Annotated in this window: 313 protein-coding genes, 1 rRNA gene, 3 pseudogenes and 2 riboswitches; of the genes and pseudogenes, 166 read left to right on the forward strand and 151 right to left on the reverse strand. The window is 67.7% G+C overall.

The features are described from left to right. Window positions 1-147: 147 nt before the first annotated feature. Genes AC3FMM_RS01090 through AC3FMM_RS01100 form a run of 3 tightly spaced genes read right to left on the reverse strand, consistent with a single transcriptional unit; the run spans window position 148 to window position 1,632 of the window. A complete protein-coding gene (locus tag AC3FMM_RS01090; RefSeq protein ID WP_012355164.1) occupies window positions 148-339 on the reverse strand; it encodes a DUF1427 family protein in 192 nt (63 codons plus the stop codon). Window positions 340-370: 31 nt separating this feature from the next. Continuing rightward, window positions 371-580 carry a XapX domain-containing protein gene (locus tag AC3FMM_RS01095; RefSeq protein ID WP_115682324.1) on the reverse strand — a complete coding sequence of 70 codons (210 nt, stop codon included), beginning with the start codon at window positions 578-580 and terminating at the stop codon, window positions 371-373. Window positions 581-606: 26 nt separating this feature from the next. After that, a complete protein-coding gene (locus tag AC3FMM_RS01100; RefSeq protein WP_115712194.1) occupies window positions 607-1,632 on the reverse strand; it encodes an acetamidase/formamidase family protein in 1,026 nt (341 codons plus the stop codon). A 411-nt stretch (window positions 1,633-2,043) separates the two neighbouring features. Between AC3FMM_RS01100 and AC3FMM_RS01105 the strand changes: the two genes are divergently transcribed. Continuing rightward, entirely contained in the window at window positions 2,044-3,258 is a 1,215-nt protein-coding gene (locus AC3FMM_RS01105; RefSeq protein WP_115682326.1) for a CaiB/BaiF CoA transferase family protein, read from the forward strand. 39 nt (window positions 3,259-3,297) lie between these two features. Here the strand turns inward: AC3FMM_RS01105 and AC3FMM_RS01110 are convergent, their stop codons facing one another. The 5 genes from AC3FMM_RS01110 to AC3FMM_RS01130 all read right to left on the reverse strand — a co-directional run bounded on the left by AC3FMM_RS01110 (window position 3,298) and on the right by AC3FMM_RS01130 (window position 9,629). Further along, window positions 3,298-4,635 (reverse strand): sensor histidine kinase, encoded by a 1,338-nt coding sequence (locus AC3FMM_RS01110; RefSeq protein ID WP_115682327.1) that lies wholly within the window; start codon window positions 4,633-4,635, stop codon window positions 3,298-3,300. A 51-nt stretch (window positions 4,636-4,686) separates the two neighbouring features. After that, entirely contained in the window at window positions 4,687-5,937 is a 1,251-nt protein-coding gene (gene cqsA, locus AC3FMM_RS01115) for an alpha-hydroxyketone-type quorum-sensing autoinducer synthase (RefSeq protein WP_414248387.1), read from the reverse strand. A 474-nt stretch (window positions 5,938-6,411) separates the two neighbouring features. Next, a complete protein-coding gene (locus AC3FMM_RS01120; protein WP_116380754.1) occupies window positions 6,412-7,590 on the reverse strand; it encodes an acyl-CoA dehydrogenase family protein in 1,179 nt (392 codons plus the stop codon). Window positions 7,591-7,631: 41 nt separating this feature from the next. Continuing rightward, complete coding sequence (locus tag AC3FMM_RS01125; protein ID WP_488685990.1) at window positions 7,632-8,642, reverse strand: tripartite tricarboxylate transporter substrate binding protein; 1,011 nt, start codon at window positions 8,640-8,642, stop codon at window positions 7,632-7,634. A 141-nt stretch (window positions 8,643-8,783) separates the two neighbouring features. After that, the gene (locus AC3FMM_RS01130) at window positions 8,784-9,629 is read right to left on the reverse strand and encodes an IclR family transcriptional regulator (RefSeq protein WP_373429547.1); all 846 of its coding nucleotides are present in this window, start codon (window positions 9,627-9,629) and stop codon (window positions 8,784-8,786) included. Between the two features lie 124 nt (window positions 9,630-9,753). Here AC3FMM_RS01130 and AC3FMM_RS01135 point away from each other — a divergent pair, with 124 nt between their 5' ends. Beyond that, on the forward strand, window positions 9,754-10,989 hold the full coding sequence (locus tag AC3FMM_RS01135; RefSeq protein WP_414248385.1) for a CaiB/BaiF CoA transferase family protein: 1,236 nt from the start codon (window positions 9,754-9,756) through the stop codon (window positions 10,987-10,989). Between the two features lie 439 nt (window positions 10,990-11,428). Here the strand turns inward: AC3FMM_RS01135 and AC3FMM_RS01140 are convergent, their stop codons facing one another. After that, on the reverse strand, window positions 11,429-12,934 hold the full coding sequence (locus AC3FMM_RS01140) for a DASS family sodium-coupled anion symporter (RefSeq protein ID WP_115712209.1): 1,506 nt from the start codon (window positions 12,932-12,934) through the stop codon (window positions 11,429-11,431). A gap of 349 nt (window positions 12,935-13,283) precedes the next feature. Here AC3FMM_RS01140 and AC3FMM_RS01145 point away from each other — a divergent pair, with 349 nt between their 5' ends. The 3 genes from AC3FMM_RS01145 to AC3FMM_RS01155 are packed head-to-tail and all read left to right on the forward strand — an operon-like array spanning window position 13,284 to window position 16,850. Continuing rightward, window positions 13,284-13,922: a 2Fe-2S iron-sulfur cluster-binding protein gene (locus tag AC3FMM_RS01145; protein WP_115700988.1), complete on the forward strand. Its 639-nt coding sequence runs from the start codon at window positions 13,284-13,286 to the stop codon at window positions 13,920-13,922. Window positions 13,923-13,936: 14 nt separating this feature from the next. Continuing rightward, the gene (locus AC3FMM_RS01150) at window positions 13,937-15,586 is read left to right on the forward strand and encodes an FAD-binding protein (protein ID WP_488685991.1); all 1,650 of its coding nucleotides are present in this window, start codon (window positions 13,937-13,939) and stop codon (window positions 15,584-15,586) included. A 19-nt stretch (window positions 15,587-15,605) separates the two neighbouring features. After that, window positions 15,606-16,850: a complex I 51 kDa subunit family protein gene (locus AC3FMM_RS01155; protein ID WP_326347840.1), complete on the forward strand. Its 1,245-nt coding sequence runs from the start codon at window positions 15,606-15,608 to the stop codon at window positions 16,848-16,850. 149 nt (window positions 16,851-16,999) lie between these two features. Here the strand turns inward: AC3FMM_RS01155 and AC3FMM_RS01160 are convergent, their stop codons facing one another. From AC3FMM_RS01160 to AC3FMM_RS01175, 4 genes are all read right to left on the reverse strand, one after another. After that, window positions 17,000-18,175 carry a hypothetical protein gene (locus AC3FMM_RS01160; RefSeq protein WP_488685992.1) on the reverse strand — a complete coding sequence of 392 codons (1,176 nt, stop codon included), beginning with the start codon at window positions 18,173-18,175 and terminating at the stop codon, window positions 17,000-17,002. Between the two features lie 238 nt (window positions 18,176-18,413). Then, window positions 18,414-19,145 carry an ABC transporter substrate-binding protein gene (locus AC3FMM_RS01165; RefSeq protein ID WP_116313438.1) on the reverse strand — a complete coding sequence of 244 codons (732 nt, stop codon included), beginning with the start codon at window positions 19,143-19,145 and terminating at the stop codon, window positions 18,414-18,416. Between the two features lie 21 nt (window positions 19,146-19,166). Continuing rightward, window positions 19,167-20,210, reverse strand: a complete 1,044-nt coding sequence (locus AC3FMM_RS01170; protein ID WP_115712221.1) for an Ldh family oxidoreductase — start codon at window positions 20,208-20,210, stop codon at window positions 19,167-19,169. Between the two features lie 20 nt (window positions 20,211-20,230). Further along, window positions 20,231-21,238, reverse strand: a complete 1,008-nt coding sequence (locus tag AC3FMM_RS01175) for a Bug family tripartite tricarboxylate transporter substrate binding protein (RefSeq protein WP_115712223.1) — start codon at window positions 21,236-21,238, stop codon at window positions 20,231-20,233. Window positions 21,239-21,351: 113 nt separating this feature from the next. Here AC3FMM_RS01175 and AC3FMM_RS01180 point away from each other — a divergent pair, with 113 nt between their 5' ends. From AC3FMM_RS01180 to AC3FMM_RS01190, 3 genes are read left to right on the forward strand one after another with little or no spacing between them, the layout of a single operon-like run. Beyond that, window positions 21,352-22,248 carry a LysR family transcriptional regulator gene (locus AC3FMM_RS01180; protein ID WP_488685993.1) on the forward strand — a complete coding sequence of 299 codons (897 nt, stop codon included), beginning with the start codon at window positions 21,352-21,354 and terminating at the stop codon, window positions 22,246-22,248. A gap of 37 nt (window positions 22,249-22,285) precedes the next feature. Beyond that, complete coding sequence (locus AC3FMM_RS01185) at window positions 22,286-22,756, forward strand: SDR family oxidoreductase (RefSeq protein ID WP_488685994.1); 471 nt, start codon at window positions 22,286-22,288, stop codon at window positions 22,754-22,756. After that, window positions 22,737-22,901 (forward strand): hypothetical protein, encoded by a 165-nt coding sequence (locus tag AC3FMM_RS01190; protein WP_488685995.1) that lies wholly within the window; start codon window positions 22,737-22,739, stop codon window positions 22,899-22,901. The genes AC3FMM_RS01185 and AC3FMM_RS01190 overlap by 20 nt, the downstream gene beginning before the upstream one ends. Window positions 22,902-23,044: 143 nt before the next feature. On the opposite strand, the gene AC3FMM_RS01195 is transcribed toward AC3FMM_RS01190, so the two are convergent. From AC3FMM_RS01195 to AC3FMM_RS01210, 4 genes are all read right to left on the reverse strand, one after another. Next, a complete protein-coding gene (locus AC3FMM_RS01195) occupies window positions 23,045-24,424 on the reverse strand; it encodes an MFS transporter (RefSeq protein ID WP_488685996.1) in 1,380 nt (459 codons plus the stop codon). Window positions 24,425-24,500: 76 nt separating this feature from the next. Next, window positions 24,501-25,241 (reverse strand): carboxymuconolactone decarboxylase family protein, encoded by a 741-nt coding sequence (locus AC3FMM_RS01200; protein ID WP_116313443.1) that lies wholly within the window; start codon window positions 25,239-25,241, stop codon window positions 24,501-24,503. Window positions 25,242-25,264: 23 nt separating this feature from the next. Beyond that, window positions 25,265-26,089: an SDR family NAD(P)-dependent oxidoreductase gene (locus AC3FMM_RS01205; RefSeq protein ID WP_115712230.1), complete on the reverse strand. Its 825-nt coding sequence runs from the start codon at window positions 26,087-26,089 to the stop codon at window positions 25,265-25,267. Between the two features lie 95 nt (window positions 26,090-26,184). Next, entirely contained in the window at window positions 26,185-27,240 is a 1,056-nt protein-coding gene (locus AC3FMM_RS01210; RefSeq protein WP_488685997.1) for a beta-keto acid cleavage family enzyme, read from the reverse strand. 130 nt (window positions 27,241-27,370) lie between these two features. On the opposite strand from AC3FMM_RS01210, the gene AC3FMM_RS01215 reads away from it, so the two are divergent. Then, entirely contained in the window at window positions 27,371-28,405 is a 1,035-nt protein-coding gene (locus AC3FMM_RS01215) for an AraC family transcriptional regulator (RefSeq protein WP_488685998.1), read from the forward strand. A gap of 175 nt (window positions 28,406-28,580) precedes the next feature. Next, complete coding sequence (locus tag AC3FMM_RS01220; RefSeq protein WP_488685999.1) at window positions 28,581-29,579, forward strand: Bug family tripartite tricarboxylate transporter substrate binding protein; 999 nt, start codon at window positions 28,581-28,583, stop codon at window positions 29,577-29,579. Between the two features lie 53 nt (window positions 29,580-29,632). Here AC3FMM_RS01220 and AC3FMM_RS01225 read toward each other — a convergent pair whose 3' ends face one another. After that, on the reverse strand, window positions 29,633-30,559 hold the full coding sequence (locus AC3FMM_RS01225; RefSeq protein ID WP_488686000.1) for a LysR substrate-binding domain-containing protein: 927 nt from the start codon (window positions 30,557-30,559) through the stop codon (window positions 29,633-29,635). 182 nt (window positions 30,560-30,741) lie between these two features. Between AC3FMM_RS01225 and AC3FMM_RS01230 the strand changes: the two genes are divergently transcribed. The 3 genes from AC3FMM_RS01230 to AC3FMM_RS01240 all read left to right on the forward strand — a co-directional run bounded on the left by AC3FMM_RS01230 (window position 30,742) and on the right by AC3FMM_RS01240 (window position 33,734). Further along, complete coding sequence (locus tag AC3FMM_RS01230) at window positions 30,742-31,815, forward strand: TauD/TfdA family dioxygenase (RefSeq protein WP_326347847.1); 1,074 nt, start codon at window positions 30,742-30,744, stop codon at window positions 31,813-31,815. A 44-nt stretch (window positions 31,816-31,859) separates the two neighbouring features. Further along, complete coding sequence (locus AC3FMM_RS01235; protein WP_115712242.1) at window positions 31,860-32,633, forward strand: SDR family oxidoreductase; 774 nt, start codon at window positions 31,860-31,862, stop codon at window positions 32,631-32,633. 228 nt (window positions 32,634-32,861) lie between these two features. Further along, window positions 32,862-33,734 carry a Bug family tripartite tricarboxylate transporter substrate binding protein gene (locus AC3FMM_RS01240; RefSeq protein WP_198036061.1) on the forward strand — a complete coding sequence of 291 codons (873 nt, stop codon included), beginning with the start codon at window positions 32,862-32,864 and terminating at the stop codon, window positions 33,732-33,734. A gap of 470 nt (window positions 33,735-34,204) precedes the next feature. On the opposite strand, the gene AC3FMM_RS01245 is transcribed toward AC3FMM_RS01240, so the two are convergent. The 9 genes and pseudogenes from AC3FMM_RS01245 to AC3FMM_RS01285 all read right to left on the reverse strand — a co-directional run bounded on the left by AC3FMM_RS01245 (window position 34,205) and on the right by AC3FMM_RS01285 (window position 40,980). Further along, window positions 34,205-35,380, reverse strand: a complete 1,176-nt coding sequence (locus AC3FMM_RS01245; RefSeq protein ID WP_115714188.1) for an MFS transporter — start codon at window positions 35,378-35,380, stop codon at window positions 34,205-34,207. Window positions 35,381-35,398: 18 nt separating this feature from the next. After that, on the reverse strand, window positions 35,399-36,163 hold the full coding sequence (gene arsH / locus AC3FMM_RS01250) for an arsenical resistance protein ArsH (protein ID WP_116313449.1): 765 nt from the start codon (window positions 36,161-36,163) through the stop codon (window positions 35,399-35,401). Continuing rightward, the gene (locus AC3FMM_RS01255) at window positions 36,160-36,384 is read right to left on the reverse strand and encodes a thioredoxin domain-containing protein (protein WP_488686001.1); all 225 of its coding nucleotides are present in this window, start codon (window positions 36,382-36,384) and stop codon (window positions 36,160-36,162) included. The genes arsH and AC3FMM_RS01255 overlap by 4 nt, the downstream gene beginning before the upstream one ends. A 9-nt stretch (window positions 36,385-36,393) precedes the next feature. Then, on the reverse strand, window positions 36,394-37,470 hold the full coding sequence (gene arsB / locus AC3FMM_RS01260; protein WP_115712251.1) for an ACR3 family arsenite efflux transporter: 1,077 nt from the start codon (window positions 37,468-37,470) through the stop codon (window positions 36,394-36,396). 3 nt (window positions 37,471-37,473) lie between these two features. Continuing rightward, a complete protein-coding gene (locus AC3FMM_RS01265) occupies window positions 37,474-37,968 on the reverse strand; it encodes an arsenate reductase ArsC (RefSeq protein WP_116313451.1) in 495 nt (164 codons plus the stop codon). A gap of 54 nt (window positions 37,969-38,022) precedes the next feature. Continuing rightward, window positions 38,023-38,505 carry an ArsI/CadI family heavy metal resistance metalloenzyme gene (locus tag AC3FMM_RS01270; RefSeq protein WP_115712255.1) on the reverse strand — a complete coding sequence of 161 codons (483 nt, stop codon included), beginning with the start codon at window positions 38,503-38,505 and terminating at the stop codon, window positions 38,023-38,025. Further along, complete coding sequence (locus tag AC3FMM_RS01275; RefSeq protein ID WP_115699652.1) at window positions 38,502-38,837, reverse strand: ArsR/SmtB family transcription factor; 336 nt, start codon at window positions 38,835-38,837, stop codon at window positions 38,502-38,504. The genes AC3FMM_RS01270 and AC3FMM_RS01275 overlap by 4 nt, the downstream gene beginning before the upstream one ends. Before the next feature lie 304 nt (window positions 38,838-39,141). After that, window positions 39,142-39,327, reverse strand: a complete 186-nt coding sequence (locus AC3FMM_RS01280; protein WP_116313453.1) for a DUF1484 family protein — start codon at window positions 39,325-39,327, stop codon at window positions 39,142-39,144. 386 nt (window positions 39,328-39,713) lie between these two features. Next, window positions 39,714-40,980, reverse strand: a pseudogene (locus AC3FMM_RS01285) (D-amino acid dehydrogenase). A gap of 57 nt (window positions 40,981-41,037) precedes the next feature. Continuing rightward, window positions 41,038-41,156, reverse strand: a riboswitch (glycine riboswitch). Next, window positions 41,157-41,255: riboswitch (glycine riboswitch) on the reverse strand. Window positions 41,256-41,496: 241 nt separating this feature from the next. Between AC3FMM_RS01285 and AC3FMM_RS01290 the strand changes: the two are divergent. The 3 genes from AC3FMM_RS01290 to AC3FMM_RS01300 are packed head-to-tail and all read left to right on the forward strand — an operon-like array spanning window position 41,497 to window position 45,552. Then, window positions 41,497-43,785 carry a TonB-dependent receptor gene (locus AC3FMM_RS01290; RefSeq protein ID WP_488686002.1) on the forward strand — a complete coding sequence of 763 codons (2,289 nt, stop codon included), beginning with the start codon at window positions 41,497-41,499 and terminating at the stop codon, window positions 43,783-43,785. Window positions 43,786-43,810: 25 nt separating this feature from the next. Next, a complete protein-coding gene (locus AC3FMM_RS01295; RefSeq protein WP_488686087.1) occupies window positions 43,811-45,046 on the forward strand; it encodes a sialidase family protein in 1,236 nt (411 codons plus the stop codon). Continuing rightward, a complete protein-coding gene (locus tag AC3FMM_RS01300; protein WP_488686003.1) occupies window positions 45,043-45,552 on the forward strand; it encodes a TlpA family protein disulfide reductase in 510 nt (169 codons plus the stop codon). Before AC3FMM_RS01295 ends, AC3FMM_RS01300 begins: the two co-directional genes overlap by 4 nt. Before the next feature lie 43 nt (window positions 45,553-45,595). On the opposite strand, the gene AC3FMM_RS01305 is transcribed toward AC3FMM_RS01300, so the two are convergent. Beyond that, window positions 45,596-46,072: a DUF3597 domain-containing protein gene (locus AC3FMM_RS01305; RefSeq protein WP_488686004.1), complete on the reverse strand. Its 477-nt coding sequence runs from the start codon at window positions 46,070-46,072 to the stop codon at window positions 45,596-45,598. A 314-nt stretch (window positions 46,073-46,386) separates the two neighbouring features. Between AC3FMM_RS01305 and AC3FMM_RS01310 the strand changes: the two genes are divergently transcribed. Together AC3FMM_RS01310 and AC3FMM_RS01315 are read left to right on the forward strand one after the other, a co-directional pair. Beyond that, complete coding sequence (locus AC3FMM_RS01310) at window positions 46,387-47,475, forward strand: porin (protein ID WP_326347854.1); 1,089 nt, start codon at window positions 46,387-46,389, stop codon at window positions 47,473-47,475. Between the two features lie 32 nt (window positions 47,476-47,507). Further along, entirely contained in the window at window positions 47,508-48,554 is a 1,047-nt protein-coding gene (locus AC3FMM_RS01315; RefSeq protein WP_488686005.1) for an MBL fold metallo-hydrolase, read from the forward strand. Window positions 48,555-48,578: 24 nt separating this feature from the next. On the opposite strand, the gene AC3FMM_RS01320 is transcribed toward AC3FMM_RS01315, so the two are convergent. The 3 genes from AC3FMM_RS01320 to AC3FMM_RS01330 are packed head-to-tail and all read right to left on the reverse strand — an operon-like array spanning window position 48,579 to window position 51,392. Further along, window positions 48,579-49,568 carry a Bug family tripartite tricarboxylate transporter substrate binding protein gene (locus AC3FMM_RS01320; protein WP_488686006.1) on the reverse strand — a complete coding sequence of 330 codons (990 nt, stop codon included), beginning with the start codon at window positions 49,566-49,568 and terminating at the stop codon, window positions 48,579-48,581. Window positions 49,569-49,626: 58 nt separating this feature from the next. Next, a complete protein-coding gene (locus AC3FMM_RS01325) occupies window positions 49,627-50,607 on the reverse strand; it encodes a tripartite tricarboxylate transporter substrate binding protein (RefSeq protein ID WP_116313459.1) in 981 nt (326 codons plus the stop codon). Window positions 50,608-50,642: 35 nt separating this feature from the next. Continuing rightward, on the reverse strand, window positions 50,643-51,392 hold the full coding sequence (locus AC3FMM_RS01330; RefSeq protein ID WP_488686007.1) for a GntR family transcriptional regulator: 750 nt from the start codon (window positions 51,390-51,392) through the stop codon (window positions 50,643-50,645). 106 nt (window positions 51,393-51,498) lie between these two features. Here AC3FMM_RS01330 and AC3FMM_RS01335 point away from each other — a divergent pair, with 106 nt between their 5' ends. Then, window positions 51,499-52,347 (forward strand): amidohydrolase family protein, encoded by an 849-nt coding sequence (locus AC3FMM_RS01335; protein ID WP_488686008.1) that lies wholly within the window; start codon window positions 51,499-51,501, stop codon window positions 52,345-52,347. Between the two features lie 28 nt (window positions 52,348-52,375). On the opposite strand, the gene AC3FMM_RS01340 is transcribed toward AC3FMM_RS01335, so the two are convergent. After that, window positions 52,376-53,296: a LysR family transcriptional regulator gene (locus AC3FMM_RS01340; protein WP_116313461.1), complete on the reverse strand. Its 921-nt coding sequence runs from the start codon at window positions 53,294-53,296 to the stop codon at window positions 52,376-52,378. Between the two features lie 93 nt (window positions 53,297-53,389). On the opposite strand from AC3FMM_RS01340, the gene AC3FMM_RS01345 reads away from it, so the two are divergent. After that, entirely contained in the window at window positions 53,390-54,403 is a 1,014-nt protein-coding gene (locus tag AC3FMM_RS01345; RefSeq protein ID WP_488686009.1) for a zinc-dependent alcohol dehydrogenase family protein, read from the forward strand. Window positions 54,404-54,416: 13 nt separating this feature from the next. Here AC3FMM_RS01345 and AC3FMM_RS01350 read toward each other — a convergent pair whose 3' ends face one another. The 5 genes from AC3FMM_RS01350 to AC3FMM_RS01370 form a co-directional block, all read right to left on the reverse strand. Further along, on the reverse strand, window positions 54,417-55,085 hold the full coding sequence (locus tag AC3FMM_RS01350) for a DUF2894 domain-containing protein (protein ID WP_488686010.1): 669 nt from the start codon (window positions 55,083-55,085) through the stop codon (window positions 54,417-54,419). Beyond that, a complete protein-coding gene (locus AC3FMM_RS01355) occupies window positions 55,078-55,725 on the reverse strand; it encodes an OmpA family protein (RefSeq protein WP_115681837.1) in 648 nt (215 codons plus the stop codon). The genes AC3FMM_RS01350 and AC3FMM_RS01355 overlap by 8 nt, the downstream gene beginning before the upstream one ends. Further along, window positions 55,722-58,598 (reverse strand): DUF802 domain-containing protein, encoded by a 2,877-nt coding sequence (locus tag AC3FMM_RS01360; RefSeq protein ID WP_414248355.1) that lies wholly within the window; start codon window positions 58,596-58,598, stop codon window positions 55,722-55,724. Before AC3FMM_RS01360 ends, AC3FMM_RS01355 begins: the two co-directional genes overlap by 4 nt. A 10-nt stretch (window positions 58,599-58,608) precedes the next feature. Continuing rightward, window positions 58,609-59,352: a DUF3348 domain-containing protein gene (locus AC3FMM_RS01365; RefSeq protein WP_414248354.1), complete on the reverse strand. Its 744-nt coding sequence runs from the start codon at window positions 59,350-59,352 to the stop codon at window positions 58,609-58,611. 127 nt (window positions 59,353-59,479) lie between these two features. Next, window positions 59,480-59,845, reverse strand: a complete 366-nt coding sequence (locus tag AC3FMM_RS01370) for a glyoxalase superfamily protein (protein WP_116313465.1) — start codon at window positions 59,843-59,845, stop codon at window positions 59,480-59,482. 131 nt (window positions 59,846-59,976) lie between these two features. Here AC3FMM_RS01370 and AC3FMM_RS01375 point away from each other — a divergent pair, with 131 nt between their 5' ends. The 3 genes from AC3FMM_RS01375 (at window position 59,977) to AC3FMM_RS01385 (ending at window position 63,256) form a co-directional block, all read left to right on the forward strand. Continuing rightward, entirely contained in the window at window positions 59,977-60,939 is a 963-nt protein-coding gene (locus AC3FMM_RS01375) for an aliphatic sulfonate ABC transporter substrate-binding protein (protein WP_116313466.1), read from the forward strand. A gap of 342 nt (window positions 60,940-61,281) precedes the next feature. Continuing rightward, a complete protein-coding gene (locus AC3FMM_RS01380; RefSeq protein WP_326347862.1) occupies window positions 61,282-61,743 on the forward strand; it encodes a tripartite tricarboxylate transporter TctB family protein in 462 nt (153 codons plus the stop codon). Window positions 61,744-61,753: 10 nt separating this feature from the next. Beyond that, window positions 61,754-63,256: a tripartite tricarboxylate transporter permease gene (locus AC3FMM_RS01385; protein ID WP_112774725.1), complete on the forward strand. Its 1,503-nt coding sequence runs from the start codon at window positions 61,754-61,756 to the stop codon at window positions 63,254-63,256. Window positions 63,257-63,381: 125 nt separating this feature from the next. Here AC3FMM_RS01385 and AC3FMM_RS01390 read toward each other — a convergent pair whose 3' ends face one another. Then, window positions 63,382-65,586, reverse strand: coding sequence for a phosphocholine-specific phospholipase C (locus AC3FMM_RS01390; protein WP_488686011.1), 2,205 nt, complete (start codon window positions 65,584-65,586; stop codon window positions 63,382-63,384). Window positions 65,587-65,672: 86 nt separating this feature from the next. After that, complete coding sequence (locus AC3FMM_RS01395; protein WP_198036062.1) at window positions 65,673-65,873, reverse strand: hypothetical protein; 201 nt, start codon at window positions 65,871-65,873, stop codon at window positions 65,673-65,675. Window positions 65,874-66,182: 309 nt separating this feature from the next. On the opposite strand from AC3FMM_RS01395, the gene AC3FMM_RS01400 reads away from it, so the two are divergent. The 3 genes from AC3FMM_RS01400 (at window position 66,183) to AC3FMM_RS01410 (ending at window position 71,404) form a co-directional block, all read left to right on the forward strand. Next, window positions 66,183-68,315, forward strand: a complete 2,133-nt coding sequence (locus AC3FMM_RS01400) for a catalase (RefSeq protein WP_488686012.1) — start codon at window positions 66,183-66,185, stop codon at window positions 68,313-68,315. A gap of 383 nt (window positions 68,316-68,698) precedes the next feature. After that, entirely contained in the window at window positions 68,699-70,327 is a 1,629-nt protein-coding gene (locus AC3FMM_RS01405; RefSeq protein ID WP_488686013.1) for a methyl-accepting chemotaxis protein, read from the forward strand. A gap of 114 nt (window positions 70,328-70,441) precedes the next feature. Then, a complete protein-coding gene (locus AC3FMM_RS01410) occupies window positions 70,442-71,404 on the forward strand; it encodes a threo-3-hydroxy-L-aspartate ammonia-lyase (protein ID WP_326347914.1) in 963 nt (320 codons plus the stop codon). Window positions 71,405-71,416: 12 nt separating this feature from the next. On the opposite strand, the gene AC3FMM_RS01415 is transcribed toward AC3FMM_RS01410, so the two are convergent. Beyond that, on the reverse strand, window positions 71,417-72,322 hold the full coding sequence (locus tag AC3FMM_RS01415; protein ID WP_326347867.1) for a LysR family transcriptional regulator: 906 nt from the start codon (window positions 72,320-72,322) through the stop codon (window positions 71,417-71,419). 111 nt (window positions 72,323-72,433) lie between these two features. Between AC3FMM_RS01415 and AC3FMM_RS01420 the strand changes: the two genes are divergently transcribed. The 7 genes from AC3FMM_RS01420 to AC3FMM_RS01450 all read left to right on the forward strand — a co-directional run bounded on the left by AC3FMM_RS01420 (window position 72,434) and on the right by AC3FMM_RS01450 (window position 78,913). Then, window positions 72,434-73,609 (forward strand): acyl-CoA dehydrogenase family protein, encoded by a 1,176-nt coding sequence (locus AC3FMM_RS01420; protein WP_116313469.1) that lies wholly within the window; start codon window positions 72,434-72,436, stop codon window positions 73,607-73,609. A gap of 26 nt (window positions 73,610-73,635) precedes the next feature. Beyond that, on the forward strand, window positions 73,636-74,685 hold the full coding sequence (locus AC3FMM_RS01425) for a hypothetical protein (RefSeq protein WP_116314696.1): 1,050 nt from the start codon (window positions 73,636-73,638) through the stop codon (window positions 74,683-74,685). Window position 74,686: 1 nt separating this feature from the next. Continuing rightward, window positions 74,687-75,853 (forward strand): CaiB/BaiF CoA transferase family protein, encoded by a 1,167-nt coding sequence (locus AC3FMM_RS01430; protein ID WP_326347868.1) that lies wholly within the window; start codon window positions 74,687-74,689, stop codon window positions 75,851-75,853. Window positions 75,854-75,890: 37 nt separating this feature from the next. Continuing rightward, the gene (locus AC3FMM_RS01435; protein ID WP_116313471.1) at window positions 75,891-76,853 is read left to right on the forward strand and encodes a Bug family tripartite tricarboxylate transporter substrate binding protein; all 963 of its coding nucleotides are present in this window, start codon (window positions 75,891-75,893) and stop codon (window positions 76,851-76,853) included. A gap of 187 nt (window positions 76,854-77,040) precedes the next feature. Then, window positions 77,041-77,241, forward strand: coding sequence for a hypothetical protein (locus AC3FMM_RS01440; RefSeq protein ID WP_116313472.1), 201 nt, complete (start codon window positions 77,041-77,043; stop codon window positions 77,239-77,241). 3 nt (window positions 77,242-77,244) lie between these two features. Next, window positions 77,245-77,559, forward strand: coding sequence for a type II toxin-antitoxin system RelE/ParE family toxin (locus AC3FMM_RS01445; protein WP_326347869.1), 315 nt, complete (start codon window positions 77,245-77,247; stop codon window positions 77,557-77,559). Between the two features lie 124 nt (window positions 77,560-77,683). After that, complete coding sequence (locus AC3FMM_RS01450; protein WP_488686014.1) at window positions 77,684-78,913, forward strand: RtcB family protein; 1,230 nt, start codon at window positions 77,684-77,686, stop codon at window positions 78,911-78,913. Between the two features lie 26 nt (window positions 78,914-78,939). Here AC3FMM_RS01450 and AC3FMM_RS01455 read toward each other — a convergent pair whose 3' ends face one another. After that, window positions 78,940-79,932, reverse strand: coding sequence for a tripartite tricarboxylate transporter substrate binding protein (locus AC3FMM_RS01455; RefSeq protein ID WP_116313475.1), 993 nt, complete (start codon window positions 79,930-79,932; stop codon window positions 78,940-78,942). Between the two features lie 43 nt (window positions 79,933-79,975). Next, window positions 79,976-81,781: a phosphonate metabolism protein/1,5-bisphosphokinase (PRPP-forming) PhnN gene (phnN, locus tag AC3FMM_RS01460; RefSeq protein WP_488686015.1), complete on the reverse strand. Its 1,806-nt coding sequence runs from the start codon at window positions 81,779-81,781 to the stop codon at window positions 79,976-79,978. Between the two features lie 353 nt (window positions 81,782-82,134). Between phnN and AC3FMM_RS01465 the strand changes: the two genes are divergently transcribed. Beyond that, on the forward strand, window positions 82,135-82,680 hold the full coding sequence (locus AC3FMM_RS01465) for a MarR family winged helix-turn-helix transcriptional regulator (protein WP_012355207.1): 546 nt from the start codon (window positions 82,135-82,137) through the stop codon (window positions 82,678-82,680). 113 nt (window positions 82,681-82,793) lie between these two features. Here the strand turns inward: AC3FMM_RS01465 and nadC are convergent, their stop codons facing one another. From nadC to fliL, 8 genes are all read right to left on the reverse strand, one after another. Next, complete coding sequence (gene nadC / locus AC3FMM_RS01470; RefSeq protein ID WP_326347873.1) at window positions 82,794-83,627, reverse strand: carboxylating nicotinate-nucleotide diphosphorylase; 834 nt, start codon at window positions 83,625-83,627, stop codon at window positions 82,794-82,796. A 143-nt stretch (window positions 83,628-83,770) separates the two neighbouring features. After that, window positions 83,771-84,568, reverse strand: coding sequence for a flagellar biosynthetic protein FliR (gene fliR / locus AC3FMM_RS01475; protein WP_115712306.1), 798 nt, complete (start codon window positions 84,566-84,568; stop codon window positions 83,771-83,773). 67 nt (window positions 84,569-84,635) lie between these two features. After that, entirely contained in the window at window positions 84,636-84,905 is a 270-nt protein-coding gene (gene fliQ, locus AC3FMM_RS01480; RefSeq protein WP_012355210.1) for a flagellar biosynthesis protein FliQ, read from the reverse strand. A 38-nt stretch (window positions 84,906-84,943) separates the two neighbouring features. Continuing rightward, on the reverse strand, window positions 84,944-85,768 hold the full coding sequence (gene fliP / locus AC3FMM_RS01485) for a flagellar type III secretion system pore protein FliP (protein ID WP_373429549.1): 825 nt from the start codon (window positions 85,766-85,768) through the stop codon (window positions 84,944-84,946). Beyond that, a complete protein-coding gene (gene fliO, locus AC3FMM_RS01490; protein WP_115712307.1) occupies window positions 85,765-86,220 on the reverse strand; it encodes a flagellar biosynthetic protein FliO in 456 nt (151 codons plus the stop codon). Before fliO ends, fliP begins: the two co-directional genes overlap by 4 nt. Next, a complete protein-coding gene (fliN, locus tag AC3FMM_RS01495; protein ID WP_111520041.1) occupies window positions 86,217-86,663 on the reverse strand; it encodes a flagellar motor switch protein FliN in 447 nt (148 codons plus the stop codon). Before fliN ends, fliO begins: the two co-directional genes overlap by 4 nt. Then, on the reverse strand, window positions 86,656-87,675 hold the full coding sequence (gene fliM, locus AC3FMM_RS01500) for a flagellar motor switch protein FliM (protein WP_012355214.1): 1,020 nt from the start codon (window positions 87,673-87,675) through the stop codon (window positions 86,656-86,658). Before fliM ends, fliN begins: the two co-directional genes overlap by 8 nt. A 57-nt stretch (window positions 87,676-87,732) precedes the next feature. After that, complete coding sequence (gene fliL, locus AC3FMM_RS01505) at window positions 87,733-88,224, reverse strand: flagellar basal body-associated protein FliL (RefSeq protein WP_115681794.1); 492 nt, start codon at window positions 88,222-88,224, stop codon at window positions 87,733-87,735. A gap of 476 nt (window positions 88,225-88,700) precedes the next feature. On the opposite strand from fliL, the gene acnB reads away from it, so the two are divergent. From acnB to AC3FMM_RS01535, 6 genes are all read left to right on the forward strand, one after another. Continuing rightward, entirely contained in the window at window positions 88,701-91,292 is a 2,592-nt protein-coding gene (gene acnB / locus AC3FMM_RS01510) for a bifunctional aconitate hydratase 2/2-methylisocitrate dehydratase (RefSeq protein WP_115712309.1), read from the forward strand. Between the two features lie 196 nt (window positions 91,293-91,488). After that, window positions 91,489-92,193: a glutathione S-transferase N-terminal domain-containing protein gene (locus AC3FMM_RS01515; protein ID WP_115712310.1), complete on the forward strand. Its 705-nt coding sequence runs from the start codon at window positions 91,489-91,491 to the stop codon at window positions 92,191-92,193. Window positions 92,194-92,334: 141 nt separating this feature from the next. Next, window positions 92,335-93,675: a PQQ-dependent sugar dehydrogenase gene (locus AC3FMM_RS01520; RefSeq protein WP_115712312.1), complete on the forward strand. Its 1,341-nt coding sequence runs from the start codon at window positions 92,335-92,337 to the stop codon at window positions 93,673-93,675. Window positions 93,676-93,756: 81 nt separating this feature from the next. Continuing rightward, window positions 93,757-94,605, forward strand: coding sequence for an EamA family transporter (locus AC3FMM_RS01525; RefSeq protein ID WP_116313481.1), 849 nt, complete (start codon window positions 93,757-93,759; stop codon window positions 94,603-94,605). Between the two features lie 170 nt (window positions 94,606-94,775). After that, on the forward strand, window positions 94,776-95,600 hold the full coding sequence (locus AC3FMM_RS01530; protein WP_115712316.1) for a class I SAM-dependent methyltransferase: 825 nt from the start codon (window positions 94,776-94,778) through the stop codon (window positions 95,598-95,600). Between the two features lie 201 nt (window positions 95,601-95,801). Next, window positions 95,802-96,173, forward strand: coding sequence for a hypothetical protein (locus tag AC3FMM_RS01535; RefSeq protein ID WP_115712318.1), 372 nt, complete (start codon window positions 95,802-95,804; stop codon window positions 96,171-96,173). A gap of 76 nt (window positions 96,174-96,249) precedes the next feature. Here AC3FMM_RS01535 and AC3FMM_RS01540 read toward each other — a convergent pair whose 3' ends face one another. Continuing rightward, window positions 96,250-96,660, reverse strand: coding sequence for a type II toxin-antitoxin system VapC family toxin (locus AC3FMM_RS01540; protein ID WP_116313482.1), 411 nt, complete (start codon window positions 96,658-96,660; stop codon window positions 96,250-96,252). Then, window positions 96,660-96,896 carry a type II toxin-antitoxin system VapB family antitoxin gene (vapB, locus tag AC3FMM_RS01545; RefSeq protein WP_115681774.1) on the reverse strand — a complete coding sequence of 79 codons (237 nt, stop codon included), beginning with the start codon at window positions 96,894-96,896 and terminating at the stop codon, window positions 96,660-96,662. The genes AC3FMM_RS01540 and vapB overlap by 1 nt, the downstream gene beginning before the upstream one ends. 135 nt (window positions 96,897-97,031) lie before the next feature. Between vapB and AC3FMM_RS01550 the strand changes: the two genes are divergently transcribed. Next, a complete protein-coding gene (locus AC3FMM_RS01550; RefSeq protein WP_488686016.1) occupies window positions 97,032-97,892 on the forward strand; it encodes a LysR family transcriptional regulator in 861 nt (286 codons plus the stop codon). 24 nt (window positions 97,893-97,916) lie between these two features. Here the strand turns inward: AC3FMM_RS01550 and AC3FMM_RS01555 are convergent, their stop codons facing one another. After that, window positions 97,917-98,162, reverse strand: coding sequence for a hypothetical protein (locus AC3FMM_RS01555; RefSeq protein ID WP_115712324.1), 246 nt, complete (start codon window positions 98,160-98,162; stop codon window positions 97,917-97,919). A 231-nt stretch (window positions 98,163-98,393) separates the two neighbouring features. Here AC3FMM_RS01555 and AC3FMM_RS01560 point away from each other — a divergent pair, with 231 nt between their 5' ends. The 8 genes from AC3FMM_RS01560 (at window position 98,394) to AC3FMM_RS01595 (ending at window position 109,475) form a co-directional block, all read left to right on the forward strand. After that, the gene (locus AC3FMM_RS01560) at window positions 98,394-99,551 is read left to right on the forward strand and encodes an acyl-CoA dehydrogenase family protein (protein WP_111520052.1); all 1,158 of its coding nucleotides are present in this window, start codon (window positions 98,394-98,396) and stop codon (window positions 99,549-99,551) included. 373 nt (window positions 99,552-99,924) lie between these two features. Next, the gene (locus AC3FMM_RS01565; RefSeq protein WP_488686017.1) at window positions 99,925-101,283 is read left to right on the forward strand and encodes a TolC family protein; all 1,359 of its coding nucleotides are present in this window, start codon (window positions 99,925-99,927) and stop codon (window positions 101,281-101,283) included. A gap of 54 nt (window positions 101,284-101,337) precedes the next feature. Beyond that, complete coding sequence (locus tag AC3FMM_RS01570; RefSeq protein ID WP_488686018.1) at window positions 101,338-102,531, forward strand: efflux RND transporter periplasmic adaptor subunit; 1,194 nt, start codon at window positions 101,338-101,340, stop codon at window positions 102,529-102,531. A gap of 13 nt (window positions 102,532-102,544) precedes the next feature. Continuing rightward, window positions 102,545-105,667, forward strand: a complete 3,123-nt coding sequence (locus AC3FMM_RS01575; protein ID WP_488686019.1) for an efflux RND transporter permease subunit — start codon at window positions 102,545-102,547, stop codon at window positions 105,665-105,667. A 310-nt stretch (window positions 105,668-105,977) separates the two neighbouring features. Then, window positions 105,978-106,586 (forward strand): hypothetical protein, encoded by a 609-nt coding sequence (locus AC3FMM_RS01580; RefSeq protein WP_115712331.1) that lies wholly within the window; start codon window positions 105,978-105,980, stop codon window positions 106,584-106,586. A gap of 101 nt (window positions 106,587-106,687) precedes the next feature. Further along, window positions 106,688-106,891, forward strand: coding sequence for a CsbD family protein (locus tag AC3FMM_RS01585; protein ID WP_115681766.1), 204 nt, complete (start codon window positions 106,688-106,690; stop codon window positions 106,889-106,891). A gap of 182 nt (window positions 106,892-107,073) precedes the next feature. Beyond that, window positions 107,074-107,859 (forward strand): GntR family transcriptional regulator, encoded by a 786-nt coding sequence (locus AC3FMM_RS01590; RefSeq protein WP_488686020.1) that lies wholly within the window; start codon window positions 107,074-107,076, stop codon window positions 107,857-107,859. Window positions 107,860-107,930: 71 nt separating this feature from the next. Then, entirely contained in the window at window positions 107,931-109,475 is a 1,545-nt protein-coding gene (locus tag AC3FMM_RS01595) for an acetolactate synthase large subunit (protein ID WP_488686088.1), read from the forward strand. 13 nt (window positions 109,476-109,488) lie between these two features. On the opposite strand, the gene AC3FMM_RS01600 is transcribed toward AC3FMM_RS01595, so the two are convergent. Further along, complete coding sequence (locus AC3FMM_RS01600; protein WP_488686021.1) at window positions 109,489-109,899, reverse strand: hypothetical protein; 411 nt, start codon at window positions 109,897-109,899, stop codon at window positions 109,489-109,491. A 201-nt stretch (window positions 109,900-110,100) separates the two neighbouring features. Next, window positions 110,101-111,003: a crotonase/enoyl-CoA hydratase family protein gene (locus AC3FMM_RS01605; protein WP_414248333.1), complete on the reverse strand. Its 903-nt coding sequence runs from the start codon at window positions 111,001-111,003 to the stop codon at window positions 110,101-110,103. 148 nt (window positions 111,004-111,151) lie between these two features. Between AC3FMM_RS01605 and AC3FMM_RS01610 the strand changes: the two genes are divergently transcribed. The 3 genes from AC3FMM_RS01610 to yddG all read left to right on the forward strand — a co-directional run bounded on the left by AC3FMM_RS01610 (window position 111,152) and on the right by yddG (window position 114,463). Continuing rightward, window positions 111,152-111,868, forward strand: a complete 717-nt coding sequence (locus tag AC3FMM_RS01610; RefSeq protein WP_488686022.1) for a TetR/AcrR family transcriptional regulator — start codon at window positions 111,152-111,154, stop codon at window positions 111,866-111,868. Next, the gene (locus tag AC3FMM_RS01615; protein WP_488686023.1) at window positions 111,823-113,433 is read left to right on the forward strand and encodes an AMP-binding protein; all 1,611 of its coding nucleotides are present in this window, start codon (window positions 111,823-111,825) and stop codon (window positions 113,431-113,433) included. The genes AC3FMM_RS01610 and AC3FMM_RS01615 overlap by 46 nt, the downstream gene beginning before the upstream one ends. 106 nt (window positions 113,434-113,539) lie before the next feature. Next, complete coding sequence (gene yddG, locus AC3FMM_RS01620; RefSeq protein WP_115681757.1) at window positions 113,540-114,463, forward strand: aromatic amino acid DMT transporter YddG; 924 nt, start codon at window positions 113,540-113,542, stop codon at window positions 114,461-114,463. A 70-nt stretch (window positions 114,464-114,533) separates the two neighbouring features. On the opposite strand, the gene AC3FMM_RS01625 is transcribed toward yddG, so the two are convergent. The 8 genes from AC3FMM_RS01625 to AC3FMM_RS01660 all read right to left on the reverse strand — a co-directional run bounded on the left by AC3FMM_RS01625 (window position 114,534) and on the right by AC3FMM_RS01660 (window position 122,029). Next, on the reverse strand, window positions 114,534-114,917 hold the full coding sequence (locus tag AC3FMM_RS01625) for a response regulator transcription factor (RefSeq protein ID WP_115712340.1): 384 nt from the start codon (window positions 114,915-114,917) through the stop codon (window positions 114,534-114,536). Window positions 114,918-114,984: 67 nt separating this feature from the next. Further along, complete coding sequence (locus AC3FMM_RS01630; protein ID WP_488686024.1) at window positions 114,985-116,091, reverse strand: porin; 1,107 nt, start codon at window positions 116,089-116,091, stop codon at window positions 114,985-114,987. Further along, the gene (locus tag AC3FMM_RS01635) at window positions 116,078-116,356 is read right to left on the reverse strand and encodes a XapX domain-containing protein (protein WP_115681754.1); all 279 of its coding nucleotides are present in this window, start codon (window positions 116,354-116,356) and stop codon (window positions 116,078-116,080) included. The genes AC3FMM_RS01630 and AC3FMM_RS01635 overlap by 14 nt, the downstream gene beginning before the upstream one ends. A gap of 29 nt (window positions 116,357-116,385) precedes the next feature. Further along, the gene (locus AC3FMM_RS01640) at window positions 116,386-118,017 is read right to left on the reverse strand and encodes an MFS transporter (RefSeq protein ID WP_488686025.1); all 1,632 of its coding nucleotides are present in this window, start codon (window positions 118,015-118,017) and stop codon (window positions 116,386-116,388) included. 5 nt (window positions 118,018-118,022) lie between these two features. Continuing rightward, window positions 118,023-118,487 (reverse strand): DoxX family protein, encoded by a 465-nt coding sequence (locus AC3FMM_RS01645; RefSeq protein ID WP_116313491.1) that lies wholly within the window; start codon window positions 118,485-118,487, stop codon window positions 118,023-118,025. 39 nt (window positions 118,488-118,526) lie between these two features. Next, entirely contained in the window at window positions 118,527-120,464 is a 1,938-nt protein-coding gene (locus AC3FMM_RS01650; RefSeq protein ID WP_115681752.1) for an amidohydrolase, read from the reverse strand. A 4-nt stretch (window positions 120,465-120,468) separates the two neighbouring features. After that, the gene (locus AC3FMM_RS01655) at window positions 120,469-121,290 is read right to left on the reverse strand and encodes an alpha/beta fold hydrolase (protein ID WP_115712344.1); all 822 of its coding nucleotides are present in this window, start codon (window positions 121,288-121,290) and stop codon (window positions 120,469-120,471) included. A 52-nt stretch (window positions 121,291-121,342) separates the two neighbouring features. Next, entirely contained in the window at window positions 121,343-122,029 is a 687-nt protein-coding gene (locus AC3FMM_RS01660; RefSeq protein ID WP_115699726.1) for a hydrolase, read from the reverse strand. A 361-nt stretch (window positions 122,030-122,390) separates the two neighbouring features. Between AC3FMM_RS01660 and AC3FMM_RS01665 the strand changes: the two genes are divergently transcribed. Beyond that, window positions 122,391-123,050: a response regulator transcription factor gene (locus tag AC3FMM_RS01665; RefSeq protein WP_115712345.1), complete on the forward strand. Its 660-nt coding sequence runs from the start codon at window positions 122,391-122,393 to the stop codon at window positions 123,048-123,050. A 39-nt stretch (window positions 123,051-123,089) separates the two neighbouring features. Then, window positions 123,090-128,255, forward strand: a complete 5,166-nt coding sequence (locus tag AC3FMM_RS01670) for a trifunctional serine/threonine-protein kinase/ATP-binding protein/sensor histidine kinase (protein WP_488686026.1) — start codon at window positions 123,090-123,092, stop codon at window positions 128,253-128,255. Window positions 128,256-128,314: 59 nt separating this feature from the next. Here the strand turns inward: AC3FMM_RS01670 and AC3FMM_RS01675 are convergent, their stop codons facing one another. The 7 genes from AC3FMM_RS01675 to AC3FMM_RS01705 form a co-directional block, all read right to left on the reverse strand. Further along, a complete protein-coding gene (locus AC3FMM_RS01675; protein WP_488686027.1) occupies window positions 128,315-128,977 on the reverse strand; it encodes a hypothetical protein in 663 nt (220 codons plus the stop codon). Window positions 128,978-128,988: 11 nt separating this feature from the next. Next, on the reverse strand, window positions 128,989-129,972 hold the full coding sequence (surE, locus tag AC3FMM_RS01680; protein WP_115712348.1) for a 5'/3'-nucleotidase SurE: 984 nt from the start codon (window positions 129,970-129,972) through the stop codon (window positions 128,989-128,991). Window positions 129,973-130,045: 73 nt separating this feature from the next. Next, window positions 130,046-131,071, reverse strand: a complete 1,026-nt coding sequence (gene dmpG / locus AC3FMM_RS01685; RefSeq protein WP_115712350.1) for a 4-hydroxy-2-oxovalerate aldolase — start codon at window positions 131,069-131,071, stop codon at window positions 130,046-130,048. 11 nt (window positions 131,072-131,082) lie between these two features. Further along, window positions 131,083-131,988 carry an acetaldehyde dehydrogenase (acetylating) gene (locus tag AC3FMM_RS01690; RefSeq protein ID WP_115712352.1) on the reverse strand — a complete coding sequence of 302 codons (906 nt, stop codon included), beginning with the start codon at window positions 131,986-131,988 and terminating at the stop codon, window positions 131,083-131,085. Between the two features lie 28 nt (window positions 131,989-132,016). Beyond that, window positions 132,017-132,799, reverse strand: coding sequence for a 2-oxopent-4-enoate hydratase (dmpE, locus tag AC3FMM_RS01695; protein ID WP_115714199.1), 783 nt, complete (start codon window positions 132,797-132,799; stop codon window positions 132,017-132,019). Between the two features lie 57 nt (window positions 132,800-132,856). Beyond that, complete coding sequence (locus AC3FMM_RS01700) at window positions 132,857-134,428, reverse strand: DUF1302 domain-containing protein (RefSeq protein ID WP_115712354.1); 1,572 nt, start codon at window positions 134,426-134,428, stop codon at window positions 132,857-132,859. Between the two features lie 148 nt (window positions 134,429-134,576). Then, window positions 134,577-135,365 carry an SDR family oxidoreductase gene (locus AC3FMM_RS01705; RefSeq protein ID WP_488686028.1) on the reverse strand — a complete coding sequence of 263 codons (789 nt, stop codon included), beginning with the start codon at window positions 135,363-135,365 and terminating at the stop codon, window positions 134,577-134,579. 127 nt (window positions 135,366-135,492) lie between these two features. On the opposite strand from AC3FMM_RS01705, the gene AC3FMM_RS01710 reads away from it, so the two are divergent. The 5 genes from AC3FMM_RS01710 to AC3FMM_RS01730 all read left to right on the forward strand — a co-directional run bounded on the left by AC3FMM_RS01710 (window position 135,493) and on the right by AC3FMM_RS01730 (window position 138,579). After that, entirely contained in the window at window positions 135,493-136,395 is a 903-nt protein-coding gene (locus AC3FMM_RS01710) for an alpha/beta fold hydrolase (protein WP_488686029.1), read from the forward strand. A gap of 37 nt (window positions 136,396-136,432) precedes the next feature. After that, entirely contained in the window at window positions 136,433-137,218 is a 786-nt protein-coding gene (locus AC3FMM_RS01715; protein WP_115681741.1) for an SDR family NAD(P)-dependent oxidoreductase, read from the forward strand. A gap of 22 nt (window positions 137,219-137,240) precedes the next feature. Then, the gene (locus AC3FMM_RS01720; RefSeq protein ID WP_115699735.1) at window positions 137,241-137,627 is read left to right on the forward strand and encodes a nuclear transport factor 2 family protein; all 387 of its coding nucleotides are present in this window, start codon (window positions 137,241-137,243) and stop codon (window positions 137,625-137,627) included. A gap of 13 nt (window positions 137,628-137,640) precedes the next feature. After that, window positions 137,641-138,276, forward strand: coding sequence for a TetR/AcrR family transcriptional regulator (locus tag AC3FMM_RS01725; protein WP_115712361.1), 636 nt, complete (start codon window positions 137,641-137,643; stop codon window positions 138,274-138,276). A gap of 87 nt (window positions 138,277-138,363) precedes the next feature. After that, the gene (locus tag AC3FMM_RS01730) at window positions 138,364-138,579 is read left to right on the forward strand and encodes a hypothetical protein (protein WP_018005122.1); all 216 of its coding nucleotides are present in this window, start codon (window positions 138,364-138,366) and stop codon (window positions 138,577-138,579) included. Between the two features lie 66 nt (window positions 138,580-138,645). On the opposite strand, the gene AC3FMM_RS01735 is transcribed toward AC3FMM_RS01730, so the two are convergent. Both AC3FMM_RS01735 and AC3FMM_RS01740 read right to left on the reverse strand, forming a co-directional pair. Continuing rightward, complete coding sequence (locus tag AC3FMM_RS01735) at window positions 138,646-139,125, reverse strand: SRPBCC domain-containing protein (RefSeq protein WP_326347891.1); 480 nt, start codon at window positions 139,123-139,125, stop codon at window positions 138,646-138,648. Window positions 139,126-139,426: 301 nt separating this feature from the next. Continuing rightward, on the reverse strand, window positions 139,427-139,774 hold the full coding sequence (locus AC3FMM_RS01740) for a hypothetical protein (RefSeq protein WP_240987734.1): 348 nt from the start codon (window positions 139,772-139,774) through the stop codon (window positions 139,427-139,429). Here AC3FMM_RS01740 and AC3FMM_RS01745 point away from each other — a divergent pair. The 7 genes from AC3FMM_RS01745 (at window position 139,773) to AC3FMM_RS01775 (ending at window position 148,453) form a co-directional block, all read left to right on the forward strand. Further along, window positions 139,773-140,834 (forward strand): hypothetical protein, encoded by a 1,062-nt coding sequence (locus tag AC3FMM_RS01745; RefSeq protein WP_326347892.1) that lies wholly within the window; start codon window positions 139,773-139,775, stop codon window positions 140,832-140,834. The two genes, AC3FMM_RS01740 and AC3FMM_RS01745, sit on opposite strands and share 2 nt — an antisense overlap. 343 nt (window positions 140,835-141,177) lie before the next feature. Then, complete coding sequence (locus AC3FMM_RS01750; RefSeq protein WP_116313500.1) at window positions 141,178-142,125, forward strand: hypothetical protein; 948 nt, start codon at window positions 141,178-141,180, stop codon at window positions 142,123-142,125. Window positions 142,126-142,176: 51 nt separating this feature from the next. After that, complete coding sequence (locus AC3FMM_RS01755) at window positions 142,177-143,568, forward strand: hypothetical protein (RefSeq protein WP_115712369.1); 1,392 nt, start codon at window positions 142,177-142,179, stop codon at window positions 143,566-143,568. 19 nt (window positions 143,569-143,587) lie between these two features. Then, window positions 143,588-145,636 (forward strand): 8-amino-7-oxononanoate synthase, encoded by a 2,049-nt coding sequence (locus AC3FMM_RS01760; RefSeq protein WP_116313501.1) that lies wholly within the window; start codon window positions 143,588-143,590, stop codon window positions 145,634-145,636. 60 nt (window positions 145,637-145,696) lie between these two features. After that, entirely contained in the window at window positions 145,697-146,836 is a 1,140-nt protein-coding gene (locus tag AC3FMM_RS01765) for an aminotransferase class I/II-fold pyridoxal phosphate-dependent enzyme (RefSeq protein ID WP_488686030.1), read from the forward strand. After that, window positions 146,814-147,623 (forward strand): hypothetical protein, encoded by an 810-nt coding sequence (locus AC3FMM_RS01770; RefSeq protein WP_488686031.1) that lies wholly within the window; start codon window positions 146,814-146,816, stop codon window positions 147,621-147,623. The genes AC3FMM_RS01765 and AC3FMM_RS01770 overlap by 23 nt, the downstream gene beginning before the upstream one ends. Then, a complete protein-coding gene (locus tag AC3FMM_RS01775; RefSeq protein WP_488686032.1) occupies window positions 147,620-148,453 on the forward strand; it encodes an amidohydrolase family protein in 834 nt (277 codons plus the stop codon). The genes AC3FMM_RS01770 and AC3FMM_RS01775 overlap by 4 nt, the downstream gene beginning before the upstream one ends. Here AC3FMM_RS01775 and AC3FMM_RS01780 read toward each other — a convergent pair. After that, window positions 148,398-149,762 (reverse strand): sigma 54-interacting transcriptional regulator, encoded by a 1,365-nt coding sequence (locus tag AC3FMM_RS01780; RefSeq protein WP_488686033.1) that lies wholly within the window; start codon window positions 149,760-149,762, stop codon window positions 148,398-148,400. The genes AC3FMM_RS01775 and AC3FMM_RS01780 overlap by 56 nt on opposite strands. Before the next feature lie 393 nt (window positions 149,763-150,155). Beyond that, on the reverse strand, window positions 150,156-151,040 hold the full coding sequence (locus AC3FMM_RS01785) for a LysR family transcriptional regulator (RefSeq protein WP_488686034.1): 885 nt from the start codon (window positions 151,038-151,040) through the stop codon (window positions 150,156-150,158). A gap of 131 nt (window positions 151,041-151,171) precedes the next feature. Between AC3FMM_RS01785 and argC the strand changes: the two genes are divergently transcribed. Further along, window positions 151,172-152,101 carry an N-acetyl-gamma-glutamyl-phosphate reductase gene (argC, locus tag AC3FMM_RS01790; protein ID WP_488686089.1) on the forward strand — a complete coding sequence of 310 codons (930 nt, stop codon included), beginning with the start codon at window positions 151,172-151,174 and terminating at the stop codon, window positions 152,099-152,101. Window positions 152,102-152,152: 51 nt separating this feature from the next. On the opposite strand, the gene AC3FMM_RS01795 is transcribed toward argC, so the two are convergent. From AC3FMM_RS01795 to AC3FMM_RS01810, 4 genes are all read right to left on the reverse strand, one after another. Next, window positions 152,153-152,557, reverse strand: coding sequence for a RidA family protein (locus AC3FMM_RS01795; RefSeq protein WP_115712382.1), 405 nt, complete (start codon window positions 152,555-152,557; stop codon window positions 152,153-152,155). After that, complete coding sequence (locus AC3FMM_RS01800) at window positions 152,557-154,032, reverse strand: aldehyde dehydrogenase family protein (protein ID WP_414248319.1); 1,476 nt, start codon at window positions 154,030-154,032, stop codon at window positions 152,557-152,559. Before AC3FMM_RS01800 ends, AC3FMM_RS01795 begins: the two co-directional genes overlap by 1 nt. Beyond that, complete coding sequence (locus AC3FMM_RS01805; protein ID WP_115712394.1) at window positions 154,032-155,576, reverse strand: FAD-dependent monooxygenase; 1,545 nt, start codon at window positions 155,574-155,576, stop codon at window positions 154,032-154,034. Before AC3FMM_RS01805 ends, AC3FMM_RS01800 begins: the two co-directional genes overlap by 1 nt. 79 nt (window positions 155,577-155,655) lie before the next feature. Then, on the reverse strand, window positions 155,656-156,441 hold the full coding sequence (locus AC3FMM_RS01810; RefSeq protein WP_326347899.1) for an aldolase: 786 nt from the start codon (window positions 156,439-156,441) through the stop codon (window positions 155,656-155,658). Window positions 156,442-156,585: 144 nt separating this feature from the next. Between AC3FMM_RS01810 and AC3FMM_RS01815 the strand changes: the two genes are divergently transcribed. Beyond that, window positions 156,586-157,302, forward strand: coding sequence for a TetR/AcrR family transcriptional regulator C-terminal domain-containing protein (locus AC3FMM_RS01815; RefSeq protein WP_488686035.1), 717 nt, complete (start codon window positions 156,586-156,588; stop codon window positions 157,300-157,302). Between the two features lie 34 nt (window positions 157,303-157,336). On the opposite strand, the gene AC3FMM_RS01820 is transcribed toward AC3FMM_RS01815, so the two are convergent. Further along, window positions 157,337-158,071, reverse strand: coding sequence for a GntR family transcriptional regulator (locus tag AC3FMM_RS01820; RefSeq protein WP_488686036.1), 735 nt, complete (start codon window positions 158,069-158,071; stop codon window positions 157,337-157,339). Window positions 158,072-158,215: 144 nt separating this feature from the next. On the opposite strand from AC3FMM_RS01820, the gene pcaB reads away from it, so the two are divergent. The 3 genes from pcaB (at window position 158,216) to AC3FMM_RS01835 (ending at window position 162,156) form a co-directional block, all read left to right on the forward strand. Next, window positions 158,216-159,589, forward strand: coding sequence for a 3-carboxy-cis,cis-muconate cycloisomerase (gene pcaB, locus AC3FMM_RS01825; protein ID WP_488686037.1), 1,374 nt, complete (start codon window positions 158,216-158,218; stop codon window positions 159,587-159,589). A 182-nt stretch (window positions 159,590-159,771) separates the two neighbouring features. Further along, the gene (locus tag AC3FMM_RS01830; protein WP_115712404.1) at window positions 159,772-160,758 is read left to right on the forward strand and encodes a tripartite tricarboxylate transporter substrate-binding protein; all 987 of its coding nucleotides are present in this window, start codon (window positions 159,772-159,774) and stop codon (window positions 160,756-160,758) included. A 3-nt stretch (window positions 160,759-160,761) separates the two neighbouring features. Beyond that, window positions 160,762-162,156 carry a class II fumarate hydratase gene (locus tag AC3FMM_RS01835; RefSeq protein WP_115712406.1) on the forward strand — a complete coding sequence of 465 codons (1,395 nt, stop codon included), beginning with the start codon at window positions 160,762-160,764 and terminating at the stop codon, window positions 162,154-162,156. Window positions 162,157-162,353: 197 nt separating this feature from the next. On the opposite strand, the gene AC3FMM_RS01840 is transcribed toward AC3FMM_RS01835, so the two are convergent. Further along, window positions 162,354-163,340, reverse strand: a complete 987-nt coding sequence (locus AC3FMM_RS01840; protein WP_116313511.1) for an NAD-dependent epimerase/dehydratase family protein — start codon at window positions 163,338-163,340, stop codon at window positions 162,354-162,356. Between the two features lie 112 nt (window positions 163,341-163,452). Between AC3FMM_RS01840 and AC3FMM_RS01845 the strand changes: the two genes are divergently transcribed. Then, window positions 163,453-164,349, forward strand: a complete 897-nt coding sequence (locus AC3FMM_RS01845; RefSeq protein ID WP_488686038.1) for a LysR family transcriptional regulator — start codon at window positions 163,453-163,455, stop codon at window positions 164,347-164,349. A gap of 78 nt (window positions 164,350-164,427) precedes the next feature. Here AC3FMM_RS01845 and AC3FMM_RS01850 read toward each other — a convergent pair whose 3' ends face one another. Together AC3FMM_RS01850 and AC3FMM_RS01855 are read right to left on the reverse strand one after the other, a co-directional pair. Beyond that, window positions 164,428-164,787, reverse strand: a complete 360-nt coding sequence (locus AC3FMM_RS01850; protein ID WP_488686039.1) for a hypothetical protein — start codon at window positions 164,785-164,787, stop codon at window positions 164,428-164,430. 2 nt (window positions 164,788-164,789) lie between these two features. Beyond that, the gene (locus AC3FMM_RS01855; protein ID WP_488686040.1) at window positions 164,790-165,170 is read right to left on the reverse strand and encodes a TetR/AcrR family transcriptional regulator; all 381 of its coding nucleotides are present in this window, start codon (window positions 165,168-165,170) and stop codon (window positions 164,790-164,792) included. Between the two features lie 56 nt (window positions 165,171-165,226). Between AC3FMM_RS01855 and AC3FMM_RS01860 the strand changes: the two genes are divergently transcribed. Further along, window positions 165,227-165,517, forward strand: coding sequence for a hypothetical protein (locus tag AC3FMM_RS01860; protein ID WP_488686041.1), 291 nt, complete (start codon window positions 165,227-165,229; stop codon window positions 165,515-165,517). 449 nt (window positions 165,518-165,966) lie between these two features. On the opposite strand, the gene AC3FMM_RS01865 is transcribed toward AC3FMM_RS01860, so the two are convergent. From AC3FMM_RS01865 to gstA, 3 genes are all read right to left on the reverse strand, one after another. Then, window positions 165,967-166,407: a GNAT family N-acetyltransferase gene (locus AC3FMM_RS01865; protein ID WP_115712416.1), complete on the reverse strand. Its 441-nt coding sequence runs from the start codon at window positions 166,405-166,407 to the stop codon at window positions 165,967-165,969. A 201-nt stretch (window positions 166,408-166,608) separates the two neighbouring features. After that, on the reverse strand, window positions 166,609-166,737 hold the full coding sequence (locus AC3FMM_RS01870) for a hypothetical protein (protein WP_473703539.1): 129 nt from the start codon (window positions 166,735-166,737) through the stop codon (window positions 166,609-166,611). A 67-nt stretch (window positions 166,738-166,804) separates the two neighbouring features. Further along, window positions 166,805-167,413 (reverse strand): glutathione transferase GstA, encoded by a 609-nt coding sequence (gene gstA / locus AC3FMM_RS01875; RefSeq protein WP_488686042.1) that lies wholly within the window; start codon window positions 167,411-167,413, stop codon window positions 166,805-166,807. A gap of 345 nt (window positions 167,414-167,758) precedes the next feature. Here gstA and AC3FMM_RS01880 point away from each other — a divergent pair. Next, window positions 167,759-167,917: pseudogene (locus AC3FMM_RS01880) on the forward strand (glutathione-dependent formaldehyde dehydrogenase); the annotation flags it as partial. A 71-nt stretch (window positions 167,918-167,988) separates the two neighbouring features. On the opposite strand, the gene AC3FMM_RS01885 reads toward AC3FMM_RS01880, so the two are convergent. From AC3FMM_RS01885 to AC3FMM_RS01905, 5 genes are all read right to left on the reverse strand, one after another. Next, on the reverse strand, window positions 167,989-168,351 hold the full coding sequence (locus AC3FMM_RS01885) for a copper-binding protein (RefSeq protein ID WP_116313514.1): 363 nt from the start codon (window positions 168,349-168,351) through the stop codon (window positions 167,989-167,991). Then, window positions 168,348-171,518 carry an efflux RND transporter permease subunit gene (locus tag AC3FMM_RS01890; RefSeq protein ID WP_488686043.1) on the reverse strand — a complete coding sequence of 1,057 codons (3,171 nt, stop codon included), beginning with the start codon at window positions 171,516-171,518 and terminating at the stop codon, window positions 168,348-168,350. The genes AC3FMM_RS01885 and AC3FMM_RS01890 overlap by 4 nt, the downstream gene beginning before the upstream one ends. Beyond that, entirely contained in the window at window positions 171,515-173,059 is a 1,545-nt protein-coding gene (locus AC3FMM_RS01895; protein WP_488686044.1) for an efflux RND transporter periplasmic adaptor subunit, read from the reverse strand. The genes AC3FMM_RS01890 and AC3FMM_RS01895 overlap by 4 nt, the downstream gene beginning before the upstream one ends. Then, window positions 173,056-174,363 (reverse strand): TolC family protein, encoded by a 1,308-nt coding sequence (locus tag AC3FMM_RS01900; protein WP_115681686.1) that lies wholly within the window; start codon window positions 174,361-174,363, stop codon window positions 173,056-173,058. The genes AC3FMM_RS01895 and AC3FMM_RS01900 overlap by 4 nt, the downstream gene beginning before the upstream one ends. 72 nt (window positions 174,364-174,435) lie before the next feature. Further along, a complete protein-coding gene (locus AC3FMM_RS01905) occupies window positions 174,436-174,834 on the reverse strand; it encodes a copper resistance protein (protein ID WP_326347908.1) in 399 nt (132 codons plus the stop codon). Between the two features lie 352 nt (window positions 174,835-175,186). Between AC3FMM_RS01905 and AC3FMM_RS01910 the strand changes: the two genes are divergently transcribed. Continuing rightward, on the forward strand, window positions 175,187-177,448 hold the full coding sequence (locus AC3FMM_RS01910; RefSeq protein WP_488686045.1) for a copper-transporting P-type ATPase: 2,262 nt from the start codon (window positions 175,187-175,189) through the stop codon (window positions 177,446-177,448). A gap of 85 nt (window positions 177,449-177,533) precedes the next feature. After that, window positions 177,534-178,055, forward strand: coding sequence for a c-type cytochrome (locus AC3FMM_RS01915; RefSeq protein WP_488686090.1), 522 nt, complete (start codon window positions 177,534-177,536; stop codon window positions 178,053-178,055). Window positions 178,056-178,205: 150 nt separating this feature from the next. Here the strand turns inward: AC3FMM_RS01915 and AC3FMM_RS01920 are convergent, their stop codons facing one another. The 3 genes from AC3FMM_RS01920 to AC3FMM_RS01930 all read right to left on the reverse strand — a co-directional run bounded on the left by AC3FMM_RS01920 (window position 178,206) and on the right by AC3FMM_RS01930 (window position 180,944). Beyond that, complete coding sequence (locus tag AC3FMM_RS01920) at window positions 178,206-179,384, reverse strand: chromate transporter (protein ID WP_488686046.1); 1,179 nt, start codon at window positions 179,382-179,384, stop codon at window positions 178,206-178,208. Window positions 179,385-179,402: 18 nt separating this feature from the next. Then, window positions 179,403-180,365, reverse strand: coding sequence for a chromate resistance protein ChrB domain-containing protein (locus tag AC3FMM_RS01925; RefSeq protein ID WP_488686047.1), 963 nt, complete (start codon window positions 180,363-180,365; stop codon window positions 179,403-179,405). Window positions 180,366-180,713: 348 nt separating this feature from the next. Then, a complete protein-coding gene (locus tag AC3FMM_RS01930; RefSeq protein ID WP_115712430.1) occupies window positions 180,714-180,944 on the reverse strand; it encodes a DUF1484 family protein in 231 nt (76 codons plus the stop codon). A 579-nt stretch (window positions 180,945-181,523) separates the two neighbouring features. Between AC3FMM_RS01930 and AC3FMM_RS01935 the strand changes: the two genes are divergently transcribed. Further along, window positions 181,524-183,095, forward strand: coding sequence for an MFS transporter (locus AC3FMM_RS01935; RefSeq protein WP_488686048.1), 1,572 nt, complete (start codon window positions 181,524-181,526; stop codon window positions 183,093-183,095). Window positions 183,096-183,287: 192 nt separating this feature from the next. Here AC3FMM_RS01935 and AC3FMM_RS01940 read toward each other — a convergent pair whose 3' ends face one another. Next, entirely contained in the window at window positions 183,288-184,307 is a 1,020-nt protein-coding gene (locus tag AC3FMM_RS01940; RefSeq protein ID WP_115712434.1) for a Bug family tripartite tricarboxylate transporter substrate binding protein, read from the reverse strand. A 47-nt stretch (window positions 184,308-184,354) separates the two neighbouring features. Beyond that, window positions 184,355-185,395 (reverse strand): mannonate dehydratase, encoded by a 1,041-nt coding sequence (uxuA, locus tag AC3FMM_RS01945; RefSeq protein WP_115712436.1) that lies wholly within the window; start codon window positions 185,393-185,395, stop codon window positions 184,355-184,357. A gap of 241 nt (window positions 185,396-185,636) precedes the next feature. Here uxuA and AC3FMM_RS01950 point away from each other — a divergent pair, with 241 nt between their 5' ends. Beyond that, on the forward strand, window positions 185,637-186,377 hold the full coding sequence (locus AC3FMM_RS01950; RefSeq protein WP_488686050.1) for a FadR/GntR family transcriptional regulator: 741 nt from the start codon (window positions 185,637-185,639) through the stop codon (window positions 186,375-186,377). 127 nt (window positions 186,378-186,504) lie between these two features. On the opposite strand, the gene hchA is transcribed toward AC3FMM_RS01950, so the two are convergent. Together hchA and AC3FMM_RS01960 are read right to left on the reverse strand one after the other, a co-directional pair. Further along, the gene (hchA, locus tag AC3FMM_RS01955; RefSeq protein ID WP_111520146.1) at window positions 186,505-187,386 is read right to left on the reverse strand and encodes a glyoxalase III HchA; all 882 of its coding nucleotides are present in this window, start codon (window positions 187,384-187,386) and stop codon (window positions 186,505-186,507) included. A gap of 193 nt (window positions 187,387-187,579) precedes the next feature. After that, window positions 187,580-188,545, reverse strand: a complete 966-nt coding sequence (locus AC3FMM_RS01960; RefSeq protein WP_115699784.1) for an enoyl-CoA hydratase/isomerase family protein — start codon at window positions 188,543-188,545, stop codon at window positions 187,580-187,582. A 714-nt stretch (window positions 188,546-189,259) separates the two neighbouring features. Here AC3FMM_RS01960 and AC3FMM_RS01965 point away from each other — a divergent pair. Next, complete coding sequence (locus tag AC3FMM_RS01965) at window positions 189,260-192,034, forward strand: winged helix-turn-helix domain-containing protein (RefSeq protein ID WP_488686051.1); 2,775 nt, start codon at window positions 189,260-189,262, stop codon at window positions 192,032-192,034. A 32-nt stretch (window positions 192,035-192,066) separates the two neighbouring features. Then, on the forward strand, window positions 192,067-192,483 hold the full coding sequence (locus tag AC3FMM_RS01970; RefSeq protein ID WP_115699786.1) for a nuclear transport factor 2 family protein: 417 nt from the start codon (window positions 192,067-192,069) through the stop codon (window positions 192,481-192,483). Between the two features lie 68 nt (window positions 192,484-192,551). Here AC3FMM_RS01970 and actP read toward each other — a convergent pair whose 3' ends face one another. The 3 genes from actP to AC3FMM_RS01985 all read right to left on the reverse strand — a co-directional run bounded on the left by actP (window position 192,552) and on the right by AC3FMM_RS01985 (window position 196,231). Continuing rightward, window positions 192,552-194,123: a cation/acetate symporter ActP gene (gene actP, locus AC3FMM_RS01975; RefSeq protein WP_198036094.1), complete on the reverse strand. Its 1,572-nt coding sequence runs from the start codon at window positions 194,121-194,123 to the stop codon at window positions 192,552-192,554. Further along, on the reverse strand, window positions 194,120-194,434 hold the full coding sequence (locus AC3FMM_RS01980; RefSeq protein ID WP_414249030.1) for a DUF485 domain-containing protein: 315 nt from the start codon (window positions 194,432-194,434) through the stop codon (window positions 194,120-194,122). The genes actP and AC3FMM_RS01980 overlap by 4 nt, the downstream gene beginning before the upstream one ends. 66 nt (window positions 194,435-194,500) lie before the next feature. Next, entirely contained in the window at window positions 194,501-196,231 is a 1,731-nt protein-coding gene (locus AC3FMM_RS01985) for a fatty acid--CoA ligase (RefSeq protein WP_240987854.1), read from the reverse strand. 213 nt (window positions 196,232-196,444) lie between these two features. Here AC3FMM_RS01985 and AC3FMM_RS01990 point away from each other — a divergent pair, with 213 nt between their 5' ends. The 5 genes from AC3FMM_RS01990 to AC3FMM_RS02010 all read left to right on the forward strand — a co-directional run bounded on the left by AC3FMM_RS01990 (window position 196,445) and on the right by AC3FMM_RS02010 (window position 202,618). Then, complete coding sequence (locus tag AC3FMM_RS01990; protein WP_111520153.1) at window positions 196,445-197,233, forward strand: SDR family NAD(P)-dependent oxidoreductase; 789 nt, start codon at window positions 196,445-196,447, stop codon at window positions 197,231-197,233. Window positions 197,234-197,273: 40 nt separating this feature from the next. Then, complete coding sequence (locus AC3FMM_RS01995) at window positions 197,274-198,329, forward strand: phosphotransferase family protein (protein WP_115699789.1); 1,056 nt, start codon at window positions 197,274-197,276, stop codon at window positions 198,327-198,329. A 982-nt stretch (window positions 198,330-199,311) separates the two neighbouring features. Then, a complete protein-coding gene (locus tag AC3FMM_RS02000; protein WP_115712453.1) occupies window positions 199,312-199,899 on the forward strand; it encodes a DUF1344 domain-containing protein in 588 nt (195 codons plus the stop codon). Window positions 199,900-199,960: 61 nt separating this feature from the next. Further along, window positions 199,961-201,553, forward strand: coding sequence for an aspartate:alanine exchanger family transporter (locus tag AC3FMM_RS02005; RefSeq protein WP_488686052.1), 1,593 nt, complete (start codon window positions 199,961-199,963; stop codon window positions 201,551-201,553). Window positions 201,554-201,622: 69 nt separating this feature from the next. Beyond that, window positions 201,623-202,618, forward strand: coding sequence for a 2-hydroxyacid dehydrogenase (locus tag AC3FMM_RS02010; RefSeq protein WP_326348088.1), 996 nt, complete (start codon window positions 201,623-201,625; stop codon window positions 202,616-202,618). A gap of 204 nt (window positions 202,619-202,822) precedes the next feature. On the opposite strand, the gene AC3FMM_RS02015 is transcribed toward AC3FMM_RS02010, so the two are convergent. From AC3FMM_RS02015 to cysD, 9 genes and pseudogenes are all read right to left on the reverse strand, one after another. Further along, window positions 202,823-203,455 (reverse strand): glycine-rich domain-containing protein, encoded by a 633-nt coding sequence (locus tag AC3FMM_RS02015; protein ID WP_488686091.1) that lies wholly within the window; start codon window positions 203,453-203,455, stop codon window positions 202,823-202,825. A 62-nt stretch (window positions 203,456-203,517) separates the two neighbouring features. Continuing rightward, the gene (locus AC3FMM_RS02020; RefSeq protein ID WP_442784917.1) at window positions 203,518-206,889 is read right to left on the reverse strand and encodes a bifunctional diguanylate cyclase/phosphodiesterase; all 3,372 of its coding nucleotides are present in this window, start codon (window positions 206,887-206,889) and stop codon (window positions 203,518-203,520) included. A 313-nt stretch (window positions 206,890-207,202) separates the two neighbouring features. After that, window positions 207,203-207,766: a J domain-containing protein gene (locus tag AC3FMM_RS02025; RefSeq protein WP_414249026.1), complete on the reverse strand. Its 564-nt coding sequence runs from the start codon at window positions 207,764-207,766 to the stop codon at window positions 207,203-207,205. A gap of 72 nt (window positions 207,767-207,838) precedes the next feature. After that, a complete protein-coding gene (gene phbB, locus AC3FMM_RS02030; RefSeq protein WP_115712463.1) occupies window positions 207,839-208,582 on the reverse strand; it encodes an acetoacetyl-CoA reductase in 744 nt (247 codons plus the stop codon). A 62-nt stretch (window positions 208,583-208,644) separates the two neighbouring features. Continuing rightward, the gene (phaP, locus tag AC3FMM_RS02035; protein WP_115712465.1) at window positions 208,645-209,208 is read right to left on the reverse strand and encodes a TIGR01841 family phasin; all 564 of its coding nucleotides are present in this window, start codon (window positions 209,206-209,208) and stop codon (window positions 208,645-208,647) included. A gap of 159 nt (window positions 209,209-209,367) precedes the next feature. Next, window positions 209,368-209,613 (reverse strand): hypothetical protein, encoded by a 246-nt coding sequence (locus tag AC3FMM_RS02040; protein WP_115712467.1) that lies wholly within the window; start codon window positions 209,611-209,613, stop codon window positions 209,368-209,370. 351 nt (window positions 209,614-209,964) lie between these two features. Further along, window positions 209,965-211,104, reverse strand: coding sequence for a helix-turn-helix transcriptional regulator (locus tag AC3FMM_RS02045; RefSeq protein WP_326348096.1), 1,140 nt, complete (start codon window positions 211,102-211,104; stop codon window positions 209,965-209,967). A gap of 258 nt (window positions 211,105-211,362) precedes the next feature. Further along, entirely contained in the window at window positions 211,363-213,285 is a 1,923-nt protein-coding gene (cysN, locus tag AC3FMM_RS02050; RefSeq protein ID WP_488686053.1) for a sulfate adenylyltransferase subunit CysN, read from the reverse strand. Further along, window positions 213,285-214,098, reverse strand: a pseudogene (gene cysD, locus AC3FMM_RS02055) (sulfate adenylyltransferase subunit CysD). Before cysD ends, cysN begins: the two are co-directional and overlap by 1 nt. A 292-nt stretch (window positions 214,099-214,390) precedes the next feature. Between cysD and AC3FMM_RS02060 the strand changes: the two are divergent. The 4 genes from AC3FMM_RS02060 to AC3FMM_RS02075 all read left to right on the forward strand — a co-directional run bounded on the left by AC3FMM_RS02060 (window position 214,391) and on the right by AC3FMM_RS02075 (window position 218,623). Next, window positions 214,391-215,500: a DUF1214 domain-containing protein gene (locus AC3FMM_RS02060; RefSeq protein ID WP_488686054.1), complete on the forward strand. Its 1,110-nt coding sequence runs from the start codon at window positions 214,391-214,393 to the stop codon at window positions 215,498-215,500. After that, complete coding sequence (locus AC3FMM_RS02065; RefSeq protein WP_488686055.1) at window positions 215,497-216,684, forward strand: sulfotransferase family protein; 1,188 nt, start codon at window positions 215,497-215,499, stop codon at window positions 216,682-216,684. Before AC3FMM_RS02060 ends, AC3FMM_RS02065 begins: the two co-directional genes overlap by 4 nt. Window positions 216,685-216,816: 132 nt before the next feature. Continuing rightward, the gene (locus AC3FMM_RS02070; protein ID WP_115712477.1) at window positions 216,817-217,608 is read left to right on the forward strand and encodes an SDR family oxidoreductase; all 792 of its coding nucleotides are present in this window, start codon (window positions 216,817-216,819) and stop codon (window positions 217,606-217,608) included. 19 nt (window positions 217,609-217,627) lie between these two features. Then, complete coding sequence (locus tag AC3FMM_RS02075; protein WP_488686056.1) at window positions 217,628-218,623, forward strand: acetyltransferase; 996 nt, start codon at window positions 217,628-217,630, stop codon at window positions 218,621-218,623. Here the strand turns inward: AC3FMM_RS02075 and AC3FMM_RS02080 are convergent. Genes AC3FMM_RS02080 through AC3FMM_RS02090 form a run of 3 tightly spaced genes read right to left on the reverse strand, consistent with a single transcriptional unit; the run spans window position 218,598 to window position 221,510 of the window. After that, a complete protein-coding gene (locus AC3FMM_RS02080) occupies window positions 218,598-219,698 on the reverse strand; it encodes a 3,4-dihydroxy-2-butanone-4-phosphate synthase (RefSeq protein ID WP_115712479.1) in 1,101 nt (366 codons plus the stop codon). The two genes, AC3FMM_RS02075 and AC3FMM_RS02080, sit on opposite strands and share 26 nt — an antisense overlap. Next, window positions 219,695-220,669, reverse strand: a complete 975-nt coding sequence (locus AC3FMM_RS02085) for an alpha/beta hydrolase (protein WP_488686057.1) — start codon at window positions 220,667-220,669, stop codon at window positions 219,695-219,697. The genes AC3FMM_RS02080 and AC3FMM_RS02085 overlap by 4 nt, the downstream gene beginning before the upstream one ends. A 25-nt stretch (window positions 220,670-220,694) precedes the next feature. Continuing rightward, window positions 220,695-221,510, reverse strand: a complete 816-nt coding sequence (locus tag AC3FMM_RS02090; protein ID WP_488686058.1) for an SDR family NAD(P)-dependent oxidoreductase — start codon at window positions 221,508-221,510, stop codon at window positions 220,695-220,697. 420 nt (window positions 221,511-221,930) lie between these two features. Here AC3FMM_RS02090 and AC3FMM_RS02095 point away from each other — a divergent pair, with 420 nt between their 5' ends. Continuing rightward, window positions 221,931-223,115 (forward strand): helix-turn-helix transcriptional regulator, encoded by a 1,185-nt coding sequence (locus AC3FMM_RS02095; protein ID WP_025583301.1) that lies wholly within the window; start codon window positions 221,931-221,933, stop codon window positions 223,113-223,115. A 9-nt stretch (window positions 223,116-223,124) separates the two neighbouring features. On the opposite strand, the gene AC3FMM_RS02100 is transcribed toward AC3FMM_RS02095, so the two are convergent. After that, window positions 223,125-223,469, reverse strand: coding sequence for a VOC family protein (locus AC3FMM_RS02100; protein WP_115712482.1), 345 nt, complete (start codon window positions 223,467-223,469; stop codon window positions 223,125-223,127). Between the two features lie 207 nt (window positions 223,470-223,676). Between AC3FMM_RS02100 and AC3FMM_RS02105 the strand changes: the two genes are divergently transcribed. The 9 genes from AC3FMM_RS02105 (at window position 223,677) to AC3FMM_RS02145 (ending at window position 234,209) form a co-directional block, all read left to right on the forward strand. Beyond that, window positions 223,677-224,828 (forward strand): LLM class flavin-dependent oxidoreductase, encoded by a 1,152-nt coding sequence (locus AC3FMM_RS02105; protein WP_488686059.1) that lies wholly within the window; start codon window positions 223,677-223,679, stop codon window positions 224,826-224,828. 199 nt (window positions 224,829-225,027) lie between these two features. Continuing rightward, window positions 225,028-226,221, forward strand: coding sequence for a flavin-dependent monooxygenase (locus tag AC3FMM_RS02110; protein WP_414249019.1), 1,194 nt, complete (start codon window positions 225,028-225,030; stop codon window positions 226,219-226,221). 24 nt (window positions 226,222-226,245) lie between these two features. Next, the gene (locus AC3FMM_RS02115; protein WP_488686060.1) at window positions 226,246-228,000 is read left to right on the forward strand and encodes an FAD-dependent oxidoreductase; all 1,755 of its coding nucleotides are present in this window, start codon (window positions 226,246-226,248) and stop codon (window positions 227,998-228,000) included. Further along, a complete protein-coding gene (locus tag AC3FMM_RS02120) occupies window positions 227,997-228,545 on the forward strand; it encodes a flavin reductase family protein (RefSeq protein WP_115712486.1) in 549 nt (182 codons plus the stop codon). The genes AC3FMM_RS02115 and AC3FMM_RS02120 overlap by 4 nt, the downstream gene beginning before the upstream one ends. Before the next feature lie 18 nt (window positions 228,546-228,563). Beyond that, the gene (locus AC3FMM_RS02125; RefSeq protein WP_326348109.1) at window positions 228,564-230,276 is read left to right on the forward strand and encodes an FAD-binding protein; all 1,713 of its coding nucleotides are present in this window, start codon (window positions 228,564-228,566) and stop codon (window positions 230,274-230,276) included. Then, a complete protein-coding gene (locus AC3FMM_RS02130; protein ID WP_488686061.1) occupies window positions 230,260-231,024 on the forward strand; it encodes an SDR family oxidoreductase in 765 nt (254 codons plus the stop codon). The genes AC3FMM_RS02125 and AC3FMM_RS02130 overlap by 17 nt, the downstream gene beginning before the upstream one ends. 36 nt (window positions 231,025-231,060) lie before the next feature. Continuing rightward, a complete protein-coding gene (locus AC3FMM_RS02135; protein WP_488686062.1) occupies window positions 231,061-232,116 on the forward strand; it encodes a 2Fe-2S iron-sulfur cluster-binding protein in 1,056 nt (351 codons plus the stop codon). 1 nt (window position 232,117) lies between these two features. Further along, complete coding sequence (locus AC3FMM_RS02140; RefSeq protein WP_488686063.1) at window positions 232,118-233,749, forward strand: FadD3 family acyl-CoA ligase; 1,632 nt, start codon at window positions 232,118-232,120, stop codon at window positions 233,747-233,749. Window positions 233,750-233,762: 13 nt separating this feature from the next. Further along, window positions 233,763-234,209: a nuclear transport factor 2 family protein gene (locus AC3FMM_RS02145; RefSeq protein WP_326348112.1), complete on the forward strand. Its 447-nt coding sequence runs from the start codon at window positions 233,763-233,765 to the stop codon at window positions 234,207-234,209. 116 nt (window positions 234,210-234,325) lie between these two features. Here the strand turns inward: AC3FMM_RS02145 and AC3FMM_RS02150 are convergent, their stop codons facing one another. Continuing rightward, entirely contained in the window at window positions 234,326-235,192 is an 867-nt protein-coding gene (locus tag AC3FMM_RS02150; RefSeq protein ID WP_488686064.1) for an SDR family NAD(P)-dependent oxidoreductase, read from the reverse strand. Window positions 235,193-235,456: 264 nt separating this feature from the next. Here AC3FMM_RS02150 and AC3FMM_RS02155 point away from each other — a divergent pair, with 264 nt between their 5' ends. From AC3FMM_RS02155 to AC3FMM_RS02250, 20 genes are all read left to right on the forward strand, one after another. Continuing rightward, window positions 235,457-236,353, forward strand: coding sequence for a VOC family protein (locus AC3FMM_RS02155; protein WP_414249013.1), 897 nt, complete (start codon window positions 235,457-235,459; stop codon window positions 236,351-236,353). Between the two features lie 15 nt (window positions 236,354-236,368). Continuing rightward, window positions 236,369-237,259 carry a CoA transferase subunit A gene (locus tag AC3FMM_RS02160; protein WP_488686065.1) on the forward strand — a complete coding sequence of 297 codons (891 nt, stop codon included), beginning with the start codon at window positions 236,369-236,371 and terminating at the stop codon, window positions 237,257-237,259. 15 nt (window positions 237,260-237,274) lie between these two features. Then, window positions 237,275-238,075, forward strand: a complete 801-nt coding sequence (locus AC3FMM_RS02165; RefSeq protein WP_115681602.1) for a CoA-transferase subunit beta — start codon at window positions 237,275-237,277, stop codon at window positions 238,073-238,075. 7 nt (window positions 238,076-238,082) lie between these two features. Continuing rightward, complete coding sequence (locus AC3FMM_RS02170; protein ID WP_414249012.1) at window positions 238,083-238,973, forward strand: enoyl-CoA hydratase; 891 nt, start codon at window positions 238,083-238,085, stop codon at window positions 238,971-238,973. Window positions 238,974-238,981: 8 nt separating this feature from the next. Beyond that, window positions 238,982-240,061 carry an NAD(P)H-dependent flavin oxidoreductase gene (locus AC3FMM_RS02175; RefSeq protein WP_414249032.1) on the forward strand — a complete coding sequence of 360 codons (1,080 nt, stop codon included), beginning with the start codon at window positions 238,982-238,984 and terminating at the stop codon, window positions 240,059-240,061. A gap of 131 nt (window positions 240,062-240,192) precedes the next feature. Continuing rightward, window positions 240,193-240,978, forward strand: a complete 786-nt coding sequence (locus AC3FMM_RS02180) for an enoyl-CoA hydratase family protein (RefSeq protein ID WP_326348116.1) — start codon at window positions 240,193-240,195, stop codon at window positions 240,976-240,978. Beyond that, window positions 240,968-242,134: an acyl-CoA dehydrogenase family protein gene (locus AC3FMM_RS02185; RefSeq protein ID WP_116313553.1), complete on the forward strand. Its 1,167-nt coding sequence runs from the start codon at window positions 240,968-240,970 to the stop codon at window positions 242,132-242,134. The genes AC3FMM_RS02180 and AC3FMM_RS02185 overlap by 11 nt, the downstream gene beginning before the upstream one ends. Before the next feature lie 20 nt (window positions 242,135-242,154). Beyond that, a complete protein-coding gene (locus tag AC3FMM_RS02190) occupies window positions 242,155-243,222 on the forward strand; it encodes an acyl-CoA dehydrogenase family protein (RefSeq protein WP_326348120.1) in 1,068 nt (355 codons plus the stop codon). A gap of 29 nt (window positions 243,223-243,251) precedes the next feature. Continuing rightward, complete coding sequence (locus AC3FMM_RS02195) at window positions 243,252-244,403, forward strand: acetyl-CoA C-acetyltransferase (protein ID WP_488686092.1); 1,152 nt, start codon at window positions 243,252-243,254, stop codon at window positions 244,401-244,403. Between the two features lie 49 nt (window positions 244,404-244,452). After that, window positions 244,453-245,328, forward strand: coding sequence for an SDR family oxidoreductase (locus AC3FMM_RS02200; protein ID WP_115712524.1), 876 nt, complete (start codon window positions 244,453-244,455; stop codon window positions 245,326-245,328). An 11-nt stretch (window positions 245,329-245,339) separates the two neighbouring features. Further along, window positions 245,340-246,500, forward strand: coding sequence for an acyl-CoA dehydrogenase family protein (locus tag AC3FMM_RS02205; protein WP_116313555.1), 1,161 nt, complete (start codon window positions 245,340-245,342; stop codon window positions 246,498-246,500). Next, complete coding sequence (locus AC3FMM_RS02210; protein ID WP_414249007.1) at window positions 246,497-247,708, forward strand: acyl-CoA dehydrogenase family protein; 1,212 nt, start codon at window positions 246,497-246,499, stop codon at window positions 247,706-247,708. The genes AC3FMM_RS02205 and AC3FMM_RS02210 overlap by 4 nt, the downstream gene beginning before the upstream one ends. Continuing rightward, the gene (locus tag AC3FMM_RS02215) at window positions 247,705-248,508 is read left to right on the forward strand and encodes an SDR family oxidoreductase (protein ID WP_111520199.1); all 804 of its coding nucleotides are present in this window, start codon (window positions 247,705-247,707) and stop codon (window positions 248,506-248,508) included. Before AC3FMM_RS02210 ends, AC3FMM_RS02215 begins: the two co-directional genes overlap by 4 nt. A 164-nt stretch (window positions 248,509-248,672) precedes the next feature. After that, window positions 248,673-249,128: a MaoC family dehydratase gene (locus AC3FMM_RS02220; RefSeq protein WP_326348121.1), complete on the forward strand. Its 456-nt coding sequence runs from the start codon at window positions 248,673-248,675 to the stop codon at window positions 249,126-249,128. Between the two features lie 13 nt (window positions 249,129-249,141). Beyond that, window positions 249,142-250,347, forward strand: a complete 1,206-nt coding sequence (locus tag AC3FMM_RS02225; protein ID WP_473703404.1) for an acetyl-CoA C-acyltransferase — start codon at window positions 249,142-249,144, stop codon at window positions 250,345-250,347. Between the two features lie 194 nt (window positions 250,348-250,541). Further along, window positions 250,542-251,504, forward strand: a complete 963-nt coding sequence (locus AC3FMM_RS02230; protein ID WP_488686066.1) for a WD40/YVTN/BNR-like repeat-containing protein — start codon at window positions 250,542-250,544, stop codon at window positions 251,502-251,504. A gap of 28 nt (window positions 251,505-251,532) precedes the next feature. Further along, window positions 251,533-253,986, forward strand: coding sequence for an efflux RND transporter permease subunit (locus AC3FMM_RS02235; protein ID WP_488686067.1), 2,454 nt, complete (start codon window positions 251,533-251,535; stop codon window positions 253,984-253,986). A gap of 21 nt (window positions 253,987-254,007) precedes the next feature. Beyond that, window positions 254,008-255,249, forward strand: coding sequence for an NADH:flavin oxidoreductase (locus tag AC3FMM_RS02240; protein WP_488686068.1), 1,242 nt, complete (start codon window positions 254,008-254,010; stop codon window positions 255,247-255,249). A 75-nt stretch (window positions 255,250-255,324) separates the two neighbouring features. After that, on the forward strand, window positions 255,325-256,401 hold the full coding sequence (locus tag AC3FMM_RS02245; RefSeq protein ID WP_115712541.1) for a 3-ketosteroid-9-alpha-monooxygenase, oxygenase component: 1,077 nt from the start codon (window positions 255,325-255,327) through the stop codon (window positions 256,399-256,401). 2 nt (window positions 256,402-256,403) lie between these two features. Next, window positions 256,404-257,195: an SDR family oxidoreductase gene (locus AC3FMM_RS02250; protein WP_115712543.1), complete on the forward strand. Its 792-nt coding sequence runs from the start codon at window positions 256,404-256,406 to the stop codon at window positions 257,193-257,195. Window positions 257,196-257,667: 472 nt separating this feature from the next. On the opposite strand, the gene AC3FMM_RS02255 is transcribed toward AC3FMM_RS02250, so the two are convergent. The 3 genes from AC3FMM_RS02255 to AC3FMM_RS02265 all read right to left on the reverse strand — a co-directional run bounded on the left by AC3FMM_RS02255 (window position 257,668) and on the right by AC3FMM_RS02265 (window position 261,564). Then, complete coding sequence (locus AC3FMM_RS02255; protein WP_115699839.1) at window positions 257,668-259,047, reverse strand: DUF1329 domain-containing protein; 1,380 nt, start codon at window positions 259,045-259,047, stop codon at window positions 257,668-257,670. Between the two features lie 182 nt (window positions 259,048-259,229). Then, on the reverse strand, window positions 259,230-260,357 hold the full coding sequence (locus tag AC3FMM_RS02260) for an acyl-CoA dehydrogenase family protein (RefSeq protein ID WP_116313564.1): 1,128 nt from the start codon (window positions 260,355-260,357) through the stop codon (window positions 259,230-259,232). 13 nt (window positions 260,358-260,370) lie between these two features. After that, window positions 260,371-261,564: an acyl-CoA dehydrogenase family protein gene (locus AC3FMM_RS02265; protein ID WP_115681583.1), complete on the reverse strand. Its 1,194-nt coding sequence runs from the start codon at window positions 261,562-261,564 to the stop codon at window positions 260,371-260,373. Between the two features lie 361 nt (window positions 261,565-261,925). Here AC3FMM_RS02265 and AC3FMM_RS02270 point away from each other — a divergent pair, with 361 nt between their 5' ends. The 4 genes from AC3FMM_RS02270 to AC3FMM_RS02285 all read left to right on the forward strand — a co-directional run bounded on the left by AC3FMM_RS02270 (window position 261,926) and on the right by AC3FMM_RS02285 (window position 265,968). Further along, complete coding sequence (locus AC3FMM_RS02270) at window positions 261,926-263,446, forward strand: class I adenylate-forming enzyme family protein (protein WP_326348129.1); 1,521 nt, start codon at window positions 261,926-261,928, stop codon at window positions 263,444-263,446. Window positions 263,447-263,498: 52 nt separating this feature from the next. Then, window positions 263,499-264,470, forward strand: a complete 972-nt coding sequence (locus tag AC3FMM_RS02275) for a Bug family tripartite tricarboxylate transporter substrate binding protein (RefSeq protein ID WP_116313566.1) — start codon at window positions 263,499-263,501, stop codon at window positions 264,468-264,470. A gap of 733 nt (window positions 264,471-265,203) precedes the next feature. Then, the gene (locus AC3FMM_RS02280) at window positions 265,204-265,554 is read left to right on the forward strand and encodes a hypothetical protein (RefSeq protein WP_147299331.1); all 351 of its coding nucleotides are present in this window, start codon (window positions 265,204-265,206) and stop codon (window positions 265,552-265,554) included. Between the two features lie 78 nt (window positions 265,555-265,632). Then, window positions 265,633-265,968 carry a helix-turn-helix domain-containing protein gene (locus tag AC3FMM_RS02285; protein WP_115681578.1) on the forward strand — a complete coding sequence of 112 codons (336 nt, stop codon included), beginning with the start codon at window positions 265,633-265,635 and terminating at the stop codon, window positions 265,966-265,968. 89 nt (window positions 265,969-266,057) lie between these two features. On the opposite strand, the gene AC3FMM_RS02290 is transcribed toward AC3FMM_RS02285, so the two are convergent. From AC3FMM_RS02290 to AC3FMM_RS02310, 5 genes are all read right to left on the reverse strand, one after another. Continuing rightward, window positions 266,058-266,924 (reverse strand): HTD2 family dehydratase, encoded by an 867-nt coding sequence (locus AC3FMM_RS02290; protein ID WP_115712556.1) that lies wholly within the window; start codon window positions 266,922-266,924, stop codon window positions 266,058-266,060. A gap of 42 nt (window positions 266,925-266,966) precedes the next feature. Continuing rightward, window positions 266,967-267,791, reverse strand: a complete 825-nt coding sequence (locus AC3FMM_RS02295; protein WP_116313569.1) for an HpcH/HpaI aldolase/citrate lyase family protein — start codon at window positions 267,789-267,791, stop codon at window positions 266,967-266,969. 8 nt (window positions 267,792-267,799) lie between these two features. Further along, window positions 267,800-269,182 (reverse strand): MmgE/PrpD family protein, encoded by a 1,383-nt coding sequence (locus tag AC3FMM_RS02300; protein ID WP_115681575.1) that lies wholly within the window; start codon window positions 269,180-269,182, stop codon window positions 267,800-267,802. Window positions 269,183-269,253: 71 nt separating this feature from the next. Further along, complete coding sequence (locus tag AC3FMM_RS02305) at window positions 269,254-270,450, reverse strand: CaiB/BaiF CoA transferase family protein (protein ID WP_115712560.1); 1,197 nt, start codon at window positions 270,448-270,450, stop codon at window positions 269,254-269,256. Window positions 270,451-270,459: 9 nt separating this feature from the next. Continuing rightward, window positions 270,460-271,629, reverse strand: coding sequence for an acyl-CoA dehydrogenase family protein (locus AC3FMM_RS02310; RefSeq protein ID WP_116313570.1), 1,170 nt, complete (start codon window positions 271,627-271,629; stop codon window positions 270,460-270,462). Between the two features lie 496 nt (window positions 271,630-272,125). Here AC3FMM_RS02310 and AC3FMM_RS02315 point away from each other — a divergent pair, with 496 nt between their 5' ends. Together AC3FMM_RS02315 and AC3FMM_RS02320 are read left to right on the forward strand one after the other, a co-directional pair. Beyond that, a complete protein-coding gene (locus AC3FMM_RS02315; RefSeq protein ID WP_115712563.1) occupies window positions 272,126-272,593 on the forward strand; it encodes an MgtC/SapB family protein in 468 nt (155 codons plus the stop codon). A gap of 194 nt (window positions 272,594-272,787) precedes the next feature. Then, window positions 272,788-273,294 (forward strand): DUF2628 domain-containing protein, encoded by a 507-nt coding sequence (locus tag AC3FMM_RS02320; RefSeq protein ID WP_240071751.1) that lies wholly within the window; start codon window positions 272,788-272,790, stop codon window positions 273,292-273,294. A 14-nt stretch (window positions 273,295-273,308) separates the two neighbouring features. On the opposite strand, the gene AC3FMM_RS02325 is transcribed toward AC3FMM_RS02320, so the two are convergent. Further along, entirely contained in the window at window positions 273,309-274,211 is a 903-nt protein-coding gene (locus tag AC3FMM_RS02325; RefSeq protein WP_012355383.1) for a LysR family transcriptional regulator, read from the reverse strand. 203 nt (window positions 274,212-274,414) lie between these two features. On the opposite strand from AC3FMM_RS02325, the gene AC3FMM_RS02330 reads away from it, so the two are divergent. From AC3FMM_RS02330 to AC3FMM_RS02340, 3 genes are all read left to right on the forward strand, one after another. Then, a complete protein-coding gene (locus tag AC3FMM_RS02330; RefSeq protein ID WP_115681571.1) occupies window positions 274,415-275,329 on the forward strand; it encodes an SDR family NAD(P)-dependent oxidoreductase in 915 nt (304 codons plus the stop codon). Beyond that, complete coding sequence (locus tag AC3FMM_RS02335; RefSeq protein ID WP_115712567.1) at window positions 275,329-276,573, forward strand: CaiB/BaiF CoA transferase family protein; 1,245 nt, start codon at window positions 275,329-275,331, stop codon at window positions 276,571-276,573. Before AC3FMM_RS02330 ends, AC3FMM_RS02335 begins: the two co-directional genes overlap by 1 nt. A 115-nt stretch (window positions 276,574-276,688) precedes the next feature. Then, the gene (locus AC3FMM_RS02340) at window positions 276,689-276,895 is read left to right on the forward strand and encodes a DUF6494 family protein (protein WP_115712569.1); all 207 of its coding nucleotides are present in this window, start codon (window positions 276,689-276,691) and stop codon (window positions 276,893-276,895) included. A 23-nt stretch (window positions 276,896-276,918) separates the two neighbouring features. Here AC3FMM_RS02340 and AC3FMM_RS02345 read toward each other — a convergent pair whose 3' ends face one another. Next, window positions 276,919-278,091, reverse strand: a complete 1,173-nt coding sequence (locus AC3FMM_RS02345; protein WP_326348139.1) for an AraC family transcriptional regulator — start codon at window positions 278,089-278,091, stop codon at window positions 276,919-276,921. 300 nt (window positions 278,092-278,391) lie between these two features. Here AC3FMM_RS02345 and AC3FMM_RS02350 point away from each other — a divergent pair, with 300 nt between their 5' ends. The 8 genes from AC3FMM_RS02350 to AC3FMM_RS02385 all read left to right on the forward strand — a co-directional run bounded on the left by AC3FMM_RS02350 (window position 278,392) and on the right by AC3FMM_RS02385 (window position 289,759). Continuing rightward, entirely contained in the window at window positions 278,392-279,423 is a 1,032-nt protein-coding gene (locus AC3FMM_RS02350; RefSeq protein ID WP_115712572.1) for a Bug family tripartite tricarboxylate transporter substrate binding protein, read from the forward strand. Between the two features lie 51 nt (window positions 279,424-279,474). Further along, on the forward strand, window positions 279,475-281,199 hold the full coding sequence (locus AC3FMM_RS02355) for a long-chain fatty acid--CoA ligase (protein WP_414249001.1): 1,725 nt from the start codon (window positions 279,475-279,477) through the stop codon (window positions 281,197-281,199). 56 nt (window positions 281,200-281,255) lie between these two features. Beyond that, complete coding sequence (locus AC3FMM_RS02360; protein ID WP_116314705.1) at window positions 281,256-282,239, forward strand: Bug family tripartite tricarboxylate transporter substrate binding protein; 984 nt, start codon at window positions 281,256-281,258, stop codon at window positions 282,237-282,239. Between the two features lie 23 nt (window positions 282,240-282,262). Next, window positions 282,263-283,042: an enoyl-CoA hydratase/isomerase family protein gene (locus AC3FMM_RS02365; RefSeq protein WP_115712576.1), complete on the forward strand. Its 780-nt coding sequence runs from the start codon at window positions 282,263-282,265 to the stop codon at window positions 283,040-283,042. A gap of 135 nt (window positions 283,043-283,177) precedes the next feature. Continuing rightward, a complete protein-coding gene (locus AC3FMM_RS02370; protein ID WP_115712578.1) occupies window positions 283,178-284,365 on the forward strand; it encodes an acyl-CoA dehydrogenase family protein in 1,188 nt (395 codons plus the stop codon). A gap of 478 nt (window positions 284,366-284,843) precedes the next feature. Then, the gene (locus AC3FMM_RS02375) at window positions 284,844-286,766 is read left to right on the forward strand and encodes a PrkA family serine protein kinase (protein ID WP_012355394.1); all 1,923 of its coding nucleotides are present in this window, start codon (window positions 284,844-284,846) and stop codon (window positions 286,764-286,766) included. 37 nt (window positions 286,767-286,803) lie between these two features. After that, complete coding sequence (locus AC3FMM_RS02380; RefSeq protein ID WP_115681563.1) at window positions 286,804-288,066, forward strand: YeaH/YhbH family protein; 1,263 nt, start codon at window positions 286,804-286,806, stop codon at window positions 288,064-288,066. 139 nt (window positions 288,067-288,205) lie between these two features. Further along, window positions 288,206-289,759 carry a SpoVR family protein gene (locus tag AC3FMM_RS02385; RefSeq protein ID WP_115712580.1) on the forward strand — a complete coding sequence of 518 codons (1,554 nt, stop codon included), beginning with the start codon at window positions 288,206-288,208 and terminating at the stop codon, window positions 289,757-289,759. Between the two features lie 30 nt (window positions 289,760-289,789). On the opposite strand, the gene AC3FMM_RS02390 is transcribed toward AC3FMM_RS02385, so the two are convergent. The 4 genes from AC3FMM_RS02390 to AC3FMM_RS02405 are packed head-to-tail and all read right to left on the reverse strand — an operon-like array spanning window position 289,790 to window position 293,726. Beyond that, window positions 289,790-290,791 (reverse strand): acyl-CoA dehydrogenase family protein, encoded by a 1,002-nt coding sequence (locus AC3FMM_RS02390; RefSeq protein ID WP_488686069.1) that lies wholly within the window; start codon window positions 290,789-290,791, stop codon window positions 289,790-289,792. Between the two features lie 38 nt (window positions 290,792-290,829). Further along, window positions 290,830-291,990, reverse strand: coding sequence for an acyl-CoA dehydrogenase family protein (locus AC3FMM_RS02395; protein WP_115681560.1), 1,161 nt, complete (start codon window positions 291,988-291,990; stop codon window positions 290,830-290,832). A 54-nt stretch (window positions 291,991-292,044) separates the two neighbouring features. Further along, entirely contained in the window at window positions 292,045-292,506 is a 462-nt protein-coding gene (locus tag AC3FMM_RS02400; protein WP_252667636.1) for a MaoC family dehydratase, read from the reverse strand. Next, on the reverse strand, window positions 292,503-293,726 hold the full coding sequence (locus AC3FMM_RS02405; RefSeq protein ID WP_488686070.1) for a CaiB/BaiF CoA transferase family protein: 1,224 nt from the start codon (window positions 293,724-293,726) through the stop codon (window positions 292,503-292,505). The genes AC3FMM_RS02400 and AC3FMM_RS02405 overlap by 4 nt, the downstream gene beginning before the upstream one ends. Window positions 293,727-293,831: 105 nt before the next feature. Here AC3FMM_RS02405 and AC3FMM_RS02410 point away from each other — a divergent pair, with 105 nt between their 5' ends. Continuing rightward, complete coding sequence (locus tag AC3FMM_RS02410; protein WP_116313575.1) at window positions 293,832-294,722, forward strand: LysR family transcriptional regulator; 891 nt, start codon at window positions 293,832-293,834, stop codon at window positions 294,720-294,722. 17 nt (window positions 294,723-294,739) lie between these two features. Here AC3FMM_RS02410 and AC3FMM_RS02415 read toward each other — a convergent pair whose 3' ends face one another. After that, complete coding sequence (locus AC3FMM_RS02415; protein WP_115712589.1) at window positions 294,740-295,900, reverse strand: helix-turn-helix transcriptional regulator; 1,161 nt, start codon at window positions 295,898-295,900, stop codon at window positions 294,740-294,742. 305 nt (window positions 295,901-296,205) lie between these two features. Continuing rightward, window positions 296,206-298,500, reverse strand: a complete 2,295-nt coding sequence (locus tag AC3FMM_RS02420) for a mechanosensitive ion channel domain-containing protein (RefSeq protein ID WP_414248996.1) — start codon at window positions 298,498-298,500, stop codon at window positions 296,206-296,208. A 272-nt stretch (window positions 298,501-298,772) separates the two neighbouring features. On the opposite strand from AC3FMM_RS02420, the gene AC3FMM_RS02425 reads away from it, so the two are divergent. Continuing rightward, a complete protein-coding gene (locus AC3FMM_RS02425; RefSeq protein WP_115712592.1) occupies window positions 298,773-299,555 on the forward strand; it encodes an SDR family NAD(P)-dependent oxidoreductase in 783 nt (260 codons plus the stop codon). Window positions 299,556-299,632: 77 nt separating this feature from the next. After that, on the forward strand, window positions 299,633-301,216 hold the full coding sequence (locus AC3FMM_RS02430; protein WP_488686071.1) for a fatty acid--CoA ligase: 1,584 nt from the start codon (window positions 299,633-299,635) through the stop codon (window positions 301,214-301,216). A 67-nt stretch (window positions 301,217-301,283) separates the two neighbouring features. Here the strand turns inward: AC3FMM_RS02430 and AC3FMM_RS02435 are convergent, their stop codons facing one another. From AC3FMM_RS02435 to AC3FMM_RS02445, 3 genes are all read right to left on the reverse strand, one after another. Beyond that, complete coding sequence (locus tag AC3FMM_RS02435; protein ID WP_115712596.1) at window positions 301,284-301,775, reverse strand: DUF421 domain-containing protein; 492 nt, start codon at window positions 301,773-301,775, stop codon at window positions 301,284-301,286. 144 nt (window positions 301,776-301,919) lie between these two features. Then, entirely contained in the window at window positions 301,920-302,918 is a 999-nt protein-coding gene (locus tag AC3FMM_RS02440) for a Bug family tripartite tricarboxylate transporter substrate binding protein (protein ID WP_115712598.1), read from the reverse strand. 100 nt (window positions 302,919-303,018) lie between these two features. Next, window positions 303,019-304,122 (reverse strand): porin, encoded by a 1,104-nt coding sequence (locus AC3FMM_RS02445; protein ID WP_115712600.1) that lies wholly within the window; start codon window positions 304,120-304,122, stop codon window positions 303,019-303,021. Between the two features lie 323 nt (window positions 304,123-304,445). On the opposite strand from AC3FMM_RS02445, the gene AC3FMM_RS02450 reads away from it, so the two are divergent. The 13 genes from AC3FMM_RS02450 (at window position 304,446) to AC3FMM_RS02510 (ending at window position 317,694) form a co-directional block, all read left to right on the forward strand. Further along, window positions 304,446-305,324 carry an alpha/beta fold hydrolase gene (locus AC3FMM_RS02450; protein WP_488686072.1) on the forward strand — a complete coding sequence of 293 codons (879 nt, stop codon included), beginning with the start codon at window positions 304,446-304,448 and terminating at the stop codon, window positions 305,322-305,324. A gap of 247 nt (window positions 305,325-305,571) precedes the next feature. Next, window positions 305,572-305,877, forward strand: a complete 306-nt coding sequence (locus AC3FMM_RS02455; RefSeq protein ID WP_240987740.1) for a recombinase-like helix-turn-helix domain-containing protein — start codon at window positions 305,572-305,574, stop codon at window positions 305,875-305,877. A gap of 39 nt (window positions 305,878-305,916) precedes the next feature. Beyond that, window positions 305,917-306,978, forward strand: coding sequence for an aromatic ring-hydroxylating dioxygenase subunit alpha (locus AC3FMM_RS02460; RefSeq protein ID WP_414248993.1), 1,062 nt, complete (start codon window positions 305,917-305,919; stop codon window positions 306,976-306,978). Beyond that, window positions 306,971-307,744 carry an SDR family oxidoreductase gene (locus AC3FMM_RS02465; RefSeq protein WP_414248992.1) on the forward strand — a complete coding sequence of 258 codons (774 nt, stop codon included), beginning with the start codon at window positions 306,971-306,973 and terminating at the stop codon, window positions 307,742-307,744. The genes AC3FMM_RS02460 and AC3FMM_RS02465 overlap by 8 nt, the downstream gene beginning before the upstream one ends. A gap of 35 nt (window positions 307,745-307,779) precedes the next feature. Next, window positions 307,780-308,316: a cupin domain-containing protein gene (locus AC3FMM_RS02470; protein ID WP_115712610.1), complete on the forward strand. Its 537-nt coding sequence runs from the start codon at window positions 307,780-307,782 to the stop codon at window positions 308,314-308,316. A gap of 32 nt (window positions 308,317-308,348) precedes the next feature. Then, window positions 308,349-309,200 (forward strand): IclR family transcriptional regulator, encoded by an 852-nt coding sequence (locus AC3FMM_RS02475; protein WP_116313581.1) that lies wholly within the window; start codon window positions 308,349-308,351, stop codon window positions 309,198-309,200. A 5-nt stretch (window positions 309,201-309,205) separates the two neighbouring features. Continuing rightward, window positions 309,206-310,009, forward strand: coding sequence for an SDR family oxidoreductase (locus AC3FMM_RS02480; RefSeq protein WP_115712614.1), 804 nt, complete (start codon window positions 309,206-309,208; stop codon window positions 310,007-310,009). Further along, window positions 310,002-311,717 (forward strand): thiamine pyrophosphate-binding protein, encoded by a 1,716-nt coding sequence (locus tag AC3FMM_RS02485; protein ID WP_488686073.1) that lies wholly within the window; start codon window positions 310,002-310,004, stop codon window positions 311,715-311,717. The genes AC3FMM_RS02480 and AC3FMM_RS02485 overlap by 8 nt, the downstream gene beginning before the upstream one ends. Before the next feature lie 12 nt (window positions 311,718-311,729). Beyond that, a complete protein-coding gene (locus AC3FMM_RS02490; RefSeq protein WP_115681542.1) occupies window positions 311,730-312,530 on the forward strand; it encodes an aspartate dehydrogenase in 801 nt (266 codons plus the stop codon). 40 nt (window positions 312,531-312,570) lie between these two features. After that, window positions 312,571-314,049, forward strand: coding sequence for an aldehyde dehydrogenase (locus tag AC3FMM_RS02495; RefSeq protein WP_116313583.1), 1,479 nt, complete (start codon window positions 312,571-312,573; stop codon window positions 314,047-314,049). A 23-nt stretch (window positions 314,050-314,072) separates the two neighbouring features. Next, a complete protein-coding gene (locus AC3FMM_RS02500; protein ID WP_488686074.1) occupies window positions 314,073-315,047 on the forward strand; it encodes a VOC family protein in 975 nt (324 codons plus the stop codon). A gap of 30 nt (window positions 315,048-315,077) precedes the next feature. Further along, the gene (locus AC3FMM_RS02505; protein WP_488686075.1) at window positions 315,078-316,034 is read left to right on the forward strand and encodes a PDR/VanB family oxidoreductase; all 957 of its coding nucleotides are present in this window, start codon (window positions 315,078-315,080) and stop codon (window positions 316,032-316,034) included. 238 nt (window positions 316,035-316,272) lie between these two features. Continuing rightward, window positions 316,273-317,694 carry an MFS transporter gene (locus AC3FMM_RS02510; protein ID WP_488686076.1) on the forward strand — a complete coding sequence of 474 codons (1,422 nt, stop codon included), beginning with the start codon at window positions 316,273-316,275 and terminating at the stop codon, window positions 317,692-317,694. A 4-nt stretch (window positions 317,695-317,698) separates the two neighbouring features. On the opposite strand, the gene AC3FMM_RS02515 is transcribed toward AC3FMM_RS02510, so the two are convergent. The 7 genes from AC3FMM_RS02515 to AC3FMM_RS02545 all read right to left on the reverse strand — a co-directional run bounded on the left by AC3FMM_RS02515 (window position 317,699) and on the right by AC3FMM_RS02545 (window position 325,254). Continuing rightward, on the reverse strand, window positions 317,699-319,831 hold the full coding sequence (locus AC3FMM_RS02515) for an acetate--CoA ligase family protein (protein ID WP_488686077.1): 2,133 nt from the start codon (window positions 319,829-319,831) through the stop codon (window positions 317,699-317,701). Between the two features lie 28 nt (window positions 319,832-319,859). Then, window positions 319,860-320,846, reverse strand: a complete 987-nt coding sequence (locus AC3FMM_RS02520) for a tripartite tricarboxylate transporter substrate binding protein (protein ID WP_488686078.1) — start codon at window positions 320,844-320,846, stop codon at window positions 319,860-319,862. A 90-nt stretch (window positions 320,847-320,936) separates the two neighbouring features. Continuing rightward, window positions 320,937-321,302, reverse strand: a complete 366-nt coding sequence (locus AC3FMM_RS02525) for a Zn-ribbon domain-containing OB-fold protein (RefSeq protein ID WP_115712625.1) — start codon at window positions 321,300-321,302, stop codon at window positions 320,937-320,939. Then, window positions 321,299-322,441: a thiolase family protein gene (locus AC3FMM_RS02530; RefSeq protein ID WP_115712626.1), complete on the reverse strand. Its 1,143-nt coding sequence runs from the start codon at window positions 322,439-322,441 to the stop codon at window positions 321,299-321,301. Before AC3FMM_RS02530 ends, AC3FMM_RS02525 begins: the two co-directional genes overlap by 4 nt. Before the next feature lies 1 nt (window position 322,442). After that, window positions 322,443-323,684, reverse strand: a complete 1,242-nt coding sequence (locus AC3FMM_RS02535; RefSeq protein ID WP_326348150.1) for an ABC transporter substrate-binding protein — start codon at window positions 323,682-323,684, stop codon at window positions 322,443-322,445. Continuing rightward, window positions 323,681-324,565: an IclR family transcriptional regulator gene (locus AC3FMM_RS02540; protein ID WP_326348151.1), complete on the reverse strand. Its 885-nt coding sequence runs from the start codon at window positions 324,563-324,565 to the stop codon at window positions 323,681-323,683. Before AC3FMM_RS02540 ends, AC3FMM_RS02535 begins: the two co-directional genes overlap by 4 nt. Window positions 324,566-324,726: 161 nt before the next feature. Then, window positions 324,727-325,254 carry a MarR family winged helix-turn-helix transcriptional regulator gene (locus tag AC3FMM_RS02545; RefSeq protein ID WP_115681537.1) on the reverse strand — a complete coding sequence of 176 codons (528 nt, stop codon included), beginning with the start codon at window positions 325,252-325,254 and terminating at the stop codon, window positions 324,727-324,729. Between the two features lie 322 nt (window positions 325,255-325,576). Between AC3FMM_RS02545 and AC3FMM_RS02550 the strand changes: the two genes are divergently transcribed. The 6 genes from AC3FMM_RS02550 (at window position 325,577) to AC3FMM_RS02575 (ending at window position 331,967) form a co-directional block, all read left to right on the forward strand. Next, window positions 325,577-326,572: a Bug family tripartite tricarboxylate transporter substrate binding protein gene (locus AC3FMM_RS02550; protein WP_442784918.1), complete on the forward strand. Its 996-nt coding sequence runs from the start codon at window positions 325,577-325,579 to the stop codon at window positions 326,570-326,572. Between the two features lie 61 nt (window positions 326,573-326,633). Continuing rightward, a complete protein-coding gene (locus AC3FMM_RS02555) occupies window positions 326,634-328,925 on the forward strand; it encodes a xanthine dehydrogenase family protein molybdopterin-binding subunit (protein ID WP_326348152.1) in 2,292 nt (763 codons plus the stop codon). After that, window positions 328,918-329,784, forward strand: a complete 867-nt coding sequence (locus AC3FMM_RS02560; RefSeq protein WP_414248986.1) for an FAD binding domain-containing protein — start codon at window positions 328,918-328,920, stop codon at window positions 329,782-329,784. Before AC3FMM_RS02555 ends, AC3FMM_RS02560 begins: the two co-directional genes overlap by 8 nt. Window positions 329,785-329,795: 11 nt before the next feature. Continuing rightward, on the forward strand, window positions 329,796-330,272 hold the full coding sequence (locus tag AC3FMM_RS02565; RefSeq protein WP_115712634.1) for a (2Fe-2S)-binding protein: 477 nt from the start codon (window positions 329,796-329,798) through the stop codon (window positions 330,270-330,272). Further along, the gene (locus tag AC3FMM_RS02570; RefSeq protein ID WP_488686079.1) at window positions 330,262-330,927 is read left to right on the forward strand and encodes an SRPBCC family protein; all 666 of its coding nucleotides are present in this window, start codon (window positions 330,262-330,264) and stop codon (window positions 330,925-330,927) included. The genes AC3FMM_RS02565 and AC3FMM_RS02570 overlap by 11 nt, the downstream gene beginning before the upstream one ends. Window positions 330,928-331,115: 188 nt before the next feature. Beyond that, window positions 331,116-331,967, forward strand: a complete 852-nt coding sequence (locus tag AC3FMM_RS02575) for an IclR family transcriptional regulator (RefSeq protein ID WP_115681531.1) — start codon at window positions 331,116-331,118, stop codon at window positions 331,965-331,967. Between the two features lie 21 nt (window positions 331,968-331,988). Here the strand turns inward: AC3FMM_RS02575 and AC3FMM_RS02580 are convergent, their stop codons facing one another. The 4 genes from AC3FMM_RS02580 to AC3FMM_RS02595 form a co-directional block, all read right to left on the reverse strand. After that, a complete protein-coding gene (locus AC3FMM_RS02580) occupies window positions 331,989-332,831 on the reverse strand; it encodes an IclR family transcriptional regulator (RefSeq protein ID WP_116313595.1) in 843 nt (280 codons plus the stop codon). 71 nt (window positions 332,832-332,902) lie between these two features. Further along, entirely contained in the window at window positions 332,903-334,039 is a 1,137-nt protein-coding gene (locus AC3FMM_RS02585) for an FAD-dependent monooxygenase (protein WP_488686080.1), read from the reverse strand. Window positions 334,040-334,928: 889 nt separating this feature from the next. Beyond that, a complete protein-coding gene (locus AC3FMM_RS02590) occupies window positions 334,929-336,164 on the reverse strand; it encodes an acyl-CoA dehydrogenase family protein (protein WP_473702950.1) in 1,236 nt (411 codons plus the stop codon). Between the two features lie 41 nt (window positions 336,165-336,205). Further along, window positions 336,206-337,357: an acyl-CoA dehydrogenase family protein gene (locus tag AC3FMM_RS02595; protein WP_414248981.1), complete on the reverse strand. Its 1,152-nt coding sequence runs from the start codon at window positions 337,355-337,357 to the stop codon at window positions 336,206-336,208. Window positions 337,358-337,611: 254 nt separating this feature from the next. On the opposite strand from AC3FMM_RS02595, the gene AC3FMM_RS02600 reads away from it, so the two are divergent. Next, window positions 337,612-339,159, forward strand: a complete 1,548-nt coding sequence (locus tag AC3FMM_RS02600; protein ID WP_414248980.1) for an AMP-binding protein — start codon at window positions 337,612-337,614, stop codon at window positions 339,157-339,159. Between the two features lie 170 nt (window positions 339,160-339,329). Beyond that, a complete protein-coding gene (locus AC3FMM_RS02605) occupies window positions 339,330-342,086 on the forward strand; it encodes a winged helix-turn-helix domain-containing protein (RefSeq protein WP_488686081.1) in 2,757 nt (918 codons plus the stop codon). A 21-nt stretch (window positions 342,087-342,107) separates the two neighbouring features. Here the strand turns inward: AC3FMM_RS02605 and AC3FMM_RS02610 are convergent, their stop codons facing one another. Together AC3FMM_RS02610 and AC3FMM_RS02615 are read right to left on the reverse strand one after the other, a co-directional pair. Continuing rightward, entirely contained in the window at window positions 342,108-342,779 is a 672-nt protein-coding gene (locus tag AC3FMM_RS02610) for a nitroreductase (RefSeq protein WP_326348760.1), read from the reverse strand. A 34-nt stretch (window positions 342,780-342,813) separates the two neighbouring features. Continuing rightward, window positions 342,814-343,689, reverse strand: a complete 876-nt coding sequence (locus tag AC3FMM_RS02615) for a crotonase/enoyl-CoA hydratase family protein (RefSeq protein WP_092311292.1) — start codon at window positions 343,687-343,689, stop codon at window positions 342,814-342,816. Between the two features lie 233 nt (window positions 343,690-343,922). Between AC3FMM_RS02615 and AC3FMM_RS02620 the strand changes: the two genes are divergently transcribed. The 3 genes from AC3FMM_RS02620 to AC3FMM_RS02630 all read left to right on the forward strand — a co-directional run bounded on the left by AC3FMM_RS02620 (window position 343,923) and on the right by AC3FMM_RS02630 (window position 346,686). Further along, the gene (locus AC3FMM_RS02620; protein ID WP_115712655.1) at window positions 343,923-344,894 is read left to right on the forward strand and encodes an NAD(P)H-dependent flavin oxidoreductase; all 972 of its coding nucleotides are present in this window, start codon (window positions 343,923-343,925) and stop codon (window positions 344,892-344,894) included. 4 nt (window positions 344,895-344,898) lie between these two features. Further along, entirely contained in the window at window positions 344,899-345,366 is a 468-nt protein-coding gene (locus AC3FMM_RS02625) for a PaaI family thioesterase (RefSeq protein ID WP_115712657.1), read from the forward strand. Between the two features lie 144 nt (window positions 345,367-345,510). After that, on the forward strand, window positions 345,511-346,686 hold the full coding sequence (locus AC3FMM_RS02630) for an acetyl-CoA C-acetyltransferase (protein ID WP_115712659.1): 1,176 nt from the start codon (window positions 345,511-345,513) through the stop codon (window positions 346,684-346,686). 170 nt (window positions 346,687-346,856) lie between these two features. Here AC3FMM_RS02630 and AC3FMM_RS02635 read toward each other — a convergent pair whose 3' ends face one another. From AC3FMM_RS02635 to AC3FMM_RS02645, 3 genes are all read right to left on the reverse strand, one after another. Next, window positions 346,857-347,531 carry a histidine phosphatase family protein gene (locus tag AC3FMM_RS02635; RefSeq protein WP_115712660.1) on the reverse strand — a complete coding sequence of 225 codons (675 nt, stop codon included), beginning with the start codon at window positions 347,529-347,531 and terminating at the stop codon, window positions 346,857-346,859. 146 nt (window positions 347,532-347,677) lie between these two features. Beyond that, window positions 347,678-348,364, reverse strand: a complete 687-nt coding sequence (locus AC3FMM_RS02640) for a TetR/AcrR family transcriptional regulator (protein WP_115714205.1) — start codon at window positions 348,362-348,364, stop codon at window positions 347,678-347,680. A 202-nt stretch (window positions 348,365-348,566) separates the two neighbouring features. Beyond that, the gene (locus AC3FMM_RS02645) at window positions 348,567-349,469 is read right to left on the reverse strand and encodes a LysR family transcriptional regulator (protein ID WP_488686082.1); all 903 of its coding nucleotides are present in this window, start codon (window positions 349,467-349,469) and stop codon (window positions 348,567-348,569) included. A 98-nt stretch (window positions 349,470-349,567) separates the two neighbouring features. Here AC3FMM_RS02645 and AC3FMM_RS02650 point away from each other — a divergent pair, with 98 nt between their 5' ends. Beyond that, window positions 349,568-350,218 (forward strand): glutathione S-transferase family protein, encoded by a 651-nt coding sequence (locus AC3FMM_RS02650; RefSeq protein WP_116313601.1) that lies wholly within the window; start codon window positions 349,568-349,570, stop codon window positions 350,216-350,218. A 50-nt stretch (window positions 350,219-350,268) separates the two neighbouring features. Then, complete coding sequence (locus tag AC3FMM_RS02655) at window positions 350,269-351,243, forward strand: pyridoxamine 5'-phosphate oxidase family protein (RefSeq protein WP_326348763.1); 975 nt, start codon at window positions 350,269-350,271, stop codon at window positions 351,241-351,243. Between the two features lie 34 nt (window positions 351,244-351,277). Here the strand turns inward: AC3FMM_RS02655 and AC3FMM_RS02660 are convergent, their stop codons facing one another. Both AC3FMM_RS02660 and AC3FMM_RS02665 read right to left on the reverse strand, forming a co-directional pair. Then, the gene (locus AC3FMM_RS02660; RefSeq protein WP_115712667.1) at window positions 351,278-351,730 is read right to left on the reverse strand and encodes a hypothetical protein; all 453 of its coding nucleotides are present in this window, start codon (window positions 351,728-351,730) and stop codon (window positions 351,278-351,280) included. Window positions 351,731-351,857: 127 nt separating this feature from the next. Continuing rightward, window positions 351,858-353,453 carry an exonuclease domain-containing protein gene (locus tag AC3FMM_RS02665; RefSeq protein WP_488686083.1) on the reverse strand — a complete coding sequence of 532 codons (1,596 nt, stop codon included), beginning with the start codon at window positions 353,451-353,453 and terminating at the stop codon, window positions 351,858-351,860. A 486-nt stretch (window positions 353,454-353,939) separates the two neighbouring features. Between AC3FMM_RS02665 and AC3FMM_RS02670 the strand changes: the two genes are divergently transcribed. Continuing rightward, window positions 353,940-354,054, forward strand: a 16S ribosomal RNA gene (locus AC3FMM_RS02670); the annotation flags it as partial.

A 354,054-nucleotide genomic window follows, 5' to 3' on the forward strand; every position in this document is an offset into this window, starting at 1 on the left:
CGCGCGGGTTGCGCGTATCCGGTTCGGGTCAAAACGGCTGCATATCAATGGGAGCCTCCCTGGCGTCTGACTGCCACAGCGCCGGCGCGGCGGACATGGCGGTCCGCCGCGCCGGCGCAACGTTGCTGGCGAAGGCCTGGCGATGCCTTAGCCGATCAGCAGCTGCCCCCGCATCGCGGCTACCAGGACAAAGCCGGCGAAGGTGCCGAAGATGGCGAAGATGCCGCCCAGCACGTTCGGGGCCGGTATCGGCGCCCGTACCGCAGTGTAAAGAAGACCCGTCACCAGGCCAACGGCCGCGGCCTGCAGTTCGGTACTGCCCAATGCGATTTCCACCATGTCATTCCCCCAACGCATGAGTTGCGATGATTCAGTGGCTGGCCGGCGGCCGCCCGAAGGCGATGGTCCGGCGCCACGCGTGCACGATCAGGTAGCCGATGTAGGTGAACAGGATCGCGCAGATCCCGCCGGTGACATTCGGCGCGGGAATCGGCAGGTCGAGCCAGGAATACAGCGTGCCGGTCACCAGCCCGACCACCAGCGCCACCAGTTCGTTGCGGCCTATGTAGACGTATTGCATGCGCGTTCTCCGTCGATGGTGTCGGCTCAGCCCTTGCCCTTGGGCGGGAAGATGGTGCGCGGCATGGTGCAGTGGATGCCCTGGGTGCCATCGACCACCTGGGTCACGCCGAAGTCCGCCGACACGCTCATCAGCGAGTAGGCATCGTCGCGCGACAGCCCCTGTTGCTCGGTCAGCAGGTGGATCATGTCGCGCGCCGCGTTCTTGCCGGCTTCATCGAGGTCCTCGTGGAAGCCGTGCACCACCCAGCAGTCCGGTGTTTCCAGCAGCGGCGAGGGGAAATGGAAGTCCTTGCGCAGCACGATCTGGAACAGCACGTTCAGCGAGGCCTCGATCGCGGTGCCGCTGACTTCGCCGTCGCCCTGCGAGATATGCGGGTCGCCGATGGAGAACAGGGCACCGTCGACCTGCACCGGGTAGTACATGGTCGCGCCCGCGCCGATGCGCCAGTTGTCGATATTGCCGCCGTGCAGCCCGGGCTCGACGGTGGTGACGCGGCCGCGCGCGTCGGGCGCGACGCCGGCGGTGCCAAGGTGCGGCCGCACGGGAACGCGCACGCCGGCCAGAGCGGGCTGGCGGCAGCATTCGCGCTCGTCGACCACCTTGCCGGGGATGGTCAGCTTGCCGGGATAGTCATAGGCGTAGAGCGCATGCGCGGTGTTGGAGGCCTGGTCCAGCTCGTAGATGGTGACCCGTTCCTTCTCGAACTCCTTATACAGCTGTCCCCAGTTGGCAGCGACATTGGCGCCGAAGCGGAAGCGCGGAATCATCTGCAGGTAGCGCACCTCCAGCACATCGCCTGGCCTGGCGTCTTCGACATAGATCGGCCCGGTCATGATATGCACGCCCGGGTGGCGGTCGTCGTGCGGAATCTTGCGGTAGATCTCGCGGATGGCGTCGTCCATCATCAGGTCGGGGGCGTCGCCGGCATGGTGGGTCACCGCTTCGGCGCGGATCAGGTCGCCGCTCTTCACGGTCAGCGCGGGCGCCTGGGTGGCATCGAAGTAGCCCCAGTGGATGGTCTCGGGGCGGGCGGGCAGGTCGTGCAGCATGGTTGTCTCCTTGGTTCTTTTTTCCGCCGTATCCGCGACCGCATCCGCAGCCGATCAGCGGGTGAGCGGCTGGCTTCGACGAGGTGGTCAGGGATGATGGCGATGCGTGGCAGGCAGGTCTGGCCTGTTCCCGCTGGCGAGGCTTGCGTCGCCGCGGTGAGTCAATACTAGGGATGGCGCGGGCACGGGCAGTAGGGTGATTCCCCCCAAACTCTTGTGTTGCCGCGCACTAAGGTAAACCCGCTGTACACCGCCGCCATCTGGCTGGCGGCGGCGGAGTGTTAATTTTTGGTTGACACCGTGTCAATGATCCATGGAATTGTCGACCACGCCTTGACAGTGCAAAATCCGGGCGAAGCCCGGGCCGATCCATCGCAAGCCCGGGAGAGACACACACAAGGAGATCGCCGCATGGCTGACACCAATCAATCCCCGCGCCTGCCGCTGGCTGGCGTGCGCGTGCTGGACCTGTCCCGCGTGCTGGCCGGACCGATGTGCACGCAGGCGCTGGGCGACCTGGGCGCGGAGGTCATCAAGGTCGAACACCCCGGCCGCGGCGACGATACGCGCGACTGGGGCCTGCGCGTGGGCACGCGCAACACCGCCTACTTCAACAGCGCCAACCGCAACAAGCAGTCCATCGGCATCGACCTGCAGCAGCCCGAAGGCCAGCGCATCGTGCGCGAACTGGCGGCGAAGTGCGACGTGCTGGTGCAGAACTTCAAGTTCGGCGGCATCGACAAGATGGGGCTGGGCTACGAGGCGCTGAAGGCGATCAACCCGGGGCTGGTCTATTGCTCGATCACCGGCTACCGCAGCAACGGCCCGGAGGCGACCCGCCCCGGCTACGACCTGGTGGTGCAGGGCGAGGCCGGCCTGATGGCACTGAATGGCGAGGAAGGGCAGGGACCGCTGAAGTTTGGCACGGCGGTGGTCGACATGTTCACCGGCATGTATTCGGCGCAGGCCGTGCTGGCCGCGCTGTACGACCGCCAGCGCACCGGCCAGGGGCGCCACGTGGAAATGGCGCTGTACGACTGCGGCCTGATGATCACCGCCTACTATGGCCTGGAGGCGCTGCTGATGGGCGAGGACCCGCCCAAGTACGGCAACGCCCATCCGTCGATCGTGCCCTACGGCGTATTCGACGCGGCCGATGGCCCGCTGGTGATCACGGTCGGCAACAACGCGCAGTTCCAGCGCTTCTGCACCGAGGTGATCGAGCGCCCGGACCTGGCCGCCGACGAGCGCTTCGCCACCAACACCGGCCGCTCGGCCAACCGCCAGGCGCTGCTGCCGGAACTGCGCGCCGAACTGGCGCGCCGCCCGCGCGAGCTGCTGCTGGCACGCCTGAGCGCCGCCGGCATTCCGTGCGGCGAGGTGCTGGGGCTGCTCGAGGCGCTGCGCTCGCGGCGCTCGGCCGAAGCCGGCCTGCTGGCCGAACTGCCCAATCCGGAAACCGGCCGTGTGGAAGTGCTGGCGCCGCCGTACCGGCTCGACGGCGAACGCGTGCCGGTGCGCGCCGCGCCGCCGCTGCTGTCGCAGGACACGGAGCGCGTGCTGGGCGATTTGCTCGGCATGGATGCGGGGCAGGTGGCCGCGCTCAAGGCGGCCGGCGTGGTGTAAGGGCCGGCGCAAGCCGCGCCGGTGGCTGGCCGGCGCGGGCTACGACGCGTCAGGCTGCTGCGGCTCCGGCCACTTGCCCTTGCGCGGGAAGCGCATGTCGAACTCCGTGAACACGTGTTCCTCGGAGCGGCAGCTGATGCCGGCGCCCCAGCTGCCCAGCACCTTCTGGCAGAACGCCAGGCCGATGCCGGTGCCGCGGTGCGCGGGATAGGAGAAGAAGGGCTGGAACATCCGCGCCAGCACCTGCGGCGGCACACCGGTAGCGGTGTCGCGGAACACCACGTGGACCGCGTCGGGCTCGACCTCGCAGCGGATATGGATGGTGCCCTTGCCGGCGCGCCGGATTGCTTCCAGCGCGTTCTTCAGCAGGTTGGTCGTGACCAGGCCGAACAGCTGGGCGTTGCCCATCACGTAGGCGCGGCCGGGCAGGTCCACCGTGACCCGTTCCATGTCGCCCGGTTCGAACGGAAAGCGGCCGACGGCGTCGCGGATCACCTCGCCCACTTCGAACAGTGCCTGCGTGGCGTTTTCCGGGTTCTTGGAGTTGGCCACCAGCAGTTCGATGCTGTTGCTGATATGGGCCAGGTCTGACTCCATCCGGGCCACGGCCTGCATCAGGCCGTCGCGCTGCGGCGTGTCCTGGTCCAGCGCCGCCGGCAGCCGGGCCTTGAGGCCCCTGGCGGTCATGGCCAGGCTGGTCAGCGGCGTGCGCAGCTCGTGCGCGACGGTCGCCAGCGCGGCGGCCATGCCGCGCCGCTTCTGCTCGGCCAGCAGCTGGCGGTCCATCTTGATCACCACCAGCACCGCGATCACGAAGCCGATCACCGGCAACTGCAGCAGCACCGGCTCCCACGGGATGCCGCCCATGGAGTTGCCGGCCAGCACGAACAGCGCTATCGCGGCCGCCGCGCCCGAGAACAGGGCAATGGTGGCGAAGGCGGTGTTGAAGTGATACAGGATCACCACGGCGATGATCACCGATTCGGCCCACACCATCGAGCCGCCGTTCTCCAGGTAGAAGAAGATAAAGGCGAACGGCAGGCCTATCGTGATGGCAAAGAGCGCATAGGGCGGCAGCCAGCGCCGGCCCGAGAACGCCGAGGCGAACAGCAGCGGCACGAACAGCGCGGTGCAGGCCAGCCGCAGCCACAGGTTTTCATAGGGCTGCGGGAACACATAGGACCAGATCACGTAGTAAAGCGGGTGCCCCACCACGCCCAGTGCGCCCACCATCTGGATCCGCCGCAGGCGGATGACGCTTTCCTCGTCCAGCAGCGTGGCCCGCGCGGCGGTCTCGAACACGGCCTGCCATGCCTGGCGCGCCAGCCCGGCAAGGTTGGGGCGGCCGTCCTCCGCTTGCGCTACCTTTGCATCCATCTCCAGGACTACTCCTCGCGGATGCCTGCGATCGGCCCGCTTGTGGGATTTTCAGGACTTGCGCCGTGCCCGGCGCGTCGAGGACCACTCTTCCAGCCGGACTTCGTCGCGGATGCTGGCGAGCACACCGACCAGGCGGTCGATTTCGGTGGCGCCAAGTTTCGCATGCAGCGTAAGTCGCATCAATGCCCGGTTCTTCGGGGTGGCCGGCGCACAGAATACCGCGCCGAAGATGCCGCGCCGCTGCAGCGCGTCGCGCAGCACCTTCACCTGCGGCTCGGTGCCCGCCTCGAGCCCGATGATCTGCTCGGAGCCCTCGCTGATGTTGTAGCCCAGTGCGGAGATCGCGGCACGGGTATCGCGGGTGAGGGCATGCAGGCGCTCCCGGCGCTCGTCCGCGGCGGCAATGAAGTCCGCCACCGCGTCGAACCACGCGATCTCGTGGCGCAGCAGCCCGGAGCTGAAGATCGCCGGCCGCGATTCCACCGCGTAGAAATCCTTGAAGGCAGTGGAGCAGGCCACATAGCCGGCGCGCCCGGCAAAGGCCTTGGCCAGCGACGCGGTGCGGAAATGCACGCGCTCGGACAGCCCCAGCGCCGGCACCAGCCCGCCGCCGCGCGGGCCATGCGTGCCCAGCGAGTGCGATTCGTCCACCACCAGCACGCAGCCGGACGCCTCGGCCAGTTCGACATAGTCCACCAGCGGCGCCACGCTGCCGGTGGTGCTGTAGACCGAATCCACCATGATCACGCCCGGGCCGAAGCGCTCCAGCTGGCGGCGTACATGATCGCAATCGTTATGGCGCACCGGCACCGCCTGCGCGCCCGCGGCGATGATGCCTTCCCACAGCGAGGCATGCCCGTTCATGTCGATATAGACCGGAATGCCGGGGCCGGCGATGCACTGCACCAGGCCAACGTTGGCGGCCCAGCCGGACTGGGCGATCAGCCCGTCCTCGGCCTGCATCAGGTCCGCGATCTTGCGCTCGACCCGCCTCTGCGGCGTATCGCCGTGCATGAACACGGACGACATCAGCAGCTCCGGCGCGTCATCGACAAAGGCGCGCGCCTGCGCCTGCACCAGCGAAGCTTCGCCCAGCAGGCACAGGTAGTCGTTGCTGCTCAGGTGCAGCGCGTCGGGTCCGGGCGTCAGCCCGTGCAGCAGGTGGTCCCCGCCCCAGAGCTTGCCCATGCGTTCCTCGAAATGCTGCGCCATGCGCGTGGTGATCCAGGGCGGCAGGGTCGGGGCCTTGCTGCGGCAGGCATGGTGGCAGGATTGCACAGGCGCGGCTTCGGAGAGCATCGGTCGTCCTTCAACAGATAAATATGAATCGGAGGGAAGCGGCAAGGCTTGCATGGCGTTTGCGCCAAAGCCAGCCGCCCATGCGTGGGGGGTGCCGGGCGCAATGTTCCCTGGTGGCGCGCCGGCTGCCGGCGTGCCATGGGACGCGTTTTCGTGTAGCGACCACTGTGCCAGTCTTAGCCAAGGATTGTGACGGGACTTCCACCAATCCAACGTCTGCATGCAGACTAGGTGGACGGGATAGAACGGTCACGCGGCAGCGCAAGGCGGGCCGGATTCAGCGGGGATTTTTCGCAACGAAATATGCTTGGTTAAGCACTTTCGCGGGCGCGATGCCGGGCGCTGGGCGGCCCGGGGCGCTGTTGTGGAGGGGATTGGCTTGCTGCTGCGCGGCCGTGGTGGCCGCGCGTCGGGCAGGGGGCGCGGCCGTGCACGCGCACAGGCCCGCCCCGCCGTAGTGCATAGATCCGGCAATCAGCCTGCGCCGGCACCCTCCAGCGCGGCGCCGCGCGCTTCCAGGGTGCGGCGGGCAATATTGAGCTGGTGGATCTGCGTGGTGCCTTCATACAGCCGGAACAGCCGCACATCGCGATAGAAGCGCTCGGCGACGGTGCGGGCCATATACCCGCTGCCGCCGAACACCTGCACCGCGCGGTCCGCCACGCGGCCGGCCATTTCGGAGGCGAACAGCTTGCACATCGACGCCTCCATGGTCACGTCCTCGCCGGCATCGCGCTTGCGCGCGGTCTCGAGCACCAGCGCGCGGGCGGCGTGCAGTTCCGTGTTGCTGTCGGCAATCATCTGCTGCACCAGCTGGTAGTCGGCAATCGGCTTGCCGAACTGGCGGCGCTGCGCCGCGTAGCGGACCATCTCGTCGACCAGCCGGATCGCCGGCCCCACGCACAGGCCGGCCAGGTTGATGCGCTGCTTGTTCAGGGCCTTCATCGCAGTCTTGAAGCCCGCATTGGGTTTGCCGCCGACGATGGCGCTGGCCGGCACGCGGCAATCCTTCAGGTAGACGTCGCCCACCGGCGAGCCGTGCTGGCCCATTTTGCGCTCCGGCTCGCCGGTGCTCAGGCCCGGCGTGCCGCGCTCGACCAGGAAGGCACTGATGCCGTGCGCGCCTGGCATCGCGGGGTCGGTGCGGGCGAACACGGTGAACAGGTCGGCGATCGGCGCATTGGTGATAAAGCACTTGCTGCCGTTCAGCACGTAGTGGTCGCCGTCCTGCCTGGCGGTGGTCTGCAGCGCGGTGGCATCCGAACCAGCCTCCGGTTCGGTCAGCGCGAAGCAGCCGGTGACCTTGCCCGACGCCAGCTGCGGCAGGTAGCGCTGGCGCTGCGCCTCGGTGCCGTCGGCCACCAGCGACTCCGAGGCAATGCCGGTGTTGCCGCCGAAACGGGCGCGGAACACCGTGGCCGCCTGCGACACTTCGATGTTTACCTGCGCCAGCTCTTCGGTGGTCAGGCCGGCGCCGCCGTAGGCTTCCGGAATGCTGTGGCCGAACAGGCCGAGGCGGCGCATCTGCTCGACCACGGGCTCGGGGATGACATCGGTCTGGTCGATCTGCGCCTCGAGCGGGATGCAGGTTTCCAGCACGAAGCGGCGGAGTTCGGCAAGCAGCGCTTGCTGGCGGGCGGAGTCGCGGATCATGGAGGGTTTCCGGTGGCGGGTTGAGGGTGGTGGGGGCGCGGCTACTGTGCCGTGATGCCGGCGGTCTTCAGCACGCCGGTCCATTTTTTGGTTTCGGCATCGAGGAAGCGGTCGAACGCGGCCGCGGGTTGGGGGGCCAGGTCCATGCCGAGTTCGGCCAGGCGGCGCGCGGTGGCCGGGTCGGCGGTGGCGCGCGCGGCGGCCTCGGCCAGCTTGCGCACCACCGCGTCCGGCGTGCCCTGCGGCGCCACCAGCCCGAACCATGCGCCCACTTCATAGCCCGGCAACTGCGCCGCCTCGGCCACGGTGGGCACGTCCGGCAGCACCGCCGTGCGTTTGGCCGAGGTCACTGCCAGCGCGCGCAGCTTGCCGCTTTGCACCTGCTGGCGCGCAATGGCGGAGGTCAGGGCCATCATCGACACGCGCGCACCCAGCAGGTCGCTCAGCGCCTCGGGCTGGCCCTTGTAGGGCACGTGGGTCAGCTTGACGTGCGTCATCTGCGCCAGCAATTCCGCCGACAGGTGGTTGGAGGTGCCGATGCCCGCGCTGGCGTAGGTCAGCGTGCCCGGCTGCTTGCGTGCCGCGTCGAGCAGTTGCGGCAGCGTGCGCAGCGGCGACGAGGCCGGCACCACGATCACGTTGGGCACCGCGCCGATGCCGGCCACGGCGCGGAAGTCCTTGCCGCCCTTGCCCTTGCCCTGGCCCTGGAAAGACGGATTGAGCAGCGGCCCGACCACGTAGCTGGGGCTGACCGCCAGCAGCGTATAGCCGTCGGCAGGTGCCCTGGCGACAAGGTCGGCGCCAATGGCGCCGCCGGCGCCGGTCTTGTTCTCGACGATCACCGGTTGGTGCAGCACCTCGGCCATGTTCTCGGCCGTGATGCGGGTGACCGAGTCGACCACGCCGCCCGCCGAGAACGGCACGATGATGCGCACCGGGCGGTCCGGGAAGCGCGCCGCGTCGTCGGCGGCGGCCAGCGTTGCCGCGGGCGTCAGCGCGGCGCAGGCCAGCATGCCGGCGGCGAGCCGGCGCCATGGGTAAAAGGCATCCATCTTGTCTCCTTGGTTGCCTGCGCCCGGGACGTTGCCGGGCGCGAGGTCGGTCTCATGCAGGCCTCTGGCGGGCCGCTGGTCCTGGTCCTGCCGGCGACATTGCCGGCAGGCTGCGCCGTCGCGCCACTGTCCCGTAACGGGTCAGCGCGCGCAGCTCAGTTCGATCTGCCGCACCGCTTCGCGCAACCTTGGCGCCACCTCGCGCTCCAGCAGGTTGTCGCGGTTGCGCGATGCCGCGATGGTGCAGTTCAGCGCGAACGGGTCCTGGTGCAGCGACTGGCGCAACGGCGCCGCGATCGCATGGATCTCGGGCCGCCACTCGCCGCGGCTCAGGCAATAGCCGTGCGCGCGGAAGTGCTGCTGGTCCTCCGTCCACATCTGGCGCTCCTGGCTGAAGCGCTGCGGGTCTTCGACCCGCAGCCGGTTCAGCAGCGCCGTGCGCTCATCCGCGCTGCACGCCAGCAGCACCGCGCGGCCGATCGCGCTGGCCAGCAGCGGGCGCGTGCTGCCGATGTCCGGCTGGTAGAAGTTGCCGGGATCCAGCCGGCAACTGTCGACGTAGACCACCGACAGGCGCTCGCGCATGCCCAGGTTCACGGTGCAGCCGGTTTCACGCGCGATGGCCTCCATGTAGGGCCGGGCCACCTGGCGGATCGCCAGCCCGGCCAGCATCGGGTAGGCCAGCGCCAGCACCCCGGCGCCGAGCCGGTACTTCTGGTTGCCGGGCACGCGGCTGAGAAAGCCCAGCAGCCCCAGCGTGTACGTCAGCCGCGACACCGTCGCCTTGGGCAGCCCGGTGCGCGCCACGATGTCCTGGTTGCCCAGCACCGGGCTGGACGGCGTGAACGCGCGCAGCACCTGCAGCCCGCGCGCCAGGTTGGTGGCGAACTGGCGGTCGGTGGCGAGGGCATCCTCGCTGGCCAGGCCTGGCAGGGGCAGGGGTTCCGGGTGGCGGTCCATGCTGTGCGGTGGTTGCTTGGGTTCCATGCTGGGATCCGGAAAAGGGGGCGTCAATGTTGTAGCACGACCGTTCCGCAGAGCGAAACCGTACTTGCGCCCCGGCCGGCCGCCTGCCACCTTGCAGCGGACAACCCTGCCGCCGGAGACCTCCATGCCAGACCAGCACGCCCACCCTGTATCGCCCGAAGCAGCGGGCAACGGCCCGCTCGCCGGGTTGCGCATCCTCGACATGGCCACCGTGGTGGCGGCGCCGTTCTCCGCCACGCTGTGCGCCGACATGGGGGCCGAGGTGGTCAAGCTGGAACTGCCCGACGGCAGCGATCCGCTGCGCGGACTGGAGCCGGTCACCGAGGACCACGCGCTGTACTGGAAGGTGACCAACCGTGGCAAGCGCGGCATCTCGCTGGACGTGCGCACGCCGCGCGGCCGCGAGATCTTCCTGCGCCTGCTGCCGCGCTTCGATGTATTGGTGGAGAACTTCCGCACCGGCACGCTGGCGCGCTGGGGGCTTGATCTCGCCACGCTGCACGCGGCCAACCCCAGGCTGATCGTGCTGCGGCTGACCGGCTTCGGCCAGACCGGGCCCGATGCGACGCGACCGGGGTTTGCCCGCATCTTTGAAGCCAGGAGCGGCTTCACCAACCTGGCCGGCACGGCGCAGAGCGGGCCGATGCATATGAACTACCCGACAGGCGACATGATCGCCGGCCTGTTCGGCGCCTTTGCCATCGCCACCGCGGTGGCGGAGCAGCGCGCCAATCCAGGCCAGCCCGGCCGCGAGATCGACCTGGCCGCCACCGAGGCGCTGTTCCGCCTGCTGGACCCGCTCGCCATCGAATACGAACGGCTCGGCCATGTGCGCCAGCGCGCCGGCAACCGCACCACCTACGCCGCGCCGTCCAACATGTACCGCACGGCGGACGATACCTGGGTCACCGTGGTGGCCTCGTCCGACGCCACCTTCCGCCGGCTGGCCGAGGCCATGGGCGCGTCGCATCTCGCCCAGTCACCGGAATACGCCACCAATGCCGGTCGCGTGCGCCATATCGAAGCCCTCGACGGCTGCATCGCCGAGTGGTTCGCCGCGCAGCCCTACGCCGTTGCCGCGGCGCGGCTGGAACAATGCCAGGTGCCGTTCAGCAAGGTGTTCAGCATCGCCGATATCGTCGAAGACGCGCAGATGGTGGCGCGCCAGGCCATCGTCAGGCTGCCCGATGCGGATTTGGGCACGGTGCCGGCCCCTTGCGTGGTGCCGCGGTTTTCGGGCTATGCGCCGCCATCACCGCGTACCGGGCCGGATGTGGGGGAACACAATGCGGAGGTTTACGGGGAGTTGGGTATTGGGGAGGAGGAGTTGGTGCGGCTGCGGGGGGAGGGGGTGGTTTGACGTTGGCCTAACTGCGGTGAGAAGTAGTGCGAATTAGCCGGACTGAAGCGCAGTGGCGCCTTGCGTTCGATGCTTGGCCCATTGCTATACCGAAACCGGGCACCCGCCGGCAGGGGGAAATTTCCCTCTGGTGAGCGGCCGTTGCCCCGTCTCTGCCACTGAGGGGGGTAGTTCCAGTGGCGGCTTTGCAGCCGATGGCCGACATGGGTTTCAATGAAGACGAGTCCCCCACTCGACCGTGCAAATCAGTGAAGTTTTCCCGAACCGTTGTCTCCAGGATGCCAAGTGGATGGCTTCGCGGTGGGCCTTGACACTGCAACGTCGTGCCTCCGGTAATCATGGCAGCGGAGCGCAGCTACTGGCTTATCCGGAACTCAACCCAGCCGAGCGCGAAAGCTTGCGGCGCAGTGCGCGCGTCGGGCGTCGTACGGTTGAGTGCTCACCAGAAGCCAAGCACCTTCCACCAGACGCTCCCGACCACGGCGAAGATCAGCAGCTCCACCACGCACATCACAAAACCGACGCGCCACCAGGTTCCCATCGTGACATATCCGCTTCCGAAGATGATCGGCGAGGTGCCCGTCGCATAGTGGGTCAGCGTCATCATGATCGCCGAGCCGGCCGCCATAAGCAGCATGAAGGGAACCACGTACCCTGGCGGTATCAGATTGACTCCGACTGACAGGAAGGCAAGCAGCATCGCACTGATGTGCGCCGTCGTGCTGGCGAACAGGTAGTGGGAGAAAACGAAGACCGCCACCAGGATCGCAGCCGTGCCGCCCCAGCCAATGCCGCTGGCCACGATCGCGTCGCTCATGCCCTTGGAGAACCACGTGATCACGCCTTGCTTGTTCAGTTGCTCGGCCAGCATGATCAGCGCACCAAACCATATCAGCGTGTCCCAGGCGCTCTTCTCGGACAGCACGTCGTCCCAGTCGATGGTGCCAGTGATGATCAGCACGAACAGGCCGACGAGGGCGACCACGGTTGGGTCCAGCGTGAGCGACGGACCGAACACCATCGCCGGAACGTTGGCCCACAGCAGCAGCAGTAGCGCGAAGGTAAATATCATGACCATTTCCTTCGGCGACACTGGGCCCATCTTCGCCATTTCGGCGTGCGCATATTCCACTGCGTTGGGCGTGGCCTTGAGCTGCGGCGGCGACAACACATAGATCACCAGCGGCATCACCAGCATGCATAGCAGACCGGGCAGCAACATGCACAGCGCCCAGCTCGTCCAGCTTAGATGCAGATTCTGGTTGGTTGCCTTGGCAATGTAGTCCACCACCAGGGGGTTCGGGGCGGTGGCGGTCACGAACATCGCCGAGGAGATAGGATTGGCGTGATAGTTGACCAAGGCCAGGTAGGTGCCAACCTTGCCCTCGGTGCCGTTGGCCGGGTCCGAGTCGAACGCGTTGGCAATCGACTTCATGATCGGATGTACGATGCCGCCACCGCGCGCGGTATTGCTCGGCGTGAACGGCGCCAGCACCAGTTCACAGGTGGCCAGACCATAGCCGATGCCTATCGTTCGTTTCCCCATCAGGGATATGAACAGCAGGCCAACGCGGGTGCCCAGGCCGGTCTTCTTCACGCCGCGGGAGATCAGGATGGCCACCACGATCAACCAGATGAGCGGACTGTCGAAGGCGGTCAGCGCGTCGGCGATCGCTCCCTTGGAGGAGGTCGAGGTGACCTGCGACAGCGAGAGGACCACGATGGCCATCATCGCCATCACCCCGATCGGCATGACCTTCAGGATGATCGCAACGATTGTGGTCAGAAAGATGGCAGCCAGGCCCCAGGCCTTGGAGGTGAGCCCCTCAGGCACGGGCAGCAGCAGCAGGGTGATCAGCACGACCGTGGTGATCAGCGCTGGGCCCAGTCGGAACGGGACCACACTATTGAAGTAGCGGAACGCTGCTTTTAGTTTTGTAAGCATTTTGCGATCCTTCTCAGAAGAGTTGGGTTCACACCGACGCCGGCAGTCAGTACGGTGAAGTTTGCGTCCCGCTGGCACTCATGATCACCGGCATAGAAGGACGTAATTCAAAAGTCACAGCGCTACCACGGTACGCGACCTGCATCACTGTTGAAGCCGCTTGCGCCCTATAGCCGAACTGGTCGCTTTGCCCCCGCTCCGGAGTGCTTGAAACAGCACACGCGGCTCTGCAGATTCGTCATGCGGCGTGCCTAGGCAAAAACCATCGGTGTGCTATGGTTTTTTATATGACCTTTTCGGCTAGGGGACCAGTGTGCGTTGGCCGGCCCAGCTACCAAACGAGCGCGCAATGGTACGTCTGAGCGTCGAAGGACGGCAGCTCGAAGCACCGGCAAACTGCTCCATCCTGCAGGCCTTTTTGCAGGCGGGAGAAACGCTTGTCGAGGGCGTTGGCTGCATGGGCCAGGGTGTATGCGGCTCTTGCCGTGTCATGGTGCGGCGCAGCGGCGAGCAGGACGTGCGCACGGCGCTCGCCTGCGAGACGCTGGTCGAGGACGGTATGCAAGTCGCGTTTCTGGATTACTTCACGGCCTCGGAGCGGCACGTCTATCGCATCGACGAGATCGGCGATAGCTGGGAGGCCTTGCGGACCATCTCCGAAGTGTTCCCCGAAGCCGCGCATTGCCGTCACTGCAGTGGATGCGACCGCGCCTGCCCGAAGGGGCTCGACGTCCAGGACGGGGTGAAGTTCGCGGTCGAAGGCAAGCTGACAGCTTCGAGCCAGGTCTTCGACGAATGTGTGATGTGTAACCTCTGCACGCTGGCGTGCCCCGAGCATATCCGTCCCAACCATCTCGGCTTGTTCGTGCGGAGAATGATCGCGGCGCAAACGCTGCGGCCGGCCAATCTCATGCTGCGATTGCAGCAGATCGAGAACGGCGAGATGAAGATCGACTTCGACGCAGCGGGCGCGCACCCGCCGCGCTGAAGGGATGAACCATCATGCCGGCTGGCATCCCCTACGAAGACGCGCGCAAGCGCTACCGTCCCGGCACGGCGCCAACGATGCGCGGCGACGACATTCCCGCCGACGAACTGCTCAAGGGCTATCACCCCGACCACGGCCCCAATGCACGCGTGGTGCTGGGCGCAGGCGTCAATCGCGGCGAGCCTTGTCAGCCGGATCTCGCCCGATATCTGCAAGCCAACGCGCTGATCGACGACGTCGATATTGCTGGCGCGCAACTTGTCTCCACAGATGTGCTGATCGTCGGCGGGGGTGGTGGCGGTTGCGCAGCGGCGCTTAGCGCGGCCAAGCAGGGCGCGCAGGTGGTTCTCGCCACCAAGCTGCGCCTCGGTGACAGCAATACCGTGATGGCAGAAGGCGGGATCCAGGCAGCCATCGGCGAGGACGACAGCCCTCAATTGCACTTTGAGGACACCTTGCGCGCCGGACATTTCTGCGGCGAGCCCGAGTTGGTCGCCCAGATGGTGATGGACGGGCCCGACGTGATTCGCTGGCTGATCCGGCTAGGTATGATGTTTGACCAGGAGGAGGACCGGCCCTTGGGTGGCAATCTGCTGCGCAAGAAGCCCGGCGGGGCGTCGGCCGCGCGCATCCTCTCCTACCGGGACTACACCGGATTGGAGATGATGCGCGTGTTGCGCGAGGCGGTGGACCTGGAACCCGCAATCGCGGTGTGGAACCGCTGCCCCGTGGTCGAATTGCTGTCCGACGAACGGGGGCGTTGCGCCGGCGCGGTGATCTACAACCTCGAATGGCGCACCTTCATGCTGGTACGCGCGCGCGCCGTGGTTCTTGCAACCGGAGGGGCGGGGCGCCTGCACCTGAATGCGTTCCCCACGTCCAATCACTACGGTGCTACCGCAGATGGCCTGGTGCTTGCCTATCGGATCGGCGCGCGGCTGCGCGAGCTGGATTCGTTTCAATACCATCCCACCGGCATTGCCTACCCGCCGCACCTGGCGGGCGGCCTGATATCGGAAGCTGCCCGTTCGGCCGGCGCAAAGCTGATCAATGGCGAGGGCGAGAGGTTTGTCGATGAACTCAAGCCGCGGGACATCGTGGCCTCGGCGATCCTGCGTGAATGCGCGCAGGGGCGCGGCATCGAGCGTGGCGGCAGGGTTGGAGTCTTCCTCGACACGCCGACGCTGGAAATGGAGAACCCCGGCATTCTTGCCAGTCGACTCGTGACGCTACGCCATCTTGCGCACAAGTGCGGACAGGATGCGGCACAGGAGCCTTTCCTGGTCTATCCGACCCTGCACTACCAGAATGGTGGCGTTGCCATCGACAAGAACGGCATGACGAACGTGCCGGGGCTGTACTGCGTGGGCGAGGTCACGGGCGGGATTCACGGGCGCAACCGGCTGATGGGCAACGCGCTGCTCGATATCCTGAGCATGGGCAGGCGCGCCGGTGCCAGCGCGGCGCAAGCCGGGCGCGGCGCCATGGGCGCGCGCGCGGGCATTGGCCACGTGCACGCGTGGCAGCGGGAGCTGACGCTGGCCGGGCTGCCGCTGCACGTCAAGGCCCCCCAGCTCTTCCCTGGCTACGCGAATTTCGATCTGCGCGTCGATGCAGGGTTGGACACGGGCGCGTCGGGTCGGGCTGTCGGCGGCACCATGTAGGCGGAGCATGGAGCGCGCCATGGAACAGCTCAACGAGGTTCTGATCAACGAGGACATCCGGGTCGGCGCCAACCTGGATGCCTGGCTGGCACGCGGCGGCGGAGAGGGGCTGGCGCAGGCCCTGCGAGAGCCGGACGCAATCATTGCCGAGATCAGGCGGGCGGACTTGCGCGGGATGGGTGGCGCCGGCTTCCCGACGCATAGAAAATGGGCAGCGGTCGCTGCGGTGGCTGCCGCTGAAAAATACATCATCTGCAATGGCAATGAAGACGAACCGGGCACGTTCAAGGACCGCTTCCTGCTGGAACATACGCCGCACCAGGTGGTCGAGGGCGCGCTGATCGCCGCGGTCGCTACCCGCGCCAACCATGTGGTGCTGTATGTCAACCCCCATCAGCCGCTGTCGCTGGCGACGATGCGCGAGGCGGTGCAGCAATGGCAGGCACACCCGCAATTCGCCGAGCTGGCAGGGGTGGTCGGCGGACCGGTATCGCTCCGCGTTGTACCCAGCTCAGGCTTGTATATCGGCGGCGAGGAAACCGCAGTCATCGCCAGCGTCGAAGGAGGATTCCCGTTTCCGCGCCGCAAGCCGCCGTTTCCCGCCGAGCACGGCGTGCATGGCGCACCGACGGTCGTCAACAACACCGAGACGCTGGCCCACGTCCCGGGCATCCTGCGCAACGGTGCCCAGTGGTATCGCAGCCTCGGCGTCGGCCATGCCGCGGGAACCAAGCTGTACTCGTTGTCGGGCGACGTCTTGCGGCCCGGCCTGTACGAGTTGCCGATGGGCACGAGCTTGGAGACGCTGGTATTCCGGCATGGTTGCGGGATGCTGCAGGGAAAGGAGTTCAAGGCGGTCTTCACGGGTGGCCCGTCCAATACGCTGCTGACCAAGCGCGATCTCGATGTGGCGCTGGACTTCGATTCCGTGCGGCAACGGGGCTCGCGGCTGGGCACCGGCGCGATGATCGTGGTATCGGAAGGGACCAGCATCGTGCGCAAGGTGGCGGAGTACGTCAGCTTCTTCGCCCAGGGCTCATGCGGCCAGTGCCCGCCGTGCAAGGGGGGGACTTTTCAACTGATGCGCCTGCTCAACCGGATCGATACGGGCCGCGGCGTTCGCGCGGACCTGGAAGCGTTGGAAAACCTTTGCCGCATCCTTCCCGGCAGCGGTCGCTGCGGGTTAATCGATGGCGCCGTGACGGTGGTAGACAGTTCCCTCAATCAGTTTCGGGAGGAATACGAGGCGCTCCTGATGGCATAGTTCCACCGTCGAACGTCCGAGATATGCGGGGCGTCGCGCTGTGTGAGCGCGCATGCCTTATGCAGGCATGTATCGCCTGGCGGCGCTACATCGGTCCCCTGGCGACACCGCAGCAACTCCGCAGCCATGAGTGGCCGGTTGCGGCATCATCATTCGATCAGCCCGCGGGCGGCCTGCCTGACGTCGGGCGAGGAGAAGCGGAAGACGGCGCGATCCAGCAAGTAGTGGATGAAGCCAGTCGCGAAGCCCAGTGCCAGCAGCGCCGGCACGTAAGGCGAGGAGCGCAGCCAGCGCGCCGCCTCGCCGAAGATGCGATCGGCGTAGGCGTATTCGTCGGTCACGGCCTCCACCTCCAGGACGGGTAGCAGCAAGGTGGAGATGACGGCGAGGACGAGCAGCACTGCCCAGCCGCGTCGATTGATGGGTGCGAGCAGTTGCTGCCAAGGTGTGCCGGGCGCCTGAGCCTTACCGGAAGCTGCGAGCGAAGTGAGTCCCATTGCCGCGCTCCAATGTTGTACGCTCCACAGCACGATGAACAGGAACGGGTCGCGCGCGAGGAAGGCGAAGAGCACCATGGACGAGACGCTGAGGACGTAGGCCACGCGCGGCAGCGATGCACGCTGCGAGCGCAGTTCGACGTATAGCATCAGGCCAGTCAGGATGATGACGAAGGCAATGCCGCCATCGTGCAGTATGCGCGCGAACAGGTCCGACCAGCCCACCCCCAGCAGCGGCTCGACCCAGCGATCCTGGAAGGCTATCGATCCAGCCAAGGCGTCTGCCAGTACGACCAGGCCACCGCCCACGACGAGCGCGAACCACCGGTCAAGCCGTCGCGTGACCGCGTCGGATGCTCGTCCTGCGCGAGAGCGGTAGAGGCTAAGTAGCCCAAAATGCTGCGCGGCGAAATGGTGACTCACCAGCAGGTAGTCCAGCACGGCCAGCCACACCACGCGCTCAGTCACCGGGATCGGCAGCAACCTCTCAGGCGCCAGAAGCAGGGCGAAGCAGGCCACGGCGATGGTCAACGGGGCCACTACGAAACGTAGCCGCTGAGTCGTGAGCAGAGGACGGTAGGCCGGGGTTGCGTAGGCCAACCAGGCCGACGCGACGCGGTGGCCGAACCATAGGGGTACTGCAAAGGCAAAAAACAGTCCGTCCACCGGGCTGGCGCGCACGTCGTCATGACCCCAGGCCAGCAGAAGGACCAGAGGGGCTAACCACAGCGCATTCAGTACCCAAACGAGGTCCCAAGCCGGGTTCTTGATCCAGCGCATGGTGGGCTTCCTGGCTTCGCCGCTGCCGCGCAACTGGCCATTGGCCATGGTGGAACTCCTGGAAGTTGCTTGCGAGGTGGTGGTTTCAGCATATGCGCACAAGGATCGGGAGGACAAATACTTTCCTGTCTTCGGGCGATGCTCGCAGGCCGACTTCGAAATGGCGGCCCTGTAAAGTTCTCGTGCAGTCGTGCCAGCTCAGCAGCCCGCGCCGGATTTCGCCAAGCGCAAAGAAAGGCCGATGTTCAATCCCCCTTGGCGAGCGGCGGTAGCGCCTTTTGCAGTGCTATGATTTCGCGGCGGCGACGGACGCGCCCTCGATTCCGTGACGCCTGAGAGCGTCCGCAACGAAGCCGGAGGCCTTCATCTCCTCGACGAACCGCCGTAGCCATTCCACAGCTTCAGCGCTGCGGGCTTTGGGGAGGCCCATTGCCTGCTGTATGACCATAAACCTGCCCGGCAGCAACCTCAGGCCCGCAGTGCGCCTGGCATCTCCTTCCAATTGCTGTCGCACCCCTGCAGCGACGTCCGCATTTTCTTCCAGGAATGTTTGCACCACGGATGGAGACGTTGGGGCGCGCACGATCTGTGCATGTTTCAGCGTACGAGTGAGATAAAGGTCGTAGGCGCTCCCTTTCCCTACGACGACGCGGCGTCCGGCAAGGTCGACTTCATCGTTGGTCTTGACGGGGGATTCATGCTTCACCAGGTATGCGCCCTCGATCAGCACGTAGGGTTCAGAGAAGGCGATGCCGGCCCCCCGGACTGGGTCGACGGCAAAGAACCCGAAGTCAGCCTGCTCGGCCGTGACGGCATCGACCGACTTTCCCGCGGAATCGAACACGACAAGCTCAAGCGGCAGGCCAAGGCGATGGGCAAACTCGCCGGCCAGGTCTACTGAAACGCCGAATGGATTTCCCTCGGCATCGAGGTTTGCGAGGATGGGATTGCCCACATTAATGGATGCGCGAAGGATTCCCGTCGGCGCAAGCTCGAGCCGTGCATGGTCATTTGTCATGGTGCTTCCGAGTGTGCAATCTCAGTTGGTCTTCGCGTTCGCATGTCGATCCAGTAGTGCTTTCACTGCCGGGTCCATGGCGATGCCCTCTTCGCGCTGACGCGCCAGCTTGTCCAGTTCGATCTCTCCGGGAACAATGACAGGCTTGCCAGGCTCGGCCGGTGCGCTACCGTGGAGGATGGCTGCAAAGTCTTTCATGCGGGCAGCCAGCCATTGCGCCGATCCCAGCCGCCTGGTATCGACCAGGATAAAGAAATGGCCAAGGTTCTGGGGTTCGTCAGGTGCATCGACCCAAGACTTGACGTGCGTCAGGTACGCCGCATCCGAGAGCAATCCAGCGAAGAGATCGACCATCAGTGCCAGCCCATAGCCCTTGTGCCCGCCAATCGGCAGCAGGAAGCCATCGAGGGCGGCTTTGGGATCGGTGGTTCTTCGTCCTTGCGCGTCGGTGGCCCACGAATCCGGAATGGATTGTCCTGCCTTGAGTGCATTGCGAATCTTGGCGCGCGCGGCCACGCTCATTGCCATGTCCAGCAGGAAGTGGCGGCCGTCATGCCCCGGTACGCCGAAGCCCAGTGGGCTGTTGCCCAGGCGAGCATCGCTTCCGCCCCATGGCGCGATGGTCGTCGTGGCATTGCTGCCAATCATGCTGGCGAACCCTGCTTGCGCCGCAATGTAGCTGTACGGCGAAACCGGCCCGAAATGATTGCTGCCCCGGACGAAGGCCATGCCGATGCCGAATTCTCCGGCGACTTCCATGGCGGCGCGCAGCGCCTTCATGCCAGCGAGCGGACCGACCGCGTTGCCGCCATCGACCTTTACCAGCGCCGGCGCGGCGCGTTCGACGGTAATGGTGGGGCGTGCCGAGATACCGCCGGACCGGAGTCGTTCGCCATAGGATTCAATGCGAGACAGTCCATGGGTGCTGAGCCCGAAGAGGTCTGCCAGTACGAGGATGTCAACGACATCGCTGGCGTCATGTTCGGCCAGGCCGAGGCCCTGGAACGCGCGTGTTCCGAGCTGACGGAGATCGGCTTCGGATACCGTGATTCGATCTTGTTGCATGCTGGATATTCTCTGAAGATTTAGTTGGCCTGGATTCCCGCGCTGCGGACGACGGTGCCCCAGCGTTGTTGCTCGGTACGAATGAATGACGTGAATTCGGCGCTGCCCGCACCGACAGGCGTGCTTGCGTCCTCTGCAAGTCGCTGTCGCACCAGTGGGCTGGCCAGGGCCTTTACTGCCTCGGCATGCAGACGACTGACAACCGGCGTGGGCGTGCGCGCAGGCGCCATCAGCCCAAACCACTGAGAGCTTTCGAATCCGGGATAGCCTTCCTCGGCAATGGTGGGAACGTTGGGAATCGGCGTGAGGCGTTTTGACGATCCAACCGCGAGGATGCGCAGCTTGCCTGCCCTGGCGTGTTGCAGGATCCCTGCCAGGCCCGCCGATGCGGCGTCAATGTTTCCGGCCAGCAAGTCGGTAATCTGGGCGCCGGTGCCCTTGTAAGGCACGTGCACGAGATCGATATGCGCGGCCTGCTTGAGCATCTCGAAGGCGACGTTGCCAGCGCTCCCGTTGCCCGCCGATCCGTATGTCATGGCGCCAGGCTTCGCCTTGGCCTGGGCGATGAATGCCTTGATGGAATCGCTATGGACGGTAGGCCCGACCGCGAACACCATCGGCACTTTCGCGAGCAATGTCACCGGCGTGAAGTCCTTCAGAGGATCGTAGGGAAGCTTGCGCATCATGGCGGGATTGACGGCAAGCGTGCCAACGTGGCCAAGGACCAGTGTGTATCCGTCAGGCGCGGCGCGCGCGGTTTCCTGCATGGCGATGACACCCTGGCCACCGCCCTTGTTGTCCACGACGATCTGTTGGCCCAGACCCTTCGACATCTCTGCCGCGATCGCGCGGGCAATGGCGTCCGAGCTTCCGCCGGGTCCATACGGGACGATCAGCCGGATCGGCCTGACGGGTGTCCAGGTCTGCGCATGTGCGGGGATCAGTAAAGCGGCTAGCGGGATCGCGAGGGCGGCAAGGGCGGCACGGCGCGGCATGCGCCGTACCGGCTCTCGTACTTTGTTGGGCATTGTGTCTCCTGCTTGGTCATGACAGCGTTTTGTTCTGTCCGTGCCGCGAATGATCACGCTCGCCGGATTCCGGTGTAAAGTGCAAATATCACAAGTATTCTTGCGTTGAGCACATGAATTTCGATCTGGCGGACTTGCGGGCGTTTCTGGCCGTAGCCGATCTGGGCAGCTTCAAGGCAGCATCCGATGCGATGTTCTTGTCGCAGTCGGCACTGTCGCGTCGTGTCGATAAATTGGAAGAGGCGCTTGGCGTTGCGCTTTTCACGCGGACCACCCGGAAGGTCGAATTGACTACCCTGGGCCGCATGTTTGTGCACAAGGCGCGCAATGTCATCAACGAGCTTGAAGAGGCCATGCTCGGCATCCAGACCGTTGCCGAGCGGCTGTCGGGCGAGGTGACGCTTGCTTGCGTACCGTCTGCGGTAGGCCATTTCTTGCCCTCGGTCGTGGGGCCGTATCACGAGCGCTATCCGGGGATAAGACTCCGCATCATTGACGAGTCTTCGGGCGATGTCCTCCTCGCAGTCGCGCGCGGCGATGCGGATTTCGGTCTGACCTATATCGGGACGCAGGAGCCAGACATCGAATTCTGCCCTTTGATTGAAGAGGCGTTTGTTGTCGCCTGTCGCAAAGGGCATCCGTTAGCTTCGCGAAAAAGCGTCAAATGGAAAGACCTTGAAGGTTTTGACTACATTACGCTCGCGCAAGGCAGCGGCAATCGCTTCCTGATTGACCAGGCCCTTGCGCGGCTGCAGGTAAGACCGCGCTGGTACTGCGAGGTAAATCACGTTCCCGCCCTGGTAAGCCTGGTCCAGGCCGGCCTGGGAATCGGTGTTGTGCCTCGAATGGCTTTGCCGCCGAAGTCCGGCAGTGGTCTTCTTGCGATCCCGCTGACTGACCCAGCCATAACTCGAACGTTGGGATTGATCTCGCGTCGAGGACGCCCGTTGGCGCCGGCCGCGCAGATTCTCTTTGACATGCTGATCCGAAGAGGAACAGCAAAACTCTAGGCGCGTGGCATCGAAGTTACTGCAGTGCAAGTGACCGGTGTCGGAGCACCCAGGGTCGCTCGGTAAGTTTCCCACGGCCTCGCTCTACACGCTGACCAAGGGTGCGATCGCAGGCTTCAATCGCAGTCTGGTGCGTGATCTGGGGCCGAAAGGCATCACGGTCAACACCGTCCATCCTGGCCCGACCGACACCGATATGAATCCCGCCGGCGGCCCGGTCAGCGAGATCGTAGGGCCCGGCATTGCCTTGGGCCGATATGGGCAGCCACATGAGATTGCCGGCGTCGTGGCATTCCTCGCCGGCCCGGACGCAGCCTGCATCCAGGCGGTGGTCGCCAACAGCCGTGGGCCTGAAACGCTGGGCGATGCCGTGAAAGCAATCGGGCCTTCGATTCGCCCTGGCACGCGCGAGGAAGCCGCAGCGCAGGAGATCGTGCTGGTGGCCGTGAACTGGTCGAAGCTGCCGCAGACCTCGTGCCCGGCGCGTGATGTTCTTGTCCGGCGATGATGCCAATGCCAAGGTCGAGGTGGCCAGGTTGATCGATCGTCTTGGATTCTTCGGCATCGATCTCGGTTCGCTCGATGCGGGCGGAAGGCAGCAGCAGTTTCCTGGAGGACCGCTGGCGGCGCTGAATCTGGTGAGGTCGGGTTGACTGGGAAGGCGGGGGTGAAAGCAACCGAACTAGCGGCGCACTGCGCTCGATCTCCCGTCGCCTCGTTGCTGCGATGCCTGGTGCTGAGACTGACTGGCTCCCGCTGTTGCGCCGCGCAGAGTTTCCCACCTCCAATGACGGCACTATGCTCTTTGGGGCGACTTGACTTCGGCTTCGTGACACCCTTCGCGAGATCCGCTGCCGCGTTCCAGCAGCCGCGCCGGCAGCGCAAGCAATAGCGTGACCGCTCCCGTTGCGAGCAGGATAGCCAGCAGTTCGAATGCAAGATAGAGGTCGCCGGTGTGGGTCTTGATCGCGCCCACCGCGATCGGGCTGAGCAAGGCCGCCACGCCGCCCAGGCTGCTGACCAGTGCGATGCCGGCGGGCGCCTGCTGCGCGCCAAGGTACGCCGGCGGAATCGTCCAGAACACCGGCAGCGCGGCCAGGCACGCGGCGGCCCCGACCGTCATGCATGCCACCGCCGGCACCAGTTCGCCGCGCGCGAGGCCCATCAGCAGGAAGCTGGCGGCGGCAACCAGCAGGCAACCCGCCACGTGCCAGCGCCGTTCCAGGAGGCGGTCTGAGCTGCGCGCCAGCAGGTACATCGTTACCAGCCCGAGTACATAGGGCAGCGTGGAGATCCAGCCGATGCGCGACACGTGCGCCTCGCCGAAGCCCTGGATCAGCGTCGGCATCCAGTAGGCGATGGTGTTGGTGCAGGCATAGATCGACAGGAAGGCGAGGCCGATGACGTAGATGTGTGGATCCCTGAGCAGCGCCAGGATGCCGCCGTGCCGGCGCGCCTGGACTTCCTTGCCAAGGTCGCTGGCGAGCATGGCCTTTTCCGCGGGCGTGAGCCACTTTGCCTGGGCGGGGCTGTCGTCGAGGTAGCGCCAGGCCACCAGGCCGAGCAGCATCGCCGGAAGGCCTTCCACCACGAACAGCGCCTGCCAGTCGCGCAGGCCCAGCCATCCATCCAGGTGCAGCATGATCGCTGCCGCCAGCGGACCGCTGATCATCCCGGCGAAAGTGCCCGACATCAGGAACAGCGACGTGATCCGTCCGCGGCGCTGTGCGGGGAACCAGTAGGTCAGGTACAGGATGACTCCCGGGAAGAAGCCGGCTTCGGCCACACCCAGCAGGAAGCGCGCGAAATAGAGCGCCTCGGGCGAATTGACCTGGCTGGTGGCGACGGTCGCCAGGCCCCACAGCAGCAGGATGCGCGTAATGGTCAGGCGCGCCCCGGTCTTCTGCATATAAAGGTTGCTGGGCACCTCGAACAGGATGTACCCGGCGAAGAAGGCCGCCGCGCCGATGCCATAGGCCGCATCCGAGAGACCCAGGTCGCTGCCCATGCGCAGCTTGGCGAACGAGATGTTGATGCGGTCGATCGTGTTCAGCACATAGGCCGCGAACAGGAACGGGAGCAGCCGCCAGGTGATCTTGCGGTAGAGGGCGGCGAGCGAGACGGCATCGTGCGGCGGTGCCGAGGGCATGGCAGAGGCGGGGGCGAGTGGTTGCACTTGGTACTCCTGGGCATTGCAAGTGTTGTCTCCCCTCTCCCATTTATGGGAAAGGGGAGAGAAGCCGGCGGCGGGGTCAGGCCGCGGCTTCGCGCGTGGCGCGGTCCAGCATCGGCACCGCGAGTTCGCAGGCCTCGATGCCTTGCAGGCTGACGATCTTCAGCACCGCCAGGATCTGCGCGCGCGTGGCGCCCAGGCGCAACGCGGCTTCGATATGCCGCTGGGTGCCGTGGCCGTACATGTGGGTGATCGCGGCATCGCCGGCGATGCAGAGGAACTCGATCCACAGCGGCGGCAGGATGTTGTCTGTCCACAGGCCGAAGCCCATGGCCAGGAATTTCTCCAGGTACTGCGGATCCCAGCGGTACAGCGTTTCCCACAGCGGGTTGAACATGCCGTTGGCACGTACCGCGTCGCACACCGGCGTCGCGCCTGATGCGACTGGCTCATCCGGGATGCCGGCGCGGGCCAGTTCCTCGGCCAGTGCCGGCACGCCGACCGCACAGGCATGGATGCCGACCACGCTGGCAAGCTTGAAGACTTCCAGGATCTCGGCGCGCGTGGCGCCCAGCCGGATCGCCTCGCGCACGTGGCGCGATACGCCCGGCTTGTACAGGTGCGTGGCGGTGACGTCGAGGTTCAGGCGAATCAGCGCGACCAGCTTGGGATCGAGCACGCCTTCGGCCTGCGCATCGCGAGCCAGCGCGACCCAGCTGGCAATCCACCTGGGATCCCATTCGGTCAGCGGATCGAGCTCGCCGCCGAGCACGCCGGTATCGCGCAGCGCCTTGTAGTGGGCAAACAGATTGTGTTGCATGGCTGTCTGGTTATAGGGCGGGCTCAAATGACCGAACCGCCGTTGGGACTGATGACCTGGCCGACCAGGTAGTGCTCGTCGCTGGCGAGATGCAGCACGGTCGCGGCGTATTCCTCGACGGTGCCGAAGCGGCCCGCCGGGCAGCTTTGCCAGAGGCGGTTGCGGCCGTCTTCGCCGATCTTTTCCAGGTACTGATTGAAGGCGGGCGTCGCGACACCGCCGGGTGCCATCGCGTTGACGTAGATGTTGGCGCCGGCCACTTCCAGCGCCACGGAACGGGTGAAGGCAACCACCGCGCCCTTGGTGGCGCTGTAGTGCGGGCTGTGCGCGCTGCGGGACGAGATCCCGGCGATCGACGCGATATTGACGATGCGGCCGTAGCGTTGCGGCTGCATCAGCCGCAACGCCTCGCGGGTGCAGTAGAAGGTGCCATGCACGTTCACGCCCCAGTAGCGCAGCCATTCCTCGTCGGTGATTTCGCTGGTAAAGCCGAGCGACGCGCGCGGCACCGGCGTCTGCAGGTAGGCGTACAGCTGGTTGCGGCGCTCGGTGTCCACCGGACGGTTCGGGGTCAGCGCGGCGTTGTTGACGAGGATATGCACCGTGCCGAAGGTCTCGCGCGCCTGCGCGAACATGTCGGCCACTTGCTGGCTCGACGATACGTCGCAGACGACGGAAAGGCAGCGCCGGCCTTCGGCCAGGACTGCTTCGCGCGCCGCGGCCAGCGAAGCGGGGTCGATGTCGCAGATCACCAGGTCGGCGCCGGCGCGCGCCAGCGCCACGGCGATGCCCTGGCCCAGGCCGGGGCCGACGCCGGTCACCACGGCGATCTTGTTGGTCAGTTTCATGATCGGTTGCTCGGTTGCTGCAAGGAGGGGCTGTGTTCGGATGCCGACGGCACGCGCGGCCAAGGCAAGGCGCATGCCGTGGCGGATGGCTGCACTCAGGCGCAGCCCGGCACCGTGAAGCCGCGTTGCCCCGGCTTGCGGTTCGGCGCCATGCCGAGCTGGCGGATGGTCTCGTCGGCGCTGTCGTACCACTCGTCGATCTTGTAGATGCGGCGCGCTTCCTTGCCGTCGGCGACATCGCGGCCGAGCTCGCGTGCCAGGCGCACGGTCTGCTCGATCTGCTGCACCGAGGTCATGCGCTCGCCCTTGCGGCCCCACAGGTTGTCCTCGATGCCCACGCGCACGTGCAGGCCCAGCGCGATCGCCATCGCGTTCATCGGCAGCACCGCGCGCATCGCGCTTTCGATGGTCAGCACCGCGCCGTCCGGCGTGCGACGCGCGAACTCGATCATGTCGGCCGGGTGCAGGCCCGCAGCGCCGCCGCCGATGGCGACGTAGTTCAGGATCAGCGGGCCGCGGTACTGGCCCTTGCGGATCAGGCGCTCGACCGTCTCCAGCTGCGCCACGTGGCCAAGCATGAAGTGCGGCTGGATGCCTGCCTTGCTCAGGCGCTGCAGGTGTTCGATGAAGAACGACGGCTTGGAGTCGACCACCATCTCGCTATACGCCTTCAGATACTCGGGCTTCTCGAGGATGGTGCCCTGCACGTCGTCGGCGGTCAGCATCTCGCAGATGTTCATCTGGCTGGTGTTGATCGCGATCGTGACCTGGTCAGGCTTGGGATCGAGTTCCGCCAACATGTGGCGGGTGTCGTAGTCCAGCCACTCGGCGGCCTTGCCTTCGCCTTCGGGTGCGAACGAGATCGAGCCGCCGACCTGCAGCACCATGTCGGGTACGGCTTCACGCAGGCGCGCCAGCATCTCGTTGAACATCGACAGGCGCTTGGAACCCTTGCCGTCCGACTCGCGCACATGCACATGCAGCACCGTGGCGCCGGCGTTGTAGCAATCGACGGCCTTCTGGATCTGCGCGTCCATGCTCACCGGGATATCGTCCGAGTCGGAGGGCAGCCACTGCGGGCCATAGGGTGCGACCTGGATCACCAGTTTTTCCTGGTTTTCGGGAAGCAGGCTGTCGTCGAGAAAATGCATGGATAGTCTCCTGATGGTGACGCCCTTTGCACGGGGGCGATGCAGGTATTCTGGACGCCGGGCGCATGCTGCGTTTATCCTGTTGTCACTATTTCCTATCCATTTGTCACATCTGGTGAAAACCCGAACCATGAAGCCCGAGCGCCGTTCGGTCCCGGTCGGCACGCTTGCCCGGGTGGTCGAGGTGCTGCGGGCCCAGGGCGCCGACCCGTGGCCGCTGCTGGGCCGCCATGGCATCGGCGCGGCGGCCCTGGAAGAGCCCATGGCGCCGGTGGCGCTGACGCTTTGCGGCCGCATCCTGGCCGATGCGGCGCAGGCCTCCGGCCGGCCCACATTCGCGGTGCAGGTCGGCGCCCGCGCCAATATGGAAAACGCCGGGCCGCTGCGCCTGCTGCTGCTTTCTTCGCGCAATGTGCGCGACGCGGTGGACGGGCTGCTGCGCTACGGGCGTATCTGGTACCGCGGCATCGATACGGCGCTGACCGTGCGCGAAGGCTATGCGGTCTTCTCGATCGAAATCGACGGCGCCTTCGCGGGCCGCGACGAACTGCTGACCGCCTACCTCGCGGCCAACCTGCAGATGTTCCGGCTGATGCTCGGCAAGCACTGGTTGCCCGCGGCGGTCTCGCTGTCGCGCCCGCCGCCGCCGGAGCTGGCGCCGTTTGTCGCGCACTTCGGACCCGATGTGCGCTTCGGCCAGCCGCGCGACGAATTCGTGTTCCCGGCCGGCACGCTGGAGCAGCGCTGCGGCGTGGTAGACGAGGCGGTCGAATCCTCGGTGGTGCGCTACCTGAGCGAGCTGGAATCGCATGTCGCGCCGGATTTTCTCGGCCAGGCCCGGCAGGCGATCCGCGACCTGATGCTGTTGGGCGAATGCAGCGCGCCGCGGCTGGCATCGCTGTTCGCGGTGCATCGCTTTACACTGCATCGCCACCTGCAGGACCACGGCACCTCGTTCGCGCAATTGCTGGACGAAGAGCGGGAAGCGCTGGCGCGGCGGCTGCTGAGCCACACCGACATGCCGCTTGGCGATGTCGCGCGGGCTCTCGGCTTCAAGACGCAGGCGGGCTTCAACAAGGCCTTCCACCGCTGGCAGGGTGTCGCGCCCGGCACCGTGCGCGCGGGCGAGCGCCGCAGGCCGCGGCTTACGTTGCATCGCGATTGAGCCCGCGCACGGTGCACCGTGCCGGCATGACCAATCGCTTATGCTTCCGCAGTTTTATTTCATTGGTTTTCGCGGCCGGATCGTGCGCAAAATCCCGGTGCACACACGCCTCCGATGCCTTCTCGACCCAGGGGCATCGCCATTCACAGAAGCGGCGTGGGCTTATGGAGACAATATGAAATCAAGCCCGACATGCCGCGGCAAGCGCGCATGGCATTTCGCAGTACTGGCCGCCACCGCGCTGGCAGCCGCCCCCGTTCTCGCGCAGGGAAACTGGCCCTCGCGCCCCATCCGCATGGTCGTGCCGAGCCCCGGAGGCAGCGGCCCCGACGTGCTGGCCCGTGTGTTCGCCGAACAGATCTCGCAAGCGCTGAAGCAACCGGTGGTGGTCGACAACAAACCCGGCGCCAACGGGCAGCTGTCGGTCGATGCCGTCGTGCGCGCGCAGCCCGACGGCCATACCGTGCTGCTGGCGAGCGCCTCGGCCACCGTGATGAACCAGGCGATCCAGCCGAAGCTGCCGTTCAACATCGTCGAGGACCTGGTGCCGGTCGCGCAGATCGGCTCCGGCGGCGTGCTGCTGGTGGTCGCGCCGGACTTCCCGGCAAAGGACATGAAGTCCTTCGTGGCAACGGTCAAGGCGCGGCCCGGCAAGTATGACTACGGCAGCTGGGGGGTCGGCTCGGGCGGCCACCTCGCCATGGCACAGCTGCATACGCTGGCCGGCATCGACCTGACCCATGTGCCTTACAAGGGCGTGCCGCCGATCCTGACCGATCTGCAGGGCGGCGTGCTGAAGATCGCCTTCGTCGACATCACCACCTCGGTGCCGCTGGTGAAGAGCGGCAAGATCCGGCCGCTGGGCATCACCGGCAAGCACCGCGCGCCCGCGTTCCCCGATGTCCCGACCATGGCCGAGCAGGGCTTCCCGATGACCAACGAAGGCTGGTACGGGCTATTCGTGCCCAAGGGCACGCCACGCGAGATCGTCGTGACGCTGAACCGCGAGATCAACAAGGCGCTGCGCTCGCCGGCGCTCGCCACACGCTTCCAGCAGCTCAACATGATGGCCGATCCGCCGCTGACCACGCCGGACGAGTTCGCGCGCACGGTGCGCAACGACTATGCCACATGGGCCAGCGTGGTGAAGGTCAACGGCATCAGGCCGGAATAGCGGCGCCGCCTTGCAGCTAATCGCAGCTGATTCGCGGCCAAAGCGCAGGCCGGTCAGCCGGCCGAGGCCTGTTCCGCACACTGCTGGAACAGCTCGACGGCCGGCGAGGGCGCCTTGCCGGCCAGCGTAAAGGTGGACACCGGCAGCAGCACGCCCGGTATCTCCAGCGGAAGGACATGGGCGAGGCCGCGCGCAGCATAGGCGCGCGCCAGGCGCCCCGTCATCATCGCCACCGCCTGCATCGCCTCCAGCAGGCCCAGCACCAGGCCGGCCGATACCGACTCGACGTGGTTGGCCGGCACCTCCACCTTCATGCGCCGCAGCGACGCGTCCAGGCTCTGGCGCAGCCGGGCGGTGCGCGGCGGCACAACCCACGGGTACGACGCCAGGTCGGGCCAGTCCACCGTCGCTGACGCTGCCAGCGGATGCTCCGGGTGGACCGCCACCCGCAGCACTTCCTCATACAGGTGGCGCTGCTCGATATCCCCGGCCGTGGCGCGCTCCGACAGCGCCCCCAGCACGATATCAAGGCGGCCGGTGCGCAACTGGCCAATCAGCACGTCCATCGGCGCCTCGTACACCGCGATGTTCAGCGTCGGCATCCGCGCCTTGGCCAGCGCGATGATGCGCGGCGCGAGCGCCAGCGTTGAACCGGGCATGGCGCCGACCGCAATCGATGCGCAGGCGCCTTGCCCCAGCGCCAGCAGCTCGTCGCCGGCGCGGTCCAGCTCATCCAGGATCGACTGCGCATAGCTGACGAAGATCATGCCGTGCGGCGTGGGTTCGATGCCGCGGGGCCGCCGCACGAACAAGGGGTAGCCCAGGCCTTCCTCGACCTCGGCCAGCGCCTTCGATACCGCCGGCTGCGTGATGTTCATCGCGTTCGCGACCCGCGCGACCTGCCGGTGCTCTTCCAGTGCTATGACCAGACGGAGATGGCGTAGCTTCAGTCCGCTGCGCAGGAAGCCGATCGCGTCCATGGTGAAAACCCCTAGAAACAAGCTTGATTCATTGCGGTGCGGCCGGTCATGCCACAGCACCGCAGCGTGGATATTACCTTTTGGTTTGGTCAGACGCATCAACTTTCATTAGTCATGCGCGCACTGCCTTCGCACAATGGCTGTACCGGCCCGGCAATGGCCGAGACAACAAGGAGACAGCAATGGAAGCAGCACAGGCGCAAGCAGCACTGAAGGCGGTGGAGACCCCGGCGGCGTGGGAAGCCAGCGACATTGCCGCGAAGGAGAGTGAGTGGGTGGTCTGGCTGAGCGCGGACGAGATCGTGCAGCTGGAGACGGCGCTGGCGCATTGCAAATCGCTGGGCCTTGCCGTGCCGGCCATCAGCAAGGAGACGTTTCCGCTCGGCAGCCTTGCCGCGAAGCTGGAAGACCTGCGCCATCGCCTGGAGCGGGGACTGGGCGTGGTGCTGCTGCGCGGGCTGCCGGTCGAGCGCTATACCAAGATGGATGCCGGCACGATCTACTGGGGCATCGGCATGCACCTGGGCCGCGCGGTCGCGCAGAACGCGTTCGGCGACGTGCTGGGCCATGTCTGGGATCTTGGCAAGGACCCGAAGTCAGACATGACGGCGCGCGGCTATCAGTCGCGCCATCGGCTGCCGTTCCATACCGATGGCGCCGACGTGGTCGGGCTGCTGTGCCTGCGAACCGCGCGCCGCGGCGGCATGAGCAGCATCGCCAGTTCCATGGCAATCCATAACGCCATGCTGCGCGAGCATCCGGAACTGCTGGCGCGGCTGTACCAGCCCTTTGCATTCGACCGCCGGCACGAGGAAGCGCCGGGCCAGGCGCCGTACACCATGACGCATGTGTTCAGCTGGCACAACGGCCGCCTGTTCAACCGCTATATCCGCAGCTTCATCAATACCGCGCAGCGATTCCCCGACGCGCCGCCGCTGGCGCCCGTGGACATCGCCGCGCTCGACAGATTCGACGAATACACGCAGGACCCGCGCTTCCGCATTGACATGGAGCTGGCGCCCGGCGACATGCAGTTCCTGAACAACTACGTGGTCCTGCATTCGCGCACCAGCTACGAGGACCATCCCGAGCTGGACCGCAAGCGCCACCTGCTGCGGCTGTGGCTGTTCACGCCGGGCCTGGCCGACGTGCCCGAGAGCTTCCGGCTGCGCTACCTGCTGACCGACGCGTGGGCCAAGAACCCGCGCCCGCCGATCTATGACGTGAACCAGATCATGGGCGTGACCACGCATTGAAGCGTCCCGCTTTTCCGCTATCCCAGACCAAGGAATCTTTCGCAATGAACGCCCCCATCCTTTCCCTTCACGGCAAGACCGCCTGGATCACCGGCGGCTCCAGCGGCATCGGCCGCGCCTGCGCGCTGTCGCTGTGGCAAGCCGGCGCGACCGTCGTGATTTCCGCGCGCAGCGAAGCGGCGGTTGCCGGTCTCGTCGCAGAATGCGGCAATGAGCGCGTGATCGCACTGCCGCTGGACGTCTCCGACCCTGAAGCTGTCGCTGCCGCCGGCCGCCAGCTGCAGGAGCGTGCCGGCGCCGTCGATATCCTGGTCAACGCCGCCGGCATCAACGTGGTCAACCGCAAGCTGTCCCGCCTGACGCCGGCTGACTGGGACCAGGTCATCGACATCAACCTCAACGGCGCGTTCTACTGCATGCATGCGGTGCTGCCCGGCATGCGCGACCAGGGCGAAGGCACCATCATCAATATCTCGTCGTGGGCCGGACGCTACGCCTCGGCATTGACCGGTGCCGCCTACGGCGCCAGCAAGCACGCCATGGCGGCGATGACCACGTCGGTGGCGATGGAAGAGTGCGCCAACGGCATCCGCGCCTGCGCCATCTATCCCGGCGAGACCGCCACGCCCATCCTGATCAACCGGCCCACCCCGCCCGCCGCAGAAGACCTGGCGCGCATGCTGCAGCCGGAGGACGTGGCCGCGGCGGTGGCCTTTGTGCTGTCCCTGCCGGCGCGCGCCACGGTCAACGAGCTTGTCATCAGTCCCACCTGGAATCGCGCCTTCGTTGGCTTCCAGCCGCCGCCCAGGCGCGGCTGAGCGGCTGAGCAGCCCCGGCGACCGAGACAGCTGCTGCCGTGGCGCAAGATCCAGCGCCAGGCAGCGGCGCGCGGTCAATGCATGGCAGGACAATCCCCGAGGAAGACAATGATGAACCGACGCAGGTGGTTACAGGACGCACTTCCCGCCGCCATCGCGGCGTGTCTCGCGCCGAACGTGTTCGCGCAGGCCCCGACACCCTCTCCCTGGCCATCGCGGCCATTGCGGATGATCGTGCCGGGCGGTGCGGGTTCGGGCACCGACCTCGTCGCAAGGGTGTTCGCCGACCCGCTCTCGCGCGCGCTGCGGCAACCGGTCGTGGTCGAGAACCGGCCCGGCGCCAATGGCATTGTCGGCAACAACCTGGCGGCCAAGGCGGCGCCGGACGGCTATACCGTCTTGTTCAGCAACGCCTCCGCGATCGCGATCAACGCAGCGCTGCGTGACGACATGCCCTACGACACGAATCAGGACCTGGCACCGGTGATCCAGGTCAGCGCCGGCGGCGTGCTGCTGGTGGCAACCGCCGAGACGCCGGTGCGCGACCTTGCAAGCTTTGTCGACTACGTTCGCGCGCATCCCAACCTTGCGTACGGCACGTGGGGCGTCGGCTCGACCGGCCACCTGGCGATGGAAGCCATTGCCCGCCAGCGCGACCTGCGCATGCGGCATATTCCGTACAAGACCATGGGGCAACTGCTTACCGACCTGCAGGGCGGGGTCGTCAGCATTGCATTCGTCGACGCGCGTTCGCCGCTGTCACTGATCCAGGCCCGCAAGCTGGTGCCGGTTGCCATGACCGGTACGCGGCGCTCGCCCATGCTGCCGGAGGTGCGCACGCTGAAGGAACAGGGCTTCGACCTGGATCTCGATGGCTGGTACGGCGTGTTTGTCCCGGCACATACGCCGGCCGGGATCGTGCTGAGGCTAAACGAGGAAATCGCCAGGGTAATGGTGGCGCCGGCATTGCAGGCCAGCTTCGCGCAGCAGGGTCTGCTGTGGGTGGAGAAGAATTCGCCGGAACAGTTTGCGCGTGTGATCCAGAGGGATATCCGGGCGTGGAAATCGCTGGCAGCAAGCGCAAAGATCAAGGTTGACTAAAGACCAGCTCGGAATGCTGTCAGGGGGCGCTACGGATGACCGCGCCTAGGTGGTTCCTGCAGGACAAGGTGTGACAGCGCAAAGTCACCGTCACAGAGGGCGGCGGGCCAGTCGACGAGGGTGGAAAGACCGGTCTGACGAGGGGAACCGGCCAGCCTTGCGGCTGCCTCGCTTGGCCCGCCATGGAACCATGCGAGCGCACAGGCGTTGCTTGCTGCAAGCGCAACGCCTGTCCTTGTCAGACATCCGGGCTTTCCACACCCGATCATCGGTGGTCCGATGACGCCACCAGTATTTCCTGCCGGTACCGGGGAATCGATGAGAGATGTCGCATTTCCAGGGGCGGGCGAAGTTTGAATCCCGGCAACGGATTCAGAAATCGCTGACTCTTGAAAGTGGGCATACATCGAAATGCAGGTGAGCCAGCGTGGGTTGGGATTTCGGGCGTGGCAGGAGCCGATCCCCATGCCCTATCGGCCCGCTGGTTCACTGACCTGTCGGATGAACATGAGCATCATGATCGCAGCGACGCCAAGACTTGATGAAAGCCAAAGCGCCTTGGCGCCGAAAGCATCCAGGCAGATGCCGAAGAGCCATGGTGCAAGGGCCTGGGCCACACGCGCGGGCACCATCAGAATGCCTTGCCGGTGACCATAGCCATGGGGACCGAAGATAACGAGCGGCAGAGTGCCCTTGGCGATGGTGAGGATGCCGTTGCCCGCGCCATGCAGCACCCCAAACAGCGCCGCGGCAGGCGCTCCGGCAACGCCGAACGCGATGGCACCGGCAGGGTGAAGGGCAGCGGCGATCCGGGCGGAAAGGAGTGGATGGATCTTGCGTAGGAGGCCGAACTCCAGTATCCGGGCACCCACTTGGGCGGGCCCGATCAGGGCACCGACCATCACAGCAGTGGCCAGTGTCGCGCCGCCTGCCTGTAGCAATCGCGGCAGGTGTGCCGCCATGGCGGTACTGATGAACCAGGTCGCGGCGAAGACAAAGGCGAGTGCGAACGAGGCAAGCCGCTGAGATGTCGCACGCTCGCCAGCAGCCGGCGACGATGCGGTTTTGGCCGGTGGCGGCTCAGTTGCCGTACCGCGGGGCATGCTGAGATTGAGCGCCAACCCGAGGGACAGATGAAGCGCGGCCCAGGCAAGACAGGCGCCGCGCCATCCGATGTGCGACTCCATGAAGGTCGACAGGGGCCAGCCTACCGTACTGGCAAAGCCAGCGATCAGGGTGATGCCGGTGATCGCGCCGCGAGAACGATTACCGTACAGCGCGACGAGCGTAGCAAAGGCAGCTTCGTACAGGCCCGCGCCCATTCCGATACCGAGGATCAGCCATGCTGCGAAGAGGCCAATGACGCCTTGTGCGAAGCCAAGGCCCGCCAGGCCGGAGGCAAATATGAGGCTCGTAGCAACCAACACCTGGCGCCCCCCGGTGCGGTCGATCATCCTGCCCGCGGCGGGGCCGATCAGCGCCGACACGATGAGCGCGGTGCTGAACGCAGCGAAGATCGTGGCCGGTGCTACGCCAAGGTCGCGGGCCATGGACGTAGCCAGCATGGCCGGAAGATAGTAGGTGGAGCCCCATGCCAGCGTCTGGGCAACCCCCAATCTGGCGATCACACTGGTCGTTGGCTCCATGGCCATCCCGTTGGCTTGTTATTCGACTTCGCCGCTATCCGTATCGCTGACCTGCGCGTCCCGCTCATGGCTCATGGCTGCCGCGGCGAGCGCGGTGACGTTCGCCGGCGCCGCTTCCTTGCGCTCGCTGTAGCGATCCGTCAGATAGTCGCTGCGGTCGCGCACCAGCAGCGTGAACTTGTAAAGTTCTTCCATCACGTCGACCACGCGGTCATAGTAAGAGGACGGCTTCATGCGGCCGCTGGCATCGAACTCCTGGTATGCCTTGGCTACCGATGACTGGTTCGGAATCGTCACCATGCGCATCCAGCGCCCCAGCACGCGCAGCGCATTGACGGCATTAAACGACTGCGAGCCGCCGCAAACCTGCATCACGGCGAGCGTGCGACCCTGAGTCGGTCGGATGGCTCCGATTTCCAGAGGCAGCCAGTCGATCTGGTTCTTGAAAACCGCGGTCAGCGTGCCGTGCCGCTCGGGACTGCACCACACCTGACCTTCCGACCACTCCGAGAGCTTGCGCAGTTCAACCACTTTGGGATGATCCGCCGGAACACTGTCGCACACCGGCAGGTCACGCGGATCGAAGACGCGAGTCTGCGCGCCGAAATGTTGCAGGATGCGCTCGGCTTCCTGCACCAGCAGGCGGCTATAAGACGTTTCGCGCAGCGAGCCATAGAGCAGCAGGATGCGCGGCGGATGCGTGCTGAGGCGAGACGGTTGCAGCTTGGCCAGGTCCGGTGTATCGAGCACGGCCGGGACGACATTGGGCAGATCCATGGTCATTTGATCCTCCGTCCTTGCGCGTCGATGACGGCTTCGCCATCTTCCTTGGTAAAGGCACCTTGCTGGGGCGAGGGCAGGATGTCGAGCACGATTTCCGATGGCCGGCACAGCCGCACGCCAAGCTCAGTGACGACAAAGGGCCGGTTGATCAGGATCGGATGGGCCAGCAGCGTGTTGCGCGAGGTGCCGCACGCCGGGTTATGGTAGATCGTTACCGCCATGCGTTTTCCTTAGTTGGCCTTGGCCTCGTACCACGACTGAGACCGGTTGACGATGCCAACGACAAGCAGCATGACCGGCACCTCGATGAGTACGCCCACCACCGTGGCCAGCGCCGCTCCCGACTGGAAACCAAACAAGCTGATTGCGGTGGCGACTGCAAGCTCAAAGAAGTTGCTGGCACCGATCAGGCTCGACGGGCCCGCTACGCAGTGGGCAACGCCGAGCTTGCGGTTCAGAAGGTAAGCGAGTCCTGAGTTGAAGAACACCTGGATCAGGATCGGCACCGCCAGCAACGCGATCACCAGCGGCTGATCGATGATCGCCTTGCCCTGGAACGCAAACAGCAGGATCAGGGTCAGGAGCAGCGCCGTAATCGAGTACGGCCCCAGGTGGTGTACGACGCGCTGGAAGTGGGCCACGCCGCGGCCGAGAAGCATCTTGCGCAGCAATTGCGAAATGATGACGGGCACAACGATGTAGAGCGCAACCGAGGTAAGCAAGGTATCCCACGGCACGGTGATGGAAGACAGGCCCAGCAACAGCGCCACCACCGGTGCAAAGGCGACCACCATGATGGCGTCGTTCAGGGCCACCTGAGACAGCGTGAAGTACGGGTCGCCCTTGCACAACTGGCTCCACACAAAGACCATGGCGGTGCATGGCGCGGCGGCCAGAAGGATGAGCCCGGCCACATAGCTGTCGAGTTGGTCGGCAGGCAGAAACGGCGCAAAGAGGTGGCGGACAAAGATCCATCCGAGCAGCGCCATCGAGAATGGCTTGACTGCCCAGTTGATGAACAAGGTCACGCCGATGCCACGCCAGTGCGATTTCACCTGTCCCAGTGCGCTGAAGTCGATCTTGATCAGCATGGGGATGATCATGACCCAGATCAGGATGCCGACGGGAAGGTTGACCTGGGCATACTCCATGCGGCCGATGGCGTGAAAGACCTCAGGCAACATCTGCCCCAGCGTGATGCCGGCGACAATGCACAGCGCAACCCACACCGTCAGATACCGCTCGAAGAATCCGATGGCCGGCTTGGAGGTGGTCACGCTCGAGGTGGCAACGTTCTGGCTGCTCATGGTTCAGCTCCGGGCCAGACGCTGCAGCGTCTCTTGAAGTTCGGCATTGCTCATGTCTTCGATCGGAAGCAGCAGCAATTGCAGCATGCGGTAGCCGATGGCCTGACGTGTCAACTCGAATGCCTGCCGCTTCTTTTCGTCGCCGCCTTCCGTGTTCGACGGATCAGGGTAGCCCCAATGCACCTTGACCGGGCTGCCCGGCCAATACGGGCACTCCTCTTCGGCGGCACTGTCGCACACCGTGATGACCACCCGCATCTCAGGAGCATTCTCGCCGACAAATTCATCCCAGCTCTTGCTGCGGAAGTCGCCGACGTCGACGCCAGCATTGCCAAGCACCTCGAGGGCGAATGGATTGATGCGCCCGCTTGGCGAGCTCCCGGCGCTATATGCGCGCACATCGCGGCCCGACTGCCGGGCCAGATGGTTCAACATGCCCTCGCTCAGCACACTGCGGGCAGAGTTGTGGGTGCACAGAATCAGTACGTTGGTGGTCATGGGGCGCTACGAGATTATTGAAGTGCGGATCGGATTGCGTGTGAGGACGCACCCTTAGCAGCAGGACGGCGTGGAGTTGACCGCGACGCCGATCGGCTTGCCCTTCGGAGTGCGGGGGGCGCAACAGGCCGATTCCTGGCCCGCAGCATCGATTTTTCGGGATTCGCCGTACACCGGCACATTACCCAGGGTATGGAAGTGCTCCCACGCGATGCCTTGCGGATCCGTGACCCAATACTTCTCGCTCTTCGCGTAGCAGCAGGTGGTCTCGCCTTCGTCGAGCAACGCCATGTCGGCCGCTTCGGCCCGCTGCTTCAGTTCGGCCAGCTCGGCCGCGTCGTCTGTCTGAAACCCGAGGTGGTCGACGCCGGTCTCCGCGCCGCGGGCCGAAATGGCGAAGTTCACGCGCGGATCCTCCAGCATCCACTTCGCATAGTCCTCTTTTACGACCGTGGGCTCGGCCGCGAAGAGGGCTGAATAGTAGCGAATGCTCGCAGACAGGTCGGTGACGCTGACGTGCACGTGGAAGCGCTTCATGATTTGGGCTCCGAGGCGACGAAACATTGGGACACAGGGGAGCACGGATTGCCGCTGCAGCAGTTCTCCGTGAGGTAGCCGAGCAGTGCGTTCATGGTCTCGAAATGGGCCATGTAGATGATCGAGCGTCCGTCCTGCCTGCTGGATAACAAGCCGGCACGGTGCAACTCCTTCAGGTGGAAGGAGAGGGATGACGCCGGCATTTCCATCAGCTCGGCTATCCGGCCCGCGGGAAGGCCGCCAGGCCCGGCCTGCACGAGCAGCCGGAACACGGACAAACGTATCGAATGGGCGAGCGCGGCAAGCGCGTCAAGGGCGTGATCGGTTTCCATTTTTCGACAATAGTCGAATAATGGAAGTGTGTGAAGTGAAATTTTTGTGACGAAGGGCACAGTGAGTGTGTGGCTTCGCCGCCCCATTTCAGCTGTAGCTGCGTGTGGCCGGTCTTTGGCCACCGAACATACGACTGCGCTATCGTCAGAATCAGTAACCAAACTGACGCTTAACGACTAAAGAGAGCCTGTCAAAGCGTGATCGTTCAGGATCAATGAGGGCCGGTTTGCAGGCGGTGTTTCAAGGTGCTTCCCGCAGAACAAGGGTGTGACATCCCAAACTCACTGTCACACCCGTCAGCCACTATTGCAACCGCTCTCGCTCAACCATCAGCCCATCCAGCTGCATCTTCACCATGCCAAGCAGACACAGCGCACTGAAGCAGCCGTCCGAACTTTCGCTTTCGTGATCCAGCAGTACGAGAACCCCTTCAATTCCTGCGCGAACCTGCTGAAGACAGTCGTTTGTGATTTCATCGATCGTTGCCATAAGTTCCCCACTAGTAAAGGCGCGCCACTCATTTCCACATGAGGGCGGCGGGCCAGACGGCGAGGGTGGAAAGACCGGTCAAAGGTGGGGAACCGGCCAGCCTTGCGGCTGCCTCGCCCGGCCCGCCAGGGAGCCGGCTTGGTTCGTGCGAACACACAGGCGTTGCCCGCTACAAGCGCAACGCCTGTCCACCTTATACATCCGGGCTTTCCACACCCGATCATCGGTGGTCCGATGACGCCACCAGTATTTCCTGTCGGTACCGGGGAATCGATGAGAGATGTCGCATTTCCAGGGGCGCGCGAAGTTTGAATCCGGGCAACGGATTCAGAAATCGCTGACTCTTGAAAATGCGCTTGCGTGCTAAGCCCTTTGCCTCCGCCGCCTCACGCCCGCACCGGCGCCAAAACCGCGCCAGGCACCATCGCCGGCGCACTCCCCATTGCCTGGTCCACAACCCCCGCCACCATCTCCGCCGTCACCGCCGACAAGGTCCACCCCAAATGCCCATGGCCGGTGTTGTAGAAGATGCAGGCGGAGCGGCCGCGGCCCACGCGCGGCAGCATGTCGGGCAGCATCGGCCGCAGCCCGGCCCATGGCACCACGCTGCGCGTGCTGACGCCGGGGAAGCACTGCTGCACCCAGTCCACCAGCGGGCGGATGCGGTCGGCGCGGATATCGCGGTTGGTGCCGTTGAACTCGGCGGTGCCGGCGACGCGGAAGCGGTCGTCGCCGAGGCGGCTGGTGACCAGCTTGGTTTCGTCGTCGAGCAGGCTGACCGTCGGCGCAGCGGTGCGGCTGGCTTCGTCGGTCAGGTTGACCGTGATCGAATAGCCCTTGACCGGATAGATGTTGACGCGGTCGCCCAGCCCTGCCGCCAGGGCGCGGCTGGCGGTGCCTGCGCAGATCACGGCACCGTCGAAGGTAGAGCTGGCGCTGTCCGCGCCGTCCTGCACGGTGACGGTGGCATGCCGTCCGTCCGTCTTCACCGCGCGCACGTCCTGGCCGTACCGGCAGCGCACGCCCAGGCGGGCAGCGGCGGCGGCCAGGCCGCTGGTGAACTTGTGGATGTCGCCGGTCGAATCGCTTTCGGTGAAGTAGCCGCCGTAGTAGGAACCCGCCAGCGTCGGCTCGATCGCGCGCATCTCCTGCGGCGTCACCGCGCCGCTCGAGCCCGCCTTGCGCCAGCAGCGCGGAGACGCGGCCGGCATGCTCGAAGCCGGCTTTGTCACGGTAGATATGGAGAATGCCTTCCTTCTTCAGGTCGAAATCGATGCCTTCCTGCGCCGCCCAGGCAAACAGGTGCTCGCGCGCGGCGATGGCCAGGCGCGCGGTCTCGATGGTGTTGCGGCGGTAGTGGGGAATCGACGCGATGAACTCGGCGAACCACGACAGCTTGTGCCAGCTGGGCCGGGGATTGACCAGCAGCGGCGCATCCTTGCGCAGCATCCACTTCATCCCCTTGACGATGGTGGACCAGTGGGTCCAGACCTCGGCGTTGGATGCGGAGAGCTGCCCGCCGTTGGCGAACGAGGTTTCCATGGCGGCATAGCGATGCCGTTCGAACAGCGTGACGGAGAATCCGCGCCGCGCCAGCGCGTAGGCGGTGGTGATACCGGTGATGCCACCGCCGATGACAGCGATTGTCTTCATGATCTGCAGGATCCAGGAACGTCGAAGGGTGGGAGTCCGCACGCGACATGCGTGTAGGACGCCCCCTCTGTTCTGGACCTGAGAGATTCACGACGCCTTGCCGCGGGGGCGGGCGCGCTTGCTCCTTCGGTATGCCGGGCGGACGATGGCGTCCGGCATTCTTCAGAGTGCACTGACGGGTGATGCCGGTCCTTTTGCCTGAGAGTTTCCGGGGCGGTTGCTCCTTCGGCGCCGTGCGCGGCGGGCGCCGCGACAGTCTCTCCCTGCATCACGCTGGCTTGACGCCAGTCGGGGCAATGTAGTGACAAGGCCCCGTATTGGATATGCGGGTTAACACGGATACATGCGGATATGGCTGCGCTGGCCGCGTCGCTATGTCGCATCGGCCGATGGCTTCCGGCCCCATAAAATGTCAGCGCTCGCTATCGGGGACCGCTCGCTATTGGGGACGTCCGGGAGGAGCGCCTGATGCTGCGCAGGCGCGGCGAGCCCACAACGACGACAACAAGGCATTCAGTGAAGAAACACCGCATTGCACTGGCCGTTTCGGCAGTGCTGATGGGCCCCGCCGTGGCCGCCGCCCAAGGGGTGGAGGCAGGCGTGGAGGCGCCCGCGCCGCTGCAGGAGGTGGTGGTATCGGCCCGCCCCGAACGCGGCGAGACGCCGGCGATCCCGCCCAACACGCCGGCGTCGGCGTATGGCATCAGCAGCACGCGCATGGCCGACTTCAACGTGGTCAATACCGAGGACGCGCTCAAGTACGCGCCCAACCTCGCCGTGCGCAAGCGCTTTATCGGCGATATGAATTCGATCATCTCGGTGCGCAGCACCAGTTCGCGCCAGTCGGCACGCGGGCTGGTCTATGCGGACGGGCTGCTGCTGTCCAACCTGCTGGGCTCGGACTTCAGCTTCCCGCCGCGCTGGTCGCTGGTCAATGCCGCCGAGATCGAGCGCATGGACGTGCTGTACGGCCCGTATTCGGCGCTGTATCCCGGCAATTCGCTGGGCGCGACGGTGCTGATCACCACGCGCACGCCGGAGAAGTTCGAGGGCGATGCCAGCGTGCAGCTGTTCACGCAGCGCTTCGGCCTGTACGGCACCCACGATAACTTCAACGGCGTGCATGCCAACGCCTATGTGGGCGACCGCGTCGGCGCGTTCTCGTGGCTGGTCAGCGTGGACCGGCAGGACAGCAAGAGCCAGCCGCTGAGCTTCTACACCGCGTCGCGCTCGACGCGGCCCGCGGGCGCGGCGGACACGCCGGTTTCCGGGGCCTTTTTCGACCAGGACCAGAGCGGGCGCGACCGCGTGGTGATGGGCGTGAACAGCGAGGGCGTTACGCACACGGTGCAGGACCAGCTCAAGCTCAAGCTCGGCTACGACATCACCAGCACGCTGCAGGCGCAGTTCACCGCTGCCTACTGGCAGCAGGACCGCTCCAACGCCACCGGCAGCTACTTGCGCGACGCCAGCGGCAACGTGGTGTCCAGCGGCCCGGTGAATATCGGCGGCTCCCAGTACGTGATTCCGGCCAATGCCTTTGCGCCCGGCAATGGCGAGGACGCGCGCTGGCTCTACGGGCTGTCGCTGCGCACGCGCAACCAGACGGGGTGGAATTTTTCCGGGGTGGCGTCGCTGTTCGACGTCAGCAAGGACGTGAGCCGCAGCGCCAACGCCGTCGGCAACGGACCGGGCACGGTGACTTATGGCGACGGCACCGGCTGGCGCACGCTCGACCTGAAGGCCGACTACCGCCCCGAGCGCCTGCAGGGCGGGCACTGGGTCACCTTCGGCTACCACTATGACAACTACCGGCTGAGCAACACCACCTACAACACCTCGGACTGGCGCGCGGCCACCATCACCGCGTTCAACAATGCCTTTACCGGCAAGACCGAGACCCAGGCGCTCTACGCGCAGGACGCCTGGTACTTTGCCGAGGACTGGAAGCTGATTCCCGGCGTGCGCTACGAGCACTGGCGCGCCTATGACGGCAGCCGCAGCCAGCCTGGCGTGGATATCGGCTATCCGGTGCGCAGCGAATCCAACTGGTCGCCCAAGCTGGCGCTGGAGAAGGCGTTCGGGCAGGACTGGCTGGGCCGGCTGTCGCTGGGCCAGGCCTATCGCTACCCGACCGTCAGCGAGCTGTTCCAGGGCCGCATCACCGGCACCGCGCTGATCAACAACGATCCCAACCTGCGGCCGGAACGATCGTTCTCGAAGGACCTGACCTTCGAGCGCACGGTGGAGGCGTCGAATTTCCGGGTCTCGCTGTACGAGGACGATATCCGCGAGGCGCTGGTCAGCCAGACCAACACCACGGTGTTCCCCACCGTCACCAGCTTCCAGAATGTCGACCGGGTGCGCACGCGCGGCATCGAGCTGGCCTACGACGGGCGCGACGTGCTGGTGAGCGGCTTCGACCTCTCGGCCAGCGGCGCCTACAACCATTCGAAGACGCTGGAGAACGCCAACAACCCGGCCTCGGTGGGCAAGTATTTCTATCGCATCCCGAAGTGGCGCGCCAACCTGGTGGGCACCTATCGCTTCACGCCGGCGTGGGCCGGCACGCTGGCGATGACCTATTCGGGCCGGCAGTACAATACGCTCGACAATTCGGACCACAACCCCGACACCTTCGGCGGCACCAGCAGCTTCCTGACCTTCGACGTCAAGGTGACGTACAAGCCCGCGCGCAATGTGCGGCTCGGGCTTGGCATCGACAACCTCACCGACCAGCGCTATTACGTCTACCACCCGTATCCGGGCCGGACGTTCTACGCCGAGGCGAAACTTTCCTTCTGAGCACGTGAACACGCTGACCTCCACCATGCCAGGCGCCCGCCGCGCTTTCCGCCTGATCGCTGCGGGACTGGTGGCCTGCGCCACGCTGGCGTCGGCCACCGCGGCCGCGCAGGCGCACGGCGGCCACGCCGGCCACGCCGGCCACGGCGGCCAGGCCAGGGCGAAAATGAGCGAACTCGGCACCGGCGCGGCCTTCGACCGCGACGGCAGGCTGTGGATTGCCTACAAGGATGGCCAGCATGTCGCCGTGCGGTCGTCGACGGACTATGGTCGCAGCTTCAGCGCGGCGCGGCATGTCAACGCCACGCCGGAGCCGGTCGCCGCCGATCATGAAAGCCGCCCCAAGGTGGCCACGGGGCCCGACGGCCAGGTCTACATCACCTGGACCCAGCCGCTGCCCAGGCCGTGGACCGGCTTTATCCGCTTTGCGCGCTCCACCGACGGCGGCAAGACCTTTGCCGAGCCGCTGACGGTGCATGCCAACCGCGACCAGATCGCGCACCGCTTCGACGCCCTTGCGGTGGACCCGGCCGGGCGCGTCTTCGTCAGCTGGATCGACAAGCGCGACGTGGCCGCCGCCGAGGCGCGCAAGCAGCCGTATGCCGGTGCCGCGATCTACTACGCGGTGTCGGCCGATCACGGCAAGACCTTCCAGGGCGACTACAAGATTGCCGACCAGTCGTGCGAATGCTGCCGCATCGCGCTGACGCCCACGCCCGACGGCAGGATGCTGGCGCTGTGGCGCCACGTGTTCCCGCCCAATGCGCGCGACCACGCGCTGGCGCTGCTGGGCGCCGACGGCAAGGCCACGCCGATGCAGCGCGCCAGCTTCGACGACTGGCGCATCGACGCGTGCCCGCACCACGGCCCCGGCGCTTCGGTGGCGCCGGACGGCACGGTGCACATGGTCTGGTTCAGCGTGCGCGACGGCAAGCCGACGGTGTCGGTGGGGCGCTGGCGCGACGGCAAGCTGCAGGCGCAACGCGCGCTCGATGACCCGCGCGCACAGCATGCCGATATCGTCGCGCTGAACGACCACGACATCGCGGTGGTGTGGAAATCGTTCGACGGCCAGCAGACGCGGCTGTCCGCCATGCTGTCGCGCGATGGCGGCAAGACCTGGCAGACGCGCAAGCTGGCCGGCACCGAGCGCGATTCCGACCAGCCGCACCTGCTGCAGCACGCCGGCCGCGCCTACGTGCTATGGCGCACCGAGGCCGAGGGCTTCCAGGTCTTCGCGCTCGGGCAGGAGGGCGCATGATGCGATCGCGCCGCCAACTGATCGCTGCCGCCGCTGCTGCCGCGGTTACCGCGTGCGCGCTGATGCTCGGCACCGCCAATGCCGCCGACCGCGTCGCCGTGTTCGAATCCGCCAATGCCGCGCGCATCGCCGCCAGCCAGCAGGGCAAGCCCTTCGTGCTGGTGGTGTGGTCGCTGGATTGCGTCTATTGCAAGCGCAACTTCGACGCCCTCGGCAAGCTGCGTGCGCAGCATCCCGGACTGCGCGTGGTTACGCTGGCCACGGACAGTGCCGAGGCCTCGCCGCAGGTGCAAAAGACGCTCGAACGCGTCCGGCTCACGCGCAATGCGTGGGTGTTCGGGCACGAGCCGCAGGAGCGGCTGCGCTATGCGGTCGATCCGGACTGGATGGGCGAAATGCCGCGCACCTACTTCTATCGCGCCGATGGCCAGCGGCAGGGCGTGTCCGGCGTGATCAGCGAAGCCGACTGGGCGCGGCACCTGCGCTGGGCCGGCATCGCGGGCTGAGCCTGCCGCGGCGCCAGCACGGCGCCGCCTTTCACGTCATCGCTCAGGACAGTTCCTTCGGCAGCTTGCCGCCGTTGGCGGCCAGCTCCTGCATCAGGCGCTTGTGCAGCCACACGTTCATCGCCGCGGAATCGTTCATGTCGCCGGTGTAGTGCAGCTCGCGCGCCAGTTCCTTGCGGTGTTCCAGGCTGCTGTCGATCCCGAGCGCCTTCATCGTATCGACGATGGAGGTGCGCCAGTTCAGCGTCTGCCCGCTCTGCTGCGCCATCCGGTCCATGATGGCCTTGACATCGACGCCCGACAGCGGCGTGGCCTGGGCCCCGGCCGGCGCACCGGTGGTGCCCTGGACGTTGCCCGCGGGCGCTGCGCCAGTGCCGGCGGCTGGCGCAGTGCCGGCCGGCGCGCCTGCTGAAGTCGGCGTTCCGGCCGCGGGTGGAGTGCTGGCGGTGGTCGCCGTGGTGGTGGCCGCGGGCTTGTCCTTGCCCAGCAGCTTGTTGAGGATGTCCTTGAAGATGCTCATGGCGGGCTCCTGAAGGGTGAATCGGGGCAGCAAGCCCTTGCAGGTTCCGGGCCACCGTCGCGGCGCGTTGCCGTAACCCGTGCAAGGGGCACGGTTTGTAAATGGTGCGTGTAGCGGGACCGGCGTGCGCGCCACCGATCCGCCTTCAGCCACATACCGCGTTTCCCCCGGTTGGTAGTTTCCCCACTCCGCCTGCGCTGCAGACAGCGATATGATTCGCGCCTGTTGGTTCAATAAAGAAACAGATGTTCAAATATGAACATGCACAGGTCGGGCAAATCCGCGGCAACTCGGCCCGGCCAGGAGGAGGCAACATGAAAATACGCATCGCGGCCGCACTGATCGCCGCCATGCCAATGGCGGCGGCGGCGCAGTCAGTGGCCCTCTACGGCGTCATCGATACGGGCGTGGAAATGCTGAACCACGTTGGCGCGGCGGGCAGTACCCTGGTGCGCCAGCCGTCGTTGGCGGCGACCGTGCCGTCGCGTTGGGGACTGCGCGGCACTGAGGACCTTGGCAACGGGCTGAAGAGCGTGTTCGTGCTCGAATCGGGGTTTGCGCCCGACTCCGGGGTGTCGAACCAGGGCGCGCGCCTGTTCGGGCGGCAGGCCTTCGTCGGGCTGAGCGGCCCGTGGGGACAGCTCGGGTTTGGGCGCCAGTACACCATGCTGTTCTGGGCCAGGCTCGATACCGACATCCTGACCTCCAATGTCTATGGCGTGGGCTCGATCGACAGCTATATCCCCAACACGCGCGCCGACAACGCGGTGTCGTACAAGGGCAAGTTCGGCGGCGTCACGGTCGGCGCGACGTACAGCCTGGGTCGCGATGCCGTCAATGCCGGCCCCGGACCGGCCGGCACCAACTGCGCGGGCGAGAATCCCGCGGATGCACGCGCCTGCCGCGAATGGTCGGCCATGCTGATGTACGAGACCGACTGGTGGGGCGTGAGCGCCGCCTACGATTCGCTGCGCGGCGGCCCCGGCGCCTTTGGCGGCCTGACCCGCAGCAGCCTGAAAGACGATCGCTTCTCGCTGGGCGGCTACCTGCTGCTGCAGCGGACCAAGCTGGGCCTGGGGCTGCTGTCGCGCAACAACCAGGCGAGCGCCACGCCGCGCAGCGATCTGTGGTTCGCGGGGGTGTCCCGTGACCTCACGCCCGCGTTCAACCTTGCCGGCGAAATCTATTACCTGAGCTACCGCCACAGCGCGAACGGAGCCTGGCTTGGCGCGATCCGCGGCACCTATGCGTTCTCGAAACGCACCTCCATCTATGCCACCGCAGGCTATATCGACAATCGCGGCCAGTCGGCGCTGTCGGTCAGCGGCGGCAGCCCCGGCGGCAATCCCGTACCCGGCGGCAACCAGGCCGGCGTCATGCTTGGCATCAAGCAGATCTTCTGAGCCGTTGCGGCATTCCTTCAAGAGGTAGAACGATGAAACCATCCCGCTTGCTGTCGGTGCTGACCGGCATCGTCATGACCTGCGCTGCGGCGCTCGCCGCCGCCGCGCCCGCCACGGCACCGGTGGCTACCGGTGCCGCAGCCGCTGCGACGGCCGCCCCCCACGCTGGCGGCGCCGAGGGCGCCGACCACTTCCGTGTGACGCTGCTGGGCACGGGCACGCCGGTGCCGTCGCCAGCTCGCGCCGGCTACAGCACGCTGGTGGAGGCCGGTGGCCAGAAACTGGTCTTCGATTTCGGCCGTAACGTATCGGTGCGCCTGTGGCAGCTGCGGATTCCGCTGGGCAGCGTCGATGCGCATTTCCTCACGCATTTCCATTCCGACCACCTGGTGGGCCTGCCCGACCTGTGGCTGACCGGCTGGCTGCGCCCGCCCTACGGCCGCCGCGACCGGCCCATGGCGCTGTACGGCCCGGCGGGCACGCGCGCGCTGGCGGACGGCCTGCGCCAGGCCTTTGCCGCCGATATTGCGATCCGCCACAAGGATGAAGGCAGCGCGCTGACCGGCATCACCATCGACGCGCACGACGTCGCGCCCGGCGTTGTCTACGAGAAAGACGGCGTGCGCGTGACCGCCTTCGAGAACGACCACGGCGACCACATCCGCCCGTCGTACGGCTACCGCATCGACTATCGCGGCCGTTCGGTGGTGCTGTCGGGCGATACCCGCTTCAGCCCCGCCGTGGTGGCGCAGGCCAGGAACGCGGACGTGCTGGTGCATTGCGTCACGCTGATCCCCGATGCGCTGCTCGCTGCCAACCCTGCGTACCGCGCCATCTACGACCACCTGTCTTCGCCCGAGGACGCCGCGCGCGTGTTCCAGGCCGCGGCGCCGAAACTGGCCGTGTTCAGCCATATCGGCCTGAACGGCGACGCCACCGTCGGGCAGATCGTCGAGCGGGTCCGCAAGACCTATGCCGGTGGATTGCTGGTTGGCGAAGACCTGACCCGCATGGAGATCAGCCTGGATGGCCGTGCCGGGACCTCGGGCGGCATCGCGGTGTGGCAGGAAAAGCCATGAGCCGCCGGACGGCGTTGGCCGATATCAGTCCGGCTTGATCCCGGCACGCGCAATGATCGGCCGCCAGCGCTGCTGCTCCTGCGCGATGAAGCGCGAGAATTCCGCCGGCGTGCTGCCCACCACGATGGCCGCGTCCGCGCTCAGGCGTTCGACCGAGCTCTGGCTCTTCACGGCTTTCATGGTGGCGTCGGCCAGCTTGTCAGCGGCGGCCTGCGGCAGCGATGCCGGCGCCAGCAGGCCGTACCACTGCGTCATCTCGAAGCCGGGATAGCCTTGCTCGGCGACCGTGGGCACGTCGGGCAACTGCGCGATGCGCCGGGTCGTGCCGGTGGCGATGCAGCGCACCTTGCCCGCCTTGATGAACTGGAGGATCGCGGGCGCACCCACCGCGGCGGCGTCCAGCCGGCCGGACAGCAGGTCGGTGATCTGCGGGCCGCTGCCGCGGTATGGCACATGGGTGATGAAGGTGCCGGAGGCGGCCTTCAGGTATTCGAAGGCCAGGTGGCCGGCGCTGCCGTTGCCGGCCGATCCATAGTTGAGCTTGCCGGGCTTGCTTTTGGCGAGCGCCACGAATTCCTTCAGGTTCTTCGCGGGTACGTCGGGGTGGACCACGTACAGGCTTGGCACCTTGGACAGCAGCGAGATCGCGCGGAAGTCCTTGACCGGGTCATACGGCAGCTTCGGGAAGATAAAGGGATTGACCGCCAGCGTGCCGATATGGCCGAGGATCAGCGTGTGGTTGTCGTCGGCACGCGCGACTTCGCCCATCGCGATATTGCCGGCGGCGCCCGGCTTGTTCTCGACGAACACGGACACGCCGAGCAGTTTGGTCAGCTCCGCCGCGGTCGAACGCGCGACGATCTCGGAGCTGCCGCCCGGCGCGAACGGCACCACCAGCCGGACGGGCTTGGCCGGCCACGCCTGGGCGCGGGCGAGTGAGGGCGCCAGCGCGCACGCGCCCAGCGCGGCGCTGGCCTTGAGCAGTTGGCGGCGAATGGGATTGGCTGCGGTCATGCATGTCTCCTGGGATTGCGGTAGCCGGGCCGTTGCATGGCCGGGGCGATACGGGTGGTTATTCGGGTTTGATGTTGCCGTCGCGGATGACCTTGGCCCATTGCCGCGCCTGCGCGTCGATGAACTGGCGCGCTTGCGCCGGGGATGCTGCCACCACCTCGCCACCCAGCTCGGCCACGCGTTGCCGGATCTCGGCGCTGGTCATCACCTTCTGCAGTGCGTCGGCAAGTTTCGCGGCGATCGGCTCCGGGGTCGCGGCGGGGAGGAAGGCCGCGTTCCATTCATACACCTCGTAGCTGGCCACGCCGGCTTCCTGCATGGTCGGCACCGCGGGCAGCGCGGGGCTGCGCGACCGGCTGGTCACCGCCAGCGGCTTGAGCTTGCCGGCCTGGATGTGCTGCAGGCTCGAAGCCACGTTGGCAAAGAACAGCGGCACCTGTCCGGCAATGACGTCGGTCATGGCCGGGCCGCCGCCCTTGTAGGGCACGTGCAGCAAGTCGACGCCGGCGCGCTGCTCGAACAAGACCCCGGCCAGATGCTGTGCCGAGCCGTTGCCCGACGACGCAAAGGCCACCGAGCCCGGCTTCTGCCTGGCCATGGCCACCACCTCGCTGACCTTGCCCGCCGGGAAGCCTGCCGTGGCGACCAGCACATTGGGATAGCGCGCCAGCACGCCGACCGGCCGGAACGCCTTGTCCGGATCGTAGGGCAGGCGCGGATAGAGGCTGGGATTCACGGCATAGGACGAGGCATCGACCATCAGCGTGTAGCCGTCGGGCGCGGCCTTGGCGACATAGGCCGCGCCGATCTGCCCGCCGGCACCCGGCCGGTTCTCGACCACCACGGTCTGCCCCAGCTCGCGCCCCAGGCCGGGCGCGATCAGCCGTGCCATCAGGTCGGCGCCGCCACCCGGCGGATAGGTCACCACGATGGTGATGGGGCGTGCCGGCCAGGCCGCGGCGTTGTCGGCGGCCTGCGCCGGCGTGCCGATGGCGATCAAGGCGGTGGCGGCGGCGGCGATCGCGTGGCGTGCATGCATGGGTCGGTCTCCTTGGCGACGGTCCATCACGGACCTCAGCGGACTTCGGCGGTATAGCGAAAGGCAAAGGCGTCGCCGCGTGTCAGCCGGTATTCGATGCAGTGGCCGGCCAGGTCAAAGGCGTGGCGCGTGACGACCGCGCAGGGATGCGCATCGGGCAGCGTCAGCAACGCGGCCTCGTCCGCCGCCAGCGTGCGGAAGGTCACCTCGTCCACGGCGCGATGGACCGTGACGCCGCAGGCGCTGCCCAGCAGCGGGTAGAGCAGGTCGCCCCACTGCGCCGGCGGCAGCTGCTGCAGGGCTTCGCAGCGCGGCAGCGGCAGCCAGATCGATTCCAGCAGCCGCGGCGTCTGTTCCAGCCAGCGGCGGCGCGAGACCGCCAGCCCGCGCGCGCCGCTGTCCAGCCCGAAACGCCCCGCCATGGCCTTGTCCAGCCGGACGGCGCGGCACGACAGGATTTCGGAGCGCGGCACCACGGGCGCGCCATCGGCGCCGCCGAAGCGAAAGAAGCGCATCAGGCTGGCGCCGCTCAGCCCCTTGCGCACGAAGGTGCCCTTGCCCTGCACGCGCTCGAGCAGGCCTTGCTGGACCAGCACGGCGATGGCCTGGCGGATGGTGCCCAGCGCGATGCCGAACTCCGTGGCCAGCGCCCCTTCGGCCGGAATGGCACTGCCCGGCGTCCAGGCGCCGGAAACGATCCTGTCCCGCAGTGCCGCCGCGATCTGGCCGTAACGGCTCAGCCCCGCGGTGGCGGTGGTGGTCTGGAGCGGTGCGTTGTCTGGCATGCCGGAGCCGTGCTAAATTGATTGAATGCTTATGTCCTCTAGAGGACTAGAATACTGACGCGGGTCTGGACGCCATATCCGGATATACCCGCCCCACGGAGGCTTGATGATGAGCAGGCGCGCTTTGCCGCTGGTGGATACCCATTTCCACGTCTTCGATACCGGCGTGGCCACGGCAGCGGCGCGTTACCGGCCGGCCTATGCCGCCGGGCTGCACGACTGGCAGGCGGCGCTCGGCGGCCTGGGTGGCCAGGGCGACCTGTATGGGGTGGTGGTGCAGACCAGCTTTCTCGGCACCGACAACACCGCGCTGCTGGCCGCGCTGCAGGCGCTGCCCGGGCGCCTGCGCGGCGTGGCGGTGATCGACCCGACGATCACGGACGCGCAACTGGCGGCGTTCCAGGCCGCTGGCGTGCGCGGCATCCGCCTGAACCTGTACGGCGATCCGGATTGGCAACGCATTGCCACTGCGCCATGGCGCGCGCTGTTCCACAGGATCGCCGCGCTGGGCTGGCACGTCGAGCTCCATACCGGCAACGGGCAGGGCGCAGTGGTGCTGGCGCAGCTGGATGCGGCGCTTGGCGATGCGGGCGCGCCGGTCGTGCTTGACCACTTCGGCCGGCCCGGCACGGCAGGAATCGCGGATCCCGTCTTCGACGCCGCCATGTCAGTGCGCGCGCGCCGCCAGCTGTGGGTGAAGATCAGCGCGCCCTACCGGCTGGCATCGCCGCACGACTGGCCCCGGCTTGCTCAGCGCTGGCGCGACCTCGTCGGCGATGACCGCCTGCTGTGGGGCAGCGACTGGCCCTGGACCAATCACGAGGGGCCGCCGCGGCTGGACGAGTGCCGCACGCTTGCCGCGTGGCAAGAGCAGGGCGGTGACGGCGCGGCGTTGTCCGCGGCGCTGCGCTGGCGCAACGCCGCGGCGCTTTACGGGTTTGCCGTGGCGGCGTAGCGGTATCGCGGCGCCGCACGGCGGGCCTTCAATCCGGCGCCAGCACTGCCGGCAGCGCCGCCATCAGCAGGTCAATCGTCACCCGCAGCTTGTGCGGCAGGAAGCGGGTGCGCGGCCATACCAGGTGCAACGGCGTGCGGCTGACCGAGGCCTGCGGCAGCACGCGCGCCAGCGTGCCCTGCTGCAGCGGCGCGCGCACCAGCCACAGCGGCAGGCTGGCCACGCCGGCGCCGCGGATCGCGGCCATGGCCAGGGTATCGATGTCGTCGAAGGCGAGCCGATGTGACAGTTCCGGGCGCACCGGATTGCCGTCGGTATCGGCCAGCGACCAGGGTACGGGCTGGGTGCCGCGCAGGTAGACCAGGCACTGGTGCGACAGCAGTCCGGCAGTGGTGGCCGGCGTGCCATGGCGGCGCAGGTAGTCGGGCGCCGCGCACAGCACCATGGCCTGCGTGCCGAGCGGCCGTGCCACCAGCGTGTCGCTGTCCGGCAGGCGGCCGCTGCGGATCGCCAGGTCGATGCCGTCGTCGGCAAAGTCCACCAGCCGATCGGTGAAGTTGCCTTCCAGCCGCAGTTGCGGATGTCGCTCCGCCAGTTCCAGCAGCAGCGGCGCCACATGATGTCGGCCGAACACCACCGGCGCGCTCACGCGCACGCGGCCCGCGACGGCGCCGCGCCCGGCCTCCAGCATGTGCTGGGCGGCATCCAGCTCTTCCAGCGCCTGGGCGCAGCGCTCGTAGAACGCCTGGCCGTCATCGGTCAGCGCCAGGCTGCGCGTGGTGCGCACGAACAGCCGTGCACCGACGCGTGCCTCCAGCCTCGCGACGGCCTTGCCGATGGCCGAGCGCGTCAGGCCCAGGCGTGCCGCCGCCTGGGCAAAACTGCCGGCTTCCGCCGCGACCACGAAGGCCGTGATGCCGGCCAGCCGGTCATGGGTGATTGGTTCCATGGTGGCTACACAGAAAGGACTTCGATTGCCCAATGGATCTGATGGGGAATCAGTATAGTGGGCTCACCGTTTTTCACCCACAGGACCGCACCCATGACTTCCTCCATGCAACGCTGGCAACTTTCGGCATTCGGCCGCAACCACCTGCATCGCGTCGATGCGCCAATACCCACGCCGGGACATGGCGAAGTGCTGGTGCGGGTGCATGCGGTGGCCCTGAACTACCGCGACCTGCTGATCCTCCACGACGGCATGGGGATGCCGGTGCAGCCGCCGCTGGTGCCGGGGTCGGACATGCGCGGCGAAGTCGTGGCCATTGGCGATGGGGTTGCCGGCTTTGCCCCGGGCGATGCGGTGATCAGCACCTTCTTCACCGGCTGGCGCGATGGCGTGCAGCCGCGCCACAGCAAGCCGCTGGGCGTGCCGGGCCCCGGCATGCTGTCCGAATACGTGGTGCTGGCCGAGGACGCGCTGGTGGCGGCGCCGCGCACGCTCGACGCCGCGCAGGCCAGCACGCTGACCTGCGCCGGACTGACGGCATGGCAGGCGCTGGCCGAGGCCACGGTGACGCGGCCCGGCGATACCGTGGTGGTGATCGGCACCGGCGGCGTCGCCTTGTTCGCGGTGCAGATCGCCCGCGCCCAGGGCGCGCGCGTGATCGTGGTGTCGGGCAGCGACGACAAGCTGGCGCGCGCCCAGGCGCTGGGCGCGGCGCACGGCATCCATCGCGGCCGCACGCCCGACTGGCCCGCCGCGGTGCGCGAGCTGACCGGCGGCCAGGGCGCCGACCATGTGCTGGAACTGGCCGGCGGCGACAACTTCGGCCGCTCGCTGGCCGCGCTGGCGCAGGGCGGCCGGATCTCGGTGATCGGCAACCTGCAGGGCGACGAGCTGCGTGCCAACGTCTATCCGGTGCTGCATGGCCGCGTGACCGTGCAGGGGATCGGCGTGTCGCACCGGCGCGCATTGCAGGACCTGGTGCGCGCCGTCGACTGGCTGCAGCTGCGCCCCGTGGTCGAGCGCGCGTACGGCTTCGGCGAGCTGCCGGCGGCGCTCGATCACCTCGAGCGCGGCGCCTTCGGCAAGGTGGTGGTGCGGGTGGACTGAGGCGGCCGGGCCGCTACTTGCGGGCCTTCGCCCGCGTATTCTTCCTGGCGGCGGCGCGGGCCGCTTCCTTTTGCGCCGCGGCCGCCTCGTTCAACTGCTCCAGCCACGCCATGCCCTCGACATACGACAGGAAATGCCGCAGGTATTCCGGCGAGGTCTCGCGCATCAGCGACAGCGAGCGATGCACGAGATGGTCGGTATTGAGCGGCCCGGCGTTCTCCGGCACGCGTTCCAGCGACTCGCGGAACTGCTGCTCGACGCTGACCCGGGCCCAGGTCTCGCGGAAGTAGTCGGCGAGGGTGTCGACCAGCGGCGTATCCGCGCCTTGTGCCGGCGCCGGCAGCGCACGGACATCGTTTGAAGCCGTGGCGATGGCCGGCCTCGCGCGCGCGGCGAGGTCGTGGACCAGTGCGCCAAGGGCGCTTGCGGCTTGCACCGGCGCGGGCTGGCCAGTGGCTTCGTCGAAGTTGTCGGCGTTGCGCTGCAAGATGGCGGCGTATGCGGCGACCAGGTCCTGCAGGCGCGCCTCCAGCAACTGGCGCGCCGCGCCGCCGTGTCCGGCCGCGCGGGCGGCCAGTGCCTGCATCAGCCGGAAGCGCACGGGGTCGGCACGATCGGCGCCGCTGGCTTGCCAGGCGTCCAGTTGCGCGCGGGCACCGGCCGCCGCGTCGAGCTCAGCCATGCGCCTTCACCGTGCCGGTGGTCACGCGTGGCACCGGCGAGATTTCCACGCGCCGGTTCTTTGCGCGGCCCGCCGCATCGGCATTCGGCGTGACCGGCTGCTGCGAGCCGAACGCGGCCGAGAACACCGACGAGGGCGGGATGCCGGCATCGATCAGCGTACGGGTCACGGTCAGGGCGCGCTGCGCCGACAGTTCCCAGTTGTCGGCAAAGCGCCGGTTGCCCTCGCGCACCTGCTGGTCGTCGGTAAAGCCGCTGACCATCAGGATCTCGTCGCGGCTGCGCAGGTAGGCCGACAGCGGCTGGGCCAGGCTCTTGAGCAGGTCGCGGCCTTCAGGTTGCAATTCGGCGGAATTCAGCGCGAACAGCACGCTGCCGCTGATGCCGATGCGCCCGTTCACCAGCGTCACGCGGCCGGCCGCGAGCGGCCCGGCCAGCGCCTTTTCCAGCGTCTGGCGGCGCTGGGCTTCTTCCTGCCGCTGCTTCACCTCGGCTTCGAGCCGCGCCGACAGCTCCATCTGCACGCCGATGACCCCCAGCAGCACCAGCACGAACGCGCCCAGCAGCACCGACATCAAGTCGCCGAAGACCGCCCAGGCCGGCACGGTGGGCTCAACGCCGGCGTCGAGTTCTTCTCTCATGCCGCCTCTGCGCTGGGCGCCTGCCGGGCTGCGCGCAGCTGCAGGTCTTCCAGGATCTGCTTCTGCGACAGCATGCTCAGGTCCACCACCTCGCGCGCCTGCGCCACGTAGTAGGCCAGTTGCTCGTCGCTGCGCGTCATCGACTTGTCCAGCGCGGCTTCGATGCGCTGCAGGTGGTCGATCAGCTTGCCGTTCGATTCGCTGAACAACTGCACCGCCACGCCGAAGGCTTCGCCCAGGCTGGCCACCTCGACCGCACTGCCGGTGACCTGCGCGGCGATGTCGGTAAGCTTGCCGGTCTCGGACTCCACCTTGTCAGTGAAGCGCGTGCCGATGCGCTCGAGCAGGTCGGCGGTGGTGGCGACCAGCGTATCCACCGCGGTGCGCTGTTCGGTGGAGGCGTGATTGACGGCGTCAAGCAGCGTGCCCAGCGTTTCCATCATGCGGCTGCGTTCTTCCAGCATGGCGTGGTCGCGCGCCATGCCCTCGGTCAGCTTCTCGCGCAGCTGCGCAATGACCTCGGCGGCGGCGCGGGGCGCTTCGCTCGCGGCCTGCAGCAGGCGCGAGACTTCGGCGACGGTATCGGTGGCCTGGGCCTGGGCCTGTGCCGCCATGTCGCGCGCCGTGACGGCCAGCGTTTCGCAGATCTGCTGCTGGCGCGCGGTGGCGTGCGCGCTGGCCTGCTCCCATTCGCCGCGCAGCGCAGCCGCCATGGTGCCCAGCGATTCGGTCCAGGCGGCCAGGCGCTGCGCGTCCTGCGCCACCAGCTCCGCCTGCAGCGCGGTGGCGGCCTTCGGCGCCTCGGCCGCGGCCTGCACCAGGCGGTCGATCTCGGCGAGGGTGGTGGTGGCGTGCGCCTGGGTCTCGGTCGAGATCGCGCGCGCGGTCTGCGCCAGCGCCTCGCAGACTTCCTGCTGGCGCGCGGCGGCGTGCGTGCTGGACTGCTCCCATTGCTCGCGCAGCGTGGCGGCGATGCTGTGGAGGGTCTCGGTCCAGCCGGCGAAGCGCGCTGCATCGCGCTCGGCCAGTTCCGCCTGCAGCGCGACCGCGGCCTTCGGCGCTTCCGAGGCGGCCTGCACCAGGCGGTCGATTTCGGCGAGGGTGCGGCTGGCATGTGCCTGCGTCTGCGCGGAGATCTCTTGCACGTTCTGCGCAAGCGTCGCGCTGATTTGATCCTGGCGCGCGACCGTGTGCGCGTTCAGCTGCTGCCATTCCTGGCGCAGCGTTGCGGTGATGCCGCCGAGCGTGTCGGTCCATGCGGCAAAGCGCGCTTCATCGCGCGACGCCAGTTCGGCCTGCAGCGCGATAGCGGCCTTCGGCGCTTCGGCGGCGGCCTGCACCAGGCGGTCGATCTCGGCCAGCGTGCTGCTGGCATGCGCCTGCGTCTGCGCCGAGACCTCACGCACGCTCTGCGCCAGCGTGGCGCTGATTTCGTCGTGGCGGCTGACGGTGTGCGCGTTCAGCTGTTCCAGCTGCTGGCGTAGCGTGGCCGTCATGCCGCCGAGCGTGTCGGCCCAGGCCGACAGGCGCTGCGCGTCCTGCGCGGCCAGCTGGGCCTGCAGGCCGGCGTGCGAGGCGTCAACGCTGCGCACCAGCGCCGCGGCGTGCTCGCCAAACGTTGCCGCGGCGGCCGCCAGCGCCTGCTGGTTGTCGCCGGCCAGCTTTTCGCCAGCCTGCTGCTGTTGCGACAGCGCCTCGCGCCAGGCTTCGGCGGTGCTGGCCGCGACGGAGTCGAAGCGGCTGGCGACGCCGTCCAGCAAGCTGGCCGAACGTTGTTCGAAAGTTTGGCTGAAGCCATCGAGCGATGTGCGCAGGTCCGCCGCCAGCGCCTCGCTGGTGCGCTGATGGCCGGCTAGGGCCTGGTTCCAGGTATCGGCGACACCGGCGGTGGCGCGCTCGAACCGGCTCGAAACGCCGTCCAGATGCTGTTGCACCGCCTGCGTGACGGTGTCGCGCAGCGCCGTGGTCTCGCGCGCCAGGCCGGCCATGGTCGCGTCCACCGCGGGCTGGATCGCGGCACCGGCGGCGCGGGCGCTGTCGGCAATGCTGTCCTTCAGCGATTGCTCCACCGATGACGCCAGGCGCGCATAGACCGCCTCGGTCTTGCCGTGGAAGGCGTCCTGACTGGCCACCAGCCGCTCGGCCAGGGTCTCGTGCTGTTGCGCCATGGCGCGCATCATGGCCTGCATCTGCTCGGCCAGCGCCGGCATCACTTCGGCCTGGCGCTGCAGCAGCTGCAAGGCCTGGTCGCGCTGGTGGCCGCGCGAATAGCTGCGCAGCGTGGTGGCGATGCGGGCGTCGAGCGCCTGCGCGGCCTGGATGCGCTCGCGCCGGCACAGCGCGGACAGCAGGCCCAGCATGGCCGAGGTGGCCACGCCCGCGACCGAGGTGCCGAAGGCAAAGCCCAGCCCCTTGACCGGCGCCGCCAGCGAAGCGCGGATCGCCTGCAGGTCGGTGGCGCCTTCCAGCGCGATGCCGGTGCCGCGCAAGGTGGCCACCATGCCGAGGAACGTGCCGAGCATGCCCAGCAGCACCAGCAGCCCGACCAGGTACGGCGTCAGCGCGGGGCCGGGCAGGCCGACGCGTTCGCCTTCGACGCGCAGCCGCACGCTGTCGCGCAGGCTGGGGTGCAGGCGTTCCAGCCAGCCACCCAGGCTGGCCGGCGCTTCGGCCAGTCCGGCCAGCGCCTGCGCCAGCGTGGCGGTGGCCTGGCGGTAGCGCAGCAGTTCGAGCGCGCCGCCCACGTAGAAGCCGCCGATCAGCAGGGTGACGACCAGCGCCAGGAAATTGGTGCCGGCATAGCCCGCGCCAATCCAGCAGACGACCGCCAGGCCCGCCAGGAACGCAACAATATGGGATAGGTATCGGGTCATGATGTCCGGGTTAGCTGTCTTGCAGCGCCGCCAGCAGGCCTTCGATGGGCTGCCAGCGGATCTCGAGTTCGGCGAGCAGCACGCTCTGCATATCCTTGCGGAACACGCCCAGCCATGCGCCGGCGCGGACCGCCGCGGGTTGTCCTTGTGCCTGGGCCTGCGCCTCCAGTGCCGCGGCTTCGGCCTGGCGCAGGCGCTGGAAGTGCGCCTCCAGCAGGCTCGGCACCGCGCCCAGCAGGCTTTGTTCGCGCGCGCCGAGCACGCGCTCCATCACCGCGTCGACCATGGCCAGCTTGGCCATGGCCGGCGTACCGGCCGACAGCGCCGCCCGCAGGCCGCCGCGCAGGCTGCCGATGCTGGTCTCCATGGTCTGCTGCAACGTCAGGTAGCGCTGACGATGCACCGCGTAGTCGACCTGCGCATCGACCGGGTCCGGCAGCGCCGACGGTCTCGCCGGACCGCGGCGCCGGCCGGCCGGCGCGGCGTCTTCGGCGATGGCGTCGGCCAGCCGGGCGCGCACACGCGCGCATTGCTGCGCTTCGGTGCCGCCGCCGCCACTTGCCGGGGGCGGCATCGCCGGCACTTGGGCCTTCAGCGCCGACGACAGCGCGATCGCATCCGCCCAGCCGAGCCATTGGCTCAGCTGGCTGGAAAGCGAGCCTGCAGGGGCGGGGGCGTCGGCGTCAGCCAGGCGGGCCAGCAGGCGGACCAGCGTGGGTCCGCTCAAGCCTGTGCGCCGGGGCACTTGTAACATTCCGCTGGATTCGAAAAATGCAGCAGTTTACACGCCCCGGGCAGAGGCGCGGCCGGCGGGGGCGGTGGAGGATGGCGGGAAGTCCGCTCCGGACCCGCGCTGATCCGCCAGCATGGGAAGTCGTGGCCTAATCCTCGGCCACCTGGCAGAACCGCAGCCGGTTCCCGAACGGATCGGCCACCTGCAGCATCCGCCCCCAGCCCACATCCTCCACACCGGGCTTCGCGTACGGATAGTCCTTGGCGTGCAGCTCCCGGTGCAGCGCATCGATATCCTCCACCGGCACGAACACGGTCGACCCCGGCGTGGCATCGCCATGGTGCTCGCTCAGATGCAGCGTCAGGCCGCTGCGCCTGACCTGCGCGTAAAGCGGCAACCCGTCTTCGAAGCGATGCTCCCAGTCGAGCGTGAAGCCGAGGAAATCGAGGTAGAACTCCATGGCCTTGTCGACCGAGAAGATGCGGAGGATGGGAATGCCGGCCGACAGGTTCATGGTGTCTGGGTGCGGGAGTGGCGCGGAATCCTGGATGATAGCCGCCGCATAAGCATTGGCAACAATCTTCGTTGGCTCGGCCCGGTTCCGCGACTAAGCTGGCGCTCCGATTTGCCTCCTGGAGCACCGCCATGACCCCGACCCACAATTCCCGTCGCCGCCGGCTTCTGGCCGCGGCGGCTGCAGCCGCTGCGCTGCCTGGGGTCAGCCTGGGGCAGGGCCTGACGACATTGCGCATCGGCTATCAGAAGTCATCCACGCTGATGATCCTGCTGAAATCGCGGCAGACGCTGGAAAAGGCGCTGGCGCAAAAAGGCGTGGCGGTGCAGTGGTATGAGTTCACCTCCGGCCTGCCGCTGCTGGAGGCGCTCAACCTCGGCAACATCGACCTCAGCGCCGACGTGGCCGATGCGGTGCCGCCGTTCGCGCTGGCCGCGGGTGCGTCGCTCACGTATTACGCGACCGAGACCCCTTCGCCGCAGGCGCAGGCGATCGTGGTGCGCGCCGATTCGCCGATCCGCGAGGTGGCCCAACTCAAGGGCCAGCGCGTGGCGTTTGCCAAGGGCGCCGGCGCGCACTACCTGGTGCTCGAGGCGCTGGCGCGCGCCGGGCTGTCGATCCGCGACATCGAGCCGGCCTACCTCAGCCCGGCCGATGCGCGCGCGGCGTTCGAGCGCGGCAGCGTGGCGGCGTGGGTGATCTGGGACCCGTTCCTGGCCGCGGTGCAGCGCCAGTCCAATGCGCGCGTGCTGCGCGACGGCGAAGGGCTGTCGAGCTATCGCCGCTTCTACCTGGCGGCGACGCCGTTCGCGCGCACGCATGCCGAAGTGCTGGAGGTGGTGTTCGACGCGCTGCGCGACGCGGGCGACTGGGTCAAGCGCAATCCCGCCGAGGCCGCGCGCTGGCACGCGCCGCTGATCGGCCTGGATGCCGCCACGGTGGAGGCCGCCAACGCGCGCCGCAGCTATGCCGTGCGCACCGTCGACGCGGCCGCGCTGGCCGAGCAGCAGCGCATTGCCGACGCCTTTGCCGCGCAAGGCATCCTGCCGCGCAAGGTGGCGGTGTCGGCCTCGCCGGTCTGGCGCAAGGCGTAGGCCGCGGCGCGCCAGCGCAGGCCGGGCATCCGCTGTCCAGCAGGGCGCAGCCAGCGCCCTGTAGGTCCTGAACCGCATCTCATCGTCCGGCTGCAGGCCGAGCCTGCACGCGTGCCCGGCACGCCGACTTTCGCGCCCCACCTCCACCACCGCACGCTATTGCGGGCGCCAGCGCCAAGCCAGCCGCCATGGCCAACCCGCGCACTGAACCTGCGACCGATTCGTAGGGAATAACCCTTGCCGGCCGAAAAATATATCACAACATGATGTATTGTTCGGGACTCCCGAAGCCGACGCCGCCTGTTGGTGTCGTCGCGTCGCCCCCCGCTTCAAGGAGCCTGCATGCGCATACGCAAGCAAACCGACTTTTGTTCCGGCCTGATGTTCATCATCCTTGGCCTCAGCTTTTCCTTCGTTGCCCGCGGCTATTCGATGGGCACCGCCGCCAGGATGGGGCCGGGCTATTTCCCGTTCTGGCTTGGCATCGTGCTGGCGCTGCTGGGCGCCGTGGTCGCGGCCGGATCGTTGTCGCACAAGAGCGATGAAGATCGCATGGCACGCTGGGACATCAAGACGCTGCTGTGGATCCTGGGCTCGGTGGTGCTGTTCGGGCTGGTGCTCAAGCCACTCGGGATGGTGCTGTCGGTGCTGGCGCTGGTGCTGGTGTCGTCGATGGCCAGCCATGAGTTCACCTGGAAGGGCGCCATCCTCAACGCCGCGGTCCTGTTGCTGATCAGCACCGTGGCCTTTGTCTACGGCATCAACCTGCAGATGCCGGTGTGGCCGGCCGCTTTCGTCAACTAGGGGATATCGGATGGAGTTGCTGAGTCATCTTGCGCTGGGGTTTTCCACCGCGCTGTCGCTGCAGAACCTGGCCTATGCCTTCCTGGGCTGCGTGCTCGGCACGCTGATCGGGGTGCTGCCGGGCCTGGGGCCGCTGGCCACCATCGCCATGCTGCTGCCGATCACCTACACGCTGCCGCCGGTGGCCGCGCTGATCATGCTGGCCGGCATCTATTACGGTGCCCAGTACGGCGGCTCGACCACCGCCATCTTGGTGAACCTGCCCGGTGAATCGTCGGCGGTAGTGACCACGCTGGACGGCTACCAGATGGCGCGGCGCGGGCGCGCCGGGGTGGCGCTGGCCACCGCGGGACTGGGCTCGTTCTTCGCCGGCAGCGTGGCCACGCTGATCCTGGCCGCGTTTGCCACGCCGCTGTCGGAACTGGCGTTCAAGTTCGGCCCCGCCGAGTATTTCTCGCTGATGGTGCTGGGCCTGATCGGCGCGGTGGTGCTGGCCTCGGGTTCGCTGGTCAAGGCAGTGGCGATGATCGTGCTGGGACTGTTGCTGGGGCTGGTTGGCACCGATGTGAACTCGGGCGCCGCGCGCTTCTCGTTCGACGTGCCGGAGCTGACCGACGGCATCAGCATTACCGCGCTGGCAATGGGGCTGTTCGGCTTTGCCGAGATCATCGCCAACCTGGAGCAGAAGGAACATCGCGAGACCTTCACCGACCGCGTCACCAACCTGTTCCCGACGCGGGAAGATTTCAGGCGCATGATCCCGGCGGTGCTGCGCGGCACCGCGCTGGGTTCGTCGCTGGGCATCCTGCCGGGCGGCGGCGCCTCGCTGGCTTCGTTCGCGGCGTACTCGCTGGAGAAGAAGGCGTCGAAATACCCGGAAGAATTCGGCAAGGGCGCGATCGAAGGCGTGGCCGGTCCGGAATCGGCCAACAACGCCGCGGCGCAGACCTCGTTCATCCCGCTGCTGACGCTGGGCATTCCACCCAACGCGGTGATGGCGCTGATGGTGGGGGCGATGACGATCCACAACATCCAGCCCGGCCCGCAGGTCATGAGCAGCAATCCCGCGCTGTTCTGGGGCCTGATCGCGTCGATGTGGATCGGCAACCTGATGCTGGTGGTGCTGAACCTGCCGCTGATCGGCGTGTGGGTGAAGCTGCTGACGGTGCCCTACCGCTTCCTGTACCCGGCCATCCTGGTGTTCTGCAGCATCGGCGTCTACTCGGTCAACAACACGGTGTTCGACGTCTTTGCCGCGGCCAGCTGCGGCCTGATCGGCTATGTCTTCCACAAGCTGCGCTGCGAGCCGGCGCCGCTGCTGCTGGGCTTCGTGCTGGGGCCGATGATGGAAGAGAACTTCCGCCGCACCTTGCTGCTGTCGCGCGGCGATTTCTCGGTCTTTACCACGCGTCCGCTGTCGCTGGGCCTGCTGGTGGCCGCGGCGGCGCTGGTGGCGGTGGTGGCGCTGCCATCGATCAAGGCCAAGCGCGAAGAGGCGTTCCAGGAGGAATAACGGGGGAGCGGGGCAAGGCAGTCTCGAGCATCGAGAACGACGGGCTGTTTCGTTCCTTGCGGACGAAACAGCCCTGGCCTTGCGCATGCAGGGCGTCTGCGCGCCGCGCCTCTTGCTGCAGGCGATCAGATCACGCCCATGGCCGGATCGCTGACCGTATCCTCGCCGGTCTCCATGCGTCCGGCAAAGCGGCGCGCGAACGCCGGGCTGGCCTCGCAAGTCACGACGAAGTCGTACCAGTTGCCGCTGTCGGCCACCGGCCATTCCAGCGTTTCCACCTTGCCCCGCCTGACCCGCTGCGTCCACGGCCCGTCGTCGCGATAGGCCAGCGCCTTGACGGTGAAAATCACGTCGGCATCGCCGTCGTTATGCAGCTTGACCTGGATCGTCGGCTTCCTGCACGGGTTGTAGCAGACCTGGATTTCGGCGGAGCTGGTAGCCGCCTCGCTGACATCGCCGGTGAAGGCGCGGTGATAGCCGTTGGGGCCCAGCACCCACAGGTCGTACTTGCCGCCGTCGGCATTGACGTCCCACACGTCGTCCAGCGCCTTGCCGGCCTCGACCACGTAGCGGCGCGGAATGCGGTCCAGGTGCAGCTTGTCGTAGACATGGAACACCGCGCCCGCCTGGTGCGCGCTGTCGTTGGCGAACAGCAGGCGCACGGTGCGGGCGGCGGCATCGACGCGCGCGCTGGTGTGCAGCTCATACGGCAGCTTGCGCGACGGGCGCGCGCCGGTGGCCTGCGCCGGCAGCGCCGGCGTGACGGGCACCGGAATGGCGGGCTGCGTCTGCTGCCAGGCGGTCAGGCTGGTGGCGTCGGCGCGCGTGGTGCGCCCCGCCAGCACGGGCAGCGTCTCGGTGTTGGGCGTGGCGAAGTTGAAGGCGCTGGTCAGGTCGCCGCAGACCGCGCGGCGGTAGGCGCTGATCTGCGGCTCGATCACGCCGAAGCGCGCTTCCAGGAAGCGCAGCACCGAGGTATGGTCGAACACCTCGGAGTTGACCCAGCCGCCGCGGCTCCACGGCGACACCACCCACAGCGGCACGCGCGGCCCCGGCCCGAAGGGCTTGCCGTCCTGCGGCGGCTGCCTGGGCGTGGCGGGCGGGAAGTTGAAGTACTCGTAGGCCATCTGCGCATCGTCGAGGGTCGACTTGCCGGCCAGCGTGCCGTCCGGGTTGCGCGACGGCGCGCTCGGCGGCGGGCTGTGGTCGAAGAAGCCGTCGTTCTCGTCGAAGTTGATCAGCAGCACGGTCTTGCTCCAGACCTCGGGCGATGCCGTCAGCGCATCGAGGATGGACTGCACGTACCAGCCGCCCTTGGCCGGGCTGGACGGGCCGGGGTGCTCGCTGAACTCCGCCGGCGGGATGATCCACGATACCTCCGGCAGCCGGCTGTTGACCACGTCGTCGCGCAGCGACTGCAGGAAGCCGCCGTCGGGCATGGTGTTGCAGAAGCCCTTGGCCAGCTCGCTGTACTGGTCGTCGATATCCGGGTTGTAGGGCGGATTGACGCCCGCGCCCGCGGTGTTGGACAACCTGCGCCCTTCCGGCATCTTCTCCATCTCGGCGCGCCAGTGCCGGAAGCTCATCATCTGGTTGCAGCCATAGTTGTCCGGCACGTTCTGGTAGACCTTCCAGCTCACGCCCGCGTCCTGCAGGCGGTCGGCGTAGGTCTTCCAGGTCCAGCCTTCGGTGGACGGGCCCACGTCGGCGCCGGCGTTGAACTCATTGATCATCACCGCGACGTTGTCGCCGGTGGGGCCGTTGCTGCCGGTCCAGTAGAACAGGCGGTTGGGGATGGTGCCGGTGTGCATCGCGCAGTGGTACGCGTCGCACAGCGTGAAGGCGTCGGCCAGCGCGCGCTGGAACGGGATCTCAGCGTTGTCGTAGTAGCCCATCGACAGCGCCTTCTTGGCCACCGGCCAGCGGTCCATGCGGCCGTGGTCCCAGGCGGCCTGTGCATCGGGCCAGGTGTGCGGCGTGCCGCCGGCGCGCTGCGCGTTGCCCTGGGTTTCGTCGAGGTGGTAGGGCGTCAGCGTATTGCCGTTGGCATCGGTCTGGTAGAACGCGGTCTTGCCGTTCGGCAGCGGGATGGCAAAGCGGTCGCCGTAGCCGCGCACGCCCTTGAACGTGCCGAAGTAATTGTCGAACGAGCGGTTTTCCAGCATCACCATCACGACGTGCTTGACGTCCTGGATGGTGCCGGTGGCGTTGTTGGCCTCGATCGCGAGGGCGCGGCGGATGCTGGGCGGAAAGCTGGCCAGCATCGCGGCGGCGGCGCCGCTGCCGAGGCTGGTCTTGAGGAACTGTCGCTTGGACGGATTGAAGGTCATGGCGTGGGTGGGGTCGTTCTGTCGCTGGATCGGAATGCGGCCCGCGTCAGGGGCAAATCAGAGGGCAAATCAGGGGCCACATCGGGTCAGGGCGCGCAACGCGTGCTGCAACTGCCAGGCTTGCCGGCCGTGTCCGGCGCGTTGCCGTTGGCGGCGTTGGGCTGGAGGGTGCCGCCTCCCGCGCCGGGAGCGTCATCGCCGCCGCAGGCGGCAAGCATCAATGCCAGGGTCAGGGTGCCGGCCGCCAGCCATGGCCGGGCGGAATGCGACAGCAGGGTGGGTCTCATTGGTGCAGGGCCTTTTCTTCTGGTTGAGGAAGAGAACGATGGCCGCGCCCGCTGCGCCGACAGACGGCTGCACGCATCGGACTTCCGCCGGGGCGGATGACAAGCGCGGATCTGGCCGGTTGCTGCCGGGATGGCCGTGGCTTGTCGCGACAGCGGGCGATTGTTGACCGATCAAATGTCAGATGTTTGACAGGGTGCACTTTCGGCAATTTTGCTTTGTAACCAAAAGTGTCAGCAAGCAGGCGTGGCAATTGCAGGCACTGCCGGGTTGCTGCCGTTCATCCGTTCAACCCGACACAGGAGACCGTTATGCCCGACACGTCCGACGCCAAGGCCAAGCCCACGTCAAACTCCACACCCGCCACCACTGCCCAGGGTGCTCCGGCCGGTTATGGCGATGCCCAGCGCGGTACCGGCGGAGAGCTGCACCAGGTTGCCGGCGGCACGCATGTCCCGCTGACCACCAACCAGGGCGCGCCCATCGCGGACAACCAGAACTCGCTCAAGGCCAATCCGCGCGGCCCGACGCTGCTCGAAGATTTCATCCTCCGTGAAAAAATTACACACTTCGACCATGAGCGCATTCCTGAGCGGATCGTCCATGCGCGCGGCACCGCGGCACACGGCTATTTCGAGCTGACCGATTCGCTGGCGCAATTCACCACCGCCAGCATCCTGACCGAGGTCGGCGTGAAGACTCCGGTGTTTGCGCGCTTTTCCACCGTGGCCGGTGGCGCGGGCTCGATCGACACGCCGCGCGACGTGCGCGGCTTCGCGGTCAAGTTCTATACGAAGGAAGGCAACTGGGACCTGGTCGGCAACAACATCCCGGTGTTCTTCATCCAGGACGCGATCAAGTTCCCCGACGTGGTCCATGCGGTCAAGATGGAGCCCGACCGCGCGTTCCCGCAGGCGGCCACCGCGCACGACACCTTCTGGGATTTCATCTCGCTCACGCCGGAGTCGATGCACATGGTCATGTGGATCATGTCGGACCGCACCATCCCGCGCTCGCTGCGCATGATCGAAGGCTTCGGCGTACACAGCTTCCGCCTGCTCGACGACCGGGGCCGGTCCACCTTCGTCAAGTTCCACTGGCGCCCCAAGCTGGGACTGCAGTCCACGGTGTGGGACGAGGCCGTCAAGATCGCCGGCGCCGATCCGGATTTCCACCGCCGCGACATGTTCAATGCGATCCAGTCCGGCAACTTCCCGGAATGGGAACTGGGGGTGCAGTTGTTCACGGAGGACGATGCGGCCAAGTTCCCGTTCGACCATCTCGATGCGACCAAGATCATCCCGGAAGAGACCGTGCCGCTGAAGATCATCGGCCGCATGGTGCTGGACCGCTGGCCCGACAACTTCTTTGCCGAGACCGAGCAGGTAGCGTTCTGCCCCGCCAACATCGTGCGCGGCATCGATTTTTCCAACGATCCCTTGCTGCTGGGCCGGCTGTTCTCCTACCTCGACACGCAACTGCTGCGCCTGGGCGGCCCCAACTTCAACCAGATTCCGGTGAACGCGCCCAAGTGCCCGTTCGCCAACCACCAGCGCGACGGCCATATGCAGATGCAACGGCCCAAGGGACGCGTCGCCTACGAGCCCAACTCGCTGTCCGACGACTCGCCGCGCGAGACGCCGGACCTGGGCTTCCGCCATGCGCTGGTGCCCGAGCAGGGCGACAAGGGCCGCATCCGTCCCGAGACCTTTGCCGACCACTACAGCCAGGCGCGCCAGTTCTATCGCAGCCAGACCGGCGCCGAACAGGCGCATATCGCCTCGGCGCTGGTGTTCGAGCTGTCGAAGGTCGAGCACGTGCATGTGCGCGAGCGCATGGTGGCCCACCTGCTCAATATCGACCCGGACCTGGGCCGGCGCGTGGCCGACGGCCTGGCGCTGGACCAGGTGCCCGAGCCGCTGCCCACCGCCGCGCCGGTGCAGGACCTGCCGCCGTCGCCGGCGCTGCAGATCATCGGCAAGATGAAGGACACGCTGCAGGGGCGCGAGATCGGCATCCTGGTCGCTGACGGCTCCGACGGCGCCACCGTCGAGGCGATCCGGCAGGCGGCCAGCGCCGCCGGCGCGACGGTGAAGATCGTCGCGCCCAAGGTGGGCGGCGCGCTGCTGGCCGATGGGTCGAAGCTGCCGGCGGACGGGCAGCTGGCGGGCACGCCCTCGGTGATGTTCGATGCCGTGGCCGTGGTGCTGTCGGCCGACGGCGCCGCCATGCTGGTAAAGGAAAGCGCGGCGCTGGATTTTGTCTGCTTTGCCTACGCCCATTTGAAGGCGATCGCAGCCGATGCCGGCGGGGACATGCTGCTTGCCCACGCCAAATTGCAGCCGGACGCTGGCATCGTGCCCGCCGGCGACACCGCGCGCTTTATCGCGGCGGCAAAGACCCGCCAGTGGGATCGTGAGCCGCAGGTGCGGATGCTGGCGTAGGCAAGCCGTGCCGGGCAGGCACATCACAACGGCAAAACCGGGGCGCCGCCTGGCCCCGAGCCAGTGGCACTGCGCAAGCCTGCGGTGCAGAAGCGGCCGGCGCTGTTCGGACCGGCTGACTTGCCCATGCGGCTGCAGGCGGCCTGCTTGTCGATGCCCCCCACTCCAGTAGGGAACAGTTCCCCGCATCCCTACCGTTAGCCCCCGCAACAAGGAGCACGGATGCGAGACCGCCGCCGGGGCCATGCGCCCCGGCGATCCCGCGTACCGTGCCGACCGGCAGGAACGGGCGCGCAGTGGCATGCCGCAGTCGGGCATGCAACAGGGTTGGAACCATAACAACGGAAGCGCATACGTCTTCTTGGACGGTAAGGGGAGTGATCATGAGTGTTTTCAGGAGTCTGTCTATCCGCACGCGGCTGCTGGCCGGGTTCGGCACGCTGGCGGGCGTGGTGCTGGTGGTGTCGGCGTACTCGCTGCATGCGCTTGGCGAGGCGACGGCGGGTTTCAATGACTACCTGAACGGGTTGAATGCCCGGGCGGAAATGGCTGCGCAGGTGCGCAACGCGGTCGACCGGCGTGCCATCGCGGCGCGCAACCTGGTGCTGGTGACGGACGCTGCCGAGCTGGAGCGCGAGAAGGCTGATGCCCTGCGAGCGCACGCAGACGTGCAGGCCCGGCTCGCGCGGCTCAGCGAGATGGTGCGCCAGCCTGGCGTCAGCGATGAGGCGCGCAAGCTGGTGGAGGAGGTCGCCAGGGTCGAGGCGCAGTATGGTCCGGTCGCCACCGGCATTGTCGGGCTGGCGGTCGAGCGCAAGATCGAGGAAGCCATCGGCCGGATCGACAAGCAATGCCGTCCGTTGCTGGCGGCGCTGATCAAGTCGACCGATGCCTACGCCGAGTTCACCAAGACCCGGCAGAAGGAAATGGAGCGCAGGCTGGAGGCGGACTACGAGCGCCAGCGCAACCTGCTGGTGCTGATCTCGCTGGTGTCCGCGGTCATTGCGCTGGCCGGCGGCGTGCTGATCACACGTGCCATCACGCGCCCGATCCAGCGAGCCGTGGAGGTGGCCGGCACCGTTGCCGGCGGCGACCTGGGCGCGCGCATCGAAGTGGACCGCCATGACGAGACCGGCCGGTTGCTGGCGGCATTGCGCGACATGAACGAGCGCCTGACCGCCACCGTCACCCGCGTGCGCGCCAGCAGCGGCAATATCGCCATCAGCACCAGCGAGATCGCAAGCGGCAACGCCGACCTGAGCAGCCGCACCGAGGAGCAGGCGGCCTCGCTGGAGCAGACCGCGGCCAGCATGGAGGAGTTGACCGAGACCGTGCGCCAGAACACCGAGAATGCGCGCCAGGCCAGCGAACTCGCGCGCAGCGCCGCCGATGTGGCGCAACGCGGCAGCCACACGGTGCAGCGCGTGGTCGGCACGATGCAGGACATCAGCGCCAGCTCGGACAAGATCGCCGAGATCACCGGCATCATCGAGGGCATTGCGTTCCAGACCAATATCCTGGCGCTGAACGCCGCGGTGGAAGCGGCGCGCGCCGGCGAGCAGGGACGCGGCTTTGCCGTGGTGGCGAGCGAGGTGCGCGGGCTGGCCCAGCGATCCTCCAGCGCGGCCAAGGAGATCAAGGAGCTGATCGAGGCATCGGGGCGGCAAGTGCAGGATGGTTCGTCGCTGGCGAGCGAGGCCGGCCAGACCATGGCCGAGGTGACCCAGGCGGTGGCGCGCGTGACCGGCATCGTCGAGGAGATCGCGACGGCGTCGGCCGAGCAGACCCGCGGCATCGAGCAGGTCAACCAGGCCATCGTGCAGATCGACCAGGTCACGCAGCAGAACGCGTCGCTGGTGAGCGAGGCGGCCAATGCCTCGCGCGCGCTGGAAGAGCAGGGCCGCGAACTGAGCGAGGTGGTGGCGTTCTTCCGCCTGCCGGGTGAGGGTGGTGGACGTATCGGGGCGCCCGGTTTGGCGCCGCGTGCGGTGGGTGCGATGGCGACGGCGTAGCGCCGCCGTACTCCCTCTCCGGGAATCGGGAGAGGGGAGCAAACCGGCAGGTGCATGGGCGCCGCGGGGCGGGTAGACTTGCCTGTCCCGCTACACTTCTTTCCCGCCATCGCCATGCCGAACCTGCCGATCTCCTTCGAAGACGTCGTCGCCGCCCACGACCGCATCCGCGCCGCCGCCCACCGCACCCCGGTGCTGACCTCCGCCACCGCCGACGCGGCCACCGGGGCGCAGCTGTTCTTCAAGTGCGAGAACTTCCAGCGCATCGGCGCCTTCAAGTTCCGCGGCGCCTACAACGCCATTGCCCAGTTCACGCCGCAGCAGAAGGCCGGCGGGGTGCTGGCGTTCTCCTCCGGCAACCATGCACAGGCGATCGCGCTGTCGGCGCGCCTGCTGGGCGTGCAGGCGGTGATCGTGATGCCGCAGGACGCCCCCGCGATCAAGATCGAAGCCACGCGCGGCTATGGCGCCGAGGTGGTGCTGTACGACCGCTACCGCGACGACCGCGAGGCCCTGGGCCGGCGCATCGCCGCAGAGCGCGGCATGACCCTGATCCCGCCCTACGACCACCCACACGTGATGGCCGGGCAAGGCACGGCGGCCAAGGAACTGTTCGAGGAAACCGGCCCGCTGGACATGCTGGTGGTGTGCCTGGGCGGCGGCGGGTTGCTGTCCGGCTGCGCGGTCGCGGCACAGGCGATGTCGCCGGGCTGCGCGGTGTACGGCGTCGAGCCCGAGGCCGGCAACGACGGCCAGCGCAGCCTGCGCAGCGGCGAGATCGTCCGCATCGACACCCCGCGCACCATTGCCGACGGGGCGCAGACGCCTTACCTGGGCAGCCACACCTTTGCCGTGATCCGCGAACTGGTCACGGACATCGCTACCGTGTCGGACGCCGAACTGGTCGAGACCATGAAGTTCTTCGCCGGCCGCATGAAGATCGTCGCCGAGCCCACCGGCTGCCTGGCCGCGGCCGCGGTGCTGCATGGCAAGCTCGATGTGAAGGGCAAGCGCGTGGGCATCATCGTGTCAGGCGGGAATGTGGATCTTGGGGCGTTTGCGGGGTTTATCGGCTAAGGCGGCCGGCGCTCAGCGTTTTGCCGCCATGCTCGCGTCCACGGTTTGCTTCACGAAGGCCCTGACCGCGGGCGACATCTCGCGCTGGCGATAGGCCAGTGCGAGATGGACTGCCAGGCGGAAATCCGTAACCGGTTTGTAAAAGACGCCAGGCTGCGAGAAGTTCTGCATTGACTCTGGCACGATCGCGACCCCGTATCCCGCGGAGGCGAGGCTGGCGGCCGAAATGAAGTCCTGCACGCGATACTCGAGGCGTGGTGTAAAGCCTCCCGCCTTTCCCAGTGCGGTCAATGCGAAGCCGAACCCTTCCTCGTCGGCAAACTGCGGAATGATGAACGGCTGATCGGCAAGCTCCCGGGCCGCAACCGGTCCGCGCCTGGCCAGCGGGTGGTGGCTTGCCATCGCAGTCAGCAAGTGCTCGGTTTGCACGATCTTCGTCACGATTCCTGTCGGGCATAGTCTGCGTGGCCTGACAATCCCCACATCGATCCGGCCATCGTTCAGCGCTTCGAGCTGGCGTGGCGTTTCCATGGGTACGACTTCGACGCGGACCAGTTCATGGTGCTTGCGGAAGTCCGCCAACATCCTTGACAGCAGACCGGTGCTGACGCCGGAGGCGACGTAGCCAATGCGGATAACCCCGGCAAGCCCTCTGGCAGCCAGCCGGCCGACCTGGTCGGCGCGCGCTATGTGGCGCAATGCCGCTTCCGCTTCCGAGTAGAACAGCCGCCCGGCATCGGTCAGCGTGACCGGCTTGCGCTTGTTGCGGTTCAGCAGCGTGACGCCCAGGTCTTGCTCCAGCCGTTGGATCTGGGTGCTCAGGCCTGACTGCGCAACCCCCAGGCGATCCGCCGCCTTCGCAAAGTGAAGTTCCTCTGCCACCGCAAGGAAGCACTGCAGCTGACGGACATCGAGCATCGTTTAATCACAAAAACAGAACAAAGATTACTCCATGCTAGCTGGAACGTATCAAAGATTCCAGATGAAATGACGCCATCGACTAGCGAGAGGCATTACTGGAGACCGCAAATGAATGAGCTTTGGCACCCGCAATTGGGCGAGTCCGAATCGAGGTGGCAACAAAAGGCGCACGCCTTGGCGACGCAAGCGTTTGCGCCGCTGGCCGAGGAAATCGACCGCGACCAACGCTATCCGGTCGAGCATCTGCCCAGGCTGCTTGAGGCGAAGATCTCCGGCATGTTCGTGCCGAAGGCATACGGCGGCGAAGGTGCGTCACTGGCGGCTGTGGCCGCCGTGGTCGAAGCCGTGGCACAGGGTTGCGCATCGACGTCGGCAATTCTGGCGGCGCTGGCGCTGGGCGCGTTTCCGATTCTGCTGGCCGGCAGCGAAGCCCAGAAGCAGGCGCTGCTCGGCGGGCTGGCCCGGCGCGGTGAGGCGGTGAACTTTGCCCTGAGCGAACGCGAAGCGGGTTCGGACCCGTCGGCCATCCAGGCGACGGCGGTGCGCGAGGGCGACGGCTGGCGTATTCGTGGCGAGAAGTGCTGGCTGGGCAACGGTGGCCACTCGAAGCACTTCATTGTCTTTGCCCGCACCGGCGAGGTGGCCGCGCGCAAGGCGATTTCGGCATTCGTGGTGCCGCGGGATACCGAGGGTCTTGTCGTCGATTTCTATGAAGACAAGATGGGCATCCGTGGCACGACGACTACCAACCTGAAGCTCGATGCCTGGGTGCCCGCAGACAGCATTGTGGGCGCCGAAGGCGATGGCCTCAAGCTGGCTCTGGCAACGCTCACCGTCGGGCGGGTGGTGGTGGCGGCCCAGGCCAACGGCATCGCCCTGTGTGCGTACGACGCGGCGCGACGCTACGCGGTAACGCGCAAGACCTTTGGCCACACCCTGATCGACCATCAGGGCGTCGGCTTCAAGCTGGCCGATGCGGCCATGCGCCTGTCGGCGGCGCGAATGCTCACGTATGAAGCGGCTCGACGTTATGACGAGGGCAAGGACATCGGAACGCTCGGCGCCATGGCCAAGCTCTATGCCAGCGAGGCGTCCCACGATGTCGTGGACGACGCGGTGCAGATCCTTGGTGGCCGGGGCTATGTGAAACCGAATGTCGTGGAGCGATGCTATCGCGACCAGCGCATTGTCGAGATCTACGAAGGTACGTCCGAAATCCAGCGCATCGTCCTTGCACGGGCGGTCAAGAAGGGTGCGCTCGCCGATATCGAGGCCGCGCAATGACGCATACGAAGCCAACGGATGCCAACATGCCGAACCCGGAACCATGCCAGCCGCAGGCAGGCTGGCGCGCCGTCGCCGGCCTCTACCACGCATTTTTCACCGGTATCGTCCTGTCGACCGTAACCCGCAAGGGAACGCCGGCGGCGGCGGAACTGGTCTACGAGATCTTCTGCCGCCAGCGCCGCGAGCGTTTCCTGGCCGGACTGAGCAAGCTGGGCATCGACGGACTGCCGCCAGCTGTGGCGGCGGCCCAGTATCACTACCTCTCCAACCATATCGGCGGCGTCGCCGTGCAGTACATGCATGAGAGCGACCGGAAGGCGTGGATCCGCTACAACGCCCCGCGCTGGATCTGGTCCGGCACAGCGCTTTGCGGCATTCCTTCCGAAGTCTCGCGCGCGATGCTGGCAGGCTGGCATGCCCAGAATGGCGTGACCCTTGGCAAGCCGCGCCTGGGCTTTGTCTGCACCAAGCAGGCAGCAGACGGGCAATCCGGTCTGGAAGGCTACTACTACGAGTACGACCATGATCTCGAGCCCCATGAGCGGCTGCGCTTTGCGCGCAATGAAGAGGCGCCGGACTTCGATGCTGCCGCGGCACCGACCCTGCCTACCGACACCTGGCCGCAAGCACGGCTCGACAAGGCCAAGCGCAACTACGCGATGGAATACGTGCGCACCGCGCTTCCCGTCGCCGCAAACCTCTGGGGTCCGCATGAAGCGGAGCGGCTGCTGCGCCTGACCGCGAGGATGATCGGCATGCAGTTCTATCACGAGACCGCTGCGCAGCTCGGCACGCCGGTCGACAAATCCGCTGCCAGCTTCGCCAGGTTCATGGAGACGCTGGCTCGGGCCCAGGATGATGCGTGCGAGATCGGTGGCTTCGGCAGCCAGGTCTACCAACGCGGCTGGACGCTGATGGATTCGGTGCCCGATGCACATCCCTGTGTGGCCGACGCATGGTGCGGCCTGTTCGAAGGGGCCCTGGCAGCGCATAACCATCGGCTGACCCTGAAAACCAGCTGGCACAAGGGCAAGCAAGGCTATGCCTTTGAGTGGGCGATCGAAGGAGATTGAGATGGCCGATGCAAGCAATGCTGAAGTCCGCCAAGGGGCGCTCTCCGGGCTGCGCGTCGTCGATGCATCGCGCGTGCTGGCGGGCCCGTTCTGCGGGCAGATCCTCGGCGACCACGGCGCTGACGTGATCAAGATCGAGGCGCCCGAGGGCGATGAGTGCCGGGGCTTCGGCCCGCCTTTCGTGGATGGGGCATCGGCCTACTTCCGCGCCGTCAACCGCAACAAGCGCGGCATGATCCTCGACATGAATCGCGAGACCGACAGGGAGACCTTCTGGCAACTGCTGGAGACCGCGGACGTCCTGATCGAGAACTTCAAGGCGAGCACGCTGAGGGCATGGGGCATCGACAATCCGTCCCGCATGACCGAGCGTTTCCCGCGGCTCATCCACTGCCGCATCACGGGCTTTGGCGATGACGGCCCACTGGGGCAACTGCCTGGCTACGATGCGGCAGTGCAAGCCATGGCCGGCCTGATTAGCATCAACGGCGAGCCGGGAGGCAGTCCCATTCGCCTTGGCGTGCCGGTTGTGGATCTGACCACGGGCATGAATGCCGCAATGGCGGTGCTGCTGGCTTTGAATGCGCGCCACCAGACCGGTCGCGGTCAGCTTGCCGACGTGAGCCTGTACGACTCCGCGGTATCGGTCGCCCATCCGTTCCTGGCCAATTTCCTGGCCTCCGGGGTGACGCCGAAGCCGACCGGGAACAGTCATCCGAATATCGTTCCGTACGACGTTTTTCAGACCGCGACTTGCCCATTGTTTGTGGCGGTCGCCAATGACCGCCTGTTCGGGAAGCTGTGTCAGGCATTGGACGCCGGGCACCTGGCGGATGACGAGCGCTTTGCCACCAATCGCCAGAGGGTGATCCATCGCGAAGCGTTGACGACCGAGTTGTGCCGGGCCTTTGCCGTGGTGGATGGCGAATCCTTTGGCAAGGCGCTGCTGGCCCGGAACGTTCCTGCCGCGCCCATCCTGAGCATTGCAGACGTTGCCGGGGCGCCCCATACCCTGCACCGGCAGATGGTGGTCAGGCAAGGCGACTACGTTGGTCCCGGTGTTCCCATCAAGCTGAGCGGGACGCCGGCGTCGGTTCGGAGCGGTCCGCCCGCCTTGGGTAGCTTGAAATGCGTAGCGGGCGCAGCGACCGCCGTGTGGAAGAAGTGAGTCGTCAGCAAGCAGAGAACAACCAGAGGAGACCGAAATGAAGCGCATCGTTCAAGCCGTTCTTTTTTCTGCCGCGTTGTTGGCCAATGCAGCGGTCGTCGCGGCGAACACGTATCCAGGCAACAAGACCATCAAGATTGTCGCGGCGTTCTCGGCCGGCAGCGCCACCGACACCAGCGCGCGGATCCTCGCGGAAGAACTGCGCAAGGACCTGGGGACAACGGTCGTCGTCGAGAACCGCCCCGGTGCCCAGGGCGTGATCGGTACCGAATACGCAGTCAAGTCACCGAAGGATGGCTATACCCTGACCATATCGAGCAGTTCCATCAATTCGATCAATCCCGGGCTGGTGAAGAATCTTCCGTACGATGCGACGCAAGATTTCACCCACATCGCGCGCCTGACCACCATGCCGGCATTGCTGCTGGTTCGGCATGACAGCGATATCAAGACGGTGGCGCAGCTTGTGGAACGGGGCAAGAGCGGCAAGCTGAACTTTGGCTATGGCTCGCCGGGTGGCCAGGTTGCGGCGGAAGCGTTCAACCGGATTGCCGGTATCCAGGCCGTTGGCGTTTCCTACAAGAGCCAGCCTCCGGCGCTGACAGACCTGGCCGGCGGACAGATCGACTATGTCGTCGGCGACCTGTCGGTCGCGACGGCGCTGATGAGGGGAGGAAAGATCCGCGCGCTGGCGGTCAGCACGGAGCATCGCCTGCCCGAGTGGAAGAACGTCCCCACGTTTGCGGAATCGGGCTTCAAGGCCTACGACCTGGTCTTCTGGGTCGGCCTTGCCGGGCCGGCAGGGATGCCGCCGGAAGTCGTGCAGCGCCTGAATGCGTCGGTCAACAAGGCACTGGCCAGGCCTGAGGTGCGCGAGCGCTTCATGGGCATGGGCATGGAGGTCGCGCCCAATGGGGTCGAGGCGCAGCAACAATTTGTGCGCGCGCAGCTGCAAAGCTGGGCCACCCGGATGAAAGAGGCGAACATCAAGCCCGAGTGAACTGGCAATGCGCTCGATCGGGGCCTGGCCCGCCAAGGCTACACGGAGGCCCCGCATTGGCTGCGAGGCGGCGCCGGCCGCGGTCAGTGGACGGTGATGCCAGGCACTCGCCCTTGGAAGTGCTGCAGCAGGCTCTGGATAAGGAAGATGGTGACTAGCCGGACGATAACCCTTGGTAGAATGCGGTATGGCTCGCCTGACTCCTCCCTCCTCGCCGAAGTTCCTGCTGCCGCGCGCTGCCGATGCCGTTGGTCCGCAGAACGAGGCGGAACGTCGTCTGTATGAACTCATCGTGGATGGGCTCAACAGCGGCGAAGGGACCGAATACGCGCGGGTTGAAGATTTCGCTGCCGAGTTCCGCGCCCGCCTGCAAAACCGCAAACGCTAAGCCGTGGCGCTGCGCCTGAGGCTGCGTCCCGCCGCGCGCGGTGACGCCGATGCGGCCCAAGACTGGTATGACGATGCCGCGTCAGGCCTTGGCGAGGCCTTTACCGACGAACTGCTAAGCGTGCTGGCCTTCCTGGTCGAGCATCCGACCGTTGGCTCGCGCCGCTATGCCCATCTGCTTCCGGACGCATCGCTGCGCGTCTGGTCCCTCGATCGCTTTCCCTTCCTGGTGTTCTACCGCGTGAGCGGTGAGGTGCTGGACGTCGTGCGCGTTCTGCATGAGCGCCGGGACATCGTGGCGAGTCTGATTGCCCATTGACCCGGCGCACTGAGCACCGTCGACATCCGCGGCAGCGGGTTAGTTGAGCGGGTAACTGCCAGGGAATCCTCGCCGGGCCGGGCTCTCTAAGCTCCAGACCGTGACGATAAAGGCCAAGGCAACCATGTCAGGCAAGACCCAATACGACGTACTCGACACCGGCACCGGCAAGCCAGTCAAGCTGTGGACGCGCGGCGTGCCGGTGGAGGGGGCCGCGCGCGAGCAGCTGGTGAACACGGCCCGGATGCCGTTTATCTTCCGCCATCTGGCGGTGATGCCGGACGTACATCTGGGCAAGGGCTCGACCATCGGCTCGGTGATCCCCACGGTTGGCGCCGTTATTCCCGCGGCGGTGGGCGTGGATATCGGTTGCGGCATGATGGCGGTGAAGACCTCTCTGACCGCTTCCGACCTGCCCGACAACCTGGGCCAGCTGCGCAGCGCGATCGAGCATGCCGTGCCGCATGGCCGCAGTGCGCAGGGCGGGCGGCGCGACCAGGGTGCCTGGGGCAATGCGCCGGCGCATGTCGATGCCGCCTGGGCCGAGATGGCGCCGGGCTTTCGCCGCATCACCGACAAGTACCCGCACCTGGCGCGCGCCAACCATCGCAATCACCTGGGCACGCTGGGCACCGGCAATCACTTCATCGAGGTGTGCCTGGACGAGGCGCAGTCGATCTGGTTCATGCTGCACAGCGGCTCGCGCGGCATCGGCAATGCGATCGGCACGACCTTTATCACGCTGGCGCAGCAGGACATGCGCCAGCACCTGGCCAACCTGCCGGACCGCGACCTGGCTTACCTGGTGGAAGGCTCCTCGCACTACGAGGACTACATCTACGCGGTGTCATGGGCCCAGGCCTACGCGCGCCGCAACCGCGAACTGATGATGGAGGCGGTGCTGGCCGCGGCGCAGCGGGTACTGCGCAAGCCGTTCCAGGCGCAGCTGGAAGCGGTGAACTGCCATCACAACTACGTGCAGAAGGAACATCACTTCGGCGCCGACGTGCTGGTCACGCGCAAGGGCGCGGTCAGCGCGCGCGCCGGCGAGCTGGGCATCATCCCGGGCTCGATGGGCGCGCGCTCGTTCATCGTGCGCGGCAAGGGCAATCCGGAGTCATATTGTTCCTGCAGCCACGGCGCGGGCCGCACCATGAGCCGCAGCGAGGCCAAGCGCCGCTTCACCGTGGCCGACCAGCAGCAGGCCACGCAAGGCGTGGAGTGCCGCAAGGACGCCGCCGTGATCGACGAGATCCCGATGGCGTACAAGGATATCGACGCGGTGATGGCGGCGCAGTCCGACCTGGTCGAGGTGGTGCATACGCTGCGGCAGGTGGTGTGCGTGAAGGGATAGGGCGGGCGTGGTCGGTCGCCCGATGTTCAATCGACGACCAGGCTCATCTTGGCGGTGAATTTCTGCCAGCGATCGATGTCGGCGTTCACCAGCTTCTGGAATTCAGCGGGTGTGCTGGTGGTCGTCGCAAAGCCGAGTTGCGTCAGCGACGCCTTGATTTCCGGCTTGGCGATGGCCTTGGCGATTTCCGCGTTCAGCTTCTGTACGATCTCGGGGGGCGTATTGGCCGGGGCGAGGATGCCGAACCACTGGTCGACGTCGTAGCCGGCCACGCCAAGCTCGCTGACCGTGGGGACGTCGGGCAGGAACGGCGAGCGAGCCTTCGACGTGACGGCCAGCGCGCGCAGCTTGTTGCTCTTCAGGTAAGGAATGGTGTTGGTCAGCGTATTGACGCTGACCTCGGCCTGGTTGCCCAGCACGTCGGCGATGGCCGGAGCGCAGCCCTTGTACGGCACGTGCAGCATGTCGATCTTCGCCGAGAGTTTCAGCAACTCGCCGGCGAGGTGCTGCGGCGTGCCGTTGCCGCATGAGGCGTAGCTGGGCGGCGTGTTGCTCTTGCCGGCCGTGAGCAGGTCGTTGAGCGTGCGCAGCTTCGAGTGCGCGGGCACGGCGATCACGGAGGGCACCGAAGCGAAGGTGATGACCGCGCTGAAATCCGACTTCGGATTGAACTGCAGCTTCTTGAAGACGCTCGGGTTGATGGCGAAGCTGCTGTTGACGATCAGCAGTGTGTAGCCGTCACCCGGGCTCTTGGCGACAAACTCCGCGCCGATATTGCCGCTGGCGCCAGGACGGTTGTCGACCACCACCGGCTGCCCCAGCGACTTGCTGAGGTCTGCTCCGATCAGGCGCGCCAGCGAATCGGTCCCTCCTCCGGCCGGGAACGTCACCACCATGCGGATGGGCTTCTGCGGGAAGGTACTCGCCAGGTTCGCTTCGGCGCGGCCCGACACGGTTGTCAGGCTGCTTGCGACAAGGAGCAGGGATGCCAGACTGCGGACGACGGATAGGGGTCTCATTGATATGCCTCGTCGGTTAGGGTGAAGGGAAGGGGGAAGCCGGTCAATCGGGATCTATACGCACCGCCTCGCTGCACTCGCCGCCCGCGCGTGCCAGCGCCGCGGCCGCCGCAAGTGCCGCATCGCTGCCCGCATGGATGCGGTAGAGGGGTTGCCCTGGCGCCACCTTTGCCCCGATCGTGCACAGCAGATCGACGCCCGCACCCAGCTCGCGCGGCGCCCCGGCGGCGCGCGCGACCCCAGAGATGCGCAGTCCATCGATGGCGGCCACGCGGCCTTGCATGGCCGCGCTTACCACGCAGGTATGCGCGCCGGGTGCCACGGGCTCGGTGCGCGCGCCCTGCGCGGCGGCAATGCGGTCGAATGCGGCCTTGGCCTTGCCTTCGCTGAGCAACGCGGTGGCAATGCGCAGGCCCTCCGCGGGCGATCCCACGCGTGCATCGAAGGCGATGATTTCGCCGGCGAAGCGCAAGGCTTTATCTCGCAGGTCCGCGGGGGCACCGGGATCGTTGGCGAGCACCTGGCGCACATCGCGCACTTCCAGTGCGGGCCCGATGCCGCGGCCGATCGGCCGGCCGCCGTCGGTCACCAGCGCGCGCACGTGCAGGCCGAGCCCCTTGCCGACATGCTCGAACATCGCGCCCAATGCCTCGGCGTCGGCGCGCGTGGCCAGCTTGGTCTGCGCGCCATAGGGCAGGTCGACGATGATGTGAGTGGCGCCGGCGGTGTATTTCTTCGACAGGATCGACGCCACCGACCAGCGCCGCGAGTCCAGGCGCAGCGGGCGCGTGATCGCGTTCATCACGTCGTCGACCACCGAATGGTTGAGGCGACCGTTCCAGGCGATGCAGGCGCGTGCCTGGGCCACGCAACGGCGCACGTCGTCGTGCGCCAGGTCGACGCGCGCCACGGTCTCCATGGCGTCGGCCGTGCCGGCAGCGGAGGTGATCGCGCGCGACGAAGTCTTGGGCATGGCCAGCCCATATGCCGCAACGATCGGCACCACGATCAGCGTGATGCGGCTGCCGGGCACGCCGCCGATGGAGTGCTTGTCGACCACGATGGGCTCGTCCCATTCGATGCGGGGCGTGAATGCCGTACGCGCACGTGCCAGTGCCACCACCTCCTCGTCGCCCAGCGAGCGGGTCGCGGCAACCAGGAACTCGGTCAGCTCGGACTCGGTGTACCGGCCCGCCATGGCGTCCTGCAGCACCGCGACGTAGGCGGCTTCGTCGAGCGGCTCGCCGCGCAGCTTGGCCATCAGGTTGGTGCGGCTGGTCGGTGCCCCGTCACTGGATGCGCGCGTGCCTTGGCGCAGCGCCTGGACGAAGCGGGCCTTGCCCACCTCCAGCGTGCTGTCGTTCGACACCGTCATGCACCGGACTTCCGGAGGCAGCGCCGCACCCGTCCGTGCCACGCGCCTGGCAACCTCCTCGCCCGATTCACGCCCGCGTGCGGCAATGCGGCGTGCCAGCACGTCATGCGGCGCCGTCACCAGGACCACCACGAAGCGCGGCAGGCGGGCGGCAAGTTCCGCGATGACGGCGCGCGAGCCGTTGGCGACGACGTTGCGCCCACGCTCCAGCTCCGACACCAGCGAGCGCGGCAGGCCATAGCGCAGCTCGTGCGCATCCCAGGTCACCAGGAACTCGCCGTTGGCCTGGCGCCGCGCGAACTCCGCCTCCGAGACGCCCTCATGCGCCTCGCCGGCCGCACCCTCGGGCCGCGTGATGACGCGCCGGGCGAATACATAGTTGTCATCGAGCGCCGCCCGCGCCCCGTCCATCAGCGAATCCTTGCCCGCGCCACTGGGGCCCACCACAAAGAAGAACGTGCCGCTCGCGTTCATGGCCAATACCTTAGATGTCGAAGTTGTTTGGCAATGCTAGCACCGGTCCCACGGCTGTCAAGAAAAGTTCGATGTCTAAGATTATGCAAGCTGCGGGCCAGCGCCCGAAGATCCAGCAGGCACGGGGGATGCGAGCGTTCGTAGGGGAAAACACGGGGGCGCGGCGTGCGCGTTTGCGGTGCCTGGTGCCGCCAATGCGCGCATGGCGCACCGATGGAGTGAACGCTACATTGGAGGGCGCGGCGGCGCGGTCCGCCAACGCCGCGCGCACGGTGGAGGCGCTATCATGTGCGCTGTTGCGGGCACCGTCGATCCGGTGCCGCATGGATGCGTTTCACTTTCCGCTTACCACTATGGCCACAAGAAAGCCGGATGCCCCGGTCACGATCACGCCACCGGAAGAAGCCGATGAAGAGCGGCTTGCCCACCTGGTGAAGGACGCCGCGCGCGCCTATATCCGGGCGCTGCAACTGCGCCTGGCGGAACATTCGGTGTCGTACGGCCACTGGACCATCCTGCGCATCCTGTGGCGCCATGACGGCCTGTCGCAGCGCGAACTGAGCGAGCGCGCCGGCGTGACCGAGCCCACTACCTTTGCGGCGGTCAAGGCGCTGGAGGCGCTTGGCTACGTCGAACGCACGCACCTGCCCGGCAACAAGAAGAAGGTGCATGTGTTTCTCAGCAAGACCGGGCGCGCGCTGCGCCGCAAGCTCGAGCCGCTGGCGACCGAGGTCAATGCGCTGAGTGTGGAGGGCGTGAGCGAACAGGACGTGGCGACCACGCGCCGGGTCCTGATCACCATCGCCAAGCGCCTGGTTGCCGACGAGATCGCCTCGGCGGAAAACGGACGGCGCGTACCGTCGACGCAGGAAGTCGGGCGGCTGCTGTCGGACCTGTAGTCCGAGGCTGCCATCGCCAATGAAAAGGCCCCCGCCGGCGCGGCCGGCGAGGGCGAATGCCTCGGGTAGAAGGCGTGAAACGGTGTGCGGGCGCCGTCGCGGGCGTCAGGGGCTCAGGCTTCGTCCAGCCCGATATCCACGGCCGGCGCGGACTGCGTGATCCGGCTGGTCGAGATGTAGTCGACGCCGGTTTCCGCCACCGCCCGGATGGTCTCCAGCCGGATGCCGCCCGACGCCTCGACCTTGGTGCGGCCATTGACGATCTGCACCGCCTCCTTCATGTCGGGCACCGACATGTTGTCCAGCATGATCACGTCGACGCCGGCGGCCAGTGCCTCGCGCACCTGCTCGAGCCGGTCGCATTCCACTTCCAGCTTGGTCAGCACCGGCAGCTTGCGGCGCACGCGTTCCACCGCCGCGGCGATGCTGCCGCAAACGGCGATGTGGTTGTCCTTGATCATCACGCCGTTGTCCAGGCTCAGCCGGTGGTTCAGGCCGCCGCCGCAGGTGACCGCGTGCTTTTCCAGTGCGCGCAGGCCGGGGGTGGTCTTGCGGCTGTCGATCAGGCGCGCCCTGGTATGCGCAATGGCCTGCGCATAGGTGGCGGTCTGGTTGGCGATGCCGCACAGCCGCTGCATGATGTTCAGCGCGGTACGCTCGGCCGTCAGCACGCTGCGCGCATTGCCGCTCACGTTGAGCAGCACTGCGCCCTTGCCGACCTTGTCGCCGTCGGCCACGCGCACGTCGATCGACAAGGCCGGATCGTAGCGGGCGAAGATGCGTGCCGCCACGTCGATGCCGGCGACGATCATCGGCTCGCGGGCGTTCATGCAGAAGGTGCCGGTCTCGCCCGGTTCGATCATGGTCTGGACGGTCAGGTCGCAGAGTCCGATGTCTTCGGTCAGCCAGAGGTCGATCAGCTTGTCGGTGGCATAGAGGTCGTACATGTGAAGGCTCCTGAACGGTGGGTGTCGTACCTCAATAATCTTAGAGATCGAAGTACATGGCGTAATACTAGCGCCTTGCCGCGCCCTGTCAAGGAATATTCGACGTCTAAGTTTATGCGCGCCGGAAGCGCCACGCGGGCGCGCTAGCGCCCGAACTGCCCCAGCACCGTCCCCACTGCCTCCAGCCCGGCCTCGATCATGTGCTGCATGTAGCTGCCCATCTGCGGCATCACCAGCATCAGCACCAGCAGCCCGCCCGACAGCGTCACCGGGAAGCCCACCGCGAAGATCGACAGTTGCGGCGAGGCGCGGTTGAGGATGCCCATGGCGAGGTTCAAAATCAGCAAGGCGGCGATCATCGGCAGCGCCAGCAGCAGTCCCGAGGCGAACACCATGCCGCCGGCCCGCGCCACGGCCAGGGCGCCGCCCGCGGACAGCGGGGTGCCGCCGGGGTTGCCACCGATAGGCAGGCTATTGAAGCTGTCCACCAGCGCGCCCAGCATCAGCAGGTGGCCGTCCAGCGCTAGGAACAGCAGCACCGCGACCAGGTTCAGGAAGCGCGACAGCACCATGGTCTGGCCGCCGGCGGCGCGGTCGAAGAAGGAGGCGAACGACAGGCCCATCTGCAGCCCGATGATCTCGCCGGCCTGCTGCACCGTGGCAAACACCAGGCGCATGACGAAGCCCGTGGCCAGGCCGATGCCGACTTCATTGAGGATGATCATCAGCCCGCCGAAGGAGTACACCGGCACCACCGGCAGCTGGGCGATGGTGGGCGAGACCACCATCGCGATCATTGCCGACAGCGCGATCTTGGCGCGCCGCGGGATGGTCGACTCACCGAACAGCGGCGCGGTGCCGACCAGCGCGAGGATGCGGAAAAACGGCCACAGGAAAGCCGCAAGCCAGCCGTAGAGCTGGGCTGAGGTGAACTCGATCACGGCGGCGGGTCAGCGGGCAGGCAGGGGGAGGGACGGCAACGGGGGCAGTGGCGGATGGCGGCCGCCGTCAGTGCGCCAGCGCGGGAATGCTCTGGAACACCTCGCGCATGTAGTCGACCATCGCGTTGATCATCCACGGGCCGGCCAGCACCATGGTGGCGAACAGCGCGATCAGCTTGGGGATGAAGCTCAGCGTCATCTCGTTGATCTGGGTCGCGGCCTGGAACAGGCTGACCACCAGGCCGGCGGCCAGTGCCACCAGCAGCAGCGGGGCGGCCAGCAGCAGGGTCATCTTCATCGCCTGGGTGGCGATGGTCATTACGGTCTCTGGGGTCATGGCTCTTGCGAAGAAAAGGCTGGCGCTGGCGGCCGGCGTCAGCCCATGAAGCTCTGCGCCAGCGAACCCAGCAGCAGCTGCCAGCCATCCACCAGCACGAACAGCATCAGCTTGAACGGCAGCGAGATGGTCGCCGGCGGCACCATCATCATGCCCATCGCCATCAGCACGCTGGCGACTACCAGGTCGATGATCAGGAACGGGATAAAGATGGTGAAGCCGATCTGGAACGCGGTCTTGAGCTCGCTGGTAACGAAGGCCGGCACCAAAATGCTGAGCGGCACTTCCTCCGGCCCCTGCATCTCGGGCGCCTTGGCCATCTGCGCGAACATGGCCAGGTCTTTCTCGCGGGTCTGGCGCAGCATGAAGGCCTTGAGCGGCTCGGCGGCCTTGGCCGCGGCGGCTTCGAGGCTGAGCTTGTTTTCGGACAGCGGCTTGTAGGCGTCGTTGTAGACACGGTCGAACACCGGCGCCATCACGAAGAAGGTCAGGAACAGCGACAGCCCCACCAGCACCTGGTTGGGCGGCGAGGTGGCCGTGCCCAGCGCGTTGCGCAGCAGCCCCAGCACGATGATGACGCGGGTGAAGCCGGTCATCATCAGCATCGCCGCGGGCAGGAACGACAGCGAGGTCAGCAGCACCAGCGTCTGCACCGGCAGCGACCAGATCTGGCCGCCGCCCGGGGCGGGCTTGCTGATCACGCCGGGCAGCGCCTGGGCCCAGGCTGGCGCGGGCGCCAGCGCGGCAATGGCCAGCGTCAGCGCCAGCAGGCACAGCAGCGGCAAGGACAATAACGAGGCCGGGCGCGCGGCGCGGGCAGGGCGCGGCAGCGGTCGCCACAGCGTGGCACGCGGGGAAGTCATGATTTGAAGTGAGCCTGCATCGAGCGCAGCAGCTTTTCAGCAAAAGTGCCGCCGGTGGGCGGTTGCGACGGTCCGGCGACGACGTGCGCGCCGGTCTGGCCGGCGGCCGGCGAGCCGGCCGCCATGGTGTGCAGCGGCCGGATCTCGCCGGGGCTGACGCCCAGCACCAGCCAGGTATCGCCGACCTCGACCAGAACCAGGCGCTGGCGTGCGCCTAGCATGGTGCTGCCGACCACCTTCATCGCGCCGCCGGTGGCGTGGCGCACCAGGCCGGCACGCCGTGCCATCCAGGCCAGGCCCAGGATCAGCGCGATGATGGCGAACAGCCCCAGCCCGGCCTGCGCCAGGCTGGCCGCGCCGCTGATGGCTGGTGCCGGCGTGCCTTCGGCCGCCATTGCGGCGCCGGGAAGCGCGGCAAGCGCAGCCAGCGGGGCGCGGGTTGCGGCTGTCATTTGTTCAGCTTCCGGATGCGTTCGGACGGCGTGATGATGTCGGTCAGGCGGATGCCGAACTTGTCGTTGACCACCACCACTTCGCCCTGGGCGATCAGGTAGCCGTTGACCAGCACGTCCATCGGCTCGCCGGCCAGGCCGTCCAGCTCCACCACCGAGCCCTGCGCCAGCTGCAGCAGGTTCTTGATCGGCACCTTGGTGCGGCCCAGTTCCACGGTCAGCTGCACCGGGATATCGAGGATCATCTCGATATCGTTGCGGAAGCCGCTCGGCGCTTCCTTGGCCAGCGGCGGGAAGACCGTGGCGGCGGCGGGCGTGGCGGCTGCCGATGCCGGCGCGGCAGCGGCGGGGATCTCGGCGGAAGTGGCGCTGGTTTGCTCGGCCAGCGCGCTGGCCCAGTCGTCCATCGGGTCGACCGGCTTGTCCTCGATGCCGTCAGTCATAATCGGTGTCCTCGGTATCCAGGTGGGAATCGCCGTCCTGGTGATTGATCATTCGTTCTACCCGCAGCGCGTACTGGCCGTTCATGGTGCCGAAGCCGCATTGCATCACGGGCACGCCGTCGACCTTGCCGAACACTTTCTCGGGCAGCTCGATCGGCAGCACGTCGCCGGCGCGCATCGCCAGCACCTCGGCCACGGTGCTCTGCAGGTGCGCGAACTCGGCCACCAGCTCGACCTCGGCCGCGCGCAGCTGCGTCGACAGCTGCGTGACCCAGCCCTTGTCGACCTCTTTCTCGTCCTGCAGCGGATTCATCAGCAGGTCCTTGAGGGGCTCGATCATCGCGTACGGCAGGCATACGTGCAGCTGGCCGCCGACGGCGCCCAGCTCGATGTGGAAGGCGGTGGTGACCACGGCCTCGTTGTGCGTGGCGACGTTGGCAAACTTGGGGTGCATCTCCGAGCGGATGTACTCGGTCTCGATCGGGTGCACGGTGCGCCAGGCATTGCCGTAGCTGGTCAGGGTCAGCTCCAGCATGCGCTGGATGATGCGTTGCTCGGTCTGGGTAAAGTCGCGGCCTTCCACGCGGGTGTGGAAGCGGCCGTCGCCGCCGAACAGGTTGTCGACCACCAGGAAGACCAGGTTGGGGTCGTAGACGAACAGCGCGGTGCCGCGCAGCGGCTTCAGGTGGACCAGGTTGAGGTTGGTCGGCATCGGCAGGTTGCGCGCGAAGTCGCCGAACTTCTCGATCCTGACGCTGCCCACGGAGATGTCCGCGCCGCGGCGGATGAAGTTGAACAGCGCCGTGCGCAGCGAACGCGCAAAGCGCTCGTTGATGATTTCCAGCGTATGCAGGCGGCCGCGGATGATGCGTTCCTGCGTCGCCAGGTTGTAGGGGCGGACCCCGCCCTCGTCGGGCGCAGTCTCGCTGGCCTTGGGCGTATCGGCCTCGCCGGATACGCCCTTGAGCAGCTCGTCTACCTCGTCTTGCGAGAGGAACTTGTCGTAGGCCATCTAGTGTCCTGCCCCTTGTGCGGCGTTATGGATGAAACGTGCTGCCCTGGCTTGCGCTTACTGCACCACGAACGAGGTGAACAGCACGTCCAGCACGTGTTGCGCCGGCAGGCCGCTGGCAAACGGCTTGCTGATGGTGTCGCGGATGTCGTCGGCCAGCTTGCGCTTGCCGTCGACGGTGGCCAGTTCGGCCGGCTGCCGCGCGGACAGCAACAGCAGGATGCGGCTGCGCGCCTCGGGCAGGTACTGGGCCAGGCGCGCCTGGGTGGCGGCGTCAGCCACCTTCAGCGACAGCCCGGTATGCAGGAAGCGGTCGCCGTCCTCGCTGCGCAGGTTGACGGTGAACGCGTCCAGCGGCACGAAGATCGGCGGCGGGACAACCGGAGCGGCGGGCGCAGCGGGCGCCGCCGGCTGGCGGTTGCTCAGCACGCTGCCCAGCACGAAGCCTCCGGCACCCAGTGCCACCACCAGCACGCCGGCGCCGATCAGCAGCAGCCGGCCGCGCTTGCCTGTGTTGCCAGTCCGGGGAGGGGAAGCCGTGTTCGCCATGAGAAGCCTGTATCGGAATGCCTGCCATTCTTCCGGAATCGCAGGCCAGCAAAGGGCCGAAAAAAAGGGGGAAACCCTTTCAGCTTGGCCATTTGAGCGGAAAGGGAGCAGGCACGGCTACGCGAGCGGGCGCCTTTGTGTTGCGCGCCTGCAGGCTGGTTAACGCAGCTTGGTCGGGGAACTTGAGGGCGCCGGGGCAGGGGATGGCGGGACGGCGCACCACAGAGCGGGATGGGATGGACATTATGGCCGGCCCTGCCGCGCTGGACAGTGCCCTGTTTCCCCATTCCCTACTACGCTACTCGGGTAGCAGACCATGCAAAACAACAACTCTTCCATTTGCCAAGCCGTTGTTTGGTATGAGTTTTTTCTCAAATAGTCTTATATAAGATATAAGACATTTGACCCAGGAGCCGCTTCGGACTACAATCGCGACGTACCGAGTCTTTCTAAACCTAATTACTCAGCAGGTTCCCATGCTTGAAAACTATCGCGCACATGTGGCCGAGCGCGCCGCGCTTGGCATCCCCCCTCTGCCCCTGACTGCCAAGCAGACGGCCGAGCTGATCGAACTGCTGAAGAACCCGCCCGCCGGCGAAGAACAGACCCTGGTGGACCTGATCTCCAACCGCGTGCCGGCCGGCGTCGATGACGCCGCCAAGGTCAAGGCCTCGTACCTGGCCGCCGTGGCGCTGGGCAAGGAGAAGTGCGCGCTGATCTCGCGTGCCAAAGCCACCGAGCTGCTCGGCACCATGCTGGGCGGCTACAACATCTCGCCGCTGATCGAGCTGCTGGACGACGCCGAAGTCGGCACCGTCGCCGCCGATGCGCTGAAGAAGACCCTGCTGATGTTCGACGCCTTCCACGACGTGAAGGAGAAGGCGGACAAGGGCAACGCCAATGCCAAGGCCGTGCTGCAAAGCTGGGCCGACGCCGAGTGGTTCACCAGCCGTCCGGAAGTCCCGCAAAGCCTGACCATCACCGTGTTCAAGGTGCCGGGCGAAACCAACACCGACGACCTGTCGCCGGCCCCGGACGCCACCACCCGCCCGGACATCCCGATGCACGCGCTGGCCATGCTGAAGAACAAGCGCGAAGGCGCTGCGTTCCAGCCGGAAGAAGACGGCAAGCGCGGCCCGATCAAGTTCATTGAATCGCTGAAGGACAAGGGCCACCTGGTCGCCTACGTGGGCGACGTGGTCGGTACCGGCTCCTCGCGCAAGTCGGCCACCAACTCGGTGCTGTGGTTCACCGGTGAAGACATCCCCTTCATCCCGAACAAGCGCTTCGGCGGCGTGTGCCTGGGCAACAAGATCGCCCCGATCTTCTACAACACCATGGAAGACGCCGGCGCGCTGCCGATCGAGCTGGACGTGTCCCAGATGGAAATGGGCGACGTGGTCGAACTGCGCCCGTACGAAGGCAAGGCCCTGAAGAACGGCGCAGTGATCGCCGAGTTCAAGGTCAAGTCCGACGTGCTGTTCGATGAAGTCCGCGCCGGCGGCCGCATTCCGCTGATCGTCGGCCGCGGCCTGACCGCCAAGGCGCGCGAGGCACTGGGCCTGGCCCCGTCGACGCTGTTCCGCCTGCCGCAGAACCCGGCCGACACCGGCAAGGGCTTCACGCTGGCCCAGAAGATGGTTGGCCGCGCCTGCGGCCTGGCCGAAGGCAAGGGCATTCGCCCGGGCACGTACTGCGAACCGAAGATGACCTCGGTGGGCTCGCAGGACACCACCGGCCCGATGACCCGCGACGAGCTGAAGGACCTGGCCTGCCTGGGCTTCTCGGCCGACCTGGTGATGCAGTCGTTCTGCCACACCGCCGCCTATCCGAAGCCGGTCGATGTCAAGACCCACCACACCCTGCCCGAGTTCATCAGCACCCGCGGCGGCATCTCGCTGCGCCCCGGCGACGGCGTGATCCACTCGTGGCTGAACCGCATGCTGCTGCCGGATACCGTCGGCACCGGCGGCGACTCGCACACCCGCTTCCCGATCGGCATCAGCTTCCCGGCAGGTTCGGGCCTGGTGGCCTTTGCCGCCGCCACCGGCGTGATGCCGCTGGACATGCCGGAATCGGTGCTGGTCCGCTTCAAGGGCCAGATGCAGCCGGGCGTGACCCTGCGCGACCTGGTCAACGCGATCCCGCTGTACGCGATCAAGCAAGGCCTGCTGACCGTGGCCAAGCAAGGCAAGAAGAACATCTTCTCGGGCCGCATCCTGGAAATCGAAGGCCTGCCCGACCTGAAGGTCGAGCAAGCGTTTGAACTGTCGGACGCCTCGGCGGAACGTTCGGCCGCCGGTTGCACGGTGCGCCTGAACAAAGACCCGATCATCGAATACATCAACAGCAACATCACGCTGCTGAAGTGGATGATCGCCCAGGGCTACCAGGATCCGCGCAGCCTGCAGCGCCGCATCAAGGCCATGGAAGCATGGCTGGCCGATCCGAAGCTGCTGGAGCCGGACGCCGACGCCGAGTACGCCGCCGTGATCGAGATCGACCTGGCCGACGTGCACGAGCCGATCGTGGCCTGCCCGAACGACCCGGACGACGTCAAGACCCTGTCGGACGTGGCCGGCGCCAAGATCGACGAAGTCTTCATCGGTTCGTGCATGACCAACATCGGCCACTTCCGCGCGGCTTCCAAGCTGCTGGAAGGCAAGCGCGACATCCCGGTCAAGCTGTGGGTGGCCCCGCCGACCAAGATGGACCAGAAGCAGCTGACCGAGGAAGGCCACTACGGCGTGTTCGGCACTGCCGGTGCACGCACCGAAATGCCGGGCTGCTCGCTGTGCATGGGCAACCAGGCACAGGTGCGCGAAGGCGCGACGGTGATGTCGACCAGCACCCGTAACTTCCCGAACCGCCTGGGCAAGAACACCAACGTGTACCTGGGTTCCGCCGAACTGGCGGCGATCTGCTCGCGCCTCGGCCGCATCCCGACCAAGGACGAGTACATGGCCGATATTGGCGTCATCAACCAGAATGGCGACAAGATCTACAAGTACATGAACTTCGACCAGATCGAGGACTTCAAGGAAGTGGCTGACGGCGTGACGGTGTAAGTTGCCGTAGCTTAGCTGGCGTAAGGAAGGGGCCCCACGGGGCCCCTCCCTTTTTGCAGGATGGCACGCATGGGCGGAGGCACCCGGCACTGCCGTGCAGCTGCCCTGCAAGCCTGCCAACACCGGTTTATGATCGGGCTCTTTCGTTGTCCGGCAGCTTCCCCACGATGCGGAAGCGCCTGAACCAGGAGCCCGTGTGCCCGATCTGTCCGCTTTTCCCATCACCCGCAAATGGCCGGCACGGCATCCCGACCGCATCCAGCTCTATTCGCTGCCCACGCCCAACGGCGTCAAGGTGTCGATCATGCTGGAGGAAACCGGGCTGCCGTACGAGCCGCACCTGGTGCGCTTCGACACCGATGACCAGTTGTCGCCGGAATTCCTGTCGCTGAACCCGAACAACAAGATCCCGGCCATCCTCGACCCCCACGGCCCGAGCGACAAGCCGCTGGCGCTGTTCGAGTCGGGCGCGATCCTGCTGTACCTGGCCGACAAGTCGGGCAAGTTGATCCCCGCCGATCCGGCGCGCCGCTACGAGACCATCCAGTGGGTGATGTTCCAGATGGGCGGCATCGGCCCGATGTTCGGCCAGCTGGGCTTCTTCCACAAGTTTGCCGGCAAGGACTACGAGGACAAGCGCCCGCGCGACCGCTACGTGGCGGAAAGCCGGCGCCTGCTCCAGGTGCTGGAGCAGCGCCTGGAAGGCCGCGCCTGGATCATGGGCGACGAGTACACCATCGCCGACATCGCCACCTTGCCGTGGGTGCGCAACCTGGTCGGCTTCTACGAGGCGGGCGACCTGGTCGGCTTCAAGGACTTCGTCAATGTGCGGCGCGTGCTGGATGCGTTCGTGCAGCGTGCGGCGGTGGTGAAGGGACTGGATACGCCGCATCGGGGCTGAGCGCGCCGGGGCAGGGCCGCGCCCGGGGGCGGGCATCGTCCTGCATGGTGGCTTCCGCGGCGCCTACAGAGCGCCGGTCGCGCTACGTCCTATAGTCCAGGCACAGGCGCGCGGCCTTGCGTGGCCTGAGGAGCCCGGACCATGCCGATGCCCACCCCCTTGCGCCTGTTGCGCACCGCCATGCTGGCGGGCGCCGTGCCCGTGATCGCCACGCTCGCCGCCTGCGGCGAATCCGCCAAGCTGCCGTCCGAAGCCGGCTTCGGACCCACGCCGCAGCTGCCGCCGCCGCACGAGACCGCCATTCCCACCGTCAAGATCGCTCCGGCCATCGGCTGGGCCTCGGGCCAGCGTCCGATGCCGGCCGAAGGCATGGCGGTGACGGCCTTTGCCGACCAGCTGGACCATCCGCGCTGGGTCTATGTGCTGCCCAACGGCGACGTGCTGGTGGCCGAGAGCAATGCCCCGCCCAAGCCTGACGACGGCAAGGGCATCAAGGGCTGGATCATGAAGATGGTGATGAAGCGCGCCGGCGCCGGCACGCCCAGCGCCAACCGCATCACGCTGCTGCGCGACAGCAACGGCGACGGCGTCGCCGACCAGCGCTCGGTGTTCCTGAAGGATGTGAATTCGCCCTTCGGCATGGCGCTGGTCGGCAATGACTTCTACGTGGCCGCCACCGATGCGCTGCTGCGTTTCCCCTACCAGCCCGGCCAGACCGAAATCAGCGCCGCGCCGCAGAAGGTGGTCGACCTGCCCGGCGGACCGCTCAACCATCACTGGACCAAGAGCCTGATCGCCAGCCGCGATGGCAGCAAGCTGTATGTGACGGTGGGCTCGAACAGCAACGTGGGCGAGAACGGCATGGACAAGGAAGTCGGCCGCGCCGCGATCTGGGAGGTCGACCGCAGGACCGGCACGCACCGCATCTTCGCCAGCGGCCTGCGCAATCCCAACGGCATGGCGTGGGAGCCGGTCACCGGCATGCTGTGGACCGCCGTCAACGAGCGCGACGAGATCGGCAGCGACCTGGTGCCGGACTACATCACCTCGGTGCGCGACGGTGGCTTCTACGGCTGGCCCTACAGCTACTACGGCCAGCACGTGGACCAGCGCGTGAAGCCGCCGGCACCGGACCTGGTGGCCAGGGCGATCGTGCCCGACTACGCCGTGGGCGCGCACACCGCCGCGCTCGGCCTGGCCGCGGCCAGCGGCAACAGCTTGCCGGCGCGCTTCAGCGAAGGCATGTTCGTCGGCCTGCATGGTTCGTGGAACCGGCGCCCGCTGGCGGGCTACAAGGTGATCTTCGTGCCGTTCAGCCAGGGCCGGCCGCAGGGCGCGCCGTTCGACGTGCTGACCGGGTTTGTCGACGACGACGGCAAGGCGCGCGGGCGCCCGGTGGGGGTGGCGATCGACCAGCGCGGCGGCCTGCTGGTGGCCGACGATGTCGGCAATACGGTCTGGCGGGTCAGCGGCGCCAGATAGTCGGGCCGCGGCGCGGCACGCCGGCGCGGCTAGAATGGCGCGATCCCGCGCTGCCTGCCGGCGCCGACTTCGCTGCCGCCCATGTCGCTCACCGTCTTCGCCGTCGTCCTGCTTGCCGCCTTCCTGCATGCCGCGTGGAATGCCGTGGTCAAGGGCGGCGGCGACAAGCTGCTGTCCACCGTGATGGTGGCGGTCACGGCTGGCCTGATGGCCGCGCTGGCGCTGCCGGCGCTGCCGCAGCCGGCGGCCGCCAGCTGGCCCTTCATCGCCGCGTCGGTGGGCGTGCACGTGGTGTACTTCGCGCTGGTGGCGCGGATCTACCGCAGCGCCGACATGAGCCTGACCTACCCGCTGATGCGCGGCTGCGCGCCCTTGCTGGTGGCGCTGGCCAGCGTGGGCTGGCTGGGCGAGCACCTGTCGGCGCTGGCATGGGGCGGCATCGCCGTGATCAGCCTGGGCATCCTGGCCATGGCCGGCGGCGCACGCGGCCACCGTGGCCTCCCGGGTAGCCGCGAGGGCGTGTGGCTGGCGCTGCTGAACGCGCTGGTGATCGCCACTTATACGCTGATCGATGGCACCGGCGTACGCCGCTCCGGCGCGCCGGTAGCCTATGCCTTCTGGATCTTCGTGCTTACCGCGGTGCCGCTGGCGGCGTGGGCACTGGCGACGCGCCGGCGGCAACTGGCCGGCTACGTGCGCCGCAACCTGGTGTTCGCGCTGGTGGGCGGGGGCGGCACGCTGGCGTCCTACGGGCTGTCGCTGTGGGCAATGACGCGCGCGCCGGTGGCGCCGGTGGCCGCCTTGCGCGAATCTTCGATCCTGTTCGGCGCGCTGATCTCCGCGCTGCTGCTCAAGGAGCACGTCGGCGCCGCGCGACTCGGCGCGGCCTGCCTGATCGCCGCCGGCGTGGCCACGCTGCGCTTCGCCTGAACGGGTGAAGCCCGGTTCCGGGTGCTCGCCTGAGCGCCTGGCTGCTGCCTGTGCGCGGCGCTGTCTATACTTGGCTTGACCGGGTTCTCAGGACGCATCAGTGCTGCGTCCGCACACCAACATCACCAACACACGCCCGCCCGTCTGGACATCGTCGCCGAGGAGTAGGCATGGACCACACCGCAGATTCGTTTCGCGCCTTTGAGCTGGCTGGCTGGGAAGACCCGGAAGTCGTCAGCCGGTACCAGGAGCACCTGTCGCACGTGACCCGGCAATCGGTCGAGGCCCTGCTGGACGCCGCGCATGTAGCCGGCGGGCAGCGCGTGCTCGATGTCGCGTCCGGCTCCGGCTACGTCGCGGCCGGGGCGGTGCAGCGCGGCGCCGAGTCGGTCGGCATCGATTTCGCGCAGGCGCAGGTGCAACTGGCGCGCAAGCTGCATCCCGAGGTCCAGTATCAGCAGGCCGACGCGCAGGCGCTGCCGTTCGACGATGCCAGCTTCGACGCCGTGGTCAACGGCTTTGGCCTGTGCCATATGTCCGACCCGGACGCGGCGCTGGCCGAGGCCTTCCGGGTCCTGCGCCCGGGCGGGCGCATCGCCTTCACGGTATGGGATACGCCCGAGCGCGCGGTCGGCTTCGGCGCGGTCTATGCCGCGATCCGCGCCTATGGCTCGATGGATGTCGATATCCCGGTCGGGCCGAACTTCTTCCTGTTCAGCGATCCTGGCCATTGCCGCAGCGCGTTGCAGCAGGCCGGCTTTGTCATGCCGACCTGCCGCAGCGTGCCGCAGGTCTGGCGCTTCTCCACGCCCGACCAGCTGTTCGACGCGCTCGCCCAGGGCACCGTGCGGGCAGCCGCCACGCTGCGCGCGCAGACCCCCAAGGCGCGCGACGAAATCCGCGCCGTGCTGCGCGGCACCGTTGCCGGGTACATGCGCGGCAGCGGCTTCGAGGTGCCGATGCCGGCGGTGCTGGCGGCGGCGGTCAAGCCCTGAGGCGGCACGGGATTGTCGGGTCTCCGCCGACACCGGCGCCGCTAGCGTCGGCCAGACCCCACCACTCCATCCCGGGAAAGTGCAGCAATCCCCGCTGTAGCCGGCATTAGTCCGGTGGCACGGTCGTTGCGGAATGGACCGCGAGCGCGGCGCCGCGGCTCGTTGTGCCACCCGCCAGCAATGGCTTCCCGGAGAGTCCCGATGAATACCCGATCCCCATGCCAGAACGGGCAGGCCGCGTCGCGCCCGTCCGCCATCCGACACCGTTCGCGCCAGGCCATGGCGCTGCTGCGTGTGCTGGGCCTATGCCTCAACAGCGTCGCCTGCGCGCAGTCCGAGGCGCCGCAGGCCGCCACGGCGCCTGCCGTGCAGGCAGTGACACCGGAGCGCAAGTTTGCGCCCGGCTACCTGGAGGCCGTTGCCACCGGCTATGACAATGGCCTGGCGTGGCAGGAGCCGGAAGGCATCGCCCCGTTGCGGCCGCCGCGCGAGGCGCGCGGTGTGCTGGCGGCGCAGACCGGCGCGGTGCCGGTTGCCATGCCGGCGGGAGTCCGGCCGCAGCCGGTGCGCTGAAGCTGGACCGGGGGCCGTCAGCGATCAGGAAGTGGTGTGGGATATTGGTGCTGCGCCAGCGTCGCCGGTTTGCCCGTCAGGCGCCCTGGCCCTCGGTCCAGTCTTCGACGCGCAACCCCGGGTAAGCCGTAAAGTCGCGGACGTTGCGCGTGACCACCGTCAGCCCTTCGGCAATGGCATGGGCCGCAATCAGCTTGTCCAGCGCGTCGGCCTTGCGTTCGCGCGTGGCGGCACGGACCGGACCATAAGCGCGCGCCGCCGCGGCATTCAGCGGCAGCACCGGCACGCGCCCGATCAGCGCCTGCAAGGCGCGCCGGGCTCGCTGCGGATCCCGCGACACGGTAACGCCGAACTCCAGTTCGGCCAGGCTGATGGCGGACAACACCACGTCACCCTCGAAGCACCGGGCAAGGCGTTCGGCAACCCGGGGCGGCTGGTTCTTCATCAGGTAGATGCACATATTGGTGTCGAACATATACCTGGCCATCAGAACCCCTCCCGCTCGGACTGGGCCTGGTCTTCGCGCCCTGGCGCCATGAAGTCGTCCGGGAAGTCGGCGAACACATCGAGCAGTCCGGTCAGGCGCCGTCGCGCGGGCCGGATGCGCAGCTCGTCGCCGATCCGCTCAATTTCAAATTGCATGTCGGTGTCGGGATAGGCCAGTTCCGCGGGTATGCGCACCGCCTGGGAATTACCGTTGCGGAAGATACGGGTGAAAGGCATTGAGAGTTCCATGTACATCCCTGTATGTACAAAGCATAGCACCATGACAGCAGAAGTACATCCTTGTGTGTATGGGCTGATTCTCAATCGGCTACTGTCTACAATGCGCCACGTCGTCCCGGATCCTTTGCCACCATGGATATCGAACTCGCCCGCACCTTCCTGCAAGTCGTGCGCGACGGCAGCCTGCTGGCCGCCGCCGACAAGCTGCATGTCACCCAGACTGCCGTCACCGCGCGCATCAAGAGCCTGGAGGCGCAGCTGAATTGCCGCCTGTTCGAGCGCAACAAGGCCGGGGCGCGGCTGACGCCGGACGGGCAGCGTTTCCTCGGCTATGCCAGCCAGCTGGTGCAGACCTGGGAGGCGGCGTGCTGCGAGCTGCCGTTGCCGGCGGGGCTGGCCAGCCTGTTCCGCTATGGCACCGAGATCAGTCTGGGGAATCCGCTGGTGCTGCTGTGGGCGACGCGCCTGCGCCAGCGCATGCCGGCGCAGGCGGTGCGGGCGGAAGTGGGCGAGGGGGCTGAGCTGCAGCGCAGGCTGCAGTCGGGCGCGCTCGATGCCGCGCTGGTGTACCAGCCGGAATACGCGCCCGGCATGCACGTTGAAGCGCTGATGGAAGAGAAGCTGGTGCTGATCCGCTCGACGCAGCGCGACGGCGGCTATGTCTATGTCGACTGGGGCCCCGAGTTCCGCCGCCAGCATGACAGCGCGCTGCCGGAGCATGCGCGCGCGTCGCTGTACTTCAACCTGGGGCCGCTGGCGTTGCAGTACATCCTGCAGTACGGCGGCAGCGGTTATTTCCGTACGCGCGTGGTGCAGAGCTACCTGGACAGCGGGGCCTTGGCGCGCGTCGCCGGCGCGCCGGAGTTTTCGTATCCCGTGTTCCTGGTTTGCGCCGAAGCGCCCGCGGGCCCGGCGCGCGAAGCCGTGGATATCCTGCGCGAGATCGTGCGGGAAGAATCCGATTGGTCGCAGCGCTGGGACTTCCCGCAATAGGGCTCAGGCGTTGCCGCCCGGCAATCAGATTCGCACCGGCACCAGCTGACCCGAAGGTGCGGGCACGGCCACCAGGCGCCACTGGCGCACGCGCCGCGTCCGGCCGCCGCCCCCCCGGCGTGGCGGGCGCGGTTCCAGGCCGGCAAAGCGTCCGTGCAACTGCGCGCGCGCAAACACGGGTTCCGGCACCCGCGTGCCGATCAGCCACGTGACGCTCCCCCCCAACGCCACCAGCCCCAGCGCAAGCCCTATCCAGAGGATGGCTTCCATGTTCCCGCTCCGTCGAATCGTTGTCTGTGGTTCCAGTATTGGCACAAAGCGTGCCGACGGGTAAATGAAAGTTATTTGCGCTTCATATCAATAAAATTGCACTCAACGGGCTTTTCGCTGCGGGCGGGGCGGTCCGCCGACGGTAAGAAAAATCATCTGTTCCGACGAATCTCCCGGGCGTGGCTCGGCCGACACTGGCCCGGTCAATGTCAAAACCCCCTGGAGACCCCGATGCAACGCCTGATCTTCGAAGCCGAACACGACGCCTTCCGCGAATCCGCCCGCCGCTTCTACCAGCGCGAGGTCGGCCCGCACGGCGAGCGCTGGCGCGAACAGGGTTGCGTGGACCGCGAGGTGTTCCGCAAGGCCGGCGAGCAGGGCTACCTGCTGATGTGGGCCGACGAGCAATACGGCGGCGCCGGTGTGCAGGACTTCCGCTACGAGCAGATCCTGATCGAGGAAAATGCGCGCCACGGCGACTCCGGCTTCTTCGGCACGCTGCACTCGCGCCTGGTGGCGCCCTACATCGGCCGCATCGGCAATGAAGAGCAGCGCCAGCGCCTGCTGCCCGCGGCCGCGCGCGGCGAGTCGATCTTCGCCGTGGCCATGACCGAGCCGCAGACCGGCTCGGACCTGGCCGGCATCCGCACCCGCGCCGAGGACCATGGCGACCACTGGGTGCTGAACGGCGCCAAGACCTATATCTCGAACGGCCAGCTGGCCGACGTGGTGGTCGTGGTGGCCCGCACCGACCCGGAGCGCAGCCATGGCCTGACGCTGTTCATCGTCGAACGCGGCATGCCCGGCTTCGAGCGCGGGCGCAAGCTGCGCAAGCTGGGCCTGCACTCGCAGGACACCTCGGAGCTGTTCTTCGACAACGTCAAGGTGCCCAAGGCCAACGTGCTGGGCGAGCCGGGCCAGGCCTTCCGCTACCTGACGCGCCACCTGGCCGAGGAGCGCCTGATCGGCGCCTGCGGCTACATGGCGTCGGCGCAGGTGGCCTTCGACATCACGCTGGACTACGTGCGCGAGCGCAAGGCCTTCGGGCGCGCCATCGGCACGTTCCAGAACTCGCGCTTCAAGCTGGCCGAATTGCGCGCGCAGCTGGATGCGCTGCAGACCTTTGTCGACCAGTGCGTGCTGCAACACAATGCCGGCACGCTGACGGTGGAGACGGCTGCATCGGCCAAGCTGCTGACCTCGGAGCTGCAGGGACGCATGGTCGACGAGGGCGTGCAGCTGCACGGCGGCGCCGGCTATATGGAGGAGTACCGCATCTGCCGTATGTATGCCGATGCGCGTATCTCGCGCATCTATGCCGGCAGCAGCGAGATCATGAAGGAGATCATCGGCCGCGGCCTGGGGCTGGATGACCGGGTGAAGGCATAAGCGCAGTCAGGAAAGTCTGACGGCACGGCCGGCAACGGCCGTGCCGTTTGTCGTTTTTGGCGAATGGTCAGGGTTTTCGCGTACCTAAAGGCTTTTGTCAGGCGAATGAAAGCCGTTTGTAAAGCGGTTCGGTTTGAATGCGGGCGGGAGATCGTGTCCGGGTGGCGTAGATTGCATCAGGACAGCGGGCGAGGGCGCACCAAGACAGCCACGCCGCGCAACCGCATCGCGGACGGTGGCGCAGGATGATTTTTTGCGCTGGCTGTGAACCGTTGGGCGGGCACGGTCGTTTAACCGCAGACCGTTTTCGAACCGAGCCTGACTGACCGTGCCTTTTGCCTTATCCCGTATTGCCGCAGGTTCCCTGCTGGTATTGGCGGCCGTAGCGAGCCTGGCTGCCGAACGTCCCACCGATCCGCAATCTTCCGCAAACTCCGCGGATTCGACCCAAGCCGCACCGGCCGATGGCCCGTGCGCGCCGCCACCCGCTGGTGCTGCGCTGACCCTGGCCCAGGTGCGCCTTGGCGCGTTGCGCTGCAACCGCACCATCATCGCCGCGCGCCGTGGCGTGGAAGCCAGCCAGGCCGATGTCCAGATCGCGTCGCAGCGCCCCAATCCCGTGCTGAGCCTGGGCGTGGAGAACATCAACCCGCATGCCGGCGTCGGCGCGGGCAACCTGCGCAGCAAGACGGTGGATTCCACGGTGCGCGTGGACCAGCTGATCGAGACGGCCAACAAGGGCAACCTGCGCGTCGACGCCGCGCGCAAGGCCAGCGCCGCCGCCGGCGAAGTGGTGCAGGCCGTGGTGGCGCAACAGGCCGGCATGGTGGAGCAGGCCTACTTCGATGCCCTGGCCAGCCAGGAACGCGTCGCCGTGCTGCGCGAAACGCTGGCGCTGTACGAGCGCACCCGCCAGGCCAGCGAGACGCGCCTCCGGGCCGGCGACGTGGCGCGCGCCGACGTGACCAAGCTGCAGCTGGACGCGCTGCGCGCGCAGAGCGATATGCGCCAGGCCATCACCGACCATTACCGCGACAAGGCCCTGCTGGCGCAGGCGATGGGCGTGCCCGGCACGCTCGCCGACAACCGGCTGGTGGCTGACTGGCCGGCGCTCGATGCCGCCGTGCCGCCGCCGGACCCTGACACGCTCCAGCGCCGCCCCGACGTGACCGCCGCCGAGGCGCGCCTGGCCGCCGCCGCGGCGTCGCGCGACCTGGCGCGAGCCGGTCGCGTGCCCGACGTGACCATCGGCGCGCAGGCCGAGCACTATCCGACCTCGCCAAGCAACAACTATGGCTCCGGCAACAGCTTCGGCGTGTTCCTGTCGATCCCGCTGCCGGTGCGCCACAGCAACGGCGGCGAGGCGCGCCGCGCCGAGGTCGATTACTACGCCGCGCTCGACGACCGCAACCGCGTGATGCTGGAAGCCGGCAACGAAATCGACCGGCTGCGCAGCCAGTTGGAAACCGCGCGCCAGTCGCTGCGGCAGATGCGTGATGAAGTGCTGCCCGCCGCGGAAAGCGTTGCTGGCAGCGCGGAGTTCGCCTACAGCAAGGGCGCCACCGGTGTGCTCGATTTGCTCGATGCGCGCCGCGCGCTGCGCCAGACCCGGCTCGATGCGGTGGCGGCGCAGGGCGAATACGCCAAGGCACTGTCGGCGTACCGCGCTGCGCTGCAGACCTCGACCACCGCGGCGCCGGCCCGCACTGCCGCCACGCCCGCGCGTCCCTGAACCGCCGTTCCCGCGATCCCCTTCATGTCTTTCCTGTCACGCATGTCCCGCCGCATGTCATTCCCCAGCGCCGCCTCGCCGGCCCGCATTTCCGCCCTGTTGGCGATGTCGTTGTGCGCGCTCGCGCTGGCCGCTTGCGGCAAATCCGAAGCCCCCAAGGCCGATGATGATCCCAAGGTCAGCGGCAACACCATCCAGTTCCCCGCTAGCGTGAAGACGCTACCCGGCATCGCCGGCGAGGCCGCCACCACCGGCGGCGAGCGCATGCTGAGCCTGCCCGGCCGGCTAGTGTGGAACGAAGACAAGACCGTGCGTGTGGCGACGCCGTTTGCCGGGCGCGTGACCGAGGTGCTGGTGCAGCCCGGCGCCACCGTCAAGGCCGGCCAGCCGCTGGCGATGCTGACCTCGCCGGATTTCGGCGTGGCCCAGGCCGATGCGCGCAAGGCCGCCGCCGACAGCGCGGTCGCGGCCAAGGCGCTGGCGCGCCAGCGCGAGCTGTATGGCGCCGGCATCATCGCGCAGAAAGAACTGGAGCAGGCCCAGGCCGATGCCGCGCGCGCCGCGGCGGACCTGCAGCGCACCCGGGCGGCGCTGAGCCAGTACGGCGCGGCCGCGGCAGGCCCGGATGGCGTCAACCAGCGCTTCGCGCTGCGCAGCCCGATCGACGGCCTGGTGGTCGAGCGCAACATCAACCTCGGCATGGAGCTGCGCCCCGACCAGCCTCCCGCCGCGCCGCTGTTCCTGGTGACCGACCCGACCACGCTGTGGGCGCAGGTCGATGCGGGCGAGGCCGACCTGAAGCTGTTCAGGCCCGGCGTCGAGGTGCAGCTGACCACCGCCGCCTGGCCCGGCGAGACCTTTGCCGGCACCGTGGTCAAGATTGCCGACTATGTCGATCCGACCGCGCGCAGCATCAAGGTGCGGCTGAACGTGCCCAATCCCGAACGCCGCCTGAAGGCGGAGATGTTCGTTACCGCCAGGCTGCCGGCGGCATCGTTCAAAGGCATCGCGGTGCCGTCCAAGGCGGTGTTCCTGGCCGACAACCGCAACTATGTGTTCGTGCGCACTGCGCCCAACACCTTCGAGCGTCGCCAGGTGCGCGTGGGCGTGACGCTGCCCGGCACCACCGAACTGCTCGAGGGCGTGAAGGACGGCGAGACCGTGGTCAGCGAAGGCAACCTCTACCTGCAGGACATCCTGCGCGATGCCACCGCGGTCAACGCGGCGCGCGCGGCGGAAAAACGTTGAGGACGATCGCCACATGATTTCGCGTATCGTCAGCTTTGCCCTGCACCAGAAGCTCTTTGTCTGGCTGGGCCTGATCCTCTTCGTCGGTGGCGGCATCGCCGCGTTCAAGAACCTGCCGATCGAAGCCTTCCCGGATGTCTCCGACATCCAGGTCAACGTCATCACGCTGTACCCGGGCCGCGCCGCCGAAGAGGTGGAGCGCCAGGTCACGATCCCGATCGAGACCGCGCTGGCCGGCACGCCCAACGCGGTGCGGGTGTTCTCGCACACGCAGTTCGGCCTGTCGTTCATGATGGTGACCTTCAACGACAAGGCGACCGACGTGGCCGCGCGCCAGCAGATCCTGGAGCGCCTGCGCAGCGTTGACCTGCCCGACGGCGTGCATCCGGACCTGGCGCCGCTGTCCACTGCGATCGGCGAGATCTACCGCTTCCGCCTGACCGGCAAGGGCTATACGCCGCAGGAGCTGCGCACGCTGCAGGACTGGGTGGTCGAGAAAAACCTGCGCCAGGTGCCGGGCGTGGCCGACCTGGTGACCATCGGCGGCACCATCAAGCAGTATGAGGTCAACCCCAACCTCGCGCGCATGCGCGACGCCAAGATCTCGCTGTCGCAGCTGTTCACCGCGCTGCAGCGCGCCAACTCGAATGCCGGCGGCGGCGCGGTCGCGCACGGGCGGCAGCAGTTCCTGCTGCGCTCGCTGGGCAGCTTCCGCACCTCGGCCGATATCGCCAACGTGGTGGTGGCCGAGAACAACGGCACCCCGATCCTGGTCAAGGACATCGCCGAGGTGCGCGTCGGCAGCGCGCCGCCGCAGGGCCTGATGGGGCAGGACGACGAAGAGGATATCGTCTCGGGCATCGTGGTGATGCGCAAGGGCGAGAACCCGTCGCTGGTGCTGGAGGCGCTGAAGCAGAAGATCGATCTGCTGGACGACCAGATCCTGCCCAAGGGCGTGAAGATCGTGCCGTACTACGACCGCTCCACGCTGATCGACAAGACCCTGCATACGGTGTTCGGCAACCTGGTCGAGGGCGCGCTGCTGGTGATGGCAGTGCTGTACCTGTTCCTGGCCAACGTGCGCGCCGCGGCGATCGTGGCGCTGATCATTCCGCTGGCGCTGCTGTCCACCTTCATCGGCCTGACCTGGGTCGGGATTCCGGCCAACCTGCTGTCGCTGGGCGCGATGGACTTCGGCATCATCGTCGACGGCGCGGTGATCGTGGTCGAGAACATCTTCAAGCGCCTGGGCGAGCTCAAGGCGCAGCAGATCCAGGACAGCCGCGCGCGGCTGCATGCGATCCTGCAGGCCACCACCGAGGTGGGCCGCCCGACCGTGTTCTCGATGGTCATCATCATCGCGGCGCACATCCCGATCTTTACGCTGCAGCGGCACGAGGGCAAGATCTTCGCGCCGATGGCGTACACGGTGACGGGCGCGCTGATCGGTTCGCTGATCCTGTCGCTGACGCTGGTGCCGCTGCTGTGCCACCTGCTGCTCAGGAAGAACATCGCGCACGACGACAACTTCCTGGTGCGCCACTGCAAGCGGCTCTACGAACCGATGCTGGCCTGGGCGCTGGGCCACAAGAAGCTGGTGGTGGGCGCGGCGCTGGGCTTGCTGGTGGTGACCGTGGGGGCGGGCAAGTTGCTCGGCAGCGAGTTCCTGCCCGAGCTGGACGAGGGCTCGATGTGGGTCAGCTTCGACCTGCCGGCCTCGGTCTCGATCGACGAGGCGCGCGACCAGGCGCGGCTGCTGCGCAGCGTGATCCGCCGGACGCCGGAGGTCAACACCACCATCTCCAAGGTGGGCCGCCCCGACGACGGCACCGATCCCAAGCTGATCAACACCGTCGAGATCCTGGTCGACCTCAAGCCCGAGAAGCAGTGGCGCGCCGGCCTGGACAAGCGCGCCATCATCGGCGAGATCGACCGCAACCTGCGCCGGCTGCCCGGCATCGAGCCCAATTTCTCGCAGCCGGTGCGGGACAACATCCTCGAGAGCATCTCGCAGATCAAGGGCCAGATCGTGATCAAGGTGCAGAGCGACAGCCTCGAGCAGAACAAGAAGGTGGCCGACCAGATCCTGGCCAACGTGCAGTCGGTCAAGGGCGTGATGCGCGCCTTTATCGACCGCGACGGCGAGCTGCCGCAGTACGTGCTGGAATTCGACCGCGCCCAGGCCGCGCGCTACGGCATCAACGTGGCCGACGTGCAGGACCTGATGGAAACCGCGCTGGCCGGCAAGGCCGCGACCGAGCTGTGGGAGGGCGAGAAGCACTTCAGCGTGGCGGTGCGCCTGAAACCGTCGGAACGCGCGCTGCCCAACCTGCCCAATATCTTCATGCAGACCGCCGACGGCGCGCAGGTGCCGCTGTCGCAGCTGGTGAGCTTCCGCGCGGCCTCCGGCGCCATGAACATCAGTCGCGAGAACGGCCAGCGCACCACCTCGATCGGCATCTTCATCCATGACCGCGACATGGGCAGCGTGGTCAAGGACATGCAGAAGCTGGTGGCAAAGAATGTCAGGGCCGACGACGTCAAGATCAGCTGGTCGGGCGAGTTCGAGAACCAGGAGCGCGCCATGGCGCGGCTGTCGATCGTGGTGCCGCTGTCGGTGCTGGTGATCTTCCTGCTGCTGTTCAATGCGTTCAAGTCGTTCAAGAGCGCCACGCTGATCATCTCGAATATCCCGTTCGCGCTGATCGGCGGCGTGTTTGCGCTGCTGCTGACCGGCATCCCGCTGTCGGTGTCGGCGGCGATCGGCTTTATCGCGCTGTTCGGCCAGGCGGTGCTCAACGGTGTGGTGATGGTGACCTACTTCAACCAGCTGCGCGAAGAGGGCATGCCGGTGCGCCAGGCCGTGCTGACCGGGTCGATGGACCGGTTGCGCACGGTGCTGATGACGGCGCTGCTGGCTATGCTGGGCCTGTTCCCGATGGCGGTCTCGCGCGCCATCGGCTCGGAGACGCAGCGTCCGCTGGCCATCGTGATCATCGGCGGGCTGATCACCGCGACCGTGCTGACGCTGATCGTGCTGCCGACGCTCTATGAATGGATGGTGGGCCGGAACTGGCCGGACGAGGAGGGCGCGGCGCCCGACGAGAACCGGATCACGCCTTCGATTTCAGGCTGATGACAGCGCCGCGCGAGAGCCCTTGCCTCGCGCAGCCTGTCTGGCATCGCAGACATGGCGATGCGCGGCGCCGCCCCGCAGTGGGCGGCGTTTTTCATGGCGAGGCGCAATCCACAAGCCCGGCGAAGCCGATATCGCCAGGCATGTGCAGCGCGCGAATCTATGTCGGAATAGTCTGACGTTCCTTTCGGAGCCCAACGCCTGCTGACCCCATCCCCCCGGGCCTACTCTGTACATACGGCATGGCCAGCAGCATAGCCGCCGGCCTCTCATGCGTACCCTTACGCAATCACCCGGAAAGGAGCTCGACATGATGAAGAAATGGCTGACCGCAGCAGTGTGTTCAATGATGGTTGCCGCCCCGGCAGGCTTTGCCCTGGCGCAGACGACGGCACCGGCAACGACGGCCGGAACGGCTGCAACCGGCGCAAGGGCCGACTATGACGCCGCGGTGAAGCAGGCCGACGCGGACTACAAGGCTGCCTCCGCCAAGTGCGACGGCATGAAGGACAACGCCAAGGACGTCTGCAAGGCCGAGGCCAAGCGCGACCGCGATGTTGCCAAGGCCCAGGCCGAGGCCCGCCGCGACGGCACGCAAAAGTCCATGGCCAAGGCCGAGAAGACCAAGGCCGACCGCGACTATGACGTCGCCAAGGAAATGTGCGACGACAAGAAGGGCAACGACAAGGACGTCTGCAAGAAGGACGCCAAGGCTGCGCATGAAAAAGCCCTGACCGCCGCCAAGGTCGACAAGGCCGCCGCGACCGGTTCGCGCGCCGACGTGGCGGAAGCCCGCGCCGATGCGAAGAAGGACACCACCGACGCCGCCTACAAGGCCGACAAGGAACGCTGCGACGCACTGTCCGGCGAGTCCAAGGACAAGTGCCAGGCCGACGTGAAGGCCAAGTACGGCAAGTAAGCCGCTTCAGCACGGCCTGCCCCGCGGGGGCGGGTCGTACACCGCACCACTCGCAAGGGGACGCTGCCGCGCCCCCTTGCCATGACATCAAGGAGCAAGCGATGAACTGGGATCAGATCGAAGGCAAGTGGGAACAAGCCAAGGGCAAGGTCAAGGAGAAGTGGGGCAAGCTGACCGACGACGACATCACGCAGATCAACGGCAAGCGCGACCAGCTCGCCGGCCGCATCCAGGAGCGCTATGGCTACACCAAGGAGCAGGCCGAGGAAGAGATGAAGGCATGGGAACGGGATGTGCGGTGGTAAGACGCCGTACAACGGTCTTGCAAAGCGCCTGCGGGCGCTTTTTTTTGGGGCCAGACGGCTCAAAAGCCAAAGGAGCCAAGGTAAACCCTAGTAGTCTACATATATAGACTTTTTATACTGTCCCCCCATCACCCGCCGGCATCCGCCGGCGCCGCAATCTGCCCGGCACCGGGCTCCCGTCCATGCCGGAACCTCTTTCCAGCGAACTGCTGTCCCGCAGCCGCCAGCCGGTCTACCTGCAGCTGGCCACCATCTTTCGCCGCCAGATCGAAAGCGGCGCGTGGCGCCAGGGGGCGCGCATACCGTCGCTGGAGCAGCTGTGCCGCCAGTACGGCGTGGCGCGCATGACCATGCACCATGCGCTGTCGATGCTCGACGAAGAAGGGCTGCTGGAGCGCGCGCGCGGGCGCGGCACCTTCGTCAAGGCGCCGTGCCAGGCGCGGCGTCAGGTGTCGCTGTCGACCAGCTGGGACGAGGCCGTCGCCGTCGGCGCGCAGCTCGACACCGAAGCCATGGTCGAGTCGGCCGGCAAGGTGCCGCTGCCCGAGGATCTGGGCATGCCCTGCAGCGGCGCACGCGCACCGGCCTACCACTTCCTGCGCCGGCTGCACCGCCTCGACGGACGCCCCTTCGCCGTGGGCGAGGTCTATATCGAGGCGGATATGTTCGCGCGCGACCCCGAGGCCTTCCGCCACGGCGCGTCGGTGCCGGTGCTCGACCGCTTTCCCGGCCTGTCGGTCAGCACGGCGCGGCAGCGGCTGTCGATCGTCGCGGCCGGCGCCGAATCGGCGGCCGCGCTGGCACTGGCGGTGGGTGCGCCGGTGGCCGAACTGCGCCGCTTTGCCTGCGTGCCGTCGGCCACCGCGGCGGACGTGGAGCGCATTGTCTATTTTGCCCGCATTGAATTCCCGACCGAGTTCGTCTGCCTGGATTTTGACCTGCTGGCCGCGCGCCCGCATCCGGCATGACTGACCGGCCCCAAGCCAACCCTCCAGCCAACCCTCCAACCACCGGACCCCTGATGGACAACGCACAACCGATGAACGGCGCCGAGAGCCTGGTCAAGACCCTGCTGGCCAATGGCGTGGACACCTGCTTTGCCAACCCCGGCACCAGCGAGATGCATTTCGTCGCGGCGCTGGACCGCATTCCCGGCATGCGCTGCGTGCTGGGGCTGTTCGAGGGCGTGGTCACCGGCGCGGCCGACGGCTACGCGCGCATGGCCGGCAAGCCCGCCGCCACGCTGCTGCATTGCGGCCCCGGGCTGGCCAACGGGCTGGCCAACCTGCACAACGCGCGCCGCGCGCAGACGCCGGTGGTCAACCTCATCGGCGACCAGGCCACCTATCACCGGCCGCTGGACGCGCCGCTCACCGCCGATACCGAAGGCTGGGCCCGGCCGGTCTCGGTGTGGACGCGCACCGCCACGCGGGCGGCTTCGGTGGGGGCCGATGCCTCGGCCGCGGTGCAGGCTGCCTGCACCGCGCCGGGCGGCGTCGCCAGCCTGATCCTGCCGTCCGACGTGTGCTGGGATGCGGGCGGCGTGGTGGCGGCACCGTTGCCTCCGCTGCCGGTTCCCAGGGTCTCGCCGGACGCCGTGCAGCAGGCTGCGCGCGTGCTGCGCTCGGGCCAGCCGACGCTGATCGTGCTGGCCGGCAGCGCGCTGCGCGAGGCGCCGCTGGCCGACGCGCACCGCATTGCCGTGGCCACCGGCGCGCGGCTGATTTCGCCCATGTCCAATGCGCGCGTGGCGCGCGGGCGCGGGCGCCTGGCGCTGGACCGCGTGCCGTATTCCGGCGATGCCGCGCGCGACAAGCTGGCCGGCATCCGCAACGTGATCCTGGTCGGCGCGCCGGCACCGGTGACCTTCTTCGCCTACCCGGGCAAGTCGCCGCGCCCGTATCCGGAGGACGCCGCGGTGCATGTGCTGGCCCGCCCGGAAGAAGACCTGGCCGAAGCGCTGGCGCGGCTGGCCGATGAACTCGGCGCGCGCCAGGCGCCGCTGCCCGCCGCCGCCGCGCCCGCGCCGGTGGAGCCCGCGCGCGGCGCGGTCACCTCCGAGGCGGTGGCGCGCACGCTCACCGCGCTGCTGCCCGAGCAGGCCATCGTGGTGGAAGAGAGCGTCAGCTTCGGCCGTGCGTTCTATCCCGGCACGGTGCACGCGGCACCGCACGATTGGCTGCAGCTGACCGGCGGCGCCATCGGCGCTGGCCTGCCGCTGGCGCTCGGCGCGGCCGTCGCGGCGCCCGGCCGGCGCGTGGTGGCGCTGCAGGCCGACGGCTCGGCCATGTACACCCTGCAATCGCTGTGGACCATGGCGCGAGAACAGCTCGACGTGACCGTGGTGGTGCTGGCCAACCGCAAGTACGCCATCCTGCTGGGCGAACTGGCCGGCGTCGGCGCCAACCCGGGCAAGACCGCGCTGGACATGCTCGACATTGGCAACCCGGACCTGGACTGGGTCAAGCTGGCCGGCGGCATGGGCGTGGAAGGCGCGCAGGCCACCGACATGGAGCGCTTTGCCGACCTGTTCCGCATGGCCAATGCGCGCAAGGGGCCGTTCGTGATCGAGCTGGTGATCTAGTCAGTCGCGCGTTTCAGTCGGTCAGGTCCGGCCACCCCGGCGCCTCGTTGGCGCCGGGCAGTTGCTGCACCACGTATTCATGCAGGCGCGAAAGCTCCAGCGCGATGCCCTCCGGAAAACCCTGCCGCCCGCCGCGCTTGTCGATCAGCAGCTCGACCAGGAAGGCATGCAGCGCGGCCGGATTGGCGGCCAGCGCCGCCAACTGGTTGCCGATGCGCGGATAGCGGCGGCACAGCACCAGCGGGCGCGCCCCGGCCGGCAGCGACACCAGCCAGCGCATGGCCACGTCCGACAGCGCCGCATCCTCTGGCGACGGCGCACGCCGCAGCTCGCTCCAGTCCGGCGCGGCCTGCACCGGCGGCTCGCCGTCCAGGATCTTCCTGGCTTCCTCGACGGTGACGAATTCAAAAGAGAGGGGTTCCATGCCGGCTCCGGGGGCGGAGCAACGCGTGGCGCTGCATCCGTGGGTCCATTCTAGCGATGAAAACGCTGCGCGGCGTCGTGCCCCACGCCTGAAGCGGCCGTACCAGTGCGAAGGCCCATGCTTCGAGCTTTCGGGTACGGGTTCGTACTGCCGAAAGACAGACTTGCATCGACCACCGGCAGATTGGTGGGACAGGCGCCTTCAAGCCTCGCGGCGAGCTTCCATCTGCCGGATCAGGGCCCGTGCCTCATCGCCTTCCGGGATCGGCTGCCCGCTGTCCCGCCATGCGACCGCCGCCTTGAACCCTGCTTCCTGGGCGTAGCGACGGAACCAGAGACCTTCAGGGTTGTGGCGCGTGATGCCGTCAAAGAGAGTCGCCATGGTCTGGCTTTGCTCCAGGCCCATCGTCAGCATGACCTGGTTGACGACCATCTTGTGCATGGCGAGATGGCTGCCCGGCACGCCGGCAATGCGCTCGGCGAGCTCGAAGGTGTGGCGGTCCAACTCCGCCACGGGAACGGAAGCGTTGGCGAGCCCCCAGGCGGCGGCGGTGCGCCCGTCCAGTACATTGCCGGTGAACATCATCTGCTTCGCCCGCGCAAAGCCCAGGCGGTAGGTCCACATGGCCGTGGTCGGGCATCCCCAGACGCGCGTCGGCATATAGCCGATGCGTGCATCGTCTGCCATGACAAGCAGGTCGCAGCACAGCGCGATATCGCTGCCGCCGGCCACGGCCGCGCCATGCACCTGGGCAATGGTCGGCTTGGGGCTGCGCCATAGGCTCATGAAGTCTTCGGTAAAGCCTTTCATTGCGCGATAGTCGAGCATCGGGTCCCACGGGTACTTCTCTTGCTGGCACGGCTGATCTCGCAAGGTCTGTGCGGAAGCGGCCAAGTCGTAGCCGCCGCAGAAGCCCTTGCCCGCGCCCTCGACAATGATCACGTGAATCTCATCGTTCTCATTCGCCCATTCGACTGCGCAGCGGATGTCCCGCGGCATGCCTTCGGTGATGGCATTGAGACGCTCGGGCCGGTTCAGCAAGAGCCGCGCAATGCGCGGGTTGCGCGCATCCGGCTGAATCTGGACGGTACCGAAGTTAGGCATGGCTGGCTCCTTTCTGGATATGAGTGAATCCATTCTAGGAAGCCGGAGCCGTGGCAGTCAATGCTGACTGTTGCTGACAGTCAGTATTGACTGATCAGGGATTGTGCTATGTTGACAGTCAATTCTGACTGTTCGTAATCTCCGTCCTATGAAAGATACCGTTCGCCCGCGCGGGGCACGCACCAGCAAGTCTGCCAAGGCCAATGACGACGCCGGCAAGGAAACGCCATCGGGGATGCGCGAACGCATCCTCGACGCAGCCGTGACCATCGTGATCGAGCAAGGCACCGCACGGGCCACCACGCTGGAAGTCCAGCGTCGCGCCGGCGTCAGCCGCGGCGCCTTGCTTCATCACTTTCCGACGCATGCGTCCCTGCTGTCGGCAACCGTGGAGGGGCTGGTCAGGCGCAACGAGGAAGCGGTGCTGGCGAGCCTGGCGAAGCTCGAAGGCACCAGGGATGTGGTCGAGCGCGCGATCCGCGTGCTGGCGATTGCCTCGGTCCAGCCTTCGTATCTCGCGGAGCTGGAACTATGGGCGGTCTCCCGTACGGATCCTGAGCTGAGAGCGACTCTGGCAGAGGCGGAGCGTCGCGCGCGCAAGGACAGCGAGCGCGTCATGAAATCGCTGTTCGACGCATCGGACAGCAGTCCGATGCAAGCCTCCGTGATGGCAATGACGATCGAGTTTCTCAGGGGGCTGGCGCTGTCCGGCGTGTTGCGCGGCAGTCCTGTCAGACGGCAGCAGTTGATTGGCCACTGGATTCAGGCCACAAAATTACTACTGGAGACGACACCTTGCCCCGACTTGCTGACCTCGCCTTGTCCTATATCGCCCCGGACACCTCGGTGCCGATTCTCGATATGACCACCGGCGATGCCCTGCGGGCCGCCGCAATACGCCACCCGCACAGAACGGCCCTGGTGGAAGTGACAGTGCCCGGTCAGCAATCCCTCACTGGCGCGTCCGGTACCGCGCGGCGCTGGAGCTACGCTGACCTCATGCGCGATGCGGAACGCTGCGCACGCTGGCTGCTGACCCGCTTCGAGCCTGGCGAAAGGGTTTGCCTGTGGGCGCCGAATGTCCCGGAGTGGGTGATCCTGCAGTACGGCACCGCGCTTGCGGGGCTGGTGCTCGTGACCGCGAATCCCGGGCTGCGTGCCGCCGAGCTTCGTTATGTGCTGACGCAGTCCCAGGCCAGCGGGCTGCTCCACACGGCAGAATTCAGGGGCACCGACATGTCCGCGATCGCCGCCGAGGTAGCGGACTGCGTGCGTGAGCGATTCTGCTTGTCTGACTGGCATGGCGAGGTTCTGACATGCAGGTCGGACGCTGAGCTACCGACGGTCCTGCCGACGGATCCGGCTCAAATCCAGTACACCTCGGGAACGACCGGCCAGCCGAAGGGCGCGCTGCTGCATCATCGCGGCCTGGTCACCAACGCCGCCTACGTCGCCGCACGGGCTGGCATGAGCGGGTCGATACTGATGAGCCCGATGCCGCTCTTCCATACGGCAGGCGCTGTACTGAGTTCCCTGGGTGCCATTACCACCGGCTCGACCTATGTGCTGCCGTTGATGTTCGAGCCAGCCCTGGTGCTCGCGGCCATCGAGCGGGAGCGCTGCGATTTCCTGTTCGGCGTGCCCACCATGCTCGTTGCCATGCTGGAGCATCCCGGTCGCGGCGCGGTGGACCTGGGCAGCCTGAAGGTGGCGAGTTCCGGCGGGGCGCCGGTTCCGCCGGAACTGCTGCGGCGTATCGAGCGCGAGTTCGGCTGCGACCTCATTACGGTGTATGGGCAGACCGAGGCCAGCCCGATCATCTGCCAGTCGTCGCCGGCCGACAGCCAGAAGGACAAGGCGAACACGGCAGGCTACCCGCTGCCGCAGGTCGAAGTGCGGATCGCGGACCCGGCAGGTTCGGGCACGGTCGCGACCGGCCAGGAAGGGGAAATCCAGGCCCGCGGCTATCAATGCATGCTCGGTTACTTCAATATGCCGGAGGCGACATCCGCGGCATTCTCGGCAGACGGCTGGTTGCGAACGGGCGACCTGGGAACGATGGATGAACGCGGCTACCTGCGCGTCACCGGGCGACTGAAGGACATGATCATCCGTGGCGGGGAGAACATCTACCCCGCGGAAGTCGAGGCCCGCCTGATCGAGCATCCGGCGGTCGCGATGGCTGCGGTCTTTGGCCTCCCGGACGAGAAATGGGGCGAAGTGGTCGCCGTAGCGATCACGTTTCGTGAAGGCGGCATCCCCGAGCAGGATGCGCTCCGCCAGTTCCTTCGCCTTCAACTGGCCCCGCACAAAGTCCCCACCCGCTGGTTCCGCTGCAGTGAGTTTCCGATGACCGGCTCCGGCAAGGTCCAGAAGTTTCGCCTCCGGGAGCTGGCGCAGGCCGGCAGCCTTGCCGAATTCGGACATTGATGCTGGCGTTCTTTGCGCGCGGTTGAGACCATCCGGATCGATGTCCCGCCGATCAAGTAAAGTAATGCCCCTTCGATTCCATCGATAGCTTCATCCCATGGCAGGCATGCAAAGAAAACAGGCAACGCTGGTCGGGCTCGTCGCGGTGCTCCTGTGGAGCTCGATTGTCGGCCTGATCCGCGGCGTCAGCGAGAGCTTCGGCGCGACGGGCGGTGCCGCGCTGATGTACACGGTTGCCTCCGTGCTGCTGTGGGTCTCGGTGGGCCACGTCCGGCTGCGGGCATTGCCCCGCGCCTACCTGGTCTGGGGCAGCGTGCTGTTCGTGTCGTACGAGCTGTGCCTGTCGCTATCGATCGGCTACGCCAACAGCGGCAGGCAGGCGATCGAAGTAGCCATGGTCAACTACCTGTGGCCCAGCTTCACCTTGCTGGCCGCCATCCTGTTCAACCGGCAGCGGGCCGGCTGGCTGATCGTGCCGGGATTGCTGGTGGCTATCCTGGGGATCTGCCAGGTACTGGGCGGCGATCAGGGACTGGATGTGGCGGGCATGGCGGCCAACGTGCGCGACAACCCGCTCAGCTACGGACTGGCCTTCGCGGGCGCGGTCATCTGGGCCGGCTATTGCACCGTCACGGCCCGCATCGCCCAGGGCAAGAACGCCGTCACGCTGTTCTTCATGCTGACCGCGCTCGCGTTGTGGGCCAAGTACCTGTTCACCGGCGGCGAAGCGATGGCGTTCAGCGTTGCGGGCGTGGTCTACCTGGCCCTGGCGGCCTGCGCGATGGGCTTCGGTTATGCGGCGTGGAACGTCGGCATCCTGCACGGCAACGTGACCGTGCTCGCCGGTGCATCGTATTTCATTCCGGTGCTGTCGGCCGCCCTGGCCGCGGCGCTGCTGCATGCGCCGCTGTCCTTCGCGTTCTGGAAGGGGGCGGCGATGGTGGTCGCGGGGTCCATCCTTTGCTGGCTCGCCACGCACGGCAGGGGCGAGCGCGCCGCGACAGCCGCCGGATCCAGCCAGGCGACATAGCGTAGCGGGGCACCGGCACCACCAGGATGGCTGCCGGAGCAGCGATGGCGCATCGAGATGCGTGCGCGGCCTACCGTGTGTGGCCCGGCAGCCCCAGCGCGCGCTCGATACACCGGATGATCTCGGTATCCTCGAACGGCTTGCCGATAAAGCACGCCGCCCCTGCCGCCTGCGCGCGCGCTTCATAGCCCTGCTTGTCGAAGGCCGTCATGAAGATCACCGGCATGCGCAGGCCGCGCGCGCGCAGCGCGGCGCAGAGCGCGAAGCCGTTCATGCCCGGCATCTGCACGTCCGCGATCACGCAGTCGATGCCGTCGAGCGACGGCGACGCCAGCAGCTCCGCCGCGCCGGGGTAGAGCTCCACGGCCAGGTCGAAGGCGCGCAGCAGCCGCCCCATGGCCTGCCGCACGGCGGCGTCGTCGTCGACGATGGCAATCACGGGCGTGGCATTCACGCGAACTCCTCGAACAGGCGTGCGCGGTGGCAGGGGTCACGCACGCCCCCTTGCTGCGTGGGCGGCACTAGAAGGTGTGCCGCAGCCCCAGCGCAAACGTCTGCGGATCGGCGCCGGCGCGGACGCCGAGGTCGTTGATGGCGAAGTCGTAGATCGCGTTGTCGGCATTGTCGATGCGGCTGTAGTAGGCATACAGCGCGGTGCGCCGCGACAGCGGATAGTCGTAGCCGACCGTGAACTGCGTGGCGTGGGTTTGCGCGCCGCTGCGGAAGAAGCCGATGGTATCCGTCGACGATCCGGTGCCGTTCGCCGCATAGGCCACGCCGATGCGCACGCTGCCGGTCCCGATCTGCTGCACCAGCGAGGCGTAGTACGCATTGCGCTGCAGGTCGCCGGTATCGGTGCGGTAGTGCAGGTGTTCGACCACCGCGGCCAGGCGCGTGCCGGGCAGCAGCTGCCACGCCACGCCGGCCTTGAGTGCGTCGTCGTTGCGGCCGGCGGCCTGGTAGTGCTGGTGGCGTTCCCAGGCCAGGGTCGCGTTGAGCGGGCCGCGCTCATAGACCGCCGCCACCGAGTACAGCGCGGGATTGCGCACGACGGTGGTCTTCTCCTCCGGCAAGCCCCAGCCCAGCCACAGGCTGACGCCGGCCCAGGGCGGCGTGCGGTACTGCACGATGTTCTTCTGGCGCCGGTCGAACGAGCTGGTGTTCTCGACATTGTCGGTGCTCGAGGCCGAGCCGTTGCCGATCAGCGCCATATAGCCGGCGGTGGTCGGATAGTACGGGTCGTAGCCCATGGTCGCCTCGGTGTAAGGCGTGTGCCAGTGGCCCAGGAACAGCAGGCCATGGCTGCCCTGCAGGCCGATGCGCGAATTGCGGCTGGCGATCTGGCCCTGGCCGGAATCGAGCGACAGTGCGCTTTCGATCTGCCACACGGCCTTGAGCGCGCCGCCCAGGTCTTCTTCGCCGCGCAGGCCGAATACCGAGCGGTTGTTGTTCAGGCGCACGACACTGCCGAGGGCGGTGCCGTCGGTCGCGGTGCTGGCACGGCTGTACTCGAGGGACGTGTTCAGGCGGCCGTAGACGGTGACGCTGCCGGCCGCCAGCGCAGGCGCGCACAGCACGGCGCAGCACGTGCCCAGCAGCGCGCAACGGGCCGGGCTAGTTCGCGGCATCGTCGGCGGGCGGCTTGCTGGCGGCGTTCAGGGTCGGACCCGGGGTTCCGGTGATCTTGGGCATGCACTCGGCGTGGAACCACGCGGCCGTCACCGGTTCGCCGGCAAGCATGCGCTTGATCGGCGGCACCACCTGTTCGCCGATCAGCATGCCAAGCAGGCCGACCAGCGCTACCACCGGCGGCGCCGGCGAGCGGACCTGCATCAGTGCGTAAATGATGCCGACGAGGATGCCGGCGGCCAGGGAGACAAGGTAGAGCTTCATGGAATCGGATTCCTGACGAGGTTGGCGAATCAGCGCGTCGCCGACGGCGCGGGCGGCAGGCCCACGCCCAGCAGGTGCCGCACGCGCGGCGGCGTCTCGCGCGCATGGAAGCGCGTGATCTCGCGCTGCAGGTCGGCATCGGCATGCGGCACGCGGCGGTGCTGGCGCAGGTGCTCGGCCCAGGATTCGACCAGGAACCATTCGGTCAGCAGTTCCGGATCGGCCGGGTCTTCCATCACGCCCCAGTTGAAGGCACCGTCGCGCAGCCGTTCTTCCGAGAGCTTGTGCACCGCGCGCAGGAAGGCATCGCGGTCTTCCGCGCGGACGCAATATTCGATCAGGATCATCACCGGTCCGCGGTCATGCGCGATCTCGTCGGCGCCCTCCGGCTCCGGCCAGTGCTGGGCCGGTGCGAGGTCTTCCTCGCCACGCGGCAGGCGCAGCCGATGCAGCAGCAGCGCCGCGGCCAGCAGCCCGCCGGCGGCGACCAGCAGCCCGCCGGAGATGCCCAGCGCCTGGGCCACGAAGCCCCACACCAGGCTGCCCGCCGCCATCGCGCCGTTGAACACCATCTGGTAGACCGCCAGCGCGCGGCCGCGCACCCAGTTGGGCAGGATCGCCTGCGCCACGCCGCCCAGCGTCGTCAGTGCGGTGATCCAGGCGGCGCCAAGGAACAGCAGCAGCGGCAGCGCCACCCACACCGGCGGCGCGATGCACAGCGCCGCCATCACCACGGCGGTGACGATGGCCGACAGCAGCACCAGGCCGTCGGCGTCGAGCCGCCGCTGCAGCCACGGCATCACCAGCGCGCCGAGGATCGCGCCGAGGCCGACCGCGCCCAGCAGCACGCCATAGAGGCTGGCGCCGCCCTGCAGCAGCTGCTTTGCCACCAGCGGCAACAAGGCCCAGATGCTGCTGCCGAAGGCGAAGTGCACGGCCGCGCGCGCCAGCACGATATGCAGCTTGCTGTGCGCGCGGGTAAAGCGCAGCCCCGCGCGGAACGCGCCCAGGAAATGCTCGCGCAACGGGTCGGCGGCGCGCTGCGGGCGCTTCCACCACAGCAGCGCGGCGATCACGAAGACATAGCTGACCAGGTCCACGCCATAGGTCGTGGCCGCGCCGAACGCCGCCAGCAGCAGGCCGCCGGCGGCCGGGCCGATCGCGCGCGCGATATTGACGCCCAGCGCATTGAGCGCGACCGCGCGCTTGAGCTCCTGCTGCGGCACCAGTTCCGGCACGATCGATTGCCAGGTCGGGCCCATCATTGCCGCGCCGATGCCGCCGAGGAAGGCCATGCCGATCAGGATCTCGATCGTCAGCGCCTGGCGCCAGGCCAGCACCATCAGCGTGCCGCTGACCATGGCCAGCCCCACCTGCACCGCGATCAGGAAGCGCCGGCGGTCGAGGATGTCGGACAGCACGCCGGCCGGGATCGCCAGCAGGAACACCGGCAGCGTGGCCGCGGCCTGGATCGTGGCGACCGCGGCGGGCGAGGTGGAGAGGTCGGTGGCCAGCCACGCGCTGGCCACGTCGCGCATGAAGCTGCCGATGTTGCCGAGGATGGTCGCGGCCCACAGCACCGCGAAGGTGGCCTGCGCCAGCGGCGCGAAGGTGCCGCCACCGGCGGGCGTGGGCGGGGGGCGGAGTGCTTGTTCTGCCATGCGGGTCACCGGTTCGCCTGCGCAGCAAGCGTGCGCCGCGCACGTTCGCGCAGGTCGTGCCATGCCACCAGCAGGAAGCCGCCCACCAGTCCCAGGTGTTCGAAGAAGGCGTTGGCCATCATGAACCTGGCCTCGGGCGGTGCCTGCCAGAAGCGGTTGGCGACGAAGGTCGCGGCCAGCGTGAACGCCGCCAGCGCCAGGGCTCCCAGCCAGCGGCGCCAGCCGAGCAGGATCATGGCGCACGCGCCCAGCTCCAGCACGATGGTCGCGATCGCCATCGGCGCCGCCGGCGCCAGGCCGAAGTGCTGCATCTCGGCGATCGCGCCGCGGAAGTCGACCAGCTTGACCAGGCCGCCCTGCAGGTAGGCCGCGCACAGCAGCAGCAGCGCGAGCCAGTGCAGCCAGCGCGGCATGGGGAGTGTGGCTGCGCCGGAGGAAGCCGGCGTCAGCGTGGTAGTCGGTTCAGGCATGGCCGGTCTCCGGGTGGGGCGTTGGGGAAGTGGCTGGGATCAGAACGCCCAGCACGAACAGCCGAGTGCGCCCCAGAAGGTGCTTTCGTCCGCGGTCGGCACGCTCGCGGTCCAGGCCCTGGCATGCGCGTGTCCGTGCACGCCGCAGCTGCTGGCGCATCCGCACGCGGTGTTCATGGCCAGCTTGCGTGCCTGCGGCCGCGGCTGGTAGCCGCCCACATGCCGCACCGGCGACCAGTCCGGCATCGCCGGCGGAATCTGCGGCGACAGCTTGCCGAAGTCGCCGTCGCCATAGACCACCTTGCCGCCGAGGATGGTCAGCACCGAGGCGATGTCCTGGATCTCGTCGCCCGGCACGCTGAAGTAATCGGCCGACAGCACCGCCAGGTCGGCAAGCTGACCTACCTTGATCTGGCCCTTCTTGCCTACTTCGGACGAGAACCAGGTATTGGCCTCGGTCCACAGCCGCAGCGCGGTCTCGCGGTCGAGCAGGTTGGCCTGCGGGTACATCGGCATGCCGCCCACGGTCTTGCCGGTGGTCAGCCAGTACAGCGACACCCACGGGTTGTACGAGGCCACGCGCGTGGCGTCGGTGCCGGCGCCGACCTTGACGCCTTTCTCCAGCATCTTCTTCACCGGCGGCGTCGCTTCGGCCGCGCGCGCGCCGTAGCGCTCGACGAAATACTCGCCCTGGTACGCCATGCGGTGCTGCACGGCGATGCCGCCGCCCAGCGCGGCAATGCGGTCGATGTTGCGGTCGGAAATGGTCTCGGCGTGGTCGAAGAACCAGTTCAGGCCATCGAACGGGACCTCTTTGGCGACCTTCTCGTAGACGTCGAGCGCGCGCGAGATGGTCTGGTCATAGGTGGCATGCATCCGCCACGGCCAGCGCTTTTCCGCCAGCAGGCGGATCACCGGCTCGAGGTCGGCTTCCATCGACGGCGCCATCTCGGGGCGCTCGACGCGGAAATCCTCGAAGTCGGCGGCGGTGTAGACCAGCATCTCGCCGGCGCCGTTGTGGCGGTAGAGGTCGTCGCCCTGGCCGGGCCTGACCTGGGAGCTCCAGGACTTGAAGTCGTTGAGCTCTTCCTTGGGCTTCTGCGTAAACAGGTTGTAGGCGAGCCGCACCGTCAGCTGGCCTTCCTTGTGCAGTTCCTCGATGATGCTGTAGTCCTCGGGGTAGTTCTGGTAGCCGCCGCCCGCATCGATCACGCCGGTGACGCCAAGCCGGTTCACCTCGCGCATGAAATGGCGGGTCGAGTTCTTCTGGTACTCCGGCGGCAGCTTCGGGCCTTTTGCCAGCGTCGCGTACAGGATGGTCGCGTTGGGCTTGGCCAGCAGCAGGCCGGTGGGGTTGCCGCGCGCATCGCGCATGATCTCGCCGCCCGGCGGATTGGGCGTGTCCTTGTTGTAGCCCACCGCGCGCAGCGCGGCGCCGTTCAGGATGGCGCGGTCGTACAAGTGCAGGATGAACACCGGCGTATCGGGCGCCACGGCGTTCAGTTCCTCGATGGTGGGCAGGCGCTTCTCGGCGAACTGGTGCTCGGTGAAGCCGCCCACCACGCGCACCCATTGCGGCGCGGGGGTGCGCGCCACCTGGTCCTTCAGCATCCGCATCGCATCGGCCAGCGAGCGCACGCCGTCCCAGCGCAGCTCCATGTTGTAGTTCAGGCCGCCGCGGATGATATGCATGTGGCTGTCGATCAGCCCGGGAATGGCCCGCCGGCCATTCAGGTCGATGACCTTCGTCTGCGCCCCGGCCAGCTTCATGATGTCCTGGCGCGTGCCGACGCCGACAAAGCGTCCGTCGCGCACGGCCACGGCATCGGCCTGCGGGTTGGACTTGTCGAGCGTGGCGAACTTGCCGTTGACGAGGATGAGGTCGGGGGTGCCTGGTGACATGGCGAAGATCTCCGAGGAGGCGGCCGCGCCGAGCGCGGCGGCGGAGGCGATGAATTGCCGGCGGGTGACTGACATAAGCTCAGGCGTTCAGGAAGGCCAGCAGGTCGGCATTGACCTGGTCGGCGTTGATCACGCACATGCCGTGCGAAGCACCCGGGTAGACCTTCAGGGTGGCGTCCTTCACGATCTCGGCCGACAGCCGCGCCGAATTGCCGATGGGCACGATCTGGTCGTCGTCGCCATGCAGGATCAGCGTCGGCACGTCGATTTTCTTCAGGTCCTCGGTGTAGTCCACCTCCGAGAATTCCCGGATGCAGGCGTACTGGCCGACGATGCCGCCGGCCATGCCCTGCGCCCAGAACGCGTCGATGGTGCCCTGCGAGACCTTGGCGCCGTCGCGGTTAAAGCCGAAGAACGGCACCGCCAGGTCCTGGTAGAACTGCGAGCGGTTGTCGGCGACGCCCTTGCGGATGCCGTCGAACACCGCCATCGGCAGGCCGTTGGGGTAGGCCGTGGTCTTCAGCATCACCGGCGGCACCGCGCCGATCAGCACCGCCTTGGCCACGCGTTTGGTGCCATGGCGGCCGATGTAGTGCGCCACCTCGCCGCCGCCGGTGGAGTGGCCCACCAGCGTCGCATCCTGCAGGTCCAGTGCATCCAGCAACGCCGCCAGGTCGTCGGCATAGGTGTCCATGTCGTTGCCCCGCGCGGGCTGATCCGAGCGGCCATGGCCGCGGCGGTCATGGGCGATCACGCGAAAGCCCTGCTGCACCAGGAACAGCAGTTGCGCGTCCCAGGCGTCGGCATTGAGCGGCCAGCCGTGCGAGAACACGACCGGGCGGCCCGAGCCCCAGTCCTTGTAGAAGATCCGGGTACCGTCTTGGGTAGTAATAAAGCTCATGATTCACCTTTGCGATGGAGGAGGACGACAGGGGGCGACGAGATCGCCAGGCTTAGCGGGCCGGCACCGGCGCGATCGACTCGTGCGGCGTGGCGGTGCGTTGCGGGGCCTTGTGGACCATGGTGTAGGCATAGTCGACACCCATGCCGTAGGCCCCCGAATGCTCCTTGACCAGCTTCATCACGGCGTCATACGTGTCGCGCTGGGCCCAGTCGCGCTGCCATTCCAGCAGCACCTGCTGCCACGTCACCGGCACGGCGCCGGCCTGCACCATGCGCTGCATGGCGTAGTCGTGCGCTTCCTTGCTGGTGCCGCCCGAAGCGTCGGCCACCATGTAGATCTCGTAGTTGCCTTCCAGCATGGCACACAGCGCGAAGGTGGTGTTGCAGACCTCGGTCCACAGGCCGGCGACGATGACCTTGTTGCGGCCGTTGGCCTTGAGCGCGTCGCGCACCTTCTGGTCGTCCCACGAATTCATCGAGGTGCGCTCCAGGGTCTTCTGCTCCGGGAACACGTCCAGCAGTTCCGGATAGGTGAAGCCCGAGAACGACTCGCTCTCGACGGTGGTGATGGTCGTCGGGATATTGAAGATCTTGGCCGCCTTGGCCAGGCCGACCACGTTGTTCTTCATGGCCTGCCGGTCCATCGACTGCACGCCGAAGGCCATCTGCGGCTGGTGGTCGATGATGATCAGCTGGCTGTTCTGCGGGGTGAGGACTTCGAGCTTCGGGTTGGACATGATGTCAGTTCCTTGGGAACAGGGTTGGGCCCGGGTGCGGTCCTTGCTTCAAGGCAAGGCCGCCACCCGGTAGGGGGGCGAAGCAGGGCGGCGTGGTCGCGTGACCGCAGCGCTGCCGGAGGGAAGACTAGTCGGTGCCGGCGCCAACGCAAATCGTATGTTCGTATTACCGGCCGCGGCGCCCGTGCCCGGGCATGGTGCGCCGTGCGCGGCGTACACGCTGTCGCCGCGCGTGCCCGCGACTAACACCATGGTATGGGTGACCGGTGCATCACTGCGGTGACCCCGTACCCGTCCTTGCGATGACATGCCCGCTGGTTATAATCCGCAACACCTTTCCGAGCGCACTGGAGATCTGACCGTGACATCACCGAGCCTGGAGCCAGCCGACACCAGTGCGAACGATGACGCGACGGTGCTGGTGGTCGACGACGATGCCGCGCTGCGCCGGGCGCTGGGCAACCTGTTCCGCTCGGTCGGCCTGAACGTGGCATTGTTCGCCTCGGCCGCCGAACTGCTGGCAACGCCCTTGCCCGATACGCCATGCTGCCTGCTGCTCGATGTCAGGCTGCGCGGTCAGAGCGGACTCGACCTGCAGGCGCGGCTGGGGCAGCTGGGTGTCCACATCCCCATCATCTTCATGACCGGCTATGGCGACATCGCCATGACGGTCGCCGCCATGAAGGCCGGCGCCGAAGACTTCATGCCCAAGCCGTTCCGCGACCAGGACCTGCTTGATGCGGTCGCCGCCGCGCTGGAGAAAGACCGGCTGCGGCGCCACGGACTGCGCCAGCTCGAGTCGTTGCGCGCGTGCTACCAGTCGCTGACGCCGCGCGAAGGCGAGGTCATGGGCCTGGCGGTGGCGGGCCTGCTCAACAAGCAGATCGCCGCGCAGATCGGCATCAGCGAGGTGACGGTGAAGATCCACCGCGGCCAGGCCATGCGCAAGATGAAGGCGCGCACCTTTGCCGAGCTGGTGCTGATGGCGCAGCAGCTGGGCCTGTGCAAGGTCGGCGGCTGAGTGCGCCGTGGCGCCGAGCCTGCCATCATTCCCGCCCCCATGACGCCTGGCATTCCCGCGCAGCGAAGCCCCGCACCGGCCTTTGACGACGCCTGGCTGGCGCGGGCCGCGCAGACCGTGCTGCATGTGTCGGACGGCATCGCTTACCTGCAACTGTCCGACCCCGACACCGGGCTGCGCTGCTTTGCCAGGAGTGCGCCGCCGGCCCACAGCGGGCCACTGCAGGACGAAGCCCGGCTGGCGGCCCGCTTGCAGGCGGACTGGGCCGCGGTGCCGGTGGCCACGCTGCGCAACGCGGAACGGATGGTGGTGGTGTATGGCGGCGCGCCCGCATCGACCCTTGCCGCGACACTGGGGGACGCCCCGGTTCCCGTCGCACGCTTCCTGGAGCTTGCCATCGGCAGCGCGCGCGCGCTGGCGGGCGCGCATGGGCACGGCCTGCTGCATGGCGATATCCGGCCGCACAACCTGCTCGTCGACGACAGCGCCGGCGTGCGCCTGACCGGCTTCGACCATGCCACCGCGCTGGACGCCATGCCGCCCGTGGTGCCGCGCCCCGGCCCCGCATCGTGGGCATACCAGTCGCCCGAAGTGGCCCGCGCCGACCAGGCGCGCACCAGTGCCCGCTCCGACCTGTATTCGCTAGGCGTCACCTTCTACCGGATGCTGACCGGCACGCTGCCGTTCACGGCCGATTCGCCCGCGGCGTGGCAGCACGCCCATCTCGCCGTCGAGCCCGTGCCGCCGCATGTGCGTGCGCCCGGCCTGGCGCCGTTGCTGGGCGCGATCGTGCTCCGGCTGCTGGCCAAGGACCCGGCTGACCGCTATGCCGGCGCCATGTCGCTGCTTGCCGACCTGCTGCGCTGCCGGGCGGACTGGCGCGAACGCGGCGAGATCGCGCCGTTCAGGCTCGATGCCGCAGGCGCGACCTCGACGCTGAACGTGTCCGGCGAACTCTTTGGCCGCGCGCGTGAAACCGCGCAGCTCGCCGATGCGCTGGCGCGCGTGCGCCACGGCGGCCAGTCCGAGCTGGTGCTGATCGCCGGCGCCGCGGGCACCGGCAAGTCGGCGCTGGCGGCGTGGCTGTCGTGCCAGGCGGGGCAGCACGGCATGCGTTTTGCCAGCGGCAAGAGCGACCAGTTGCAGCTCGACATCCCGTATGCGCCGGTCGCGCAGATGATCCGTGCGCTGACGCTGCCGCTGCTGGGCGAGCCCGAAGCCGTGCTGGCGCCGGTGCGCGAGCGCTGGCTGCGCGCGCTCGCGGGGCAGGGCCGGGCCATTGCCGTACTGGTGCCCGAGGCCGAGCAGGTGCTGGGACGCACCGCGCCGCTGGCGGAGGTGCCGGCCCAGCAGGCGCAGGCGCGCGCGCAGCAGGCCATCCTTGCCACCTTCGCCACCTTTGCCGACCAGGGCGCGCCACTGGTGCTGTGCTTCGATGACCTGCAATGGGCCGATGCGTCGACCATTGCGCTGCTCGAAGCCATCACCACGCAGCGCCCGGGCAACCTGCTGCTGATCGCCGCCTATCGCGACCATGGCAACGATGTCGAGCAGCGCTTCTCGTGGCTGCTGCACGCCAGCCGCGCCGGCGCGCTGCCGGTCACGCGCATCGCCGTGCGGCCGCTGGCCGTGTGGGAACTGACCGAACTGGTGGCGGCCGCCCTCAACGAGCCGGCGCCGCGCGTGGAAGCGCTGGCGCAGCTGGTGCATGCGAAGACCGGCGGCAATCCCTTCTTCTCATACCAGTTGCTGCGCGCGCTGGTCGACGACGGCGTGCTGGCCTACCGCAACGAGCGCGCCGGCTGGCACTGGGACGAGGCCGACGCCGCGCAGCATCGCTACACCGACAGCGTGACCGACCTGATGACACGCCGCTTCGCGCGGCTCCCGCAGGAGGGTACGGAGCTGCTCAGGCAGCTGGCCTGCGTGGGCATACGCTGCGAGCAAAGCCTGCTCGCGTGCGTGGCGCAAGTCGGCGCGGCGCAGCTCGGCGAGCGGCTGCGCCCCTTCGTCGATGCCGGCCTGCTGGTACGGACCGGCGACGGCTACGCATTCCAGCATGACCGCGTGCTGGAAGCCGCCTACGCCATGATCGCGCCACGCGAGCGAGCCGCCGCGCATGCGCGCATCGCGGACATCATGATCCAGCACTGGCAGGGCGAGCTGGCCGCGCATGCCTTCGAGATCGGCAACCAGATCGAGCGCGCCGCCGGCCAGCCGCTGCCGGAGCCGCATCGCGTGGCGTTCGTGCAGGTGCTGCTGGTCGCGGCCAGGCGCGCCCGGCGCAGCGCGGCGATGGCGCAGGCGACGCGCTACACCGACGCCGCGTTCGCGCTGATGCAGCCGTCATGGTGGACCACGCACTGCGCGCTGGCCTACGCCGCCAGCGTGCTGCACTGCGAATGCCTGCTGGCGCAGGCACGGCTGGAGCCGGCCTCGCAGGAGATCGACGCGCTGCTCGCGCGCGACCTGCCGCCGGTGGACAAGGCCGCCGTGCATCGGCTCAAGGCCAGCCTGCAGACCGTGCGCTCCGACTATGAGGGCGCGATCGACGCCGCGCTGTCGGGATTGGCGCTGCTCGATATCCACCTGGAGCGCGGGCCCAGCCCGGCGCGCATGCGCGCAGCCTATGACGCGGTAAAGCACGCGCTGGGCCGGCGGGCGATCGACAGCCTGGGCCGGTTGCCCGCGACCGAAGACAGCCGCATCCAGACCATCATGGGGCTGCTGTCGACGCTGATCTCGTCGCTGTTCGTGCGCGATGGCATCAGCTTCCTGCACCTGGCCAAGATGGTGGAGCTGACGCTGGAACACGGCGCCACCGCGGAATCGCCATATGGGCTGTCGTGGTTCGGGGTGTTTATCGCCAGCCTGTACGAGGAATACGAGGACGGCCTGGCCTACGGGCTGGCGGCGATGGACCTGGCCGACCGCCATGGCTACGAGGCCGAGCGTATCGCCACGCTAGTGGCGGTCGACCAGGTCAGCGCCTGGACCCGGCCACTGTCTTACGCGCTCGCGCATGCGCAGCGCGCAGTCACGCTGGGCCTGGCTTCCGGCGATATCGGCATGGCCTGCTATGCCTGCAACCATATCGCGTCCGACCTGCTCGCCATGGGCGAGCACCTGTGCCTGGTGGAGGAGGAGATCGGCCGCGGGCTGGCGCTGACGCGGCTGGTGCAGTACCGGGATATCGAGCTGATCCTGTATTCGCAGCACCATTTCCTGCACCGGCTGCGCAGCGGCGACGAAGCCGCACCGCAGGGCGAGGCCGCGCACCAGATGAGCGCCGCGCAGCGGCTGGCGCGCGCCAACTCGCTGCCGACCCGGTTCTGGATCTGGCTCTACGACGGCATGGCGGCGGTGTTCCGGCAGGAGTGGCAGCACGCCGTGCGCAGCCTGCGCGAGGCGCAGGCGCTGATCTGGTCGGCGCCGGCCCATATCAACATCGCGGATTGCCGGCTGTATCTGGCCCTTGCGCTGTCGCACGCAACTACCGGCGCGGCGTCGGACGACGTGATGGCCGAAGTCATGGCCGAGCTGGCCGCGCATCGCGACTGTTTTGCCCGCTGGTCGGCGCTGAACCCGCTGACCTTCCGCGGCAAGCTGGCGCTGGTCGATGCGGAGCTGGCGCGCTTGCGCGGCGATCCGCTGCAGGCACTGGCCGGCTACGAGCAGGCGGCGGGGGCTGCCGCCGCGGCCGGCTTCGTACATGAGGCGGCGCTCGCGCACGAGCTGGCCGGCATGCTGTGCGAAGCGCGCGGCCTGCCGACCGCGGCCGCGCAGCACTGGCGCCTGGCCCATGCCGGCTACCGGCGCTGGGGCGCCGACCACAAGGCGATGCTGCTGGAGGCGCGCGATCCGCAACGCGACGTGGCGGGGCACGAGCACGGCGGCGCCGACGGCCAGCTCAGCGCGCAGCGCTGGGAGCTGGGCATGAAGGCGGCCAGGGCATTGTCCAGCGAGATCGTGATGGACCGGCTGATCGAAACGCTGATGACCCATGTGGTGGTCCATGCCGGCGCGCAGTACGGCTTGCTGCTGCTGATGCGCGGCGGGCAGCCCATGATCGAGGCCTCGGCACGCGTGGCAGATGGCAAGGTGGCGGTGACGCTCGGCAGCGCGGTGCCGACCGAGCAGGCCCTGCCGCTGGCGGTGCTCAACAGCGTGCTGCGCACCCGGCAGACGCTGGCGCTGGACGACGCCATGGTCGATGCGCCGTCGATCCGCACCAAGGGCGCGATTGCCGGTGGCCCGCGCTCGGTGCTGTGCCTGCCGCTGCTGCGCGGCGGCAGCCTGTTCGGCGTGTTCTACCTGGAAAACAGCCTGGCGCCGGCGGTATTCGACGCCACCCGGATCGCCGAACTCGAGGTGCTGGCGCCGCAGGTGGCGATCTCGCTCGAGACCGCGCGCCTGTACCAGCAGCTGATCGAAGAAAGCAACCGCCGCGTCGCCGCCGAAATGCGGCTGCGCAGCGCCAGCTCGGCACTGGCGCGCACCTCGCACCTGACCGTGATGGGCGGCCTGGCCGCCTCGATCGCGCATGAGGTGAACCAGCCGCTCACCGCCATCGTCGCCACCGTCGACGCCAGCCTGCGCTGGCTGAACCGGCCCAGGCCGGAAGTGGCCGAGGCGCTCGACGGCTTCACCGACATCAAGCAGTACGCGCTGCGCGCCGCCGACATCATCCGTGCGCTGCGCGCGCTGGCCAGGCAGGTGCCGGCGGTGCTGGCGCCGCTGCATCCCGACGATGTCCTGCGCGAAGTGCTGGAGATGGCGCGCCTGGAGCTCGACGCGCACGAGGTGCGGGTCGTCGCACGGCTGGCGGCGGGAGCCGCCGTGGTCGAAGCCGATCGCGTCCAGCTGCAGCAGGTGGTGCTGAACCTGATCACCAACGCGCTCGACGCCATGGCGCAGACCCCGCCCGCGCAGCGCGAGCTGATCGTGACCTCGTACCGCGAGCAGGACACCGTCGTCGTCAGCGTGCAGGACCACGGCGCGGGCATTCCCGACGACGTGCTGGGCCAGGTGTTCGAGCCGTTCTTCACCACCAAGGACGATGGCATGGGCATGGGTCTGGCCATCTGCCGCTCCATCATCGAGGCGCACGGCGGCACGCTGGAAGTGCGCAACCGGCGCAGCGGCGGCAGCGAGTTCATGTTCCGCCTGCCGGTATGCGAGATGTTGCCGGCGCCGGAACCCTGAAAGAGCCACCGCCGCGGCGCTGCGGGACGGTGGTTCTCACGCGTCCCGCATCCCCTGCATCACCCGCAGTTCCCGTCGGCCACGCACAGCCCGTGCACCACCATCTCGCCCATGAAATCCATCGAGGCCTGGTCGGCGATGGCTTCGCGCAGCGCGTCCAGCGCGGCATCGTGGGCATCGCCGGCATTGCCGGCCTGCAGCGGGGTGTCATGCCAGCCCCGCGGGATGGCGGCAGGGTCGACATCGACCCCGGCCCCCGTGGCCAGCGCCGCCAGCACGGCGCTTTCCGCTTCGGCCAGCGCTTGCGCTGACAGGCCCTTGGCGCTTGCCGTGCCGAAGCCGTCGAAGGCCTGGGCCGGCGGGCCGCCGGTCAGCTTCCACAGCGCCAGTTCGGTCAGCGGCGTGCAGTTCACGGTGCGCCCGCCCAGCACCAGGCCGTGCAGCTGCTGGCGGTTCGGCTCACCCTGCGCGAGCCCGCCCTCGCAGCGGACCATCAGCGCGCCGTCCGGCACGCCGGACAGGCGGAAGGCGCCGCTGGCATCGGCCGTGGCGTGGCGCACCTGCCCTTGCGTGTCGCGCACCTGCACGGTGGCGCCGGCCAGCGCGGCGCCGACGGCCGCGGTGCCGCTCACATCCTGCGCCGGCTCATCCCCGCATGCCGCGACGGCCGCGACCCCGCATGCGAGCACGAGGTGGCGCCAGTGTCGAAGTTGCTTGTCCATGGTATCGGTGCTCACGGAGCCAGGTTGGCCAGCTCGCGGCGCGAGCGGTTGAACAGCCCGCGCGCCAGCGGCGTGGGGCGGAAGTCGACATCGAGCGGCGAGATGGTGATGTACTTCGCCAGGAAGGCGGGCGTCTCGGCCGTCTTCGCCAGCGCGGCCGGTTCGGTCTCGGCCGCGCCCACGTCGATCGAGACGGTGTTGTCGGCATTGCGCTTGTAGGCCGTGGTAAAGGAATCCACGGTGCCGGGCACGGTCAGGCGCACGCCGGCCGGGGCGCCGCCGACCGGGTAGTTGATGCTGAGCGGGTGGGCTACAGGCAGCAGCGGCTGGCCGGCGGGGCGACTGGCCTCCAGGGTCGCGACCACGCGGGCCAGGAAGGCGCCGGCCTTCGGGAACGCGGCGATGGTGCCGGGGAAGCCCGAGCGTGCCTCGGCAAAGTCCACCCCCACGCTCAGCGCGATGCCGGGCACGCCGCGGCGCGCGGCGTACAGCACGTTCATTACCGTGCCCGAGTGCGGGATCGAATCCGACAAGTTCTCGCCGAAGTTGGCGCCCGACACCACCAGGTCCGGCGTCATGCCGCTTTCCGGCGCGACGATCTTCAGGCCGATGGCGGTGGCGTCCACCGGCGAGCCGCTGCCGATATAGTCCGGGTTGGTGCTGTTGAGCGCGCTGCCCGCGACAAAGGTGGGCTTGACCCGGTGCACGCAGAAGGTATCGGCGCTGCCGGCGAGCGGGTCCACCACCAGCCGGGTACGGCCATCGGGCACGGCATAGGCCGCGCCCGAGCCGCTCTGGTTGGTGGCGGGGCCGACTGTGACCACGCGGTGGCCGGCGTCCTGCAGGGCCTTGCGCACCGCGGCGATGCCGGGCGCGCCGCAGCCGTCGTCATTGGTCAGCAGGATATTGAGCGCATGGGCGGGGCTGGCCGCGGCCAGTGCCATGGCGGCGATGGCGAAGCCGGCAAGCCGCGGGCGGGCACGAAGTCTGAGCATGGGTACCTGTCTCCTCTTTCTTTGTGGGTGATGAAAGCAGTGCCCGGCGTGCCGGGCCGGATCGAAAGCGTCCTTACGCGACGGGCAGGCCGCGCGCGCGCGCCAGCGTGATCGCGGTGTCCTCGATCATGTCTTCCTGGCCGCCCACCAGCCGCTGCCGGCCCAGCTCCACCAGGATTTCGCGCGCGGGAATGCGGTACTTGGCCTCGGCGCGCTTGGCAAACAGCAGGAACGACGAATACACGCCGGCATAGCCCAGCGTGAGCGCGTCGCGGTCGATGCGGATGGGGTGGTCCATGATCGGCACCACCAGGTCCTCGGCTACGTCGGCAATGCGGAATACGTCGACGCCGGTTTCGATGCCCATGCGCTCGCACACGGCCACCAGCACTTCCATCGGCGTGTTGCCGGCGCCGGCGCCCAGGCCCGCGGCGGCGGCATCGATGCGGGTCGCGCCGCAGGCGATCGCGGCGAGCGAATTGGCCACGCCCATGGCCAGGTTGTGATGGCCGTGGAAGCCCAGTTCGGTCTCCGGGCGCAGCGCCTGCCGCACCGCGGTGAGCTTCTCGGTGACGTCGTGCGGCAGCATGTGGCCGGCGGAATCGGTGATGTACAGGCAGTTGGCGCCGTAGCTTTCCATCAGCAGCGCTTGCTGCACCAGCGTCTGCACCGGCGCCATGTGCGCCATCATCAGGAAGCCGACGGTATCCATGCCGAGCTTGCGCGCCATGCCGATATGCTGTTCCGAGACATCGGCCTCGGTGCAGTGCGTGGCCACGCGGATGGTCTGCACGCCGATCTCGTGCGCCATGCGCAGGTGGTCGACGGTGCCGATGCCGGGCAGCAGCAGCGCCGACACGCGTGCCTGCTTCAGCTCGCCCAGCACCGCGCGCAGGTAGTCCTCGTCGCTGTGCGCGGGGAAGCCGTAATTGACCGAGGCGCCGCCCAGGCCATCGCCGTGGGTGACTTCGATCAGCGGCACGCCGGCGGCATCGAGACCGCGGGCAATGCCTTTCATCTGCTCCAGCGAGATCTGGTGGCGCTTCGGGTGCATGCCGTCGCGCAGGGTCATGTCGTGCAGGGTGATGCGTTGGGCCATGGCCGGGCTCCTCAGGCAGTGGCGGTTTCAGGGCTGCCGGCGCGCATGGCGGCGGCGATGCATTCGGCGGTGCGGGCGGCCGAGGCGGTCATGATGTCGAGGTTGCCCGCGTATTTCGGCAGGTAGTCGCCCAGTCCTTCCACCTCGAGGAAGATCGAGACGCGCTTGCCGTCGAACACCGGGCCGTTCTTCAGCGTGTAGCCGGGCACGTACTTGCGCACCTCGGCAATCATGTCGTGTACCGACGCGGTGATCGCCGCAACGTCGGGCGCGTCTTCGGTCAGGCAGTGGATGGTGTCGCGCATGATCAGCGGCGGCTCGGCCGGGTTGATCACGATGATGGCCTTGCCCTGGCGCGCGCCGCCCACGGCCTCGATCGCGCCCGCGGTGGTGCGGGTGAACTCATCGATATTGCGGCGCGTGCCGGGCCCGACCGAGCGCGACGACACCGTCGCCACGATCTCGCCGTACGCCACCGGCTGCACGCGCGACACCGCATACACCATCGGGATGGTGGCCTGGCCGCCGCAGGTGACCATGTTGACGTTCATCTCGTTGCTGCCGATATGGGCCTCGAGATTGACCGGCGGCACGCAGAACGGCCCGATCGCCGCCGGCGTCAGGTCGATCACGCGCACGCCGCGCGCGGTCAGCTTGGCCGAGTGCTCGGCGTGGACGTAGGCCGAGGTGGCATCGAAGGCGATGCGGATATCGTCGGCCTCCAGGTGCGGCAGCAGGCCGTCGATGCCGTCGCTGGTGGTCTTCAGCCCCAGTTCGCGCGCGCGCGCCAGGCCTTCGGAGCCCGGCTCCACGCCGACCATCCAGACCGGTTCCAGGATGTCGCTGCGGCGCAGCTTGTAGAGCAGGTCGGTGCCGATATTGCCGGGACCGATCAGGGCGCATCGGATCTTGTTCATGGTGGTTTGGGATCGCAGGGTCAGACAGTCAGGAGAACACGGCGGCGCAGCCGCCGATGCCGGTGATATGCATGGACAGGCGGTCGCCTGCCTGCACGGGAATCAGCGCCGCCAGCGAGCCCGACAGGATGGTCTCGCCCGCGAGCAGGGGAATGCCGTAGCTGCCCAGGGTATTGGCCAGCCACGCCACCGCGTCGGCGGGATGGCCCAGCGCGGCGCTGCCCAGGCCGGTGGCGACGCATTCGCCGTTCTTGTCGAGCGTCATCGCGCACGCGGCCAGGTCCACCGCATGCGGGCTCACGCGCTCGTCGCCGAGCACATAGACGCCGCACGAGGCGTTGTCGGCAACGGTGTCCTCGATGCGGATGCGCCAGTCGCGGATGCGCGAATCGACGATCTCGAAGCAGGCCGCCACCGCCTCGGTGGCATCGAGCACGTCGTCGCGCGTCACGCCCGGGCCGCGCAGGTCGCGCCGCAGGAAGAAGGCGATCTCGCCCTCGGCGCGCGGCTGGATCAGCGACGCGGCGGGAATAGGCTGGCCGGCGGCGTAGTGCATGCTCTGCAGCAGGATGCCGAAGTCGGGCTGGTGCACGTCCAGCATCTGCTGCACGGCGGCGCTGGTCACGCCGATCTTCTTGCCGGTGACGCGGTCGCCGGCCGCCAGCCGGTGGGCGACAAAGCCCTGCTGGATGCGGTAGGCGGCGCTGACATCCAGCGCCAGGCCGCGCCCGCTGAGCGGCGGCACCGGCGTGCGCGTGACCAGCGCCTGGTGGAGTTCGTTGCTGAGCGTGGTGATCAGGTCGGCATTCATGGCGGAAAAGAGGGCGGTCCGCGCGGCCATGCAGGCGGCGCGGACCGGGACGAGGGGTCAGAACGAGTACTTGGCGTTGAAGGCCACGTAGTCGCGATCGGCCAGCGGGCGGTTGACGATATTGGCGCCGCCGATGAACGCGGCGTAGGTCAGGTTGAGCTCCAGGTTGTTCAGGTACTTGAAGGTCAGCCCGACGCTGGCGCGCTTGTCGCCATAGCCCATCAGCGTGCCGAAGGCGCCGGCCACCGCCGACCTGCCGCTGAACTGCTGCGCATAGGTCAGCGGCACGGTGACGTCCCAGCCGTCGAACACGTTGTTGTAGGTCAGCGACCAGCCCACCTGGAACGCCGCCGAGTTGCGCGTGTTCGACAGCTTGCTGAAGCCCATCACCGGGTCCACGTCCAGCACGTGCAGGTACGAGACTTCGCCCAGCAGCGACTGCGAATCGGCCAGGAAGGTCGGCCCCACCGAATAGATCGCGGACAGGTTGCCCTGCAGCGCCTTGCCGCGCGAGGCGGTGGGCGACCCCGCCACGTCCACCAGCATCGGTATGCCGTCCTTGTAGCTGACTTCACCGGCGACGTTGGCGCCGAGCAGCTGCGTCGAGAAGCTGGCGCCGGTCAGGTTGATGCCGCCGTAGAACTTCTGCTGGTACTGCAGCGTGGGGAATAGCGAGGTGACCACGCTCGGGTTCTTGTCGTGGTAGCGCAGCTGGTAGATCCCGATCTCGGTGTCCTCGAACACGCGGAAGCGGGCGCCGACACCCCACTGGCCCCAGTCGGACGGGCGGATATCCGGACCGCGCGGGATGTTGAAGCCGGGCCCGATGATGAACTCGGCGCCGGGCCCGACCACGTCGGTGGTGCTGAAATAGCTGCCCGGGGCGAACATCTGGTTCGGCTTGTAGGTGAACTGGTAATAGCCCATCACGCTGAACGTCGGCGTCACCTGCAGCTGCAGCGAGGCCTGCGGCACCGGCAGCAGGATGTCCTTGACCTCGGCGCCGGGCACGAAGGCCTTGGTGGCATCTGCGGGCCCTTGCGCGCCGGCGATGTTGGCGAAGAACAGGCTCTCGCCCCACGCCACCACCTGGTTGCCCAGCTTGAAGCTCAGCTGCGTGCCGCCGATCGGCGTGGCGCCGTAGACATAGGCGTCGAGCAGCTGCGCGCGGTGCTCGTGGTAGTCCTTCGCCGACTCGGTGAACTGGTTGAACGGCCCGCTGTGGTTGACCGTGAAGGGCGCGTTGTTGGAGTTGGTGCCGCTGTAGGCCCAGTCGTAGAACACGCTGCCGCGCAGCAGCGCACCGAATTCGCCCCGCTTCAGGTGCGCCTCGCCCAGCAGCGAGACGCGGTTCGCGGTCATGTCGCCGCGCTTGAAGTTGCGATCGCCGTCGTCGCCGTTGATATTGGCCGGGCTCAGCAGCGCGTCGCTCTGGCGGCCGGTGCGCAGCGCCGCGCCGTAGGACGCGGTGACGCTGTAGTCGAGCGTGGTGTCGTTGCCGAAGTCGATGGTGTCGCCGGCTTGCGCGGGCTGCGCAAGCAGCGCGGCCAGCGCCGTCAGGGCCGCTGCCGCGGCGATGGGCCGCAGCCGGTTGCGGCGCTGCTGTGGCCCGCGTGGTGGTTGGTGCATGGTGGTCTCCCCGTGAAATCGGTGTTGGTTCATTGCCTGGCACTTCGATCGGCCCTCGCCTGGACGAGAAGCGTAGAGAGGGGGAGCCATGCACAAATCGGCAGAACGGACTAGGCGCTTACCCTACGGGCAGCGGCTCAGGTGCGGCTCAGGTGCGATTGATCGAGGCTGCTTCGAGGAAGGCCGGCCGCTCGCCGCCGCCATCGATGACGAGATTGGCGCCGCTCACGTACGAGGCCTGCGGCGACGCCAGGAACAGGCAGGCCGCGGCGATGTCGTCCGGCAGCGCCAGCCGGCCCAGCGGCACCGTCGCCGCCATGCTGCGCAACGCCGCCGGGTCGCCGTAATGCTGCTGCTGCGAGGTATCGGTCAGCACCATGCCCGGGCTGACCGCGGCCACGCGCACGCGCGGCGCCCATTCCACTGCGAGCGTGCGCACCGCATTGAGGATGCCCGCCTTGGCGGCGCCGTAGGCCGCGGTGCCGGGCGACGGGCGCAGCGCACTGACGCTGCCCACGAACAGCTGGGTGCCGCCGCCGGCCTGCTGCTGCATGCGCGCATTGCAGCGCCGGGCCAGCTGCAGCGGCGCCACCAGGTTGAGCCGGATCACTGACTCGAGCAGCCGCGGCGAGGCGTCGGCAACCAGGGCGAACGGCGCGCCGCCGGCGTTGTGGACCACCACGTCCAGCGTCGGGCTGGCCTGTGCGATCTGCGCCAGCATGGCCTCGGCCTGCTCCAGGTCGCGGATGTCCGCGGCAATGAAGCGGGCGCTGCGGCCATCCGCGGCCGGCAGCTCGCTGTCGTCGGCGGGCGCGGTGCGGCCGCATACGAAGACCTGCGCGCCGGCCCGCAGGAAGGCCTCGCTGATGGCGCGGCCGATGCCGCGCATGCCGCCGGTGACCAGCACGGTCTGGCCGGTGTAATCGAATCCTGTCATGGGCTTGCCCCGTTTTGCATGGAGCGCCCATCGTAGGAGAAGTGGCGCGGCGGCTCGTAGTCCGAATGAACGATGCCCGCGGCGGTGGCGCTGCGCAAGATGCTGGCAAACCTAGGGAGACGCCCTCATGTCCGCTACCTCGCAGCACACGTCCTCGACACCCTCGTCCACGTCAACCAAGCCAGCTTCGCTCCACCCCAACCTGCCGGTGGGGCGCTTCATCACTACCGCCAAGGGGCTGCGCCTGCACTGCCTGGACGCCGGCGCCGGCGAGCCGGTGGTCTTTATCCACGGCAGCGGACCAGGCGCGAGCGGGCACAGCAACTTCCGCCACAACGTGCCGGCGTTCGCCGCGGCGGGCTTGCGCACCGTGGTGGTGGACCTGCCGGGCTACGGACTGTCGTCCAAGCCGGACGATATCGAATACACGCTGGACTTCTTCGTCGCCGCGCTGCGCGAGCAGCTGCTGGCGCTGGAACTGCCGCGCTGCGTGCTGGTGGGCAATTCGCTGGGCGGCGCGATCGCGCTGCAGTACGCGCTCGATTACCCCGAGCATGTCAGCCGCCTGGTGATGATGGCGCCCGGCGGCGTGGAAGAGCGCGAGACCTATTTCGAGATGCCGGGCATCCAGCGCATGGTGTCGCTGTTTACCGGCGGCCACATGAACCCCGATACGATGCGCCAGCTGCTGCAACTGCTGGTGCACGACGCCAGCCTGGTCACCGACGCGCTGGTCGACGAGCGCATGGCGGTATGCCGCGAGCAGCCGCGCGAGGTGCTGGCCACCATGAAGGTGCCCAACCTGACCGCGCGGCTGGGCGAGATCCGCTGTCCGGTGCTGGGCTTCTGGGGCACCGAGGACCAGTTCAATCCCGCCTCGGGCGCGGCGAAGTTCCTGAGCGGCTGCGCCGATGCGCGCTTTGTCATGATCAATCGCTGCGGGCATTGGGTGATGGTCGAGCACGCGGCGTATTTCAACCGCGAATGCCTGGGCTTCCTGGCCGATACCGCCCCGGGCGGCGCGGCATAATTGCCTGCGCCCACACGATAAATACCAAGGAGACATCATGGATTACCCGTATGACCTGTTCGGCCTGCGTGGCAAGGTGGCGGCCATCACCGGGGCCGCGCGCGGCATCGGCGCCGAGACCGCGCGCATGCTTGCGGCCGCTGGTGCCAGGGTGGCCGTGCTCGACGTGCTGGAAGCAGACGGCAAGGCCACGGCCGAAGCGATCTGCGCGGCCGGCGGCGAGGCCGCGTTCTGGAAGCTCGACGTCACCCGCGAAGACGAGGTGGCGCGCGTGTTCACCGAGATCGCCGAGCGCTTCGGCGGCCTTGGCATCCTGGTGAACAACGCCGGCATCGAGGGACCCAATGCGCCCACCCATGAACTGGCGCTGGAGCAATGGCAGCAGGTGATGGCGGTGAACGTGACCGGCACCTTCCTGTGCACCAAGCACGCCATCGCGCATATGGAGCGCGCCGGCGGCGGCGCCATCGTCAATGTGTCGTCGATGTACGGCATCGCCGGCGGGCCGGACGTGCCGCCGTATCACGCATCGAAGGCGGCGGTGCGGATGATGGCCAAGACCGACGCGCTGCTGTACGCGGGCAAGAACATCCGCGCCAATTCGATCCATCCCGGCTTTATCCGCACGCCGATGCTGGAACACGTGGCGCAGGCCTCGGGGCAGGGCGAGGGGCTGTTCGACTACCTGGGCGGGCTTACGCCCGCGGGCAAGGTGGGCCAGCCGCGCGACATCGCGGCGGGCATCCTGTACCTGGTGTCCGACGCGGGACGCTACGTCACCGGCGCCGAACTGGTGATCGACGGCGGCTACACCGCACGCTGACACCCACGACCCGGAGAATCCCATGCCCCAGTCTCCCGATAGCGCCGCGATGAAGGCGACGCTGCTCGCCTATGTCGAGCGCTTCAATGCCGGCGACGCCCAGGGCGTTGCCGCGCTTTACGCCGACGACGCCACCGTGGAAGATCCCGTCGGCGCGCAGCCCATCGTTGGCAAGCCCGCCATCCTCGCGTTCTACCAGCACGCCACCGCGCTGGGCGCGCGGCTGGAGGTGGTGGCGCCGCCGCGCGGCTCGCACGGCAATGCCGCCGCGCTGACCTTCGCCGTGCATGCGCGCCTGGAAGGGCGGCCGGCGCGCATCGACGTGACCGACATCATGAGCTTCGGCGACGACGGCCGCATCCGCAGCATGCGCGCCCACTGGGGCCCGGACGACGTCCATTTCGTGTAAGCGCGCCGCGCCGATGGCCCGCCACACCCGCGAGGATGCCGCCGTCACGCGCGCACGCATCCTCGCCAGCGCGCAGCAGCTGATCCGCCACCGCGGCCTGCACTGCGTCACCGTCGACGACGTGGCGCGTGCCATCGGCATGACGCGCGGCGCCGTCTACGGGCATTTCCGTTCCCGCGCCGAGCTGCTGGGCGCGCTGCTGTCCTGCGCCGAAGCCGACTTCGCCGCGCGGCTCGCGCCGCTGGCGCAGGGTGGTGCCGGCCCGGACGCATTGGCGCAGGCATTGCAGGCCTTGCTGCACGGCGACGAACTCGCGCGCCATGTCAGCCTGATTGCCGCGCTGCTGCAGCACAAGTGCGGCGAAGCGTGCGAACTGTGTCCGCTGCGCGAGCGCGTGCTGCGCGGCGTCGAGTCGCTGCGCGTCACGTTCGCGATGCTGTTGCCCACTCCGGACCTGGCCGGCCTGCTGGTGGCACACCTGTGGGGCCTGCTGGGCGCGCACGCCATGCATCTGGCGCCCGCAGGGCTATCCGGCAGCGCCGCCGCGCTGGCCCGGCTGTATCAAGGCGGGCCGGCGCTGTCCGGCGCGCGCGCTTCCTGTCGATCCCACGCCACTTCCGGCCCCGCGCTGATGCGGGATACCCCTTAGTCTGCTCGGACGAAGAGCTCCGGCGCGCCGCTGACTACGATGCTTTCAATAGCCCGGATAAAAGCAGGGCAAGCGGAGGAGACAGCGATGAAGCGGCTCGGATTTCGTTGGGCGGCAGGCCTGGTCGGGGCTGGCGCTGCCATGGGCGTGGCCTGGGGGCTGGCGATGGATGCCGGCCAGGACGATCGGCCCACGGTGACACTGCACTCCGCCGAAGCCGTCCTGGAGCGCTGCGATGACGCCTGCGTGCGCAGCCGCGGCGCCGCGGCGCTGGTGGTGCTGAGCCAGCGCCCGCCGCAGTAACGCAGTGACGCTGTGAGTCCGACCCCGTGACCGGCCCGGGCTCCGGGCCGGCCGCGCGCCGCCTGCTCAGTTGCGGCTGGCCTGCCGCTGGGCCTGCAGCGCTTCCGCGCGCGCCTTGACGTCGCGTGCCACCTGGTCGAAGCCCTGCTTCACCCAGGCACCGTGCTCGCGCATGATGGTCTCGGCATTCAGGCCCAGGAACAGGTCGGTGGTGAAGTAGCGGCTGCGTCCCGGGCCGATCGCTACCAGGTACTGGTCGCGCCGCGCGGCGTCCTTGTTGTCGTCGGTGGGGCGCTGCTCCCACGACAGCAGCCGCTCCGGTTCCCACGCTACCAGGTACTCGTTGACCGGGATCACCTGGTCGGTGCCGGGAATGCGCACCTGCATGTGCACCATGTCGCCGAGCCGCCCGGTGGTCTCCAGCCCGGGACAGAACGTGTTCCATTCGCCGTAGCGCGCAAAGTCGGTCAGTACCTCCCACACCAGCGCTGCCGGCGCCTCGATTTCTACCTGGATCGACGTCACCAGATTCTCGGCCTTGGCCATGTCTCCTCCTTCATCAAAGTCATTGGGAAGGGAAACACTAGAGCCACCCGCCGGCGCGCCGCATACCCCGAACGGACGAGTCCGGGTGGACGAAGGCGACGCCATCGCGCTGATGCAAATTGAGGCTGGCCCCGCGCTCGCGCTGTCCGGCGGCGGCGATGCGCGGCGGGGCCGCATTTCTCCATCTGCTGTGAGCTTGGGCCGGCCATCGGCGATGGCCGGCTTTTCTTTGGGGGCTCGCGGCGCACCGGTGGGCCCGCGCGCAGCGCCCGCAGCGTTTCATCCCGGACACATACCTCGGTCATCCTTCGAGCGGATTTTCCATTCCATTCCCGCCAACTAGATTGGGTTCATCGATGGCGCCTTCGCAGCCGTCGACCTTTACGACCGCAGAGTCCGAGGAAGGGGAGCCCATGAAAAACGCCCACATCAAGCTGGCCGCCGTGCCATTCGCCTGCCTTGTCATCACGCTCGCCGGCTGCGGCGGTGGCGGAGGGGGCGACTCCCCGTCTACCAGCGCCGCTGCGAGCCCGGGCACTTCAACGGGCACTTCAACGGGCACGTCGCCTGGCACTTCGACAGGCACGTCGCCAGGCACGACCACCGCGCCGACTACGCCCGCTCCGGCCGCGGCAACGACCAGTGCCATGCTGTCCGGCACCACCGACCCGGGACCCGAGATCGGCAAGGACGGGGACTACTACCTGAACACCGTGACGTGGATGATGTTCGGGCCCAAGGCCAATGGCGTGTGGCCCGCAGGGGTCTCGCTCGCGGGTCCGGGAGGCAATACCGGTGCGGCGGGGAGCACCATCCTGTCCGGCTCGGTCGATCCGACCGACAGCGTCGGCAACAACGGCGACTACTACATCAACACCTCGACCTCGACGCTGTTCGGCCCCAAGGCCAACGGCACGTGGCCGGCGGGCGTGCCGCTCGGCAGTGCCACCGGCACGCCGCCTCCCAGCGGCGGCACGGTGCTGTCGGGTACCGGCGCGCCGGCGAACAGCCTCGGCAACAATGGCGACTACTACCTCGACACCAGCACCTGGACGCTGTACGGGCCCAAGGCAGACGGTGTATGGCCGGCAGGGGTCTCGCTGGTCAGCCAGTCGGGCGGCAGCGGCGGCACCGGCGGCACCGGCGGCACCGGCGGCACCACGGTCGGCAATGGCGGCCATGTCCTCTACGGCAGCGGCGCACCGACCGACGACATCGGCGTGAACGGCGACTTCTACTTCGACACCACCACGTGGACGATGTACGGTCCCAAGCAGGACGGCAAGTGGCCGACGACGGGCGTGACCATGGCCAACGGCACCGTCTACAACGGCAACTTCAACGTGCCGGATACGCTCAGCCGCGGCCGCTATGCCATGACCGGCGCCGGCGGGGCGGTAGCGCTGCCGTCGGACTTCGGCGTCGTGATTCCCTACGATTGCACGCGCGTCACGCTTACGGCGAGCACGCTGGGCAAGGTGCAGGGCACGCTCGACATCTCGGTGCACAAGGTGAGCGGTTCCGGGGCTTCGGTGGTGCTCGCACAGGTCAGCGACCTGAGCTGCAAGATCACCAATGGCCTGCAGAACTGCAGCAAGGAGGCGCTGGCCGGGACGGTTACCCATGGCGACAAGCTGCAGGTGCAGGTCGACAACAACCAGGCTACCGATTGGGGTGGCCTTGCCGTGAACCTAGCCTGCATCAAGTAGGCGGGACCGGCGGCGGGGGCATGGTCTCCCGCCGCCATCTTCTGCGCAGACAGCAGACGGCGTGAAGCCGGTGACGGCGTGGGCAGGTCGCGCCACGCCGGCTCGGAACACCACGCGGACCTGCATTCCAGCCTGCGCCCGGGCAGCGAAGCATGCTTCGCCTGATCCCGCACCCCAGGCCGGCGCCGCGCGAAGCGCGGTTCGCCGCCGGCCGCCGGGGGCTTTCCCAATATCTTGCCTTTTCAGGGACTTAGACCTTCTGCGCGGGCTGGCACGGCGCGTGCACAAGGTGGTCACGCGAGTTCCGCTGCGGCTCGCCAACCTAACCTGAAAGGAGCTGCAAATGCACGATATCGGGACTTCCAGGCCGGGCGGTTGGGGCACCGGCTACAACGAGCTCGAACAGGAGCTGGCCTCGGAGCTGATGGAGGCGGGCGAGCTGGGCCAGGAACTCGGCGGCATGGCGACGGAGTTCGAAGGCGAATTCGAGGGCGAGGGGGAATTCGAGAACGAGTTCGAGCAAGAGGTCTCCGGCGAGATGCAGGAGATGGAACTGGCGGCCGAGCTGCTGGCCGTCAACAGCGAACAGGAAATGGAGCAGTTCCTGGGCGGCCTGGTGCGTTCGGTGGGGCGCGCCGCCAGCAGCTTTGCCAGGTCGTCGGCGGGCAAGGCGCTGGGCGGCATCCTGCGTTCGGCGGCCAAGGCGGCGTTGCCGGTGGTGGGCAGCGCGCTCGGCAACCTGGTGGTGCCCGGGGCGGGCGGCGCGATCGGCGGCAAGCTGGCCAGCATGGCCGGCAGCGCGCTCGGTCTGGAGCTCGAGGGCCTGAGCAACGAGGACCGCGAATTCGAGGTGGCGCGCCGCGTGGTCCGCATCGGCCAGCAGGCGACCCGCAATCTGCTGACCATGCCGCGCAACGTGCCGCCGTCGCGTGCCGCGCGCGCGGCGTTCCTGCAGGCTGCGCGCCAGGTGGCGCCGGGGCTGTTGCCCGCCATGCGCACGATTTCGCAGAACGGCGTGGCGGCGGCGCGGCAGATGGGCACGGCGCCGATCTTCGGGCCGGCGGCCAGCGGCGCTGCCGGGGCGCAGCCGGTGGCCAGCCTGGCCGCGGCGGTGCGCAGTCCGTATGCGGGCTACGCCAATGGCGGCGCGGGGTCGTGCCCGTCGTGCGGCAACGGAGCCGCGCAAGGCGGCCTGGCCGCGGCGGCGCTGCCGATGGGCGGGCAGTGGCGGCGTTCGCGCAACGGGCGCGCGCTGATCCTGTACCTGGCACCGCCTCGGCCGATGTTCTGAGCCGTCCCCATCCGCCTTCGACCTTCGCGCTACGACCCCGAGGCCGCCGTCATGAACGCTTGTGCCAACGCCCTGCGGTTGCTGGAACAGGAGGTGCTCGGCATCCGCGCCCGCCTGGACGCGCAGCTGCCCTACGCGCTGCAGATGCCGATGGTCCCCGCCGCCAATATCAGCGACGAAGCCATGAGCGCCATCGAGCGCCATATGCAGGCGGCGCGGCACCAGCTGCGCCGGCGCATCGGGCGCTTCCTCGGCGCGCTGCGCGCCGCGCGGCCCGAACCCGCCGCGGTGGCGCGCGCACAGCAGCGCTACGCCATGCTCAAGCTGTATTTCCACGCCGCGCTCACGCATTTCGAGATCTTTGCCGAAGTGCTGACGCAACGCAGCCAGCATGGCACCGGCGTATGGCTGGCGGGGCTGGACGTGGCCGCGCGCGACGGGCTGCGGCAGCCCGGCGTGGCGATCGACCTGCCGCAGGTGATCTGCTATGTCGAGCGCGGCCATGGCGGCGCGATCCGGCGGGCGCGGACGCGCCTGCCCGGTGGCGGCGCCAATCCGGTGGCGGTGATTCGCATGCCGCGTGAGCGCATGGTGGGCACCGGCCTGGCCGCGTCCCTGTTCCACGAAGTTGGCCACCAGGCGGCCGCGCTGCTGGACCTGGCCAATGCGTACCGCCGTGCCGCCGCAGGCGGCCAGCGGACGCTGCGGCTGGTGTCTGGCGGCGCCGGTGCGATGCGGAGCGACAGGCCAGCGGCGACGGCGCCGCCGCAAGTCTGGCGCGCCTGGGAGCGCTGGATCAGCGAGATCGTCGCCGATCTGTGGGCGGTGTCGCGGGTGGGCATCACCGCCACGTGCGGGCTGATGAGCGTGGTGAGCCTGCCGCGCGCCTTCGTGCTGCGCATCAACCTCGACGACCCGCATCCGGCACCGTGGATCCGCGTCAAGCTGTCGGTGGCGATGGGCCGGGCGTTGTATCCGCATCCGCAGTGGGATGCGCTCGAGCAGGTGTGGGAACGGCTCTATCCGCGCTGGCAGATGAGCGCCGCGCAACGGCGCGCGTTCGCGCAGCTGGACCAGTCGATCCCGGCGTTCGTGACCAGGCTGCTCGCGTTGCGCGCGCCGCGGCTCGGCGGGCGCACGCTGGGCCAGGCGCTGCGGCTGCCCGGCCGCGATCCCGCCAACCTGTTGCGGCTGTGGCGCCTGGTGCGGTCGCGCCCGCACCAGTACCTGGCCGATACCCCGACGCTGGCGTTCGCGGTGCTGGGGCAGGCCCGCTACAGCGGCCTGCTCGCGCCAGACGTCGAGTTGCGCACCATCTCGGCCTTGCTGCAGCGCTGGGCACTGGCCGGCTATCTGCCCTGGAGCGCCGGCAGCGCGCAGCTGAGCGAGGCGCTCAACCAGCGACGGCAGCCGCTGCGCATGCCAGTCGCGGCCTACGCGTGATTTGCTGAAGGAGAACGTGATGAACACAAACACGGAGTCGGGTCGCGTGGAGTACGCGCTGGTGCCGACAGGCAATACCGACGGTGACTGGCACTATGACTTCACCAGGCTTACCGAGGGCCACAAATACCTGAAGCTGGCGGTCTACGCACGCGAAGGCGAGCCGCGCGAGATGGAGCAGCTGCGCCTGAAGCCCGGCACCGAGGCCAGGCTGGAGATCCGCGTCGGGCCTTCGGACGCCTGGAGCCAGCGGGAAGAGGGTCTGTCCGCGGCGCTCGGCGAGGTGGCGCGCACCATGCGCAAGCTGGCGGCGCTGGGCATTCCGGACGATATGCTGTTCGATGCTGCCGCGAAGCTGGGCGGCCGGCGCGAGGTCACTGTGCCGGGCCGGCTGAAGGCGCCGCCGTACCCTGACGCCGGCGAGGGCGCCGAACCGCAAGGCGACGAAGCGAGCGGCGCCGAGGTCGACCCCATCGGGGCGCGTTCCGGCCCGGTGGGAGTAAAGGACTACCACGAGCCGTCATTCAGCCTCAAGCGCACCTCGCGCGACCTGACGGGGGACTGGGCGCTGTGGCTGCTGATCAAGCGCAACGCGGACATGCTGAGCTGGGCGAACTACGCGCGCCAGGTGGACCTGCTGTTCTTTGGCACCAGCCCGCTCCCCGCCCGCGCCGGCGCACCCGCCGGCCCGGCGCTGTACGACGAAGCCGCGCGGCTGAGCCGGCGTCGTTTCCTGCCGTTCTCGGACACCGACGCCTACCGCGCGCTGAAGGTGGCCACCGAGGCCTTCGTGGTGACGTGGGGCGCCGTGGTGCCGTCCCCGCACGACAGCGGCGCCATCGCCAGGCTGCTGCGGACCGATGAAGCGGCGATCCGGCTGGCCAATGAACGGCTCGGCTTGCGGCTGGAGCTGGCACAGGTGGAGGACATCGCCAGCCAGTATTTCGGCAAGAACGGGTCGCCCACGCTGCCCTACCTGGAGCGCGTGGTGCAGGGCTTGCAGGGCACCGACGCGGGGCGCACCGTCGACAGCATGCGCGAGTCCTTCGCGCGTTCCGGCGCCACGGAACCCGCCATGCATCCCGCCGAGCCGCTGTCGGAATCGCGCGAACTGGTGCCGCGCGACGACGGCCCGTGCGGCGACGGCTGCCTGTGGCTGCAGCACTGGAACAACGACATCTCGGCCAAGCTGAGCGCGCCGCCGCTGATCGAACTGATCTGGAGCTACTGGATGGAGGAGCTGCAGCTGGTGCAGACCATGAACGCCATCTCGCGCCGCTTCCAGAATCTGTCCGGCGGGCCCAGGGACCCGCTCAACCAGCTCGAGCTGGATCCGCTGCGGCCGGTGAGCAACATCATCTGGGGCTGGGTACAGGATGAGCAGCACCGGCTGCCGATCGAGCGGCGTGCGGCCGAGTATCTGCACGAGTATGGCTTCCGCCTGTTCGGGCGCGCGGTGCCACGCATCCAGCCGGCCGACAGCCGCAGCAAGTTCCTGGGCGCGTTCCATACGCTGCTGAACCTGTGCGTGCCGTTCTTCCGGCAGGCGGACGATACCACCGTGGTGCCGGATGGCTTCCCGCTGCTGAACGCACTGCGCGAGGTGCACCTGATCCTGTCCGAGGGCGCGCATAACCAGTTCGGCGACCTGCCGACCACCTCGCGCATCGAGATGATGATGCAGCAGTGGATCCTGGCGCGACCGGAGTTCCGCGAGTTCCTGCCGCGGCGCTCGATGATCGCGTATCCGGAGCCGTGGATGCACTCGGTGGAAAGCATGCGCAAGCTGCAGGGGTGGGGCGACACCAACACCTACCAGTTCTGGCAGCTGGCCACCACGGGCGAACAGATCGTGTCGTCGATCCGCTGGAGCGACTGGAATTCGGTCACGGATCCGTCCAACGCGGCGAACTGGGCGGCGTATTTCCGCCCCGAGATCCAGACCTATATCCACTCGTACCGGGCCGTCACCGGCGTCGACATCGGTGCCGAGCCGGTCGACGTGCAGGTGCCGGGCATGCACCTGCTGCGCCGGCTGCAAGAGCACCGAGGTGCGCGGGTGGGCTGAGCGTGGCCCAGCGGGAACGGCAGCGACAGCGAGGACAGGCGAGAGGAGAGGCAGGCGGCCATGATCGATTTCGCGTCGGCGCTCTACCTGGGCATGTCGCATCCCGCCGCGCAACTGGGCAGCTATGCGGCGCTCACGACCGGCACGCCCGCCGCGCTGGCCGTGTCGCCGCTGGCCGGCACGCTGGCGGCGCAGGCGGCAGCGCTGCAGGGTTGCGAGGCGGGCCTGGCCGGGCCGTCGACGCTGCACCTGTCGCTGGACCTGTTCGACCGGCTCGGGCGCACGCATGCACTGGTAGCGGATGACACCCTCTACCCGGTGATGCGCTGGGGGCTCGAGCGGGTGCGCGGGCTGGGCGCCCCGGTCACGCTGTTCCGCCATGCCGACCTGGCGGACCTGGCGCGGCGCTTGCGCCAGGGCACTGGCACCCGTCCGCCCGCGGTGGTCACCGACGGCACGCGCCGCGAAGGCGCGCCGGTGGCGCTGCGCCGCTATCTGGCGCTGGTGCGCGAGCGTGGCGGCCTGGTGGTGGCCGACCACACGCAGCTGCTGGGCCTGGCCGGCGCGCAACCCGGGCCCGGACGTCCGTGGGGCAGCGGCGGTGGCGGGCTGCTGCGCTACGCGGGCCTGGCGCCCGCCGAGCCGGTGCTGCTGCTGGCATCGTGGGCCAAGGCCTTCGGCGCGCCGCTGGCCACGCTGTGTGGCCCCGCCGCGCTGGTGGGCGAGATCGCCCGCGACGGCCCGACCCAGGCCCATTGCAGCGCTGCTTCGCAGGCCGCGCTGCTGGCCGGCCTGAACGCGCTGGCGCGCAACGGTTGCGACGGCGACGCGCTGCGCGCGGCGTTGCTGGAGCGCGTGCGGCGCCTGCGGCGGGGTTTGCGCTGGCTGGCGCAGCAGCGCTTGCCGGACCTGCAGGTCAGCGTGCCGCTGCACCCCATGCAGCAGCTGCGGCTGGGCTCTGCCGGGCGCACGCGCGCGCTGCACGCGGGGCTGCGCGCCGCGGGCTTCCGCACGGCGTTGCTGCGGCAGGCCGAAGGGCGCTGCGCCGTGGCGGTGGTGGTGCGTGCCAGCCATGCACCGCAAGAGATTGACGGCCTGCTGCAGGCGCTTGCCTTGCTGGCGGGCCAGCCGGCCGTGCCGCGCGGGCGTGCGCCGCCGGCCTATCGGGAGAGCCTCCATGTTCAAGACTGCGGAAGGTGAAACACTGGAACTGGCGCCGTGGCGCATGCGCCGGCTGCTGCGGCTGCTGGCGGAGGTGCGCCGCTATCCGGCCGGCACGCCGCCGCAGGCACTGCTGACCGACCTGCGCCAGCTGGTGGCCCGCGCACGGCGCATCGGCACGCCTTCGCGCCGCGGTACGGCGCGGTATGAGAGCCGGCTGGACAGCGGCGGCGCGTGCTGCCGCGCCTGCCTGCTGGCCCGGCAGCAGGCGGGGCGGCTGTCGCTGGTGGGGCTCAGCCTGGACCGGTGGCGCGCGCCGGCGAGCCGCTACGAGAGCGAGCCAGCGCTTGCGGAACTGGCATTCGAGTCCCAGCCCAAATCCGCCAACGTGACGCTGCAATGGCGGCGCTGGCCGAGCCTGGACGCCGCCGCGCGCGCCACGCGCGGCGGCGGCGTCTACCTGTTCCAGCGCGGTGCGACGCCGGTCTATGTCGGCACGGCGGCCAGCCTGCCGGCACGGCTGGGCGTGCATGGCTGGTACCACGCGCGCCAGGGCAGCGCGCGCGCCGGCGCCGCGTGCACTTGCGCGCCGCCGCTGACGGTATGGACGGCCAACGTGGCCAGCGCCGGCGAACGGGCGGCGGTCGAGCACGCGATCGTGCGCACGCTTGCCAGCAAGGGCTTCGCGCTGGCCAACGACAAGCTGCGCGGCACGGTCACCGTCGGCAGCGGCCTGTCGATCCGCAACCTGGTCCCGGCCGGCATCCTCGGCGCCGGCAATGACCTGCAGTACGGGCCCGGCCAGCGCTTCGAGCTGTCGCGATGATCGTCGATTTCCATGTCCATGCCGGGCAGGGCGACGGCATGACGGGCCCGTGGGACACCACCGCGCCGCTGGCCGATTATGTCCGGCGCGCGCGGCAGGCCGGCATCGCGCATGCGGTGCTGCTGCCCGTGTTCCAGTCGGACTACCTGCGCGGCAACCGCGACGTGGCGGCGCTGGCGCGCGCCGATCCCGGGCGCTTTACCGGCTTTGCCATGATCCATGCCGAACGTGACCGGCACCGCGTCCATCGCATGATCGAGGAAGCCGTGCTGCGGCTGGGCCTGCGCGGCATCAAGGTGCATCGGCACGATGCCCCGATCCACCGGCAGGTCTGCGATGCCGCGCGCCACTGGCGGCTGCCGGTGCTGTACGACCCCGGCGGCGAGACCGGCGCGCTGCGCCTGCTGGCCCAGACCCATCCCGAGGTGGCGTTCGTGTTCGCGCACCTGGGCAGCTTTGCCGACGACTGGGCGGCGCAGCGGCAAGTGGTGGACCTGATCGCACGCTATCCCAACCTGTTTGCCGATACCTCGGGCGTGCGGCGCTTCGACCTGCTGGAGGAAGCGTTCCGGCGCGCCGGCCCCGGCAAGCTGCTGTTCGGTTCGGATGGACCGTGGCTGCACCCTGGCCTGGAGCTGGCCAAGCTGCGTGCCCTGCGTCCCACGCCCGACGCATTTGCGCGCATGGCCGGTGGCAATGCCTTGCGCCTGCTGGCGCGGGTAGCGTTGCCGCCGCCAGCGCCGATCAGAAACAGCGTGCACACCGGCCAGCGCTTCACGCCGACGGCGCGGGCCGCACCTGTCGCCGCAACTGCAGCGCCCGCGGCGTGACCTGCAGCAGCTCCGCCGCGCGGCTGGTGCAGCCGTGGCGGCTCTCGGCCACCTGCACCGCCATGGACTCGGCGATCTGGCCGATATGCTTCAGCCCGAGCCCGGCATCGAGTGCGCCTTCGATGGCATGCCGCAGCGCTTCCGGCCACGGATTGACGATGTCCGCCGCGAGCCCGTTGCGCATCTGCGGCACGGGGCCGTCGAGCCCGCCGGTGCTGATCACCTGGAAGCCGCGCTGGCGCTCGGCCAGGCGTGACACCACATTGCGCAGTTCGCGCACATTGCCCTGGTAGTCGCGCGTCACCAGGTAATGCATGACCTCCGGCATCACCAGCGGCAGGCCCGGCCCGGTGCCGGCCAGGCATTCTGCAAGGAAATGCCGCACCAGCAGCGGGATATCCTCGCGACGCTCGGCCAGCGAGGGCGCGCGCACGGTCCACTGGGTAATGCGGAAGTACAGGTCGCTGCGAAACCGGCCGGCCTGCACCTCGGTCTCGAGGTCGCGGTTGGTCGCGCACGTCAGCCGGAAATCCGACTTGCGCCAGGTGTCCTCGCCCACGCGCTTGTACATGCGCTCCTGGATCACGCGCAGCAGGCGTGCCTGCAGCGGAAGCTGCAGTTCCCCCACTTCATCCAGGAACAGCGTACCGCCATCGGCCATCGCCACGGCACCATCGCGTGCCGAGACGGCGTGGGTGAAGGCGCCCCTGGCATGGCCGAACAGTTCGCTGCCCGACAGCTCCGGGCTGAGCGTGGTGCAATCCACCACCACGAACGGCGCGCGATGGCGCTCCGGATCGAGATCGTGGATCAGCCGTGCCAGCAGTTCCTTGCCGCAACCGCTTTCGCCCAGCAGCAGGCAGGTGCCGCGGCCATAGCGGCCCACCTGCGCCACTGCGCGCAGGGTGGCGCGCCAGGCCGGCGAATCCCCGACGGCGCGCTCGCGCAACCACGGTGCGTCCAGCACCGCTTCGATCTCGGCCAGGCGGCACAGCCGCGCGGCCAGTTCGGTCAGCAGCGCGTCCTGATCGGGCGCGCAGACCAGATCGCAGAGCGCCGCCGGCCACCATGCCTCCGGAATGCAATGGCAGCGGGTGGCGGCGGTGCAGCCGGCGATAAAGGCGTCGGCGCGCGGCTCGGCGCGCAGCCAGCGCTGCGCCGCCTCGGTGACGCGATTGCCGTCCGCCACCACCAGCACCGCCAGCATGCCGCGCGTGTTGTCGTCCAGCGGCACCTGGTCGGGCAGCCCATGCTCGCGCAGATCGCGCTCGAGCCTGGCACGATCGTCGTGATACAGCACTACGCGCATTTTTGCCCCCGCACGAAAAGGAGATCATCGGCAGGGGCTGCGGGGCGGGCGTGCTATCTGCGCACGCCATGCGCTGCGGCGCTGCCGGCCTGGATCAGGCGGCGGGCAGGGGGTGTCGGTAGCGATGAGGCCGTCGGCGGCGTGACGCCGCGGACGCGTCGGAGAGGATAGTCAGGCCGGGGCAGGCCTGTGCGTGCAGCCAGTGGCCGGAGCATCGCCTGCCTGCGAGGGAAACCTGAATTGGCCGCATGGAAGCCCCCCTTAGTTTTTGTCTCAGAATACTAGTCAGCGCCAGCGGGGCAGGCAATATGAAGTTAATTTAAGACTGAGATGCTGCGGCGTTACTGGCGGGCGGAGAGGTGGGAACACCGGCGCTTGTTCCGGGTGCAACGCCTACGGCAACCGCAAGGCCCACAACACGTCCAGTACGTGTTGCGTGGAGCGCTCAAGGTAACCCGCACGACAGGCAATACCGAGCCGTCGCCACAACGCCGGCCGCAGCGGACGCATGACAATGCGGCTGTCGGGCAATGGCGTAGTGGCCTCATGCGGCAACAGCGCTGCGCCATAACCTGCCGCTACCAGGCTCTTGATCGCGTCGTTGTAGTTCAGTTGAATGCGGGGCGCGGGATGGTGCCCGGCGGTTGCGAACCACTCCGTAGTCAGGCGCGACAGGCGCGTGGTCGCGTCATTGAGGATGAGCGGTTGGGCGGCCAGCCATTCCGGGGTAACGCGGGCCGGGCACCGCCAGTGCGCCGGCACAAAGGCCATCACCGGGTCGCGGCGCCAGGGCTTTATCACCAGTCCGGCCACCGGGGGCTGAGGCAGCGCGACCACTCCGATATCGAGCGTTCCATCCACCAGCCGGGACAGGGTTTCTTCCGAAGTATGCACGGCAATCTGGATGTCGATGGCGGGATGGTGCTCGCGCAGGGCCTCGAGCGCTTGCGGCAGCAGGTGCGCGATCACGCCGGTGGACGCGCCCAGGCGCGCACGCCCTTCGAGCCCGTCTACCTGGCGCTGGATATCGTCCAGTGCCTGCTCCGCGTCGGCCAGCAGCCGGCGCGCGCGTTCCACCAGCAGCGCGCCGATCGGCGTCGGCCCCACATGGCCGCGCTTGCGCAACAGCAGCGGCGCCCCGATGCGGTGTTCGAGTTCGGCGATGTGGAGGCTGACCGTGGGCGGCGCCAGGTGCAAGGCGCGCGCCGCCTCGGCAAAGGAACCCCGCTCGGTCACGGCGACCAGGGTGCGCAAGCGGTCCAGGCTGATCTCTCGCATGACGAAGTCCGGATTCAGGAAAACTGAATGTTTGCTTTACGAAATTCAACTTTCTCTATTCTAGTCGCCCGCGCAACATAGTGGCTCGGTTTTACCTGTTCAACCCCCACAGTCAGCGGAGACATCCAGCTATGAGCTCTCCCGTAGTTTTCATCGACGGCGACCAAGGCACCACCGGGCTGCAAATCCACGAGCGGCTGCGCAACCGCACCGACATCCGGCTGTTCACACTTCCCGCAGCGGAGCGCAAGGATGCGCGGCGCCGCGCGGAAGCCATCAACGCCTGCGACATCGCCATCCTTTGTTTGCCGGACGCCGCTGCGCGCGAGGCCGTGGGCGCGATCGTCAATCCTGCCGTGCGCGTGATCGACGCCAGCTCCGCCCATCGCACACAGCCGGACTGGACTTACGGTTTTCCGGAAATGGCGCCGGGGCAGTCCGAGCAGATTGCGAATGCATCCCGGGTCACCAATCCCGGCTGCTATCCGACCGGTGCCGTCGGCCTGCTGCGTCCGCTGGTGCAGGCCGGGCTGATACCGGCCGATTACCCGGTCAGCATTCACGCGGTATCCGGGTATTCCGGACGCGGCCGTGCCGGCGTGGCGGAATATGAGGGGCCGGGCGCTGCCAACGCGCCTGCATACCAGGTCTATGGCCTGGAACTCGCGCACAAGCACGCGCCCGAGATCCGGCAGCACGCCTGCCTTGCGCAGCGTCCCATTTTCGTCCCGGCGTACGGATCGTTCCGCCAGGGCATCGTGCTGACGGTGCCGCTGGCATTGCGGCAGCTGGCACCTGGCGTGGACGGCGCCACGTTACACGCCTGCCTCGCGCGCCACTATGCCGCGGCCACGCACGTACGGGTCTTGCCGCTGCACGAATCGGCCGCCCTGACACACCTGGATCCGCAAGCGCTGAATGGTACGAACGACATGCACTTGAGCGTATTCCACCACGTTGAAAACGGGCATGTGCTGCTGTCCGCGGTGTTCGATAACCTTGGCAAGGGCGCATCCGGAGCCGCGGTGCAGAACCTGGACCTGATGCTCATGCGGCAATAGTGGCCGGTGGGGCGGAGCCAGCGTTCGGTGCTGGACGCCCCCGTAACCTGGTCAGGCCGTTGCAACCACTTGCACCTCGACAAGGAAGCCAGGCGCGAAAAGCGTCTGGACCCCGACGACGGTACTCGTGGGCGGAACCGACCCTGGCGGCCGTGCCGATGCGAGCGCGGCAACCAGTTCACCGGCGGTATCGGGCGAATAGTCGACCAGGTAGATCACCTCGTTCACGATCCTTTCCCGCGAAGACCCTGCGGCCTGGAGCACGAGATCGATGTTGGCATAGGCCCGGTGAAACTGCTCGATCATCGTGCCTTCGACCAGGGCACCGCTCTCATCCCATGACAGCTGGCCCGAGGTATAGATCAGGCCTGCCGGCTCCACGATGATCGCGTGGGAGATCACGCTCTCAAGCTGCGGAAGCCCCGGAGGGTTGATCCTGCGTACGCTGTTTCCCATCAACTCAACTCCTCTTGTACCTTGTCGCCCCGGATGTTGACGACTTGAATCTGGGTAAACTCCAGAAGGCCTTCGCCGCCAAGCTCTACGCCGAAGCCAGACTGCTTTGCGCCCGCCTGCGGAATATGCGGTGCCAGATCAAGATGCTGGTTGATCCAGACGCTGCCGCATACCAGTCGTTCCGCCACCTCCCGGGCCCGGCTCACGTCCGAGGACCACACCGACGCCCCGAGTCCGTATTCGCTGGCATTGGCGCGCCGGATGGCGTCATCGAGATCGGTGTAGCGAATGAGCGGCAGCACCGGGCCAAACTGCTCCTCGTCGACCAGTCGGGCACCTTCCCCGATGTCAGCGACAATGGTCGGACGGATGAAGTAGCCTTCGCTATCGTCAATCTGGCCGCCAGTCACAATCCGTCCCTTCATAGCGGCGTCCGCCAGAATGCCCTTGACCTTTTCATACTGGGCACGATTCTGGAGTGGCCCCATGGTCGTCCGGCTGTCCGATCCGTCGCCAACCGTGACGCCTGTGGCAAGGCTGACCAGCTCGGCGCAAAGCTCGTCGTAGATGGATGCGTGGATGTACAGGCGCTTGATGGCAATGCACGCCTGACCTGCATTGAAGAAGGCAGCACGGAAAATGCCCTGCGCGATGTCTGCGGGAACGGCGTCATCCAGCACGATGGCCGGGTCGTTTCCGCCCAGCTCGAGGGTGACACGCTTCAGCGTCTTCGCCGCATTGGCCATCACCGAGTACCCGGTTGCCGTGGACCCGGTAAACGACACCTTCGCGACATCCGGATGCGAGGTCAGGATGCTGCCCAGATCGTTGCTGTCGGTAATCACATTGAGAACGCCGGCCGGAACGATGGAGGCAACCAGCCGGGCGAACATCAGTGTCGTCAGCGGGGTTGTCGCGGCGGGCTTGATCACGACGGTGTTACCGGTCAGGAGCGCGCCAGGAACCTTGAAGGCCATCAGCAGCAACGGGAAATTCCAGGGCACGATGACCGCGACCACGCCCAGCGGCCGTCGATGCAGTTCGACCTGGCGGACCCCGCTGTGCTCGAGGAGAACCGGCGCCAGTTCGGCCTCGGCGACATGCCGGAAGAACGTGGCTGTGCCCTGGACTTCCATCATCGCATCGGCAATGGGTTTGCCCTGTTCCTGCGTGAGCAGCCATGCAAGCCGGCCGGCATTCGCGTCGACGGCGTCGGCAATATCCCGCAGCACACTGCGCCGGTGCGCCAGATCGCTGCGCGACCACTTCTCCAGCGCTGCTTTGGCGCTGGCTATGGCCTGCTCGACCTGTTGGGCCGAGGCGCGCGGCGCGACAGCGAAGGCCATGCCGGTGGCCGGATTCACTACGTCCATGGTGGTGGCGCCCTTGACCAGGGCGCCGTCGACAAGCATACAGTCGGGCAAGACTGTTGATCCGCCGTCGGCCTTGAGCGCTTGCGTCGAGTACGGGTTCATCAGTGGACCTCCGCTGTGATCGAGGCTGCCGAGGCTGGTGCAAACGTTGCGCTGCCTGCCCTGGCTAACCCGGCTTTCAGTGCCGCGGTCTCATGGTCCTCGCTGGCCCAGGCAAGATATCCATCCGGACGCACCAGCATTGCGGTGAGACCGGCCCAGGGGGCGGGCGCATCGGCTGTCAACGCAGTGAAATGCACGTCGACGCAAGAGCTGGCGTGGCGACCAAGGTCATCGCCGCTGAGCGGGCTGGAACATGCCGTATTGGCTCGCAGATCCAGCATGACATAGCGCCCGTTGTGAAGCTTCTGGAAGACCCCCTCGCCGGAGCGCTGGAACATCAGGTTTGGAACACGCTGTCCGACGAGAGCATGAGCCGGCTCGGCGGACGGGTAGGCAACCGACAGGCCAGTCAGCCGCTTGACCAGGCTCATCTCGAGCGCCGGGTTCTCCAGGATCAGCTTCTGGAGCAATGAACGCAGATCCCGGCATTCATTGGTGAACACACTCATCAGGAGCGTCTGCGCCTGGGTGTGCTCAAGCAGGTTCTGACCGACCGGATGGCGTTCGGCGTGGTAGCTGTCGAGCAGGCCCGCCGGGGCCCAGCCATGGATCGTCGCGGCGAGTTTCCAGCCGAGGTTCATGGCGTCCTGGATGCCGACGTTCAGGCCGACGCCGCCGGCCGGCATATGCTGGTGCGCAGCGTCGCCGGCCAGCAGGATGCGTCCCTTGCGGTAAGCCTCGGCTTGCCGGGCGGTATTGCTGTAGCGCGACAGCCACGAAGGACTGTGCATGCCATAGTCAGTCCCCATGATCGCGACAGTTTTTGCCCGCAGTTCATCGAGCGTGAACTCGCCGGGACGATCCGTCCGGACGTCATCGGGCGAGATGCCGACAAGCCGATGACGCCCTCCCGGCAGCTTGACTACCGCAATCGCGCCCGCGGACGTCCATTTGTTGATGGCAACGTCGTCGGGCGGGGCGTCCAGAATGACGTCGCCCAACCATCCGTAGACGGTGGCATCGGTACCGGGGAAGGGAATCCCGGCGCAGTTCCGTACCGTGCTTCGCACGCCATCGCAGCCGACGAGGTACTCAGTGTCCACGGAATAGGGCCCACCTGGACCTTGCACCGCGACGGCGACCGCCGAGTCGGTTTCCGCAAATGACTGGACTTTGTGCCCGCGTCGGATCTCGGCGCCGAGATCGCGTGCGCGCTGTTGCAGCAACTCGGTTGTCCGCGCTTGAAGAATCGCCAGGGTAAAGGGGTACGGCGACTCGAGCGGACGGAAATTGAGCCGGTAATCCAGAAGCCCGAAATGTCCGGCAGGGATTGCAACTCCCTCATCGAGAAACGCCTTTTCCACGCCTCGCGATGCGAAGGTCTCGATCGTGCGTGGGTGCACAGTCAAAGCCCGCGACTGAGGATCGATCGATTCGCTTTGCTCCAGCACTAGTGTCGAGATTCCGGCGAGTTGCAATTCTCCCGCCAGCCAGCACCCTACCGGACCAGCACCGGCAATGACGACTTGATATTTGGTAAGCATTTTCTACTCCCGAAGGTATTGGTTCCTGGGTCGGTCGTTGTCGGTGGCAATTTCCGACGTGTTTCGACATGACGGCTAGTCAGGAAGCCCGGCCAGCCCATGGCGTTGGCAAACCGGCGCGGAGCGCCCGTCGGCCGAACATGGCAAAGCTCGCCCGGACGATTTCCGGGCGCAGCAGAAAGTCATGGGATTCCCTTGCAAGGCCAGGATCCAGTTCGGCAATCGAGCCGGTCGACTCAGCCAACAGTTGCAGCTGGGCAGCGTTCTCGATCAGCATCGACAGATAAGCCGACTCCTCGATGGAGCCGGTGGCGCAGAGAAAACCGTGATGCGCAAGCAGCACGCTTCGGTTTTTTCCGAGTGCCGTGGCAATGATCTCGCCTTCGCTGTCGGCGATCGGCAGTCCAGGCCATTCAGCGAGAAAGCCGCAGTCATCGGCAAACGGCGTGGCATCCATGTGGGCCACGCGCAAGCGCCGCCCGGTCATGGACAGGGCCGATACGTATGGCGGATGGGTATGGATGATGCAATTGACGTCTGGACGGGCGCGGTATATCCACAGGTGAAAGCGGATCGCCGGATTGGCGGCGCCGCTGCCCTGGATGACGTTGATCGATTCGTCGATGCGAAGGATCTGGCTGGTGTCGACCTCGTCGAAACCCACTGCCAGTGGCGTCGTCAGGAACGTGTCGTCGGCGCTTCTCACCGTAATTTGTCCCGCGAGTGTGCGCGAGTGTCCTTCCAGCGCCAGCATGCGGCATGCAAGCGCGATCTTCTCCTCCTCCGTCCAGGTGCCGGGTTGAAGGCCGCCGGCCAACCGTCTGATCTGATCCTCCGTGAAGCTCTTCCGGTCCTCATGCGTCATCTGTTGCCTCCTTTGGTTTTCCTGCCATCCCTCGCTCGGCGGCGCACGTCTGTCCGGCGTGCCTAAGCGGGATCAAACCTAACGATGTTAGGTAATCGCGATGGATGGTACACTAACGGTGTTAGATTGCAAACACGGATTGGAATGAAAGCTCCAAAGATTCAACGTGACCAGGTCATTCAAGCTGCCTTGGACCTTTTGGATCAGGAGGGTCTTGATGGCTTGACGCTGCGCAAGCTGGCGCTGGCCCTCGACATACAGGCCCCTTCGCTCTATTGGCATTTCAGCGGGAAACAAGAACTTATTGATGCCGTGGCGGACGCACTGGTCATCAATGTTGTCCTGCCCCAGGGCACGGATCAGCCGTGGGACAGCCGGCTCAGGAAAATTGCTGCCGCGCTGCGGCAGGCGCTACTGCAGCGCCGTGATGGTGCCCGCGTCTTTGCGGGCACCTATGTCGTGTCGGACAACGTGCTGCGCATCAACGAGTCGATGCTGGAAGCATTCGCGCTGGCTGGCGTCGATGTGGGCCGTGCCTCGACGTATTCCTTCAGCGTTCTCTACTACATCCTGGGCTTTGTGATGGAAGAACAGGCACTCGGCCCCCACAGCGCGTTCGATGTCGCTTCACGCAAGACTGCCTTCGAAGAGTTGGCGCAGCGCAGCTATCCGAGGAATATGGCGGCCCGGGAGGCCATCTTTTCCACCGATTTCGACGCACGGTTCAGTACGGGGCTGGAACTGATCATCGCAGGCGTCAAGCAGCAGGCCGGCGAGCCCCCGAGCAAGGCTGCTCCATCCCTGAATGCAGGCAAGAGCGTTGCCAGTCCGGCAAGAAGACGTTCTGAACGTCGCGGATAATGGAAGCCTGGCGCGCCCGATTCGCTTATAAAAATCATCCCGCCGTGCGCTTCAGGCGAGTCGTAACGGAGAACGTTTCTGCGGGATGGATGGTCACCGATACCTCGAACGTTTCCCCCGCTTCGTCGATATAGCGGCGCACGATCTTCAGCACAGGCGATCCCAACTCCAGCCCCAACGCATGGCCGATGCGCGTGTCCTGCAGCGTCGAAGCTCGTACGTCCTGCTCGATCTCGGCGATCGGTCGACCGTGGCGTGACTCGATCAAGGAGCTGACCAGCACGTCCGGCATGCCGCGCACGATCCGCCCGATATCCGCATAGCCGGCATCGATATAGATGTCGGTCCACGCCATCGGTGCGGCGCTGGCGTCCTCGTCCAGCCGTACGCTCGAAATGCGCAGCCACAGCGTATCGGGCGTGCCGCCCAGATCCGCCGCTACCTCCGCCGGCGCGGTCACCGTTTCCACCGATTGCACCACCCGGCGGTGCGTTTCGCCAAATTGCATCAGGTCTTCCACGGACGCCAGCGTCGGCTTGAACACGGCCTTCGGCCGCATGGCTTCCACGCGTGTGCCGACGTTTTTGCGGCGCGATACCAGCCCCATGTCCTGCAGTTCTTGCAGCACCGCACGAATCGTGTAGCGGCTGGCCTGGTACTGCTCGCATAGCTCGAACTCTGTGGGCAGCAGCGTCCCTACCGGGAAGCGACCTGAGGTGATGCCGTCCAGCAATTGCCCTTTGATGTCTGCAGCGTTTGATTTGCTCATTGGCCTTTCACAGCACTTTTATGGTGACCTGAAACGCGCCCCTTTCCAGGGTTAACACGCATTTCCAAGATATGTTCGAACATATTTAATGACGGATATGTTCGAACATATTCGAGTTTCCGCCTGATTTCCACAAGGTCCGTCATGCCCCACTACACGATTCCTGCTGCCAGTACCGTCGTTGATTCCGCGCTGTTTCGCGATGCCTTCGGCACCAAAGCCATGCGCGAGATCTTCTCGGATGGCGCACTCGTACAACGCTACATCGACGTTGAAGTCGCCCTGGCCAGGGCAGAGGCACGTACCGGCGTCATCCCCGAACAGGCGGCCGAGGTCATTGCCCGGGAAAGCCGTATCGAGCGTATCGACTTCGACCACATGCGCGAAGAAACCGATATTGTCGGCTATCCGATCCTGCCGCTGGTGCATCAGTTGGTGGCAATGTGTGGCGAGGCCGGCCGCTATGTTCACTGGGGTGCCACCACCCAGGACATCATGGACACCGCCGTGGCCTTGCAGGTGCGGGACGCGCTCGACAGCATCGAAGCCGATATCCGCGCCTTGCGCCACATACTGGCCGGCCTGGCTGTCAAGCACCGCGACACCCCGATGGCTGGCCGTACCCACCTTCAGCAAGCCTTGCCGGTGACCTTCGGCTACAAGGTTGCCATCTGGCTGGCGATGTTCGACCGCCACCAGCAGCGCCTGGCTGAACTGCGCCCGCGGGTGGCCGTGGTCGAGTTTGCAGGGGCCGCGGGCACGCTGGCGTCGCTGGGCGAGAAGGGGTTGGAGGTCCAGCGCGCGCTGGCGCAGGAACTGGGCCTGGGCGTGCCGGCTACCACCTGGCACGTGGCGCGCGACGGCTTCGCGGAGGCGGTGAACCTGTTGGCACTCATCACCGGCTCGCTCGGCAAGATCGCGCTGGACATCATGATCATGGCCTCGACCGAGTTTGCCGAAGTCTATGAGCCTTTTGTCAAGGGGCGGGGTGCTAGCAGCACCATGCCGCAGAAGCGCAACCCGATCTCGAGCGAGCTGATGCTGGCCGCCTCGAAGGCCGTGCGCCAGCACGCCGGCCTGATGGTGGATGCACTGGTGCAGGATTTCGAGCGCGCCACCGGACCCTGGCATGCCGAGTGGATCGCCATCCCCGAGAGCTTCATCCTGACGGCCGGCGCACTCCACCAGGCCAAGTTCGCGCTTGGCGGACTGATCGTCGATGCTTCTCGCATGGCCACGAACCTCGGCATTTCCAAGGGCCTGATCGTGGCCGAAGCCGTAATGATGCGCATGGCCCCGCACATTGGCCGGCAGCAGGCCCATGACGTGGTCTACGACGCTTGCCGCACCGTGAACGAGCAGGGCGGCACGCTGGCCGAAGCGCTCCTCGCGCTGCCCGCCGTGACGCAGCACTTCGACCGCGAAGACATCGAACACATGGTGGACCCGGTGAACTACCTCGGCCTTGCGCCGCAAATGGTAGATCGCGCCATTGCGCTGTCCGGCGAGGTGGCCTGAAGTCGCACGCCCCGGTTCGCAGGAGACATGGATGAATCCTTCTTCCACTCACGCGCCGATCGAGGCGACACCCAAGCGGCTGCCGTGGTACCGCCGTCTTGGTTAATCCCGACGGCGTGCCGCTGGGGCGGGCCATGGCCCGCTGACCATCCCATCTATAAGACGCATACAGGAGACAAAGCATGCAACCCTTCACCAACTTCGTGCGTGCCGCACTGGCCGTCACTATGCTCGCCGCCACAGCGTCGGCCCATGCCCAGGCGTGGCCGACCAAGCCGATCACATGGATCGTCCCGTTCGCGGCCGGTGGCCCCACCGACGCGCTGGCCCGCAATATTGCAGAACGTGTGTCGCGCGAGCTGGGGCAGTCGATCGTTATCGACAACTCCCCCGGCGCAGGCGGTACGGTCGGGGCGGCCAAGGCGGCCCGCGCGCAGGCCGACGGCTACACCATGCTGGTCGGACACATGGGCTACATGGGCGCTGCCCCCGCGCTGTACAAGAAGCTGCCCTATGATCCGGTGAAGGATTTCGCCCCGGTGTTTCGCTTCCCCGATACGCCGATGGTGCTGATGGTTCGCAAGGACCATCCGGCCAAGGACGTGAAAGCGCTGGTCGAGTACGGCAAGCAGAACCCGAGCAAGTTGTTCATCAGCAATGCGGGCATGGGCTCCACCTCGCACCTCATCGCGGCGATGTTTGCTTCGGCGGCGGGTATCAAGGTTTCGCTGGTGCCTTACAAGGGCGCAGGACCCGCACTGATCGATGTGATCGGCGGACAGGTCGATGGCATGTTCGACCAGACCAACACGGCCTTGCCGCAAATCACGGAAGCGAAGGTCCGTCCCCTCGCCGTCACCTCGGCAACGCGGGTGGGGCAGCTCAAGGACGTGCCGACGCTGGCGGAAACGGTGGCCCCCGGTTTCGAAGCGGCCACGTGGTACGGCATTTACGCCCCGAGGGGAACGCCGCAGCCGGTGATCGACAAGGTGCAGGCCGCCTACCTGAAGGTCATGAATGACAAGGCATTCACGGACCGCCTGTCCGCGCAGGCCATCCAGATGCTGCCGGCGGGCAAGTACACGGCCAGCGCACTCGGCAAACATACCGAGAGCGAGGTGGCGCGCTGGAAGGTGCTGGCGGCCAAGGCAAATATCTCGCTGGATTGAACGATGATTAAGACTCGCGTAGAGCATGACGCCTTTGGTCCGGTTGATATTCCGGCTGACCGGTACTGGGGCGCCCAGACCCAGCGCGCATTGGCCGTGTTCGACATCGGCACCGAGCGGTTCCCGGCATGCCTGATTCATGCGTTCGGCCTGCACAAGATGGCGGCGGCCGTTGCGAATCTGAAGTGCGGGGAACTCGAGCCCGGTTTGGCCCAGGCCATCGTCGCCGCCGCGGCCGAGGTGCGCAGCGGTGCCTTCGATGCGCACTTTCCGCTGACCATCTGGCAAACGGGGTCTGGCACCCAGACCAATATGAACGCCAACGAGGTCATCGCCAATCGTGCCAACGAGCGGCTGGGCGAGGCGCTGGGCACGAAGCATCCGGTCCATCCCAACGACCACGTCAACCGCTCTCAGTCGTCCAACGACAGCTTTCCGACCGTGATGCACCTGAGCGCCGTGATTGAGCTCGAAGACCGCCTGTTGCCGGCGCTGGGCGCGCTGCGTGCCAGTCTGCAGTCGCGCGCGGCCGCCTTTGCGGACATCCTCAAGTTGGCCCGCACCCATCTGATGGATGCGGTGCCAACCACGCTGGGACGGGGCTTCGAGGCTTTCGCGGCCCAGGTGGGCCATGGCATCGAGCGGGTGGAAGCTACGATGCCGCGCCTGCTGTCCCTGCCGCAGGGAGGCACGGCGGCAGGCACGGGGCTCAATGCGCCGGCAGGTTTCGCCGAGGCATTCTGCGCCGAGGCGAGTCGCTTGACCGGCCTGCCATTCCGTCCGAACCCATGCAAGGTCGAGGGCATGGCCGCACACGATGCGCTATTGGAATTGTCCGGCGTGTTGAACGTCATCGCGGCCTCTTTCATCAAGATCGCCAATGACCTGCGCTGGATGAGTTCCGGCCCGCACTGTGGCATCGGAGAGCTTGTCATGCCGGATGAGGGCCTGACATCGTCGATCATGCCGGGAAAGCGCAATCCGACCATCGCCGAGGTCATGGCGCAGGCGGGCATGCAGGTTGCCGGCAACCACGTCACCGCAACCATGGCGGGGGCATCCGGCAGCTTCGAACTTAATGTGGCCAAACCGGTGCTCATCTACAACGTGCTGCAGTCGATCCGTGTGCTTGCCGATAGCGCTCGTACCATGGCAGAACGGGTGATTCCCGCACTGGAACCTGATCGTGATCGACTGGCGCGCCAGCTTGACGCTCCGCTCCTGGCAGCTACCGCGCTCAACCCGCATATTGGCTACGATCAGGCGGCGCGGATCGTCGCACATGGCAAGGCTCACGGTTGTACCGCACGCGAGGCGGCCGTCAACCTGGGAATCCTGAGCGGCGACGAGTATGACCGTCTCGTTGATTTGCGGCGCATGGCACATGGTGCGGGATAACCTGGGCAGACTGGGGCCACTATGCGCGAGATCGGGGATTCTTTTCACGCGGGCAGTGTGCTGCGACACCGGCGCGAAATATAGAACGTGTGGTGCATCAAAGGTCCGGGAATTCCGGGCCGCCGGGAGTGTCCCTGCTTCCCCACGGTGGAGCGTCCACGATCTGATTTTCCCTCACCCTAAGGCGCATTCGTGCTTTATGGGTTCTGTCCATCAGCTTCAGGCCGTCGCAGTGGAGCGCGATTCCCAGGAACCGCCGCCAGCGTCTGGCGGATGCCTTGCGCATATGGCGTCTTGTGGATCGGGCCGATCAGCTGGTGCAGCGCCGAGTCGTCCAGGATCAGCGGCTCGGTTATCAGGTAGTGCATCTCCACCATCTCGCGCATGAAGGGGTTGAACAGGCCAATGAGCCGCAGCATCGTCTTGCCCGCCACGCGCAGCCTGAGCTTCGCGCCGGTCTGGCGCTCCATTTCCGCGACCAGGTCGCGCTGGGTCGTCGTACCGGCACCCCCGAGGTGCCAGATCTTGCCGAAAGCGGCGGGTGTATCGGCAAGCCGCGCGACCACCGGGCCGACATCCGGCACGAACACGAACTCGTGCGGGCGGTCGATCGGGCCGACCATGTCGGCGGTGCCGCCATGCACCGCTGCCTGTGCGGCGCGATGCAGCAGGCTGGCCTCCACGCCGGGGCCGTAGAAGTCCGGCAGGCGCAACACGGTCGCGCGGATGTGGCCGTCGGCATGGGCCTGCATCAGCAGGTCCTCCTGGGCCTTGCGCATGCGGCCTTTAAAAGTGTGCGGTTCGCGGGGATGGCTTTCGCGTACCGGGTTGGATCCCGCCCGTCCGTAGGGATATACGGTACCAATCAGGATCAACTGTCTGACACCGGCGGCCACCGCCCCATCGAGAGTCTGGCGCATCAGCTTCGGGTGCAAGTCGAACTGCCAGTAGTCCACGCCGACCATGTAGATCAGCGTGTCCACACCGTCCGCTGCGGCGCGCACCGAGGCCGGCGAATCCGGATTCCAGGTAACGATTTCGGCCAATGGGTCGGCGCCGAAGGCTTCGCGCAGGCTGGCGTCATTGCGGCCGACGACGCGGTAGGCGCGGCCTTGGCTGCGCAAAGCCGAGGCGATGCTTTGGCCAATGACGCCGGCGGCGCCGAACAATGCGATCCTGGACATGGTGGCTTCCTTTGGGTTGGGCGAACGGGTTGCGAATCACTGCAGTGTGCGCATGGACAGTGAAAAAGAAAATTGCCTAGAATTCGCTAGGAGCTAAACAAATTTGCATACCATGGCCGACAGCGAACCGAATTGGGAGTGGTACCGGAGCTTTCTCCAGGTGATGGAGACCGGCTCGCTATCCGCGGCGGGGCGGGCGTTGGGCCTGACGCAACCGACCGTAGGGCGGCACATTGACAACCTCGAGTCGGCTCTGGCGCTGACGCTCTTTACCCGATCCTTTGATGGCTTCGCGCCCACGGACGCCGCGCTGGAACTGAGGCCCTATGCCGCCGGTATCGCTGCCACGGCGGCCGCCCTGCGCCGGGCGGCAAGTGGCCACGGAGCCGGCGTGCGAGGCACGGTCCGAGTGACGGCCAGCGAGGTCATCGGCGTCGAAGTGCTGCCGCCGGTCCTGGCCGCGCTGCATGGCGAGCATCCGGAACTGGTGATCGAGCTGGTGTTGTCGAACCGGGCCGACGATCTGCTGCATCGCGAGGCGGACATTGCGGTACGCATGTTCCAGCCGGTGCAGCAGGCACTGGTGGCCAAGCGCGTCGGCAGGATCGAGCTCGGCCTGCATGCCCATAAGCGTTACCTTGCGGCCCGGGGCGTTCCCAGGTCGATGGAGGCATTGTCCGGCCACGCGCTGATCGGCTTCGATCACGAGAACGCCTATATTCGCCGGTTCCAGGAAAAGGTCCCTCAGTTTTCGCGGGACCGCTTCGCCTTCCGGGCCGACAGCGACCTGGCTCAACTGGCAGCTATCCGCGCCGGCCTGGGCATCGGTGTGTGCCAGTCAGCGTTGGCCGCGCGGGACAGCCAGCTGGTGCGGGTTCTCCACCGCCAGTTCTCGCTGACGATGGACAGCTGGATTGCCATGCATGAAGACCTGCGGGCAAGCGCGCGCTGCGCCGTGACCTTCGCGGCACTGGCGGCAGGGTTGTCCGCTTATAGCAAGAGCGCGTAGCTCCAATGGCGCTAATCAGGTTAGCCCTGGCGCTGCCGACGCTTGGTTGTCGAATTGGTCCCCGATCCGTTTGGGATGCTAGTGGCGGCTGGCGACGGCGGCGTTGATTCGCGCTGCCTCGGCGCGCGCGTCGGGCACGCCGATCACCAGGCGGGCCCAGTCATTCCGGGCAAGTTCGATCACGATGGTCTGCAGCTTGCGCGAGGTGTAGACGAACTGCTTGTCGCCGCCGTTGATAAAGGTGCCGGCGGCGATCAGGCCCGGGAAGTAGGTGCCTGGAAGGCGCAGGCCTAGCGCTCTGCCATCGAAGCCATTGTCTTCGGTAGCGCCGCGAACCTGCGCCAGCGGCACGCGAAAGCCACGGCGCAGCGACCAGATCGATTCCCACGGTGTCAAACGGACAACAAGTTCGCGGTCGGTTAATTCAAGGCGAGGCATCGCTACTCCTTGTTGGGATCGTAAGGGGGCAGGTGACCGAGCAGACGCGCGCCGAGCAGTTCGGCAGCGTCTTGTCCATAAGCCTGCAGGGCATCCCGGCAACGGGCAGCGATCGGCAGATCGGCCGGTGCGAGTTCGCGCAGGGCGGTGATGAGAAGATCGAGCGCGGCCGGGTCCCGGTACCATTCGCCGACAAGAACCCGGTCCAGCACCTTTTCGAACAGGCCGCGCTTGGAACCGAATGCCTTGTACAGGCTGCCTCGTTGCAACGCCGTGGCCTCCACCAGGTCGTCCACCGAGCAGGCGTTGTAGCCAATACGGCCGAAAACCTCCGCCGCGCAGGCGATAACAACGTCTTCGTCGAACGTCCTTGGTCGACCCATGCAACACCATTGACCTGTTATGGAACGATTGTTCAATAACGCCAGTGTGAGGGTTTTTGAACGACCAGTCAACATCAAGCAGGGCAGCATCCGGGCCGAATAACGATTGGTCTGATGTCACGCAGACCGAGAGCATCGACCGGGCCTTGCAGGCCGCTGGCCCCATCGATGTACTGAAGCCTTACGAGCCTGTCGCTCATGAAGTGTTCGCGGGATTCAGCCAGCTCTGCGCAGTGACGACTGCGACGGATGTCGCCGAAGGCGTCTGGGATGCCGCCAACGACACCTCTGATCGGCTGCACTTCCCGGCGGGTGCCGAAACCGTTGCACTGGCGCGGGCTGTCTGACGGCGAGCGTCGCCGCGACTCGCCTGGTGCGGCGGGCGGTCAATGTGGACGAAAGTAGGCGTCTCCGGCAAGGCACTTGCCCCAACGCGCGGCGCAAACTTGTCCCTTTGAAATTTGGCTGCCCAATTACTGCTCAGCCGGACACTGGCTCTGGTCGCGCCGCCCACGCGAACGAGGCGAGCGCCGAGAAGAAGGGCGACGACGTGGAGGATGTCGAGTTCAAAGAAGCGGGCGCCAGGCAGTAAATTAGCCGAGGTCGGTCAAACTTGGTGCCTTCAAGAAGCGGTTGTTTTTCGTACGTTAGCGCCTACGGCCACCTTGTCAACGCGGGACTCCGTTGTGTTTTGCCTGTGAAATCAGGAAAAGCGGCAGTTCTACGGTGAATCCGTTTTGCAGTACCCCTCTCACTGGACCGCAATTGGGTTCCCGTCCTTTTGCAGTCCCGGTCACTATTTCAATTCGCATTGCATGCAGACTCCCGCTGGCATTCCCGGCGACGTCAATGTATGCGAATTCCGTAGGCTGACAGGCAGAGAGGTCGTCGAAACAAGGGAAAAACCGTAGCGCGAAAAGAAGCCGGGGCATTTTGCGGTGGCGAGGACCGCGCGTTCGCAGCCCTCTGCACGCGCGCGCACCAGAACGGCAGATACCAGGTGTTTGGCAATTCCGCGATCCCGATATGGGGGCAGCACCGCTACCGAACAGACGACTATCACTTGCCCGTGCCGCTCCGCTCCGGCACAGGCGACAACGCGCCCCTCCATTAACGCAATGTGGAACGAATACTGCGGCCACAATGTGTTTTGCATTAATCCGCATTCGTCTAGCACCGCAGTAATTGCAGGCAGGTCCGCAACGGTGGCGGATCGAATCTGTAATGATCTAATCATTGCTGCACAGCGCCCTCAAAAGCACCTTTATTCATGAGGCAGTTACTTAATAGACCGCTCCACCATACCGTCACGCGGTTCGTTTGCATACGTGTCCGAAATTCCGGAGGGGTAGATCTAGGGGTAAATCCTTATAAAGCAGAAATGGATGTGCGCATCTGTGCCATGGATCTCGGACTCAGAGGTGGCGTCCTGGCCCCATCACGAAAAAACGGCGCCGCTGACCGCGCCGAAGTAGGTGTGGAAGATCGTCGGCGAGAACACGTACGAGTCGCCCAGCGGGTTGAACAGGATGGTCGAAATGAAGTACGGCGTAATGCCGCATGGCATCGTAGGCGCGCCGTCGTCACTGGAAAACCGGTGCGGGAGCTGCCGAAGGTGTAAGGCGCGCTCCACGTCAGCCAATCCCCTCCTCCTGCAATGCCTGCTTCACCGCCGGTCGTGCCCCGACCCTCGCCCGATACGCCTGCAGCGCAGGCCAGCGATCAAGCGACAGCTTGAAATGGTCCGGCCATCTCAGGATCGTGAACAGGTAGGCGTCCGCGACGCTGAACTCTCCCATCAGATAATCCTTGTCCGCGAGCTGCGGAGCCAGCCAGTCGAACCGCTGTGACAGGCGCGCCCACGTCGCCTCTTTCTGCTCCTGCGGCGTGCCGGGTTTCCAGAACGGCCCGAAGCCCTTGTGCAGTTCGGACGAGATGAAGTTCAGCCATTCCTGCAAGCGATAGCGCTCAAGCGTACTGCACGCGGGGGCAAGTCCTTGTTCCGGAGCCTGGTCGGCGATGTACTGGACCACCACGGCCGCCTCGGTCAGCCGGTCGCCCTGATCGAGCTCCAGCGTCGGCACATAGCCCTTGGCGTTGATGGTCTTGTAGTCGGCGCCGCGCTCGGTTTTGTGCGGCTCGGCGCGCAGGTCGACGCGCTCGGTAGAGAAGGGAAGGCCGGTCTCGATGAGGGCGATATGTGCCGCCAGGGAACATGCGCCGGGAGCGTAGTAGAGCTTCATGATGGGTGCCTCCTTGGTAATGTGCGCCAGCTTGAGGACGTCAGGTGAGATTTAGCAATCGACATGCCCAAGCCGTTTCTCTGCGCGCTGGTTGCCGAAGTCGGAAGCTCGCAATCACGGCGGCGCAGTGCTTCCCCTGCCCTCGGCGGCCGGTGCCTGCGCGCCGGAATGGATTGCAAGGCGCGTAGCAGAAATTGCCACGCGGGTGCTTGCGGCCGCTGTTCCGCGCCATCGATGCCGTCGGCGTCGATGCCATGCATGCGCACCATGGTCCGGCGGCGCAGGATCCGTCCATCCCGGAAAGCGAGCAGGAGGCCGCCCGCCTGGCGCCGCATGCCCACTATCCCGCGGCTGGTGGAACTGGTGCGCACCGGTGCGGTCGATCCGGCCGCCATCCTGACGCGGCGCGAGCCGATGACCTCGGCGATCGAGGCCTACGAGGCCTTCGACCAGCGCCAGCCTGGCTGGATCAAGGTCGAACTGCAGCCCGGGTCGGTCCACTAGCCGTGGGGACCCGGCCGAGCATCTGACATGGCATGCCGCCGTCGGCAGCGGCGACATGCGGCCAGGCGCGCCTACTTGCGCTGCATGTCGATGACGGTCGGCTTGCCGTCGATCTTGTCGAAGGTGACGGAAACCGCGTCGCCCTCCTTGAAATTCCTCAGCGAGGCGCGGTCCTTGACCGGGAACGCCATAGTCATGGCGGACATGCCGAGGTTCTCGATGGGGCCGTGCTTGAGCGTCACCTTGCCGGCCGACGCATCGATCTTCCTGATCTCGGCTGGCACAGGCTGGGAAGCCTGCTTTGACGCCGCGGGTGCCCTGCTGTCCATGCCGTGCATGTTGTGGCTGTCCATGGATCCCGCTGCGAATGCGGTGGAGACGGTCGAGGCGGCGACGATGGTGAGCGCGAGTGCGAGAGTCTTGCCGGGTTTCATTGCGATTCGTCCTGAAGTGGAGAGTGGGTAGGGACTGGGGGAACTCGGGTCTGCCGTCGGCGCATCAGCCAATACACCGCCGGCACGACGAACAGGGACAGCAATGGGGCAGTCACCATGCCGCCGACCATCGGTGCGGCAATGCGCTGCATCACTTCCGAGCCCGTGCCATGCGACCACATGATGGGGATCAGGCCGCCGAGGATTACCGCGACCGTCATGGCCTTGGGGCGCACGCGCTGCACCGCTCCTTCCCGGATCGCGTCGAGAAGTGCCGACTGCGTGGTTTCGCCACGGTTTTCGCGTTCATTCCAGGCTTGTTTCAGATAGAGCAGCATGATGACACCGAATTCCGCCGCCACGCCGGCCAGCGCAATGAAGCCGACGACGCCAGCCACGGAGAGGTTATAGCCCAGCAGATAGAGCAGCCAGAAGCCGCCGATCAGCGAAAGTGGCAGGGTGCCCATGATCAGCAGCGCCTCATCCAGGCGGCCGAAAACCATGTAAAGCAGCACAAAGATGATCAGCAGCGTGAACGGCACCACCAGCTTGAGCCTGGCCGTGGCCCGTTCCAGGTACTCGAATTGTCCTGACCAGCTCAGCGCATACCCCGCCGTCATCGGCACCGTCTTTGCCACCACGGCCTGCATCTCGCGCACGGCTGAACGGAGATCCCGTCCGCGAATGTCGACATAGATCCAGCCGGACAAGCGTGCATTCTCGCTGCGCAACATCGGCGGGCCTTGCACGACCTCGATGCGCGCCACGTCCGCAAGCGTGATCTGCAGACCCTTGTCGGTGACGATGGGCAGGGCGCGCAATTGCTCGATGGAATCACGGTAGTCGCGCGGATAGCGGACGTTGATCGGAAAGCGCGCCAGCCCGTCGACCACATCACCGACATTCTCGCCCCCGATCGCGGATGACACGATACTCTGCACGTCCTCGATGTTGAGACCGTACCGGCCAGCGGCGCCGCGGTCGATGTCCACATCGATATAGCGGCCGCCGGTGAGACGTTCGGCAAGCGCCGAGGTAACTCCCGGTACCGTCCTGACCGCCTCTTCTATCCTTGTGGCGAGCCGGTCGATCTCTTTCAGGTCCGTGCCGGCCACCTTGATGCCAACCGGGCTCTTGATCCCCGTGGCGAGCATGTCGATGCGATTGCGTATTGGTGGCACCCAGACGTTCGACAAGCCAGGCACCCTGACCACGCGATCCAGTTCCTCCACCAGCTTGTCGGTCGTCATGCCCGCGCGCCACTGGTCCCGCGGTTTGAACTGGATGGTGGTCTCGAACATCTCGATGGGCGCCGGGTCGGTGGCGGTATCGGCGCGGCCGGCCTTGCCGAATACTGTCGCCACCTCGGGCACGGTCTTGATGAGCCGATCGGTCTGCTGCAACAGCTGCGCCGCCTTGCCGGCGGAGAGGCCCGGCAGCGCCGACGGCATGTACAGCAGGTCCCCCTCGTCGAGCGGCGGCATGAACTCGCCGCCGATGCGCATCGCGGGCCAGGCGGTTGCCGCCAGCAGCAGTACCGCGATCGCAATGGTGGTCTTGGGGTACGCCAGTACTCTGGCAAGCAAGGGCTGGTAGCCGCGGATCAGCCAGCGGCTGAGTGGATTGGCCTGTTCCGATGGAATCCTGCCGCGAATCATGTAGCCCATCAGGACGGGCACCAGCGTGACCGACAGGCCGGCCGCAGCCGCCATGGAATAGGTCTTGGTAAACGCCAGCGGCGAGAACAGCCGCCCCTCCTGCGCCTCCAGCGTGAATACGGGAATGAAGGAGAGCGTGATGATCAGCAGCGAAAAGAACAGGGCCGGGCCCACTTCCGCCGCGGACTCGCCAGTGACGCGCCAACGCTCCTGTGTGCTCAATGGTCGTTCGGGATGGTCGGCGTGCCAGCGTTCCAGGTGCTTGTGGGCGTTCTCGATCATCACCACCGCCGCATCGACCATTGCGCCAATGGCGATGGCGATACCGCCAAGCGACATGATGTTGGCGTTCACGCCCTGGTAGCGCATCACCAGGAACGCGGCCAGCACGCCGAGCGGCAGCGAGACGATGGCGACCAGCGCGGACCGCAGGTGGAACAGGAACACCAGGCACACCAGCGCCACCACGATGAATTCCTCGATCAGCTTGCCAGTCAGGTTATGCACCGCACGCTGGATCAGCGCTGAGCGATCATAGGTCGTCACCACCTCCACGCCCTTGGGCAGGCTCGTTTGCAAGGAGGCGAGCCTGGCCTTGACCGCGTCGATGGTCTCCAGCGCATTCTTTCCGGAGCGCATCACGATGACGCCGCCCGCGACTTCGCCCTGGCCGTCGAGTTCCGCGATGCCGCGCCGCATTTCCGGGCCAAGCTGAATCGTGGCGACGTCTCCCAGCCGTACCGGGATGCCGGCCTCGCTGGTGAGCAGCGGGATCTGGCGGAAGTCATCGAGCGTCTTCAGGTAGCCGCTGGCGCGCACCATGTATTCGGCTTCGCCCAGCTCCAGCACCGATCCGCCGGTCTCCTGGTTCGCCCCCTTGAGCGCCGCCAGCACCTTGGCCTGCGACAGGTTATAGGCCCGCAGCCGGTCCGGCATCAGGACGATCTGGTACTGCCTGACCATGCCGCCCAGCGACGCGACTTCGGCCACATTGGGCAGCGACTTGAGCTCGAAGCGCAGGAACCAGTCCTGCAACGCACGCAACTGGCCGAGGTCGTGCTGCCCGGTCCGGTCGACCAGGGCGTACTCGTAGATCCAGCCTACGCCGGTGGCGTCCGGGCCCAGGGCCGGCCTGGCAGCGGCGGGCAGCCGGGATTGCACCTGGTTCAGGTATTCCAGCACGCGCGAGCGCGCCCAGTAGAGATCGGTGCCATCCTCGAACAACACATAGACATAGGAGTCACCGAAGAACGAATAGCCGCGCACGGTCCTGGCCCCGGGCACGGACAGCATCGTCGTGGTAAGGGGATAGGTGACCTGGTTTTCGACGATCTGCGGGGCCTGGCCGGGAAACGGCGTGCGGATGATCACCTGCACGTCGGACAGGTCCGGCAGCGCGTCGAGCGGCGTGCTGCGCGCGGCCCACAAGCCCCACGCGGTCAGCACGACCGTGGCCAGCAGCACCAGGAAGCGGTTGCGGATCGAAGCCAGGATAAGCCGCGCGATCATGGCCGGGCTCCCGGGGCAGAAGCTGCGCGTTCCACCGATGACAACGTCGCCGCACCGTCGCGGTCGAGTTGAAAGCGAAAGCGGATACGGTCGCCGGGCTTGAATCCTTGCGGCATGCCGGAAGCGGGTGCGGCAAAGTCCATGGTCATGGCCCCCCAGCTGGCCGACGGGATCGGCTCGTGGGAAATCGTCATGCTTTTCGCGCTGACCGCCTCCACGCGTCCGGTGCCTTCGTGCTCCGGGCCTGCGGCGGCAGCTGCCGGCGCGGCTGGTGCTGCGGTCATGCGCTGCGTGGCACCGCGCAGGCTGGCTTCGGAGTCGAGCAGGAACTGGCCGGAGACCACTACCTTTTGTCCGGACTCGAGGCCCTCGAGCACTTCGGTCTGTCCGCCGGAAGCTGCGCCAGTCCTGACCTCGACCGGGCTATACCCGCCGGGACCGGTTTCCACCATGACGATGGTGCGCGTGCCGGTGCGGATCAGCGACTCGGTCGGGACCAGCAGCCGGTCCGTGCCAGCTGCGGCCTCGAAGCGGGCCGTCACGAACATGCCTGGCAACAGCTGACGGCCCTTGTTCTGCAGTTCGATCCGCACCCTGACAGTACGGGTGCCGGGGTTGATGTCGGGCAGGATGGCGTCGACCTTGCCGGGCAGCGCTTGTCCAGGCAGGGCGGCCGCGAGCGCGGACACCGCCTGTCCGGGCCGTAGCCGCGAGACATAGGTCTCCGGCACCTCGGCCAGTACCCATACCGTCGCCAGGCTGGCAAGGCGAAAGAGCGTCGTGCCGGGGGAGACCGTCATGCCGTCGCGCGCGCCGACCTCGGTGACGATCCCGTCCACCGGACTGGTGATGGCAAGCCGCGGCTGCAGCTTGCCGGTGTCCTGCACCAGGCGGATGTGGCTGTCGGTCATGCCGGCCTGCCGCATGCGGGCCATCGCGGCTTCGCGCAAATCGCCCTGCAGGGTTGCGCCCATGCGGACCACCGCCAGGTATTCCTCTTGCGCAGTGACCCATTCCGGCGAATAGATCTGTGCCAGCGGCTGGCCTTTGCGCACCGGATCCAGCGTCGTCCTGGCATACGCGTGCTCGACGAACCCGCTGGTACGGGCCTGCAGCACTTCGATGCCGCGCTCGTCGATCGCAACATTGCCCGGAACTTCGAATGCGGAGGCCAGCCGGCCCGTCTTGACCTCTGCCGTGCGAACGCCAAGGTTCTGCGCCACGCGGCTGTCAACGGTGACGGTCGCGCTGCCACCCGCTTCCTCGTACACGGGCGACAACGGCATATCCATGAAGGGCGACTTGCCGGGTTTGTCGAAGCGCTGGCCCGGCACCATCGGATCATGCCAGTAGAGGATGCGCTTGCCCGTGCCCGGATCGATATCGCCGGCCTTCAGGTTCGCCGCCCCGGTGCCGCTGGCCGGCGTGTCCGACGCGGCGATCTGCCGGCGCCCCTGTTGATGGCCGAGATAATAGGCAGCGCCAGCGCTCGCCAGCACGAGCAGAACCACCAGGGTCCGTGCCATCGCGGTTTGCTTCATGGTTGGGCTCCTTGCGGCGGCATGGCTTGCGCGGCGGTCGGCAACGGCATCAGGAACGTGAGCTCGGCCCAGAGCCTGGCGGTCGCTGCCTCCAGCCGGAGCCGATCGAGCGACAGCTCGAGCGCCTTGCGGCTGGCCTCGGCCACGGCGGCCAGGCTGCCGGCGCCAGTGCGATAGGCGCTCAGGGCCGCCTCGGTTTGTGCCTTCGCCAGCGGCAACGTGGCATTGCGATAGCGCTCCAGGCGCGTCTGGCTGAGTTGCAGTTCGGCCTGCTTGCCGCGCAGCTGTCCAATCAGGCCACGGCGTACCGATTCGGCTTGCGCCCGCGCAGCGTTGGCCTGCGCCAGCCTGGCGGCCAGTTCGCGGTCCTGGCGATGTTCCTGGTCCCAAGGTAGCGGCAGCGAGACGTTCAGCGACACCATGTTCGAGTAGGCGGGGCCGCGCTGGCTGTACATCAGCTCGACGCTGACATCCGGCACCTTGTTCTCGCGCGCGACGCGGCTCTCGGCCTCGGCCACGCCGGCTTGGGCCTGCGCGGCAGCGAGGTCTGGCAGCTGCGCGGCGCCGGCGGCATCCAGGGTATCGAGCCAGGCCGGAGCATCGAGCGCGGGACGCTCGGCCAGCGGCAACGCTGCCGCATCGCCGACCCACCGGCGCAACATCGCCCGGGACGAGGCGACCGCGGCGCGGGCTTCGTCTTCGCGATCCTGCAGTTGCTGCGATTCGATCCGGGCGGCCAGGATCTCGGCGCGCGAGCCGCGGTTGCCGCGATAGGCGGCCTGTGCCGCATCGATCAACAGCTTGATCGATTGCGCCTGTTCGGCGAGCAGCTCGTGCGCGCGTTCCGCATACCAGCGCTCCAGCCACGCCGTGGCGGTGCCGCGTTGCACGTTGGCCAGCGCCACCATACGTTGCGCCTCGGCCGACGACGCCTCGGCCTCGAAGCGCTCGGCGCGGGCCTGGCGCTTCGCCGGGCGTGTGAATTCCTGCATGAGGCTGATCGACCTCATGGTCATCGAATCGGTGCCCAGCGAGAACCGGTCCGGGCCATTCGCCGGGACGTTGTTGACGCCGACCTTCAGGACCGGGTCCGGCATCTGCCTGCCGGCCACAGCCATCTCGATGGCTGACTGGACTGCCGAGCGCGAGGTCTCGGCATCGGCCGAACGCGCCGCGGCGAGCGCGAGCGCTTCCTGCAGGGAAAGGGCTGGCGCGGACTCCGCCCATGCCGGGTGGATCACGGCAAGCAGCGTGAGCGCGAGCGCCAGCCGGCGCCCGCACTTGGTGGATAAGTGCAAATGCATAAAGCCTCCGCAAAGCAACGACCACCCTGGAGCCGATGGCTCAGGGCACGACAACAGGCGTTGCTGCGGAGGCTACGTTCGGAAACAGCAGTGAAGGATGGGGAGGGGGCGTGGCGGCGCCCGGGGAATCGCATCGCGGGGAGCGGCCAGGCGATGTGCCAGGACCGGTATCGGCGCGGGCACCACGACATTGACCAGCACCGGATGGAAGGCGGGAATCTGAGGCGTGGCATGGTCGGCCGACTTCGAGCCGAACTGGCAATGCTCCTGGCATAGCCCGTCATGTACGCCTGGCCCGGCGTGTTCCATTGCCATGTCGGGGCAGGCTTCAGTCATGCCCGCGATCTCTTCCGTCGCGCTCAGCGAGTACCGGCTGCCCTCGCACGCATACGCCGCCGCTGCCAGTTGCACTGTCAGGAAAGCGCTCAGCAGGAAGGCGGCAAGCCAGAGCCGACGAATAGTAGTACGCACTTGAGATACCTGGGTTGCCGGAATGGTAGCAGCGTTTGACTGCTTGCGGCATAAGCCGGTTGGCGGAGCCTGTCGTCCGTCTGTTCCATCATTGCCGCGTGGCCCCTGGCGTCGTCGACGCCAGCGAAGACCCGACTGACAACGCTCGTTGCACCTTACCGGGATGTAATGGTTGCGTAACGTCTTGGTGAGGGAAGGCCCCGTACCCTGGACCGGTACCGCCGCGGTTTTTGCCCTGGTCGCCCTTGACCTTACTACCATGGGAAGGTCTAGGCTGCCGTCTTTGGGCGCGATGGCGGACTCCCCACTCGGACCCCCAGTGATCGCAGGCCCAACAACCAAGGGAACCAGGATGAACAGGACGAGCAGCGACCGCGATGCCAAGATGCCTGGACGCCACGGTGGCGCACAGGGTGACCACGCCCATCATCACGAGCATGCGCATCACCATGTTCATGCTCATGAGCATTCCGGCACCGGGACCGAGCCAGCCCCGGCGCAGCCTCCCGCCGAGGGCACGATCTATACCTGCCCGATGCATCCGGAAATCCGCCAGGACCATCCGGGCAACTGCCCGAAATGCGGCATGACGCTGGAACCGTTGATGCCGGAACTCGATCAGGACGAAAACCCGGAGCTGGCGGACTTCCGTCGCCGCTTCTGGTGGACGCTTCCGCTGACCGGCGTGGTGTTCGTACTGGCGATGTTCGGGCATCGCCTTGGCTGGATGGACCTGTCGACGCAGAGCCGGGTCGAGCTTGCCTTGTCGACGCCGGTGGTGCTGTGGGCAGGGTGGCCGTTCTTCGTCCGGTGTTTCCAGTCGATCGTCAACCGCAGTCCCAACATGTGGACATTGATCGGAATCGGCACGGGCGCCGCCTATCTCTACAGCGTCGTTGCGACCGTCATGCCGGCCGCCTTTCCGCGGGCCTTTGCCGAGCATGGCCGCATCGGCGTCTACTTCGAGGCCGCGGCAGTGATCATCTCCCTCACTTTGCTGGGACAGCTGCTTGAACTGAAGGCCCGCTCCCAGACCTCGGCCGCCATCAAATCGCTGCTGGGGCTGGCGCCCAAGACGGCGAGACGCATCGGTCCCGGCGGGATCGAGGAAGACGTACCCCTGGCCCATGTGCATGTTGGCGACCTGCTGCGCGTGCGGCCCGGCGAGAAGGTGCCGGTCGACGGGGTCGTGACGGAAGGCACCAGCGCCGTCGACGAGTCGATGATCACCGGCGAGCCGATTCCCACCACCAAGCGCGCCGGCGACCGTGTCATCGGCGCCACCATGAACACATCGGGCAGCCTGGTGATCCAGTCCGAAAAGGTCGGCTCGCAGACCGTGCTGTCGCAGATTGTCCAGATGGTTGCGCAGGCGCAGCGCTCGAAGGCGCCGATGCAGCGCTTGGCGGACAAGGTTGCCGGCGTCTTCGTCGTCGGCGTCATCGGCATCGCGGTGCTGACCTTGGTCGCGTGGGGACTGTTCGGTCCCGAGCCGGGCTGGGTGTTCGGCCTGATCAATGCCGTCGCGGTGCTGATCATCGCCTGTCCTTGCGCGCTGGGCCTGGCCACACCGATGTCGATCATGGTGGCAAGCGGCAAGGGGGCGTCCGGCGGCGTGCTGTTCCGCGACGCCGCGGCAATCGAAAACCTGCGCAAGGTCGATACCCTGATTGTGGACAAGACCGGGACGCTCACCGAGGGCAGGCCGGTATTCGAGCGCGCGATCGGCGCCAATGGCTTTACCGAGGAAGACGTGCTGCGGTTGGCTGCCAGCCTGGATCAAGGCAGCGAACACCCACTGGCGGCAGCGATCGTCGAAGCCGCCCGTAGTCGAGGCCTGCCGCTGGACAAGCCGGAAAGCTTCGAGTCGAGTTCGGGGATTGGGGTAAGGGGCGCGTTGGCAGGCAGCAAGATTGCGATCGGAAACACCGCGCTCATGGAAGCCGAGGGCGTGGCCACCGAAGCACTGGTAGCGCAGGCGGACGCATTGCGTGCGCAAGGCGCCAGCGTCATGTATCTCGCGGTCGACAGCAAGCTTGCAGGCCTGCTCGCCGTCTCCGACCCGGTCAAGACCACCACGCCCGAGGCGCTGGAGCGTCTTCGTGAAGAAGGCATCCGTGTCGTCATGGCCACTGGCGACGGCATCGCAACCGCCAGGGCGGTGGCCGCAAAACTTGGCGTGGACGAATTCCATGGCGAGGTCAAGCCGGCCGACAAGCTGGAACTTGTCAAATCCCTGCAGCAGTCCGGCGCGGTGGTCGCCATGGCCGGCGACGGCATCAATGACGCGCCGGCGCTGGCGCAGGCCGATGTCGGTATCGCCATGGGCACCGGCACCGATGTCGCGATGAACAGCGCCCAGGTCACGCTGGTCAAAGGGGATTTGCGCGGCATCGCCCGCGCCCGGCAACTCTCGCACGCGACCATTCGGAACATGAAGCAGAATCTCGGTTTTGCGTTCATTTACAACGCCCTCGGCGTGCCGCTGGCGGCCGGCGCGCTGTATCCCGCGACGGGCCTGTTGCTGTCGCCGATGATCGCGGCGCTGGCGATGAGCCTGAGTTCGGCCTCGGTCATTGCCAATGCGCTGCGTCTCAGGGGCGCTGCTTCGTAAGGCGGATGCGCATGGATACGGGGTAACCCTCTTTATTTTTCAGGAGTCAGGTGTAGTCGATGAGGCTTATTGGTGCAGGGGCGACATGAACAAATCAGGCAAGCCACGCTGGCGGATCGTGGTGCTGCTGGTGCTTTGCGCGGCGATTGCCGCCGCCGTTGCACTGCAGACCAGGCGATACCTCGATACGCCATCCGATGCCGGCAAGACAGGCGATATACGGAAGCTGCGCATCGACGCCACCGACGCGGCCAGCGTCGCGCAGGGTCGCAAGATCTACGCACAGCAATGCGCCGCATGCCATGGCGCCAAGCTGGAGGGCCAGCCCAACTGGCGCGAGCGGCTGCCGAACGGCCGCATGCCGGCACCGCCGCATGATGCTTCCGGCCATACCTGGCATCATCCCGACGCCGTGCTGTTTGCGATTACCAAGAATGGGCTGGTGGCCGGGGTGACGGCTCCGCAGGGGTATGTCAGCGATATGCCGGCCTTTGGGCAATCGCTGTCCGACCAGGACATCGTTGCCGTGCTGGCGTATATCAAAAGTACCTGGCCGCAGAAAATGGCTGCGGCGCAGCGGGAGGTGACGGAAGCGCAAGATCGTTGACGGCCCGTCGGCAGCAGGGCGACGGGCCGTCCAGTGCAATAGCGTCGCGAAGGCCTCCAGTATGTTGAGCGAAGGGCAACAATTGGCGCAGGACGGGCGATGAGCAGGGCGTGAGTGACAGGTTTGCAGCCAGGTTGCCTGGTTAGAAACTCAGGGCTGCAACATCGGATAAACGACCAGGCCGATCAATGCGGCAGCGGTGATGATGACCGGCTCAGGCAGCTTTTTGAACTTCAGCAATAGTGCGACCGTGACCAGCGCCAGCAACAGGGTGGGGCCATCGACGATCGAGCGTTTGGCCAGCACGATCACGGCCCCGGTAATCGCGCCAATCGCCGCCGCCGTGACGCCGTCGACAAAGGCGAGGATAGCGGGAATCTTCCCGTATTTCTTGAAGTAGGGGGCCGGCAGTACCGTGAACAGGTAGCACGGCAGGAAGGTAGCCAATGCCGCCACACAAGCCCCCGGCAGTCCGGCCACCAGGTAGCCGATGAATCCCACCGTGATGACCACGGGGCCAGGAGTAATCATGGCCACGGCCACCGCATCGACGAATTGCTTTTCGTTGAGCCAGTGGTATTCCGTTACCACGCCGCCGTAGAGAAACGGCACGATCGCAAGACCCGAGCCGAATACAAAGGCGCCCGCCTTGGCAAAGAACACGCCAAGCTGTGACAGCAGCGGCCAGTCGAGCGCGCTGAAAAGCCCGCTTGCGGCCGGCATCTGCGTGGCCGCCAGCGCATTGGCGCCGCTTTGGCGCAGCCACTTCGGGGGAGCGCGCCAGAACCAGACCAGTACGCCGGCGGCGAGAAACAGCCAGGCGATTTCGGATTCGGTGATGACGGTCACGGTAGCCAGCGTCAGGTAGACCGCCCACAACAGCTTGTCGCGGCCCACGCTCTTGGCGGTCAGCTTGTATGCGCTGATGGCAATGATGCCGATGACGGCGGCGCCCACCCCATAGAACACGGACTGCATCCAGGTCAGGCCGCCAAAACGGACATAAGCCCAGCCCAATCCCAGCACCATGAGAAAGGACGGCAGCACGAATGCCAGGCCGACCAGCGTTGCACCCCGGATGCGGTAATGCACGTAGCCGAGATAGATGGCCAACTGGGCGGCCAACGGGCCTGGCGCCAGTTGCGCCAGTGCGAGGCCTTCCTTGTAGTCGCCATCGGTGATCCAGCCACGCCGCTCCACCAGGTCGCGGTGCATATAGCCGGCCAGTGCTACCGGGCCGCCGAAGCCAAAGGTTCCCAGGCGAAGAAAATAAGCGACCAGCTGCCAGAGGGTATAGGCGGGACGGTCAGGGCCTTGCTGTGGTGCCATGGTTCTGTAGGGATCGATTCAGGGTCTTGGGTTGGCTGAAAAATGCGCGTAGAGCGAATCCAGCACCGAGCTGATTTCCGCCAGCAACGCGTCGTCATCCTGCAGCCGCGCTCGCGCGCCGCCCAGCATGGCTTCGAAGCCACTGGCCTCCGGCACCGAGATGCCGCCGATATCCAGTGCATGGATCATTCTGGCAAGCCGGCCGAGTCCCCGGTTAGCCTCGAGTCCAAAACTGGCCAGCAGCACTTCGAAGGAAACGCGATCGCCCACATGCGTAAACGTCGCTCCGTCGAAGTCGAAGCCCAGTGCATCGTCCGGGCAATCGGCGGGGCTTTCCAGCCAGAGGAACCGTGCATGGGGATCGACGAAGCGCCGGATCAGCCAGGCGCTGGCCACGCGGTCCGCCCACAGATGGCGGCGCGTGGCCCAGCGCCGCCCCTGATATTGCGCGGCATCCCGGCGCGGGATCGTACGGGTGAGCGGCTGGGGCTCGCCCGGCGACTGAATTGCCTCGATGGCCCGGCTGAAATCATTCCATCCCGCTTCTGCGCGGCGCGACGCCTCATTCGGAAAGAAGTCGATCCGGCGGATCGCTTCATAGGCGCGCTCGTGGCGGCGCAGCAGTCGATTCAGTTCAGCGCTGTTCTGGTCGGAGAGCCCGTCAAGCGCTTCGGCCAGCGCAGCCTGCAGTTCGTCATAGTCAGCGCCGCGGTCGAACAAGGCGCGGAACGCGATCTCGTCGTCCGGAGTTCCGGCACTGACTTGCAGAAGCCAGGCTTGTCCGTTTTCCTGCCGGGTTTCGTCAGCCAGCTGGCGCAACTGGCCGACCTGCTCCACGCCCCCTGGCAAAAGATAGGCGCCGTCACGCAGCGCGGCGCACCCCATACTCTTGATCGCACGCCAGATCCGCATGCGCGCGGTGGCGCCGGACGTGGGAAGCGTGACGATCAGCAGCGCCCAGGATGGAGTGATTGCGGTCATGGGCGCATGGTAGAAGCCTATAACGCCTATTTCAACGTTGTAGAGATCTCTACAGTGGGAAGCCTTTCGGGTCACATCAGAGGTATGGGACGAGTGTTCGCCACACCAAACTCGTGTGGTGAATTGACGGTCTGGCAGCGAGGGAAAGACCTGCCCAATCTGTTCAGTCCGTTTGCACCACCGAAGAGGCAGAGGGGGACCGGGCTCAGCCGGTCCATCAGCTACGCGCTGGTCGAGCGCCATGGCGGTCACATTACCGAGTAAAGCACGGTCGGGCAGGGCGGCGAATTTAACGTCTCGCTACGCGACCACGGATCCGCGGTAAGGGAAGAGCCGGATGACGGGGTGTCATAACGACTCAGCCTCAGGCTGCAAAGCCTCGGCCATCTGATCCACCTGCATCTTGATCATCGCCAGCAGGCAATGGACGCCGTGGCATCCCTCGGACCGTTCGCTTTCCACTTCCAGCAGCGACAGGACGCTGCCCAGGCCGGCCTGGATCCGGTCGAGGGCTTCCAGGGTTTCCGCGGGAATGCCGACGAAGATGGTTTCGTGCTTCGGATGGGTTTTCTCTTGCATTGCGTTCTCCTGAAGAAGGTTGGGAGACCCGCCTGATGCAAACGGTAGAGGGTGGCGGGCCTGGCAGCGGGGGTCACAAACCGGTTCATCAACGAAGCCCGGCCAGCCTTTCGGCTGCCCCGCCCGGCCCGCCATAGTGGAACGACGCGCGCGTGCGTGTGGAGATGGTCGCCTGAGCGACCATCCGTTGATGATAAACGGGTTGTGACGCCCGATCACCGTTGTTTCGGTGATGCCTCTAGTTTTTGCCTTTTCAGTGGGGATGGCGATCAGACGATTCGCAATTTTTCTTTGGGGGCGTCGGGACGCGGGGCCTCGGGGCAGGTCGGTTGAGGCTGCAGGTGAACTTGATCAGTTGCTGTTGATGTGGTTGCCCCACCGACTGATGTCCACCCGCTTCTGCCACCCGGTCTGGAAAGGAGATGACCGGAAACGGCGCGCCAAATCTGACGACGTTTCGTAAGCTAGCCACCCGATGGATCAGACAAGCGGAGTAGGCGTCCGGCCGGTAGCTATCGGGCCTCTGCATCGTCTACGTCCGATGTGAACATGCGACTACCCCTTTCACCCACACATTCCATGACCCTCGTCCGCCTTCCAAGAAACGTACTTGCGCTAGCTGCGGTCTGCCTGACCTCGCTGATGTTCGGCCTGGAAATATCCAGTGTCCCGACGGTCCTCTCGACCATTGAGAATGTGCTGAACGCCGATTTCAGCCAGATTCAATGGATCATGAACGCCTATACACTTGCTTGTACCACGGTGCTGATGGCGACTGGGGCGCTGGCGGACCGCTTCGGACGCAAGCGCATTTATCTGGCAAGCATCGTGCTGTTCGGGCTCACGTCTCTGGGCTGCGGGCTCGCGCAAAGCGCGCCCGTGCTGATCGCCAATCGGTTTCTTCAGGGAATCGCCGGCGGCGCCATGCTGATCTGTCAAGTGGCAGTGCTTTCGCATCAATTCCCGGAGGGGAGGCAACGCAGCAAGGCATTCGGCGCCTGGGGAATCATCTTCGGCATCGGCCTTGGCTTTGGGCCGATTATCGGCGGCCTGATCGTCGCAGTTGCCAACTGGCAGTGGGTGTTCCTGGTTCATTCGCCGGTCGCTATCGTTGCGCTGGCTCTGGTCCTGGCCGGCGTACAGGAATCCCGGGACCCAAATGCGCAACAGCTGGACGTTCCTGGCATCCTGACTCTTTCCGTGTCGTGTTTCGGGCTCGTCTACTTCATCACGCAAGGCTCGGATCTCGGGTATTCCAGTCCCACTGCATTGAGTCTCATGGCCGCGACGGTATCGAGCTTCATTGCCTTTGTCTTTGTCGAGAAGCGCAGCCCTCGACCCATGTTCGACTTTTCGGTGTTCCAGATCCGCTCGTTCTCAGGAGCGCTGTTCGGATCAATCGGCATGAACTTCAGCTACTGGCCGTTCATGATCTATCTGCCGATCTATTTTCAGGGCGCCCTTGGCTACACCAGCGTGACCGCCGGATTGTCGCTGCTCGCCTATACGGTACCGACGCTTATCGTGCCACCGGTTGCAGAGCGACTTGCACTCAGGTTTGAGGCGCGCAGGGTCATCCCGCTCGGCATGTTTACTATCGGCCTTGGCTTCCTGCTGATGATGTTTGGCGCTGGCGCGGAGCACGCTAGCTGGCTCACAATGCTGCCGGGTTGCCTGTTGTGCGGAACGGGGCTGGGCCTGACCAATACACCGGTCACCAATACAGCCATGGGTGCAGTCTCGCCAGATCGCGCAGGCATGGCGTCGGGTATTGATATGAGCGCGAGACTGATCAGCCTGGCCGTCAATATCGCGCTGATGGGCCTTGTTCTTCTCGAGAGCGTGCATGCTTATCTCACGCGCGCACTTTCCAGTTTTCCAGAAACCTCGTCGCTTCGTTTGCTCGCAGCGCAGGTAGCCGGGGGCAATATGGGGCATCACACGCAGAGCGGCGCCGAAATCGCGGCTGTCGACGCGAACGGCGCGATCCTTCATGAGGCTCTCGTACACGGCTTCGGGTTCGTGATGCTGTACGGGGCGATCGGGGCTTGGGCTTTCGCCCTGCTCAGTGTCGCAGTGTTTGACGCTGGCACGCGCGCACATCGCCAGGCACTTGCAGTGGATAGCGGTGTCCGCCGTCCAAGCTCGTAGAGCAATCATCGGAGCGGAGAGGGTTAGCGGCTCACCAGCAAGTTCAAACTCCACTTGCCCGCAAAGGCAGGCTCCCTTGTACGACGACGTGCGTCGATTCATTTGGAGTCACGAAGACTTTTCCGTGGAGCGCGGACGTAATATTGCCACGCAGCACTGGCGACAGACCGGCATTCACCGGCCTGCGCAGCCCTAATCAGCCGTGATGTTGTTGGCCTTCACCACCTCGCCCCACATTTTGTAGTGGGTGCGGGTCAGCGTTGCGAGCTGCTCGGGCGTGCCGCCGCCGGGCTCGTCGCCGCGGTCGACGATGCTCTTGACGACGGCCGGGTCCTTCAGCGCCGTATTCAATGCGCCGTTGGCTTTCTTGACGATGTCAGGGCTCAGGCCCGGCGGTCCGTACAGGCCGATGAACGAGATGATGGTGAAGTCCTTGATGCCGCTCTCGGTGGCGGTCGGCACGTCCGGGATCATGGCCACGCGCTTGGGTCCGGTGACCATCAGCGGCCGCAACTGGCCCGACTTGATGAAAGGCGCGACGACCGACGTGGCATCGAACATCGCATCCAGGCGTCCGGCCATCAGGTCGACCATAGCCGGGCTGCTGCCCTTGTAGGGAACATGGTTCATCTTCGGCCCGCCCATGCGCTCGCGCAGCAGTTCCATCGTGACATGCGGCAATGCGCCGGTACCGCCCGAGCCATAGTCGATGGTCTTGCCCGACTTGTCGCGCGCCTTGACCTCCTCGACGAACTGCGCGTACGTCTTGATGGGCGAACTGGCGGGCACGACGAGGACCAGCGGCGACTGCAGCATCACGCCTATCGGCGTCAGCTTCTGCGGATCGACGATGCCAAGCTTGGTGTAGACGTGCGGCATGATCGTCATCGAGCCGTTGCCTACCAGCAGCTTGTTTCCGTCGGGCGCCGCGCGCATGACCTCGATGGAGGCGATATTGCCGTTCACGCCGGCCTTGTTGTCGATGACAAACGACTGACCGAGCGAACTCTGCAGGCCGTTAAGCAGCGCGCGTCCCGCGAAGTCGGTCTGGCCACCGGGCGGAAAGCCCACCAGCAGCGTTACCGGCTTGGTCGGCCAGTTGGTCTGCGCCCACGCGGCGGTCGTTGCCAGCGCGCCAAGGCCGAGCGCTGCGACGCTCAGGATCAACGCGGAACGGCGCGAATTCACGGGCGATTTCTTGGTGATTGTCATGACAGGTCTCCGATTATGTTTTGACTGGGCCGCAGCCCAACGGCGTTTCAGGCCGTTTTTTCCATCGCTTCCCACATCCCGTTGATATAGACCGCGCCGAGTGCCCGGTCATAAAGGCCGTATCCCGGCTTGCCCGTCTCGCCCCAGATCATGCGGCCGTGGTCGGGGCGGTAATAGCCCTGGAAGCCGACGTCGTGGTACGCCTTGACGATCGCGGCAATATCCAGCGAGCCGCAACTCGACAGGTGGGCGGTTTCCTCGAAATCGCCTTCCGGCGTGATCTTGACGTTGCGGATATGGGCGAAGTGGATGCGTCCCATGCCGCCGAACTCGCGCACCAGCGCCTCGACGTTGTTCTGCGGGCCGGCGCCAAGCGATCCCGAGCACAGCGTCAGGCCGTTTGCCGGCGTGTCGACGATGCTCAGGATGCGTGCCAGGTCGTCGCGGTTCTTGACGATGCGCGGCAGTCCGAAGATGGGGCGCGGCGGATCGTCCGGATGAATGGCCATCTTGATGCCGCACTCCTGCGCCACCGGAATGATCGCGCGCAGGAAATGCTCCAGGTGCTCCCAGAGCCTGCCTTCGTCGATGTCGCGATATTCGGCGAGCAGCGACTGCAGTTCTCCTGGCGCGTAGCTGGAATCCCAGCCGGGCAGGGCGATACCCTGGCTGACGTCGACCTGTTCTACCTCGCGGGTGCTGAAGGCAAGGCAGGTCGAGCCGTCATCGAGCTTTTTTGCCAGTTCCGTACGGGTCCAGTCGAACACCGGCATGAAGTTGTAGCAGATGACCTCGATGCCCGCCGCGGCCAGGTTCCTGATGGTCTGCTGGTAGTTCGCAATCAGCCGCTCGCGGGTCGGCTTGCCGAGCTTGATGTCCTCATGGACCGGAACCGACTCCACCACCTTGAACTGCAGCCCAGCCGCCTCGATGGTGGACTTGAGCGCCAGGATCTTGTCCAGCGGCCATACCTCTCCGACCGGTTCGTCATAGATGGCCGAGACGATGTGCGTCATGCCCGGGATCTGCCGGATGTATTCGAGGGGGATCGGGTCGGTGGGGCCAAACCAGCGGAACGACATCTTCATGGGTGGGGCTTCCTTGAAGTGGGCGGACAGGCAATCCGGCGTGGACCGGCGCGCGTCATGGCCGGGAGGTCGCGCGGCATTGGTGTACCGGATTGGATTATTTGGTTCACCAATTATGAACAGGTTGCCCAGTTTTGCCGTCATGGTTTACCATGGTCTGTATCAGGCACTGCCTGCCACTGCCTTCTTGTGGCGAGTGGTCAACCGGTGATCACATCAGGCAGCCGCCGCCTTACCTGCAATGCCACATTCCACCAGCGATCTCGCAACCCGTCCGATACTCGAGACCCCTCCAGCGGCCAGCGACCGTTCGTACTTGAGCCTGGCCAGCCAGGTGCAGGCATTGATTGCATCCGGCGAGTTCTCCGCCAATATGCGGCTGCCGTCCGAACGCACGCTGGCCGAGCGGTTCAGCGTCAGCCGTACCCTGGTGCGCGAGGCCATCATCGCGCTGGAGGTTCAGGGACTGGTCGACGTGCGTGGCGGCTCCGGGATCTACGTCTGCGCAGAGGCGCCCGCGCCCGGTCGCGAGCCGTTCGAGATGCCCTGGCGGCCGGGACCGATAGAATCACTGCGCGCCCGGGCGCTGATTGAATCGGAAATCGCCGGCCTGGCGGCCAGCGAGCGCAAGGACGGCGACCTTGACCGTATGTTCGCGGCCCTGAGCCTGATGCGCGAGCACATGGACGACAAGCAGGCCAACGAGGCGGCGGACCGGCAGTTCCACCTGTGCCTGGCCGCATCGACCGGTAACAGGGTCCTGCTGCATATGGTCACCGCACTGTGGGACAGCGGGCGCAGCGATCCGCTATGGGGCAAGATCGAGGAACACTTCCATACCACGGGGCTGCGGGAGGCATCGCAGGAAGACCATCAGCGCATCTTCGCGGCGGTGATGGCGCGCGACGCGACAGCGGCGCGGGCCGCAATGCGTAACCACCTGGAGAGGGTCATCAGCGAGTTTACGCAGGCGTGGCGTTGAGGATAGCCCGTTGGGCGTCGCGCCCGACCCCATACCTCAACAACTGGCGCCGACCACCAAACGGTGTCGGCGCCCTTGCGCGCATGTCCCGACCTGCGTCAGGAGATAACGTCTTGACGACTCACAACTAGCGCCCACCCGTACTCTGCACTTCATCGAGTAGCGCGCGCGCAGCCAGCTTGCCAAGATTGTTGCCAGCGAACGGGCTGTCACCTGTGAGGAGCTTCCGGTCACGGAAAGTACTCCCATCGATTTTGGTGTTTACGATCTCGACTCCCATCGCTGCAAGCTTCTCGCCAAAGAACCAACGCAAGGGGCCGGGCATATAGCCAATATCCGGGGTCTGCTTGTCCATGGAATCTGGAAATGCGCAGATGCGGTAGCCGCGGAACAGATCTCCACCGTTAGGTTCGTCGACGCTTGCGGAAAGCAGGGCGGCAGGCCCATGACAAAGCGTGATGATGAACCTGTCGTTTTGCATGGCCCACTGAAGCGTTGCCTTCATATCTGCGCTGAAGGGTAGCCCCATCAGGGCACCATGTCCACCAGGGATGAAGACGGCAATGTAGTTTGCATCCGTGTTCAAGGAACTGACCACGTCAGCAAGCTTGAGGGGCTGCTGGAACTTTTGCTCGTACTTTGAGTAGAGGGACTTTATCTCGGCGTCCTCGGAAGGGAACGCCCACCATTCGAACTTGGCCGGGTTGCCGGATAACGTGGCAATGTCGAACTCGAAGCCTGCGCGGTCCAGGTGATACATGGGCAGCAGGGTCTCGACGGGATGGTTGCCAGTAGAGAAGAAGGTACCGTTTCCGGTGAGGAGATAGCGCTCGTCCGCAGCGACGAGCAGGACTTTCCAGCGGCCGCCCTGATAAGCGTCCGGATAGTCGGCGTCGGAGAGGTCCGACTTTGGCGAAGTGAATTGTGAGAGTGAGTATGGGGAGGGGAAGAACGCGTTGCGCTCGGCTTGATCAGGCGTCGGCTGCTTGCTGTCGGTCTGGGACGTCATGATGGGCTTCCTTCTAAGGATGAACGGGTTTTTGGTGCTTAGTTTCCACCGGCTTTAAGGATGAGGGGAAATCCCCCAATCACCAGCAGGAGCCATGCATTCCGGCACCTTGCTATGTGCACTGCACTCGCTCGCTCGTATCAACGCTTTTTCGCACCGGCGGGCGATGACCGTTCGGAGGCAGGTAGATCGCCTAATCGGCGGGCGGCAGGTTGGCAGAGAGGTCGGGGAAATGGAGTTCGCCTTCGTAGGTCTCGGCGCCCGCTTTGAGTATCGCCTTCACACGCGCCTGTATCGCTTCGTTGGCTACGCAAAGATCGGCTTCATGCGCTTCGACCAACAACCCTTCGGAGAACGATACATCTGAGCCCATGTCCACCGCCTTTTTCAGGTGCGCGATGGTGGTGGTGGGGAAGGTCGCAATGCGGCGTGCGAGCCTGTCCACGAATGGCCCCAGTTCATCGGCCGGCAGCGCACGATTGATATAGCCGTAGTGGTCGGCCAGTTCTGCCGAGAAGTCTTCGCCGACGAGCAGCACCTCAAGGGCACGTGCGCGCCCCATGCGCCGCGGCAATCGCTGTGTGTTGCCCCCGCCAGGGACCAGTCCGCAGACGACTTCGGGCTGGCCGAACACAGCCTTGCCGATCGCGGCGAAGCACATGTCCGCGGCCAGCGCGATCTCGCAGCCGCCGCCACGGGCGATGCCCTCGACCTTGGCGATCACGGCTTTTGGCATGTTGCGCAAGCGCTCGCCGAGCATCTGGGTCAGGCGGAAGGTACGTGTATTCGAAGTCGTTTTCGGTGCGGAGCCGACACGGCGCAAGCCCGAGTGAGCGATAAAGAACTTCGGAACGGCGCTCTGCAGGATGATGACGCGCACCCCCGCATCCTGTTCCAGTTGGCGGGTCACGCGGTCGAACTCATCCGACAGTACCTCATCGAGCAGGTTGAGCGGCGCATAGTTCAATGTAACGGTGGCGACGCCGTGGCGGTCCTTGGTGACCTGGATATGCTTGTAATCGGCGTAGTTTGCGCCGCCCCCTTTGGGCAGAGCGGAGCTTTCGGACGCTCCAGCCTCGGCCGAGGCGAGCAACATTCCCGGCGCGAGTGTTGCGGCGCTGATGGACTGGACAAAGGAGCGTCTTGAGATAGTCGACATGGCAGGTTCCTTGGATTCATCTCGCGCTTGCCGAGCCGGGCCTGGCCCGTAGCTGGCGGCGCCGGAGTGCTTAAAGATGCGCGAACCAATCTATGCCTTGCGATTCCCATTTGCGAGAAACTGTTAGTGGAAACGCGAGACACGCCGTTCGCATCGCTGACGCAATCATTCCCGTATCGCTGCGGTGTTTGCAAGGAGCCTCCCTAAGTGGGGGGGTACCCAGTACAGGTCCTGGCAATGCTGAAAGCGGCGTTCGGATCAGCCCAGGAGGTATCACCGAAGTACAAAGCAACGCCCGGAAACAGCGGCGAGTTGGCATCGCCGGCCAAGCCCCCCGCCGTCCCCCCCCTCTGACGGTATCTCCTGCCCTTGTGGCTTGACTTCCGTTTCGGCGATCATGCGTTACAGTCGCATCCGGACCTGCTCGGCTGATCCTAGTGAAGGAAAGTTAGATGCGAGTGGCAAGAAGACCCTCTTGCCTTGGGGAGAAGCTTCATAAGTGTCCCGAGATGCAGCCGCGGGTAAAGCGTCCGCTGAATAACCAGCATGACCCGCAGGAAATGATTGATGCCATGATCGATGTCATCACCGCCGCGTCGCATCGCTACCGAACCATCACGCCTGATTCAGCCGCCGAGATGGTGCGCCGGGAGCAGGCGGATGAATGGGGTGTGATCGTGTAGTGGTCGCACCCGCCGTTAGGAAGAGCCACGCATGACCCAATCATCGCCGGTCGCTGCTGCGCAACTGCCCCAATGGCGGCCAGCCTTGATCCTGACAAAGCTGGCGCCTCCGAGAACGCGCCACTATATCCGTCGCAAGCGCGCCATCGAGCTATTGCGCCCAGGCATGGAACGCAAGCTGACGGTTCTGGTAGCCCCCGCCGGCTTCGGCAAGACTTCGCTGTTGAGTGAATGGAAGACGGTCATGGCGCAGGAAGGCTGCGCCGTTGGCTGGCTCAGTATCGACCGAGACGACGACGATCTCTTCCAGTTCGGCGCCTACCTGCTCGCAGCGACCAGGGATGCCTGCGGCCGGGCCGGCGTTCAGATCCCGTGCGGCCTGGCGCCGGACCCGTTGGCGCCGGCGGACGCAATGTTTGCCGAGCTACTCAATGCGGTCTTGGCGCTGCCGTGCCGGATGGTGCTGGTGCTGGATGATTTCGATCGGCTGGCAGCGCCCGCCATCCACGAGGCGGTGTTCCGGCTGCTGCGCTATGCCCCGGAGAACCTGCATTTACTCGTCGCGGGGCGGGGCGAGCCAGGCTTTCCGCTGAGTTACTTCGAAGCCCGGGGTCAATTGCTGCTGCTGGATGCGGAAGCCCTGCGCTTTGACAGCGCCGAGACGCAGGCGTTTTTTTCCGCCGTTTCCGGGCATGAGCTGAGCGCTGCCCAGACTGAGGTCCTGCTTCGAGCGACCGAAGGCTGGGCGGCTGGCTTGCAATTGGCGACCTTTGCATTAAGCGCAACCGACAAGCCTGACGTCTTTGCCGAGCGCTTGCCATTCGTCCGGCGCAGCGTTGAAACGTATCTGAACGAGAACGTATTTGTTCACGTCCCCGAGCCGCTACAGACTTTTCTCCTGCAGACCTCGGTGCTGGACCGAATGTCGGTGCCCTTGTGCGAGGCAGTGACAGGCTCCAGCAAGTCGCATGCCACTTTCGAGTGGCTGATGGCTCGGAATTTGTTCGTCAGACCCCTGGACGCCGAGGGCCAGTGGTACCGCTATCACGCGCTGTTTGCCGAATACCTGAGAAAACGCCTGGTCAGGGAGCGTCCGCACGAAGTTGCCGAATTGCATCGCCGGGCCAGTGAATGGTTTGCGGCGCAATCGCTGTGGCAGGAAGCGGTCCGGCATGCCTTGGCCGCGGGGGATGTCGATCGCGCCGCCGGCTGGGTCGAGCAATGCGCGATGACCCTGGTCGAGGCCAGCGACGTGCGGACGGTGCTGAGCTGGGTTGCCAAGCTGCCCCCCGAGGCGGTGCATGGCCGGCTGCGCCTGCGCCTGGCGCAGGCCTGGGCGCTCGCGTTGACGATGCAGACAGTGGCGGCCAAAGCGGTGTTGCAGGCGGTCGAGGAGGACATCGGCCACGGGCGGCTGCCCTTGACCGAGGTAGTGCGCGTCGAGTTGCAGGCGGTCACGGCGCTAATCGCGGGTCTGTCCGATGAAAGCGAACTCTCATTGGAAATGGGCCGCAAGGTGCTGGCGCTCGGCCCCGAAACCGGCTCATGGGAAGAGGGCATCGGGCTGACCACACAGATCTTCGGGCTCAGCTATGCAGCGGGGTTTGACGAGGTCGAACGCCTGCGGCGCACGCTCACCCTCAATACCGGCGCTGATACGCCGATCTACGCCAAGGTGTACCGGCAAAGCATGGTTGGGCTCAGCTTGTTCGTGGAAGGCAGGCTGGGCGAGGCCGTTCAGACCCTGGAGGATGTGCTGCGCGAATCCAACGCGCGCGCCGGCCGGCAGTCTGCCGCATCGGTGCTCCCGGTCGGCTACCTGGCCGCCATCCACTATGAATGGAATGACCTGGACCGGGCCGCCGAACTGCTGGAAGGGCGGCTCGAGATGGCGATGCAATCGTGCTCGCTGGGGCCACTGGTCGGCTTCTGCGTGACGCTGGCGCGCCTGAGGCTGCTGGCGGGGAAGCAGGACGAAGCCTATCGGGTCGTAGAAAACGCGGAAGCCGTTGCCAGAAGCCGCCGATGGCTGCGCATGCAGGTCGCATGCAAGGCCGAGGCGATCCGGATCGGTATCCGGTCCGGCGACCTGGGCCGCGCCACGAGGATCGGCCACGAGTTGGAAGCGCTTGTCGGGCAGCGGCCAGCGGGCTTGCAGGGCAGCTACCTGGAGACCTGGCAGCGTTTCCAGATGGCGCATTGCCGTCTGCTGGTGGCGCGTGGCCGGGCGGCGGAAGCGGTTCCCATCTTGCGGGGCGTGCAGGCTGAGTTGCGTGCGGCGGGCATGCAGTACCTTTCCGCCCAGATATCAGTGATGCTGGCGGTCGCCCTGCACAGTGCGGGCGAGCGTGTGGAGGCTGTGGAGGCCATGCGTGCCGCGCTCACGTATGGCCAGGCTAACGGTCTGTACCGCGTGTTTCTCGATGCCGGGCCTGCGGCCCGGGAAATCCTTGACGCGCTGCGTCAGCAGCAAGACCGCCTGGCCGAGGTTGAGCCCTGGTATGTGAGGAGGCTATGCGCGGGCTTCGATGCGCCGGCAAGCGCGCCAGACGCCGCGGATGACCAGGTGGAGCCGGCGTCCGCCAGCAGGCTAAGCGCCCGTGAAGTGGAAATTCTCGACTACGTGGCACGGGGGCTTTCCAACAAGGAGATTGCCCGCGCCATTCGCGTCGCCCCGGAAACCGTGAAGTGGCATCTGAAGAATATCTTTGAGAAGCTGAAAGTGAACTCCCGCATCCAGGCGGTCCGCAGCGGCCTGGGTCGGGACCTGCCTCGGGTCGCGCAGCGCCCCGAAACGCGGAGCTAGCTTGCCGGGGGGTGTTTCCAGGGAGATACGTGATGAACCAGATCGAGATCGTCAAGGCATTCTTCGCCCGCTACCGTGAGCATGACATAGACGGCATGCTTGCCATGTTTTCTCAAGATGCGCGGATCGACTATGTCCCCATGGCAATGGAGGGGCCGGTTGGCGAGGCCGGCAAGGCAATCTGGCGCGCACTGATGGATGGTTTCCCGGACTTGAACAACCAGGTCACCGCGGTCTATGGCGACGATGACCAGCGCACCGCGATTGCCGAGGTGACCATCACGGGCACGCAGGCCCGGGACGTGCTCGGGATCGCAAGCCGAGGCCAGTCCTTCTCGCTGCCGCACGTCTTTATCGTTCGTATGGACACGGATGGCCGGATCGAATTCATGCGAGCTTACTGGGACAACGCGGCGTTCTATGCCGCGCTGACGCCTGCAGCGACCTAGCACGGGGCTACCGCAGCGGGTTGCACCTCGGTTTGGCGCGCAACCCGCGCCGGGTCATGCGCCGGGTTTCAGTGGCTGGACGGTGCCTCTGCTCCATGGCCGGTCTGTGCGCGGACCAGTTGCGCGTCGAAGGCCAGTCGCTCTGCCTCGGCCCTGGCGCTGCGGTCGAAGCGCGAGCACAGATATGTGACCAGGAACGCGAGCGGGACCGTGAACAGGGCCGGGTGGTCGTACGGAAAGATGGCTGAAGGATGCCCCAGCACATTCTTCCAGACGGCGGGGGAAAGTATCACCAGCGCGACCGACGACGCCAGGCCCGACGCCACGCCCCAGACCGCGCCCCGGGTGGTCAGGCCGCGCCAGTACATCGACAGCACCAGCACCGGAAAATTCGCCGAGGCCGCTACATTGAAAGCCAGCGCGACCAGGAACGCCAGGTTCTGCCCCTTGAAGGCAATCCCCAGCAGCACCGCGACGATGCCGATGGCGAGCGTGGCCTTCTTGGTGACGGAGACCTCGGCTGCATCGGTGGTAGAGCCGCGCCGCAGGACACCGGCGTAGATGTCATGCGAGATCGCGGAAGCGCCCGCGAGCGTCAGGCCAGACACCACGGCGAGAATCGTGGCAAAGGCGACCGCCGCCAGGAACCCGAGGAACAGGTTGCCGCCGGTCGCGCTGGCGAGATGCATTGCAACCATATTGCCGCCGCCGAGCAGCTTGCCGCCAACCTGGCCGCCTTCGAAGTAGCGCGGCTCGGTACCGACGATCACGATGGCCGCAAGACCGATGGCAAACATGGCGAGGAACATGTAGCCAATGCAGGTGCTGGCCACCAACACGCTCTTGCGTGCCTCGCACGCATTCGGCACCGTAAAGAAGCGCATCAGGATATGCGGGAGTCCCGACAGCCCGAGCACGGTGGCCACGCACAGCGAGAGCGCCGAGACCGGATCGGCGAACAGCGTGCCCGGCGCGAGCAGGGCGGGGCCGCTGCGGTGCACCGCGATTGCCCTGGCAGCCAGCGCTTCAAGGCTGAAGCCAAAATGCCCCAGCGCCAGGAGCATCAGCAACGAGCCGCCGAACAGAAGCAGCACTGCCTTGACGATCTGCACCCATGTCGTGGCGATCATGCCGCCAACAGTCACGTAGATCATCATCAGCGCGCCGACCCCGACGACGGCATAGGCATAGTCGATGCCGAACAACAACTGCACCAACTCGCCGGCGCCGACCATTTGCACGATCAGGTAGAGCAGCACCACCACCAGGCTGCTGGCCGCTGCAATGCAGCGCGTGCTGACGGGATCGAGCCGGTCCGAAATAATGTCGACAAAGGTGAATTTGCCGAGATTACGCAGCCGTTCGGCCATCAGGAACAGCATGACCGGCCAGCCGATGAAGAACCCGACGATATACAGCAGCCCATCAAAACCGCGTGCATAGACCAGGCTGACTACGCCGAGCAGCGTGGCAGCCGACATGTAGTCGCCCGCCACGGCCAGGCCGTTCTGCATACCCGTGATGCCGCCGCCTGCGGTAAAGAAGTCATTGGCAGTCCGGGTGCGCGAGGAGGCCCGGTACGTGATGCCCAGCGTCAGCGCGACGAAGAGCAGGAACATGGCAATGGCCTGGAGATTCATTGTCCGGCCTCCGACAGGATCTGCTGCACCATCGTCTCGAGCTTGCCGTTGGCACGGCGCACGTAAAACCATGTCGCGGCCCAGCCCAGCAGCACGATTCCGACGGCAAGGACGATGCCAAGGTTGAGCAGTGTTTCCGGATGAAGCGGCTCGGCCAGGCGTTGGGGCTGCATCGCAACCGCAAGCATCAGCGCGAGATGGGGGGCGAGGACCAGGGCCAGCAATACCCGCGAGAGGCGGGCGCGGCGTCGGACCAGTTCGCCGAACCTGGGATGGCGTCTGATGCGCTCTGTGATGGTGGAAGCTTGCATTGCTTTGTCTCCTGAAGCGGTTTTTCTAGTGATAAGGCACTTGCCACAGCGGCGTTGGCCGCCGGTTCATGGGTGGGTGCCGAAAGCAGGGGAAAGGGGCGGGGCGTTCTGGTACTTTTCGCGGAGCAGGCGCTTGTTGATCTTGCCCACGCTGGTCTTTTCGATTGCGTCGACAAAGAGCACCCGCTCCGGGATCGCATACTTCGAGATCGCGCCGCGGCGGACGAAGTCGCGCAAATGCTCCTGGATTTCTTCCGTCCCAGCGGACTGTCCCGGCCGCAGCACGACCAACGGCAGGGGGCGTTCGCCCCACTGTGCATCCTTGATGCCGATGACGGCCACTTCGCTCACCGCAGCGTGACGCGAAATCAGGTCTTCGAGCTCCAGCGACGACACCCATTCGCCGCCGCTCTTGATTACATCCTTGATGCGGTCGGTGACTTTCAGATAACCGTCGCTGTCGATCGAGCCAATGTCGTTGGTATGGAGGTAGCCACCGGCCCACAGGTGCTCGGACCCAGCCGCATCGCCGAGATAGCCTTGCGTGAGCCACGGTGCGCGGACCACGATTTCGCCGCTGGCTTCGCCATCGTGCGCAATGTCGCGCATCTCGTCATCGACGATGCGCAGGTCGACCAGCGGAACCGGCAAGCCGGTCTTGGTGCGGAGGTCGAGTTCGGTGGCGGCATCGCCAAGCAGCGAGGTCTTCACCTGCGCCAGTGTGAGGATGGGGCAGGTCTCAGACATGCCGTAGCCGGTGAACACGTCGATGCCGCGGTCGATGGCGGCCTGCGCCAGGCCGCGCGGCAGCGCCGAACCGCCCACGATCATCTTCATGCCGCTCAGGTCGACCCCGGCCGAATCCGGGTGCGACAGGATCATGTGGAGCAGCGTGGGCACGCCGTGGGAGAACGTGACCCGCTCGCCTTGCATCAGCCGCAGTAGGTGATCTGCGGCGTAGCGGCCCGGATAGACCTGTTTCACACCAAGCGCCGTTGCCACAAAGGGCATCCCCCACGCGTGCACATGGAACATCGGCGTCAGCGGCATGTAGACGTCGTCCCGATGCACGCGTCCCTGGCTGGGCGCAGCGGCCAGAGCCGCCATGGTGGCGAGCGTATGGAGCACGATCTGCCGATGGCTGAAGTACACCCCTTTGGGCAGCCCGGTAGTGCCTGTGGTGTAGAAGGTCGTGGCCCGGGCGTTCTCGTCGAAATCCGGGAAGGCGTAGTCAGGTGGCGACGCCGCCAGCAGCGCTTCGTACTCGGCGCTGAAGCCATCGGGCAAGGGCGCGTTGCTCAGTGCGAAGGTGTCGTCGCTGACCAGAACGAAGCGCTCGACGGTTTCGAGCTGAGCGCGAATCAAGGCGAGCGTTGGCAGAAAGTCGGCATGGACGATCAGCAGCCTGACGCCAGCGTGGTTCAGTGTGTAGGCTATCTGTTCCGGCGACAGCCGCACGTTTACCGTCATCAGCACCGCGCCCATCATGGGGATGCCGAAGTAGCTTTCGAGGTATCGGTGGCTGTCCCAGTCCATGACTGCCACCGTATCGCCCGGTGCAATGCCGAGCGATTGCAGGCCGCTGGCCAGTTGGCCGATGCGGTGCCGCATGGTCCAGTAGCTGTGTCGGACCTGACCGCGGTAGACGATTTCCTGCTCCGGGTTGACCGCCAGCGGCGCGTGCAGGAGCTGCTTGATCAGCAGCGGATAGGCGTACGCCGATGGCGTGCGGGGGATCGGGATAGGCCGTGTCACGGAGGAACTCCTTGATCGCTGTGGCAGCGGCCTGGGCAGCATGCCCATGACTTGCATGCAGCGCCAGGGACGCCGGATGCCTGCCAGCGTAAGCGCCATGGCGCGGCTTTCCAGCCCCCCAACAGGGGAGGCACGGGGCATCCCGAGGTTTGCCTCGGGGGGCATGGTGGGGTGCCTCCCCGTTCGGGTGGCTGGCTTGGCAGGCGCAACGGCCTAACCTGCGCTCCAACGACCGCGTCCAAGGAGACTGCAAGTATGGCTTCCTCACCTCGTCCTCAACCTGTCTTTCCCGATTTGGAGGGCAAAGTGGCACTTGTGACGGGCGCATTCGGCGGGCTTGGCCGCCACTTCGCGGTGACCCTGGCAAACGCTGGATGCCGCGTAGTGCTTGCCGGCCGCCGACTCGCCGAAGGGGAACGCTTGCTGGCGGAGATCCGGGCGACGGGCGCGGACGGATGTGTGGTTCAACTGGATGTGTGTGATCCCGATTCCGTATCCGGCGCCTTCTTCCGGGCCGAGCAGGCGCAGGGTACCGTGGACATCGTCGTCAACAGTGCTGGCATCGCAACCACCGGGCCCGCGCTAGAGACGAGTGAGCAGGATTGGGCGCGGGTCATCGATACCAACCTGACCGGCGCCTGGCGTGTGGCGCAGTACGCCGCCCAGCAGATGCGCGAAGCTGGCCGGCAGGGCAGCATCATCAACATCGCTTCCATTCTGGGGCTGCGGGTGGCGCAGCAGGTTCCCGCATACACGGCGGCAAAGGCCGGTTTGATCCACCTGACGCAATCGCTGGCACTGGAATGGGCACGCCATGGCATCCGCGTCAACGCCCTGGCGCCGGGGTACTTCGCCACTGAGATCAATCGCGCCTTCTTCCAGACAGACGGCGGGCAAGCGATGGTCCGGCGGATCCCTCAGCGGCGCCTGGGACAGCCCTCCCAGCTTGATGGCGCCTTGCTGCTGCTGGCATCGGGGGCATCGGATTACATCACCGGCGCCGTGTTGCCCGTCGATGGCGGGCATCTCGTCAGCACGCTGTGATGCGTCAAGCGATTCTCCACATCAGCCAAAGGACAGCCCAATGAACGATACGACTCACCGCAACTGGGACGCGCTGGCCCGGCTGCTCCTTGCGCGCGGGCTGATCGACCAGGCATCGCTTGCTGCCACCCGGCTTACCGGTGGCCAGTCCAATCCGACTTTCCTGGTCTCCTCCGGTGCACACCGCTACGTGCTGCGGATGAAGCCTGCCGGGCACATCCAGGCCAGGGCGCACGCCATCGACCGCGAGTTTCGGGTCATGAGCGCGCTCCAGGCCAGTAATGTGCCCGTCCCCGCCGTGTACCTGTACAGCGAAGACCTGTCCGTGGTTGGCAGCCCGTTCTACCTGATGGAGTACCTCGATGGCAGGGTAATGGTGGACCAGTCGTTGCCGGGAATGCAAAGCGCCGAGCGCAGGGCCATCTACGCGGAGATGAATCGGGTGATGGCAGCGCTGCATCGCATCGATGTCCGGGCGGCAGGCCTGGCCGACTACAGCCCTGTCGGTAACTACCTGGCGCGTCAGATTGCCGGATGGACGCGCCAGAGCCGTGCCACCGGCGCGCTCGAAAGTTCCGCCATGCAAGCGCTGATGAGCTGGCTCCCAAGGAACATCCCCGCGGGCGAGGAGACGCGTCTCGTCCATGGCGACTTCCGCCTTGACAATCTGGTCTTCCACCCCAGCGAGCCCCGGGTCATCGGGGTGCTGGACTGGGAGTTGTCCGCGCTGGGACATCCGCTCGTTGACTTTGCCTATCATTGCCTGAGCTGGCACATCCCTTCATCGCTGTGGCGCGGTATCGCCGATCTCGACTTCGCAGGCCTCGGTATCCCGAGCGAACAGACATATTTGCAGTGGTATGCCGAAGCCAACGGCACTGCGGGTATCGAACACTGGGACTTCTACATCGCCTACAACCTGTTCAGGCTGGCCGCCATTATGTTTGGTATCGCAGAGCGAGCGCGACAAGGCAACGCTGCCGCCGCGGATGCCGTCGAGACTGGCCGAAAGGCCGGGCCGATAGCCGACCTGGGATGGCATTACGCGATGCGCCATGAGGCCATCCGGCATCGCAATACGCATGCGCTGTCCTGAAGAGGACATGTGCCGACGCCGTCGCACTGGCGCGGGCTGTCTGGCGGCGGGCGTTGCCGCGACTCGGCCACTCGCAGCTCGGGTGGCGCTCACTGTTTGAACATTCCATACTAGGAGTGTCGCCCGCCGCATGGCCCTAAGACTACGAAATGGTCCAGTCTGACTTGCGCCGGGGTCGAGCAGCGTGCCAGTCACCGAACGTAGAGGAGGAGGCGAAGCTGAAGATGAAAGCGCCAGGCTTGCTCCTCGCCCTGTCACTCGCCATGGGGACTGCGCCGCACGCCGGTGCAGTTGGATGCGAACATGACATGCAATGCAAGGGCGAGCGCATTTGCCAACTGGGCCAATGCGTCTCTCCTGCGTCGACAGGCCCGAACCCAGAACCACCTGTCCAACCCTCTTCTGCGACAAAAATCGCCCCGCCACCCGAGCCACCTGCAAGGGTTCGTCCGGCGACGGGGAATGTCCCGCCAACCGGACAGCCAGCGAAGACCGCTCCGGCGAGAAAGAGTGGCACGGTATCTGAACAACCCGTCCAGCCCTCGGCGGCCAAAAGTGGCCGGACACCTCAGCAACCCGCCGTAGATTCCCCCGCCATGACGAATACTCCGGCACTTTCGACTGAATTTCGCTCTTGCTGCACTAAAATCGGCAAACTGCCCCTCGACCGGGAGCTGGACCTGGAGGACCTTGCCACTACGCCCAGTGATTTCTGTCGTGGGAAAACCATTGATGGAATCTCTCTCCCAGGTACTCCGTGCAATTGAAGTACCCACTTGCGGTTCAAGTGAACTGCCTCAGTAAAGCCCGCACAGGAGACACGCCGACCGTGACGTCAGGTTAGTTAAGGCGGACGCATCCGTTGGCCGGAAATTTTTCTTATCTCGTCATCCGAAAAGATTCAGTTCTGATGCGTCCGGGGCTAACGTTAGAGTTCAGAACAAGACGCACATCGGGGCCCGATCAGAAAACGGAGGATGGCATGAAATGCAAGACACTACTGACCGCGGCGGCAATGCTGGTGGCAACCACGGCAACATGGGCGCAACCCGAAACCCGCGTGGATGTCACGCAGTCGCCTGAAGGGGCGACTGCGACCGGCACCGCCAAGGTCACCGCCACGATCACCAAGATCGATGCGCCGACGCGGACGGTCCGGCTGAAGTCCGGCGACGGCAAGACCAGGGACCTCGTCGTGGGGCCGGACGCCAGGAACTTCGAGCAGCTCAAGGTCGGCGACACTGTCACGGTGGAGTACAGGGAAGCGCTGACCATGAGCCTCAAGAAGGGCAGTGGTCCGCTTGCCATGCATGAGCGCGAGATCTCGGAGCGCGCTGCGCCGGGAGCAAAGCCGGGCGGCACGGTCGGACGGGAAGTGACCGTCACGGCAGACGTCGTTGCCTTCGACACCAGCGCCAGGACCGTCACCCTGAAGGGGCCAAAGGGACGCACCGTGGTCCTGCTGGTAGGGGACACGACACGCCTGAATGGCATCAAGAAGGGCGACCGGGTCGAAGCGGTTTATACCGAGGCCGTTGCAGTGTCCGTACAGCCGGCTGCGGCCAGGTAGGGCCCCAGAACCCGTCGCTTGCCTCGCCCGCAGTGTTTCAGAACTTCCAGCGGAGAACGGCATGGATGCAGTCCGGACATTGCTCGAAACCCAGCAGCTGCTCACGCTGTTCCTCACGGTTGCACTGGGCTATGTCATCGGCGAGATCAATATCAAGGGCGTGTCACTCGGTTCGGGCGCGGTGCTGTTCGTGGGGCTGGCGATCGGCGGGTTCGCGCCCAAGGCCGCGCCGCCTGCCATCCTTGGCACTCTGGGGCTGCTGCTCTTTCTCTATGGCATTGGGATCCAGTACGGGGAGCAGTTTTTCAAGGGGCTGACCAGCCCGGATGGCATCAAGGCCAACGCCGCTGCGGTCCTTGGCGTGGTTGGCTCCGGACTGGTCGCGGTTGCGCTGGTGCCGCTGGTCGGCGTTAAGCTCGACGAGTCGCTAGGCATGTTCGCCGGCGCGGGCACCAGTACGGCAAGCCTGCAGGCCGCGATGACGGCGATGAAGAGCGACGGCGCCGCAGTGGGCTACAGCGTCGCGTACCCGGTCGGCGTGGCCGGGCCGATCCTGTTTCTGTATGCCCTCACCGCGCTGCTCAAGCCGAATATCGTGCGGCCGCCACCAAAGCTGATCGAGACCGCCGAGATTGCGCTGACCAACCCGGCGTTTATCGGCCTGCGGCTGTCGGAGGTGGTAGCGCGCCTGCCGGAAGGGGTAGCGATTGCCGCCGTGCGTCGCGCCCACCACAACTACCCGTCCGCCGATGACCTGGTCCTGCAGGCCAACGACGTGCTGCTCGCGACCGCCACCGACCCGGCCGCGCTGCGTGAAGCCACCTCGCTGTGCGGAGAGCTGCAGCCAGGCCGCATGACGAGCCATCGCGAAGACCTGGACTATATGCGCGTGTTCGCCTCAAGCCGGCTCGTGGTCGGGCACACGCTGCGCGATATCCGCTTTCCCGAAGGCATGGTCTGCTCGATCGCCCATGTGCGGCGCGGCGATGCGGACCTGATGCCCCGCGATGACCTCACCCTCGAGTTCGGTGACCGCGTCGGCCTGCTGGTGAATCGCGCCCACATGAAGCCGATTCGCGCCCTGTTTGGCGACTCCATCAAGGGCACCGCCGAGCTGAGCTTTATCTCGATCGGCATCGGCGCGGCGCTCGGGCTGCTGGTGGGGCTGATCCCGGTGCCGATTCCCGGCGTCGGCACGCTGGCGCTGGGGCTGGCGGCGCTGCTGCTGGTTGCCCTCGTGCTCGGCCGGGTGCGCCGTCTCGGACCGTTCGTCTGGACCATGCCGCTGTCGGCCAACCTGGTCCTGCGCAACTTCGGGCTGACCATCTTCCTGGCACAGGTGGGCATCGCATCCGGGCCGAAGTTCTTCGCCACCATCGGCGTAACCGGGGTGTCGTTCCTGATCTATGGCGTGGTGATCCTGCTCGCCCTGCTGCTGATTACTGCGATTCTCTGCCTCTGGGTCTTCAGGCTGCCGTTCGACCTGGCGGTGGGCGTGATCTGCGGCGCGACCGGCAATCCCGCCATCCTTGCCTTTGCCAACCGCGTCGCGCCCACCGACCGGCCCGACCTTGGCTACTCGATGATCTTCCCGTCAATGACCATTGTGAAAATCCTGTTCGTACAGGTCGCCGCGACACTGGCGGGCGGATAGTGTGGCTGGCGGATAGTGCAGGGGCAACCTGGGCGAAGCGCGCCATGCGATTCGCCGCGGAGACACATCATGGAAATCGCCGTCTTCAGCGCAAAGTCCTACGATCGTCAACATCTCGATGCCGCGAATGCGGCTGAAGGCCATCAGCTCAAGTACTTCGACGTGTCCTTGGACAGTGAGACGGTGGGCCTCGCCGCGGGCCACGGCGCCGTGTGCATCTTCGTCAATGACCGGGCCGATGCGACCGTGCTGGAGGCGCTCGGACGCGGCGGCACCAGGCTGGTCGCGCTGCGCTGCACGGGGTTCAACAACGTCGACCTGAAAGCCGCGCAGGCGCTTGGGATCAAGGTAGTGCGCGTGGTCGACTACTCGCCCAACGCGGTCGCCGAGCACGCAGTGGCCCTGCTGATGGCGGTCAACCGCAAGATCCACCGCGCCTACAACCGCACGCGGGACTTCAATTTTTCGCTTGAAGGCCTGATGGGCTTCGACCTGTGCGGCAAGACCGTGGCCGTGATCGGCACCGGCAAGATCGGGCGCGTGTTTGCGAAAATCATGGTCGGGTTCGGTTGCAATGTGATCGGCTACGACAAGTACCCGTCCCCGGAATTCGAGGCCCTTGGCGGACGCTACGCGGACGAGGGGGAAATCGGCGCAAGCGCGGACTGCATCTCGCTGCACTGCCCGCTCACGCCCGAGACCCATCACATCATCAACGCCGAAACGCTGTCGCGCGCCAAGCCAGGCGCCTTGCTGATCAACACCAGTCGCGGCGGGCTGATCGACACGGAAGCAGTGATCGAAGCGCTCAGGAGCGGGCAGCTCGGCGGGCTGGCGATCGACGTGTACGAGCAGGAGGCGGACCTGTTCTTCCGCGACCTGTCCGGCACCATCGTCGACGACTTCGTGCTGCAGCAGCTAATCACCTTTCCTAACGTGATCGTGACCGGGCACCAGGCCTTCCTCACGCGCGAGGCCGTGACCACCATTTGCGAAACAACTTTGCGCAGCGTGACGGAGTTCGAAAGCGGCAAGTCGCTCACGAACGAAGTCAGCGCCAGTTGAACACGGCTGTCGGTCTCATGTCGCGCCCCGCCAATGGCTTAAACCGCTCCCCGAAAAGCGCGGCCGCCCAACCCAGTTGAAAAAAATGCGCGGCAGAGCCGCGCATTCACAATCACCTGACAGATAACGGGGAGCGATCTGCAGGTTGTACCAGTGGTCGGTAGCACCCAGGCTAAACGTGATGGGTGCCTTCCTGATCCGCAGTCAAGCAAGACGCCGAGGCGAATTCACCGCGCAATAAGCGGGCCTCGCCGTGACCGAGGGCGCTTGTCCCAGCCCGCCTTCCGCTTCCCGTGCGCAGTAGGCGGCCTCATCCGTCGCCAGGCGAGCACAGTAGGCGGCATCCTTCCTTTCAGCCAGCCGGGCACAGTACGCGGCATCCTTCTTTTCGCCGATGCGCGCGCAATACGCGGCCTTGTCCGTTGCAGCGCGCGCGCAGTACGCCGCGGAGGTGAGCGGGCTGCCGAACTCGCGCAGGTTCAGCGCGTCGCTGGAGGCGGCCATCGCCAGCAGGCGTGCCTCGTCTTCCGGGCCGTCGATGCCAACGTAGGGATCGTGATGCAGCACACGGCCGAAGATGCGCATGCAGTCGTCGGCATAACGCCGGGTATCCAGGATATGGGCATGCCAGAAGGCATCGACCAGCTCGCTGGGCACTGCCGGTGTTTCCGGATACTTCGCGGCCAGTTTCAGGAACTGGCGGTAGCCGTCCTCGGCCTGCTCCAGGGACGCCGGAGTCCAGTCCCGATGCCGCTGGTGCAACAGCTTGGCCTTCATTCTCGAGAAATCGAGGGCATCGATGTCTTGCCACATGGTTTGCACAGTACGTTCATGCATGATCCAGTTTCCTCTCTTTTTGTTGGACTGCCTGCAATGCGACGACACGACGGCGCGCCTGGTCAGGCGCGCATCGGTTCCTGGCCCCGTGCGAAATCGGGGCCATGCTCCATGCGGCTGGCGAGGAAGGCAGTGATCTTCGCCGGCGGCAACGGATGGCTGAAGTAGTAGCCCTGCACTTCGTCGCAGCCTTCGCGGCGCAGGAATTCGAGCTGGGCCTCGTTCTCCACGCCCTCGGCGACGACTTCGAGGCCGAGCCGGTGGCCCAGGCCGATCACCGCGCTGGTGATCTGCGTGTCGCTGCGGCTTTCGGGTACATAGCGGACAAAGCTGCGGTCGATCTTGACCGTATCGATCGGGAAGCGGCTCAGGTAGGCGAGCGAGGAATAACCGGTACCGAAATCATCGATGGCCAGGCGCACGCCGGTGCGCTTCAGGCGCGACAGCCAGTTCGAAGCCTGTTCGGCATCGCGCATGACCATGCTTTCGGTCAGCTCCAGTTCAAGCAGGTTGCCGGGCAGGGCTGCCTGGCGCAGCGCATCGATGATGGTCAGCCTGAGCGCTTTGTCGGCAAACTGCCGGGCGGAGAGGTTGACCGAAACCCGCACCGGCGGCAGTCCCTGCGCCAGCCACGCGGCGTTCTGGCGGCACGCTTCGCGCAGCGCCCACGCGCCGATCTCGACGATGGCGCCGCTTTGCTCGGCGAAGGGAATGAAGTCGGCAGGCATGACCAGGCCCAGTTCGGGGTGGCGCCAGCGGATCAGTGCCTCGACTGCGGTGCAGGTTCCCGATGCCAGCGCGATGCGCGGCTGGTAATAGAGCACGAACTCGTCATTCTCGAGCGCGCGGTGCAGGTGTGACTCCATGTCGATGCGCCGCTGCAATGTGGTGCTCATGCCGCGGCAATAGAACTGGTAGCCGTTCTTGCCCAGCTGCTTGGCGCCGTACATGGCCAGGTCGGCATGCTTGAGCAGGGTTTGCCAGTCGTCGCCGTCTTCGGGGAACGAGCTGATGCCGATGCTGGCGGTCATCCGCATCTCGGATCCATTGACGACAAAGGCGGGCGTGAGCACCGCCTGCAGTTGCGAGATGGTCCGGCCAAGAACGGTCGAATCGCCCTTGGGGTCGAGCAGCACGACAAACTCGTCGCCACCAAAGCGCGTAATCAACTCCACCTCGGGCAAGCCCCGGAGCAGCCGCTCGGCCATTTCGCGGAGCACGGCATCGCCGGCGTTGTGGCCGATGGTGTCGTTGACGACCTTGAATTCGTCCAGGTCGACGAAGATCACATGCAGTGCCTGTCCGCCGGCGCGGGCGCGTGCCAGGGCCTTTTCGAACTCGGCCTTGAACATCAGCCGGTTGGGCAGGCCGGTCAGGGCATCGTGATTGGCGATGAAACGCAGGTTTTCCTCGGCCTGCCGCCGCAGCAGGAAATGCCCGGTCTGGCCGGCAATGCCCACGGCCATCGTCAGCGCATGGACATCGGCGCTGCGCCGGGTGCGGGAATAGAGTTCGACCACGCCAAGGGTCACGTGGCCCCGGCTCAGCGGAAAGGCGAATACCGTGCGGATGCCACCGCTTGCAAGCCATCCGGCGTGCGCATGCCGGGCCAGGTCATGGAGTCCCGCATACCATTGTGGCGCCGCAATGGCCGTGGCGCCCGCGGTACGGGCAGGGTGTGCGGCGAGCCATGGCTCGAGCCCCTTGGCGCGGCTCAGGCATACCTGCGGCAGCTTGTTGCCATGGCCGTCGTCGGCCGGCCAGAATGCCCCGGCCTCCCATTCCATGCCTTCCAGCAGGGTGTGGACGATGTCCTCGAGCACCTCGGCTTCACTGTCGGCCGTGGCCAGGTGCAGGGCGATCTGGTGCTCCTGCGCGCGCGCCTGTTCTGCCGCCTTGCGCTGGCTGATATCCTGCGCGGTGCCGCGCAAGGCGGTACTGTTGCCCGCCGGACCCTGCGCGTGGCAAATCAGATGCAACCAGCCGCGCCGTCCACGTTGCGAACGGTAAGGGCACTCGAGCTCGAACGGCTGGCGATCCCGCACGGCCTTTTCCATCCGTTCCCGCAGCACGGCGCGATGGCTGGTCTCGATCGCCTGGAACAGCGTGTCCGGGCTCGGCCGGTGGCCGCGCCAGCCCAGCAGGCGACCCATTTCCCGTGAAAAATGGGCAACGTCCTTGCCCAGGTCGATGCGCCAGTCGCCGAGCTGGGCGATCTGCTGCGCCTCGGCCAGCGCCGCCTGGCTCTCGCGCAGGCTGTGCGTCATCTGGTCGGCGACGGCTACGGCCCGTGCACGCGAACTCGACAAGGCGTAGGCCAGCCAGCCCAGCAGCACGGTGATGATCATCCCGGAAATGATCACCAGCGTCGGCAGATAGCGTTGCGGACCGCCGAGCGCGGTCGAGTCGGCAGCGAAGGCAATGACCCAGCGCCGTCCGCCGAAGTTGCGCTCCACGCTCCTGGTCAGGTCGTCCCGACTAGCCGCCGCGGCCGCCGGTCCGTCCGCCGGCGTGCCCGCGCGCGGCGCTGCGCGGCCATCTGCGGCACGGCCCGGGCGGGGCGTGGCCAGCCCGGTGCGGCTGTCATAAAGGAGGTTGCCGGCGGACAGGGCACCGGCCGGCGCCGTAAAGTCCCCGGCGTCATAGACGCGAAAGCGGATCGGGCGCAGGTTCTGGTTGCTGACCAGGTCCTTGAGCAAATCCGCCACGCGGATGCCGGCACCGACCGAGCCGACGTAAGCGGCCCGGCGCGCCTCCACGGAATCCAGGTCCAGCGCCTTGCGATACACCGGCAGGCGCAGCGCGATGCCCACATGAGGATTCTTGGCCTCGCTGAAGATCAGCCGGCCGCTGCTGACCGGGTGCCCGGTATCGCGGGCGCGCTCCAGCGCGGCGAGGCGGCGCGGTTCGGCACCCATGTCGACGCCGATGGACGGCAGGTTGGTGGCGAGCGGCTCGACATAGGTGAGGACGAAGTAGCCCGGGCGCTGGCCCGGCGGCCGGATGCTGAACGTCACGCCGGCCTCGCGCAGGATCGGGTCATTGCGCTGCCTGGCGACAAACGCATCGAGCTCCGGCGCGGGCACGTAGGGCGCGTAATTCAGCGTCTGGAAACCGGGGTAGCGCTGCGGCAGGTTCAGGCCGACGACAAAGTCGCGAAACTCGCCGCGCGAGACATGGTCGCTGGCGCCGAACAGCGCCTGCATCGTGACCAGCACGTCGGTATAGAGCCGGATCCGCGTATCGATCTGCTGGACCACGTCGCCGGTATCGCTGTCGAAGCGCAGCCGCACATCCCGTTCCAGCAGATCGGTGCAGAAGGCATAGACGACAGCCGTCGTCAGCGCTCCAAGAAGCACCGTGCCCGCCGTGATGGAACGCGACCCAACGCGTCCAAGCGGGCTCGGCGTGCGCGCAAGCACCTGACGCAACATTGTCTCCCCCGGCTCGCGGCGGTCACCACGAGATCATGGTCTTCGCCGACGGCTGATACCAAAGATGAACTACGGCCAGGCCCTGCTATGCGAACCCGTGGCTCTAAATGTCTTTACAATCTATATCAAACGGCGGTTAACAGAGATTCAATTTTGCAGCGCCAACACCCCACCAAAGCGGGGGGTAAGCAGGTGGCGTGGAGACACATCAACGCAGGGTCCATAGCAACACGACACGCCATCGATGGATGGAGGTGCGATATTTGGATGCTGTTGCGTGGTGAGCCGCGGCGCGCGGATCCGGAATCGGCTGCTAGCGAAACCTGAACAGTCCTTGCCAGAATGCCTCGAACGGGCTGCCGGGGATTTCGGTACGCGCCGTGCTGGCATCCGCCGGCGCTACGGCCTCGCGTTCGGCGCATGCGTGGCGCGACTGATGCAGTGCATGAACGCTGTCGGCAATTCGTCCGGCGAGCTCCGTCTCGCAGTCCTTGCCCAGCAGGATGCCGAACAGGACGTCGCGCGAATGCCCTGCGTCGGCATAGCGCATCGCGATGGCAACCATCTTCTCGTAATGCTCCTGCGCGACGCGTCTCGCCTGCTCCTGTGCCTGGCGCTCCTCGGCCTCTTGTGCTGCGTGCTCGGCTTCCCAGCGGCGCATTTCGCGTTCGAAGACTTCGTCGTAGACCTGGCGCTGCTCGGCGTCGGACAGGATCGCATAGGCATCGCGAATCTGCTGGAAGGCGGCATGGCTTTCGGCTTCGCGACCGGGATTGCGGTCCGGATGCCATTTCATTGCCGCACGGCGATAGGCAAGCTTGATCTCATCCACGGTGGCGTCGGAATGAACGCCAAGCGTCGCGTAGAGCGTGGTCATGGGAAGCAGGGCGGGAGGAGGGCGAAGGCGTCCATGCTAGCACGCCGGCCCGGTCCCGAACGCCGGTCAACTTCACTGCAAATGCTGTCCCCCATTGATCGCTATGTTTGCTCCGGTCACGAAGCCAGCCTCATGCGAGCAAAGATAGGCGATCAAGGCCGCCACTTCCTCCGGCTCGCCCAGGCGGCCGACGGGGATCTGCGGAATGATCTTGGTGTCCAGGATCTCCTGAGGGACCGCCGTCACCATTTTGGTGGCGATAAAGCCCGGCGACACGGTATTGACCGTGACGCCGTTCCTGGCCACTTCGAGCGCCAGCGATTTGGTGAATCCATGCATGCCGGCCTTGGCCGCTGCGTAATTGGTTTGTCCGAAGCCGCCCTTGGAACCAATGATCGACGAGATATTGATGATGCGGCCCCAGCCGCGCCTGACCATGCCTTCGCACACCGGCTTGGTCATGTTGAACACCGAGTCGAGGTTGGTCCGGATGACCGCGTCCCAATTGACCCGGTCCATCTTCCTGAAGCTGGCATCGCGGGTGATACCGGCGTTGTTGACCAGAATATCAGTGGGGCCCAGTTCCTCGTGAATGGCCGCAACACATAGCTGGCACGATTCGTAGTCGGCAACGTCCACGGGATAGGCATGGAATTTTCTGCCGCCTTCTTCCATTCTGGCCAGCCAGGCGTCGACGCCGCTGTTGCCATGTGAATGCGTGACGGCGACGGTGCAGCCCGCGTCCTGTAGCCGGATGCTGATCGCTTCGCCAAGCCCGCCCATGCCACCTGTCACGATGGCGATTCTTTTCGTCATGTCTCGCATCCCCTGAGTCTGGAAATTCGCCGGGTTCGGTACGTCGCCTTTGCGCAGCGGCATCAACCCGCCGTGTGCGGGGCGGGTGCAGGGCGGCGTCGTGCGCCCTTGGACGTGGCTTCGGCGGCAGCATCGAAGCTGCTCCCGGCCATCTGCATCGCCTGCGTTGCCGTGGCCTGCATGGAATCAAAGAGCGCGGTCGTGGCCTCGAGCGCCTCCTGCCAGGCGGCAAAAGGCGTCATCGAGGTTGCCGGTGCGTGGCTCAGCGCGGTTTCCATGAATCCCTGCACCTCGCGCTTGCCGGTGGCGTATTGCACCTCCAGCACTTTCTCGACGTTTGCCTGGGCATCGGCAAGAATCTCTTGCACACGGCGTCGATACGCCAGCATCGCTTCGGCCGTGGGTTGGAACAATTCCGCCTGCAGTGCAACCAGTGCTTGCGTGTCTTTGGTCGACAAGGCCTTCCTGGCGCATTCCTGCCCGTCTTCCAGCGTCGTTTTCATGGTCTGCAGGTTCAGGTCCACCAACCTGGCGATGCAATCCAGCGACTTGCTGGCCAGCCCGGCCCAGGCGTCGATGCCGGTGATCTGAAGCTTGCTGATTTGCTCAGGGGACCACTTTGTCATTTCGCGTCTCCAGATAAATTCCGCCCCCCGCAACGATGTGCGAGACCCGTGCAGCGCGGAGCGGAGGGTCAAGGCACGACGATTGCCATGCCCGCCTTGGCAAGACCGGCTGCCCCTTGCCGCGAAAGCAGGCCGAGGCAGTCGACAGCTCGCAAGGGGTTAAAGCGATGGTCGGAAGGCGGCTTGCTGGCGTGCCTTGCCGTCGCTTGCGCGAACACGACCGACCGCCTTGAGAAAGGCGTAGCCTTGAATCGTGACTTGCGGGTGCGCAAGGGTTGGCCCGAGACGCTCGAGCGTGATGAACTGCTTTTCAAGCAGCGCCTGCATGTCTGCGTCGTCCAGTTCGGTGGCGTCGGAGTGGTCGTTCACCAGGACCAGCGTGGCGATTTCATGATGACTCAGCACAGTTGTCTCCCAAGCTATAGGTCTTTTCTTGCTACGGGACTACACTACACCGCAGGTCCGCCTGGATCGGAAGGTCCAGTCATCGCAGACCACAGACTGGGCAAGGGCAAGCTCGCCGCTCACGCCAGAAGCTCCATCTTAGGTGCCCATCAGCGGGGCTTCAATGTTCTTGTCGACGGGCTAGGGTATTTTCTGCTTTGGTCCCCATGGGCTTCGATGTGGGCGGTATCCCCCGTCGGTTATTAGCCCGACCGGTCGGTCGTTGATTTGCCAGGCGCGGTTCGACCATGCAAGCCAGCGACGAACGCAAAGCTTGAGCTGCGCCGACACTAGCGGGCCGGCCGCCGTCCTTCACCCCATCCCCACCACACTAGACAACAACATCTTCACCAGCACCGCCTGCCGCGTCGCCCCCGTCTTGGCAAAGATCCCCCGCAAATGCGCCCGCGCCGTGTTCTTCTTCACGCCCAGCCGCGCCGCGGCCTCATCGAGGGTCAGCCCGTCGACCATCAGCAGGGCCAGCTCGATCTCGGTGGGGGTCAGGTGGAACAGCTTGCGCAGGCTGGCGTGGGTGTTGCGCGGCGAACCGGCGGGATCGCGGATGAAGACCGCTACCGCGGGGCGGCGGGCCTTGTCCTCGCTGCGGTAGCTGAGCGCAATGGGCCGCACCAGCACGCTCAGCGGCGTGGGCGCGGCGGGCCGGCTGAGCGTGGTGACTTCGCTGCGGGGCGTGGCCAGCGCGTGGGCCTGTGCGGCGCTCTCCAGGATCTTGCGGAACCTGCGGTTTTCCATCGGGCAGTGCGCGTGCAGCGCGCCGTCCGCCAGGTAGAGGCCGTCGCGGGCGCGCAGCAGGCGGCCGGCGACGTCGTTGCTGCGGATGCAGCGGCCGTGTTCGTCCAGGATGACCGTGCCCACCTGCATGCGGTCGACCGCATCGGCGTAGAGCGACCGTTCGGAGGCCAGCACGTCGAGCGCGGCATGCAGGTCGACCGCGCGTTTCAGGTGCGGCAGCAAGTCGAGCAGCAGCGCCTTGTCGGCGATGGTGAAGTCTTGTCCCGCGGCGGTGCGGCTGATGAACAGCGCGCATTCGACGCCATCCGGCGTGACCAGGTTGGCGGCCAGGATGTAGCGCAGGCCGAGCGGCTGCAGGTATTGCACGTAGAACGGATGCGCCAGCCAGCCGGCTTCGCCGAACAGTTCGTCGGCACTGAAGAGGCGGTCGGGGTGCAGGTCCAGGAAGGGGCACAGCGCATAGTATTGCTCGCTGTATGACGGCTCGCCGGGCAGGTGGGGGCCGTAGTCGGAGGCGTTGACGATCAGGCCGGGGCGGTCGGTGGCGGGGTGGCGCAGCACCAGCGTGACGAAGGCGGCGGCCTGGCGCTGGCGGAGGCTTTCGAGGAAGGTGGCCCAGGGGACGGGTTCGGTGGGGCCTTGATAGAGCTGGGCGAGGAGGGCGCTGAGTTCGGCGGCGGGCAACGGGTCTGGCGGCATATGGCAGAGCGGTGGGTGGCTCCCCTCTCCCGCTTGCGGGAGAGGGGCAGGGGGTGAGGGCAGGCGCTGGCAATGCCGACGGCCTGCACTTCGTCGACGCGCCCGCCCTCACCCCAACCCTCTCCCGCAAGCGGGAGAGGGAGCACCCAGCCGGCGATGCAAGCGCACGGGTTCAGGCGGGCGCGGTCGGTTTTCCAGGGATAAACCCGGTCTCGCCCATCGTACCCACCCCCACCGCCGCCTCATCGTCCGTTCAGCCTAGGGCCTGTCCCTGAGCCATGCGACGATCCGCTCCGCCGCCTGCTCGGCGCTGTCGCCGGTGGTGTCGATGCGGATTTCCGGATGCTCGGGCGGCTCGTAGGGCGAGTCGATGCCGGTGAAGTTCTTCAGCTCCCCGCGGCGCGCCTTGCGGTACAGGCCCTTGGGGTCGCGCTGCTCGGCCACCGCCAGCGGCGTGTCGATGAAGACTTCGATGAACTCGCCGTCGCCGGCGAGCGCGCGCGCCATCTCGCGTTCGCAGCGGAAGGGGGAGATGAACGACACCAGCACGATCAGCCCGGCGTCCAGCATCAGCCTGGCCACTTCCGCCACGCGCCGGATGTTCTCGATGCGGTCCGCTTCGGAGAAACCCAGGTCCTTGTTCAGGCCATGGCGCACGTTATCGCCATCGAGCAGGTAGGTGTGATGGCCGAGCGCGTGCAGGCGCTTTTCCACCAGGTTGGCGATGGTGGACTTGCCCGCGCCGGACAGCCCGGTGAACCAGACGATGCGCGGCGACTGGTGCTTGAGCGCGGCATGCGCGCGGCGGTCGACGTCGATCGCCTGCCAGTGGACGTTCTGCGCCCGGCGCAGCGCAAAGTGCAGCATGCCGGCGCCGACCGTGTTGTTGGTCAGGCGGTCGATCAGGATGAAGCCGCCCAGCTCGCGGTTGCGCGCGTACGGGTCGAACGCCACCGGCTGGTCCAGGTGCAGGTTGCACACGCCGATCTCGTTCAGCTCCAGCGTGCGCGCGGCCAGGTGCTCCAGCGTGTTGACGTTGACCTTGTACTTGGGCTGCGCCACCGTCACGCCCACAGTGCGCGTGCCCAGCTTGAGCAGGTAAGGACGTCCGGGCAGCATGGCGTCCTCGTTCATCCATACCAGCGTGGCCTCGAACTGGTCGGCCACCGCGGGCGGGTCTTCGGCGCAGGCCAGCACGTCGCCGCGGCTGACGTCGATCTCGTCGGCCAGGGTCAGCGTCACCGCCTGGCCGCGCATGGCGTGGTCGCATTCGCCGCCGGCGCCGACGATGCCGGTGACGCGGCTTTCGCGGCCGGAGGGCAGGGCGCGCACGCGGTCGCCACGCCGGATCACGCCCGCGCTGACGGTGCCGGCAAAGCCGCGGAAGTCCAGGTTGGGGCGGTTGACCCATTGCACCGGCAGCCGGAACGACTCGTCCTGCGCGGGCACGTGGTCGATCGGCACGCTCTCCAGGTGGTCCATCAGCGTCGGGCCCTGGTACCACGGGGTGTTGGCGCTGGGCGCGGTGATATTGTCGCCGCGCAGCGCGGACATCGGGATGCAGACGATATCGGTCAGCCCGATCTGCCGCGCGAACTCGCGGTATTCCTTCTCGATGCGCGTATGGACTTCGCGCGAGTAATCCACCATGTCCAGCTTGTTGACGGCCAGCACCACGCGCCGGATGCCGAGGGTGGCCACCAGGTAGCTGTGGCGCCGTGTCTGCGTCTGCACGCCGCGGCGCGCATCGACCAGCAGGATGGCCAGGTCGGCGGTGGAGGCGCCGGTGACCATGTTGCGCGTGTATTGCTCGTGCCCGGGGGTGTCGGCGACGATGAACTTGCGCTTGTCGGTGGCGAAGAAGCGGTAGGCCACGTCGATGGTGATGCCCTGTTCGCGCTCGGCGGCCAGGCCGTCCACCAGCAGCGCAAAGTCCAGGTTCTCGCCCTGCGTGCCCATCTTCTTCGAGTCGGCCTCGAGCTGGGCCAGCTGGTCTTCGAACAGCATCTTCGATTCATACAGCAGCCGGCCGATCAGCGTGCTCTTGCCGTCGTCGACGCTGCCGCAGGTGATGAAGCGCAGCAGGCTCTTGTGTTGCTGGGCGCGCAGATACTGCGCGATCTCGCCCTGCGTGCCGCCGGGTTTCGCCATTGCCGGCGCGTTGTCGATCAGGGTTTCCATCAGAAGTATCCCTCCTGCTTTTTCTTCTCCATCGAACCGGTCGAATCGCTGTCGATCAGCCGTCCCTGGCGCTCCGACGTGGTCGCCCGCAGCATTTCCTGGATGATGCCGCCGAGCGTGTCGGCCTCGCTCTCGATGGCGCCGGTGAGCGGGTAGCAGCCCAGCGTGCGGAAGCGCACCTTGCGCAGTTGCGGCGTTTCACCAGGGCGCAGCGGCAGGCGCTCGTCATCGACCATGATCAGCGTGCCGTCGCGCTCAACCACTGGCCGTTCCTTGGCGAAGTACAGCGGCACGATGGGAATCTGGTTCAGGTAGATGTACTGCCAGATATCGAGCTCGGTCCAGTTCGACAGCGGGAACACGCGCAGGCTCTCGCCCTTGCGCTTGCGCGTGTTGTACTGGCGCCAGAGTTCGGGGCGCTGCATCTTGGGGTCCCAGCGGTGCTGCGCGGTGCGCACCGAGAACACGCGCTCCTTGGCGCGGGATTTCTCTTCATCGCGGCGCGCGCCGCCGAAGGCCGCGTCAAAGCCGTAGTGGTCCAGCGCCTGCTTCAGGCCCTGCGTCTTCCACACGTCGGTATGGACGGCCGAGCCGTGTTCGTGCGGGCTGATATCGCGCCAGCCCTTCGGGGTTGATGTGCACGCGCAGGTCCAGGCCTAGCCGGGCCGCGGTCTGGTCGCGGAACGCGATCATCTCGCGGAACTTCCACGTGGTATCGACATGCAGCAGCGGGAACGGCGGCCGCGCGGGATGGAAGGCCTTCATCGCCAGGTGCAGCATCACTGCGCTGTCCTTGCCGATCGAATAGAGCATGACGGGGTTTTCGCATTCCGCCACCACCTCCCGCATGATGTGGATGCTCTCCGCCTCCAGTTGCTCCAGGTGGGTCAACATCGGGGTCTCCTCTTGGTTTGCCGGCGCCGCGCAGGGTTGTGCGACCGCCTGGCATGGGCAAAAGGTAGCGAGCCGGGGCCCTGCGCCACTTCGTCCGGGCGGACTAAGAAATCGCGGGCCGCGGCGCGCATTTCCTAGTCCACCCGGACGAGGAAGGCGCCGCCCCGCGCTGGGTATCGTTGCTGCGCCGACCAACCACGGGAGCAGGCAGATGGCGACCTCCGCCGAAGACCAATTGCTGAGCGGCCAGACCTGGGCCGAGTTTTGCGACGTGCTCAAGCGCAGCGGGCAGCAGATCCTGCGCCCGGAAGCGCCGGCGGACGCGCTCACGCGCGCCGAAGGGTTCCGCTACCTGAGCCGCCTGCTGCGCATTGCGCTGGAGATGCATGTGGAATTTGCCGATCCGGCGTTCCCCGGCTTCTTTTCGCCCTCGCACGAGACCGCCAAGATCGGCGCGGACAATCCGGACAACCTGTACCGCTACGCGCGCCTGGACGGCAACGCGGCGTACCGCATCCGCGGCCGGCGCGGCACGGTGGCGTACCTGAGCTTCGGCACGCAGAAGGGCGGCTATGAAACCGACGGACGCATGGTCCAGACCGGCTTTATCGACAGCAACAAGCTTGCCGTGGAGCCGGACGGCAGTTTCGAGATCACGCTAAGCGCCGAGCCGCAGCCGGGCAACTGGGTGCGCATGGAGCCGGCCACCAATGCGCTGGTGGTGCGCCAGACCTTTCTCGATCGCAAGGCGGAGACGCCGGCGCAATTGCAGATCGAGCGTATCGACGCCAACGGCAAGCCGCCCGCGCTGAGCGCGGAGCGCCTGCATGCCGGACTGCTGCGCGCCGCCGGTTTTGTCGAGGGCACCGCGCGTATCTTTGCCGACTGGGCCGAAGGCTACGGCGGCCATGTCAACGCGCTGCCGCCCGCGGACCAGGCGGTGTGCCAGGCCGCGGGCGGCGATCCCAACATCTTCTACTACCACTCGAGCTGGCGTCTCGCCGATGACGAGGCGCTGGTGGTCGAGGTCGACCGGGTCCCGGAGTGCGAGTTCTGGAACTTCCAGATCAACAACTACTGGATGGAATCGCTCGACTACCGCTACCACGACATCTGCCTCAACAAGCACGGCGCCCGGCTCAATGCCGACGGCGGCGTCACGGTGATCCTCAGCGCGCGCGACCCGGGCCTGCCCAACTGGCTGGAAACCGCCGGCCATCACAACGGCACCATGTGCTGGCGCTGGGTCGGCGCGGCGCAGCCGTCGCATCCGCGCACGCGCGTGGTCAGGCTTGCATCGCTCAGGGAGAACAAGGCATGAACGCCATCAACGTGGAACGCCTGCTGGCGCAGGCGAGCGAGCAGGCCGGCGGCCTGGCCGACTTCGGCCCGGGCAACTATCGCGAGGCGCTGCGGGTGCTGTCGGATTCGCTGTCACGCGAGGCCAACCTGTCGGCGCAAGGCGCGCAGATGCTGCAAGGCAAGCTGCTGGCCCAGCTGGTGAACCGGCTGGTGATCCAGGACTACTGCCGGCGCCATCCTGAGATCCTGCAGGAGCCGGTGGACGATCCGCTGGTCATCGTCGGCCTGCCGCGCACCGGCACCACGCTGCTGCAGCGCATGCTGGCCACCGACGCGCGCTTCAGTTCGGCGGCCTGGTGGGAGACCCGCTATCCGGCCCCGCTGCCGGGCGAGGACGTGCGCGACCCCGGCCGGCGCATCGCCGCGGCGCGCGAAGAGGTTGCGCAGATGATCCGGTTCATCCCGGACATCCTTGCCATCCACCCGCTCGACGCGATGGCCGCCGACGAGGAATTCATGCTGATGGAGCATTCGTTCCTGTGCGCGATGGATTCCTACGCCAATGTGCCGGCCTATACCGGCTGGCTGGCGCAGCAGGACCATACCGAGGTCTATGCCTGCCTCAGGACCATGCTGCAGTTCCTGCAGTGGCAGAAGCGCCAGCGCGGCCAGGCCTCGACGGTGCCGGCGCAGCGCTGGGTGCTGAAGACCCCGCAGCACCTGCATACCCTGGAGGTGCTGTTCCGGGTGTTCCCGGGCGCGCAGGTGGTGCTGACCCACCGCGATCCGCTGCGGACCATCCCGTCGATGGCGAGCATGGCGCATACGCTGTGGAAGCTGTACGCCGACGATCCGGATCCGGTCACGGCCGGCCGCCAGTGGAGCGAACAGATGCGGCGCGGCACCGATCACGCCATGGCCGTGCGCGACGCCATGCCGGCCGAGCGCTTCCTCGACGTGCGCTTCGAGGACACGGTGCGCGATCCGTTCGGCGTGGCGCAGGCGGTCTACCGCTTCGCCGGCATGCCGCTGACCGAGGCCGCGCGCGCCGGCATGTGGGCCTGGATGGAAAGCAACCCGCGCAACCAGCGCGCGGCGCATGCGTATACGCCGGAACGGTTCGGGCTGAGCCAGGCGCAGCTGGAACGTGATTTCGCCGGTTATCGGGCGCGGCACATCCTGAACCGCCAGGCGCCCGGATGATCGGTGCAGCGCAATTCATCACCTCAGACCTTCCAACTCCCGCTTGCGTACTCCCTCTCCCGCCTGCGGGAGAGGGGAGCAACCCGGCCTTTCTGACAGGCTCTAAAGACCACCAAATCAGGAGACACCAACATGCTGCTGAAAGACAAGATCGTCATCGTATCCGGCATCGGCCCCGGCCTGGGCATCAAGCTGGCGGTGGAAGCGGCGCGCGAAGGCGCCCGCGCCGTGGCCATCGCCGCGCGCACCGAGGCAAAACTGGACGAAGCCCAGGCCCGCATCGATGCCCTCGGCGCCGATTGCGAGGTGCTGAAGGTAGTGACCGACATCACCGACCGCGCCCAGTCGCGCCACCTTGCCCACGAGACCCTGCGCCGCTTCGGCCGCATCGACGCGCTGGTCAACAGCGCCTTCCAGCACGGCAATTTCCCCGAGCCGGTGGAAGCCGCCGACCTGGACGTGTGGCGCCAGGTGTTCGACACCAATGTCTTCGGCACCATGACGCTGACGCAGGAGGTGGCGGCGCTGATGAAGCCGCAGGGCGGCGGCGCCATCGTGATGATCAACACCCAGGCCACGCGCAAGCCGATGCCGGGCGAATCCGGCTACGCCGCATCCAAGGGGGCGCTGGCGGTGGCGGTCAAGTACCTGGCGCGCGAGCTGGGGCCGCATGGCATCCGTGCCAACAGCATCTTCATGGGCTGGATGTGGGGCGCGCCGGTGCAGGGCTATGTGCGCCACGCCGCCGCCGAGCAGGGCGTTAGCGAAGACGCGGTGATCGCGCCGGTGACCGCACAGATCGCGCTGGGCCGCATGCCGGCCGACGACGACTGCGCGCGCGCTGCGCTGTTTCTCGTGTCAGACTACGCCAGGGCCATCACCGGCGCCTCGCTGGACGCCAATGGTGGCGATTTCATGCCCTGAGCCCACAGCACCGCATGCCATGACAAGCTACTTTGCCTTCAACGGCGACGCCGACGGCCTGTGCGCGCTGCAGCAACTGCGCCTGGCCGGTGGTTCGCACGCCAGCGACGCCACGCTGGTTACCGGCGTCAAGCGCGATATCCGGCTGCTCGAGCGCATCGACGCGCGCGCCGGCGATACTGTGACCGCGCTCGACATCTCGCTCGACCAGAACCGCGATGGCCTGCTGCGGCTGCTCGACGCCGGGGTGGAGGTGGACTACTTCGACCACCACCACGCCGGCAACGTGCCCTCGCATGCCGGCCTGCGCGCGCATATCGACGAGGCGGCGCAGGTCTGCACCAGCATCCTGGTCGACCGCCACCTGGGCGGGCGCCACCGGCGCTGGGCGGTCACCGCGGCCTTTGGCGACAACCTCGGCGAGGTGGCGCGCGCGATGGCGGCGCAACTCGGCCTGGACCCGGGCCAGACCGCGGTGCTGGAACGGCTCGGCACCTGCCTGAACTACAACGCGTACGGCGAGTGCGTGGCCGACCTGCATTGCAATCCCGCCGAACTCGCGCAGCACATGCTGCCCTTTTCCGACCCTCTGGACTTCGCCGCGCAGTGCGCCACCTACACCCTGCTGTGCGAGGGCTACGAGGACGACATGGCCCGGGCGCGCCGCCTTTCGCCCATGCATGAGGTGCCCGGCGCCGCGCTGCTGGTGCTGCCCGATGCACCGTGGGCACGGCGCGCGATCGGCGTGCTCGCCAACGAGCTGGTGCGCGGGCGTCCCGGCGATGCCATCGGCCTGCTGTCGCCCAGGTCCGGCGGCGGCTTTGCGGTCAGCGTGCGGGTGCCGGCGCACAGTGCCACCGGCGCGGCGGATTTCTGCCGCGGCTTCGACACCGGCGGCGGCCGGCGCCTGGCAGGCGGCATCAACCACCTGCCCGACGCCGACGTGGAGCGCTTCACGCGCCGCTTTGCCGACTGCTTCGGCGTGCCGTTCAGCCCGGCGGGACAAACTCCGTAACCTCCAGGTCGAAGCCGGTGACGGCGCGGTACGGCACCGGATGGCTCAGCAGGCGCAGCTTGTGCGCGCCCACGTCGCGCAGGATCTGCGCGCCGACGCCGAGCGCGCGCTGCGCGAAGGCCGGCGCCGGCGCGGCGGCGGCCGGCGCGCTCAGCCGGTCCAGCCGCTGCTGCGGCGACTCGCGCTCATCCAGCAGCACCAGCACGCCGCAACCCTCGGCGCCGATCCGCTCCAGCGAGCGCTCCAGGTTCCATGCCGGCTGCGCGGGCGTGCCGAAGGCCAGCACGTCGCGCTGCATCTCCACTGCCTGCACCCGCGTCAGCACCGGCGTGTGCGGGTCGGGCTGGCCCAGCACCAGCGCCAGGTGCAGCGCATCCACCGGCGCGTCATGGTAGGCGTGCACGGTGAAGCGCCCGAACGGCGTGGCCAGTTCGGTCGAGCGGGTGCGGCGCAGTGCGCCCTCGGTCAGCAGGCGGTGGTGGATCAGCGCGCTGACCGAGACCGCCGGCAGCCGGTGGCGATGGGCGAAATCCAGCAGGGCCGGTCCGCGCATCAGCTCGCCGTCGTCGTCGAGCACCAGCGCATAGGCCCCGGCCGCCACGCGCCCGGCCAGCCGGGGCAGGTCGGAACAGGCTTCGGCGAAGCCCGCGCGGCGCAGCACCCCGTCCGGCTGCGCCACCACCGGGAAGACATGGCCAGGCTGGACCAGGTCCTGCGGCCGGGCGCGCGGCGCCGCCGCGACGCGCAGCGTCAGCGCGCGGTCGGCGGCGGAGATGCCGGTGCTGACGCCGCTGGCGGCCTCGATCGACACGGTGTAGCGCTCGCGCTGGCGCTGGCCGGCAGCCATCGGCGGCAGCTGCAGCAGCGCCCGGCGCGCCTCGGTGATGGCCATGCAAACCAGGCCGCGCGCCTCGGCGGCCATGAAGTTGACGTCGGCCTCGGTGGCGCGCTCGGCGGCCACCAGCACGCAGCCGGTGGCTTCCGCGCTCTCGTCTTCGAGCACCAACACGCGCTCGCCCGCGGCAAGCGCTGCCAGCCCTTCGGCCATCGGCGCCAGGAGGTTGGCCGTGCTCATGCTGCCTCCTGCCGGCGGCCTGCACCGAAGGCCTGGCGCAGCGATGCGGCGGCCGCGTCCAGCACATGGCTGGCGGCATCCATCACCCCTTGCATGCTGGCGAAGCCATGGATCTGGCCGGGCCAGCGGCGCACGGCCGCATTGCCGCCGGCGCGCTGCAGCGCCTCGCCGTAGGCCTCGCCCTGGTCGCGCAGCGGATCGAATTCGGCGGTGATGATGGTGGCCGGCGGCAGGCCGCGCAGGTCGCGCTGTTGCAGCGGGCTGGCGCGGACATCGCCGGCGTCGGCGGGCGTGGCCAGGTACTGGGCGCGATACCACGCCAGTTCCGCGGCGCTGAGGAAATAGCCCTGCGCGCATGCGCGATAGCTGGCACTGCTCGTTGCGGCATCGCTGCAGTCCAGCCAGGGATAGAGCAGCAACTGGTGCCGCAGCGAAATGCCGCTGCCGCGCAGCTGCTGGCATGCCACGGCGGCCAGGTTGCCGCCGGCGCTGTCGCCGGCGACAGCCAGCCGGGATGGGTCGGCACCCAGTTGCGCCGCATGCGCCGAGGCAAAGCGTACCGCGGCGACGGCGTCGTCGGCGGCGGCCGGGAAGCGCGCCACCGGCGCGAGGGCGGAGTCGACCGACAACACCAGCGCGCCGCTGCGGCGCGCCAGGCTGCGGCAGATGTTGTCGTGCGAATCGAGGCCGCACAGCACGAAGCCGCCGCCGTGGAAATAGATGACTAGCGGCAGCGCAGCGTTGCCGTCGGCCTCAGTGGGCGCATGGGGCCGGTACAGGCGCGCCTGCAGCGGACCGGCCGGCCCGTCGAGAGTGAGGTCTTGCTGCGCGGCGATGAAATCGCCTGGCGCGAAGCCAGGCATGGCCGCCAGCGCGGCGCGGTAGTCGGCGGCGCGCAGCGTGGAGAAGTCGGGGCTGGGCATGGCGGCCATGGCATCGAGCATGGCACGGGCCTGGGGATCGAGCGGCATGGTGTCTCCTGGACGGCTGTGGAAATCAGGCCTGCATCGCAAACGACGGCGCGCTGCCGGCGGCAATGCCCTGCGCGCGCGCCAGCGCCGCGTGCGCGGCCTGTTCGTGCGGCAGGATCCAGAACTGGCCGGCCGATACGCCGTCGAGGATCACGCGCGCGGCCTGGTCCGGCGTCAGGCCGGCGGCGATGCCGGTGCGCAGCGCGCCGTTCATCTGGTGCACCTCCTGCGGCGCGGCGCCGTCCAGGTCCGCTGCGATGCCGGTGGCAACCGGGCCCGGGCAGACCACCGACACCTTGATCGGCAGGCCTGCCGCCTGCAGCTCCAGCGCCAGCCCTTCGCTCAGCGCCACCACGCCCTGCTTGGACAGCGTGTAGGGCGCCAGCCATGGCCCGACGGCAAGTCCCGCCATCGACGCCACGTTGACGATATGGCCCGAACCCTGCGCCGCCATGCGCGGCACGAAGCAGCGCAGCGCATGCAGCACGCTCCACAGGTTGACGCGCATCACCTTGTCGAACACTTCGGGGGGCAGTTCCCAGCAGCGGCCGGTGGCGAGTATGCCGGCGTTGTTGAACAGCAGGTCGACACGGCCCAGTTGCCGGAAGCTCTCGTCGCACAGGTGCGCGATCTGCCGCGCGTCGGCTACGTCGGTGGGCACGGCGACGACGGTTGCGCCGTCGCGTGCCAGCGCCGCGCGTGCCGCTTCGAGCGCCTGGGCATCGATATCGGCCAGCGCCAGCGCATAGCCTTGCGCGGCCAGCGCCTTTGCCAGCCCCAGCCCGATGCCGCCGGCCGCGCCGGTGATGACTGCGGCCTGCTGCCGCGGATTTGCCGCCATGGTGGAAGTCTCCTGAAAACCGCGGCGTCGATCGCCGCGCATGGCTCCTTGTAGCCGCGGCGCCGCGCGCGGGCATCGTCTGTTTGGGTGGGATGCCGCTGCGCTACCGGTTGCATAGGGGTTTGCCCTTGGCGAGCGGGCATGGGTCTGTCCTTAGTCTGTTTGGAGTATGTGTTTGCGCCGCCGCCGCGTGACGATGGGCCTGTCCCGCGGGACTAGTCCGGCCAGCGTGTGCGGCCAGCAATGTGCGGCCAGCGTGTGCGGCCGGGCTGCCTAGGGCAAACCATGAAGGCGGGGGGCAAGCCGCGGCCCCTTTGCCGTCCCTATAATCGGGGCACAAAAAAAGGGCCACAGAGCCCGCACAAGCCAGCGGCCCGGCTCGTCCGGAGCGCTGCGCACGCCACAATGGAGACAGAGGAAATGCTGATGGAGGTTAGCCAGAGCCAGGCGGCCGCACACCTGTTCGCGCAGGCGACGGTGTCGCTGTCGGAGTTCAGCGCACTGCTGGGCAATATCTACCAGGGCCCGATGGAGCAGGTGCCATGGGGCAAGGCGCTGGAGCAGATCCGGCGCCAGCTCAATGCCAATTACGCCACGCTGATCCTGCGCTCGCCGGCCACGGACCGTCCCGGGCTGATGATCAACGCCTCCGAGCATGGCTCGACGCTGCCGGGCGAGACCTCCTACAACAACTACTACTACGCGCTGGATCCCTTCATCGGGCTGCCGTCGGACCGCGTGGTGACGATCGACGAGCACCTGGGGCACGGCGTGTGGTGCAAGAGCGAGCTGTACCTGCAGTTCCTCAAGGACGTCGGCATCCGCTATATCCTCGGCGCCGACCTGCGCACCGACGACGGCGTGGAATGCCGCTTCCGCGTGTGCCGCGACCATGACGGTCCCGATTTTTCCGCCGCGGACAAGGCGCTGTGCACCTCGCTGCTGCCGCACCTGAAGCGCGCGGTGGACCTGCATTCGCGCCTGGACGTGGTCGAGTCCGAACGTACCGTCTACGCCAGCGCCATCGACCGCATGCTGGTCGGCATGGTGATCCTGGACGAGTCGGGCACCATCATCAAGACCAATGCCGCCGCCGACGAGATCCTCGGCGCCAAGGATGGCATCCGCGTCGCCAAGGGCGGGCTGGATGTCGAGTACGGCCAGGAGAACCGCAAGTTCCAGCGCCTGCTGCGCCAGGCCATGATGGGCCACCTTGGCACCGCGCCGGCGCTGATGGAAGCGATGTCGATCACGCGCCCTTCCGGCAGCGCCAGGCTGGGCGTGCTGATCCGCACCATTCCGCTGAGCGAGTGGTCCGAGGACAACCGCAAGCGCCCCGCCTGTGTGGTCTTTATCCGCGACCCCGAGCGCCGCTCGCAGGCCTCGCACGACGTGGTGCGCCAGCTGTTCGACTTCACCCCCGCCGAGACGCAGCTGGCGCTGCAGCTGGCCAACGGCCTGACGCTCGATGAAGCCGCGGACGAACTCGGCATCAGCAAGAACACGGCGCGCGCGCACCTGCGGGCCATCTTCTCCAAGACCGGCGTGACCCGCCAGGCCACGCTGGTGCGCATGCTGCTGAGCAGCGTGATTTCGCTGGGCTAAAGCAAGACGTCAGGGCTTTGCGCTGAGCACCAGCGCAAAGCCCTCGGGGGCGCGCAATACCGCGCGCGTCTCGTGCGGCCCCTGCGTCGCGGGCTGCGCCACCGTGGCGCCAGCTGCCACCAGCCGCGTGATCGCGGCGGCAATATCGTCCCCCTCATCCACCTTGAAGGCCAGCGCCGGCTGGTCCACCAGCCGTTCCTCGCCGGCCACCAGCGCCAGCGTCAGCGCGCCCGCATCGAGCGCGCAATAGCGGTCGCCATCGCGGAACTTCACCGGCAGTCCCAGTGCTTCGGTGAAGAACGGCAACGCGGCGTCGATGTCCGCAACGGGGTAAAGCAGCAGCCTGGCTTGCATGGTGTCGGTTCCTTTCGATAGGCGCGGGCGGTATGCCCGGTGCCCATGATAGGGACGCGCCCGGCGCGGCTCATAATCCAATCAGACGATGTTGCGACGTCTTGCGCCGACCACACTGCGATCACGCAGGCCGCTTCCGGCCCAAGGCGCAGCGCCTCGCAGTGCCCCGGATGCGGTCTTGTACCGACAAAGCGAGAGGGGACTGCAATGCGTTTTTCGTTGATCTATGAAGCCCAGACCGTCGATGCCTCGCGCGCCGGCGACCACAAGGTGTTCGATGAAATCATGGAACAGGTGGTGCTGGCCGAGGACATGGGCTTCGACGTGGTCTGGGCGGTCGAACACACCGCGCTGACCAACTACGCGCACATGAGCGCGCCGGAGACGTTCCTGGCCTTCGTCGCCGGACGCACGCAGCGCATCGGCATCGGCCACGGCGTGGTGTGCCTGCCGCCGGCGATGAATCATCCGGTGAAGGTGGCCGAGCGCATCGCCACGCTCGACATCCTGTCGGGCGGCCGCGTGCACTTCGGCGTGGGCAAGGGCGGCACCCAGCAGGAGGCCGGCACCTTCGGCTACGACCTCAATACCCTGCACCCGATGATCGACGAGTCGATGTACCTGATCCCGAAGATCCTGACGCAGGACGAGATCGAGCACGACGGCGAGTTCATCAAGATCCCGCGCCGCCCGATCCACCCGAAGCCGCGCCAGGGCCCGCACCCGCTGATGTACCTGGCCTGCACCAACGCCGACACGCTGCAGCGCGCCGGCGCGCGCGGCATGGGCGCGCTGGTGCTGGGCTTCGGTGGCCCCGAGGATGTCGCCAAGAAAAACGAGATCTACCGCGCCGCGTGGGAAACGCGCAAGCCGGAGGACCAGGTGGGCTTCCGCCCGCACCAGCACCTGGCGGCGCTGTGCCCGACCATCGTGCTGGAAGACGGCCTGGCCGCGCGCAAGATCGGCATCAAGGGGCAGCGCTATTTCATGGAGTCGCTGTCGTACTGGTATGCCGGCGGCGAGCGTCCCGATCCGTCGGCGTGGGACGACGAGCATGTCACGGCCACCGATGCGCAGGGCAAGGCGGTGATCAACACGAAGTTCGCGTCGGAGAAGGTATCGGTGGACTTCAGCGATCCGTCGATGATGATGCTGAACCCCAACCACGCCTACGGCACGGTGGAAGACTGCATCGGCTACGTGCAGCGGCTGATCGATGCGGGCGCCGATGAGATCCTGTTTATCTGCCAGATGGGCACGGTGCCGCAGTGGGCGCAGCTGGAGACCATCCGCAATATCGGCGAACACGTGATTCCGCATTTCCGCAAGCAGGGGAGGAAGCTGCGGGCGCTGGCTTGATTCGTGGAAGCGTTTGGCTTGCTGGCGGTTTGCTCCCCTCTCCCGCTTGCGGGAGAGGGGCGGGGGTGAGGGCCGGCGCATCCACGAAATCGCACGCGCGCGTTCGCGATAACAGCTAGTCCCAACAGACGATGGCACGCCGCCGCGCCGGTGCAAACATCGATGCCAGCCACAAAACCAGGCCAACAAGGAGACCGCGGTGCATCACGACAACCATCCCAAGGAACTGGCCGCGCGCCTGATCGCGCGTGCCGAGCAGATGATCCCGGCGCTGGCCCAGCGCGCCGCGCAGGCCGAGGCCGACGGGCGCATCCCCGCCGAGACCATTGCCGAGATGCAGGCCGCGGGCTTCTTCAAGGTGCTGCAGCCGCGCCGCCACGGCGGCTATGAGCTGGACCCGCAAACCTTCTTCCGCATCCAGATGGCGCTGGCCCGCGGCTGCATGTCCACCGCCTGGGTCTACGGCGTGGTCGGCGTGCACAACTGGCAGCTGGCGCTGTTCGACGAACGCGCGCAACAGGAAGTGTGGGGCAACGATCCCGCCACGCTGATCGCCTCGACCTACATGCCGGTCGGCAAGGTCACGCCGGTGGAGGGCGGCTACCGCTTCTCCGGCCACTGGAAGTTCTCCAGCGGCAGCGAACTGTGCGACTGGATCTTCCTGGGTGGCCTGGTGCCCCCCGCCGAGCCGGGCGGCGCCTATGACTACCGCACCTTCCTGCTGCCGCGCTCGGACTACAAGATCGTGCGCAACTGGGACGTGCTGGGCCTGCGCGCCACCGGCAGCCACGACATCGTGGTCGACGACGTGTTCGTGCCCGACTACCGCACTCACCGCGCCGTAGACGGCGCCATGGGCACCAGCCCGGGGCTGGCCGTCAATGACGTGCCGCTGTACCGGCTGCCGTTCGCGCAGATCTTCGTGCGCGCGGTTTGCACCGCCTGCATCGGCGCGCTGGAAGGCACGCTGGACGACTTCGTCGCCTATGCCGACGGCCGCGTCAGCAGCAACGGCGGCGGCAAGACCGCGGAAGACGGCGGCGCGCAGATGGCGTGCGCCAGCGCGCAGGTCGCCATCGACGAGATGCGGACCATCCTGGAGCGCAACTTCGACGAGCTGCTGGCCGTGGCGCGCGACGGCGGCCAGGTCGACACGCCGCGACGCCTGCATTTCCGCTTCCAGTCCGCGCAGGTGGCGCAGCGCTGCGCGGAGCTGGCCAACGGCCTGCTGCGCTATGCCGGCGGCAACGGCATCTACCGCAGCAACCCGATGGTGCGCCGCTTCCTCGACCTGCATGCGGCGCGCGCCCACTACGCCAACAACCTGGACCGATTCGGACAGAACCTGGGCGGCGTGATGATGGGCCGCGCCAACACGGACTTTTTCATCTGAGCCGCACCGGCACGAGGACCCAACATGAGCCAGAGCAGAGCGCGCATGCAGCCCGGCGAGTTTGACGTGGTGGTGGTCGGCTCCGGCGCCGGCGGCTTGCTGGCCGCCTGCCGCGCCGCCGACCGCGGCCTGTCGGTGGTGGTGCTGGAGAAGAGCAGCCAGTACGGCGGCACCTCGGCGGTGTCCGGCGGCGGCATCTGGATTCCGCTGAACCACCATATCGCGCCGGCGGGCGGGCAGGACGACTACGCCAGCGCGCTGGAATACGTGCTCGCCTGCACCGGCGAGCACGGCGACCCGCAGCGCATCCGCGCCTATCTCGAACAGGCGCCGCGCATGCTGCAATACCTGGAGCAGCAGGCCGGCGTGCACTACTACACGCTGCCGCGCTACGCCGACTACTTCCAGAAACTGCCGGGGGCGATGCCGGGCTACCGTGCGCTCGACCCGATGCCGTTCGACGGCGCGCAGCTGCGCGAGGAGTTCGACCGGCTGCGGCCGCCCTCGCCGGGCACGCTGGTAGGCGGCCGCGTCGCCGTGACCTCCGGCGAGGCGCACGCGCTGCTGTGCCGCTCGCCCGGCTGGTTCGGGCTGGCGCTGCGCCAGTTCGCGCGCTACTGGCTCGACCTGGGCTGGCGCCGCAAGACCCGGCGCGACCGCCGCCTCACGCTGGGCAACAGCCTGGTCGGCGGCCTGCGGCGCGCGCTGATGGATCGCGCGGTTCCGCTGTGGCTCGATACCGCGCTGCAGGACCTGATCGTCGAGGACGGCACCGTGCGCGGCGTGCGCGCCGTGCAGGACGGACGCGTGGCGGAGATCCGCGCGCTGCGCGGCGTGATCCTCGCCGCCGGCGGCTTCGAGCGCAACCAGGCCATGCGCGAACAATACCTGCCGCAACCGACCCGCGCCGCCTGGAGCGCGACGCCGCCCAACAATACCGGCGACGCCATCCGCGCAGCGCAGGCGGCCGGCGCCGACGTGGCCCTGATGTCCCACGTCTGGGGCGCGCCCACGGTGCAGGTGCAGGGCGAAGAGAAACAGCGCGCGCTGTTCATCGAGCGCGCCATGCCGGGCTGCCTGGTGGTGAACGGGCAGGGCCGGCGCTTCGTCAACGAGGCCACGCCGTACTCCGAGTTCGTGCCCGCAATGTACCGCGACCACGAGCAGACCGGATGCAGCGTGCCGGCCTGGATGGTGTTCGATGCCACCTTCCGCCACAAGTACCCGTGCGGGCCGATCCTGCCCGGCTCGGTAATGCCGGACCGCAGCATCCCGGCCAGCCTGTCGGGCATCCTGGTGCGCGCCGACACGCTGGCGCAGCTGGCGCAGAAGATCGGCGTGGATGCCGATGGCCTGGCCGCCAGCGTCGCGCGCATGAACGACTACGCCGCCACCGGCGTGGACGCGGAGTTCGGCAAGGGCGACAACCTGTTCGACACCTACTACAGCGACCCCGCGGTACGGCCCAACCCCTGCCTGGCGCCGATCGGCAAGGCGCCGTTCTACGCGGTGCGGCTCGATGCCGGCGATATCGGCACCAAGGGCGGGCTGGTCACCGACGCCAGCGCGCGCGTGCTGCGCGCTGACGGCAGCGCCATCGCCGGCCTGTTTGCCATCGGCAATACCAGCGCGTCGATGATGGGCACCAGCTATCCCGGCGCCGGCTCCACGCTGGGCCCGGCAATGACCTTCGGCATGATCGCCGCGGACGTGATCTCGCAGCATGCGCGGCAACCCGCCGCCACGCAGCCCGCTCAACCAGTACAGGAGGCTCTATGAGCGCCAGACCCCAATCCAGTGCGGATGCCAGCGCCGAAGCCGGCGGCGCGCTGCGCGATGACATGCTCAAGGCGATGCGCCGCATGGCGCGCTCCGTCGCCGTGATCAGCTGCCGCCACGGCGAGCGCCGCTATTCGATGTCGGTGACCGCGGTCGATTCGCTGTCCGCCGATCCGCCCTCGCTGCTGATCTGCATCAACCGCAATTCGTCGATCTACCCGCCGCTCGATGCCGGTGCGGACTTCTGCATCAACCTGCTCGCCGCCGACCATCGCGATATCGCGGTCGATTGCAGCGGCCGGCTCAAGGGCGAAGCGCGCTTCACCAGCGGCGAGTGGGAAGACGACCTGCTGGGCGTGCCGTCCCTGCGCGATGCCCAGGCCAATTTGTTCTGCCAGCAGGATGGCCGCTTCGACTACGGCACCCATGCGGTCTTTATCGGCCGGCTGCGCGAGGTCCGGCTGGCCGGAGAGGTCTCGCCGCTGGTCTACGTCGACGGCGCCTATACCACCTCGGCGCCGCTGGGCGCGCTGTGTTCGGCATAACGCGGAGCAAGCGCCAGCATGGCTTACGACGCCGTCACCCCCGTCCACGCCCCGTTGCGGCTCGATGACCCCGACGCGCATCCCTGGCAGGCCGCCTGCGATGCCGTGGTGGTCGGCTTCGGCGCCGCCGGCGCCTGCGCCGCGCTGGAAGCCGCGCAGGGCGGCGCGCGCGTGATCGTGGCGGAGCGCTTCGAAGGCGGCGGCGCCAGCGCCAGGAGCGGCGGTGTGGTCTATGCCGGCGGCGGCACGCCTTACCAGCGCGCCGCGGGCTATGACGATACCCCGCAGGCCATGGCCGGCTACCTGCGCCAGGAAACCGAAGGGGTGGTCAGCGACGCCATGCTGCAGGACTTCTGCGAGCACAGCCGCGCGATGCTCGGGTGGCTGGAGGCGCTGGGGGTGCGCTTTGCCGCCACCGTGCCGCCGCGCAAGACCTCGTATCCGGCGCAGCCCTATTACCTGTACTACTCCGGCAATGAAGCGGTGCCCGCCTACGCGCGGCATGCCGCGCCCGCCCCGCGCGGCCACCGCGTCAAGGGTCCCGGCATGTCCGGCCGCACGCTGTATGGCGTGCTGCGCCGTGCGGTGGAAGACCACCGGCAGATCACGGTCATGCGCCATAGCGCGGCGCGGCGGCTGATCCTGGACCGCGACGGCGCGGTGGTCGGCGTCGAACTTTGGCAGCTGCCGCCGGGCCGTCTCCAGAAGCGCCATGCGCGCCTGGCACGGCTGGCCGAGCGCCTGCACAACGCCATGCCGGCACTGGCCGACCGTCTGCGCGCGCTGGTGCTGCAGCTGGAGCTGCGCCATGCACAGCCGGTCGCAATACGGACCAGCGCGGTGGTGCTGGCCACCGGCGGCTTTATCTTCAACCGCGCCATGGTGGCGCGCCACGCCGGCAAGTACCAGCAGGCCTGGCGGCTGGGGGCGACCGGCTGCGATGGCAGCGGCATCCGCCTCGGCGAGTCGGCGGGCGGCGCCACGCGGCACCTGGAGCGCGTGTCGGCGTGGCGCTTCATCAACCCGCCGTTCGCGTGGGCGCGCGGCTGCGTGGTCGACGCGCAGGGCACACGCATCGGCAACGAGGAAACCTATGGCGCCACGCTTGGCCATGCCATCTGCGAGCGGCACGGCGGGCGTGCCTGGCTGGTGCTGAACCGCGCGCTGGCGCGCGAGGCCCTGCGCGAATGCCTGGGCGGCCGGCTGTGGGCGTTCCAGGCCTTGCCCGCGGCGCTGCTGATGCTGGCCGGTGCGCGCCGCGCCGCCAGCATCGAGGCGCTCGCCGGCAAGCTGGGCATGCCAGGCGCCGCGCTGCGGGCGACCCTCGACGCGTATAACGCCGCGGCGCGTGGCGAAACGCCCGATCCGGCCGGCAAGTCGGCGGCCATGTGCGCGTCGCTCGAGACCGGGCCGTGGCTGGCCATCGACATCTCGGCCGATAGCCGGGTCTTTCCGTGTCCGGCGATCACGCTGGGCGGGCTGGCGGTGGAGGAATCCAGCGGCCGGGTGCTGGCCGCCGCGGGCGGCGCGCCCATACCCGGCCTCTATGCGGTGGGCCGCACCGCCGTCGGCATCGCCTCCAATCATTACGTGAGCGGCCTGTCGCTTGCCGACTGCATCTGGTCGGGACGCAACGCGGGCCGCCATCTCGCACAACAGCCTGCCGGCCACCCCATCGGCGGCCAGCAGGCCCATACCAACCAGGAGACTACCCATGAGCCAACGTACTGAAGGAAAGATCGCCATCGTCACCGGGGCCGCCAGCGGCGTCGGCAAGGAAGACGCCTTGCTGCTGGCGCGCGAAGGCGCGCGCGTGGTGCTGACTGACGTCAACGAGGAAGCGGGCCACGCGCTGGCGCGCGAGATCGGCGAGACCGCGCTGTTCGTGCCGCACGACATCGCCAGCGAAGCCGGCTGGCGACAGGTGATGGCGCGCACCGAGCAGCGCTTCGGCGCGCCCAGCGTGCTGGTCAACAACGCCGCCATCCTGATGCTGGGGACGGTCGAGGAAGCCACGCTGGAGCAGTGGCAGCGCGTGATGCGCATCAACGCCGACGGCTACTTCCTGGGCTGCAAGTACGGCGTGGCCGCGATGAAGGCGGGCGGCGGCAGCATTGTCAATATGTCGTCGGTGGCGGCGCTGGGCGGCATGGGCGCGTTCTGCGCCTACAGCGCCAGCAAGGGCGCGGTCGCGGCGCTGACGCGCGCCGTGGCGGGCCATTGCAAGCAGAGCGGCTACCGCATCCGCTGCAACTCGATCCATCCGGACGGCATCCTGACGCCGATGACCGCGGCCTTCCTGCCCGGCGGCGCCACCGCGTTGCCCGAGGAGGTCGGCGGCGCCGAGCCGATGCAGCGCATGTGCCATCCGCGCGACGTAGCCAACCTGGTGCTGTTTCTGGCCTCGGACGAATCGCGCTTCATCAATGGCGCGGAACTGCGCATCGACAACGCCCAGACCATCATGGGCGTGGCCTGAGCACGCGCCGGGAAGCAACGACGAAACAAGGACATCATGGCGCCAGTGCAATTCCATCGGCTGCAGATTGCCGAAGTGGTCGCGGAGACGGACCAGGCGCATTCACTGGTATTCGCGTTGCCGGACGGGCTGCGCGAGACCTTTGCCTACCGCCCGGGCCAGTTCCTGACGCTGCGCGTGCCCGTCGACGGCGTGCCGCTGCAGCGCTGCTATTCGCTGTCCAGCTCGCCGGGCGTGGACGGCGCGCTGCGCGTGACCGTCAAGCGCGTGCAGAGCGGGCGCGTGTCCAACTGGATCTGCGACCATCTCGGCGCCGGCGACACGGTCGAGGCGATGCCGCCGGCCGGCGTGTTCACGCCGCCCGCGCTGCAGGGCGACTTCCTGCTGCTGGCCGGCGGCAGCGGCATCACGCCGGTGCTGTCAATCGCCAAGGCGGCGCTGCGGCACGGGCGCGGCGCGGTCACGCTGGTGTATGCCAACCGCGACGAGCGCTCCATCATCTTCCGCGAGGCGCTGGCGGAACTGGCGCGCAGCCATCCCGGCCGCCTGCGCGTGATCCACTGGCTCGACAGCGTGCAGGGCCCGCCCACTCAGCGCCAGATCGAGGAGCTGGTGCGGCCGTGGAGCGTGGCGCAGTGTTTTGTGTGCGGGCCCGGGCCCTTCATGGACGGCGCCCAGGCCGCGCTGCAGGCGCTGGGCGTGCCGCGTGGTCAGCTGCACGTGGAGCGTTTCGTATCGCTGCCCGATGCGCCGGCGGCAGCGCCCCCGGCCACCGTGGCTGCGCCCGATGCCGGCCGCGCCGCGCCCGCGATGCGCGGCGCCGCCCTCACCGTGCAGCTGGATGGCGCCACCCATCAGGTCAGCGTGAGCCCCGACGAAACCGTGCTCGACGCGCTGCAGCGCGCCGGCGTGGCCGCGCCCAGTTCCTGCCGCGCCGGCCTGTGCGGCGCCTGCATGTGCCAGGTGACGCAGGGCGACGTGACGCTCGGCGAAAACCACGTGCTCGACCGCGCCGACCTGGACGCGGGCTGGACCCTGGCCTGCCAGGCGCGCCCGGCCAGCAGCGAGATCCACCTGAAGTTCCCGGATTGACATGACTCCATCTGACACCCTCGACGCCATTGTGGCACCGGCCGGCATCGAAGCCGCGGCCAACGACAGCCTTGCCGAGACCATTCCCGCGCTGCTGCGGCGCGCGGCCAGCCGCCACGGCGAGCGCATCGCCATCCAGGAAGACGGGCTGCGCCTGACCTACGCCGCGCTCGATGCCGGCCGGATCCAGGCGGGCCGTGCGCTGATGGCGCTGGGCGTGCAGCCCGGCGACCGCGTGGCCGTGTGGGCGCCCAACTTCTCCGAGTGGATCGTCGCGGCGCTGGCCACGCACAGCGTGGGGGCGGCGCTGGTGCCGCTCAATACGCGCATGAAAGGGGCCGAAGCCGGCGCGGTGCTGGCCGACAGCGGCGCGCGCCTGCTGTTCTGCGTCGACGGATTCCTCGGCGAAAGCTATCCGCAGATGCTGGCGCCGCATCGGCCCGCCACGCTGGAGCGGCTGGTGATCCTGCGGCCGGGGCAGGGACGGACCGCCGGCGCCGACGAGCTGGCATGGGACGACTTCCTCGCGCAGGCGCCGCGCACCGACATGGCGGCGTTTGCCGCGCGCGAGGCCGGCGTGGGCGGCGACACGCCGATGGACATCATGTTCACCTCCGGCACCACCGGCCGGCCCAAGGGCGTGATGACGGCGCATGCGCAGAACCTGCGCGCCATCGACAGCTGGGCCGCCATCACCGGCGTGCGGGCGGGGGACCGCTACCTGATCGTCAATCCGTTCTTCCATACGTTCGGCTACAAGGCCGGATGGCTGGCGGCGCTGTCGCGCGGCGCCACGGTGCTGCCCCACCTGGTGTTCGACGCCGAGGCCGTGATGACGCGCGTCGAGAACGAAGGCATCACGGTGCTGCCCGGCCCGCCGACGCTGTACCAGACCCTGCTGAATGCGCCGCGCCTGCGCGAGTTCGACCTGTCTTCGCTGCGCGTGGCGGTGACCGGCGCCTCGGCGATCGCGCCGGCGCTGATCCAGCGCATGCGCGACGAACTCGGCTTCGATACCATCATCACCGGCTACGGCCTGACCGAGTCGTGCGGCTTCGCCACGCTGACGCGCGCCGGCGACGACGCCGACACCGTTGCCGGTACCTCTGGCCGCGCGATGCCGGGCATCGAGATCCGCTGCATCGACGCCCAGGGGCAGGCGGTGCCCACCGGCGATCCGGGCGAAGTGCTGGTGCGCGGCTACAACGTGATGCAGGGCTATTTCGGCCTGCCCGAAGCCACCGCCGAGGCCATCGACAGCGACGGCTGGCTGCATACCGGCGACGTCGGCACGCTCGATGCGCGCGGCTACCTGCGCATCACCGACCGCATCAAGGACATGTTTATCGTCGGCGGCTTCAACTGCTATCCGGCCGAGGTGGAGAAGCTGCTGGTGGCCCATCCGGCGGTGGCCCAGGTGGCGGTGGTGGGCATGCCGCACGACCGCCTCGGCGAGGTCGGCCGCGCCTACGTGGTGCTGCGCCACGGCGCGCGGGTCGATGCCGACACGCTGATTGCCTGGGCACGCCGGCACATGGCCAACTACAAGGTGCCGCGCGAGGTGCTGTTCGTGACCGCGCTGCCGGTCAGTGCGGCGGGCAAGGTGCTGAAGTACCAGTTGCGGGCATCGTGAAGGGAGACACGCCATGACGGACATGAAGTCGATTGCCGAACGGCTGGACCGGCTCGAGGCCGCCGATGCGATCCGGGCGCTCAAGCTGCGCTACCTGCGCGCCTGCGACGACAAGGACCCCGAGGCCATGCGGGCGTGCTTTGTTGCCGACGGGGCGCATATCCACTATGACCGGATCGGGACGTTCGCGGGCCGCGATGCGCTGGTGCAGTGCTTTGCCGAACTGGCCTGCCGGCCTACGCTGCGGGAGATGCATTTCGCGGGGCAGGGGGATATTCGCGTGGGGGAGGATGGCACGGCGCAGGGTAGCTGGGACCTGGCTTACCTGGCGCTGGATGATGCCAGTGGGACGCGGACTTTCCTGACTGGGCGATATGTGGATGTGTATGTGAGGGTGGAGGGGGCTTGGGTGATCCGGTCGACGGTGTTTTCGACGGGGTTGTTGTCGGTGGGGGAGTAGGCTGACGGTGCTCGAGCTGGATGGCGCCAGCTGATTGTTTGCTCCCCTCTCCCGCAAGCGGGAGAGGGGCCGGGGGAGAGGGCCGGCGTGTGCGAGGCCGCCGGCGCCTCGGACCCCTATTCCACGATCGCCGGATGCACCGCCGGCGGGCCGCCCAGCGCCTCCCGGTACGACGGCGGCTGCACGCCTTCCGCGTCGACGATGCCATAGGCCAGCGCCGCTTCCGCGCCGATCAGCACCTGCCCGGACTTCTCCATCAGCACCGGATCCCGGTATAGCGCGTCGATGATGCGCCCCGTGAACTCCGGCGTCTCCGCCACCGGCGCGAATGCCGCGTACTTGTCCGGATGCTCCTCCCATACCCGCAGCGTGCGGGCGGTGCGCAGCGGGCCCATCCACAGCGACACCGCGGCCACGCCGTACGGCCGCAGGTCCACCGCCATGTCGTGGGCGAACTTGTCGATGCCGGCCTTTTGCGCGCCGTACGCCGGCCCATGCATATAGCAGTTGGCGCCGAAGGACGAGGTGAACACGATCAGCCCGCGTCCCTGCGCCGCCATCACCGGCGCGGCGTGCCAGCTGGCGACATAGCCGGAACGCAGCCCCACGTCGAGGATGCCGGCCATCTCCAGCGGCTTGTGCCAGAACGGCCCCGGCTGGATCAGCTGGTCATGCAGGAAGGTGGCGTTGTTGACCAGGATGTCCAGCCGTCCCGTCTCTTCGTGCACGCGGCGGAATAGCGCCGCGACCTGGGCGTCGTCGCCATGGTCGCAGGCGACCGCGATGCCGCGCCCGCCGAGCGCATCGATCTCGCGGGCGGTGGCGTGGATGGTGCCAGGCAGCGGCGCGCTGCCCTCCTGCTCGGTGCGGCCGGTGACATACACCGTGGCGCCCGCCGCACCCAGCGCCAGCGCAATGCCGCGGCCGGCGCCGCGTGATGCGCCGGTGACCACGGCGACGCAGGCTTGTCCTGATTCCGTCATCTCTGCTCCTCTGTGTAGGGGGTCTGTCCCGCGCAGAGGGTGCGGCCAGCGCACCGCCGGCACATCACTCGTTCGGACTACCCCGGGCTGCGGCCCGCGCGCCGACCGGAAGGCCCGGCGTGGCGATACCGGCTAGTCCGCCAGGACGATGCACCAAGTGCCCGCACACGAAAGAATCGGTCCCATCGACAGGCTGCAGCCGCGCCGCAGCCGCCCCGTTCGACACTCACATCGAACACCCACATCGAACCTGAGGAGACCGGCATGTTGGATATTCGTGCGCTTGGCTACATCGTGGTCGAGTCCACCGACATCGGGCAGTGGCGAGGCTATGCCGAACAGGTGCTCGGCATGACCTGCGCCGGCGCCCCCGGCGGTGCGCTGTACGTGAAGATGGATGAACGCGACTACCGCTACCTGGTGGTGCCCGGCGCGCGCGACCGCTACCTGGCATCCGGTTGGGAGCTGGCCGACGAGGCCGCCTATCGCCATGCGCTCGAGACGCTGCGCCAGGCCAAGGTCGAAGTCGTGCAGGCCAGCCCCGCGGAACTCGCGCAGCGCCGCGTGCAGGCGATGGCCTGGTTTGCCGATCCGTCCGGCAACCGCCACGAGGTCTCGTGGGGCATGCGCTCCGACTTCCTGCGCTTCGTCTCGCCGATCGGCGTGCCGCGCTTCATCACCGACCCGATGGGCGCCGGCCACACCGTGCTGCCGGCGCCGGTCTTCGACCAGACCTATGCCTTCCTGCGCGACGTGATGGGCTTCGGCCTGTCGGACATCTACCGCGTGCGCTTCACCAGCGATCCCAACGAGCCGGAAAAGCGCATCCACTTCCTGCATTGCGCCAATGCGCGCCACCACAGCCTGGCGATCTTCGAGATGCCGTCCGAAGCCGGCTGCATCCACGTGATGGCCGAGGTGCCCGACATGGCGGAGGTGGGCCGCGCGCTGGATCGCGTGCAGCAGCACGGCGTGAAGCTGTCGGCCACGCTGGGGCAGCACTGCAATGACCGCATGACTTCCTTCTACATGAAGACCCCCGGCGGCTTCGACCTCGAGTTCGGGCACGGCGGGCTGGAGGTGGACTGGAGCCGCCACGCCGCCTACGAGGCCACGCGGGTCAGCCTGTGGGGCCATGACTTCAGCATCGGATACCGCTAAGCGCGGCACAGACCTATGAACAAGACCATCGACAAGACCATGAGCGCGGCCGACGTGGTCGGCCAGCTCGCCGACGGCATGACCATCGGCATCGGCGGCTGGGGCCCGCGCCGCAAGCCCATGGCGCTGGTGCGCGAGATCCTGCGCTCGCCGCTGAAAGACCTGACCGTGGTGGCCTATGGCGGCCCCGAGGTGGGCATGCTGTGCGCCGCCGGCAAGGTGCGCCGGCTGGTGTTCGGCTTTGTCTCGCTCGACGTGATCCCGCTCGAGCCGTACTTCCGCCAGGCGCGCGAGCGCGGCCTGCTGGCAGTGACCGAACTGGACGAGGGCATGCTGCAGCTGGGCCTGCGCGCGGCCGCCGCGCGCCTGCCGTTCCTGCCGACGCGCGCCGCGCTGGGCACCGACGTGCTGGACCGCAACCCGCACCTGAAGACCGTCCGTTCGCCGTACGACGATGGCGAGGTGCTGCTGGCGATGCCGGCGATCCCGCTGGATGCGGCGCTGCTGCATGTGAACCAAAGCGATGTGCTGGGCAACACCCGCATCGACGGCCCTGATCCGTTCTTCGATGAGTGGTTCGCGCGCGCCGCGCAGCGCTGCTATGTCAGCTGCGAAACGCTGCACCCGCGCCTCGAAGACACCGACCTGGCGCGCGCCCGCAACAACCCGTTCGAGCGCGCGCTGGTGACCGGCGTGGTGCACGCGCCGGCGGGCGCGCATCCCACTTCGTGCGCGCCGGCCTATGGCTGGGACCTGCCGGCGCTGAAGTCCTATTGCGCCAGCGCCGACGCGGAAGACGGCTTCCGTGCCTACCGCGACGAGGTGGTGGGCGACAGCGAGGCGCATTACCTGGCGTGCATCGGCGGCCCTGGCCACGTGCACGACCTGCCGCTGCCCGTACTTTGATCCCAAGGAGCGACCGTGAGCGCCACTTATGAATTTACCCGCGCCGAGCTGATGATCGCCGTCGCCGCCCGCGCCTGGCGCGACGACGGCGAGGTGCTGGCCACTGGCATCGGCACCGGCCCGCGCATCGCAGCGGGCCTCGCGCGGCTCGCGCACAACCCCGGCCTGCTGCTGACCGACGGCGAGGCCTACCTGGTGGAAACGCCGGTGCCGCTGGGCCCGCGCGAACCGGATTACCAGGTGCGCGCGAGCGGCTGGATGGGCTATGCGCGCGTGTTCGACTGCCTGTGGGGGGGGCGCCGCCATGCGCTGGTGATGCCCACGCAGATCGACCGCTTCGGCCAGGCCAATATCTCCTGCCTGGGCGGCACGCATGCGCAGCCGAAAACCCAGCTGCTCGGCGCGCGCGGCTTCCCGGGCAACAGCATCCACCATGCCAATTCCTTCTTCGTGCCGGGGCATAGCCCGCGCGCCTTTGTGGCCGGCGAAGTCGACATGGTCTGCAGCGTCGGCTACAACCCGGCGCGCCAGATCGAAGGCATGCGCAGCTTCGTGGACCTGCGCGTGATCGTCACCGACCTGTGCGTGATGGATTTCGGCGGAGCGGATCATGCCATCCGCGTGCGCTCGCTGCACCCGGGCGTCAGCCTGGAGCAGGTGCAGGCCGCCACCGGCTTTGCGCTGGCCAACCCGCCCGGCGAAGCGCTGCCGGAGACGGCGGCACCGACGCCGGAAGAATTGCGGCTGATCGCGCAGCTCGACCCGCACAACCTGCGCGCCGCGATCGTGCGCGGCAATCCTTCCGGACGCGCCTGAGACTGCCATGACATCGACCGCCATCGAACCCATCAGCCTCGGCCCGAACGCCGAGGTGCTCTACCAGGTCGCCGACGGCATCGCCACGGTGACGATGAACCGGCCGCAGTTCCACAACGCGCAGAACTCGAAGATGACGTATGCGCTGGACGAGGCCTACCGGCGCGCCGCCGCCGACGACGCGGTCAAGGTGATCGTGCTGCGCGGCGCGGGCAAGCATTTCTCGGCCGGGCACGACATCGGCACGCCGGGGCGCGACATCAACGAGACCTTCGAGCGCGCCTCGCTCTGGTATGACCACGTGAACAAGCCCGGCGGCGAGTTCCTGTATGCGCGCGAGCAGGAGGTCTACCTGGGCATGTGCCGGCGCTGGCGCGAGCTGCCCAAGCCCACCATCGCCATGGTGCACGGCGCCTGCATCGCCGGCGGGCTGATGCTGGCCTGGGTGTGCGACCTGATCGTGGCCTCCGACGATGCCTTCTTTGCCGATCCGGTGGTGCGCATGGGCATCCCGGGCGTGGAGTACTTCGCGCATGCGTACGAGCTGCACCCGCGCATCGCCAAGGAATTCCTGTTCCTGGGCGAGCGCATGGGCGCGGAGCGTGCCGAGCGCATGGGCATGGTCAATCGCGTGGTGCCGCGCGACGCGCTCGAGGACACGGTCTACGGCATGGCCACCAAGGTCGCTCAGATGCCGCGCTTGGGCCTGACGCTGACCAAGCAGGCCGTCAACCACGTGGAAGACCTGCAGGGCAAGCGCACCGCGATGGATGCGGTCTTTGCCTGGCACCACTTTGCCCACGCGCACAACGAACTGGTCAGCGGCGACAAGCTCGGCGGCTATGACGCGCGCGCCATGGCGGCGTCGCAACGCACCGGCGGCGAGGAGAAGGCATGAACCCCGGCATGAACGCCGCCAGCCTTCACACCGTGCTGTGCGACCTGCTCGGCTGCCGCTATCCGATCGTGCAGACGGCAATGGGATGGGTCGCCGACGCGAAGCTCGTCGCCGCTAGCGGCAACGCCGGTGCCTTCGGCTTCCTGGCCGGCGCCACGATCCCGCCGGGCGAGGTCGAACGCGAAATCCTGCGCGTGAAGGCGCTCAGCGACCGGCCCTTCGGCATCAATTTCCACATGTTCCAGCCCAACGCGCACGAGGTCATCGAGATGGCGATCCGCCACCGGCTGCGCGCGGTCAGCTATGGGCGCGGCCCGGACGCGAAGATGGTTGGCCGGCTCAAGGCAGCAGGCATCGTCTGCATGCCGACGGTGGGCGCCGCCAAGCACGCGGCCAAGGCCGTGGAGATGGGCGCGGACGTGGTCACCGTGCAGGGCGGCGAGGGCGGCGGCCATACCGGCGGCACGCCCACCACGCTGCTGCTGCCGCAGGTGCTGGACAGTGTCAGCGTGCCGGTAGTGGCGGCGGGCGGCTTCTTCGACGGCCGCGGGCTGGCCGCGGCGCTGGCCTACGGCGCCGCCGGCGTGGCCATGGGCACGCGCTTCCTGATGTCGGCCGAGTCGCCGGTGCCGGCGCAGACGCTGGAGCGCTACGTCAAGGTACGTGACGCGGGCCAGATCCGCGTCTCGCTGGCGATCGACGGATTGCCGCAGCGGATGATCGACAACGACCTGCTGATCGCGCTGGAACAGGCCGGCCCGTTGCGCCGCACGTGGCTGGCGCTGTCGGCCGCGCGCAAGTGGCAGGCACGCACCGGCATGCGCAGCACGCAGATGCTGGCGACCGCGTGGCGCGCGATGCGCGAGCAGGACTACAGCGCCGCGCAAACGCTGATGGCTGCCAATGCGCCGGTGCTGATCCAGCGCGCGATGGTTGAGGGGTGCCCGGATGAGGGCGTGCTGCCCAGCGGGCAGGCGGCCGCGGCGATCGGCGCGATCGAGTCGTGCGAGCAGATCGTGGCGGGGATGGTCGATCAGGCGCGGGCGCGGATGGAGGCGCTGGCATTGCGGGAGGCGGAGCTTCATTGATCCGCCCGGCCCTCACCCCGACCCACACCCCCGGGCGGGGGAGGGGCCCGGGGGTGAGGGCGGGCGCATCCAATGCAAGGAATCAACAAACCTGCCCCAACGCGCCAACAACCATGACAGGCAAATCCACCATGAAACCGACGCACCACCCCTTCCGCATCGACACCGCCGACGGCATCGCCGAACTGGTGATCGACCACCCACCCGTCAACGCGCTCGACAACGCCGGCTGGCACGCGCTGGCCGCGGCCATCGACCGCCTCGGCTCCGATCCCGCCGTGCGCGTGATCGTCCTGCGCGGCGAAGGCCGCGGCTTCTGCGCGGGCGTCGACATCAAGGAACTGGCCGCGCACCCGGAGCGCATCGTCGGCGTCAATGCCGGCAACTACGCCACCTTCCGCGCCGTGCACCGCAATCCCAAGCCGGTCATCGTCGCGGTGCACGGCTTCGTGCTGGGCGGCGGCATCGGCATCTGCGGCGCGGCCGACATCATCGTCGCCTCGGAATGCGCGCGCTTTGGCGTGCCCGAGATCGACCGCGGCGCCATGGGCGGCGGCGCGCACCTGCAGCGCATGTTCGGCGTGCAGAAGGTCCGGGCCATGTATTTCACCGGCGAGATGATCGACGCCGCCGAAGCCTATCGCCTGGGCGCGGTCGAGCGCGTGGTGCCGCGCGCTGAACTGCGCGACGCCGCCATGGCGCTGGCGCGCCAGATCGCGGCCAAGAGCCCGGCCATGCTGCAGCTGGCCAAGGAAGCGCTCAACGGCGTGGAAGACGGCAACCTCGAAGACAAGTACCGCTGGGAGCAGGGCTTCACGCTGCAGGCGTACATGAGCGCCGATTCCGGCGAGGCGCGCGCCGCCTTTGTCGAAGGCCGAGAAGCTTCTTTCGCAGCGGGAGCCCGCGATGCAGCTTGAATACACCGACGCCCAGCACGCCTTCCGCGCCGAGGTGCGCGACTGGATGGCCGCGCACGTGCCGCGCACGCCGCTGGAAAGCTTCGACACCGAGGCCGGCTTTGCCCAGCACCGCGCCTGGGAAGCCACGCTCAACCAGGGCCGCTGGAGCATGGTCACGTGGCCGGCCGAACTGGGCGGTCGCGGCTGCGACCTGATCGAGTGGCTGATCTTCGAGGAAGAGTACTGGCGTGCCGGCGCGCCGATGCGCGTCAACCAGAACGGCATCTTCCTGCTGGGCCCCACGCTGATGGAATTCGGGACCGAGGCGCAGAAGGCACGCTTCCTGCCGCGCATGGCCGCCGGCGAGCATATCTGGGCGCAGGGCTGGTCCGAGCCCAACGCCGGCTCCGACATGGCCGCGATCCGCTGCAGCGCGATCCGCGACGGCGATGACTATGTGATCAACGGCCAGAAGATCTGGTCGACGCGTGCGGTGTGGGCGGACTGGCTGTTCGGCCTGTTCCGCACCGATCCGGCGTCGACGCGCCATCACGGGCTGACCTTCGTGCTGGTGCCGCTCGATACGCCGGGCATCACCGTGCGGCCGATCCGCCAGCTCAACGGCCAGACCGGCTTTGCCGAGATCTTCTTCGACGACGTGCGCGTGCCGGTGGAGAACCGGCTGGCGGCCGAGGGCGCCGGCTGGCAGGTGGCGATGGCCACCGCCGGCTTCGAGCGCGGCCTGATGCTGCGTTCGCCCGCCCGCTTCCAGGAAACCGCGCGCGCGCTGGTGCGGCTGTACCAGGCCAACCGCGAGGTCGCGGACCGCGATCCGTCGCTGCGCGAAGCGGTGCTGCGCGCGTGGATGGACGCAGAGGCCTACACGCTGTCTACCTATGCCACTGCGAGCCGGCTGGTAAAGGGCGGCCACATCGGCGCGGAATCGAGCACCAACAAGGTGTTCTGGTCCGAACTGGACATCCATATGCACGATACCGCGCTGGCGATCCTGGGGCAGGCCGCCGAAGTTGCGCCCGCGGGGCAGCCGCCGGGTTCGCTCGGCCACTGGCTGGATGGCTTCCTGTTCGCGCAGGCCGGGCCGATCTATGCCGGCACCAACGAGATCCAGCGCAACATCGTCGCCGAGCGCCTGCTCGGCATGCCGCGCGCATGACGGCACCCCGGGGAAAACACATGGATTTCGCATTGACCGAAGAGCAGGAACAGTTTGCCGAGGCGATCCGGCGCTTCCTGATGACCGAGATGACGCCGGAACTGACGCGCGAGCTGTGGGCGACCGAGACCGGCCGCTCCGACGCGCTGTGGCGGCAACTGGCCGACCAGGGCATGACCGCCGTGATGGTGCCGGCGGAGCAGGGCGGGCTGGGGCTGGGCGAACTCGAATGGGCGCCGCTGGCGCAGGCATGCGGCTATTTCGCGCTGCCCGAGCCGCTGCTCGACACCGCGCTGGTGGCCGCCGGCCTGCTGCGCGATGCCCTTGCCGCCGCGCCCGACGCGGCAACGCGCGAGCGCTGCGCCACGCTGCTCGAACGCATCGCCGCCGGCGATGCCCGCGTGGCGGTGGCGCACCCGCAGCAGCGGCTGGTTGCCGACGCCCACGTTGCCGACGCCATCCTGTGCGCGCATCAAGGCGCCGTGCACCTGCTGCGGCCGGAGCAGGCCACGCTGACCGCGCGCACCGGCCTGGATCCGTCGCGCCGGTTGTTCGAACTGGCGTGGACGCCTGCGGCGCACACCGAGTTGATCCCTGCCGGCACCGGCTTGTGGGACATGGCGCTGAACCGCGGCGCGCTCGGCGTGGCCGCGCAGCAGCTGGGCCTGACCCAGCGCATGCTCGACCTGGCCATCGACTACAGCGCGCAGCGCAAGCAGTTCGGCAAGGCCATTGGCGCCTACCAGGCGGTCAAGCACCTGCTGGCCGACGTGGCGATCCAGCTGGAGTTTGCCAAGCCGGTGCTGCTGCGCGCAGCTGCCGCATTGGCGCATAACCTGCCACATGCGGGGCTGCACGTCTCGCATGCCCGCGTCGCCGCCGCGCGCTGCGCGTGGAGCGCGGCACGGCAGGCGATCCAGGTGCATGGCGCGATGGGCTACACCTGGGAGCTGGACCTGCAAATCTTCACCAAGCGCGCCTGGGCCCTGGCGGGAAGCTGGGGCGACCGCGCCTTCCACAAGGCGCGCCTGGGCGCGCACATCCTGGACGGCGAGCAGGCGATCGGCGCCGGCGCCACCTTTGCCTGAAGGGCCCGATCCCAAGGAGACCAATGACCATGAAACACGCCTATATCGTTGATGCCCTGCGCACGCCCACCGGGCGCCGCAAGGGCGGACTGTCGCACGTCCACGGGGCCGACCTGGGCGGCTTCGTGCTGGCCGAGCTGGTGCGCCGCAACGGCATCCCGGCCGAGGACTATGACGACGTGGTGTTCGGCTGCGTCGACACCATCGGCCCGCTGGCCGGCAATATCGCGCGCAGCGCCTGGCTGGCGGCCGGGCTGCCGCTGACGGTGCCGGGCGTGACGGTGGACCGCCAGTGCGGCTCGTCGCAGCAGGCCGTGCACTTCGCCGCGCAGGCGGTGATGAGCGGCACGCAGGACGTAGTGATCGCCGGCGGCGTGCAGACCATGACGCAGATCCCGATCTCGTCGGCGATGCTGGCCGGGCAGGCGCTGGGCTTTGCCGACCCGTTCTCGGGCAGCAAGAGCTGGCAGGCGCGCTTCGGCGATGCGCCGGTGTCGCAGTTCCACGCCGCGCAGCGCATTGCCGAGCACTGGAAGCTGTCGCGCGAGGCCATGGAGGCCTATGCGCTGGAGAGCCACCAGCGTGCGGCGGCCGCAAGCGAGGACGGGCGCTTCGCGCGCGAGATCGTCGCTTGCGAAGGCGTGCAGCATGACGAGACCCCGCGCCCGGATACCACCTTGGCCAAGATGGCTTCGCTGGAGCCACTGATGCCGGGCAGCTCGCTGACCGCGGCCGTCTCCAGCCAGACCGCCGATGCCGCCGCCGCGCTGCTGATCGTTTCGGAGGACGCGCTCAAGCGCTACGGCCTGACGCCGCGCGCGCGCATCGCCCATATGAGCGTGCTGGGCGACGACCCGCTGTGGATGCTGACCGCCCCGATTCCGGCGACGAAGCGCGCGCTGGAGCGCAGCGGCCTGCGCCTGGCCGATATCGACGTGGTCGAGATCAACGAAGCGTTCGCTTCGGTGGCGATGGCGTGGCTGGCCGAGACCGGCTACGCGCCGGAGCGCACCAACCCCAACGGCGGCGCCATCGCACTGGGCCACCCGCTGGGTGCCACCGGCGCGCGCCTGATGACCACGCTGCTGCACGAACTGGAACGCACCGGCGGCCGCTATGGCCTGCAGACCATGTGCGAGGGCGGCGGGCTGGCCAACGTCACGATTATTGAACGGTTGTAAGTTTGTCGTCCCCGCGCAGGCGGGGACCCAAATCGCAAGGAGTAGGGATATGGGTATCTGCGACGGACGCACCGTCATCATCACCGGCGCCGGCGGCGGGCTGGGCCGCGCTTATGCGCTGGCATTCGGCGCCGAGGGCGCCAACGTGGTCGTCAACGACATCCGGCGCGACGCGGCCGAGGCGGTCTGCGCCGAGATCCGCGCCGCTGGCGGCAGTGCGCTCGCCAGCGATGACGACATCACGCAGCTGGCCACCGCGCAGCGCATCGTCGATGCCGCGGTCGCGGCCTATGGCGAAGTCCACGTGCTGGTCAACAACGCCGGCATCTGCCGCGACCGCATGTTCGTCAGCCTGACCGAGTCGGACTGGGACGACGTGATGCGCGTGCACCTGCGCGGCCACTTCTGCCTGGCCAACCTGCTGGCGCGGCGCTGGCGCGATGCCGCCAAGGCCGGCCGCGCGGTCGACGCACGCATCATCAACACCAGCTCCGGCGCGGGCCTGCAGGGCTCGGTCGGGCAGTCGAACTACGCCGCCGCCAAGGCTGGCATCGCCGCGCTGACGCTGGTGCAGGCCGCGGAGCTGGGGCGCTACGGCATCACCGCCAATGCGCTGGCGCCGGCTGCTCGCACCGGCATGACCGAAGACGTGTTCGCCGACATGATGAAGGCGCCGGAAGGCGGCTTCGACTACTACGATCCGGCCAACGTCGCGCCGCTGGTGGTGTGGCTGGGCAGCGCGGCGTCCGCGCAGGTCAATGGCCGCATGTTCGAGGCGGCCGGCGGCATGGTGTCGGTGGCAGACGGCTGGCGCACCGGCCCGAAGGCCGACAAGGGCGGGCGCTGGCAACCGGCGGAAGTGGGTGCGGCCGTGGCGGGGCTGCTGGCACAGGCGCAGCCGCCCCAGGCGGTGTACGGCAGCTGAGCGCGACGGCCATGGATTTCTCCAGTTCCGTCGAGTTCGGAGTCGAACACCAGATGGTCCGCGACAGCGCGCGCGACTACCTCGCCGCGCACAGCGATTCGGCGGCGGTGCGGCGCGTGACCGAGGCGGGGCCGGCTCACGACGACGCCCTGTGGCGCGCGATCGCGGGCGAGCTTGGCTGGTGCGGCATCGCGCTGCCTGAAGCCGTGGGCGGCGCCGGCCTGGGCGCGCCCGGGCTGGCGCTGCTGCAGGAGCAGCTGGGCCAGCGCCTGGCGTGCGTGCCGTTCTGGTCGACCGCTTGCGTGGCGGCGCCGTGGCTGCAGGGCAGCGTCGGCCACAGTGGGCCGTGGCTGGAGCGGCTGGCCACGGGCGAGTGCCGCGCCGCGGCGGTGCTGCCGGACGATGGCGGCTGGCACTACGACGGTGTCCCGATCACTGCGCAGGCCGGCGCGGACGGCTTCGTGCTGCGCGGCAGCGCCGACCAGGTCGCCGATGCCGCCGGGGCCGACTGGCTGCTGGTGCCGGCGCGGCTCGACGATGGCGAACCGGCGCTGTTCCTGCTGGAGCCCGCTGCGCTGGCGCGGGATGCGCGCTTCGCGCTGGCGCCGCTGGACACGCTCGACCGCACGCGGCCGCTGGCGTCGCTGCGGTTCGACGGCCTGGCCGTTGCCGCAAGCGCCTGCCTGGCCCGCGGGGACGCCGCCGTGCAGGGACTGGCCCAGGCGTGGTGGCACGGCAAGCTGATGCTGGCCGCCGAGCAGCTGGGCGCGGCCCAGCAATGCCTGGACCTGACCGTCGCCTATGCAGCGGAGCGCATCCAGTTCGGCCGCGCCATCGGCTCGTTCCAGGCGGTCAAGCACCGCTGCGCGCAGATGATGGTGCTGGTCGAGGCCGCGCGCTCGGCGGTGTATGGCGCGGCGCAGGCGTGGCAGACGGCGGATGTCGCCGACGCGCGGCTCGAGATCTGCGCCGCCGCTGTCGCCGCCGACGACGCGCTGCGCTTCTGTGCGCAGGAAGCCATCCAGCTGCATGGCGGGGTTGGCTTTACCTGGGAGTACGACCCCCAGCTCTATTTCAAGCGCGCGCAGGCCGCCAGCCAGTGGCTGGGCGGTGCCGGCGCCGCGCTTGCCTACATTGCCGCCAACGGCCCGCAGGCATGGAGGACAGCATGAAAACACATGAAGAGTCGGCATTCCGCGCCGAGGTGGCGCGGTGGCTGGCCGAAAACCTGGCCGGCGAGTTCGAATGCCTGAAACACCGCGGCGGCCCCGGCGACGAAGAAGCCTATCCCGAGCTGCGCAAGGCATGGGAACGGCGCCTGGCCGAGGGCGGCTGGACCGGCCTGGGCTGGCCCCGCGCGCATGGCGGGCGCGAGCTGCCGGTGATGCAGCAGGTGATCTTCCACGAGGAATACGCACGCGCCGGCGGCCCGGGCCGCATGGGGCATATCGGCGAGGGGCTGATCGGCCCGACGCTGATCGCCTTCGGCACCGAGGACCAGAAGGCGCGGCTGCTGCCCGGCATCCGCAACGGCACCACGTTCTGGTGCCAGGGCTATTCGGAGCCCGGCGCGGGCTCGGACCTGGCCAATGTGCGCACGCGCGCGACGCGCGATGCCGACAGCGGCGACTGGCTGGTCAGCGGGCAGAAGGTCTGGACCTCGCTCGCGCATGAATCCGACTGGATCTTCGTGCTGGCGCGCTGCGAGCCCGGCTCGCGCGGCAGCAAGGGCCTGATCTTCCTGATGCTGCCGCTGGACCAGCCTGGCATCGAGATCCGCCCGATCCGTCAGATGGGCGGCGGTGCGGAGTTCAACGAGGTCTTTTTCGACGGCGCGCGCGCCGCGGCCGCCGACGTGCTGGGCGAGCCCGGCGACGGCTGGCGCATCGCCATGGCACTGCTCGGTTTCGAGCGCGGCATCTCCACGCTGGGCCAGCAGATGCAGTTCACGCATGAGCTGGAATGGGTGGCGCAGGCCGCGCGCGACAACGGCAGCAGCCGCGATGCGCTGGTGCGCCAGCGCATCGCGCGCGCCTGGGCCGGCCTGCGCGTGATGCGCGCCAACGCGCTGCGCATGCTGGCCGGCGCCGCGCAGGCGGGCCAGGACGGCGAGGATGTCGACGTGGCCTTGCAGCGCGAGGCGCTGATCTACAAGTACTACTGGTCCAACTGGCACCGCGACCTGGGCCAGCTTGCGCTCGACGTGCTGGGACCGCTGGCCAACGTGCTCGACACGAACGACGCACGCCGCACCCGCCTGCAGCAGATGGCGCTGTTCTCGCGCGCCGACACCATCTACGCCGGCACCAACGAGATCCAACTCAACATCATCGCCGAACGCGGGCTGGGCATGCCGCGCGAGGCCCGAGGACAGCCATGACCCTTCACGCAGAAATCCCCAGCGCCCCGGCCTATGTGCCCGGCCACCAACTGCTCGCCGGCAGGAGCGTGCTGATCACCGCCGCCGCGGGCGCCGGCATCGGCTTCGCCGCCGCGCGCCGCTGCGCGGAAGAGGGCTGCCGCGCGCTGATGATCTCCGACATCCATCCCAAGCGGCTGGACGAGGCGGTCCAACGCCTGCGCGCCGAAACCGGGCTGCAGGCCATCCATGGCCAGCTGTGCGATGTGTCCGACGAAACGCAGGTGCGCGCACTGGTGGCCGCGGCGGAAGAGGCACTCGGCGGCACCGACGTGCTGATCAACAACGCCGGCCTGGGCGGCTCGCGCCGCCTAGTTGATATGGACGATGCCGAGTGGTCGCGCGTCATCGATATTTCCCTCACCGGCACCTTCCGCATGACGCGCGCGATGCTGCCGCACATGCAGGCCCGCCGCCGCGGCGCCATCGTCAACAACGCCTCGGTGCTGGGCTGGCGGGCGCAGAAGGAGCAGTCGCACTACGCCGCGGCCAAGGCCGGGGTGATGGCGCTGACGCGCTGCAGCGCGATGGAGGCCGCCGAGTTCGGCGTGCGCATCAACGCGGTGGCGCCGAGCATCGCGCTGCACGACTTCCTGAAGAAGTCGGCGCCGGCGGACCTGCTGCGGCAACTGAGCGAGCGCGAGGCCTTCGGGCGCGCGGCGGAGGTGTGGGAGGTGGCCAATGTGATGGTGTTTTTGGCTAGTGATTATGCGTCGTATATGACCGGGGAGGTGTTGCCGGTGAGCAGTCAGCGGGCTTGAGGGGCAGCTGGAATGCGGTCGCCCCGCTGAGGGTTTGCTCCCCTCTCCCGCTTGCGGGAGAGGGGTGCCTTCGCGAAGGGCGTTGGCTGCGTTGGTTGCGGCAACCGTCAATCCATTCTGACCGGGAAGCACAGTTGGTACTCGAATTAATGCTGGAACCACACATGCCAAGAATCTTCCGCTGCGCCGAAGACATCCACGCCGCCGTCGGCCACCACCTCGGCGCCAGCGCCTGGACCCGCATCACCCAGCAACAGGTCGACCAGTTCGCCCATGCCACCGGCGACCACCAGTGGCTGCACGTCGACCCGCAGCGCGCCGCGCAAGGTCCCTACGGCGCCTGCATCGCGCACGGCTACCTGACGCTGGCGCTGGTCAACCAGTTCCTGCCCGAGCTGGTCACCGTCGAGGGCATGAAGTGGGGCGTCAACTACGGCTGCGACAAGGTGCGTTTTCCGGCGCCGGTGCGCGTGGGCGCACGCGTGCGCGGCGTGGGCGAGCTGGTGCGCGCCGAGACCCTGGATGGCGGCGTGCAGTCGGTGGTGCGCATGACCGTGGAAATCGAAGGCGAGCCCAAGCCCGCCTGCGTGGCTGAAACCATCAGCCGCTATTACTTCTGAACAGGAACCGAGCATGAAAGACGCAGTCATCGTCGCCGTCGCGCGCACCCCGATCGGCAAGGCCTTCCGTGGCGCCTTCAACGATACCGAAGCCCCGGTGCTGGGCGGCCACGTGGTGCGCGCGGTGGTGGAGCGCGCCGGCGTGGACCCGGCCGAGGTCGACGATGTGCTGATCGGCGCGGCCGCGCAGCAGGGCACCCAGGGCTACAACCTGGGCCGCCTGAGCGCGGTGGCGGCGGGCCTGCCCGACAGCGTGCCGGGCATGACCATGGACCGCATGTGCGGCTCGGGCCTGATGACGATCGCGGCCGGTGCGCGCGCGATTCAGTGCGGCGAGGCCGACATCATCGTCGCCGGCGGCGCGGAGTCGATCTCGCTGACGCAGAACAAGCACAAGAACAGCTATCGGGCCCAGTCCGAAGCGGTGCTGGCGCGCCAGCCGGCGGCCTACATGGCGATGATCGAGACCGCCGAGGTGGTGGCGCGCCGCTACGGCATCAGCCGCGCCGAGCAGGACGCCTACGCCTGGCGCAGCCAGCAGCGCACCGCCGAGGCGCAACGGCGCGGCGCCTTCGATGACGAGATCGTGCCGCTCGAAACGCGCCGCGCGCTGTTCGACAAGGCCGGCGCGCTGACCGGTCACGAGACCGTGCGCCTGGCGCAGGACGAATGCAACCGGCCCGACACCACGGCCGCCAGCCTGGAGGCGCTCAAGCCGGTCTGGAGCGGCGGCCAGGCCGTGCCCGTGGGCGAGCACATCACCGCCGGCAATGCCTCGCAGCTGTCGGACGGCGCCGCCGCGGTGCTGCTGATGAGCGCCGACGAGGCGCGCCGCCGCGGCCTGCGCCCGCTGGGGCGCTACCGCGGCATGGCGGTGACCGGCTGCGCGCCGGACGAGATGGGCATCGGCCCCGTGTTCGCGGTGCCGAGGCTGCTGGCGCGCCATGGCATGACGGTGGCCGACGTGGGCCTGTGGGAGCTGAACGAGGCCTTTGCCTGCCAGGTGCTGTACTGCCAGCAGAAGCTTGGCATTCCCGATGCGCGGCTGAACGTCAACGGCGGCGCCATTTCGATCGGCCATCCGTTCGGCATGTCGGGCGCGCGCATGACCGCGCACGCGCTGATCGAAGGCCGGCGCCGCGGCGTGCAGCAGGCGGTGGTGACGATGTGCATTGGCGGCGGCATGGGGGCGGCGGCGCTGTTCGACGTATTGCCATAAACGAAGCTGCCGGCTTTCTCCCCTCTCCCACGCCAGTGGGAGAGGGGTTGGGGGTGAGGGCCAGAGCTTCCACGAAGTTGGGCGTGTCGGCATTGCGAGCGCCGGCCCTTACCCCCGCCCCTCTCCCGCCAGCGGGAGAGGGGAGCAAACAATCACGAGGCCAAGTGCCATCACTCCAACCCGGAGGAGACATCATGAAACGACTGCTCGGCATCGCCATGTCGCTGGCCGTGCTGGCCACCGCGGTATGGGCCTTCGCGCCGCGTCCGCTGCCGCCGTTCCCGGCCACCGCGCTGCGCCCGGACGGCCTGCAGGTCAACGGCATCGCCCGCGCCGGCGAGCGCCTGGTCGCCGTCGGCGAGCGCGGCAAGATCCTGTTCAGCGACGACCTGGGGCGCAGCTGGCGCCCGGCAACGGTGGACAAGCCGCAAGGCGCCACGCTGACGCACGTGGCCTTTGCCGACAGCCGCCGCGGCATCGCGGTCGGGCACAGCGGCCAGATCCTGCGCACCGAAGACGGCGGCGCGCACTGGCAGCAGGTTGCCTTCGATCCGGAATCGTCGGATCCGCTGCTTGGCGCGCTGGCGCAGGCCAGCGGGCCGTGGTTCGCGGTGGGCAGCTTCGGCCGCTTCCTGGTGTCGCACGACCAGGGCCGGCAATGGCAAGAGGCCGGCGGCAAGGCCATGCCGGACCGCCATCTCAACGGCATCGCCAGCGACGGGCAAGGGCGCCTGATGCTGGTCGGCGAGGCCGGGCTGGTGCTGCGCTCGACCGACGGCGGCAACCGGTGGGAGCCGGTCAAGACCCCTTACGAAGGCTCGCTTTACGGCGTGCTGCCGCTGCGCGACGGCGCCTGGCTGGCCTACGGCATGCGCGGCAACGCCCTGCGCAGCGAAGACTTCGGCACCACCTGGCGCGCGGCGGAGACCGGGCTCAGGACCTCGTTCTTCGGCGGCACCGAGCTTGCCGATGGCCGCATCGTGCTGGCGGGGCAGGGCGGCGTGCTGGTGATGTCCGCCGACGGCGGGCGCCGCTTCACGGTGCTGCCGGCGGGCAGCCCGCAGACCCTGGCGGCGCTGGCCGCCACCGGCAAGGACACGCTGGCGCTCGGCGGCAATGGCGGCCTGGCCGGCGCCACGCTCGCCGCCAATCCCTGAACCCGACCGACCGGACGCGAGAACCATCATGACCCGCCCCCAATCCCCCGGCCGCCTGGGCCGTTTCGTCGATGCCTGTGCCGGCGTGCTGATGCGCCGGCGCCGCCTGCTGCTGTTGCTGTGCCTGGCCGTGACCATGGCGCTGGGCTTCTCCGCCACGCGCCTGCGGCTCGATCCCGGCTTCAACAAGATGATCCCGCTGCAGCACCCGTACATGCAGGTGTTCACCAGGTACGCCAGCACCTTCTCCGGTGCCAATACCGTGCTGGTAAGCCTGCGCTGGAAGGGCGACGGCGATATCTACAACGCCGCCTTCATGGACAAGCTGCGCCACGCCACCGATGAAGTCTTCTTCATCCCCGGCGTGGACCGCTCGCGCGTGTTCTCGCTGTTCACGCCCAACGTGCGCTACACCGAGGTCACCGAAGCCGGCTTCCGCGGCGACGTGGTGGTGCCGGGCCGCTTTTCCGGCGCGCCGGACGAGCTCGACAAGGTGCGCCGCAACGTGGCCCGCTCCGGCCAGATCGGGCGGCTGGTCAGCAATGACCTGAAGTCCGCGCTGATCCGCGCCGAACTGCGCGAGACCGACCCGGCTACCGGCAAGACCATCGACTACGGCTCGGTGGCGCGCCAGCTCGAGAAAATCCGCGCGCAGTTCGGCGGCACCGATGTCGAAGTCAATATCGTCGGCTTCGCCAAGCTGGTGGGCGATGTCGAAGACGGCATCGCCGGCGTGATGGGCTTCTTCGCGCTGGCCTTCGCCGTCACCGCGCTGCTGCTGTGGCTGTACACGCGTTCGTTGCGCATCACCGCGCTGGCGCTGGTGGTGGCGCTGCTGCCGGTGGCCTGGCTGCTGGGGCTGCTGCCGCTGCTCGGCTACGGCATCGACCCGATGTCGATCCTGGTGCCGTTCCTGATCTTCTCGATCGGGGTCTCGCATGCGGTGCAGATGACCAATGCCTGGAAGCAGGAGGTGGCGCAGGGGCACGGCCCGCTCGACAGCGCCAGCGCGGCCTTCCGCAAGCTGTTCATTCCCGGCACCGTGGCGCTGCTGACCAATGCGCTGGGCTTCATGGTGATCATGCGCATCGAGATCGATATCGTGCGCGAACTTGGCATCACCGCCTGCCTGGGCGTGCTGCTGATGATCGTGACCAACAAGGTGTTCCTGCCGATCCTGCTGTCGTACACGCGGCTGGAGCCGTCGGCGCTGGCGCGCGCAGCGCGCGCATCGCACGCAACGGGACAGGGCAGCCTGTGGCACAAGTTCGGCGCGCTGGCGCGGCCGGCGCCGGCACTGGGCGTGTTCGTTGCGGCGCTGGCGCTGCTGGCCTACGGCGCGATCGAGTCGCGCGGCCTGAAGATCGGCGATGTCGGCACCGGCGCGCCGGAGCTGCGCGCGGACTCGCGCTATAACCGCGACAGCGCCAGCATCGTCAGCCAGTACAACATCGGCTCGGATGCGCTGACCGTGGTGGTCGAGCCCACCGGCTTCGACGATGGCTGCCTGCACTACCCGGTGATGAGCGCGGTGGAGCGCTTCGAGATGCATATGCGCGGCGTGTCCGGCGTGCAGTCGGTGGTCAGCGTGTCGTCGCTGGCCAAGGTGGTGATCGGCGCCTACAACGAGGGCAACCCGCGCTGGGAGGCGCTGCCGCGCAACAGCGCCGGCCTGAGCCAGGGCGCCAAGGCCTTCGACCCGGACAACGGCATGAATACGTCGAACTGCCAGGCGATCCAGGTGCTGATCTACACCGCCAACCACGAAGGCGCGACCATTGCCCACATCATCCGCGAGATCCGCCGCTTCGAGGCCAGCGACAAGACCCCGAACGTGGCCTTCCGCCTGGCGGGCGGCAATATCGGCGTGATGGCGGCGACCAACGAGGCCGTGGAAGAGGCCGAGGTGGCGATGCTGCTGGCGATCTTCGGCGCGATCACGCTGCTGTGCCTGCTGACCTTCCGCTCGTGGCGCGCGGTGCTGTGCATCATCGTGCCGCTGACGCTGGTGTCGGTGCTGTGCAATGCGCTGATGGCGCGCCTGGGCATCGGCCTGAAGGTGTCGACGCTGCCGGTGATCACGCTGGGCGTGGGCGTTGGCGTGGACTACGGCATCTACCTGTACGAGCGCATCCAGCACCAGATCCGCGAGGAAGGGCAGGCGCTGCCCCAGGCCTTTGCCGAGGCCATGCGCCAGCGCGGCTCGGCGGCGCTGTTCACGGCGCTGACGATGTGCATCGGCGTGGGCACGTGGGCCTTCGCCGCGCTCAAGTTCCAGGCCGACATGGGCATCCTGCTGGCGTTCATGTTCCTGGTGAACCTGTTCGGCGCGGTGTCGCTGCTGCCGGCGCTGGCGGCCTGGCTGGGCGTGGAGCAGGAAGAGCGCGCCCGCGCCCGCGGCGCGGCCGCCAGGCCGGCCGTGGCTGCCGGTGGCGCCGAGTCGGGGCCGGTGACGCATGGTCTGAAGTCCGACGCGGCCTGAGCATCGCAACGGAGAGACTGCATGCCCGAGATCCATACATCCGCCGAGCCGGCCTTCACGCCGCTTCGCATCGGCCCGCTGACGCTGCGCAACCGCTTTATCAAGGCCGGCGCGAATGAAGGCATGACGCCGCATGGCTTGCCGACCCGGGCGCTGGTCGAGCACCATCGCGCCCTGGCCGCGGGCGGCGTGGGCATGACCACGGTGGCCTACGCGGCGGTCGCCGACGACGGGCTGACCTTCGCGCACCAGCTCAGCATGCGCGCGGAGCAGGTGCCGCACCTGCGCGTGCTGACCGACGCGGTCCATCGCGAAGGCGCGGCGGCCTGCCTGCAGATCACGCACGCGGGCTCGTTCACCACCATGCGCCACGGCGGCAGCCGCGCGCCGGGCAGTGCGTCGTCGGGCCTCAATGCCTTCGGCATGATGCATGGCGTGTATTTCCAGCGCGCCATGCGCGCGCCGGACATGGAGCGCGTGGCCGGCCAGTTTGCCGCCGCGGCGCGGCTGGCGCGCGACGCCGGCTTCGACGCGGTGGAAATCCACATGGGGCACGGCTACCTGCTCAACCAGTTCCTGTCGCCACTGAGCAACCGGCGGCGCGATGCCTTCGGGGGCAGCGTGGAAAACCGGACCCGCTTCCCGGTCGCCGTGCTGCGCCAGGTGAAGGACGCGGTCGGCGCCGACCTCGCGGTGTGTTGCAAGCTCAGCGTCAGCGACGGCGTGCCGGGCGGCAACCGGCCCGACGACTCGGCCCTGACCGCGCGCCTGCTGGAAGCCGAGGGCGCGGACCTGCTGACGCTCAGCGGCGGGCGCAACGTGGAAAGCCCGTGGGCGCTGTTCGGCAGCCCGATGCCGACCGCGCAGATGAAGGCCGCAGCGCCGACCGCGCTGGCGCGCCTGGGCATCACCATGCTGGAAAGGCGCACGCCACGCGACCTGGCCTTCCGCGAACTGTATTTCCTCGAAGCCTCGCGCGTGGTGCGCCAGGCGGTGCGGATGCCGCTGGCGTATATCGGCGGGGTCAAGTCGCTCGACAACGTGGCGCAGCTGATGGGCGAGGGCTTCGACGCCGTCGCCCTGGCGCGCGCGCTGATCCACGACCCCGCGCTGGTCGCCGGCTGGCGCGCCGGCACGCTGCGGCATTCGGCCTGCGACAGCTGCAACGGCTGCGTCGCGCGCATCTACGATCCCGCCGGCGTCAGCTGCGTGCATGGCCCCGGCAACGACCCGGCGCTGACCCGCATGGTTGCGCTGCAGTAGTCCGATGGGACGATGAGGGCCGGGCCGGACGCCCCTATCTTGAAGGTCCCACGGGATTTCAAGGAGACAGACGCCATGAGCGTTCAAGGCTACAAGATCGAATCGCGCCCGCCCGAGGCCCGCTACGCGCGCGGCTGGCATTGCCTGGGCCTGGCCGACAGCTACCGCGACGGCAAGCCGCACACGCTGGACATCTTCGGCAGGCGCCTGGCGGCATTTGCCGACTCGACCGGCGCCATCCGCGTGATCGACGGCCACTGTCCGCACATGGGCGCCGACCTCAGCACCGGCACCGTGCAGGGCGACAACCTGGTATGTCCGTTCCACGGCTGGCAATGGGGCGGCGACGGCGCGTGCAAGTCCATCCCCTATTGCAAGCGGGTGCCGCCCAAGGCGCGCATCGGCGCCTGGGAGACCTGCGAGCAGAACCGCCTGCTGTTTATCTGGCACGATCCCGAGGGCCGGCCGGCACCGCCGGAAGTCGCCATCCCGCGTATCGACGCCTGCTTCTCGGACGAGTGGTCCGACTGGGCCATGGACGAGATGGTGATCCGCACCAACTGCCGCGAGCTGGTCGACAATATCTCCGACATGGCGCATTTCGGCACCGTCCATGGCGCGCCGGTGGACTACTTCGCCAACCTGTTCGAGGACCACAAGGCCACCCAGCTGATGATCGGGCGCAGCGCGCGGCTCTCCGGCGACTCGCAGCTGACGGCGCTGTCCACGTACTTCGGTCCGGCCTACCACATCACCGACATGAGCGGGCGCATGGGCGACCAGGAGATCCATTCGGTGCTGCTGAACTGCCATGTGCCGATCGACCTGAACAGCTTCGTGCTGCGCTATGGCGTGCTGGTGAAGAAGGTCCCCGGTCTGTCCGACGAGCAGAACCGCGCCATGGCGCAGGCCTATGTCGACCAGGCCCGCGCCGCGTTCTACGAGGACGTGGCGATCTGGGACAGCAAGATCCGCATCGACAACCCGCTGCTGTGCGAAGGCGACGGGCCGATGTACCAGATGCGCGACTGGTACCAGCAGTTCTATACCGACGTCGAGCAGGTGCGGCCGTCCAGCGTGGCACGGCGCGTGGTCGAGATGAACCCGGGCAATATCGAGCCGCCGGCGCTGCGCCACGTGTTCGAGGACTGACCATGAAAACCGTGATCGTTACCGGCGCCGCGTCCGGCATGGGCGCGGCGGTGCGCCGGCGCATGCTGGCCGACGGCTGCCGCGTGATCGGGGTCGACCTGCGCGACGCCGACATCCTGGCCGATCTTTCCACCGAAGCAGGCCGCGCCGCGGCGATCGATGCCGTGCTGTCGCAGTCGGGCGGCCGCATCGACCAGCTGGTCTGCTGCGCCGGCCTGGGCCCGCATGTCGACCCGGCCACGCTGGTGGCATCGGTCAACTACTTCGGCGTGGTGGCGTTGCTGGATGGCTTGTTCGATGCGCTGCGCGAGGGCACGCAGCCGTGCGCCGTGGTAGTGTCTTCCAACTCGGCAACGCTGCAGTCATGGGACGGCAGCCCGCTGCGCGACGCTTACCTCGCCAATGACGAGGCTGGCGTGCTGGCCATGCTGGCCGCTGCCGCGCAGGCCGAAGCCACGCGCGACCAGGCCGGATACATTGCCTACGCCAGCTCCAAGCATGCGGTGACGGCCGCCGCGAGGCAACGCGCGCTGGCGTGGGGGCGGGCGGGTGTGCGCCTCAATGTGGTGGCGCCGGGCGCGGTGGAAACGCCGCTGCTGCAGGCCGGGCTGGCGGATCCGCGCTACGGCGATGCCATCCGTGATTTCGTTGCGCCGCTGGGCCGCCGCGCCCGGCCGGAGGAAGTGGCTGAGCTGATCGCCTTCCTGTGCGGCCCGCAGGCGGCTTACCTGCACGGCAGCGTGCTGTTCATCGATGGCGGGCTGGATGCCGCGCAGCGGCCGCTGAGGTTCTGAGGCCGTTCGCGCGCGTGGACGATGCGCGCGGGCCGCGCCGCATGGCTCCAGGTGGACGCCAGTAGCACTTCGCCGGCCGGCGTGGAACAATGCGGCCGGCGTTTTTTTGGTTCATACAACGCGTGCGAGCGCAGCGACGTCCTCCGTGCCAGAGCCGAAGACCTGAGACAGGGCGGCGCGCAGCGCAGCCGAAGGCGTCCCACCAATAACCTCGCCAGCAGCTGCCACCGGACCAACCTCGGGTTCGTCCATCCGACCTCGAACGCCAGCACATCCAGGTAGCGTCAGCAGGGTCGAATCACCAACCGCCACGCCGTCAGTCGCCACCGCCCGAACCACCAACACCGCCTTGGCCCGTCGCCCGCACTCCATCTAGCCGCCTTCGATACGCCGCAAAGCAATAAAGGGCCCGCAGGCCCTTTGAAGCGTTGCCAGGCGCAATCGGCGCGCCCGGCCTGCACTAATGCCGCAATCAGGTACCCGATCCGCGCGCCGCGTCCGGCGAGAAGAAGGCCTCGCTGAACTCCGGGCTGTTGTTCAGCTTCGGCATCGGCCCTTCGTTGGTCAGGCGGTCGGCCAGGTACGCGCCCGAGATCAGGTCATGATAGAACGTGGTGGTCGGGTAGTAGCGGCGCGCATCATAGGCATAGACCGAAGCCTGCAGGTTGGTGCGCCACAGCTGGCCGCGGCCGTCGTAGTTGTCGGCGGCCAGGGCCTGCCAGCTGTCTTCGTCCAGGAACAGCACGCGCTTGGCATACTGGTGACGGAAGCCGGACTTGAGCGTGGCCTCCAGGATCCATACACGGTGCAGCTCGTAGCGCATCACGTCCGGATTGGCGTGCCCGTTGGTGAGCAGGTCCTTGTACTTGACGGAGGCGCTCAGCAGCTTGTAGTTGTGGTACGGGACGTAGATTTCCTTCTTGCCGACGATCTTCCAGTTGTAGCGCTCGCCGGAGCCGTTGAAGAGGCGGTCGTCATCCACGGTGCGGAAGCCGCCGGGACCCTGCGGCTGGTCGAAGCCGAACTCCGGCGCCTGGCGCACGCGCCGCGTGCCCGGGTTGTAGATCCAGGTCCGGTTGGTGTCCGAGCCCTCCTGGTCCCACACCGCATAGCCGACGATCACCTGGCCGCGGTCGCGCAGCGGCAGGTCGGTGGCGGTGCGGAAGAAGGAGCGGTCGTTGAGCTTGTTTTCAGGGTCGAACTTGCCGTGATTGCGCGGCGAGAAGATGTTGTACGAGACCCGGCCCCAGGCGATCGAGCCGTTGGGATAGACCACGGCCTGGTCATACTGCGCCTTCTCGGCGCCGATGGCCGACGAGAAGCGCTGGTTCCACAGCAGCTCCATCGCCGTCTTCGGGATCGGGTAGGGCACCTGCGGTCCAGCATCCTTCAGGCCGTTGGCGTCGGGGGTCATGCTGACGGTGGTGGCGTAGGTGCGGATGTCCTTGTAGGCCGCGTCTTCGTAGCGGAAATCGCGATGGCTGGGATACACCGGCATCTTGAAGGTGTCGGGGTACTTCTTGAACATCGCCTTCTGGCCTTCGGTCAGCCGCTCGGCATACTGCGCCATGTTCTGCGCGGTGATGACGAACAGCGGCTTCTCGTCGCCGTACGGGTCCGGGTAGCGCTCGCCACGTTGGTATTTGACCTGCGGCGGCGTGCCCAGCCATTTGCCGCTCCAGGCCGGCACATCGCCGTCCTTGCTGGCGGCGCGCTCGGCGCCCATCGGCGTGAGGTTGCCGTCAAGCTGCTTGAGGTCTTCGGGGGTGACCTTCGCCCACGATGCCGCGGCCAGTGCCATGCTGGTCACCAGCAGGCCGCCGCGCAGCAGTCGATGTGTAGTGGATGTCATTGCAGTCTCGCTCCTTGGGAATGGCCGGCGACGTCCGTGCCTGTGGTCACAGGGTAGTGACGGCGCCGCGGCCGGGAATCGTTGGAACGGACTAGTGGATTTCCCCTAGGTTGAGGCCAGGCAACAAAAAGGCCGGGCAAGTGCCCGGCCTCCGTAGTCCTGACAGGTCGCAAGGGCCTGAATCAAGCCTCCATCACTTCCCCAAAACGCTGCAGGTGGTAATCGCTGTCGCCCAGAAGCTGGTCCAGCATGGTCAGGCGCTTGAAGTAGTCGCCCACCGACAGCTCGTCGGTCATGCCCATGCCGCCGTGCAGCTGCACCGCCTGCTGGCCGACAAAGCGGCCGGCGCGGGCCACCGTCACCTTGGCCGCCGACAGCATGCGGCGGCGCGCGGCAGGATCGGTCTCGTCCAGCGCCTGCGCGGCGACGTAGGCCATCGACAGCGCCAGCTCCTTCTGCACCAGCATGTCGGCCATGCGGTGCTGCAGCGCCTGGAAGCTGGCCAGCGGCTTGCCGAACTGCTGGCGCGTGCCCAGGTATTCGCCGGTGATCTGGATCAGCTTTTCCATCGCGCCCGCGCCCTCGGCGCACAGCGCGGCGATGCCGTGCTCCAGGCCGACACCCAGTGCCGCCAGGCCGTCGGCGGGCTGGCCCACCAGCGCGCTGGCCGGCACGGCAACGTTCTGCAGCGACAGGTCGGCGGCGCGCTGGCCGTCGATGGTCGGGTAGGCGGTCACCGTGAGGCCCTTGCTGTCGCGCGGCACCAGGAACAGCGCGATCTCGTTGCTGCCCGAGACGCGCGCGGTCAGCAGGTAGGCGTCGGCGGCGGCGCCGTGCCAGACCACGCTCTTGCTGCCGCTGATCACATAGCCGTCGCCGCTGCGCTCGGCGCTGGCGCGGGCCGATTCCGGGCGGTAGCGCGTGGTCGGCTCCAGGTAGGCCAGCGTGACGATGCGCTCGCCGGACGCGATCGCGGGCAGCCACTCCTGCTTCTGGGCATCGCTGCCGTGGGCGGACAGGATGGCGGCGGCCATCACGCCGCTGGGCGTGACCGGCTCCAGCACCAGGCCGCGGCCCAGCTCGCGCTGCACCACCAGCTGGCTGGCCGGGCCTTCGCCGAAGCCGCCGAAGTCCGCCGGCACGGTCAGGCCCAGCACGCCCATCTCGGCCAGCTTGTTCCACACGCCGCGATCCAGGCTTTCGCCCTGGCGCGCGCTCTTGCGGCGGGCCTCGAAGGTGTATTCGGTATCGATGAAGCGGCGCAGGCTGTCCGCCAGCATCTGCTGCTCTTCGCTGTAGGTAAAGTCCATGTCAGCTATCCCTTCAGAAACCCAGGATCATCTTGGAGATGATGTTCTTCTGCACTTCGGTCGCGCCGCCGTAGATCGAGGTCTTGCGCATGTCGTAGTAGGTGGAGGCCGCCGGCGCGGCCCACTCCGGACCGGACACCGGCTGCGTGGCGCCGGGCTCGAGCCAGTCGGGCGAGTACGGCCAGGCATTGGGGCCGGCCACTTCCATCATCAGCATGGCCAGGTCCTGCTGCACCTCGGAGCCGCGGATCTTGACGATCGATGCTTCGGGTCCCGGCGTGCCGGCGGCCTGCGTGGCCACGCGCAGCAGCAGCATCTCCAGCGCCATGATGTCCATCTCGACGCGCGCGATCTTGTCGCGCATGCGCACGTCCTCTATCAGCGGACGGCCGGCGCCGTCGGTGGCTTGCGCGGCGTAGTGCTTGAGCTGGCGCAGCTCGCGGTGGCAATGGCCGATGCCGGCGATGCCGGTGCGCTCATGGCCGAGCAGGTACTTGGCGTACGTCCAGGCGCGGTTCTCTTCGCCGACCAGGTTCTCGACCGGCACTTCCACGTCCTCGAACCAGGTCTCGTTGACATCGTGGCCGCCGTCGAGCGTGGTGATCGGGCGCACCGTCACGCCGGGCGACTTCATGTCGATCAGCAGCATCGAGATGCCTTCCTGCGCCTTGGCTTCGGGATCGGTGCGCACCAGGCAGAAGATCCAGTCGGCGAAGTGCGCCATCGTGGTCCAGGTCTTCTGGCCGTTGACGATGTACTTGTCGCCCTTGCGCACCGCGCGGGTCTTCAGCGAGGCCAGGTCGGAACCCGAGCCCGGCTCGGAGTAGCCCTGGCACCAGAAGTCTTCCACGCCCGGGATGCGCGGCAGGAAGCGCTGCTGCATCTCCGGGCTGGCGTACTTCATCAGCACCGGGCCGATCATGGTCAGGCCGAACGGCAGCAGGCGCGGCGCGCCGGCGCGTAAGGTCTCGATCTCGAAGATCAGGCGCTGCAGCGCGGTCCAGCCGGTGCCGCCCCATTGCTTCGGCCAGGTGGGCGCGCCCCAGCCCTGCGCCTGCAGGATGCGGTGCCAGCGGACGTAGTCGTCCTTCTCCACGCGCTGGTGGTTGAGCACCTTGTTGCGGATGTCTTCCGGCAATTTTGCCTGCACGAAAGCGCGGACTTCCTCGCGGAAGGCCTGTTCCTCGGCGGTGAAACGCAAATCCATCTGAATGTCCCCTGTGGTACGCGGGCCGCGCCGGACCGGCGCGCGAACCGGCAGTGTTGCCGGGTTGTGCGGCGCGCCATGGCGCAAGCCCTTGCTGTGCCGGCCGATTGTATTGGCGGGCCGGGATTCGTTGCTTTATCAATCCGGAAGGCGTCCTTCGCGCAGGCGGAACCAGGCGCACCCGGCAACGCTTGCCATGGGCGCCAGCGTGCGGACCCTCGCATGGACGAACACGACCTTAGTGAATTCCAAATGGCTGCGGCGCGAGGGTTGCCGCAAACTGATGCGGCCGGTTTTGATGTGGCCGGGTGCATTCCGCCGCATATCCGACTCAGCTCGCATTCGAGAGATCCCCAGCACCATGTCTTCCTTCCGCCCCCAATTCATCCACGAGATCCCGGCCCACTGGGCCGCGCAGACCCCGCAGGCCCCATGCCTGTACGAGAACGGTACCGTCGTCAGCTATGGCGAGCTGTGGCGGCGCATCGAAGCCGCGCGTGACTGGCTGGCGGCGCAGGGCGCAGGCGAGGGCGACCGGGTCATGGTCGTGGGCGAGAACTGCAACGAGATGGTGGTCACGCTGTTCGCCTGCAGCCTGCTGCACGCGTGGCCGATCAACGTCAACGCGCGCCTGTCCGCGCGCGAGATCGACAATATCCGCGGCCACGCGCAGCCGGCGCTGGTGCTGTTCACCGGCCATGTTTCCGACGTGGCCGCGGCGCACGGCGAGCGGCTGGGTGCGCAGGCCACTGGCTGCGCAGTCTATGACGATGGCATGCGCGTGGCGCGTGCAGATCGTGCCCCGCAGCGCGAACCTGCCGAGCTGGCCCGCCGCGTCGCCACGCTGATCTATACCTCCGGCACCACCGGCGCGCCCAAGGGCGTGATGGTGCCGCACGCGGGGCTGACGCAGTTTGCGCGCATCTCCGCCACCTCGCGCGACATGGGCCCCGCCGACGTGGCCTACGGCGCGCTGCCGATGTCGCATATCTTCGGCATCGCCACCGTGCTGATGGCCACGCTGTACGCCGGCGCCAGCCTGTTCCTGCGCCCGCGCTTCGACGCCAATGAAGTGTTCGAGGCCCTGGCTGCGCCCGGCGTCACCATCCTGCAGGGCGTGCCGACCATGTTCACGCGCATCATGGCGGTGGCGCCCGCGCTGGGCGCGAAGCCGGGCGCCTATCCGCGCCTGCGCTACCTCTATACCGGCGGCGCGCCGCTCGATCCCACCCTCAAGCGCGACGTCGAAACGCTGTTCGGCCAGCCGCTGCACCACGGCTACGGCATCACCGAATACGCCGGCTCGCTCTTCATCACGCGCATGGACGCGCCGCGCGCCGATTGCTCGGCCGGCTATATCGTCGAAGGCGTGGAGATCGCCATCACCGACGCCGAAGGCAAGCCGCTGCCAGCCGGCGAACGCGGCCAGATCCGCGTGCGCGGCCCGGGCGTGATGGTCGGCTACTACCGCAATCCCGAACAGACCGCCGAGGCGCTGCTGCCGGGCGGCTGGCTCAATACCGGCGACCTTGGCTATCTCGACGCCGACGGCGCGCTGTTCATTTCCGGCCGCTCCAAGGACCTGATCATCCGTTCCGGCTTCAATGTGTACCCGATCGAAGTGGAGTCGGTGATCAACGCCTTTGCCGGCGTGCGCCAGTCCGCGGTGGTGGGGCGTACCACGGCCGACGGCAACGAAGAGGTGGTGGCCTTCATCGAACTGCAGGAAGGCGCCGAGCTCGACCGCAAGGCGCTGGACACCTATCTGCGCGACAGCCTCGCGCCGTACAAGCGGCCCGCCGAAGTCCGCACCGTCGACGTGATTCCGACCACGGCGAGCGGCAAGCTGCTCAAGCAGCCGCTGCGCGCCATGCTCGACTAAGCCCCCGGGGCACGCGGCCCCGGGCAATAAGCCATCCTGGAGGAGATTACAAATGAAAACATGGAAGACGCTGGCGGCACTGACCGCCACGCTGCTGCTGCAGGGCGCGGCATGGGCCGCGGACGCCTACCCGTCGCGCCCGGTCAAGCTGCTGGTGGGCTACGCGCCCGGCGGCCCGGTCGATACCGCCGCACGCATCTACGCCGAGCAGCTCGGCCGCGTGCTCAAGCAACCGGTGGTGGTCGACAACCGCGCCGGCGCCAGCGGCGCAATCGCCGCCGACATGACCGCCAAGGCGGCGCCGGACGGCTACACGCTGTATTTCGTCGCCAGTCCCACCATGACCATGACGCCGCTGATCCAGCACTCGGTCAACTTCAATCCGGTCAAGGACTTCACCTACATCGGCCTGATCACCGACTACACCAACGTGCTGCTGGTGAACAAGGACTTCCCCGCCAAAAACGTCGGCGAGCTGGTCGCCTACGCCCGCAAGAACCCTGAGGGCGTCTCCTTCGGCTCCGCCGGCGTGGGTGCGTCCAATCACCTGTCGGCGGAACTGCTGGCACAGATGAACAACGTGAAGATGCTGCACGTGCCGTACAAGGGCAACGCGCCGGCGATGGCCGACGTGATGAGCGGCAAGGTCACGTTCATGTTCGACATCACCGGCACCGCCATCGGCCATATCAACGGCGGCAAGGTGCGCGCGCTGGCGGTCACGTCCAAGACCCGCAACCCGGCGCTGCCCAACGTGCCGACCATGATCGAGTCGGGCCAGAAGGACTATGACCTGACCGGCTGGTACGCGCTGGTGGGACCGCAGAAGCTGCCGGCCGATGTGGTGGACAAGCTGGTCAAGGCGCAGAAGGCGGTGGGGGAGGATGCGGCCTTCCGGCAGCGGATGACCGCCGGGGGGTATGACGTCAACATCAGCACGCCCAAGGCGCTGGGGGACCGGATCCAGCGGGAACTGGCGTTGTGGGGTGGGGTGGTGAAGAAGGCGAATATTCAGGCGGATTGAAAGGATTTTCTTGGTTGGCGCGATGGGGCCGGCGGGAAGCCGGCCTTGTTGTTGTTGGGGGGGCGCGGGTGTATTTTTGGATGAGCGCTCTTGACTGGCGTGGCTGTTTCGCCGGCGTAGCCGGCGACCTACTTCTTGGCCGAGCGCCAAGAAGTAGGCAAGAAACGCGTCGCCTGTGCGGCTGGCAATCAATTCCGCGGTGTTGGTGGGTCGGGCGGTGGTGATTTCCGTTTGGCGTGGGTGGCCGTTCGATCCTGCTAACGCTATGTGAGTCAGGGGTGGTGCCTGCGATCACCCACTTTTGAACGATCCCAACAGGGTGTAGGCAGCCTGCTGCTGGCGCTATCGGTGGGACGCCTTCGGCTGCGCTGCGCGCGCTCCCTATCTTAGGTCTACGGCTCTGGCACGGAGTGCGTCGCTGCGCTCGCACCGCGCTGTCGCGTGCGATCCCAACAGCGTGTTTCCTCCCGCTTGTTTGCTCCCCTCTCCCGCTTGCGGGAGAGGGGCGGGGGTGAGGGCCGGCGCTTCAACGAAGTAGACCATCCGGTTTACTCTTAGCGCTACGCTGAGCTTGGTAACTTCTACGATTGACGCGACGTATCCATCCTTCACAATCTGCGCCTTGATTGTGAACGGCAAGCGGCTCTAGACTGGCTGGGCTTCTGACATAGCAGAAGCCGGGAGTGAGAACCTGGTTGACGCGACCTCTTCTTCTACCTTACGGAGGTCAACAATGCACCAGTCCACCATCGAACCCAACGCCTTCATCCCGCCTCGACTAGATGATTCTCTTTCGCGGTTCAGTCCCGAAACCCGCCGTGCAGCGCGTAAGGACGCGCTGCCTGTTCCTCGGCAACTCTTGTTATTGAATCTGCTGGACCAGGCCGATGCGGTTGCGCGAGGCACCGCATGCGTGCTGACGTTGGTGACTCACAGCGAATGCGATGCACAGGAAGAGGGGAGCGTAGCCTTGCAGGCGGCTACGTTGGATGCCTTGCGAGGGCTGTGTCAAGCGTCCCTTGGATTGCTGGCCGACAAGGTAGAAGACGTCGCGGAGGGAATTGAGGAGGCGATGGTCGGTTAATCAATCGCGGCCCACGAGGCTTCGTGCCGACCTGCACGAAGCGCGCCGCGGATTCGTCAACGCGAGGAATGGCAAACCATGAAGATCGACACCCAGATTCGCCACGTCACCAAGCCGGGCGCCAACCTGTTCCTGGAACTGGGTTTTCCGCCGGCGGAAGCCAAGCGGCTGCAGGCCGCGTCGAAAAAGCAGATCAACGACACTTTGCAGTTGAAGGAACAACTCATGGACGAGCTGGCTGCATGGATCGAGCAGCATCACCTGAAGCAGGCGGACGCTGCAGAAATCCTGATGGTGTCTCGTCCGCGCGTGTCCGACGTCGTGAACCGAAAGACGTCCAAGTTCACCATCGACACACTGGTCGAGATGTTGAGCCGAATTGGCAAGCCCGTTCGCCTGGCAATCGGCCGATAACACAAGCCGGGGCGCGCATCGGCGAGACGGCGCAACGCTGGCAAGCGGACGGATAAGTCCGACTGCAGCATCCCCGGCCGCGCTTATTTTTACCCCTCCACCTCCGCCCACCCCTGCATCGCCTGCCCGCCAGCATCATCCCCCGTCCACAGCTCCAGCCGCCCCGGCTGCGCCGGATTAGCCGCGCCACCGACCGTGATGGTGTCCTGGTCGAACAACGGCGCCAGCCCTCGGAACCCGAAGCGGCGCACGCGTGCCTTGGGCTGCTCGCGCGCCACCAGGTCCAGCATCAGCATGGCCTGCATCGGGCCGTGCACCACCAGGCCGGGATAGCCTTCGACCTCGCGCGTGTACTGGCGGTCGTAGTGGATGCGGTGGCCGTTGAAGGTCAGCGCCGAATAGCGGAACAGCATGACCGGATCGGCCTGCAGCGTGCGCTGCCATTGCGCGGTCTGCTCCAGGCGCGGGCGTGGCGGTTGCGGCTTGGTGGGGTCCGGCATGGCGCGGTAGACGATGTCGTGGCGCTCGTTGACGGCGGTGTTGCCGTTGACGGTCAGTTCGTGGTCGACGGCGACGAACCAGAGCTCGCCGGTGCGGCCGGTCTTGTACTGGACGTCGCGGATGGTGGAGGTGCGCGTGACGGTGTCGCCGATATGCAGCGGATGGTTGAAGCTGACTTCGCTGCCGGCCCACATGCGGCGCGGCAGCGGCACCGGGGGCATGAAGCCACCGAGGGTGGGATGGCCGTCGCGGCCGAGTTCGCGCTGTGGCGCGCGCGGCAGGAAGTAGAGCCAGTGCCACAGCGGCGGCAGCGGGCCGGCGGCGATGGCTTCGGGGTCGAGGTCGAAGGTGGCGGCCAGGCCGGCGACCGGTTCCGGCGACAGCGTTTCGGTGCGCGTTTCGCTGCGGCCGATCCAGCCGCGCAGGCGTTCGAGTTCAGAAGTGGCGTCAGTCATGGCAGGTGGCCTTCAGATGCATGAGGGGAGTCGGAGGGTGCGCTATGGCGCCAGCGCGAGCAGCCGGCGGGCCTGCTCGATCACGGGCCGGTCGACCATCTTGCCATCGACCTGCACCGCGTGGCTGCCGCTGGCGGTGGCGTCGAGCACGCGCCGGGCCCAGTCGAGCTGCTCGGGGCTGGGCAGGAAGCCGGCGCGGACCGCACCCAGTTGCGCCGGGTGGATGCACAGCTTGCCGGCAAAGCCGAGTTCGCGTGCGTAGGCGACATCGCCGGCGAGCACGGCTTCGTCCTTGAGCGCGGTGGTGACGCCGTCGACCGGCGGCGGCAGCCCGGCCACGCGCGAGGCCAGCACGATGCGCGCGCGCGCGAAGGCGAGGGCGTCGCGGGTGTGGCTGCAGCCCAGGTCGACCGCATAGTCGAGCGAGCCGAAGGCCAGGCGCGCCACGCCGCTGGCCGCTGCCACGGCATCGACCTGGTGCAGGCCCAGCGCGGTCTCGATGATGGCGACCAGTTCGCCCTGCGGGCTGATCGCTTGCAGGGCCTGGGCGATGGTGTCGAGCGCGGCGGCATCCTCGGCCTTGGGTACCAGCAGCCCGGCCAGCGCGGTGCCCGGGGGCAGCGCGCGCAGCCAGGCCAGGTCGGCGGCAAAGGCAGGCGAGGCGCTGTCGTTGATGCGCACGAAGGCGTTGGCGCCGGGCCGGCGGGCCAGCCATGCGGCGATGGCTTCGCGCGCGGCGGGCTTGGCGTCCGGGTGGACCGCGTCCTCGAGGTCGAGGATCATCACATCGGGGCCGGCGGCGGCGGCCTTGTCGAAGCGCTCGGGCCGGTCGCCCGGCACGAACAGGTAGGTAACGGCGGTGGACATGGCGATCCTCAGCGCGCGGCGGGCAGCCAGTCGTTGACGTTCGGGGCCTGCTCGAGTGCCCACACACGCTGGATGATGGCGCGCATTTCGGCCTCGCTGGCGCCCTGGCGGAACGCGCCCAGCTGCAGCGCCTTGGCTTCCAGTTCCGGGCGCGACAGCGTGTTGTCGGGATCGCCCTTGGGCACGTCGACGCGCGCGGCCAGCGTGCGGCCGTCGGTGGTCTTTGCCGTCACGCGGCCGATCCACTGGCGCGGGTAGGCGGCGTTGATCTCGGCATCCAGCTCCATGTCGACCTTGCCGCGGAACGCGGCCACCGCGGGGTCCTGCAGCGCATGCTGCTCGAACTCGCCCAGGCCGGCGTGGCCATGCACGGCCACCAGCCCCAGCACCGTGCCCATCGAGAACTTGGCCTGGTGGATGGTGGCGGGATTGACCACCGGGCCGAGCACGTCGATGGCACCCTGGTGCACATGCGTGGTGACGCTGGCAATCTGGTCGGCGGCAACGCCTTCGCGCTGCATCAGCGCCTTCAGCGCATCGGCAGCCGGGTGGGTGTGGCGGCACGACGCGAAGAACTTGAACGAGGTCTCCGCGGTGGCCCAGCGCGTGCCCAGGCCATCGGTCAGGCAGGCGGGGTTGGCATCGCTCGACATGCCGGCGGCCATGCCCTGGGCGCCTTCGAGGATCTGCTTCGCGCCGGTAAAGCCGGCGCGCGCCAGCCACGCCGACTGCAGGCCGTCGGCGGCGGCCTTGGCGGTGTGCAGCTGCTTGGAATCGGCGGCGTCGCGCAGGAATTCCCACAGGCCGGCGGCCTGCGTGCCGGCCGAGCCCAGCGCCTGGTTGATGCCTTCGGCGTCGAGGCCGAACAGCTTGGCCACCGCCGCGGCGGCGGCCAGCGTGCCGACGGTGCCGGTGGTGTGGAACACGCGGTAGTGCGAGCGGCCCATGAATTCGCCGATGCGGATGCCGGCTTCATAGCCGGCGATCGACGCCAGCAGCACCTCGGCACCGGTCTTGCCCTCGGCCTGCGCGGCGGCGACCACGGCCGGGAACACCACCGCGGCCGGATGCAGCACCGAGCCGTTGTGCACGTCGTCCTGCTCGACCACGTGCGAGGACGCGCCGTTGATCAGCGCGGCGAAGTAGGGCGAGGTACGGCGGCGGTCGACCAGCACTTCGGCGGCGCCGTCGGACGGGCCCATGGCCGCGGCGAACTCCTGCAGCTTGCGCACGGCCGGGGCGTCCTTGCCGGCGATGGCCGAGGCAATCCAGTCCAGGAACAGGTCCTTGGTGCGCTCGATCACGGGCGCGGGCACGTCGGCCAGCTTGAGGTTGGCCAGGAATTCGCAAAGCTGGCGGGTCGGGTAAGTGGTGTCTGCGGCTTGGCTCATGCCGGCTCCGGAGATTGAACAGTGCTTGCGGAAAAAGAAGGGCGCCCGGCTGGCCGGGCGCCGGTATTGGCTCAGATGGTGCGCTTGTCAGCCAGGGCGTCGATGTCGGTCTCGCCGTAGCCCAGCTCGGCCAGGATGCTGCGGCTATGCGCGCCCAGCGCCGGCACGTCGCCCATGACCGGTTCGACGCCCGACAGGTTGGCGGGCGGCAGCAGCGCGCCGATCGGGCCGTTCGGGGTGGAGACTTCGCGCCAGCGCTGGCGCGCCTGCAGCTGCGGATGGTTCCACACCGCCTCGATGTCGTTCATCGGCGCATTGGCGATCTGCGCCTGGTCCAGCAGCGCCTCGGCCTGCGCCACCGTCAGCGAGGCAAAGCGCGCCTCGATCAGCGCGGTCAGTTCGGGGCGGTTGCGCACGCGCGCGGTATTGCTGGAATAGCGCTCGTCCTGCGCCAGCGCGCGATCGCCGAGCACGATCTCGCAGAAGTTGGCGAACTCGCGTTCGTTCTGCACGCTGAAGATCACGCTGCCATTGCTGGTGCGATGCACGCCATACGGGGCGATGGTCGGATGCGAGGCGCCGAAGCGCGCCGGCGGCGTGCCGCCGTAGTGACCGAAATACAGCACCTGGTTCATCCACTCGGCCATCGCCTCGAACATGGTCACCTGCACGCGCAGGCCCTGGCCGGTGCGGCCGCGCTGCAGCAGCGCCGAGAGGATGCCGCTGTACGCGTACATGCCGGCCGCGATGTCGGCGATCGACACCCCGGCGCGCGACGGCTCGTTCGGGCCGCCGGTCAGGCCCACCAGGCCGGCGGCGGCCTGGATCAGCAGGTCATAGGCCTTCTTGTCGCGATAGGGGCCCGAGTCGCCGTAGCCGGAGATGTCGCAGACGATCAGCTTTTCGTACTTGCCGTGCAGGGTGTCGAAATCCAGGCCCATGCGGGCGGCGGCGCCAGGGGCGAGGTTCTGCACCAGCACGTCGGCATCGGCCAGCAGGCGGTGCAGGATGGCCTGCGCTTCATTGTCCTTCAGGTCCAGGGCCAGGCTTTCCTTGCCCCGGTTGAGCCAGACGAAGTAAGAGGCCTGGCCGTGCACCGACTGGTCATAGCCACGCGCGAAGTCGCCCACGCCGGGACGCTCGACCTTGATCACGCGCGCGCCCAGGTCGGCCAGCTGGCGCGTGGCGAAAGGCGCGGCCACGGCGTGCTCGAGCGAGACCACGCGGATGCCGTCGAGCGGGCGGATGCCTTGGGAGGAGTGGGACATGTAGGGTTCTCAGAACGAACGCGGCAACTCGAGCACGTGCTCGGCCACGTAGGACAGGATCAGGTTGGTGGAGATCGGCGCCACCTGGTACAGGCGGGTTTCGCGGAACTTGCGCTCGATGTCGTATTCGGCGGCGAAGCCGAAGCCGCCATGCGTCTGCAGGCAGACGTTGGCGGCTTCCCACGAGGCATCGGCGGCGAGCAGCTTGGCGATATTGGCTTCCTTGCCGCAGGGCCTGCCGGCGTCGAACCGCCGCGCCGCCTGGTAGCGCATCAGGCTGGCCGCCTCGACGTTGACATAGGCGCGCGCGATCGGAAACTGCACGGCCTGGTTCTGGCCGATCGGGCGGTCGAACACGATGCGGTCGCGCGCGTAGTTGCTGGCGCGCTCGACGAACCAGTAGCCGTCGCCGATGCACTCGGCGGCGATCAGGATGCGCTCCGCGTTGAGGCCGTCGAGGATGTACTTCAGACCCTTGCCTTCCTCGCCGATCAGGTTGTCGGCGGGGACTTCCAGGTTGTCGAAGAACAGCTCGTTGGTCTCGTGGTTGACCATGTTGCGGATCGGCTTGACGGTCAGGCCCTTGCCGATGGCGTCGCGCAGGTCGACCACGAAGACCGACAGGCCGTCCGACTTGCGTTTGACCTGGTCCAGCGGCGTGGTGCGCGCCAGCAGAAGCATCAGGTCCGAGTGCTGCACGCGCGAGATCCAGACCTTCTGCCCATTGACGATGTACTTGTCGCCCTGGCGCACCGCGGTGGTCTTCAGCTTGGTGGTGTCGGTGCCGGTGCTGGGCTCGGTCACGGCCATCGACTGCATGCGCAGCTCGCCCGAGGCGATGGCCGGCAGCCAGCGCTGCTTCTGCGCGTCGGAACCATGGCGCAGCAGGCAGCCCATTACGTACATCTGCCCGTGGCAGGCGCCGGAATTGCCGCCGCTGCGGTTGATTTCCTCCATGATGACCGACGCCGCGGTCAGCGACAGCCCCGAGCCGCCATAGGCTTCCGGAATCAGCGCCGACAGCCAGCCGGCCTGCGTCAGCGCCTGCACAAAGCTTTCGGGAAAGGCTTCCTGCTCTTCCACCCGTTGCCAGTACGCCGAATCGAAGCCCGCGCACAGGCTGCGCACCGCCTCGCGGATTTCGGGGTACAGCTGGTCGGGATCCTGGTCTGCGTGCATGGTGGCCGGGTCGATTGGAACTGGAGGCCATTATTCCCGAGCCCCCTGCACGCTGAAATTCGGATTTGCGAAAGAGCGGCTTAGGGCCGGCTTAGGTGGGCAGCAAGCGTCGCAGCGAAGGCCGCGCCACCATGCAAGACGCCCGGCGAACCGGGCGTGCAGGTGTGGCGCGCGGGGCGCCGGTGGAGGGTGGGCCGGTGCCGTGGCACCGCCTGCCGATCAGTGGACGAAGAGCCAGATCAGGACCAGGACAAAGGCCGGAACACCAAGTAGCCAGGCGAGGATATAGGGCATGGTGCAACTCCATGGGAGGACTGTGGTTGGTGATTCCAATATAGGAATGCCGCGCGGGCGGGACTGTCGGGGAGCTTCCGCTTGCCGTGTAGGACGCCGCCGCACACGCCGCAGGGACTACGGATGTGCCGCACAAGTCTTGCCGCGTGCCAGGTGTGCCGTGCTACGCTCAGGCCTGCACCCTAGTCCCCGGAGGTTGGCGATGGAGTCTGTCTGGACCGAGATCTTCCGTACCCTTCGCGCGGAATTTGCCGATGTGCCGGACGCGGCCGAGGCCACCCGCATCCTGGTGCGGCTGTTCATGGCGGTGCTGCTCGGCGGCGTGATCGGCTATGAGCGCGAGTCCTCGGGCAAGGCGGCGGGGCTGCGCACCCACATGCTGGTGGCGCTGGGCTCGGCGCTGTTCGTGCTGGTGCCGCTGCAGGCGGGCGTGCCGCTGGCCGACATGAGCCGCGTGCTGCAGGGGCTGATCGCCGGCATCGGCTTCCTCGGCGCGGGCGCCATCCTCAAGCAGAACGACGAAGCCCATATCAAGGGCCTGACCACCGCTGCCAGCATCTGGATGGTGGCAGCGATCGGCGTGGCGGCCGGGCTCGGGCGCGACACCACGGCGGTGATCGCCACGGTGTTCACTCTGGTCATCCTGCAGATCCTGCAGCGCTGGAAGTAACGTCGCCGCACCACGGACCGGTGCGCCGGTCTGTGCCCTTGCGCGCCAATCCACGCTTTTTCTCGGTGTTCGCGCGGCCAACGCGCGCCGAATGCGCGCCGGCGCACACAGCCGGGGCCCCGCGCGCCCTATGCTGTGGCACAGGTTGCGCCGCGAAGCCAGGGCGCCGCCGACGCAGCAGAGGGGAGGTTGGCATGCATGCATCGATCCGTGACGACGCGGCGCTGGCCGCATTCGTGGGGCCGCGCTTTCCGTACTACGGCGAGCGCTGGTCGGTAGCAGAAACCCACGGCGGCATCTCGTGGAACTGGGCGGCGTGCCTGCTGGGCCCGTTCTGGATGGCTTACCGGCGCATGTACTGGCAGGTGGGCGTCTATGCGCTGATCGTCGGCGCCGAGCCGCTGCTGCATGCATTGTTCGGCCTGCAGCTGCCGATGGCGGGCCGGCCGCTGCTGTACGCGATGGCGCTGCTGCTGGGGCTGTACGGCAATGAGCTGTACCGCTGGCACGCCGAGGCCACCATCCGCCATGTGCGCGAGTACCACTACTCGCCCGAACTGGTGAACGACTCGCTGGAACGCCGCGGCCGCACCAGCTGGCCGGGCGTGTTCGCCATGGGCCTGCTGTTGCTGGTGATGGTGGTGTCGCTGCGTCCGCTGGCGGCGCTGATGGTCCTGGGCGGCGCGCCCGGCGCAGGCTGAAACCGCGCGGCGCTCTAGACGGGCTCGCGCGCGGCGTCGACCAGGTACTGGATCAGGGTTTCGGCGAACTGCGGCAGTTCGCGCCCCGGCCGGCGCACCAGGCGCAGCTCGCGCCTGGCCCATTCGTCCTCCAGCGGGATAAAGCGCAGCACCTTGCGGCTGGCATAGCGGCGCGCGCAGCTGTTGGGCACGATGGCGATGCCGGCGCCGGCCTCGACCATGCGGCATACCGCATCGAAGCTGCCCACCTGGATGCGCAGGCTGATGCGCTTGCCCATGCCGGCGGCAATGCGGTCGAGGAATGACTGGATCGCGCTGAACTGGTTCAGCCCGACAAAGCGGCAGGTATCGAGCAGGTCGGCGAAATGCAGCCGCTTGAAGGTCGGCAGCGGATGGTTGACCGGCGCGATCACGATCAGCGCGTCGCTGCACAGATGCATCGCATCCAGGTCCTGGGTGGCAACCTCGCCGGCGACGATGCCGAGGTCGGCGGCGCCCGCGCTGATTGCCGACACGATCTCCTGCGACAGGTGCTCTTCCAGCTCGATATCCACGTCCGGGTTCTCGCTGAGGAAACGCGACACGCCGGTGGCGAGGAACGAGTTGGTCGCGGTGGTGTTGGCCAGCAGCCGCACGCGCCCCTTCACGCCCTTGGCATACGGGCGCAGGTCCGCGTGCAGGCATTCGAGTTCGCGGAAGACCTCGCGCGCGTGGCGCAGCAGCGCGTCGCCGGCCGGCGTAAGCCGCACGCCCTTGACCTGGCGGATCAGCAATTGTGTCTGGAACGCCTCTTCCAGCTGCTTGATCCGCGTGCTGGCGGCGGGCAGCGACAGAAAGCTGCGCTCGGCGGCACGGGTCAGGTTCTCCGTCTCGCCGACATTCAGGAAGAGGCGGAGGTCGGTCAGGTCGTAATGCATGGGCTTCTGTCAGGCCAAAGGCCAGTTTTGTGATTCGTGAATTCCAAAGGCTCGGGCGTCAATTTATCGTATCCGCTGCGGCGTGGACATCCGGATTGACCGCAGCGGCGGGCGTGGCCCGCTGCGCGGAGGCTGTTTCACCGGGTTTGCGGTCGGTGACCGCACAAAAAGTATTCAGAGGTCGAGTTCAGAGGAGACATGCAATGAGCGGTTTGATGGCAGGCAAGGTTGCGCTGGTGACGGGCGCCGGGGGTGGGATCGGGCGCGGCATCGCGCTGGCCATGGCGGCCGCCGGTGCCAGGGTGGTGGTCAATGACCTGGGCGTGTCGATGACCGGCGAGGGCGGCGACGCCGGGCCCGCGCAGCGCGTGGTCGAGGAAATCCGCGCCGCCGGCGGCGAAGCCGTGGCCAGCACCGACAGCGTGTCGACCTGGGCCGGCGCCAACGCCATCGTGCAATGCGCGCTCGACAACTTCGGCCGCATCGACGCCGTGGTCAACAACGCAGGCAACCTGCGCGACCGCATGTTCTTCAAGATGAACGAGGAAGAATGGCGCTCGGTGATCGACGTGCACCTGAACGGCACCTTCTTCGTCAGCCGCGCCGCGGCCAACTACTTCAAGGACCAGGAGAGCGGCGCCTACGTGCACATGACCTCCACCTCGGGCCTGATCGGCAACCTGGGCCAGGCCAACTATTCGGCGGCCAAGCTGGGCATCGCCGCGCTGTCGAAGTCGATCGCGCTGGACATGCAGCGTTTCAACGTGCGCTCGAACTGCATCGCGCCGTTCGCGTGGAGCCGCATGACCAGCTCGATCCCCGCCGAAACGCCGGAAGAAAAGGCGCGCGTGGCCAAGCTGCAAAAGATGGAAGCCGGCAAGATCGGCCCGGTCGCGGTCTACCTGGCCAGCCCGGCGGCGAGCGAGGTCAACGGCCAGATCTTCGCGGTGCGCGCCAACGAGATCATCCTGATGAGCCAGCCGCGTCCGGTGCGCTCGGTCCATATGAGCGAGGGCTGGACGCCGGAGTCGGTGGGCGAGGTCGCCATGCCGGCGATGCGCAGCAGCTTCTTCAAGCTGGAGCGCTCGCCCGACGTGATCAGCTGGGACCCGATCTGATGACGGCCGGCCAAGCCCCGGTGCGCGGCGCGCTTGCCGGCGTGCGCGTGCTGGACCTGTCGCGCATCCTGGCCGGCCCGTGGTGCGCGCAGAACCTGGCGGACCTGGGCGCCGAGGTGATCAAGGTCGAGCGCCCCGGCGCCGGCGACGATACCCGTTCGTGGGGGCCGCCGTGGCTGCCCGGCGCGGACGGGCAGCCGTCGCGCGACGCCACCTACTTTGCCGGCGCCAACCGCGGCAAGCAGTCGGTCACGCTCGATATCGCCAGCCCGCAGGGGCAGCAGATCGTGCGCGAGCTGGCCGCGAAGTCGCAGATCGTGCTGGAGAACTACAAGGTCGGCGACCTGAAGCGCTACGGGCTGGACTATGACAGCCTGAAGGCTGTGAACCCGGCACTGGTCTACTGTTCGATCACGGGCTATGGCCAGACCGGGCCGAGCGCGCACAAGCCCGGCTACGACTTTATTTTCCAGGGCCTGGGCGGCCTGATGAGCGTCACCGGCGAGCGCGACGACCTGCCCGGTGGCGGGCCGCAGAAGGTGGGCGTGGCGGTGGTCGACATGCTGACCGGCATGTACGCCACCGTGGCCGTGCTGGCCGCGCTGCGCCATGCCGAACGCACCGGCGAGGGCCAGCATATCGACATGGCGCTGCTCGACGCGGTGGTGGCGGTCGGCGCCACCCCCATCATCGCGCAGCGCGTGACCGGCCAGGCCATGCCGCGCTACGGCAACGCGCACGCCAACATGGTGCCCTACCATGTGTTCGCCACCGCCGACGGCTACATGATCGTCGCGGCGGGCAACGACGGGCAGTGGCAGGCGTATTGCCGCGGTGTCGAGCGTCCCGACCTGGCCGCCGACGAGCGCTTTGCCACCGGCCCCGGCCGCATCATCCACCGCGACACGCTGGTGCCCCTGCTCGAGGCGCATATGCGCACGCGGCCGACCGCGCACTGGGTGCAGGCGCTGGAAGCGCAGGGCATCCCGTGCGGGCCAATCAACGACTATGGCCAGGTGCTGGAAGATCCGCAGGTGCGGCATCGCGAGCTGCAGGTCGACCTGGTGCGCGACGACGGCAGCCTGTGCCCGACCGTCAAGAGCCCGCTGCGGCTGTCGGCCACCCCGGTGCAATACGATGCGCCGCCACCGCGCCTGGGCCAGCATACCGAGCAGGTGCTGCAGACGGTGCTGGGCCTGTCGGCCGAGCGCATCGCGCGGCTGCGCGAGCAAGGCGTGGTCTGAGCGCGTGCCGGCCGCCGCGTCAAGCGCGCGGGCCGGCGTGCCGCTGCAGGGATTGCGTCACTGGCGTAGGCTGTCCGGGTAGCGGCCGCATGCCGCGTCCTTCCCGGAGACAGCCATGGACGAAGAAACCTTCAACCTCAGCATCCGCAAGTTCCTGAAGGTGGTCGGGGTGAATTCCCAGCGCGAGATCGAGCAGGCCGTCGCCCGCGCCGTGGCCGACGGCTCGCTGGCCGGCAACGAGCACCTGCCGGTGTCGGTGACGCTGGAGCTGGCGGCGATAAAGCTGCAGGCGCGCTTCGACGGCGAGATCCGGCTCGAGTAAGCCGCCGGCTGCGCCATCGCCGGCTAGGCCGCCGGCACGCCTTCCTTGCGCATGCCGCGCATCCGGTATTCCCCCGGCGCCACGCCGGTCCATTTCTTGAAGGCGCGGTGGAACGTGCTCGGCTCGGAAAAACCGAGCCGCAGCGCCACGTCCTGCAGCGTCATGCCGGGACGCTCCATCATGCCGATGGCCACGTCGCGCCGCAGGCTGTCCTTGATGCTCTGGTAGCCGCGCCCTTCGTCGCGCAGGCGGCGGCGCAGGGTCTGCGGCGTGAGCCGCAGCAGCTGCGCCATCTGCTCCAGCGACGGCAGTTCGTCGTCCAGGTGCGAGCGCAGGTGCTGCCGGATGCGTTCCGCCAGGCAGCTGTTGTCGCGGTAGCGGATCAGCAGGTTGCGCGGGGTCTCGCGCAGGAAGTCGCGCAGGCTGGCGGCGTCCTGCATCACCGGCAGGCGCAGCGAGGCGGCGTCGAAGTGCAGGGCGGTAACGGGCTGCCCGTAGCTGACCGCGGCCTTGAATACGCGCTCGGTATCGGTGCGCCCCTGCGACGCGGCGGCGCTCAGGTCGACCCGCGTCAGCGGGATCTGCCCGGCCACCAGCCAGCTGACCAGCGCATAGGCATGGAACACAAAGGTCGATTCGGCAAAGCTGCGGCACGCCGACGCGGGCGCACGCGGATGCAGCACCACCGCCGCGGTCTTGCCGTCGACGCCCACATGCAGGCGCGGCGCGAAGGCGTCGATATGCTGGCGGTACAGGCGCAGCCCGGTGCGGATGGCGTCCTCGAGCGTGGCGCAATGGACCAGGCTGCGGCACACCTGCGCGAACACCCCAGGCGTCACGGGCCGGTCCAGCAGGCCCCACAGCTCATCGCGCATGACCCGGCGCAGCGTGCGGATCAGGGCCGCATACTGGCCCTGCGTCACGCGCGCGCTGGGCGAGGCCGGCAGGGCCGGCGAGATGTCGGCGCGGCGCAGCAGCGCATCGATGTCGTAGCCGAGCCGCCGCGCGCCCTGCAGGATATGCGTCACATGCTGGATGGCGATGGTGTGGCGAGCCGGCGCGGGTGGTTCCACCGTAGCACCCGAAGCCGCCGGGCTGCCGGCTTCGCGCAGGCGCGCCTCCGGCAGCGCGTGGCCGGCAATGTGCGGCTTGCCCGGCATCGGCGGGCGCAGCGATGGCAGAACGGCTGTTTGCATGGGTCTCCTCGTCACGGCGACGCGCCGGTGCCGGCCTCTCCAGGCCTTTCAGCCCTCTGGCCACATCATGGCGCCACCTTAGCAAGCCCGCGCGGCGCCGCACAATCGGGATTTGCCAAAGCCTGCCTTCCGCCTGAGCGATTCGGCCAATCATTTTGGCGCGTCTGGTCATTGTCCACGCACCGCAGCATCGCGCACTCTCCGGCAAGTACCTCTACAAGGCCGGCCCACCGGCCCGGGCGGATCCTGCAACGCGGCAAAAGCCCGTGCCCGCCCACGGAAAACCAAAGGAGACAGCACATGCAGGCAGATCGTCGTAGTGGAGAGCGTAGTCCGCGTCGCCGTACCCTGGGCCGCCTCGGCGCCGGATTGCTGGCGTGGAGCGGACTCGCAGCCGGCATGCTGGGCGCGGGCGTGGCCCACGCCCAGGCTGACTTCCCGGCACGCACCGTGCGTATGGTGGTGCCGTTCCCGGCCGGCGGCGCCACCGACGTGCTGGCGCGCGCGCTGGCCGAGGGCCTGGGCAAGCAGTGGAAGCGGCCGGTGGTGGTGGAGAACCGCCCGGGCGCCAGCGGCATGCTGGGCGCCGAAGTGGTCGCCCGTGCCGAGGCCGACGGCCATACCGCGCTGCTGACGATCACGCCGCTGGTGCAGGCGCCGAGCCTGTATGCGCGCGCGCCGTATGACCCGGTGAAGGATTTTGCCGCGGTGTCCGAACTCGGCACCACCAACCTGGTGTTCGCGGTCAATACCAGCGCCGTGCCGGCCACCAACCTGAAGGACTTTATCGCGCTGGTGCGCACCAAGCCCAGGCAGTTCTCCTATGGCTCGTTCGGCGCGGGCTCCAGCGGCCACTTGTATGGCGAAGTCTTCAACGACGCCGCCAAGATCGACATGCTCCATGTCTCGTACAAGGGCGAGGCGCCGGAGCTGAATGACCTGCTCGGCGGCCAGGTGCCGGCCGCGGTGATCTCGGTGATGGGCGCCAAGCCCCATGTCGCCACCGGCCGCCTGCGCGCGCTGGCGGTGACCGGACCCGCGCGCGCGCCGCAACTGCCGGACGTCCCCACCTTCCGCGAGGCCGGCATCGAAGGCATGGACGCCATGGGCTGGTTCGGCCTGCTGCTGCCGGCCGCCACGCCGCGCCCGATCGTCGAGAAGTTTTCCGCCGACGTCAACCGCGTGCTGGCCCAGCCCGACGTGCGCAAGCGCATGAGCGAGCTTGGCGTGATCCTGACCGGCAGCACGCCCGACGCGTTCGCCCAGACCGTCCAGGCCGACTACGTGCGCTGGGGCAAGGTGATCCGCACGCGCAATATCCGCCTGGACTGAGCTGTTCCGCTTGACCCGTATCCGATCCGCATCTGACTCGCTATTGCTGCAATGAAGCCTGCTACAAGCCCTGCCCCACGCACTGCCCAGCCGTTCCGTTCCCCCGCCTGGCCGCCCGGCCTGCCGGCGACGCTGCATACGCCGCGCACCAGCCTGTTCTACAACGTCGAGGTCGCGGCGCAGCGCTATCCGGACAAGACCGCGATCCAGTACTTCGGCACCGCGATCTCGTATGGCGAGCTGCGCGAAGAGATCGAGCGGATGGCCGGCTACCTGCAGCAGGCCTGCGGCATCCAGCCCGGCGACCGGGTGGTGTTGTTCAGCCAGAACTGCCCGCAGTTCATCATTGCCTATTACGCCATCCTGCGCGCCGAAGGCGTGGTCGTGCCCGCCAACCCGATGTGGCTGGAAGCCGAGCTCGCCCACGTGGTGCAGGACAGCGGCGCGGTCGCCGCCTTCGCCGGCTGCGAGCTGTACCCGCGCATGGCGCCGCTGCACGGCCCGGCGCTGCGCCACGTGATCCTGCACGACTACGCGGGCATGCTGCGCGACGACGGCGGCCTGCAGGTGCCGGCCTGGCTGCGCGAGCCGCCGCCCGCGCCGCAGGCCGCGCCGTCGGGCGCGATGCCGGTGGCCTGGGACACCGCCAGCGGCGCGGGGCACCGGCCGCTGCCGCACCAGGCCGGGCACGACACACTGTGCATGCTGGCCTATACCTCCGGCACCACCGGCAACCCCAAGGGCTGCATGCATACCCACGGCACGCTGATGACCGCGGCCGCCGGTTCGGTGATCTGGCGTGGCGGCTCGGCCGAATCGGTGGTGCTGGCGGTGGCGCCGATGTTCCACCTGCTGGGCATGCAGAACTGCATGAACTCGCCGCTCTACCTGGGCGCGACGGTGGTGCTGATGCCGCGCTGGGACCGCGCGCTGGCCGCGGACCTGATCGAGCGCTACCGCGTCTCGGTGTGGGGCGCGCCGCCGGCGATGATGGTGGACTTCTTCTCCCAGCCCGGCATCGATGCGCGCGACCTGTCCAGCCTGGCGTACGTCGGCGGCGGCGGCGCGGCCATGCCGGAGGCCGTGGCCAACATGCTGCAGCAGCGCTTCGGGCTGCCCTATGTCGAGGCCTACGGCATGACCGAGACCGCGGCCTTCATCCTGTCGAACCCGCGCAACCAGCCCAAGCGCGAATGCCTGGGCATCGCCACCTTCGGCGTGGACGCGCGCGTGGTCGACCCCGAGACGCTGCGCGAACTGCCCCACGGCGAGACCGGCGAGATCGTGGTCCACGGCGGCCAGGTGATGCAGGGCTACTGGCACAACGAAGACGCCAACGCCGCCACCTTCATCGAGCTCGACGGCAAGCGCTTCCTGCGCACCGGCGACCTGGGTTTCATGGACGAGGAAGGCTACTTCTTCATGCGCGACCGCCTCAAGCGCATGATCAACGCGTCGGGCTACAAGGTCTGGCCGGCCGAGGTGGAGAACATGCTGTACGGCCACCCGGCCATCCACGAAGCCTGCGTGATCGCGGCGCGCGACGAGCGCCGCGGCGAAACCGTCAAGGCGGTGGTGGCGCTGCGCCCTGACGCGCGCGGCACGGCGGAAGCCGAACCCGAACGCATCATGGCCTGGTGCCGCGAGCACATGGCCGCGTACAAGGTGCCGCGCATCGTCGACGTGGTCGAGGCGCTGCCCAAGTCGGCCACCGGCAAGATCCTGTGGCGCGCGCTGCAGGAACGCGAGATGCAGGCGGACCATCCCGGCAACTGATGGTGGCGGTGATGCCCACCCAGCGCAGCAACCCGAGCAGCAAAGAGAGAGACAACATGCAGCAGAGCAGACGCAACTGGCTGGCGCAGGCCGGCACCCTGGCCGGCGCGGCCATCCTTGGCCACGCGGGCCAGGCCTTCGCCCAGCAACCGTACCCCGCCAAGCCGATCCGGCTGATCGTGCCATACCCGGCCGGCGGCGGCACCGATACCGTAGGGCGGCTGATCGGCCAGCGCCTCGCCGAAAGCCTGGGCCAGCCGGTGGTGGTGGAAAACAAGCCGGGCGCCAGCGGCATGCTGGGCAACGACACCGTCGCCAAGGCGCCGGCCGACGGCTACACCCTGCTGCTGGCGATCACCGCGCTGATCCAGTCGCCGGCGCTATACAAGCGCACCCCGTACGACGTCGCCAAAGACTTCACCCCGGTCTCGCTGATCGCCAAGTCGTCCGACCTGTTCGTGGTGCCCAACCGCGTGCCGGCCAGCACCATGCGCGAGTTCCTGGCACTGGCCAAGTCCGGCAAGCTCAGCTATGGCTCGTACGGCAACGGCACCTCGTCGCACCTGCACGGCGAGCTGCTGCGCCAGCAGGCCGGCATCGAGATCGCGCATATCCCGTACAAGGGCGCGGCGCCGCTGATGAGCGACCTGCTCGGCGGCCAGGTGGACAGCGCCTTCGTCGACGTGACCTCGGCCAACCCTTACCTCACCAGCGGCAAGTTCAAGATCCTGGGCATCACCGGGACCCAGCGCTACAAGGCGCTGCCCAATGTGCCGACCTTCTCCGAGCTGGGCCTGGCGGGGTTCGAGCCCAATGGCTGGTTCGGGCTGTTCCTGCCCGGCAACGCGCCCAAGGACGTGACGGCAAGGCTGGCCGCCGAGACCGCACGCATCGTGCGGCTGCCCGAAGTGACGCAGAAGCTGGCCGGCATGGGTTTGCAGCCGGTCGGCTCCACGCCGCAGGAACTCGCCGCCGTGGTCGCCGGCGACACGCCAAAGTGGGCCAGGATCGTGCGCGACGCCAACATCCAGCTGGACTGACACACCGTACCGGAGGCCAAGCCATGGAAACCATCCGTTTTGCCGTCGAGGACGGTGTCGCCACGCTGACGCTGGATGCGCCGGCGCGCAAGAACGCGCTGTCGCTGCCGATGCGCGAGGAAATCGGCGAAGTGATTCGCCGGATACGGGACGACGACAGCGTGCGCGCCCTGATCCTGACTGCGGCCGGCACCGATTTCTCGTCGGGCGGCGACATCAGCTCGATGCAGGTCGAGATCAGCGCCGAGCAGGGCCGCAAGCGCCTGCGCAGGCTCCACGGCTGGCTGGAAGACCTGATCCAGCTGGACGTGCCGGTCATTGCCGCGGTCGACGGCGCCGCCTATGGCGCGGGCTTCAGCCTGGCGCTGACTGCCGACATCATCCTGGCCACGCCGCGCGCGCGCTTCGGGCTGCCGTTCCTGCGCATGGGGCTGGTGCCAGACTGTGGCGTGTTCTACACGCTGCCGCGGATGATCGGCCTGCAGCGGGCCAAGGCGCTGATGTTCTCGATGCGCGAGCTCAGCGCCCAGGCCGCGCAAGACCTTGGCATCGTCATGGAAATCGTGCCGGCCGACGGCCTGCAGGCGCGCGCCCGTGCGCTCGCGCAGGCATTCACCGAGGCCTCGCCGGTGGCGGTCAGCCTGACCAAGCAGGCGCTCAATGCATCGCTGGGCCAGGACCTGGGCACCATGCTGGCGATGGAGGCGGATGCGCAGGGCATCGCCTTCTCCACCGGCTACCGCCGCGAGGCCGCCGACCGCTTCATGGCCAAGCAGCCGCTGCGCTACCGCTGGCCGGACTGAGGGCGGACCGGCGGGGCTTGCCGTCCCGCATCGGTTGCCCCCTGGCTTGCGCCCCTATTTATATAGGCAGGTAATCCGGCGCCGACCGGGCTTGCCGCTTCATTATTCACGTTTACCCTGATACCGGTACGACTTATGGGATCCCAAGACCAGAACGCGGCGCCCGCCGCACGCCAGACCCCCTGGATGAACGAAGAACTGGAAATGTTCCAGGACACCGTGCGCCGCTTCGTCGAGCGCGAGCTCGCCCCCAACGAGGCCCGCTGGGCCGAGCAGGGCTACATCGACCGCGACATGTGGCGCCGCGCCGGCCAGATCGGGCTGCTGTGCGCCAGCATCCCCGAGGAATACGGCGGCGGCGGCGGCACCTTCGCCCACGAGGCCATCATCACCCAGGAGATGTCGCGCGCGGTCTGCACCAGCCTGGGCAACAACGTGCACAGCGGCATCGTGGCGCACTACCTGCTGCGCTACGGCACCGAAGCGCAGAAGCAGAAATGGCTGCCGCAGATGGCCAGCGGTGAACTGGTGGCGGCCATCGCGATGTCGGAACCCGGCGCCGGTTCCGACCTCAAAGCGATACGCACCCGCGCGCTGCGGGAACCGACCCCGGACGGAGACTGCTATCGCATCAACGGCGCCAAGACCTTCATCACCAACGGCTACCACGCCGACCTGATCTGCGTGGTGGCCAAGACCGATCCGGAAGCCGGTTCGCGCGGGGTGTCGCTGGTCATGGTGGAAACCCGCGACCTGCCGGGCTTCCGTCGCGGCCGCATCCTGGAAAAGATCGGGCAGAAGGGCCAGGACACCGCCGAGCTGTTCTTCGACGACGTGCTGGTGCCGTGCGACAACCTGCTCGGCACGCAGGAAGGGCAGGGCTTTTACCAGCTGATGCAGCAGCTGCCGCAGGAGCGCATGATCATTGCGCTGGGCGCGGTGGCCACCATGCAGCGCGCGATCGAGCTGACCACCGACTACGTGCGCCAGCGCAAGGTGTTCGGCCAGCCGCTCGGCGACCTGCAGAACACGCGCTTCAAGCTGGCCGAATGCAAGACCGTGGCCACCATCGCCGCGACCTTCGTCGACGACTGCATGCAGCGCCTGATGGACGGCCAGCTCGATGCGGCGACCGCGGCGATGGCCAAATGGTGGTGCACCCAACAGAACTGCCAGGTCATCGACGAGTGCCTGCAGTTGCACGGCGGTTACGGCTACATGCTGGAATACCCGATCGCGCGCATGTACGCGAACGCACGCGTCAGCAAGATCTTCGGCGGCTCCAACGAGATCATGAAGGAGCTGGTCGCGCGCACGCTCTGAGTGCCGTCAGCGCGGGCGCTGCGCTATCAGCACTGTCTGTGTGCTAGTGCGCGCAGGCAATGCGAGACGTCGCAAAACGCCTGACGACATGCGCAAAAATGAAAGCCGGCACCTGTGCCGGCTTTCGTGCTTATGGTTACAAAACCAGCTGTGCACGGATGGCGGGAAAGGTGTAAGGTGTGTCACAAGCATGGTCAATGGCCCGTCGCGCGCGGAGGCGAAGCCGAGTGGAATCAGCCAAAAGCTGACAGCGAAATCCGGCAGGAATGCAGCGGGAAATGCAGCAGCGAAACACCCGTTGCATCGATGCAAGATTCGTCAACTCGGACTCCACCATCGCCGTTATTTGACTATGATGAAGTAAAGACTTCGCAACATGACAGGTCGCCAGGCCGGGGTGGTGTACCGCGAACGTTGCGCGAAGCCTTGGGGGTAGCACTACCTACGCCTCGGACGTGAACTCTGACGGGAGTGAGGTATGGACATTTTTGGCCATTACGCTACGCGGTTCGAAGCTCGCAAGGAAGAGGAATACAGCATCCAGGAATACCTGGAGATCTGCAAGAAGGATCCGACTGCCTACGCGACCGCTGCCGAACGCATGCTCGCCGCGATCGGTCAGCCTGAGCTGGTGGATACCCACCACGATCCCAGGCTGTCCCGCCTGTTCTTCAACAAGGTCATTCGCATCTATCCGGCCTTCCGCGACTTCTACGGCATGGAGGACACGATCGAGCAGATCGTCTCGTTCTTCAAGCACGCGGCGCAGGGCCTGGAAGAACGCAAGCAGATCCTGTATCTGCTCGGGCCTCCCGGCGGCGGCAAGTCCTCGCTCGCGGAGAAGCTGAAGGCGTTGATGGAACAGATCCCCATCTACGCGCTGAAGGGGTCGCCCATCCACGAGTCGCCCCTGGGTCTGTTCTCGCCGGAAGAAGACGGCAAGATCCTGGAAGAGGACTACGGCATCCCGCTGCGCTATCTCAATACCATTGCCTCGCCATGGGCAGTGAAACGCCTGCACGAGTTCAACGGCGACATCACCAAGTTCAAGGTGGTGAAGCTGCGCCCGTCGGTGCTGTCGCAGATCGCGATCTCGAAGACCGAGCCGGGCGACGAGAACAACCAGGACATCTCGTCGCTGGTGGGCAAGGTCGACATCCGCAAGCTCGAGGACTTCCCGCAGGACGATCCGGACGCGTACTCGTATTCAGGCGGCCTGTGCCTGGCCAACCGCGGCCTGCTAGAGTTCGTCGAAATGTTCAAGGCGCCGATCAAGGTGCTGCACCCGCTGCTGACCGCGACCCAGGAAGGCAACTACAAGGGCACGGAAGGCTTCGGCGCGATCCCGTTCGACGGCGTCATCCTGGCGCACTCGAACGAGGCCGAGTGGCAGACCTTCAAGGCGGACAAGAACAACGAGGCTTTCCTCGACCGGATCTATATCGTCAAGGTGCCGTACTGCCTGCGCGTGTCCGACGAGGTCAAGATCTACGACAAGCTGTTGCGCAGCAGTTCGCTGTCGGCCGCCCCGTGCGCGCCCAACACGCTGAAGATGATGGCGCAGTTCGCGGTGCTCACGCGCATCAAGGAGCCCGAGAACTCCAACATCTTCTCCAAGATGCGCGTCTACGACGGCGAGAGCCTGAAGGACGTGGACCCGAAGGCAAAGTCGTACCAGGAATACCGCGACTACGCCGGCATCGACGAAGGCATGAACGGGCTGTCGACGCGCTTCGCGTTCAAGGTCCTGTCCAAGGTCTTCAACTTCGACAACACCGAAGTGGCGGCCAACCCGGTGCACCTGCTGTACGTGCTCGAGCAGCAGATCGAGCGCGAGCAGTTCCCGCCGGAGCAGGAAGCCAAGCTGCTGTCGTATATCAAGGAGTACCTGACCACGCCGTTCGTTGAGTTCATCGGCAAGGAGATCCAGACCGCTTACCTGGAGTCGTATTCTGAGTACGGGCAGAACATCTTCGACCGCTATGTGGTGTTCGCCGACCTGTGGATCCAGGACCAGGAGTACCGCGATCCCAACACCGGCGAAATCCTCGACCGCAACGCGCTGAACGACGAGCTGGAGAAAGTGGAAAAGCCCGCGGGGATCTCCAACCCGAAGGACTTCCGCAACGAGATCGTCAACTTCGTGCTGCGGGCGCGGGCCAACAACGGTGGCAAGAACCCGGTCTGGACCAGCTATGAAAAGCTGCGGATGGTGATCGAGAAGCGCATGTTCTCCACCACGGAGGACCTGCTTCCGGTGATCTCGTTCAACGCCAAGTCTTCGCGCGAAGACCAGGACAAGCACGAGAACTTCGTCAACCGCATGGTCGAGAAGGGGTACACGCCCAAGCAAGTGAGACTGTTGGTGGAGTGGTATCTGCGCGTAAGAAAGTCATCGTAACGGCGCCGCGGAACAGGTCTCTCAACGAGGGCAACATATGGCTACGGTCATCGATCGGCGCGAAAACGGCGGCAACAAGAGTGCCGTCAACCAGCAACGCTTCATCAAGCGCTACCGCGAGCAGATCCGGCAAGCGGTGGCAAAGGCGGTGTCCGGCCGGAAGATCATGGACATCGAGCAGAGCGGGCAGGTGTCCATTCCGGTCAAGGACATCAGCGAACCGATCTTCCACCACGGCCCGGGCGGGCGGCGCGAGTGGATTCACCCTGGCAACAAGAAGTTCGTCAAGGGCGATTCCTTCGACCGCCAGCAGCAGGGCGGCGGCGGGACCGGTTCGCGGGCCAGCGACAGCGGCGAGGGCGAGGACGATTTCGTCTTCACGCTGTCGCGCGAGGACTTCCTCAATTTCTTCTTCGAGGACATGGCGCTGCCGGACCTGGCCAAGCGCCACCTCGCCAAGATTGCCGAGGTGCGCAAGGTGCGCGCCGGCTATTCCATCGACGGCACCCCGTCCAACCTGTCGATCCTGCGCACCATGCGCAGTTCGCTGGGGCGGCGCATCGCCTTGTCCAGCCCTTACCAGAAGCGCCTGCGCCAGCTGGAGCTGGCCTATGCCGAGGCACTGGAGCAGGACGGACCGTATGCCGAAGGCACGCTCGAGCTGATGGAGAAGATGCGGCACCTGCGCGCCTGCATCGATCGCGTTCCCTTTATCGAGAAGCTCGACCTGCGCTACAACAACCGCGTGCTCAAGAAGCGCCCGCAGGCCCAGGCGGTGATGTTCTGCCTGATGGACGTGTCCGGCTCGATGGACGAGAGCCGCAAGGACCTGGCCAAGCGCTTCTTCATGCTGCTGTACCTGTTCCTGAAGCGCAACTACGAGCGCATCGACGTGGTGTTTATCCGCCATCACACCGTGGCGAAGGAAGTCGAAGAGGAAGATTTCTTCCACTCGCGCGAGTCCGGCGGCACCGTGGTATCGAGCGCGCTCAAGCTGATGGTGGAGGTCATCCACGACCGCTATCCGCCCAGTCAGTGGAACATCTATTGCGCGCAGGCCTCGGACGGGGATAACTGGGCCGGCGATTCCGAGCTGTGCGGGCGGCTGCTGCGCGAGTCGATCCTGCCGCTGGTGCAGTATTACGCCTATGTGGAGGTAGCGTCGGAAGAGCCGCAGAACCTCTGGGAAGAGTATCTGACGGTGAAGAGCCAGTTCGATCACTTTGCGATGCAGCGCATCATCGGCGCGGACGAGATCTACCCGGTGCTGCACGACCTGTTCCAGAAACGCGCGGCATAATCAGTGCTGGGCCGGCCATTGGCGGCAATGACCGGCAAGCCGCGGTGAAGAAGGCAATATTGGCAAGACAGGGGACCTGGCGGCGCGCCCGTGCCGCATGAACCGGCCTGCCTGTCTTGCGCGGACGAAAGGGGCGAAGATGGCTTATCTGTCCACGGGTTCGGAATGGACCTTCGAGCTGATCAACCGGTATGACCGCGAGATTTCCCGCATCGCCGGCGAATTCGGCCTGGATACCTATCCCAACCAGATCGAGATCATCACCGCGGAGCAGATGCTCGACGCCTACGCGTCGGCGGGGCTGCCCGTGGGCTACAGCCACTGGTCCTACGGCAAGCACTTCCTGGCGTCGGAGCGCAGCTACCAGCGCGGGCACATGGGGCTGGCCTACGAGATCGTCATCAATTCCAATCCCTGCATCGCCTACCTGATGGAGGAGAACACCATGCCGATGCAGGCGCTGACCATCGCGCATGCCTGCTACGGCCACAACTCCTTCTTCAAGGGCAACTACCTGTTCCGCACCTGGACCAACGCCGACGCCATCGTCGACTACCTGCTGTTCGCCAAGAACTACGTGGCCGAGTGCGAGCAGCGCTACGGCGAGCAGGAGGTGGAACTGCTGCTGGACTCCTGCCACGCGCTGCAGAACTACGGCGTGGACCGCTACAAGCGGCCCAAGAAGCTGTCGATCACCGAGGAAAAGGCGCGCCAGGCCGACCGCGAGAACTACCTGCAGATGCAGGTCAACGACCTGTGGCGCACGCTGCCCAAGCACCGGCCGCACGCGCTGGCGTCCGAGGACGACACGGCCGAGCCGGATGTCCCGTTTCCGCCCGAGCCGCAGGAGAACCTGCTGTATTTCATCGAAAAGAATGCCCCCAAGCTGGCGCCGTGGCAGCGCGAGATCGTGCGCATCGTGCGCAAGATCGCGCAGTATTTCTACCCGCAGCGCCAGACCAAGGTGATGAACGAAGGCTGGGCCACGTTCTGGCACTACACCATCATCAACCAGCTGTACGAGGAAAAGCTGGTCAACGACGCCTTCATGATGGAGCTGCTGCAGGCGCACACCAACGTCATCTACCAGCCGCCGTACCACAGCCCGTACTACAGCGGCATGAACCCCTACACGGTGGGCTTCCTGATGTTCCAGGATTTGCGCCGCATGTGCGAGAACCCGACCGACGAGGACTACCGCTGGGCGCCAGAGATCGCCGGCACCGACTGGCGCAAGACGCTGGACTTTGCCATGCGCAACTTCAAGGACGAGAGCTTCCTGCTGCAGTTCCTGTCGCCGCGCGTGATCCGCGAGCTGAAGCTGTTCTCGGTGCTGGACGATGACCGCGAGGGCAAGCTGCGCGTTACCGCGATCCACGACGACGAGGGCTACCGCGCGATCCGCCAGCTGATGGCGGCGCAGTACGACCTGTCCAGCATGGAACCCAATATCCAGGTCACCAACGTCGATGTCGGCGGCGACCGCTCGCTGACATTGCGCCACCTGCAGAACGACCGGCGTCCGCTGGCGCACAACTTCGATGAAGTGGTGCGGCACGTGACCCGGCTGTGGGGCTTTACCGTGCGGCTGGAGGTGGCCTATGAAGACGGCCGCACCGAGCTCAAGTACGAATGCAAGCCTGAGCGCCGCCACCGCCGCCCGCATGGCAGCGGGCTGAGCCTGGCCGCCTGAGCGGCAGGCGGCGCCCCTGGCCCCGCCGCTTCAGCCGGCGGGCGCCGGCTCGCACCAGTCGCGCACCAGTTCCACCGCCTTGCGGCCATCGCTGGCACAGACTACTTCGCCCAGCACGCGGCTCCACCAGCGTTCCGACCCGTCCGCCACGCGCCACGCATGCAACCGGCGCGTATAGAGCTGCAGGTCATATTCCTCGGTAATGCCGATCGCGCCGTGCACGGCATGCGCGATCGCGGCCACCGGCGTGACCGCGTCGCTGGCGCGCAGCTTGCCGATTGCCGCGCGCAGCGGGTCGGGCGTGGCGCCGTCGCTGTCGCAGGCCAGTTGCGCCGCCACGCGCGCCGCGGCGACATGCTCGGCCATCTCGCTGACCTGATGCTGGATCGCCTGGAACTTGCCGATGGCGCGGCCGAACTGCTGGCGGTCGTTGGCGTACTGCAGCGTCAGGTCGAGCACTTGCGACAGCGCGCCGGCCAGCTGCGCCGCATGCAGGCAGGCGCCCAGCGTGCGCACGGTGCCGGCCGGCAACTGGAATGCCGCGGGCGCGGCGGTGTCGGGGCGCGGCACGCGCAGCGCCAGGTCGCCGTGGGCGCCGGTGGCCTCGGCGCGCGCCGCCGTGGCCGGCAGCAGCAGGCAGCGCTCGCCGTCCTGCAGCAGCAACCACTGCGCATGGCGTGCGTCCGCCACCAGCGTGGCCGCGGCGGCGCCGTCGTCGAAGCTTGCCAGCGCGATCGGGCCGTCGGGCAGCGCGACGCCGCCGGCATGCAGCAGCGCCCGCCCAAAGATGGTCTGCGCCAGCGGCAGCGGCAGCGCGTGGCGGCCGGTGACGAACAGCACCGGTGCCAGTTCGCGCAGCGCCAGCGCGGCGCCGCCGGCGGATTCGGGCAACAGGCAGTCGGCGAAGCCGCTGTCTTGCAGCGCTTGCCATAGCGGCTGCGGGTCGGCGTGCTGTTCCAGCGCGCGCACCGTGGCGGGAGCGCAGCAGTCGCGCAGCAGCGCGTCGAGGGCATCGGAGTAGGCGTTATGCATGGGCAATCTCGTTCAGGATGGCGGTCGGCGCGGCCGGATCAGCGCAGGCCCAGCCCGCGCGCAATCATGCCGCGCAGGATTTCGCGGGTGCCGCCGCGCAGCGAATACGACGGCGCGATCTGCGTCACATAGGCCAGGGTGCGGTACAGCGCTCCATCGGCAGCGAGTGCCGGTTCGTCGCCAAGCGCGGCCTCGACCAGGGCCGGCACCGACTGCTCGAAGGTGGTGCCCAGGTCCTTCACCAGCGCCGCCTCCACCACCGGGCTTTCACCCGCGGCGAGCCGCGCCGTGACTGCCAGCGACATTGCGCGCAGCACCGCCAGGTGGCCGGCAAGGCGGCCCGCGGTAACGGTGTCGCGCCGCGCGGGCGGCAGCCGGCGCAGGGCGTCGAGCCAGGTGTCGAGCAGCACCACGCTGGAGTACAGCCGCTCCGGGCCGCTGCGCTCGAACGCCAGCTCGGCGTTGACCTGCTCCCAGCCGCTGCCCTCGTTGCCGACCAGCGCATCCGGCGCCAGCGCCACGTCGTCGAAGCTCACTTCCGAGAAGTGCGCATCGCCGGTCAGGTCGCGGATCGGCCGCACCGTGACGCCCGGCGCGTGCAGGTCGACGATGAACTGCGACAGCCCGGCCTGCCGGTCCTGCGGCGTGCCCGAGGTGCGCACCAGCGCGATCATGAAGTGGCAGCGGTCGGCGTTGGTGGTCCAGATCTTGCGCCCGTTCAGGCGCCAGCCGCCATCAGGCTGGCGCACCGCGCGCGTGGCCACGCTGGCCAGGTCCGAGCCGGAATTGGGCTCGCTCATGCCGATGCAGAAAAAGGCCTCGCCGCGGCTGATCGCCGGCAGGTAGCGGGCCTTCTGCGCGTCGTCGCCGTAGCGCAGGATCAGGGGGCCGCTCTGGCGGTCGGCGATCCAGTGCGCCGACACCGGCGCGCCGCAGGCCAGCAGTTCCTCCACCAGCACGAAGCGCGAGAACGGGTCCAGCCCCGCGCCGCCGTACTGCGCCGGCAGCGTGATGCCGACCCAGCCGCGCGCGGCCAGCGCCCGGCTGAAGCCGGCATCGAAGCCCATCCACGAGCGCGCCCGCGTTTCCGGCGGCAGTGCCGGCAGGTGCTGGTCCAGGAAGGCCCGCACCTCGGCGCGGAATGCCGCGGCGTGGGGCGGCAAGGTGGTAAGGCTGAAGGTGGAGAGCAATGCGGTCACGTTTGAGTCCTGTCGCTTGATATGGCAGAGGCGTGCTTTGGATTCCGCGCAGCGTCACCGGCCCGCCAGCAGCCGGCGCGCGGTATAGGTCATCACCTGTTCGCCGCGCTGGTTGAACACCTCGATGCGCGAATCCACCACGGCGCGGCCGCTGCGCGAGGTCGGGCGGATGCCGGTCACGGTCACGGTGGCGTGGATGGTGTCGCCGACCAGCACCGGGCCGTGGATCTGCTGCGTCAGCTCCAGCATCGCCAGCCCGGTGCCCTGGATCATGGTCTGCAGGATGAAGCCTTCGATCAGCGTATAGGTCAGCGCCGCCGGCACCGGCCGGCCCTGGATCGCGCCGCCGTCGTAGCCGGCTTCGATAAAGATGGCCTCGACCATGCCGGTGACCGAGATGAAGTTGACCAGGTCGGTCTCGGTCACGGTGCGGGAGAAGGTGCGGAAGGCCTGGCCCTCGTGCAGGTCTTGCCAGTAGAAGCCCTGGCCCAGGCGGGGCAGTTCTGCATGCGTCATGGTGTCTCCGTGGCGGGGGCGCAGCGCGCCGCGCCGCTCTGTTGCAGTTGCGCGATCTGCTCGGTACCGAGCCCGGCTTCGGTCAGCACCGCGTGGGTGTGTTCGCCCAGCCGCGGCGGCACCGCCAGCGGTGCGCGCTGGCCGTCGAAACGCACCGGCGCGCCGGGAAAGCGGAGCTTGCCCATGGCCGGATCGTCGGCGGTCTCGAAAAAGCCGGTGGCGGCCAGGTGCGGATCCTGGGGCAGGTCGTCGAGCGTATTGATGCGCGCCACCGGGATCTGCAGGCGTTCGCACAAGCCCACCCAGTGCGCGGTGCTGTGCGCCTGCACGATCTCGCCGGTCAGTTCGTACAGGGTCTCGATATGCTCGGTGCGGGCGGCGATGTCGGCAAAGCGCGCATCGGCGGCCAGCTCCGGACGGCCGGCGGCGTGGAAGAAGTCGCGCCAGTGCGCATCGGTGTACGGCATCATGCAGACATGGCCGTCGGCGCTGCGGTACGGGCGGCGCAACGGCGCCAGCACGCGCGGATAACCGCTCGGGCCGCGCGGCGGGTCGAAATGCCGGCCGTAGAAGTGCTCGACCAGGTTGAACGCCACCATCGATTCGAACATCGGCACCTCGACCAGCGTGCCATGCCCGCTGCCGCCGCCGGCCTGGCGCCGGGCGCGGCCGGCCAGCGCCGCGCACACCGACAGCGCCGCCACCAGCCCGCTGGTCTTGTCCGCGGCAATGGTCGGGAAGTAGCGGCTGTCGCCGGTCTGCGCCGCCATCAGCGCGGCATTGCCGGACAGGCCCTGGATGATGTCGTCGTAGGCCGGCCGGCCGCCATAGGGGCCGTCCTCGGCAAAGCCGAGCAGGCTGACGAAGACCAGGTCCGGATGCCGCGCCCGCACCGTGTCGGGATCCAGCCCAAGCGCCGCCAGCTTCTGCGGGCGCATGCTGTGCATCAGCACGTCGGCGCGTTCCAGCACGCGCGCCAGCGCCGCCTGTGCCGCCGGCTGCTTCAGGTCCAGCACTACGCTGCGCTTGCCGCGATTGACCCCCAGGAAGATCGCCGCCATGCCGGGTTCGGCGGCGGGCCCGGTGCGGCGCGTCGAATCGCCCTCGGGCGGCTCGACCTTGATCACGTCGGCGCCCAGGTCGGCCAGCCACTGGCTGGCATACGGCCCCATCACCACCGTGGACAGGTCGACCACGCGGATGCCTGCAAGCGGCAGCATAGTGTCTCCGGTCTTTTGTACTGTGGGCCACAGGGTAGATCAGCGCGGACCGGCTGGTCTAATATTAGTTTTTTAGCAATCGATATCCTCTGGATATTGGAGACCATGGACCTGCGCCAACTGCAGCAGTTCGTCGCCCTGGCCGAGACCGGCAATTTCCACCGCGCCGCCGAGCGGCTGCACATGGCGCAGCCGCCCCTTTCGATTTCGATCCGCAAGCTCGAGGAACAGCTCGGCACGGCGCTGTTCGTGCGCACCTCGCGCGGGGTGCGGCTGACGCAGGCGGGCGAAGCCGCGCTGCATGACGCGCGCCGGGCGCTGTTCCACGCGCAGCAGGCGCGCGCCGCGGCGATGGCGGCGGGGCAGGGCGAGCGCGGCGCATTGCGCATCGGCTTTATCGGCTCGGCCACCTATGCGCTGCTGCCCAAGCTGATCCCGGCATTCCGCGCCGCGCATCCCGGCATCGAGCTGATCCTGCATGAATCGACCACCGCCGCGATCCTCGACCGGCTGGAAAAGCACCAGATCGATGCAGGGCTGGTGCGCTTCCCGATCCTGAGCAGCGGCGGCTATGTGCTCACGCCGCTGGAGAACGATGTCTTCGTAGCCGCCGTGCCGGCTGACAGCCCGATGGCGCGCGCCGACGCGATCGCGCTGCGCGCGCTGGCCGACCAGCCCTTCATCATGTACCCGGCGGCGCAGGTGCCGAACCTGCATGCGGTGGCGATGATGCTGTGCCAGCAGGCGGGCTTCGTGCCGCGCGTCACGCAGGAGGCGGTGCAGGTGCAGACCCAGGTGAGCCTGGTGGAAAGCGGGCTGGGGGTGGCACTGGTGCCGAGCGTGGCGGCGCGCTACGCCAACCAGCGCGTGCGCTTCCTGCCGTTGTCGAGCCCGCGCCCGGCGGGCCGCATCGGCATTGCGCTGGCGGCGCGGCCCGATGACGGCGACCGCCAGGTCCAGCGCTTCCTGGCGGCGGCGCAGGCCGCGGTGAGGTAGTGCAGCGGTGCGCCGCCTCAGGCGGCGCGTGGGCGCGGGGCGCGCGGCCGCACCGCGGAAGTCACGCCGGCGCGCTCCAGGTTCACGCCGGGCAGCAGGTGCAGCAGCCGCACCAGCTCGGACTGGCGGTGCGTGCCGGTCTTGCGCAGCGTGTCGCGGATATGCACGCGCACGGTATGGGGCGAGAGGAACTCGCGCTCGGCGATTTCATTGAGGGTTTCGCCGGCGGCCAGCCGGATGGCAATGATGCTTTCCTTGCGCGACAGCCCGAACAGCGAGGTCAGCACGCCGGCATCCAGCACCGAGCGCGATTCGGAGTTGCCCAGCAGCAGCATTGCCGCCGGCAGCTGCCACGGGCCCTCCACCGGCTGGCGCGACACCAGCGGGGTGACGATGATGGGCACCGGCTGCCCGCCCGAGGTGATATGCATCCAGGAGCCGGACGCGGCGTCGGCGCCGCGGCCGCGCATGGCGCCGTCGAGCAGCTTGCGCAGCACCGCCTGCAGCGTGTCGCTGTGGGCGCGCAGCACGCCGTCCTGCAGCGACAGATGGCTGTCGGCCTGCACCAGCGCTTCGGCCCAGCTGTTGGCATAGCGCACGCGCAGGTCGGCCTGCAGCACCATCACGCCGAAATCCAGGGTGTCGAGCCCGGCCAGGCCCAGGCTGGCCAGCCCGCTCAGTTCAAAGTTGCGCTGCTGCATGCGCGCGGCGCGCACCCAGTGCGGCATGACGTGGGACAGGCGCCGCTCGCGCTGGCCCGCGCTGATGCTGCCGGCGTTGGTGCCGCTCATCAGCACGCAGACTTCGGCGTTCTCGACCAGCCGGATGCCCTGTTCCAGCTCGCGGCAGGCCAGCGGCGGCGCCGCTGCGGCGGCACCGCCGCAGCACAGCGGGGCGGCGTCCAGCGGGGCGTGGCCGGCGCCGTGGCCAGACCAGTCGAGCGGTCCGGGCAGGCAGTCCGGCAGGGTGGCCCCTGTGGTGAAGCAGCCGTGCGGGGTCACGCCCAGCCGGGCATGGCCGGCCAGCTTGTCCCAGATCAGGTAGCGGGGGCTGACGGTGCAGGTGTATCGTGAAAAGAGATCGAGGGCGGCGGGCATGGCCGCGACATCCAGCGCGGACTCATAGATGGAGTCGACCAGACGATGGAAGTCCTCGTCTGTTGTCGGGTGTTCGCCCATGTTCAGATCCCCCCGGTGGCAAACGCCTCTTGCTCTGCGCCACGGCAAGTGGCCACATCCCTACGTACTATCGGTTCCGTTCTGGCGTTCTGTAGTGGCGCCGATACGGCTGCTGCCGGCAGCGCCAAGTAGGTCGCGCTTGCCGTGCCGCAATCATGCCAAACAATGTTGTATGTTTTATACCCCGTGCTTGGGGGGGGAAACCCCGATTGTGCGGCGCAAGATTTCTATTAAGTCCCCACCCGGTCGGGGTTCCCGGGCGCATAGCCCCCGGGTACGGATGAGCCGCCGGCATGGGCCAGCGGTCACGGCGGCGCGCCTTTCGGCGCCAGTTCCCCGACGGGCAGCTCCGCCGTCCCGCCGTCCACCTGGATGGTCAGGTTCGGTGATGCCATGCGGATGCCGCTGGCGTCGAAGTTGCGCTTGAGCCTGGCATTGAAGGCACGCGTGATTTCCGCCTGCATCAGCGGCCGGGTCTTGATCTGTGCCAGCACCACCGGGCCGCTCGGGTCGAAGCGATCCAGGCCGAGGATCTCGAGCCCGGACATCAGCTTGTGGCCGAAGCGGAGGTCGCGCGCCAGCTCGGCGCCGGTGGCGCGGATCAGTTCCAGCGCCCGGTCCAGGTCGCTCTGGTAGCTGATGCCGATACTGAGCACGGCATAGCCGTAGCCGCGCGAGAGATTCTTGACGGCCTTGATCTGGCTGTATGGCAGCGTATGCAGCGCGCCGCGGCCGTCGCGCAGCTTGACGGTGCGGATGGTCATGGCCTCGACCACGCCGGCGTGGTCGGGCAGCTCGATCGAGTCGCCGATGGCGATGGAATCCTCGACCACGATAAACAGGCCGGTGATCAGGTCCTGCACCAGGCTTTGCGCGCCGAAGCCGATGGCCAGGCCGACCACTCCCGCGCCGGCCAGCAGCGGCGTCACGTTGACCCCCAGGTTGGCGAGCACCACGATCACGGTGAGCACCAGCAGGCCGATGAACGAGGCATTGCGCACCAGCGGCAGGATGGTCCTGGCGCGCAGGCTGGGCTGTGCCGCGCGCGCGTGCGCGGGCGACAAGGACTGCGTGATGGCGGTATCGATCAGCAGCCAGACCAGCCAGGCCAGCAGCACCGTACCGGTGACGCGCAACGCGGCCTCGGTCAGGTGGCGTCCGGCGGCCGACGACTCGGCCAGCCGCACCAGCGAAGAGCCCCACACGCGCATGACCATTTCCACGAACCCTGCCCACACCACCACACGCGCCAGCGCCAGCGCAAAGCGCCCGAAGCGCTGCAGGTAGGCCGAGCGGCGCCGGTCGCGGATGCGCGGCGCGCGCGCGTCGGCCTTGGGCGAGCGCCCCAGCACCATCGTCATCAGCAGCGCGGCGACAAACAGTGCCACCGATGCCACCGTGCGGCGCAGGAACACGTCGGCATGCCCCGTGGCCAGCACCGTGCCGATCACTGACGCCACCACCACGGCCAGCACCGGCAGGTGCCAGGCGTGGCCGGCCAGGCGCAGCAGGTCGGTCACGGCGGGATGGGCCTGGCGGAAGGGCAACGGCCGCTGGCTGATCAGCTGGCCGATCTGGCGCCGAAAACACAGCGCGAACGCACCGATGCCGAGCGCCGCGGCGATATTGGCCAGGGTGGAGACCAGCGCCGACAGGTTGCTGCCCAGCAACGCGACCATGCGGCCGTCGGCGGCGCCGTTGCCCAGTGCCGCCAGCGCGCCGGTGCAGAACAGCAGCCACGGCGAACGCGCCAGCAGTTGCCGCACCGCCAGCTGCCGGTGTGCGCTGCGGAACAGCGCGAAGATGACCTGGCACACCGCCGCGGCGATCGCGCCGGCCACGATCGCGTAGGCCACCAGCACCGCGGCGACGCTGGCCGGCGACTGCGCGAACAGGTGCCGGGCCAGCAACAGCGTCAGCCCGAATGCCACCACCCAGGGCCCGATATGGCGCAGCATGTAGAGGCCGACGTCGACCCACGAGGGCAGTTCCGGCAGCTTGCCGCGCGGCGCGCGCGCGGTGCCCGCGGTGCGCCGCCGCCGCAGCCGGTGGCCGGCCTCGTACAGCAGCCAGCCGCACACCGCCCATGCCGCCAGCACCAGCGCGAATTCGCGCAGCGAGTCCAGGCCGGTGCGCGTGCCGCCCTGCGTCAGCGCGGCGCGCCATTCCTCGGCCGCGAAGCGCGAGCGCCAGCCCCAGTATTGCCACGGGCCGCGGTCTTCGCGCAGGTGCGAGTCGACTTCGTCCAGCACCTGCGCCATGGCACCGATCAGCCCGGGGGCCGAGGCCGCGGCCGGCGGCGCCATTGCGGCTGACGCCGCCAGGCCCTGCCGCAGGGTTTGCAGCTGGCCTACCAGCGCGCGCCGCGCGCCGTCGTCCTGCAGCGTGGCGATGACCTGGTCCAGCGACTGCGCCAGCGGCATGCTGGCGGCGGGGGCGCTGGCGGCGGCCGCGGGTTTTTCCGCCGGCGCCAGCAAGGCGGCGAGCGGGCCGGCCGGAGCCGCGGGCATGGCGCACAGCAGCGCCAGCAGGCCGGCCAGCCAGGCCAGGGCGGCATGCCGGCGGCGCCGGGCAAAGGCGTGAGGTTCGGGTTTGCGCATGGCGGGTGATCGTCTGCCGGCTTGCACCGGCGCCGGAATGGCCATCGATCGCGCCACTGTAACGCATCGGTCGCGTGGTGTGCCGGGCGGCGTTCTGGCGCGCGCATCGGGCGCATTCGTCGCATTCGTCGCTTCAGACGATGCATCGGCGGCCCCGATCCCCGAATCTCGAACCCACTCCGGTACAGGCGTTTTTCGCGCCTGCCGGCTTCAACCAGAACGCGGTCGGGCAGCGCCGGCCGCACGGCAACAAGAGACAAAGGAAAGACGGCATGGAACTCAATGCATCGGTATCGGCAGTAGTGACGGGCGGCGCTTCGGGACTGGGCGCGGCAACCGCGCGGGCGCTGGCGGCACAGGGCGTGCGCGTGGCACTGTTCGACCTGAACGCCGAGAAGGGCGAGGCGCTGGCGCGTGAACTCGGCGGCGTGTTCTGCCAGGTCAACGTGACCTCCGAGGCCGAGGTCGAGGCCGGCTTTGCCAAGGCACGCGCCGCCATCGGCCAGGAGCGCATCCTGGTCAACTGCGCCGGCACCGGCAATGCGATCAAGACCGCCTCGCGCTCCAAGGAGGCGCCGGACCAGATCAAGCATTTCCCGTCCGATGCCTTCGAGCGCATCATCCAGATCAACCTGATCGGCACGTTCCGCTGCATCGCGCGTTCGGCCGCCGGCATGCTGACGCTGGACACCGCGGGCGGCGAGCGCGGCGTGATCATCAACACCGCGTCGGTGGCGGCGCAGGACGGCCAGATGGGGCAGGCGGCGTACTCGGCGTCGAAGGCCGGCGTGGTCGGCATGACGCTGCCGATCGCGCGCGACCTGGCGGGCGAGGGCATCCGCGTCAACACCATCCTGCCGGGCATCTTCAATACGCCGCTGCTGCAGGGCGCGGCCGATAACGTCAAGGCCGCGCTGGCCGCCTCGGTGCCATTCCCCAAGCGCCTGGGGCAGCCGGAAGAGTTTGCGTCGCTGGCCGTCGAGATGTGCCGCAACGGCTATTTCAACGGCGAGTCGGTGCGCCTGGATGGCGCCATCCGCATGGCGCCGCGCTAAACCCCCTCTTGCCTGTCGCCATGGGCGACCCGCGTCGCGCGAGTCCGCCCATGGCATGAAATCTTTGGGAGACGCGGATGGATTTCAGCTATCTGACGACGCTGCCTCACGCGGTGCGCCATTTCGCGCGCCTGCGGCCGGAGGCGGTGGCGTATTCGTTCGAAGGCCGGCAGACCACCTACGCCGAATTCGAGCGCAACACGGACCGCGTGGCGCAGGCCCTGCTGGCCGAAGGCGTGCGCGCGGGCGATCGCATCGCCTATGTCGGCAAGAACAGCGACCACTATTTCGAACTGCTGCTGGGTGCGGGCAAGACCGGCGCGGTGATGGCGCCGGCCAGCTGGCGCCTGGCGCCGCCCGAGGTCGAGTTCATCCTCGCGCATTGCGATGCGGTGGTGCTGTTTGTCGGTGCCGAGTCGGCGGCGATGGTGCGCAACTTGCTGCCGGGGCTGCCGCTGGTGCGCAAGGTGGTGGTGATGGAGCCGTGCGCCGGGCAGGGCGACTCGCCGTGCTACACCGGCTGGCGCGACGCGCATCCGGCCACGCCGCCCGCCCATGAGCCGGCCGCGCACGACGTGGTGCTGCAACTGTACACGTCCGGCACCACCGGGCGGCCCAAGGGGGCGATGCTGACGCACCGCAACCTGACCATCGGCACCGAGGTCAGCGAGCGCGAACACCTGGCGTGGTCGCATTGGGTGGCCGACGATATTTCGCTGGTGGCGATGCCGGTGGCGCATATCGGCGGCTCCGGCTGGGGCCTGCGCAACCTGCTGTCGGGCGCCAAGGGCGTGGTCGCGCGCGAGTTCGATCCGCGCGCGGTGCTCGACTTTATCGAGCACGAGCGCGTCAGCAAGCTGTTCCTGGTGCCGGCCGCGATGCAGATCGTGCTGCGCGACCCGCGCGCGCGCCAGGTCGACTATTCGCGCCTGAAGTACCTGCTGTACGGCGCCGCGCCGATTCCCGCGGCGCTGCTGCGCGAGGGCATCGAGGTGTTCGGCTGCGGCTTCGTGCAGCAGTACGGCATGACCGAGACCACCGGCACCATCGTCGCGCTGCCGCCCGAGGACCACACCACCGACGAGGTGCCCCGCATGCGCGCCGCGGGCAAGGCGCTGCCGGGGGTCGAGCTGAGGGTGGTGGATTACGAAGGGCGCAAGCTGGCGCCGGGTGAGGTCGGCGAGGTGGTGGTGCGCTCGCAGCACAACATGGCCGGCTACTGGAAGCAGCCCGAAGAGACCGCGCGCACCATCGATGCCGACGGCTGGCTGCGCACCGGTGACGCCGGCTACATGGATGCCGAGGGCTACCTGTACATCCACGACCGCGTCAAGGACATGATCATCAGCGGCGGCGAGAACGTCTATCCGGCCGAGGTCGAAAGCGCCATCTACGGCCATCCGCAGGTGGCCGACGTGGCCGTGATCGGCGTGCCGGACGAGAAGTGGGGCGAGGCGGTCAAGGCCATCGTCGTGCTCAAGCCGGGGCAGGCGGCCGACCGCGATGCCATCCTCGCCTGGACGCGCCAGCGTGTGGCCGGGTTCAAGGTGCCGAAGAGCATCGAGTTCGTCGATGCGCTGCCGCGCAACCCGTCGGGCAAGCTGCTGCGCCGCAAGCTGCGCGAGCCTTTCTGGGAAGGCATGAACCGGCAGGTGAACTGAAGCCCGCCCCGCACGACAAAAGCCCGCCGCGACCCGGCGGGCTTTTGCTTGTGGCGGGCCCGGAGGCCTACTCCTTCTTGATCACGCTGACCTTGCCATCGGCTTCGAGGTAGAGCGCCTTGACGCCTTCGATGGAATCGACGCCATGCTGGCGGTACTTGGCCTCGAGTTCCTCGTCGGTGATGTTCTCGCGCCGCATGTTCTCGTGCAGTTTGACGCCGTCGCGCACCAGCAGCACCTTCTTGGCTTCGGCAAAGCGCTGGAAGCCCGGGTATTTGTAGGCGAGGAAGTCGATCAGCCGGTTCCAGGCGATCAGCGTGATTACCAGCAGCACGGCGTCGGCCACGCCTTCGCCCTTGCCCGCCATGCCGTTCTGCGCCGCGTCGGCGACGATGACAATCAGCAGCAGGTCGGCGATGCCCATCGAGCCGATATCGCGCCGCACCACGAAGCGGAACAGCAGGAACAGCGACCAGTACATGACCGTGCCGCGCACGATGGTTTCGAGCGGCGAGACGGTGAAGAAGAGCGCTTCACGCCAGTCGATAGAAAAGTCCATGCCGGCACCGGTGCAACATTCTTGCCAGCCGGCGGACAGCCTGGAGCGGCCGCGCCGTGGCGCCGGCGCCGCTATATCGCAGGTATCGAATGGTAGTTCTTACAGGCACGCAGCGGCCTCGCTGGCCGTGCCTGCGAACCACGGTCAGTCGGCCTGGATGCCGAACTCCTTCACGACCTTGGTGTAGCGCGAGGTATCGCTGGCGATCAGCCTGGACAGAACGGCCGGCTCGCCGCCGGATGGCGTGACGGCGATGGTGGCCATGCGCGCCACCACGTCGGGCATTTTCAGGATCTCGTTGACGTGCGCGTTGAGCGTGCGCACCACCTCGGGCGGCATGTTCTTCGGCCCCAGCAGCGCCTGCCAGGCGCCGATCTCGACATCCTTGTAGCCCAGTTCGGCCAGCGTCGGCACGTTGGGCGCGAACGGCGAGCGTTTCTGGTCGGCCACCGCCAGCGGCACCAGGCTGCCGTTGCCGACGTACTGCGAAATCGCGCCGTAGGTGATGTAGGTGACCGGCACCTGGCCGCCGATCACGTCGACGATGGCGGGCGCCAGGCCGCGGTATGGCACCTGGCTGATCTTGATGCCGGCAGACTTGTTGAACAGCTCGCCCATGATGTGCATCGGCGAGCCGTTGCCCGGGGTGGCATAGGTCTCGACCTTGCCGGCCTTGGCGCGCGCCACCAGGTCGCTGACCTTGGTGATGCCGGTGCCCTTGTTGACCACCACGAACAGCGACTGCGTGCCGATCTGGCTGATCGGCGTGAAGTCTTGCTGCACGTCGTAGCTGGCGCCGGTGCCGGCGCGCAGCACCAGCGGCGCGATGGCGACGGTGTTGGGCGCCAGCAGCAGCGTGTGGCCGTCCGGGTTGGCGCGCGCCACGTAGGCGCTGCCGATGGTGCCTGCGGCGCCGGTGCGGTTTTCCACCACCACGGATTGCTTCAGGCGCGGGGCGAGCTTCTCGGCCAGCATGCGTGCCAGCACGTCGACGTCGCCGCCGGCGGGGTAGGCGACGACGATGGTGACGGGCTTGCTCGGGTACGAACCCTGGGCCAGCGCGCCGTTGGCGCCCAGCAAGGCGGCGGGAGCGAGCGTGGCGGCGGCCAGGGTGGCCAGGAGGTGGCGTCGTGCGGACTTCATGATCTTCAGACCTCGGTAAAACCGGGCACCGGCCCGGGGGCGGTGCCGCGTGGAGTGGAATCCGGCGCGCGGCGCCGGCGGCGACGATGGATCGACGGACTCAGAAAATGTGCTTGATGCCGAGCATCGAGCCCCACTGGTTCTCGCCCGGACGCGGGGCCGAACCGGGCGAGCCGCCGCTGACCGACATGGCAAGCTGGCCACCGTTGTTGATAAAGCCCGCGGTGGCATAGACCGAGGTGCGCTTGCTGAAACTGTAGGTCGCGCGCAGCGCGTACAGCATGGCCTGGTTGTCGCTGCCGTGATAGTTCAGGAAGTACACCTGCCCGGCCAGGTTGACCGCGGGCGTGATGTCGTGCGAGACGCCGGCGTAGTACAGGTCGCTGACCGGCGTCGGGCTGCCCTCGTTGTCGCGGCGGATCCAGCCGGCGCCGAGCTTGGTGTTCTTCAGCAGCATGTAGCCGCCCAGCGACAGGCGATCGTCGGTCAGGTTGCTGCTGGTCAGGCCGCCGAAAGCGCCGGGGCCACCGCGCTGCGAGTCGTACGCCGCGATCACGCCCCAGGTCTTGTTGTCGTAGCCGACCATGGCCGACCATTCGCGGCACGCCTTCTTGTCGGCGGGGTTCTCGCCCGCGCAGTTGGTGCCGGCGGGGCTGGGCCCGGCGTTGACCGCGTCGCGCCCGAAGCTGTAGGTGGCGCCGACGACGAAACCGTTGAAGTTGGCCTTGTACGCGACCGCATTGTCGGCGCGCGTATTGGGCAGGTAGCTGTCCAGCGAGCCGGAGCCGTAGACGTTGGGCCCCAGGATATCGCTGTCCAGGATGGCCCAGAACAGCATGGTGTACTGGCGACCGAACGACAGCTGGCCGTAGGGGTTGCTCAGGCCCACCAGCGCCTGGCGCCCGAACAGGCGGCCGCCCTGGTTGGCGCTGCCGGTGTCCGGCGAGAAGCCCGATTCCAGCACGAACAGGCCCTTCAGCCCGCCGCCCAGGTCTTCCGTGCCGCGGATACCCCAGCGCGACGGCACCGTGGCGGTGTTGTTGGGCATGCGCACCAGGCCGTCGCCGTTGGCGCCGACATTGCTGACGTATTCGACGCCGCTGTCGATCACGCCGTACAGCGTCACCGACGATTGCGCCGATTGCGCCGAGGCCAGCAGGGGGGAGGCCGCAAGCAGCGCCGCGGCGGTTCGTGCAAGTTTCATCTACCAGTTTCCTTCCGTTTTCCGTCTTGTGGTGTTTTGCTCTTGTGCTCCGGTACCCCTGCGGATGGCGGCACCGGATGTCGTCTTCGTCTCTTTTGTGTTTTATATATGGAACATCAAACAACATAAGAAACGCTTGGCAAAATATAGCCGTGACTTTCCGGAACATGTGAGGAGGGTTATCCCTAAAGCGGCGGGCCCGGACGGCGCCGGTTGGCGTGGCGACGCCGTTTGGAGGCAGGCCTATCGTTAACCCTGATCCCGGTAGCCCTTGTGCAGCGCCTATGCTTAAAGGGTTTTATTTGCCAACTACAGTTTTATATATGGAACAAAATCAGCGTCAGACGCTTGTCGAACCGGACCGTGGCGTGCTGGACGCCCTGGACAGCGGCTTTGCCCAGCGCGTGGCGCAGGTGGATGGCGAGCGCGTGGCCTACCGCTGCGGCGGCGGCTCCGGGCCGGTGGTGGTGCTGCTGCATGGCATCAGCTCCGGGGCGGCGTCGTGGCTGCCCTGCGCCAGCCTGCTCGCCGCGCATGCGCGCGTGATCGCCTGGGACGCGCCGGGCTACGGCGATTCCTCGCCGCTGGCGCAGGCCCGGCCGCTGGCCGTGGACTATGCGCGGCGACTCGAGGGCCTGCTGGCGGCGCTCGGCGTGCAGCCGACGCTGGTGATCGGGCATTCGCTGGGCGCGCTGATGGCGGCCGCCTATGCCGCCACCGCGCGCGAGCTACCAGATCGCCTGCTGCTGCTGAGCGTGGCGCAAGGCTACGGCGCGCCTGGCAAGGAGGCGCAGGCCAGCGCGGTGGCAAGCCAGCGCCTGGAGGCGCTGGCTTCGCTGGGCGTCGACGGGCTGGCGCAGCGCGGCCCGGCCCGGCTGCTCAGCGAAGCGGCCGATGCGGGCGCGCAGGCCTGGGTGCGCTGGAACATGCGGCGGCTGAACCCGGACGGCTATCGCCAGGCGGTGGCGATGCTGTGCGGCGACGACATCGATGCCTACCTGGCGCGGCGCCCCGACCGGCTGCCAACGCAGATCGCCTGCGGCGGCCGCGATATCGTCACCACGCCGCCGGCCTGCGCGGCGCTGGCAGAACGCTTCGGCCTGCCGTTCTCGCTGATCCCGGATGCCGGGCACGCCTGCTATATCGACCAGGCCGCTGCCACGGCGCGTCTGATCCGTTCGGCCCTGTCGGCCGGGCAGTGATCCCCGCGGCGGCGTCTGCCGCCGCAGTCCCGCAAAGGCGGCGCCGACATGTGCCGCGCCGCCGGGCAATCTGCCCAGTCGCGGGTTAACCCCAGTCAATTTTTAGGCCGTCGTTGTCTATAGTCGTACCTGTGTTCAATATCTAAACCAGTGTTTCATTAGTAAAACGTAGCGCGGCAGCCAGCAGACCGGCCGACCACGCACGCGGAACACGGTCCCCCAGCTGCAAGACATGGAGCCAAGCGCAATGGAAAGCCTCTCGTACAACCCGAACCTGGTGCCCTGGGAGCGTCCGGCGCCGAACAACGTGGCAGGCAAGGGCCATATCGAGCGACCCGGCAAGGTCGCCAACATCGTCTGGCAGACCCGCGCCAGCGCCCCGAGCGCTTATGAGAACGCGCTGGGCGACGCGCTCGAAGCTGCCTTCGAGGGCGGCGCGCAGAACCCGCAGGACATCGTGCGCGCGTTCAACGCCGCCGGCTTCCTGACCGTCGACAGCCAGCCCTGGACCGAAGAGCGCTTCCTGTCGGAAATGCGCCGCCTGGGCGCCTGAGCCCCCGCCGCCCCAGCACAGCGTCTAAGCGAGAACCACATGGAATCGAACAAGCAAGCCCGCGCCGAAGCCCGCCTCAACACCGGCCTGCGCAACTACTGGTACCCCGTCGCCGCCTCGTGGGCCGTGTCCCACGCCCCGATCGGCATCACCCGCCTGAGCCAGAACATCGTGCTTTGGCGCGATGGCGCCGGCCAGGTCCACGCGCTGGAAGACCGCTGCCCGCACCGCGGCGCGCGCCTGTCGATGGGCTGGAACCTGGGCGACCGCGTTGCCTGCTGGTACCACGGCGTCGAGGTCGGCGGCGACGGCCAGGTCAAGAGCGTGCCGGCGGTGGAAAGCTGCCCGCTGGAAGGCCGCACCTGCGTGCGCACCTATCCGGTGCAGGAGAAGGCCGGCGCGATCTTCCTGTGGTTCGGCGACCAGGCCCCGCAGGGCGAAGGCAGCCCGGACGAGCTGCGCCTGCCGGAAGAGCTGGTCAGCGACGAACACAGCAACTTCCTGTGCGTGGCGCACTGGGACTGCAACTACCGCTACGCCATCGACAACGTGATGGACCCGATGCACGGCGCCTACCTGCATGCGGTGTCGCACTCGATGGCCTCCGGCGAGAAGTCCGCGGTGATGCAGATCCGCGAGACCGAGCACGGCCTGGTGTTCGAGAAGACCGGCCAGCGCGGCGTCAACTTCGACTGGGTGGAATTCGGCGAGACCGGCACGCTGTGGCTGCGCCTGGCGATCCCGTACCGCGCCAAGGTCGGCCCCGGCGGTCCGTTCGGCATCGTCGGCATGGCCACGCCGGTGGATGAAGACCACTGCATGGTGTTCTTCTGGCGTACCCGCCACGTGCAGGGCTGGGAACGCGACGTGTGGCGCTTCCTGTATCGCAACCGCCTGGAGCAGCTGCACTGGGACGTGCTGGAGCAGGACCGCGTGGTGCTGGAAATGATGGCGCCGAACGCCCGCGACCACGAGATGCTGTACCAGCACGACGCCGGCATCACCCGCGTGCGCCGTCTGCTCAAGCGCCGCGCCGAGCAGGAAGTCGCCGACGAGCCGGTTGCCATGCTGAAGCCCGCCGGAGCCGCCAGCCATGCCTGAGTCCATCGCCAACAACACGCTGCTGGCCGGCCGCAAGGTGCTGGTCACCGGTGCCGCGCGCGGCCTGGGCCTTGCCTTCGCCAGGTCGCTGGCCGAAGCCGGCGCCAGCGTGGCCATGGCCGATATCCTGGCCGAACGCCTGCAGCAGGAAGCCGACGCACTGCGCGCCCGCGGCCTGAAGGTGGTGCCGGTCACGCTGGACCTGTCGGATCCCGCCTCGGTGCAGGCTTGCGCCGACGCCGCGGTGAAGGCACTGGGCGGCCTCGACGGCCTGGTCAACAACGCCGCCGTGACCGACTCCGGCGGCCGCGACGCCAGCGCCATCGACATTGCCACCTGGGACCGCGTGATGAACGTCAACGTGCGCGGCACCTGGCTGATGACTGCCGCCTGCCTGCCGGCGCTGCGCGCCAGCGGACGTGGCGCGGTGGTCAACCTGGCCTCTGACACGCCGCTGTGGGGCGCGCCCAACCTGCTCGCCTACGTGGCCAGCAAGAGCGCCATCATCGGCATGACCCGTTCGCTGGCACGCGAACTGGGCCGCGACCAGATCACGGTCAACGCCGTGGCGCCGGGCCTGACGCTGGTCGAAGCCACCGAGTACGTGCCCCAGCACCGGCACGACCTGTACCGCGAGCAACGCGCGATCTCGCGCGAGCAACTGCCCGACGATGTCTGCGGCGCGGTGCTGTTTGCATTGTCCGACCTCGCCCGGTTCGTGACCGGCCAGACGCTGGCGGTCAACGGCGGCTTTGTCATGCATTGATCCGAAATCCACTGAAGAAAACCGAAGGAATCCAAATGAGCGATCTTTCCCAACAGCAAAACATCAAACGTTCCTGGGACCAGCCGGACGGCGCCTCGTTCGACCAGTGGATGGAAAGCCGCGTGGCGCGCTTCTCCACGCGCAAGTACGACTGGGACGCGCTGAAGTTCCAGGCCGATTACGACCCCAAGTACCGCCGCGCGCAGATGCGCTACCTGGGCACCGGCGGCACCGGCGTGGCCGCGGACACCAACACCGTGCCGTCGGAGCACTTCACCTTCTCGACGATGATCATCCCGGCCGGCCATGAAGGCCCGTCGCACCTGCACACCGACGTGGAGGAGGTGTTCTTCATCCTGCGCGGCAAGATCAAGCTGATCCTGGAAAAGGATGGCGAGCGCTTCGAGACCATCCTGACCGACCGCGACCTGGTCTCGGTGCCGCCGGGCGTGTACCGCGAGGAAATCAATATCGGCGAGGAAGACGCGCTGATGTGCGTGATGCTCGGCGCCAAGAAGCCGATCACGCCGACCTACCCGCCCGAGCATCCGCTGACCAAGGTCAAGCGCTGACGCGCCCATCGGCCCGACCGCATGCCCCGACCATGAGCACCAACGCCATCCCGACGACGCCAGCCGCCAACGAGACCCCGGACAAGTACATCGTTCCGGGCCTGGAACGCGGCCTGCGCCTGCTCGGCGAGTTCAGCAGCAAGGACCGCACCATGTCGGCCGCGGAACTGGCGCGCCGCCTGAAGGTGCCGCGCTCCACCGTGTTCCGCCTGCTGGCCACGCTGGAAATGCTGGGCTTTGTCGAGCGCGCCGATGGCGGGCGGGATTTCCGGCTGGGCATGGCGGTGCTGCGGCTCGGGTTCGAGTACCTGGCGTCGCTGGAGCTGACCGAGCTGGGCCGACCGCTGCTGGAGCGGCTTCGCGACGAGATCGGCTACCCGACCAACCTGGTGGTGCGCGACGGCCGTTCGATCGTCTACGTGGCCAAGGCGGTGTCGCCGCGGCCCTTCGCCAGCTCGGTCAACGTCGGCACGCGCTTGCCCGCGCATGCCACGGTGCTGGGCCGGGTGCTGCTGGAAGACCTGTCGCTGGCGGACCTGCGCGCACTTTACCCGGAGCCGCAGCTGGAAGTGTTCTCCGACAGCACGCCGCGCACGGTCGATGCGCTCTTCGCCATCGTCCAGCGCGACCGCGAGCGCGGCTACGTGCTGCAGGAAGGCTTTTTCGAATCGAGCATCTCGACCATTGCCGCGCCGGTGCGCGACCGCACCGGCAAGGTGGTGGCGGCGCTGGGCGCCACCATCCCCGCCGCGCATATCGATCCGGAACAGCTGGACGCGATGGTGGAGAAGGTGAGGAACACCGCGGGCGAGCTGTCGCGCCTGCTCGACTACCGGCCGTCGCTGCACAGCGCCGGCAAGGTCGTGAATCTGTATCGGGAGTGAGGACAATGTCCATGATTGAACTCGGCGGCAAGGTTGCCGTCGTCACCGGCGGGTCCTCCGGCATCGGGCTGGCGACCGTCGAGCTGCTGCTCGAAGCGGGCGCCGGCGTCGCCATGTGCGGCCGCGACGAAGCGCGCCTGCGCAGCGCCGAAGCGCAGCTGCGAGAGAAATTCGCCGGCTGCCGGCTTTATGCCGCCACCTGCGACGTGCTCAAGCCGGAGCAGGTTGCCGCCTTCGCGGCCGACGTGCAGCAGAAGCTGGGCAACGTCGACATGCTGGTCAACAACGCCGGCCAGGGCCGTGTGTCCACCTTCGCCAATACCGAAGACGCGGCCTGGATGGACGAACTGCAGCTCAAGTTCTTCTCCGTGATCCACCCGACGCGCGCGTTCCTGCCGCAACTGGAGAAGTCCGGCCAGGGCGCGATCGTCTGCGTCAACTCGCTGCTGGCGCAGCAGCCGGAGCCGCACATGGTGGCCACCTCCGCCGCGCGCGCCGGCGTGCTGAACCTGGTGCGCTCGATGGCCACCGAATTCGCGCCCAGGGGTGTCCGCGTCAACGGCATCCTGATCGGGCTGGTCGAATCGGGCCAGTGGCGCCGCCGCTTCGAGGCGCGCCCCGAAGCAGACCGCCACCTGGACTGGGCCGCGTGGACCGCGCGCCTGGCCCAGCAGAAACATATTCCCCTTGGCCGCCTGGGCCTGCCCGTCGAGGCAGCCCGCGCCATCCTGTTCCTTGCCTCGCCGTTGTCTTCGTACACCACGGGCAGCCATATCGATATCTCCGGAGGACACTCCCGTCATGCCTAATCAACACCAGTACGAACAACCGCAGGTCACCGTCGGCTGCGCCATCACGGCGTTTCTCGAGCAGTGCGGGGTCAAGGCCGCGTTCGGCGTGATCTCGATCCACAACATGCCGATCCTCGACGCCATGGGCGAGCGCGGCAAGATCCGCTTCGTGCCGGCACGCGGCGAAGCGGGCGGCACCAATATGGCCGACGCCTACGCCCGCACCACCGGCGGCCTGGGCGTGTGCCTGACCAGCACCGGCACCGCCGCGGGCAACGCCGCCGGCGCCATGGTCGAAGCGCTGACCGCCGGCACGCCGATGCTCCATATCACCGGCCAGATCGAGACCCCGTACCTGGACCAGAGCCTGGCCTACATCCACGAGGCGCCGGACCAGCTCAGCATGCTGAAGGCCGTGTCGAAGGCCGCGTTCCGCATCCGCAGCGCCGACACCGCGATCAGCACCATCAAGCTGGCGGTGCAGACCGCGCTGACGGCACCGACCGGCCCGGTCAGCGTGGAGATCCCCATCGACATCCAGGCCGCGCTGATCGACCTGCCGGCCGACCTGCAGCCGCTGCCGGTGCCGCAGCACGTGCCGTCGGCGCATGCGCTGGACGCGCTGGCCGAGCGCCTGGTGAAGGCGAAGCGCCCGCTGCTGTGGCTGGGCGGCGGCGCGCGCCATGCCAGCAAGCAGGTGCAGCGCCTGCTGGACCTGGGCTTCGGCGTGGTCACCAGCACCCAGGGCCGCGGCATCGTGCCGGAAGACGATCCGCGCTCGCTGGGTGCATTCAACCTGCACAAGCCGGTCGAGGCCTTTTACCAGAGCTGCGACGCGATGCTGGTGGTGGGCTCGCGCCTGCGCGGCAATGAAACCCTGAAGTACGAACTGAAGCTGCCGCGCCCGCTGCTGCGCATCGACGCCGATCCCGCCGCCGAAGGCCGCTGCTATATGAGCGACTACTTTGTCAGCGGCGACGCCGCGCTGGCGCTTGACGCCCTGGCGGATCGGCTCGAAAAGCGCATGCAGATCGACCCGGCCTTCGCCGCCGACCTGCGCCGCGCGCACGACACCGCGGTCAACAGCCTGGTCGAAGGCCTGGGTCCGTACTCGGCGCTGGTGCAGGCGCTGCAGGGCGCGGTCGGCCGCAACTTCAACTGGGTGCGCGACGTGACCGTGTCGAACAGCACCTGGGGCAACCGCCAGCTGCGCATCTTCGACTCCCGCGCCGGCGTGCATGCGCTGGGCGGCGGCATCGGCCAGGGCCTGGCGATGGGCATCGGCGCCGCGATCGGCGCCGCGGCCACGGCTTCGGGCAAGAAGACCTTCACGCTGGCCGGCGACGGTGGCTTCATCCTGAACCTGGGCGAACTGGCCACGGCGGTGCAGGAGCGCGCCGACATGGTCATCGTGCTGATGAACGACAAGGGCTACGGCGTCATCAAGAACATCCAGGACGCGCAATACGGCGGCCGCCGCCACTATGTGGACCTGCATACGCCGGACTACGCCACGCTGGCGAAGTCGCTGTCGCTGCGCCACGCGCGCGTCAGCAACCTGGCCGAGGTCGGTGCCGCGCTCGAGGCGGCCAAGGCCGAATCCGGCCCGTTCCTGCTGGAAATCGACATGCTGTCGATCGGTTCCTTCAAGACCATCTTCGCCGGCCCCCCGGTGAACAAGGACAACGAAGAGCCGGCCCGCGAACAAACCACTGTCACCGCCTGAGGGAGAGCCGCAATGCTGCATGTGTCCATGGTTGGCTGCGGCGCGATCGGCCGCGGCGTGCTGGAATTGCTCAAGAGCGATCCGGACGTGGTGTTTGACGTGGTGATCGTGCCGGAGCACACGATGGATGAGGCCCGTGGCGCGGTCTCCGCGCTGGCACCGCGTGCCCGCGTCGCTACCCACCTGGACGACCAGCGGCCCGACCTGCTGGTCGAGTGCGCCGGCCACCATGCGCTGGAAGAGCACATCGTGCCGGCGCTGGAGCGCGGCATCCCGTGCATGGTGGTGTCGGTGGGCGCGCTGTCCGAACCCGGCATGGCCGAGCGGCTGGAAGCGGCGGCGCGCCGCGGCGGCACCCAGGTGCAGCTGCTGTCCGGCGCGATCGGCGCCATCGACGCGCTGGCAGCGGCGCGCGTCGGCGGGCTGGATGAAGTGATCTACACCGGCCGCAAGCCGGCGCGCGCCTGGACTGGCACCCCGGCCGAGCAGCTCTTCGATCTGGATGCGCTGACCGAAGCCACGGTGATCTTCGAAGGCACGGCGCGCGATGCGGCGCGCCTGTATCCGAAGAACGCCAATGTCGCCGCCACGGTGTCGCTGGCAGGCCTCGGCCTGGACCGCACCTCGGTCAAGCTGCTGGCCGACCCGCATGCGGTGGAGAACGTGCACCACGTGGAAGCGCGCGGAGCGTTCGGCGGGTTTGAACTGACGATGCGGGGCAAGCCGCTCGCGGCGAATCCCAAGACTTCCGCGCTGACGGTGTTCAGCGTGGTGCGCGCACTGGGCAACCGCGCGCACGCGGTATCGATCTAGCCCCGGCAGCCACGCCCCACAGACTTAGCAGGCAACGACAATGAAGACGCAAGAAGTACTCCCCATCTGCATCGCCGGCGAATGGCGCCTGGGGACCGGCGACCGCTACGGCACCCGCTACCCGGCTACCGGCGAGGTGGTGGCCGAACTCAACGCCGCCAGCCTGGCTGACGTGGAAGAGGCAGTGCAGGGCGCCCACCATGCCTTCCTCACCAGCGGCTGGGCCCGGCGCAAGCCGCACGAGCGCGCCGCCGTGCTGTACCGCGTGGCCGAACTGATTCGCGCACAAGCCGAACCGCTGGCACAACGCCAGCGCCTCGATAACGGCAAGCCCATCAGCGAAACGCGCGCGCTGGTGGCCAGCGCCGCCGGCACCTTCCAGTTCTTTGCCGCCGCCTGCGAGACGCTGGAAGAAACCATCACGCCGCAGCGCGGCGACTGCCTGACCATGAGCGTCTACGAGCCGATGGGCGTGGTCGCGGCGATCACGCCGTGGAATTCGCCGATCGCCAGCGAAGCGCAGAAGATGGCGCCCGCGCTCGCCGCCGGCAATGCCGTGGTGGTCAAGCCGGCCGAAGTCACGCCACTGATGGCACTGGAACTGGCGCGCATCTGCGAAGAAGCCGGCGTGCCCAAGGGCCTGATCAGCGTGCTGCCGGGCAAGGGCTCGGTGATCGGCGACGCCATCACCAAGCATCCGCTGGTGCGCCGCGTGTCGTTCACCGGCGGCACCACCACCGGCAAGCACATCGCCCATATCGCCGCCGACAAGATGATGCCGGTGTCGCTGGAGCTGGGCGGCAAGTCGCCGACCATGGTGTTCGACGACGCCGACCTCGACCACGCGGTCAATGGCGTGCTGTACGGCATCTTCAGCTCGTCGGGCGAGTCGTGCATCGCCGGCTCGCGCCTGTTCGTCGCGCGCTCGCAGTACGAGCCGTTCATCGACCGCCTGGCGGCCGCCGCTTCGCACCTGCGCGTTGGCGATCCCGCGGACGAACGCACCCAGATGGGGCCGCTGATCACCGACCGCCACCGCGACAGCATCGAGTCCTACGTCGCGACCGGCGTGCACGAAGGCGGCCAACTGCGCACCGGCGGCGTGCGTCCCGACGTGGCCGGCCTGCCCAACGGCTACTTCTACACGCCCACCATCATCGAAGGCCTGGATAACAACGCCCGCATCTGCCAGGAAGAGATCTTCGGGCCGGTGCTGGTGGCGATCCCGTTCGACGACGAGGACGACCTGATCGAACAGGCCAACGACAGCGTCTACGCGCTTGCCGCCGGCATCTGGACGCGCGACTACAAACGCGCGTGGCGCGTGGCACGTGCGGTGCAGGCGGGTAATGTGTGGATCAACACCTACAAGCAGTTCTCGATCTCGACGCCCTTCGGCGGCTGGCGCGACAGCGGCCTGGGCCGCGAGAAGGGACGGCTGGGCATCCTGCAGTACATGGAGCAGAAAAGCGTGTACTGGGGCCTGAACGAACAACCGCTGCCGTGGGCCAGCCACTGAACCCGGCACGCAGGAGAGAAGCAATGATCAAGGTATTGGGAATCGACGAGATCGTCTACGGCGCGGATGACTTTGACGCCTGCCGTGGCTTTTTCTCGGACTGGGGCCTGGCCATCAAGCGCGACGACGCGCAGGGCCTGGACTTCGAAACGCTGAACGGCTGCCGCGTGCTGGTGCGCCGCATCGACGATGCTTCGCTGCCGCCCGCGATCGAGGCCGGCCCGACGCTGCGCGAAGTGGTGTGGGGGGTCGAGTCGCAGGCATCGCTCGATCATCTGGCTGACGCGATCGCCGATGAGCCGGGCTTTGTGAAGCAAGGCGAAGGCGCCGCGCTGCGCATCGGCTGCACCGACCCGAATGGCCTGGCGGTGCGTTTCCAGGTTACGCGCAAGCATGACGTGCAGGTCGAATGCGCGCTGATGAATACGTGGAACGACAAGCCGCGCATGAACCAGCGCAGCCCGATCTACGACCACGCCACGCCGATCGAAGTCGGCCACGTGGTGTTTTTCGTGAAGGACGTCAAGGCCACCGAGCAGTTCTATGTGGAGAAGTTCGGCTTCGTGCCGTCCGACCGCTACCCGGACCGCGGCGCGTTCCTGCGCTGCACCGCGGACGGCGGCCACCACGACCTGTTCCTGCTGCAGCTGCCGGAACCGAAGAGCGGGCTGAACCACGTCGCGTTCACCGTGCGCGATATCCACGAAGTGTTTGGCGGCGGTATGCACGTCTCGCGCAAGGGCTGGGACACGCAGCTCGGCCCGGGCCGGCACCCGATTTCCTCGGCCTACTTCTGGTATTTCAAGAACCCGGCCGGCGGCCTGATCGAGTACTACGCCGATGAAGACCAGCTCGACGAACACTGGGAGGCGCGCGCCTTCGAGCCGGGCCCGACCATGTTCGCCGAATGGGCGATCGAGGGCGGCATCGACGGCAACACCCGCCGCCAGAAGAACGCCGGCGGCCCGGCAGGCAAGTTCCTGACCGAGAAGCGGTAAGAGAGAGAAGCGCAACAGAAGGAAGCAGCAATGAGTGCCCACCAGTCCCTTACCCTGCGCGTCCAGGCCATGCGTTTTGAAGCGCGCGGCGTGGTCAGCATCGAACTGCAAGATCCCGAAGGGAAGACCCTGCCCGAGTACAGCCCGGGCGCCCATATCGACCTGCACCTGGGCAACGGCCTGGTGCGCAGCTACTCGCTGTGCGGCGCGCCGGAAGCGCGCAACCGCTACACCGTGGGCGTGCTGCTGGACCGCGGCAGCCGCGGCGGCTCGCGCTACGTGCACGAGCAGCTGCGCGTGGGCACCACGCTGACGGTGGGCGCACCGCGCAACAACTTCGAGCTGGACGAAAGCGCAGCGCATACCGTGCTGGTCGCCGGCGGCATCGGCGTCACGCCGATCGTCTGCATGGCGCGCCGGCTGGCCGAGCTGGGCAAGTCGTTCACGCTGATCTACTGCGCGCGTTCGCGCGCCGAGGCGGCGTTCGTCGAACCGCTGTCGGCCTATGGCGACGCGGTGCGCTTCCACTTCGACGACGAAGCGGGCGCGCCGCCGGACCTGGAGGCAATGCTGGGCGGACAGGATGCGCAGACGCACTTCTATTGCTGCGGCCCGGGCCCGATGCTGAATGCGTTCGAGGGTGCGTGCGAGGCGCATGCCTACCCCAATGTCCATATCGAGCGCTTCGCCGCCGACCCGTCGACCGAGGCGGTGCAGGAAGGCGAATACGTGGTGCAGCTGTCGCGCACCGGCTCGCTGGTGAAGGTGCCTTCGGGCAAGTCGCTGCTCGACGCGCTGCTCGACTCCGGCGTCGAGGTCGAATACAGCTGCCGCGAAGGCGTGTGCGGCTCGTGCGAGACCGCCGTGCTGGAAGGCTGCCCCGACCACCGCGACAGCGTGCTGAGCAACAGCGAGCGCGCCAGCAACAAGACCATGATGGTGTGCGTGTCCGGTTGCAAGGGCAGCAAGCTGGTGCTGGATTTGTAATCCCGCCGAACATCGCCAGAACACCGACGGTGTTCCCCTCTCCCCTCACGGGGAGAGGGCAGGGTGAGGGGTGGTTTAACAAGTCGCCACGCCACCAGAACCGCCGCCCCTCACCCCCGTCCCCTCTCCCGCAAGCGGGAGAGGGGAGCAAACCTCCCGCTTGCGGGCAGCCCCCAGAATCTACCGAGAAGTTCCCGTGCTAACCCAGAGACAAGACGCAGCGTCCCCCGGCGCACCGGTGGCCGCCACCGCAGGTATCGTGACCACGGCCGACAGTGCCGGCCAGGGCGCCGCAGCCACCGCCCGCAGCGGCCCGGTCACGCGCGGCAACATCGTCGCCCGCATCGAGCGCATGCCGGGCAACGCCATGCATGTCCGCGCCCGGCTGCTGATCGGCCTGGCCACCTTCTTCGATGGCTTCGATGTCATCGCCATCGCCGCCACGCTGCCGCTGCTGATCGCGCAGTGGTCGCTGACGCCGGCGCAGATCGGCGTGCTGATCGCGGCGCCCTCGGTCGGCCAGCTGGTCGGTGCGCTGCTGTTCCCCGGGTTGGCCGAGCGCTTCGGCCGCTTGCGCTCGATCGGCTGGAGCGCGGGCATCATCGGCCTGATGAGCATTGCCTGTGGCTTCGCGCCGTCGTTCGAGATCTTCCTGCTGCTGCGCATCGTGCAGGGCCTGGGCCTTGGCGGCGAACTGCCGGTGGCCGCCACCTATATCAACGAAGTCACGCGCGCGCACGGCCGCGGGCGCTTCGTGCTGCTGTACGAGGTGGTGTTCCCGATCGGCCTGATGGTATCCAACGGCGTAGGTGCCTGGCTGGTGCCGCACTATGGCTGGGAGGTCATGTACTTCATCGGCGGCGTCCCGCTGGTGCTGTTCTTCCTCCTGAAGCGCGTGATCCCCGAATCGCCACGCTGGCTGGCCGAGAAGGGCCGCCTGGAAGAAGCCGACGTCGCGCTGCGCGCGTTCGAGGCGCGCGCCAAAGGACCGCTGCCGCCGCCGCAGAATGCCAGCGCCTACGACCGCATGACCCAGCACCCGCGCCGCCGCGTGCGGGACCTGGTCAGCAAGGCCTACGTAGGGCGCACCATGGCGGTGTGGATGCTGTGGGCCACCTGCGGCTTCATCCAGTACGGGCTGTCGACCTGGCTGCCCACGGTCTACAAGACCGTCTACCATGCGCCGCTGCAGCTGGCGCTGAACCTGGCAGCCGCGGCATCGGTGCTGGGCGTGGTGGGGTCGCTGGTCTGCGCCATGATTGTCGACAAGGTCGGGCGCAAGCCGGTGATCAACGTCTCGTTCCTGCTGTGCGCGCTGTCGCTGGTGCTGGCGGGCGTGTTCCACGCCGCCAGCGTGTACGTGGTGGCGACCTTCTGCGCGCTGGCGATGGGCTTCCTCGCCAGCGGCTTCATCACCGCCTACGTCTATACGCCGGAGCTGTACCCGACCAGCGTGCGAGCCATGGGCTGCGGCCTCGGCGGGGCTTGGCTGAAGCTGGCCGCGATCTTCGCGCCGGGGCTGATCGCCAGCACCATCGGCAGCGGCGACCTGAGCTTCGCCTTCTTTGCGCTGTCGGTGGTGCCGGCGCTGGCGGCCGTCACCGTGCATTGCCTGGGCATCGAGACCAAGGGACGGGTGCTGGAGGAGCTGGAGGTCTGACCGGTCAACGTGCCCGTGCGCGTTCCTCAGCCGCGCACGGCAGCGACGTCTCTGGCACCTCGATCAACGCATCGACCACCACCACGCCCTGCGGGCTTGCCATCACCGGGTTGAGATCGACCGAGCGGATCGCGCCGCCGGCGGCATGGACCAGGTCGCCCACCTGGACCGCCAGCCGGCACAGCGCGCCGATGTCGACCGCGGGTTCGTCGCGCACCCCGTGCAGCAGCGGCGCGATACGCAGCCGCTCCAGCGCCCGCGCCACGTCGGCCTCCCGGCACGGCGCCAGCAGCACCGCGGTATCGCGCAGCGCTTCCACATACTTGCCGCCATCGCCGGCCACCAGCACCGCGCCGAGCACCGGATCCCAGTGTGCGCCGATCATGCATTCGCGCTGGCCGCGCGCCATGCGCGCCACCACGACGCCCTCGCAAGTGGCGCCCATGGCGCTGAGTGTGCGGTTCTGCAAGGTGAAGGCGCTGGCGACGGCTTGGGGGTCGTTACAGTGCAGGGCAACCAGCCCATGCTCGCTCTTGTGGGGAACCTGCGGCGAGCTGGCCTTGACCGCGACCGGCGCGCCGATGCGCCGCCATGCGGTCACCGCGGCATCGACATCCTGGCACAGGTAGTGCTCGACGACCGGCATGCCGGCGGCGGCAAGGCGGGCCAGGCTGGCGGCCTCGCTGAGCGTCACGCTCGCGGAGTTATCTGCCGGCGACGCAGGGGCTGCGGGCAGCGGCGGCTCGCCTTCCTGCGCGATCTGCCGCAGGCGCTGCCGGTGCGACACCAGCTGCCCCAGCGCCGCCAGCGCTTCGGCGGCACTGGCGAAGGTGGGCACGCCGGCTTGGCGAAAGGCCTCGGCCACCGGTGCCTGCCATACCGCGACGGCGATCGGTTTGCCCGCGGTGTCGGCAAACACGGCGGCGTCGCGGGCAAAGCGCGGTACGTCATAGCCCATGCCGGACACGGGGATGTCGAGCAGGAACAGGTCCGCGGCCGGATCGCGTGCCACCACCGGCAGGACCTCGCCGAACAGCGCGCTGTTGTTCAGCAGCGCGGCGGTGACATCGACCGGATTGGCGGTGGCGGCGAAGCCGGGCAGGCGCTGCGCCAGCGCGGCCTGCGTGTGTCCGGATAGCGGCGCCAGCGTCAGCCCGCACGAGGGTGCGGCATCGGCCGCCATCACGCAGCTCGCGCCGGAATTGCTGACCACCACCAGTCGCCTTCCCTCGGGTTGCCAGCCGCGCAGGTACATCGGCGCGCAGCGCGCCAATGCGTGCGCATCGTCGACGCGCCAGATGCCGTGGCCCTGCAGGAAGGCATCGACCGCGCGGTCCTCGTTGGCGATGGCGCCGGTATGCGACGCGGCGGCGCGCTGCCCGTCCTGCGAGCGCCCGGCCTTGACCGCCACTACCGGCACGTTGCGCGCCCGCGCCACGCGCGCCGCTGCGGCCAGCACCTCGGGGTCGGACAGGCTTTCCAGGTACAGCAGCACCAGCCGCACGCCAGGATCGTGGGCCACGGCCAGCGCCAGCTCGCTGACGGTGATGTCGGCCTGGTTGCCGGTGGCATGCATGTGGCGCACGCCGATGCCCTGGCCGCGCAGCAGCCCGTAGACCATTGCCGCCACGCCGCCGCTCTGGCTGACCACGGCGACCGGCCCGTCCTGCGGCGGCACTTCGATGAACATGGTCGAGAAGCTGGCGATGGCGCCGCTGCCGAAGTTGGCCAGCCCCTGGCTGTTGGGGCCGACCAGCCGCAGGCCGCTGGTGCGCGCGGCGCGCATCATCTCGTCCTGCTGGCGCCGGCCTTCGGCACCGGCCTCGCCGAAGCCCGACGCGATCACGATGGCCGCCGCCACGCCCAGTCGCGCGCAGTCGCGCACGGCCTGCACGGCGGCGTCGCCCGCGACGATGACGATGGCCAGCTCGGGGACTTCCGGCAGCGCATCGAGCGAGGCAAAGGCGCGCAGGCCCTGGATGGTGTCGCGCTGCGGATTGATGGGGTAGAGAGTGCCGGCGTAGCCGTGCGTCTGCATGTAATGGATGGGCCGGCCGCCGATCTTGTGGATGTTGTCGGAGGCGCCGATCACGGCGATGGAGCGGGGGGCGAGCAGGGGCTGGAGAGGCGTCGTCATGTTGGGAGGCGTGAGTGTTGCGTCGGGGTTAGTCAACGGTGGCGCCGGAGGCCTTGATGACCCGCGCCCATTTGTCGATTTCCCGGTCGAGGAACGTCGCGGTCGCCGCCGGTGCGGTCCATTCCGCGGCAAAGCCCTGCGTGGCAAAGCGCGCGCGCACGTCCGCATCGTCGAGCACGGATTTCAGCGCCGTGCCCAGCGTATCCAGCACGGCGGGCGGCGTGCCGGCGGGGGCCAGCAGCGCGTTCCAGGCGGTGGCCTCGTAGCCGGGCAGGCCCGACTGGGCGATGGTCGGCGTGTCGGGCGCGGCCGGCGAGCGTGCCGCGCCCGTGACGGCCAGCGCCCTGAGCTTGCCGTCGCGCACGAATGGCATCGCCGACAGCATGGTGTCGAACATCACCGTGGCCTGGCCGCCCATGACGTCGGTGAGGGCGGGCGCGCTGCCTTTGTACGGCACGTGCGTCATGCGCACGCCGGCCATGCTGTTGAACAGCTCCGCGGCCAGATGAGTGGACTGGCCGTTGCCGGAACTAGCAAAGGTGACTTGCCCCGGCCTGGCCCGGGCGAGTGCGATCAGCTCCGCGACATTGCCCGCGGGCGTGGCGGGCGCCGTCACCAGCACCAGCGGGCCACGTGTGAGCAGGCTCACCGGGGTGAAGTCCTTGCGCGTGTCGTAGCCGGGCTTGCGGAACAGCGTCATGTTGATCGCATGCGCGGTGGTGGCGACCAGCAGCGTGTAGCCGTCGGGCGCGGCGCGGGCCACCGTCTCGGCGCCGATATTGCCGCCGGCGCCCGGGCGGTTCTCCACCACCAGCGGCTGGCCGAGCCGGTCCGAGAGCTTCTGGCCGACCACGCGCGCGACGATGTCGGTGGGGCCGCCGGGCGGGTAAGGCACCACCAGCCGGATCGGCCTGGCGGGGAAGGATTGCGCCAGCACGGGCGGCGTGGCCGCCGCGGACAGGGCGAGGCAGGAAAACAGGGCGAGCGCGTGCCGCCGGGATGGATTCGGTGCCAAGGGAGTTCTCCGGTTGTGAATGCCGGCTGGAGCGAAGGCGTGGTGCCGGCAGGGGATGGTGGCTGGCGCCTATAGCCAGCTACTCGCCAGCTACTCGCGCAGGAATCGCAGCAGCGTTCCTTCGCCGAAGCGCACGAAGCCGGCACGCACGCGCTCGCCGATCGCCACGCCGGGCTCGGCATGACCCATCACGCGCGGACCTTCGTCCAGCGTGGCCAGCACCAGCGTGTAGGGCGCCAGGGCGCGGAAGGCGTCGGTCGGGGCGCGGCTGATCTCGGTGACGGCATAGATCGTGGCCAGGCCGCCGGCATCGCGCCAGTGCAATTGCCGGCTGCCGCAGGTGCGGCAGGCGTGGCGCGCCAGCGCTTGCCAGGCTCCGCAGTCGTTGCAGCACTGGTACCGCACCACGCCGGCATCGAGTCCGTCGGTATAGGGATGGCGGGTGGGATTGCTCATGGCGCGGCCTCCAGCACCAGGCTGACATGCGACGACAGCACCCCGCCGTCGGCATGAAACAGCGCCCGGCGGCGCTTGCCGAGCTGGCGTTCGCCGGCACGGCCCGCAAGCTGGCGCGCAGCCTCGGCGAGATGCATCAGGCCGCCCGCCACGCCGGAATGGCCAAAGGCCAGCAGCCCACCATGCGGATTGAGCGGCAGCGCGCCCTCGCGGCCGAAATCGCCCGCAAGCAAGCGCGCCTGAGCCTGCCCGCGCGGCGCCAGCCCCAGTTCTTCCAGAAGCATGACCAGGGTGATGGTGAACGAATCGTAGATCGCCAGGCAGTCGATGCTGTCCACGTCGCCTCCGGCCTCGGCGAAGGCGCGCCGCGCGGCGTCGGCGGCGCCGGTCTGCATCACGTCGTCGAGTGCGCCGAGGTGCTGATGCCGGTGAGCCTGGCCGGCGCCGGCGATGCGCACCGGCGTGCCCGCGCCAGGAACGGCGGAGACGATCACCGCGACCGCGCCGTCAGAAATCGGGCAGCAGTCGGACAGCCGCAGCGGCGTGGCGATCGGGCGCGCGGCGCGGGCCTGCGCGAGCGACAGCGGCTCGCGCAGGTGCGCATCCGGATGGCCGGCGGCGTGCTCGCGCATCAGCACCGCGAAGCCGGACAGCGCATCGGTGTCCATGCCAGTCTGGTGCAGGTAGCGCGACGCCAGCAGCGCGTAGTAGGCCGGCACCGAGGCGCCGTTGGGCACTTCTGCATGCGGCTCCCCCACCTGCGCCAGCGTCTGGATGGACTGGTCGCGGCTTTGGCCGCTCAGGCGGTTCTCGCCCGCGACCACCAGCACATGGCGGCAGCGGCCGACGCGCACCAGTTCGTGCGCCAGCATCGCCATCACCCCGCCGGTGGCGCCGCCCGCGGCCACGCCGTGGGCGTAGGCGGGCCTGAGCGACGCGTATTCGCAGAAGCGGTCGGCCAGCATCAGATGCGGCAGCGTGGTGGCGTAGCCGCACAGCACGCCGTCGACATCGGTCCGCGCCAGTCCGGCATCGGCGAGCGCCGCGTCGGCGGCCTGCGCCATCAGCGTCAGCGGCGTGCTGCCGTCGATGCGGCCAAAGCGCGTGTTGCCGGTGCCGCGTACATAGGTGACGTTCATGTCAGTGCCGCAGCAGCGGGCATCTCGACTTCGATGCCGGCATGAAGGCCTGCTCGCCGGGCACCGTCGCCACCACCTTGTAGTAGTCCCACGGGTACTTCGATTCGGCCGGCGTCTTGACTTCGAACAGGTACATGTCGTGGATCATGCGGCCGTCCTCGCGGATGCGGCCGTTCTTCGCGAAGAAGTCGTTGATAGGCATCGACTTCATCTTCTTCATCACCGCCGCGGTCTCGTCGGTGCCCGCCGCCTGCACTGCCTTCAGGTAGTGCGTCACCGACGAATAAGCGCCGGCCTGGCTCATGTTGGGCATCTTCTTCAGCTTCTCGAAATAGCGGCGCGACCACGCGCGGGTGGCGTCGTTCATGTCCCAGTAGAAGCCTTCGGTCAGCAGCAGGCCGGCCGCGGTCTTCAGCCCGATGGCATGGATGTCGTTGACGTACAGCAGCAGGCCCGCCATGCGCTGGGCGTTGTTGCGCGTGAGGCCGAACTCCGACGCCGCCTTGATCGCGTTGATGGTGTCGCCGCCGGCGTTGGCCAGCCCGACGATCTGCGCCTTGCTGGCCTGCGCCTGAAGCAGGTACGAGGCAAAGTCGCTGGCGCCGATCGGGTGGCGCGCGGCGCCCACCACCTTGCCGCCGGTCTCGCTGATGACCGCGGTGGCGGAGTCCTGCAGCGTGTGCCCGAAGGCGTAGTCGGCGGTCAGGAAGAACCAGCTCTTGCCGCCGCGCTCCACGGTGGCGCGCGCGGTGGTGTTGGCGAGCGCGTAGGTGTCGTAGGCGTAGTGCACCGACACCGGCGTGCACAGGTCGTTGGTGATGCGCTCGGTGCCAGGCCCCGAGAACACCACGATGCGGTTCTTCTGCTTCGCCACCTCCAGCACCGCCAGCGCGGGCGCCGACGCGGCCACGTCGAGGATGGCGTCGACATTGCCGGTGTCGTACCACTCGCGTGCCTTGTTGGCGGCGATATCGGCCTTGTTCTGGTGATCGACCACCACCAGCTCGATCTTCTTGCCGAGCACCTTGCCGCCGAAATCGTCGATGGCCATCTGCGCCGCGGTGGCGCTGCCGCGGCCGGTGACGTCGGCGTACAGGCCGCTCATGTCGAGCAGCATGCCGAGCTTGACCACGTCGTCGGAAAGCGCGGCCCTGGGCTGAGCCTGGGCGGCGCCGCAGGCCAGCGCCGCGGCAAGCGCGAGGACGCCGGCGGTCCGGCGTCGGATCGAATGGCAAAGCGTCATGGTGTCTCCTCCGGTCTGTTGTGGTGTCTGGCTCCGGCCGGGCCGGGGCGATCGGCGTCGCCGGCAGCCTTTTGCCGGTGTGGCACGCGTGGGCGGGGCGCGGGCCGCCCGGTATCGGGGTGTGCCCCGGCGTGCCGGCGCCAGTTCTGGCAGACGGCGTCTGCCTCGCGTTTCAATGCGCGGGCCATGGCGGCCTCGCGACTGGTGATACGGTCATTGAGCGCGGCGATGCTGAGGGCGCCCAGCGGATAGCCGTCGGGGCCGGGCAGGGCGATGGCGATGCCGCCCATGCGGTCGATCACCACGTCGAGCAGGACCGCGTAGCCGCGCTCGCGCGTCGCACGCACGTGCTCCAGCAACATCGGCCGGCTGAAGCGGGGATAGCGGCGCAGCGCCGGTGCGATCCCGTCGAGCGTCGCGTCGACCTCGGCATCGGGCAGCGCGGCCAGCAGCGCCAGGCTGCCGGCGCCGACGCCCAGCGGCCGGCGGCTGCCGATATCCAGGTAATTGGCGCGGATGGGAAAGGTGCCCAGGCGCAGCTCGGTGCAAATGGATTCGCAGCCGCTCGGCACCGACAGGATGGCGCTGTCCTCGAAGGCGTTGGCCAGCCGGATCAGCGCCGGGCGCACCAGCGGGCGCAGGTCCGTGCGCTGCAGGGCGGCGGCATGCAATGCCAGCCATTCCCGCCCCGGCGCAAACGCCTTGGTCGACGGATCGCGCTGCACCATCCCCTCGGCCGCCAGGGTGTCGAGGAGCCGCAGCGCCGAGGCCTTGTCGACACCAGCTGCCAGGGCCAGGTCGGTCAGGCGGCTGTTGCGGGCATCGGTCAGCGCGCGCAACAGGCGGCAGGCCTTCTGCAGCGAGGTGCTCGGGATGGTCACGCCGTTCGTCTCCTTTGTCCGGTTTTCGTTAAGTGAAACCGGTAGCAGACGTTATAGGCTATCTGGCTGGTGCTGCCATGCCCAGGCGTGGAGAAGTTTTGCCGGATGAAACCCTGCGGCGGGTATCCGGCGGATGCCGCGACGGCGGCGGGCCGGTGGCCTTATGCCTGGGCGCGCAACAACTTGCGCAGTCCCTGGTACACCGCCTCGCGCTCCTGCGGCGACAGTTGCCGGATCACCTCGGCCTGGCCGCGCCGCGCCAGCGGCATCACCTGGTCGTGCAGCGCGATGCCGGCCTCGGTGATGGCGCACAGCAGCTTCTTGCGTGGGGTATTGCCGGCGGAGGTCAGCTGCACCAGCCCGCGGTCTTCCAGCAGCCGCAGGGTGCGGCTGACCAGCGCCTTGTCCGAGGTGGACTGCGTCACCAGCTCGGCAAACGGCAGCGTGCGCGCATGGGCCAGCAACGCCAGGATGCGCCATTCGGGCACGGTCAGGCCGAACTGTTCCGCATAGGGCTTGGTGACCGTACTGCGCAGCGCGGTGACCAGCTGGCTCAGCATCGTGGTCAGGAAGTTGTCGACGGTCAGGCCGCTGCCGGCCTCGTCGAGGTCCGTCCACGGGCTGGCGTTGGCGGCGGGGGCAGGGGTGGGCGCGGGCGTGCCATGGGCGGGCGCGGCATCACGGGGCATGCGTTCCTCTTGGTCTGGTCTGCCGGCCAGGATGCGTGGCCGGTGGGCGGGGCAGATTGTCTCACAGGCGCTTGCCATTGCCGCCACCGTGTGGCGATCCGGATGAGCGCGAATAAATCCGCAAAAAGCACAATCCGTCAATTAGTGGTTAACGTAAGTTGAGTTGTCAACTTACGGCGCCTACGATGGTTGCGTTCCTTTATTGAACTTGCGTTTCATTAATAAAACAACCGAAGAGAGTTGTTCCCAAGCCACCCCTGTTTTCGCGATGAGCACAACCGCTGACTCCGTCGTCGCGAATGCGCCCCCACAGGAGCTGTAGATGAGACAACAACGTCCCCGACGCGCCGCTGCCGTAGCAATTGCCGCCATGGCCGTGCTCGCCCTGAGCACGGGCAGCGCACTGGCTGCCGCGACCTATCCGGCCAAGGCCGTGACCATGGTGGTGGCCTACCCGCCAGGCGGCGATACCGACGCCATGGCCCGGCTCTACGCCGACAAGCTGTCGGCCCGCCTGAAGCAGCCGGTCATCGTCGAAAACCGTCCGGGCGCCGGCGGCGTGGTAGGTGCCGCGTTTGTCAGCCGTGCGCCGGCGGACGGCTACACGCTGCTGTACACGCCGAATCCGTTCACGCTGGCGCCGATGGTGCTGAAGCTGGCGCCGTCGGCCAGCTATGACCCGCTGCACGGCTTTACGCCGGTGATCCAGACCGCCGTGCAGGCGGTGCTGCTGGTGGCCAACCCGCAGGCGGGCGTAAAGACCGTGGGCGAGATGGTGGCCGCGGCCCGGGGCGGCAAGGCGCTGACCTATGGCAGCCCGGGCGCGGGGTCGCCGATGCATATCGCCGGCGAGATGCTGAACCGCGCGGCCGGCGTGAGGATCCAGCACGTCCCCTACAAGGGCGTGGCCCCCGCGGTCAACGATGTGGTGGCGGGGCACGTGCCGTTTGCCTACGTCACGCTGGGCCCGGTGGCGCAATACATCAACACCGGCCGGCTGATCCCGCTGGCGATCACCGATGCCCGCCGCTCGCCGCTGCTGCCCAACGTGCCGACGCTGGCCGAGCTGGGCTACAAGGACGTGGTGGTCGGCGCGTGGCACGGTGTCATGGCGCCCAAAGGCACGCCACCCGAGGTGGTCAGGACACTGAACCAGCAACTCAACGAGGTGCTGCGCCTGCCCGAGGTGGCCGACAAGATGGCCACCTTCGGCGCCATCCCCGTCGGCGGCGCGCCGGCCGCGCTGGAGAAGATCAACGCGGCCGACTACGAGCGCCTGGGCAAAGTGATCCGCGAACTGGCGATCACCGCGGAATGACCGGCGCCAGCGCATCGCAGTCCAGCGCCACGCCATGGATAACGACAGACAGGAGGCCGGCATGAGCAGGGCCATCGTGGGAACGTCCACGCCGCAGGTGACCGCGCGGGAAAAGGTCATGGGGCGCGCGCAGTATGCCGGCGACCTCAAGCTGCCCGGCATGCTGCACGCCAAGGTGCTGCGCAGCCCGCACCCGCACGCGCGCATCGTGCGCATCGACACCGCCGCTGCCAGGGCGCTGCCCGGGGTGAAGCTGGTGGTAACGGGGTACGACGTGCCCGCCCGCCACTGGGGGCCGCACCGCAAGGAACAGCGCATCCTGGCCTGCGGCGTGGTGCGCCATGTCGGCGAGGAAGTGGCGGCGGTGGTGGCGGTCAGCGAGGAGATCGCGCGCGATGCGCTGGACCTGATCCAGGTCGAGTACGAGGCGCTGCCCGCGCTGCTGACGCCGGCCGCGGCGCTGGCCGCGGGCGCGCCGGAGATCCACGCCGGTACGGGCAATATCGGCCATGAAATGCGCATCGAGCGCGGCGACGTCGAGGCCGCCTTCGCGGCGTGCGCCGCGGTATACGAGGCGACCTACGACATGCACTCGCAGTACCCCGGCTACCTCGAGCCGATGGCCTCGGTCGCGGCGCAGGACGGCAACGGGCGGCTTACGGTGTGGGCGTCGACGCAGTCGGTGTTCCTGGCGCGCGCGCGGCTGGCCGAGGCGCTGGACCGGCCGGTCTCGACCATCCGCGTGGTGCAGGCCACCACCGGCGGCGGCTTCGGCGCCAAGATCGTCGAAGAGAACAACAGCCTGATCTGCGCCTTCCTGGCCAGCCGGCTGGAGCGCCCGGTGCGGCTGGTCAACAACCGGCTCGAAGACTTCCAGGGCGCGCGCGCCAGCGTGCCGATGCAGGTCTGGCTGCGCCTGGGCGTTGACGCCGACGGCGTGATCCTGGCCAAGGACGTGCGCATCACGGCCGAGTGCGGCGCCTATTCCGGCCTTGCCGGCGATGTGATGCACGTCACTGCCATGCGCAGCGACAACATGCACCGCTTGCACAACGTGCGTTCGCACGCGGTGCTGGCCTATACCAACAACCCGCCGCGCGGCGCTTTCCGCGGCTTTGGCGGGCAGCAGATGCAGTTTCCGCTGAACTGCCACCTGACGGTGCTGGCCGGCATGCTCGGCATCGACCCGATCGAATTGCACAAGCGCAATGCCATCGGCGCCGGCGAGACCAGCGTGCATGGCTGGAAGATCAGCAGCACCGGCATGGCCGAATGCCTGGACATGACCCGCCGCGCCATCGGCTGGGACGACAAGCGCGCCGCCCCGCGCGGCACCGGCACGCGACGGCGCGGCGTCGGCATTGCCGCGGCGATGCATGTCAGCGGCAACCGCACGCTGGGCAACTGGGACGGCTCGACCATCCTGCTCAAGATGAACGAGGACGGGCGCGTGATGCTGCAGACCAGCGAATGCGACATGGGGCAGGGCGCCAACACCATGCTCAGCCAGATCTGCGCGCAGGAACTGGGCATTCCGCTGTCGCACGTCACCGTGATGGCGCCGGATACCGATACCGCGCCGTTCTGCCTGGGCTCGCTGGCGTCGCGCGTGACCATCATCTCGGGCAACGCGGTGCTGCGCGCGGCGCGCGAGGCGCGGCAGAAGCTGCTGGCGCTGGCGGCGGAAAAGCTCGGCGTCGATGCGCGGCAACTGGTGATCGCCGATGGCCGCATCGCGGTGCCCGACCAGCCTGACAAGTCCGCCACGCTGGCCGAGATCGCGCGGCTGCATATCTTCCGCCACGGCGGCGAGGGCATCCACGTGCGCGCCAGCTACGACGCGCCCACGGTGATGCACGACGCCGACTATTACGGCAACGTCGCCCCCGCGCATTCGTTCGCGGCGCAGGCGGTGGAAGTGGAGGTCGACATCCGCACCGGCCAGGTCACCGTGATCGACAGCTTTGTCGCCGACGACTGCGGCAAGGCCATCAACCCGCTCGCGGTGCACGGCCAGACCCATGGCGCCACCGTGCAGGCGATCGGCTGGACCCTGTACGAGCACCTGCAATACGAGGACGGCCGCCTGATGAACGGCAACTTTGCCGACTACACCATGCCCACCGCCGACGCGGTGCCGATGCTGCGCACCGACGTGGTGGAATCGAACGACCCCAACGGCCCCTACGGCGCCAAGGGCGCCAGCGAGACCGCGATCCTGCCGGGCGCGGCGGCAATCGCCAATGCCGTGTTCGACGCGGTCGGCGTGCGCATCCAGTCGCTGCCGATCACGCCGGAGAAGGTGCTGGCGGGCCTGCGTGCGCTGCGCGAAACGGAGGCCGCCCATGCGTGACTTTGCGTTCCTGGAGCCGGCCACCGTGGCCGAAGCCAGCGCCATGCTGGCCGACCTGGGCGAGAGCTGCCGCCTCTTTGCCGGCGGCACGGCGCTGATGCTGGGCATGCGCCAGCGCATGCTGGCGCCCAGCCACCTGGTCTCGCTGGGCCGGCTCGATGCGCTGCGCGGCATCGCCTTCGACGCGCGCGAAGGCCTGCGCATCGGCGCGCTGACCTTGCATGCCGAGCTCGCGCGCTCGCCGCTGGTGCAGGCGCACTATCCGATGCTGGCCAGCATGGCCGCGCGCGTGGCCAATCCGCAGGTGCGCAACCAGGGCACGCTGGGCGGCAACCTGTGCTATGCCGACCCGGCCACCGATCCTCCCGGTTGCCTGATGGCGCTGGGCGCGCAGGTGGTGGTCAGCGGCCGCGGCGGCGAGCGCGTGATCGACATCGAAGACTTCCTGGTCGACTACTACGTCACGGCCCTGGCGCCGGACGAGATCGTCACGCAGATCCGCGTGCCCGCGCCGGGTGCCGGCGCCGATGGCCGCTATGCGCGCTTCCTGCGCACGGCCGCCGAGCATCGCCCGCTGGCCAGCGTGGCGCTGTCGGTGCGGCGCGAGGGCGCGTTCTGCATCGAGGCCCGCCTGGCGGTGGGCGCCTCCACGCCGGTGCCATGCCGGCTGCGGCGCGCCGAGGCGCTGCTGGCGGGCAAGGCGGTAACGGCGGAACTTGCCGCGCAGGCCGCGGCCATCGTCGCCGAGGACATCAACGCGGTATCGGACGCGCGCGGGGCCGAAGCCTACCGCCGCGAGATGGTGCGCGTGGTCGCGCGCCGCACCATTGCCGCATTGTTCGGCGTGGCATCGGACTAAGGAGCCTACCCATGAACCCAGTCACCATCGAAGTCACCGTCAACGGTGAAGAACACCAGGTGCAGGTGCCGGCGCGGCGCCTGCTTGCCGACCTGCTGCGCGACGACCTGAACCTGACCGGCACCAAGCGCGGCTGCGAGACCGGCATCTGCGGCGCCTGCTCCGTGCTGGTCGACGGCGAGGTGGTCAAGTCCTGCCTGATGCTCGCGGTGCAGGCGCGCGGCCGCCATGTGATGACCGTGGAGGGCCTGGCCGCCGACGGCCAGCTGCATCCGCTGCAGCAAAGCTTCATGGAGCACGGCGGACTACAGTGCGGCTATTGCACGCCGGGCTTCCTGATGGCGGCGTGCGCACTGCTCGCCAACAACCCCAACCCGACTGAAGAGGAGGTCCGCCATGGCCTGAACGGCAACCTGTGCCGTTGCACCGGCTATGTCGGCATCGTCGAATCGGTCCTGTCCGCCGCGGAGGCAATGCGTGGAAATTGAAAAGACCCTGGTCACCGCGGCGCCGCCGGCGCGCGTGTGGGAGCTGCTGCTCGACCCCAACGTGATGGGCGCGTGCGTGCCCGGCATGGAATCGATCGAAGTGCTCAGCGAGGTCGAGTACGTCGCGCACATGGCGGTAAAGATCGCCTTCATCAACGCGCGCTTCCGGCTGCATACGAAGATCGTCGAGACCCGCGCGCCCCATTACCTGCGCACCGAGGGCACCGGCGAGGACGCTTCGGTGGCCAGCTCGCTGCGGCAGTCGAGCGAGCTGTTCCTGACGCCGCTGGACCATGGCGGCACACAGCTGCGCATCCGGGTGCAGGTCGATGTGCTGGGCCGGCTGGGCACCTTCGGCCTGAGCGTGATGAAGACCAAGGCCGACCGCATGTGGGACGAGTTTGGTGCCAACCTGCTGGCGCGGCTGTCGCCGCAGGCCGCGCAGCCCGGACCCGGGCCGGCCCGGCAAGCGGCCACGGCGGCGCAGGCGGCTGCCGTCGCGCCGCGCCCGGCCGCCAACGGCCACCCGGTGCGGGGGGGCGCCGCCGGAGCCCGCGCCGCCAGCACCGGCCGGACTGCTCGCGCGGCTGCTGGGGCGCCGGGACGCCGGGCGCGGATCGCTTGCCGACATCTGCATCGAACTGCGCCGCCATGACGAAACCATCGTGGTGCGCTGGCCCGCGGCGCACGGCGAGCAGTGCGCGGCATGGCTGCGCGACTACCTGCGCCCCGGCGCATAGCGGCCTGGCCGGCAGGGGATTGTCCGCAATACGGGTACCCTATCGGGTGCGGGCGTGATATATGAGAACGTTGCGCCAAGACCGAATATTGCAGAGACAGACCATGACGACCGATTCGCCGCAGGACGATACGCAGGAAGGCGGCCAGGAGGGTGCGCCCGACAGCGCGCAGGACAGGTACATCGTGCCGGGGCTGGAGCGCGGCCTGCGCCTGCTGGGCGAGTTCAGCAGCCGCGAGCGCACGCTGTCGGCCGCCGAGCTGGCGCGCCGCCTCAAGGTGCCGCGCTCGACGGTGTTCCGCCTGCTGGCGACGCTGGAAATGATGGGCTTCGTCGAGCGCACCGACGGCGGGCGCGAGTTCCGGCTGGGCATGGCGGTGCTGCGCCTCGGTTTTGACTACCTGGCCTCGCTGGAGCTGACCGAGCTGGGCCGTCCGCTGCTCGACCGGCTGCGCGACGAGATCCATTACCCGTGCAACCTGGTGGTGCGCGACGGGCGCTCCATCGTTTATGTGGCGAAGTCGGTGGCATCGCGTCCGTTCGCCAGCACGGTCAATGTCGGCACCCGGCTGCCCGCGCATGCCACGGTGCTGGGACGCGTGCTGCTGGAAGACCTGTCGCTGGCCGAACTGCGCGCGCTCTATCCGGAAGAGCGGCTGGAGGTCTATTCCGAAAGCACGCCGCGCACGGTCGAAGAGCTGTACGAGATGGTCCAGCGCGACCGCCAGCGCGGCTATGTGCTGCACGAAGGGTTCTTCGAGGCCAGCATCTCCACCATCGCGGCGCCGGTGCGTGACCGCAGCGGCAAGGTGACGGCCGCGCTGGGCGCCACCATCCCGGCCGCACGCATCGACCCGGACCAGCTCGACAACATGGTGGAACAGGTGCGGCGGGCCGCGGCGGAGCTGTCGCGGTTGCTCGATTACCGGCCCGAGGTGCCCAGGCCGTTTGCCTGAACCGGGGCTGCCAGTACGGCGTCACCGCGACGCAGCGTCGCCCCGGTAGCCCATCAGGCCCGACAGGTCGCGCGCGGCTTGCCGGACTTCCTTCGCCACGCGCTCGCGCAGCGTGCCGTCGGCCTCGAAACGCTGCTGCGGCCCGGCCACGCTGATGGCGGCGAGCACCGCGCCGTCGGCCCCGCGCACCGGTGCCGCGCAGGCGTCGATACCCGGCTCGTATGCCGAGAAACTCCAGGCGCAGCCGCGTTCGCGGTCCGCGGCCAGGATCTCGGCCAGGCGCGCATGGGTTGCCGGGCTCTGCCCGGTGACCGCCGGCAGCGGATCGGGCCCCAGCAATTCGCGCAGCGTCTCGGGCGGCAGTTCGGCAATCAGCATCCGGCCCGGCGTGGTCAGGTGCGCGGCAACGCGGCTGCCCACCTGGATATTGCTGACCAGCGCGGCGGCCGGCATCTGCCGCAGCAGGTAGAGTGCATCGCCGCCATCGCGCACCGCCAGGTAGGCCGACAGCTGCAGCGACGCACTGAGCCGCGCCAGTACGCGCCCGGCAAAGCTGGTCAGATCGTTGGAGGCCAGCACGCGCGAGGCCAGCTTCAGGAAATTGAAGCCGACCTGGTGGCCGCCCTGGGGCAGCCGCTCGACCATGCCTTCATGCTCGAGCGTATCGAGCAGGCGCATCACGGTGACCCGGTTCACGTCGATACGGCGGCCGACCTCGCTCAGGTTGGCGGTGGCGCCGCCTTCGGCGATAAAGCGCAGCAGGCGCAGGCCGCGGATGACCGGCGACACCAGTTGCGCCTCGCGGGCGTCTTCCGATGCTGCGTCGTCGTCGTCGGGTTCGGTCGGCAGGCGGGATTTGGGCATGTTGGCGTTGACTATCCATGGAAAACGGCCGCGCTGGCGGCCGTGCTGGCAGGGAACGCGGGGCCGCGGCTTCAGCCGAGGGCGACGTTCCAGGCGTCGTAATCGTACACCCAGTCGGCATTGCCGCCTTCCTTGAGCCAGGCATTGCTGCGCGAGCCGATCTGGATGCGGCTGGTGCGCGCGTGGCGCGCGGCCTGGTAGCGCGCCAGCGCGGCCGGCACGCCGGCGGCGCCGTCGCCCGCGGCATCGGCCAGGCAGCGCGCCAGCACCACGCCGTCTTCGATCGCCATGCCCGCACCCTGCGCCATGAACGGCATCATCGGATGGCAGGCGTCGCCCATCAGCGTGACCGGCCCAGCCGACCACGCCGGCAGCGGATCGCGCACGTACAGCGCGGAGATCAGCACGTCGTCACAGGCGTCGAGCAGCGCGCGTGCCTCGGGGTGGAAGCCGGCATAGGCGCTGCGCAGGTCTTCCACGCGGCCCGGCGTGGTCCACGACTCATGGCGCCAGGCTTCCTGCGCGACGGTGGCGAAGATAAAGATGTCGCGGCCGCGGTTGAGCGGAAAGGTGACGATCTGCGTGGCCGCGTCCGGACCCCACCATTTGGTGAAGGCGCCCAGGTTGGGCACGCCGGCCAGCCGCGCGGCCGGCACCACGGCCCGATACGCGACCACGCCGGTGAAGATCGGGCTTTCCTGGCCGAACAGCGCGGTGCGCACGGTGGAGTGGATGCCGTCGGCACCGACCAGCACGTCGACCTGCTCCTGCGCGCCGTTGGCAAAACGCAGCGTCGCGCCATCGGCGCGGGTCTCGATCGCCACGGCCTTGTGATCCAGCCGCACGCAGGCGCCCGGCACGGCGGCTTCCAGCGCCGTCATGAGGTCGGCGCGGTGCATGGTCAGCTGCGGTGCGCCATAGCGCCGCTCGGCTTCGTCCTGCATCGGCAGGCGCGAGGTTTCGGCGCCGGAATCCCACATGCGGCTGATGCGGTGGCTGGGACGCGCGGCGGTTTCACGCAGGGCCTCGCCCACGCCCAGCCCGTCCAGGGCGCGCACGGCGTTGGGGGTCAGGTTGATGTCGGCGCCGACGCGGGCAAAGCGGGGAGCTTGTTCGTAGACCACGGCCTCCATGCCGAGCTTGCGCAGCGCGATGGCCGCGGCGAGGCCGCCGATGCCGGCGCCGTTGATTCCGATTTTGAGAGGCATTTTTTCCAGCTGACCGTTGAGATATGTTCAAAAATGAACTGAATGTTCATAAAAATATATGGGGGGAGTGGGGTGAGCGTCAATTAAGGGGGAACCCTAGGGGGAATTGCCGCCGTTATCGTTCTTGGCGGGCGCGGCTGTTTCGCCGGCGTAGCCGGCGAGTCACTTTTTGGCCGAGCGCCAAAAAGTAACCAAAAAACGCGTCGCCTGTGCGGCTGGCAATCAATTTCACGGTGTTGGTCGCTCGGGCGGCGGTGCTTTCCGTTTGGGCGTGGGTGCCCGTTCGGCCCTGCTACGCTATGTGAGTCAGGGGCGGTGCCTGCGATCACCCACTATTGGACAATCCCAATGAGGGTGTAGGCAGCCTGCTGCCGGCCGTATCGCGGGGACGCCTGCGGCTGCTGCGCAGGCTCGATTGCGCTGGCGGGGGTATTTGGCGCCAACGCAGCCAAAGGCGCCGCTGTACGATAGGCCACAGACCGCAGCGCCAAGCGAGCGCAGCGATGCGTCCCGTGCCAGGGCCCACGCCGCGCGATAGGGCCGGCGCGCAGCGCAGCCGTAGGCGTTCCTACGGTAAGGCCGGCAGCAGGGACCACTCCGCGCTCTGGGCTCGTTCAACCAACACTTCAACGCCCCTACCACCGTGGTGCACCCCTGCGGCAGGCAGTCCCGCTATGCGAGGAAGCAAAGCCCCGTACGACAACCCCGGGCCCACTACGATAAGACATGCCGCCCGCAGGGCAGTAAACGCGCTTTTTGGTTACTTTTTGGCGCTCGGCCAAAAAGTGACCCGCCCAGCAGGGCGGAACCAGGCGGCCCAACAGCCGACAGCATGTCACCAACAGCGCCCACCCCAAAAAACGAGTCGAAACCCCGCCCCCCCACCCCCTCAAAGCCCCAACACAAGCTTCGCAATAATGTTCCGCTGAATCTCATTAGACCCCCCATAGATCGACGCCTTCCGATAGTTGAAATAGCGCGGCGCCAGCACCGCAGCATAGTCAGCCCCGACCCGCGCCGGCGCATCGCGCCCCTGCAGTTCCGCCCAGGTGTCCTGCACGAACGGCAGCGCCGCAGGCCCCGCCGCCTCCACCGCAAGTTCGCTCGCCGCCTGCAGCGTCTCGGTGCCCGTTAGCTTGAGCATGCTGGAAGCCGCGCCGATCGAGGTGCCCGATTCCACCCCGGAAAACACCCGCAACTCAACCGCTTCCAGCGCCGCCGCACGCAGGTGCAGCGCGGCCAGCTTGCGCCGGAACAGCGGGTCGTCCAGCAGCGGGCCACCGTCATCGCCAGGCTGCTCCGCGGCGATCTCCGCGATCTTGGAAAGCTGCTTGCGCAGCATCGGGCTATACGTGCCGCCGCGCTCGAATTCCAGCAGGTACTTGGCGTAGGTCCAGCCCTTGCCTTCCTCGCCGATGCGGTTGGCCACCGGCACCCGCACGTTCTCGAAGAAGACCTGGTTCACCTCCTGCTGGCCGGGCATGGGGCCATCCAGCGTCGGTAGCGCCGACACCGTGATGCCCGGCGTGTGCATGTCGAGCAGCAGGAACGAGATCCCTTCCTGGCGCTTCGATTCGCGGCTGGTGCGCACCAGGCAGAACATCCAGTCGGCCCATTGCGCGTGCGTGGTCCAGATCTTGGAGCCGTTCAGGACGTAGTGCTCGCCGTCGCTGTCGGTGCCGTGGTCGGCGCGCAGCTGCAGCGACGCCAGGTCGGAGCCGGAGTTGGGCTCGGAATAGCCCTGGCACCACCACACGTCGGAGCTCAGGATCGGCGGGAGGAAGCGCTGCTTCTGCTCGGGCGTGCCGTACTTCATGATCACCGGCGCCACCATCTTCAGGCCCATCGGCGACACCGGCGGGCATCCCGCGGCGGCCAGTTCGGACTGGAAGATAAAGCGCTCGGTTGCGCCCCAGCCCGGCCCGCCGTATTCCTTGGGCCAGTTCGGCGCGGCCCAGCCGCGCGCGTGCAGCGCCTTCTGCCAGCGCACCTGTCCGGCCTTGTCGAGGTAGCCGTTCTTGGACTGCGCCATCATCGCGCGCAGGTCGGCGTCATAGGCCTGGGCAATCCAGGCGCGCACTTCTTCGCGGAACTGCTGGTCTTGGGGAGAGAAATCGAGATGCATCGGCGGGCCTCTCTGGTATTCGATCGTGGATAGGGGCGGCTTCAGGCCGCGGCCCGGGCGGGATAGAGCAGATCGGCATAGCGGCGCAGGTGGTGCTCGGCCGAGCCCATCTGCAGGTCGATCGCCGTGACGCGCTTGAAGTAGTGGCCCACGGCCAGCTCCTCGGTCACGCCCATGCCGCCGTGGATCTGCACCGCGCCCTGGCCGACGAAGGCGCCCGCCTGGCCGGCCTGGATCTTCGCCGCGCACGCGGCCTGCGCGCGCGTCTCCGGCGCGGCGGCGGCCTGCATGGCGGCCACCTGGGTCAGGGCCACGGATTGCTCCAGCTGCATGTACATGTCGGCCATGCGGTGCTGCAGCACCTGGAAGGTGCCGATCGGCACGCCGAATTGCTTGCGCTGCCGCGCGTAGTCGATGGTGTCCGCCAGCATGCGCGCCATCGCGCCATTGGCTTCGGCGGCCAGCGCGATCATGGCGTGGTCGCACAGCTGTTCGATCAGCGGCAGCGCTTGGCCTTCGTCGCCGATGCGCTGGCTGGCCGGTACCTGCACGTCGTCGAGCAGCACCTCGGCGGCGCGCTGGCCGTCGAAGGTGGGATATTCGCGCAGCGTTACGCCCGGCGTGTCGCGCGCGATCCAGAACAGGCTGATGCCGCCCTGGTCCCGGCGCGCGCCGCCGCTGCGCGCGCTGACCAGCAGGTGCGAGGCGAACGGCGCGCCCGCCACGGCGTGCTTGTGGCCGCTGAGCCGGTAGCCGTCGCCCTGGCGCGTGGCGCTTGCCTGCACGTCGTGCCGGCAGTAGCGGCTGGCGGGCTCGGCATGGGCCCACGCCACGGTGGCCTCGCCGCCGATAATGGCCGGAATCCACTGCGCGGCCAGCTCGGGGCTGCCATGCAGCAACGCGCCGCCCCCCATCACCACGGTGCCCAGATACGGCTCCAGCACCAGGTGCCGGCCCAGCTGTTCCATCACCACCATGTGCTCGACGGCGCCGCCACCCAGGCCGCCGAGGTGCTCGGGAAACGCGGCGCCCAGGATGCCCAGGTCACGTGCAAGCGCGCGCCAGCAGTCCGGGCGCCATCCCGCCGCGGACTGCACCGCCGCGCGGCGGGCTTCGAAATCGTAGTGGTCGGCGAGGTAACGCGCGAGCGTGTCGCGCAGCATCGACTGTTCTTCGCTGAACTGGAAATCCACCTTGGCTCCTTCGGATAAGGGTGAGGCGTGAGGGCGGTAGTCTGGCGGGCATCTTCCGGCGAGGCTGGCCGGCGGCGCATCGTCGCATCGGACGAAGCTGAGGCGCGGGCCGCAGGCGCGGTCTTTATGCGGCGCTGCGACAAAACCAGGCCGTGCCGCTTCGTCGCTTCCGACGATGGTCGAACCGGCCAGGGTTCCGAGAATGCGCAAGCGGCATTCGCCCACCCACCATCCCCGTCGAGGAGCTCCACGCCATGCATCCGCACATCCACGCGCAGCGCACGCCCGACAAGCCCGCCGTCATCATGGGCGGCAGCGGCGCCGTCGTCACCTACCGCGAGCTGGACCAGCGCTCGAACCAGGTCGCCCACCTGTTCCGCAAGCTCGGCCTGCAGCGCGGCGACCGCGTGGCTTTCATGGTGGAAAACCATCCGCGGCTGTTCGAGCTGTGCTGGGGTGCCCAGCGCAGCGGCATTGTCTATATCTGCCTGAGCACGCGCCTGAACGCGGCCGACGCGGCCTATATCGTCAACGACAGCGGCGCGCGCATGCTGGTCACCACGCATGCGCAGGCGGAGATCGCCACGGTGCTGATCGGGCAGACGCCGGCCCTGCAGGCGCGCCTGATGCTGGACGGCACGGTGCCCGGCTATGAGGCCTATGAGACCGCACTGGCCGATTGCACGGCGACGCGCATCGACGACGAGGTGACCGGCGGCGACATGCTGTATTCGTCGGGCACCACGGGCCGGCCCAAAGGCGTGTACGCGCCCCCGTCGAGTCCCGACATCGACGCGCCGACGACGCTGACCGCGCTGTGCCAGCGGCTCTACGGCTTCGATGCCGACACGCGCTACCTGTCGCCCGCGCCGCTGTACCATGCGGCGCCGCTGCGCTACACCATGTCGGTGCAGGCACTGGGCGGCACCGCGGTGGTGATGGAGCATTTCGACGCCGCGCAGTTCCTGCGGCTGGTGCAGGAACACCGCATCACGCATACGCAACTGGTGCCGACCATGTTCTCGCGCATGCTCAAGCTGCCCGAGGCGCAGCGGCAGGGCTATGACGTGTCGTCGCTGCGCGTGGCGATCCACGCGGCCGCGCCGTGCCCGGTGCAGGTGAAGGAAGCGATGATCGCGTGGTGGGGACCGGTGATCTGGGAATACTACGCCGGCACCGAGGGCAACGGCGTGACCGTGGTCGACACGCCGCAATGGCTGGCGCGCAAGGGCACGGTGGGGCGGGCCATGGTGGGCAAGCTGCGCATCTGCGGGCCGGACGGCGCCTTGCTGCCGCCGGGGGAGCCGGGCACGATCTACTTTGCCGAGGGCCGCCCGTTCACATACCACAACGACGAGGCCAAGACCGCGGAGACGCGCCATCCGCAACATCCGGACTGGAGCACCATCGGCGATGTCGGTTACGTGGACGCGGATGGCTATCTGTACCTGACCGACCGCAAGGCCAACATGATCATCTCCGGCGGCGTCAACATCTACCCGCAAGAGGCCGAGAACCTGCTGATGACGCATCCGAAGGTGATGGATGTGGCCGTGATCGGCGTGCCCAACGAGGACTTCGGCGAAGAGGTCAAGGCCGTGGTGCAGCCTGCCGACATTGGCCAGGCGGGGCCCGAACTGGCGGCCGAGCTGATTGCCTTCTGCCGCGCCAACCTCTCGGCCATCAAGTGCCCGCGCTCGGTGGACTTCGAGCCCGAGTTGCCGCGGCTGCCAACCGGCAAGCTGCTCAAGCGGCTGCTGCGCGACCGCTACTGGACCGGTCACGCCAGCAAACTGGTGTGAGGCATCGGCAAGCGGTGCCTGGCCACTGCCTGCGTTTTCGCGAGCGCAGCGGTTTACGTCATAATGCCTCGCTACACCACAGCCACGGCCACCCGCCTGCATCCTGCAGCGCCGGGGGCGCATGGCGCGCCCGGCAAGGGCCGCGATGTGCGGGAGACCACTGACAGCCAATGGCAAGTATCGAGGAGACCGGACGGCGCACGCCGCCACCCGCCGGCGCGGCGTCGCTGGCCGCCAAGCTGCGCCCGCCGCTGCTGACCCCGTTCCAGGTCCAGCGCGCGGCGATCTGCGATGCCGTGTGCGCGGCGGGCTTCGTCAAGCTGGTGCTGGTGCGCGCACCCGCCGGCTTCGGCAAGACCACCGCCATGCTCCAGTGCCGCGCGCGGCTGGAGGCCGCCGGCGGCCGCACCGCGTGGCTGACGCTGGACCGCTCGGACAATGACCCTTCGCGCTTCCTCGGCTCGATCGAGGCGGCCATCGCGCATGGCCTGGGCAGCGGCGGGCCGGACCGGTCCACGCGCCAGCCGCTGGCACAGGATCCGGGCGAACAGGCGCTGGCGCTGATCGACCGCCTCGCCAGCCATCACGGCGACTTCACGCTGTTCCTCGACGATTTCGAGGCCGTGCAGAACGCCGCGGTGGCGGGGCTGGTCTGGCAACTGGTGGAAAGCCTGCCGCCAGGCTGCCGCGTCGTGATCGGCACGCGCTGGGTGCCCGAAACCGGCCTGGCCCGCTTGCGCGCGCGCGGCGAACTGCTCGAGATCGAGCCCGCGCAGCTGCGCTTCTCGGCCGACGAGACCGCGTCCTTCCTGCGCCAGGCGCGCGGGCTGAAGCTGGAGCAGTCCGCCATCAGCGTGCTGCACCGGCGCACCGAGGGCTGGGCCACGGCGCTGTGGCTGGCGTCGGTGGCGCTGGAGCGGCGTACCCAGCCGGAGGGCTTCATTGCCGGCTTCTCGGGCTCGAACGCAGCCATTGCCGATTACCTGGTCGAAGACGTCTTCCTGCACTTGCCCGAGCCGGTGCGCGATTTCCTGCTGCGCACCTCGATCCTGGACCAGCTATGCGGGCCGCTGTGCGATGCGGTGTGCCAGCCCGCCGCCGGCAGCAGCGAAGAGATCCTCGCCTGGCTGGAACGCGCCAACCTGTTCCTGCTGCCGCTGGAGAGCGAACGCTATGGCGAACGCGGCTCCGGCGCCGCGCCCGAGCAGTGGTATCGCTATCACAGCCTGTTCTCCGGCTTCCTGCGCGCGCAGCTGGCGCAGGCCATGCCCGGGTTCGTGCCGCAGCTGCACCTGTCGGCGTCGCGCTGGTATGAATCGCAGGGGCGCCTGGTGCCCGCCATCGAGCATGCCTTCGCCGCCGGTGCGCTGGCGCACGCGCTGCAGTTGCTCGACAGCGCCGCCGACGACCTGCTGGCGCAGGGCCGCATGCGGCTGCTGACGCGCTGGCTGGAGGCGGTGCCCGCCGAGGACCTGGCGCGGCTGCCCAAGCTGCAGATCGCCCGGGTGTGGGCGGTGTCGTTCACGCGCGGGCCGGCCGAAGCCATCGCGCTGCTGCAGCAGATCCCCACCGAGGGCGCGGCCGGCGACCTGCTGGCGCATATCCGCGCGCTGCGCCACATGCTGCTGAACATGATGGACCGCTTCGACGACGCGCGCGCCTTCGCCCGCAACGAGCTGCCGTCGTTGCCGATGGGCTATGCCTTCCCCGACGCGATCCTGGCCACCTCGATGGCGCGGCTGGCCGCGGTGGCGGGGGACTACCCCGAGGCGCGCCGGCTGCTGCAGGTGGCGCGGCACGCGGTGCGCGGATCGGACAGCAATTTCAACAAGATCTTCTCGGAATCGGTCGAAGGGCTGATCGATCTGCGCCAGGGGCGGCTGCAGCAGGCGCTGGCGCGCTTCCGCATCGCCGCCAGCACCATGCTGCCGAACCGCTTCGGGCCCACCAACGGCAACGCCATGGCCGGCATCCTGCTGGCCGAGGGCCTGTACGAGAGCGGCGATTCCGAGCGTGCCAGCCGGCTGCTCAACGTCTACCTGCCGCTCTCGCGCGACCTCGGCCTGCCCGACCAGATCATCACCGGCCACGCGGTGCTGGCCCGCATCGCCTTCGAGCGCCGCGAGATTGACCAGGCCCACGAGTGGCTGGCGCAGCTCGAAGCGCTGGGCCACCACCGCGGCCTGACGCGGCTGGTGATGGCGGCGATGCTGGAGCGCGCCCGCCTGGCGCTGCGGCAGGGCAATGTGCATGCCGCGCAGGAGGCGATCGAGCGCGCCGCCGATCCGGCGCTGTGGCGCACGCGTCCCGGCGTCAGCTCCTTTGCCAGCGATGTCGAGGACATCACGCTGGGCCGGCTGCGGCTGGACCTGTACGCGCGCCCCGGCGCGCCGGTGCGCGAGGCCATCGAACGCGAACTTGCGGCCGCCGCCGGCAACCAGCTGATGCGCCGCGCCCTCAAGCTGCGCATCCTGCTGGCGCAGGCGTGGCAGCGCTGCGGCGACGGCGCGCATGCATTGGTGGTGATGGGCGAGGCGTTGCGCTTTGGCGCCGCCGAAGGTTTCGTGCGCATCTTTGCCGACGAGGGCGACGATGTGCGCCGGCTGGTGGCCGACGCCTGCGCGCGCCAGGCTGCCGGCCTGCCGGCCCCTTATGTCGAAAAGCTGCTGCAGGCTTGCGGCCAGGCCGCCGCCGAGCCGCCCGGTGCCGGCCGTCCCGCGCCGCCCGCGCTGGTCGAGCCGCTGACGCCCAAGGAGCAGAAGGTGCTGCACCTGCTGGCCGAGGGCTATTCCAACGTCGCCATGGCCGAGCGCCTGTTCGTGTCCGAGACCACGGTGCGCACGCACCTGCGCAATATCAGCGCCAAGCTGCACGCCAGCAACCGCACCCAGGCGGTCGCGATCGCACGCCAGCTCGGCCTGCTCTGACCCTGCGGCTCAGATATTGATTCAGATACCGATGAACTCGGTGAATTCCCCCAGCGGCGCGCGCCCGGCGCGCAGCCGGTTGGCGGGCGCCTCGGGATCCTCGTAGCCGATCGCCATGCCGCTGAACAGCATCCGTTCGGCCGGCAGCGACAGAAATTCGGCGATGGTTTGCGGATACATCGCCCAGCACTCCTGCGCGCAGCTGTCCAGGCCTTCTTCGCGCAGCAGCAGCATCACCGTCTGCAGGTACATGCCCAGGTCCGACCATTGCGGCGGGCCCATGCGCCGGTCCACGGTGCAGAACAGCGCCAGCGGCGCGCCGAAGAAGGTGAAGTTGCTGGCGAACTGCGCCAGCCGCCGGGCCTTGTCCTCGCGCGGGATGCCGAGGTGGTGGTAGAGCGCTTCTCCCACCTGGAAGCGGCGCTCGCGGTAGGGCGAGACCAGCTCGCGCGGATAGATGTCATACTCGCGCGCTTCGCCGGTCGGGGCCTCGGCGATGCGCGTGCGCATGATGCCGAGCAGCCGCTGCAGCGCCTCGCCGCCGACCACATGGATATGCCACGGCTGCAGGTTGCCGCCGGACGGGGCGCGCGCGGCGGCGTCGAGCACGCGGCGGATGGTGTCGGGTGCAACCGCCCGGGGCAGGAAGCCGCGGACGGACTTGCGGCTGGCGACGGCTTGGCTGACTTTCATCGGGACTCCGGAAACAGGGATGGAAGCGGGCGCATCAGGCGAAGGGCGGCTCGCTGGTCCAGTCGAAGAAATCCGGCATGTCGTGCGACACGGTTTCCGGGAACGCGGCGGGGCGCTTTTCCAGGAACGCGCTGACGCCTTCCTTCACGTCGGCGGAGCGTCCGCGCGACTGGATCGCGCGGCTGTCGAGCTTGTGCGCTTCCATCGGGTGGCTGGCGCCGGCCATGCGCCAGATCAGCTGGCGCGAGATCGCCACCGACACCGGCGCGGCATTGGCGGCGATCTCGCGCGCAATCGCCTGCGCCGCCGGCAACAGGTCTTCGGGGGCGTGCAGCGAGCGCACCAGGCCGCGTTCGTGCGCCTCCTGCGCCGAGAACACACGACCGGTATAGCACCACTCCAGCGCAGTCGAGATCCCGACCACGCGCGACAGGAACCACGACGACGCCGCTTCCGGCGTGATGCCGCGGCGTGCGAAGACAAAGCCGAACTTGGCGTCGGTCGACGCCAGCCGGATATCCATCGGCAGCTGCATGGTCACGCCCACGCCGACCGCGGCGCCGTTGACCGCGGCGATCACCGGCTTGAGGCTGCGGAAGATGCGCAGCGACACGCGCCCGCCGCCATCGCGATGGGCGGTATCCGGGCTGGCGCCATAGCGCTTCTCGAAATCGAAGGTGGAGCTGCCGCCGGACAGGTCGGCGCCGGCGCAGAACGCGCGGCCGGAGCCGGTGACGATCACCGCGCGCACGTTGTCGTCGGCATCGGTGGCGTCGAACGCGGCGATCAGCTCGTGCATCATCTGCGCGGTGAAGGCATTGAGCTGGTCCGGGCGGTGCAGGGTGATGGTGGCGACGCCGTCGGCAACGGCGTAACGCAGGGTTTCGAACGAAGGCGTGGCTGGCGTCATGCGGGCTCCTGCTGGGAGGTAGGAAGGGATGCCGGAGGTGCCGGTGGTAGCGCCGGCAGCGCGGGGCGGGGGCTCGCCCAACACTAGTGCAGATTGCGCCGCCCGCAATCGTCGCTTCCGACGAGGCTGGGACGGCGCGCGGCGCCGTAGACTGATGCGATCAGGCGGCAGGGCCGGCACCTCACGACATTCCGCCGTAGCCTTCTGCCGGCGCAGACCGCAAAAGGACCACCATGAAGACACGCATCACCGAACTGCTTGGCATCCGCTACCCCATCATCCAGGGCGGCATGCAATGGGTTGGCTACGCCGAAATGGCATCCGCCGTTTCCAACGCGGGCGGCCTGGGCATCCTGACGGCGCTGACCCAGCCGACGCCCGAGGATCTGGCCGCCGAGATCCGCCGCTGCCGCGAGATGACCGACAAGCCGTTTGGCGTGAACCTGACCCTGCTGCCGTCGATCAACCCGCCGCCGTACGCGCGCTACCTCGACGTCATCATCGAGAGCGGCGTCAAGGTGCTGGAGACTGCCGGCAACAACCCCAGGGAACATATCGCGCGGGCCAAGGCCGCGGGCATCAAGGTGATCCACAAGTGCGTGGCGGTGCGCCATGCGCTGTCGGCCGAGCGCCTGGGCGTGGATGCGGTTTCGATCGACGGCTTCGAGTGCGCCGGCCATCCGGGCGAGGACGACGTGCCCGGCATGGTGCTGATTCCGCAGGCGGTACGCAAACTGTCGATCCCGGTAATCGCCTCGGGCGGCATCGCCGACGGGCGCGGCATGGCGGCGGCGCTGGTGCTGGGTGCCGAGGGTGTCAACATGGGCACGCGCTTCTGCGCCACGCGCGAGGCGCCGATCCACGACAACGTCAAGCAGGCGCTGGTGCAGGCCAGCGAGCGCGACACCAACCTGATTTTCCGCACCCTGCACAACACCGCGCGCGTGCTCAAGAACGCCGTGTCGGACGAAGTGGTGAGCATCGAACGCCGTCCGGGCGGCGCGCAGTTCGAGGACGTCAAGCACCTGGTCGCCGGCGTGCGCGGCAAGGCCGCGCTCAAGGCGGGCGAGACCGACGGCGGCATCATCAGCGCCGGACAGTGCGTGGGCCTGATCGACGACGTGCCCAGCTGCGAAGAACTGATCGCGCGCATGGTGGCCGATTGCCGCGAACACCTCAGCGTGGCCTCGCGCTACTTTGCCTGACGCCATGGCCGAGGCGGAAATCGAGGCGGCGCTGACCCGCGCCATCGCCGCGCCGGCCGAAGCCGGCACCGACGTGCCCGAAGGCTTTGTCCCACTGCGCCGGATGAACGGCTACATGGCTGGCTTCGGCCAGCTCTATCTGCACGCGGCCCGCCGCACGCTGGCGGTGCGCATCGACGAGAGCCACCTGAACAACCTGGGCATCCCGCACGGCGGCATGCTGGCGACCCTGGCCGATACCGCAATCGGCATGATGATGTCGCTGGAAACCGGCCGCGCCAAAAGCGCGGTGACGGTGAACCTGAGCCTCGACTATCTCGATTCGGCGCGCCTGGGCGACTGGGTCGAGGCCCGCGTGGAGTTCGACAAGCTCGGCTCGCGGCTGCGCTACGGCACCTGCCGGCTGCTCAGCGGCGAGCGCTGCCTGCTGCGCGCCACGGCGATCTTCGCGGTGCTGGCGCCGCGCGCCTGAGCGGGCCGGCAACTTCGTCGCTTCCGACGACGCTGGCCACTCCCGGCGGCGCAACAATAGCCGTCGAAGCTGCCGGCACGCCCGCCGGCATGTTGCACAACACTCGGGCTGCCCCGGCGGCCTGCACCGAACCAAGGAGATCACATGGCTGAGGCATATATCGTCGCGGCGGTCCGCACCGCCGGCGGCCGCAAGGGCGGCAAGCTGTCGGGCTGGCATCCGGCCGACCTCGCCGCGCAGGTGCTCGACGCGCTGGTGGAGCGCACCGGTGCCGATCCGGCGCTGGTCGAAGACGTCATCATGGGCTGCGTGAGCCAGGTCGGCGAGCAGGCCGGCAACGTCGCGCGCAATGCCATCCTGGCCTCGCGCCTGCCGGAAAGCGTGCCGGGCACCTCGGTCGACCGCCAGTGCGGCTCATCCCAGCAGGCACTGCACTTTGCCGCGCAGGCGGTGATGTCGGGTGCGATGGATATCGTCATCGCCGCCGGCGTGGAAAGCATGACGCGCGTGCCGATGGGCCTGTCGTCGCAGCTGCCGGCCAAGAACGGCTTCGGCGTGCCCAAGAGCCCTGGCGTCGAGGCGCGCTACCCCGGCGTGCAGTTCAGCCAGTTCACCGGCGCCGAGATGATCGCGCGCAAGTACGAGCTGTCGCGCGAACAGCTCGACGCCTACGCGCTGCAAAGCCACCAGCGCGCCATCGCCGCCACCAAGGCCGGCCGCTTCAGCGCCGAGATCCTGCCGGTGGAGGTGCGCACCGCCGACGGCGCCAACGGCGAGATGCACACCACCGACGAAGGCATTCGCTACGACGCCACGCTGGAAAGCATCGGCAGCGTCAAGCTGATTGCCGAAGGCGGCCGTGTCACTGCCGCCACCGCCAGCCAGATCTGCGACGGCGCCGCGGGCCTGATGGTGGTCAACGAGGCCGGACTGAAGAAGCTGGGCGTGAAGCCGCTGGCGCGCGTGCACAGCATGACCGTGATCGGCCATGACCCGGTGGTGATGCTGGAAGCGCCGCTGCCGGCCACCGAAGTGGCGCTCAAGCGCGCCGGCCTGCGCATCGGCGATATCGACCTGTTCGAAGTCAACGAAGCCTTCGCGCCGGTGCCGCTGGCCTGGCTCAAGGCCACTGGCGCCGATCCGGAACGCCTCAACGTGCATGGCGGCGCAATCGCGCTGGGTCATCCGCTCGGCGGCTCCGGCGCCAAGCTGATGACCACGCTGGTCCATGCGCTGCATACGCATGGCAAGCGCTACGGCCTGCAGACCATGTGCGAAGGCGGCGGGCTGGCCAACGTGACCATCGTCGAGCGCCTGTAAAGCAGAGACGCAGCCGCGCAGAGCACGACAAAGAGCAGTAAAGGGAGAAGGACCGGCGGCGCGGGCATGTCAAAGTGCCCGCGCCAGCAGCCGGAGAAAGATAAAGAATGGCCGCGAAATCGCGGCCATTGTCATTCGAGGGGCGGATAGCGCCGAACGCGCCATCCGCGTCAGGCGAAGGTCACGGCGCTGCGCCGGTCGGCACGCTCGAGGTGGGGCACGTTGTTGAAGCTCAGCAGACGCTGCACGCCGCGGCCGACAATGATTTCGCAGAACGCGGTATTGCGGAACTGCAGGTTCATCTCGATCGCGGCCTGCGCCGGCGCGCCGAGCAGGTCGGCGGTGGCGCGGCCGATGGCGCCGCCCGAGCTGACCACCAGGATCGCATCCTCGCGCGTGGTGCCCTCGCTGGCCTGCGCCAGCGCGCCGGCAATGCGCGTGCCGAAGTCGGTCCAGCTCTCGGGCATTTCCGCCAGCCCGTCCTGAGTCCAGGCCGCGTAGGCCGCGCGGAAGGTGCGCCAGTAGTCGTTGTAGTCGGAGTTCTGGTGGGCGCGGTGGTCGGCGCCGCCGGTGTGGCAGCGGTACAGCGCCTCGCCGTCGTATTCGTTCAGGCCGGGATGCGAGATCACCGCGGCCTGCGGATGCCCCATGCCGGCCAGGATTTCCGTGGCGGTGTCCTGCTGGCGCACCAGCGTGCCGGCCACTACCCGCGTGAAGCTGACGCCGCGCTCAGCGAAGTATTCGCCAAGCCAGCGCGCCTGCTGCCGGCCGGTGGCCGACAGGCAGTCGTAGTTGGCGGCGCCAAACGAGGCTTGTCCGTGACGGACGAGGAAAAGCGTGGCCATGAGCGGTCCCGGTAAGCAGTGAGGCGGATAGGCTGCCTCGGCGCGGGGCCGGGCGTGGGCACATTCTAGGGAGCGCCGGCGCCACCGCCAAGCAAGCGCTGCGCAATTCATAGCAGCCATGGCCCGGCTGCATTACCCAGGCAGGCTCAGGCGGTCTCGGCCGGCTTGACGTCGAGGTAGCCAGCCATCAGGCGGCTCAGCTCGGTGATCAGCCGTTCGTCGTCGAGGTGCAGCGGGCCGGAATCATTGAGCACGGCATTGACCAGCACGCTGAATACGGCCTGCATGGCAAAGCGCACCCGCAGTTCGGCCGTATCGGCGGGCAGCGGCAGGCGCGGCACCAGCAGCTGCACCATGCGCTCGACGATCGCTTCACCGTTCTGGCGGTGGGGCAGCCATTCCTCGGGACGCGTGGAGGCATGGCGCAGCGACGCGCGCATCACGCCACGGTTGGCCAGCGTGCCGAGCACCATGAACCTGGCGGTCTTTTCAAGCAGCACCGGTGTGGTGACATCTTCCCAGCGTTCCTGCGCCAGGTAGCGGTCGATCGATGCCGAGGTCTCTTCCATCACCAGCGCGCGCAGCGCCTCGAAATAGGCCATCTTGTCGCGGAAGCGCCCGTAGAAGGCACCCACCGATACCTGGCACGAGGCTGCGATCTGCGCCACCGAGACCGCGGCGAAGTCGCGCGTCGCCAGCAGTTCGCGGCCCGCGCCCAGCAAGGCCTGTTCGGTCTCGCGCGCACGCCGCTGGCGGGGTGGCTGCAGGATCGAGGGGGTGTCGATACGGGGGAAGGAAGCGTTGGCGGGGAAGCTGGAAGGCGTCGCTGACATGGTCAAATTTCCGTATTCGAATTCGGATTCGAATTTGAAAATACCGGTGCGCACGGCAACGCGTCAAGAAGTTTTGTCGGTTGGCCCTGCAAATGTTCCGCACGGATGCCGTGCGGTGCACGACGGTGCGAGCCGCGTGCCTTGCGCCTTGCGGTGGCTATCAATCAGAACAATCTGAATGCGGGGCGCCTGAGATCAGGGCTCAGTTGAACCGCGGGCTCAGCTCGTCGCGCATCCAGTCGATGAAGGCGCGGGTACGCGCCGGCAGCAGCCGCGCGTGGGGATAGATCAGCGACAGCGGCCACGCCGGCAGCTCGAAGTCTTCCAGCACGATGCGCAGCTTGCGCTCCTCCACCAGCTGCGCGACCTGGTACGACAGGAAATGACCGAAGCCGGCACCCGCCGCACAGGCGGCCACGGCGGGCGCGGTCTGGTTGAATTCCAGGTTGCCCGACACCGGCACATGGAACTCGCGTTCGCCATCGCGGAACGACCACCAGTGCGCATGGTTGCCGGTGAAGCGCAAGCAGTTGGCGCCGGCCAGCTGGTCCGGGTGGCGCGGCACGCCGTGCTTGCGGAGATAGGCCGGCGTGGCGACCACCACGCGGCGGATGCTGCCGACGGATTGCGCCACCAGCGTGGAGTCGGCCAGCGGGCCGATGCGCACGCCCACGTCCAGGTCTTCCTCGAGCAGGTTCACCACGCGGTCGGTGAATTCCATGCGACAGCGCACGCGCGGATAGCGCTGCACGAAGCGCGTCACCGCCGGCGCCACGTACATCTGGCCGAACAGGACCGAGGCGGTCAGGGTGAGCTGGCCGCTGGGCTCGACATGGCTCTCGGTCAGGCCGGCTTCGACTTCGTCGATATTGGCCAGGATGCGCCGGCAGCCGTCCAGGTAGCTGCGCCCCTCGGCGGTCAGCGACAGCCGCCGCGTGGTGCGGTTGAGCAGCCGCACCTGCAGTTCGGATTCGAGCGCCGCCAGGGTGCGTACCACCGCCGGCAACGAGGTATGCAGCGACGCCGCGGCGGCCGTCAGGCTGCCTTCGTCGACGATCCGCACAAAGGTCTGCATCGCACGTAGCTTGTCCATGGCGCCAAACATTACTCCATTTTCTGGAGTAGTCAAATAACGATGGCCCCATTTATTCCAGTCTCGCCGACGCCGAGAATCTGTCCATACCAACCGCTCAGGAGAGTGCCATGCAACAGACGAATCCCCCCGCAGTGCCCGCCAGGCCGCTGGTGCTGTACCGTTCGCCGGTGTCCGGCCACGCCCATCGCGCCGAATTGATGCTGGGGTTGCTGGGCTTGCCCTACCGGCTGGTGGACGTCGACCTGCGCGGCGGCGAGCAGCACAGCGAGGCCTTCCTGCGGCTGAATCCGTTCGGCCAGGTGCCGGTGCTGGACGACGACGGCGTGGTGCTGGGCGATTCCAACGCGATCCTGGTCTACCTGGCCACGCGCTACGACGATGGCCGCTGGCTGCCGCGCGATCCGGTCGGCGCCGCGCGCGTGCAGCGCTGGTTGTCCGTGGCCGCCGGCGAGATTGCGTTCGGCCCGGCTGCCGCGCGCCTGGGCGTGCTGTTCGGACGGCCGGTGCCGATGGAGGATGCCGTCGCCCGCGCGCAGCGGCTGTTCACACTGATGGAGTCCGTGCTGGCCGGGGGCGCGTTCCTCGCCGCCGATCACGCCACCATTGCCGATGTGGCCGCCTACAGCTATATCGCGCGCGCCGAGGAAGGCAACGTGCCGCTGGCGCCGTACCCGGCGCTCAATGCCTGGCTGCGCCGCGTCGAGGCATTGCCCGGCTTCGTGCCGATGGTGGTATCGAAGGCCAGCGTGGCCGCCTAGCCATTGCGTCCGGCGAGCGTCAAGCCATTCACGTTGCGAAGGAGCCAATCATGGACCTGCCCACCTGGCCGCATGCCGGCCTGCCATTCCACGCCGGCGAACTCGCGGCACAGCAGCGCGCCGGCAAGCGCGAGCGCATGGCCGCGGCGGGTCCGCGCGTGATCCGCGGCGAGATGCCGGAACAGCACCGCACGTTCTTCGCGCAACTGCCGTTCCTGCTGGCCGGCGCGGTCGATGGCGGTGGCATGCCCTGGGCGACGCTGCTGGTCGGGCCGCCGGGGTTTGCGCACACGCCTGACGCCACGCATCTGCGCATCGACGCCGTGCCCTTGCCCGGCGATCCGCTGGCCGCGGCGCTGGAGCAGGGCGCGCGCATCGGGTTGCTTGGCATCGAGCTGCCCACGCGCCGGCGCAACCGCATGAACGGGATCATCGTGGCGCGCGATCAGGCAGGGCTGACGGTCGAGGTCGAGCAGAGCTTTGGCAATTGCCCGCGCTACATCCAGCTGCGCGAGGTAGCCGCTGCCGAGCCGGCCGCCGCGCCTGCGGTGTGGCACGGCGACGCGCTCGACGCGCAAGCCAGTTCCCGGCTGAGCGGAGCGGATACGTTGTTCATTGCCTCCAGCCATAGCGTGACGCCGCAAGACGAGGGCGAGCACACCGGCGGTGTCGACGTCTCGCATCGCGGCGGCAAGCCCGGCTTTATCCGCGTGGACGACGCCCATACCCTGACGTTCCCGGATTTCAACGGCAACAACTTCTTCAACACCATCGGCAACCTGATGGCCGAGCCGCGTGCGGGGATCGTCGTGCCGGATTTTGCCGACGGCTCGCTGTTGCATGTGGCCGGGCGCGCCGAAGTGATCTGGGAGGGCGGGGAACTGGCGTCCTATGCCGGCGCCGAGCGGCTGGTGCGGATGCATGTGGAGCGCGTGGTGCGGCGCGAGCGCGTGCTGCCGCTGCGCTTCGCATTTCGGGAATTCTCGCCGGTGCTGGCCGATACCGGCGCGTGGCCGGAACGCTGACCGAGGTATGGTGGGTGCCGGGCGACGGCTGCGTTCAGCCGCGCGCCCGATATTTGAGCGCTGCGCAGCGCCCGGCCAGTGCGGTGAGGCAGCAGGCATCGCCGCGCCACTCGCCGCCGGTCACGATGCCCTGGGGGTCCGCTACCAGCTTGCGCTGGCACTGCCCCGGCACGGGGGTGCGCTCCATGCCGGCATCGCGCGGACCGCTGCCCGGCGGCCGCGCGGCCGGCACGGAATCGGTCCAGACATAGGCGGTGCCGGCGGGAAGGGTCTGCACGGCCTGCGGCGGGCCCCACTGCCGCTTTGCTTCATCGACCGGAATGCTCTTCCAGGAATCGATGACGTCTTGCATCGCTCCCGTCCCGATTCCTGCGCAGGCCGCCGCCAAAGTGGCCCCCAAGGTCGCCGCGCACAGGACCGCGACGCGCGCATGCCTGCGCGCCACGGTTCGGGCGGCATGCGCAACTCGGGCTGGATCGACGGGCATGGGGTCTCCACATCGGCGCGGCCGGCGGCAAGAGCCGGTCTGTGGAGACTAGTGGAGCCGTCACATCGTTTGCAAGGGGCTTTTGGGGCTTGGCGTACAGATTACCGGGGCCCGCGGCCACGCAGGCTTACTCGGCAAACAAGCCCAGGGTTTGCTGCCCTACCGTGGCGGAGGACTTGCGTGCAGCATGCGTCGGCACCGCGCGTGCGGGACGCGGGGCTTCAGTGAGCGTCACTGGCGCGGTCAGCATGAAATCCCGCCGCACCGACAGCGGCACCGCGTCCGGCATCCATTGCTCCCGGCGCGGCGCCAGGATCTGGTAGGTGTCGAGGTCGAAATGCGCGGGCGCGGCGGCCAGTGCGCCGGCTTCCTCCAGCGTGTCCGCGCAGCCCAGGTAGCACCACTCGTCCACCACGTGCCACCAGGCGCGTGCGCCGTGCTGCTCGCGCCAGGCCACCGGGCCGTCGAACGGCCATGGCACCAGGGCGATCGGCCCCAGCGCGGCGGCCACACGGGCACGATGGTCGCGCGACGACTCCACGCCGACGCAGACGCCGGCGCAGCGGTGGACTTGTCGCGCAAAGCACGGGCTGCCACGGCGCGTGGTCTTTTCCAGCGACAGTGTGGCCATGCACAGGCCATGCTCCTCGGCCAGCGCGCGCAACCGTGCCTCGGCCGCGCCACGGCTGCCGAAGACGCCGAACAGGTCGCGATGCCGGCAAAAGTCCGTGTCGCGATCGGAGCGCAGGCGCGGCACCGGCAACTGCTGCGGCAGCTCCCAGGCGTAGAGGCGCGTATTCCGGCGCAGCATCTGGTTGTGCACCGGTTGCATGGCCTTGACCAGCCGGGCTTCCAGTAACAGCGCGCCGGTTTCGCCGCCGGTTTCCCGCCATTCGACCCGGCGCACCAGCCGCGCCAGCCGCATATCCTTGCCGTAGCGGTAGTCGCCGGAAAAATGCGCTCCGATGCGCTGGCGCAGGTGCACGCTCTTGCCGATATAGAGTGGCACGTCCTGGTCGCCATAGAAGATATAGACGCCCGGGGTTGCGGGCACGTCTTCGAGCGCGGTCTCTTCGAGTCCGGCCGGCAGGCTGGCGCGCCGCACCAGCGTACGCACCGCCGCTTCCACCAGGTCGACCGAATAGGTGGCATGGATCTTCTGCCAGAACTGCCACAGCAGCTCGGCATCGGCCAGCGCGCGGTGCCGGCCCTTGGGCGTCAGGCCAAAGCGGGCGATCAGCGCGTCCAGGCCATGGCGCTCGACCGACGGGTACAGCGAGCGCGAGAGCCTGACGGTGCACAGCACGTCGGCCCGGAACGTCACACCGGCGCGCCGGAACGCGTTCTTCAGGAAGCCATAGTCGAAGCGTGCGTTATGGGCCACGAACAGGCGGCCCTGCAGGCGCTCGGCGAGCGACTCGGCCAGCGACTCAAAGGTCGGCTGACCGCGCACCATGTCGTCGCTGATGCCGGTCATGCGCTGGATAAACGGCGGGATCGACATGCCGGGGTCCAGCAAGGTTTCCCATTCGACAATACCGTCCGGGCCAACTTCGACCACGCCGATCTCGGTGATGCGGTCACGCTGGGCGTCCGCGCCAGTGGTCTCCAGGTCGACAAAGACTATAGGACGCGACAGTGCGGCGGCCAGCGACTGGGCCTCCAGCAGGCGGGTACCGTCCGCTGGCAGGCGCGACGGTTGATAGGTAGGCAGGTCGGGCATTTGCCGATTTTAAGGGGCCCCTGATGGCGGCACGAAGAAGTTTTCAAATACCCCTTGCCAACCCCGCTGCGCTCGCTTACTATTCGCCCCCTCGCAACACGACGCGGCACCTGCAAGGCAGGCGCAGCAAGGGATGCGGGGTCGACCGGGAGGTTGGCGCGGCGAAGTTTGCAGCGCTGACGGCAGCAAAAAAGATTGCGGCAAACGGTTGACGAAACGAAGAAAGCTCTGCATAATCTCGTTTCTCTGCTGCAGACAACGCAGCGCGCTGAACGGCAAAGCCGGGTGGCGAAGTTCTTTAACAAACAAACAACCGATAAGTGTGGGCGCTGGGTAGCGGACGCCGCTGTCTACGGACAGTGATGCTTCAAGTTATACAGTGCTCGCACAGCAAAACGTGACTGGATCTTCGGATCTGGTCAGTCAGTTTTCTGAGAGTGAGCGACCGCTCGAAAGAGCGAGGACCTTCGGGTCCACACAGAGATTGAACTGAAGAGTTTGATCCTGGCTCAGATTGAACGCTGGCGGCATGCCTTACACATGCAAGTCGAACGGCAGCGCGGGCTTCGGCCTGGCGGCGAGTGGCGAACGGGTGAGTAAT

The sequence above is a fragment of the Cupriavidus sp. 207A1 genome (assembly GCF_057798955.1).

What these genes read in the sequence shown, in the direction of transcription:
- AC3FMM_RS01090 (WP_012355164.1), bottom strand. Translation starts at nt 339, where the DNA reads ATGGTGGAAATCGCATTGGGCAGTACCGAACTGCAGGCCGCGGCCGTT.
- AC3FMM_RS01095 (WP_115682324.1), bottom strand. Translation starts at nt 580, where the DNA reads ATGCAATACGTCTACATAGGCCGCAACGAACTGGTGGCGCTGGTGGTC.
- AC3FMM_RS01100 (WP_115712194.1), bottom strand. Translation starts at nt 1,632, where the DNA reads ATGCTGCACGACCTGCCCGCCCGCCCCGAGACCATCCACTGGGGCTAC.
- AC3FMM_RS01105 (WP_115682326.1), top strand. Translation starts at nt 2,044, where the DNA reads ATGGCTGACACCAATCAATCCCCGCGCCTGCCGCTGGCTGGCGTGCGC.
- AC3FMM_RS01110 (WP_115682327.1), bottom strand. Translation starts at nt 4,635, where the DNA reads ATGGATGCAAAGGTAGCGCAAGCGGAGGACGGCCGCCCCAACCTTGCC.
- cqsA (WP_414248387.1), bottom strand. Translation starts at nt 5,937, where the DNA reads ATGCTCTCCGAAGCCGCGCCTGTGCAATCCTGCCACCATGCCTGCCGC.
- AC3FMM_RS01120 (WP_116380754.1), bottom strand. Translation starts at nt 7,590, where the DNA reads ATGATCCGCGACTCCGCCCGCCAGCAAGCGCTGCTTGCCGAACTCCGC.
- AC3FMM_RS01125 (WP_488685990.1), bottom strand. Translation starts at nt 8,642, where the DNA reads ATGGATGCCTTTTACCCATGGCGCCGGCTCGCCGCCGGCATGCTGGCC.
- AC3FMM_RS01130 (WP_373429547.1), bottom strand. Translation starts at nt 9,629, where the DNA reads ATGGAACCCAAGCAACCACCGCACAGCATGGACCGCCACCCGGAACCC.
- AC3FMM_RS01135 (WP_414248385.1), top strand. Translation starts at nt 9,754, where the DNA reads ATGCCAGACCAGCACGCCCACCCTGTATCGCCCGAAGCAGCGGGCAAC.
- AC3FMM_RS01140 (WP_115712209.1), bottom strand. Translation starts at nt 12,934, where the DNA reads ATGCTTACAAAACTAAAAGCAGCGTTCCGCTACTTCAATAGTGTGGTC.
- AC3FMM_RS01145 (WP_115700988.1), top strand. Translation starts at nt 13,284, where the DNA reads ATGGTACGTCTGAGCGTCGAAGGACGGCAGCTCGAAGCACCGGCAAAC.
- AC3FMM_RS01150 (WP_488685991.1), top strand. Translation starts at nt 13,937, where the DNA reads ATGCCGGCTGGCATCCCCTACGAAGACGCGCGCAAGCGCTACCGTCCC.
- AC3FMM_RS01155 (WP_326347840.1), top strand. Translation starts at nt 15,606, where the DNA reads ATGGAACAGCTCAACGAGGTTCTGATCAACGAGGACATCCGGGTCGGC.
- AC3FMM_RS01160 (WP_488685992.1), bottom strand. Translation starts at nt 18,175, where the DNA reads ATGGCCAATGGCCAGTTGCGCGGCAGCGGCGAAGCCAGGAAGCCCACC.
- AC3FMM_RS01165 (WP_116313438.1), bottom strand. Translation starts at nt 19,145, where the DNA reads ATGACAAATGACCATGCACGGCTCGAGCTTGCGCCGACGGGAATCCTT.
- AC3FMM_RS01170 (WP_115712221.1), bottom strand. Translation starts at nt 20,210, where the DNA reads ATGCAACAAGATCGAATCACGGTATCCGAAGCCGATCTCCGTCAGCTC.
- AC3FMM_RS01175 (WP_115712223.1), bottom strand. Translation starts at nt 21,238, where the DNA reads ATGCCCAACAAAGTACGAGAGCCGGTACGGCGCATGCCGCGCCGTGCC.
- AC3FMM_RS01180 (WP_488685993.1), top strand. Translation starts at nt 21,352, where the DNA reads ATGAATTTCGATCTGGCGGACTTGCGGGCGTTTCTGGCCGTAGCCGAT.
- AC3FMM_RS01190 (WP_488685995.1), top strand. Translation starts at nt 22,737, where the DNA reads ATGTTCTTGTCCGGCGATGATGCCAATGCCAAGGTCGAGGTGGCCAGG.
- AC3FMM_RS01200 (WP_116313443.1), bottom strand. Translation starts at nt 25,241, where the DNA reads ATGCAACACAATCTGTTTGCCCACTACAAGGCGCTGCGCGATACCGGC.
- AC3FMM_RS01205 (WP_115712230.1), bottom strand. Translation starts at nt 26,089, where the DNA reads ATGAAACTGACCAACAAGATCGCCGTGGTGACCGGCGTCGGCCCCGGC.
- AC3FMM_RS01210 (WP_488685997.1), bottom strand. Translation starts at nt 27,240, where the DNA reads ATGCATTTTCTCGACGACAGCCTGCTTCCCGAAAACCAGGAAAAACTG.
- AC3FMM_RS01215 (WP_488685998.1), top strand. Translation starts at nt 27,371, where the DNA reads ATGAAGCCCGAGCGCCGTTCGGTCCCGGTCGGCACGCTTGCCCGGGTG.
- AC3FMM_RS01220 (WP_488685999.1), top strand. Translation starts at nt 28,581, where the DNA reads ATGAAATCAAGCCCGACATGCCGCGGCAAGCGCGCATGGCATTTCGCA.
- AC3FMM_RS01225 (WP_488686000.1), bottom strand. Translation starts at nt 30,559, where the DNA reads ATGGACGCGATCGGCTTCCTGCGCAGCGGACTGAAGCTACGCCATCTC.
- AC3FMM_RS01230 (WP_326347847.1), top strand. Translation starts at nt 30,742, where the DNA reads ATGGAAGCAGCACAGGCGCAAGCAGCACTGAAGGCGGTGGAGACCCCG.
- AC3FMM_RS01235 (WP_115712242.1), top strand. Translation starts at nt 31,860, where the DNA reads ATGAACGCCCCCATCCTTTCCCTTCACGGCAAGACCGCCTGGATCACC.
- AC3FMM_RS01240 (WP_198036061.1), top strand. Translation starts at nt 32,862, where the DNA reads ATGATCGTGCCGGGCGGTGCGGGTTCGGGCACCGACCTCGTCGCAAGG.
- AC3FMM_RS01245 (WP_115714188.1), bottom strand. Translation starts at nt 35,380, where the DNA reads ATGGAGCCAACGACCAGTGTGATCGCCAGATTGGGGGTTGCCCAGACG.
- arsH (WP_116313449.1), bottom strand. Translation starts at nt 36,163, where the DNA reads ATGACCATGGATCTGCCCAATGTCGTCCCGGCCGTGCTCGATACACCG.
- AC3FMM_RS01255 (WP_488686001.1), bottom strand. Translation starts at nt 36,384, where the DNA reads ATGGCGGTAACGATCTACCATAACCCGGCGTGCGGCACCTCGCGCAAC.
- arsB (WP_115712251.1), bottom strand. Translation starts at nt 37,470, where the DNA reads ATGAGCAGCCAGAACGTTGCCACCTCGAGCGTGACCACCTCCAAGCCG.
- AC3FMM_RS01265 (WP_116313451.1), bottom strand. Translation starts at nt 37,968, where the DNA reads ATGACCACCAACGTACTGATTCTGTGCACCCACAACTCTGCCCGCAGT.
- AC3FMM_RS01270 (WP_115712255.1), bottom strand. Translation starts at nt 38,505, where the DNA reads ATGAAGCGCTTCCACGTGCACGTCAGCGTCACCGACCTGTCTGCGAGC.
- AC3FMM_RS01275 (WP_115699652.1), bottom strand. Translation starts at nt 38,837, where the DNA reads ATGGAAACCGATCACGCCCTTGACGCGCTTGCCGCGCTCGCCCATTCG.
- AC3FMM_RS01280 (WP_116313453.1), bottom strand. Translation starts at nt 39,327, where the DNA reads ATGGCAACGATCGATGAAATCACAAACGACTGTCTTCAGCAGGTTCGC.
- AC3FMM_RS01295 (WP_488686087.1), top strand. Translation starts at nt 43,811, where the DNA reads ATGCCAGGCGCCCGCCGCGCTTTCCGCCTGATCGCTGCGGGACTGGTG.
- AC3FMM_RS01300 (WP_488686003.1), top strand. Translation starts at nt 45,043, where the DNA reads ATGATGCGATCGCGCCGCCAACTGATCGCTGCCGCCGCTGCTGCCGCG.
- AC3FMM_RS01305 (WP_488686004.1), bottom strand. Translation starts at nt 46,072, where the DNA reads ATGAGCATCTTCAAGGACATCCTCAACAAGCTGCTGGGCAAGGACAAG.
- AC3FMM_RS01310 (WP_326347854.1), top strand. Translation starts at nt 46,387, where the DNA reads ATGAAAATACGCATCGCGGCCGCACTGATCGCCGCCATGCCAATGGCG.
- AC3FMM_RS01315 (WP_488686005.1), top strand. Translation starts at nt 47,508, where the DNA reads ATGAAACCATCCCGCTTGCTGTCGGTGCTGACCGGCATCGTCATGACC.
- AC3FMM_RS01320 (WP_488686006.1), bottom strand. Translation starts at nt 49,568, where the DNA reads ATGACCGCAGCCAATCCCATTCGCCGCCAACTGCTCAAGGCCAGCGCC.
- AC3FMM_RS01325 (WP_116313459.1), bottom strand. Translation starts at nt 50,607, where the DNA reads ATGCATGCACGCCACGCGATCGCCGCCGCCGCCACCGCCTTGATCGCC.
- AC3FMM_RS01330 (WP_488686007.1), bottom strand. Translation starts at nt 51,392, where the DNA reads ATGCCAGACAACGCACCGCTCCAGACCACCACCGCCACCGCGGGGCTG.
- AC3FMM_RS01335 (WP_488686008.1), top strand. Translation starts at nt 51,499, where the DNA reads ATGATGAGCAGGCGCGCTTTGCCGCTGGTGGATACCCATTTCCACGTC.
- AC3FMM_RS01340 (WP_116313461.1), bottom strand. Translation starts at nt 53,296, where the DNA reads ATGGAACCAATCACCCATGACCGGCTGGCCGGCATCACGGCCTTCGTG.
- AC3FMM_RS01345 (WP_488686009.1), top strand. Translation starts at nt 53,390, where the DNA reads ATGACTTCCTCCATGCAACGCTGGCAACTTTCGGCATTCGGCCGCAAC.
- AC3FMM_RS01350 (WP_488686010.1), bottom strand. Translation starts at nt 55,085, where the DNA reads ATGGCTGAGCTCGACGCGGCGGCCGGTGCCCGCGCGCAACTGGACGCC.
- AC3FMM_RS01355 (WP_115681837.1), bottom strand. Translation starts at nt 55,725, where the DNA reads ATGAGAGAAGAACTCGACGCCGGCGTTGAGCCCACCGTGCCGGCCTGG.
- AC3FMM_RS01360 (WP_414248355.1), bottom strand. Translation starts at nt 58,598, where the DNA reads ATGACCCGATACCTATCCCATATTGTTGCGTTCCTGGCGGGCCTGGCG.
- AC3FMM_RS01365 (WP_414248354.1), bottom strand. Translation starts at nt 59,352, where the DNA reads ATGTTACAAGTGCCCCGGCGCACAGGCTTGAGCGGACCCACGCTGGTC.
- AC3FMM_RS01370 (WP_116313465.1), bottom strand. Translation starts at nt 59,845, where the DNA reads ATGAACCTGTCGGCCGGCATTCCCATCCTCCGCATCTTCTCGGTCGAC.
- AC3FMM_RS01375 (WP_116313466.1), top strand. Translation starts at nt 59,977, where the DNA reads ATGACCCCGACCCACAATTCCCGTCGCCGCCGGCTTCTGGCCGCGGCG.
- AC3FMM_RS01380 (WP_326347862.1), top strand. Translation starts at nt 61,282, where the DNA reads ATGCGCATACGCAAGCAAACCGACTTTTGTTCCGGCCTGATGTTCATC.
- AC3FMM_RS01385 (WP_112774725.1), top strand. Translation starts at nt 61,754, where the DNA reads ATGGAGTTGCTGAGTCATCTTGCGCTGGGGTTTTCCACCGCGCTGTCG.
- AC3FMM_RS01390 (WP_488686011.1), bottom strand. Translation starts at nt 65,586, where the DNA reads ATGACCTTCAATCCGTCCAAGCGACAGTTCCTCAAGACCAGCCTCGGC.
- AC3FMM_RS01395 (WP_198036062.1), bottom strand. Translation starts at nt 65,873, where the DNA reads ATGAGACCCACCCTGCTGTCGCATTCCGCCCGGCCATGGCTGGCGGCC.
- AC3FMM_RS01400 (WP_488686012.1), top strand. Translation starts at nt 66,183, where the DNA reads ATGCCCGACACGTCCGACGCCAAGGCCAAGCCCACGTCAAACTCCACA.
- AC3FMM_RS01405 (WP_488686013.1), top strand. Translation starts at nt 68,699, where the DNA reads ATGAGTGTTTTCAGGAGTCTGTCTATCCGCACGCGGCTGCTGGCCGGG.
- AC3FMM_RS01410 (WP_326347914.1), top strand. Translation starts at nt 70,442, where the DNA reads ATGCCGAACCTGCCGATCTCCTTCGAAGACGTCGTCGCCGCCCACGAC.
- AC3FMM_RS01415 (WP_326347867.1), bottom strand. Translation starts at nt 72,322, where the DNA reads ATGCTCGATGTCCGTCAGCTGCAGTGCTTCCTTGCGGTGGCAGAGGAA.
- AC3FMM_RS01420 (WP_116313469.1), top strand. Translation starts at nt 72,434, where the DNA reads ATGAATGAGCTTTGGCACCCGCAATTGGGCGAGTCCGAATCGAGGTGG.
- AC3FMM_RS01425 (WP_116314696.1), top strand. Translation starts at nt 73,636, where the DNA reads ATGCCGAACCCGGAACCATGCCAGCCGCAGGCAGGCTGGCGCGCCGTC.
- AC3FMM_RS01430 (WP_326347868.1), top strand. Translation starts at nt 74,687, where the DNA reads ATGGCCGATGCAAGCAATGCTGAAGTCCGCCAAGGGGCGCTCTCCGGG.
- AC3FMM_RS01435 (WP_116313471.1), top strand. Translation starts at nt 75,891, where the DNA reads ATGAAGCGCATCGTTCAAGCCGTTCTTTTTTCTGCCGCGTTGTTGGCC.
- AC3FMM_RS01440 (WP_116313472.1), top strand. Translation starts at nt 77,041, where the DNA reads ATGGCTCGCCTGACTCCTCCCTCCTCGCCGAAGTTCCTGCTGCCGCGC.
- AC3FMM_RS01450 (WP_488686014.1), top strand. Translation starts at nt 77,684, where the DNA reads ATGTCAGGCAAGACCCAATACGACGTACTCGACACCGGCACCGGCAAG.
- AC3FMM_RS01455 (WP_116313475.1), bottom strand. Translation starts at nt 79,932, where the DNA reads ATGAGACCCCTATCCGTCGTCCGCAGTCTGGCATCCCTGCTCCTTGTC.
- phnN (WP_488686015.1), bottom strand. Translation starts at nt 81,781, where the DNA reads ATGAACGCGAGCGGCACGTTCTTCTTTGTGGTGGGCCCCAGTGGCGCG.
- AC3FMM_RS01465 (WP_012355207.1), top strand. Translation starts at nt 82,135, where the DNA reads ATGGCCACAAGAAAGCCGGATGCCCCGGTCACGATCACGCCACCGGAA.
- nadC (WP_326347873.1), bottom strand. Translation starts at nt 83,627, where the DNA reads ATGTACGACCTCTATGCCACCGACAAGCTGATCGACCTCTGGCTGACC.
- fliQ (WP_012355210.1), bottom strand. Translation starts at nt 84,905, where the DNA reads ATGACCCCAGAGACCGTAATGACCATCGCCACCCAGGCGATGAAGATG.
- fliP (WP_373429549.1), bottom strand. Translation starts at nt 85,768, where the DNA reads ATGACTTCCCCGCGTGCCACGCTGTGGCGACCGCTGCCGCGCCCTGCC.
- fliO (WP_115712307.1), bottom strand. Translation starts at nt 86,220, where the DNA reads ATGACAGCCGCAACCCGCGCCCCGCTGGCTGCGCTTGCCGCGCTTCCC.
- fliN (WP_111520041.1), bottom strand. Translation starts at nt 86,663, where the DNA reads ATGACTGACGGCATCGAGGACAAGCCGGTCGACCCGATGGACGACTGG.
- fliM (WP_012355214.1), bottom strand. Translation starts at nt 87,675, where the DNA reads ATGGCCTACGACAAGTTCCTCTCGCAAGACGAGGTAGACGAGCTGCTC.
- fliL (WP_115681794.1), bottom strand. Translation starts at nt 88,224, where the DNA reads ATGGCGAACACGGCTTCCCCTCCCCGGACTGGCAACACAGGCAAGCGC.
- acnB (WP_115712309.1), top strand. Translation starts at nt 88,701, where the DNA reads ATGCTTGAAAACTATCGCGCACATGTGGCCGAGCGCGCCGCGCTTGGC.
- AC3FMM_RS01520 (WP_115712312.1), top strand. Translation starts at nt 92,335, where the DNA reads ATGCCGATGCCCACCCCCTTGCGCCTGTTGCGCACCGCCATGCTGGCG.
- AC3FMM_RS01525 (WP_116313481.1), top strand. Translation starts at nt 93,757, where the DNA reads ATGTCGCTCACCGTCTTCGCCGTCGTCCTGCTTGCCGCCTTCCTGCAT.
- AC3FMM_RS01530 (WP_115712316.1), top strand. Translation starts at nt 94,776, where the DNA reads ATGGACCACACCGCAGATTCGTTTCGCGCCTTTGAGCTGGCTGGCTGG.
- AC3FMM_RS01535 (WP_115712318.1), top strand. Translation starts at nt 95,802, where the DNA reads ATGAATACCCGATCCCCATGCCAGAACGGGCAGGCCGCGTCGCGCCCG.
- AC3FMM_RS01540 (WP_116313482.1), bottom strand. Translation starts at nt 96,660, where the DNA reads ATGGCCAGGTATATGTTCGACACCAATATGTGCATCTACCTGATGAAG.
- vapB (WP_115681774.1), bottom strand. Translation starts at nt 96,896, where the DNA reads ATGCCTTTCACCCGTATCTTCCGCAACGGTAATTCCCAGGCGGTGCGC.
- AC3FMM_RS01550 (WP_488686016.1), top strand. Translation starts at nt 97,032, where the DNA reads ATGGATATCGAACTCGCCCGCACCTTCCTGCAAGTCGTGCGCGACGGC.
- AC3FMM_RS01555 (WP_115712324.1), bottom strand. Translation starts at nt 98,162, where the DNA reads ATGGAAGCCATCCTCTGGATAGGGCTTGCGCTGGGGCTGGTGGCGTTG.
- AC3FMM_RS01560 (WP_111520052.1), top strand. Translation starts at nt 98,394, where the DNA reads ATGCAACGCCTGATCTTCGAAGCCGAACACGACGCCTTCCGCGAATCC.
- AC3FMM_RS01570 (WP_488686018.1), top strand. Translation starts at nt 101,338, where the DNA reads ATGTCATTCCCCAGCGCCGCCTCGCCGGCCCGCATTTCCGCCCTGTTG.
- AC3FMM_RS01575 (WP_488686019.1), top strand. Translation starts at nt 102,545, where the DNA reads ATGATTTCGCGTATCGTCAGCTTTGCCCTGCACCAGAAGCTCTTTGTC.
- AC3FMM_RS01580 (WP_115712331.1), top strand. Translation starts at nt 105,978, where the DNA reads ATGATGAAGAAATGGCTGACCGCAGCAGTGTGTTCAATGATGGTTGCC.
- AC3FMM_RS01585 (WP_115681766.1), top strand. Translation starts at nt 106,688, where the DNA reads ATGAACTGGGATCAGATCGAAGGCAAGTGGGAACAAGCCAAGGGCAAG.
- AC3FMM_RS01590 (WP_488686020.1), top strand. Translation starts at nt 107,074, where the DNA reads ATGCCGGAACCTCTTTCCAGCGAACTGCTGTCCCGCAGCCGCCAGCCG.
- AC3FMM_RS01595 (WP_488686088.1), top strand. Translation starts at nt 107,931, where the DNA reads ATGAACGGCGCCGAGAGCCTGGTCAAGACCCTGCTGGCCAATGGCGTG.
- AC3FMM_RS01600 (WP_488686021.1), bottom strand. Translation starts at nt 109,899, where the DNA reads ATGGAACCCCTCTCTTTTGAATTCGTCACCGTCGAGGAAGCCAGGAAG.
- AC3FMM_RS01605 (WP_414248333.1), bottom strand. Translation starts at nt 111,003, where the DNA reads ATGCCTAACTTCGGTACCGTCCAGATTCAGCCGGATGCGCGCAACCCG.
- AC3FMM_RS01610 (WP_488686022.1), top strand. Translation starts at nt 111,152, where the DNA reads ATGAAAGATACCGTTCGCCCGCGCGGGGCACGCACCAGCAAGTCTGCC.
- yddG (WP_115681757.1), top strand. Translation starts at nt 113,540, where the DNA reads ATGCAAAGAAAACAGGCAACGCTGGTCGGGCTCGTCGCGGTGCTCCTG.
- AC3FMM_RS01630 (WP_488686024.1), bottom strand. Translation starts at nt 116,091, where the DNA reads ATGCCGCGAACTAGCCCGGCCCGTTGCGCGCTGCTGGGCACGTGCTGC.
- AC3FMM_RS01635 (WP_115681754.1), bottom strand. Translation starts at nt 116,356, where the DNA reads ATGAAGCTCTACCTTGTCTCCCTGGCCGCCGGCATCCTCGTCGGCATC.
- AC3FMM_RS01640 (WP_488686025.1), bottom strand. Translation starts at nt 118,017, where the DNA reads ATGGCAGAACAAGCACTCCGCCCCCCGCCCACGCCCGCCGGTGGCGGC.
- AC3FMM_RS01645 (WP_116313491.1), bottom strand. Translation starts at nt 118,487, where the DNA reads ATGCCTGAACCGACTACCACGCTGACGCCGGCTTCCTCCGGCGCAGCC.
- AC3FMM_RS01650 (WP_115681752.1), bottom strand. Translation starts at nt 120,464, where the DNA reads ATGTCAGTCACCCGCCGGCAATTCATCGCCTCCGCCGCCGCGCTCGGC.
- AC3FMM_RS01655 (WP_115712344.1), bottom strand. Translation starts at nt 121,290, where the DNA reads ATGAGCTTTATTACTACCCAAGACGGTACCCGGATCTTCTACAAGGAC.
- AC3FMM_RS01660 (WP_115699726.1), bottom strand. Translation starts at nt 122,029, where the DNA reads ATGTCCAACCCGAAGCTCGAAGTCCTCACCCCGCAGAACAGCCAGCTG.
- AC3FMM_RS01670 (WP_488686026.1), top strand. Translation starts at nt 123,090, where the DNA reads ATGACGCCTGGCATTCCCGCGCAGCGAAGCCCCGCACCGGCCTTTGAC.
- AC3FMM_RS01675 (WP_488686027.1), bottom strand. Translation starts at nt 128,977, where the DNA reads ATGGACAAGCAACTTCGACACTGGCGCCACCTCGTGCTCGCATGCGGG.
- surE (WP_115712348.1), bottom strand. Translation starts at nt 129,972, where the DNA reads ATGCTCAGACTTCGTGCCCGCCCGCGGCTTGCCGGCTTCGCCATCGCC.
- dmpG (WP_115712350.1), bottom strand. Translation starts at nt 131,071, where the DNA reads ATGGCCCAACGCATCACCCTGCACGACATGACCCTGCGCGACGGCATG.
- AC3FMM_RS01690 (WP_115712352.1), bottom strand. Translation starts at nt 131,988, where the DNA reads ATGAACAAGATCCGATGCGCCCTGATCGGTCCCGGCAATATCGGCACC.
- dmpE (WP_115714199.1), bottom strand. Translation starts at nt 132,799, where the DNA reads ATGAATGCCGACCTGATCACCACGCTCAGCAACGAACTCCACCAGGCG.
- AC3FMM_RS01700 (WP_115712354.1), bottom strand. Translation starts at nt 134,428, where the DNA reads ATGCACCAACCACCACGCGGGCCACAGCAGCGCCGCAACCGGCTGCGG.
- AC3FMM_RS01705 (WP_488686028.1), bottom strand. Translation starts at nt 135,365, where the DNA reads ATGACAGGATTCGATTACACCGGCCAGACCGTGCTGGTCACCGGCGGC.
- AC3FMM_RS01710 (WP_488686029.1), top strand. Translation starts at nt 135,493, where the DNA reads ATGTCCGCTACCTCGCAGCACACGTCCTCGACACCCTCGTCCACGTCA.
- AC3FMM_RS01715 (WP_115681741.1), top strand. Translation starts at nt 136,433, where the DNA reads ATGGATTACCCGTATGACCTGTTCGGCCTGCGTGGCAAGGTGGCGGCC.
- AC3FMM_RS01720 (WP_115699735.1), top strand. Translation starts at nt 137,241, where the DNA reads ATGCCCCAGTCTCCCGATAGCGCCGCGATGAAGGCGACGCTGCTCGCC.
- AC3FMM_RS01725 (WP_115712361.1), top strand. Translation starts at nt 137,641, where the DNA reads ATGGCCCGCCACACCCGCGAGGATGCCGCCGTCACGCGCGCACGCATC.
- AC3FMM_RS01730 (WP_018005122.1), top strand. Translation starts at nt 138,364, where the DNA reads ATGAAGCGGCTCGGATTTCGTTGGGCGGCAGGCCTGGTCGGGGCTGGC.
- AC3FMM_RS01735 (WP_326347891.1), bottom strand. Translation starts at nt 139,125, where the DNA reads ATGGCCAAGGCCGAGAATCTGGTGACGTCGATCCAGGTAGAAATCGAG.
- AC3FMM_RS01745 (WP_326347892.1), top strand. Translation starts at nt 139,773, where the DNA reads ATGCTGTCCGGCACCACCGACCCGGGACCCGAGATCGGCAAGGACGGG.
- AC3FMM_RS01740 (WP_240987734.1), bottom strand. Translation starts at nt 139,774, where the DNA reads ATGGCACTGGTCGTTGCCGCGGCCGGAGCGGGCGTAGTCGGCGCGGTG.
- AC3FMM_RS01750 (WP_116313500.1), top strand. Translation starts at nt 141,178, where the DNA reads ATGCACGATATCGGGACTTCCAGGCCGGGCGGTTGGGGCACCGGCTAC.
- AC3FMM_RS01755 (WP_115712369.1), top strand. Translation starts at nt 142,177, where the DNA reads ATGAACGCTTGTGCCAACGCCCTGCGGTTGCTGGAACAGGAGGTGCTC.
- AC3FMM_RS01760 (WP_116313501.1), top strand. Translation starts at nt 143,588, where the DNA reads ATGAACACAAACACGGAGTCGGGTCGCGTGGAGTACGCGCTGGTGCCG.
- AC3FMM_RS01765 (WP_488686030.1), top strand. Translation starts at nt 145,697, where the DNA reads ATGATCGATTTCGCGTCGGCGCTCTACCTGGGCATGTCGCATCCCGCC.
- AC3FMM_RS01770 (WP_488686031.1), top strand. Translation starts at nt 146,814, where the DNA reads ATGTTCAAGACTGCGGAAGGTGAAACACTGGAACTGGCGCCGTGGCGC.
- AC3FMM_RS01775 (WP_488686032.1), top strand. Translation starts at nt 147,620, where the DNA reads ATGATCGTCGATTTCCATGTCCATGCCGGGCAGGGCGACGGCATGACG.
- AC3FMM_RS01780 (WP_488686033.1), bottom strand. Translation starts at nt 149,762, where the DNA reads ATGCGCGTAGTGCTGTATCACGACGATCGTGCCAGGCTCGAGCGCGAT.
- AC3FMM_RS01785 (WP_488686034.1), bottom strand. Translation starts at nt 151,040, where the DNA reads ATGCGAGAGATCAGCCTGGACCGCTTGCGCACCCTGGTCGCCGTGACC.
- argC (WP_488686089.1), top strand. Translation starts at nt 151,172, where the DNA reads ATGAGCTCTCCCGTAGTTTTCATCGACGGCGACCAAGGCACCACCGGG.
- AC3FMM_RS01795 (WP_115712382.1), bottom strand. Translation starts at nt 152,557, where the DNA reads ATGGGAAACAGCGTACGCAGGATCAACCCTCCGGGGCTTCCGCAGCTT.
- AC3FMM_RS01800 (WP_414248319.1), bottom strand. Translation starts at nt 154,032, where the DNA reads ATGAACCCGTACTCGACGCAAGCGCTCAAGGCCGACGGCGGATCAACA.
- AC3FMM_RS01805 (WP_115712394.1), bottom strand. Translation starts at nt 155,576, where the DNA reads ATGCTTACCAAATATCAAGTCGTCATTGCCGGTGCTGGTCCGGTAGGG.
- AC3FMM_RS01810 (WP_326347899.1), bottom strand. Translation starts at nt 156,441, where the DNA reads ATGACGCATGAGGACCGGAAGAGCTTCACGGAGGATCAGATCAGACGG.
- AC3FMM_RS01815 (WP_488686035.1), top strand. Translation starts at nt 156,586, where the DNA reads ATGAAAGCTCCAAAGATTCAACGTGACCAGGTCATTCAAGCTGCCTTG.
- AC3FMM_RS01820 (WP_488686036.1), bottom strand. Translation starts at nt 158,071, where the DNA reads ATGAGCAAATCAAACGCTGCAGACATCAAAGGGCAATTGCTGGACGGC.
- pcaB (WP_488686037.1), top strand. Translation starts at nt 158,216, where the DNA reads ATGCCCCACTACACGATTCCTGCTGCCAGTACCGTCGTTGATTCCGCG.
- AC3FMM_RS01830 (WP_115712404.1), top strand. Translation starts at nt 159,772, where the DNA reads ATGCAACCCTTCACCAACTTCGTGCGTGCCGCACTGGCCGTCACTATG.
- AC3FMM_RS01835 (WP_115712406.1), top strand. Translation starts at nt 160,762, where the DNA reads ATGATTAAGACTCGCGTAGAGCATGACGCCTTTGGTCCGGTTGATATT.
- AC3FMM_RS01840 (WP_116313511.1), bottom strand. Translation starts at nt 163,340, where the DNA reads ATGTCCAGGATCGCATTGTTCGGCGCCGCCGGCGTCATTGGCCAAAGC.
- AC3FMM_RS01845 (WP_488686038.1), top strand. Translation starts at nt 163,453, where the DNA reads ATGGCCGACAGCGAACCGAATTGGGAGTGGTACCGGAGCTTTCTCCAG.
- AC3FMM_RS01850 (WP_488686039.1), bottom strand. Translation starts at nt 164,787, where the DNA reads ATGCCTCGCCTTGAATTAACCGACCGCGAACTTGTTGTCCGTTTGACA.
- AC3FMM_RS01855 (WP_488686040.1), bottom strand. Translation starts at nt 165,170, where the DNA reads ATGGGTCGACCAAGGACGTTCGACGAAGACGTTGTTATCGCCTGCGCG.
- AC3FMM_RS01865 (WP_115712416.1), bottom strand. Translation starts at nt 166,407, where the DNA reads ATGATTAGATCATTACAGATTCGATCCGCCACCGTTGCGGACCTGCCT.
- AC3FMM_RS01870 (WP_473703539.1), bottom strand. Translation starts at nt 166,737, where the DNA reads ATGCCATGCGGCATTACGCCGTACTTCATTTCGACCATCCTGTTCAAC.
- gstA (WP_488686042.1), bottom strand. Translation starts at nt 167,413, where the DNA reads ATGAAGCTCTACTACGCTCCCGGCGCATGTTCCCTGGCGGCACATATC.
- AC3FMM_RS01885 (WP_116313514.1), bottom strand. Translation starts at nt 168,351, where the DNA reads ATGAAACCCGGCAAGACTCTCGCACTCGCGCTCACCATCGTCGCCGCC.
- AC3FMM_RS01890 (WP_488686043.1), bottom strand. Translation starts at nt 171,518, where the DNA reads ATGATCGCGCGGCTTATCCTGGCTTCGATCCGCAACCGCTTCCTGGTG.
- AC3FMM_RS01895 (WP_488686044.1), bottom strand. Translation starts at nt 173,059, where the DNA reads ATGAAGCAAACCGCGATGGCACGGACCCTGGTGGTTCTGCTCGTGCTG.
- AC3FMM_RS01900 (WP_115681686.1), bottom strand. Translation starts at nt 174,363, where the DNA reads ATGCATTTGCACTTATCCACCAAGTGCGGGCGCCGGCTGGCGCTCGCG.
- AC3FMM_RS01910 (WP_488686045.1), top strand. Translation starts at nt 175,187, where the DNA reads ATGAACAGGACGAGCAGCGACCGCGATGCCAAGATGCCTGGACGCCAC.
- AC3FMM_RS01915 (WP_488686090.1), top strand. Translation starts at nt 177,534, where the DNA reads ATGAACAAATCAGGCAAGCCACGCTGGCGGATCGTGGTGCTGCTGGTG.
- AC3FMM_RS01920 (WP_488686046.1), bottom strand. Translation starts at nt 179,384, where the DNA reads ATGGCACCACAGCAAGGCCCTGACCGTCCCGCCTATACCCTCTGGCAG.
- AC3FMM_RS01925 (WP_488686047.1), bottom strand. Translation starts at nt 180,365, where the DNA reads ATGACCGCAATCACTCCATCCTGGGCGCTGCTGATCGTCACGCTTCCC.
- AC3FMM_RS01930 (WP_115712430.1), bottom strand. Translation starts at nt 180,944, where the DNA reads ATGCAAGAGAAAACCCATCCGAAGCACGAAACCATCTTCGTCGGCATT.
- AC3FMM_RS01935 (WP_488686048.1), top strand. Translation starts at nt 181,524, where the DNA reads ATGACCCTCGTCCGCCTTCCAAGAAACGTACTTGCGCTAGCTGCGGTC.
- AC3FMM_RS01940 (WP_115712434.1), bottom strand. Translation starts at nt 184,307, where the DNA reads ATGACAATCACCAAGAAATCGCCCGTGAATTCGCGCCGTTCCGCGTTG.
- uxuA (WP_115712436.1), bottom strand. Translation starts at nt 185,395, where the DNA reads ATGAAGATGTCGTTCCGCTGGTTTGGCCCCACCGACCCGATCCCCCTC.
- AC3FMM_RS01950 (WP_488686050.1), top strand. Translation starts at nt 185,637, where the DNA reads ATGCCACATTCCACCAGCGATCTCGCAACCCGTCCGATACTCGAGACC.
- hchA (WP_111520146.1), bottom strand. Translation starts at nt 187,386, where the DNA reads ATGACGTCCCAGACCGACAGCAAGCAGCCGACGCCTGATCAAGCCGAG.
- AC3FMM_RS01960 (WP_115699784.1), bottom strand. Translation starts at nt 188,545, where the DNA reads ATGTCGACTATCTCAAGACGCTCCTTTGTCCAGTCCATCAGCGCCGCA.
- AC3FMM_RS01965 (WP_488686051.1), top strand. Translation starts at nt 189,260, where the DNA reads ATGACCCAATCATCGCCGGTCGCTGCTGCGCAACTGCCCCAATGGCGG.
- AC3FMM_RS01970 (WP_115699786.1), top strand. Translation starts at nt 192,067, where the DNA reads ATGAACCAGATCGAGATCGTCAAGGCATTCTTCGCCCGCTACCGTGAG.
- actP (WP_198036094.1), bottom strand. Translation starts at nt 194,123, where the DNA reads ATGAATCTCCAGGCCATTGCCATGTTCCTGCTCTTCGTCGCGCTGACG.
- AC3FMM_RS01980 (WP_414249030.1), bottom strand. Translation starts at nt 194,434, where the DNA reads ATGCAAGCTTCCACCATCACAGAGCGCATCAGACGCCATCCCAGGTTC.
- AC3FMM_RS01985 (WP_240987854.1), bottom strand. Translation starts at nt 196,231, where the DNA reads ATGCTGCCCAGGCCGCTGCCACAGCGATCAAGGAGTTCCTCCGTGACA.
- AC3FMM_RS01990 (WP_111520153.1), top strand. Translation starts at nt 196,445, where the DNA reads ATGGCTTCCTCACCTCGTCCTCAACCTGTCTTTCCCGATTTGGAGGGC.
- AC3FMM_RS01995 (WP_115699789.1), top strand. Translation starts at nt 197,274, where the DNA reads ATGAACGATACGACTCACCGCAACTGGGACGCGCTGGCCCGGCTGCTC.
- AC3FMM_RS02000 (WP_115712453.1), top strand. Translation starts at nt 199,312, where the DNA reads ATGAAATGCAAGACACTACTGACCGCGGCGGCAATGCTGGTGGCAACC.
- AC3FMM_RS02005 (WP_488686052.1), top strand. Translation starts at nt 199,961, where the DNA reads ATGGATGCAGTCCGGACATTGCTCGAAACCCAGCAGCTGCTCACGCTG.
- AC3FMM_RS02010 (WP_326348088.1), top strand. Translation starts at nt 201,623, where the DNA reads ATGGAAATCGCCGTCTTCAGCGCAAAGTCCTACGATCGTCAACATCTC.
- AC3FMM_RS02015 (WP_488686091.1), bottom strand. Translation starts at nt 203,455, where the DNA reads ATGCATGAACGTACTGTGCAAACCATGTGGCAAGACATCGATGCCCTC.
- AC3FMM_RS02020 (WP_442784917.1), bottom strand. Translation starts at nt 206,889, where the DNA reads ATGTTGCGTCAGGTGCTTGCGCGCACGCCGAGCCCGCTTGGACGCGTT.
- AC3FMM_RS02025 (WP_414249026.1), bottom strand. Translation starts at nt 207,766, where the DNA reads ATGACCACGCTCTACGCGACGCTTGGCGTTCATTCCGACGCCACCGTG.
- phbB (WP_115712463.1), bottom strand. Translation starts at nt 208,582, where the DNA reads ATGACGAAAAGAATCGCCATCGTGACAGGTGGCATGGGCGGGCTTGGC.
- phaP (WP_115712465.1), bottom strand. Translation starts at nt 209,208, where the DNA reads ATGACAAAGTGGTCCCCTGAGCAAATCAGCAAGCTTCAGATCACCGGC.
- AC3FMM_RS02045 (WP_326348096.1), bottom strand. Translation starts at nt 211,104, where the DNA reads ATGCCGCCAGACCCGTTGCCCGCCGCCGAACTCAGCGCCCTCCTCGCC.
- cysN (WP_488686053.1), bottom strand. Translation starts at nt 213,285, where the DNA reads ATGGAAACCCTGATCGACAACGCGCCGGCAATGGCGAAACCCGGCGGC.
- AC3FMM_RS02060 (WP_488686054.1), top strand. Translation starts at nt 214,391, where the DNA reads ATGGCGACCTCCGCCGAAGACCAATTGCTGAGCGGCCAGACCTGGGCC.
- AC3FMM_RS02065 (WP_488686055.1), top strand. Translation starts at nt 215,497, where the DNA reads ATGAACGCCATCAACGTGGAACGCCTGCTGGCGCAGGCGAGCGAGCAG.
- AC3FMM_RS02070 (WP_115712477.1), top strand. Translation starts at nt 216,817, where the DNA reads ATGCTGCTGAAAGACAAGATCGTCATCGTATCCGGCATCGGCCCCGGC.
- AC3FMM_RS02075 (WP_488686056.1), top strand. Translation starts at nt 217,628, where the DNA reads ATGACAAGCTACTTTGCCTTCAACGGCGACGCCGACGGCCTGTGCGCG.
- AC3FMM_RS02080 (WP_115712479.1), bottom strand. Translation starts at nt 219,698, where the DNA reads ATGAGCACGGCCAACCTCCTGGCGCCGATGGCCGAAGGGCTGGCAGCG.
- AC3FMM_RS02085 (WP_488686057.1), bottom strand. Translation starts at nt 220,669, where the DNA reads ATGCCGCTCGATCCCCAGGCCCGTGCCATGCTCGATGCCATGGCCGCC.
- AC3FMM_RS02090 (WP_488686058.1), bottom strand. Translation starts at nt 221,510, where the DNA reads ATGGCGGCAAATCCGCGGCAGCAGGCCGCAGTCATCACCGGCGCGGCC.
- AC3FMM_RS02095 (WP_025583301.1), top strand. Translation starts at nt 221,931, where the DNA reads ATGCTGATGGAGGTTAGCCAGAGCCAGGCGGCCGCACACCTGTTCGCG.
- AC3FMM_RS02100 (WP_115712482.1), bottom strand. Translation starts at nt 223,469, where the DNA reads ATGCAAGCCAGGCTGCTGCTTTACCCCGTTGCGGACATCGACGCCGCG.
- AC3FMM_RS02105 (WP_488686059.1), top strand. Translation starts at nt 223,677, where the DNA reads ATGCGTTTTTCGTTGATCTATGAAGCCCAGACCGTCGATGCCTCGCGC.
- AC3FMM_RS02115 (WP_488686060.1), top strand. Translation starts at nt 226,246, where the DNA reads ATGAGCCAGAGCAGAGCGCGCATGCAGCCCGGCGAGTTTGACGTGGTG.
- AC3FMM_RS02120 (WP_115712486.1), top strand. Translation starts at nt 227,997, where the DNA reads ATGAGCGCCAGACCCCAATCCAGTGCGGATGCCAGCGCCGAAGCCGGC.
- AC3FMM_RS02125 (WP_326348109.1), top strand. Translation starts at nt 228,564, where the DNA reads ATGGCTTACGACGCCGTCACCCCCGTCCACGCCCCGTTGCGGCTCGAT.
- AC3FMM_RS02130 (WP_488686061.1), top strand. Translation starts at nt 230,260, where the DNA reads ATGAGCCAACGTACTGAAGGAAAGATCGCCATCGTCACCGGGGCCGCC.
- AC3FMM_RS02135 (WP_488686062.1), top strand. Translation starts at nt 231,061, where the DNA reads ATGGCGCCAGTGCAATTCCATCGGCTGCAGATTGCCGAAGTGGTCGCG.
- AC3FMM_RS02140 (WP_488686063.1), top strand. Translation starts at nt 232,118, where the DNA reads ATGACTCCATCTGACACCCTCGACGCCATTGTGGCACCGGCCGGCATC.
- AC3FMM_RS02145 (WP_326348112.1), top strand. Translation starts at nt 233,763, where the DNA reads ATGACGGACATGAAGTCGATTGCCGAACGGCTGGACCGGCTCGAGGCC.
- AC3FMM_RS02150 (WP_488686064.1), bottom strand. Translation starts at nt 235,192, where the DNA reads ATGACGGAATCAGGACAAGCCTGCGTCGCCGTGGTCACCGGCGCATCA.
- AC3FMM_RS02155 (WP_414249013.1), top strand. Translation starts at nt 235,457, where the DNA reads ATGTTGGATATTCGTGCGCTTGGCTACATCGTGGTCGAGTCCACCGAC.
- AC3FMM_RS02160 (WP_488686065.1), top strand. Translation starts at nt 236,369, where the DNA reads ATGAACAAGACCATCGACAAGACCATGAGCGCGGCCGACGTGGTCGGC.
- AC3FMM_RS02170 (WP_414249012.1), top strand. Translation starts at nt 238,083, where the DNA reads ATGACATCGACCGCCATCGAACCCATCAGCCTCGGCCCGAACGCCGAG.
- AC3FMM_RS02175 (WP_414249032.1), top strand. Translation starts at nt 238,982, where the DNA reads ATGAACGCCGCCAGCCTTCACACCGTGCTGTGCGACCTGCTCGGCTGC.
- AC3FMM_RS02180 (WP_326348116.1), top strand. Translation starts at nt 240,193, where the DNA reads ATGAAACCGACGCACCACCCCTTCCGCATCGACACCGCCGACGGCATC.
- AC3FMM_RS02185 (WP_116313553.1), top strand. Translation starts at nt 240,968, where the DNA reads ATGCAGCTTGAATACACCGACGCCCAGCACGCCTTCCGCGCCGAGGTG.
- AC3FMM_RS02190 (WP_326348120.1), top strand. Translation starts at nt 242,155, where the DNA reads ATGGATTTCGCATTGACCGAAGAGCAGGAACAGTTTGCCGAGGCGATC.
- AC3FMM_RS02195 (WP_488686092.1), top strand. Translation starts at nt 243,252, where the DNA reads ATGAAACACGCCTATATCGTTGATGCCCTGCGCACGCCCACCGGGCGC.
- AC3FMM_RS02200 (WP_115712524.1), top strand. Translation starts at nt 244,453, where the DNA reads ATGGGTATCTGCGACGGACGCACCGTCATCATCACCGGCGCCGGCGGC.
- AC3FMM_RS02205 (WP_116313555.1), top strand. Translation starts at nt 245,340, where the DNA reads ATGGATTTCTCCAGTTCCGTCGAGTTCGGAGTCGAACACCAGATGGTC.
- AC3FMM_RS02210 (WP_414249007.1), top strand. Translation starts at nt 246,497, where the DNA reads ATGAAAACACATGAAGAGTCGGCATTCCGCGCCGAGGTGGCGCGGTGG.
- AC3FMM_RS02215 (WP_111520199.1), top strand. Translation starts at nt 247,705, where the DNA reads ATGACCCTTCACGCAGAAATCCCCAGCGCCCCGGCCTATGTGCCCGGC.
- AC3FMM_RS02220 (WP_326348121.1), top strand. Translation starts at nt 248,673, where the DNA reads ATGCCAAGAATCTTCCGCTGCGCCGAAGACATCCACGCCGCCGTCGGC.
- AC3FMM_RS02225 (WP_473703404.1), top strand. Translation starts at nt 249,142, where the DNA reads ATGAAAGACGCAGTCATCGTCGCCGTCGCGCGCACCCCGATCGGCAAG.
- AC3FMM_RS02230 (WP_488686066.1), top strand. Translation starts at nt 250,542, where the DNA reads ATGAAACGACTGCTCGGCATCGCCATGTCGCTGGCCGTGCTGGCCACC.
- AC3FMM_RS02235 (WP_488686067.1), top strand. Translation starts at nt 251,533, where the DNA reads ATGACCCGCCCCCAATCCCCCGGCCGCCTGGGCCGTTTCGTCGATGCC.
- AC3FMM_RS02240 (WP_488686068.1), top strand. Translation starts at nt 254,008, where the DNA reads ATGCCCGAGATCCATACATCCGCCGAGCCGGCCTTCACGCCGCTTCGC.
- AC3FMM_RS02245 (WP_115712541.1), top strand. Translation starts at nt 255,325, where the DNA reads ATGAGCGTTCAAGGCTACAAGATCGAATCGCGCCCGCCCGAGGCCCGC.
- AC3FMM_RS02250 (WP_115712543.1), top strand. Translation starts at nt 256,404, where the DNA reads ATGAAAACCGTGATCGTTACCGGCGCCGCGTCCGGCATGGGCGCGGCG.
- AC3FMM_RS02255 (WP_115699839.1), bottom strand. Translation starts at nt 259,047, where the DNA reads ATGACATCCACTACACATCGACTGCTGCGCGGCGGCCTGCTGGTGACC.
- AC3FMM_RS02260 (WP_116313564.1), bottom strand. Translation starts at nt 260,357, where the DNA reads ATGGACTTTACCTACAGCGAAGAGCAGCAGATGCTGGCGGACAGCCTG.
- AC3FMM_RS02265 (WP_115681583.1), bottom strand. Translation starts at nt 261,564, where the DNA reads ATGGATTTGCGTTTCACCGCCGAGGAACAGGCCTTCCGCGAGGAAGTC.
- AC3FMM_RS02270 (WP_326348129.1), top strand. Translation starts at nt 261,926, where the DNA reads ATGTCTTCCTTCCGCCCCCAATTCATCCACGAGATCCCGGCCCACTGG.
- AC3FMM_RS02275 (WP_116313566.1), top strand. Translation starts at nt 263,499, where the DNA reads ATGAAAACATGGAAGACGCTGGCGGCACTGACCGCCACGCTGCTGCTG.
- AC3FMM_RS02280 (WP_147299331.1), top strand. Translation starts at nt 265,204, where the DNA reads ATGCACCAGTCCACCATCGAACCCAACGCCTTCATCCCGCCTCGACTA.
- AC3FMM_RS02285 (WP_115681578.1), top strand. Translation starts at nt 265,633, where the DNA reads ATGAAGATCGACACCCAGATTCGCCACGTCACCAAGCCGGGCGCCAAC.
- AC3FMM_RS02290 (WP_115712556.1), bottom strand. Translation starts at nt 266,924, where the DNA reads ATGACTGACGCCACTTCTGAACTCGAACGCCTGCGCGGCTGGATCGGC.
- AC3FMM_RS02295 (WP_116313569.1), bottom strand. Translation starts at nt 267,791, where the DNA reads ATGTCCACCGCCGTTACCTACCTGTTCGTGCCGGGCGACCGGCCCGAG.
- AC3FMM_RS02300 (WP_115681575.1), bottom strand. Translation starts at nt 269,182, where the DNA reads ATGAGCCAAGCCGCAGACACCACTTACCCGACCCGCCAGCTTTGCGAA.
- AC3FMM_RS02305 (WP_115712560.1), bottom strand. Translation starts at nt 270,450, where the DNA reads ATGTCCCACTCCTCCCAAGGCATCCGCCCGCTCGACGGCATCCGCGTG.
- AC3FMM_RS02310 (WP_116313570.1), bottom strand. Translation starts at nt 271,629, where the DNA reads ATGCACGCAGACCAGGATCCCGACCAGCTGTACCCCGAAATCCGCGAG.
- AC3FMM_RS02315 (WP_115712563.1), top strand. Translation starts at nt 272,126, where the DNA reads ATGGAGTCTGTCTGGACCGAGATCTTCCGTACCCTTCGCGCGGAATTT.
- AC3FMM_RS02320 (WP_240071751.1), top strand. Translation starts at nt 272,788, where the DNA reads ATGCATGCATCGATCCGTGACGACGCGGCGCTGGCCGCATTCGTGGGG.
- AC3FMM_RS02325 (WP_012355383.1), bottom strand. Translation starts at nt 274,211, where the DNA reads ATGCATTACGACCTGACCGACCTCCGCCTCTTCCTGAATGTCGGCGAG.
- AC3FMM_RS02330 (WP_115681571.1), top strand. Translation starts at nt 274,415, where the DNA reads ATGAGCGGTTTGATGGCAGGCAAGGTTGCGCTGGTGACGGGCGCCGGG.
- AC3FMM_RS02335 (WP_115712567.1), top strand. Translation starts at nt 275,329, where the DNA reads ATGACGGCCGGCCAAGCCCCGGTGCGCGGCGCGCTTGCCGGCGTGCGC.
- AC3FMM_RS02340 (WP_115712569.1), top strand. Translation starts at nt 276,689, where the DNA reads ATGGACGAAGAAACCTTCAACCTCAGCATCCGCAAGTTCCTGAAGGTG.
- AC3FMM_RS02345 (WP_326348139.1), bottom strand. Translation starts at nt 278,091, where the DNA reads ATGCAAACAGCCGTTCTGCCATCGCTGCGCCCGCCGATGCCGGGCAAG.
- AC3FMM_RS02350 (WP_115712572.1), top strand. Translation starts at nt 278,392, where the DNA reads ATGCAGGCAGATCGTCGTAGTGGAGAGCGTAGTCCGCGTCGCCGTACC.
- AC3FMM_RS02355 (WP_414249001.1), top strand. Translation starts at nt 279,475, where the DNA reads ATGAAGCCTGCTACAAGCCCTGCCCCACGCACTGCCCAGCCGTTCCGT.
- AC3FMM_RS02360 (WP_116314705.1), top strand. Translation starts at nt 281,256, where the DNA reads ATGCAGCAGAGCAGACGCAACTGGCTGGCGCAGGCCGGCACCCTGGCC.
- AC3FMM_RS02365 (WP_115712576.1), top strand. Translation starts at nt 282,263, where the DNA reads ATGGAAACCATCCGTTTTGCCGTCGAGGACGGTGTCGCCACGCTGACG.
- AC3FMM_RS02370 (WP_115712578.1), top strand. Translation starts at nt 283,178, where the DNA reads ATGGGATCCCAAGACCAGAACGCGGCGCCCGCCGCACGCCAGACCCCC.
- AC3FMM_RS02375 (WP_012355394.1), top strand. Translation starts at nt 284,844, where the DNA reads ATGGACATTTTTGGCCATTACGCTACGCGGTTCGAAGCTCGCAAGGAA.
- AC3FMM_RS02380 (WP_115681563.1), top strand. Translation starts at nt 286,804, where the DNA reads ATGGCTACGGTCATCGATCGGCGCGAAAACGGCGGCAACAAGAGTGCC.
- AC3FMM_RS02385 (WP_115712580.1), top strand. Translation starts at nt 288,206, where the DNA reads ATGGCTTATCTGTCCACGGGTTCGGAATGGACCTTCGAGCTGATCAAC.
- AC3FMM_RS02390 (WP_488686069.1), bottom strand. Translation starts at nt 290,791, where the DNA reads ATGCATAACGCCTACTCCGATGCCCTCGACGCGCTGCTGCGCGACTGC.
- AC3FMM_RS02400 (WP_252667636.1), bottom strand. Translation starts at nt 292,506, where the DNA reads ATGACGCATGCAGAACTGCCCCGCCTGGGCCAGGGCTTCTACTGGCAA.
- AC3FMM_RS02405 (WP_488686070.1), bottom strand. Translation starts at nt 293,726, where the DNA reads ATGCTGCCGCTTGCAGGCATCCGCGTGGTCGACCTGTCCACGGTGGTG.
- AC3FMM_RS02410 (WP_116313575.1), top strand. Translation starts at nt 293,832, where the DNA reads ATGGACCTGCGCCAACTGCAGCAGTTCGTCGCCCTGGCCGAGACCGGC.
- AC3FMM_RS02415 (WP_115712589.1), bottom strand. Translation starts at nt 295,900, where the DNA reads ATGGGCGAACACCCGACAACAGACGAGGACTTCCATCGTCTGGTCGAC.
- AC3FMM_RS02420 (WP_414248996.1), bottom strand. Translation starts at nt 298,500, where the DNA reads ATGCGCAAACCCGAACCTCACGCCTTTGCCCGGCGCCGCCGGCATGCC.
- AC3FMM_RS02425 (WP_115712592.1), top strand. Translation starts at nt 298,773, where the DNA reads ATGGAACTCAATGCATCGGTATCGGCAGTAGTGACGGGCGGCGCTTCG.
- AC3FMM_RS02430 (WP_488686071.1), top strand. Translation starts at nt 299,633, where the DNA reads ATGGATTTCAGCTATCTGACGACGCTGCCTCACGCGGTGCGCCATTTC.
- AC3FMM_RS02435 (WP_115712596.1), bottom strand. Translation starts at nt 301,775, where the DNA reads ATGGACTTTTCTATCGACTGGCGTGAAGCGCTCTTCTTCACCGTCTCG.
- AC3FMM_RS02440 (WP_115712598.1), bottom strand. Translation starts at nt 302,918, where the DNA reads ATGAAGTCCGCACGACGCCACCTCCTGGCCACCCTGGCCGCCGCCACG.
- AC3FMM_RS02445 (WP_115712600.1), bottom strand. Translation starts at nt 304,122, where the DNA reads ATGAAACTTGCACGAACCGCCGCGGCGCTGCTTGCGGCCTCCCCCCTG.
- AC3FMM_RS02450 (WP_488686072.1), top strand. Translation starts at nt 304,446, where the DNA reads ATGGAACAAAATCAGCGTCAGACGCTTGTCGAACCGGACCGTGGCGTG.
- AC3FMM_RS02455 (WP_240987740.1), top strand. Translation starts at nt 305,572, where the DNA reads ATGGAAAGCCTCTCGTACAACCCGAACCTGGTGCCCTGGGAGCGTCCG.
- AC3FMM_RS02460 (WP_414248993.1), top strand. Translation starts at nt 305,917, where the DNA reads ATGGAATCGAACAAGCAAGCCCGCGCCGAAGCCCGCCTCAACACCGGC.
- AC3FMM_RS02465 (WP_414248992.1), top strand. Translation starts at nt 306,971, where the DNA reads ATGCCTGAGTCCATCGCCAACAACACGCTGCTGGCCGGCCGCAAGGTG.
- AC3FMM_RS02470 (WP_115712610.1), top strand. Translation starts at nt 307,780, where the DNA reads ATGAGCGATCTTTCCCAACAGCAAAACATCAAACGTTCCTGGGACCAG.
- AC3FMM_RS02475 (WP_116313581.1), top strand. Translation starts at nt 308,349, where the DNA reads ATGAGCACCAACGCCATCCCGACGACGCCAGCCGCCAACGAGACCCCG.
- AC3FMM_RS02480 (WP_115712614.1), top strand. Translation starts at nt 309,206, where the DNA reads ATGTCCATGATTGAACTCGGCGGCAAGGTTGCCGTCGTCACCGGCGGG.
- AC3FMM_RS02485 (WP_488686073.1), top strand. Translation starts at nt 310,002, where the DNA reads ATGCCTAATCAACACCAGTACGAACAACCGCAGGTCACCGTCGGCTGC.
- AC3FMM_RS02490 (WP_115681542.1), top strand. Translation starts at nt 311,730, where the DNA reads ATGCTGCATGTGTCCATGGTTGGCTGCGGCGCGATCGGCCGCGGCGTG.
- AC3FMM_RS02495 (WP_116313583.1), top strand. Translation starts at nt 312,571, where the DNA reads ATGAAGACGCAAGAAGTACTCCCCATCTGCATCGCCGGCGAATGGCGC.
- AC3FMM_RS02500 (WP_488686074.1), top strand. Translation starts at nt 314,073, where the DNA reads ATGATCAAGGTATTGGGAATCGACGAGATCGTCTACGGCGCGGATGAC.
- AC3FMM_RS02505 (WP_488686075.1), top strand. Translation starts at nt 315,078, where the DNA reads ATGAGTGCCCACCAGTCCCTTACCCTGCGCGTCCAGGCCATGCGTTTT.
- AC3FMM_RS02515 (WP_488686077.1), bottom strand. Translation starts at nt 319,831, where the DNA reads ATGACGACGCCTCTCCAGCCCCTGCTCGCCCCCCGCTCCATCGCCGTG.
- AC3FMM_RS02525 (WP_115712625.1), bottom strand. Translation starts at nt 321,302, where the DNA reads ATGAGCAATCCCACCCGCCATCCCTATACCGACGGACTCGATGCCGGC.
- AC3FMM_RS02530 (WP_115712626.1), bottom strand. Translation starts at nt 322,441, where the DNA reads ATGAACGTCACCTATGTACGCGGCACCGGCAACACGCGCTTTGGCCGC.
- AC3FMM_RS02535 (WP_326348150.1), bottom strand. Translation starts at nt 323,684, where the DNA reads ATGACGCTTTGCCATTCGATCCGACGCCGGACCGCCGGCGTCCTCGCG.
- AC3FMM_RS02545 (WP_115681537.1), bottom strand. Translation starts at nt 325,254, where the DNA reads ATGCCCCGTGATGCCGCGCCCGCCCATGGCACGCCCGCGCCCACCCCT.
- AC3FMM_RS02550 (WP_442784918.1), top strand. Translation starts at nt 325,577, where the DNA reads ATGAGACAACAACGTCCCCGACGCGCCGCTGCCGTAGCAATTGCCGCC.
- AC3FMM_RS02555 (WP_326348152.1), top strand. Translation starts at nt 326,634, where the DNA reads ATGAGCAGGGCCATCGTGGGAACGTCCACGCCGCAGGTGACCGCGCGG.
- AC3FMM_RS02560 (WP_414248986.1), top strand. Translation starts at nt 328,918, where the DNA reads ATGCGTGACTTTGCGTTCCTGGAGCCGGCCACCGTGGCCGAAGCCAGC.
- AC3FMM_RS02565 (WP_115712634.1), top strand. Translation starts at nt 329,796, where the DNA reads ATGAACCCAGTCACCATCGAAGTCACCGTCAACGGTGAAGAACACCAG.
- AC3FMM_RS02575 (WP_115681531.1), top strand. Translation starts at nt 331,116, where the DNA reads ATGACGACCGATTCGCCGCAGGACGATACGCAGGAAGGCGGCCAGGAG.
- AC3FMM_RS02580 (WP_116313595.1), bottom strand. Translation starts at nt 332,831, where the DNA reads ATGCCCAAATCCCGCCTGCCGACCGAACCCGACGACGACGACGCAGCA.
- AC3FMM_RS02585 (WP_488686080.1), bottom strand. Translation starts at nt 334,039, where the DNA reads ATGCCTCTCAAAATCGGAATCAACGGCGCCGGCATCGGCGGCCTCGCC.
- AC3FMM_RS02590 (WP_473702950.1), bottom strand. Translation starts at nt 336,164, where the DNA reads ATGCATCTCGATTTCTCTCCCCAAGACCAGCAGTTCCGCGAAGAAGTG.
- AC3FMM_RS02600 (WP_414248980.1), top strand. Translation starts at nt 337,612, where the DNA reads ATGCATCCGCACATCCACGCGCAGCGCACGCCCGACAAGCCCGCCGTC.
- AC3FMM_RS02605 (WP_488686081.1), top strand. Translation starts at nt 339,330, where the DNA reads ATGGCAAGTATCGAGGAGACCGGACGGCGCACGCCGCCACCCGCCGGC.
- AC3FMM_RS02610 (WP_326348760.1), bottom strand. Translation starts at nt 342,779, where the DNA reads ATGAAAGTCAGCCAAGCCGTCGCCAGCCGCAAGTCCGTCCGCGGCTTC.
- AC3FMM_RS02615 (WP_092311292.1), bottom strand. Translation starts at nt 343,689, where the DNA reads ATGACGCCAGCCACGCCTTCGTTCGAAACCCTGCGTTACGCCGTTGCC.
- AC3FMM_RS02620 (WP_115712655.1), top strand. Translation starts at nt 343,923, where the DNA reads ATGAAGACACGCATCACCGAACTGCTTGGCATCCGCTACCCCATCATC.
- AC3FMM_RS02625 (WP_115712657.1), top strand. Translation starts at nt 344,899, where the DNA reads ATGGCCGAGGCGGAAATCGAGGCGGCGCTGACCCGCGCCATCGCCGCG.
- AC3FMM_RS02630 (WP_115712659.1), top strand. Translation starts at nt 345,511, where the DNA reads ATGGCTGAGGCATATATCGTCGCGGCGGTCCGCACCGCCGGCGGCCGC.
- AC3FMM_RS02635 (WP_115712660.1), bottom strand. Translation starts at nt 347,531, where the DNA reads ATGGCCACGCTTTTCCTCGTCCGTCACGGACAAGCCTCGTTTGGCGCC.
- AC3FMM_RS02640 (WP_115714205.1), bottom strand. Translation starts at nt 348,364, where the DNA reads ATGTCAGCGACGCCTTCCAGCTTCCCCGCCAACGCTTCCTTCCCCCGT.
- AC3FMM_RS02645 (WP_488686082.1), bottom strand. Translation starts at nt 349,469, where the DNA reads ATGTTTGGCGCCATGGACAAGCTACGTGCGATGCAGACCTTTGTGCGG.
- AC3FMM_RS02650 (WP_116313601.1), top strand. Translation starts at nt 349,568, where the DNA reads ATGCAACAGACGAATCCCCCCGCAGTGCCCGCCAGGCCGCTGGTGCTG.
- AC3FMM_RS02655 (WP_326348763.1), top strand. Translation starts at nt 350,269, where the DNA reads ATGGACCTGCCCACCTGGCCGCATGCCGGCCTGCCATTCCACGCCGGC.
- AC3FMM_RS02660 (WP_115712667.1), bottom strand. Translation starts at nt 351,730, where the DNA reads ATGCCCGTCGATCCAGCCCGAGTTGCGCATGCCGCCCGAACCGTGGCG.
- AC3FMM_RS02665 (WP_488686083.1), bottom strand. Translation starts at nt 353,453, where the DNA reads ATGCCCGACCTGCCTACCTATCAACCGTCGCGCCTGCCAGCGGACGGT.